This is a genomic window from Mesorhizobium sp. LNJC405B00 (genome assembly GCF_000502615.1).
In the GTDB taxonomy this organism is placed as follows: domain Bacteria; phylum Pseudomonadota; class Alphaproteobacteria; order Rhizobiales; family Rhizobiaceae; genus Mesorhizobium.
In genome coordinates this window covers 114,161-525,718 of the sequence record NZ_AYWC01000004.1, presented here as the reverse complement: position 1 = coordinate 525,718, position 411,558 = coordinate 114,161, and the positions used below count along the sequence as shown (strand labels likewise).

Sequence of the window (411,558 nt, the reverse complement as noted above, 5' to 3'; positions counted from 1 at the left end):
ACGATGCCGAGCGTCGCCAGCCAGAAATGCCAGGTGACGAGCCTGAGCGAATAGAGGCGTTCACGGTTCCAGAGTCTCGGCACCATGAAGTAGATTGCGCCAAACGAGATCATGCCGACCCAGCCGAGTGCGCCGGAATGGACGTGGCCAATGGTCCAGTCGGTATAATGCGACAGCGAGTTGACCGTCTTGATCGACATCATCGGGCCTTCGAAGGTCGACATGCCGTAGAAGGCGATGGCCATCACCATCATGCGGATGATGGGATCGGTGCGCAGCTTGTCCCAGGCGCCCGACAGCGTCATCAGGCCGTTGATCATGCCGCCCCATGATGGCATCCACAGCATGATCGAGAACACCATGCCGAGCGTCTGCGCCCAATCGGGCAGGGCGGTGTAGTGCAGGTGATGGGGCCCGGCCCAGATGTAGAGGAAGATGATTGCCCAGAAATGGACGATCGACAGGCGGTAGGAATAGACCGGCCGGTTGGCCTGCTTGGGCACGAAATAATACATCATGCCGAGGAAGCCGGCTGTGAGGAAGAACCCGACGGCATTGTGGCCGTACCACCATTGCGTCAGGGCGTCCTGAACTCCGGAAAATGCAGAATAGCTCTTGGAGCCGAGAAAGGAGGCCGGCATCGATAGGTTGTTGATCACATGCAGCATCGCGATGGTCACGATGAAGGAAAGGTAGAACCAGTTGGCGACGTAGATGTGCGGTTCCTTGCGCTTCAGGATNATCGCGATGGTCACGATGAAGGAAAGGTAGAACCAGTTGGCGACGTAGATGTGCGGTTCCTTGCGCTTCAGGATCGTGCCCAGGAACAGGATCAGGTAGGCGACCCAGACGATGGTCAGCCAGATGTCGACATACCATTCGGGTTCCGCATATTCGCGGCTCTCGGTGATGCCGAGCAGATAACCGGTCGCGGCCATGACGATGAAGAGCTGGTAGCCCCAGAACACGAACCAGGCGAGATCGCCACCGAACAGCCGAGCGCGGCAGGTGCGTTGGACGACATAGAGAGACGTGCAAAGCAACGCGTTGCCGCCAAAGGCGAAGACGACGCACGAGGTGTGCAGAGGCCGCAAGCGGCCGAAGTTGAACCAGGGCTGGATGTTGAGATCGGGATAGGCAAGCTGCAGNCGAGGTGTGCAGAGGCCGCAAGCGGCCGAAGTTGAACCAGGGCTGGATGTTGAGATCGGGATAGGCAAGCTGCAGCGCGATGACCACCCCGACCAGCATGCCAACCACACCCCAGAACATGGTGGCGATGGCGCCGTAGCGGATTGGACCATCCATGTAGGCGGACGGGTCGATCGGAGCGGCAGCTTCGAAACTCGTGTTGCGGAGGAGGATGGCGACAAAACTGAGCAGCACAAGAAACAGCACCCACATATGCTGCCGGAAGGGCTCGTCCACTCCGAAACCGGCGGCCACCAGGGCGGCAAAGGTAAAAAGGGCCAAAGCGAAGACTTGCGTGCCGAACTTCATGACCTGTCCCCGACTTCGGATTCCTGTGCGCGGACGTCAATCCGCCTGACACCAATCCAGCAGTCACGCGGCTGGCGCCTTGATCCATGTCAAAGCCATTTGATTTTGGATTGGGCAGCGTTGGATTTGCAAAGGATCGGGAGGCTGTTATTGAACAGGGAGAGGGAGCTGCGATCGTCGCTGTTCGAAACGAGCCGCGACAGATCGATGCCGATAGTTCGATCTGGCAGAGAAGCAGTCCCGGTTGCGCTCATGAAACGTGCGCATCTGGAAAAGCTGCAGCTCTGCGATGCCTTGGAAAAAATAGCCGACACCCTGCCCAGGGTCGATAGCCTGGCATGCCTGGCTGCGGCAAACGCGATCGTTCCGCTGTTGCGCAACATTCATCAATATGAGGAGACGGTGATCTTTCCGGCCTACGAGGCTGCTTTGACCGGCAGGGATGCCAACCTTGCTTCAACTCGTCGACTGCGCGCCGAACACGTCGAGGACGAATGCTTTGCCGGCGAGGTGACTGAAATCCTGCTGGCGATCGGCCATGGAGAGACGGTTGAGAACGCCGAGGCTGTCGGCTTCATGCTGCGCGGCTTCTTCGAAAGCTTGCGCCGGCATATCGCCTTCGAACGCGAGCACGTCTTGCCGATGATCGGGGTCGTCGATGGCGGTTAGGCGCCGGAGCGGCGTTCCAGCCGGCCCATATTGTCCACCGTCACGTGCCGATTATTGTCGATCCGGATCACGCTGTCTGTTCGCAGCCTGGTCAGTTGGCGGCTGACCGTCTCGATCGTCAAGCCGAGAAAATCGGCGATATCGGCGCGTGTCAAAGGCAGGTCGAAGGTCGTCGACTGCGCCGCCGGGTCCAGCGTGGGATCGATGTTCCTGGCGATCATCAGGAGAAAGCTCGCCACCTTTTCCGAAGCACTCTTGCGCCCGAGCGTCACCATCCAGTCGCGGGCTTCGTCGAGTTCGTTGAGCGCCTGTTTGAGCAGACGATGCTCGAGTTCCGGAGATTCCTTCATCATCCGCTCGATGGCGGCCTTTGGAAACGAACACACGGAAACCGCGGTTGCGGCTTCAGCGTTGATCGCGCTTTCCACCTTGAAGGGCCTGCCCAGAAAATCGGGGGCGAACTGGAGGCCGACAATCTGCTGGCGCCCGTCCGAAAGGCTCTTGGTCAGCTTCACAACGCCGGAAAGCACGTTCGAATAACTGTCGACGGTCTCGGCGTCGCCAATCAGTTCTGTGCCCGGTTCAACGGTATGCCTCGAGGAGGTCTTGGCCAGGCTTACCAATTGGTCGGGATCAAGCGCACCGCAAACGCCTCGGTGCCGTGCCTCGCAAGACTGGCAAAGCACTGGAATGCTGGAACTGTGAACGTCTTGGCGCACCGTCATCTTAATCGTCCGAGAGATTCCATCTGTCCGGAAGGTAGCATTGGCGGACAAAAGAACCTTGCGTCAGTTTGTCCGCGGGCGGCCTTGACCGAAATCAAGGCCGCTCGCGCCCAATGTGATCAGTGTCGCGCCATGCAAAGGGGATCGGATAGCGACATGCGGCCAGAATTAGTAGCCAGGCTCGGTGAGAACGTTCCACGCTACACGAGCTACCCGACCGCGCCGCATTTCCATCCAGGCGTTGATGCTGCCGTTTGTCGTGGCTGGCTTCAAGCGCTCAACGAGGGCGACGAAATCTCGCTCTATCTGCACATCCCATACTGCGACAAGCTTTGCTGGTTCTGTGCCTGCCATACCAAGCAGACACGCCATTACGAACCGGTGACCNACGAGGGCGACGAAATCTCGCTCTATCTGCACATCCCATACTGCGACAAGCTTTGCTGGTTCTGTGCCTGCCATACCAAGCAGACACGCCATTACGAACCGGTGAGGATCTATCTCCGCTCACTGCATGCCGAGATCGCTACCGTCGCCGGTCTTGTTGCAGGCAAAGGCCGTGTGCGTGCCGTCCATTTCGGCGGTGGTTCGCCGACGATGCTCAAGCCCGAAGATATGGTGGCGCTGGGAACCGNACCCAACGATATGGACGATGCCCGCCTCGATGCGCTTGCCGAAATCGGCATGACCCGTGCGAGCCTCGGCGTTCAGGATTTCGATCCGAAGGTGCAAAAGGCAATCAACCGCGAGCAGAGCTTTTTGCAGACCAAGTCTGTAGTCGACGGTGTTCGTTCGCGCGGGGTCGAGTCCGTGAATCTGGACCTGCTCTACGGCCTGCCGCACCAGACGAGGGAGAGCGTCTCCTCCACCGTCGCGCAGGCGCTGACCTTGGAACCCGACAGGATAGCGCTTTTTGGCTACGCCCATGTGCCGTGGTTCAAGAAACACCAGACGATGATCGACGAGGCCTGGTTGCCGGGTCCGGCGGAGCGCTTTGCCCAATCGCAGCTGGCAGCGCGGGCGATCGTGGACCAGGGATACGAAGCAATTGGGCTCGACCATTTCGCCAAGTCTAACNAGCGCGGGCGATCGTGGACCAGGGATACGAAGCAATTGGGCTCGACCATTTCGCCAAGTCTAACGATGCGTTGGCCGTAGCGGCCCGAACCGGCACTCTGCACCGGAACTTTCAGGGCTATACCGAGGATCGCTGCGAGACATTGATCGGCCTCGGCCCGTCATCCATCGGCCAATTTCGGCAAGGCTATGCACAGAACATGCCATCGACCGCCGAGTATGGGCGCATGGTCGAAGACGGCGGGCTGGCCGCGGTCCGCGGTATCGCGCTTTCCCAGGACGACCGGGTTCGCGGCTGGATCATCGAGCGGCTGATGTGTGATTTCGCCTTCTCGGCGATCGAGCTGGTGGAGCGCTTTGGCGAAGCCGGCCAAAGTCTTCTCGGCAAGGCAAGTGCGACAGCCCTTCATGATCCTGCGCGGTTGCTCGAGCTTGATGGCGACAGTTTCGTCGTGCCGGCGGAAAGTCGGCCCTTTGTCAGAAGCATCGCGGCAAAGTTCGACAAATATTTCGAAACCGGCAAAGCCAGGCATTCGGCGGCGGTCTGAGCATTGGCTCCTGTCAGAAATGTTCGCCGGCCTTGAACGGGCCGATGCGGGTACCTGCCGCGATCAGATAGGCGGTCGACCAGCCGATCAGCAAGAACCCGTTTACGCCCTCCAGCGCCGCCAGGACACGCCACGCATGGGCGGGCACGATGTCGCCGTAGTGGACGGTCGAAAAGGTAATGGTCGAAAAATAGAGCCCAGTTCGAAATCAGCGAAGATATCAAGCAACCGGTAGAGGCCAGCCCAGAGCCAGACATCCGCGGTCATAACGGCAAAGAGCCCCATCACCACGCTGATTATGGCGGCGATACGGCTGCGGCGTCCGTGCATGCGAAACCGCGCGACCAGGTGTCCCGTCGCGTGCGTGACGCGATCAGACCAAACGTGCGGATCAAAACCGTCAGACTTATGACGAGTGCGATGAGGAGATTGAGGATCATCGTTGGAAGGTAGAGATTGCAGCGGCGCCTTCCTTGCTCGGACTGATGGAACAGCACCGGACCGTGCTCGGCAACGATCTGCGCGATCAGTTCAAGGGCTGCCGGTGCCGCCGCGACCTTAGCCTGCATTGTGTTTTCCGATTTCCAGCCTGTGGCGCGGCCCCTCGCGGAGCCGCGCCTGTAAGTCAAAGCCGCGATCAGAAGAAGCCCAGCTTCTTCGGGCTGTAGCTGACCAGCATGTTCTTGGTCTGCTGGTAGTGGTCGAGCATCATCTTGTGCGTCTCACGGCCGATGCCGGACTGCTTGTAGCCGCCGAAGGCCGCATGCGCGGGGTAGGCGTGGTAGCAGTTGGTCCAGACGCGGCCAGCCTGGATCGCGCGGCCGAACCGGTAGGCGCGGTTGCTGTCGCGTGTCCAGACACCGGCGCCGAGGCCGTACAGCGTGTCGTTGGCGATTGCCAGCGCTTCGGCGTCATCCTTGAAGGTCGTGACCGAAACCACCGGCCCGAAGATCTCTTCCTGGAAGATGCGCATCTTGTTGTGGCCCTTGAAGACCGTCGGCTTGACGTAGTAGCCGCCGGCCAGATCGCCGGGCAGAACATTGCGCTCGCCGCCGGTCAGCAGCTCGGCGCCTTCCTGGCGGCCGATGTCGATGTAGGACAGGATCTTTTCCAGCTGCTCGGACGAGGCTTGGGCGCCGATCATCGTTGCCGGGTCGAGCGGATCGCCCTGCACGATCGCCTCGACACGCTTCAGCGCACGTTCCATGAATCTGTCGTAGATCGATTCATGGACGAGCGCGCGGCTCGGGCAGGTGCAGACTTCGCCCTGGTTCAGCGCGAACATGACGAAGCCTTCGATCGCCTTGTCGAAGAAATCGTCGTCTTCAGCGACAACATCCTTGAAGAAGATGTTGGGCGACTTGCCGCCAAGTTCCAGCGTGACAGGGATCAGGTTCTGGCTGGCATACTGCATGATCAGCCGGCCGGTCGTGGTTTCGCCGGTGAAGGCGATCTTGGCAATGCGTGGCGAAGACGCGAGTGGCTTGCCGGCCTCGAGGCCGAAGCCGTTGACGACGTTGAGGACGCCTGGCGGCAACAGATCGCCGATAAGATCGGCCCAGAGCATGATGGCGGCCGGGGTCTGCTCGGCAGGCTTCAGGACGACGCAGTTTCCGGCCGCAAGGGCAGGCGCAAGCTTCCAGCAGGCCATCAGCAGCGGGAAGTTCCACGGGATGATCTGGCCGACCACGCCGAGCGGCTCGTGGAAATGGTAGGCGACGGTATCGTCGTCGATCTGCGAAAGGCTGCCCTCCTGGCCACGCACGGCGCCGGCGAAATAGCGGAAATGGTCGATGGCCAAAGGCAGGTCGGCGGCGGTCGTTTCGCGGATCGGTTTGCCGTTGTCCCAGGTTTCGGCGCATGCGAGCAGATCGAGATTTTCCTCCATGCGGTCGGCTATGCGGTTGAGGATAAGGGAGCGCTCGGCAACGCTGGTGCGCCCCCAGGCATCCTTGGCGGCATGGGCCGCGTCTAAAGCCGCCTCGATGTCCTGGGCATCCGAACGCGCCACCTCGCATAGCAACTGGCCGTTCACGGGCGAGAAGTTCTCGAAGTAACGGCCGGAACGTGGCTCGGCCCATTTGCCGCCGATGAAATTGCCGTAACGCTTGTCGAAGGGCGCCTTGACGGGGCGTGAGAACTCAACCTTGTTCATTATGTCTTCCTCCCAAAGCTGACGTCGCGGGATGCGACGCTTCGGAAGGAGACATGCGATCTCCCATCGCGATTGCCAATGCGCCGGGGACAGTGTGCGGGCGGGATGTGTCGCAGAATTGCGACAGTCATGCGACGTTCGAAGGTTAGTGCGACCTGTGGACGTCCAGGCGGTTGAGCTTACGGTGAAGCGTGGCGCGACTGATGCCGAGCGCATGGGCCGCGGCCGAGACATTTCCGTCTGCCCGCGCCAGCGCCCGCTGCAGAACGCCGCGCTCCGCCTCGGCCAGGACTTCGGGGCCGCTCTCGGCCCAACCGAGCAGATCGGCCGCAGGCATCGGCTTATCGAGACACTGTTGCGTAATTCCTAGCGCCAGGCGAGCCGAACGAGTGGCGCCAACCACGAGGTCGTCCGCATCGAGCGCGATCAACGCCCCGGACCCCTTGTCGGGCACCGGCGCCAGCAGAATGCGCGCCTTGGGGAATGCCATCTTGAAGTTCTCCGCCTCGATCCGACGCGCCGCGTCGACCACGGCCATGGAAATGAGATTGGAGAAGATTTCGGTTAGATCAGCACGGCAGGAAGACACGTCAAGCGCAGCCACAAGATCTCCACGGTGATCATAGATCGGAGCTGTGGTGCAACTCAGCCCGGTGTTGCGCGTGTGAAAGTGCTGATCACGGTGGATCGTCAGGACGCGCTGTTCCACCAGACAGGTGCCGATGCCATTGGTGCCCTCGCTCTGTTCGTTCCAGACGGAGCCAGTCCACAAGCCCCAGGAATGAAACGTCTCGTCGTCTACAGGCGCGCCGCGCCGTTCGACCGGCACGCCCTCGCGATCGGCGAGCAGGACGCAGCATCCGACGCCGCCCACCGCAAGATAGAGCCGGTCCAGGCTTGATCGAGCAACCCGGACGAGCGGCTCGATGCGTTGCCGGGCCTCTCCCAATTCCGCCTCTGTCAAATAACGGGGAGGGCTGCAATCGGCCGGATCGAGCCGGTGCAGACTGGAAGACCGTCGCCAGGAAGCGACCAGCGCGGACTTCGCCGCCGCGTTCGAAGCGATTGCGGCCTGAACGCGGTCGGCGTGATGGCCGGATAGATCCTCACCCATACATATCCTCCCAGAACCCGATCTCTCCCTTTCGGCTACTAGACCACGGCTGCTTCAAGACAAGACAATGCAGGTTTCGTATCAGATTCCGCTTTCTATCGACGCACTGTCAATTCGACGGAAGAACCAGACACATCCTCGAATGTTTTCCTGTCAATGAATGACGTTTGGCCAATGCATAGTCGTCCTCGCCTGTGCATTCTCTCTTCCAGGCAACTGTTCGGCTGATCCCCCAAGGCTACCGTATAAACTGGGGCATTCATTGATCCAAAGCAAAGACGACTGCCCATAATCAGCTGCGGGACGGTGCGGAACAATACGGGAAGGTTTTTGACTCTGGCCCGCGAAAAAGTCAATAAAATCAACGATCCTTGTACGTCCTCCGGGCCTACCAGTCGCCTTGATGAACAAGGCTTTGCGTCGAGGGTAGACAACCTGGTTAGACAGTCGGTCAGACAAACCGCTTCAGAAGCTTCGCCATGCCCTCCACGGCGAGCCGCTCCTGCTCCGTATCGACTTTTTTATTGAAATCCCGAATTCGGTGGCCTTACAAGACCGATGTTGCCATTGCTCGTAGGTCGGCTGTGATGGATAACGTGGTTCCATTCCGCAAGGCCGTGCCTTGCGTCGAAGTGACAGAAACCTGCGGCGAATGGTTCGTCCGCGTGGTTGAGAAAGATCAGGAAATTGCCAGGTCATTCAATCAGGAATCGTTCGCGTTGTCCTTTGCAGAAGGCCAGCGGATACGCCTAGGGCTAGCGAAGGTCGTGCGCCTGTAGGGCGCTGTGGGGCGGCATTGTAGGCATTCAAGCATGAGCGGAACCTAATTTGCAGCCGCAAATTAATGTCCAATGAATGAACTCCCAAACCGGAAAAAACTCGTGCCTGACCCTCAACCTCGGCGCGGCTCCAACAAAGGTGTGTTGCTAGCGGCTGCAGCGCTGCTGTTTGCCTTTCTCGCTCTTATTCTGTTTGGGTTTTTTCAGTAAGTGCGCGCGGCGCCGGCTTCCTAGAGAGGGCAGAGCACCTGCCGACGTGATCTTCGATCGCTCGCGTCCTTGCGGCGGGGCGACTATCCAAGCCGGCTCGGTTCGTCGCTCCTGACGGGTTCGGCGGTCCCTCCACAGCAGGATGATCATTCGGCAATTCTTGGCAGCGCCGGTATTCAACTCACGCCCAAAGCGATTGAACTGAAGCTGGCCGTCGATGTCGTGACTGACGCAGCATGAGCCGAACAGGCGAGGCAAGCGCAAGCCTTGGGGCCTAACCTCAGACAGACGAATCACGCTCGTGCAGTCTGGAGACAGCGCAACGAGTTATTCATTCGGGCGCCTTCGCATCACCAGCGGAACGAAAGAGTTAATTGGCGGTTTACTAGGGAAGGATTGCAGGACGAAAAACATTGAGGATTTCTGCCATGACAATGTTGTTCGAACCACTCGACTCTGAAGGTTACAAGCGCAGCGTGGTCTACCATGCCGCACGCTTGTCCATGCTCCACAATCGAATGCTGAAGCGTTTCGAGAAGGTCGATAAAGCGGCTGAAAAGGTTGAAGCCGAGGTGGAGCTGTTTGATGAAGCTGTTCGCACTCTCTACGAATGAGCGGCATGTTGACCGCCGACGTTCCTGCTAGCGCGTATACGGGCGCGGGGTTCACCGTTTGCTCCACCAGGCGATGTCGCGCCGCGGATTTGGGCTTGATAAGCATGATCTAATGTATACGATTCACCCAGCCGGCCTGGCTCCCCCGCCATCGGGCCGGTCAGGCCCGACGGTTCAACGCACCACCCCAAACGACTGTCGGGCCGCCAGGACGCTCACTGCGCAGCCGGGTTCATGCTTTGCCTTTTTTTCTCGAAAAGCGCGAGCTTGGTCATATAACCAATTCTGATTTTTGCATGGCATTGGGTGCAGTTGAAGTTGGATATCACCTTCAACCACGATCCCTTTTTTATGATGACATGAGAACAGTTTGGACATTCCAGTTCCAGGTACTCGTCCCCCATATCGTTTGAAATCGGCACTACGACACTCCCCAACAGTTGCCCGTGAAACTTGCGCTTCGAGATCGGCCAGGCACCTCCGTGCTCAAACCCCGAACGTGGGTCCTTGGCAGATGTTCCGCAATCCGACCTCTGGCGACCGGGATCGGACCTAAGTCCAAATCGCCGCCAACAGGCCGAGAAGTGGAACCCCGGCGGATGCTTTTTGAACGCTGAATTTCCGTCCTCGCCGGTCGTAGTCCGCCGTCCTCATGGCCAAAGCGCCAATGTTGCCCTTTGTGAGACTGACCTCGTCCGGCCTACCAGGTCGCCAGGGCGCAACTCCGGTAATAATGCGGCGGAGCGAATGTCAGCGCGAAACTGTGCGCAGGGACGCCAACTCGCTGACAGCAGCAAGGATGACAGCATCGGTTGCCGGCTTCGGCAGGAATCTGCAGTCGCGGAAAGCCGCGGGAACGTCGGCGGGGCCAAATCCCGACAAGAAGGCAAAGGGGATGCCTCGCGCCTGCAATATCCTCGCCACCGGCAGACCCGTTTCACCGTTCAGCTGGATGTCTAGCAACGCCACGTCAATCTTGTCCGATTCGACAAGACGCAGAGCGGCGGATACCGACGGCACAGGTCCGACCACCTGATAACCGGCGCGACGCAGCCGCGCGGCAGTGTCCTGCGCGACTAGCCATTGATCCTCAACAATCAGAACACTCACGCTTTCGCTCACGGCCCCTCTCTGCGATTGACCGGAAATGAGATGTCGATCCGAGACCTTCGGACAGTTGTTTCGACATGTCCGCAAACCTATAGGTAACCTCTCCATGCAGCAAGGTGAGGCTGATGCTGGAGCGGAGGCGCTTCCACCGACCAATTGCTGAATTACTGGAGCCGAAGATTAGCGCGTCAATGGAGCTGCGGTCCCCGCCTCCGCTCCATCAGAGTTGGATAGGCGTTTACCCCTCTCCACGATCCACAAAATCTAAAAGCCGCCGTACCGCGCCATTGGCTCTTCAAAGCATGAGCAGCACCTCTCTCTCCATCTTGGGCGACCTGAGATTGCAATCGGTCAATGAGCGTCAGAAGTGCGATGCACCGAGTTTGTGCCTGCAGTTTTTCGAAGGAAAGGCTTGAGAATTCATGATTTCGGAGCAGGTTTGGCTGGCGCATGAGCGCCGCAGATCTATACTGGGGAGATCAAGCGATGGGGTCGGCCATGAGCAAAGAGTTCAGTGTAGCTGATGCCTATGGCGCCGGCCGCGCCATGTTCATGGGACTTGAACTGCTGGTTTCGCCCGGTGCGCTCGTCCCCAGACCTGAGACCGAGTTGCTCGGCAAGACCGCGCTTGGTGTGTTGCATCAGATGAACCTGCCGGCTCCGCGCATAGTTGATATGTGCTGCGGCACTGGGAATCTGGCGTGCGCGATCGCCTACCATGTGCCCAGCGCCCTTGTCTGGGCAAGCGATCTCACCGATGAATGCGTCGAAACGGCACGCCGCAACACCTCACATCACGGCATGGCTGAGCGTCTTTCGGTGCTTCAGGGCGACTTGTTCGACTCTCTCATCGGCCTTGGGCTAGACGGAACTATCGACGTAATCGTCTGCAATCCGCCTTACATTTCTGAAAAGCGGCTCGAGGGCGACCGCGCCCATCTGATCGAGCTTGAGCCGCGCGAGGCGTTCGCAGCCGGCCCTTACGGCCTGAGCATTCATATGCGCGTACTGAAAGACGCACCGCGATACCTGCGGCGTGGCGGCATCCTGCTCTTCGAGGTCGGGCTTGGCCAAGACCGACAGGTAGCGGGTCTGCTGGAACGCAGCAAGGCATTCGAGAACATCCGTTCGGTCTCGAACGAAGCGGGCGAGGGCCGGGTGGTTCTGGGGCAAGTCAAGACGCAGGCATGAATCCTGCGACAATCAGACCAAATACGGGGCTGCTCTGGGCGTTACGCTTACCCATCAGTTCATTTTGCGGATGATGTATTGCTCGATCCCCTGGATGGAATCGAGGTTTTCAGGCAGAAGTTCGCTATCCTCGACGGTAATGCCAAAGGTCTCCTCGATGAAGCCGATAATCTCAAGCACACCCGTCGAGTCGACAATGCCTTGATCGAGCAAGGATGCGTCATCCAGCAATGCCTTGACGTCGCTGACGTAGAAATTTGAAACCAAGAAACTACGAATCTGCTCGCTGTAGATTCCGGTGCGTTCCTTGATGGTCAACATGAATTCGTCCTCCGTGGCGTCACCATTAAATCAGCGACTTGGTTCTGGCCCCGCATCATGACAGCGCCGTTTTCTTGAGTTTTCCCGTGTCCGTCATCGGCAGGTTCGCCACAACGACGATGGATTTCGGGACCATGAAGTTTTCCAGACGCTTCTGGCACTCCTTCTGCAGTTCCCTTTCGCCAATGGCTCTTCCATGCTCCATCACCACAAAGGCTTTCACCGCTTGCCCGAGGAGCTCGTCGGGAACACCGATGACAGCCGCTTCTCGGACTCCTGGAATGTCCATGAGTACGTTTTCCACTTCCCTTGGCGCCACCTTCTCGCCTCGCGACTTTATGATCTCATCCCCACGGCCAACGAAGTAGAGGTAACCCTCCGTATCCATCCGGCAGTAGTCGCCGGTGTATAGGACCTGCTCGCCGGGCAGCGGGCCGGGTTTGAGCTTCCTGGCCGTTGCCTCGGGCTTGCCCCAATACCCCTTCATCACCGTTGCGCCGCGAATGACGAGTTGGCCGACAACGCCTGGGCCTATCCGCCTGTCATGCTCGTCAACGATCCACATCTCCGTATTCGGGATTGCGATCCCTACGCTCAATGGCTTTCGCTCGAGGTCCTCTGGCGGCAAATAGGTGCAACGTTTGCATTCGGTGAGACCGTACATCGAATAGATGCGTGCACCCGAAAACAGCTCGCGAAGCATGAAAATATGCTTGAGGGGTAGGGCTGCCGCAGTGTTTGTGACGTAGCGGATGCTCGAGAAATCCTGGTCTTTGAGGGACCTGAGTTCGGAGAGTGCGGCAAAGATTGTGGGCACGCCGGGAAAGCCCGTAACTCCCTCCTGCCTGATCAACCCGAGGATCTGTGCCGGGAAAGCGAACGAGCGTTCGAGCACCAGCCGGGCGCCGGTACGAAAAGCCATGATCATCTGGTACAGTCCATAATCGAAGGCGAGGGGTAGGACATTGAGGATCACCTCGTCCTCGGCAATCGCCAGGTAGGAAGCGATAGACGCGCACGCGGTCATCATGTTTCTGTGCGTCAGCATCACGCCCTTGGGTTCGCCCGTCGACCCGGACGTGTAGATGATGGCTGCCAGATCAACATCGATGCACTGCCGTGCCGGCGGCGTATCCGCGCCATTGGCGAGGGCGGCGTCCCAGCGCATGGCAAACGGCAGCTGGGCGAGTTCGACGTCGTCGATAGGTCCCGATACGATCACCCGCAGAAGTGACGGGCAGCCGCGCGCCGGCTCGCGGAAGATCGCTTGCAGATGGCCGTCCGTGATGAGCGCCGTCGGCCGGCAGTCGTTGAGCAGATAATCGAGCTTGTCGCTCTTGGTGAGTGGGTTGACGATGCACACCACCGCATTCGCCTTTAGCACCGCCCAGAAGCTAACCACCGTCTCGACGGTGTTGTCGGCGAAGATCATCACGCGATCACCGCGAACGACTCCGGATGCGGACAGGTCCCAGGCGATCGCGTTGGCTCGCGTTTCGAGTTCGAGGTAGGTGACACGCTGCCTGTTGCACACCAGCGCCACCTTACTTCCGTGTCGGACGGCGGAATGGGCGAGGTAGTCATGCAGCAATGGTACGGCATCATGCAACATACAGGCGCTCTTCCCGATGTTCGCAGTCGACGTCGACGCTGAGCGTGCATTCGAGCGTTGCACTGGGACAACCCGCGACGAACTGCTGATGAAGAAGTTGGGTCGACAACACGCCGACCAGCGCCATGTTGTCGGCATTGGACAGGTCGCCATCGCCAGTTCTGGCCTGGCATTTGGCAAGCAGGTGCGTGACCCCCTTTGGATCGAAGACATTCGCCTCGCGCAGGGCCGTCTGCGAAACCGCCTCGCGAGCGTAATCCGGAGCGTCTGCGCCGACGAAGCAAAGCGCGTTGGGCGCGCGGAAGGGCTGCTTCTTGCGGGCTACGATCTCGGAGGGCAGGATGGGTGCCGCCATGCGCTTCAGCACGTGCTTCTCATCGAGGCCGCGGAGTTTGAAGGAGGGCGGCAGCGAATTCGCGAGCCTCACAAGTTCATCGTCCAGGAACGGGAAGCGGCCCTCGACGGAGTGAGCCATCAGCATCCTGTCGCCTTGCGAGGAGAGCAGATAGCCCGACATCAGTGTTTGGACCTCGAGATACTGGTCCTGCGCAAGAGGGCCCCAACGGGCAAACTGCGCGGGCAGACGGGCGAGCAACTCGGACACGGCGTCGCGGCCCTGCGTTTGAGCGCGCATGTCGGTCGTAAACAAGCGCTTGATGGCCCTGGTGGTTTGCCACCGCGTTTCATGAGCAAAGCCCGGCGCGTCGTAAGCCTGAATATTTCGCCCGAAGAATTGACGCGCCATCGCCTGCTGTTGCACCGGCGAGCGGGTGAGATAGGGGTAAAGGCGTTCCAGGAGCCGAGAGCGGCGTGTCGATGTCGGGTGGCGCCCCCAGAAGCGGCGGACCTTGCCTTCGCGGAACAGGTCGTAGCCGGCGAACATTTCGTCAGCGCCTTCGCCGGTCAGCACGACCTTGATGCCACGCTCGCGCACCAGGCGCGAGAGCAGGAAGAGCGGCGCCGGGGCAGTCCTCAGTATCGGGCGTTCGGTGTGTTGGATTACCTCCGGAAAGATTCCGGCGATATCTCTGCGCGAAACGACCACTTCATGGTGCTCACTGCCGATCGTCTCGGCAACCATTCGCTGGAAGCGGGTCTCGTCATATTCGGCGTCGGCAAAACGCAAGGAGAAGGTTTGGAAGCGATCGCCCGCGAAGCGCCTCGCGAGCGCGGCCACAAGCGAACTGTCCAGCCCTCCGGAGAGGTAGCACCCGACAGGCACGTCTGCGCGCGCCATTCTGAGCGCCGTCGCGGCCTCAAGAGCGCTAGATACGCGGTCCACCGCGTCATCGCTGGACCCGGTGAACTCGCCCTGTCGCGATCCGAACTTGTCGGGATAGGAAGGCTGCCAAAAAATCCGCTCACGAACGGTGCCATCCTGATAGATGCGGACATGACCCGGCTCGAGTTCGTTGATCCCGTGGAAAACTCCTTGCGGCGGAACGACCGTCCAGAGCGTGAACGTCTGATCGATGCCGGCCGGATCAAAGGCGCGAGGTATGGTTCGATCGGCCGCGAAAATGGCTTTCACTTCGCTGGCGAAATAAAGCCGGTGCGCATGCTCGCTGAAATACAGCGGGCAAATGCCGAAGCGGTCGCGCGACAATATGAGACGATTGGCCACTGAATCCCAGATCGCAATTGCCCATTGGCCGTTCATCCGCTCGAAGGCCGTTTCTCCCCACTCACGATAGGCGTGTAGCGCGACCTCCGTGTCGCTGCGGGTTCGGAAGCGGTGGCCGAGCGCCGTGAGTTTTTCACGCAATTCGACGTAGTTGAATATCTCGCCGTTGAACACGATCCACGTCGTATCGCCTGTGTCCGCCATCGGTTGCTGGCCACTGGAAAGATCGACGATGGACAGGCGCACATGCGCCAGCCCCGCGCGTCTGTCCCGGTAGAGACCGCGCCCGTCGGGGCCGCGATGCGCCAGCGCGCCCATCATCTGCATCAGCGCCTGCCGCGAAGGAAAAGCCGCTGTGGCATTCAGCGCCACGATTCCAGCGATGCCGCACATGCTCGGTCAATCTCCGCCTTCGGCGGACAGCAAAGGCCGCGCGTGAAGATAGTGGGCCGCCCTTCGTTTCGCTTCGATGTCCTTAAACACTTTCTGAAGCTGGGGCTCGGTGAGGCCAGCAACCGCCGCGAACTCATTGCTGGCGATCCCGTGGTTCAGGCCGTAGAGGCATAGATCCATCAGGTGATAGGGCAGCGCGAAATAAAATTCTTCCTGGCTTTGGGTCATGGAAAAGGTGTCGGTGGTCGGTTGCCGCTGCCGGATTTCATCATCCACCTCGAGATATTCCGCGAGTTGATAAACCTGGGTTTTGTAAAGGTGAACGATCGGCATCACGTCGGCGGCTCCGTCGCCCTGCTTGACGAAAAAGCCCTGGTCGTACTCGAGGCGATTTGGAGTGCCGACAACCGCGTATTTGAGGCGGTCGGCGTGATAGTATTCCGTCATCTTGCGCAGGCGCTGCTTGTAGTTTGTCGCAGCAACGATCTGCAGATAGGCAGCTGGCGGCAGACGCACGGTATATACTTTACCCTGCGGATCCTGGACCGTGAGGCGGGTTATGTTGAGCCCGCTGCTCTCCAGAACCGACGCGATCACCAGCTTGCATTTCCACCCTTCCCCATAATCGGGAACGACGGTCTGGATCGCCTCGATCTGTCGGCGGTAGGCCCCAATAGCCTCCAGGGCCGGTGCTATGTCCTCAAGGACGCTTTCAATGCCAAGCTGTGCCGCGACGCGGCGGCCAAGTCTCAGCGAGTCGCCGGAAGAATCCCGCTCCGGCATGAACAGTCCCAGGACCTTGTCTTTCCCGAACGCGCGCATGCACAAGGTCGCGACGACGGAGCTGTCGATACCGCCGGAAAGACCAACAACCACGCCGCGACGATGCAGGGTGCCGAGAACCTGAGTGCGCAAGGTGTCAACGATGCGGTCGACCTCCGCGCGGGCATCGAGCGTCAGCATGTCCTTGCTGAATTCCGGAATTATGTCGATGACAAGTCCTCCCTTTTGCGAGATTCGGCGGGGGAATAGGTCTGCACGATGGCCGTCTCGATAAGCGGACGGTTGGTGGCAAGGTTTGGTTCGACGACAAGGTCGATGTGGCTGCCCTTGATCGAAATGACGTCCAGGTGTGCCAAGACGCTGTCCCAGCCCAAGGCCCGCGGCATCCCCTCCCTGCGACATCGGAACAAGGTACCGGAGAGGGGCAGAGCCGGTTTCGATGCCTCAAGCCACTGGAAGAATGACTTCGCCCTTAAAACCTCCTGCATTTCCAGTTTGGTCCTGAAGATCGTCGGGTTGAACTCTCCATTGGCAAATCTGTCCAGAATCCTGGCCAGACGCGCTTCGCCGCCCACGGCCACGGTGATCTTCGCAAGGGCTCTGCAAGCCATCCGGTGCGCGGATATGCGGTTGGTGCGAATACGATAGAACGTACGGGTAAGTGTCTCCCAGTGGTTGCTCGGCTCGTCCAGAAGGCTCGTGTCGAGGATGCCCAGGAACCGCACCGTTCGCCCGGCGTTCATGAGCCGTGCGGCAACCTCGAATGCAACCGCGCCACCCAGAGAATGGCCGAGAAGTCGCACGGGGCCCGCAGGTTGGATGCGGCTTATCTGCTCGAGTGCGGCGCCAGCCATGGCGCTGAGGGTGTTGTGTCCGTCCAGTATCGCCGCAAGGCTCGGATATCGGATCGGGTTTACACGGGCGACTTTCCCCATGGCGGCTGCGAACGCAGCCAGGCTCGGACCATAGCCAACGGACCCTGGAAACAGGAAAAGAACCGGGGGGTGGTGCTTCTTTTCGCGCCCTTCGCCCGACCGTGCAGAGACGACCGCCTCAACCATCTCGTCCAAGCTCATGCCGACGGTGAATGCCTCGAGGCCCAGCTCTTGCCCGATGGCGTTTTCGATCGCCATGACGCAGTGCAGCAGCTGCAGCGAATCTCCTCCAGCATCATCCCAGTTTCCCGCGGCAGTGCCTGTGTTGAGAACCTGCGTCCACGCGTGCTGCACTATTTGACGCGTGTCCTTTGCTCCTCCGGCGGGCGGAGCATCGAGAGTGGACGACGGGGCGGCTTGCGCCCTCCTTCCGTGCGAACGATCTATCTCGGCCAGTGTTGCCAAATCGACCTTACCTCCCGACAGGCGTGGGATTGCGTCAACGGTGTGCAATCGCAAGGGACGCAATGGTGCCGGCAAGGTCATTCTGAGGAGCTGGCGAAGGTCGTCTGCAAAAGCGCCGCCTGCGAAGCGCTGGGGAACCGCGAAGGCGATGAGTTCCTGCGCGGCCGTTACCATCACCACGGCATCCGCCACTGAAGGCGCGCAACGCAAGACCCGTTCGAGTTCGGCGGGCTCGATGCGTCGACCATTGATCTTGATCTGGCGCCCTTTGCGGCCGACGATCCTCAAGATGCCATCATCGTCCAGCCGAACGAGGTCCCCGGTCGAAAAAAGCCGAGCCTCGGGATCGTCGGGGTCCGGCTGCGCGGGAACGACCACACCGTTCTCCCAATGACCAAGCAGGACATAGCGGCTTTTGATCAGAAGCTCTCCACTCTCGCCTGGCCCTACATTGCACTCCGCTTCGTCGACGATAGCGAATGTCATACCAGGGAGCAGCCTGCCGACGGGAACCGACGCGTCTTGCTCGGGCCAGTCAGGCGGCAAGAACCATTGCGAACCGATGGTTTCAGTCGATGAGTAGCCGATCTGGATCAGGCACTGGTCCGAAACGGCTTTGCGCAGCAAAGCGATGTCTGCCCATGACACTTTCTCCCCACCGATCCGGGCCACTCTGAGCGGCCAGGAAGCGTCGGCGGGCGCCTCGGCCAGGAGGGCTCGAAGCAGTGCCGGCACAAGATAGGTGATCGTCACACCTTCGGACTGCAATCGAGCGCGCGCAGCGCGCAGGCCGACAGCCTCCACCTCGAGAAGATGCAATGTGGCGCCCGTCAGCAGCGCCGCAAAGATCTCCCGGCAACCGGCGATCGTGGCTGGCCCGGTCAGCGGCAGGAAAACGTCATCCGCGCTGATATGGCACGCATCGACATATTGCCGGACCCGCCAGAGCAGGCCGCGTTGGCTGTTGACGATTCCCTTGGGGCGCCCGGTGCTACCTGAAGTGTAAAGCACCAATGCAGGCGCATCGACCGAAACGATAGGGGGCTTGGGCTGCTGTTCTGGGTGTTGATCGTTGGGCGCCACGGCGGCGGCAATATCGATCCAGACGATCTCTTGGGCTAGTTCGACCGGGCGAACATTTTCGGCGCCTATAATCGCGCCGAGCCGCGCGGCACTGACTATACCGAAAATGCGAGAGGCGGGATCTCTTGTGTTGAGCGGAACCGAAGGCCGTCCCGCCGTCATGCTCGCCAACATCGCCACAGGATACCAAGCGGAGTTTGCTTGCAGGATGCCGATGGCCTGCCCTTCGGGGACGACGGCACTGATATGAGTTGCCAGCGTCTCGACCTCCCGGAAAAGCTCAGAAAAAGTCAGGCGGTTGGCGCCGTCGCTGATTGCGAGCTTGTCAGGATACCGCCTGGCGACGTCTCCAAGGTGGTCGAAGATTGGAATGTCCGCAAATTGGGCACCCATCTGTCGGTAACGGCGCCAGACTGGCCCCCCTTGGTCAAGGTCATATTCGGGAACGACTGACCACCTTCGGGTGGGTCGCAGATCCACCTGCAGGTTTTGATTTGCCACTTCCGAATGCAAACACACTGAGGACATTCAGGGCCCCGCCAAGCTGACGGTCGAACATCGCTCGCCGCGGAGATCTTTTCATCAATCATTCGGATGATGCCTCGATCTTGCCTAGCCAGCGCTTCCCGAGCGTCCTTCAGAAGTTTTGCAACGGCTCACCTAGCGCAATCGCGATGAATCGGCAGGCGCCGCGAGGATCCGGGGGTGCCCAGATATTCACGACTGGAACGGTCATTCAAATGAACGTTGGTGTGATCTGAAATCTGGATAAGCTTTGATCCGCAGGTGAATGACTGCTCTTTCGAAGGCGCTTAGGCATTCCGCTATGATCATCGAGCTGTTTGGACCGCCTGGTGCCGGCAAGACCACGCTTCTTCGCGGCCTCTGCCAGGGCCTGGCGAAACACGGTATCAACGTGAAGACAGTGAACGGGTACCGTCTGATTGAACATGGATCGGCTCAGGATGATGGTCCCGAGATCCGCCACGGCATAGGGCGAATTGGCAAAAAAATTGCCACATCCGCTCCTGTCTTGCTGTCGACCTTGCCAAAGGACAGTGTCGCGGCCCGGCTTCTGACATCAATCCCTCTTCGAAGCCGCGTGTGGTCATGGCGTATGAAGGTCGACATCGCCCAACTGTGCCAGTCCTGGCGCCAAGCGCGGGAGTCGTCCGGTTGCTTCATCTTCGAAGAGGGCATGATTCAGGCTTTGTGTGCGCTGGGCGTGCTGGCTAGAACTCCAAGGCTCGACGCGGTTCGCAAGTGCCTGGCGTTCCTGCCGCGGCCGGACCTCGTCGTGCAGCTCGACGCGCCTCAGGAAACTTTGCGCCGCCGTCTCGAGGAGCGGTATGCGCAGCAACCGCTCCTCGAGGTTATCCTGTTCGAACTCGGCGTGGACAGGGGATTGCGGCAGGCCGAGATCTCAAGAGAGGTCGGCGAGTGCTTGCGCCAGGACCGATGGCCCTTGATACAAGTCAATGATGCTGAAGCTCACGACGTGGACAGGGTCATCGCGCGCGTCCTGGGAGAGCATGTTCGGAATGCAGCCCTGGCTGACCCATGACGCATTGTGCATTACGTTTGGCGCCAAGCTGGGGCAGCATCTGCCGCAAAACGCGCAATCATGTCGTATCGCGCTGATCGAGCACTTCGAGCATGGTCGTCAACATGCTTCCGACTTCCTCGGAGATTTCCTCGGGGCGGATTCCCGCCCTGAGGGCATCCGCCGTTGCCTGGTCCGCAAGTTTCGCTGCCAGAGCCGGATCGGCCTTGGTATAGGGTGGGATCTTATCTTCCACCCATTTCTGCAGGAATTCGATGCCGCGTGCGCTCATGCTGAATAAAGCCCAGCGGGGCCTATTTGGTTCCATCGAGCTATATTCAAGAGAACGTCAGGCCGTCTGGATCAGGCCTGAAGTTCCCGAGGTCACGTTACGATGAACGAGGACGCCGTCAGAGCCAGATGCGGAGATAGAGTGGCAAATTGGATCTGATGATGTGCGCCGCCCAACCCATCGCTGTCGAAAGAAAGCGCACCGGTCGTGCTGTTGTAGACGATGTGATCGCTGCTGTCATGCGCAGCCCTGCCGGCATGGAATGCCGAAGAAGGAAGGGCGCCGGTATGCAGGCCGGCAAACACAGTGTGGTCGAGCTGGATCTTGTCGTGGCCCACGTTGAAATCGGTGACCTTGTCGACATTGCCGACCTTGAGAGCGGAATTGAAGACAAAGACGTCGTTGCCGCCATGTCCCGTCAGGACGTCTCTCCCGCCACCGCCGTTGATAGTGTTGCTCCCGGCATTGCCATCAATGGTTTGGGCGAACTCGTTTCCCGTGAGGTTGATGGCGGTAGTGCCCGACTTGCTCGTGGTCGCAAGATGCTCGATCTGCGAACCGGCCGACAGCGCGTAACTCACCGATGCCAGCACGCTATCGTTGCCGCTGTGCCGCAGTTCCACCACCTTGTCGCCGGCGTTGTTGACATAATAGGTGTCGTTATAGCCCCGGCCGTTCATCGTGTCCGCGCCAGTGGTGCCGTGAAGTACATCCGCGCTACCCGTGCCGTAGAAAATGTGATGGGTCATCGAAGGCACGGTGCTGGGCGGGGGTCCGCTGCTGGTCGGCGGCACGCTGCTGGGCGGCGTGACATCGCCGGTCGGCGGCACGCTTGCAGCGCTTTGATTATGCTGCAGGAAAAAAGCCTTCAGCGCCGGCGAGTTTCCAAGCGCGGTATCGCCCTGCTGGGAGCCCCAAGCATAGGCGTAGTCGAAGGCCGGTGATGGAATCAGCTTGGCAAAATGGTCCATCATGGTCTGTTCCTGAGCCGCCGTTGGTACGACATATTGGCCACCCGTGTCAGTCTTGTAGTTGCCGCCGCCAAACGCTTGGTAGCCAGGGATCATCTGGCTCACCGGAATGCCCGCAGCCTTCGCGGCAGCGACGTACCGGTCGATCATGTTGTAGTCGGCGACGCCACCAGTGCGCACCGGATAGGCATCCACCCCGTAATAGTCGATATGCGTGTTGCCGGGATTGTACGTATTGGTAAAATCAGGATTCGCGGACGTCCCCAAGCTCATCATGGTGATATAGGTCTTGGCGCCCGGCACATGAGAATGGATCCAGTCGGATTCCGCCTTCAGATTGGCGGCGCTGGCGTAGGTACCCCATTTCCCGGTCGGGTCCGGCTCGTCAACGAGGAAGAAACCAAAAACTTTCGAATTCCCGATGAAAGGCGTGACTTTCTGGATAAAGGACGAGGATGCCCCGTTGACCTCGTCTAGCCAGACCAAGCCTTTCATGCCGGCCGGCAGTGCATTGAGCTGGTCAACGGATGAAACATCAGCCAGATTGAAGCCGGCCGTCGCGATGTCCGCGCCTGATCCACCCGACGTGTAGTGAAGAGTTGTCATGCGCGTTCCTTCAAATGATTCGACGCCTCCCCCGCGTTTACGTACTTGAGGGACACATTAGCGACAAATCACATACATGCATCCCCTGAGAGATTTTTTGATCGTCGCTGTACGCACAGCGCGCCGTTCGACGCAGCCGCGACAAAGAGTCTTCACTGAGCGCCGGGCTCTGCTTGCGTCATTGCATCAGAGCCCGAGCAGAGCCATGGAGCGCGGTCGAACTAATGTGCGGGCGAGGTCGGCCGCATGTGCTGCGAGGCCGGCGCGAGGCGATATATTGCGGACGTCAAGCCGCGGATGAGCGGCTTGCGTATCGGAGCTTCGATGAAACGCCAAATGAGAAAGGAGGCAAAGAGAACCCCAGCCAACACGAAGAAGAATGCGGGGTCTTTGCCGACATGCGGCGCCAACGCGTTTAGCGAAACGTAACCAATGTACTGATGCAAAAGGTAAAGCGGATAGGTCAATCCACCGAGCATCAAGACAGTCTTGGAAGGTGCGACAACGTAGCGAAGCAGTATGGAGCCGGCGAAGATTCCGTAGACCACCAAATTAGCCGTGAAAAGAGCAGGATACGAAATGGCTGTTCCATAGTGCTCCTGCATCCACGCATGGGGGAGCATGATCGTACGGCAAGACACCCCGAACGCGACGGCAAGAAGAAGGAACGCAAGTGGCGAGCGGCCTCTTGCCACGATGTCTTCGGAGAGGATGCCGGCAGCAAAAAAGGGTGCGTAGTCTGTAATCAAGACAAGGCGTATCACCGTGCTCCCGAAGAAGAATTCGTTGATTACCGAAACTGCGAGCCATGCGGCAGCGATGGGTAGTTTCCAGCGCTGAAAGGCACCCGCCAGCATCAGCACCGCAACCCAGCAGTAGAACAGGATCTCGAGCATGATCGACCAGTAGACGCCATCCATGGACTTCCTACCGAAGATACGGGCGAACATGGAGAGATTGGCGACGTAGGTCGTTGCATCGGTTGGAAGACGCTGGTCTTTGGCAATGACGAGAACAACAAACGTTGCTGTCATGCAGACTAAAAACCCGGGATAAAGCCGGGCGAAACGCGCGACCGCGAATTCTTGCCAGGTACGGCCTTCGGCCGACCAGGCGATGACGAAACCGCTAATCAGAAAAAACAGATTGACACCGAGGTTACCATAGATGGCGTAAGGCGCGGCGGCAGGGTAACTCACGTCGAGATTTCCGGCTATCGCGCCGCGGAAAAGGTAATGATAGAGCACGACTGCCAGAGCTGCAATCAAGCGCAGCAGGTCAAGTGATGCCATGCGTGACGAACTGCCCTTGCTGATAAGTTCCATTGTCGCCTCTAGGGCCACTCCTTGGCGCGCCAATCAGTAATGCTAAAATGCCACGCTAGGCCGTTGTCTTCTCGAGTATGAACAAGTGCTCGCAAGACAGGAGGGGGAGTACACTGAAAGAACCTACCAGGCTGAGCCCTGCCTCCGCGAAATCCTGTCGTGCGACATTGAAATTGACCGGATGAGGCGCTGACATCTTCCCGGTGATCATCTTTCGCAGCCTTAATCGTATTCTCTGGAATCGGGAAGCAAGGCCGTAGGAAACGATTACGCGGCGGCTGGCAACGCGCGCCAGTTCATTGATGATGTCACGCCTAAGATGTGGCGGGATGAGGTGCATTAGGCGTAGGCAGATCACCGTGTCAAAGCTTTCGTCGCCGAACGGCAACTGGGTCACGTCGCACCGGATGAAACCCCGAAATCCAGACTGGCTCTCATACGCTGTCTTGGCCAAGGCCATCATTTCAATCGAGATGTCCGCGGCAAGAACCTGACAGTCGTGCCGACCCAACACTTCCGCCAGCTTCCCGGTTCCGCATGGGATATCGAGCACCCGAGCCGGAAGCGGGGAGCACCTCTCCAGCGCCTTGGCGATGCAATTCTGCTCCCGTCGCGCGATGACATAGGATGCTAACGTCGACAGCTTGAGGCGACCCGCATATCCATCAAGGTATCGGCTCGCAAAGCTCGGATTTTGATACCTGTATTTTGTCGCGCTCTCATAGGCCGCGACGTCGGTGTCGTGATCGATCGGTTTAATGGTCGGTGCCCTCGATACGGCCTGAGCAATCTTCAAATCCGCGGTCATCGGCTCACTTTCGCTTTTGTCTTCACTTGCCCGGAACTCGTAACTGCTTAGCCAAAATCCAAATGACCGTTGGCGGCTCGGAAGTTCATCCGACCGAATCGGAAGTTCATCCGACCGAATGCGTCCATCGCGAAAGCGAGGCTTCCAGACGTCGCCACGTTTTGCATCCCTCGAATGGATGAAGACTTACCCGAAGGTGACGTTACCGTGCTCCCCTCACAGATGCACCGCGGCGAGCTCCCGATCGGCCTTGTCGGAAGTGGGAGGAACGGAAAGCGGATGGGGGACGAATCCAGAAAGCCGGTGACGGAAACGATGCGATCGGAACGCCAGCGCGCGACGTCAGCAATACCCATTTTCCACGATTTGGCGCCTGACGACTTCGAGCTGAACGGCTTCAAAGGGATTTTCGAGCCACCTGGCCAGCAACCGTCCGCCAAGGGAAGCACCGGCAGCCGTGGTTTGACCCGACGGCTCTCTCACGCAAGCGTTTGGGCCTTGTTTATTTACGCGGCGGGTGCCGGGTTGACCTTCGTAACCCAGATCGTCATCGCGCGCCTGGTGGGCGTGGAGAGCTTTGGAACTTTCACGTACGTGTTCGCCTGGATCACACTCTTGTCTTATGGCTCCACTCTCGGTTTTCACGTGGCAGTTTTGCGATTCGTGCCTGCGTACGAGGCAACAAACCAATTTCCGATGGCGCTTGGATTCATCCATTTTGGATCCAGGGCCTGCATCACAGTGGCATTTCTGATCGCGGCTGTTGGCGCGCTGATCGTGATCCGGTGGCCTCACCATCTGGATCCGGAACTTGCCATCAGTGTGTTGATAGGCTTGGCGACGCTTCCGCTGATCACAATCTATCTCACTGGTGCAGGTGTCGTGCGAGCCTTTGGAGGAGTAATTTCCGCGCTCCTTCCCGAACGCATTGTACGCGACGGATTTATGCTCACCCTGCTCGGCCTCGCGGTTTTGTTCACGCCGTGGCGGCTGGACGCGACGACTGTGATGTGGATGCTGCTGATCAGTTCAGCCGTCGCAGCCATGATAACGGGTTTCAGTGTCTGGCGCCTGTGGCCCTCCGGCTTGAGTGCCGCGCCGCCGACCTATGCCTTCCGGGATTGGTGGCCTTCGCTTCTTCCCATCATGATCATGACATTTGTGGACGTCCTGATGAACCGCACGGCGGTTATGCTGCTCGGAAAGATCGGGTTCATAAAGGGGGCCGGGATATTCGCGGTCGGGTCGAACATCGCGTTGCTTCTCACTTTGCCGCGGGTGGCCGTGAGCACCGCATTCGCCCCCGCTATCTCGCGCCTGTTCGCGCGCAAGGACATGACAGGGCTCCAAGCATTGTTCGCAAGAGCCACCATATTGTCCTTTGCGGGTGGCGTGGCGCTGGCGCTCCCACTCCTTGTGTTTACCGAACCGGTGTTGCGTGCGTTTGGCGGTGAATTCACCTCGGGGGCGCTCATAGCTCGGATTTTGGTAGTTGGGCAGCTATCCGCGGCCGCTGTCGGGCCGCAGCAGCAACTTTTGACAATGACAGGCCACGAGCGCGCCTCCGCTATAATGATGTCCGTCGCGGCGATCATTAATGTCCCGGGTTGCATCCTGGGTATTTCGTTGGACGACACGGTTGGAGCAGCCATTGCCACCAGCGCCACGGTGGTTTTCTTGAGCATTTGTCAGGCGGCCTATATCCGCTCCCGGTTAGGGATTCACCCCGGATTGATCTGGGCGATTAGAAATGTACGCGAAGGCGTGATGGCCGATCAACGCGACAGAAAGAGGAATTATCCGAAATAAGACTATCTAGGAACGAGATCTGTACGATGTTGTTCGTGTTGAAGGCTATCTTCTGGTTTGGATTGAACAATGATCCTTGAGTTATTTGGGCCTTCTGCTGCCGGCAAGACGACCTTCGCTGCCGAATTGGTGCACGTTCTTCAAAGCCAGGGATACACCGTCGTGTTACAGCTTGGCGACCGCCGGCATCCGATTAAAAGAGCGGCCCTCAAGCTATTTTCGAGCTTGTATTTGAGATGGATTGAACAGCGCTCCCTGATTGCAGCCATGCTTGCTATTTTTCCGCCTAGGAACAAACTGTGGGCCATTCGTCTGAAGTGGCATCTTGAGATTCTTATCCAAGCTTGGAGCATAGCTCAGGCGTCCGATGACGTAATTTCAATTTTCGACCAGGGAACGGTTCAATCCGTCTCCTCACTCGTCTTGCTAAGCGGCATAACCGATCGCGCGAGTTTGGCGCGCGCTCTTGACATGATGCCTAAACCGGACCTGCTCATCCGCTTGCAAGCGCCGAGAGAAGTTCTGGAGGCGCGCCTTCGGGAACGCCGCCGTTCCCTTGGCATCATCCAACAGCTTCTCGAGGTTGATCTACAGAGCAGCCTTGATCACATTGATCAGGTCAATCTCGTAGTCGAGCAGCTTGAATCTTGCCGACTTCCCATGATTTGCGTCGAAAGCTTGGACCGAAGTGGCCTCACAACCGCTGCCGAAGCTGTTGCACAGCAGGTGCGTGAAAGACGGCACGTGTCACAGGCAAGGTTCCTCGTCACTGGTCTTGAGAGAGACTCGGCTTTGAATCAAACGGCGCCCCACCATCATGTCTGAGATTGGAGATATGGAACTATTCACTCGCAGAAGGCGGAACGCCCCGATAGTGGTAAATGACCTTGCCTCGCCTTCGCCTGGACGGCTCAGATGGTAATCCGAAATGTGCTCCTGGCCTGCGGCGTCGTGATGTCATACGCGACACAACTCACCCTACCGCTATTGCACGCCGGTTACGGCGAAACATTCCTCGTGCTTTGGATACTGCTCTCGATTGGACGTATCCTGGGCGGCGGCCGCATGGAAGCCTCATCCGTCTTCGCCATGCTGGCGAGCTTTTGGGCGCTTATGGCATTTGCTCTGAGCATGGGCGCCGTCGTTGGATATCTGAGCACCGTCCTGTACTTGTCCCCGTTGCTGCACGACCTGGCAGCCTACCTTTTGCTGGCAAGCGTCACCTGCCTGGCCGCCGCTGAGCCCGATGCCGGTCGCCATCTTCGCGATTGTGCATGGTGGATTGTTGCGATCGCCAATGTTGGCCTTGCTATTCAAGTGGGACTTGGCTGGGGGTGGATCAGCCAGTCCGGCGTCAATCCTTGGTACTGGGATCGCTTCTGCGGCTGGTCCGACAATCCAAACCAGCTTGCGCTTTACTGCGCGGTCTTTGGACCTCTGGCTCTGCATCTTGCAACGACCTCCGACAGCCGCTGGGGAAGGCTCTTGGGGCTGTGCGCCTTGATCCTGCCTTTCTATGTCGGCAGGCTGACGAAGAGTGATACCTATCTATATACTACGATCGTGACGGGTCTGATGTTCCTGGGATTGCGGGCGCGGACCTGGCTCAAGACCGGCGATGGAAATGCAAGTCTTTCCCGCCAAATCGGCCTTTTGTTCATTATCGGCTTACTGCCGCTGGCAATAGCAATGAGTCCCTATATCCTCACCGGGTTCGACAGCGCCGAAGCGTTCGCCAAGAGCCTTACGAAGGACAAGGGCGGTCAAGCAACCGAGGATACTGTCGAGCTTCGCCTTTATCTCTGGGCTGAAGCAGTGGACAAGGGCCTAAGATCGGGATCGCTGGGGTTGGGTCCAGGTCCGCACATGGAACGCCCCCCTGTCGGCGATCAGCAATTTCTGCCCCGCCCGTTCGAAGCGCACAACACATTTCTTGATCTGTACAGTCAAGGCGGGTTTGTTGCAGTTCTGGCGCTGGTGTGGATCATCATTTCCTCCGCCGTATCCGCTTGGCGCGCGAAATTCGACGCCCTGCTAGCGCTTTTGGGTTCGATCGTCATCTTCAGCATCCCGCATTTGATCATACGCCATCCGATCGTGTGGTTTGTCCTGATGATTTGCCTCTTTGCAGAGAGTTCACGAACTACAGCAGCAACGCGAATCTCGAGCGATCGCTTCTATGTCGGGAAGCGCGCTCGCTTCGGGGTTGAGCGTTAGTACATTGGCCGGGAAAGGAATAGCAGATGGACGCCGATAGACGAGAGGAAGAAAATACCTCGTTCGATCTCAGGCTATTGGACTGGCTGGTATGTCCAATGACCAGGGGCTTGCTTGCCTGGGATTCAGACAACGATGAAGTCATATCGAAAGCCGCGGGACTTGCCTTCCCGATCCGCGACGGCGTTCCGATCATGCTGAGATCGGAGGCGCGAGCGATCACCTGAAGGGCGGTCAACCCCAGTGCCCCGAGCCGAAGAACTTAGACCGCAATCCAACGGGAGCACATGAAAGGCCGCGGGATAGATCGGTGGGCCTCTCGTGCTTGGGTAACCAAGCAGTGTGGACCATTTTATACGGTGCGTAGGTATCTGACCTTCGGCACACCGGCTCGTTGCCAGAACACGGCTTGTTTCATTCGAACAGACGAGGACAGTAGGCGGGCCTCCTCCTAGCGTTGGCTTCTCGTCCTGCGGGCAAAAAAGATGAAGCCGAGGCTGTGAAAGAAGACTCCAAAAGCCAGCAACATTGCGCGACCGAGATGCCGCGCATGTTCCCGAAGGGCGGCATGAAACCTCACCTGGTTTGCGTCGGAGGTGAGGATCACCTCCTGAGAATTCCCTTCCTGCTGTCCGTGCGCGAAAGGGGCTTCCGGGTTACGGCTGTGTCGAGCGGTGATGGTGCCGCATTCGCGCCTCACGGCATTCCACATCACCAATTGAGTTTCGACCGGTTTGCCAGCGGCAGCGCAGAGTGGGGCACTTTGCGCGCGGCACGCAAATTGCTGTTGAAAATCCGGCCAGACATTGTTCAGAGTTTCGACACGAAGCCGAATCTCCTGACACCCATTGCGTTACGAGGACAGGTTCCGGTCGTCCGCACCATCAATGGGCTTGGCTGGACATTCTCCTCGCTAGAGCCGAGAGCGTTGGCCCTGCGTCCGATTTTCTGCTGCCTTCAGGGACTGGCCTCATTCTGGACAGCCGCGACCGTCTTCCAAAACCGAGACGACCAGGCTTTCTTCGCGCGTTACCGGCTGGTCGGACGCGGCAAGGGGCGGCTGATCCGCAGTTCTGGAATCGACGCGGATGCGTTTGCGAGGGCGCGGGATCGGGGTCATTCCGCAACGGCCATGCGCGAAGAACTTGGGCTCCAGTCGGCCGAAGTCGTGATCTTTGTGGGCAGACTGACCCGCCAGAAGGGGATCCCGGCTCTCCTCGAAGCGGTACCACACGTCCTGCGCGAGAGGCCGAACGCACGTTTCGTGCTTGTCGGCCCGTGGCAATCGGAAGGCCCGTTTGCCGTCCACAAAGCGGATATCGACCGATACTCTCCTCATGTAATCGCCCTGGGCCCGAGGCCAGATGTTCCAGCGCTCCTCGGCATGGCAGACTTGTTCGCCTTTCCCACCCGGTATCGCGAGGGCGTCCCGCGCGTCCTTCTGGAGGCCGGTTTGGCTGGATTGCCTATCGTGGCCTCGAGGATGCCCGGCTGCAACGACGTGGTCGAACACGGGTGGAACGGCTATCTCGTCCCGCCGCGCGATGTGGCAGCCCTCTCATCCAGAATAATCGAAGTTCTGTCCAATCGCGCCCTCGCAAAAGTCATGGGCGAACGTTCGATCGGATTTGTTCGGGAGCAATTTGCGCTGTCGCACGTCGTCGACCGTTATTGCGATCTGTATCTGAGTGTTCTTGACGGCCGGACGCACAGCAGTGCTTCACATTCGGCGCCCGCTGTGTTGATGGCGCAGGAAGGAAGCCGACGGTTGGATGAGGCGAGGCAATGACCCGCGAGGCAATATCGGCGCTGACCGTCGCGATGTGTCATGCGACGCAGCCCCCCGGTCCGGGATTGCGAACGGGCGAATTTTTCCTGACGCGCAGGATCGCGCCCTTGACCAGGCGAATTCCAGCCGGGGCGGTTTCGGCGCCCATTCGGGAGCGAGGGCGCTAGCATGTGTGGGATCGCTGGAATTCTCCTGGCACCCAACGCCGCAGATACGAGGTCGCTCAGGGCAATTGGACAGATGACCTCAGCCCTTCGTCATCGCGGGCCTGACGGCGAGGGCTTCTGGATGAGCCGTGAAGCGGGGGTAGCCTTCGGCCACCGGCGACTGGCCATCGTCGACCTGTCCGAAGCGGGTCGCCAGCCAATGCGCTCCGCGAGCGGTCGGTATGTCATCACCTTCAATGGCGAGATATACAATTTTCGCGATCTGCGCCGTGAACTGGAAGGGGCGGGCCATCATTTCCGCGGCGCCAGCGACACGGAGGTCATGCTGTGCGCGATCGAAAGCTGGGGCCTTGATGCAGCCCTCGCGCGCTTCGCTGGCATGTTCGCTTTCGGGCTTTGGGATCAGAAGAACCGAACGCTTCAGCTTGCCCGCGACCGAATGGGCAAGAAGCCACTCTATGTCGCGTTGACACGTGACGCGCTTGTCTTCGCCTCGGAGCTGAAGGCGATCACTTGCTTCCCAGGGTTCACCCCGGAACTCGATGTCGATGCGGCGACGACGATGGTTTCCAAAGGCTGGGTGCCGGATGACCGTTGCATTTGGCAGGGCGTGTTCAAGCTGCCGCCTGGTTCAGTCCTGTCGGTCACTGCGGCGCAATTCGCCAGCGCCCGAGGCACCGGTTCGCTTGCGCATCGCATTCACCCTTGGTGGTCGCTGGCCGATGTCGCCTGCAAGGGACAGCGCGATCCGATAGCCGCCAGCGACGAGGACCTCGCGACCGAGCTCGACAGCCTGCTCCGCCTGGCCGTCAAGGAACGAATGGTTGCAGACGTGCCGCTGGGCGCCTTTCTGTCGGGCGGAATCGACAGCTCGACTGTCGTCGCCCTGATGCAGGCACAGTCCCGAAACCCCGTTCGTACGTTCACCATAGCCTTCGGCGAAGGTGGGTTTGATGAAGCTCCCCATGCGGCCGCGGTGGCTCGGCATCTGGGCACCGATCATACGGAACTTCATCTCTCGCCGGCCGCCGCGCTTGAGGTCATTCCGGAGTTGCCCCGGATTTGGGACGAGCCGTTTGCCGATGAATCGCAGATACCGACGCTGCTGGTGTCGCGCCTCGCGCGGCAACACGTAACGGTGGCGCTTTCAGGAGATGGTGGCGACGAGTGCTTCGCAGGCTATTCTCGACACTTCCTGGCAACCCGCCTCACAAAGCAGCATGAGCTACCATTGTCCTTTCGCCGGCTGTTGGCATCGGGGGCTGGGTTGCTGGCCCAAGCCTCTCAGAAAGATATCTTCGGCAATCTGCCGCTTTCAGCGAATATGCGGCATGGCTTGCGCGGCGACCGCCTGGCTCGCCTTGCCCGCCTGCTCGCGGCGCGAGATGAGGACGAACTCCTTCTGCAACTGACCAGATCTTCAGCCAACGACCTTGTTCATCGCAAGCCGTCGCCAGCAGCGACCGACACCACAAAGCTCGACGGCCTGCTCTCGCGTCTCATATTCGCCGACATGACAGGCTATCTACCGGGCGACATTTTGGTGAAGCTCGATCGAGCCACCATGGCCAACAGCCTCGAGGGGCGATGCCCGATCCTGGACCATCGCGTCGTTGAATTCGCCTGGCGCTTGCCAGCCCGTGCCAAAGTCCGAAACGGGAAGGGCAAATGGTTGCTTCGCCGACTGCTCGATCGTTATGTACCACGCCGACTGGTCGACCGGCCCAAGCAAGGTTTCGACGTTCCGGTCGGGACTTGGTTGAAAGGGCCCTTGCGCGGCTGGGCAACCGATATCATTGCCACGATCGGCCGCTCCGGGGACGGGGTCATCGACCGTGAGAAGGTTGACGCATGCTGGCGCAATCATCTGCATGGAAGCCAAGATAATTTCCGCGACCTGTGGCCGGTGCTCATGTTTCAGGCGTGGCGCAACGAAGCCATGCGGCCATCGGCGGCCGCCATGCACCCTTCTTACCATATCGAACTGACAGGGGATTGAGATGGAAGGTTCCATAGCCAACCGCGCCCGGCGTCCGCGCGCCAAGCAAATGGAAGTTGGGACACTTGAAACCAATCTGCGCTCGATGCGGCCGCCACGCGAGCCAACGCAATCGTCACCCTTCCACCAGCTTGTAATCATCCTGACGACGCGAAAATGGTTCTTGCTTGCCATGGCCCTTTTGGGCGGCATCCTGGCCGGACTGGCAGGCTTCACCCGCCCGGTGCTGTTCGAGGCAACGACGCAGGTCATTATCGACGCCCCGAGCAGCAGTGCTTCGGGCGGCATGGCAATCGCCCAGGACTCGCTGGAATCGAGCATCGATGATCATCTGACGATGCTCTCCTCAGAAGGCCACCTGCGTCGGATTCTGGCAGCACTGCGCAAGGCCCAAACAGTCGACGGTACCGGAAAGAGCGGCGTCAGCGCCGTCCCGCCCGCGGCTGGCTCGTTCCTCAGCGATCTCCTGAGCAGGGCCTGGAGACAGGGTAAGACAGTTGCGGAAAGTCCGGACGCAGCGGACGCGCCCGAGCTGAAGGCGCTCCGCAACGGAATGAGGGTCGGACAAGAGCTGCGATCGCGCGTCATCACCATCGGCTTCACCGATCCAAGTCCCGCGCGTGCGGCACTTGTCGCGAACACGTTTGCCCAGGTCTACATTCAAGATCTCATACAAAAGAGCCGCGCATCGGATCAGGTTCATCTGGATTCGATTGTCGCCAGCCTTCCGCAAGTACAAAGGGATCTGGTCGAATCGACGGATCGGCTGGAAACATACCGGCTCACGCATGGCGCCGTCGATCAGACTGGGGCCAACAACGCAGCCAGTGAGACTGCGGAGCTCGGCCGGCAGATCTTCTTGTCGAAAGCCAGTCTTTCCGCGTCGGAATCGCGCCTTCGCCGTATCGAGGACCTGCGTAAGGCGGGCGCCCCCGTCACGGCCATCGCTGAAGAAATCGGATCGCCCGTGTTGACGGACCTGGTGACACGCCAGTCGGGTGCCGCCGCCGACGGCGATCTGCGCAACGCGATCACCCTCGAAATCGAGCAAAGCATTGCCCGCATCGCTGCCGAGGCAAATGTCTACCGCTCGCAGGCTGCGGCTCTCGAGGGCCGCAAAGCGATGCTCGACGCGGCTGTGGCCGACACGGCGAACCAACTTTCCGGGCTGCGAGCCCTTGAGCCGCGGGTTGCCATCGTGACGCAGCATTACAACGAACTCCTGGGCCGGCAGCAGGACCTGACACGGCGCATCGCCGCTCCTTCGCCAGGCGTGGCGATCCTTTCGGCTGCCTGGCCGCCGTCGAATCCCATCACTTTGCCGCCAATTTTCCTCATTCCCCCCAGCATGATCGTGTTTAGTGTGATGGGGGCGGTCTTCGTTCTAGTCCGAAACGCCTTCAATCAGACCTTGCGCAGTGAAGCCGAGGCCGAAGCCGAGCTTGGGATCCCGTGCATAGGACTGCTTCCCAGGGTTTCGGGACTTCATGCGAAAAAGCTGCGGCATCTGGTTTTGAGCCAGCAGAACTTGCCGTTCAGCCGGGCCGTGACATCGCTGCTCGTCACCGCGGCGCCGACTCAGGGCAAGGGGCAGCCGCCGCACATCATTCTCGTGACGTCCAGCATCCAGGACGATGCCAAGACCGAGTTGGCATGGAGCCTGGCGCTGGCGGCAACGCGGTTGGGAGGAAGAGTGCTTTTCCTCGATCTCGATCGCAAGGATGTACGGCTCACGAACGGGTTTCGTGGTGAATTCAGCACCGACAAGGCCCGGAACTCCTTCGGCGACTATGTGAATGGACGTTGCGTGCTGAAGGATGCCATCACGAGGATGCCGGAAATCGGTATCGACCTCATGGCCGCTCCAGCACCTTCCGATGATCTCCTGACGCTTCTGTCCACCGTCGACAAATGCCAGTTCACTGAGGAACTGCGTTCGGCCTACGACGTGGTCATCATGAACGGTCCGCTGGGCCTCGGGGGGCCTGAAACCAGGCTGCTTAAGCGCTGGGCCGATTCGGTGCTTTTTGCCGTTCGCTGGGCAAGGACGAGGCGCAGCATTGCCCGTGGTGCTCTGGATGCAATAGGCGCCGGTGGATCCGCCACCGTTCCAGTAGGGAGTGTGCTCACCCGGGTGAACCTGAAGAGGCTGGCCGGCTCCAGTCTCGGAGACAACGCCGATCTTCTGTTGGAGAGGGTCTGATGGCGCGTTGCGATGTTCAAAAAAATATCCCAGGGAGCGTCGGCATTNTCGACGCCTGTCGAGCGCAGCCAACGCGAAACCCTCACCCAGGTCCAGGTCCTGCGCGCCCTCGCGGCTAGTTCGGTCGCGCTGCGACACGCCCAGCATGATGCGGCCACCCTGGAATTACAGGCTGGCCGCACCTTTCAGAGCTGGAATCCGATACCATGGAGGGCTGGAACGATGTTTTCTTCGTGATTCCCGGCCCTATTATGGTGCATACGTCCCGGCTGTTGTTCGCAAAGCCCGGGGGCGCGCGTCTCTTCATTTCCCGCCGGATCGCGCGAATTGTCCCGCTATATTGAGCGCTCACCTCGCTCTACGTTGCGGTAGCGGTGGTCGCCCCCAACTTTCTCAACCAGAGCTACGTCGACCTCAGGTTTGTAGTCGAATCGTACTTATTCATTCCGGCCAGTCGCCCTGGCGGCGTCGTTCAGCCGGTCTACGAGTTGGGTTGGACGCTCAATTATGAGATGCTCTTTTATGTGCTGTTCACGGCGACGATCGTGCTGCCCATGCGGTGGGTAGTTACGGTCCTGCTCACGATCCTGGTTGGGATGGTGCTCTCGGGCGCGCTTGCGGCTCCTTTGCCAGAAGCGCCTTTTGGGGGTCGGGCACAGTACAGGACGGCAGCTTGGGCCCCTTCCAGTGCCGGCGTATCCCAAGACAGATTGAAGGCGAGCCGCGACCCTGTCACACCAAGGAAATGGCGGCGTTGTGCTCACTATGCCGTTGCCGGAAGGCCAGCTGGTCGCACCTGCCCCACAGGGCGTGCATGGAATTCCCGATACCATTCCACGAAACGTTGCACGCCGTCCTCCAGTGTTGTCGCCGGTGCGAAGCCAACGGCGCGGCGGAGGTCCCTGACATCGGCGCGGGTTTCCAGGACGTCACCTGGCGGTAAAGGTACGTTGACGCGAACGGCGCGGCGACCAAGGGCCGTCTCGATGAGCGCGATCAGATGGTTGATTTCTTCCGGCCGATCATTGCCAATATTGTAGAGCCTATATGGCGCCGAACTGGTGGCAGGATCGGCAGCGCGACCGTCCCAACCGGGATCCTGACACGGTGGTTTGGCGAGCACGCGAACAACCCCCTCTACGATGTCGTCGATATAGGTGAAATCCCGCCATACGCGCCCGGCGTTGGCGACTTCGATCGTTCGGCCCTCGGCGATGGCATGGGTGAAAGTATAGACTGCCATGTCGGGCCTGCCCCAGGGACCATAGACGGTGAAGAAGCGCAGTCCGGTCACGGGCAAGCCGAACAGATGGCTGTAGGAATGCGCCATGCATTCGTTGGCGGCCTTGGTGGCGGCGTAGAAGCTCACCGGATGATTGGCACCATGATGCTCGGAAAAGGGTATGCGTCGATTGGCGCCATATACGGAGCTCGACGAGGCATAAACGAGATGGCTGACGCCGGCGTGTCGGCAGCCCTCCAAAACGTTGAGAAACGCGACTATGTTTGACTCCACATAGGCATGCGGGTCCACGAGCGAATGACGTACCCCGGCCTGGGCGGCCAGATGCACGAAGTGCGATGGCTGGAATTCGCAGAACAGCGCTTTCACCAGCGACCGGTCCGCCAGGTCGAAGCGCATCGGCGTGAACCTCGGCTCGGCGCAGAGCCGTGTAAATCGCGCCTCCTTCAGCTTCAGGTCGTAGTAAGGCGTGAAGTTGTCGACGCCGATGACCTCGGCGCCGAGCCGCAAAAGGCGTGACGCAACATGAAATCCGATGAACCCAGCGGCGCCCGTGACGATGATCGGCCCCGTGTGCGTAAGGTTCGACGCAGCACCATCCTGCAGCGCGTGAACGATATCCGCCAGCTTGTTGACCTTCGAATCTGCTTCGGCCATGGCAAGTCACTCCCGTTTCCAGGTTCCGGGTTCCGCGCTATCTCGGCAGCGCCTGAACGATCGGAAATGGCGCCGCCGGCCTTGTGATCTACGCGACAGCGCGCTCAATGCGGGCCGCCGCTGTCTGAATCAAAGCGGATGCAGACAGCAGTCGATTTCTCATGGCAAAACCGAAATGCGCCCCAAAAGAGCCACTAGTTCCGCCTGACGCCTCGTGTCGGTCTTGGCGAACAGCGAGGCGAGCTGAGAGCGGATAGTCGTGCGACTGAGATGCCAGCTGCGGGCGATCTCCAGGGGCGCGTCGCCATGGGCCAGGCGTAGCGCCAACTGCGTTTCCGCGCTGGTCAAACCGAACATCCTTTGCAACGTGCGAGGGTTGGCCGCCGATTTGTTATCCCGGTCCAGCAATGCGACGACGGTTGTCCCGTCCGGTGTAACGACCCCCGTCTCGTTCATGGTCACCGGCCTGTCGCCTCTGCTGTGGATCACTACCCATGAGAGTGAGCCCGGCTGGAGGTGGACCGGAACATTCGCGACCAGCCGCCTCAACCCGGCAGCAAGCTCGACGGCTGTATCAGTTGCTTCGCCCTGGCGTGCGAGGGTGTCCCGAGCGGCAGCGTTCCATTCTATTACTTTCTTGTCTCGGTCCAGGACGAGATAGCCGCAACCCATACGATCAAGCATGCCGGTGATGGATTCCAGGCTGCGTCGTCGAGATCCGCCGACCCTTGCGTCCGGTCGGTCCACAAGGCTTATCGGCCTTTCGTGGCGGGTATCGTTCAATACAATGTATTGCCTGCCTGCAAGCGCATCGTTTCGCGTTTCAATCAGTGTCATCGCTTCCACCCAACCCATTGCTACTGACGCAAATCAAATCTGATGAAGTTGCTGCTTCAACTTGAATTTCCACATACTGCGAGAAATCTGCGAATGGTTTTTCCGCAGCGTCTCCTGGATATATCTTTCTGAAGAGCGCTCCTGACACCATGATTTTATTCGCCGGCAAAGTCATGGCAATCGGGCATTGGGATTAGGTGCCACCCCTTCGGCCTAGTCTCGACGGACTAGACCGAAAGTTGTAGTCTTTGCGCATGGGTTCGGACCTGCGCTGGCTCAAATCGAATGTGTCGAGCACTACGTGGGCTCATCTAGCTTCGCTTTTGGTGTTTGCAGCATCGATAGCATTCGAGGCGATAAGTACGGTATATGGCGGCCAGCCGTTGCCGCTTGTTGCGTTTATCCCCATAACCGTTGTCATCGTGTATCTTGAGGGCCGTTTTGTTGCCATCGCAGCAACGCTTCTGATGGCGGTCGCCGGCTTGTGGATGCGACACCTGTTGGACGGTCACCTCACTGGTCGAGACTGGACCGGGGCCGTCTTCCTTCTGGGTTCGGGTAGCCTGATCGCAGCTGTGTTCCACCGCCTGCGACAAGATCTGCATGGTGCGCTCAGGGTGGCAGAAGCGAGGCTCGGTGCCATCGACGCTGCCGCCTTGGGCTTTGCTAATACCAATCGCCATGGCGAACTGCTGCAGTCGAACAGACGGCTTTTGGAGATGACCGGCTACGCGCACAAGGAACTTGCCCAACTGGAGCTTGAGGAACTCATTTTCCGCGACGATCGAGGTACTGTGCGGAAACTTTTGCAAGATTTGGGCAATGGGACCGCGTCGGGGACGGATATCCGCGTTTTGCGCAAGGATGGCACGGCATTTTGGGCTCACCTGGCCCTGTCTTCGTCGCGGCCGGACGAGGCGCCAAATGAGAGCGTATTCGTGGTGGTTGACGATATTTCCGAGCGACAAGCGGCACGCGAGGCCCTTCGGGCTCAGAAGGAATGGCTCGATCTCGCCGTATCTGCCGGGCGCCTGGGCACATGGCAAATAGACATTGAGGATGGGACAGTCGCCGGCTCCGGCAAGTTCTGGGACATTCTTGGTCTGCCTCCGGCCCCAGTCCGCCGCTTGGAAGAACTCTCGGCCGTAATCCATCCCGTCGACTGGCCGAAGTTGTCCGCCTCGGCGAAGCCTTCATCGGCATTGAACTTTGACGTCGAGATTCGCGTCCGGCAAGTGGATGGTCACACACGCTGGATTGCATTGCGTGGACGGCAGGAAGAGCACGGCGACCGCAAAATGCGCATCGGGGTGGCGGCGGATCTGACCGAACGTCGACAAACAACTTTGCTTCGCGCCGCCGTAAAGAGACGCGAGCGCATAATGCGCGAAGAGCGCCATCGGTTCAGCAATGTGTTTCCAGTGATCAGAGCTCTGGTCAACATGATCGATATCCCCGACAATGACGTTGCCAAATACAAGGAGATGTTGATCGATTGGATTCGAACGCTGGAGGCGACCCATCGCATCCTTTCTCGTCACGCCAACCTGTCAGGGATGCTCCATGAGCTCGTGGACCGGGAATTGCAGCCCTTCAAGGAGACACGCGACATAACGATCAGTGGACCTTCCCTCACTGTGCCAAGCGGCGCCGCCGAGGGCTTGGCGATGATCCTTCACGAGTTGACGACAAACTCGGTGAAACATGGTGCGCTGGGTGACCCGAATGGCAAGGTCGAAGTTAAGTGGCGATTTGCATCCGAGGACGAAGGTGACGACCTCGTGTTCGATTGGGTGGAATCGGGCCGACGGAAGAGTTCAAAAGTCGTACGCCGCGGGTTCGGGTCACTGATAATCGGTGTGGACAGCACGCCGCTTGTCGGTCATTCCCCGAATATGGAAATATCGGAAGATGGCCTTCGATATTCGCTGCGTGTATCGCGCAAAGAAATTGAGGAATTTGGATTGCAATAGAGCCCCTCCAAGTCGAAGCCGACCAATTAACCGATGGTGTGGGCCCTTTGCTGCGATTTCCTGCAAGCAAACTCGGGCCGGTTCGAGGGGCATGCGTCAACTCGCCTGTCTCGTAAGCCAGCTTTGGAGCAACACAGCTGCTTCGGTACGGTTTCTAACCCCAAGCTCACGCAGCACGGCTGCGGCATGGATTTTCGTTGTCGCCTCGGCAATGTCCAGATTGCGGGCAATCTCCTTATTCGAGTACCCCTCTGCCATCAGCTTGAGGACGTCCTTCTGTCTAGACGTCAGCCTAGCGACGTCGCCCGAGCCCTCGTGCCGGCGGCTGGGATTTTGAACCGGAGGTGGGGGGGCATGCGATCTCTGGTCGGCAGACGTTCGAGATAGGAGAGATGGCACATAGATCCGGCCAGCGAGGATTTCGTTTACAGCCAGCACGACTTCTTCGTCGCTCTGCGATTTGACGATATACCCGTGAAGTCCGATCGAAAGCGCGGTCAGTATCTCCGAGCGGGAATCATCCCCGGAAACGATCGCAAAGCGAGTGTCAGGATAGGCAGCCATAAAGTCGCTGAGCACTTCCTGATGGAACAGCCCAGGCATGTTCAGATCGAGGATCGCAAGATCGATGGACGCCTGCTCCTCTAGAAGATTGACCGCGGCATCGAAACACGAAGCTTCGAATATTTCGGCGCTTGGAATTCCAGCCATGAGTGCCAGCCGGAGACCACGCCGATATAAGCCGTGATCGTCGGCAATGACGATCCGAGCCATGCAACTACCCCAACGCGTTACTCGGTTCCCGACGAGAAAACCCGCTGGAACCTCCCATTCGCCTATGATCGACAATCCGTGGTGGTCCTAAAATGGCGGCCATCCACTGGTCAACGCATCACAGTGATGTCCGCAGCGTCCCATCCACGCACATCCAGAACGTCTAATATAATACTAAATTGCGAAGCTCATCCATAGATTTTTAACCCTGGCGTGCGGTGCCCGTCGGCAAAACGATGCCGGTTTCCCATTTCTGGGTCCAAAGCCAGCTGTTCAGGACCATCGTAATCATGTGGCATCTGTTATGTCGCCACCCGCTGTCGCCGGACCTGTAGGCCGGTCCGGCCCTGGCGGATCGCAGCTTTCTTGAAAGCAACTGCTTTCGTTTTTATCGGCGTCATGATCAGTGCCCAATCGCGCTTCTATCGGCTGTTGATCTCGTGGCATCTAATACCTTGAACGTTTTGAATCCCTACCATTCGAATGCACGACGACAGCCGCCCCGGCTGTCACATACCTTTTCGCATATGATGTTCGGATTGCCGCCGAGGTTTGGCCGGATTTGAGGGTGTGCCCTGGCCGGACAATGGAACACCGATCCCGAACAAAGCCAACTGCAGATCAGGAGGATCGAATGAAAGCGGTGATTCAATGTGGTGGGATGGGTACGCGCCTTCGACCGTTTACATCGGTCCTGCCGAAACCATTAATGCCGATAGGGGCCAGGCCTGTTCTTGAGTTGCTTTTGAAGTGGCTGCGGCGCAACGGCATTGAAGAGGTATATATTACGACAGGGTATCTAGGACATTTGATCCGGAGCGTCTGCGGCGACGGATCGCAATGGAACTTGAAGATCAAATATACCCAGGAAATGGAGCCACTCGGCACCGTCGGACCTCTCTCTCTGATTAGGGATGAACTGAACGAAACATTTGTCGTTCTGAACGGCGATGTCCTCACAGATCTAAGCCTGAGCCGGTTTGTAGCCGCGCACCGCTTGCATAGGGATCCCGTTACGATCGCCACGGCGTGCCGTCATATCAAGATGGACTTCGGGGTCATCGACGAGATCGACAATACCGTCCAGCTCTTCCGGGAAAAGCCGACGCTTTCCCATCTCGTCAGCATGGGGATTTACTGCATGAACCCAGATGTCCTGCGGTTCATTCCGTCCGGGATCCCATTTGGGTTCGATGACCTGATGCTGCAGATGATGCAGGGCGGCACGACCGTGCATGTTTACAAGCATGACGGTCTTTGGCTCGACATCGGTCGTGTCGATGACTTCCAGAATGCACAGGCAATTGCCTGGGAAGATCAGTCGTCCTCAATCGAGGTCGCGGCTGCCGCTGCAGCCGCATGAAAGTCTGATGCAGAGGTCTAGCCAGTAACAAGGCTTTCAGGAGGTCAAGATGCTCTTGGTGAGCGCCCCGATCCTAGGCGTGCCAGAGAAGGCAGCCCTGTCGCAGGTGATTGATAGCGGCTGGCTTACGATGGGGGACAGGGTACGAGAGTTCGAACTGGCCTTTGCCAGCATGCATGGCGCGCGAGATTGCGTTGCGGTTGGTTCCTGCACCGCAGCGCTCCATCTTCTCCTTCACGCTTTGGGCATCGGCCCTGGCGACGAAGTACTGGTTCCTTCGCTGACGTTCGTGGCGACGGCGAATGCGGTGCTGTATGTAGGGGCGACGCCGGTCTTCGTCGATATCGAGTCCGTCGACGTGCCGTTGATCTCGGTTGCGGAAGCCGAAGCGCGGTGCACGACGCGCACGAAAGCGGTCATTCTCGTTCACTTCGCCGGGTATCTCGCCGATCGGGAACAATGGCAGCGGTTCGCCCGGCTTCGCGGGCTGCATATCATCGAGGACGCTGCGCACGCGCCCGGGCTTAGGGAAGTCGGGACCTTCGGCGCCGCGGCCGCGTTCAGCTTCTATGGCAACAAGAACATGACAACGGCCGAAGGGGGCGCCGTGATTGCACGTGACCCCGATCTGCTCGACAGGGTTCGCCTGGCCCGCGGGCACGGAATGACCACGGGGACGCATCAGCGGCTGAACAGTCGTACGCCGCAATATGATGTCACGATGCTTGGATTCAACTACCGAATGGACGAGATGCGAGCGGCAATAGGCCTGGTTCAGCTGCAGAACCTGCAAGAGTGGAACGAAATCAGGCGTATCATAGCTGTCTTGTACCGACGCCTGATCGCGGACCGTTGCCCAGCTATTGTCATTCCATTTAGCGAACCCCGGACGTCGGCTTACCACATCATGCCGATCGTCCTGCCGCGCTACGCGAGCCGGCAGGATGTCATCGACGAGTTGCGGACACAGGGCATACAAACCACCATCCACTACCCGCCGGTGCACCAAATGACGTTTTACCGCGAGCGCCTTCCCGGCGTGAGTTTGCCCCACACAGAGGATTTCGCTCAGCGAGAGCTCACAATTCCGCTGCACCCCCAGGTCACTTCCGCCGCCGCCGAATCAGTCGTGGCTGCCCTGGCAGCCGCGCTCAAAACAGGCGCGCTCAAAGCAGGCGCCCAAAGAGGAACTGCTGCATGAATGCGTTAGACCCTGCCTTTCACCGGATGTTCGTTCCAAATCCTGATCACGGCTTTGCGAGACGCGCAATCGATCTTGCGGTGGCGGGCATCGCTACCGTCGCATTGGCGCCATTGATGCTGCTGATCGCCGGAGCGCTTCTGCTCGAGGGCGGTGGCTCGATCTTGTTCGCTCAGACCCGCATCGGGGCCGGCGGCCGAACCTTTCGCATGTACAAATTTCGCAAATTCGGTGTGAACTGCGGCTCTCAAGGCCTTGCGCTGACGGTCGTGGGCGATACACGCATGACCACCGTTGGCCGCTTTCTCGCAGCGACGAAGCTGGACGAACTACCGCAGCTGTGGAATGTCCTCAAAGGCGAAATGGCGATCGTCGGTCCACGACCCGAGAGCCTGGCTTTCGCCGATTGTTTCCGGGGCGAGCTTAGGGCCGTGCTGCAATACAAGCCAGGCCTGCTGGGTCCAGCCCAGGTCGTTTTTCGGCACGAAGCACATTACTTCCCCCAATCCGTGGATCCGATCGTGTTCTACCGGGAGGTCATGTTCCCCGCCAAGGCAACACTGGACCTCTCGTATTATCCGCGACGCACCATCGTCTCCGACCTCGCGTGGATGGTGCGGGGAGTGCTGGCAGTGGTCGGTTGGGTTCCGGTACCGCCGATCGACGTTTGAATATCCAAGGGAAGCGTTCCAAACAGCCAAGGGAATGCGCAGTGATGAGCTACAATGGAAAGAAAGTCCTGGTGACCGGCGCGGACGGATTCATCGGTTCGCATGTCACGGAGGCGCTTGTTCGCAACGGGGCAGATGTCACAGCCCTTGCCCTTTACAATTCCTTTGACAGCCATGGATGGCTAGACGATCTGCCGGACACCATCCGCAGCCAGTTGAGGCTCGTCCGTGGTGACGTCCGCGACAGTGCGTTCCTTAACCGGATCATGCGCGGCCAAGCCGCGGTTTTTCATCTGGCGGCGCTTATTGCGATTCCATACTCCTACGCCGCTGCCCAGTCCTATGTGGAAACCAACATCCTGGGCACGGTGAATGTCCTCGAAGCGGCGCGCCTATGGGAGACGGAGCGGGTGATCCATACCTCGACGAGCGAGGTCTATGGAACTGCCCAAACCATGCCGATCGGCGAAACACACCCCCTGCAGGGACAGTCACCATATTCGGCATCCAAAATCGGCGCCGACATGATGGCGGAGTCCTACGCCAGGTCGTTCGATGTCCCTGTGGTCATCATGCGACCCTTCAACACGTATGGCCCGCGCCAGAGTGAGCGCGCCATCGTGCCGACCATTATCCGGCAAGTCCTCGACCCGAAATGTCCTGCGATCATGGTCGGGGATACCAGCCCGATCCGCGACCTGACCTATGTCGAAGACACCGCGACAGCGTTCCTGACCGCAGGTCTCGCCCAGCTCGAGTTCGGCCACGCCTACAACGCTGGCAGCCAACGCGCTGCGACCGTCTCGGACGTATTGGCCATTGTTCTTGAGTTGACCGATTGCAAAAAGCCGGTCCGTCGTGATGAAAGCCGCCTGAGGCCGCAAAATTCCGAAGTTCGCGCCTTGCTCGCCGATTCCTCGCGCTTTGAACGTGAGACTGGATGGCGGACACAGACCAGCCTGCGCGATGGGCTGGAGCGAACAATCACGTGGTGGCGCGAGCGCCTTAGTGAAGGCCGGGTACGGCGCGAAGTGGGTTACATGACATGACCCTGGGCGGCCGTCATGCGTTGGCGCTGTTGCTGGCTGCCGGTGCCATATCTCCCAACATCTATGTTGCCGGCGGCCGTCAAAGCAAGGCAGCGGAGGTGGCGGCCACAGCGGTCGTGAACAACCTGCCGGGCTATGTGCGCCAAACAAGGGATCCTTGGTCTGGCATGGTTTTCGCACGGATCACCAGACCGGGCGTTCTCGGCCGGGCGGGTGTATGCGGGAAGAAGTACTGCACCCACCGTTACTCAAGCGCACAGGCTTGGAATGCCGACCAGAGCCTGCTCCTGATCGCCAATGGCTGCGGTGGCCTGTGCTTTCTCGACGGACAAACCTACTTGCCTTTGTTCCACCGCAACCGCGCGACCGAATGCGAATGGCATCCCACTGATCCCGAGTTGATGATCTGCGTCGGGGGCCGGCAGATTGCGACATGGGCCCCACGTACCGATCATGAGGACGTCGTGTTCGCCTCCGGAGCGTACTCCAACCTCAAATTTGGACCCAACAAAGGCAATCCGAGCCGCGACGGCAGCCGGATTGCGGTGCGTGCAACGAACAATGACGGCCGAGCGGTGGTTTTTGGCTACGATCTCAAGCAACGGCGGAAATTCCCGGATATCGATCTTGCCGAATTCCCGGGAACGACCGGCTCCTGCTCGATCTCACCTCTCGGAATCAACATAGTGTGTTCCCAGCAATTACCGGACGGAATCGAAGCGAGTTTCGTCTTCTCCATCGACGGCATATTGGGCCAGAAGTGGATGGAGCACCATCGACCGGGCCATGGCGACATGACGGTCGATTCCGACGGAAGCGAAATCTATGTCGGGATCAGCAAATCGGATCCTGACAAATATCAGGTGATCAAGCGCCGCTTGGCTGATGGCAAGGCTACCTCGCTGATGAAATATGGCGAGGCCATGCATGCGTCACTCAGGTCGCTCGGCAGGCCCGGCTGGGTGTTTCTGAGTTATGGCGGCACGCCAGCCGAACTATCGCAGCACCCGGATTGGGCGCCTTACGCTCAGCAAGTCATTGCGCTGCGTCTAGACGGCAGTGGAGAGGTCCGCCGTGTCGCAGACACGCACAACGCGCCCTTCGACTACTGGAGCGAGACGCATGCCTCTCCGTCTCCAGACGGCACCCAGGTGGTCTGGTCCAGCAACTGGGGCGTGCCCGGTGGCCCGGTATACGATTTCGTTACTCGTGTTGAATGGCCTTTGAAGCCGGTGTTCGACCGGAAGGAGATTGTCGCAAATGACCTTCAGTAGACGATACGTTCTTGGCGCAGTCGTGATGATGTCGCTAACCTCGATGGCTTGCGCAGGCGAGGTCGAGCCCTATCAACTCTCACCTGGCGATACGGTCGAGATAGGAATAGCGCCGATCCCTGATCGGACGCAGCGCGCCGTAGTCCAGATGGATGGCAATATTGCCCTTCCGGAGGCGGGGATGATCATGGTCGCAGGCCTGACGGCGTCTCAATTGCAAAGGCGCATGCAAGAGCTCTTGCCAAGCAAGATTTTTCACGTGCGTCTGACTGACGGGCGGGAGCAGACAGTTACTGTCGAGCCCGACGATGTCACAGCAATCATAGCGGACTATCGCCCGATCTATGTAACGGGCGATGTGCTCACCCCAGGACAACAGGCCTACCGTCCGCTCATGACTGTACGGCAGGCGCTGGCCGTTTCCGGCGGCTTCAGTCTTTTGCGATCACGGGCAGGCCAGGCCGGGCCTGATCCGGTTGATCTCAAGCGCGATTACGAAATGCTCTGGGGAGATTACACGAAAGAATACCTTCACGCCGCCCGCATTCGCGCCGAGCTTCAGGGCCAGGCGGATTTCGACAAGAAGACACCACAGGGATCACCTCTTTCGCCGAGCGTTGTAGCCGCGATGGCACAGGCTGAAGCAGAGGCGCTGAAGGTTGCGCTGAGTGATTTCCGGCAGGAACAGGATTTTCTGGAGAAGGGCCGGACGGATGCTGCCGAGCAAATTGACGTTTTGCAGAAACGCGAACGAGTCGAGGGCGAGAGCGTGAAGGCGGATGAGCAAGATTTGGCGCGAGTGACGAAGGCATTCGATGCAGGCAATCTGACCAACACCCGGCTCGCGGATGTCAGGCGCGCGTTGCTTTTATCTTCAAGCGGCGCGCTTCAAACCTCGGTCGAACTGATGAGGGCGCGGCGCCAGCAGGAGGACTTTGTCAGACAGCACGAACGCAACGACAATCAAAGGAGGATTGGCCTGCTGACGGATCTGAAGGACACCAACGCCCGGCTGGCGGATGTCACCGCCAGGCTCCATGCCGCCAGCGAGAAGCTGCAGCCGACCGGAGCATCCACACAGCCATTGCCGATTGCCGGCGAAACGGTACGGGCCCAGGTGACCATCGTGCGCAAGATCGGCAATGAATGGCGCAAGCTGTTGGTTGACGAAGATGCGATTGTGCTGCCGGGGGATACTCTCGAAGCCAGATTCAGCAGTGAACTGCAAAGTGTGGCAGTCCAATAGGGCGTCAGCGCAGTCCGTGCGGAGCTTACTGTTCTATCGGGGGGGCGAACCCAACTGAACGGAGATCCAAGGTGAGGCGCATTTTCAACCAGGGAGCGACCCCGACACCCTCAACGAACGCGGATCAGATGACGCAGTCTGCAAGTTATGCTTCCCATATGCCGTCAGCGCGAATTGTGCGGTCCAGGTCGCGCGCCGGTGAGTCCGGAAATTGGCATGAATTTACGTCCAGCAAGGAGAGCAATGCGCAGGGCGGCTGGGTGTCGGACGGCTACAGGACCAGCCATTGCGCGCCCGGCTACGGCCTACATTACAACAAAACGCACAGTTCCGGCTATTATGGCGCGCTTTGGGAGAACATCGAAAAGCCCCTGATCCTCGATGTTCTTCGCCCCTTGAGCGGAGCGAGCCGAAACTGCCTCGATTTCGCATGCGGAACAGGTCGCATCGCCGAGGTAGCCGCCGGCCTCTTCAGCGAGGTGGTTGGCGCCGACGTTTCCAGAACTATGCTCGACAGCGCTCAAGTACCGCCCAATGTGAGTTTGCGTCACGTCGACGTGACAAGGGAGCAGTTGGGTATGACGTTCGATGTGGTAACTGCATTTCGTTTTTTCCTGAACGCAGAGGATGAACTGAAATGGCATGCACTGAAAGCGATCAATGAGCACCTGAAAGATGGCGGGCGGCTTGTGTGCAACGTTCACATGAATGCGACGTCGCCCGTCGGCCTGGCGTGCCGGCTGCTCAATCGAGTGTCTGGACGCACAATTCGCCACACGCTGAGCGCAGCGAGGTTCAAGGCCCTCCTGACTGCCTCGGGATTCACCGTCGAGCAGACGATACCGTACGGTTACCTGCCTCGGCCGGGAAACCTGTTGCCAGGGTTCTGTGAAATGATGATGCAGCCTGTCGAGCAGGCCTGCAGAAGGCTTTGCGTTCCTGGCCAGTTGGCGCAACACTTCCTGGTTGTTGCGAGGAAGCGCTAAAGCGCGAAAATGCCCCGAAAAAGGGCAGGGGGTGGTTTTCTTGGGCCGCTCCGCCCGGCATGAAGCCCCGCCCAAATACCATGGAACGGCAGTTTTCCCCCGATTTAACATGTGGGTTCCGGGTTTCTGAGGGCAGCGCCACGATTTTGCTACATTTTGACTAAAGTCCAAGCATGTTAGTGGGGCGTAATATTAGAAGGCTAAGGGGATACGCTCCTGAACAGCAAGAGATTGTCGGTGCCCAGTGGGGCCAGTGAGCTTGCGCAACGATCTCTCACGGGAGGTCGAAACCTATGAACCCTGGTGGAAGGAGTTCGTCGGATTTGCGAGGCGCAATGCTTGGGACCGTGCCTGGCCTGGTAGGCGTCGGCATCTTCTCGGCAGTCATAAACCTTCTCGCCCTGACCGGCTCGGTCTATATGCTGCAAATTTACGATCGCGTTTTACCTTCGCAGAGCGTTCCGACGCTTGTCGGGTTCACCATCGGAATGCTGGGTCTTTACGCTGTCTACGGGCTGCTGGATTTCGTGCGGCTGCGCCTGCTGGTTCGAGTGGGCAATCGTGTCCATAGGAATTTGAAGCAGAGGGTGTTCGGCCTCTCGCTGTCCTTGCCGCTCATTGGCGGGCAGGATGCGAACCGGATACAGCCCCTCCGTGATCTCGATCAGCTACGCGGCTTCCTTTCCGGAATGGGGCCGACTGTTATATTCGACGCTCCGTGGATTCCATTTTACCTGCTGATCATCTATTTCCTGCATCCTGCGCTCGGTCTGTTGTCCACAAGCGGTGCGATCATTGTCGTGCTGCTCACGGTCATGGCGGAAGTTCTTGGCCGCACATCGGTGACACGCGCGTCCGAGACGCTGGTGTCGCAACGCAATCTCGCCGAATCCGGACGCCGCAACGCGGAGGTCGTACGTGCGATGGGCCTTTCCGCACGGCTTGCCCACCGCTGGGGCGAGATCAATAACGCATATCTGAGGCACCAAGAGAGGCTTTCCGACGTCGTCGGCGCCACCGGGGCACTCTCTAGGGCACTGCGTTTGGCCTTGCAGTCCTGCGTTCTTGGACTGGGTGCCTACCTGGTGATAGGAGGCGAAGCCTCGCCAGGCGTGATCATCGCATCCTCCATCTTGCTGGGTCGCTCATTGGCTCCTGTTGACGCCGCTATCGCGAACTGGCGAGGCTTCGCCGCGTTCCGGCAAAGCTATTCGCAACTGGCAACGGCCCTGGCCGCTTTTCCTGACCGGGACGAACATATGGAACTTCCGCGCCCCCAAGCGGAGCTTGCGGTCGAGGACCTGACCATAGCGCCACCGGGCCAGCAAAAACCGACGGTAGCCAATGTCAGCTTCCGCCTGGCTGCAGGGACGGGAATGGCCGTTGTCGGCCCGAGCGGTTCTGGCAAAAGCACGCTTGTGCGCGCGCTGGTGGGCGTCTGGCAGCCACTTCGCGGCACGGTGAGGCTGGACGACGCCTCGCTTGACCAATGGGACCAAGAACGTCTTGGCGCACATATTGGCTACCTGCCCCAGGACGTCGAACTGTTTGATGGAACGGTTGCCGATAACATTTCGCGATTTGGCGGGAAGGGCGACGCCAAGGGCGTGCTGGCAGCTGCCAAGGCAGCGGGCGTCGACAAAATGATCCTGCGATTGCCGAACGGTTTTCAAACTCGCATGGGCGAGGGAGGAACAGCGTTGTCGGCTGGACAGCGGCAACTCGTAGGGCTTGCCAGGGCACTTTACGGCGATCCGTTTCTCGTCGTTCTGGACGAGCCGAATTCAAATCTGGACGTCGATGGCGATACCGCCTTGGCCGGCGCGATCCTGGCAGTGCGCAGACGTGGAGGCATCGTCATCGTAGTTGCGCACCGTCCTTCTGCCCTTACCAATATCGACAGGGTACTCGTAATGTCCAATGGGATGCTTCACGCCTTCGGCTCACGCGAGGAGGTCCTGGCCAACGTCATCCGCCCCTTTGCTGCGCCTGTTGAACGCCCGGCAGCGGCCGTCGCGATGCACAAAGGGGTGAGCGGTCATGCATGAGGGATATTTTTTTGTCTGAGGCGACGATGGCTCCATCGGCCCCGATCGGCAATGGGAGCCGGCGCAACGCGATTTCGGGTACGCACGATGGAATCGGGGCCAACCTGATCCTGGGTGCGGCGGTCACGGTTATGTTGCTTGCCGGCGGCGGGCTCTGGCTCGGTCTGACCAAGATTGCTGGCGCGGTAATTGCGCCGGCGACCGTGGTGGTCGAGAGCAACATAAAGAAGGTGCAGCATCTGACGGGCGGCACGATAGGTGGCATCTTCGCGCAAGACGGGGATCATGTACGGGCCGGCGATGTGATGGCACGGTTGGACGACACACTGACACGGGCCAATCTGCAGATAATTAGCAAGGATCTTGATCGGGCAACGGTTCGGCTTGTGCGGCTGGAGGCAGAGCGGCAAGGCCTGTCGGAGATGCAGCTTCCGTTCAGCCTTCAAGCGCGAATGGGCGAGCCGGAACTGGCTGCCTTGGTGAACGGTGAGCGCACGCTGTTCGAAAGCCGCACTACGGCCCTCAACGGGCAGAAGGCACAGTTGCAAAGCCGCTCAAAGCAACTCGAACGCCAAGTTGAGGGCCTCAAGGCGCAACAGACCGCGGAAGAACAATCCGTGGTCCTGCTGGATGGCGATCTTGTCGATGTACAGGCGCTTTTTACAAAGAAGCTGGTGTCCAAAGAGCGACTTAGCAACATCAGACTGGATGCCACCCGGGCGCACGGAGAATCAGGGCGCCTCGCGGCGGCGGTTGCCGAGGCGCAGGCCAGGATCAGCGAGACCGAACTGCAGATACTTCAGCTCGATGAACAAAGGCGTAGTGACGTAACGAGCGAACTTCGTGAAACGGAAGCCAAGCAGACCGAACTCAGCGAGCGCAAGGTTGTGGCACAGGACGAACTGGCCAAAACCACCATCCGCGCTCCGCAATCGGGAACGGTACAGGAATCTTCCATTCACACGATCGGCGGCGTGATTGCCGCGGGCGAAGTTCTGATGATGATCGTCCCTGACACCGGCAACCTTGTGGTCGACGCGCTGATTGCGCCGTCGCGCATAGATGACGTTCGTCCAGGTCAGCGGGTCTCGATCCGGTTTCCGGCTTTCGACGCCGGCACCACGCCTGCCTGCCAAGGGTCTGTCAAGCGCATCTCGGCGGACCTGATAAAAGATCAACAGCGCCAGCTTTCTTATTTCTCGGCGCGCATCAATGTCGAAGACAAGTCCACCTGTCTGACCAATGCCAAAGTGCTCAAACCCGGTATGCCAGCGGAGGTTCACATAAGTACGGACGAACACAGCGTCTGGTCTTATCTGCTGAAGCCGCTTACCGACCAGATGTCGAGGGCTTTCCGGCAATGACATGGCGGCTGTGAGCGGTCGACCGCGGGAACACGGCAGGCGTGCTTGCTGACATATTGGGGTAGGCAACGTGATGCCGACAGGGGTGACGCCTGCGGCCGACGCGCGAGGCTCGTCCGGGACATTGTCCCGGCTACAAGGATGCCCCAACAGGATTTTCCTGGCCGCCTCACCAAGTCCTGCCCGACAACAGCGTTAGTGTCCTGTCATCTTTTGCGCAACAAACAGCGCATACCGTTCCACGATCATCGACATGGGCAATTGCCTCACGAGGAGAGGTTCTTTGCTCCTACAACGCGGCGAGGGCCCTGCGGCGGCCACGGCGTGCGGCATGCACCGTTCGGTCTGCAGTCACCGCTACATTTGCCACGTCAGATGTATGCGGCAAGGCGTTCGCGCTTCCGTGCGACCTCTTGTAGGGCAGCAATTCCCTGACCCGAGCATTGACCGAGGCAATTTCGACCCGCAAGTCCTCGCATTCCTGCCGTCTCACATCGAGTTCAATCTGATCGGACGCCTGCTGCATGGACAGCTGTGCAAAATCTGCGGCGATCTTGGAAAGGTTCACCTTGTTGGTTTCGGCCTCCTCGGTGAGTGCGGCCAACCTTTCGTCGGTCACCTGTTTTTCCGCCAGGGCGTCGCTCCATTGTAGCTGGAGCCTGGCGATCTCGGCCGCGGCCTCGGTGTTTGCGATTGAGGCGAGTTCGAAGCGCGATTGGAGACTTTGAATTTCTGAGCGCAATCCTCGGTTCTCAGCCTGGCAGCGTTTAAGCTCGCCATCCATGTCCGCCTGCATAATCCTGGCTGCTTCGGTCACCTCCCATAGCTTCGCCTGCGCAACCTCGAGTGAGGTGTGCAATTTGATTGCCTCTTTTTCGCTCTTGCCGAGCGCACTCAGCATTTCGGAATTTCGCGCAGCTTCGTTGGCATGGATCGTCGAGAAGGCATCCAGCCTATGCCGTGCCTCTTCCTCCCGCTTCATGGCCTTTTCCAGGTCAATAGACAGGCTCACATTCTTTTCACGCAGCTGTTTGTTCTCTCGGGAGCGCCTGTCGGCCTCGACATTTGCGGCGGCAAGCATGTTCGTGAGGTCGCCAAATTCCGCTTCGTTCTTTGTGGTGGTGTTCGCCGCTTCGACCAGCTCCAGCCTTGCCGCGGCCAACGCGCCACGGAGCACTTCACACTCCTGAACAAGGCTTGCCTGGCGCTGCTGCAATGTCTCGATGGTGCCTTGACGCTCACAGTACCGTCTGTTCAGGTCATTGAGTGTTTCCGACAAGTTCCTTTGATCTGCGATCAGATTTTGATTCGCCAGCTCCAGTTCGTTCGCACGGAGAATGTCCGCGTGAAGGATGTGAAAAAACTCGAACGTCAGTTGACATGTGCCTGTAATTTCGGAGATTTTTGCGTTGATCTCCTCGAAATGGAGCTTGGCATCGTGGAACAAGCCGTTGAACGAGCTCACGGCAGCAATTCGGCTCTGCGTGTGTGAGGTCAGCCGATGCGCTGGTATCGGCGAGCTATCATCGTCGTCGCCGGCACCGCCCTCACTCCGTACGCTGTCATCCTGTTCGTTGTTGTCGCCTGCCATGTTTGGCACGTCGGCGACATCCTCCAAATCGAGGCACTGGTCGACAGCGTTAGCCAAGTCAGCTTCGAGATCGTCGAACGACCTCTCCACATTGTCCTCGGCGCGTCTGATCAAATCCCTGAACTTCATGACTTCATCCCCTGCAGCCGCATGCCCGGAACCATTGAGGCACGAGGACTGAGATGCTTTTGTATCGAGAGCTCAACTCAGCGTCTTCGTTCAATCAAACGATGCCAGGGCGCCGGCGTCACGAGGAGCCGAGAGCTGCGATTGGAAGGCCCTACATCGGTCTAGGTGCCTGCTGACTTATGCTTGAGGACTGCGCGACTCCCCTTCTTGCCATCGTCTTGGCGTCAATGGTGTGTTGCCTGGGCACATTAACGCTCAGGTGCGGAAGCCCCGACGAACGGCCCGGCACAGCCTCTTGTGGGGCGCATCAGGCGGCCGGGCCTAACCGGCGGTTGAGTGTTTTGGTTTGCCGGCTGACTCACCATGCGACCTTGGGGAGGCAAGCGCATCATTCGAACGAATTGGGGACCGGCCGCCTGGCCGCCCAATCACACTAAGCTTCCGTTGCCGGAGCTGGCGACGAGGTGCTTTGCCTTGAGCCTTGGTATCTACATACGAAGCGGCAATACGCGCCGGTGGAGCAGTGGTCCGACCCGTCAAACAATCGCTGCAAAATGCACGACAGAAAATATCCGAGTACATTCTCAGTGCAGCGGTAGGAGATCGAACGCGGGCGATCTTGCTGAATTCCCCAAACAATCCCGGCGGATATGAGTTCGGCAGGGACGATCTGGAAACAATTGCCACATTTGCCGAGCGGCACAATCTATGGATCATCAGCGATGAGGTTTACCGCAGCACAATATTCAACGGCGAGTTCCTCTCAACAGCATCTGCAGGCTAGGATGGACGCTTGGGCCGGTCTTGGCATCAGTTTGGAAAATCTTGCGCAATGCATGCTTTTCGGATCGCCGACCTGTATTCAGGATGCCGCAGCGGTGGCTCTCGATGAGGCGGTGACGAAGAGATGCGGTTTTCTCAAGCGAACTGAAGCGCAGACGTGATCTGATGTGCGCGATCGCACACGAAAGTTCTGCTTCTTCTCTTTTTTCGTTCCGACGACAGGAGCAGCCGGCAGCCTTCGGACGCCCTTCTGCCGTTGATGTTGACCATTGCTGTGCGGATGTTCGCCGGGATATCCGTGAACCTTATCGTCCGCTGCGGCGCTCAATTTGCTTGGGGTTCTTGGAACCGTTCCGAACTTTCTCCTTGCGCCTCCGATCGAGTTGCGCGTGCTCATGCGGGGCGCTGAGGTGTCTCGATCCGCAGTGGCGCGGCCATTATGCGACGAAGCCGATCAGCTTAGTTGAAATTTGTCCCCAGCGGACGGGAACGACGCTTGGCCATGTTAGTTGATGTGAATGGAGCAGCTAAGAAAAGATCTGGCATTGCTTACGCGACCGGGCTTCTGGATAGCTTTCGGCATTTTGTTGCTGCTTTACGGGATTCAGGTCTTTTTTCTAATTCGGGCATGCCAATGCCTTTAGCCTGGAACATCGATCCCCCTAGCTGGAACGCGGTCTGTCCATCTCCCGGCGGCTGCGGCGATAGCGTTGATCAACGATATATTCATTTATAAGCCTGCTATTCCCGGGGATGCCGAGGTTGGCAGCGCCTGCATCGTTGATTACGCACGTGGCGCTCCCCTCAAGATAGGTGGTTACCATTCTCGCGCTGCCGGTGAGCATTGGAGTCCGCACTGTGTTGGACGTGCGCTCATGCGTCGGGAAATTTCTTATAGACAGGGGAGGGTCTGTCAGGCTGGAAAATCACAAGCTGCCCCGCGAATGAGGAAGGAAGAAAGGTGCAAGACCAGATCGATTTCTTCCGGGCAACTCGGTCCTCGCATCATCGCCGATCAGCGGCCGTACCGTCGAGAACCAAAATGCGCACGATCTCAGCCGGTCGGCTTCGACCAAAACATGCGGACTACCGGACGGGGACAGTCGGTGCCGCGTCCCGTCCTGTGGCCGGCGCTATGCTGACGCTCCTACGGTATCCCGTTCACCGCCCGCGGCAGGAGGGCGAATTTCCTCCGTCCTGCGGGGGACAACCGTCCACTGTTGCGGCCGCACGCAGGACTGCGGCTTATACGCCGTTCTTCCTTTGAGCGGCGTCCAGTTCGCAGGGCTAAATCACCATTGGTATGCAGACGAGCCTCTCGGCGTCTGGACAGAGATCAATTGCGCTTTGCACCAGGGTTCCTGGATCGTAAGCTCCAAACACGCTGCAGTCGCCTGATATGGTCCACTACGTTGGCCGGCTCATACGGCTTCGCAAGGTGCGGGCCTTCCTGACAAAGGTCGCCCGCCGCGATCGCAGTTCGTTCTACTGCGGCAGAAAGCACTATTTTGACCTCGGGCTTGTTCTCGCGAACCCACTTCGACAGTTGGAACCCGTTCATGTTGCCCGGCAGGTCGACGTCACACAAGACGGTGTCCACACCGAACTCCGCATAGTTCAACGCTTGTTGCGCCTCACGTGCGAAATGGGCCTCAATCACCCTGTAGCCACAGTGGCGGAGATAGTCCGCGATGACGCATCGGGCGATGACGTCGCCGTCAACCACGAGGATCGTTTGGCTCTGTTGGTTCGGGGCTTCCATTGACGGAGAACGGTCAGCAACCGGCAGGGTTCCACGCATCATGACCTGCGCGGGATGCCGACCGAAGATCGCGGCGAGATCCTGCACGAAATGATCCCTGCCGGCGGGCGCATTCAATTCAGCGGAGCGATGCCGCACTGGTGACGCCGTTTGCCACCTGGTCGACGAGACGGGCTAGAAGGCATGGTCTCGAAGCTCAAGGGCAGTCCATATCGCAGCGGCAAACGAGCGCTTGGCGCAAGATCAAGTGCTTTGAGGAAAAGGAAATGCAAATCATCGGTGCACAGCGCGAGCGCGGCAAAGCTACCCAGGGATCATGGCTGAAAAGGGCCTCTACAAAGGCGGCGCACTCGTCAACTTCAATGCCGATGAGCGGCAAGCGCTTTGGGATCGTGTCCAGGGCAAGGTTGGCGGCCCGGTCCCGAAGGGACATAAGAAGGAAAAGGCCGAGTGGCTGAAGCCCGGACTGGTTGGCTGGGTCGAGACCCTCAAAGGCGAAGAGAAGCTGCGGCACGCAAGGCTGCTGGATTTCCGGGAGGATGATGCAAATGGCCATGCCTAAGAAAGATCAGGAACGCGCCACCTACGCCTGGATGTACGGCGCCNACTGCGACTACGGCCACCTTGCTGAAGTGGCAGAAGTCCATGGAGGAACGCGCCACGTTTCGCCAGAACATGGATCAATCGCGCAGGGCGATTCAAGCCTCACGCGATCTGCTGAAGCGCCTTCGCCAACGTCATCGCGACGACATGGCGGAAAGTTCGGAAAATGCCAACCCGTCTACTGTGCCGATATCGCAACGCGCCGGCAGCTAGCGGGAGGCGACCAGAGCCGATGTGATNATGCCAACCCGTCTACTGTGCCGATATCGCAACGCGCCGGCAGCTAGCGGGAGGCGACCAGAGCCGATGTGATGGGGAAAGTTTCACTGGCCGTTACTTGGGTGGGCAGGCAAGTTAAACTTTGTCAACCAGCGACTTTTTTCGCCCGCGTGGAAGCGCCACATGTCTTTCGACAAGGCGCACGTGCTCGGCCTCGACAGTCACCAATGGCCGGAGGCTGACGGTTACCTTGTCCCCGTCGATGCGTGTGACAGGGCCGATCAATTCNGACAGTCACCAATGGCCGGAGGCTGACGGTTACCTTGTCCCCGTCGATGCGTGTGACAGGGCCGATCAATTCCATATGCTGGCCAATCACAGTCTTCCAAGTCGAATCGACAACAGAATGCGGGAAGTCGTAGGAGGGGATCGTCACGCTTATGCGATCGGGCGTCACCCGGCCGCGCACAATCGCCGTGACTGCGACCTCGTCGCCAACTTTGATACTTCCCCGAGCGATGCCCAAGACTTTGGAGTAGCCGGCGCCGGCGTCAAGATGAGGGGGAGCTAGTAAAACTCCTCCGCGCCGCGATTGTGACGCGGGGCGATCCGATCGCCGCCAGCGACTTAGCAGACCAATTGACGACAGCGGCCGAGAAGCCTGGCATCCCTGCCGACCAAATCAACGGCGAAATCGAAAGCGTCTTCGAACTGTGAGAGAGGGCCGGGGCTGTGGCCGGCTGGCTTGCGGTTAATATCGACCACAAGCTGAATGGACGAGGCGACGAGGTCATCAGCCTTGCTGGTTCCGACGTCGACGTGCTTGTGATCCCCACGGATGAAGAGAGAGCCGTGGGGATCCAGCTGCTATCTGTGCGCCCTCAAGCTTTGTCGCTCGTGCCCTGAGCGCCGAACCTGATGCTACTCGCGCGGCGGGTGTCTCGACCTGTCAGGAGTTCGGCGGCAGCAGCATGGTCCGATAGCCGGCCATCAAGGCGATCAAGGTTGCTGCAACCAGCGGCAACCAGAACTTGGTCGGTCCGGCAAATACTGCCAGCGATGCGCGGCGATGCCGTCAGCACCGTCAGGAACCAGACCTCCCACGGGTTGAAACCGCCCATGGGTCAATCGTCCGGTTTGGCAACAAGGGCCAAGATGATCGCTGCCGCAGCCGTGCGGCAAGACATTTGCGGCGGTGTTCCTCCGGCAACGACTTGTTTCAGCTAGTTGTGGAGGTGCGACAATTGAAATCCGGGCTGGCGTTCGACGCCGGATAACAGCGATTCCGCCGATCGGAACATGTCCTCGAATTCCAACTCGTTTTCAAACACCACGCCGCCGACGCTGATGGTCAGCGTGTCCGCGGTTCCTTTTGGCGCGAAATAGGCTTGGGCCACGCGCGCCCGGATACGGTCGCCGATCTCCCTGGCGTCGTCTTCTGTCGCACCGGGCAGAAAGACCCCGAACATGGAGGTTCCGATCCGGCCCACCAGATCTTCCTTGCGTACCGATGACTGGATGGTCGAGGCTATGAGCCGCAAGGCTTCGTCACCCCAGCCAAGGCCGAAGCGCAGATTGATGGACCTGATGTGTTCGGGATGAATGACCAGGAAGGCGCCAGATCTTGGACCAGACGATTCCGGCCTGGTTGCTCTCCTTTCGACCATCGACGTGAAGACTGTCCGGTTGAGGCAGCCTGTCAGGCTGTCAAAGGTCGCCGACTTGTTGAGTTCTCTTCGATAACGGACGAGCTCGGTCCGCTGCAGGCCAATGAACAGCAAAAGCGGGCCACCGACGATGACCGGCAACAGGATCGCTGTGACCATGCTGCGGCCGAACGGCGTCAAGGCTTCCGAGAACAGAAGCAGATAATTTAGGCCAACCGAGAGGAGCAGAATTCCCGCCGATCCCAGGGCAGTCAGCCATGCGATATCTTTCCATTGCCGGGGCGAGCTATTCGCCATTGGTGTCATCATTAGCCAATCTCCCGCCTGATCGGCTGTCATAAGGCCAAGGTGCTGCACTTTCAGTTTCGAGGAAACATACAATTTTAGTAATGGCGCAATCACCTACCATCGGCCCGAAATCAGGCCTTCAAAAGCAAGGCTACGGCGGTAAAAGCGACGACACCGAATTATCGGCTATTGCGGCGGGCCGAATATCCCCATCTGCGCGTCTCTGGCCACTGCCTCCGCCTTGCCGTAGATGCCACTCGCCAGGGCCGTCGCCCAGCCATTGGAAACAAGCCACGCGCCGACATCCTGCTTGCCCAAGCTGCACGGTGCTCCAATGGCAAAACGATCGATTTCCGGCGGCACGACGCATTTCAGCGCCCGGCCGCGCAGCCAGGACTTGAACGTCGCGCGCGCACGCTGGCCGCAAGGCCAGGCGATGCCACGAAAGGAACAGGTCTCATCCAGGTCAATGCCTTGGATCCCGCTGATGGCTACCTTGCGCCCCATCGATTCGAAGGTTGCCGACGAGGTGGCAACCGGTTGGTACAGCAGGACCTCTTTCCAATCCTTTGGCATCCGCATCCCTGCAGGCGAAGCCAGACCAAGGTCGCTGAGCGGCGGGCGCGGCTCGACCCGTTCGATTTGCGCCGGATCAAGCTGTGGCGGCGCGATAAGGTCCTGAGCAATCTTGCGTGCCCGTCCTCGCCATGGCGTATTGGCGGCGGTCGCAATTGGTCGCAGTGGCTGGCTATCGTCGATGGATTGACGCGACGCTGGTATCGGCCGATCGATGGGAAGCAGATCGGCGGCCCGCATGATCAACAAGACCCCGGCCAGGAGGAGCAGGCTTCCGAGCGCTATCAAGCGATTGTGCCTCAGCCAGCCCATCAACTCAAGCAAGGTTCCTTGCCCCTCAATACCCCGATGTCGATTTGGCGACCAGCTTGAGTGCACCCTTTTGAACCTGATAGAAGGGCATGGATCGCTCACTGGAGCCATCCGCCCGAAACCGGAACAGGCCGGTCGATCCGCGAAATCCGCTCCGATTCTCGAGCACCTGCTTGCTGAAGCCGTCAGGCCCGGCCGAACTTGCAATTCCTGCTGTCAGGGCGACCATATCATATGCGTAGGCGACATTGGCGTCGGCTGGATAATTGTAGGTCGTCTTGAAGCGGTCGGCGATCGGGCCGGTTTCGGTTGGGTCGAGCGTGGCGATGTAGGAGCCTTCAAACAGCGGCTCCATCGGATGTTCCAGCCAGCGGTTGGTTCCAACGACGGCAATTGCTTTTCCAGGAATGCCTTTCGTTTTGAGCGCCGCAAGGATCTGCGCCGGATTGTCGTCGCCGCTGGCGATGATGATGGCATCGGGAGCCTCGACCAGCGAGCCCATATCATTGACCACTTTGGTGCCGCCATCGCCGGCCGGATACGGAATGGTGACGGCGAGCGTCGCGCCATAGATGCTGAGGCTGTTGGCGACCCGCTTTTCAACCGCGCCGGCATTCGCTCCTGCCGCAACGAGCAACACGAACTTCTTGCTGCCTTTGGCCGCCAGGCCGGCTGCGCCCGCGGCCGCGCTGTCGGCCTCGTTGAGGCGGACCGCATAGACGCCTGGGCCGCCAGCGAAATTGTCGGCCAACGCCAGCACCGGCGGCCGCTTCGATCCCGACAGCTTGGCTATGTGCTGCGCGGCCGCGAGTTCGACCGGGCCGATGACGATCTTGGTTCCAGTGGTGATCGCCTTCACAGCCAATTCGCTGGCGTGCGCGCTGTCGCCCTGGGTGTCCTCGACCGTAACCGTGAGCAGTGCGCTGCCAAGGTCGGCCATTGCCAGCTTGGTCGCATCGAGCATCTTCCGGCCGTTTTCGCCGGCGTTGCCCGGGGCCGACAAAGGCAGCAGCATCGTGACCTTCGTCGACCCGGTGCCGAGCGATCGCGTGGCTTGGGCCGGGCTGGCAGCGGTGCCGGCGGCCGGCGCTCCGGGTGCGGCGATCGCCGCCTGGTCGAGCGCGTCCGAGACGCTGCCTTTCGACTGGCAGCCCGACACTATGCCCGCTAACGCAAAGACGATCGCCCACGTCCACGAACCGTGTCGCTGCCGGCCAGAATCCATGATGCCTCCCTCATATCCCGCCGGGTATTTGTCCCGGTCTCATCCGTTCATCTTACGGCAGACTTGCCTCGCCGTCTTTGCAATTGCTGGATTATGGCTCAGCCGTCGAAAAGTTTTGCCCGGAGCGCCTTGATCATTCTGGCTTGCCCGGCGCTTCGATAGTCCGCGCATTTCATGTATCGTGGGCCCGGCACGAACAGGCGGCGCACACAAATCCGCCTCGCCGGGGCAGGGGCACCATCGTCTCCTGCTGTCGGGAATGCGGAGAATCCGAACGTCGCCACCGGCAATGGCCCGGCCACCGCAAAACCTTCTCTCGCCAGGATTGCACGCGCACGCCGGCAGTAGCGGACCGAAAGTTCGGAGAACCGGGTTTCACCGTGCCCGGCACGATACTTCATGACGGTGGTGCAGAGATCGCCTGCGGCAAGGCTGTTTGCCTGCGCCAGATATCTGACGCCGAGCGCGATGTTGGTCGCCGGCGCGCCAAGCTCGTCGAGCGAGCCGCGAAAGCCGAGCATTCGCGCCGTTCCCGGCATCACCTGCATCAACCCGACCTCACCATCGGCGCCGTGCACATCGGGATCGAATCCGCTTTCGATCTCCATCACCGCGTGCGCCAGCACCGGCTCCAAGCCGTAGAGCGATGCCTGGCATGTCGCAAACGCCTTGAATGTCGCGCGCGTCCATTCGGAGGCGGCGTCGCAGCGAACCGGCCGCCTCAAGCCGAACGGTGCTGGTCTCTCCAGGCTAGGTCGTTCCAGCCAGTTGGCGCAGGCTTGAGTGGCAAGCTGGCCAAAACCGGTCAATGCGATCGCTCCGGCGATCGCCCTCGTCAATCGTCCGCCGACCATCGGGTCAGCCAACCGGCACTGCCGGATCCCTTCCGGTCAGTTCATGTACTCGACCATGCGGTCGTGGAAGCATTCGCACTTGTTGAGCGTGTCCTCGTCCTTGTAGTTCGTCTTGAGGTAGCCATAGGCCATGCCGCAGGCGACCTTGGCTTCCGATGCCCAGACGAAGGCAGGACGGGACGAATTGATCCATTCCGAGCTGTTGGCGACGGCCACCGACTCGTCCATCAGCTTCACCACCTCGGCCTTGAGATCGACGATGTTGTCGGTCAGCACCAGGTTCGATGTGCCGACGGTCCGGCAATAGTCGGCCACCGGCCCGTCGATGATGTCGGCGGCCTGAAGTCCTGTCACGCACATCGACAGCAGCCCGGCTCCGAAAGCCACTCGCAAAATTCTGTTCATGCTTCTCACCCCGTCCCTTTCGCCCTTGTCATTTGTTCTGCCGCATTTATGCGAACGCCAAATGTTCCCATTTGGCTGCAAAATGCTAGGCCACGTCCGTCTTGGTGCCGTGGCTGTCATCGTAGAGTATTTTGACCGCATCGGCGGCGCTGTGGAAGGTGTAGTTCTCCAGCACGGCGACCGTATGATAGTTGTCGCCGCCGCCGTCGGTATCGACCTTGACCTCGGCATTGGCCGCATTGGCCGAGGACTGCGCGATCTCCACGAAACCGTCGCCTACGAGATCGGTGACGCCGGCAAGGCCCTTGAGCAAGGAGGAAAGATCGATCTTGTCGCCATCGTGGAAGTCGGCGATCAGGTCGGCGACCTCCAGCGAGCCGATGGCAAAGGTCTTGCTGCCGTCGGAAGCGATGGCCGGCTGCGCCGGGGCGGCGAGCGAAGTGTCGAGCTCGACCTCGACGTAGTTGCCGGTCGTCCCGTCGGCCATCTGGAAGGTTCCATTGCCGGTCACGGTTTGCCCATCGATTTCGCCGACAGCGGATGTCGTTGTCGTGCTGATCGAAGTAATATCGTTATGGGCGAGGTTCGACAACTCCCCGGCGTCGCTTATGCCGTTGGCGTTGGCGTCTTTCCAGATCAGCAGGCTGTCGAATGCCGCGTCGCTGTGGTCGATGACGCCGTCATGGTTGCTGTCGAGCGAGGCAAGTGCCGCCGCGCCGCTGGCGAAGTGGCCGCCGCCGAAGCTCGGCGTGAACAGTTCAGTGCCGTCGTCGACCTTGCCATCATGGTTGAGGTCGATGGCCAGCATGCCGTCGTTCGACGTGTTCCAGGCGACCTGGTCCTTCGTTCCGTCGCCGTTGATGTCGAACTGGACACCGTGGTTGAGGTCGGAGAAGGCGAAGCCGTCATGGTTGAGGTCGAGGATGATGGGATCGACGGCACCATTCGTGATGAGGATATTGAGGTTGGCAATGGCGACGCCCGTCAGCTGAACCAATGTGCCACCGGCATTGGTGGTGGTCTGCTCATAGACATAGGTATTCCCGTTTCCAACGAAGGCCACGGTCGTGCCAGCGCCACCAATGTCGTTCGCCATCAGATATTGAACTGCTGCTGCCACGCCGCCTGCCGTGTTGAGGCTCAGCGCATTTGCGTAAGTGTTTGCGTCATCGAAAGTGATGATGCCATTTGCACTGATCGCGTCCGACTTGATCGTTTGCCCGGCGAACGTCAAGGCCGAGTCGGTGCCGTTGAACCCGGTGGTGGTGGCAGCTGCAATTGCGGCGACGCTGAAGTCGAGCTTGTCCGCTGTTCCGCCAACGCCCCAGTCGGTGATGGTGTCATAGCCTGAGATCGTGCCGGCATCAGCCGACCCACCGATGACCGGTGTCGAGTCGCCAGTTCCGATCACGAAAGTGTCGGCGCCGGTACCGCCCGTCAGCGTATCTTTGCCGAGGCCTCCAGTAAGCAGGTCATTGCCGGCGCCGCCGTCGATGAGATCGTTGCCTCCGCGGCCGACGATTATGTCGTTTCCGCCGTTGCCAGACAGAGTATCGCTGCCGGAGCCGCCATATATCTGATCTGCCAGCAGGGCGTTGCCGCTGACGGTTATGCCAGGATTTCCGGGGTCAAACACCTCCAAACCAAAGTTGAGCATCCGGGCCTGTTCGTTACCTGGGGTGATGTCATCGTATTGGATGTTCCAGGTTTCGCCAGCAGCGACAGGATTGAGAGCTATGTATTGGGCGAGCGTCTGCGACGGATTGGTCGTATTGATTATTGTATCGAAGTCGACGACGGTCTTCATCAATTGACCGTCGAACAGCCACGTATTCGCATTCCCGTCGGTCGTGGATACCGCCTGGAATTTGATTCCGTCTACGTAGATGTAAACATTGACTTGGGCTTCGAGATCGTTGCCGTTCTGATCTCCCGCCTGGATTGGAACGGAGTACCCGGACCGATGCTGGAAATCGGTTTGCAGAGTAATCGAGCCAGCGGACGGATCATTATTTACGGCATTCACGAATGATGCATTCAGAACAAAGTCTGCATCTGCGTCATTGCCAGACGTCAGCGGGCTGTTTTGACTACCCTGGATGTTGCCAGTTGGCCCCGGAACGCTGGTTGGCGGGACTTCGTGGATGCCGACCGTCTGGACAGTCGTGATGGTGCCATCCGAGACATTCAGCGAAAAGCTGGTGTTGACCGTATCGGTGACCGCTGCAGTTGGCCGGTAGACCAGATCAGCGAGTCGGTTGATGCTGGCGGACGGATTGTAGAGCACCGTGCCGGCTGTCAGGGCGACATAGCTCGAGCCGTTGTAGTAGAACACGCCGGTCGGGATCGTGCCCGTCGCGGTGACGATAAGGTTGTCTCCATCTGCATCCGTAGGGGTCGTGATCAGCAGAGGATACCCATTGGGATAGTTCGGCGTACCCGAAGTTTGCTGCGCCGGGTCGCTAGGCATCCAGTTTTCGGTGTTGGCGACAACAGGTGGGTCATTGGTGTTCACCGTCAGCGATACGGTGGCTGTCGAGGTGTCGCCGTCGCCATCCTTGATCGTATAGGTGAAGGAATCCCCGCCATTGTATCCGTTCGTCGGTGTGTAGGTGAATGTCCCATTATTGTTGTAGGTAACCGTGCCGTGCCCCGGCTGGGTGACAGTTACCTGACCGGCGACTGGAGCATTGTCCGTGTCGACGCCGTCGGCGCCAAACACGTCATTGGTCAAGAGACCGGTGAGGATTGTCGCGCCGGTGACGGTCAGGCCCCAGGTGTCATTGTTGGCGGTCGGCACGTCGTCGACGATATCGATGACGATCGCCGCCGGGGCTGACGAGGAGGTGCCGTCCGACACGGTGAGCGAGAAGGTCTCGGTCTCGGTGACGGCGGGAACGTCCGTGGTCGGACTGGTCAGCGTGTACTGGTAGGGCGCTACGCCGGTTACNACGTCGTCGAGGCCGTCGGGGTCCGATACCGTGAAGGTGCCGGTCGCCACCGTGCTGCCGTTGCCGGCCGCCGAGCCCGCCGCAAGGCCGGCTTCATAGACCAGGTCGTGGGCGCCGGCCGGGTTGCCCTGGTCGACGACGATCTGCGGCACGTCGTTGGTGCCGTTGATGGTGATGGTCAGCGTTNTTGCCGGCCGCCGACCCCGCCGCAAGGCCGGCTTCATAGACCAGGTCGTGCGCGCCGGCCGGGTTGCCCTGGTCGACGACGATCTGCGGCACGTCGTTGGTGCCGTTGATGGTGATGGTCAGCGTTGCCGTGTCGGTGTCGCCGTCGGCGTCCTTCATCGTGTAGTTGAAGGTCTCTGTCAGCGTCTGGCCGACATCGAGCGCCTGCACCGCCGGATCGGCGTTGTTGAGCGTATAGGTGTAGGTGCCGTCGCCATTGGGCGCGAAGGTGCCATGCGCGCCCGTCGTCGAGCCGTCCCAGCTGACGAAGCTCGTCGGCGTGTCGGCGCCCGGCTGGTTGTTGGCGTGCACGTCGTTGGTCAGCACATTGCCGTTGACCGGCGCAACCGCGTCCTCGCTGATGGAGTTGGTGTCGTTGACCGCATTGGGCACGTCGTCGACGATNGCCGCCGGGGCTGACGAGGAGGTGCCGTCCGACACGGTGAGCGAGAAGGTCTCGGTCTCGGTGACGGCGGGAACGTCCGTGGTCGGACTGGTCAGCGTGTACTGGTAGGTCGCTACGCCGGTTACCGCGTTGTAGCCGGTGATCAGCAGCGTGCCGTGGTCGCCCGGGAAGGTCGAACCGTTGAGGCTGCCGATGGCAACCGTGGTGCCGCCGATGGTGACGCTCTGGACGTCGTCGAGGCCGTCGGGGTCCGATACCGTGAAGGTGCCGGTCGCCACCGTGCTGCCGTTGCCGGCCGCCGAGNTCTGGACGTCGTCGAGGCCGTCGGGGTCCGATACCGTGAAGGTGCCGGTCGCCACCGTGCTGCCGTTGCCGGCCGCCGAACCCGCCGCAAGGCCGGCTTCATAGACCAGGTCGTGCGCGCCGGCCGGGTTGCCCTGGTCGACGACGATCTGCGGCACGTCGTTGGTGCCGTTGATGGTGATGGTCAGGGACGCCAGAGCGGTATCGCCGTCGCCGTCCGCCACAGCATAGTCGAAGCTCTCCGCCACGGTCTGGCCGGCATCCAACGCCTGTACCGCGGCAAACCCGGCCGGGTTCTGGGCCTGGGTGTAGAGCACGTATGTGTAGCTGCCGTCAGCGCCCACCGTCAGCTCGCCGTAGGTTCCTGCTACATGATGATCGGCATCGACGCCGTCCCAGGTGATCGAGCCCAAGCCGTCGGTGCCGAGGTGATCCGCGTGGCCGTCGGTTGCGTTTGCGTCGGCGCCGCCTACGCCCGTGATCACATTGCCATCTGCCGTGAGCGGCCCTTCTTCTGTGACCGAGTCCTGATCGTTGACCGCAACCGGACCATCATCCTGGAATTCGATGCTCAGGGCGACATGGGATATGGCAGTGCTGGAATCGCCGTCAAAATCGGTAATGGTGGCTTTGACGTGCAGGTCGGCGGCGACCGTGGCGATGTCGTCAAAAGCTGCCGCGCTTGACCCGTCGACATTGTGGGCGATCGGTTGATATTGCCCGATCCAGACCGCTCCGGTTGGATCGACATAAACCTTGAAGACGTCGACGCCGTTGGCAGAGCCGACGAGAACGCCGTCCGCATTTGTCGAGAGCATGATTGCCAGGCCGTCGAGTGTCTTCAGGCCCGAATCGATGTTTGCCAGCGGGTTGCCGTTCGCATCCGTCACCGCAAAGGAGAACGTCGCGTCGTCGTCCGCGCCAACCGACGCATTGAACAGGCCGAGTGCACTGGCTGAAGATTTTGCGTAACCTAGTGCGTCTGGTTCGATGACCAGGGCAGGCGGGGGCAGCGCGGTGTCGTTGGCTGGATTGGGATCCGCGGCATTGTTGACGCCGGCGGATTCGTCGTGGCTGACCCTGAAGACCTCCGTCTGCGTGGTGACGGTGGTGATCTTGGCTTCGATGCCGAAGATCTTGAACGGGTTGCCGCCAGTTAAGGTCGCATCGGTCCCGCCAGCGTTGGAATCGAAGGTAAAATCGTTGTAGTTGCCCACCTTGAGCTGGTCGAACGGTGTGCTGCCCACAACTTCGACCGTCGCACCATCCGGCACGCCGGCGAAGGCATAGCCCACCTGCACGCCGCCTTCGAAAACAGCCGTACCGGCCGTCAGCACACCGTTGATGTTCACGGTGAACGGCTCGAACGTGCCACCGTCCTTGGCGCCGATGAAAAGAATGGCATTGTGAATCTGGTGAGCCTGGGAGACGTCGATCGTGAAGCTGACCGACGACACGTCATAGGAACCACCGTCGGTGTTGGTGGGGATATTGAGGTTGTTGACGAAGTCCATCGTCACGATTTCGGGGCCAGCAAGCGGATGGGTTTCGTATCCGTCGATGATCTGGCCGTCGCCGACGCCGATCTTGGTGCCGGTGGTGTTGACGGAATTGTCGCCTTCGTTGATGTCGATGCCGCTGAGCTTGATGTCGTGATTGCCGGCGCCATCCATGCCGCGAATATCGGTGTTGCCGGCCTGAAGCGTGTAGACGATCGTTTCGGTCGTGGTTGTGGTTGTCGTGCCCGCATCCCGGGCGACGATCTGCGGAACGTCGTCGAGCACCTGGACCTTGAACGTACCAGCCGCCAGTCCGATGGTGTCGCCGTCACCGTCCATGGCGATGACGAAGGCCGAAAGATCGATACCGCCATTGGCAAGCGTATTTTCGGTGTTATCGCCCGGCAGCGTATCCAGAGTCGGATGATCGATCTGGTCGATCAGGGTGAAGACATAGGAGCCGTCCGCACCGACGGTCAGGGTGAAAACGGGACGATCCGTGCCCGCCTGATAGCCGGCGCCGGCGCCTACATCGACATAGCCGGTCAGGGTCGTGCCGTCGGAGACGATGAGGACGTTGCCGCCTTTCGAATCAAACCCCGAATCCGATGGGGTGGTTTGGGTGACAAGGCCGAAGGCCGAGCTCGCATTCGGGCCGTCAGAGCCGAAGTCGACGATTGCATTCAATGCGCCGGCAGCACCGATGGCAACAGCGGAGTTTGTTCCGGTCACTTCGCCGTCCGACTGAGGATTGTCGGCATTTCCGGTGGACTGGCTGTTGTGCAGACCGTCTTCGTCGACATTCGCGGTGACCTGGGCGGTGCCAGTAACCTTCGGCCCGTCATCGTCGAAGGAGAATGCGGAGCCTTGGCCGTTGATCAGGTCGACGGTCGCCTTCTCTGTGATGGTGTCGCCGTCGCCATCCTGGCGCGTTACCTCATATTGCAGCTGAACCTGGCCGCCATTGGTCAGCGACAGATTGAGTTCGGAATCGAACTTGTTGCCGTCGGCGCCATGGTTAAGTGCCTCATAGAGCGTGGTCTGCAGCTGCTCGGCGCCAGGCGCCCCGGTGATCGCGATGGTCAGAACCTGATCGCCATGCGTGTCGCGGCCGACGATCACTCCTCCTTCGAGGAAGAGCGTGACGGCGCCGCCGTCGGTGGCGGTGAGATTCGTGGCAAGGCCACCGGCCGGAATGCCGGTAAAGCTCAGATTCCCGGTAACGGTACCAGGACCGTCCGAACCATAGCTGCCGCCGACAGTGAACAGATTGGTCAGTCCGCCTGCTACCGCGGTGTTGACCTGCGCCAGGCCCGGACCGGCATCATCCGTGTTGGCGTTGCCGCCGGCATCTTCGGTCTCGCCGATAGCGCCATTGTAGCGATCCGCGCCAACCGTCTCGTCGAGTTCGACGGAAAGCAGGCCAGCGGCTCCATCGTGGGCGCCAACCGTTAGGCTTGGCCCATCGTCGTCGAAGGAGAATGCGGAGCCTTGGCCGTTGATCAGGTCGACGGTCGCCTTCTCGGTAATGGTGTCGCCGTCGCCGTCCTGGCGCGTTACCTCATATTGCAGCTGAACTTGGCCGCCATTGGTCAGCGACAGATTGAGTTCGGAATCGAACTTGTTGCCGTCGGCGCCATGGTTGAGCGCTTCGTAGAGCGTGGTCTGCAACTGCTCTGCGCCGGGCGCGCCGGTGATCGCAATGGTCAGGACCTGATCACCCTGCGTGTCGCGGCCGACAATCACTCCTCCTTCGAGGAAGAGCGTAATGGCCCCGCCGTCCGTGGCAATGAGATTCGTGGCAAGGCCACCGGCCGGAATGCCGGTGAATGCCAACTGCGCGGTCGTGCTGCCTGGCCCGTCGGCACCGTAGACGCCGCCAACGGCGAACAGCGAAGAAAGGCCACCCGCCAGGCCGGTTGTCACCTGGGCCAGGCCAACCCCGTCATCGGTGTTGGCGTTGCCGCCGGCATCTTCAGTCTCGCCGCTATTGTAGCGGTCGCCGCCGACCGTCTCGTCGAGTTCGACTGAAAGCAACTGTGCCGCTTGCGCGGTTGCCTGGACCGAAAGCGTTGGGCCGTCGTCCAGCACACCAATATTGAGGGTCGCGGTGGCCGGATCATTGTCTGTGTCTGTAACCACGACGGCAAAGCTGTCGGAAACCCCCTCGGTCGTTCCGGTCGATGAGTTGTCGTGATGATCAAGAGTGTTGTCGGCAAGGGTATAAATCCAGCTATAGCCGTTCGTAGGATTGCCGGTGACCACGAGCGTGCCGTATTGCCCGGCAACGCTGCCGCCGTTGGTCACGTCCACACCGTCAATGACAAGCGTCCCGATGCCATCACCCGAGACGATGTTGAAGGTCCCTGAAACCTGCTCGGCGGTGCTGGCCGGGTCCGTCCCGTCGGAAAGCGCGGCCTCGTTGACGACAAATCCGGAGCCAATGTCGATTGTCGGCGTCGTATCTTCTTCCCTGACCCCGATCGTCAGCTCACGCGGCTCCAGCCGTCCAAATTGCAGGTCCGTCGGCGGCAACAATGCGGAAAGATCGAAGCCGTCGCCGATACCACCTAGGGGAATGGTGAAGTCGCCGCCGGCACTGCCTGGGGCGCCGCCCGGGCCTGCCGAGATCGAACCATCGGCACCGAAGGCGACATCGACGTGGCTCGCTTCAAGAGCGGCCAGCAAGGCCACGCGCGGAACTTCGACATCACCGATGATGAAGGTCGGCACGTTGAGCGCGCCATCCTTGATGAGGATGACTGAACCGTCGGCCTGTTCCAGCAACAGATTGTGGCCGTCGACCTTGATGTTGTCGATGGAGACGTCCGCCGGAAGCTTCACGATGTTGCTGGCGTCGGCCACGTATTCATGCGGCGCGGCTGCCGCCGGCGCTTTCGCCTCCGCGGGTGCTGCCGGCTGAACGGGTGCGCCACTGCCGACATCGACCGGCACCGGCTCGGCAGGCGCCGCCTGAGCGGCCTGCGCTACCTGGATGCCTGCCTGCGATGGCGAGCCGCCATGTTCATGTGAAGAGTGCTCGTCCCAAGAATTCGAGACGGTATCCAAATCGTTACTGGTCGTCATCGCCAAACCCCTCCGGCATTTCCCGGATAGAGACAGTGACGACTTCTGCTTTGCAACTGTCCCGCAATCAATTTCATATATCCCGGTATGCAAGTCTCGGCATTTTTTACGTGTGGTAAACCCGGAAGATATAATCTGATATACATTGGCCGCGCCGCGCTTCGTTTGATATCCGCCGGCTGAGCTGGATTGGTAAACAGAAGTATAAATTTGAATAAAGTTTTACACAAAATACGTATTCCCGATTGAAGGAAACTTATCCACCTTCCTTTCCAGTAATTTGAGACAAGATTGGTACCGTCCACAGTCAAGAGGTGGGCGTCATGAAAAAAGAAAAATCTGCCCTGGGAATAACCGGGCTCAGGCTCCTCCTGCTGGCAATGGCGATCGCAAGCCTGCCGCAGCCATCATCCGCGAAAGCAATTGCCGTGAATGCCGGCGCTGCCGCTGGAGTTCTGGCGGCGGTCGAAACCCCGTCCAGTCTCGGCGGCGTTTCGCTGGCTCGGCCGCAACCATGGCAGCCGGTTTCAGCCTACCGGATCGGCATGATTTTCAGCAGCTATGGTCCTGTTGCCGTTGATGAAAAGCGTGGTTCTTCGATCGCGCCGCCCGCCGCCGGGATCGACCTGATCCAGACGGCGGCGATCATTCCCGGCGTGTTCGGTTCTGTTGCCCTGTCGATGCGCAATTTCCCGGTTTCGGCGCGCTGGGCGCCGGTCTACAAGGCAATTGTCGACTGTACCGCGAGCAGCGCGTGCGAACGCAAGAACAGCGCCTTTGCCGAGATAGTCAAGGCAGCCGGGAACAAGCGCTTCATCGACAAGTTGTCCTTCGTCAACTCAAGTATAAATCGCGCCATCGCCTACAAGAAGGACAGCGTGGTTTACGGCAAGCTCGACTACTGGGCCAAGCCCCGGGAAATCCTTGAGCGGCGGGCAGGGGACTGTGAGGATTTCGCCATCCTCAAGATGGCCGCGCTGCTGCATGCAGGCATCCCGGCGCAGAGCATGTCGCTGGTCGTCTTGCAGGATCGCAAGCGCGGTTTCTTTCATGCCGTGCTGTCGGTCAGCACCGGCAGCGGCGTCTTCATTCTCGACAGTTTGAGCAATGTAGTTTCCCGCGACACAGACCTGCCGACCTACGTGCCGCTGTATTCGTTCAGCACCGATCGCGCGTGGATCCATGGCGCGAAGACCGGTTCTGCTCAAATGGCCGATATCAAGGGCGGCCTTTCGACGGTCGCGCCTGGTGAAGGTGTGCAGCCGTAAGCTCCCATCAGAGAGTCTTGAGCGCTCTATCTCTTGTTTGACGCAATTTTCCACGGAAACCGCTCACACTTTTCCCGGAATTGCTCTAGCCGCCGAAGACGAACGCCATCAGCAGTTCCGGCTCGACCACCGGCGCCCGCACCGCGCTCAGTTGACCGCGGTAGCGGCGGTCGCCGGCGCCTATGACGAAACCGGTCGCGACCGGCGTCTCGCCATTGGCGTCGAGCCTGGCGAATATGTCGGCGACATTGAGGTCCAGCGCCAGCTTGAGATCCTGGCGCGCGTCCTCGTTCGGCGCCACCGGCAATTGCCGCCGCACCAGTTGCTGGAACGGCGCATTGAAGGTCAGGATCTTCTTCGACGATGCCAGGGCAAAGGCCGGCGAGGGACAGGCGACGAGAATGGCGCTGATGGTCTTGATCGACGCGAGCCTCTGCAAGGTGAGGTTTTGGTCGGCCAATCCACGCATGCAGGCTACGCGAATTGCCGATGTCAGGTTTCCGGCGTTGGCGTGGCTCTCTGCAATTTCCTCGATCAGTGTGCCGATCGTGCATTTGCGGCTTTCCGCCATCTGCTTCAGCGATGTCCAGAACGCCCGTTCCAGACGAATGCCGCGGCGCGTGCCGCCACGCGCCACAACCCGGAACTCGAGACCGAAATCCTCACTCGCCAGCGGTGGCAGCAGCCGGTCGCGATCGACCGGGCGGGAGATCGCACTATCGCTCACTCATTGCCTCCTCCCGCGCCTTGTTGATTGGTTTCAGAAGGTAGGTGAGAATCGTTTTGCGTCCGGTCTTGATGTCGACCGAACAGATCATGCCGGGGATGATCGAATAGGTCTTGCCGTCGCGTGTCAGGGTCGATTTGTCGGTGGCGACACGCACCTGATAGTACGGTTCGCCGGTCTTCTGGTCGACAAGGCTGTCGGCAGTGATGTTCGACACCTTGCCTTCGATGCCGCCGAAGATCGAGAAGTCATAGGCGGTCACCTTGATCAGGGCATCCTGGCCCGGCCGGATGAAGGCGACGTCCCGCGGTGAGACCCGGGCTTCGACCAGCAGGGTCTCGGACGTCGGCACGATACCCGCGACGACCGCGCCGGGCTGGACGAAGGCGCCGACCGTGTTGATGTCAAGCGTGTTGACGATACCATCGACAGGCGAACGGATATCGGTACGCGCCACCTTGTCGGTGGCACCGCGTATCGTCTCGTCCACCACCGAGAGATCGGCCAGCGCCTGCGTCAGATCGCTGAGCGCTTCCTGTTGCAGCTGCAGGCCAAGTTCGTCGACCTGAAGCTTGGCTTCCGTGATGGCAGACCTGGCTTTCTTGATGGTCTCTCCGGCAAGCGTCAGCTGACCATTGAGCTCGGTCTGCTCGCGCTCGACGCGGAGCTGCTCGGTTCGCGCCATCAGGCCTTTCTTGACCATCGCTTCGACCAGCTTCGCCTCCTGGTCGCTGACGGCCAGGTTCTTGGTGAGGCGATCGGCATTGGCGTTGGCTTCGTCGAGTTCCTTCTCACGCTGATCGAGCCGCGACTTTAGAACCGACAGTTTGACTTCGAAGTTGTCGCGCCGCGCGATTAGCAGCTTCTGCTCGTTGTCGCAGATTTCCGGCGCCACCTTCTGGATCTCGGACGGACAGGGAAACGCGCCCTCGAGGCTGCCGGTCTGTTCGAATTGGAGCCGTGCAATGCGCGTCTGCAGCGCCCGCGCCTTGGCCTGCTGCTCGCCAAGGCTGGAAGTGTTGAAGGTGTTGTCGAGACGAATGATGAGGTCATTCTTCTTGACGACCTGACCGATCGTCACGGCGATTTCCTGAACCACGCCCGGCTCGCTGGCCTGGATGATCTGGGTCTTCGACGCCGGTATGATCTTGCCGTCGCCGCGTGCGATTTCATCGACCTCGGCGAAGGATGCCCAGGCCACCGAACTCGCAAAAAGCGCTCCGATAATGAATATCGAAGCCGACGCAAAAAGCGGCGGACGGTCTTCCCTGGCTAGCATTTACCACGTCCCAACGTGCTGTGTTCACGCATAATTCTGTTCGTCAGGCGCTTGTTTTCTGCAGCGCTTGTATCACTTGGTCTTTCGGTCCATCGGCAACGATCTTGCCCTGCTCGATGACGATCAGGCGGTCGGCCAGCTCGAGCATGCTGAAGCGGTGCGTCGATACGATCAGGGTCGTGTTGCGATCGAAAGCCACTTTGAGCTGCTTGATCAGCTGGCGCTCGGAAGCCAGATCCATCGAGCCGGACGGCTCGTCCAGGAACACGATTTTCGGTTTGGTCAGCAACAGGCGGGCAATTGCCATTGTCTGCCTCTGACCGCCCGAGAGATTGGTGCCGCGCTCGCCGACATTCATGTCGTAGCCTCGCGGATGGCGGGAGACGAAGTCGTCGACGCCGGCAGCCTTGGCCGCCTCGACGATCTGCTCATCGGTCGCCTCCGGGCACGCCATCAGGAGATTTTCCTTGATGGTGCCGGAAAATAGATCGTTGGCTTGCGCGACGATCCCGACCGCGGCGCGAACCTCCGATGGGTGGTATTGGCGGATGTCGATCCCGTCCAGCAGCAGCTCGCCGGAGGTCGGCAGGAAAAGCCTGCCGATCAGCCTCCCCATGGTCGTCTTTCCCGAGCCTATGCGGCCGATGATGCCAATCCGCTCACCGGGCTTCACCGAGAAATTCAGGCCGGTCAGCACTTCGTTTTCGGAACCCGGGTAGACAAAGCCGACATTCCTGAATGCCATTGCACCGTTGCGAATGGGGCGGTTGACGAAACCAACCGTGTCCGGCCGATCCTCAGGCTGCGCCATGATCGAATTCACCATTCGCAGGGACAGCATCGCCTGGCGAAGTCTGGACAAGGTGATCGCAATCTGCCCAAGCGGGGCCACCGCCCGGCCCGCCAGCATGACGGTGCCGATGATGGCGCCGGTCGAGACATGCCCTTCCGAAAAGGCATAGGCGCCGGCCACGATCAAAGCGACGGTGACCATCTGCTGGATGGCTTGCGTTATGTTGCCGGCGGCAGCCGAAAGCTGTTTGATCTTCTCGGACGTGTTGGATGCGTTCTTGGAATGCTCCGCCCATTTTCGCAGAAGGTACGCCTCTGCCCGCAGCGATTTGATCGTTTCCAGCGTGGAGATGGATTCCACCAGCAGGGCCTGGCGCTGCGAAGCCTCGTTCATGGAAGCGGCAACGCGTTTGCCGATGCGCCGTTGCGTGATCAGCCCGACGATCACCGAGGCGACAAAGGCAATGGCCGGTATGACGACCAGCCAACCGCCTATCGCATAGATGACAAGAAGAAAGACGAAGACGAAGGCTGTGTCGATGAAGACGCTGATGGTGTTCGACGTGAAAAACTCGCGCACGAACTCGTACTGGGTCACCCGATTTGCATATTCGCCGGTTGAGCCGGGCCTTGCCGACAAGGACGAGTTCAGCACCTTCTCGAAAAGCATATAGGAGATGCGAAGATCGGCCTTGCGCCCGGCATAGTCGATCAGTGACGCTCTGGCGGTCTTCAAGAGCAGGTCGAACAGAATGACCGCGCCGATCCCGATCGACAGCACCCAGAGCGTCGATATCGCCTTGTTCGGCAAGATCCTGTCGTAGACGTTCATGGTGAAGATCGGTGAGGCAAGAGCCAGCAGATTGATGAATACCGCCGACAGGATGACCTTCGAATAGGTGCGCCAGAACGGCCCCATCGTGCCGGTCAGCCAATGTCGCCGCTCGATCTTGGCCGCCGAACCGACGCTCGTCGCCTCTACTGCGTTGGCATAGGTTATCGAGAAGGAAACGCCGCCACTAATATAACTTCCGGAAAACTCGGATTTGCTAATTGTCGTGCGCCCGTCTTCCTGGGGAGCGGTCGTAAATCCACCGTCCTCGGTCTGGGCAAGCAGCGCAACCGGCAACTGGCTGACGCGAAACAGAATGGCGGGAAGGTCGATGCGTCCGCGAAGAAAGTCGCGATGGCTGAATTCCGTGATTTCAAGACCGATGCGTTCGGCAAGATGCCGGATGGCGTCGATATCGATGCGGGTGTCTGACAGCGGCACGCCGGCAAACAGCACGGTCTCGGAACTCGGCCTGCCGAGGTACCCGGCAACAGCGGAGAAGCAGGCCTTGAACGCCTCTTTTGGGGAGAGGATTTTGGGTTGTGGGTTCACGATCGGCCCGCAGGACTATCGTTCGTCCTTGACCTTCCTACTTCTTTCTTACCGGTGCGAGGATGTCGAAAGGCAGATCGTTCGTCTGCTCCGACGGCGTGCGCGCATACGTTTCGGTGTCGGCCGTTTCAGGCGCATTGAACTCGGCCTTGGCATAGGCGGTGGCCTGTTTTGCCGGCTGAAGATTCATGGTCTTCAGCAACTGCCCGGTTGCCGCCAGCAGCCGGTACTGCGCGAAAAGCGACGCGTAGGATGCGGTGTCGGCAAGCGTAGCTGTGTTGAACCGCGTGTTCTGCGCGTCGAGCACGTCGAGCAGCGAGCGCTGTCCGACCTTGAACTGCTCGCGATAGGACGCCACCAGCCTTTCGTTGGCGGCAGCCTGAAGCTTCAATGTCTTTGCCAGATCGGCCTGCCGGAAGCGGCGATCCCATGACGTACGGACGGCTTCCTCGATCTCGCGCAGAACCTGGTGCAGCACAAGGCGCTGCTCGCTGGTGCGGCGGACCTGCTCTTGCTCGTTGGCTTTGTCGATGCCGCCGCGATAGAGGTTCCAGCGCACCACCAGCCGCGCCTGCAGGTCGCTGGCGTCGCCATCGTCGCCGTCGATGTCATAGCCGCCGCGGGCGCGGCCTTCGGCGATGACGGAGGGCCCGAATTTCGCCCGCGCCGCATCCACCAGGGAGGCGGCGGCGTCGATATCGCTGTTGGCCATGTGGACGCGCGGATTGTTCTGTCGCGCCAGCCCTAGCGCGTCGTCGAGCGACCTTGGCAGCGCGCTCGAGACATCGCCTGGCCTTGACGCGTTGGTCAGCGGCTTACCGACCGTCTTGAAGAACCGTATCTTGGAAGCCTCCAGTTCTTCGGTCGCCTCCTGCATACGTGCCTTGGCAGCGAACAGCCGCTCCTCGGCCTGCTGGCGATCAGCCTCGTTCAACGCGCCGCCTGCAATACCTTGCCGGATGTCGCCGAGGATTGCCTGGTGAAAGCCCAGATTCTTCTTCGCTTCTGAAACGATCGAAGCCTGCAGCATGTATTCGAGATAGTCCTGGACGACAGACAGTCCAATGAATTCAGACCGTTCCAGCACCCGGAACGATGCACCGTCGACCCGCGACGCCTGACGGTTCAGTTCCGCCCGCCTTGCGCCGCTGTCATAAAGCGTCTGCGTGACAACGACATCGGCTTCCGCTGGATAGAGCGCGTCATCCTCTATCGACAGCGAACGCCGGGAGGAATTGTCGAGACGACGAACCCCCGCCGACGCCTCGACATCGACGCTGGGAAGATAAAGTCCCTTCGCTTGGCGTAGTTCGAATTCGATTGCTTCGCGGTTTTCGATCGCTTGGCCAATTTCGGGGTTGGACTCCACCGCAACCGCCATCGCCTCCTGGAGAGTGAGCGCGTGAGCATTCCCACAACTCAATATGGCGACCGTCGTCAGCAGGCCGAGGCGCTTGCCTATCGCCGACATAGATGTCGTATTCATTTCACCCCACCCCAACGTTCCCCTGCGCCATTATTGCCAGGCGTTACAACTCAACCGTGATTGTTCACAAATTTGCAAAATATGGGAGCACTTATTGATTTAGTGACCGCTAAAACGCTGAATTCAAGCAAAATTCTATAGAATGTCGCAAAAATGGCACATAAAATACCCACTGCGGTTTTTGGGTAACAGCCGTCCGAGTTTGAACAGGCAAGCGAAACCGCTCCGGGAAGGAGGACCGCAAGGCCACCTTATGACCTATTTGCTCCTGATGGCTTGACTATTTCTGGGTGTACTTTTTCAGCGAGGTGACCGACAACATTTTGGTTGGCAGCTACAATCGGCAGGATAGGCCAGCGTGCCAGCATAGGGCTCGTATGACGGCCGATCAACGGGTGGGTCAACCGAAGAGGTGACGGTACTTTTTGAGGCGGTTCGGTAGGCCATCGAATGCCGCAAGGTCCAAAAATCGCTCGATTGATCCCATAGCTGGTGAAACCTCAAAATATTTCTTGCGGCGATTTTCCGTTAAAATCAAAAGCGTAATTTTTTGACGGTTCTAGTGTCGGCCTTTCGCAGCTCAGAAAAAAATTTGACTGTAACGAGTCATACGCTGTTTAAACGATGCGGAACGAAGTGGTCGGTAGCGCCACCACTTTGCGGGACGACATACGAGAGTTGCAGGACGAGCGGTCAAACATCGAGGGGCCGCCGGCTCGTTAGATACCGCTACTCGTTCTTCCGCGCCATTCCAACAGGCTGAACTCGAGGCAAGTGAGCCCGTCCTGGTCCGGCGCCTCGACTCGTAAATCCATTCCACCGATTACAACTGCCTGCAAGCTGCCGCTTGTTTGTTACTTCCCAAGTCTCATCGGCATATCGAGGCGCTAGACCGTCGGCTGGTCGCGCGCTGTTGCCGCAGCTGCCGATCTGCAACCGTCCCCATTTCCGCCGTTCTGGACCCTGTCTCCCAACGTTTGCAAAACGAGGTCAGCTATGGTCGGCAGTTTGGGGTCGCGGGAGCATACGGAATGATACGGGACCTTTCAGATTTTGGCCCACCAAAATTCAGCAAAATCAACAGTTTCCGTTCGCCCTCCGGGCCCACCAATAACTCACGGCTTACGCCGAACTCTTTGTTTTGTGATCGCATCCGCGAAAAAGCGCTCTGCCGTCAAAGCCTTTCCCCACCTCTCGATGAGTTCCGCAAGCTGCTGCTGGCTATCGGCGGATCGTTGATGCGCAACTGTGACGGCGGTCGTTACCGTGGCTCGAGTGTCAGCAGATGTGGTAAGGCTGATTGTCGACGAGTAGCAGAGGGGTCCAGCGACAATGACTTTGAGACGAACCAGAGCTTACGGCGGATCCGGCTTGGTTCTGGCGGTTTGCACTGTATTGGCTTGGCAAAACGCCACCGCCGCTCAAGATTGCTACGCAGCCGCGACGCCTGGCGTCAATTGGCAGGAGTGTGACAAAAAGCTTCTCATCCTAGAAGGACAGGACCTGAGCGGGGCAAACCTGTTCGGTGTTGATTTCACTTCGACCGACCTCAGGAACAGCAATCTCCTTGCGGCAAATTTTGAGAAGGCAACGCTTGTGCGCGCTTCCCTGGCCGGCTCGACCGCCAAAGGCGCCCGGTTCGACAAAATCGAGGCGTACAGGACCGACTTCAGCCATATGGACGCGCAGGGCGCCGTGTTTACGGGCGCGGAAGTGCAGCGCTCGAATTTCCAGGACGCCAATCTGGTCAATGTTGATTTCACAAAGGCGGAATTGGGGCGTGCGCAGTTCCATGACGCCGATATCAGCGGCAGCCACTTTTCGTTTGCCAATCTCGCGCGGGCGGACTTCCGAGGAGCGAAGTTCACCGCACCGATAGACTTTGAGGGCGCTTTTTTCTTTCTGACCCGTATCGAGGGCCTCGATCTATCCAATTCGGCGGGTCTGTCCCAGTGGCAGCTCAACATGGCTTGCGGGGACGCCCGGACCGAGTTGCCTTCTGGCATGACGAGGCCAGAAAATTGGCCCTGTCAATTCCAGCAGGAATAGCCCGCCCGTCCGCTTCCCGCCCAAAGGCTGCCGGGCGGCAAAGCGCCTCAATTCAGTCCTCGGCCGCGGGTCAAAGCACGACACTGCGGGACATTTCCGGCAATCTCATTTACCGGCGAACGACAACGACCAAATGGAGGACGGATGCCCAAGGTCAAAGGTGATACCGCTCTGGACAAGGAGCGCGCCAAAACAGAGAAGCTCCTCAAAAAGGTTGGATACACCGCCTTGAAGGAGGCCGGTGTGGTATCCAAGCGACCCGACCTCCCAAATCTAAAGGTTGAAAAGCGAGGGAAATAGCGCGGACACTCGCATGCTGACCTGACGAGGGCACGCCCAAAATGTAGACGTCTGCTTTGTCTTCTCAAGCTAGGAGCGTGCAGGCGGCGCTTGCGAGAACCACAAGGCGGACTGCTGGGGCCGGAAGAAGCTGTCGTATTTCCGCCCCGGTGCGATCCGATACTTCACAACTTTTTCACGTTCAATTGGGGGGCCATATCATATGAACGAAGAGACCGGCGTTCAGAAGTTGGTGCGCACGCTGCGTGCTCGAGCACCTGATGACGCAGCTGAATTGCTCGCTAGAGAGTCTCCCGAGTTCATCCGCGACACACTAAAGCTGTTGCCTGACGGGCACGCCCGTAAGGTGGCCGAGCATTTGCCACTGCATATGCGGCCCATCAGCTCTCATGATGGTAACATGGGTTTCGCGATCCCCGAGTCGCTCGTCGAGGTGATGGACCCGATCCCCGCCAGCGTTCCTGTCGGGACGACGGTTGCTGCCGCGGTGGAAGCTGTCAGAGGCGCCCAGGTGCCGACCGAGCTCACTTATCTCTACGTCACGGACAAGGGCAATAAACTGGTTGGCCTGGCGGTCCTGCGCGATCTGATGCTGAGCGAACCCGACGCGATTGTCGATCACATCATGCTGCCCAGGCCGTTCGCTCTTGATGTCGGTCTCTCTTTGAGTAACGCATGCAAGGCGGCGGTACGGCGTCACTACCCTGTGTATCCGGTGGTGGATGCGGAGAACCGGCTGCTTGGGCAGGTTCGCGGCTGGCGCTTGTTCGAGCAGCAAATCATCGAGATTTCCGCCCAGTCTGGCCAGATGGTCGGCCTCCAGAAGGAGGAGCGCTCTTTTACGCCGCTGTTTTCAGCCTTCCTGAAGCGTCATCCGTGGCTGCAGTTGAATCTCCTGACGGCCTTCATGGCCGCGTTCGTGGTCAGTTCGTTCACAGGCACGATCGAGAAGATCGTCGCTCTGGCGGCGTTTCTCCCAGTCTTGGCCGGGCAGAGCGGAAACACCGGCTGCCAGGCACTGGCTATGACGCTGCGTGGCCTTGCCCTGGGGGATGTGGACAAACGACCGAAGCTGCACTTGGTGATGAGAGAGGGCGCGCTCGCGGCCGCCAACGGCGCGCTCGTCGGCGTTGTTGCGGCTGCGGCGATGTGGTTCTATGCCTCAAGGCAACCGGCGTCGGCGGCGCAGGCGCCGATGCTGGCACTTGTGATCCTGCTTGCCATGTCCGGATCGTGCCTCATGTCCGGCATCTCCGGCGTGCTGATCCCGTTGGGCCTGCGCCGGGTAGGCGCCGATCCGGCGGTCGCCTCGGCGATCTTCCTCACCACCGTGACCGATATTGTAGGCATGGGCCTGATGCTGGGGCTGGCAACCATGCTCGTGCTCTAGCAAGCTGCGTCCGCTGACCCGTCCCCTGGAGTCGGAGGCAACAAGCTGACCTCGTCGCGTTTGAAGAAATAGCAAGACCCAGGCCGAATCGCACACGCGTCGTGAGAACACCTTTCGGCAGCTCTCCGGCCCCTTGCGAAACGCGACGGAAGGCCTTTGGAGAAGCCGTGGGTCACCTTGAAGCCTGGTGACCAGATACGCAGAATCGCCCACCCAATATTAATCTTCTCGGCTGTGCGATCCACTACTGATGAGATTTGAGTTTGTTAAGCCTTGGGCCAAATACTTCAATCACGTGCAGCAATGTTGAGAAGAGTTTTTGACAATCAGCGCAGCCGGAATAGGAATAAACCCGATATCTTGTTGCGCAGCTGCAACAGCTGCTGAGGACTCGCATAAGTCAGGCGACCGTTCAGTCGCCTTTTTCTTGCAGTCGTGCTAAATCCCTCGCACTAGTCGGGTTTGGGGTGGGTTCTCGGCATGCAATCTTCGTTTCGAACGATCTTCGGCGTCGCCGCAGCGCTGCTTTGTGCCGGCGTGTTGCCGGCCGGCGCACAAGGTCTTTTTGGGGCCTATGACGATGCGTTTGCGGCCCGCATCGCCAGTCCGGCCGACAATGGAACGCTCGCCCAATTCGTCACGGTCGCGGTCAACGCTGGGCAATACGATCAGGCGATCTCCTCGATCGAGCAGTATCTGATCCAATACCCGCGCGATGCGCGCGCCCGGCTTGCGGCCAGCCGGTTATATTATCATGTCGGGTCCTATGAATTGGCCCGGCGGCAGGTGCAGTACGGCATCGAAGTCGGAGGTCTGACCGCAAGTGAGCAACAGGAAGCTGTTCGCCTGCTCGCCCGCATCGAGCGCGCGTTGCGTGGCGTCACCTGGGAACTCGCCCTGACCGGCGGCGTATTCAGCGCATTCACCGATTTTGAGCCAGGCGGGGCGCAGGACGACGACAGCTTCGTCTCGCCTTACGGGCAGGCGGAAGGTTTTGTGCGGTGGGACCTCGGCACGCCAAGTGCCGACGCGCTCGTTCTTTCGGGGTCGTTGACCGCGACAGAGCGTCTCTTCACGGAAGACCTGTCGGTTCCGGGTGGCGAGAAGACTTTTATCCACGGCAACGCAGCGATTACCTGGGACAAGGGACTGCCCAACAGCGGGATCGATTCGCTGCGCCTGCTGCTTTCCGCGTTCACCGTTACGGATCGTTTCGACAGCGATATTTACGAAACCGGTATCGGCCTCAGTGGACGTTTCGTCGTTCGCCCGACGGTCGAGACGACGCTCTTCGCCGGTGGCGGCTACATCGATCTAAGCGCCTCGCAAGGCATTTTCGCGGATAGCAGGGTCTTCTATGAGGCAGGCGGCAGCTACCGCTTCCGCAATGGCCAGGCGCTCGGCTTGCGCTTTGTCGGCTCGAATGACTTCGCTTCCGGATCGGGCGAAATCAGCCGGAGCTATACGGGCGAGGTCCGCTATGGCGGCCTGTTGATGAAGGTACCGGATCTTTTCGCATGGTCGCACCAGATCGCCTTATCGGCCGGCCACAGCGACACTCCCGATCTGTCCGTCGGCATCGGCACAAATATCAAGAGCGACTTCTGGCGCATTGCCTCGGAAAGCGATTTTCAGCTGACGGAAGCGCAGAAGATCAGCGTTGATCTCGCCTATCGCAAAACCAACTTCGCCCTCGCCAACCGCGACCGAAAATCGTTCGAAATGCTCATGAGCTATACGTTGACGCTCAATTGAAAGAGGCCGCGATGAGGCATCATCAGATCGTCATTTTTATCGCCTGCCTCGCCTTCGCGGCACCATCCGCTGCTGAGACGGTCGGGTCGATGACGGCCTATCAGACCATCATCGTCCGCAATAACGGCGGGACGATGAACGTTGGCGCCGGCGTCGAACTCGGCGACCAGTTGCGCAGCAATCCCACCGGTCTCGGAATGCTGGTGTTCCGGGATGAATCGAGCGCCAAAATTGGTCCAAACACCAGCCTGACGATCGATGAGTTCGTCTACAATCCGGGCTCCGGGTCGGGAAAGATCGACATCGGGATGAACAGCGGCCTGGCACGTTTTTATGGCGGCCAGGTTTCGAAAGGGGGCGTCATGCAGGTTGCGACGCCGCACATGGTGCTCGGAGCGAGAGGCGGCATCATCGAAGTGCTGGTGGCAGCCGGCCAGACCGTCGGCATATTGCGCGCCGGCCGCATGACCTGCACGATCAATGGCAAACGGCTGGTCATCACGAACCCGGGCTACGCCTGCACGTCGGACGATGGCAAGCTTCTGGCCGGCTACGGCGGCATCGACGCCTTCCCGATCTTGGACAGTATCGACCGGATAGCGGGAACCGGCCTGCCGGGCGCACCGGGTCCTGGGTTGGACGTAAGCGCAATTTGTACGTCGGCTCTAGGCTCCTCGCTCAAAGTCTGCGGGTCCAGGGACGGCGCACTGCCAGGAGTGGTCATGGAATTCCCTGACAGCCCAACGCCACCTGCGGGCAGCGGGGGCCGGCGGGGCGAGTGTGAGGGTGAGGGTTGCTGCTACTATTACAACTGCGATTAGGCCTGGCTGCACGAGATGAGCCACTCGGTCGGTAGGCGCTGGGCTGATTGGCGGCAAGCCGGCAGGCGCAAAATATCCGGCCTTTTGGTCGTGCTCCTGCTGCTCGCTTGCCATTTGGCTTTTGACGGGCCGTTGTCGCGCCTGCGTGAGCGGACGTACGACTTTTATCAGTTTCTCGCCCCACGCCAGGCGACGAGCAATCCTGTCGTGATCGTCTCGATAGACGACGACAGCCTCAAGGCACATGGGCGATGGCCCTGGAACCGTGGCCTCTTGGCCGATCTGGTCGATGGCATCACGCAATCCGGCGCGGCGGTGGTCGGGCTTGCGCTGGTACTCCCCGAGGCTGACACCTCGCCTGAGGGCATGGCCGGAGACAAGCGCCTGGCAGCGGCGCTGTCCAAAAATCGAACGGCTCTTGCCGTCAGCCTGGGCAATGAAGCGACGGTTTCAGAAGCAGAACCCAAAGCCGGCTGGTCGATCGTCGGGCAAGTACCCGATACACTTCCCGGCTTCACCGGTCTTACCGGGTCGCTTGCCGAATTCTCGAACGCCGCCGCAGGCCTAGGCGTGATTCGCACCTTGCCCGATCCCGACGGCGTACTGCGCCATGTGCCGCTGCTCTGGCTTCGCAACACCCCTCAACGCGCGCAGCTGTGGCCGTCTTTCGCACTCGAGCTCCTGCGCCTTTACGCTGGACAGGACGGTTACACAGCCCGGATGAATGCAGCCGGGTTCGACGCACTCAGGATGGCAGGCGCCATTGTGCCGCTCGAGCCGGAGGGGAGCATCCGCCTCTGGGAAACCGCCACCGACACGCCTCGCCTGTCTGCCAGCACTATCCTTTCGGGCCATGGCGATCCGCGGCTGCGGGACGCCATCGCCATTGTCGACCTGTCGGCTGTGGGCCTGACGCAGTACCTGCCCACGCCGACGAGTCCAGCGCGACCAGGAGCGGAGATCCACGCCGATGCGATCGGCCAGATGCTTGCCGGGCGCTTCCTGGCAGAGCCAGCGCACGCGCGTATGCTCGAGCGGCTCTGGTTTCTCCTCAGTGCCGTCGTTTTCATCGGGGTTTCCGGAGTGCTCGCCGGGCGTGTCGTGCTTGGCGCCCTCTCCCTGGCGCTGCTGGCCGTCACGCCGTTCGTGTTCGGCGCTCTCGAGTACAGCCTGCAAGGTGCACTCTATGACCCGCTGCAGCCGGCGCTTGCAACCATCATGGTTGCGGGCTTCGAAGGCTATGTCCTCTACAGGCGCAGCGAGCAGCGCCGGTCCACCCTGACGCGACAGTTCTCCCAATATCTGTCGCCCTCCGTGGTGCAGCGCCTCGCAAGCTCGGACACCGAGGCAATCCTGTCCGGCGAGAAGCGCGAGATCACCATTTTGATCAGCGACATACGTGGCTTCACGACCATGAGCGAACAGCTCGACACCCAAGAGATCTCCAAGGTGGTCAACCATTTCCTCGGCATTGCGACCGATGAGATCCTCAAGCGCGACGGCACCATCGACAAGTTCATGGGCGATGCGGTGCTGGCCTTCTGGAACGCACCGCTAGATCAACCCGATCATCGTGAGCGTGCGCTCGACGCGGGCCTGGCCCTTATCGAGCGGGTGAGGCGCGAAGACGCCGCCTTCACCGCGGATGGCCATCGCTCCATCGAAATCGGCGTCGCCATCGAGACCGGCATCTGCTCGGTAGGCAATTTCGGCTCCGAACGGCGCTTCGATTACACCGCGATCGGCTCCCCCGTGAACCGCGCGGCACGGCTCGAATCGACGACCAAGAAGCTGGGCATCCCCCTGGTGCTTGGACCCGGCTTTGCGGCAGGAGCATCGATGCCGGTCGTCCAGGCGGGCGCCTTTGAGCTCCAGGGTTTCAAGGGCGAGGTGCCGGTTTTCACCGTTCCGGAGATGCAAGCTGCTCAACAAGGTATGAGCCGCGAAGTAGAGAGCCAACGTGGTGAGCAATCTGGCGCCCCCGCCATGGTGGTTGGTTCGCCGCCATCCGTGCAAATGGCGCCGCTTGACCTGACACCCCGAACCCGGAGCATCCGCTGATCGGATCCAGCGGATCGCAAGATGCGATTGTCACGGGCACAGACGGACATCTCGTTTCGGCGACCATCGAGGGATGCGACGGCTTGCGTCACTCGTCCTTGAAAGTCACCTTCATATGTTTGTGCACCATTGAGGCGAGGTCCTCGGCATCCCAGTTCGTTAGCCTGATGCAGCCGTGAGAGAAGGTCTTCCCGATCTTGCCGGGTTCGGGCGTGCCGTGAATGCCGTAGCTTTCGATGGAGAGGTCGATCCAGATTGATCCCACGGGATTGTTAGGGCCGGCAGCAATGGTGAAGGGCCGCTTGGTTTTGACTCCCTTGAATGCAAAATCGGGATCGTAGTGATAGGTCGGGTTGTGCACCACCCTTTGGATCTCTGCCTGCCCACTTGGTGCCGGCTTCTCGTCGCTCCCGATCGAGGCAGGGTAGACGGCAAGCGCTTTATTGGAGGGGTCGAGCACGCGCACCTGATGAGCGCCTTTGTCGACTTCGACGCCGGCAATGGTGGCGGGAGGTTCACCCCGGCCAACAGCTGGTACCAGCAGCGTGGTTCCAGCTTTCCTGAATCCGGTGCCTGGGTTTAGCCTCCTGAGCAATGGTTCGCTCACATGGAAGCGCTCCGCCAGCTTCTCGATCGAGTCGTGATAGCCAAGCCTTCTCAGGCGAGCCATCCTCTCCATGCGCCCCGGAATGCGTTTGGTGAAGGGGCCGCGTACATCTTTGCGGGTCAGTTCATAGGTGATCAGAGCTGGGCTGGTGGAGGTTGCCATCAGCTTGTCCCAAGTCGCCTGGGTGAGCTTGCCATCTGGCGCCAGTCCGTTCGACGCCTGGAAGGCCTTGACCGCCTTGGCGAAGTTCTCTCCAAGGCGGCCGTCGATGAGCCCCGGTGAGAAGCGCGCACGATCCAAAAAAATTTGCGCCTTCAGCACGGCAGGATCGAGCCCTTTCGGATCGCCGGCGGAGAATTGCGCCTGATTTACCGCGGCTAGGTCCAGCTTGGCCGCCTCCGTCCCGCCGCATGCGAAGGCGAGTGCAATGGCGAGGAGGAGAAGGAGCCTGATCATCGATTTCACTCCTTACGTTAAATCGCACCTGATCTGCTTCTATGACGCGCTGTGGCAGATCTGGTTCCATTCGCCGGTAGGGGATCATAGGCAACCAGCCTTACGCTGCCGACCGGTCCGAGACGTTTGATGCCCATGCCTTGCCCCTCACGAGAGGCGTTGCTGGCCGCGCAGATCGGCAGTGTAAAAATGGTCTGGCCATGTTGACGTGAGCTTCTACCTTCAAACTGCCCACTACCTGGACCGGCAGTCAAATGGTCTCAGGGCAGCAAGTGAGGAGATGCGCTGGGAACCGGCTTATCGGGCGGGTATTCTATTGATCTTCGGTATCGATAGATCCATGTTCCGTCGTCACTGTGATCGCGTTGTCGCCCGCGATTGCTCTAGCGTATTCGAAGCGCTCCAACTTCTGTTCTGCCGACAGGCCTTTGAACATCGCGGTGGCCGAGTTCGTGATTTTGAAGTCGCCGCAACTCGGACAGCGAAACTCCCGGATGTCGCCAACTGTCTCCGAATTAACGAGTGCCTGCTCATCTGTGATAGGGCAAATTGCGGCCATCCAAGCCATCGTGGTCCTCCGTCCTAAGGCCGTCCTCGATTACCCAAAAGGCATCGTCGAGCGCAAAATCCATTCTACCGACGCTCACCCCACTAGAGTACTCCACCGAGTAGATTGCGCTCTCCACTCTCCAACCCGGAATGTCGATTAAAGCCGAGTTCCTCGGCGAGCGATTTGCTGGTGAGCGGTAGGCGCTCTCGCTCAGGAGCCTCTCCCAAACGATCGGAGATGTTCATGTAGCGTCGGGCAGGACCGAAGGGCCGGAACGTGGCGTTTTCATCTCTTCGGCAATCACCAGTAGCGCCTCCAGAGCGACGGCGATCCCCGACATCACCGTACTTATGTCTGCGCTGCCGCCGAGCGTCGAAAGTTCGGCCGCTCGCGTTTGCATGCTTTGGCTCAGCTCTTGTAACTTCAGGCGCAGTTCGTCATCCATGTATGTTCTCCAAGCTTGACGCTGGAGGAACGCGCCTGCTTACAACCCGTTCCGCCGGTAGCCGCAGAGAACCAGAGACACCGCAGATGCTACAACTCGCGCTGTGGCGGCGCTTAGGATGGGCGGTGGATTGAGCCTCAGCGACTGACCGTCGGCAAATAGCGGATGCTTCAGTCTCGAAAAGGTGCTGGACGGCTCGATATGCACCGCCCCTTGGCCCTGGGTGCTGGTCCCATGCACAGTAAGGCCGTGCAAGTGCGCGCGGCCTCTGGGCTCAACATTCCAGTCGTCATGGTCCAAAGTTGTCCCAAGGTGGGTTCTCACCAAAGTGGGCGGCGAGAAGCGTCACGAAGCTTTGAACTTTGGCAGAAAGATGCCTTCTTGACGGGTACATCGCGTAGATCGACCGGCTTACCGGCTTGAACTGGGGCATCACTGTCTCCAGTTGGCCCGAACGAATGGCTTCTCCAACAAGGAAAGTGGGGCAAAGTACTATGCCTGCTCCACCCTGCGCCGCATCGCGCAGGAGCTGCCCGTTCGTTGCCGTCATCCGTGCAGTGATTTTTACCGCCACTTCCCCCTTTGGTCCGTCGAACCGCCATTTTCCGCGGCTGGCGCGCAACGCGTAGTCCAGACAATCATGGTCGTGGAGATCCGACGGCTTTGTGGGACGCCCGCGTCTGTCCAGATAATCGCGCGAAGCGCAGACCACCTCGCGTGAAGGCGCGATTCGGCGAGCAACCAGATTGGAAACCGTGAGTGGAGCGATGCGTACCGCGACATCCAGGCCCTCTTCCACGATGTCAACCACACGGTCGTCCAACACCAACTCAACCGACACCTCCGGGTAGACCGCGAGATATTCTGCAACGACTCTCCCAAGGTGCATCGCGCCGAAGGAGATCGGCGCGCTGACACGCAGTGAGCCGGTGGGACGTGTCTTGCTCTCGGCCGCGCTCGTACGAACTTCCTCGACATCCTCGATTATGCGCAGACTGCGCTCGTAGACGGAGGCGCCGAGCTCTGTCAGGCTTATGCGCCGGGTCGTCCGGTTGAGAAGGCGTGCGCCAAGCCACTCTTCCAGCATCTGGACATGTTTGCTCACGGCCGCTGGCGATAGTCGCATCCGCTTGGCCGCTCCAGCGAAGCTGCCTTCACCGACGACGTTGGCAAACACGGTCATGCTGGTCAGCCGGTCCAACTGCAATCACCTCTTTCATTCACGTTTCGTGAATTCACCATCCATATCTCCCTCGATTATCAATCCGCAGTGGACAGATTATCTGAAACCAGGCCGGGATCAATTGCCCGATCCGTCTCTCTAACGTTTGCCCGAAACGTTGGCGTCGAGTGCCTTCTCGCGGGCTGGAGGTGATCATGTCTCTGACCAAAGCAGCCCTTCGGGAGAAACAGGGAGCCACTTTTCGCATGTGGCTCTCCGTGCTCACTGTATCGCTGGGTATTTTTTCGATGATCACTGCGGAGCAACTCCCTGTGGGGCTGATTCCGGCAATTTCTTCCGAGTTGAATGTCTCTATTGGGAGTGGCGGTCTCACGGTGACGATACCCGGCGTAATTGCGGCGTTCGCTTCTATCGGTTTGCCGTTGGCAGTGGGGAGGCTCGACCGGCGTATTCTGATGGCGGGCCTGCTCGCGGTAATGGCTGCAGCGAGCGTGATTTCAGCGCTCGCAACGAACTTTCCCGTTCTGCTCGCGTCCAGGCTGCTCGTCGGGATCACCATCGGTGGCTTTTGGGCGATAGCCGGGAGCATCGCAGTACGCCTTGTTCCTGGACCGTCCGTGCCGCGCGCCATGACTATTGTCTTCGGCGGTGTAAGTGCCGCTGCGGTGCTGGGCGTGCCGGCCGGCACGATCATCGGTGATCTAGTCGGCTGGCGCGGCGCGTTCTGGTCTCTCGCCGGCCTGAGCTTTGCCACACTGCTCGCCGCCCTGCTTGTGCTTCCGAAGCTGGAGGCGGCGCAGCCTGTGGAGGTGAAAGCCCTGCGTGCGCAATTGCGCAATCCCGCCCTTCTGGCGGGCGTGGTTGCGACCGCACTGCTGGTGGCTGCCCACTACGGTGCCTACACTTTCGTGAGCCCGGTGTTGCTGGAGGTCTCGGGCGTCACTGCAGGGAGCATAGGCTGGCTACTGTTGGGGTATGGCATTCTCGGAATGATTGGCAACGCCGTCGCAGGCGTCTGGGCCGCAAAATCCGTCGGTCGCACATTGGCCTGCGTCGTCATTGGGCTCGGGGCCACGCTGGCTCTTTTCCCGTTGCTCGGGGTCACGCCGCTCACAGGAACCATCCTGCTGCTGGTGTGGGGCTTCGCGTATGGCGCGGCGCCCATTACGCTGCAGACGTGGGTGCTGAGTGCAGCATCAGAAAGCGCGGAGACCGCGACGGCCATCTACTGCTTCACTTTCAATCTTGCCATCTCCGTGGGTACCCTAGCGACCAGTCAGATCGTCGACACGATGGGCGTGAACAGGGTCCTCTGGGTCGATTCCGCCATTATCCTGCTGGTGCTGCTGCCGGTGTGCCGCGCACCCATGCTTAACCGGAACATCGGAAACTCGTAGACAGCAAGCCATCCTGTGCCGCCCATCTGGCAATGATGTGATAGGTTGAAGTAGATCTTCGTTTCCTCTGTCTTGAAAGTCACGCGCGTCACATCAAACGCGGGTTCCGCCGCACCGTGCGGGTGCCGATGCTTTGCGCCCCCGGAGGACAACTGGCTATTTGAAAAAGGACTTGATCCCCTCGTCGATATGTGTGCTGATATGAGATCGATCTCATGCCGCGCTCTCAATTGCTGTTTCTCTACGGGAGCGCGCTCTGGGAAGCATATGTCTGAATGACGATGAAGAGGGAGGTTCAAGTGAGGAAATTGATCGCGTGGCTGGCCTTGGCCACTACCACGCTCGCGTTCGCGTCTGCGGCCTCGGCGGGTGAAACCATCAACCGGGTTACCTCGAAGAAGGCAATGGTGGTCGCCACAAACAGCGGTTGGCCGCCGCAGAGTTTCCTGGACGACAGCAATCAGTTGGTCGGCTTCGACATAGACGTCTCGAAAGAGATCGCAAGGCGCCTCGGTGTCGAGGTCAGTTTCGATACGCCGGACTGGGCGACGATGACGGGCGGCCATTGGCAGGGACGTTACGATCTGGGTGTCGGCTCGGTGACGCCGACCAAAGCGCGGGCCAAGGTGATCGATTTCGAAGGCATCTATTATTATAGCCCCTACGTTTACGTGGTTCACAAGGACAGCCCGGCCAAATCGGTCGCCGACCTGAACGGCAAGATCATCGGCGTCGAGACCGCCACCACGTCGGAGGATTTCATCCGTAGACAACTCGAGATCGATGCTCCCGGCCTGCCGCCCATCGAATACAAGCTGGAGCCCGGTGAGATCAGGACTTTCGCTGACTCAATGCTGCCGTTCGACGATTTGAGGCTCGGCGACGGCGTGCGCCTCAACGCGGTCATCGCACCAGAACAGACGGCTCAGAACGCGATAAAGAACGGCTACCCGTTGCGTGTCCTGGAAGGCGGCTATGCCTTCCGTGAGCCACTGGTGGTGATCGCGGAAAAAGGTGATGCCGAGTGGAATGCCAAGATCGGCGGCATTCTCGACGAGATGAATACCCTCGCGAAACTGACCACCAAGTGGTACGGCAAGGATTACAGCTCTGACTGAGAGGCATCGTGGATAAAGCTTGAGCGGGGTGCATTCAATTGAACATCCCGCTCCATCTGTTTTGTTTCAGCCGCATTTCCACGACACCGGGCGGCTCCGCCTGCCTGCAAAATGCTCTAGTGCCGCCACCTTATCGTATTGATCATGACATGTCCTGACACCTATTACCGACGCACGCTTGCCGACAACACCATCAGGCCGCCGCTGAGCGGCGTTTCCGAGTGCGAGACAGTCGTTGTCGGCGGCGGACTGGCCGGCCTGACGACGGCGTTGCAACTGGCTCGCGCCGGCCAGCAGGTCGTCGTGCTTGAGGCGCAGCGGATAGGATTCGGCGCTTCCGGTCGCAATGGCGGCTTCGTCAATCCCGGTTTCGCCACCGGCACCGACAACATCGCCGCGATGGCCGGCGTCGACGCGGCACAAAAACTGCACCGCCTGTCCATCGAAGGCGTCGACTTCGTGCGGCAGACGATCCGCGATCTCGACATCAAGGCGGCAGAGCCGCGCTCCGGTATATTGAGCGTGCTTCGCCACGATGGTGGCGCCGCGCTCAAGGCATATGCCGAGCAACTGGCGCGGGATTTCGACTATCGGCTCGACTATCTCGATCGCGACCAGGTGCGAGCGGTGCTGCATTCGGATCGCTACCACCAAGGCCTGCGCGATCCCAGCGCCTTCCACATGCATCCGCTTAACTATCTGCGCGCCGTTGCTGGCGAGATCGAGCGGCTGGGCGGCAGGATATACGAGAGAACGGCTGCCGTTGAAGCCAACCTTGACGGCGCCGAAAAGATCTTGCGTACCGACAGCGGCGAAGTGCGCGCCCGCCAGGCCGTAGTTGCCACCGGCGGATATACGGGGCCACTGGTCAGTCGGCTGCAGCGGGCATTCCTGCCGATCGCCACCTACGTTATGGTGAGCGAGGAGGCGCCTGACCTCATCGCCAAGGCGATTACGACGACCGACGCCGTCGGCGATAACCGTCGCGCAGGCGATTATTACCGTGTTGTCGAAGACGGCAGGCGGCTGCTCTGGGGAGGGCGCATCACCACCCGGGCAGCCTCATCGGGCGTGTTGGGGAGGCAATTGCGCCGTGAGATGGTCACCACTTATCCGCAGCTCGAACACCTCAAGACCGAACTCGCCTGGTCCGGGCTCATGTCTTATGCCCGGCACATGATGCCCCAAATAGGCCCGTTGCAGCCGGGCGTCTGGTACCTCACGGCTTTTGGTGGCCATGGCATCAACACCACGGCGATCGCCGGCAAGTTGATCGCCGAAGCCATACTGGGACAATCGGACCGCTACCGGCTGTTCACACCCTTCGGCCTTGCCTGGGCGGGCGGCCCGGCTGGACTTGCGGTTGCGCAACTCACCTACTGGAAGCTGCAGGCGCAGGATTGGTGGCGCGAGCGGGCCCGCTGACCGCAGGGAGATCGAAGACGTGATCGGCCGACTATTGCTCAACCACCCGGACGCGGCGCGCCGCGTTGGCGTGTTCTTCGTGCTCGCCGCCATCGCCGCCGGCCTGTATGGGCTCGGCATCAAAGCCAGTTGGCTCGGCAAGCTCGTTCCGTGGTCCGTCGAGTGGCTCGCCGCCAACCCGGACGTCGGGCGGGCGGTCTCGGCGGTGCTGATCGCATTGATCTTGGTGGCGAACTGGAACGCGCTGCGGTATCTCAGCCGCAAACAGCAGATTGTGGCAGTCTGGATAGAGCTGTTCGTGTTGCTAATGTTGTTTTTCTATTCCTTCGACTTGTCCTTCGCGTTCATCGCCAAGAAGATCGGCTTCCTCGTCTCGAAGGGTGTGGTGACGACCCTCTACATTTCGGCCATTTCGATCGCCATTGCCACCCTCATCGCCTTCGTTGGCGCCATCGCCAAACTTTCCCGCAACGGCGTGGTCTATGGCTTGGCGACCTTCTATACCTCTCTGTTTCGTGGCTTGCCGTTGCTGATGCAGATCTACATCATCTATCTCGGCCTGCCGCAGATTGGCTACGTGATCGGCGCCGTGCCGGCCGGTATCATGGCGCTGTCGCTCTGCTACGGCGCGTACATGACCGAGATCTTCCGCGCCGGCATCGAAAGCATCTCGCGCGGCCAGACCGAGGGTGCTACGGCACTCGGCCTTAGCGCTAACCAGACGATGTTCCTGGTCATCCTGCCGCAGGCGATGCGCGTCATCGTGCCGCCGACCGGCAACCAGTTCATTGCGATGCTGAAGGATTCTTCGCTGGTCTCGGTGGTCGGGGTCTGGGAGATCATGTATCTCGCACGCACGCAGGGCCAGACCGAGTTCCGCCACATCGAGATGCTCATCACCGCCTCGATGATCTATTGGCTGCTCTCGATGGGGCTCGAGTTCCTTCAGTCGCGGATCGAGGACCGGTTCGGGCGCTCACTCAAGCGCTGATCGTCATCCGTGATCTTCGCCAAAGCGAGTTGCACAGCACCGCAACAGCCAGCTTCGGAGAGCAGCTGCAGATTGTACGCGACAGCATGCCTTTCGGCGACGTCGTGAGGGGTAAATCAACCCGGTATTTCATCGGCTTAGCCCGATCGGAGGGCAGAATAGAGCAAGTGCTGGACGAGCATGTTCGTTGGCCGACTGCCCGGCAACTACGACCGATTGCTGGATTTCACCCGCGCCAATAAGTTAACAAAATTAACGACTTTAACATGTCTCCGGGCCAACCATTATCGCTATGTATCGATGGAGCCGAGTTCGCCACGTGGTTCGCCAATAGGCTTGTCAGGCAGTGGTTTGCGCGTTACCAGCCGCACGACTCGGTCCATACCCTGCACAGCCAAACGCACCGGCGAGGCTTCCCGGGAATGAAGCTCGGCATGGTGTTTCGTTCCTTTGAAGTGGGCGTGTTTGGGGGAAGACCGTAGTCGGCGTGTTCGCGCCCGGTGGAATTTTCGAAGAGTTGTTTCCAACGGCGGGAACGAACCAAACTTCCATGCATTTAGCTCTGGCTTCGTTCATTCACTCTTTCTTCTGGGAGCTGGACCATTGTCATCCGGAGGCTATCTCTTGGCCGACCAACAAACCAATGACGTTTCCATCGTTGATCTGATACCTGCCCTGCGGGCTTTCGCGCGCACCTTCTGCCGCGTTCCAGACGATGCCGACGATCTGGTGCAGGAAACGTTGACCAAAGGGCTCGCCAACATCGACAAGTTCGAACCCGGTACACGCATGAAGTCGTGGCTCTTCACCATCATGCGCAACACCTATTACACCCGGATCAAGATCGCTGCACGGGAAGCGCCAGGCCTTCTCGACTGCGCGTCTTCGAGACCGATTTCGGAAGCTACCCAGGAATGGACCGTTCAGAGCAAGGAAGTTCACGGCGCCATCCAAAAGCTGCCCGAACATCAGCGCGAGGTGCTGATGCTGATTGGCGTTTTAGGAGTGGGCTACGAGGAAACCGCCGAAATCTGCGGCTGCGCGGTAGGGACGGTCAAGAGCCGGCTGAACCGTGCCCGCGCCAACATCCTTGAGCTACTCGGGGAGAGCTCTCTGCAGACATTGATAGAGAGACGAAATCAGCTGTCGGATGGTCAGCTCGATATAGAGGTCGACAACCGCAGATAGTCAGCTCTTCACGTCTCGCCGACGCTTCTCGACGAGAGCGTTTTGCAATTCGATCGCCAGCTTGGACAGGCGGTCCGGTATCTTTTCCTGCTCTATGGCGGCCAGCAGGGAAGCAATCTCCCGATCCACTGCCATCTCGACAAGCAGATCCGTGGTATCGTCGCTCGAATGAGACATCACGTTCTCTTGATAGCATCCCTAGATCCAAGTCTGATGATGAGCGCTCGGCACTACAAGGCGTTGTCGACCGCCGAGAGGCTCACCGGCGGCCCTTGCACAGTTTTTCCTCCGTGCCGCGGCAAGACGCGGCGCGGTGGCGTCAGTCCTTCAGCAACCGGTTTGCGGCGTGATCCTGAAATTGATCGGACTTGATTCGATTGCCGTCCAGCCCGCGCTCTCGGCTATGTTGCTTCCTGTCGCGGTTGGACAAAACCGCGTTTTCTTCGATCTTGTCCTTGTCCAAGGTGGTCATTGCGCCGGCGCCGGCACCTTTGCCTTGGCTGCCTTGGCCGAAATGCTTTTTGCCGCCGGATGCCATGATCTCCTCCTTCGAATCCAGGACACCGATCGGTGCCGACGCCCGAACCGGCATCGCGCTGTAATGTTCCGTCTCACCCAGCAAGCAGGAAGGCGTCGCCATCCCATGACCGAAACGGCTTCTCGCCGTCGATGATGACCCGCAATTGGTGAGCTTGCGCAAGACGGCCGATGTCGGCCCGGTCCAAAGAAAGCGATCCGCGATAAGAATAGTTCAGCAATGCGAGCCGGCCCGGCCGTTTGAGAACGCGCGCAATTTCATCGAAAAGCCGCTCAGCCATGCCGGCCAGGACCAGGTAGGGAAAGCTGTCGACCGCCAACACGCAATCGAAACTGTCGTCGTCGAAGTCGGCCAGATCGAGACCGGAGGTTTGGCGCAGTTCGACATTGCCGAGCGCTGCGCATTGCTCGGAGGCGATAGAGATCATCCGCGAAGATATGTCGATGCCGACCATCCGCTTGAAGGAATTGAACAGCGCGCGCTCGAAACGTCCGATGCCGCAACCCATGTCGAGAATGTCTCGTTGAATTCCGGTGAATTCTCGCGCCTCGAGCCATTCAACGATTTCGTCGGTCATGGCTGTCAGCCGCTCGTCATCGCCAAGGGATCCTAACTGGACACTTGCCGCGGTCGAAATTGCTGCCGCGGCATCAAAACTCGAGGCCAGCCTCCTGACCACGGCGATATCCGTCTCGCCGTTACCGCGTTCATGCCGAACGGCGCCGCCTGTCGCTCGCAAAGTGGCAAGGACGCCCGGTTTGTGGCGCAGCAGTCCAGCGACCTTTCGCAGTCTTTCAGCATCGCCGGTATTCGCCGGACGGACTTTCAGCACGACCTCCGCCAATTCCGCCGCTTCAATTGTGGGCGGCAGGTGAAGCGCCAGCCTGACGAGAACAGCTTCGGCGCAGGCACCATCGGCCACACAACCTTCGACCGCCCGTCTGACCGATGTCCGGCGCTGCGCGTGCACACTCATGACATCAACTCCGCGTCCAGATCCTCCGCATCGTCCACCTGTCGACGGCGCCCCAGCCATATTTGTAGGCTTCCTGGCCGCGCAGGAAGTCGAACTCGCGCGCATCCTCGCGGATCGACTCCGCGATCGCGTGGCCGATCAGGATCGCACCTGGGCTCTCCTCGGCATAAGCAGGATCGAGGCCGCCGAGATAGGCATAGGCGCGGCCGCGGTGGTGAAATCCGTAATAGGCGGCGACAGTCGTGCCATCGATCGCGAGCAACCAGCATCGGACCAGACCGTGAGCATCGAGCAAGGGAAGTGAAAGCCCATGGAAGTGCTGCACGGCGGGGTCGGCCAATACACCACCTCCATGTCCAACCCAGCGTGCATGGTGCAGGCGGATCAATTGGTTCAGGAAGTTCTGATCGCCCCGGGCTGACGCCAACGCGAGCCGGCCGCGTCTGGACGCCGCTTGACGCGCCCGGCGCAACTGGCGCCTGCGCCGAGCGGGAACGCAGCCGGCCAACGTTTCGTCGCCGGCAACAGCAAGCACGGGGCAGGCTGCATGAATTGCCGGCCTCTCGACCGTTAAACCGGGATGCGCGATCGTAAGACCGGCACTGTTTTGCGGCAGATCAGACAAGATCCATTGTGACCACCCGACCGAGCAGATCGTTTCGGCAATGGTGGCGACAACCGCCGCCTCGATATCCTGGACAGCCAGGATGTCCAGATAATCACTGAGCGAAATGCCGACCGGAAGCAGCTTCGAACCGGCCGTTCCATGCTCGAGATAGAGTGGCGCCAGCCCGACCAGATCGCCGCCACGCCAGACCGCGACTGTCGCCAGTTCACCGGGTGCGAATGCGCGCCACCATGGCACCAGCCAGGCGGGGGATTGGAACGGCGTCGCAGAGGAACTCTGCTCCCACAGTTTCCACCAGTGCGGTGTCAAGGCATCGAATTTTACGGGGTCATCGATGATTTCGCTGCGCAACACTGCTTTTCTCACGGTGCCGCAGCGAAGCGCCTGCGATCGGTGCCAAGTTGTGCCAGGGCCTGATAGGCAGCTATATACGACGAGATCATCCGTTCCAGCGAAAACCGCCGCCGCGCTTCAACCCGGCACGCCTCGGCGTCCAGGCTGGGCGCCGCAAGAATGGCTTGGGCCATCTCGTCGACTGTGTTGACGAGAAAGCCCGTCCTGCCGTGCTCGATGACATCCGCAAGCGCACCATTAGGGAATGCGACCACCGGGGTACCGCAGGCGAGGGCCTCCATGGCGACAAGCGAGCTTGTCTCGGCGGCGAGGCTTGGAATGACCAGACAGCGGGCTGCGTTGAGAAAGCGCCTCTTGGCGTTAAAACCGAGCGGGCCCAGGAAGCGGCGGCGAGCATCAAGACGGGATTGGACCTCGTCGCGAAAGTAGCGCGTATGTGTTTTGTAGGGATAGACCTTGCCGCCGATGACCAGGGGCACGCCCGCCTGTTTGGCCGCGTCCAGGGCCAGGTGAATGCCCTTTTCCGGGCAGACCCGGCTGAGAACCAGGGCAAAGTCTCGCTTCGGCTGCACCAGGTTCAATGATTCGATGTCAACGCCGTTGGGAATCGGCGCCACCAGTCTGGCCCCTGGTGGCGCCGTTTGCTGCTGGGTGGACGAGACCGCATGGAGCCACAGGTCGTCGCGCGTCGGTCGCAGAGCCTCGGCCGGATACCAGTCCAAGGGCAGGTGGAGGCTCACCAGGGTCGGGCCATCGTCGGGCAGATAGGCATCGAAATCGATGCCGTGCAGATGGACCACATCGACCGGCCATCGGGCGCGGGCAGCGGCGATCGCTTTGCGATGAGCCTGCTGCGCGCGGCTCTTCGCCGCCTCGTCGAGCACGCCGTCTTCAGCCGGTATTTCCATAAGGGTACCGCTCGCGCTGGAGCCGCGGCAGCCAATGACGATAGAGCGGTGGCCGGCGCGAACCAGCCCCCGATCGAGAATCGACAGAACCTGTTCGGCACCGCCGACAGCATCGGGTCCGACGGGTGCGAGAGGGTAGGCGACATTGAGGATAGTGAGCGCCGCGGCTGGTTGCGCCTCGGTCCCGTATGCCGCACCACCTGTCGATGATGCCGCTAATTCGTCCAATGTGTCAGGCGTCTGATGCATGGCAGCATGACACTTTCACGCTGCCGAGGCCCGCCGCGTCGGGAGCGAAGCGGACGTCATGCCGGGCGCATAGCGGCGGATCATGGTTGCGCAGAATTCCGCGAACTCCTCCGGCACCAGTGGCGGGCTGGTGTGGTGGGGCATCATTCCCCGATGCTGCGGTGTAAAGCAAAAGGTGACCGTCACGTCGAAATCGGCGAGTGCCTCCATCTGCCGGTCGAACCAGTCCAGCGCGTTCGGCCGGAAGCTGTCTGCCCAGGAAAGCCCCGTGCGCATATTGGTGACGCCCAGCCGCTTCATCCAGGCGACGGCATCGTCCAGCCGGGGGTCCTCGAAATGAAACCACTGCACCAGCCCCATTGCGGGCGAGTAGCGCAGGAACTCCTCCAGCGCTGGTTTTGGCGTGCCGTCCTGGCGCAGCAGCCCCATGTGGAAATGTCGATAGTAAGAAGAGCCCTCCGCCTCGCGATGCCGCGTCGTTGCTTCCCATTCGCGCGGAAGATCGTAGAGGCTGTACCACTGGATGCGTGGTGCGTTGCCAATCAGCAACTCAGCGGTGCGCTTGAGCCCCCAAACCTGGATTTCTTCCGCGCCGAAGGTTGATACGCCGACTTCGCTGACCCAGATGGGAAGGTTGGTGACGGTCGCGATCTCGCCGATCTTCTGTGGCCATTCGTGGATCTGCCACAGGTTCCAGTCGAGCGGAAAGCCGTGCACGGCGACGGCATCGACATGGTCCAGCACGCCGAATTCCTTCATGCGGGTGATAAAGCCCGGATCTATCGGCGAGATGCCACCGAGTACTTTCGTCAAAGACGGGTTCTCCGACGCGATTGCGTCAGCCGACAAGATCGCCATCCTGGCAAAGCGGCTCCAATCGGGATCGAGCTCTGGGTCCCAATGCGATTTGTTGTTGGGCTCGTTCCAGATCATGGCGGCTTCAATCATGGAGCTGTCCTTTCGAGGGGTAGATGGCGCCGCCGCCGGCCGGGTCCCCGGCTGCGCGGCAGAAATAGACCTCCTGCTCGGGGTGCAGAACGATCTCGAAACCGGCGCTGCGCAGCATCGCTTCGGTGCAGGCGCGGTTTGGAATCCACCAGTTGGTGGGATCGTCGGCATAGCGGTGCTCGATAAAATGCAGCTTGGGAAACTGCGGCTGGTCGAACAGGTCATGCGTCCAGAAATGATAGTTTTCTTCCAACTCGGGCAGATCCGCGCTGCCGCGCTGCATGGACTGGAAGATCATCAGGTCACGGGCGACATGTTCGCGGATCAGGTCGAGCGCGAGCAAGGGGTGGCGCAAATGGTAAAGCACCCCCATGAACAGCACGACATCGAACGTCTCGCGCAGCGAGCCGACGTCGTAGACCGAAAGCTTCTGGAATTCGATCTCGCAATCGGCAACCTCGGCCGCAAAGCGAGCTTGGGCCAGATAGGCGTCATCGAAATCGATGCCGAGGACACGGTCAGCACCTCGCCGTTTCATCTCGATGGAGTAAAATCCTGCATTGCAGCCGATATCGAGTACCGCCTTGCCCGTCAGATCAGCGGGAATGGCATTGGCAAATTTGCGCCATTTGATCAGCGGGTAGTTGCCCAGAAAATGGTTGGGAGCGGTTTCGACGCCGGCAAGTTCCATGTTGTGGAACCATGGGCCGAGCGCATCGATGCGGCGGCGGATTTCGGCATGGGAATGCAGCATGGCTCAGGCTCCTTCGCCAGGAACGACGGGTACATGCGACTGCGCGCCGGGCATGATCATGGTGGGCCGGCGGTGCGCGGATGGGGCGTCGTTTTCAAGCAACCGCAGAGCTGTTCGATAGCCGTTGAAAGTGCCGACATCGACATAGTCCGACCCAGCCCTGACACCAAAAGCTGTACCGCCGGCCGCAATATAGGCGTTGACCAAAGTGCCGATATATTCGTCACTGCGCTCGCGCTCACGCCAGAGTGCCGCAAGCTGATGCAGGATATGGCCCGGCATCTTGAACGCACCCCAAACCCAGTTCGTGGCGGCATCCTGTCGTTTGACCTGGATTTCGATCACGCGCTCGTGGACGTCGGTGACGACGGCGTCGAAGAATTCCGGCTGATCCACCGGGAAAAGCAGAAATGAGAGCTGATCGTCGGGCAAATGGCGGAAACCGTCCTCGGGAAACCAGATCGTATCGGGAAGGCCGACCAGGACGACCTCGTCGGGCGCGACGAGGGGCGCCGCCCGGAAGATCGCATCGCACAGACCGACGGGGTTCGGCTGCACCACGAAGAGAGCCGCCGCGTCACCGTAGCCGGCGGCGTAGTATTCAAGGATGTCGGATTTGCCCGATCCGATGATGAAGCAAATCTTGTCGACGCCGGCCTGCACCATGCGCCGTACCAGATACTCGCTCACGGCGCAGGGACGCTCGGTCTGTCCATCGATCCGGCTACCGACCGGCAGCAGCTCTTTCGAGAAGCCGAGCGGCTGAATGCGGCTGCCGCGCCCGGCAGCGGGTACGATGCCCAACATCAGACCGCTTCCCTCATCGGTTCGCCGGGAGATCTTTGAAAGGCATCGTTCAGGATGCGATCCAGTTCCGCCGCGCGCCGTGCGGAAGTGTGTTCGCCCAAGACCCGGTCGCGGGCACGCCTTCGAATGCCGTCGAGCTCGCGCTCCGGCAATCGCAATGCGGCGACCACATCATCGGTGTCATGCGCCAACAAGATTTCGCGGCCGGGTTCGAAAAATTCGGCCAGGCCCGGCCATGCATCGGTGACGATGGCAGCCCCACACGCGGCCGCTTCGAAGAGCCGTCCCGACGGGCACCAGCCCTTTTGCGCCATCGCCTCCCGGGTGACGTTCAATGTAAGGCGAGATGATGAGAAGAAAGCCGGATGATCGGCGGGCGGAAGATGCCTGACAAAGAAGATATTGTCGCTCCATGGGAATTCCTGCGGATATTGCGCGCCGCCAATGATGAAGCGGTGGTCAGGCAGGCGCGCGGCCGGGCGGACCAGCAGCTTTTCGACGCCGGCCTGGCGATCCGCCGCGTAGGTTCCGAGATAGGACAGATCACCGGCGAATTCCGCCCGCTTCTCTGCCGGCCGGTGTTGGTCGGGATCGACATGCCCATAGAGCGGCACCACGTGACGCGCGCCCAAAACCGACTTAAGCGCCTCGATCGCAGAGCCGCCGGTGTAACTCAAAACGAGGTCGAAATCGGCGAGACCCTCAGGTCCGAAATAGGGCGGACGCTCGCCTTGCTCGATGCGGGCAAGCGTGACCGGAGTGTCGAGATCGTAGAAGACACGCAATCCGCGACCTGTCTGCTGCGCCAGCCGCGAGGCCTCCACGGCGTCGGCACAGTAGGAGGTGACGACGACGACATCCGCTTGCTTCATTGCCCGCTCCGCAACGCGACGGATGTCCTCCCAGTCCGGATAAATGACGACGTTGCCGCCATCGAGCCGATCGAGATCACGCGTCCCGGCATAGTAGGGGGTATCGCGTTCGAAGAAGGTGATGGACCATCCCAGCCGACCCAGGGCGCGGATCAGTCCCCGCCAGAGCGTGGCATGGCCGTTGCCCCATGATGATGTAACGGTGAGACCGAAAATGACCATCTGCATCCGGAAAGTCCTCGTCAGGCAGCTTCGTTCATTCGCAGGAGCTTGGAGCCCCAGTCACCCGACACGATCGTCGTAATCGAGGCTGGATCGATGTCGAAGCGGAAGCAGTCGCCGACCGGCAAGCCAAGCACCTTGCAGACGGCGGCTTTGATCACGTCGGCGTGGCTGACCAGGGCGACACACTGATTCGGATGCCGCTCGCGCACTGCGTTCATCAGTGCGACGATCCGCTCCTGGACATCCAGCATGGTCTCGCCGCTCGGTGTCCTGGCCTCCTGCCGCTGGTCGTTCCACGCCCGCCAACCGGCATCGCCATTCAACTCGTCGAAGGTCTTTCCCGACCAATCGCCGAAATCGATCTCGTCGAGTTCGGCGCAGATCGCGATTTCACCGACGCCGCAGGCAAGCGCGATCGGCACGGCCGTCTCTTGCGTACGCTCACGCGGGCTGCACAAGATGGCTTCAATCGGCTCCCGGGCCATGCGGCCACCAAGATGCGCGGCCTGCGCCTTCCCAGCCTCGCCAAGGCAAACGCCATCCATCCGTCCTGCAAGATAGGAGCCGACATTGTCGTGCGCTGCATGACGGATCAAAAAGAACGTTGTCGTCATTCCGCGGCATCCAGCAAAGGCTCGTCCTTGCCGGCGATGAAAGCGAGCGTGCGCTGCCGCGCTTCGGCGTCGGTGAACTGTTCGGGAGGCGACTTCATGAAATAGCTGCAGGGACCGGTCAGTGCTCCCGCTATGCCGCGATCGAGCGCAAGCTTGGCGCAGCGTATCGCATCGATCACCACGCCGGCTGAATTTGGAGAATCCCAGACTTCCAGCTTGAGCTCGGCGTTGAGCGGCACGCCGCCGAAGGTCGTCCCTTCCACTCGGATATAGGCCCATTTGCGATCAGTCAGCCACGGTACGTGGTCGCTGGGTCCGACATGAATATTGCCCGGCTCCAGGGGAACATCGAACTGGCTGGCCACGGACTGGGTCTTGGAAATTTTCTTTGATTCCAGCCGCTCGCGTTCCAGCATGTTGAGGAAGTCGGTGTTGCCGCCGAAATTCAGCTGATAAGTGCGATCGATGCGCACGCCGCGCTCGCGGAAGAGATTGGCCAGCAGGCGGTGAACGATGGTCGCCCCGACCTGGCTCTTGATATCATCGCCGACCAGCGGCAGCCCTCGCTGCTCGAAGCGCCGGCGCCATTCCGGACGTGAGGCGATGAAAACGGGTATGCAGTTGACGAAGGCGCAGCCGGCCTCAAGCGCGCATTCGGCGTAGAAGCGCGTCGCCTCCTCGGAGCCCACCGGCAGGTAAGAGACCAGCACGTCGGCGCCGCTGTTGCGCAGGATTTCGCTGACGTCGGCAACCGGCTCCGGCGCCTCCTCGATTTCGTCGCGCAAGTATTTTCCGATGCCGTCAAGTGTCGGTCCGCGCTCGACGCGAACGCCGTTTGCCGCCGCATCGGCAAAGCGGAACGTGTTGTTCGGGGCGGCGTAGATTGCTTCAGCGACGTCGAGGCCAACCTTGCTCCTGGCGACGTCGAATGCGCAGACAATCTCGATGTCGTCGACATGGTAACCGCCGAGGTCGGCATGCATCAGCCCTGGGATTGGTTCGTTGCTTTTTGCGTGACGATAATAGGAGAGGCCCTGCACCAGGGAGGATGCGCAATTGCCCACCCCGACGATACCGACACGAACCTTTTTCGATCCCACGAAACTGCCGCCCTATGCTGTTCAAAGGTAAGTTCCTGCCGCCGAACCACCAGCGTGCCGGAATGTTCCTTGGCCTGCCGAAAAATTGCGCAAGACAGCATGGATCGAAGCAGCGCTCGCTGCGTTGCCGCAAGGCAAAGCATTGGAAAACCGATCGATGATCGTTTACGGCGACCAGAAGCGGAGGCAGAGCGCAGAACGGCTTCGCGATGCTGCGAGCGAAATTGCTCAAAGTCTGGACCGCATGGCTCATGGCGTCCGACGCCATGCCGCGTTGGTCGGCCTATTCATCAGCGTATCGGAACTGGTTCGCGCGCTTGCCGATGTCGATTTCGAGAACAGGGGCATCGACATCTTTTCGCCGCGGCAACAGCAAGGCGCCAGATTGCTGGTTGGTCTTGCGGCAGAGGTGGCGAAGTCGTGGCGAAGCGGTTTCGCCGTGGGCGGTGGCATCGAGCCGGGACTTCTCCAACTGCTGGACGGGTTGGATTGCGAGGCTGAGGTTCTGACCGGTTCTGCCGAGGGTTACGCGCATTACGCGCTTTATCCCGAAAGCTATTTGGGAGCGGCGCAGGAGTCAGGTCTCGATGCGAACACATGCGTGATCGGCATCCGCAGCATCGGCCTGGGGCTTGCCGCCATAGTGGCTGCCGCGATTGGCGCGCCGGCGCCGTTCAGCGTTCGTCCGGTCGGCCATCCTTTCCGCAGGCAGATCAATGCCGATCCGCGCTCGATCGCTTCCTGGAAGAACAATCCATCGGCACGCTTCGCCGTTGTAGACGAAGGTCCCGGTCTGTCCGGCAGTTCGATGCACGCCGTCGTCGTGTGGCTGCGGGAACTGGGTATTGGTATGGACCGCATTCACCTGTTTCCCAGCCATCCTGGCAACCCGGGCATCGAAGCGTCACGGGAGTCCAGGGAGACATGGTCGCGCTGTCCGAAACATGTGGCGACGGCGCTCGAATGCACCTTCCCCGAAAGCTCGAACATTCCCAGGCTTAGCGAATGGGTGGCCGAGGCGGTCGGCAGCCCCGAATTACGCCTGACCGAACTGTCTGGTGGCGAATGGAGGAGCGTCCACTACGTCGACGAAAAGCATTGGCCGCCGAGCCCGCGCGGCATCGAGCGGCGTAAATTCCTGGCGTCTGCGGGGTGTGGTCGCTGGCTCGTCAAATTCGCCGGCCTCGGCGAAACCGGACGGCGTAAGAGACGAGCCGCGGAAATGTTGGGGAAAGCCGGGTTCGGATCGCAAGTGGTCGGGCTTTGCCACGGCTTTCTGGTCGAACGGTGGATTGACGGCACCACGATGGACCAGGCGCCGCTGCCAAGAGGAAGGCTGGTCGCGGAGTTGGCGCGCTATCTAACCTGGCGGGCGCTCAATCTCCGAACCTGCGAACCGGGTGCATCATTGCTCGCACTCGCGGAAATGGCTGTTTCCAACACATCTGAAGCCCTGGGCGAGAACCGAGCGGCGACGTTGCGCGGCTGGCTCTCGAAAAAAACCCCTGCGCATATTCTGCAGCCGGTTGAAATCGACGGAAAGCTTCACGCGTGGGAGTTTCTCGTTTGTGCCGACGGCTCGGTGGTCAAGACAGATGCCGTCGACCATTGCCGGGCACACGATTTGATTGGCTGCCAGCCGATAGAGTGGGACATTGCCGGCGCCCGTGTCGAATATGGACTGTCCGACAGAGATGTGACGACATTGGTCGAGGGGATGGGGCTCGATATTGACAATGGCCACATCGATTTTTTCGAACCCTGCTATTTGGCGTTCCAAATCGGGCTCTGGAGCACGGCTGCGCAATCCGAAAATGGCCAGGAAAAAGCAAGGCTGGCCGCGACCGCAGACCGATACAGGGCGGGGCTGATACGATTCCTGGACGAATCTCAGGTGTAGCGTTTCGATCAATCCAGCCTTCGTAGCATGTCTGCTTCCTGCTCGAGAATAGCGGCCACTTCCTCGCGCTGCAGATGCGTCATCATCAGGCTGACGCAGCACTCGAGATAGGTGATGGAGGAGCGCCGCAGATAGGCAGCCGCCTCGCGTTCGGCAATCTTGTCGACATCCTTCGCGGGTCGCTTGGGTTGCATGAGGATGATCCTCCGTGTCGGGTCCCTCCCGCCAAACTACAAGGTTGGATGGATGTTCCGCACGATCTCCGGGCAGGTCCGGCCGCGGCCCACGTCATGCAGGAAGGTTCTGCAGCCCGCCTGCGGGTCTCCTTTTGGCAAGGCCTGTCATCTGATCGCCGATGCCGGTGCCTTCGAGCGCCGCGAAATAATCGATCGTCAGCTTGAGCCCTTCGTTGAGCGGCACTCTCGGCGACCAGCCGAGCAGCGTTTTCGCACGCGAAATATCAGGCTGCCTGCGCCGAGGATCATCTTGCGGCAGGGGCAGAAATTTCAGATCCGACTTGGTGCCGGTCATCGCCTTCACCAATGCCGCCAGTCGCACGATGGTGAATTCTCCGGGATTGCCCAGATTGACCGGCTTGCCCGGATTGGGGTCGATGTTCATCAGGCGCATCAATCCATCAATCAAGTCGGAGACATAGCAGAAGGATCGCGTTTGCTGGCCGTCGCCGAATATCGTCAGCGGACGCTTCTCGAGCGCCTGCATGATTAAATTCGAGACGATGCGACCGTCGGCCGGATCCATTCTCGGACCGTAGGTGTTGAAGATGCGCGCGACGCGGACGTCGGCCTTGCCGGCCCTTAGATAGTCGAAGCAAAGCGTTTCGGCGGTGCGCTTGCCCTCGTCGTAGCAGGCGCGTGGGCCGGTGCAGTTCACATGACCGACGTAATCCTCCCTTTGCGGGTGTTGTTCCGGATCGCCATATACTTCGCTCGTCGAGGCCTGCAGCAGTCGCGCGTCATTGCGGACAGCGAGTTCGAGCAGGTTGAGGGTTCCGATCACGCAGGTACGCGTGGTGTGTATCGGGTCGGCCTGATAACGCGGCGGTGAGGCGGCGCAGGCCAGGTTGAAGATGTGATCCACGGGCTCGCCGAGATCCAGTGGCCGGCAGATGTCCTGCTCGATCAACCGGAAACCCGGCCGGTCCATGATCGAGATGATGTTTTCCATGCGCCCGGTCAGAAAATTGTCGACGCAGATCACGCGCCAGCCGTTGCGGAGCAATACTTCGCAAAGATGCGAACCGAGGAAACCCGCGCCGCCGGCAACAAGCACCGTCTTTGCCCTGTGCGCCTTTCTTGTCTGTCGCATCGCTGTTTTCTCCTGTCTGCCGTTCATGCTGCACTTCCAATGTCGAGATCGAGGGCCGTCGCCCTTGGTTGGGTCAGCGCCGCCACGAATTCGCGAGCCCTGGCCCCACCGGTGTGGGAAGCGAGGACGAGTTTGCGAGCCCGGCCGGCCATGGCCAGGCGTGCGCGCTCGGACTCGCCAACGAGGATATCGATGACTTCGTCCGTCTCCGCGGCGGTGTGGATCGCCGATGCGGGAAAGAAGCTGTCGAGCCCTGGCCAGTGGTCGCTGACGATGGGCGTGCCGCAAGCCGCCGCTTCGAACAGGCGCACGCTGGGCGACCATCCTGCGGTGATCATGGAACTGCGTGTGACATTCAGCGTGTAGCGCTGACGGCTATAGAACGCGGCGTGATCGGCTGGCGGCAAATGTTCGATGCGTTCGACATTGTCCGGCCAGATGATGTCGGATGGATATTGGGAGCCGGCCACGACGAAACGGAGGTTCGGCATATGCCGTGCGGGCTCGAGCAGCAGAGCGTTCAGCGTTGTCTGCCGGTCCATGCTGTAGGTGCCGAGATAGCCGAGATCCCAGCGGATCGGATCTCCTGTCGGGTGATGCCGTTCTGGATCGACCGAACAATAGAGAGGTTCGGCATGGCGCGCGCCGAAGTCTTGCGCCAGATGGTTGAGCGTTGGTCCGCCAGTGAAGGAGAAATAGACATCGAAATACGGAATTTGCCGCGAACTCAGATAATCGCAATCGTCGGCTGAAAGCTTGGCCAGGGTCACCGGGGTGTCGATGTCGTAAAAGCAGAGCTGCCCCTTGCAAAGCGAGGCGACGATGTCGATGACCTGGCGTCCTTCTGGAACAAAGGATCCGATGACGATGATGTCGGCCTGCTCCAGGCACTGTGCGTAGTCGCGTTGCAGCTCCGCAGTGGTTTCGTAGTAGCGCAAGGCGCAGAACTCCGGATCGCGCAGATCGCGGTGATTGGCGTACCACGGCACGTTGCGCTCCAGAAAAGTCACCCGGTGACCGAGTCCGTGCAAGCCTTTCAAAAGACCCCGGAAAGTCGTGGCGTGGCCGTTTCCCCAGGATGAGGACAGCGACAGGCCGAGAAAGACGATGTCCAGTTTCTTGGTCATTCCGCTGCCTCCACGGCCCCGTGCTCGAAATGACGTTTGAAGACGGCATCCGCCACATCCGCCCGAAGCGCGTAGGTATGGTCCGCCAGCACGCGGTGAAGTGCGGCTTGGCCGATTGCCTTGGCCCGCCCGGGGGTCAGCGAGCGCATTATTTCGGCGACATCGCCGCCGTCACGCGCGACCAGGATCTCCTCGCCTGGTTTCAGGAACAGTTCCACGCCCAGCCATGCATCCGTGATGAGACAGGCGCCCGCGCCGGCCGCCTCGAACACTCGCGTGGCCGGTGAAAAACCGTTGGCGGCCATGCTGTCGCGGCTGATGTTCAACACGGCTTTTGGGGTGACATTGAAGGCGTTGTGATCGCGGGTGCCGACATGGCCGAGCCAGCCTACATTGGTGGGGAGCGGCTTGTCGCCCCAACCCGAGCCTCCGAGCAGGAAACGCTGTTTCGGCAGCTGGCTGGCGGGATCGAGGAAAAACGATTCGACACGCGCTTCACGGTCCGGCAGCCGGTTTCCGAGGAACGCCAGGTCGCAGGCAAAACGCGCTTTGCTGGCGACCGGATGGTGCGTTTCGGGATCGAGCGCATTGTAGATGGGCACGCACTCCTTGGCGCCCATGGCACGATAGGCCCAGACAACGGGATCGCCGCCACCATAGGTCAGCACGAGGTCGATCTCCTGCAGTGCACGATGGAGCGGGTGGTCCGGCTCGTCGCGCAACTGGGCAAGCGTGGCTGGCGCATCCACGTCCCAGAATACGACAAGCGCGTCGCTGCGGGCGTGGTCGAGAACGGCGCGAAGCAGCGCCTCGTCTTCGAAACCGACGCCACTCGCCTTGACGACGATGTCGGCGCCGGCGGCACGTGCCGCGACCTGCATCAGCGCATGCTGGGTCGCCTCATAAACGACGACAGTGCACCAGTCGGGAGCTTCGATGTCGCGGTTCTTCTGCCGGTCGTAGACATCGGGTTCGTAGAACGTGATCTCGTAACCCAATTGCGAAAGTGCCTTGAGCAAACCGCGATAGTACGTCGCGGCACCGTTCCAGTAGGACGACAAAAGGCTCGATCCATAGAATGCGATCTTCATGCGACGGCTTCCTTTGCGGCTGTCGGGACGGCGGTGTGTCGGTTCGCGCATTGCGTGAGCACGCCGAGCAACTCGTCGACGCGGTGGCGGCAGGTGTGCCGCGAGCGGATGGTCTCGAGACCCGAGGTCACCAGGGAGGCCGCAAAGTCCTCGTCGGACAACACCGTCCGAAGCTGTTGCCGCATTTGCGAGCCATTCTCGGCAAACAGGAAGTCGACACCGGGCCTGAAAAGCTGCTCGACATCGGACCATGGCGCTGAAATCAGCGGAATGCCGCAGGCGAGTGCCTCGAACATGCGGATCGTCGGGATTCCGGGCAACCTCTCGCGATAGGGGCGCCGTGGGATGTGAACGGTGACACGATGCGCGGCGAAGGCCTTCGGCACGTCGGCATTGGCGATCCACCCCTCATAGCGCAGTCCTGCGGTGGCCAGATCCGCAAGTGCGGTCTTGGGGTAGCGTACGCCGTGAACAGCGGCATCAAGGCCGAGATCGTGCACCGGCTCGATCAGAAACTCATTGAGTTCGGCGGTCCGCTCATCATCGCCCCAGTTGCCGATCCAGACCAGATCGGAGGTGGGGCGGATCTCCGGGTGCGGCTTGAACAGGCGATCGTCCGCGGCTTCATGCCAAGTGAAGACGCGCTTGCCCCAGCCGGCGCGCAAATAGCTCTCACGCAAGGTCTCGCCAAAGGCGAGAACGCCGTCATAGTGCTCCAGCCGGAGCGCCGAGAGCGCCTCGGTCGCCGACACGGCCCGGTGGTGGGTGTCATGAAAAAGAAGGATGAAGTTGCCGCCGGCGGCCCGGGCACGGCCAATACGTGCGACAAGCTCCGGATCCGTCCACTCATGAACGATCACAACGTCGGCCTCAGCGATCCAGGCTTCATGATCAAATCCGGCATCGTAGGTCACCGGCATCAGTTCGGGGAAATCCTTGCGGAAGCGTTCGATGGCGAACGACCCCTTCTCAGCCAGCAGATTCAACCGGCTCCAGCCATCCGCCGGCTCCAGCGCAATCGCCTGATGCCGGCGCTGGACCAGCTCTCGCATGACGCCGCGCAGGAAATGGGCATTGCCATGATTCCAGTCGGAAACGACCGAATGGGTGTAGAACACAAAGCGCATGATCAGCGCTCCGCCATCGCTAAGGCCGCTTTGTCGTAGACGCCGCGCATGGCCGCTGTCTGTTTTGTCAGCCTAAACCTGCGGCTGCGTCGGATGGCTGCCTGGCCAAGCTCTCGCCGGAGCTCGGCATCGCTGGAGAGACGATTGAGGCAGGCAGCGAGATCGTGCGGATCGCGCGCGTCAAAGAACATCGCGGCCCCGTCCCATAGTTCGCGATAGGTGGCGATATCGGAAAGCACCAGGGGCGTAGCCGACATGCCGGCTTCCAGCGCGGCCAGGCCGAATGGCTCGTAGAGCGATGGCGATACGAAAACGCCGGCGCGAGCCATCAACGAACGCACCTCGTCGGACGGCACTGCTCCCAGAGGAACAGCATGGCTGAAGCTGACATGCTCGCCGTTTGGGCCGTTCGTCGACCCGGCGGCAAACAGAGGCCATCGCGTCAGGGACGCCGCCTGGTCGACCACCGCGGCATTTTTGCCCTCGTCCCACCAGCGGGCAGCAGCGAACACGAGCGGTTGGTGCTTTTCGGCATTCAGCAGAGGACGGGCACCATTTCTGACCACACTCAAGCGCGCGATCGGGCCGTAGCAGGTCTCTAGCATGTCGGCGTGGCTGCGGCTCGGCGCGATGACCGCGTCGGCCCGATCCATGCCGCGTCTGTTGCGCTCCTTCTGCCAGGCCCATGCCCCATCCGCCGCCTGTCCTCTGACCGCATGGAACCAAGTCGTCACGCAGGAATGGGAGACCACCACGACCGGGCATGGCGCGTCGAATCCCGCTGCCTGCGAAGGCGCGTTGAAATGGACAAGGTCGATGGCGTGGTCGCGCATGGGCGCATGCAACTCCCGCGGCAGCGCGTCGAGATCACCGCCGTTGCGGGTCATCCAATCCGGCGGCGTGTTCAGCCAGATCAGCTTCGCGAAAGCCTCCGCCTCGTCGGCCTGCTGCCTGGACGGTGGCGGACCGAGGCCGGCAAGCACCACGGTATCGCCGCCGTTGACAAGTTCCCTGGCCAGGTCGAGCGCATAGCGCCACACGCCGCCCACGACGTCGACCGTCATCAGGATGCGCCGCGAGCGCGGCGTCAGTGTCCGCAACATGTCGCCTCCAGTTCCGCCAGCGGACGCGGGCGCCTTTCCTGGATGTCGCTGAACTTCTGGAATGATGCGAGATAGTGATCATGGGCGCGCTCCCAGGCGAGGTCGTCGGGTTCGCCCCAAAGCTCGCGATAGCTTGGCGAACTCGGATATGGATAAAGCGGTACGGGTTCATTGGCCCACACGCCGTTGTCGATGAGGTGCGTTCGCCAGTAGTCCACAAGGGCAGGGTCATCCTCGACGACGCCGATCAGATTGGCCTGTACGAACGGAACGTGACGCCTGGCATTGACGAGCAGCGCGGCAAGTTCCTCGGTACCCAGCCGGCAGCGTTTCGCCAGCATCGCACGACCTTCCACGGTCAGGCTTTCGAGGCCGGCCTCGATGGAGACGCAGCCAGCCGCACCGAGCAGTTCCAGCAGATCGGGTTTCCAAAGGTCGATGCGGGTCTGCACACCGAACTTCACGTCGCGATCGATCAACGCTTCCAGCAGCGCTTTCTGTGGCAGGAAGATTTCATCGATGAAATAAATGTAGCCGACGCCCTGGGCAATCAGCCCATCGATTTCCGCTATGACCGCCTCGTGGTTGCGGCGGCGATAGGCATCGCGGAAATCGATCTTGGCGCAGAAGCTGCAATTGTAGGGGCAGCCGCGCGATGCTTCGACCTCCGCGCCGAACCCAACCTGCTTGTCATCGAACCTGTGATGGTGATGCGAATGGGCTGCGATCCAGTCTGATGGCCATTGGAGTGGCGGATGATCGACAAACGAGCTGGCGTGGACGCCGCCGTTCAAAACCACCTTGGCGTCGCGCAGGTAAGCGGTCGAGGGGACCGCGCTCCAGTCGTCGCGCCGGGCAAGTTCCGCGACGATTTCCTCGCATTCGCCGCGCACAACAATGTCGACGCCAAGCTTGCGCAAGGTTGGCGCGGGCGTAGCCGAGCCATGCGGCCCGACCGCGACTGTGCGTCCACCGCGCCCGGCGAGACGGTTGAGGAAATCGGCCGGCACGCGCAACTCGGGTGGTGCGCAGCGCCAGAACAGATAAGTCGGGGCGGTACTGACGACCGTCATTGCAGGCGCGAAATCAGCCACACGCTCGGAGAGGTCCGAGTTGTCGAGCTTCTGCAATTGCCCATCCAGCATCAACACCTCATGGCCGGCTGTTTCGAGGAGGGATTTCGAATAGCCGAGTTCCAGCGGGAGATGTGGTTGGCGGCAGCCGAAATAGATGCTGTCGTCATAGGTCCAGAACGGGTTTACCAGGGCGATTTTCATGCGACGTACCTCACGACTTCGGGGCGAGGCTGGAGCCGGTGTTGTTGCAGCCAGTCTGCGAGATCGCGAATGCCTTCGCGCCATGAAACACGAGCTTTCCAGCCAAGCATCGCTTTGATCTTGCGGGTGTCGGCGACGAAGAAGGGCTGATCGCCGGTGCGTTCGCCATCATGGCGGATCGAAAGCTCACGGCCGGTCAAGCTACGGATCTCGCTCAACAGCATGCGCAGGCTGATCGCATTATCGGGGCCGCCGCCAAGATTGAATGCCTGTCCTTTGGTCGTCTCGATACGATCGAGCGTAGCCCTGTAGGCGGCGACCGCATCGGAGACATGCAGTATGTCGCGCACTTGTCTGCCGTCGCCGTAAATGGTGATTGGACGTCCCGTCAGCGCACTCAGCAGGAAGTGCGCGACCCAGCCTTGATCCTCGGTTCCGAACTGGCGCGGCCCGTAAATGCAGCTCATCCGCAGCACCGCCGTCGGCATGCCGTAGGATTTGGCATAGTCGAGCACATATTGGTCCGCCGCGCCTTTGGAGCAGCCATAGGGCGTGCAGAAATCCAGGCCGTGGGTCTCGTCGATGCCATTCGCTTGGATGATGCCATCGCAAGGCAGGTAACGATCGCCGTCCTCGCGCACCGCGACGTCGGGCAGGCTGCCATAGACCTTGTTGGTGCTGGCGAAGACCACCGGAACAAACTCACTGCTCAGCCGCGCCGCCTCGAGGACATTGAACGTTCCTCGAAGGTTGATGTCGAAATCCTCGTCCGGTTGGACCAGGCTCGTTGTGACGGCGGTTTGCGCGGCCAGGTGGAAGATCGCCTTGGAACTCTTCAGAACGGGCGCAAGCGCGTTGGCGTCGCGCACGTCAATCGTTTCGACCATGAGGCGGCTTCCGTGTTTCTGCGCCAGCCATTCAAGGTTCTGTTCGACGCCGGGGCGGCTGAGATTGTCGATCACCAGCACCGGCTCGCCATCCGACAACAGGCTGTCGGCCAGGTTCGATCCTATGAAGCCGCTGCCGCCGACAATGGCGACGGGCGCGTCGCGTCGATTGCGCGTATTCATGACACCAGCCCACGTTCTTCAAGCTCGCGTTTCATGTCGGCGCCGCGGTCGATGGCGGACGAGTTGCGCACCCAGGAAACGAAATCGGCGAGCGAATTCTCCAGTTGTTGCCTCGGCTCGAAACCGAGCAGCTCACGGGCCTTGGAAATATCGGCGAAGCAGTTGCGGATATCCCCGGAGCGCGCCTTGCCGAGCAACTCTGGCGAGCGGTCCGGCGTTCCCATGGCCTCGGCAAGTACCCGCGCGACGTCGCTGATAGCATAGGCTCGGCCGCTGCCGATGTTGATGACGTGACCCCTTGCCTGGCGTTGCTGCAGCGCAAGACGAAAGGCGCGGGCGACGTCATCCACATGGACGAAATCGCGTTTCTGTTCGCCATCCTCGAAGATCATTGGACGTTGGCCGTTGGCGAGACGCGAAGCAAAATTGGCCAACACGCCGGTATAGGGGTTCGATAACGCCTGGCCGGCGCCGAAGACGTTGAACAGGCGCAGCGCCACCGCATCGACGCCATAGGCTTCGCCGAAGATCAGCACGGCGCGTTCCTGGGCGTATTTCGTCAGTGCATAGATAGAGGCGAGATCGACCGGCTTTTCCTCGTCCGTCGGCAGGGGGGAGAGGGGTTCGCCTTCCGGCGACAGCGGATTCCACTGCCCGTTTTTGATGTCGCTCGCTTTGCGCCGGGCGTTGTCGATGCGCCGGCCGTCCGATGTAGCATAGAGGCCCTCGCCATAGACACTCATCGATGAGGCGACGACAATGCGCTCGACCGGGTGTTTGATCAGCGCCTCAAGCAGCGTCGCGGTGCCGAGATCGTTGGTGCCGACATAGCGCGCGATCTCGTACATCGACTGTCCGACGCCGACTTCCGCGGCCAGATGAATGACCGCGTCAACGCCTTCCAGCGCATTGGCGACCGCCTCCCGGTCCCGAATGTCGCCCTTGATCAGCTCGGCCCCGGCGGGAAGGGCGACTGTTTCGCCTGCGTGCACCTGCTCCAGCAGCACATCCAAAATGCGAACCGAATAATCCTGCTCGATGAGTTCCTGGGCGACATGCCGGCCAATGAAGCCGCAGCCCCCTGTAACCAATATCCGTTTCACGACCACTCCTCAGACAGGTAATCTTGGCGACCCGAACTTTTCGGCAAAAGGTTTGTTCCCTTGGCTTCAACAAAGTTCCTTTGGCCGGCTTCGTTCGGAAGCAGCCACATCGCGCTCGCCGCGCCGTGCCGGAACATTGCCGCCCTTGTGCTGTTAGGACGCCGGCAGCCCCGACGATGCCCGATGTTGGCAACGCCGATGATCAAAGGAGAGTTCAATGTCCCAGTCGCAAACGACCACCAATCACGACGAAATCCGCAAATGGGCGGAGGAGCGGGATGGACGGCCGGCAGTGGTTCGCACCAAAGGCGCGGGCGGCATCCTGCGGATCGACTTCGGCAAACCCGAGGAAGCATTCGAGCCGGTCGAATGGGATGAGTTCTTCCGCATATTCGACGAGAACGATCTGGCCTTTCTTTACCAGTCCAAGACTGGTGACGGACAAACCAGCCGTTTCAACAAGTTCGTCGAGCGCAACCAGAAGGGCGAATGACGGACTTCGAGCCGGCCGATTTGCCTGACCTGGTTCTCGGGCAAATTTTTCTGGATGCGGTGGAACAATAGAGGGCTCCGATCCTTCGGTCGCTGAACCACAGTCGCAGCAAGGATCGAAGGCCTGAGCAGAATCGGACCCCTGAGCGCATGAGGAGAAGTGACGCGAAGGGCGACGACGAACTGCTGCCCGAGGCCGTTGAGTTCGGCCTTATCACGGAGAACCTTGAATGACGCGAAACCGGGCGGGAAGAGAGATCAACGCCGGGCGCCGTAACGCCGAGTTGGAGCGAGGATTAGCAGGGTGGTGGTTTTGGCGGCAACGGCCGGATAGGCGCCAAAAGCTGGAAACCCTCTACTCGCCCTGCCGTGAAACCAAAACGCCGCTCATCAGTCGTCCTGCTGCCTGCGGTGGCGGTGTTTTTCGATTTCCTCGGGCTCTTCATCGTCGATCCGCGTGATGTTCGAGGCATTGTGGTCTGATCGCAGGATCTCATCCAGTTTGGCGTGAATGGCCTGAGTGTCGCGGTGCTCGGCACGCTGGATGAACAGCGTCATGGCCCACGTAAACAAGGTAGCCGCTCCATGCCAGTCCAGGGTCTGTCGCTCGAAGATCATCCAAAGGATTGCGTAGACCAACAGGATCAGGAATGCCGCGGGGCGGGAGGTTAATGTGCCGATTGAGGTAAGCACGCCGGTGACGGGATGATTGGCCATGCGAAAGAACTCGCGGCAGTGACCGTGGTTCCCGACCGCAGTGCATCGCGCCGGCAGGAGCCAGCTAGGCGCGACGGATGAATTCACGACGCAGTGCTTGCCGATCGCAGCTACAACGATGACCACTCGATTGCCGGGCGCGCAATCATCAGCCAGAAAATGGCGAGCACGGCGCCGAAAGCTGGGAAGCCGAAGACAAACCAGCGTCTGAACAGCTGATGGTAGCGCTCGGGAGGAGGTTGGTTGGAGAGTGCGGCCTGTGTGGCTAGATTTCGCATCTCGATCTGCATCCACACGACAGGCAGCCAGAACAGGCCCGTTAAGATGTAGAGCAGGATCGAGAGAACGATCCATCCTTCGGACAGCGAATACCCCGCAACCCTAGCGAGGCCCAGTCCGGTCAGAGGTTGTGCGACAACGGCCGTAGCCGTGAACAGGAAATCAGCCAGCACGACAATTCGGGCGACAGCTGCGATCGTCGCGGCATTCCCGGTCCGGTGTGCCAAAAGCATGAAAAAAGCAATGCCGGCACCAGTTCCGAGCAGCACAGCAGCGCCGATCACGTGCAGGTATTTAAGCACGAAGTACGTCATCAGCGTTCCTCCAGAATGGCCAGCGCTGCAAAATGCAGAACGAGGATCGGGAGGATTTTGATCAACGGACCGAGTGGCTCAAGCCAAAGATCCGGCCGCAGAATGCTCCCAGCGATCGCATAGAAAAGCGATACCGCGATTGCGCCGAAAAGACCAAGCCGGCTGGTTGGGCGCCAGGCGATAAGCGCCCCGACGGCGATGTCAGCCAGCGCGCCGGCGACTACCGCCGGTTCGGCCAAGGGGCCGGCGGCAGTGCCAATCAGCAAATCAACTCCGCTGCGCCAGCCGGCAGTGAGGGAAATGATGCCCGTCATGATCCAGAAGAGCGGCAAGATGACAAAGAGCGCCGGCTTGACGAAGTAAAGACCGGCGAACCATCGCTCCTGCACCGTCGCAGGATTTAAACGCAGTGCAGATGTAAGACTTGATGGTTGAATGCCGGTCGCCGTCATCCAGGGTTGGGGATCGCCGACAGCGCCACGGGCAATCTCTTTTGCTGCATTGCTGCGCATCGGCGGGCGCCAGCCCAGCTGAGCCGCGGCATCCCCGAACCTGTACAAGATAGCTGCGGCCCAATTCGGCAAGATGAACTCCCGAGCACTGCTCCATCCGAACCAGCGGCGATAGCGACCCACGACCTCGCTCATCGAAAGTGCCTCGGGCCCAGCCAGGTCCAGCGTGAGGTGCGATGGGCTGCCGGGTTTGAGGAAGAACAGGACGGTGGAGATCACGTCATCGAGTTGGACGACTTGGAGACGGCCCGTGTCGGGCATCAACGGCAAGAGCGGCAACGCCGCGAGGCCGCGAAAAAGTGCACTTGCGCCGAAGGCCGGCCTTCCCAGTACTACGGAGGGGCGCAGGATGACCCAGTCAAGGCTACGTGCCATCAGTGCCTCATCGCCGGCGAGCTTGCTGGCGGAAAAGGCGGACGGCTGCTGGCGATCGACCCCGATGGCAGAAAAGTGGATCACCTTATTCACACCTGCGTGCTCACACGCGGTGAAGAGAGCCGAGGCGCCGGTAGAATGGACATGCCGGGTGTTTTCCCGGGCACTATCCTGGAGGACGCCGGCACAGTTTACGACGGCGTCCACACCGGCGAGATAGGGGATCCAGTCCTGAGGTCGCAAGGCCCGCGCCATATCCAGGGAAACGGTTTGGATCTCCGGGTGGACGCCAGTGTCTGCGTGGTGAAGCACGCGAACCACTTCATAACTCTCGCCGGCCAGGCGCGCGCAAAGCGCGGCTCCAATCAGACCTGACGCGCCGGTGACGAGAATTTTCATTCCTTCCTCCAGCCGTTCGCCAGCGCGTGCCCGTCCATCAACCCAGCGGCTGCGCCTGGGACAACTCTAGCAAAGCCGAAGCCGGTAGTCTCACGCCAGGTGGAACAGGTTCCGGGCATCAACGCAGCCAAAGGTGAGCCGGTACGGTGCGTTCGCATCTGCAGGTCAACTTCGCCGGAAGTTCGTCGCCGGCTCGGCGCAATCGCGGAGGTCGTTATGAATGTGAGTTGCAGCCTTGGCGGCGTCTCCGAACGCAACAGCAATTTGATTGAGCCCCTCGGCCACGTCGCCAATGGCATAGAGTCCTGGCGTTGAAGTCTCAAGGTGTCGGTTGACCAGGACATAGCCTTCTGCGTCACAGTTAGCCCCCAGAGCAACCGCTAGTTCGGAGCGTACGTCGCTGCCCATCGAAGGGTATACCACATCGATGTTACGCATCGGGGCGCCCTCGGCCATGACGACATCGAACCCGGTTCGTCGAGGGATCAGGTCATCGACAGCGTCCCAGATTTCAACTCCGCCTGCCAAGGCGGCGCCGCGGGCAGCTTCGGAAACATCATCCTGGTTATTGGCGAGCAAGGCGACCTGACTGCCATATCCCTTCAGGAACAGAGCCTCCCTGACGGCGAGATGCTCCGGACCAACAACGCCGATGCGGCTACCCCGGGCCTCATATGCATCGCAAACCGGGCACAGTCTGACAATGCCGGTTGCGATCGCCTCCTCCAGTCTTTCAATGGGAGGTGCCTTGTCCACAATGCCCGTTGCCAGAATCACGCGCCTTGCTTGGACAATCCCGCAGGTGGTCGTCAGAACAAAAAACCCCTCGCGTTTTTCGGCGTGGCCTACGCAACCATGGACAAGGCTCGCGCCGTATAGCTGTGCCTGGGCTCGTAGGCGGCCGAGCAGTTCTTCCCCGCTGATGCCGTCGGGGAAGCCGGGACAGTTACGGGATTTTGGGATGAGCTTGGCACGCGCATGCCCCGCGTCGAGCGAGATCACCGAACGCAGAAACCTGGCTAAATACATGGCTGCAGCGAGCCCCGCGGGGCCGCCGCCGACGATGGCAACGTCAAAAACTTGTGCGCCCGAAAAGCTTGGTTCGCCCGAAAAGCTTGGCATCGGGCCTAACTTCAACTCAAGGAGCTTGTTCCACAGGGTCGAAATGGACGCAATCAGGATGCACACTGCACAATAAGAGTGAACTCCAATCGAGTCGTGAAGAGAAAGGCCACTGCCTCATCAAGCCTGCAAAAACCTCGTGGCTCCCAACGCTGTGAGTACAGCACCACTGGGAAAGTGAACGCATCATGGAACTTCGGCTCACCGTCGCGCTTAGTTTGGCGAAAGGGTGGTCTGAGATGAGCGCGACCAGAGAGTTTTTTCAAAACTGGCTACAGGAGAATGTCGGCACACTTCGTGGTCGAGAGGAAGTCAGCGTCGCGGTGCTCGCTCAGCAATTCGAGCAGGATGCCGAGGTGGCTGGTTATGGGCGTGAAGTAAGGGAGGACGAACTCGGAAACATCGAAGATGCTATCGTGCAAGCGATCGAGAACGCCGGGTCCGGGGTGCAGAGCCCGAGCTCCGAAAAGAGCGATCCGGCACCTGTAATGGACGCGTTGGAGGTCGATGATGCCAAGAGCGGACCGTAGCCCCTGACACCTTCTTCTGTTCGCCTGAACAAGCCCCCCGGGCTGCTATACGAGCTGAAAAACGGACCTTAGGTGCTTTCCCGTTAGTTCCATGCACCATTGAGGAACATTCCTGCCGCCACGGCGTTAGGAAAGTTCCTTCACACCCGGTGCGCCCGTGCTGACTGCTACCCTTCCAGGCGAATGGCTGACCCGGCATGATCAGGGTCACATCTCGCGGCGGGCCGCTCTTGCGGGTATTTGTTGCTGGCTATTGGGTGCTTCCGCAGAAGCCGCGCCACAGCCATCGCCGCTCGTGCGATTTGGCGTGCTGGGATTTGGCACCGCCGCCTGGGAAGTTGACGTCATGCGGCGACATGCGTTGGACACTGTGCACGGCGTATCAATCGAGGCTCAGCGGCTTGCCGGTACCGAAGCCGGTAAGACCGCATTGCTGGCGGGCAGCGTCGACGTCATCGTTTCGGACTGGGTGTGGGTCATGCGCCAGCGCAGCGAAGGCGCTGATCTGGTCTTCTATCCCTATTCTCGTGCCGTCGGCGCGCTGGAACTGCCGCAAGGCTCGCCCATTCGAACTCTTGCGGACCTCAAGGGCAGAAGGCTGGGGATCGCAGGTGGTCCGCTGGACAAAAGCTGGATCCTATTGCGCGCGCTCGGCCTCCGTCAGGTGAAGCGCGATCTTGCTGAAGAGGTGGAGCCAGTGTTCGGCGCGCCGCCTTTGTTGGAGCAGGAATTTCTGGCGGGGCGACTGGATGCACTGCTGACGTTCTGGAATTTCGCCGCCCGTCTCGAGTCAGAGGGGGCAAGGCCTCTGCTCAGTGTCGCGCAAATCCTGCAGGGGCTTGGCGTATCCGTGGACTTGCCGATGCTCGGCTACGTCTTCCATGAAAGCTGGGCGCGGGCCAACCCGATAGCCCTCGCGCGATTCACGAGCGCGACCGCGGCAGCGAAGTCGCTGCTCGAGTCTTCGGACGACGAATGGCGGGTGCTCGCGCCCCAATTGGGCACGGACGATCCTCACCTACAGGCGGCGTTACGCGCCGCCTATCGAGCCGGAATCCCTCGTCGGTTCGGCAAAGAGGAACGTGATGGCGCGGCCCGGTTGTTTGCAATCCTGGCCGAATTGGGCGGCGAGGATCTGGTCGGCAAGGCGACGAGCCTCGATCCTGGTGTCTTCCGGGCCATACCGGCTTGAGCTCGCGCCAATGACCGATGTCCCCGCGTTCCCCATCACAATGCAGCGTTCGCAATCCACTGCGGCATTGCTGACCATGGTGCTCGTCTGGCAGATTGCATCATCGATCGCCGCCGATCGCCTGTTTCCTGGTCCGGTCCAGGTTGTTTCGGTTCTCCTGCACGAAGTGGTTCGGGGCGAGCTGCCATACCATTTGGGCATCTCGCTTGCGCGCGTCGTGGCAAGCCTCGGGTCGGCAATCGTCATTGGCGCGGCCCTTGGCTACGCGGCAGGCCGCTCGCACAGAGCCGACATATGGATGAGGCCTTGGATCGTGTTACTCCTCAACATGCCGGCGCTGATCACGGTCATTCTAATTTATATCTGGCTTGGTCTTGCCGAGACCGCGCTTGTCCTTGCGGTCGCGCTCAACAAGATCCCCAATGTCGTGGTGACTATTCGTGAAGGCGCCAGCCGGCTGGACAAGGACTTTGCCGAAATGGCTGAGCTCTATCGCTTCGGGCGTGCTGCAAAGCTGCAGCATGTCTTGCTGCCGCAATTGGCGCCGTTCTTTCTCGTCACCCTGCGCAGCGGGCTGGCACTAACGTGGAAGATCGTGTTGCTCGCCGAACTGCTCGGCCGCTCCAACGGCGTCGGGTTCCAGCTACAGGTCTATTTTCAGAACTTCGACGTCACCCACATCCTTGCCTATGCGATCAGCTTCGGCGTTGTGATGCTTGCCATCGAGTATGGACTGCTTGTGCCGTTGGAACGCCGTCTGTTCGCCTGGCGACGCTGATGCTGAGGATCAGGATCGAGGACAAGACTTTCCCCGGTGACGACGGCCAGCGCCGGACGATCTTTCGCGCGCTGTCGCTTGATATAGCCGACGGACAGGTCTGCGTCCTGACCGGCCCTTCCGGTGTCGGCAAGTCGACGCTGCTGTCGATCGTTTCGGGCGTCGACCGCGAATTTCGCGGCAGCGTGAGCGGACGACCGCTTCCGATAGGCATGCTGTTCCAGACACCGAGGCTGCTGCCCTGGCTCACCGCCTTGCGCAATGTAGAGATGGCCATCCCGGATCGCGCGCCCGATGCGGCCCGGTGGCTTGCCGCTGTCGGCCTGAAAGGCAATGAGAAGAGCTATCCGCAGCGACTCTCGGGCGGCATGGCGCGGCGCGTAGCGCTTGCCCGGGCGCTCGCCGTGGAGCCTGCGCTCCTGCTCCTCGACGAGCCATTCGCTTCACTCGACGAGGCGACCGCGCAAGACATGCGCCGCCTGCTGCAGGATTGTTTCGCCAGTCGGCGGACTACCACGCTGCTGGTTACGCATGATCTCGCATATGCCTCGTCGCTGGGTGATCGGGTTATTGTTCTGGAGGGATCGCCTGCGCGCATCGTGCGCGATGTCGCAATCTCTGGTGGCGATGAAGCGGGATCGTCGCGGTTTGGGCTGGGGGCGACACAATGAGACTGTTGCTGGGCCTTCTCTTTCTTTTGCTGATCACCGGCCCTGGCGCCACCGAGCAACAGACGATGGTGATCGGGTATATCGGCCAGGAGCGCAAACCGGCTCTGCCCCTTGGACCCCTTGATGAAACCGTCACCGATGACGGCCTGCAAGGCGCACGGCTCGGCATTGCCGACGACGAAAGCACCGGCCGGTTTCTTGGGCAGAAATTTCGGCTGGAGGAAAGAATATTGAAACCAACCGAAACGCCGGACGACGCGGTAAGACAATTCGCCGATGCCGGCATCGCCTTTGTCGTCGCCGATCTCGACGCCAGTCAGCTTCTACAGGCCAGTGCCGCGCCCGGTGCCGAGCAGATGACGTTGCTCAACAGCCGGGCGCCGGACGACGTGCTTCGCCAACAGGACTGCCGTCGGAACGTCCTGCACACGATCCCGAGCCGCGCCATGCTCGCCGACGGGCTGGCGCAATATCTCGCCTGGAAGCGCTGGCAGCGTTGGTTCCTGCTTGTGGGGCCGCATTCGCAGGATCAGGCGATGGCTGCGGCCTTTCGACGGGCGGCGGCTCGCTTCGGAGCCGAGATCACGATCGACCAGCCGTGGACATTCAGGCCCGCCAACGGACGTGCCGATACAGGGCATGTCACGCTGCAGACCGAAATACCGGCGGTCACGCAGGTCAGCGACTATGATGTGCTCGTGGTCGCCGACGAGGCAGATGAATTCGGCGCCTATCTGGAGGGCCGCACTGCGCTGCCGAGAATCGTCGCCGGCACGCAAGGGCTTGTCGCCATAGGCTGGAGCGCTGTCAGCGAGGAATGGGGCGCCACGCAACTGCAGGACCGTTTCCACAGGCAGGCAGGGCGCTGGATGTTGCCCAGCGACTACGCGGCCTGGCTCGCTGTGCGCAGTATCGGCGAAGCGGCGACGCGCCTGCACAGTCTCGATCCCGCGGCAATCGGCAGATATATACGCGGCGACGCGTTTCTTCTCGCTGGCTTCAAGGGGCAGGGGCTTAGTTTCCGTCCCTGGGACGGACAGATGCGCCAGCCCATTTTGATCGCCGGGCCTCGCCTCTTGATTTCCAGCTCACCGCAACCGGGTTTCCTGCATCAGCGCACGCCGCTCGACACGCTGGGCATCGACCTGGAGGAGAGCACATGCAAGTTCTGATGACGCTGTTGTTGGCGGCGTTCGCTCTTGCTGCTCCCGCCGCCGCCGAGACCATCTACGTTTCCAATGAGCAGGATAATACCGTCGCGGTCGTCGACGGCGTGACAATGACTTTGCTGGCGACGATCGATGTCGGCCGCCGTCCGCGCGGGCTGGCACTGTCGATCGACAACAAGATGCTGTTCGTCGCGGAAGGCGACGACAACCGCATCGACGTGGTCGACGTCGCGAAGCGGCGGGTCGTCGGGGAATTGCCTTCGGGAGCCGATCCGGAATTCTTCGCAGTCCATCCCGATGGCAAGCGGCTGTTCGTCGCCAACGAGAATGACAATCTGGTGTCGGTGGTGGACATCGCCGCGGCCAAGGTCATCGGCACCGTGGATGTCGGCGTCGAACCGGAAGGAATGGCGGCCAGCGCCGACGGCCGCTATGTCGCCTGCACTTCGGAGACCACCAGCATGGTGCATCTGATCGACGCAGGCACGCTTGAACTCGTCGACAATCTGCTGGTCGATACCCGGCCGCGCGCGGCTTTATTCTCGCCGGACGGTAAGCAATTCTGGGTGTCCTCGGAGATCCGGGGCACTGTCACCGTCTTCGACACGGCAACGCGCGCACAGACCGGCAAAGTCGAGTTCGAGGTGCCGGGTATACGACGCGAGGGTGTGCAGGCGGTCGGCATGGCGACGTCTCGCGATGGCACGACCGTCTATGTGGCGCTCGGCCCCGCCAACAGGATTGCGGAAGTCGATGTGAAAACGCTGGCGGTCCGTCGGCTCTACCTTGTTGGTCAACGACCCTGGCACGTTGCGCTCTCCGGCGACGAGAAGCGCCTGGTCAGCGCAAACGGGAATTCCGGCGATATTTCGTTTATCGATCTGGAAAACCAGGAGGTGGTGAAATCGCTGCCGGTAGGGCGGGGGCCGTGGGGCGTCGTGATCGGGCCATGAACGCCTTGTCGGTCGAGAATCTGGGCCATAGTTTCGGAAACCGGCGGGTTCTCGACGGCGTTTCTTTCTCTGTGGCCCAAGGCAGGATGTGCATCTTGCTAGGCCGCAATGGCGCCGGCAAGACGACGTTGTTCTCGCTGATCACCGGTCTTTATCACGCCCGCTCCGGCTCGGTGCATGTCTTCGACCAGGCGATGGATGTCAACCCGTCCGCCGCGTTGGCGCAGATGGGGGTCGTCTTCCAGTTGCCGACCCTCGATCTCGATCTGACGGCCGGCGAGAACCTGCGTTACCACGCGGCCTTGCATGGCCTTAGCCAGGCCTTGAGCAAGGAGCGCTCCATCCACGAACTCGGCCGGCTGGATGTGCTGGACAGGATCGACGATCCTGCCCGAGCGCTTTCCGGGGGGCAGCGTCGCCGTGTCGAGATAGCACGCGCTCTGATGCATAGCCCACGCCTTTTGCTGCTGGATGAGCCGACCACCGGGCTCGACGTGCCGGGCCGCCGCGCGCTCGAGCGGCACGTGCGGGAGCTTTGCCGCGAGCGCGGCATTGCCGTCCTGTGGGCAACACATTTTCTGGAAGAACTAACGGCGGATGACGATGTGGTGGTGCTGCATCGAGGCACAATGCGGTGGTCCGGCCGCGCCGATCGCCTGGCTACCGATCTCGGTGTAGCGAGCACGGGCGAGGCCTTCGCGTCGCTGACGGAGTCCGAATGAAAACGTCTCACGCGGTGCGCGCGCTCAACGGCATCCTGCGCAGGGAGATGCTGCGCACGTTGCGGCAACGCGGCCGGCTGCTCTCGGCGATGGTACGGCCGCTGGTCTGGCTGGCAATCTTTGCCGCTGGCTTCCGCTCCGTTCTCGGTCTGTCGATCACGCCACCCTACCAGACCTATGTTCTCTATGACGTGTATGTGGTGCCCGGGCTAGCGGCCATGATGCTGCTCTTCCATGCCATGGCGAGTTCGCTGGCCATGGTCTACGATCGCGAGATGGGCAGCATGCGCTTGTTGCTGACCGCACCATTGCCGCGCTGGTACCTGCTTGCGGCGCGCCTGCTGGCCAGCGTGATCGTCGGCGTGCCGCTGGTCTATTTGTTTCTGTTGATCGCGCGTTTCTGGGATGTGCGGCCGCCCGTTCTCGGCTACGTCGCGGTATTTCCGGCGCTCGTGCTGGCGGGCCTGATGCTTGGCGCGTTCGGCCTGCTTGTCTCCTCGGTTTCGACACAGATGGAGAACTTTGCCGGTGTCATGAATTTCGTCATCTTTCCGGTGTTCTTTGCCTCGACGGCGCTCTATCCGCTGTGGCGGCTTGCCGAGGCGGGACCGGTGCTGGCAACAATCGCCGCCTGGAACCCGTTCAGCTCGGCGGTCGAGCTGATACGCTTCGCGCTCTATCTGCGGTTCGATCCTGTCGCGGCGGTTGTGGTCCTTGGCTGCCTCGTCGCCTTCTTCCTCGCGGCGGTCATCGGCTATGACCCCGGCCGGGGCTTGTGGTCCCGGCGCGGCGGCGAGGGATGAATTACCTCAACGCATAGAGATAAGCGGCGATGTCCCGCGCCTGTTGCTCGGTGATCCTCGTAGACGGCATGGCCGTGTGCGGATTGACTTCTCTCGCCGAGCGTATCCAGCGGATCATGTTCTCCGGATTGTTTGCCAGCAGGCCACCGATAAAGACCCTGTCGGCAAGGCCACCGTCCAGGCGGGGTCCGACCTGGCCTTGCGCACCCGGCACGCCGGGTATCGTATGGCAGCCGGAGCAGCCATTCGCCGTCATGATTGGAATGGCGCGAGCGCCTACGCCCCCGGTCGCCGCATCCGACTCGTGCCGGACACGGTCGCGCCGGTCGGACCACAAGGTCGCCGCTGCGACAGCCGCGGTCAGCAGCAGGATTGCGGCAAGGGCGCCCCCGATCAGCCTACCCAGGTCGGAGCGCATGTGTTGCCTCCCTGGTTGCGCTGCTGCTTATCCACAGGCCGGCGAGCAGCAGGGCGGCGCCGCCATAGATCAAGCCGGCCGGAACCCACATTACCAATCCGGCGAGCTGCTGGTCCTCGATCGCGGTCAGTCCCCACAATGCCGCGCCGGCGCCATTCTCCGGATACCAGAGTTTGGGCGACATCAGCAGCAGGACACCGAGCAGGCCGGTATGAAGCGAGGTGAAGAAAAGATGCATGACGGAGCTGCCAGAGGTCTGCTGCCGACCGGGGCGCGGTAGGAGCGCCCACCAGAACAGCAAGGCTGTGGCGAGGAAGCTCGCATGCTGGGCATAATGAAGAAAGCCCTGCTGGAGCGCTGCCTGGAACAACGCCGGAATGTGCCAGATCCAGATGGCGACGCCGTGAATGATCGTCGCGTTGAGGGGGCGGATCACCAGGGCCCAAACCGATTGCAGCGTCTTTGCGCGCGTGAGCTTGCCCGTTCCGCGGCGAAGTGAGGCCGGCAAGGACCAGAGCAGGACCGCCCCTGGGCAAGCGGCGACAAGGAGGGGCGCCGCGACCGCCATCAGCAGTTCATGCTCGATCATATGGGCGGCAAACACCCGCTCGCCGAGCGCATGGATGGGGCTGACCAGTGCTGCCGTCAGCGCGCCCCAACCCGCGGCGAAAAACAACGCCTGCCGCATCCGCTCGGGACGGCCTCGGCTGCTGCGGCGCCACAACCGAGTCGCTCCGATGGCATAAAGGAAGGCAATCGCGGCCAGCGGAAACGTGATGGGAAATGCGAGCGTCCATCCGGCCTCGGGCGCGCCGGCGCCGTAGCAGATCGAGGTCGAGAAGAACGCGTCGAAGCTCATCGCAGGCACTCGTCGAGAATGAGAGCCGCGCTGCCTTGCATGATGATGACGAGGGCAAACAGCAATGCCGCAAGCATGCCGAGATCGGCGACGAACTGCTCGGTGCTGCGCGTGCGCTCAGGCTTGAAGGCGGCGCCGCCCTGCCGCTTCGCCCGCCATGACAAGGCACCGCCGAGCAGCGAAAGCGCGGCGAGCACCAGTGCCACGGGAAGCACCACCGGCACCTGGCGGTTGCACTGCCATGGTACGAGTGCGTAGTTCAGCTGCGTCGAGATTGCCCAAGCCATCGGCCCCGACAGAAGACCACCCCAGGACGTTCCCTTTTTCAACGCACGCATCAGCCTAGCCTCGGCATCCAGTAGATGAGCAGATAGATCGGGATCCAGGTCAGCACCACGAAATCCCAATAGAAGACATTGTCGCCGACATCGCCGAAGCGCCGGCCGCTATAGCCATGGCGTGTGAACATCAGCACCGTCAAAACGATGGTGTCGCCGACATCGGTGATCAGGTGTGTGGTGTGCAGCCCGAGCAGCACCCAGAGCATCGAACCATAGGCGTTCGTGTCCCAGTAGATGTTCAGCGCCGGGAATTCGAACCAGCGCACGACAAGCGGGGCCAGACCGAGCAGCGACATCACCACCAGCCCGATCCGCACCGGCACGATCGCGCATTGCTTGGCATAGCCGTGGAGCATGTGGTTCGGCACCACGCTGATGATAAACAGGATGGTGACGATCGTTCCGGGCCAATGGTTGGGTTCCGGGGCGCTTAGACGCCAATTGGGCCACAAGGTCGCGAGATAGAGATAAGCGCCCGCGGCCAGCGCGAAGCCCATCCCCTCCAGTGCCATGAAGCCGAGCGTTCCCCACCAGGTCGGGCTGCGCGGACCATGTCTAAAGGTCGGGAGGTCCGAAAGATCCAAGCTGGGACGCTCACTCATCCCTCATCCTCCGGGTCGTCCTTGGGCCAGAACCAGCCGATCAAGGTGATGGCGATCGGCGCGGCGCCCCAGACGATCGCCCAGGGCGTGAAGATCGAATAGACAAACGTACCGCCGACGGCGATTGCCGCCAGCAGCGGCCAGATCGACGGTGTCGCCGATTTCTCGCGAATGTCGGGGTGGGCTTCCGCCACGGTTGAGATCAACAGCTCACGGACATCGACGCGGAGTCCGGTCGCCACAGGCGGCGCCTCCCGTTCGGCCCAGAGCGGCTCGACGTGTGTGACAATCGGTATCCGCGCGAAATTATAGCTTGGCGGCGGCGAAGACGTCGCCCATTCGAGCGTACCGGCATCCCAGGGATTGTTTCCGGCCAGTGCGCCCTTCAACGCGCCGTGTATAAGATTGAACGTGAACAGTACGAAGCTGAGGAAAAAGAGCACCGCGCCGGCGCTGATGAACAGGTTGATGTTGCCCCAGCCAAGCTCGGCCGGATAGGTGTAGACCCTTCGTGGCATGCCCCAGAGCCCGACGAGATGCATTGGGAAAAAAGCTGCGTTGAAGCCGATGAAAGCCAGCCAGAAATGCCAGCGCCCGAGACGCTCGCTCATCATGCGGCCGCTGATCTTGGGGAACCAGAAATAGGCGGCGCCCAGCAGCGGGAAGACCGAACCGCCGATCAGCACGTAATGGAAATGGGCGACGACGAAATAGGTGTCGTGCACCTGGAGGTCCAGCGGCACCGAAGCGAGCATCACGCCGGTGAGGCCGCCGATGACGAAGATGAAAAAGAAGCCGAACACGAACAGCAGCGGCGTGCGGATCACCGGCCTGCCGTCCCACAAGGTCGCCAGCCAGCAGAAGATCTGAACGCCATTGGGGATGGCGATCAGCATGCTCGACGCGGTGAAGAAGCTGGCGCCGAGCTTGGGTAGCCCCGTCGCGAACATGTGATGGACCCAGAGGCCGAACGAAAGGAAACCGACGGCGATCAGCGACAAGACCAGCCCGAGATGCCCGAACACGGGACGCCGGGCGAAGACCGGGATGATCGCGGAGACCATGCCCGTCGCCGGCAGGAAGATGATGTAGACCTCGGGATGGCCAAAGAACCAGAACAGATGCTGGAAGAGCAGTGCGTCGCCGCCCTCGGCGGGGTTGAAGATATGTGTGCCGACCAGCCGGTCGAGGATCAGGAAGGTCGAGGTGATCATCACCGCGGGCATGGCGAAGACGACGACGAAGGAGGTAACCAGCATTGCCCAGACGTAGAGCGGAATCCTGTCCAGCGACATGCCGGGGGCTCGCTGCTTGAACACGGTGACGATGGTTGCCACCGCGACGGCGAGTGAGGAAACTTCTGTATAAGTGATCATCTGGGCCCAGACGTCGGCCCGCTTGCCCGGCGCGAATTCGGGGCCTGACAGCGGCACATAAGCAAACCAGCCGACGTCGGGCGCCATGTTGAGCGCGAAAGACACCCAGGCGAATATGCCGCCCGAAACATAGATCCAGTAGCTGAACGCGTTCAGGCGGGGAAAGGCGATGTTGCGGCTGCCGACCATCAGCGGGACGAGATAGATGCCTGTCGCCTGCACGATGGGCACGGCGAACAGGAACATCATGGTCACACCATGCATCGTGAACAGCTGGTTGTAGAGGTCCGGGCCGATCAGACCGCGCTGCGGCCCTGAGAGCTGGATGCGCATGGCGACAGCGTTGAGCCCGCCCAGGCACAGAAACACGAAGGCGGTGATCAGATAGCGCCGTGCGACGACCTTGTGGTCGACGCTCGACAGCGCGCCGATGATGCCGGGGGGCGTGCGCCATGTCCGCGCCAGCCAGCGATCCAGGCTGGCATCGTCCATGCCGGTGTCGCGCGGTCCGTCATGCTCGGGTGCGACGTCGCCCGCGGTAGAGGTTTCACGCACCGGCGGCAGGTCGCGTTCGCTTGTGAGGTCCGCGCTGCTCATTTAAGCGCCTCGAGGTAGGCGACCATGGCGTTGAGTTCGTCGCCGCTGAGCTCCACCACCGGCATGTGGGATCCGGGCTTGATGCCCTGTGGGTCGGCTATCCAGGCGGCGAGATTGCCGCGGCTCATTGTCAATGTCCCGGCGGCAAGCGTCTGCCGGCTGGCTATATGGGTGAGGTCAGGGGCGACCGTTCCTCCGGCAGGCGTGCCGCCTATTCTGTGACACATCACGCAAGGGCGCTTCAGAAACAGATCCTGGCCGGCCTTGGCTTCGTCCCCCGTCGGAGTAGCGGCCGGCTGCAACTGGTCGTTCCACCAGGCGTCGAACTTCGCACGCGGCTCGGCGATGATGAAGGTGCCCATGTTTGCGTGCTGCGCCCCGCAGAACTCGGCGCATTGACCTCGGTAAACACCAGGCTTGTCTGCCTTGAGGTCGAGCACGTTCATGTGGCCGGGAATGAGGTCGAGCTTGCCCGAAAGGCTCGGGATCCAGAAGGAATGGATGACGTCGGTCGAGGTCAGAAGAAGCCGCACCGGCTCCCCGGCTGGGATATGGATCTCGTTCGCCGTGGTCAGGATGCGGCTTGGCGTGGCATCCTCATAGCGCACCTCCCACCACCATTGATGGCCGGTGACCCGAATGGTCAGTGCGGCATCCGAGCCGATCGCGGCGAGCGTCCTGTTGGCGAAGAAGCTCAGCAAGGTCAGTCCGATCAGGACAATGGCGGTCAACCCGACGGCGGTCATCACCGCGCGCAGCTTCCGGTCGTCGGCGCCGGCCTCGATCGCGAGCGGCTCCGCCTGCGCGCGCGACCGCATCATCAAGGGCACGACGAGGGCGATCATCACCAGCACCCACACCACGGCGCAGAGCGCGGTGAAGAACCAGATCAGCCACGCCAGTTCGCTCGCCGCGGGACCTTTCGGGTCGAGGGCGGATTGCCAGCCCGCGCATCCCTGGAGCAACAGAGCCCCGGCGGTGGCGAACGCCATCGAGACGAGACGTTTCACGGCGACTTCCCCAGCGTGGCCGCGTCGGGCATGCGGTTTTCCGAAGGATGCGCCATCATGTCGTCATTGCGTTGCGGCGCGGCGGAAGACGGCGCGTTGCCGCTCAGCGAGCGCACGAAAGCCGCAAGCTCCCAGATCTGGTCGTCGGGAATTTTGTCGCGGAAGCTCGGCATGCCGTTTGGCCGACCGTCGCGGATCGTGGCATGGATGCTTTCGATCGAGCTGCCATAGAGCCACTTCTGGTCCATCAGGGCCGGCCCCATGCCGCCGCCGCCATTGGCGTGGCATCCCGAACAGTTGAACCAGCCGAAAAGCCGTTTCCCTTCGCTCATGTGGAAGGCGTTGGCCTCGAAGCTCGCCGCCTTGTTGTCGCTGGCGGGGGGCCGCTGTCCGCCGGGCTCCAGCGTGGTCACAGGCGTCGGCTGCTCGCCCGATCCGAGCGCCGATTGCGGGCGCGTGTCACGTTCCTCGCGCTGGCAGGCAGCGAGCGCCAGGACTGGAAACAGGAGCATGGCCACAACGGCTCTCATCGGACCGGGCTCCCCGGGGCATCGAGGCGCGGCACGCCATACTGTGACAGCAAGGCATCTATCTCGACCTTGTGCCTGGACAGGGCGCCATTGACATCGCCGCGCAGCGCATCGTCTTCGCGGCGGACGCCCATCGAGATGTCGTAGATCATCGGCAGTTGCGGTCCGTCGATGCGGGGCGCAACCGGCGTGATGCGGAGCGGCACCTTCTGCCTGGCGGCGAAGTAGCCGGCGAGGGGGCCCCAGACCACGGCAAGGTCGATCTCGCCACTCGCCACCGCTTCGACGATGCGCGCCGGCGGGTTGGGGGCGGAATAATCGCCATAGACCGGATAGCCAACGAGGTGCCCGACGATACCGCGGCGGCCAAGCGCCTGGACCGGAGGCGAATTGGCGCCATCGTCGCCGATGAGCTGAACACCGATCCGCATGTCGCGCAGCCGCGGATCATTGAACGATGCTACGTCGGGGCCGTCCCTGCGGGTGACGAAGACATAGGACGATCGGTAGTAGGGCGTGGTGGTGCGCAGCATTTCGAGGTTGCTCGGCGTGCCCGGCACGAGATCGCACAGGCCCGCCTTCAGCGTGTTGCGGATGAAGCCGCGACGCTGCGCCCACCAGGTATAGGTCAGCTTGGCGCCGAGATCGGACGCAACGATTTCGGCGATCCTGTTCTCGAAGCCCTGACCTGCCGCGTTGGAGAACGGCATGTTGTTCGGATCGGCACAGACCCTCAACTCACGTGCGTCGGCTGTGGCCGTCAAGAACACGAAGGCGATGGCGGCCATGCCGATCACCAGCCGTTGACACGCCTTTCGCGCCGGACCTACGGTCAAGTACAATCCATCAAGGCAGCCGGAACACATAAAGCGTGCCTCCCGAGGTTGTCGCGTTCTTCAGATCCTTCATGGCATTGACGAAACCGAGCGCGGCGGTGGCGTCACGCGGGTCAAGATCGCCCGATACAATGGCGCCGGCCCAGCCACCGACGCCTGAGAGGATGGCGACATATTGGTGCCCGTCGGGACCGCGATAGGTGATGGGCTGGCCGATGATCCCGGACGAGGTCTTGAACTGCCAAAGCAGGTCTCCGGTCTTGGCGCTGACCGCCTTGAACCAGCCTTCCATCGTGCCATAGAAGACAACGTCGCCGGCGGTCACTACCGCGCCGCTCCACACCGGGAAATTCTCCTTGAGGCTCCATGCGGGTTTCTCCGCGGCGATGTCCCAGGCGGTGAAGGCGCCGCGATTACCGCCAGGCCCTGGTATCATGCGGACATTCATGCCCACATAGGGCGTGCCGGCGATGTAGTTCACCTCGACGCCTTCTTCATCCATGCACAGATTGTTGTGCGGGATGTAGAGCAGGCCGGTCTTCGGCGAGAACGCGGAAGGCTGCCAGTCCTTGAGGCCCGACGCCGTCGGACAGATATCGCGAACGACCTTGCCGGTGCCGGTCTTCTTGTCCGGATTTACGATCAGCCGGCCGGTTTTCAGATCCACACCTTTGCTGGAGTTGACCGGACCAAAGGGTTTTGCCGACAGCACCTCGCCGGTGGTCCGGTCGAGGATGTAGAGATAGCCGTTGCGCTCCGGCCGGATCAGCACCTTGCGCGGCTTGCCCTGCCAGGTCATGTCGAGCAGGATCTGCTCGTTGATGCCGTCATAATCGTGGAGGTCATGCGGGCTCCATTGATAAAACCATTTCGCCGCGCCGGTGTCGGGATCGCGCGCGAAAATGCCAGACGTCCACTTGTTGTCGCCCGGCCGCAAATCCGGATTCCATGGTCCGGGATTGCCGGTGCCGTGGAAGATCAGGTTCAGATCGGGATCATAGGAAATCCAGCCCCACATGTTGCCGCCGCCGATCTTCCAGGCTTCCGGCGGCCATGTCGTGACGCCAAGATCCTTGCCTTTGTCCATGTCGTAGTGCGGCTTGAAGTCCGGTCCGATCAGCACGTCCTTGTCCGGCCCGGTGCTATAGGCGATCCAGACGACATGACCGTCGCCGGCGTCGAGCGCCTTTACCCAGCCGCGAACGCCCATCTCGCCGCCGGAATTGCCGACCAGCACTTTGCCCTTCACCACAAGCGGCGCCATGGTGATGGTCTCGCCGATGTTGATGTTGCCGACATGAGTGTTCCAGATCGGCTTGCCCGTGTTCGCATCAAGGGCAATCGTGTGGCCGTCCAGCGTATTGAAAAAGATGCGCCCGTCGGCGAATGTCACCCCGCGGTTGACGACGTCGCAGCAGGCCACTCCCTGTGCCGCCGGCTCGGGATTGGGTTCATACTTCCACTTCATCGGGGCGCCGGGCTTGGAGAGATCGAGCGCATAGACGAAGTTGGGAAAGGGCGTCACGATATACATGGTGTTGCCGACGACCAGCGGCGCTGCTTCCTGGCCCTTGTTCACGCCTGTCGAGAACGTGAACGCGACCTGCAGGTTCTTGACGTTGCCTTCATTGATCTCGGAGAGTTCGCTGAAGCGCGTCGACGCGTAGTTCTTGGCCGGCATCGTCCATTGCCCGTCATCGGGTGGCGAAGCTGCGGCTGGCGGTACGATCGCTGGTGTTTTAGGAGGCTCGGACGCAGCGCCCAGAAGCAGCAGGCAGGCGAGCAGCGTCACCAGAAGGATAGCGCCAAAGGAATTCCCGGCTGCCAATTTGCGGGTACGTCGTTCTACGTCAACGCGCGTTAATGCCAACTGCGGCATAGCTTTCATTTATTGATCGAGCCTCCCACGCCGGCGCCGAGTTCGGCGGCGATGTCGGCCTCCGTTCCGGCACAAAGCGGATGGCCCCAGCCCGAAGCGCTTTTGCCGCCGGGGTCCAGATCGTAGACAATGGCATCCTTGCGATTTGGATTGACGCCTGCCGGGACCTTGTCGAAGCCGAGCGCCGCGCGGATACGCCAGGCGACATTGTGATCGGCGCATGAGGAATCGCCTGAAACGCCGAGGCCGCCGACAATGCTCTTGCCGTCGTAGAGGGCAAGTCCGCCGCCAAACACCACGACGCCTCCGATCGGCTTGCCGACGAGCGGGTCGCCGGCGCTTCCGAACGTTTTGGGATCGCCCGTATAGGCCGCGGCCTGGTTGACGGGATTGGTCTCCTGCAGGCCAAATAGCGGCCCGCCCGGCTGCACCCCCGCATAGAGATTGGCCGTCGAGAGGGCCATCTGAGCCAGGCTGAGACCGTTGGCCGTGTTGGCTTTCTCCGCTGCTATGAGCCGACTTCCCGGCCATTGCGAGTCGGGGGTGGGGCCGCTGAACGCAATCGCGCAGACAGTGCCGTCACGGGCAACGATGGCTGCCCATTCGTTGGTCTCAAAGCCGCCATTGGCTGGTCCGCCGCTTGCCTTCACGTTGGCTTTGAGGGCTGCAAGCAGCTTGTCGTGGTCGGCCGGACAGGGTTCCTGCGCCATGGCCTCGTGCCCGTGGAACAGGCCACCCATCAGCAACAGCAGGCCAAAAAGAGGTACGAAAAGCTGCGAGCGATACATTGTCCTGGCATTCGTTTACAAAACAAGGACCACCCAGGCAGACCGCAGAATGCGAGGATACGTCCAATGGGTCAGTGCCTAACTCGCGTAATGCTTCTATGTTCCTGCTTTGCATAAAATTCGTGCAGTTGGATTTGGGTGCAGGTGTTCAATCAAAGCATGGGACCTGGATACCCGTGGCCACAGGCCAAGCGGTGAGGCAACGCGGCTGATCCAGGAAAAATGCGATCGGGATGGCGCAGACGCACCCGCCCTGACAAACGCTGTTGCCTTGTCACGGCGTTCGACGATGGATGATCTCTTCAATAAGTTTCGCGTCGGCTTCGTACTCCGCGGCCCGCGCAGCCATTTGGCTGGCCAGGCTGTGTCTTTCCCGCGCGGCTTCGCGTTTTGCCGTACGTTTCGCCAACTCAGCCCGCTGCTGGTGCGCTCTTAAAAGGCTCCAAAGAGCCTGTTCCGCATCGTCAGCCTGGGCCTGCATTAAAACGTCCGCTCCGAACGCATGTCCGGTGTGGCAGCGGTAACGGGTAATCGGCCCGTCTTCGATCTCCCATAGGGGGCCATGACATTCGGGGCAGACAAATGTCGAGGGGGCGCCAAGCTGGCCTTCGGTCAATTCCATTGTGCTGTGCTCCTGAGCTGCAATCGCTGCCTCAAGGCGGATGCCGGACGGGATTTCTGGTGTCGGTCCTGCGATTTCGGAAGCAAGCCTGTGCAACAGGCCAGCCATTTCGGACAGAGGGACGCAATGGTCGATTTCCACATTCTGCAAGGCGCTCAGCGGCATGTCGGGTACTGCAGCGTCGCCGGGGTCCTGGACTACGCTGACGCCTCCGCACATCTTGATTGCGTGCAGGCCGGCGGTGCCGTCGGAGAGGCTGCCTGTGAGCACGACGCCGATCACGCTGCCGCCAAAGCTGCAGGCGGCCGACCGAAACAGGGGGTCGATGGCGGGGCGCGCCAGGTTCTCGCGCGGCCCGCGCCGCAGCAGCATATGATCGTCGTGTAACAGAAGGTGAGCTCCCGGCGGTGCAACGAAGATGTGCCCGTTTTTAACCTTCATGCCGTTGGAGGCATTTGCAACGGGCATGTTGGCAGCGCGACCGAGAATGTCGCCGAGGTAACTCGTGGGACCAACGTGCTGTACGACGAGGAGAGCCGCCGGGATGTCCGGCGAAAGATCGCGGACAAGTCTCTTCAGCGCGTCGACGCCGCCGGCCGATGCTCCGATTGTCACGATGCACCGGTTCTCGCAACCGTCGGGACGGACCTTATCCGGCTGGCCCGCACGCTCCGAATCTGGTCGTGGTGCGGCGGTGGCCATGGTTGCTTCACCCACATTCAGCACAGATGTCGATGCGAGCGCTCCGGCCAGTCCGTTGCTGGTCGGATGCCCTGCCTTCGTCGGTCTTAGCTTCCGGCCGCATCGCGGAACATAGATGCCCGCGTCGGCTCTGTGCTAACGCCTACGTGCGCGTTTGACGGCAGCCTCTGCCACGGCCGGGGCCTCCTGAATGCTTGCCGCGCCGCCGAAATCGGCGTTCTTGGTACGGCCAGCTCCCGGGCCTGCTCCTAGATCAGCACCTGTTGTCGGATCGGAAGCCGGATCGGAAAGCGTACGGTCGGCCATCCTGGCCACCACCTTCATGTCTTTGGCCCCCAGCTTGACAGTTGCCAGGCCGTCTCCGCCGTCGACGGGCATCACCTCTTCAAGGTCATCGATCCGATCCCACTCTTCGCCGGAATTCCATGGGCCAGCGACATCGCCGTCGCCTTGAGAGGTGTTGACATACATGCTGGCGTACTTCTCTACGCCTGGGAGCTTGCCGGAAGGGAAATTGTTTTCGATCGCGTAGAGTGCTTTCTCAAACGACTTCTGGTGCGCGATCTCGCGGGTCATCAGGAAGCCGAGCGCGTCCTTGATTCCCGGGTCGTCGGTGATGTTGATGAGGCGTTCGTAAACGATCTTGGCGCGGGCTTCGGCGGCGATATTCGACCGCAAATCCACCGTAGGTTCACCGCGCGAGTCGACATAGGCCGCGGTCCAGGGAACGCCGGCTGAGTCGCACAGCGCGGGAGCGCCGCCGAACAGAATTGATTCCTTGGCTGTTGTGCCGCTGGCGCCGATCATCAGGTAAAGGTCGGCTTCCTTCATTTGGCCCTCGGCCAGCTGTGCCTTGAGCCCCTTGTTGAGCATGGTGACGATTGATCCCACCACTTCGAGATGGCTGAGTTCTTCGGTCGCAATATCGAGCAACATGTCGCGACGGCCAAGATCGTCCTCGCCAAGCCCTTGCGTGAAATAGCGCATGGCCGCTGCAAGCTCGCCATCGGCGCCGCCGAACTGTTCCATGATCATGCAGGCCAGGCGAGGATTCGGCTCCGAGACGCGAACGGTGTATTGCAGGCGCTTGTTGTGCATGAACATGGACATCTCTCCGGTTAGACCATCCGAACATCCCGGCAAGTTGATTGTTCCATCCGGCCATCGGCCAGCGAGCATTTTTACGGTAACTTCAGTGTTGAGCATCGCAGGGAGCCAGAGGCGGCATTTATTTCTCCGACCGGTGACCGGCGGCAACGAGATTTCGATCGTGCTGCGCCATCACGGCAATGAGCAAGGCCGCGGATGGGCAAGAGGTAGACAAAATCTGGAGGGATATTGGCTCGGAAAAGTGAAGCCGGGCCATATTAATACGATGTCGGTGTCGACACCTTCGGCCCGTTTCGCCGCACACCTTACGCGGCAAACGCCGGGTTCGGTCACACGGCGAGCGTCGCGGGCTGTTGCCCGTTCACTTTCGATCCAGCACCTTCCGGACTTTCTCTGCCAATTCGTCGATCGTGTAGGGCTTGGTCAAAAGTTCGGTTCCGAAATCGAGCGTGCCGTTGTGGACAATCGCATTTCGTGTGTAGCCGGTGGTGTAGAGCACTTTTAGCGACGGGTGCATTGTCTTGACCTGACCCACCAGCTCCCGGCCCGACATCTCCGGCATCACCACGTCGGTGAACAGAAGCGACGGCACTTGCCCGCTTTCGACGGCCACCAGCGCTTCGCGTGGACCTTGCATTTCCAGCACGGAGTAGCCCAGTTCCCGCAGCGCTTCCGCGGCCATCAGCCGGACGCGATCTTCATCCTCGACAACCATGATGATCTCGTCTGCACAGCCGGGGTGCTCGCCTGCCACGACGTCGATTTGGCTGTCGAGCACGCCATGGTGCGAGCGCGGCAAATATATTTTCAAGGTGGTTCCGATGCCCTGCTCGGAATAGATCTTCACACTGCCGCCGGACTGGCGAACAAACCCATAGACTTGGCTGAGTCCCAGCCCGGTGCCTTTGCCGACCCCCTTGGTGGTGAAGAACGGATCGAAGGCTCTTGCGACAACATCAGCAGTCATGCCCGTTCCTGTATCGGTGACCGCTATCATCACATACTGGCCGGAGGGGATCGCGTTCTCCCTGGCATAGCGATCGTCGACGTGGGCGTTTGATGTCTCGATCGTCAGCTTGCCGCCAGCAGGCATGGCATCCCTTGCGTTGACGCAAAGGTTGAGCAGCGCGCTTTCCAATTGCCCTGCGTCGGCCTCGACATGCCATAGGCCCGCGGCGAGCACGGTCTCGATCTGGATGGTCTCGCCAAGCGTCCGGTTCAGCAATTCGCTCATACCGGAGACGAGGCGATTTGGATTCAGCCGCTTCGGCGCCAGTGGTTGCTGGCGGGAAAAGGCGAGCAGTCGCCTGGTAAGTTCTGCGGCACGTTGTGCTCCATCGATCGCGCCGGTTACGAATTGGTGGACGTTGGTATCGCCGTTTCTGAGCTTGCGCTGCACAAGGTTCAGGCCGCCGATGATGACGGCCAGCATATTGTTGAAGTCGTGCGCGATGCCACCGGTGAGCTGTCCGACAGCTTCCATCTTCTGGGCTTGGCGCAGGTGCTCTTCTGCTCTGGCGCGTTCCGCAACTTCATCTTTGACACGTTGTTCGAGCGTGCCGTTGAGTGTCTGCAGCGCCTTGAACAGCCGGGAGTTGTCGATGGCCGTCGCGGCATGGCCGGCAAGCCCCAGCAAGGCCGCTTCTTGCTGTTCGGCGAACACGCCGGTCTCTGAATGACCAAGGAAGAGGCCGCCCAGGACCTCGCCCGAACGCGAGACGACCGGCACGGCGAGATAGGAACGCACCGGCAGATGGCCCTCCGGCATTCCCTTGCGGGGCCAGTTCTTTCCGTAACGCGGATCGGTGAGGATATCGTCGGAACGCACCACGCTTGTGCCGCGGAAAGTGGGCTCGAACACCGCGGTGTTGCGCGGCATGGGAAAGTTTTCGAAAGCAGAACGAGGTGCCCCCGAAAGGGCGTAGAGCACATAGCTGTCGCCCTTGTCGTCGATCACATTGTAGAAGAAAGCTCCAAATTGTGCGCCCGACAGCACGACGCCGGCATCGGTTACCGTCTGGACAATTCGCTCCACGTCAAGCTCGGCCGCCACGGCTGCCGCAGTAGCGTTCATCAACTGAAGCTGATGCTCCACCCGCTTTCGCGCGGTGACATCAACCACGGTGCCGATGAAGCGGATCGCACGGCCGGACTGGAAAAGCGCTTCCCCCGTTGCGGCAATCCAGCGCTCCTTGCCATCCCGAAGGCCGATCGTCCGGTATTCGATGTCGTAGCGGGAGGGGGTGCCCGGCGCGAGCGACTGGCGTACGGCCTCGTCGGCCCGTGCGCGATCTTCCGGGTGGAGGCCCGCCAGGAAGGCGCTTTCATATGTCACCTCCGCGTCCGGCGGCAAACCAAAAAGGGCTTTGCACCGGTCGTCCCAACGCAGCACTCCGCTGATGGGATCGTAATCCCAGGTGCCAATAGCGGCCGCGTCGGTGGCAAGCCTCAGCCTCTCCTCGCTGGCCCGTGCCGCCTGTTCCGAGCGAACGCGCTCGATGTGAGCCCAGGACCGCTCCGTCACCTCGGTCAGCAAGGACAGTTCGCGTTGCGACCAGACGCGGCGCTGCTTGTCGTGGATGGCCATCAGGGCAGTCAGTCGACTTTGTTTGACCAAAGGCATACAGATAGTTGCCGTTATCCCGATATCCTGAAAGGTCTTCGCTTCCTCGGGAGCAATTTCCTCAAGGTTGTTGTTGATGATAAGCGGCTTGTTGGCGCTGAGGTTGGTGACAGCCAGGCGACCGAAATCGGCAAGACTGTAATATCCCCTGATGCTGGGCGAGCCAGGTGCGCTCCAATCGCCGCGGATGGTGAAATGGTCTTGGTCCTGCTCCATGTCGGCATAGGCGCAAATCGAGACGCCAAGATGTTCGCCGAGGAGCCGAGTGGTGATCTGCATGACAGCATCGGCGTCGGCCGCGAGGGCTATCTCCCTGCCGAGGCGGTCGAGAAAAGCAAGGCGTTCGGCGTTCTCACGCAGGGCCAGTTCGGCGCGAAGGCGTTCTATCGCCGTACGCGTCCGGTCCGCGACTGCCGAAATGAGGGCTACTTCCTCCGTCGCCCAGCGTCTGGGCGCGGAGTGGTTCAGGTATAACAGCGCCACCAGCCCGCCATGCTCGGTAACGGGCATGTTGATGACGGATTGGGCGCTGATGGCTTTGAGTGCCTCCGCATGGCTGCTGGTTCGCGGATCTGTCTCGGCGTTTTCAAAGACAACGGTTTCGCCTCGCTTCAAATCCTCGATATACGAGCCGTAGTTCCTGAAATTCAGCGTCCCAGCCAGGCTTTTGATGCCTGGCGCGTTCCAATCCCTGTCAATGGTGATCGTTTCTTTCTCTAGATCGATCGTGCCGTATCCGGCTCGGCTGATGCCAAAATGGTTCCCCAGCAGTTCCGCGGCTGCGTAGGCCAGTTCTGCGGGATCCGTAATCTCGCGAATACGGTCGCCCAGCGCTGCCAAAAGCTCGAAGCGCTGCAGTTCAGATCGCGGATTGCTTGAAGTGGCCCCCATTTCGCCCCCGTTTTGCCCGGACTTAAATGCAGTCTGCGGCCAAGAGTTCCCCGCAGGACGGCAGTTTCTTTGGCGGGCCGGTCAGCCGAACACGCCGCACCGGTCATAGGTTAATGACAGCTTGGCGCGCTGTGGCGGATAAAGGGGAAACCAGCGGCACTTGACGAGGTCCCGCTGGCTGGGTGCCCGAACCGCACTTCACTCGTTTGGAGACGTTTGATGCTTGACCGACCCATTCTTACGAATACGGACGCTCTCTATCCAGACGACCTGAAAACGCTTCGGTCGGTCTTCGACGCGCTGTGTCAGGAATTTGAGATTTCGTCGGACACTACCGCGGCAGAATCCATCGCGAGAGAGCTGGTCAGACTTTTCCAGACCGGGATGACGGAAGCGGCCATGCTGATGATTGCCGTGCGCGCACGTTGGCAGGGTGATTGGAAAATGGGAGGCAGCAGCGCTGCCCAGGCTTAACGGTCCCAACTCCATGGAGAAGGCCTACTTTAGCCGCTTGAGCCGGTTGTACAGCGTTGTCTTGTCTGGCGGAACAAGCTTTCGCCCCGAGAGTTGGGGTCGGCAGATGGTTTCCAACAGGCACGTGCATGGCGTTCGACAGAGATGGACCGAAACTCGCGACCGGGTTGCTCGCGGCCTCGTTGGCGGCGCTGGCGGCATACAACGCTATCCGCGCCAAACGTGCGATTGCCGGCCGGGCGTGCGGACGTGTGATGGAGATCTATGGTGTGCGCCTGCATTTTATCGAAGCCGGAACCGGCATGCCGCTGCTTCTCCTGCATGGCAATGGATCCATGGCGGAGGATTTCAAGTCGAGCGGCATCTTCGATGAGGCGGCAAAGACCTACCGGGTGCTTGCATTTGATCGTCCCGGTTTTGGGCGAAGCTCACGGCCGCGCGGCCGGCGTTGGTCCGCTCGCGACCAAGCCGACCTTATACATGCCGCGGCCTGCGGGCTGGGTATAGAGAAATACCTCGTGCTTGGACATTCCTGGGGAGCTTGGATCGCCCTCGAATTGGCGCGCAGGCATTCTCAATCGGTCGTCGGCATCGTGCTGGTCTCGGGCTATTACTATCCGCCACCGCGGCTGGATCTTGCACTGGCCGCACTCCCTGCACTGCCTGTGATCGGCACCGCGTTTCGTCACACCTTGCTGCCGCCGCTTGTAAGGCTTGCTTGGCATTGGGCAATGGAGAAGATCTTTAAACCCGCCATCGTCGCCAGCGAGTTCGCCGCACTCGCCAAAGATGTCGCCAGCCGCCCTTCCCAACTGCGGGCGGTTTCTCTGGAGACAGCATCGATGCTGGTCGCGTCCCTGTTGGGAAAGGCCAACTATAGGGACATTGCCGTGCCCACCGGCATCATGGCGGGATCCGGGGATCGGTTGTTCGACGCGCAACGCGATGCACGACGCTTGCACTCGGAAGTCGGTGGGTCTCTCCTTGAGGTGGTTCCGGGCGCCGGCCACATGGTTCATCAGAGCGCCCCCCAAGCAGTGGTCGGCATGGTGCACACTATTGCAGGACGGCACGCCTTGTTCCAAGCGGGCCGTGGGCAGCGACCCAAGTCGTGTGCCGACGAGTTCAAGGCAGATCCGGCCTCGCGGGAGCCACCGGCGATAAGCGACGCCGCTTGCACGGAATGATCTCCAAACGGGGCTTTCAAATGAGCGACCAGCGTCCAGCCGACATGCAGTCGGTGCTCCACCAGAACATACAGGCCCTGGTGGAGCACAGGCGACAGCAAGAGGAGCACCAAGGCGTTCAAGCGTGGGTCGCCGGCGCCGTTTCGCGCTTCGCGGGAAGCATGACTTTCGTCTATCTGCACCTTGCAATTCTTGTCGTCTGGGTCCTCGCGAACCTTGGCGCGATACCAGCCGTCCCAGCTTGGGACCCGACTTTCGTGATCCTGGCCATGGTCGCCTCGGTTGAGGCAATCTTCCTGTCTACCTTTGTGCTGATCAATCAGAACAGAATGGCCGCACACAGCGAGCGGCGAGCCGAACTGGATTTGCAGATCAGCCTTCTGAACGAACATGAAACCACGCGGCTGATCGAGATGGTGGCTGCCTTGACGGCGCGTCTGAATATCTCGACCCCGGCCGACAAAGAGCTGCCGGAACTCGCCGAGAATGTGGATCCCCAAAAGGTGATGACGCAGATCCAGCAAGCTTCTGGAGATCAGGAGAACGCTTGATTAAAGCGACCTCGTTGGCAACGGTTAAGCGTCGGCTACAACCTGTAATTCAGCCTCATTGTCCAAGGCTGTCGAAGCAGCTAAGCCGGTGTCGGCCTTTTCCAGGGTGGCTTCCCGACGTCACAAGTCCGCCGCGCAATCGAGGCAGCGTAGAGCTTCGATACCAACAGGCTGCTGCGCGTCAGATGGAACCAAGTTGACGCCGAACTCGTATTAGCGGTGGCGGCTTGGGGAGATTCCGGATGAGCGAAGGTGCTGTTCTGATCGTCGAAGATGAGACAATGATCCTGCTCGACCTCGAGTCAGCTTTGGAGGAGGCCGGCTTCCAGGTCGTCGGCACTCGGAGTGCCGCCGAGGCGCTGGCGGCTTTCGACCCCGATCCGACCAAGTTCAAGGCCGTGCTCACGGACATCCGTCTGGGAGCAGGACAGTCGGGGTGGGAGGTCGCTCGGCACTTGCGAAGGTCCAACTCGACCATCCCGGTTGTCTATATCAGTGGCGACAGCGCGGTACACTGGGGAGCGGAAGGTGTGCCCAACAGCATAATGATCACCAAGCCCTTTTTTCTGCCGCAGATCATAACTGCCGTTTCTCAACTTTTAAACGCGCAGCAAGGTGCAGAAACTCACCTCTAGGAATCGGACCCCGGCTCCACGAAACCACCGAACATTCTTTCTTCGGCCGATCGGCGCCGTCCGGCGTAAAGCGTTCGCGTCTGCTTGGGTCAAATGTCGGCGGCCTCAACCAGATGTCGACCTCAGCTCCTTTCCCTCGCCACCGGCTCGCATACACTCGGAAGCCCTCCCGAAAGCAGAGGCGCTCATTGGTTGAGCTTTCGGTCGAGTTCGTCAAGCAATGATCGATGCTCGCTGGGCATGTCCGCGTCTGTCGGCAGATCCAGCAACTGGCGAAGCTGGCGACGATTGGCGTCCGATGAAATCCACTCCCGTATGAGGCGGGCTATGACCTTTTGTTGTGCCTTGCCGATTTCTTCCATGTTAGATTCCGAGCTTGTCCGTTGGACGAACTCGGCGGCTCTTTGATGGTTCCCCGTCCTGTACACAAATCGAGGCACAATCTATGGGTTAATGCATGTCGCTCAAAAGTGGCCCTGGTTTTGAGACACGACACGCCAGTGGATGTTTGCAGTCCCAGTCCGCTCGCCTAACGCTGCGCGTAGAGTGCAAATTTATACGTTCGATTTTACCCGAAGCGAGAGGCTCAGCCGCAAAATCTTGGCGCCATTTTCATCGCGCACTTCGATAAACAATTGCTGCCCGTCGACGCTCTTCAGTGACTCTCTCGTGAGGTCGACAAGGCCCTCGAATCCCGCGCGGCGGACCTCCTCGAGGCCAGCGCATTCGACACCTATTTCGTCCTCGAAGATGAGATCGCCATCGCCGCTGTCGAAGAAAAATCGTGCCATCGGAGAGCTTCCGTCACTGCTAATCTGCGGGGTTCCTTTGGTGCAGGTAGGTCGTGTCGAAATCTCCTGCGTGAGTGAGGCCAGCCCAGTCCAGTGCGTGAACTTTTGATCCCGAGGTGGCAATGAGGCCTCTGCGTCGTAGTTCCTGGAGCATCCGGTTGACGTGGACCGTGGACAAACCCAGTGCATCGCCAAGGGCCGCCTGTGTAATGGGGATATCCGCCACGTGATCCTCAATGCGCCCCATGGAGCGCAAGCGAAAAATCAGTTCGCACAGGATGTGAGCCATGCGGGTGTATGCCTCGCGTCTTCCCACATTGATGACCCACTCCCTGTAAATCGCGGCATCTATTAACGTCGACCGCCAAAAAGCGGTGGCGATGCGAGGGTGCTGGTCGCAAACGGCGCGCAGAGTGTCATGCCGCATGAAACCTATTCGCGCCGGCGTAAGGGTCGAGAAGTTACAATCCATGACCGACAGATGCAGCCCATGCAGATCAGGAATGTCGCCGGCGACGAAGAATGATGTGATTTGTCGCTTTCCTTCGCCCGTATGTTTGGTGGAACCGACCAAGCCATCAAGAACGATAAACGAGTAAACAGGACGGTCGCCCTCACGCACCAGATCGTGGTTGGCCAAATATTCCTTCTCCTGGATCGGAATGCCTTTCAGAACGCCGATGTCGGCCTCTCGAAGATCCGAGATGGTCTGAAGCTTGCGAATGAGTACATCCGAGGATGAGGTGGGGAACAAATTGACTACCTGGCTGATGTTGGTGATCGAACTATTATCCGCGCCAAAAGTTCCGACTGGCATGGGGACATGTGCGCGGCGGCAGAAGGCGCCGCCGTGCGGCATGGTCCCATGCCTGGAGCGTTTTGCCAGCGTCGAGCGTGGTTGAAGATCCCGGAATGATCGAAGCACCAGTTTTTAAGACAGCCATAGGTGAGCAAGGCAGCAATGCATTAACCTATGACATAGGCTCGGTTAGAAATTTTCCCGCTGGGCAGCCAGCCCCAGGAGTTCGCCGATCACGGCGCAGCTTTGACCCTGTCGCTCCGCCCATTTCAAGGGCTGCACCCGCAGCCCGTCCTGGAACTCTTTGATGCGCCGCCAGGAACGGGGTGGCTCCGCTGACGTTGTCTCAGTGGCAAGGTGAGATTTCAGTGAACAGGCATATTTCGCGGACGGATGTCGAACAAATCGATCACACGGATGACAGCGGGTTTGCGATAGGGCACGGCGGACCGCCATCCTCAGCAATCGCGGTAGCGCTGGCCCGTGGCCTGGAGACCAGTCGGGACAAGCACATCATCCATATAGCTCCCTCGGAACGCAGTGCCGAGGAGATCGCCGGCGCCTTGCGTCAGTTCCTGCCTGACGCGGATATCATCTTGCTGCCGTCCTGGGATTGTCTGCCCTACGACAGGGTATGGCCCACACGCGCCAATATGGGGCGAAGGCTTCGCGCGTTGCGTGAGATCGCAACGAAGCCGGATCGCCCGCGCATCGCTGTAATGTCGCTCGAAGCCATTCTGCAGCGGGTGCCGCCTGCTCCGGTCATCGCTGCCGGTTTCACAATTCTGGAGGTGGGACAAAAGCTCGACCGTGACGATTTCAGAACCAGGTCCGAAGCAATTGGCTATGTCGTCGACGAGAGGGTCGACGAACCGGGTGAGATAGCCTTTCGGGGCGATCCCATCGATATTTTTCCTGCTGGCGCGGACGGCCCCGTTCGCATCATCGTTGGTCCCGATGCCTGCATCCGCCAGCTCAAGACCTACGACCCGCTCAGTCAGCTCAGCGATCAGGTTCGAGACTCGATTACGGTCGGACCGGCATCCGAGCTGATCTTTAAAGCTGGTGAGCATCCTGAGTTGACAGCGATGCGCGCGACGTCGATGGAGGAGCGCCTGGTCGCATCGTATGGCGCTATGCCATCCGTCTTCGATGCGGCTTCCAGCGCTTCGATCTCCTTCCTTGAAGGGACCGACGGGCAGCCGCTCGGCAGAATTCTGGATCTGGTCGAGGATGCACGTCGTGCCAGGCAGGAGGCAGCCGGAACGAAAAAACCTTTGCCGGGACGATTTTACCTATCCCGTGAAGAGTGGGACGCTGCTCTGCTTAACCGCTGCTGCGTGAGACTAGCCGTTTCTGCCGTGGGAGTTCCCAAATTCTTCCGCCAGGCCCGACCCGGGTATGATTTCGCGGAATTCATCAGAGGGCAGACGAGTGCCGGAGTCAGAGTAGTGTTCACCGGCGATGCCTCTGAACTGCAGCGAGCAGATCGCCTGCTCGATAGGAGACTAGGCCGGCGGGCAGAGGAAGCGGCCGACTTGCCGCAAATCCTTTCGGCCGCGAGGGGCTCTGTTCTCAAGGCTGAATTCGTCCTCGACGAAGGGTTTGTCGACGCGCAATCCAATATCGCCGTGGTGGCCGCATCCGACCTGTTTGGGCCCGCGTTAAAGGCGAGCGGGAGCGCGACCACGGGCATACTCGAACCCGAGTTGCGCATTGGCGATGTCGTCGTCCATGAAGACCATGGCCTGGGCGTGCTCGCCGCGGTCGAACAGGTCGAGTTGGCTGGCCAGCAACAGGATGTCGTCAGACTGGAATATCATGGCGGGGCTTCCTTGCTGGTTCCGGTCGACGACTTTGGACGAATATGGCGCTACGGCTCGGAACCGGAGGCAGTGTCGCTTGATCGCCTCAAAGGCGAGGGCTGGCCGAAGCGACGCGAAGCTGCGTTGCGCGAGATCGACAGGCTGGCCAAACGCCTCTTGAGTCTTGCCAAAATCAGGTCCAGCCAGCCTGCCGAGATCATAAAGCCCTCCCGCACGGACTTGGCCCGTTTTGCGGCGAGATTTCCCTATACGGAGACGCCCGACCAAGCGGCCGCCATCCGCGCTGTGCTCGATGATCTTTCGTCGGGAAGAACAATGAACCGGCTCGTCTGCGGCGATGTCGGCTTCGGCAAGACAGAGGTCGCCCTGCGTGCTTGCGCCGCCGCGGCTTTCTGCGGGAAACAGGTTGCTATCATAGCGCCGACAACGGTGTTGGCACGACAGCACTATGAGACGTTCAGCCGCCGCTTCGCAGGAACCGGGCTGCAGGTCGCCCACCTTTCAAGAATGGTCGGGGCAGCGGACGCGAGAGCGGCAAAAGAGGGTCTGCGGAGCGGCCAAGTTGCGGTCGTTGTGGGTACTCAGGCCCTGGCGTCCAGGAGCGTCACCTTCGCCAATCTTGGACTGCTGGTGATCGACGAGGAGCACCGGTTCGGGGTCAAGTTGAAGCGGGCCCTGCGGACCATGGCGCCTCGCCTCCATACGCTGAGCATGAGCGCCACACCGATACCCCGGACGCTGCAATCGGCGTTGTCAGGCATCCAGGACGTCAGCGTTCTAAACTCTCCGCCCGCCAAAAGACGTCCCGTTCGCACGATCTTGGCAGCGTTCGATCCAGCATCGGTGCGCGCGGCCCTCCTGCGTGAATTTCACCGGGGTGGACAGAGCTTCTTCGTGGTCCCGCGTATCGAGGATATTGCCCCGGCCTGTGACCAGCTGAACAGACTGGTGCCGGAACTCGGGGTCAAGACGGCGCATGGTGAAATGAAGGGGAGACAGCTGGACGAAGTCATGGTCGGATTCGCCGACGGTGATGGCGACATTTTGTTGAGCACCGACATCATCGAGAGCGGCCTCGATGTGCCGCGGGCCAACACCATCATCGTTTGGCGCCCCGACCGGTTCGGTCTGGCGCAGTTGCACCAGTTGCGGGGCCGGGTCGGAAGGGGGGCGGTGCAGGCCGTAGCGTTTCTTCTGACCCAACCTGGCGTTGAACTGGCCGAAGGCACCAAGGCCCGGCTTTCGACGATGCTTGCGCTCGATCGGCTCGGCTCCGGCCTGGCAATCAGTCAAAGAGACCTCGACCTGCGTGGCGCCGGAGATCTTTTCGGCGAAGACCAGGCCGGGCATATGAAGCTGATCGGAGTGGGCTTGTACGAGCACTTGCTGGAGCGGGCGGTCTCGGCGGCTGGCGGAGGGGCCGACTTCAGCAAGCAACTTGCCGAGATCAATGGCTCGGGAAAGGGGGCTTTTCCCGAGAGCTATGTCGACGAGCCTACGGTGCGCGTTGGCCTCTATGCGCGGCTCTCCCGCATCCGTTCGGAGCCGGACCTCGATACATTCAGCGAAGAGCTCGAGGACCGCTTTGGAGACATGCCTGGCGAAGTAGCCCTTTTGCTGGAATTTACCAGGTTGCGAATAGCAGCGTCGGAATTGGGCGTCGGCAAAGTCGATGTGGGTCCCGAGGCCATCGCGATCACCCCTCGGAACAAGCCGTCCGCGTCCCAATGGCGGAACAGCAAGGCGTTGGGCCTGGACTACCGGAACGGCCGCCTGATTTTCAGGCCGATCCAGCCCAGCGTCTCAGGCATCGATGCGGTTCGCTTAGCGCTTGATGCCCTACGCGCAGCCCAGCCAAAGCACGAGATCTGACGAGCCTTTTGTCTCCTGGGGCCATCGGTGCGAATGGCGCTGCGGGCGGCCGTGCGTTCGCGGGTAGCGTTCAAGGCATGGTTCCGGCTTGATGGGGTGTCATGGCAGCCATGTTTTCATTCAGATGGGCCATGATCCAGATAGAGCCCAGAACCACCAGCGCGACGATCAGCACGCCGAAGGCCAGCGCCAGGATGTTGTTGGTGTTGTCCGGCCCGGTGGTCAGGTGCAGAAAGAAGACAAGATGCACGCCCATCTGCGCAACAGCGAGCACCACCAGGGCCGAGATGACCGCGGGCTGGTAAATCAGATCGGTTCGCGCCGCCAGGAATGACGCGATCGTGAGCAGGATGGCCAGCCCGAAGCCGAGCACATAGCCCGAGAGGCCCCCAGCCGTTTCGTGCTCGCTTATGTGTTCCTCGCCCGGCGCTGAATCGCGGCGGTCCTGCAACTCGCCGGTCTTGCTCTCGAACTCGGTCATGACGATGCTCCCAGCAGATAGACCAGGGTGAAGATGGCAACCCAGATGATGTCGAGGGCGTGCCAGAAGAGCCCGAAGCAGTGGAGCCGCCGCAAGATGTCGGGCCGAAAGCCCTTGACCCACAGCTGCGCCATCATCGTTCCCAGCCAGAGCAGGCCGAGACCGACGTGGGCACCGTGGCAGCCAACGAGCGCAAAGAAGGCAGAAAGAAATGCGCTGCGCGAGGGGCCTGCCTGCTCGCCGATCATTGCCGCGAACTCCTGTAGTTCCAGGAACAGGAACGCTGCCCCGAGCAACCCCGTGACGAGAAGCCAGAACTGCGTGGCAGCCATTGATCTGCGACGGGTGGCGAGTGTTGCCACGCCGCCGGTGAAGCTCGAAGTGAGCAGAAGGCCCGTCTGGACCGCAACCCGTGTCGGTTCGAACAGATCCTTGCCTGTCGGTCCGCCGGCGGTTGCCTTGGCGAGCACGGCGTAGGCGGCGAAAAATGCCGAGAACATGATGATGTCGGACAGGAGAAAGATCCAGAAGCCGTAGGTCACCGTGACGAACTTTGAGGCCGGGCCGCCTTCTCCGTGGCCCGTCGCAGAGCGCACCGCATGCCGACCGGTGTGATTAAGCCGATACGGGTCCCGTGCCTGGGTGCCGGCGCTGATGTCGCCGGAGAATGCGTGATCGCTCATGCCGGGCGCTCCCACCCGCGCAGCCGGGCAAACTGGGCTGCCTTGTGGTCATGGTCGATGCGGGCGACCTCGTCGACAGGGATCTCGTAGTCTCCATGATCGCGCCAGGCGAATACGACGAAGGTTGCGTAGGCGCCGATGAAGCCGACGATCGCCAGCCACCATATATGCCAGATCAGCGCGAAGCCGATCAGTGTGCTGAAGAAGGCGGTGACGAAGCCAGTCGGGCTGTTGCGAGGCATCTCGATCGGCTCATATGCCTTTTCCTCGTCCGAGCTCTGTTCGATCCCTCGTTGCTTGATGCTCCAGTAGGGCTCTTCGTCTTCCACGTGAGGCAGCCGTGCATAATTGAAGACAGGAGGAGGGGAAGATGTCGACCACTCCAGCGAACGCCCGTCCCACGGGTCGCCGGTTTCGTCGCGAAACTTGTCGCGATGCCGGATCGAAACGAAAAGCTGTGTGATCTGCAGCGCCGCGCCGGCGATCATCACCACCACGCCGAAAGCGGCCACCACCAGCCACGGTGCCCAAAGGTCCATATCGATATGTTGCAGGCGCCGCGTCATGCCGAGCAGACCGACGATATAGAGCGGTACGAAGACCAGCATGTAGCCGGCCAAGGTGACCCAAAATGCCGCCTTTCCCCAGCCTTCGTGCAAACGGAAGCCGAACGCCTTGGGGAACCAGTAGGTGAAGCCGGCGAATGCTCCAAACAACACGCCCGAGATGATGACGTTATGGAAATGCGCGACGAGGAAAAGGGAATTGTGTAGCACGAAGTCGGCCGGCGGGACGGCAAGCAGGACGCCAGTCATGCCGCCGACGGTGAAGGTGGTCACGAAAGCCAGTGCCCAAAGCATCGGCGTGTCGAAACGAACGCGCCCGCCATACATGGTGAAGAGCCAGTTGTAGATTTTCACACCGGTTCCCACGGCAATGACCGACGTGGCGATGCCGAAGGCGGCATTAACGTCCGCTCCGGCACCCATGGTGAAGAAGTGATGCAGCCAGACCATGAACGAGACGATGCAGATGAACATCGTGGCCGCGACCATCGAACGGTATCCGAACAGCGGCTTCGATGAAAAAGTCGAGAAAATCTCGGAAAAGATTCCGAAGGCGGGAAGCACCAGGATGTATACTTCGGGATGGCCCCACGCCCAGATCAGGTCGACGAACATCATCTGATTTCCACCGGCTTCGTTGGTGAAGAAGTGGAAGCCGAGATACCGGTCCAGCGTCAGCATTGCGAGCGTGGCGGTAAGGATCGGGAAGGCTGCGACAATGAGCAGGTTGGACGCGAGCGAGGTCCAGCAGAACATCGGCATTCGCAGATAGCCCATTCCCGGCGCCCGCATCTTGAGGATGGTCGTCACCAGGTTGACACCGGTGAGCAGCGTGCCGACGCCGGAGATCTGGATCGCCCACAGATAATAATCGACACCGACGCCCGGCGAGTAGGTGGTTTCCGACAAAGGGGCATAGGGCAGCCAGCCGGTGCGCGCGAACTCACCGACCACAAGCGAGATGTTGACCAGCAGGGCTCCGGAAGCCGTCAGCCAGAAGCTGACGGAATTGAGCGTCGGAAAAGCGACATCGCGTACGCCAAGCTGCAGCGGCACGACGAAATTCATCAGGCCGATCATGAACGGCATCGCGGCGAAGAAGATCATGATCGTGCCGTGCGCGGAAAAGATCTGGTCGTAATGCTCCGGCGGGAGGTAGCCCGGCCCGTGAATCGCCAGCACCTGTTGTGTGCGCATCATGATAGCATCGATAAAACCACGAAGAAGCATGAGCATCGCCAGCACAATGTACATCACGCCGATGCGCTTGTGGTCGACCGAGCTTATCCACTCGCTCCACAGATATGGCCAGTAGCCCTTCACCGTTATCCAGCCAAGCACGGCGGCTGCTGCCAGAAAGACGCCAAGGGCTGCGCCGAGGGGGATGGGTTGATCGAAAGGAACGGCCGACCAGTCGAGCTTGCCCAGCATCGTCATTCTGCGCCTTGTGGATGATGGGTCATCGTTGCCGCCGCCGCGGGTAATGCCCTTGGGCTCACCTGTGGCTCGCCGCTGGCTGCGCTCTCAGCAGGCCCCGGACCCGGTGCGAGCGTCTGCTGAACGACCGCTTCGAACAGCCCAGGCTGGACATGACCGAAGGAAGCCGGCGCCACATTTGTGCTTTGCCGGGCGAGTTCGCGATAGGCGTTGGCATTCAGCACGCCGCCCCCGCCACGCAGCGATGACGCCCAGCGGGTGAAGGCATCGGCTGAAACCGCGCTCACACTGAAATTCATATCCGAGAAGCCGTCGCCGCTGAAGTGCGCCGACTGGCCGAAAAAGCTGCCCTCGCGGTCGGCCTGCAGATGCAATTCGGTCTGCATGCCGTTCATGACGTAGACCATGCTGCCAAGCTGGGGCACGAAGAACGTGTTCATCACGCTGGCCGAGGTCAACTTGAAACGCACTGGAACACCGGCGGGGATAACCAGTTGATTGACAGCACCCACGCCCTGCTCGGGATAGAGGAACAGCCATTTCCAGTCGAGCGCCACCACCTGAATGTCGAGCGGCGGCTGGCTAGAAGGGATCGGTTTGCGCGGATCGAGTTGATACGATCCGTAGTAGATCAGCCCGCCAATGAACAGGATGGTGAGCGTCGGGATCGACCAGACGATCAACTCCACGCGTCCCGAATAGGTGAACTCCGGGTTATAGCGGGCGTTGCTGTTCGAGGCGCGGAACTTCCAGGCGAATGCCAGAAGTGCAACAAGCGTGGGAACAACGATCACCAGCATCACCGCCAGCGAGTTCAAAAGGATCGTGCGATTGCCGACGCCAATTGGTCCTTGGGGATCGAGCACTCCCCCCGCGCAACCGGGCAAGAATGCGCCTCCGAGGATCCAGAGCAGTTGGCGTGTCAACTTAGGGCTGGATGGCAACAACACCGGTTCTGCAATCTCTCTTTGCGGGAACGCGCGTTAGAAGCATGCGTTCATCGGGTTTCCATCTGAGCCTCCCCATGGCGCGGAACCTCGCGGCACTTCGCAGGGTGTCGCCCCCTGAGCGAGTGCCCCAACTGTCGCCGGAGGGGTTTGTTCCGCTGGACCGAGTTACTCTGTCCGATGGTCCCGCGTTGGCCAATCCGACCATAATTTCAGAACGATGGCGGCTCGATTGGCCTAGCTATCGGCGACGCTGGCTCGCGCACGAATTTCAATTTCGGCGGGACGGCGAATACCCTGAACCGCTCAGCCAGGTTGTCGAGAGCCTGACGCATGCCCACTCCCGCAGCAGCCGCGCCGTGCCCACTGATGACCATCTGGGGGCCCAAGGCAGCCAGATGCTTCACGGACCTTTCCGCTGCATCCCAGTCTGGCGTGAAATAGCGCGGCGGACCGTGCATCTCGAGATCCTGAATGGCGACTTCATAGACCGACTCCTGACCGGTGGTGATGAAAGCGTCTCCTACGATGAGCGAGCGGTCTTGCTCGCGCCAGAGCGAGATATGCCCAGGGGCATGTCCGGGTGTGTGCAGCCATTGCCATCCGGGCATTCCGGGGATCGATCCATCGGCGGGCAAGGGTTGCAAACGGCTGCCAAGATCGATTGGCCCGCGTGGAAAAAGCGGTGAAAGCAGCGCCATCAGTCCACCCCCAACCCAGGGATCCGGTGGCGGATAGGATGTGGTGCCGTCCAAATAGGGGTGCTCGAGTGGATGGGCGAAGACAGGCACGTCCCAGCCATTTGCGAGTTCTAGAACCGTTCCCACATGGTCGAAATGGCCATGGGTCAGGATGATTGCAGCCGGCCGTGCGTTGACGCCGAACCGCTTTTCCGCGGCCGCTAGAATGCTGCTGCGAGACGTCGGCAACCCGGTATCGATCAGCACCCAGTTCCGATCTCCGCTGCCCGGTTCGCCGAAGAACACGACATTGACGATTGCTAGCCGCAAGTAACCCAGGTCCGGTGCGATGCTCCAAGCGCCGTCGCCACGATCCTCGCGCCTGGCGTGGTCGATCTCGGAAAGTCGAATCTGAACGGTCATGTGATCCCATGCCTCTGTTGTTGCCGAGCAGCCGCTCGAGTGGATGACGGCGGCTGTACATCGCCCCGAACTTGGGACGGGCCTCCTTGTTCCTCATTTGCACGCGGCGCCCGGACAGTTCACCACCGGAACAAAGGCTCTACCAATGGGTTCGGCACTACCCGGCCACGCAAGGACGAGCTGGACTGAGCAACGAACATGGGGCGCGCCCGACCGAATTCGGTATTTCGCCAACGCGGTTCCCGGTCCGGACAAGGCGGCCGAGTTCGAAGCCGATTGCCCAAAGGAGACTTCGAAAAATGAGCGAAGTGGGACGCCAGACGGAGGCCTCGGTTCCGGAAGCTTCGCGCTTCGCCAGTTTTTTCATGGCAGGCTTTGAATGCTCCTCGCACCGGCGCAAGGACGGCGTTCGCCTCGATCTTATTCGTGCGACCTCGCATAATTTGCATGCCCTGGGCGACTACCGCGGCTGCGCCGAACTCGGCCTTCGCACGATCCGCGACGGCCTGCGTTGGCATTTGATCGAAACCGCTCCCGGAACCTATGACTGGTCAAGTTGGGCGCCAATGGTGGAGGCAGCCCGATCGGCAGGTGTTCAGGTAATCTGGGACATCTTTCACTACGGATCTCCGGACCATGTCGATCAGGGCTCGCTGCATTTCATCGACGCCTATGCCTCGTTCGCGGCAGAAGCCGTCAAGGTACACCGTTCGATCACCGGAACATCGCCTCTGTTGTGTCCCATCAACGAAATCTCCTTTTTCGCATGGGCTGTCGAGGTCGGCTATTTCCCGCGCGTGGGGCCGAACAAACGTGGATGGTTCAAGCGGCACCTCGTGAAGGCCGCCATCGCGGGTGTTCGTGCAATGCGGGAGATCGACCCCGCCTGCAGATTTGTGTGGGCCGAGCCGCTTATCCATATCGCCCCTCGTGACCGGACCCGCAGCGAACGGCGCCGGGCCGAAAACGCCCGACAGGGGCAGTTCGAAGCTTACGACATGTTGCTGGGCCGCGTCGAACCTGAGTTGGGCGGGAGCGAAGATGTTGTCGATGTCGTGGGCTTGAATTTTTATCCGCACAATCAATGGTACGTAAACGGGCCGACGATTCCGATGGGACACCACGAGTACCGCGCCCTGTCAGAAATGTTGCTAGAAGTTGCCCACCGCTACGGTAAGCCGATGTTCATTGCGGAGACCGGTTCCGAGGGATCCGGCGGGCCGGCTTGGCTCCACTATGTCTGCGACGAGGTGCGTTCCGCAATCAGTCTCGGAGCGCCGATCGAGGGTATTTGCCTGTACCCGATAACGGCCTACCCGGGCTGGGACAATTCGCGACACGCCGAGGTTGGTTTGTTTTCCGTCATCCAGGCTGATGGCAGGCGACACCTGCGCAAACCCACAGCAGATGAACTGGCCCGTCAGCAAGCTCTTCTCGTGGCGGACACGACGCCTTGAAGAGGCCTCAAACGAGGGAGGGGCGGGCGAGCGTCTGTTTCGAAACGCCGCCCGCGCCGGTGCGGTGCATCAGCTTTTTGCAGTCGCCCCGGCCTCGCGCAACCTGGCATACCGCATGGTAACGTCGCTCAGATTTTCCTTGAGCCAGTTGGCCATGGCTTCCTCTTCGTTCAGGTTCTGCTTGAGGGCCCTTTCAGCATCCTGGAAGCCCCCGGCGTCGGCCAGTACCAGCAGCGAATTGTAGGCAGCAATCTCGTAGTTCTCGAATGCGAAATTCGCCAGGCTGTTCTTGATGATCTCGTCGCCGGCCATCGAATGTCCAATGGCGGCCACGCTGCCAACCATCGACAAGGCGGTGTCCTTGAGGGTGGAGTGCTCCTCGCCAAGGCCCTCCAGGACGGACTCGAGTCTCGTGATCTGGCCTTCGGTTTCCTGAATGTGCCGGCGCAAGCGATCGGCCACCTCCGGATAGTTCTCTATACGCTCGACCTGAGGCTTCATGATCGACAGCGCTTGATTTTCCATGGCGTGCGCGTTGCGCAAGCCGACGATAAATATCTCACGGCTTTCCGAGTTGAAGTTTGTATCCATCGAGTTTCTCCTTCTGATACCCGCCCGATCTTCCGTCTTGAAAGAAACTATCTTCTCGGCTCGGCCAACAACGGCTCGTCCGTGCGCGCCCAGGCCGGGAGGCTTTTTTGGATGCGCGAGAAAGTGGCCAGAGCCTGTCCGACTACCTGGTCCATGTTGTAATAGCGGTAAGTTGCAAGCCGACCGACAAACCAGACGTCTGGGCAGCTTGCCGCGAGCGCTTCATAGCGCTTGTAGAGCACTTCGTTTTCGGGCCGGGGCACGGGATAGTACGGGTCCCCGATGTCCGTGGGGTATTCGTAGGTCAGGCTGGTCCGCGAACTCTGCTGGCCGGTCAGATGTTTGTACTCGGTAATGCGCGTGTAATCTTCCGTCTGGGGATAATTGACCACGGCAACCGGCTGAAATTGCTCGCAATCCAGTGTAACGTGCTCGAAACGAAGCGAACGGTACGGAAGGTGCCCGAGCTGCCAGCCGAAATATTCATCGATCGGGCCGGTATAAACCATGCGCCTGAACGGTATCTTCTCACGAATTTCACGGAAGTCGGTCTGCAGCATGATCTTGATGTTCGGATGATCGAGCATGCGTTCGAACATCCGCGTGTACCCGCCGGCCGGCATTTTCTGGAAGCTGTCGCTGAAATAGCGGTCGTCACGGTTGGTCCTGGTCGGCACTCGTGCCGTCACGGATTTGCTCAGCTGACTGGGATCGACGCCCCATTGCTTTCTTGTGTAGCCGCGGAAGAATTTTTCATAGAGCTCGCGCCCCACGGTGCTGACGACGACGTCCTCAGCCGTTCGGACGTCCTCCACCGTTTCGCGTCGCGACGCGAAGAAATCCTCCAGCTGTGCCGAGGTCAGGTCTAGCCCGTAAAGCCGGTTGATGGTGTCGAGATTGATCGGGATGGGAACGAGTTGCCCGTCCACGGCCGCCAACACCCTGTGCTCGTACGGCCGCCATTGCGTGAACTGGGAAAGGTGGTCCACGATCGTTTGGCTGTTGGTGTGGAAGATGTGCGGGCCGTAGCGATGAATGAGGATGCCGGCTTCATTGTAGCAGTCGTAGGCGTTGCCTCCCACATGGCTGCGGCGATCGATCAGCAAAACGCTTTCCTGACGCTGCGACGCTATCCTTTCGGCAAGCACACTGCCGGCGAAACCCGCGCCGACGATCAGCCAATCGAACATGGCTATGCACTCCTGCGAAGGGGCACGACCTTCTTGCGTTGATAGGCGCGCTCAATGTGAGCTGCCATGGCATTCCATGTCCGTTCCCAGGACATGTCCGCAAGGTAGGCATCGACTTGCTGCAGGAGCATCTGACGCGGTCGCGAAAGAACGGAGCGCAGCTTGATTTCCAGATCGTCACAGTCGGCGATTTCCACCAGCCCGGCAGCACCGTAACTGCGAACCACGTCGACGATTGCCGTCGAGATCACCGGCAGACCCGCCGCGAGAAATTCCGGCGTCTTGGTCGGGCTGATGAAACGCGTCGCCTCGTTGAGGGCAAACGGCATCCATCCGGCGTCCCAATGGCGCAAATAGTCGGGCAGATCGCAGTAGGCTTTCGGCCCAAGCCAATGAAGGTTTTCGGCTTGCGGCAGGCTTGCAGGGTCGATCTTGACAACCGGACCGAGCATGACGAAATGCACGTCCGGCATTGTCTTTGCCGCTAGCGCCACGAGATCGACGTCCAGCCGCTCGTCGATGACGCCGAAATATCCAACCCTCGGGGAAGGAATGCCCGCCTGGTCGGCTGGGTCCCTTCCTGGCTGTCTTGCGGTGTGAAAGTGCCTCACATCGATGCTGCTCGGAAATGGAAAGATGGCGGGATGGAGGTGACGCTTGGTCTCGAACAAGCTTAGACCACCGGTGAAAACCAGATCCGCGCGGCGCAGAAGCGCCTTTTCCATCTGGCCCAGCTCGGGGGGCGCATTCCTGAACGCAGAGAGTTCGTCCATGCAGTCATAGACGCATATGTCTGGGTCGAGGAATTCCGTAAAGCGGAGAGCCATTGGGGTGTAGTACCAGGCGATCAGCCGGCTATGCGGCATAGAAGCGATGGTCTGCTGCACAAATCTCCGCTGGACGGCATCTGCTTTCGCGGCCGACGTGCCAAGCGGCAGCACTGGTGTGACAATCAGAATGTTTTCCGATGCCACGCTCGTCCGCATCAGCGGCTGCGGCAATTCTTCGAAAACGGGTTCTTCAAAGTAGACCACTCTCTGCTGAGCGGATGCGAGAGTGAGGAGATGCTGCGGACGCTGGTGAACAAAATTCCATCGTAAGTGGGAGAAGCAAACCAGTATATTTTCGCGACGAACATATTGACTGCCGGTTACCCCGCCAAAGGCCGCTTCCATTGACATACTCCCTCTGTGACACTATTTATGTTACGATTAACATTTGTTAATCGCGAATGGAGAGAACTACTTAGTTCCAGCTCCTAACTTTCGATCAGGTGAGTTGTTCCAACTGAAATGAAGAAGGCCCAGTCGCCCGCTTGGTCCACGCACGAAGCGGGATCTGGTTGCGGAGGTAAGGGCGGCTGTCGGAACCCGGCCGCCACTGAAAGCGTGGTTCAACGAGGAATGCTGGTGGACAGCGGCATTGCCGTATTTGCGTTGAACTCGTTGGCTATAGAATGTGCCTAACATCAATGATTCGCCTGTATCTCTGCGCGTCTCCGACTGCCGAGGCGAATTCCGGGGCTGACATGAACATCAACTTTGAAACCAACGTTTTTCCACTGTTTCATCCGCAAAGCGTGGATGATCTCAAGGACCCGTGTCCTGTCTTCGATGGCCGTGTCTGGCACGTCTTCGGGTCAAGCGGCACGGTCACCACCGAGACGTGGAGAATCTTGCATGCCACGGCGCCCGATCTTTATGGGCCGTGGGCCGAGCATGAGCCGATCGAACTTCCAATCAACGGTACTGGTGTTGCGGCTCCCGGTGTGACCCACGAGTGCGGCGTCTTCCACATGTTCATCCAGACGGAATTCATGAAGTCGGGTGGCCGTTGCGAGCATGCGGTTTCCAACGACGGGTTCCATTGGGTAGTCCTCAGTCCGGCCATTCTGGCCATCCCGGACACGGAAGAGGACGGCATTTACGATCCGCATCCAGCAGTCATTGGAGGTGGGCGCTACCTGGTTTATTCGGCTATGCCAAAATTCACGAGGGTGCCTCAGCCCGACATCTATCTGGCACGTAGCCAGTCCGACTCGTGGTTCGGTCCGTGGAAGCGGATCGGCAAAATCCTCGACCACAACGATGTTCCCCACCATAACACCAGAGATGATCCCGACTACGAATGGGGCATTGAGGGCGCGCAACTGATCGAGCTGCCGGACGGCCGGGTGCTTCTCAACGCCACCTGCTTTCTTCCGAATGGCCTTCGGGGAAACCGGCAACGGGTGTTTTTTGCCATCGCCGACGAGGTCAGCGGCCCTTACGTTTCGATCGGCCCGGTGTTGGAGCCAGGTCAACCGGGCGAGAACGGCCACTCGACTGTGATGATCGATGGCAGTCAGCTTTCACTGTTCTACCAGAGCCGGGTTGCCACAACCGATCACCGATGGCGCTATGGTTTGGCCAGATGCGACGTAGCTCTCCTTTCAAAGGTCGCGTGATTCCAGGCTGCCATTAGCGCCTTGAGGCGGATGCGCGTCATGCGGCCATGGAACTCCGGAGGGTTGAAGGTGATCCGCGTCGGTGACGGTAGCAAAGTGTCATCGCGAAATGATGTCAGCCCGTTCGTCAATTGTCTCCGCGCATCGATGACACCGCCAGACGCCCGACTAATGGGCTCATAGCTATTTCTTCGGTCCCTTGACAGGGAATGTCGCGTCGCCGTCTTTTTTGCCGGAGATCACCCGCGGATCGGCGCTGGCGACGCCATCGTTTCCGCCGCCCTTGTGGTCCTTTTCCGACTGACCCTTAGCGTCCTGCTCGGGTGTCCGTCTTGATGTTCGAAGCGTCTTGTCCGCCATCATGGCCTCGCGTTTGCCATCCAAACTTCCGGCAATTTCGAAAGTTCCACCGCTTTAGCAAGCCGAAGGACCCAGTGAGTTGGAACGTCGTGGCGGGACGTGAGTTGTAAGCGAGGATATTCACCCGCAGGAGGACGCTTATGGCTAACCGCCGAGAGCAGCAGACGGACCTCACGCCCGCCGAGGCGACAGACCGCATCTGGGAACTCGCCGAGGACATCGACGTCTGCATGTTTGTGACCTGGGACGGCGAGTACAATCGAGCCCGTCCGCTATCTGCGCGTGTGGTCCGTGAAGAAAACGCCATATATTTCCTCGTCAATGACGACAGCGCCAAGAGCAAGCAGCTGTCGACCTATCCAAAGGTCACATTGGCCTGGAGTGACAACAGCCACTACAAATACGTCACGATGTCAGGCCCGGCCACAGTGACAAATGACAGGGAAAAGATCGCCGAGCTCTGGGAGAAAACTGACTCAGCCTGGTGGGATAATGCCGATGATCCCGAGATTCGTCTGATAACGGTCAAACCCGACGAAGGCGAATTGTGGGACAGCCCGGGGCTAATCATGGCTACCGCAACGATGGTGTTTGCGGCCGTTACCGGCGCCAAGCCGAATGTGGGCGACAACGCAAAGGTCGAGCTCTGAGCGAGCGGCTAAACTAACCTCTGCTTTAGAGGCAGCGTCGATGAGCATTTTGGAAACCAGCAAGAAGGTGATCGAGAACGTCACCGGTTTCGCAAGACCGCGCATGGAAATCGTCGCCGGATTGGTGAGGCAGCGAAAGTCGAATGAGTTCTGGTTCAAGGATGATGGACTTGTGCCCAATCATCCAGCATGGCCGCTCGTCGTTTATCGCGGCGCCGTCGAATTGCCCGAAGGACTTGATTCAGCAGCCGTCATGGAGGTGCTTTTCGATGCAAACGGATGGGGCGATAGCTGGCGAAACGGCATCTATGATTACGTTCACTATCATTCGCAAATACACGAGGTTCTGGGAATTGCGCGCGGAAATGCTGAAGTCCGGTTTGGCGGCAAGAAAGGACGAACGCTGTCGCTGAAGGCCGGTGACGTCGCGGTCCTCCCGGCAGGCACCGGGCACCAATGCGTCTCGGCATCCGATGATTTTTTGGTTGTCGGCGCGTATCCTCCGTTTGGGAGTTATGACGAATGTAGGAGCAAGGATCAGCATAGCGATGCGCTCGCAACCATCCCCAGCGTGGGGCGTCCGCGCAAGGATCCTGCATATGGTAGCCAAGGTCCGCTGCTGAAAAGTTGAAGCGCTAATTTAGTCGTCGGGGTCGAAAGCCTTGGCAACTGCGTCTTTCTCAGCCTGCGGCAGGACTGTCATTGTGAGAATGAAGGCTGACAGCAGGAGACAGACGCCATTCGTGATTATGATCGGCCACTCTGCCTTCATGATGCCGAAGGCCAGCCACAAGGCGAAGCCCAACACAGTGATGGCATACGTCGGCGCGGAGATGCCGCTTGTCTCCCGTGTCCTGATGATTTTCCAGGCTTGCGGGGTGAAACTGCTCATCGAGCAGACGGTCGCGAGATAGCCGATGAGCGTGACTGTCTGCATGGAAGCGGCCCTGACCTACGTCGCAGATACGCGCTTGAGATCAGATACGCGGACCACGCCGTGCTGACTGACAAAGGTCAGGGTGGAGGCCGTGCTCTGGCTCTGCGAAACACCGGATATGCGATGGTCGCCTGTGTCATAAATCTCCGTCTTTCCATGATCGTCGATGACCAGGCGGCTTCGCTCAGGAAACGCTGCGTAGCGCATATTGTTTTGAGAACCAGCGGCAGACGGGCTCCCAAGCTCCTCAGGCCACCATGAGCCGGCGTGGGCCATACCTGCAGAACGATAGCTCACATTCGTGTCGTCGCGTTGTGGCTTGGCGGGATGTTCGCGCAAGTAGGCCGAGAGCTCCGCCGCGATAGTGTTGAGCTTCGCCTTGAGGCTGTCATCGAACATGTCGCCGACCATCGTCATGCCGGAGGACCATTGTGACATTCCTCCGAAGTCGACGTGGCTGAACTGGGCCATGGTTCCACCACCACGCCGCAACGCCTCAAGGACAGCCATGACAGCGCCATCGGCGACGCCATGCTGGCGTGCAAGGCGCGCAATCAGTTCAGCTTCCTTTTGAGTGTTTGTCATCATTGCGTCCTTGAATCGCTTGGCGCCGGCAGTCCTCATTGTTGACGATAGACATGCGCGGCCAAATGTAATCACGAAGGAGCGCCACTAGGTCTTCAGGCTCCTTGCCGAGGAAGCTCAATCAAGTTCTATCCAGGCTGGCGCATGATCGCTCGGCTTGTCCCATGCACGCGTTTCGGCATCTACTCCGGCATTCTTCAGGCGATCCAATAGGGATGAACTCAGCAAGAGATGGTCCATCCGGAGCCCGGAACTCCGATCGTACCCGCCGCGGTAGGAGAAGTTCCAATAGGTGTAAATTCCTTTTTCTGGATGAATGCGACGAACCGCATCGAACCAGCCCTGAGCAAGCATTTCGGCGTACGCGCTCCGGCTCTCGGGGAAGTAAACGGCATCGCCAACCCAGCGCCCCGGCACCGCCGCGTCGATCGGGCCTGGAACGACGTTATAGTCGCCGCACAGGATGGTCGGTGAGCTATCGCCGAGCAGCACCTGGCCATAGGTGATCAAACGTCGGAACCAGCGAAGTTTGTAGTCGAACTTCGGCCCCGGCGCTGGATTGCCATTGGGCAAATACAGGCAGCCGACAACAAGCCCATTCACATCTGCCTCGATGTAGCGGCTGTGCGAATCGTCGGGATCGCCCGGCAGACCTCGACGACGTTCCAGCGGCTCAATCCCGCGAGCGAGGATTGCCACGCCATTGTAGGACTTCTGTCCGTGCCAGATTGCGCCATAGCCGGCGTTTCTAATCGGATCGACGGGAAATTTTTCGTCAGAGGTCTTCAGTTCTTGAAGGCAGACGATGTCATAGCCGGTTTCGCCAAGCCACTTGAGAAGCACTGGCAGTCGGCCGTTGACGCCATTGACGTTGAAGGTTGCGATGCGGGTCATCTCGACGATTTAACGTCTTTGCGCCGCTTCGATGCGACATAGGGTCGGTAGCCAAATCTTGCCTTTTGTCATCGTCCATCTGCATTTTTGCTCGAAGCATTGGTGCTTTGACCGGAAGCAGCGGATGTCTTTGCATCTTTGGAATGCGCGGCAATCGCCGGACCCGCGCCGGTAGCTTTACGCATATCGCCGCTCCCCTTGCCGTCAGTCGATTTCTTGCTCAACAGTCCTGAGAAATATTTTCCAAAGAAGCCCATCCGACTCTCCATCTTGGCGCTCATTCGGCGACTTTGCGGGCCCTGAACTCATCTCTGCGCTGTTCTCGCAACTGCCGAGGATCGCTGCGCGAACCACCAAGGGCGCGGCGCCTGACCAGCGCGGCCGAACACTCAAGCAGGAAACATTCCAGTCCTTTGTAGATATGCGTGACCATGTCCTTCATCTCCCGCGACCGCCTCGGCACATGGGTCGCCGAGGCGGTTGGGTAGGCGATCAATCAAGCCGCTTTCCGTTCTGCCGCTCGTTCGTTGACGCCGGCTTCACCGAGGGCAGTCAGCGCCTCGTCGGTGGCCTTCTCCTCCTCAAGTGTCGCATTGAGGAGCGCAACCACGTCATCCTTGCCGAGCGTCGTAGCCCAGGCAATCAGGGTTCCATACCTGGCAATCTCATAGTGCTCCACGGCTTGCGCGGCACCGACGAGCCCTGCATCGAGCGAAGTCGAACCCTTGTACTCCTGAAGGATTTCAGATCCTTCCTCCAGGATGCCGTCGATCGCCGGGCAGGTTTTGCCGCGCGCGGCCGCGCCGAGAATCTCGAAGACCTCCTCCAGACGTTCGACCTGCCCCTCGGTTTCTGCGAGGTGCTTCTCGAATGCTGCCGAAACTTGCTCTTCGGATGCGCCTTTGGCCATCTTCGGCAAGGCTTTCAGAATTTTCTTCTCGGCATAGTAGATGTCTTTGAGGCCATCGAGGAAAAGGTCCTCCAGGTCCTTGTTGTTGCCATTGGCTTTCTTGGCAGTGGGCATTGTGCCGTCTCCTCTGTTGAAAATTGCCCGTCGCGAGCATTTTCTTAACTCGGAAACCCGAACCCGGTTCCGGCATAATGGAGATATCTAAATTTAAGGGGTCGTGCGCTTCAGTGAGAACAACGACCACGTCATTCTCGTCGAAGAGCCGCGGCGGGGCGCACGCCATCGGGCTCTCGCCAACAGTTCACGGTGTGAGGGGCTGGCACTACAGGAGAAGCAAGTTCCGCGGCGGCAGCAGAGCAGTCGGGTCAACGCCTCTCAAGCCTCCTTACCGCTCTGCAGCCGCTTGATTGCTGGGCCCCGCTTGCATCCAGGAATTGGGTGATTGGACGCTGCGTATGCAACCAGAATACCTCAGAATGGTTCTAGCTATGATTTAAGCGGGATGGCGCGAGCGCCGTCCAAAGGTGGCAATTTTCATGGACGTATCGCTTTCGCGAACCGCAGACCACAACATCAAGGCCGGCAAGAGCGGCTTGCTGCTTGTCTCGGACAATTATGACGCTTTCGCCGTGCGCGTGCTGGCGGCAAGGAGCGCTGAGCGCAGTCTCGACCTGATGTATTACCTTTGGCATGATGACCACACCGGCCGCTTGCTGCTTCGCGAGGTTTTTCGAGCTGCTGAGCGCGGTGTTCGGGTGCGCATGCTCCTTGACGACGTCAATCCGCGCAAAAATGATGCGGCATATCTGGCGCTGAACCACCATCCAAACATCGAACTGAAGTTGTTCAATCCGAGCGGTATCAGGCGCGGCCGGATCATGCGTGGTGTGGAAGTGCTGTTGCGGCTCTTTGCATTGACGCGACGGATGCACAACAAGGCTTGGATCGTCGACGACAAATTTGCCATTGTCGGCGGTCGGAATGTTGGCGATGCCTATTTCGATGCGGCAGAAACCAATTTCCGGGACCTCGATCTGCTGCTCCTGGGGCCTGCGGTACGGCAAACCGCGGCGATATTCGATGCCTTCTGGGCTTGCAATGAAGCCAAGCCAATCAAAACCTTGGGATCAGTGGCTGAGCATGAGCATGCCAAATGGCTTGAAGGAAGCGATACCGGCCCCGATCCCAAATTCCTGAACGGCATCGGCAACCGGGGCTCGATCACAGAGTTTATTGCGGCCAGCAACGACGTTCATTGGGTGGATGGCGTGCGGGTCATTTCCGATCCGCCGGAGAAGGTTCGTGGTTGGAGACGTCGCAGCTGGCTTATGAAAGAGCTGCGTCCGATCATCCAATCCACGCGCGGGTGTCTGGAAATTGTGTCGCCCTATTTCATCCCCGGCAAAAGGGGCACAGCGATCTTGCTGGACCTTGTCGGCGCCGGTGTTGACGTTTCGGTTCTGACCAACTCCCTGGCCGCTACCGACGTGGCCGCAGTCCATGGCGCTTACGCAAACTATCGCAAGCGGCTGCTGAGGAATGGCGTCAAAATTTTCGAGCTTCAGCCGTTCAACCGGCGCTCGGCAATCTCGGTGTTTGGCTCGAAGGGCGCCAGTCTGCATACGAAAGCTTTCACCGTCGACGACAATATCGGCTTTGTTGGTTCCTTCAATTTCGATCCACGGTCAGTGTCCTTGAATTCGGAAATGGGCGTTCTGTTTGAGGATCCGAAAATGGTCGCCGAGCTGCGGCATCGATTCCAATCGGAAATATCTCCGGAAACAAGCTATCGGCTCGAACTGAAACACAATGTCCTGCATTGGCATGGATGCGGCGAAGGCAAGATTCAGGACTATACGCATGAACCAGAAGCCGGATTTTTTCGCCGTATCCTGGCGGTCTTCGTCCGTCACCTCCCGATCGAATCTCAGCTCTAGCATCTGATGATGGCCGAGGACCTCGCGATCTCAGCGAATTGCCCTGCCGGGGATCGCGTGAGCGAAACGTGAAACCCTGATCTACCACGGGTCAGCCAGACCGCATCACACCCGGTTCTTCGACAACCGCGTCGCCAATCCCATGCTGTCCGGCGTCCGGATCACTCGGCAACACGTCGGAAAAATTGACTGTGGCGACCAGGTATCCGGCTTCATCGTAGACCTTGATAGTCGATCCCGATTGCTTGGTTCCTGACCCAGGATCCGCCGCCACCGCTACGCGCGCCATCTCTATTGCTCTCGGACTGGCCATCTCCGCACTCGCTAGCTCTTCCTCGAGAGCGGTAGTCTGGCCGGATACTGTCGTCTCAAAGCGGAATTTTGGCATGGGCAACCTCCTGTTCCTATGCAATTCCGGTGTCCGGGTTGCGTTCCAAAGAAACAGAATTGGTGGGAAGCAGCTAAGATCGCCGCGATGGCCAGACCCGTGTCGCCACGAAGGTCAGCAAACCCGTGATCACAATCCAGGCCTGCACCTCGCGTTGGATGGTTGGTCCAAGGTTCGATGTCTGTCGCGACGGGCTCTCTGCCTCCACTATCGGTTGAAGGTCGGACCGACTGCCGAGACGGACGGAATAGGCCCGCGTGAACTCGGCGCCGAGCAGGAATATCTCAGACGAATAGTAAACCCAAAGCAGCACGACCAGCAGTGCACCCGCCGCGCCATAGGAGGATGCAATCGCGCTGGTTCCGATATACCAGCCAATCAGCGACTTGCCGATGGTGAAGAGCAAAGCGGTCACTGCCGCGCCAATTGCGACATCGCGCCAAGCGAGCGACCGGTCCGGCAGGATCTTGAAGATCGCGGCAAACAGAGCGGAAATCAGCACGAATGATACAATGCCGTTTATCGACGCGAGAATGATCGTGCCGAACGGCAGATGGGCGTTGATGACAGCGCCAAGCGCGGAAATGGCGGCACTCGCCGCCAACGACACAAGCAGTAGAAATCCCAACGCTGCAACCAGACCCAGGCTGGCCGCCCGCGCCCGCACCAATCGCGACACAGACATGGGTGGTGGGTCAATCTTCCAGATTGTGTTGAGCGAAAGCTGCATTTCGCCAAACACCCCGGAGGCTGTCACGAAGAGGGTGACGATGCCCACCAAGGTGGCAACAGTGCCGGCGGTTCTGTGAGAAGCGCTTTCGATGGTGCTGCGCAGAAGGTCGCCGGTTTGCGATCCCATCACGCCTGCGATTTCGGCCGACAGAGCGAGTTGAGCTGCTTCATGCCCAAAGACAAGTCCAGCAATCGCAACAACGATCAACAAGATCGGGGCCAGGGACGTAACGGCATAGAACGCCATCGCCGCACCGTGGCTGAGGGCATTGTCGTTGATGAATCCGAGGATGCTCTCCTTGCCAAGAACCCAGGCTTCGCGTGCCACCCGCATGGGGAATTCCTTTTGCCTCAACGAGCAACCTAGTGCTGTCGGCAACGAAAGCGAGACCTGCCGCCAGTGCGCGAGGCGCGATTGCCGAGACACGCCCGCTTGTCTCTGCACGAACGGCCAGAAATGTTCCATGCGGCGCCGGAACTCGCCGGGCTCGTAATGGTTATCGGTCATCCGATTGGAGTGATCAAAAATGCCTGATAATGAAAACCGTCGCGAGACCGGCGCAACGAAGTACCCGGCTAGAACAGGTCCTGATCCTTCGGATGCGTTCTCTCAGGATGCGGCCGGCAACAAGAAACCCAAGAGTGGGGTCGGTCTGACGCGGCCAGTCAATGAGGTGGATGACAAGACGCACCAATCCGATGGCCAGAACGCCCCGGCGAGGCCGGGCGGCGGAAACACGGTCAAGCCATGAACGTTGCCAATCTTCAGCTTGAAGGGTTGATGATGGCGGTCGCGTCAATCAACAACCTGCTCGTTCACAAAGGTCTGCTGTCAATTGACGAGATCGATACCGCCCTGCGAAAGGCAGAGGCGTCCATGACAGGTGACGAGCGGACCTACGAAGACATGTCACCGGCCAACCGTGACGCGATCTGCTTCCCGATCCGGCTTCTGCAGATCGCAAACAACGCGCAAGGCGAACTGGACATCCCACCATTTTCAGAGCTTGCAAAAATGGTTGGGCAAACCAAGGAACCTTAACGTCAGCGGTGACGACACCTGTAGTCTCCGTGAAGGCCTCATTTGACGCCGATGCCACTCTGAAGCGGAAAAGCAGCATCGGCGTCGTCTCGGCTATGAACCGAACCAAATCTCACCCACTGCGTTGAGTCCGGCGATGCGTCATTAGTCGGGGCACTTCCATGAAAACGGGCGAGCTTTCAACCTACCGGGCCAAAAGGGATTTCGCGAAGACGAAAGAGCCCAGCGGCGAAAGCTCGATTGCGGGTTCGAACCGGCTCCGGTTCGTCATCCAAAAACACGCGGCCACGCGGCTGCACTATGATCTTCGCCTCGAGCTTGGCGGGGTCTTCAAATCATGGGCTGTGACCAAAGGTCCATCACTGGATCCTCACGACAAACGACTTGCCGTGGAGGTTGAGGATCACCCGCTGGAGTACGGCGACTTCGAAGGCACGATTCCCAAAGGACAATATGGTGGCGGCACGGTGCAGTTGTGGGATCGCGGATATTGGGAACCGGAAGGCGCCATGTCTCCCGAAAAGGCGTTGGAAAAAGGCGACCTGAAATTCACGCTGCAGGGCAAGCGCCTGCATGGAAGCTTCGTCCTCGTGCGCATGAAGCATGACCGCAATGGCGGGAAGCGGACCAACTGGCTGCTGATCAAACACCGCGACAAATACGCGACAGAGGGCAATGGCGATGCGGTGCTGGCTCAGGACCGATCCGTCGCCTCCGGTCGGAGCATGGAAAGGATTGCAGCGGGAAAGGGGGCAGGTCCGAAGCCGTTCATGATCAAAGGTTCATCGTTGGCCGATGCGGATGCCGTTTGGGACAGCAAGCGCGGCCATGCCGACAAGCGCGCCGCCAGGTCGGCAAAGCCTGCTCCGCGGCCGAAGCGAGCCGCTGGTGCCTCAGCGGCGAAGATGCCCGACTTCATCCCACCACAGCTTTGCGCGACGCTCTCCCGGCCGCCGGCCGGGACGAACTGGGTTCACGAAATCAAGTTTGACGGTTATCGCGTCCAGTTGCGCGTGGAAGACAAGGACATCGCGCTTAGGACCCGCAAGGGTCTTGACTGGACGGAGAAATTTGGCGCCATCGCAAAGGAGGCCGCCAGTCTTCCCAACGTCATCATCGACGGCGAGATCGTAGCGCTTGGCAAGAACGGCGCGCCCGATTTTGCCGCACTGCAGGCAGCGCTGTCGGAGCGCCGGACGAAGGACCTGATCTACTTTGCCTTTGACCTGCTCTTCGCAAATGGCGTCGATCTGCGAAAGATGCCTCTCTCACAACGGAAGGAACGTCTGAGCGAGATGCTCGGCGAAGTCGATCGCGGCGAGCAAAATCTCATCCGCTATGTCGAGCACTTCAGCAATGGCGGCGACGCGGTGCTGCGTTCTGCCTGTCGCCTTTCGCTTGAGGGGATTGTCTCCAAGAGGGCCGATGCAACCTATGTTTCGGGGAGGACCGACACCTGGGCAAAATCGAAATGCCGCGCCGGGCATGAGGTGGTCATCGGCGGCTGGTCGACGACCAACGGCAAATTCCGGTCATTGCTCGTCGGCGTCAATCGCGGCGAACATTTCGCCTATATCGGCCGTGTGGGGACCGGATTCAGCGAGGCAAAGGTCAAGCAGCTGATGCCCAGGCTGAAGGAGATGAAAGCCGCGACGTCGCCGTTTACCGGCGATGGTGCACCGAAAAGGAATTCAACCGTCTTCTGGACGAAGCCGGAATTGGTCACGGAAATCGAGTTCGCCGGCTGGACCGGGGGTGGCAATATCAGGCAGGCCGCCTTCAAAGGCCTGCGTGACGACAAGCCCGCAAAAGACGTGGAGGCCGAGCGTCCAGCCGATCCTCAAGAGACGCCGATTGCCGATCCTGCCAAGATGACTGGCAAGACAGGCAAAAGCCCGGTTGTCATGGGCGTCATCATTTCCAAGCCGGACAAGCCGCTTTGGCCGAATGCCGGCGACGGTCAGCCCGTCGACAAGCTCGATCTTGCAGAATATTTCGAGACCGTTGGCCCCTGGATGATCAGACATATCAAAGGTCGTCCCTGTTCACTCGTGCGCGCGCCGGATGGCTACGCTGGCGAGCAGTTTTTCCAGCGCCACGCAATGCCAGGCACATCCAATCTGCTGGAACTGGTGAAAGTCTTCGGCGATCACAAACCGTATCTGCAAATCGACCGCGTCGAGGGTCTGGCCGCGATCGCCCAGATAGGCGGCCTTGAGCTTCACCCCTGGAATTGCCAGCCGGGTCATCCCGAAATACCTGGCCGACTTGTCTTCGACCTTGACCCTGGTCCGGAAGTCCCTTTTGCGAAGGTGGTCGCGGCTGCCAAGGAAATGCGCGATCGTCTCGAAGATCTGGGCTTGGTGAGCTTCTGCAAAACCACGGGCGGCAAAGGCTTGCATGTCGTGACGCCATTGGCGGCCCAACGCAGCAACACGACATGGGCCGAGGCCAAGGCCTTCGCAAAGGCCGTCTGCATCCAGATGGCGGCAGACAGCCCGGATCTCTACCTCGTCAACATGGCCAAGAAGCTGCGGACATCCCGGATTTTTCTCGACTATCTCAGGAATGATCGCATGGCGACAGCCGTCGCCCCTCTCTCCCCTCGCGCCAGGGAAGGCGCGACTGTATCCATGCCGCTGACCTGGAGTCAGGTGAAGGCGGATCTCGATCCGAAAAAATACACCGTTCGCACGGTTCCGGGCCACCTGAAAAAGACCGTCGCCTGGGCCGACTACGACGATGGCGAACGGTCGATCAGCATCGCCATCAAACGGATCGGTTCAGCAAAGCTCGCCGCATGACGACGTCGGTTCGCGCAAGAACGCCATGACAGCTGCGGCTACCGCGTCGGCTGCTTCTTCGGCCATATGATGTCCGCTATCGATCCGTTGGCCCTTCAGTTCGGTGGTCCAGGGTCGCCAAACATCCAGCACGTTGCCGTAAAGTGCCTCAAGATCATCGCGGGCGGACCAGAGCGCCAAGGTCGGGCACGCGACCCGGCGACCAGCTTTCCTGTCATCGGTATCGTGCAATTGATCGATGGCCAGACCTGCCCGATAGTCTTCAAGCATGCCGTGAACAACATTCGGATCGTGGATTGCGTCCTTGTAGTCGACATAGGCCTCAGCCCCCATGGACTCGGCTGAGCCGCCATACCATGCGTCAGGATCGGCCATGATTGCGCGTTCGGGCTTGTCCGGCTGTGCAAAAAAGAACCAGTGCCACCAGAGCTTCGCAAAGCGGGCGTCGCAGCGTTCGAGGGCTTCCAGGATAGGGACGCTATCCATGACGATCAGATGGCTGATCGCTGACGGGTGATCCATCGCTGCTCGGAACGCTGTGTAGCTGCCGCGGTCATGGCCTGCGATCGCAAACCGGCCAAAGCCGAGATGTCGCATGAGAGCGATGCAGTCCCTGGCTTTGGCACGCTTGGAGGATCCAGCATGGTCCATGGCGTCCGCCGGTACCGAGGACCGGCCAAAGCCCCTCAGATCGGGGCAGACAACTGTGTGGTCGGCGGCGAGAAGTGGGGCTACCCGGTGCCAGGTAACGTGCGTCCGAGGATGGCCATGCAGCAAAAGAAGCGGCGGGCCTGAACCTCCATACCTGACTCGCAGTGAGGACTCGGGCAGATCCACAGTCTCTAGCTTGAATCCTTCAAACATCCGCTTCTTTGTCGTCAGACTGTGAAAACAAGTCCCCCATGTCCATCTTCAACCCACGCCGGTGAAATTGGTTTCGGGCATTTGTCCGTTTGGAGATCTCTCTCATTCCAATGGTTCGGCCGCGTTCCGCCAGCCCTGGCGCTGGCTTGCAGGTACGACGCCCGAGATCCAGCCTCCTGCCTCACCGGTCTCTGGGATTGCCCAGGGCGGGGTCGCGCGCTCGGGTGTAGCCCTCGACGCGAGGCAAACCGTCATCCATCCTGATGAACGGCAGTCGCATTTCCCAATAGGCCTGGGCTTGGGGATGGAACTTCTCGGGCGCGTCCATGAATCCGATCGAGATGTAGAACTCGTTTGGCAAGCCTTCATCGGTGTACCCAATCGAGGTGCCACATTCCGAACAGAAGGAGCGCACGACGCCCCTGGTTTTCGAGAATGTTTTTGGTTTTGGGCCGAGCCAATGGACCTGATCTGGACGATAGCCAATCCAGATCGTCAGTGGGCTGCCGATCGCTCGTCGGCAGTCATCGTCGTGGTCGAAACAAATCCAAAAGGGATCGCCACTGAATTCAGCTGTGATGGCTCCGCAAAAGCAATGCCCTCGATCAATCCGGGCCGGTTTTCTGATCGTCGTTCGGGGTTTGTCGTCCATGGTAATCTTCCGGCCAGCATGGTGGCGTAACGCCGCAGACGGCAAGCAGTTCCTTTGGACGTCACAGAGCCGCAGATGCGCGCAACCGGCGGGCTGCTCGTCAATATCATTTGAGGCAGATCAGGCCTTAATTTGTTGGGAACATTTTTTCAGGTCCGCACTTTGTTCGCCGTCTGACCAAAGGAGGCGACCTTGAAAACACGACGCATCGACAGGGAAAAGATCGAGAGGGCGGATCGAGAAGCCAAGTTGCTGTTGGAAGCGGAGCGGCATGCCAGGGAAGCCAAGACGGCGCGGCTTAGAGAACAGCGACAGTTGTTGGAGGCATCGATAGCGCAGACCCCGCCCGCGCCCGTAGCCGCAAAGCAGCCGCCCCGCCAACGAAAGCCGACGCGCAAGGTAATCGAGGTGGACTGACGGTTTGGTCAGTTGGGGCTTTTGCCAAGGTGGGGAGTTGATATGAGGGGATCCGGCAGCATGAATACCAAAGCGGTAAGTCCGGCCGTCGCCAAAGCGGCTGCTCGGCGTGCTGGATCGGGGTCTCATCACCGGTGCGTCCGACGACGATCCTGCGAGAGCCGCTGAAAAAGGCGCCGAGCGGGCCGAGAATGTGATCCAGCGAGTCCGGCTGGACACTTACGTCGGGAACAATCGCACGCGCGGACCGTTCCCCAAGCGATCTTCACGCTCAGGATTTGCTCTTGTTGCAGCGACCGGATGAAATTTTCAACGAGGCCTCGCAAACGGTTGGTGATCCCCTTGAGCGCGACGCCTTAGGTGGGGAGGCTGAGCTAACTGGCGATCGCGCCATCCCGCGTCGTCTGGTTGTCGTCTCGAACAGGCTGGGGAACATTCGCGATCTGTCGCAAGCCGGCGGACTTGCTGTAGGCATCGGGGATGCGTTGGCCGAGCGTGGAGGCCTGTGGCTAGGAGCAAGCGCCGAGTATCAGGACTACGCCGCGAGCGACGAACCGCTGATCCGCTTGGAACGCGTGGGAAAGATCGAGACGGCTGCGCTTACCCTGCCCTATGAGGAGTATTCGCTCTATTACAATGGCTATGCCAACAGCACGCTGTGGCCGCTTTTTCATTACCGACTCGACCTGGTGAACCACCGGGCAGAGTTTCTACACGCCTACCGGCAGATCAATGCGCGGTTCGCGAAGGCGCTCGCAGGACTGCTGTCGGGCAACGACGACCTGGTGTGGGTTCACGACTACCACCTTATCCCCTTGGCCGCCCAGTTGCGGCGGCTGGGAGTCCGGAATCGGATCGGTTTCTTTCTTCACATACCGTTCCCGCCGCCCGACCTGTTTGTAGCCACGCCCGACCATGAAGAACTCATCGATGACCTGCTTCAATATGACGTCGTGGGGTTCCAGACCGAAACGGACGTGGGGAATTTCCGGCGCTCAGTGCAGGCGGCCAACTCCATTACTTTTGATATCAATGGTTCGGCTGAGATGAACGGCCGCACGGTGTTATCGAGGTGTTTTCCGATAGGCATCGACGTCGATTCAATCGCACGCATGGCCAATGAGGCGGCGGAGGATGTGCAGATCGATTCCATGCGCCGCCAGATTCTGGGCCTCAAGCAAATCATCGGCGTCGATCGGCTGGACTACTCCAAGGGTCTCCCCGGCCGCATGCAGGCTTTCGCTCGTCTTTTGGAAAGGCATCCGGAACACGAGCGAGCGGCAACCTATTTGCAGATTGCGTCGCCGACGCGGGAGGAGGTCAGCGCCTATGCCGACATCCGGGCCCAGCTTGAGGCAACCGCCGGCGCGGTCAACGGAAGATACGCGGATTTGGCTTGGACCCCGATCCGCTACATCCACCGTGCCGTATCACGCTCTCGGCTTGCTGGCCTGTTGCGCGCTAGCCAGGTCGGATTGGTCACGCCCCTGCGTGACGGAATGAACCTCGTCGCCAAGGAATACATAGCCGCGCAGGACGAAGCCGATCCCGGAGTGCTGGTATTGTCGCGCTTTGCAGGTGCGGCCGAAGAACTTGCCGAATCCTTGATCGTGAACCCGTATGCGGTCGACGAGGTTGCCGATGCGATCGCAAAAGCGCTCGCGATGCCGCTTGACGAAAGAATTGCAAGGCATAGTGCACTGCTCAAGCGCATCACGCGCAATGACGCAGCAGAATGGCGGCGGTCATTTCTCGCCACGCTCGCGGGCGAGAACTAGCGCCTGGCATCGATGCCTGAATCCGTCCGTGTGTCACGCGTTCCCACACGGTCATAGCCCGGCCATAACCCGGCTGGCCGGAGCAGTTCGAAAGGCCTTGAAGCTGATCATGTACCTTGTCAGCCCGCATCAGAAACTTTTCGCTCATTGACGGAAGCGCGATAGCCCGCCTCAATCGGTGGACTATCGAAGGCTCCAGGGAACACACCGCCGGTCCGGTCGTTTGGGCTCTGATAGGAGATCTGCGATGACAAGGAACCCCACGCGAAAGGACAGTGATCTCTCTGAACAAGAGGCAATCAAGTTGGCCGAAGCCACCGACGTGTCACCCGGGCAGGCCAAAGAGCTTGCAGCCGAGCACGGCAAAGACGGCGCCAAGAAGGAAGCAAGAAATTACAAGGCGGAGGGCTGACTATGGCGGCCAGTGGATCCGCAAACGACAGAGACGCACGAGCCACTCTCTACGCACAAGGCGTAATGGAAGCCGAGCGTAAAGCGCGGGAAGAGAAAACGGCGCGATTGCGCAAAGCCCGTTTGGCGCGCGAGGAGATCAATCCGCCTGCACCCGAGCGGAAACCGGCAGTGCCGAATGCGCCAAAGCGGGCCGCCAAACCAGGCAGCCGAAAAGGTGGAGAAGATTAGCTTCAGCTTCTTCGGCTGTGCCGGCGGCACGCGTCGGGGAAGGGCAGACCGTGCGGTCGATCTGCACGATAAATTTGTACCTCATCGAACGACACAAAGGAGTCCAGTGATGACGGAGCATGTGTCCCGGAAGGAAGAACAGCGTGGCACCCGAAATGTACTCGGGTGGGGCGTCGTCATTGCGGCTGTGATCTTCGTCGCCCTGCTAGCCTTCTTTGTGTTCATACCCCTTTCAGGCGGATCGTGGCAGACATCGCCAGTAAAGCGCACCCCGGAACAGAACCAAGGCGGCAATGCCCCCGCCGAGACATCACCCGCGCCCGGCGTTAAAAAGAACCCGCAAGAAAATACCGAGATGCCAGGGCAGCAGTGATCGACCTTGGGCTGCGACCCAAGTTGGCCCTGATCTTCCTGATCGTCTCATCGGCGTCATGATGGGATCAGGGCCTTCTGGGCGCAGGAACCGCTGAGCTATTGAGACTGGGGTTTCGCCCACATCGAGCGCAGAAAGATTACCGCAGCAGCATCGGTCTGGCGAACGAGGCGATGACGCCATCGTGGAACTCGAGGCACATCAAGATGCCTAGCTGCAGGCCGTTCAGTTGGGATTTTTCAGCTGCTTTGACAACAGCAGTTGCTGCTGCAGCTCAAGGGCGAGCTTCAACAGCCGTTCAGGTGTTTCCTCTTCCGCGATTTCGTCGAGCAGCGCTGCGAGTGCGTCGCCCTCAACAGGATCGCGGAATGAGTCAGGTTTGGTTTGCGGAGGTTTGGCCACGAGGATTTCTAGCAGGAATGCGGCCGTATTTGCAAGACGAAGCGAAGCGCTCTTGGGGACGGGTACCGTAGCGGGGGCGGTCGACAGGGCGGCCTGCGGCAAACTATCGGACAATCTTAATTCATGATGCCAGACCTGTCGTTGCGGAGCACCTCCTCCATGAGCGTGTTGAGCCATTCGCTCAAGGGAAGGTCATGCCGCGTCGACAACCGCTCCTCCAGCGCCGCCTTCAATGTCCGTTCGACGAGGCGATCGGCCGCCTGTGGGTCGCCCAGCAGCAGCCGCGCGGACAGCCTCAGTTTTGGAAGAGCGCGGAAAACATTGTCTTCACCAAGCGCTGTTGATTGCGCGGCGAGGATCCCGGCAACCGTCCTGAACCCGGCCGGCTTGGAGAGGTTTTGGGTGTATCGGAACCGCTCCGGCAGGGTGATCTGATCGTTTCCGGAGAAGAATACGAACGGGATGCCTCTGTCCGTCAGCTCGTCGGCGAGGGGAAAAACAGTCTCACCGTTGAGGTCGATGTCCAGCACCGCCCCATCCGCTGAATCGATATATCGTCGAGCCCGGCTGACTGACGACACCGGCCCCAAAACGGTCGCCCCACAATCGCTGAAATAAGAGGCAAGTTCGCTTGCCAGCAAGAATTCGTCCTCGACGAGCAGAATTCGCATGCCTAATAACATAGCAGCCCTCCGGGCTTTAAACGGCGGTCGCGTCCATCGGTTCCGTGGCGATCGGCGGTGCGGGATGGGAATTCGACCAGGAACGGTTTACACATTGGATCGAAATCAGCGCTGCCGCGTTGCATTTCACTGAAGCAGGACAATTGATGCAAAAGCTGCCGAGGTTCCCCATAGTCGGTATTGGCGCCTCTGCGGGCGGCATTGCCGCCATGGAGGGATTTTTTCGCGGGATGCCGTCTTCGAGCGGGATGGCGTTCGTGATCGTCACGCATCTTAGCCCCGAACGGGAAAGTCTGCTGCACGAAGTGATTGCGCTTTACACCGGAATTCCGGTTCGTGTCGCTGAAGATGGAATGGGTATCCATCCTGACACCGTCTACGTGATGCCGCACAACGCGATCCTCACCATCGAAAATTCCAGCCTAAAGCTGCGCCAACCGAATTCCGTGTCCAGGGAGCGCAAGCCCATCGATATCTTTTTCAGCGCGCTGGCCGAGGATCAGGGCGAATACGCCGTCGGCGTCGTCCTGTCGGGCGGCGATTCCGACGGTACGTTGGGCATCAAGGCAATCAAGGAGAATGGCGGCCTGACGCTGGCGCAACTCTCCGACGAGTCGGGTCCGAGCAATCCCGACATGCCGCGCAGCGCGATCAGTTCCGGTCTGATCGATATCGCCATCCCAGCCGATGAGATGGGTGCGAAACTCATGGAATTTGCCCACAGCTTTGAACTGCTCGACGAGCTTGAAGCTGACGATGGCAAGGCCAGTGCTTTGAAACTCCGCAAGGGCCAGGAGGAAATCTACGCGATCCTGCGCAGCCATTCGGGACATGATTTCTCGGGCTACAAGGCCAAGACGTTCTTGCGTCGCGTCAGGCGACGCATGCAAATAACGCAGAACACCGCGATCGATGCCTATATAGAGTTGCTTCGTTCAAATGCGGAGGAAGTGCGGTCGCTGTTTCGCGACCTGCTGATCAACGTGACAAATTTCTTCCGCGACACGGACGCTTTCAAGACCCTGGAAGAAACCGTCATCCCCAAACTTTTCGAAGGCAAGGACGCCAACGATACGATCCGCGTCTGGGTGCCCGGCTGCGCAACCGGCGAGGAAGTCTTCTCGATCGGAATGCTGATGCGCGAGCATATGGATACACTTTCGGCTGTGCCGCGCATCCAGATTTTCGCCACGGACATCGATGACGCGGCGCTGGGCATCGCACGTTCGGCGCGCTATCCGGAGTCATTGCTTGCGGGCGTTTCGCCTGGACGTCGCGAACGCTTCTTCAGCAATGACGGCACAAGTTTCATCTTGAGCAAGAGCGTACGTGATCTCTGCATCTTCTCGGCGCACAGCGTCATCCGCGATCCACCCTTCTCGCGCATGGACATGGTGTCGTGCCGGAACCTCCTGATCTATTTCGGCCCCGATGTGCAAAAGCAGGTTATTCCGACCTTCCACTATTCGCTGAAGCCCGGTGGCTATCTGTTCCTTGGCACCTCCGAAAGCATAAGCCAGCATGCCGACCTGTTTGCACCGGTCGACAAGAAACAACGGATCTTCAAGGCACGAGAACATTCGGCGCCGCCGCGGCTGCCGATCTTGTTGAATGCTGCGCCTGCAACCAACTTTTCCAGCGCCAATGACACACATGCCCGCCGCGGCTTGTCTTATTCCCTAAGGCAAACCGTTGAAGCGCAGGTTCTCGAACGCTTCGCTCCGGCTCACGTCGTCGTCAATGGTGATGGAGATGTCGTCTATTACTCGGTCCGAACCGGCAAATATCTCGAGCCGCCGCAAGGGGTGCCGAGCAGACAATTGCTCACAATGGCACGCAGCGGCCTGCGTCTGGAATTGCGCGGCGCTTTGCGGGAAGCCGCCGAGGGCCGGCGCACGGTTGTGCGCGAAGCGATAGCCATTGAAGAAGATGAAGATCGTGTCCAATTCGTCACATTGACGATCGAGCCCTTGACTGATCGCGGCAGCGGCGAGCCGCTGTTTCTCGTCCTGTTCGAGCCGGTGGGCCAGCCGCAGCCGCGGCTGGAGGCTCTAAAGGTTCGACAGCCGGTGGCATCTGGGATTGCTGATTTCGAACGCGAGCTCCGCGATACGCGCGAGCGCCTGCAATCGACGATCGAAGAATATGAGACCGCGTTGGAGGAGTTGAAATCTTCCAATGAGGAACTCGTCTCGGTCAACGAAGAAGCCCAGTCCTCCAATGAGGAGCTCGAGGCCTCCAAGGAAGAAATGCAGTCCCTCAATGAGGAATTGAACACCATCAATGCCGAACTGGTTTCCAAGATCGAGGATCTCGATCGTGCCAACAGCGATCTGAAGAACCTGTTCGAGAGCACACAGATCGCGACTGTTTTTCTCGATACCAAGCTGGTTATCCGCAGCTTCACGCCGGCGGCGTCTTCGTTCTTCAACTTGCTGCCGACCGACATCGGAAGACCGCTGACCGATCTTGCCAGCCGGCTCGATTATCCGCACCTGCGCGACCATATTGCCCAGGTTTTCAGGGCCGGCGAGATGATCGAGCACCAGCTGCCGCGCGATAGCAACGGCATCCACTATCTCGTGCGGCTGATCCCCTACCGCGACAGCGCGCGGAAAATCCAGGGCGTGGTGGTGACCTTTGTCGATGTGACGACCATGGCTGAAGCCGAAGCCCACCAGCGGGTATTGATCTCGGAACTCAACCATCGGGTCAAGAACATGCTGGCTGTTACGGTCAGCATTGCCAGTCAGACCCTGAAAAATGCTCCCTCTTCGGAGGCTTTCGCCGAAGCGCTCATCGGTCGCCTGCGCGCCATGGCGCGGGCCTACGGAGTGCTCTCGCGCGAAAGCTGGAAAGAGGTCTCGGTCGAGGAAATCGTGCGGCAGGAAGTCGAGCCGTTCGGGCTGGAACGCATCAACACCACAGGCGAGGACATTCGGCTCAAGCCTCAGCAGGGCCTGTCGCTTGGCATGGTGATCCATGAACTTGCCACGAATGCTGGAAAATATGGCGCCTTGTCCGTGCCAAACGGCGTGGTGTCCGTGACTTGGTCGGCGTCGGATCACGGTTTTCAGCTCGAATGGTTAGAAAGCGGCGGTCCCGCTGTCAGTCCGCCTGAGAAGACGGGATTTGGTCTTTCGCTGGTGAAGGGCGAAATTGAGTATCGGCTTGGCGGAAATTTTGAAACATCTTTCGGTTCCGATGGTTTGAGCTTGCGGATTGAGTTTCCGTTTGATCATCGGGAGAGCGAAACGTGACTGCATCTCGTATCCTTGTCGTCGAAGATGAATGGCTGGTCGCGGAGGAGCACCGCGCAATCCTGGAAGAGGCCGGCTTCGCCATCGCCGGGCCAGTGCCGTCCGTTGCTCGCGCGAAAAAGCTGATCGAGAGTGAAGTCATATCTGCTGCGGTCCTGGACATTGGTCTCGGCGGCGAGACCAGCGCTGCCCTTGTCCCTCTTCTAGCGCAACGCGGAATTCCGTTTGTTTTCGTCAGTGGGTACACGGCATCCGACATCCCGCAAGATTTGCGTCATCACAAGATGCTGTCAAAACCCGTGTGGGCTGCCGCGCTGGTCGAGGCCGTGCGAAATATGCTCGGTGTTCAACCGACAGCTTTGGCAAGACACCAGGACAGCGGAACGGTGCCAACCCAACGAGAAGCCCGATAACTGCACAAAGACACTGGTTTTTCACCAGAGATGCGACGACATTCGGGTCCAGGCCCGAGCCGGCGTCGCCGGCAAGTGCCTGCGATCCGGCCGGCACGATTGGCATGCTCGCGGTCTGGCGTACTCCAGCGCTGGGCGAAAGTTCGCCACCGCGCGACGATTGGTCAGCCGTGTGAGCTTATCAAACAACGGGCAGTTCGCCCTCGGTTTTCCTCGCGTCGAATAGGACGCCAAGGCCGTAAGTGACGGCGCCAGCGGCAATCATCTCTGCCAACGCTGCGCTCGACACCGGGCAATGCGGCATGACAGCCTTGATCGCGAGTTCGGCATTCGCGATCGACACGAAATCGTGCCGTCGCTTACGCGTCTCCAGATATTGTTCGATCAACATCTGCAGTCGCCTTCTTTCTATATCATCGCCAGCCATTGGTTCCTCCTGTAGACAGACTGAAAGCCCACCACGCCTAAGGAGCGGTGGGCCTGGCGGCCCTTTTTGAGGACCGTGGACTCTAGTGAGGCGGGCAGCGTTGCTGACCAGGATGTCGAGACCGCCGAGGGGCGTTGCTGCTTCATCGACCAGCTTTCTGCAAAAGGCCTCATTGCGGATATCGCCGGCAAGCCTTTTGACCTGCCGCTTTTATTAGGTCCACCAGTTCGTCGGCGTCTTCCTGTTCTTCGGGGAGGTAGCCGAAAGCAACGTCCGCACGCTCGCGCGCGAATGCAATCGCCGCCGCACGACAGGTTCCGGAATCGCCGCCGGTTATCAGCGCTTTGCGACCGGCAAGCCTGCCTGGTCCCTTGTAGGTCGTTTCGCCGTGATCCGGGCGCGGCACCATCTTGCTGGCCAAACCCGGCCACTTCTGTTCCTGTGGCTTGAACGGCGGCTGGGGATATTGCGTCACCGGATTCTGTTTGAGCATCGGGCTCGCAGGGCCTGCTTTAGCAGGCACTGTTCCCGTATCGGCTGACGCCGTGGAAGCATAAGCGGCGAGAATTCCTCCCGCCATGCTTCCAGCGACAAGTCTACGCGCTGCGTCTGGTACATTGTCATGCTGGTCGTGGTTCATCATGGGCTCGCTTTGACGGCAGGTGACCGTTACGGAAGTGGCACCTAACCGGCCGTCGACGCGAATGTTCCCTTGTGATTGCAGTGAGGTGTCGCTCGCCTTGCCCGTCTCGGCCGTGAGGCCGCATCACCACTTTGACAGAACCTCCTGATTGTAGCGGAACGTCTTGTACAGACCGGCCCTGCTTCCAGATCGGCCGGTGGGTAATCAGAAAGGAGGGATCGATTTCGCCGTTCTGGACCATCGCCAATAAAGGTTCCAGGTAGCGTTGCGTATGCGTCTGGCCCATCCGGAAAGCCGGTCCCTCATTCATCGCCGCCAAACGGGATGTGATCGACCAGGCCAACACAGACGCCGGGAACCGAGATGGTGCCGCCTTGCGGCAGCGATAGATTGCCTCGCGCAGCACATGCGGTCTCTGCGAATGCCAGCCCGTTTGATGACGCGAAATATCAGCTCAGTCGCTGGACGCCGACCCCGGCTCGGCCATCCTACGGTGCTGTTCGGCCAAAGTGGCTGCCGGCGTGACATGCGCGGCGGCGACCTGCAGCTTGTTTTTCCAACCGCTGACGACCTGTTCATCACCGGCCATCATCGCCTCGTAACCCGTCTTGGCGACATCGGCCGGATTGTCCTTTTCATCGGAGCCGACCTTGGTATCCATCATTTCAGCGCGCTCGAAGAATCGCGTCTGCGTGGGGCCAGGCATCAGCACGGTGACCGTCACGCCGCTATCTTTCAGCTCATGGCGGAGGGCGATCGAGAAGGAATCGATGAACGCCTTCGTGCCGTTGTAGACGGCCTGGAATGTTCCGGGCATGAAGCCGGCGATCGACCCGGTGAACAGGATGCGTCCGCGGCCTCGCCGGGCCATCTTGGCGCCGAGTTCATGCGCCAGATAGACCGTTCCGGTGACATTGGTGTCGATGATCCGGCGGACTTTTCGCCAGTCCTGGTCGACGAAGCCGTTGCCGAGCCCGCGTCCCGCATTGAGAAACAACAGGTCGATATCGCGATCGCCGATCTGGGAGATCAACCGATCGGCGCCCTCGACGGTCGCCAGATCGGCCTCAATGGCTTCGACCGTTACATTGTGGGTCTCAAGTGCCTCTGCCGCCTGCCGGATAGCCGGCTCGTCGGCGGCGATGATCAGGTCGTAACCGTCTTTAGCGCACAGCTTTGCGAGTTCCCTTCCGATGCCACTCGAGGCGCCGGTCACCACAGCGAGTTTGGCGTCCGTCATCATATCCTCCATCTTCGTGCCATCGGAACCACGAGCGGGCACAATTGTTCCGCGGCGTTTGGGCTGGATTGATCGTGCACTGTCATGACGGTCAGGCGACGGTCGTCGTCGCGGTCCTTGCGCGCATTCATAGAGAGCCGTTGCGACAAAAACCGTTCTACGCCATGAGAACTCGCCATGGCCTACCTTCAAAAAAAGGCCCCCCGAACGCATGGATTGAGTACTCAGAACGGATCAGTTGAAGTTGGAACAAGTGGCCCGGTTGGAAGTTCGAACCGTGCAGCGTTGTTGCCCTCCCATGTTGATGCTGCGCGATCGGGTCATCCCCTCAGCCCGATCTGCCCGCGCTTCTCCGCGCCAAAGAGAAGCGCGGGCCCCCCTCTTTTAACGGCTGTCCGGGATGGAGCGTTTTGTTACGTTGGACTAGCCGACCTCACAGGCTCGTCGTCGGTTTCGTTTGACGAGCTCTCCGAGCGCTCTAGATCATTGATGCCGGACGCAGTTGGTTCGGGCCGGGGAGGAAATCCGCGTGGCGCATCCAACGCGCGCTGTACCCCATAACGACCGTCATTTTCCGGTTGGCTGGCTGTGCTTGCTTCTGATTCTAGCCGGGTTGGCCGGATGCTCGTCTTCCAATCAGGTGGCGCAGCAATCACGAACAGCGGCCTCCGCGGCACAGACCGTATCGATGGTGCTGGATGCCTGGGTGGAGGGAGCGGCACCGTCCGCCTATGCCACGGCCGCACTGCACTCGGTCGGAAAAACGCTGGCCGATGTCGAGGCGCAAATTCGATCGGCCGAGACCGCTGAACCAGCCGGGCGAGCAGGACTGACGGCAGCAGTCAACAGTTTGTCGGTGGCGGTGGCGCATGCCGAGGCGGGATTGCGGGTGAACAATCGCACTGAGGTGGAAAGCGCACAACAGGATCTTCGGGCGGCCATGCGCTCGCTCGCCGCCGCTTACACCAGCGCTTTCGGACCAAAGCCGTGAAGAAGCTTCTGGAAATATCGCTTGGCGTCGTCACCAGTGTCGGAGGTTTCCTCGAAGTCGGGTCGATGGCTACGGCGGCGCAGGCGGGTGCCGCCTTCGGATTCCAGCTAATCTGGGCCATAGTTCTCGGCACCATATGCATCATCTTTTTGGTTGAAATGGCCGGTCGGTTCGCCGCGATGAGCCATCACACGATCTCAGAGGGCATTCGTGAAAGGTTTGGGTTCAACGTCTTCCTATGGCCGTTGCTCGTCGTCCTTCTCGTCAATTTCATGGTGCTGTCCGCTGAGATCGGCGGTGTGGCCATCGCACTCGAACTTGCCACCGGCATAGGCTTCCAGTGGTGGGCACTACCGGTGGCGTTGCTGGCATGGCTGCTGCTGTGGAAAGGCACGTTTGGCTTTATCGAGAAAGGCGTTTCGGTCCTCGGCCTCGTGACGCTGTGCTTCGTCGTTGGTGCGGTGATGTTAAAGCCCGACTGGACAGCGGTCGCCGGCGGCGCCGTGCCCTCGCTGCCGGCTCACGATGCCATCAATTACTGGTTCATGGCGTCCAGCATTCTCGGCGCCTCGATATCGCCTTATCTTTTCATGTTCTATTCCTCGGGAGCTATCGAGGACAAATGGGATGAAAGCCACCTTGGGGCCAATCGTGCCATCGCCGGGCTGGGCATGACCTTCGGTGGGACCATTTCGATCGGCGTGTTGATCGTCGCTGCTCTCGTTCTCGCGACGCGCGGCATCGACCAAGTGGACGACTATCACCAACTGCCGTTGATGCTGATCCCTATATTCGGCTTCTGGGGGTTCGTTCTATTCGTTGCCTCGCTCGCCATTGCCTGCTTCGGCGCCGCACTCGAAGTCGGGTTGCAACAGGCATATCTGGTGGCACAGGGCTTTGGCTGGACGTGGGGTGAGGATCGCCAGCCGCGCGATGATCCGGGCTTCAGTGCCGTCTATACGGCATCATTGTTTTTGGCCGCCATTCCGATCATGCTTGGCCTCGACCCACTGAGGCTGACCATCTTTTCCATGGCGGTAACGGCGGCGAGCCTTCCGCTGACGGTAGTTCCATTTCTCTTCCTGCTGAATGACGAACGCTATGTCGGCGAACATCGCAACGGCATCATTTCGAATGCCGCCGTTGTCTTCATTATCGCGCTTGCCTTCGTGCTCGCCGTGGTGACGATTCCGCTGCAGATATTCGGAGGCACATGATGGAATTGATGCGTGATCTCCTGGACAAGCAGGTGTTCGACCGCCGGCGGTTCAAGATCGGCAAGGTCGACGGAGTGGTGGCCGAGTTGCGGCGGGGCAAACCACCAAGGATTGTCGCGATAGAACTCGGCTCCATCACTTTGGCGCGCCGCCTTGGCGCGCGGCCCGGGGAATGGATGGCGCAACTGGCGACGAGGGTGGGTGGCAAACGCCACGCCGAGCCACACAGGATTGCGTGGAAAAAGGTGCAGGACAACGGGCTCGACATCGAATGTGACATCGAGGTGGGCGAGACGTCGATTTTCGCCTGGCAGGACTGGTTGCGCGATCATGTCATCGGGCGCATCCCAGGAGCGTGATGATGAGGACAGTCAACCTCGAACATCTTGCCGGGCGACGCGTGCTCTCGCAGCGTGGAAAGAGCATCGGTCACATCGAAGAGATTCTCGCCGAACAGCGTGGCGACGAGCTCGTCGTTACTGAATTCCACGTTGGCATCTACGCCGCGTTCGAGCGTCTGTCGGCTTCGACCATCGGCATCGCGATGCTCGACCTGTTTCGGCTGCGCCGTCGCGACGGCCTGTACCGCATTCCCTGGGATAAACTCGATATCTCCGATCCGGCGCGACCGCGGCTGCTATGCCCGATGACCGAGCTTCCCGGATGGAAAGGGCAAAAGGACCTTCGGGAGTAGATGGCTACGGCTCGGGAGGGCTAAGGCGCCGGCATTTTGCCGGCGAACAGCCGTTCGTGCAGATGGCGCCTCCGCAAAGATTACTGCAGGTTCTTGCGAAGGAAGATGCGGGCGTGTCCTGGAATAGCGAATTCGACTTTGCCGAATTCCTCAAACCCATGAAGCCGGTAAAATTGAGGCGCCTGGAAACTGCTCGTCTCGACGACGGCTCTCTTACATCCACGCCTAACGGCTTCCTCCTCAATCGCCATAAGAAGCTGTGATCCATAGGATCGGCCACGCAATTTTTCAGGCAAGAAGAACATGTCGAGAAACAGGAGCCCCAGTTCCGTTCTGCCCCAAATTCCACCCCAGATCTTTCCCGAGGGGTCGGTAAGCTCCGCGCCGATCACTGCCCGGTCATCGATTCCGGTTTGTTCGATGTTGTGTCGATAGAGCGCAGCGGCCGCCTGCGTTCGTGCATCCACGTTGTGAGCCAGAGCGATTGTAAATCCTTCGGATCGAGCCGGCATGCGTTCTGCTCCTGCGTCGGAATGGTCTTGAGATTCAACCGTCAGATTAACATCAAGGCGGCCGGTTCGCTCGCAGCTCTGATCGCCGCTTCTGTTGTAACCCGTCTTGCCCACATTCCGCATCGCGATCCGCGTCGGATGCATGCAGCCGCGCCCAACATATCGCTTTGGTGTTGAACAAAGCCCATCCTGCCCTTGTCAGGTCTCATCACAATTCGTGCGCCGTCAAGAGTGTCCACCTCGACGAAGGCTGCTGCGGATCACAATCCATTACGCCGGGAACAATGAGAAAAACCTGTCGTTGGGAAAGCGATCGCAATTCGGCGATTCAAACACGGAGACTGCAATGTTGAAGAAAATTCTAGCCGCGTCGGTGCTAACTATTGCCTTGGCCGGTTCCGCCTTGGCGCAGACAAATGGAACGGGTGCTGGCGGAACGGCTGGCACGGGTAATGGAACTGGTACTGGAACTGTTGGCAGCGGCGGCGCCGCTGGCAATGGCACTGGCAGCGGGAATGCGGCCGTGCCAACCGATCCGAATTCCACAAACTCGACTACAAAATCGAACGGCATGACCGACCGTTGCAAGGACGCCGCAGGCAATGACATCGATAACAACACTGCAAGTGGCGCAACGACCTCGACCGTGCAAAATTGCAACAAGTAGCCGATGGACCTAGCGGCTTCGGCCGCCCGAAGGCCCGCCATCAAGACAATGGCGGGCCTTCGAACACGTGCCTCGCATGCTGCCTGGATACATAGGAGCACATGTGTCCAAAGAGACCCGGCGGGCCAAACTCGATCGCTTAGCAGCCTCCATTCCGAAGCACGAATTCGAATTCCTAATGAAGATTGCAAAGCTAAGCCGTCATGACTTACTTGGCCTGATCGCTAAACACGATGGCGGCAGGGACAAGGTCTATAGGGACCTTGCGGCCCACTTGGCCGCAACTGAGGCCGCCCCGGAGCCCGTACATGAGGCGGCAGCTGACGACGGCCAAACAGCTGGAGCATCTCCAGCCACGAACTCGCCCGCCGGCAAGTAGCGGCGAAGATCATTTCGGTGCCAGCCCTGACGCTCCACGGAAGCGACGACCGTGTCGTCCTTCCAAAGTCTTCGAATGGGTTGGACGAGCATTTCACCGCGCCTTACCAACGAGAACTGCTGGATACGGCAAGCGGTAGGCGCTTTAAGGCCGGCTGCCATTCAGCTTCATCGGACATGCCGGAACCTGAAGCGCCGCCGCGCATTTCGTCTCCAGGCATGACCGATCTTGCGGAAATCGCCAGGGAGAAATTCAGATGCAAACTTCAGGCGCAACTTCACAGCAAAACCTTGGCCGATTGGCCATAGAACCGTTTTCCGGCACGGTGACGGTGCGGTTTTCCGACGCCATCGTCGCAGCTACGGAGCGGGCGAAGGTCCTGCGTGAAGACGGGCACGAGCCCGTTTTCTATATCCCCTTCGAGGACATCTATTTCGATCTTTTCGAAAAGACCGACACCACCACCCGGTGCCCGCTCAAAGGCACCGCAAGCTACTGGCGTGTCCACGCCGTCGGCAGTTCTTCCGACGATTTCATGTGGGCCTACGAAACGCCCGATGCGGCTGCTCTGGCTATTGCAGGTCACGGCGCTTTCGATCCGGAAAAGGCCCGTATCGATGTCGACCCTGCCGAGGACAAGCGACACACGCCACATATCGTCGAATAGGTTTCATCAGGCAGAGACAATCACGGTAACGACAGGCGCGATGAGCATTTTCTACCAGGCGGCAAAGATTGCGGAGGAGGTTCACGCGTCGCAGCGCGATAAGACCGGGCGGCCCTACATCGAGCATTGCCGCCGTGTCGTCGACGCCGTCGAGACAATCGATCAGAAGACTGTTGCCTACCTTCATGACGTTCTGGAGAAAGGCGAGGGCTGGACCCGCGCCAAGCTCGAAGAAGCAGGCTTCGGACCGACAATTACCGCGGCGGTCGATGCCATGTCGCGCAGGCCGGATGAGGAGTATTTCGCCTTTGTCCGGCGGGCTGCGTCGAACCCAGTGGCGCTCCCCGTAAAACGCGCCGATCTGGAGGACAACATCTGGCAGTCGAGGCAGGTCGGAGCGTCGGCGGCCAAATATGAAGAGGGCCTTCGCATACTTGACCAAGAGTTCTCCCGACAATAGTGCGCGCCCGACGCTGGCATTGCATCTGCCGAAGCAGCCATCGCCTGCGAGAACTTGCGGCGCACAGCACGTTTCGGCTCTCCTGGCCGTCAGTTTTTCCGCGCCGGCGTGCGCCTGAGGGTCCTCGCTGGACCATGGAACGTGTGATCGGGTCAAAGCTCCTCCGGAGATGGACCGCAGCGTCTCGAAAAGGAGTAACGGCCGGCTCGGAATCAGGAACTCCTCCAGCACCGGTGCGTTGACCAGCAAGCCGGGACGAGTTCCCGGCCTCCGCGGGTGGCGGGCAAGCCGCCGCCGAACCCGAACTTCTGCACAATGAAAGGTAAGGCCATGGGCTTCTTTTCGAAGGACATCAAGACACTCGACGATCTCTTCGTGCACACGCTGCGCGACATCTATTACGCCGAAAAGCAGATCGAGAAAGCGCTGCCGAAGATGATCGGCAAGGCAACCGATCCGCAATTGAAGGCCGGATTCGAAAAACACCTCGAGCAGACCAAAGGCCATATCGAGCGCGTCGAACAGGTGTTCGAATTGCATGGCGTCAAGGCCAAGGAGGTCAACTGCCCGGCGATAGACGGCATTCTGGAGGAAGCCGATGATGTGAGCGGCGACGTTGACGACAAGGAGGTCCTAGACGCGGCACTGATAGCCTCGGCGCAGGCGGTCGAACATTATGAGATGACCAGATATGGCACGCTCATCGCCTGGGCCAAGCAGCTTGGCCGCAGTGACTGCGCCAACGTGTTGGCCAAGAACCTGAAGGAAGAGCAGGCGACCGATCGCAAGCTCACCGAAATGGCGGAAAGCAAGATCAACATGCAGGCTGCCGAGTAGACCGTCCCAGGTCATGATGAGATTTGGTTGAAATCTCATCATGACCTAACCCTGTTGAAGCATGATTTTTCCAAAACCGGCACCAGTGCTGCGTTGAGTCGATCTCCATCGTTGTCCACGGAACTTTCATGACGGGCGAATCTGCCATCTCTCGCGATCTGCCGACGAGTGTAAAATCGTCTTTCGGCGTGGCGTTGAGCACGGCGCCGATGGAAGCAAAGGCTGCCGACACGTTGCCGGCCGATGCTGGCCGATGGCAATACGAACCCAAATGGGACGGGTTCCGCTGCCTGGCCTTTAAAGCCGGCGCGGCCGTGGAGTTGCGTGCAAAATCCGGCAAGCCGTTAGGGCGGTATTTCCCGGAAGTCGTCGCGATGTTGCATGAACTGAAAACAAAAGAGTTCGTGGTCGATGGTGAGATCGTCATCGAAATTGCAGGCGCTCTTTCTTTCGACGCCTTGCAGATGCGGCTGCATCCGGCGGAAAGCAGGATCCGGAAACTGTCGGTCGCGACGCCGGCAAAGCTGATCCTCTTTGACATGTTGGCGACCTCCGAGGGCGTCTTGATGCAGCAGCCGCTCTCGGTTCGGCGCGCTGCACTCGAACTGTTCGTAAAGTCGGCCGGGCGAAAGGATCTCGAACTGTCTCGGGCAACGCTTGATTTGGCGGCGGCAGGCAGATGGCTAGGCCAATCCGGACAAGGTTCGACCGACGGGGTCGTTGCCAAGCTTCTCGATGACGAATATCGACCCGGCGAGCGCGCCATGATCAAAGTCAAGCGCCTGCGCACGGCCGATTGTGTCGTCGGAGGGTTCCGCTACCTGGCGAATTCGCGTGAAGTCGGCTCCCTGTTGCTCGGCCTGTACAATGACCAGGGGCAACTCGACCACGTCGGGTTCACTTCGACGATCGCCCGGGAGGACAGGGCCAAGCTTACGCGACAACTTGAAGCTTTGCGATCGGCTCCTGGCTTTACGGGAAAAGCGCCGGGCGGTCCCAGTCGGTGGAGCACGGAAAGAAGCGGACAATGGGAGCCATTGCGGCCCGAACTGGTGGCGGAGGTGCGGTTCGATCATGTCACCGGCGATCGTTTCCGTCATGGCACCAAATTTCTGCGATGGCGTCCTGACAAAAGCCCGAAGCAATGCACGTTCGAACAGATACTTGGAAAATGAGGCTTGGCGAGGCGTCGATAGGTCCACACCATCGAGACCAAATCCGTCAAGCATTCGGCGCAGCCAAATCCAGTCGCATTCACTGGCGATCTTGAACCCGGCGGCGAGATAAACGCCTTTGCAGGAGGATGCCGGACCAAACTCGTTGTTCAGTCTGTCACCACGCCTCGCTTTGGCGGATCACGGTTCTCGTCCGGATTAGGAACTGGCACTTCGTCGGGAAGAAGATCCGGCTCAGGCTCGCGTATGTCCGGCGTCCACGTCGGCGCATCCACTGGCGGCTCTTCGGTTGGCTCTGGTTTGGGGGGCACATCTATTCTCCGGGTTTCGCTTGGGCGTGGGGTTCGGCCCGCCACCGGTCGCGCGTCGCCGCGTCTGGAGGCGAAAGGGTCTTTTTACACCCCATGTATTTTTACCGATGGCCAGCGGTCCTGGGGCTTGTCGGCGCCCGATCAGAGTCCTGCGTTCCGGCTCCTTTGAGCGCAATGTTGGCATCCGCTGCCTCTGGCTCTTTGAGGACTGCCCTGTCGACGTTCTTGATCTCGGCCATAAGGCATCGTCCTTGGTGGCCAACGGGCAACCGCGAGAATTGTTCCGAGCTATTAAGGGCGGCTGGAGCTGCTGTGCGGACCTTCTGGCTGGGCAGTTATCAACTATGCTGTCTTGCGTTTCGGTGAGGCTCTCTTTGTGGATCTCGCCAGCCCTTCCTGTTTGAGGCTCTTCTTCAGCACCTCAGCGAGGTTGATGACATTCTCCTGTGGCCTTGGTGCGGGCTTCGGCAGCTTCTTGCCTTTGCGCTTTGCATCGATCATGGCGATCAGCGCGTCTTCATAGGTGTCTTCAAATTTCGAGGGATCGAAGGTCGTCACTTTTTTGTCAATAAGCATGCCGGCGATTTCGAGCAGATCGGGGTCGTATTTCTGCTTGGCCAATCCATCGAACACAGTGCTTTCCGAAACCATTTCGTTGTGGTTGCGAAGCTCGGTCATCACCATCCCCTTGCCATAGGGCTGAATCAGCACTTCGCGGCCGCGCTGGTAGAGCACCACGCAGGATCGAGCGGCCACGCCCTTGTTCTTCATGGCATCGCGGATCACTCCGTATGCTTCGATTGCGGCGCCGTCGGCCGGGATCAGATAGTAGGGCTTCTCGAGATAGCGCGTATCGATATCGTCAATCGATACGAATTCGCCGACTTCGAGCGTGTGCTTCGACGTCAGCTTCAACGCCTTTATGTCGTCAGGTTCGATCTGGAGAAATTCGTCCTTTTCGATCTCGAAACCCTTCACCTGATCCGCTGAATCCACCAGCTTTCCGGTCTCCTCGTCGGCGTAGACGCTCCTGACCGGCAGACCGTCCTTGCGGTTCAAAATCTTGAAATGGATCTTGGATGCTTCGCTGGTTGCGCCGACAATCTTCACGCCGCAAGTAACCGAACCAACCTTCAAGAAGCCCTTCCAGGCAGCACGTGGCGCGGCCATTTTGCGCTTATCCCGTTTCCAGCTAGGGCAACGCGTTTCCGTTCGAATTGTTCCTGCGGCGGGGGCTCGGTGCACCGTGAATGTCCGGTGGGGGGAAATCCTGTCGGTCTCGACAGCGATTTTCATCGGCACGGTGCATCTTTTGGCAACCTGTCGGCGTTGGAAGTGAGCCCATTTGCCGAGGTGAGTTCCATGAAAGTGTCCACGAGGGACGATTTGAAAACCGAGGCGCAGCTCTCGGAAGACGCTGACCTCATCGTAAATCGTACAGTCCATTTCGTCGGAGTATGGATTGAGGAGCATGTGATCGAAAAGCCTGCTCTCATGCGGAAGGGCGTCGATGCCGCAGAGGAACTCGCAAGCCAATGCATCGCGGATGCAGACGAGGAAGGCATCGCCCCCGAGGACATTCAGGACGAAGTCGGGGACCTCAAGGAGTACATTGCCGAGATGATCGTGGAGCAAGGCGGTCGCGGCTCTGCAGTTAATTCTGAACCAGACATGAGCTACTTCTGCGCAACGGCCTCGGCGCCGCAGCTTCGCGTTGACCGGCTATATCGCCGCTCCAAGTCCAACAAGAGCATCATTGTTGAGAGGAACAAGTCATCGATCCCGCCCACTGGATAGCATTCGTGGGAACGGTCGTCCTGCTGCAGATGCCGCCCGGGCCGGATAGCATGCTGGTGACGGCGCGCGGCATAGGGCAGGGACGCAGGGTTGCGCTGTTCACGGTATTGGGGATGACGGCCGGCGCCGGCATGGTTCAGCTTCCTCTCATAGCGTTCGGTGTTTCGTCTCTCGTGCGAACCTCCCCACTAGCTTTTGGAGCACTGCAATGGCTTGGGGCGGCGTATCTCGTATGGCTCGGGCTAGGGCTGGTCTTCACGAAGCCGGAAACACAGGCCCGGCCGGATACGGCCCCGATCAAGGCCGTCGCCGCGGCACGGGAAGGCATGATTGCCAATCTGTTCAATCCGTGGCCCATCACGTTTATGGTAGCGTTCCTGCCTCAGTTCGTTGATCCGCATGGGAGTTCCGTGACGCTTCAACTGTTGCTGCTGGGAGCAACTCAGAAAATGACGGGCGTGTTGGTGTTGGGGACCTATGCCGTGGCCTCCGGCAGCATAGGCGCCTGGATCCTGAAGCGCCCTCGTGTGCGGCTTTGGCAGCAGCGGATCGCCGGCCTCTTCATTGTTGGCCTTGGGTTCCGAATGGCCTTTGGCGGCGGCGCAAGCCGTTAAGTTGCCGGGCCGGCGCCTGCATCCGCAGGAACCGAAAGCGCACCATGAACATTGTCAGACACAGGCAGGAGAGTGTCATGCAAGTCGTTCGGACCGAAGTGGTGAATGCTAGGGCGCCAGACGGGCAGTCGGTTCGCCGGGTGATATTTTGCGGCGAGGGCGGCGACTGCGTTACGGTGGACATGGCAAACGTCGGGATACAAGCTGAAGATGACGTGCTTGCCCGCGCAAAGGCAATCCTGGTCCAGACAGCGACCTTTGATCTCGCAGCCAATGAATATGACGCGAGCAGCAACGGCAATTTCGACCAGGTCGAGATAACCTCTGCAAGCGACGGCGCCGGCGACGTATATGTCTTTGAGTATCGCGATGGCGAAACCAGCCGACGCATACCGCCGTCGAGGATGGCGAGCCTTGAGGCGGCCCGGTCCGAAGCTATCCGCTGCGCAATCGATCTTCTCGCCGACCTGCAGCCTGGCACGGACGCTCTGTCCGGCTGGCTTGTGAGGGTATCCAACGAAAACGGTGAATTGCTTTACACTGTTGATGTGGCTGAGGCCGATGCAGCGCGGCAGGCAGGCCAGTAACCCAAACCCGACGGAATCCACCAGTGGCCGCCCAAGGATTGATTCACGGACCAATAGGCGACGATGGCCTGCATCTGTGCGTCGACATGCAGCGCCTGTTTGCGCCGGGTGGACCTTGGCCCGTGCCGTGGGCTGAAAAGGTGGTCCCGGCGATCGAAGAACTGGTCGCCAGACATGCCAGCCGTACCCTGTTCACGCGCTTCATTCCTGCCGCCCGCCCGGGCGAGGCGCCGGGAATGTGGGCAAACTACTATCGTCGGTGGGCGGAGGTAACCCTTTCCAACATCGATCCGCGCCTGATCGAGCTGATGCCTCAACTTGCACGATTTGTACCGCCGGCGACGGTGGTCGACAAACACGTCTATTCGCCCTGGACCGAGGGGCGGCTCGACGCGCTGCTGAGTGGCTCCGGCGTGCGTGCGCTCGTGATCACCGGTGGCGAAACCGACGTTTGCGTTCTCGCGACCGTGCTTGGCGCCATCGATCGTGGCTTTCGCGTCATTCTCGTCACCGATGCCATCTGCAGCTCTGCCGACCAGACCCATGACGCACTGATGGAAGTCTACCATTCCCGCTTCAGTGAGCAGATTGAGGCGGCCAGCATGGCGGAGGTGTTGGAGTGTTGGCCACAACTCACTCGCTGATCTGGGGGGCTTCAAGTGAAAGGGCCGACAATCGTCATTCTGGTCGGGCGGACTGTTTCAGTTGGCGGACGGCACTACAGTGAACCGGAAAACGTATATGAACGGCACGATTGCCTGATCTGGTCGCTCGCGTGAATCAGTGTCTGGAAGCGTACAAAGCCTTGCAGAGCTATCGACAGCGCGGCCAACCGTCATAGAATGAACAGGATACAGCGCCGAAGACTCGATGCCGGCATCTAGCAATCTTTGCGAGACATCCGGCGCCTCTGCCGTCGGCCTTCCGCAGGGAGGATGATGTGCTGAAAACCGAAGTCATTGACCTTGAAACCTATAGCGCAGTCTACGCGGTGATCTCTGGCTATCGCGCTGACGACATTATCTCGACGGCGTTTGCGGTCGATGAAATCCGCGCAAGGTTTCCTGAGTGTCGCTGCGACGACGAGGAATTGGTCGGGCTTATGGTCCATGCCATGTCCGGCAAGAAAATTGCCGTGAGCTTCGACCACCGGGTGGAACCGGTCAGGCGGCGTGCTGCGCTGCCGATCGCTTCGGAGAGCAAAGGACTGCGATAATTGGACCACCATAGGTCCGTTGCGATTTTGGAAGACGAGGCGTTTATCGCGCTCGAACTTGAAGACATGTTGCGCGAGGCGGGGTTCGACATCGCTGGGGTCTTTTCGTCCTGCGTCGACGCGCTGGAATGGTTCAGGGGCAGTTCTCCCGACATTGTTGTCATGGATATCGGCCTGACGGACGGGGATTGCGTACGAATAGCTACATTGCTTGACGCCCGAAAGATCCCCTTTGTCGTCCATTCGGCAAGCTACGCCAATTCGGGTTTTCACGATCCGATTTTCCTTCAAGGGACATGGGTCGCAAAGCCTGCCTCGCCTTCCGAGTTGCCCAACGCAATTGATGCCTCTCTGGCAATGGCAAACGGCGATGACGTGTCGTGGTCGGCTAAAGCCCGATAAATCGCAACCGCATCATGAAATCCGGCGTTCAAACCAAGGCGCAATCGTCGGCCTGGAATTCACGGCACGATGGAACAAAATTGAAAATGCCGCGTTTGGGGTCTTGCGGCGTGATCCACCATTAGCCGCGGGGGCAACTTTATCCGTATAAATCCATAGGCTGGGAGTGGCGCTGTGACCGTGCAGGCATCCAAGAAGCAATTGGACCGTCGAAGCATCCTGAATTCTCTGAAAGCCTTCCGGCGCGGCGATTTCTCCGTCCGCATCGACAATGTTTATGAAGGCCTCGATTCCGAGATAGCTGAGACTTTCAATGAGATCGCTGATCTCAACGACCAAGTGACGCGCGAGTTCGAGCGCTTGAGCCGGGTCGTCGGCAAGGAAGGGCGGATAGGCGAGCGCGGCCGGGTTCGCAATGCCACCGGCAGTTGGGAATCCAGTGTCCGTTCAGTCAATGATCTCATCGAAGACATGGTTCAGCCGACGGCTGAGGTTGCGCGCGTTATCGGCGCCGTCGCCAAGGGTGACCTGTCGCAGACCATGATGGTCGAAATTGACGGCCGACCGCTGCGCGGCGAATTCCTGCGCATCGGCAAGATCGTCAACACCATGGTCGGCCAGTTGGCCTCCTTCGCCTCCGAGGTGACGCGCGTCGCGCGCGAGGTCGGTACGGAAGGCAAGCTCGGCGGCCAAGCCCGGGTCAAGGGCGTCGCCGGCACGTGGAAAGATCTGACCGACAACGTCAACGCGATGGCCACGAACCTGACCGGGCAAGTGCGCAACATCGCGGAGGTTACGACCGCAGTCGCGTCGGGCGACCTGTCGAAGAAGATCACAGTCGATGTCAAGGGCGAAATCCTAGAACTGAAGAACACCATCAACACGATGGTGGACCAGCTCAATTCCTTCGCTTCGGAAGTGACGCGCGTGGCGCGCGAGGTCGGCACTGAAGGCAAGCTTGGCGGCCAGGCGCGCGTTGAGGGTGTTGGCGGTACGTGGAAGGATCTGACCGACAATGTGAATTCCATGGCCGAGAACCTGACTGGCCAGGTGCGCAACATCGCCGAAGTGACGACCGCGGTGGCTTTGGGCGACCTGTCGAAGAAGATTACGGTCGACGTGAAGGGCGAGATTCTCGAGCTGAAATCCACGATAAACACAATGGTGGACCAGCTGAATTCATTCGCGGGCGAGGTCACGCGCGTGGCACGCGAGGTTGGCACCGAAGGCAAGCTTGGCGGCCAGGCGCAGGTGCGCGGCGTCGCCGGCACCTGGAAGGACCTCACCGACAACGTCAACTCGATGGCCGAGAACCTGACCGGTCAGGTGCGCAATATCGCCGAGGTGACGACGGCGGTCGCGTCGGGCGATCTGTCCAAGAAGATCACGGTCGCCGTGCAAGGCGAAATCCTGGAACTCAAGGACACCATCAACACGATGGTCGACCAACTGAACTCCTTTGCCTCGGAAGTGACGCGCGTGGCACGCGAGGTCGGCACCGAAGGCAAGCTGGGCGGCCAGGCAGAGGTGAGGGGCGTCGGCGGCACATGGAAGGATTTGACCGACAACGTCAATCTCATGGCCGCCAACCTGACTGGCCAGGTTCGAAACATCGCAGAAGTCACCACCGCCGTGGCGCGCGGCGACCTGTCGAAGAAGATCACCGTCGACGTCAAAGGCGAGATCCTGGAGCTCAAGGACACCGTCAACACGATGGTCGACCAACTGAACTCCTTCGCCTCTGAGGTCACGCGTGTGGCCCGCGAAGTGGGATCGGAAGGCAAGCTTGGTGGCCAGGCGCATGTCGAAGGCGTCGGTGGCACCTGGAAGGATCTGACCGACAACGTCAACGCCATGGCCGGCAATTTGACGGTGCAATTGCGCGACGTGTCCAAGGTGGCAACGGCCATTGCGACCGGCGACTTGACCCAGAAGATCACCGTCGACGCGCTGGGCGAGATCTTGCAGATCAAGGACGTCATCAACACGATGGTCGACCAGCTCAATTCCTTCGCTTCGGAAGTGACACGTGTGGCGCGCGAGGTCGGCTCCGATGGCAAGCTCGGCGGCCAGGCCCAGGTGCGCGGCATCGGCGGCACGTGGAAGGATCTGACCGAAAACGTCAACGCCATGGCGGCCAACCTGACCGGCCAGGTGCGCAACATCGCCGAGGTGACCACCGCCGTGGCGCTCGGGGACCTTTCGAAGAAGATCACCGTCGATGTCCGCGGCGAGATCCTGGAGCTGAAGGACACCATCAACACAATGGTGGACCAGCTTAATTCCTTCGCTTCGGAAGTCACGCGCGTGGCACGGGAGGTCGGCACGGAAGGCAAGTTGGGAGGCCAGGCGCAGGTGCGCGGCGTTGCCGGCACGTGGAAGGATCTCACAGACAATGTGAACTCGATGGCAGAGAATCTGACCGGCCAGGTGCGCAACATCGCCGAAGTCACGACCGCCGTGGCGCGCGGCGACCTGTCGAAGAAGATCACCGTCGATGTGAAGGGCGAAATCCTGGAGCTCAAGTCGACCATCAACACCATGGTGGACCAGTTGAACTCCTTCGCCGGCGAGGTCACCCGGGTCGCGCGTGAGGTTGGCACCGAGGGCAAGCTTGGTGGCCAGGCGCGCGTCGAAGGTGTTGCCGGTACCTGGAAGGACCTGACCGACAACGTCAACCTGATGGCGACGAACTTGACCAATCAGGTGCGCGGCATCGCCGATGTCGTGACGGCGGTCGCGCAAGGCAATCTCAGGCGCAAACTGACGGTCGACGCGAAGGGAGAGATCGCCCTGCTGGCCGACACCATCAACGGCATGATCGAGACGCTTGCCACCTTTGCCGACCAGGTGACCAACGTCGCCCGTGAGGTGGGGATCGAGGGCAAGCTCGGCGGTCAGGCGCGTGTGCCAGGTGCCGCCGGCCTCTGGCGCGACCTCACCGACAACGTCAATCAACTCGCTGCCAATCTGACCACCCAGGTGCGTGCCATCGCCGAGGTTTCGACGGCGGTGACCAAGGGCGATCTTACCCGTTCGATCAGCGTCGAAGCGTCCGGCGAGGTCGCCGCGCTAAAAGACAACATCAACGAAATGATCCGCAATCTGAAGGATCAGACGCTGAAGAATGCCGAGCAGGACTGGTTGAAGACCAATCTCGCCCGGTTTTCGCGCATGCTGCAAGGCGAGCGCGACCTTGCCACCGTCTCGCGGCTCATCATGTCCGAACTCGCTCCTCTGGTGAACGCCCAGTATGGGGTGTTCTACGTCACCAATCGCGACGAGGAGGAATCCTATCTTGAGCTGGCGGCTTCCTATGGCGCCGAGAGCAAAGCTGCCATCAAGCAGCGGCTTGATCTGCGAGAGGGCCTGGNTTGAGCTGGCGGCTTCCTATGGCGCCGAGAGCAAAGCTGCCATCAAGCAGCGGCTTGATCTGCGAGAGGGCCTGGTTGGGCAAAGTGCCGCCGACAAGCGCGCCATCATGCTGGACAATGTGCCGCCAGAATTCCTTCGGGTCACATCTGGTCTTGGCAGCGCCTCGCCAGCCAATGTCATCATCCTGCCTGCCCTGTTCGAGGATGAAGTCAAAGCCGTCATCGAGCTCGCCTCGTTCGGCGAGTTTCGTGACACACACCAGTCGTTCCTCAACCAGCTCATGGAATCCGTCGGCATCGTTCTCAACACCATCGCTGCGACGATGCGCACGGAGGGCCTGCTCAAGCAGTCGCAACTGCTGACGTCGGAATTGCAAGCGCGTCAAACCGAGCTGACAAAAAAGCAGGAAGAGCTGCATGCGACGAACGAGGAGCTGCAGGAAAAGGCGCAGCTGCTCGAGAACGAAAAGAAGCAGGTCGAAAACAAGAATCTCGAAATCGAGATGGCGCGACGCGCGCTGGAGGAGAAAGCCGAGCAACTGGCACTCACGTCGAAATACAAGTCCGAGTTCCTGGCCAATATGAGCCACGAACTGCGCACGCCGCTCAATTCGCTGCTCATTTTGTCAAACCTGCTGGCGACCAACCAGCACGGCAACCTCAACGAAAAACAGGTAGAGTTCGCCCGCACCATCAATTCGGCAGGAACCGATCTTCTCAGCCTCATCAACGATATCCTCGATCTGTCGAAGATCGAGTCGGGCACTGTTTCCATCGACATCAACGATATGCCGGTGACGCATCTTCGCCAGCATATGGAACGAACTTTTCGTCAGCTGGCAGCCGACAAGGGACTTGGCTTCACCATCAAGGTCGATCCGGCGCTTCCCGACACGGTCCGCACAGATGAGAAACGCTTGCAGCAGATTGTCCTCAACCTGCTTTCCAACGCATTCAAATTCACCTCGGAAGGCGAGGTCAGCCTGAACTTCCGGGTTGAGAAGGCCGGCCGCCGCAATGGCGCGACGCAGCCGGTGAAGGCTCTCGCGATCGCCGTCACCGATACCGGCATTGGCATTCCAGAAGACAAACAGAAGCTGATTTTCGAGGCCTTCCAGCAGGCCGACGGCACCACCAGCCGCAAGTATGGTGGCACCGGCCTTGGGCTCTCGATCAGCCGCGAGATCGCTCGCTTGCTTGGCGGCGAATTGCGGGTCGAAAGCACGCCGGGCAAGGGGTCGACATTTACCCTCATCATCCCGTTCGACGGCCCCCGCGTAACGACAGTACAGTCGACCTTGGCTCCGGCGGCGGAGGCGGTTGCTGCGACAGCTCTGCTCAGCAGTCCGCCCTCGGCAGAGCTGATCGACGACCGCGATTCAATCCTACCCACCGATCGGATCGTGTTGATCGTCGAAGACGATCCGACCTTTGGCGGGTTGCTGCTTGGCCTCGCCCGGTCGGCCGGGCTGAAAGGCGTTCTGTCGACTGCAGGTTCCGGCACGCTGGCATTGGCCCGCAAGCTCGTTCCCGACGCAATCACACTTGATCTCGGACTTTCGGATATCGATGGCTGGGTGCTTTTCGATCTGCTGCGGCATGACCAGAAGACGAGGGGAATTCCCATCCATGTCATCTCGGGTGCCGAAGACATCGACAGTCTCGCACGCAAGGGGGCGTCCAGCATTTCCACCAAGCCCGTTTCCTCGGACGAGCTGATGAAGGTGTTTCAGGATATCCACTCGAAGAAGCTCCGCGTTCAGCGCCGCGTTCTGGTCGTGGACCCTGACCCGGAGCGGCGTCTGGCGCTGGTCGAGGCAATCCGCGACGGCGTAACGTCGGTCACCGCGATCGGTCGTGTTGCGGCAAATGCAGAAGACCTTGGCCTCGCCTCCTATGATGCCGTCGTGCTCGGCTTTGGACGCTCCGCCAAGGACAACGCAAAGGCGCTGGACGAGATCACCGGCCAATTCGGCGAAGCGTTGCCGCAGCTGCTGTTCTTTACGCCTCACCCGGACGCGCTTGAACAGGTGCTGGCATTGAACCCGGCCTTGGCGGAAGCACCGCGGGCGGAGAACTTCGCTCAATTGGCGCTGCATATTTCGGCAACGCTGCCGGGAGAAGGTCGCCAAGAGGCCTGGGCAGGAACTGAGCACAACGGCAAGTCCGATCTCGCCGGGGCGAAAGTTCTCATCGTCGACGACGACATTCGCAACATCTATTCGCTCACCAGTGTTCTGGAGACCTATGACATACAGGTTCTGCATGCCGAGCGGGGCCGTGATGGCATCGCGCTGCTTGAACAGGCGCCCGATGTCGACGTGGCATTGATCGATATCATGATGCCGGAGATGGACGGCTACGAGACGATGCGGCGGATTCGCGGCACACCGGCGATTGCTCATATCCCGCTGATTTCCGTCACCGCAAAGGCGATGAAGGGGGATCGGCAAAAATGTCTGGATGCCGGGGCTTCCGACTACATCGCCAAACCCGTCGACCTGGATCTCCTGCTGGCGCTGCTTCGTGTCTGGATCGGGCGTGCCCGATCCCGTGTCGAGAGCCCGGAAAAAATTCTCCTGGCAGCGAACTGACGGCCGTTCGATGCAAAAGCTGGCAAGAAACAGGGTAAGGAAACTTGAGGTGGCAGCTCTTGCCGAAGGGCCGGCAAGAGCCCGCATCCTGGCGGTGGACGACGATGAGCGCAATCTGCTGGCGATCAGCGAAGTGCTCGCGACTATCGGAGAGGTCATCTGCGCCCAATCGGGCGAAGAGGCTCTGCGCTTTCTGCTGAAAGAGGAGTTCGCCGTCATTCTCCTGGATGTCCTCATGCCAGGGTTGGACGGGTATGAAACGGCCGCACTTATCCGCCAGCGCGAGCAATCCAAGCGCACCCCAATCATCTTCTTGACCGCCATCAACAAGGAGGATGCGCATATGCTGCGCGGCTACGACGCCGGCGCAGTCGACTATGTGTTCAAGCCATTCGATCCGATCATGCTGCGTTCGAAAGTCGCGGTTTTCGTCGAACTCCACGAGAAGACGCTCGAGATCCAGCGCAAGGCGGAGGTCGAGCAGGGGCTATTGGCGCAGGCGTTGCAGGCGCACAAGGACAAGCTTCAGGCCGAACGCGCGCTGCGCAGCGCCGAGCAACGGCAGGACGCCATCCTGAATTCGTTGCCGGTCTGCTTTCATGCTCGGGCAGCCGAGCCGCCCTTTGCGGCGCGCTTTGTTACGGAGGGCGTCGAGCGCTTGACCGGCTTTGCGCCTGAATACCTGACATCGGATCCAGAGTTCGGTCTCAGCCGCGTTCATCCGGACGACCTGCCGCGATTGAGGGAAGCGCTGCTGGCGGCAAAAACCACCGGCTCCTATACGTGCGAGTTCCGCTGGCAATGCGCCAATGGCGAGTATCGCATCTTTCTCGACCAGGGGGTGATGTCGGACGGCTCAGATGGCCGTGAACCGGAAATCATCGGCACATTGCTTGACATCACCGAGCGGCGCGGTCTTGAGGATCAGCTGCTTCAATCCCAGCGCATCGACGCTATCGGCAAGCTAACCGGCGGCCTGGCGCATGATTTCAACAACCTGCTCGCCGCAATTCTCAGTGGGTTAGGGCTGCTTGAACGCCGAGCCACGTTGGATGATCAGGCGCAACAGGTACTCGACCTGACGCGGCGTTCTGCAAAACAAGGCGCTGACCTTGTGGCGCGAATGCTGGCATTCTCGCGGCGCCAGACCCTGAAGCCGGAAGCGGTGCGCCTTGCTGCGCTGGGCGACACGATGAATGGATTGGTGGCGCCCGTACTGGGGGGGTTGATCCGTTTCGACTGGCAGATCGATGACACGATCTGGCCGGTGCATGTCGATGCAGGCCAACTTGAATTGGCCCTGATGAATCTGGTTTTCAACGCGCGTGACGCCATGCCCTCTGGCGGGACAATAACCGTGCATGCGCAGAATCGATCGATCGTGACGCAAACAGAGGATATTCCGCCGGGCGACTATGTCCTGATCGCCGTCAAGGACACCGGATCCGGCATACCCCCCGATCTTGTCGCCAAAGTCGTCGAACCGTTCTTCACCACCAAGCCGGTCGGTAAGGGAACGGGCCTCGGCCTCAGCACGGTCTACGGCTTCATGAAGCAGTCAGGTGGGACACTTCGCATAGAAAGCGTCGTCAACCGCGGAACTACCATGCAACTCTGGCTGCCACGTTCGACCGAACAGCCGGTGGATCCTGCGGTGGAACCCGACATTGAACGAGCGTTCGCCGATGCCGGAATGGAGCACCCATCAATCCTCCTGATCGACGACAGCCATGTTTTGCGGCAATTGACCGCCGAGTCCCTTCGCCAGCGCGGTTTCGAGGTGACCTGCGCGGGAGGAGGGGCGGAGGCGCTGGCCATGATGGAGCGCACTCCCGACAAGTTCGACGTCATTATCACCGACTTCGCCATGCCACTCGTATCCGGCGTCGACGTGATCCGCTTCGCGCGCAATTTGCGCTCGGACTGGCCAGCGGTCATGATCACGGGCTATGCCGATGCCCGGGAGATTGCCGATCGGCCGGCCGACGTGCCCTTGCTCGGCAAGCCCTTCCGCGACGAGGATCTGTTCGAAGCGATTTTCTTCGCGATAGAGAATGCGGCCCCCCAAAGGATCAAAACCGGCTAGCGCTTAGGGATTGTCGACGGTCTGGCGACGTCGGCAGGCCGGGCAGATCGAGACCGCACTTTCGGGGCACGGCGACAAGGGCCGCATTCCTGATCGGAAATCTGGGTCGTTCGCGGCGCTACCAGCGCTCCTCGGTGTCGCGGTCCGGTAGGTCTATTCCGCAGCACACCCAACCAAGGCGCTGCGCTGAACCGTAGTTGTACCGAGGCACCAGGTGAGCCGGATCATCGAAGGTACCGACGTGCAGCGCGATCTCGGTTGGCGACGCGTCGTAGCAAGGCTGAGCGGCGACCCGCATTCTGGGCAGAAGCCTCTTTGCGCGATCGGCGAAGACCTTCGATATGTTGGCGTTCCGGAATTCCAGCTCAGGCTTTGGCAGGGCATCCAGGCAAGAACTGCAAACGCGCTGCCGGTCGCTCGTCTGCACATATCGCAGTGGCAGTAGTGAACCCTCGGTTCGATCCCGGCGCTGAATCGGATCCTGCCACAGAGACATCCGCCATGGATGGCCAAGGAGCCGGGCAGGCGCTTGCCAACCTCACGCATTAAGATCGATCAAGGCGGCGCCGAACGCTCCGATCGCAGTCAAAGAGGCACTGCCGAGGTTTTGGTCGGTTGCGAAGGCTGTCAGCGCCCCGAAGCCTTCGTCGCCGAGGTCGAGCACCACGACGAAAATTCTTTGCCCGCTCACCTGGTTGGCGAGCTTGGGTTTCATCGCGCTCCGAACCTGTTGCGGGGCAGTTAATGGGCATGGTGCTCGGCATTCCGCTTGCGGGTTGCCGCTGCCTTCTTTGCCGATTCCGATCGGCTTGCGGCTGACCGTGAAGCCGATGCCTTGCCGCCGCTTTTCCCACCCTTGTGGGCCGCGGGGTGTCCGGTGTGTTTACCACGACCCGAGCCGCCTTCTTTCTTGCCGCCGCCATCGTCCTTGTTGACGGTCGCCCATGCCCGGCGCTCGGATTCCTTCTCGGAAACACCGCGCTTCTCATAGCCTGCGGCAATGTGGTCGGCTTTGCGTTCCTGTTTGTCGCTGTATTTCGATTTGTCGCCTCGTGGCATGGTCGTTCTCCCGGCTCAATGATGTTTGAACGGTATGCCGGCGGGAGAGTTCCAAGCGGAAATTCAGAAAATTGAAAACGCGAGCGAGGATTTCGACCAACACGGAGCGTTATTGCTCCGGAGCCGTGGCGGGTGCCGTGTAGCGGCGGCGCACGGCACCGATCACGCGCTTCTTGAAGCGATCGAGCGCGGCAGCGTCTCCCTGGAGACGACGTCTCCGCGTGCCGTCTACTCGGTAGCCCAATGCAACGAAATACGTTCCGCGACCTCAGTAGCCACCGACCACCGGCAGGATCTCTCCCGTGATGTAACTCGAGCAATGCGACGAGGCGAGGAACACGTAAGCCGGGGCAAGTTCTTCCGGTTGCGCTGGCCGTTTCATCGGCGTATCCGCGCCGAATTTCGAGACGTCGTCGGCTTCCTTGTCCGAAGGGTTGAGCGGCGTCCACACCGGACCTGGCGCGACCGCATTTACCCGGATGCCCTTGCCGATCAGATTGCCCGAAAGCGCTCGCGTGAAGGCATGAATGCCGCCCTTGGTCATCGAATAGTCAACCAGTTGTTTGGAACCGTCGATGCCGGTCACCGAACCGGTATTGATGATCGCGGAGCCCGGCTCCATGTGCGGCACGCTCTCCTGCGCCATATGAAAATAGCCGTAAAGATTGGTCTTCAGCGTCGTGTCGAAATGTTCCTCGGTCAGGTCGTTGAAGTCACTGGAATGGATTTGGAAAGCGGCGTTGTTGACCAGCACGTCGATCCTGCCGAATTCTTCGACCGTCTGCGCCACGGCGTTGCGGCAATGCTCGCGTTCACTGACATCGGCTTTTATCAGTATGCAACGCCGGCCTTCCTTTTCGACGGCGTTTTTGGTCGCTTCGGCGTCCCTGTCTTCGCTCAGGTATACGATCGCAATGTCGGCGCCCTCGCGGGCGAACAAGACTGCCACCGAACGGCCGATGCCGGAATCACCACCCGTGATAAGCGCTACCTTGTCGCCGAGTTTTTTCGATCCGAGGTAGTAAGGCGCATCGTAGAGCGGAGCGGGCTCGATCGCCCATTCATGCCCCGGTTTGGGTTGATGCTGCTCGGGAAAAGGTGGCTCGGGATATTTGCGGGCGCCGGCTTGCATCGCTTGTTGCATTTTGCCATTGCTCTTCGTCTCGTCTTTGGCGTCGGTACCACGCTGGATATGGCGTTGCTTGGCGGCTTCGGCTGAAGTCTGCGACTTAGTCTGCATGGCTTTCTCCTGTGCTCGGAGAACGAACAACGCATGCCGGGCAAAAAAGTTTGCGCAAATATCTCGATCCCGAAAGGGCTCGCCATTGCGAACAGCCTGCGAGGGGCGTGGAGCATTGGTCGTCAATAAGATCGGATTTGCCATGCCGGTGGCGTTCAGACAAACACCACATTCATTACCCGCTCAAAGCACGCTCTTTTCAGAACCATAGGGTTTGGCAATGCGGACCATGCCTTTCGTCCGAAGGCGCTGGTACAAATAGAAAATCGTCATCAAGCCGATTGCTGTTCCAGCACCAAGACACAGCGCGAGCAATAGTTCTGCACCGACACGAAACGCAAGCAGAGTAACGCCCGCCGCAGCGACGATGGCATTTATGAATGCGATCATAGTCGCTGCGGTGGTCAGGTAGGCCAGGAGAGGCCCAGTACGAAGAGAAGGTTCGGCGTCATTTTCGGGCCAGCGACCGAATTCCTTGGAAAACTGGAAGGCAGCCTCGTCGCCCAAAGTTCGATAGTAGGCTCTGATCCGGGCAATGCCGATATGGGCCTGCATGTTCTCAGCGGCGATGTCGACCAACCTCAAGACGGTAAAGGCACCCAGTAAAAAGACCGATGGCAGCACAACCGCGACAAACGGCAGGAAGAACTCGGAGGACTGCGTAACAAAGCCCGTTGCCACCAGAGCGCTCGACAGAGCCATAATGTAGATGGTCGTTCGCGACGCCATTTCACTTATGGACGTGCTGATCGCTGTCTGCTGCACGAAATGCTCTGTCGTCAGGGCCGCGAGAAACGAAGCATCGGGTGTCGGCGTGTCAGCCATGGAGTATGCTCCTGTCGGGTCGACCTGAGTTTTTCTTCGATATAGCGCTTGCGAGGCTGGCCGCCACTGGATGCTCCCGACGTCTGACCCATGCCGGTTTTATCGTGCCATATCCAGCGAGCCCGCATCACCGATCAGAAAGGGCCGATCATGTGGTCAGCAGATGCTGGCCATATCGCAGGCGAAATGTCTGCCGTGGTCAATCTGTATGGCCTCCTGTTGGGGATCCGGGTCGAAGCGCATTCGCGGCGCGGTTGCAGTTGGGAGCGGTTCCGCGGCGGCGCTGATGCGAGTTCGCGCATTCGTGGCAGCGGCCTCGAAACAAATTCGGTCTCTAGGCCGGCAACGCGAATTCACCGGCAAGTTCAATGGTGCGGGCTTGCGGGCCGACTTTTCGGTGGCGAAGCCCATGACCACGGTCCACCAGACTCATAAATCAGCAGCCCGGATCCTGCCTACTGCGGTATCTCCAGGCCCTGCCGCAATCCTGTCGCGACGACTGAGACCCTGAATTTTCCGGCGAGTGCCCGGTCGAATATGGCGCCGACGATGATGTCGGCGTCGGCGTCGACCTCCTCGCGGATGCGGGTGGCGGCCTCATCGACTTCAAACAGCGTCATGTCCATGCCGCCCGAGATCGAGACCAGGACGCCCTTGGCGCCGATCATCGAGGCTTCGTCGAGAAGCGGGTTGGCTATCGCCGCTTCGGCGGCCTTCCTGGCGCGGTCCTCGCCCGTGGCTTCCCCGGTACCCATCATTGCGCGGCCCATGTCGCGCATCACCGACTTCACGTCAGCGAAGTCGAGATTGATCAGCCCCTCCTTGACGATGAGATCGGTTATGCAGCCGACGCCGGAATAAAGGACGCGATCAGCCATGGCGAAGGCGTCCGCGAAAGTCGTCTTTGCGTCAGCGATCCTGAAGAGGTTCTGGTTCGGAATAACGATCACGGTATCGGCGCATTCGCGAAGCTGCTCGATGCCCTCTTCGGCGGCTTGCATACGGCGCTTCCCTTCGAAGGTGAACGGCTTGGTGACGACCGCCACCGTCAGGATGCCGGCTGCCCGTGCAGCGTTCGCTATGACGGGCGCGGCACCGGTTCCAGTTCCGCCTCCCATGCCGGCGGTCACGAAGCACATATGGGTTCCCGCAAGGTGGTCCCTGATCTCGTCGATCGATTCCTCGGCTGCCGCGCGGCCGATCGCCGGCAGGGACCCGGCGCCCAGGCCTTCCGTGACATGGGCACCCAGTTGGATCAGCCGCGATGCTTTCGACATGGTCAGTGCCTGGGCATCGGTGTTGGCGACGATGAACTCCGCACCCTGCAGATTTTCGGCAATCATGTTGTTGACCGCGTTGCCGCCGCCACCGCCGACACCGATGACGGTTATCTTCGGCCGCATTTCCGAGATGACGGGCCTTGCCGCGGTGCTCATCGTCTTGTCTCCTTGGAATTGATCGATAAAAAAGTTCCCGGAACGCGCCGCTTGAACACGCCAGGTGCAAGAATCAGGTTCTATCGCCTTGGCACAGGGAATCAGAGGGTGAACTTTGCGGCAAGACAAGATGTGGGACTTGTATCATATACGCCTGAATGAGCCGACCTTTTGAATGGGTCTAGTCCAATGTTCCGGAATTCGCTCGGCTTCTGGCCAGCGAAAATCCACAATCCGGGATCCAACCCCTTCAAGCTTCACGCGCCCGCCTCACGCGCGAGAACCTTGAGAATCTGGCGGCCGATCGACGCCTGACGCTTAGCGGATCGGCATCTTGCCGCGAAACAACGGCTGATGGGCCCGCATCAGAGCGGCAATCCGGTCGGCAATCTTTCGTACTGGCGGGGAGTGGCGTTCCTCATGATGGGTGACGATCCACTGGTCGGTTTCGAGTTCGGGGATAGGCTGAGCGACGCGAACCAGCCGCGGATCGCTGTCGCCGACGAAACACGGAAACACGGAAAGGCCGGCGCCCGCGGCCACAAGTTCTCGCACCGAATGGGTGTTGTTGCCTCGCACGGCGATGCGGTCGCCGTGATGGGCTTGCAGCCAGCGCGCCGAGGCGACGTTTGCTCCTTCGCCGGTGACGCCGACGAACAAGCCGGCAGCGATGCCGTTGATCAGGTGGCATCCGGAATAAATGGCATACGCGACCTTGCCGCTCTGGCGGCCGGCCAGCCACTGTTCGGTTGGACGCTCGCTGCGGATGCCGATATCGGCGGCGCGGCGACCGATGTCGACCCGGTCGGTGGTGGTGACGAGTTCCACCCTGATGCCGTCATCGACCGTCCAGATTTCGCCGATATGGGCCGAAACGAAGGCCGAGGTCCAAGGCCCGGCCGAGACGCGGACAATGCGGTCGGGCAGGTTTCCTTCGCGCCAGCGGGTCAGCGACTGCATTGCTGCTTCGACGTCTTCGGCGCGCCGCAGCAGTTCTTCACCGACCGGGGTTAGCCGGTAGCCGGTCTGCTGCCGTACGAACAGCGCTTCGCCGATCTGCTTTTCGAGCGCGGTGACGCGTCGTCCGAGTGTGGCTGCGCTGAGGCGCGTGGTTGCCGTAGCCGCGCTCAGGCCACCCAGCCGCGCAACGTCGAGAAACAACCTCAGATCGTCCCAGCCAATATCCATTTTGCAGAAATGAAAAACTCCTTGCGACCGTGGCTGTAGCGCGAAGCGGCCATCACGCGCAAGTATATAGGCATTGGAAGCGCTTGATAATTCTGCCCTGGCGGGAAAATGACAGGCACCTCGGTTGGCCAGGCAGTCAGCGCAATCCGTTCGATCGTGCATACGCTTTGCGCGATTGCTTTGCGTTTTCGACCAATCCAAGAGCGTGGGTATCCCGCTCGCCAAGGAGACGATCATGTTGCATGAACTTCGACACCGTTTCGCCCGCTGGCTTGCCTATCGCCAGACGCTTGCGAGCTTGAGGCGGCTTCCAGACAGCATATTGGCGGATGCGGGCCTTTCTCGCGAAGAGCTCCGCGAGCGAGCCCGCGACGCCAGCCTGCGTCGCTGAGATTGGAGGCGGGCATGCAGAGAATGGAGCCGGCGGCGAGAAGCAATCAGGCGTCGTCTCCTCACTGCTGAGCTGCGGCTGAATGCGCCAATACGGTTGCCACGCTTGATGCCGCCGCAGTTTCGCTCCACATCGTGAGGGATGAAGACCGAGACATCCGAGCGGCGGCGGACTTTGCTGTGGGCCTTGCCCGCATCGCTGGTCCTGCATGCGCTCATCACCGCGTTCCTGGTCTATGGCCTGCCCGTTCCTGCCCAGCAGCCGCAGGAGGAGCAAGCGGTGAACGTCGCGCTCGTGCCGCCGCCCGAACAGCCAAAACCGAAACCCGCTCCCGCGCCGCCGCCACCGCCACCCGGAAATCCTTCGGAGCAGAAGGTTGAAAAGCAGGCACCGGAAAAGCTGCCGCCAATCGAGGTCCTGAGGCCTGTTTTTCAGTTCGGCGACAAAGACACTGGCCCCAAAAAATCCTTGGATGGAGGCAGCGCTCAAGACAATGCGCCATCGCCGCCCAAGGATAACGAGCCACAGTCGGCTGTCGCGCCAAAGAATGCGGAGAGTAAACCCGCCTCAGCGCCAGACGCCGGAGAGCCGGCAGAGTCAGCCAAGATTAATGAGAAGCCGGAAGCGGACAAACAGGAGGCTGCGACCCCACCCGCTGACAAAGAGGCATCCGCGGCCGCAATGCCTTTGGCTGCCCATGGGGACGACGGTGAGATCGAGCTTCCCGCGTCGGCTCAGGCGCCTCGGACCAGACCCGAAAACGTGCCGAAACGCCGCCCCGCAAAGGCTACGAAGTCAGGACGCGGAATCACCGAAGAGCCAAACTCCATCGACGTGGCCTCGGCTACACCGCGGCCATATTCGGGCCTTCCGGGCGTTCGCAAACTCTTTTCGCAAGGCGCTACCGGTGATGTGTTCGCAACGAACTCGATGGCCGACGTGCCTCGCGATCAACGGGCCGCCAGACTTTGCGCCAGCGTTCTTGAGCAAGAGTTGAACGACGCCTCTTATTCTCCCCAACTGATCCCAAGCATTCCGCTCAAGGCCGGCAATGTTCTTGACGCCCCAGACACCGCTTTCCGCACGGCAACGACATGGTACCATCTGAGCTTTCGGTGCGGTATCGACATCAATGCGACGCGGGTCACGTCGTTCGCCTTCCGTGTCGGAGCCGCCGCCTCGCCAGACGAAAGCGCCTTTCTTGATCGGGACGTTCGTCGGCGGCGCGGTCCCGGCTGAGACGGCCCCCCAGTAGTCTGCCGGGGGGCACATCGAATTTCACCGCACATATGGATCGTCTTGAATGCCTGCGTCAATCCGCCGGACGACTGGCTTTGCGCCACTCCTCATATTCGCCGCGGGCATCGTCATGCAGCGGATAGTAGCGCTGCAGCGGTGCGCCCTGCATCAGCTTCTCTCGCGAGAACTCTTCCCAATCGTGATGCTTCCGGGATTCTTCGATCACCTTTGCGGCCATTGCGACGGGAAGCACTACCACCCCGTCGTCGTCTGCGATGATAATGTCGCCAGGGATCACTGTGACACCGCCGCAGGCGATCGGAACGTTGACGGCGTTCGGATAGATGCTGGTTTGCACATGGTAGTTGGGCGTCCAGCCGCGCAGCCATAGCGGCAGATCGAGCTTTTCGACATTCGGCCGGTCGCGCATGCATCCATCGATGACGATGCCCGCGCCGCCTCTGCCCTTGAAGTAGGTCGACATCATATCGCCGAAGACGCCCGAGCTCATGTCACCGCGCGCGTCGACGACGACCACATCGCCTTCCTGCGCGTGGTAGAGCACGTGCCGGTGCAGTTGCGTTTCCGGGTCGGCGTATTCTCCCTCGCTGAAGAGGTCCGGCCGCTGCGGCAGGAACTGCAGCGTCAGCGCCGGCCCGACGATCGACTTCCCATGGTTCTGCGCCACCGGACCGACCATGTGCGGATTGCGGAAACCCATGTGGCCTAGCGTGCCGGCAACCGTCGCGGCGCCGATTTCCCTCAGGGCGTCAATGAGGTCTTTGGGCGGTCGCGTGATGTCAGGGGTATGCGTCATTGTGGACTCCGGATAAAAGGGGACTACCAGTTCGTAACAGACCCGTCGCGGCGCCTGAGGTGAGGCGCTTCCCAGAAACGAAAAGCCTCCGCCTGGACCGCCGCTTCGTTGACCTCGACGCCGAGGCCCGGCAGGTCGCTGACCGGATAGTCGGGACCGTCGAGCCGTGGCTGCACGGGGAAGAAGTCGGAATTGTCGAAGCCCAGCTTCGTCTCGGGTTCCCTGGTCTCGAGCCACGCGAAGTTGGGTACGGCGGCGGCGAGATGCAGGGTCGCGGCCGTGCACACCGGACCAAGCGGATTGTGCGGCATCAGGTCGACATAGTGCGCCTCGCTCCAGCCGGCGACTTTCATCGCCTCGGTGAGCCCGCCGACATTGCAGACATCGAGACGGTTGAACTGATGGATGCCGCGCTCGATGTAGGGCAGGAACTGCCACTTGCTGGCAAATTCCTCGCCGATGGCAAAGGGAATGTCGGTCATCCTGCGCAGGGATTCGTAGGCTTCAGGTGTCTCGTCTCGTATCGGCTCCTCGAGGAAATCCAGCACGCCGCGGCCGAGTTTGTTGCAGAAGCTCGCCGCCTCTGCCACCGACAGCCGATGATGATAGTCGATGCCGAGAACGACGTCGTCGCCAAGCGCCTCGCGCGCCTTGTTCAGCATGCTCGCGGTAGCGCCGATCGACTCGCGGGGTTCGAAGATGTCCCTGCTGCTTTGCCCTGCGGGGAAGAAGCGGATCGCCTGCCACCCCCGTGCGCGCAGCTCCCGGGCTCGTTCGATGGCGACGTCGCCCTCGGCCTCGTCTCCGGTCGAGGCGAAGGTGGGGATGCGGTCGCGCTGCTTGCCGCCCAGCAGTTCGTAGACAGGCACCCCCAGCGCCTTGCCCTTGATGTCGTGCAGGGCGACGTCGATGGCGGAAATCGCCGCCTGCAGAACGCGCCCGCCTTCGAAGTACTGGCTGCGATATGTCTCCTGCCAGATCCGCCCGATCTGCATCGGGTCGCGGCCGATGAGAAACTCGCGATAATGCTCGACCGCGCCGGCAACGGCCTTTTCGCGCCCGCTCAAGCCGCTCTCGCCCCAGCCGAAGACGCCTTGGTCGGTCTCGATCTTGACGAGCATCTGATTGCGCGTTCCAACCCACACAGGATAGGGTTTGATCGCGGTGATCTTGAGCTTTTCAGCCATCCCCAACGTTCCCAATGAACCCCGTCTTGTCTCAGCCGGCCTTGAGGGCCAGTTCAGTTTCGCCATCGAACAAATGCAGCCGCTCCTGGTCGAACTCGAGCCAGATCTGCTCGTCAGGTGCGACGGCGATGTTGGGGGACACGCTGATGTTGACGATGGCGCCTGACAGCAACGCCTGCACAAAGGTGACGTCTCCGGTCGGCTCCACTGTATAGGCCTTGGCCGGGACGCTGCCTGGCACCGCGCTCTTGTGCAGCCTGATGGTCGAGTGACGTGCGCCGAGCACGACTTTCCTCGACGTTGCCCCCGCAACCTTCCGGGCGTTGAGCGGCGAGAGCTCAAGGCTCCAGCCCTCCGCGCCGGTCAACGCAGTGTTGCCGTTTGCTGTCGATGCCTCCAGTGGAACAAGGCTCATCGCCGGGCTGCCGATGAAGCTGGCGACGAACATGTTCACCGGATGGGCAAAGACCTGCGCCGGAGAATCGTATTGCAACAGGTAGCCGCCGTTCATCACCGCCATCTTGTCGGCCATGGTCACGGCTTCGAGCTGGTCGTGCGTGACATAGATGATGGTCGCCTTGAGGTCCTGGTGGAAGCGCTTGATCTCCGAGCGCATCTGGACGCGCAGTTTGGCGTCGAGGTTGGAGAGCGGCTCGTCCATGAGGAAAACGGCAGGGTCGCGGACGAGGGCGCGCCCCAAGGCGACACGTTGCTGCTGCCCGCCTGAAAGTTCGCGCGGCTTGCGCTCGAGCAGGTGCGTCATGTCGAGCACGCGCGCCGCTTCCTTGACCTTCCTGTCGATCTCGTCCCTGGGCAGCTTGCGCATCTGCAGCGGGAACGCCAGGTTCTTGTAGACCGATTTCTGCGGGTAGAGCGCGTAGTTCTGGAACACCATCGCGATGTCCCGGTCCTTGGGGTCGAGGTCGTTGACCACGCGGTCGCCGATGACGATGTCGCCCGATGTGACCGGGATCAATCCCGCGACAAGATTGAGCGTGGTTGTCTTGCCGCAGCCCGAAGGGCCGACGAGCGCAACGAACTCGCCGTCATTGACCGTCAGCGAAACGTCGTTGACAGCTTTGAAGCCGCCATAGGTCTTGACGAGATCTCTCAGGACCACGTGGGCCATCGGCAACTCCCTACGGCATGATGCCGAAAAGTGTGAAGCGGTTTTCGGACGACATCATGCTCTATCTCCTTGATTTAGAGGCGGATTCAGATTTGAGGTCGAACAGACCTGAAATCATCCGGCTCTAGTGTTTGACCGCGCCTTCTGTAAGGGCGCGTACGAAGTATCGTTGCAGGAGGAGGAACAGCACCACGACGGGCACGCTCATCATGAAGCTGGCCGCCATCAGGCCCGGAAAGTCCGTCGTATTCTCCGAGAAGAAACGCTGTATGCCGACCGGCAGGGTCAACTGCTCGTTCTTGGAAAGGAAGGTGTAGGCATAGATGTACTCGTTCCAGGCGCCAATGAAGGAATAGATAGCTGTGGCGATGATTCCGGGCGTCGAGAGAGGCATCACGATCAGGATGAAGGCCTGGAACCGGGTCGCCCCATCGATCCGCGCCGCCTGCTCGAGCTGCACCGGAATGTTGTCGTAAAAGCCCTTGAGCAGCCAGATCGCCAGCGGCAGGCCGAAGGTGAGATAGGTGAGAATGAGCGAGCCATGCGTGTTCACCAGCCCGATCGCGCGCATCAGGATGAAGAGCGGCACGAGAAAGATCACCGCCGGGAACATGTTGCGCAAAAGCACGGTGAAGAACAGGAAGTTTCGACCGGGGAAACGAAAGCGCGAAAAGGCGTACGCCGCAGGAACGGCCACGATCACCGAAAGGATTGTGGTGACCGTGGACACGTAGAGGCTGTTCCAGAAAAAACGCAGGAAGTCCTGGCCGACGCTGTTTTGCGGATCCAGCAGCTTTTGGTAGCTGGCCAGGGTAGGCTCTTCCGGCCACCATTGCGGCGGGAACTGCATCGCCGCGAAGCCGGACTTGATCGAGGTGATCAGCATCCAGATCATCGGCAACGCGGTGTAAAGCAGCATGAACACGAGGAAGATGCGCCCGGCCCAACGCCATCCGTCGATGCGCATGCGGCGCCGGGCCGGACGTTGAGGGACTGTCTCGACAATCGTGCTCATGCGCCGCCCTCCTTGCGCTCGTTGCCGGCCAGCGCACGAACGTAGAAGTAGCCCAGCACCATCAGCATGAGGAACAGGAGCACCGAATAGGCCGATGCGACGCCCCATCGCTGCCGGCCGAAGGCGAGCTCATAAATGTGGGTGATCCAGATGTGCGAAGCGTTCGACGGCCCGCCACCGGTCATGATCCACGGGATGATGAAGGAATTGAAATTGGCCACTGCTAGCAGCAGAATTGTCACCGTAGAGACGTTGCGCAGATGCGGGAAGGTGACGTGCCAGAAACGCTGCCATGCATTGGCCCCGTCGACTTCCGCGGCGCGCAGCAACTGGTCGGGGACCGTCTGCAAACCGGCCATCATCATGATCATGGCAAACGGAAACTCGCGCCAGATGTTGACGACGATCAAGGAGGGCAGCACCGTGCTGACGTTGTCGATGAAGTTCGGCGGCCGGTCAGCCAATCCGAGGCCGACCAGCACCGCGCCGATGATGCCGAAGTCCGAATGGTAAATCCACTTCCAGATATAGGAGGCGGCAACCGCGCTGATGACCCAGGGAATGATCAGGATAGCGCGCAGGACACCCCGGCCGATAAACTCGCGGTGGAGGGCCAGCGCAGCGGCAAATCCCAAGGCAAAGGCAACGAAGGTGGATGCGATCGTCCAGATCAGGGTGTTCAAGGTGACTTTCCAGAACACCTGACTGGTGAGGATGGCCGTGTAGTTGTCCAATCCGATGAAGGTCTTGTCGCGGAGCTGCAGGCCAGGCGGCGTTTTAAAGAACGACAGCTCGACCGTGTAGTAGATCGGATAGGCGATGACGATGAGCATCACGGCGATCGCTGGAAGCACGTATGCGTAGTCGGCACGGTGCTCCCAGGTATTCCGCAGCGCCCCGGAGCTACCGGGTTGCAATCTTTGGCGAGCCTCGGCCTTGCCGGTCACGATCGTCACGATGGCGTGCCCTTGTTCTTCGGAGCAAACCGGCTGCACGCACTATCGGCACAGCCGGTCGGATCGCAGGTCAGGCCCGGACTAGAGTCCGTCCATCAGGTTCTTCACCTTCTCGGCCGCGTCGTCCGCTGCCTGGTCGACGGTCATCGCTCCGGTCAGGGCGTTCTGCAGCATGTCCGGGACGATGATATTCATGATCTCGGGCGACTGCGGCAGCGCCGGGAACGGGATGCCGTATGGCAACATCGAGGTCGTGACATCGAGGAACTTGATGTTGTCCAGACGTTCCTTCATCCATTTGGTCTTGAAGCCGTTGAGGTTGCCCGGGTTCGAGCCGGCATACGCCATCTTCAACGACCATTCAGGGCTCGTCCACATGCAGATGATGGCCTTTGCGGCCGGCTCGTCCACCTTGCCGCCCTCGACATATTCGGGCTTCAGGATGTGAATGTTCGAGCCACCAAACACGACGGCGCGCTTGCCGTCGGGGCCGGTCGGAATCAGGCCATAGCGCATGTTGTCGATGACGGTCTGCGCCTTGTCCTTGTCGGCGCCCGTTGCCTTCTTCTGCAGGTCGAGCATGACGTTATAGTCGGACGGGTGCGAGACCATCATGCCGAGTTGGCCGGCGACGAACAGGGGCTGGTTATCGGCCTGCTGGTTGGTGAGGGCCGAGACCGGAACCGACTTGTCGCGAACATACATGTCGTAGGAGGCTTGCAACGCCGCCTTGCTCTGCGGGCTATTGAGCTCGACCTCCTTATAGGTCGGGTTCGCGGAGGCTTCGTCGAAGACACCGCCGCCATAGGCCCATAGTTGCGGCATGAAGCGGTACGGCGTGTTGCCGGCGTTCTTGCGCGCCACGAGGCCGTAGCCGGCTATGCCGAGCTTGTCATGGATCTGCTTGGAATATTTGACGACGTCGTCCCAGGTAGCCGGAGCCTTGTCCGGATCGAGGCCCGCACGCTTGAAAATGTCGGCGTTCCAGATGAACGCCATCGTCTCATTGTTGGTGGGAATGCCGTAGGTCACGCCATCCCAGGTTACCGCCTTCATGGCGCCGGGCCAGAAATCCTCTGTGGGATAGCCCACATCTTCCGGCTTGAGCGGCTGCAGATAACCCTTCGAGGCGAACTCGGTTCCGCCCAGGATTTGCAGGCGGACCGCCATCGGCGCGGCATTGCCCAGCAGCGCCGTGCGGAACTTGTCGAGAAGGTCGTTGTAGGTGAGGGCCTGATCCTCGAGCTGGATGTTCGGATAGGTCTTGCGGAAGGTCTCGAAGAAATCCTTGTAGTACTGACGCAGCAGGTCGGGGTCGCCCTCGAACACGCCCTGATACCAGAACGTCAGTCGCCCCTTGTAGTCGAGCGGAGTGACCTTGCCGCAATCGGCGGCCGTGTCGAAATCCTGTGTTCCGGCGATGGAGCGCACATATTCCGGCGACCACTTGCTCAAATCGACCGGCGGCGAACCCAATGCCGATCCCGACATCAGCGACGCCATCAAAGCAGTGGCTACAGTGCCGCGCAGGACGGCACCGCCGAGTGTAATCCTCGTCATAGTATCCTCCCAGATTCTCCCATGCCGCTGTGCGCCAAGGGGCTCGTTCGACCGTGCGGGATGCGTCCTCTGCTCAATGTATCCCTTCGATCATCTGGTACGTTTTCAGATCGTGGATTGCCTGTCAACGCATCCGATCGTACATTGTTTGCAAAACCCGTGTATGATATCGAGCATGTGATGTACTAATCGGGGGGGCGGCTTTGGCCGAAACAAGTGATTTCAAAGCAGAGCCACCCGTGGGGATTGATCCCATCGGGGCGTCCAGCGAGGGCGCCTCGCTTTATGAGCTGATCCGGGAAGACATCATCGAGGGACGGCTCGCCGCCAACGAACGGCTTGTGGTCACCGATCTCGCCCGGCGTCACGGCACCTCGACCAACCCCGTACGCGAGGCGCTGCAGCTGTTGCGAGGGGAGGGCTTCGTCACCTTTGTCGCCAACCGTGGCGCGCGCGTCCGGCCCATAGACCAGGATTTTGTCCGGGATATCTACGAGATCGGAGTCCTGATCGAGCCGGCCCTGACGCGATGGTTCGTGAACATGGCGACCGGCGAGGACATCGCCGAACTCGAACGCATCCAGGCTCTGATCGAAGAGAACAACTTCACCGACACATTGCGGCACAGTGAACTGGATACGGCCTTCCACACCGTAATGTACCAGCGCCACTACAACCGCCATGCCGCCGAGCTTTGGTGGAAGCATCGCGAAGTGCTGCGAGCCGTGAGCCGGCGTTTCAATTTCACGCTCGCGCGGCGGGCCGCCATCATGCGTGAACACCGCGAGCTCATCGCGCATATCAAAGCCGGAAATGCCGACGAGGCGGCCGAACTCATTGCCCGCCATGTCGAGGGTTCCGGCCGGCACGTTCTCGAACAGATGCGTGCGCGCAACGCCGCTCGGGCCGGATAGAATTTCCAGCCCAGAAAATCATTGGTCCGGCCATCAGACAGAGGTAGTTGAGAGATGAAAATCACGAGCGTTCGGCCGTGGCTGATCAAGTCCGATGCTTCCTATTGGGGAGAGTTCCTGTTCGTCGAGGTGACGACCGACGAAGGGGTGAGTGGCTGGGGGGAAATCACCACCACCACAAGGCTCGCCAACCGCGCGCTCTGCACGATCCTGCGGCAGATCGGTGTTGCCGTCACAGGTGAGGATCCGGCGCGCATCGAGCATCTCTGGCACAAGATTTTCCGCAGCTTCACCTATATGGGCAGCCGCGGCGCCGCAGTCGAATGCGTGAGCGCTATCGACATAGCGCTCTGGGACATTCGCGGCAAAGTTCTAGGCAAGCCGATCTACGAGCTGCTGGGCGGACCGGTGCGCGATGAAATCGCGCTCTATACCCATCCCAACCAGGCCAAGTTTACCAGCAAGGAGGCTGTGGTCCGCGAAATTCGAGACATCGTCGAATCCGGGCACACCGGGCTGAAGTTCGATCCTTTCCCCCACCAGGGTCGCACCGCCGATGGCTTGGCGCGCGAACAGCGGGACGGCTACCTCGATGGCAGCATGACCCGCAAGGACGAGCGCGAGGCCGCCGAATTGACGGCTCTGATCCGCGAAACGGCGGGGCCCGATGTCGACATTCTCATCGACGCGCATGGCCGCTTCGACGTCCCCACCGCCATTCGCCTCTGCCGAAGCCTCGAGGAAGCCGGCCAGATCGACTGGTTCGAGGAGCCATGCCCGCCAGAAAGCCTCAATGCTCTCAAGCAAGTGCGTGAGAAGGTCAGTGCCGCCATCTCGTGGGGTGAGCGCGGCCACACCAAATGGGATTTCGTGCCGGTGCTCGAGAACAGGCTTGCGGACTACATCATGCCGGACGTTACCTGGACCGGCGGCATTACCGAACTGAAGAAGATTTCCGCCCTGTGCGAAGCCTACTACATCCCGGTCTCGCCCCATGACGCCGCGGGACCGATCAATGTGGTTGCGGGAGCGCAGGTGATGATGACGGTTCCCAACTTCTACAAGCTCGAAACGTCGGAGTGGAACCTGGACAAATATAATCACCTCATCGACGAGCCACTCGATGTCTCGAACGGCAGCCTCAAGCTGGCGTCGAAGCCGGGTCTCGGTGTCGAGATGAACCGAGACTACCTGCAGGCCCACGAGATAGAGCTTGGCTAGCAACGCTTATGCAGGCCGGGGGTGCGGGGCGCCACCAATCAGAACGAGGATAAGCCATGGCAAAGACGGGTAGCGCCGGCGAGGCGCTCAATCGGGTAAATACGAACTCCAGGCCGAGCGACCTGCGCATCACCGACCTGCGCGTTGCCGAGATCGTCGGCGCGCCGTTCACCTCCGCGCTGGTCAAGATCTACACCAACCAGGGCATTGTCGGCCTGGGCGAAGTGCGCGACGGCGCCAGCGCGACCTATGCGCTGATGCTGAAGAGCCGGTTGCTGGGCGAGAACCCTTGCGACGTCGACCGGCTGTTCCGCCGCATCAAACAATTTGGCGGCCATGGGCGGCAAGGTGGCGGTGTCTCGGCAATCGAGATCGCGCTTTGGGACCTCGCCGGCAAGGCGTATGGCGTGCCGATCTACCAGATGCTGGGAGGACGGTTTCGCGACAAGGTGCGTGTCTATTGCGACACCGACGCGGACAAGCCCAGCGGCACCGAGACCGGAAAGCGGCTCAAGGCGCGGATGGATCTCGGTTTCACCTTCCTCAAGATGGATCTCGGTCTGGCGCAGATTTCGCACATATCGGGCGCAGTGGTGGCGCCGGCCGGCGTGCTCGACGGTTTCCGCAGCCATGCCGCGCGCGGTCCGGCACGCACGCTGGACGAGCGCCGGGCGCGTAATGCCGCCTATGACGCGCAAAACGTGCCGCATCCCTTCACCGGCCTCCACTTCACCGAAAAGGGCATCGACCTGCTCGACCAATATATCCACGAGGTCCGCGAGGTGATCGGCTACGAGGTTCCGCTCGCCATCGACCATGTCGGCCACATCTCGCTGCAGGACGGCATCCGTCTGGCCCGGCGGATCGAGAAATACGCACCGGCCTGGCTCGAGGACGTGATCCCCTGGCAGTACACCGAGCAGTATCGGCAGTTGCAGCAGGCGACCTCGGTGCCGATCTGCACGGGTGAGGACATCTACCTCAAGGAAGGCTTCGAGCCGCTGCTCAACGCCGGCATCTCGGTCATCCATCCGGATCTGCTGACCACCGGCGGCATTCTCGAGACCAAGAAGATCGGCGACGCGGCGCAGGAGCATGGCGTCGCCATGGCCATTCACATGGCGGAAAGCCCGATCGCGGCAATGGCCGCCGCGCATGTCGCGGTGGCGACGGAAAACTTCATGGCGCTCGAATATCACAGCGTCGAAGTCGACTGGTGGGACGATATCGTCACCGGCCTGCCCAAGCCGCTGGTCAAGGACGGCTTCATCACCGTGCCCGACAAGCCTGGTCTGGGCATCGACGACATCGTCGACGAAGTGATCAGCCAGCACCTGCAGCCCGGCGTCACCGGCATCTGGCAACCGACCGATCACTGGGACGACGAATACTCCTGGGACCGCACCTGGAGCTGACTCTACACTTCTCTCCTCGGAGGGAGAGGTGAACAGAAGGATGGACCATGATCTACGAACTTCGCATTTACGACTGCGTGCCGGGCCGGCTGCCGGCGCTGCTCAAGCGTTTCAACGACCATACCTTGGCGCTGTGGGATAGACACGGCATCCGCCAGGCCGGGTTCTTCACCACGGTGGTCGGCGAAAACAGCAATCGACTGATCTATTTCGTCGCCTGGGAATCCCTTGCCGAGCGCGAAGTGAGATGGAAGGCCTTCACCACCGATCCGGCATGGCTCAAGGCCCGCGACGAGTCCGAGCGCGATGGCCCGATCCTGGCCAATATTTCCAGCCAGTTTCTCGCGCCAACCGCCTTCTCGTCGGTGAAATAGAGGACATCATGAAGATCACCGATCTCAGGTGCGCCGTCATCGGCAGGCACCCCATCGTGCGCATCGTCACCGACGAAGGCCTCCATGGCCTCGGCGAGGTCGAGTACACCAAGCCTTATCTGAAACCCTGGGTGCTGCATTTCCGCGACGCGCTGATCGGCGAGAACCCGACCGATGTCGAACGCGTGATGTTGAAAATCCGCCAGCGCGGCTCGTTCAAGCCCTACGGCGCCGCCGTCAGCGCTATCGAGCATGCTCTGTGGGACATCGCCGGCAAGGCGGCAGGCGTTCCGGTCTACAAGCTGCTCGGCGGCAAGGTGCGCGACAAGGTGCGGGTCTATAACGGTTCCATCCGCAAGAAGCGCACCGGCGACAGGCCGGAGGATTACGCGGCCGACGTCAAATGGATGATGGAGCGGCCGGAAGGTTTCTTCATGGTCAAGCAAGGCATCAGCTTTCATTCCAACATGAAGACCAGCGTCCCCGACTTCCACTACGGCGTGCGTCAGCCGCCGACCTATCACGGCGCGATGGACCAGGGGCAGATCAGCGAGCGCGGCATGGCGCATATGATCGAATGCGTCATCGCCATGAAGGAGGTGCTCGGCGACAAGGTCTCGCTGGCGCTGGATTGCGGCCCCGGCTGGTTCCTGCCCGACGCCATCCGCTTCGCGCGGGCCGTCGAAAAATACAATCTGATGTGGCTGGAGGATATGCTGACGGGCGACTACGTGCCGTGGGTCAATCCGCAGGCCTATCGCGAACTCACGACATCGACGTCCACCCCGATCCATACGGGCGAACAGATTTATCTGCGCCATAATTTCAAGGAACTGATCGAAACACAGGCGGTGCGCGTCATCGGCCCGGATCCTGCCGATATAGGCGGTATCGCCGAGCTCAAATGGGTGGCCGAGCATGCCTATATGCACTCGATCATGATGGCGCCGCACGGCACGGCGAACGGTCTGCTGGGCCTCGGCGCGCTGATCAATGTCTGCGCCACGCTGCCGGCCAACTACATCGCCTTCGAATATCCCAGCGCCTCCGACCCCTGGTGGGAGGACATCGTCATCGGCCTGCCCAAGGGGCAGATCGTCAGGGACAGTATGGTGGACCTGCTCGAAGCTCCGGGACTCGGCCTCGACATCGATGCCAAGGCGGCGAAGAAATACCTGGCGGAAGAGGACGCCGGTTTCTTCGGCCGATAACGATCCGAGGCGACCTGAGCGTCAAGGGCTATCGAACGGCTCGCACACATGGGTGAGCGTCCACGCCGTGCCGCCTATTTCGTTTCGGGCAGCATCTCGTCCATCAACTGCTTGACGGCCTCGGCGGATCTTTTCATCCCGGCTTCGTCCATGGCCCAACCGGCGAAGCGTTCCAGCAAGGTGGCGAACCTTACTAGGTCCTGCTCATCCCACTGTGCCAGCGATCCGGCGAAAATCCGCCATTTGGTCTGGCGCACCGCCGCCACGAGGCGCTCACCCTTGGCGGTGAGTTTGAGGCAGATGCGGCGGGCATCGCGTTGCGATGCGACACGGCAGGCATAGCCGCGTTCGACGAGGTCGGCCGCGATGCGGCTGGCGCGCGACGGATCGTTCTCGAGGCGCTCGGCGATGACGCCAACCGTCACCTCATCCTGCTGGGTAGCGCTGAAAACCGGATTGTTCGCGATGGCGCTGATCGCATCGAGATGGCTCACTTCCAGCGAAGGGTCTACGCGCGCCAGGATCATGCGGCCGAAGTCGCGGCGCTGGATCGAGCGGCGCACCTTGCTCATTACCGCATCGATGGCGGCCACGGCCTCGGCCGCCGGTTCGGACAGGCCGCTGCCGCGCGCCAGACCGGCGAGGTCCCGATCGCCGCGCGTCTGGAACAGGGATGGAAATCGGTCCGGACTGCTGGATGCGTTGCTGCTCATCCATAGCGCGTTAGCAAGAATATATGCTGATGTCAATTATATGCTGAGCGCACATATCTGGTTGACACCTCTCGGCTGTGGGCACATAAATCGCGCCCCAAGTTACGGAGACACCGATGACTGTCGAGCAGACGCTGCCGGACGCGCGGCCCGTTGAGGCCCAAGTCAGGCCCGATCTGACGACATTGATCGTCTATTTCGGCGCGCTGATCGCCATGTTCATGGCCACCATCGACATGCAGATCGTCGTCACCGCCTTGCCTACCATTGCGGGCGAACTCGGCAATCTGCATCTGTTCGGCTGGGTCGGTGCCGCCTACCTGCTCTCGACCGCCGCGGTCTCGCCATTCTACGGCAAGCTTGGCGACATGTATGGCCGCAAGAATGTCGTGCTGACGGCGATCGGCCTGTTCCTGCTGGGCTCGCTGGTCTGCGGCATGGCATGGTCGATGGAGAGCCTGATCGCCGCGCGCGTGCTGCAAGGCATCGGCGGTGGCGGCCTGATGGTCTCCGCCTTCGCCATGATCGGCGAACTGTTTTCGCCGCGCGACCGCGCGAAATACCAGGGCTACAGTTCGGCGGTGTTCGCGCTGTCGTCGGTGCTCGGCCCGCTGGCCGGCGGCTACATCACCAGCCTGTTCGGCTGGCGTTGGGTGTTCCTGGTCAATTTGCCGATAGGGATCATCGTGCTGGCGGTGCTGGCCTTCGCCATGCGCAGCCGGTTCAACGAAAAGCGGCACCGCATCGACTATCTCGGCGGCGTGCTGCTCGCCACCGGCACGACGGCGATCGTTTATTGGGGCTACCACGTGCTCGACCCCAGCGGACCGGACCTCATCACCTTCGCGCTGCCGCTGCTGGCACTAGTCGCCATCACCTTGTTCGTCATGGTCGAGCGGCGGGCCGAAGAGCCGATCGTACCTCTGCGGCTGTTCGGCAATTCGACGGTCAGCATCGTCTCGGGCGTGTCGCTGGTCGCCGGAACGGTGACGCTGGGCATGTTCTTCTATTTTGCCCTCTACATGCAGACGCTGACGGGCCTGAGCCCGGCCGAGGTAGGCTTCCTGTTCCTGCCGGCGTCGCTCACGTCCATGGTCATTTCGATCGTCGCCGGGCGGGTGATCGCGGCAACCGGACGCTACAAATGGATGCCGGTGGTCGCCATGGCTATTGGCGGGTTTCTGATGCTGGGCTTCGTCCTCACCAACCAGCATACGCCGATCTGGGTATTGGCGACGATGATGGCAGTGTTCGGCATCAGCATGGGCCTGCAGTTCCAGGTGCTGATTGTGGCGATCCAGGCGGCGGCACCCCTGCAGGATATCGGCGCGGTGACGTCGCTGATCACGCAGGCGCGGACGCTCGGAGCATCGCTCGGACTGGCGCTGAACGGCGCGGTGATGATCTGGGCGCTGAACCGGCAGACAGCCGAGCTTCCTGCAGACGCCGCCGCCCTGCTGCCGGGTGGCCTGAACGGGTTGACGCCGCACCTCGCATCGAGCCTGCCGGGCGCGATCCGCGAAGTGGTGCTCGACCATTACTCCAGTGGCTTCAACGTGATGTTCATCTGGGTGGCGGCGCTCTATTTCGTCGCCATGGGGCTGACGCTGCTGCTCGAGGACAAAGAGATCCCGAAGCGGGCCTGAGCCAAAGCTTGTGTCATGCGCTGGGTTTAGGCATTTGGCGATGATCTGAAATCACCGAGGAGGACAGCCATGATCATCGACACTCATCTGCACCTGATCGACCTGTCGGCGCTGCGCTATCCCTGGCTCAGCCGCGAGCCGGCGCTCAACCGCGATTTCCCGCACGCAGAATATGCGATCCAGGCCCGCCGGGCCGGCATCGAGGCCGCGCTGCATATGGAGGTCGACGTCGATGAAGCCGACATCCAGGCCGAGACCAGCCATGTGAAGGCGCAGTCGCTGGAGAAGGGCAGTCTGTTGCGCGGGGCGATCGCCTCCTGCCGCCCGGAGGAGGCCGGTTTCGCCGCCTATCTCGAGCGCCAGCAGGCCGATCCCTTCGTCAAGGGGTTCCGTCGCGTGCTGCACGTCATGCCGGACGAGCTTTCGGACAGCGCGCTGTTTCGCGAAAACATCAAGCGGCTTGCCGGCACAGGCCTGACCTTCGACCTCGTCGTCCTGCCGCATCAGATTCCAAGGGCGGTTGCGCTCGCCGATCTGGCGCCGGATGTGCAGTTCGTGCTCGACCATTGCGGCGTGCCCGACATCAAGGCCAGTGCGGAACATCCGTGGCGCGAGCATATGACCGAGATCGCGCGGCGTCCCAATGTCATCGGCAAGATCTCCGGCGTCGTCGCCTATGCCGATGCCGGCTCATGGATCGTCGAGACCTTGCGCCCCTATGTCGAGCACACGATCGGCTGCTTCGGCTGGGACCGCGTCGTGTGGGGCAGCGACTGGCCGGTGTGCACGCTTGGCGGTGGCCTTGCGACCTGGGTGGCGGCGACGCATGCGCTGATTGCGGGAGCCAGCCCTGAGGAGAGGACGAAACTGCTGTCGGGCAATGCCAAGCGGATGTGGAAGCTGTAGCGCGGTCGGACACCGATTGCCTGCAAGCGCGCAGAACGCCATCATAGCGCTACTTCACGCCGATACCTGCCGTCAGGCCGCCATCGATCCTGTAGTCCGCGCCGGTGCAGAAACCGGCCTTCGACGAGCACAGGAAGGCGATGAGTTCCGCCACTTCCTCCGGTTCGCCGATACGGCCGAGCGGATGCGCCGCGCCGAAGCGCTTGTAGGCCTCTTCGACATCGGCATCGCTGCCATTGCCGCCACGCGCGGCCTTCTCCAGGATTGGCGTGCGGATCGAGCCCGGGCTGACCGAATTCACCCGAACGCCTGATGCCGCATAGTCGAGCGCCAGCGAGCGCGTCAGCGTGTGGATGGCCCCTTTGGTCGTGGCATAGGCGGCAACGTTCTGCTGGCAGGCAAAGCCCTGCACCGAGGCGACATTGACGATGGCGCCGCCTCCGCGCTTGATCATTTCCGGGATGCCGAAATGCGCGGTCAGGTAGATCGAGCCGACATTGACCGTCATCGTTCGGTTCCAGGTTTCCCAGTCGGTCGTCGTCGCGGTGCCATAGGGATGGACGGCGGCTGAATTGACGATGACATCAAGGCCGCCGAACCTTGCGACGCCAGCCGCCACCGCGTCGCGCACCTGGTCGGAGATGGACACATCGGTTTCGATGACCAGCACCGCAGCTCCAGCGCTTTCCAGTTGCGCTTTCATCGCCGCATTGGCGCTGCGGTCGATGCCGCAGGCGATGATTGCGGCGCCACCGGCCGCAAGGCGTCTGGCGGTTGCCAGGCCAATGCCGGTCGTCCCCGTCACCAGGGCGACCTTGCCGTCGAAATCCATCATTTCTAAAAACTCTTCCATTTTCTATCGACTCCCATCGAGGTCCAACAATAAGTTGCCAACCTCTCGCAGAAGGAAAGCCGAAAATGGAACAATGCTGGCGCTGGTATGGGCCCGATGATCCGGTGACGCTCGATCATGTCAAGCAGGCGGGCGCCACCGGCGTGGTCTCGGCGCTCCACCATATCTATGACGGCCGGGCGTGGCCTGAGGCCGAAGTGCTGGAGCGCAAGCGCATTATCCAGGAAGCAGGACTGACCTGGTCGGTCGTCGAGAGCGTTCCGGTCCACAATTCCTTCAAGATCGGCGCGCAGGAACGCGGGCGCTATGCCGGCTATTACCGCGATTCGATCCGCGCGCTGGCCAAGGCCGGCATCGCCACGATCTGCTACAATTTCATGCCGGTGGTGGACTGGACCCGCACCGATCTAGCCTACCGTCTGCCGACGACAGGCTACGCCCTGCGTTTTGATGCCGTTGATTTCGCCGCCTACGATCTGTTCGTGCTGAAGCGCAAGAACGGTGCTGACAGCTACACGCCGGCGCGTATTGCGCAGGCGGAAGCGCGGCTGAAGGAATTGCCGCCCGAGAAGATCGACCAGATCGAGCGCAATCTGATCGCCGGCCTGCCGGCTACAGAGCGCAAGTATGACCGCGACAGTTTTCGCGAGGCGCTTGCGGACTATGACGGGATCGGGCCGAAGGAGTTGCGCGACAACCTCGCGTGGTTCCTGCGCGAGATCATTCCGGTGGCGGAAGAGGAGGGGGTGCGCATGTGTATCCACCCCGACGATCCGCCGTTTTCGCTCTACGGCCTGCCGCGCGTCGTTTCGACCGCCGAGGATGCGCGTTTCATTCTCAATGCCGTCGACAGCCAGGCCAATGGGCTGACGTTCTGCACCGGGTCCTACGGCACGCGCGCCGACAACGACATCGTCGCCATGGTCAAGGAATTCGCCGACCGCATCCACTTCGCCCATCTGCGCAACATCACCATCGAGGATGACGGCTCGTTCTACGAGGCCGAGCATCTCGAAGGCGGCACCGACATGGCGAATGTCATCCTGGCGCTGATGCAGGAGGAGGCGCGCCGCCGCAAGGAGGGCCGCGCCGACTGGCAAATCCCGATGCGGCCGGACCATGGCCACCTGCTCGCCGACGATATCGGCAAGACAAGGATCAATCCCGGCTACTCGCTGATCGGCCGCCTGAAGGGTTTGGCCGAATTGCGCGGCATCATGCGGGCCGTGGAAACGTTTGGGCTGGCTTGAAGGGGCAACGAACTGCGTTCAATGCCGACGCCGGCTCAGCGTGCGTCGCTGTAGATAATGCGGCCGGCGCGGAATGTCGTCCGATGACAATCAGATACCACGCTCGATCACGATCGCCCGGTCGCGGTGAGGCTCGTGATACAGCCGGTTGCCCTCATGGATTTGCACGGCCCTTAGTACGGCGCGCGGCTCGCTGACGGACGAGGAACCTAGCCGTTCGCCCCACGACCTGGCGGCGTGCTATTGTGTAGTGAAGTTCCGTTGCCCCGAGGTGAGCTAGAGGGGTACTCGGAAATCAAGTATGAATCATGAATAATGCAGTATTGATTTACGTTCGTGCAAGCAAAGGAACTGTAGTGATGGATGGGCACGACGGTCGTCGGAATGCGTTAAAGAAACTATACGTTTTCTCGATGCTTTTCGTTTTATTCACTTCAACATTGGTTATTTACGGAATTGGCGGATGGGTGGTTGCGTTTGGCAGCAGTGACTTCCGAGAAAGCCATGGTGGGAGAGGTATTTTTTTGGTTTTGTTAGCATGCGGCATGTTTTATGGATATATAAAGTATGACGAACATGAAACAAAAATCAGAATAAAACGGGATGAGCGCAAAGCTCTTGTGGTGAGATTTAAGCAGATTGTTTTAATTATATTTGTGTCCTTGTTTGTCCTTTTAATTGCCTAGAGATAATCTCACTATCGGAATGCGAACAATCATGGCGAAAGCCATGCACTTGAACACGGGACCACACAAGACACCTCCGATTGCCAGGTTGACAGAAAGCTGACAATGTATCATATCCGAAAAGCTGAGTATGTATCATATTATTCAGCGCTAGGAGAAAGACCGGCAAAGCCGGCGTCCCAGGGAGGCAATTTTGGGAGAGGCTATCAGCCAGTGGAGCAATTGGTCGGGCTATGTCACGGCCACGCCGCAGGCTTTTGCCGAACCGCAGAGTCTCGATGAGCTGAGTGGTGCCATTCGCAACGCGCCGGGACCAGTTCGATTCGCTGGCACGGGCCATTCCTTCACGCCTCTGGTTAAGAATGACGGGACGATCCTGTCGCTTGATCGCTTCGAGGGCCTGAGGTCGCACGATCCCGAAAGGCTGACAGCACGGGTCGGCGCCGGCACCAAGATCGGCGCGCTGGCAAAGCTGTTGCACGGCGTCGGCCAGGCGCTGCCGAACATGGGCGACATCGACAAGCAGGCGTTCGGCGGGGCGCTGGGCACCGCCACCCACGGCTCGGGCATCACGCTCGGCGCTTACCATACCCAGCTCGAGGCGATGCAGATCGTCGACGGGCGTGGCGCCGTGAAAGAGTTCGACCGTGCCAAGAGCCCCGACATGATCGAAGCCATGGGCGCTTCGCTCGGCGCTTTCGGCGCCGTCACCGAAGTGACGATCCGCAACGTGGCGAGCTACCGGATGCGGCACCGCCGCTGGACGGCGCCGATCGCCGATGTGCTTGCGCAATTCGAAAGCACCATGACGGCGCATCGTTCGGCCGAGTTCTACTACGTGCCGTTTTCGGGCCAGGCGCTGCTGATTGCCAGCGACATCACCGAGGCGCCGGCGACGGTGCGTCCGCCGACGGAAGACGACGATGCGGTGACGACGCTGAGAAAACTGCGCGACTATCTCAGCTGGCTCCCTTGGCTGCGCCGCCGTCTCATCGGCTCGGCCTTCGCCAAGGTGCCGGCCGAGGATTATATCGAGGAGTGGCTGAAGGTCTTCACCTCCGAGCGCAACGTCAAGTTCAACGAGATGGAATACCACCTGCCGTTCGAGGAAGGGGCGGCCGCACTCAGCGAAATCATTGCGCTGCTCGAGACGCGGTTTCCAGAGGTCTATTTTCCGATGGAGGTGCGCGTCGTCGCGCCCGACAATGTCTGGCTCAGCCCCTTCTACAAGCGCCCAACCTGTTCCATCGCCATCCATCACGGCGTCGAGCGCGATCCGATGGCGTTCTTCAACGCCGCCGAGCCGATCTTCAGGAAGCGCGGCGGCCGCCCGCATTGGGGCAAGATGCACAGCCTGACATCAAGGGAATTGAGCGCGCTCTATCCGCGCTGGAACGATGCGATGGCGGTCCGCCGCGAGATGGACCCGGACAACCGCTTCGTGTCGCCCTATATTGCCAGGCTGCTCGGCGTCGCGGCATGAGCCTGACCGACACCTATTTCGCGGAAATGTCGGGCGCGCTCAGGGCAGCCGGGATCTTTCAGCCTTGCCTGGTGCTCGATCTCGACCGGCTCGATCACAACATCGCTGCGATCAAGGCGAAGTTCGCCACGGGCCTCGATCTGCGCCTCGTCGACAAGTCGCTGCCATGCCTGCCGCTGATCGACTATATCCGCGCGGCGTTTGCGACCGACAGGCTGATGACCTTTCATCTGCCGATCAGCGCCGAGATGCTGAAAGTGTTTCCCCAAGTCGATCTCCTGTTGGGGAAGCCGATGCCGGTTGCCGGCGCCAGGCACGCGCTGACGAAGGGCGTTCTCGCCGGGCTCGGCGAAGCTACGTCGCGCATCGTCTGGCTGATCGATACCGAGGAGCGGCTGGCCGCCTATGGCTCGCTTGCCGCCGAGCTCGACCGCGAGCTGCGCGTCTGCTTCGAGGTCGATGTCGGCCTTCATCGCGGCGGTATCAGCGATCCCGACTCACTGGCCCGGGCAGTTTCCGCGTTGGCGAATTACCCGCGGCTGAAATGCGAAGGCGTCATGGCCTACGAGGCGCATATCGGCCATATCCCCAAACTGCTGGGAGGACCGGCCAAGGCGCGCGTCAAGGCGATCAGCCTGTTTCGCCAGTATGTCGCTTGCCTTGCCGCCGACCAGCGCAAGATCCTCAATCTTGGCGGCAGCAGCACCGCATTGCTCTATGACAGCTGGGTCGGCGCCAATGAATTGTCCATCGGATCGGCTTTTATGCTGCCGACCGATTTCGATGTGCCGAGCCTCAGCCAATTGCGGCCTGCCGCATTCATCGCGACGCCGATCCTGAAAGTGGTCGATTCCCAGGCGCCGGGCCTCGACCAGCGCTCCTGGCTGCTGCAGAAGCTCGGGCTGTTGCCGCGGCGCGGCTGTTTTCTCTATGGCGGAAAATGGATGGCGAAGCCCGTCCATCCCGTGGGGATGAAGACCGACAAGACGTTCGGCTTTTCGACCAATCAGCAATTCATGGCGCTGCCCGACAACGTCAATGTCGGGCCTGACGACTACGCCTTCCTGCGTCCGACGCAGAGCGAATTCGTGCTACAGCAGTTCGGTTCGATCCAGGTCTATTCCGGCGGGAAATTCGTCGAGCAATGGGCCGCACTGCCGTTTTCGTAGAGCAATTCCAGGAAAAGTGTGAAGCGGTTTTCCCACAGGAATTGCGTCAAACAAAGAGATCGAGGTGGAGGAGGATAGGATGGTTGCCAAGGCAGTCAAAACCCAGCCCGTGCAGCCTGAATGGGCAGCCGAACTCGACCTCGCGCTCACCGATCTCGACGCCAGGAAGGACGACTGGGCGCAGACCTCGAATGGCGAGCGGATCGCCTTGCTGCGGCAGGTCAAGGATCACATCCGCGAGGTCGCCGAGGCGTGGGTCAAAACCGCGACGCGCAAGAAGGGCATCCCGACCGGCTCGCCGCTGGAAGGTGAGGAATGGCTGGCTGGCCCGGCGGCGCTGATGGATGGCTGCAACCAGTTCATCCACACGCTGAGCCTGATGGAGGGCAAGAAGTTCCTCGACAGACTGCCGGTCCGCACCTTGCCTAGCGGACAGGTGGCGGTGACGGTGGTTCCGAATTCGCTTTGGGACAAGGTGCTGTTCACCGGGCTGAAGGCAGAGATCTGGATGCAGCCCGGCGTGACCAAGGCGAACCTCGCCGCAAACACCGCATCGGCCTATGACGCGCCGCGCACCAGCCGCAAGGGCAAGATCGGCCTCGTGCTCGGCGCCGGCAATGTCGCCTCGATCGCGCCGCTCGACTGCCTGCACAAGCTTTTGGTCGAGCACCAGGTGGTTCTGCTCAAGATGAACCCGGTCAATGATTACCTCGTTGATTTCCTGCGGCCGGCGCTGCGGCCGCTGATCGAATTCGGCGCGCTGCGCATCGTGCGCGGCGGCACCGATGTCGGTGCGTATCTGTGCAACCACGATCTCGTTGACGACATCCACATCACCGGTGCCGCCGCCTCGCATGACGCGATCGTCTGGGGTCCCGGCGAGGAGGGCCGCAAGAACAAGGCGGCGGGCACGCCGCGCAACAGCCGGCGTATCACCTCTGAGCTTGGCGGCGTGGCGCCGACCATCGTGGTGCCCGGCCCATGGTCGAATGCCGACATCGCCTACCATGCCGAACTGATCGCCACACAGAAGCTCAACAATTCCGGTTTCAACTGTATCGCCTGCCAAATGCTCGTGTTGCCCGAAGGCTGGGACAAATCCGACGCGCTTCTGGCGGCCCTCGAAAAGATGATGCAGAAAGCCCCGTCGCGCCCGGCCTATTATCCCGGCGCGACCGAGCGCCTCGCCGCCTTCGAGGCGCATGCCGACAGCGTACAGAAATTCGAGCGGCCCGGCGGGCCGGCCTGCGTGGTGGTGCCGTTCCGGCCGGGCACGGATACCTATCTCGAAAATGCCGAGGTGTTCGCGCCGGCGCTCAGCGTCATGCGGCTGCCGGCGGGCAATGCGGAATCCTATCTGCGCGCCGCTGTCGCCTACGCCAATGAAAAGCTGCACGGCACGCTTGCCGCCAACATCCTCATCCATCCCAGGACGATCGCCGAGATCGGCCGGCAGCGCTTCGAGGAAATCATTGCCGAACTGCGCTATGGCGGCATCGGCATCAATTCCTGGAGCGGCGTTCTGTTCGCGCTGCTGCGCCCGACCTGGGGTGCTTTCCCTGGCCACACGCTCGACGACGTGCAGAGCGGCATCGGCGTCGTCCACAACACCTATTTGTTCGACAGACCGGAACGCAGCGTGCTCGAAGCGCCGTTCCGCATCATGCCGAAGCCGGCCTGGTTCCTGACCCACAAAAGGGCACACATGGTCGGCCGCCTGATCACCGAGTTCAGCTACCGGCCGAGCCTCATGAAGCTGCCGCGCATTATCTGGAACGCGCTGCGCGGCTAGCAACGAGCATCCGATCTCAAAAACAAAAGCCGGCACAGGAGCTACGACAATGGCTGACGCGGATGCAATCATCGTTGGCGGCGGGCTGGCCGGCCTGGCCGCAGCCGCGGAACTCGGCGATGCCGGCAAACGCGTGATCATCGTCGAGCAAGAGGGTGGCGGTTTTCTCGGCGGCCAGGCATTCTGGTCGCTCGGCGGCCTGTTTTTGGTCAACACGCCCGAGCAACGCCGCCTGCGCATCAAGGACAGCCGCGACCTCGCCTGGCAGGATTGGCTGGGCTCTGCCCAGTTCGACCGGCCCGAGGACCATTGGCCAAGGAAAGTGGCGGAAGCCTATGTCGATTTCGCCGCCGGCGAGATGCGGCCGTGGCTCTACGCCATGGGCATGCGCTGGTGGCCGGTGGTCGGCTGGGCCGAGCGCGGCGGCGCGCTGGCCAATGGCCACGGCAATTCAGTGCCGCGCTTCCACCTGACATGGGGCACTGGGCCGGGCGTGGTCGCGCCGTTCGAAAGGCGCGTGCGCGAGCACGTCGCCAAAGGGCTGATCACTTTGAAATTCCGTCATCAGGTCAGCCGGCTGATCAAGACCAACGGCGCGGTCACCGGCGTCGCGGGCGAAATTCTGGAGGCATCCGATGTCGAGCGCGGCAAGCAGTCGAGCCGCACGGCCGTCGGCGATTTCGACCTTTCGGCCGGTGTCGTGATCGTCACCTCCGGCGGGATCGGCGGCAATCATGAGTTGGTTCGCAAGGTCTGGCCGGTCGGGCGGCTGGGGCCAGCGCCGAAGCGTATGGTTGCCGGCGTGCCGCACCATGTCGACGGCCGCATGGTGGCGATCACCCAGGACGCCGGCGGGGCCGTCATCAACGCCGACCGCATGTGGCACTATGTCGAGGGGATCAAGAACTGGGATCCGATCTGGCCGAACCACGGCATTCGCATCCTGTCGGCGCCGTCGCCGCTATGGTTCGATGCTCTGGGACAACGCATGGAGGCGCCGTTCTTCCCGAGCTTCGATTCGCTCGGCACCTTGAAGCGTATCCTGTCGACGGGACACGATTATTCCTGGTTCGTGCTGAGCAAGACGATCGCTTCGAAGGAGTTCGTGCTGTCGGGTTCGGAGCAAAACCTAGACTTTACGGCCAAGGATTGGCGGGCCGTGCTGAAGAACCGGCGCGGCGGCAAGGCGCCACCATCGGTGGCAGCGTTCCTGGAAAAGGGCGAGGACTTCGTCGTCCGCGACAACCTGGCCGACTTGGTCGCCGGGATGAACGCGCTGTCAGGCGACAATCTGCTCGACTACGACGGGCTCAACGCCCAGATCGTGGCGCGCGATCGAGAGGTCGACCATGCCTATACCAAGGATGCGCAGGTCACAGCCATCCGCGGCGCCCGCAACTACATCGGCGACAAGATCTTCCGGGTGACCAAGCCGCACAAGATACTCGATCCCAGGCACGGGCCGCTGATCGCGGTGCGCCTCAAAATCCTGACGCGCAAAACGCTTGGCGGCCTGCACACCAATCTCAATTCGCAGGTTCTCGATGGCAATGGCGCGCCCATTGCCGGGCTCTATGCGGCAGGCGAGGTGGCCGGCGGCGGTGGCGGCGGCTATCACGGCTACAATGCGCTGGAAGGGACATTTCTCGGCAGCTGCATCTTCTCCGGCAGGAACGCAGGCCGGCACGCCGCGGGCAGGTGACGCGGCTGGCGGGCCAAGAAAAGGTCGATGAGAACAGGACATCCGCCATGTTCCATGGATAGCGACTGCTTTCGATCGCTTGCGGCAACCCAGGCGGTCAGCGAGTTGCGGCTTGCCGGCGCCGACGGTTCCCATGCGCTGGTGCTCGGCGCTGCGGCCCATCAGAGGCCTGCGTTACGCTGGCGCCACCGCGAAATTGAGCTTGAGGTCCTGAAGGCCTGGCCGCAAGGTCGGCCGGGCTACCACTCGGCGAAGGAGCCGTCCTTGTGACGCCAGACCGGGTTGCGCCAGCGGTGGCCTTCCTTGGCCCTTTCCTTGACGTAGTCCTCGTCGATTTCGACGCCGAGGCCGGGACCATCGGGGATTGCGACATAGCCATCCTCGTAGCGAAAGACGTCCTTGTTGGCGGCATAATCGAGCAAATCGTTTGCGGCGTTGTAGTGGATGCCGAGGCTCTGTTCCTGGATGAAGCAGTTGTAGCTGACGGCATCGAGCTGCAGGCAGGCGGCGAGCGCGATCGGGCCGAGCGGGCAGTGCGGCGCGACCGCAATATCATAGGCCTCGGCCATCGCCGCGATCTTGCGGCATTCGGTGATGCCACCGGCATGCGACAGGTCTGGTTGGATGATGTCGACGGCGCCTTGTTCGAACACCGATTTGAAATCCCAGCGGCTGTAGAGCCTCTCGCCGAGTGCGATCGGCGTCGAGCCCAGCGCTGCGATCTCCTTCAGCGCCTCGCGATTTTCGCTCAGCACCGGCTCCTCGATGAACATCAGCCGGTAGGGTTCCAACTCCTTGACCAGCATGCGCGCCATCGGCCGGTGGACGCGGCCGTGGAAATCGACGGCGATGCCAATGTTGGACCCAACGGCCTCGCGCACCATGGCGACTCGTTCGACAGCCGCATCTATTCTGTCATGGCTGTCGACGATCTGCAGTTCCTCGGTGCCATTCATCTTCAGCGCCTGAAAACCGCGCGCCACCACTTCCCTGGCGCCATCAGCCACTTCCGCCGGCCGGTCGCCGCCGATCCAGGAATAGACCTTGATGCTGTCGCGCAGCTTGCCGCCGAGCAGTTCGTGCACAGGCACGCCGAGCGCCTTGCCCTTGATGTCCCACAGCGCCTGGTCGATTCCGGCAATGGCGCTCATCAGGATCGGCCCGCCGCGGTAGAAGCCGCCGCGATGCATCACCGTCCAATGGTCCTCGATCAGGCGCGGGTCCTTGCCGATCAGATAATCGCCAAGTTCCTTGACCGCTGCCTCGACTGTCAGCGCACGGCCTTCGACGACAGGCTCGCCCCAGCCGGTGACGCCGGCATCCGTCTCGATCTTCAGGAACAGCCAGCGCGGCGGGACGATGTAGGTGGTGAGCGAGATGATTTTCATGCTGGTCTCAGTTGTTCTTGAGTTTCTTGGCGCTGACCAGGTCGCGCGCCGCAAGGTCGAGGATCCGGCCTGCCGCCGCACGCGCCGCCGCGGCATCGCGCATGCGCAGTGCCTCCACCACCTCACGGTGCGCCGCCACTGCTTCCATGCGCCGGGCGAGCGAAATGGTCGCCGTTGCTTCAAGCGAGAATTTCAGCCCGGTGTCGATCAGATTGCCGATCTGGCGGAAGATCGGGTTGTGGCTCGCGGCATAGACGATCTGGTGGAAGGTGATGTCCGAGCGCGAGAAGGCGGCGAGATCCTCGCCGGCATTGGCCATGCCGCGCCAGGCGGCTTCGAGATCGGCGATCTCCTGCAGCGTCGCACGAGTCGCCGCCAGTTCAGCTACCAGAGGTTCGATGGCGCGGCGCGTTTCGAGGATGGCGTCGAACAATTTGTCGTTCAGCGCATGCGGCGCGTGCCAGGCCAGCACCTGCGGGTCGATGATGTTCCAGTTGTCCTGTTCACATACAACCGTGCCGATGCGCGGCCGCGACAGCACCAGCCCCTTGGCGGCCAGCACCTTCAGCGCCTCGCGGATGACGGTGCGGCTGACGCCATATTCGACGCCGAGTTCGTTTTCGGTCGGCAGAGACGAGCCGGCGGGATAGCGTCCGGAAAAGATGTCTGAGGCAAGCGCCTTGGTCACATCGGGCATGACGCGCGGGCGGCGGGTGTCGCCTGATGCCTTCTTCGAAGTTTCGGTCACCTCAGCCCTCCTCCAAGGCGGCGAAACCACTGATCTCGCGTCCCCGGCCTTACCGGATGCGGATGATTTGCGCCAGCGATCCCTGGTCAGAGCATGTAGCTCAATTATCATACCAGATCAATTGACGAGTATGATAAAAAGAATTAGAGACTCTGCATCCGGGCTGAGCGCCCGGCCATCGCTGGGAGGTAATCATGCGACTTCTGAAGACCGCGCTCGTCGCGGGCGCCCTTGCCGTGCTGTCCGTCACGACCATCGCTGCATATGCTCAGGACACCAAGATAGGTTTTATCGTCAAACAGCCCGAGGAGCCGTGGTTCCAGGACGAATGGAAGTTCGCCGACCAGGCCGCCAAGGAGAAGGGTTTTACCCTGGTCAAGATCGGCGCCGAGGACGGTGAGAAGCTGATGTCGGCGATCGACAATCTCGGCGCGCAGGGCGCGCAAGGCTTCATCGTCTGCACGCCTGATGTGAAGCTCGGCCCCGGCATCGTCGCCAAGGCCGCCACCAACAATCTCAAGCTGATGACGGTTGATGACCGTCTGGTCGGCGCAGACGGAAAGGCGCTGGAAGACGTGCCGCATATGGGCATTTCGGCGACCAAGATCGGCGAGGCCGTCGGCCAGGCGATCGTCGACGAAATGAAGGCGCGCGGCTGGAAGGCCGACGAGGTCGGCGCCATCCGCGTCTCCTATGATCAGTTGCCGACCGCCGTCGACCGGGTCGAAGGCGCCATTTCGGTGCTGAAGGCCAACGGCTTCAAGGCCGAAAACATCTTTGACGCGCCGCAGGCCAAGACCGATACCGAGGCTGCGCTCAATGCGGCGACGGTGGTACTCAACGCCCATGCCGACATCAAGAAGTGGGTCTCCTTCGGCCTCAACGACGAAGCCGTGCTCGGCGCCGTGCGCGCTTCCGAAAGCGTCGGCATCCCGGCCGAAAACGTGATCGGCGTCGGCATTGGCGGCGCGGATTCGGCGATCAACGAGTTCAAGAAGCCGACCGCCACCGGCTTCGTCGGCACGGTGATCATCTCGCCGAAGCGTCACGGCTACGAGACTGCGCTCAACATGTATGACTGGGTCGCCAACAACAAGGAACCCGAGAAGCTCATCCTGACCGCCGGTGCGCTGGCCAAGCGCGACGACTACCAGACGGTCCGCAAGGGTCTCGGCATCGAATAATCCTCCCTGTACAAACAGGCGGCGGCTCACAGTCGCCGCCTGTTTGGCATGGCAAAAGGATAGGCGCCCCATGTCCTTTCTCGACTTCTCGGAAATCACCAAGACCTATCCGGGCGTCAAGGCGCTGTCGAACGTCTCGTTCGGCGTCGGCAAGGGCGCCGTGCACGGCCTGATGGGCGAGAACGGCGCCGGCAAATCCACGCTGATCAAGATCCTGTCCGGCGACCAGCATGCCGATGACGGCGAGATCCTCATCGACGGCAAGATGCAAGCCTATGCAACGACGCGAGATGCCTTCGACAATGGCGTCATCGTCATCCACCAGGAACTGCAGCTGGTTCCCGAGCTCACTGTTGCCGAAAACCTCAGCCTCGGCCGCTTCCCCGCCAACGCCGGCATCATCGCCCGTGCCAGGATGCTGGACGATGTTGGCGCCAAGCTGAAATCAGCCGGCATCGACATCGATATCAGCCGCAAGGTCAAGACGCTGTCCATCGGCGAGCGCCAGATGGTCGAGATCGCCAAGGCGATCATGCTCGACGCGCGCGTCATCGCTCTGGACGAGCCGACCTCGTCATTGTCGTCGCGCGAAAGCGAAATCCTGTTTGCCCTGATCGACCGCCTGCGCGGCGAGGGCAAGGTCATCATCTATGTCTCGCACCGGCTGGACGAAGTGTTCCGCCTCTGCGACAGCCTGACCGTGCTGCGCGACGGCAAGCTCGCGGCGCACCATGCGTCGCTGAAAAACGTCACACGCGACCAGGTCGTCGCCGAAATGGTCGGCCGCGAAATCTCCGATATCTGGGGGTTTCGCCCACGCCCGGCCGGCGATGTCCGGCTGAAGGTCGACGCTGTTTCCGGAGTAAAACTGACGACGCCTGCCAGCTTCGAGGCAAGGGCCGGCGAGATCGTCGGCTTCTTCGGCCTGATCGGCGCGGGGCGCTCGGAACTGATGCGGCTGGTCTTCGGCGCCGACCGGCGCTCAGGCGGCACCATCAGCGTCGACGGCAAGGTCGTTCATGCCACCGATCCCCATGACGCGATCCGCGCCGGCATCGTTTTGTGCTCGGAAGACCGCAAGCATGACGGCATCATCCAGGGCCGCTCGATCGAGGAGAACATCAACATCTCGTCGCGGCGTCATCACACGCGCTTCGGGATCCTGAACCGCGCCAGCGAGATCGCCACCGCCGAGACCTTCATCAAGAAGCTCAAGGTGCGCACGCCGTCGCGCAAGCAGGACATCATCAACCTCTCCGGTGGCAACCAGCAGAAGGTCATTCTCGGCCGCTGGCTGTCGGAGCAGGGCGTGCGCGTGCTTATCGTCGACGAGCCGACACGCGGTATCGATGTTGGCGCCAAAGCGGAAATCTACGAGTTGCTCTACCAGCTTGCCGAAGACGGCATGGCGATCGTCGTCGTCTCGTCCGAACTGCCGGAAGTGATGGGCATTTGCGACCGCATCCTGGTGATGTGCGGCGGGCGCATCAGCGCCGAACTCGCGCGCGACCAGTTCGCCGAAAAAGCGATCCTGGCCGCCGCTCTTCCCGATCAGAAAACCCCCGACGCGATCGCATCCTGAGGATCTTTGCCATGACCGATCAGTTGAAGAAGATCCTGCTCGGCGAACAGGGCCTCGTCGTGATCTTCATCGTCGCCTTCGCGCTGGTGTCGCTGCTGGTGCCGAATTTTCTGACCGACCGCAACATGCTCGGCCTGCTGCAATCGGTGGTCACCGTCGGCATCGTCGCCTGCACGATGATGTTCTGCCTCGCCGCGCGCGACTTCGACCTCTCGGTCGGTTCGATCGTTGCTTTCGCCGGCATGGTCGCGGTGATGGCGTCGAACTATACCGGATCGATCATCCTCGGGCTTCTTGCGGCAATCGCCTGCGGCGCCTTCGTCGGCTTCATCAACGGCGTCGTCATCGCCAAGTTCCGCATCAACGCACTGATCACGACGCTTGCCACCATGCAGATCGTGCGCGGCCTTGCGCTGATCGCATCGGACGGCCGCGCCGTAGGCATCAACAGCCCGGATTTCTACCAACTGGCGCTGTCGAAGCTGTTCGGCATTCCGACGCCGGTCTGGGTCCTGGCCGTGCTGTTTTGCATCTTCGGTTTTGTCCTCAATCGTACCGTCTTCGGCAAGAACACGCTGGCCATCGGCGGCAACCCGGAGGCTTCGCGCCTGGCCGGCGTCAATGTCGACTGGACGCGCATCTGGATCTTTGCGCTGCAAGGCGTGGTTTGCGGCATCGCCGGCATCCTTTTGGCCTCGCGCATCACGTCGGGCCAGCCCAATGCGGCGGTGGGGCTTGAACTCTCGGTCATCTCGGCCTGCGTGCTCGGCGGCGTCTCGCTTGCCGGCGGCCGCGCCACCATGTCGGGCGTCATCGTCGGCGTGCTGATCATGGGCATCGCCGAAAACGCCATGAACCTGCTCAACATCGCAGCCTTCTACCAATACATTGTGCGCGGCGTGATCCTGCTGCTTGCCGTTTTGCTCGACAATCTGCGTTCGTCGGCACTGGGCCGGCGCTGACCATCTTGCAGTGGAGTGACAGCCATGGCTGAGCGCCTGTCCGGCAAACGCATCTTCCTCACCGGCGCCGCGCAAGGCATCGGGCTTGCCATCGCCGAGGCCTGCCTGGCCGAAGGGGCAAAGCTGTTCCTGGTTGATCGCGACGGCGCGCTGCTGGACAAAACGGTCGCCGGCCTAGCAGCGCCGCAGGGCCATGTCGGGCATGTCTCAGCCGACATCAGCGGCGGGGCCGCGATTGCCGCTGCGGTCAGTCAAGCGACCGACGCGATCGGGCCGATCAACGCGCTGATCAACAATGCCGGGATGAATGTGTTCTCGACGCCGCTCGAGGCGACCGAGGAGGAGTGGAACCGCAATTTCGACGTCAACGTCAAGGGCGCCTGGAACTGCGCCAAGGCGGTGCTGCCGGCAATGATCGCAAATGGCGGTGGCGCGATCCTCAACATCGCCTCGACGCACAGCTTCACCATCATCCCTCATACCTTCCCCTATCCCGTGGCCAAGCACGCGCTGCTTGGGCTGACCAAATCGCTGGCGCTGGAATATGCCGGGCAGGGCGTGCGCGTGAACGCGCTGGCGCCCGGTTATGTCGAGACGCAGAAGGCGACCGACTATTGGAACAGTTTTGCCGATCCGGTTGCGGCGCGCGCCAGGACGCTGGCGCTGCATCCCGGCGGCCGCATCGCCTCGGCGCGCGAGATCGCGCTGGCCGCTGTGTTCATGATTTCTGAGGAGTGCCCGTTCATGAACGCGGCGACCCTCGTCGTCGATGGCGGGCTCAGCCAGCTACAGCATCCCGCCTGAACGCTGGAGAGGCTCTATTTCTACGGCGTCGACCGCCGGCTTAATGGCGCAAGCCGTCGCGATCAGAAACGCTCGCGATAGGCGCGCGGGTTGGTGCCCAGCACGCGCAGAAAGCCGCGCCGCATGGTTTCTTCCGAGCCGAAACCGCAGCGTCGTGCCGTCTGGTTGACGGGCTGGCCACGCTCCAGCATCCGCCGCGCCGCCTCGATCCGGATCTCCTCGATCGCGCGGGCGGGAGTTCGGCCTGTGGCCTCGTGATAGCGCCGCGAGAAGCTGCGCGGGCTCATATTGGCGTGGTCGGCCAACCGCGCCAGCGACAGGTCGCCGGCGAGATTTTCGAGGATCCAGCCATGCAGCCGGTCGAAGCGCCCGTCGCCTTGCTGCAGCTTGAGGGTCTGGCTGAATTGCGCCTGGCCACCGGGACGTTTCAGGAAAACCACCAACTCGCGCGCCACGCCGAGCGCCGTGTGCCGGCCAAGGTCGGCCTCGACGAGCGAGAGGGCGAGATCGATCCCCGACGTTACGCCGGCGGATGTCCAGACATTGCCGTCGCGGATGAAGATCGGATCGGGTTCGAGCCGGACCGCGGGAAAGCGCCGGGCGAACTCCGCGCAGCGTCCCCAATGGGTCACCGCGCGGCGGCCGTCGAGCAGGCCAGCCGTCGCCAGCAGCATGGCGCCGCTGCAGACGGAAGCGGTTCGGGTGGCATCGCGCGAGCGACCGGCGATCCACTGGACCAGCACGGGATCGTCGCAGGCCGCGTTGACGCCCCATCCGCCGGGGACAAGCAGCGTGTCGATCTTACCTCCGTGGGTTGGCAGCGCCGTGGCCTCCAGCACCAGACCGGCCGAGGTCCTTATCCGGGGCGAGGCGGCGACGACCACGACCTCGTAGGGGGCCGGCGCGCCCGCCTGCCTCTTGAAGTCGTTGGCGCTGGCAAAGACCTGGAGCGGTCCGCTGACGTCGAGGAGCTGGATGTCGGGATAGGCAAGCACTTCGATACGGCGCATCGGGTTTGGCCTGAAACGAGGGGTGAATGGCAATCGTGCCAAACCATGATGCCGTAGATTGCCTGAAGTCAACCCAAGGAGATTTCCATGCCCCTGCGTTTCGGCATCCTCGTATTCCCTGACGTCCAGCAGCTCGATCTCACCGGCCCATACGAAGTCTTGGCATCGGCCAAGGATGCCGAGGTGGAACTGATCTGGAAGGATCGCAACCCGGTGACGTCATCGACGCGCCTCTCGCTGACGCCAACCGCGACCTTCGACGATTGCCGGCCTCTCGACGTGCTGTGCATTCCGGGCGGGGGCGGGGTCAACGCGTTGCTGGAGGACCAGACAGTCCTCGATTTCGTGTGGGAGCGCGCGGGGCAGGTGCGCTACATCACCTCCGTTTGCAGCGGTGCCCTGGTGCTTGGGGCGGCCGGGCTGCTTAGGGGCAAACGGGCGACAACGCACTGGTATGCGCATGATTTCCTGGAAGAGTTCGGAGCGATCCCCGTCGATGAGCGGATTGTCGAGGACGGCAGGCTCATCACCGCCGGCGGCGTCACTTCCGGGATCGACTTCGGCCTGGCGCTGGTTGCGAGGCTGCTTGGACAGGAGGAGGCCGAGATCGTGCAGCTCTCGCTCGAATACGCCCCGGCTCCTCCCTTTCGGTCCGGCACGCCCGCCGAGGCGTCGCCTGCGGTGCTGGCGCAGGCAAAAAAGCGCCTCTCTGGTTCGAGGCGGGTTCGCGAGGCAATCTTCGCTCGCTGGCGCGAGGCTCGCGCCGCCGCTGCGCCGGCGCGCATCCCCGGCTGAAGCAGCAAGGCCGAAGGTGCATCCCCTGGCCCTTCGGCCTCGCTGCGTTTCCACTGTTGACAGGTCCCTTCGTCTGTGCAGAAATTGGTTGGACCATTGAACCACTTCGTTAATAGCGCCGGTGACCGAATTCAGCCTTCCGCCGATCCAGACGACGGCCCGCGACGACGCGGTGCTGAAGGCGTTGGCCGGCTTCGTCATGCGCGAGAAGCTGGAACCCGGTGAGAGGCTGCCGACCGAACGCATCCTCGCCGAGCGGCTCAAGGTAAGCCGCAACACGGTGCGCGAGGCGCTGACGCGCTGGGAAGGGCTTGGCCTGGTCGAGCGCCGGCAGGGCTCGGGCACGTATCTCAAGGCCGCCGTCTCGCTCGACATGCTGCACATGCCGCTGACGCTTGCCGGCGGCAATGATTTCACCGGCCTGATGCGCACGCTGGAAATCCGCCGCGCGCTAGAAGCGGAAGCCGCCGCCCTTTGCGCCATTCGTGCCGACAAGGACGACCTCGCCGAGATCGAGCGCAAGCTCGACATCATGGAGGAAGAGTTTCTCAGCCGCGCCGGCATGTCGTCGGAAGAGGACTGGGAATTCCATCAGGCGATCTACCGCGCCTGCGGCAATCCGCTGTTCGAGCAGATTATCGCCGCCATGCACGAACTGTTCCACCGCTTCTGGGAACATCCGCTCGGCGTGCGCGATTTCGGCCACGCAAGCTTTCCCTACCACCGCACCATGTTCGACTGCATCGCCGCGCACGATCCGGAAGGCGCCCGGGCCGAAGCGCTGAAGCTGATCGCCACGGTCGAGGACGATTTGAAGCGCGGCGCCGCCAACCTCAAACTTTCGGTCCGCACATGAACGAGCACAGCTTCGACCCAGGCATTTCCGGCAGCGACTATCTCGCCGAGGCGGCGACGCTTCTGGCGCATGACGACCCGTTCCCCGGCAATGCGGTGGTGCCGCCGATCTACCAGACCTCCCTGTTTACCTTCGCCAGCTATGCCGACATGGCCGACACCTTTGCCGGGCGCAGGAAACAGCCGATCTATTCGCGCGGCGACAATCCGACGGTGATGGAATTCGAGTCGCGCGTCGCAGCGCTTGAAGGTGCTGAAGCCGCACGTGGTTTTTCGAGCGGCATGGCTGCGATCAGCGCGACGTTGCTGGCTTTCCTCGGCGCAGGCGAACGCATCCTTGCGGTGCGCAATTGCTATGGCGACGCCTACCGACTGTTCGAGCGGCTGTTTCCGCGCCTGCATATCAAGGTCGACTATGTCGACGGCTCCGATCCGGATGCGGTGGCCGCGGCACTTCCCGGTGCGAAACTGCTCTACCTGGAAAGCCCGACCTCGATGATGTTCGAGCTGCAGGATCTCGAACATCTGACGCGGCTGGCGAAAGAGCAGGGCATCGTCACCACAATCGACAATTCCTGGGCGACGCCGGTGTTCCAGAAGCCGATCCTGCACGGCGTCGATCTGGTGCTGCACTCGGCCTCGAAATATCTCGGCGGCCACAGCGATACCGTCGCCGGTGTGGTGGCGGGCTCGGCCGCCCATATCAAGCACATCAACGACCAGACCTACTCGCAGCTTGGCGCAAAGCTGTCGCCCTTCGAGGGCTGGCTGCTGTTGCGCGGCCTGCGCACGCTGCCGCTGAGACTGCCGCATCACATGAAGAGCGGGCTCATCATCGCCGAGCGGTTGAAGGCGCATGACAAGGTCGAGCGGGTCAATCATCCCGCCTATTCCAACCATCCCGGCAAGAAGACGCTTGCCGGCTATGCCGGGCTGTTCTCCTTCGAGGTGACGGAGGATGTCGACATTCCCGCTTTCGTCGATGCGCTGAAATTTTTCCGCATCGGCGTCAGCTGGGGCGGTCATGAAAGCCTCGTCGTGCCGGCAAAGGCCTCGCTCGAGCAGACACCGGGTCTCAATTCGATGGCGCGCTTCGGCGTCAGCCCCCGAACCATCCGCTTCAATGTCGGATTGGAAAGCGTCGAAGACCTCTGGGCCGACATCGGCCAGGCCTTCGACAAAGCAAAAAAATGACTGGGTTCAAAATGGGAGTTCTGAACATGAAAAGACTGAGCATCATGCTTGCCACCGCTGCCGGCCTGGCGATGTCCGCCAGCGGCGCATTGGCCGACACCACCCTCAAGCTGGTCGAGGTCATCACCAGCCCGCAGCGCACCGAATTCCTGAAGAAGCAGATCGCCGAGTTCGAGGCCGCCAATGCCGGCGTCAAGGTCGAGGTGGTCTCGCTGCCCTGGGGTCAGGCCTTCGAGAAATTCCTCACCATGGTGCAGGCCGGCGATACGCCCGACATCGTCGAGATGCCGGAGCGCTGGATGGGCCTCTACGCCACCAACGGCCAGCTCGAGGATCTCGGCCCTTACATGGCCAAATGGGACGACGCCAAGACGCTGGGCGACCGCGCCAAGCAATTCGGCTCGACCGTCAACAACACTCAGTTCATGATCCCGTACGGCTACTATGTGAATGCGCTGTTCTGGAACAAGAAGTTGTTCAAGGAGGCCGGTCTCGACGGCCCGCCGGCGACACTCGACGACTTCATCGCCGACTCCAAGAAGATCTCCGCCATTCCAGGCAAGTACGGCTATTGCCTGCGTGGTGGGCCGGGCGCCTTCAACGGCATGCACATGTTCATGAACATCGCCGCTGGCAAGGGCGGCTACTTCAACGAGGACGGCACCTCGACCATCAACGAGGAGGGCTCGGTCAAGGGCCTGCAGATGCTGGCCGACATGTACAAGGACGGGCTGGCGCCCAAGGATGCGGTGAGCTGGGGCTTTAACGAGACCGTCACCGGCTTCTATTCCGGCACCTGCGCCATGCTCAACCAGGATCCGGATGCGCTGATCGGCATTGCCGACAAGATGAGTGCCGACGATTTTGCAGTGGCGCCGCTGCCTGTAGGGCCAAGCGGCAAATCCTATCCGACGCTGGGCTATGCCGGCTGGGCGATGTTCGCCAACTCGCAGCACAAGGACGATGCCTGGAAGCTGATGGCGACGCTGTTGTCGCCCAAGGACAATCTCGAATGGGCCAAGGAAGTCGGCGTCGTGCCGATCCACAATGGCGCCGACCAGGATGCCCACTTCAAGACCGAGCAGTTCAAAGGCTGGTTCACCGAACTCAGCGACACTTCCAAATATGAAATGGTGACGCCGCCGACACATCTGGAGAACCTCGGCAATTTCGTCGACCAGGTGGCGATCAAGAATTTCCAGGAAGTGCTGCTCGGCCAGAAGTCGGCCAAGGACGTTGCCGATCAATGGGCCGCGTTCCTGACCAAGGAACAGCAGGACTGGCTGGCCAAGAACAAGAAGTAGTTCTTCCACCTTCTCCCCGTTTACGGTGAGAAGGTGGCCCGAATGCATATCGCCCAAAAGTGCGTAGCGGTTTTGGGGCAACGACATGCACAGACAGGCCCGGATGAGGGGCAGCGCGAGCACCCCAAGGCTGGCGCCGCCCCTCATCTGCCTGCCCGTCCTCCGCAGCAGCTGTGCTGCAGCTACGGAGGGTGGACCGGCATCTGTTCCCCAATGAACGGCGACGCTTGTTGCCAATCCGCTCCTCCAGGAGACGATCCAGAAGCCAATGACCTACGCCGTACCCGAAATACGATCCGCAGGCCGACCGCGAAAGAAGCGGCTGACGCATGCAGCAATCGAGCCCTGGCTTTATCTCAGCCCGGCGATCGTTCTGCTGGTCGTGGTGCTGCTGGTGCCGCTGATCATCGGCATCAGCTATTCGTTCCGGAAGTTCTCCGCCTTCAAATCCGAATATGTCGGTCTAGGCCAGTATCAGGCGATGCTGACCGACCAGGTGCTGGGGCAGGCGCTGGTCAACACGCTGTGGTGGACCGTCGCCAGCCTGTTCTTCCAGTTCTTCCTCGGCCTGGGCCTGGCGCTGCTGCTCGACAAACCGTTTGTCGGGCGCAAGTTCGTGCAGGCGGTGGTGTTCCTGCCCTGGGCGGTGCCATCTTTCCTGTCGGGGCTGACCTGGGCGTGGCTGTTCAATCCGATCATCGGACCACTGCCGCATTGGCTCTTCACGCTCGGGCTGAAGGCCGAGCCGACCAATGTGCTGTCCGATCCGGCCACCGCCATGTGGGGGCCGATCATCGCCAACATCTGGTTCGGCATTCCGTTCTTCGCCATCACTCTGCTGGCGGCGCTGAAGTCGATCCCGTCGGAACTGCATGAGGCGGCCGCAATCGACGGCGCTTCGCCCTGGCAGCGCTTCACCAAGGTGACGCTGCCGTTCCTGGCGCCGACCATCGTCATCACCGTCATGCTGCGTACGATCTGGATCGCCACCTTCGCCGATCTGATCTTTGTCATGACCGAGGGCGGGCCGGCAGGCTCGACCAGCACGGTGCCGGTCTACATCTATGTCAGTGCCTTCAAGTCGCTGGACAAGGGCTATGCCTCCGCGGTGGCGGTGCTGCTCTTGATCTTGCTGATCGCCTATGCGATCGCGCTGATCGCCATCCGCCGCTTGCTGGTGAGGCACGTCTGATGATTGCCGGACGCTCCACCTCCTCGCGCATCTTCAGCGGCATCGGCCTCTACGCGGCGATTGCCGCCTATATGATCTTTGCGCTGTTTCCGATCTTCTGGACGCTGAAGATTTCGGTAACGCCGGAGCGGCTGCTCTATTCCGAGGGCATCACGCTGTGGCCGTCGCAGACCACCTTCCGCAACTTCATCACTGTCCTGGAAGCCTCTGACTTCCCCCGCTATTTCCTCAACAGCGTTATCGTCTCGGTGTCGACGGCGGCCCTGGTGACAGTCATCGCCACGCTCGCCGGCTACGCCATGTCGCGCTTCACCTTTCGCGGCAAGGCAACGCTGGCGATCATGCTTTTGCTGACGCAAACCTTCCCGCTGGTGATGGTCATTCCGCCGATCTACCGCGTCATGGGCGAGCTTGGCCTGACCAACAGTCTGGTTGGTCTGATCATCATCTACACCGCCTTCAACACCGCCTTCGCCACCTTTCTGATGCAGTCCTTCTTCGACGGCATTCCGAAGGATCTGGAGGAAGCGGCGATGATCGACGGCTGCACGCGGGCGCAGGCGATGCGCAAGGTGATCGTGCCGCTGACCTTGCCCGGCATGGGCGCCACGCTCGGCTTCGTCTTCACCGCCGCCTGGAGCGAATTGCTGTTCGCGCTGATGCTGATCTCCAGCGACGACCAGAAGACCTTTGCCGTCGGCCTGCTCACCTATATCGGCAAGTTCGCCGTGGACTGGGGGCAGATGATGGCGGCGTCGATCCTGGCGCTGATCCCGGTCTGCATCTTCTTCGCCTTCCTGCAACGCTATCTCGTCACCGGCCTCACCGCCGGCGCCGTCAAAGGATAATCGATGGCTTCCGTCACGCTGCAAAACGTCGAGAAGGACTACGGTTCGCTGCGCATCCTGCACGGCGTCGACCTCGAAATCGCCGATGGCGAGTTCGTCGTTCTGGTCGGCCCGTCCGGCTGCGGCAAGTCGACCCTTTTGCGCATGATTGCCGGGCTGGAGGAAGTGTCGGGCGGCGAGATCCATATCGGCGATCGGCTGGTCAACGATGTCGCGCCGAAGGACCGCGATATTGCCATGGTTTTCCAGTCCTACGCGCTCTATCCGCACATGGACGTGTCGTCGAACATGGGCTTCAGCCTGCTTTTGAAGAAGGCGGAGAAGACGACGATCGACGGCAGGGTAGGGGCGGCGGCCAAGCGCCTCGGCCTCGACAGTTTCCTCGGACGTCTGCCCAGGCAACTGTCCGGCGGCCAGCGCCAGCGCGTCGCCATGGGCCGCGCCATCGTGCGCGATCCCAAAGTGTTCCTGTTCGACGAACCGCTCAGCAATCTCGACGCCAAACTGCGCGTCCATATGCGCGCCGAGATCAAGGCGCTGCACCAGCAGCTCAAGACCACATCGGTCTATGTCACCCACGACCAGATCGAAGCCATGACTATGGCCGACCGCATCGTCGTCATGCATGACGGTTACGTCCAGCAGGTCGGCCATCCGCTCGAACTCTACGATCGGCCGATCAACACTTTTGTGGCCGGCTTCATCGGCTCGCCCGGCATGAATTTCTTTCCGGCGACAGTCGCCAAGGGCGGCAAGGTGGATGCGGTGCTGGCCGACGGCCAGAAGCTGAGATTGCCTGATGGCTTGCCATCGAAGGATGGCGATGTGCTCACCGTCGGGCTACGGCCGGAGCACATCCAGCTTGCCGACGATGGTCCGCTCAAGGCAGAAGTCGAGGTGGTCGAGCCGCTCGGCCTGTCGACGCAGTTCTATGTCCGGCTCGCCAACCAGCTGGTTTGTGTCTTCGTCATGGGACGCAGCACTATCCGACCGCGCGATACGGTGCGGCTGTCTGCCGATCCGGCGGCGCTGCATCTATTCGATCCCGCAAGCGGCAACCGCATCGGGTAATCCTATCGAAGGCTGCCCAGGCTGGCATACATGCCGGTGGTACGGAACTGCGTCGGGTTGATGCCGTAGAGCCGGCGGAAGACTTTCGAGAAATAGTTGGCGTCCTCGAAGCCGCACAGGATGGCGACCTCCTTGACCGGCAGGAAATCGGCTTTGGTTAGCAGCTTCGCCGCCCGCTGCAGCCGCTGCTGCAGCACGAACTCGGCCGGCGGAACGCCTTCGCTCTCGGCGAAGCAGCGCGAGAAATGGGCGCGGCTGAGGCCGCTGATCTGGACGAGCTCGGCCACGGGCAAGGGCTTGTCGAGATTGGCGTTGATATGATCGATGACCGGCTGCATGACGCTCTGTTTCTCAGTGAAGGCGTGCGAGCCGAAGACATCGTCGTAAAGCGCCATCGCCGCCTCATAGGCGATTGCCGAAGCAGCGCCAGGCGAAGCGCCGCCCTTGATCAGGCGCAGGCTGCAATCGGCGAGATGATCGATCGTCTCCGGCTGCAGCCGAAACACCGGGCCGGAGACGCTGAGTATGGATTTGTGGACGCGCAGCGCCTCCTCGCCATTCATCGAGATCCAGAAATATTCCCAGCGGTCGCCCTTCTCCAGCCAGTAGCGATGGTTGTGTGGCACCAGCACCAGCAGCGTGTCGTTGGCCTGCAGGCGGTAGTTGCGGTTCTCGTAGCGCAGCTGGCCGGTGCCGCTGATCGTGTGCTGCAGCACGGTGAACGGTGTCTGGCCGCGCTTGCGCCCATCCCAGTCATAGGTCACGCCCTCGCGTACTTCATAGCCGGTGCTGGTCGGCATGGCATGCAGGCGCTGGCGGCCGCGCGGCAGCGAAATGGTGCGCATCAACTGTCCGTTGGCGATCAGATCATGCAGCACAAAATTACCCTCGAAAGCATAATCGTTCTCTGGCCGCGCCCTGGAATAACGGCATAATCCAAATCCTGAGAACGCGAAAGACCCGCGGTCGAGGAGCGGGCGGGGAGGAGAACGAGCCGGAATTCCGGCTCGAATGGCATGCGCGCCGAGGCGAGCCGCCATTCCCTTTCCTGTTGCTCCTTACCCGGCATTCGAATGCATCGAGGTGAGGTGATGAGTTTCAAAATCGCTATTATCGGCGCCGGCAGCGTCGGCTTCACCAAGAAGCTGTTCACCGATATTTTGTGCGTCCCGGAATTCAGCGACATCGAATTCGCGCTGACCGATCTCAGCGAACACAATCTGCAAATGATCAAGGCGATCCTCGACCGCATCGTCGAGGCCAACAAGCTGCCGACCAGGGTGACGGCGACGACCGACCGCCGCAAGGCGCTGGAAGGCGCGCGCTACGTCATCAGCTGCGTGCGGGTGGGCGGGCTCGAAGCCTATGCCGACGATATCCGCATTCCCTTGAAATACGGCATCGACCAGTGCGTCGGTGACACGATTTGCGCCGGGGGCATCCTCTACGGCCAGCGCAACATCCCGGTCATCCTCGACTTCTGCGAGGATATATTGGAGGTCGCCGAGCCAGGCGCCAAATTCCTCAACTATGCCAACCCGATGGCGATGAACACCTGGGCGGCGATCGAATATGGCAAGGTCGATACGGTCGGCCTCTGCCACGGTGTCCAGCACGGCGCCGAACAGATCGCCGAAGTGCTCGGCGCCAAGTCGCACAGCGAACTCGATTATGTCTGCTCCGGTATCAACCACCAGACCTGGTTCATCGATTTGCGGCTCAACGGCCGCAAGATCGGCAAGGACGAACTGGTGGCTGCCTTCGAGGCGCATCCGGTCTATTCGCAGCAGGAAAAGCTGCGCATCGACGTGCTGAAGCGCTTCGGCGTCTACTCCACCGAAAGCAACGGTCATCTCTCCGAATATCTGCCCTGGTATCGCAAGCGGCCGGACGAAATCACCCGCTGGATCGACATGTCCGACTGGATCCATGGCGAGACCGGCGGCTATCTTCGCTACTCCACGGAAACCCGCAACTGGTTCGAGACGGAATATCCGCAATTCCTCGAAGCGGCGTCGAAGCCGCTCGACGTATCGAAGCGCTCGAACGAGCATGCCAGCCATATTCTCGAAGCGCTGGAGACGAACCGCGTCTATCGCGGCCACTTCAACGTCAAGAACACCGGCATCATCACCAATCTGCCGCAGGACGCGATCATCGAATCGCCCGGTTTCGTCGATCGCTTCGGCATCAACATGGCGTCAGGCATCACGCTGCCGGAAGCCTGCGCGGCCACCTGCATGGCTTCGATCAACGTTCAGCGCATGTCGGTGCATGCGGCTGTTACGGGCGACATTGACCTGCTCAAGCTCGCGGTGCTGCACGATCCGCTGGTGGGTGCGGTGTCGACGCCGGAAGAGGTCTGGCAGATGGTCGACGAGATGGTCGTCGCCCAGGCGCGTTGGCTGCCGCAATACGCCGATGCCGTGCCGGCCGCCAAGGAGCGGCTTTCGAAATCGATGGTGAAAACCCGCGACTGGGCGGGTGCGGCGCGGCGCAAAGTGCGCTCGATCGAGGAACTGCGCGCCGAAAAAACGGCCCTGAAACAGGCCGGCTGAGAATGCTGGCAGGCGGACAGCGGGAGGCCGGTTCGCCAATCAGCCATCATGAATAGATGCGGGCAGCAGCAGACGTCGAAACATCTGGGAGGAACACAATGAGGAACTTTCGTGGAATTGGCATTCTCGCCGGGCGAAGAATTGGCATTCTCGCCGGGCTGGCGCTGAGCGTCTCGGCATTGGCGCTTGGCAGTGCATACGCGTCCGAGCCGACCACGCCGCCGGCGCCGGCGGCGTTTCCCGCCGAGGGCAAAATCAAATACGTCGCCCGCGATTCCATCCTGGAGTTCAAGGCGCTGCCCGAATATCACGAGCCCGAGTGGGTCACCGAGAAATACGTCAAGACTGGCAAGCTGCCGCCGGTCAAGGATCGCCTGCCGAAGGAGCCGCTGGTGTTCAAGACCGGCAATATGCCGGACGGCATCGGCGTTTATGGCGACACCATGCGCCACGTCATTGGCGGCCGGCCGGAAGGCTGGAATTATGGCGCCGGCCAGACCCAAGGATGGGGCGGCATCGACATCGGCCTTTCGGAATGCCTGACGCGCACCGCGCCTTTGTTCCAGGTCGAGGCCAAGGACACCGAGCCGCTGCCCAACCTCGCCAGGAGCTGGGACTGGTCGAAGGATGGCCACACGCTGACCATGCACCTGGTCGAAGGCGCCAAATGGTCTGACGGCGTTGCCTTCAATGCCGACGATGTCATGTTCTACTGGGACGATGAGGTCGTCGACCCCAATGTCTCGCCGTTGAACGGCGCCACAGCGGAAACCTTCGGTGTCGGCACGACGCTGAAGAAGGTCGACGACTACACCGTCGAGTGGACCTTCAAGGACGCTTTCCCCAAACAGTATCTCTACGCCATGGCCTACGGCACCTTCTGCCCCGGCCCGGCGCATATCCTGAAGCCGCAGCATCCGAAGTACTCGAAGAATACCTACGAGCAGTTCAAGAACGCGTTCCCGCCGGAATATATGAACATTCCGGTGATGGGTGCCTGGGTGCCGGTGGAGTATAGGCCCGACGACATCATCGTCTTGCGCCGCAATCCCTACTACTGGAAGGTCGACGAGAAGGGCAACCAGCTGCCCTATCTCAACGAACTGCACTACAAGCTGTCGACCTGGGCCGACCGCGACGTGCAGGCGGTGGCAGGGGCCGCCGACTTCTCCAACCTCGAGCAGCCGGAGAATTTCGTCGCTTCGCTGAAGCGAGCGGCGGACAAGGACGCGCCGGCCCGGCTCGCCTTTGGCCCGCGCCTGATCGGCTACAATCTGCGCATGAACTTTTCCGCCAATGGCTGGGGCAATCCCGACGAACGCGGCCAGGCGATCCGCGAGCTCAATCGCAATGAGGACTTCCGCAAGGGCATCACCATGGCGCTCGACCGCAAGGCGCTCGGCGACTCGCTGGTCAAGGGGCCGTTCACCGCCATCTACCCCGGTGGCTTTTCCTCGGGCACCAGCTTCTATGACCGCAACTCGACCGTCTACTATCCCTTCGACATCGAGGGCGCCAAGGCGGAACTGGCCAAGGCTGGTCTCAAGGATACGGATGGCGACGGCTTCGTGAACTTCCCGGCCGGGACCGCCGGCGGCAAGAATGTCGAGATCGTGATGCTGGTCAACAATGACTACGGCACTGACAAGAGCCTCGCCGAAGGCGTCGTCGGCCAGATGGAAAAGCTTGGCATCAGGGTCGTGCTCAACGGCCTCAACGGCACCCAGCGTGATGCCTCGCAATATTCCGGCCGCTTCGACTGGCTGATCAGGCGCAACGAGCAGGAGCTGACTTCCGTCGTGCAGAATACCGTGCAACTCGCGCCCGTCGGACCCAAGACCAGCTGGGATCACCGCGCGCCCGAAAGCGGCGTGGTCGACCTGATGCCGTTCGAAAAGGAGCTTGTCGACATCGTCAACAAGTTCGTCTCCTCGTCAGACAATGACGAGCGCGCCAGCCTGATGAAGACGTTCCAGAAGATCTCGACGGAGCATGTCTACAATATCGGACTGACCGAATATCCCGGCGCCCTGATCATCAACAAGCGCTTCTCCAACATCCCGCAGGGAACGCCGATCTTCATGTTCAACTGGGCCGAGGATTCGATCGTGCGCGAACGCGTCTTCGTCGCCGCCGACAAGCAGCAGAAATACGAACTCTTTCCCGACCAGCTTCCCGGCAAGCCCGGCGACAAGGGTCCGACGAACTGAGTTTCCTCCCCTGGCTGACGCCCGGCCGCGCTGCGCGCGGCCGGGACGGAGTAAGGTCAGCGGCAACAGATTAGATCCAAGGAGGAGAAACGGTCCGATGCTGCGATTCCTGGCCATGCGCATAGCATCGGCGGTCCCGGTCATGGTCATCCTGAGCCTGGTCACCTTTGCCATCATCCAGGCGCCGCCGGGCGACTATGCCGACTATATCCGCTCGCAGCTCATCAACCAGGGCGGGGCGTCTTTTGCCGAAGCCGACGCGCAGGCGCAAGCCTATCGGGTCGAGCACGGCCTCGATAAACCGCTGCCCGTCCAGTACCTGAACTGGGTCGCCGGCATCATCACCCGCGGCGATTTCGGCTACAGCCTCTATTACAACAAGCCGGTCGCCGCCGTAGTCGGCGAGCGGCTGCCGCGCACGCTGCTGCTGGCACTGGTCTGCCATCTGCTGGCGTCGGTGCTCGGCATCACCTTCGGCATCTGGGCGGCGACCAGGCAATACACATGGATCGACTCGGCGCTGTCGGCCATCTCCTTCCTCGGCATGACGGTGCCGCGCTTCCTGATGGCGCTGATCATCGTCTATCTCCTGGTCTTCCAGTTCAACGTGTCGGAGATCGGCAGCTTCTTCTCGCCGCAATATGGCGGCGCGCCGTGGTCGTGGGCGAAATTCGCCGACCTCGTCAAGCATGTCTGGCCGGTGGTGGCGATCGCCACCTTCGGCGGGCTCGCCTACAATATGCGCGTCATGCGCGGCAATCTGCTCGATACGCTGAACGCGCAATATGTCGAGACGGCCAAGGCCAAGGGCCTGACCGGCAGCGCCGTCGTCATGCGCCATGCCGTGCCCAACGCACTGCACCCGCTCATCATGTATCAGGGCGTGGTGCTGCCCTACATGCTGACCGGCGAGATCGAGACGGCGATCATCTTTGCGCTGCCGACGGTCGGGCCGGCCATTGTCGGCTCGATGGCGGTCGGCGACGTTTATGTCACGGCGACCTTCATGATGGTGCTGTCGGCAACGCTGATCGTCGGCAACATCATCGCCGACATGCTGCTCGCGCTGCTCGATCCGCGCGTACGCCAGTTCAGGGAGAGCTAGATGCTGGCGCGTGACCCATCCCCGCCGCCGCCCCCGGCTGAAGCAACCGCGATTGCGACCCCACGCGGCAATGAGAGCTATATGGCGCTGGTCTGGCGCCGGCTGAGGCGCTCCTGGACCGGCATGGCCGGGCTGATCCTGGTCGTGCTTCTGGTGCTGATGGCGCTATTCGCCGATTTCTTCGCGCCGATGGACCCCAAGGTGACCGATGTCGCTTTCGCCCCGCCGCAAGTGATGAGTTTTCACGACAGAGACGGGAATTTCGTGCTCCAGCCGCGGGTCTATGCGCTGGCGGATTCTGCTGACCTCGACCCGGTCACCTTCCAGCCGGTCGTCGGGCCGGATTACGAGCATCCGCGCCTGCTCGGCTTCTTCGTCAAGGGCGCCGACTACCGGCTGCTTGGACTGATCCCCGCCAACCGGCATTTCTTCGCTTCGGCCGACGGCCAGCCGGTGCATTTTCTCGGCACCGACAAATTCGGCCGGGATGTGTTGTCGCGCGCCATCCAGGGCTCGCGCGTCTCGCTGATGATCGCGCTGACGGTGGTGTTCATCATCACCGTCATCGGCACCACGGTCGGCATGGTCTCGGGCTATTTCGGCGGCCGCTTCGACGTCTGGATGCAGCGCTTCGTCGAGCTGGTGCTCGCCTTCCCGCAATTGCCGCTTTATCTTGCGCTGACGACGCTGATCCCGGTGACCGCGCCGACCAACGTCTTCCTCGCCTTCGTCATCATCGTCATGTCGGCGCTGGGCTGGGCGCAGATGTCGCGCGAGGTGCGCGGCAAGACGCTGGCGCTGGCGCGGATCGACTATGTGCGCGCCGCCATGGCGGTCGGCGCCACCGACATGCGTATCATCATGCAGCACATTTTTCCCAATGTGATGAGCCACGTCATCGTCGCCGTGACGATCGCGATCCCGACGGTGGTACTGCTCGAAGCCTTTCTCGGCTTCCTCGGCTTCGCCGTGAAACCGCCGCTGATCTCATGGGGGCTGATGCTGCAGGACACGGCTACCTATTCGGTCATCGGCACCTACCCGTGGATCCTGTCGCCGGTCGGCTTCGTGCTGATCACCGTCTTTGCCTTCAACGCGCTGGGCGACGGCCTGCGCGATGCCGTCGATCCTTATTGAGGTGGCCGGGATGACTGTAGCGCTCGCAGCCACCTTCGCACCAGCCGTCCGGTTCGACCATGCCGGCCGCCACGACCAACCCATCATCGATGCCCGCAACATCGAGGTCGCCTTCAAGGTCGAGCACGGCGTCGTCGACGCGGTGAAGGATGTCTCGTTCCAGCTCTATCGCGGGGAGACGATCGCCATCGTCGGCGAGTCCGGTTCCGGCAAGTCGGTGACGGCGCGCGCTGTCATGGGGCTCTTGTCAAAGCGGGCCACCGTGTCGCCGAAATCCACCATCGACTATTGCGGGCAGGACATACTGAAATTCCCCGAGAGCGCCCGGCGCAAGTTGCGCGGCAATCGCATCTCGATGATCTTCCAGGAGCCGATGAGCTCGCTCAACCCGATCTATACGGTCGGCAGTCAGATCGTCGAGGCGATCAGGGTGCATCGAAAGGTCAGCCGCAAGCAAGCCTGGGCACGGGCGCTCGAGCTTTTGCGCCATGTCCAGATCCCCGAGCCGGAAGCGCGCATCAAACAGTATCCGCACCAGATGTCGGGCGGGCAGCGCCAGCGCGTGATGATCGCCATGGCGCTCGCCAACGACCCCGATGTGCTGATCGCCGACGAGCCGACGACGGCGCTCGACGTCACGGTGCAGGCGCAGATCCTCAATTTGATCCGCAATCTGCAAAAAGAACTCAGGATGGCGGTCATCCTGATCACCCACGACCTCACCGTGGTGCGAAAATTCTCCGACTATGTCTATGTCATGCAGCATGGCGAGATGTGCGAGCACAACGTCACCGAGCGGCTGTTCGCCGACCCGCAGCATGCCTATACGAAGCGGCTGCTCGCTTCCGAGCCGCACGGCAAGCCGCAGCCGCTGCCGGAAAACAGCGGCACCATCCTCGAGGCCCGCGATATGCGCGTCTGCTTCATGCTGCGCCATGGCAGCTTCCTGAAGCCGGACTGGCGCGAACTGGTCGCCGTCGACGATCTCGGCCTGAAACTTTGCCGCCACGAAACACTGGGGCTGGTCGGCGAATCCGGCTCCGGCAAGACCACGTTCGGTCTCGCCTTGCTCAAGCTCACCGAGGCCAAGCGCGGCGAGGTCAGCTTCGACGGCCAGCAGATCCACGGCCTGTCGCGCGCCGGGATGCGGCCGCTGCGCTCGCGCATGCAGGTCGTTTTTCAGGATCCGTTCTCGTCGCTCAACCCGCGTATGACGATCGGCCAGATCATCGAGGAAGGGCTGGTCGTCAACAGGATCGGCGCGACACGGCGCGAGCGGGTCGGTCGGGTGCGCGACGCCCTGGTCAGCGCCGGCATGCCCGGCGATATCCTGTCGCGGTTCCCGCACGAATTTTCCGGCGGCCAGCGGCAGCGCATCGCCATTGCCCGAGCCATCGCGCTGGAGCCCGAATTCATCCTGCTCGACGAACCGACATCGGCGCTCGACCTTTCGGTGCAGGCGCAGATCATCGACCTGTTGCGCAAGCTGCAGGACGAACGCGGCCTTAGCTATCTCTTCATTTCGCACGACCTCAAGGTCGTGCGCGCGCTCTGCCATCGCGTCATCGTCATGCAGAACGGCAAGATCGTCGAACAGGGACCCGTCGACGAGGTCCTCACCCATCCCAAGACCGCCTACACCGAACGGCTCGTCAGGGCCGCCTTCGACGTGGCGTAGCAAAGTGCCGGAGGTTTAATAGTGGCAAGACATCCCAGGATCACCTTCATTGGCGCGGGTTCGACCGTGTTCATGAAGAACATTGTCGGCGACGTGCTGCAGCGGCCATCGCTGTCAGGCGCGACGATCACGCTGATGGACATCAATCCGCAGCGGCTGGAAGAGAGCGCCATCGTCGTCAACAAGCTGATCGCGACGCTGGGCGTGAAGGCGAAGGCCGAGACCTATTCCGACCAACGCAAGGCGCTCGCCGGTGCCGACTTCGTCGTCGTCGCCTTCCAGATCGGCGGTTACGAGCCCTGCACCGTCACCGATTTCGAGGTGCCGAAGAAATACGGCCTGCGCCAGACCATTGCCGACACGCTCGGCGTCGGCGGCATCATGCGCGGCCTCCGGACCGTGCCGCATCTGTGGAAGATCTGCGAGGACATGCTGGCCGTCTGCCCCGACGCGATCATGCTGCAATACGTCAACCCGATGGCGATCAACACCTGGGCGATTTCAGAGAAATTTCCTGACATCAAACAGGTCGGCCTCTGCCATTCGGTGCAGGGCACGGCGATGGAACTGGCGCACGATCTCGACATTCCCTACGACGAGATACGCTACCGCTCGGCCGGCATCAACCACATGGCCTTCTACCTGAAGTTCGAGCACCGGCAGCCGGATGGCTCTTACCGCAATCTCTATCCGGACCTCGTCCGCGCCTATCGCGAGGGCAGGGCGCCGAAGCCGGGCTGGAACCCACGCTGCCCCAACAAGGTGCGCTACGAGATGCTGACGCGGCTCGGCTATTTCGTCACCGAAAGCTCCGAGCATTTCGCCGAATACACGCCCTATTTCATCAAGGAAGGCCGCCCCGACCTGATCGAGAAGTTCGGCATTCCGCTCGACGAATACCCCAAGCGCTGCATCGAACAGATCGAGCGCTGGAAGGGCCAGGCCGAGGCCTATCGCTCGGCCGACCGCATCGAGGTCGAGCAGTCGAAGGAATACGCGTCCTCGATCATGAATTCGGTGTGGACCGGCGAGCCGTCGGTGATCTACGGCAATGTCCGCAACAATGGCTGCATCACCTCGCTGCCGGACAATTGCGCCGCCGAGGTGCCGTGCCTGGTGGACGCCTCCGGCATCCAGCCGACCTATATTGGCGAGCTGCCGCCGCAACTCACCGCGTTGATACGCACCAACATCAATGTGCAGGAACTGACGGTGCAGGCGTTGATGACCGAAAACCGCGAGCACATCTACCACGCGGCGATGATGGACCCGCATACGGCGGCCGAACTCGATCTCGACCAGATCTGGGCGCTGGTCGATGAGTTGCTGGCGACACATGGCGACTGGCTGCCGGCCTGGGCGCGTGGGAGCGCCAAGGTCCGGGCCGCCTGAGCGCTGCTGCGGCGGTATCTACTCCACCGTCAGGCCTCCGGTGGCGCCGTCAACCGGTGGCGCAGTTCCTCGACCAGCACGCGCTCGTTCTCCGAATAGTCGATCGGAACGACGACGAGATGGACGCCACCGCCGGCAAAAGCCTGTTCAAGCGTCGATTGTATTTCTGAGACGGCGCCGACCCTGGTTCCCTTGGCGCCATAGGCTTCGGCATATCTGACGAAATCGGGATTGCCGAAGGTCATGCCGAAATCGGGGAACTGGTCGACCGCCTGCTTCCAGCGGATCATGCCGAAAGCATTGTCCTCGATGATCAGCACGACCAATTTGAGCTTCAGCCTGACGGCGGTTTCCAGTTCCTGGCTGTTCATCATGAAGCCGCCATCGCCGCAGATCGCCATGACGCGGCGGCCGGGATAGAGCATCGCGGCCGTCATCGCCGACGGCAGGCCGGCGCCCATCGTGGCCAGGGCGTTGTCGAGCAGCAAAGTGTTGGCGACGCGCGTGCGGTAGTTGCGCGCAAACCAGATCTTGTACATGCCGTTGTCGAGCGCCAGGATGCCATCGGCCGGCATCACCGCGCGCACATCGTGCACCAAGCGCTGCGGCGTGAAACGGTCTTCGGTGGCGCGGGTGGCAATGCGGCTCAAAATCCCTTCGCGCAGCGGCAGTAGCGCCTGCGCGTTGGGGATCTTGCCCTCGATCCGGTCGGCAAGCAGCCTGAGCGAAGCGCCGATATCGCCGACCACTTCGGTCTGCGGGAAATAGACCTGCTCGACATTGGCCGGCTGGTAACCGACATGGATCACGTTCGGTCCCTTGTCGCCCATAATGAAGGGCGGCTTCTCGATCGTGTCGTGGCCGATAGTGATGATGAGGTCGGCCTGTTCGATGGCCTCATGCACATAGTCGCGCTCGGAGAGCGCGGCGGTGCCCATGTAGAGTTCGGTGCCGCCGGGCACCGTGCCCTTGCCCATCTGCGTGGTGAAATAGGGGATGCCGGTCCTGATCACGAACTGGGCGAGGTCGGACGTCGAGCGCGGCCGCGATGCGGCGGCGCCCAGCATCGCCAGAGGACGCTGCGCCTTGATGATCATCTCGGCGGCGCGGTCGAGCGCAAGCGGGCTGGCCAGCGGAAGCTCGACCGGATGCGGCGGGATCAGCGCGACATCGTCGCACTCCTCGGCCGCGATGTCTTCGGGCAGTTCCAGATGCACCGGTCCCGGACGCTCCTCCTCGGCAATCCGAAACGCTTCGCGCACCACGGCGGGAATGGTCTTCGCCGAGATGATCTGGCGTGACAGCTTGGTCAGCGGCTTCATCGCGGCGACGATGTCGACGATCTGGAAGCGGGCCTGGCGCGACGACCGGATGCCCTTCTGCCCGGTGATCATGATCATCGGCATGGCGCCCAGCAGCGCATAGGCGGCACCCGTCGTCAGGTTCAGGGCGCCGGGCCCGAGCGTGGTGATGCAGACGCCCGGCTTGCCGGTGAGCCTGCCATGGGTGGCGGCCATGAACGCCGCCGCCTGCTCATGACGGGTGAGGATGAGCTGGATCGAGGATTTGCGGATGGATTCGACGACGTCCAGGTTTTCTTCGCCGGGAATGCCGAAGATGCGATCGACGCCCTCATTCTCGAGGGCGGCAACAAGCAGGTCAGAACCTTTGGGCACGAAGCATCTCCTGGGCAAAGCGGCGGCGAACCGCGTCGGGATATGATCAGACATAGTGCTGGCAAAGTCCTACCGCGAGGCCCGGCCGCCGCCAATATCGCTCTGCCTTACAGATCCTTCCGTTTCCTGAATTGGCCGGGCGAGACGCCGGCGTGGCGGCTGAAGGCGGTGGAGAAGGCGGCTTCCGAGCTGTAGCCGACCGCCTCGGCGACTTGGCCCAGGCTCTTGCCCTCGTGCAGCAGCCGGCTGGCCTGCCGCATGCGGCAGCCAAAGAGATAGGCCATGGGCGCTTCGCCGACGAGATCGCGAAAGCGGGCGGCAAAGGTTGCCCTGGAGAGCCCGACCGCGCGTGCCAGGGTCTCGATCGTCCAGTCGTGGCCATAGGCTTCATGCAGGGTCGCGAGCGCTCTGGCGATCGCGGGGTCCTGCAATCCCCTCAGCCAACCTGGATTGTCCATGCTTTCCAGACCGGAGCGCAAGGCGCGCGTGACGATGGCCCCAGACAGGCGAGCCATTACTACGTCGCTGCCGGGACCTTCGTCGGTCGCTTCAACCAGCAAGGCCTCGACATAGCCACGCAGCCATTTGGGCAGACGGCCATTCGATCCCCGGATGTGAACGATGCGCGGCAGGCCGGCAAGTGCCGGATGGTCGGCGTCGCGAAAGGCGAAGGCGCCGCACAGGATGACGGTCTTTTCGCCTTCGCCGCCGCTGCGAATACGCCCGGCTGCGGTTTGGGTCGCCAGTTCGGCGGCGGGGACGTTCGCGCTTTTGAGCGCGCCGGGCGACCGCAGCACATGCGGATCGGCGCGCGGTGCAATGATCAGGTCGCCGGCATCGAGAGGCTCGACATCTTCCTCACCGAACACCGCCTCGCATCGCCCCTTGATGACGACGTGAATGCCGCGAAGCCCAGCCTGGCTGAACGAGATCGCCCAGGGCGCGGCCAGTTCCAGGCGCCGGTACCCGGCGGCTGCGAAGTGCAATTCGCGCATGAGGGTAGCCAGGAGGTCCACGCTTCGCTCCAGAAACAGACGATCGATAAATCAATCCAGACGCTGTCGAATAGCGCGCCGGCCTTACTGGACCTAGCTATGCCCGACAGGCCGCTTGTCGGCGATAACGAAACTCAGGAGTTATTCATGCCGCCAATCGAGCTTTTTGTCGCGCAGCTTTGTCCCTATGCACATCGTGTCAGGCTCGCCCTTGCCGAGAAAGGCCTGCAGGCGACGGAAATCGAAATCGATCTGCGCAACAAGCCGGCGTGGTTCCTGAAACTCACGCCGACGGGAAAGGTGCCGCTGCTGCGCCATCAGGGGCAATATGTCAGGGAGTCGGCGATCATCTGCGAATATCTCGATGATGCATTCCCCGAACGGCCGATTTTCCCCAGGGATGCTCATGCCCGCGCTGAGGCGCGCATCTGGATCAGCTTCGCCGACACGCAGCTTTACGCCAGGACGGCAACCATGATGCACAGTTCCGACGCTATGGTTCATGAGCGGATCAAGGCCCAGCTTGCCGACGCCCTGCGCTTTGTGGAACAGCATGCCTTTGCGAGGCGAGGGGCGGACGAACGGTTTTTGCTGGGCTCGGAATTCAGCGCCGCCGACGTCGCCTTCTATCCCTGGTTCGAACAGCTGTGCGTGCTTGAGAAATATCTGGGCTTTGCCATGCCGGCCGAATGCAAGCGCCTGCTACGCTGGCAGGAAATGGTTGCTGCCAGGGAGGCGGTGCGGACCTGCGCCAGGTCAACCGGCTTCTATCTGGAATCCTATGGCCGGCTTCTCGCGGCCTGAGACGAGCGGGCAAACGGAAAAAAATTCCTCACTATGGTGCTGCAAGGTCAGTCATTTGCTTCTTGCTGCAGGCGCAAGCCTGTAAACATGCGGTATGAAGCGGGCCTGCCCGCCGCGCAAGAGGTGCCAGAATATGCCCAATCCAACCGTCGTCGGGTTTTCCGGCAATTTCACCAGGCCGTCCAAGACGCGCGGTTTCGTCGACCAGGTTGTCAGGGATATTGCGCGCCAGCATGGCCTGTCGGCGAGCACCTATGACATCGAAGACCTCGGCCCGTCGCTCGGTGCTGCCAAATGGGCGCGCGATCTCGACGGCCAGGCACGGGCAATCTTCGACAGCGTCGTCAATGCCGATGTGCTGGTGGTGGGGTCGCCGACCTACAAGGGCAGCTACACCGGCCTGTTCAAGCACTTCTTCGATCTGTTCGATCCCGCCGCCTTGCGCGGCAAGCCGATGGTGCTGCTTGCCACCGGCGGCAATGATCGCCACGCGTTGATCGTCGAGCACCAGCTGCGGCCGTTGTTCGGCTTCTTCGAGGCGCTGACGCTGCCGACAGGGGTCTATGCCACGGACAAGGACTTTTCCGACGGCGTGCTGCGGGCCGAACCCATCCTGAAGCGCGTCGAGCAGGTTGTCGGCGAGGTCGGGCTGGTGCTGGCCAATCGCTCGCCAGCCGGCGTTGCTGCCGGATAGAGCGAGGCGGGCAGGCCGCCTCCGGCTTTGCTCGGGAGTGAATAAAAAGGCCCGCCAGCGACGCGAATCGTGACGAGCCTCCTTGGAGTAGGCCAGGCCTCCCACAACCCGATTGCCTTCAAAATCAATACCCCGCCGGCTAGGCCTGGCGGGGTATCGATAGTAGGGTCTGGATCGAATGGGAGCGATCCGACTGAAAAACGCCAATGCCGGTCGAAGGTTCCCGGTCATCCTGAGCGGCGACGACAAAGGGGTTTTGGCCAACTGCGAAATCCATCTCAGGCGGATTTCTCGCGACAACTAGTTCCTGTCCGCCGGCTTCGAACGCATCCTTGACACCGTCTCGCGCTCGGCGCGCTTGGAGCGCAGAGGCGGCAGGCCGCGGTCGATCAGGTCCATGTCCTCCAGCACCATGTCGCCCATGCGCTTGAAGGCGATGTCAAGCGCACCGGCGCGGTGGGCGGAGCGCAGGAAGCCGGGGATCGTGCGGACCGGATGGTCCTGCGCCAGCGGCTCTTCAGGGAAGACATCGCTGGCGGCGACGATGTGGCCGCTTTTCACCGCCGCCATCAGGGCAGGGAAGTCGACGACGCCGGCGCGGCTGAGCAGGATGAAGGCGGCGCCCTTGCGCATACTTGCAAAGGCCTCAGCGCCGAGGAAACCCTGGTTCTCCGAGGTCACCGAAGCGACGACGAAGACGAAATCGCTTGATGTCAGCACCTCGTCCAGCGAGGCCGGCTTCACCCCATTGTCGATCAGGATCGACGGCGGCAGCCAAGGGTCGAAGACCTTGGTGCGGGTGCGAAAACCCGACAGCAGTCGGTTGAGCGCACGGCCGAGATCGCCGAAGCCGATGATGCCGACATCGGCGCCGGACAGAAGCCGCGCCGTCAAATTGCCGTCACCGCCCCACAGCTCCTCGCCTTTGCGGAAGGCGAGGTCGGCATCGACGATGTTGCGGGCGAGGTTGAGCGCCATGGCGAGGCCAAGCTCGGCCACCGGCTCGGCGAAGACGAGGCCGGTGGTGACGACATGGATGCCGCGCGCAAACAGCGTCTCATAGGGCATGTTGTTGATTAGGTTGGTCTCGACATTGAAGACGCAACGCAGCGCCTGCATCTGGTCCAAGGTCTCGGGCGAGATCGGCGGTTGGCCGATAATATAGCGGGCTTCGGCCAGCACGTCGGCGGGCAAGTTCGCCACGCCCTCGGCCGTCGTCTCGACGACGCGGTAATGCGCCTTGAGGCGCGCCAGCTGCGGTGGGGTGAAGATCAGGTCGAGCGTGCGTGGTTCCGGCGCGCTGATGACCAGCGGCAAGGCCTTGTTTGGCATGACGATTCCTCCCCGGCGCGATCCGCATCGCGTATTTTGCTTTGCACTTGTGGTAGTCCCAAAACCACTTGCCGCTTTCCGGCGGCATGTGCTTGAGGGCTAAAATACCCACCATCAAACGATTTACAACTCCGGGAGGGGCCGCCGATCGCGGGGCTCGAGCCTTGCCGGGTTTTGATGCGGGAATCCGTTGGCTCGCCAGGCAACGGCCCTGAGGGCTCCTTTCCTTCTCCCCCTGTGAGAGAAGGTGCAGTCAAAACGGATAGTGCTGCCCCGGATCCTCGATCGTCAGCCAGCGCAGGTCGGTGAATTCGGCGATCGAGGCCTTGCCGCCGAAGCGGCCGTAGCCTGAACCCTTGACGCCGCCGAACGGCATTTGCGCCTCGTCGCCGACGGTCGGGCCGTTGATGTGGCAGATACCGGCTTCGATGCGCGCGGCGACCGTCATGGCACGGCGGATGTCGCGGCTGAACACGGCTGAGGACAGGCCGTATTCGGTGTCGTTGGCGACACGTACCGCTTCGTCCTCGCCCTCAACGCGGATCACGGGCTTGACCGGGCCGAAGGATTCTTCCGAATAGACGCGCATCGCCGGCGTCACGTGGTCGAGCAATGTCGCCTCGACCACGGTTCCGGTGCGCTTGCCGCCGGCCACAAGCCTGGCGCCCTTGGCGACGGCGTCGGCAACCAGTTCTTCCATCTTGTCGGCGGCCTGGCTGCTGATCAGCGAACCGAGCACGACATGGCCGCGCGGGTCGCCGGCCGGCAGCTGCGCCGCGCGGACGGCGAGCTTGGCGACGAATTCGTCGGCGACCTTTTCATCGACGACCAGACGCTCGGTCGACATGCAGATCTGGCCCTGATGCATGTAGGCGCCGAAGGTCGCCGCATTGACCGCGGCGTCGATGTCGGCATCGTCGAGCACGACCAGCGGCGCCTTGCCGCCGAGTTCGAGCAGCGCCGGCTTCAAGTGACGGCCGGCGAGTTCGGCAATGATCCTGCCGACCTTGGTCGAGCCGGTGAAGTTGACACGCCTTACGGCCGGGTGCGCGACCAGTGTTTCGACGATTGCCGCTGCGTCCTTGGGGTCATTGGTGACGACATTGATGACGCCCTTGGGCAGGCCCGCTTCGACCAGCACCTGCCCGATCAGCCGGTGTGTGCCGGGGCACATTTCGGAGGCTTTCAGCACAACCGTGTTGCCGCAGGCGATCGGCATGGCGATGGCGCGGGTACCGAGGATGACCGGCGCATTCCACGGCGAGATGCCGAGGCAGACGCCGGCGGGCTGGCGGATCGCCATGGCGAGCGTGCCGGGTTTGTCGGAGGGGATGACCTCGCCCGAAATCTGCGTCGTCATGGCGGCTGCCTCGCGCAGCATTTTGGCGGCGAGCATGACGTTGAAGCCGGCCCAGGGGCCGGTGGCGCCGGTTTCTTCCATCATCAATCTGGTGAATTCGCCGACCTTGGAGTCCATGACATCGGCCGCCTTGGACAGAAAAGCGCGGCGCTCGCCCGGTCCGGTCTTCGACCAGCTCTTGAAGGCGAGGGCCGCGGCTTCCACCGCGGCATTGGCGTCGGCGATGCTGGCTGCGGCAGCGCGGGTGGCCAGCTTGCCGGTGAACGGGTCCATGCGCTCGTAAGAGGCGGAGCCTGACGCATCCCTTTTGTCGCCGTCGATCAGAAGTCCGATGTCCATTGTTCTCTCCCTCGCTCGCCGTCGAGCGTCTTTTCTATCTATTATCGACCACGATCTGATCCGAACACCGGCTCCCACTTTTCGGGATCATGGTCTAGAAGCCGAGCACCTCGGCATTGATCGATGCTTCAAGCCCACCGTCAACCGGCACATTGGCGCCGTTGACCCAGCGTGCGCCGTCCGAGCACAGGAACAGCACGACAGGCGCGATGTCGCCCGAGGTTCCGGCGCGCCCGACCCTGGCGATGTCGCTGTCCACGCGGGCGTCACCCAGCACATTGCGGAACTGTTTGAGGATCGGCGTCTCGACCGGGCCGGGGCTCACTGCATTGACGCGGATGCCGCGGCTCCTGAACAGGTCCTGATGTGCGGCGCGCTGCGTCCACAACAGCAGCAGTTCCTTGGAAACGGAATAGCCTTCCTCGTTCTTCACCTGATGGTCGGCGACCACCTCCGCCACATCGGGAAAGCCTTCGATGCCGATCATCGATGCCGCGCGGTTGAGATTGGCGCGCCAGCCATAGCCGGCGATCGAGGCGACGTTGACCACGGCGCCGCCTTCACGAAGTCTTGGTGCGAGGCCTTCCGAGAGCGCGCGCAGGCCGTAGAAGTTGACGGCCAGTGTCGACACCGCACCGGTGTTGCCGGGGAGGCCGGCGACATTGCAGAGCGCATCGATGCGCTGCGGCAGGCGCCCGATGAGATCGACGACGCCGGCCTTGAACGAGATGTCGGCCTTGACGAAGAAGCCGACCGGTGCGGCAGGTTCACGCACGTCGACGCCGATCACGTCAGCGCCCAGTTGGCCGGCAAGTTCCGCGGTGCGGGCGCCGATACCAGAGGCGACACCGGTGATGAGGATGGTCTTGCCGAACAGCATGGTCACGCCTTTTCACTATGTGTTGCGGTCTGTTGCGGCGAAGGCGTGGCGTCGCTATCGCCGGCGTTTGCCGGCAGCCTGACCCGGTAGCCGACCGGTAGCAGGCGCAGGCCAAAGCGCTCCTCCAGCGTTCCCCACAGGCCGCGCGGCAGGAAGAGCGAGAACAGCACCGCCGTGGCGCCGAGGCCGATCAGATACCAGACGCCGGTGCCGCCGAACCAGGTCTCGATGAGGAAGAACAGCAGCGCACCCAGAATGGCGCCCTCGAAGGTGCCGATGCCGCCGACCAGGACCATGAAGATCATGTAGGCGGTCCACTGGACGTTGAAGTAGGTTTTCGGCTGGAAGGTGATCGACGTGGCCAACCACAGCGCGCCGGCCATGCCGATGCCGAAGGCGGCGAGCACGAAGAGCAGCCGCTTGGTGCCGGTGACGCGCACGCCGACCGATGCCGCGGCCTCCTCATTGTCCCTGATGGCGCGGATGGCAGCGCCCGTGCTGCCGCGCAGCAGGCTAAACAGGGTGGCGAGCAGCGCCGTCATCGCGGCCAGCGCCAGCCAGTAGATCGTCGCCCGCCTGGAACCGGCGTCATAGACGTTGAGCGAGATCAGCGACGTCCCGGTCTCGCCTTGCACCAGCCGGTCGAGATTGACCAGGAGATGGGTGAGCGCCGCGATCACCCACATGCCGATGGCGAACTCGCCGTTCCTGAGCCGCAGCATGAACAGCGACATCGGCCAGGAGATCGCGCCGACAATGATCGCGGAGACGAACAGCGAAGCGAACGGGTTGAGGCCGGCATCGGCCAGGCGGATGGTGAAATAGGCGCCGAGGCCGAAGAACACTTGCTGTCCCACCGAAACCAGCCCGCCGAAGCCGGCCAGCGCGTTCCACATCGCTGCCAGGATCACATAGATGAACAAGGCGGTCACGCGGTCGACGGCGCCGGCCGACAGGAAATGCGGCGCGACGCCAAGTAGCGCGATGATGACGACGACCGCAATCGCCGAGATGCGCGAGGCGGAGGTGCCGCGCTCGATAACGGGGGCGTTTAAAACCGCGCTCATGATGCTTTCCTCGCGGGCAGGCGCAGCAGGCCGCGCAGGCCGAGGCCGGAGGTGGAGAGCCGGATGAACAGCACGATCAGGAAGGCGACATGGCCGCCGATCAGAAAACCTTGCGGATGGATCTGCGCGCCGAGCGTCTGGGCGAGCGCCAGAACGATGCCGCCGACCAGCGTGCCCCATAGCGAACCGGCGCCGCCGATCACGGCCGCCTCGAAAGCGAACAGCAATTGAGGTGCGCCGGTATAGGGATCGAAGGTGGCGCGCATGCCGAGGAAGGCACCGGCAAGACCGACCGTGACCATGGCGATGGCGGCCGCGAGGGCGTTGGCGCGGCGCGCATCGACGCCGACGAGACCGGCCGTGTCGGGATCTTCCGACGTGGCGCGGATCGAGCGGCCAAGCCTGGTGTTGGTAAGGAACAGCTGCAGTCCGCCAAGCAATATGACGGCGGCGGCGAACATGATCACGGCAAGCTTGCCGACATAGATGCTGCCCGGCCATTCCCAGGAATCGTAGGAGAGGCTGCCGATATAGGGCGCCAGCGAACGTGTGTCGGCGCCGAACTGCTCGAACAGCGCATTGTCGATGACGATGGCGAGGCCGAACGTGGTCAGGATCGGCAGCAGCGCGCCTCCACGGGCGCTGCGCTCGAGCAGGAAGCGTTGCAGCGCCCAGCCGATGGCCGCCATCAGCGGCAGCACGATGAGCAGGCCGACGAAGGGCGAGATATGGAATTGCGAGGCGAGCCACCACAGCGCGTAGGCGGAAAACACGGCCAGGCTGCCATGCGCGAGGTTGATTATGCGCATCACCGAAAACATGAAGGAGAGGCCGCAGGCGATCAGCGCGTAGTAGCCGCCGAGCAGGATGCCCTGGACGATCTGGTTGCTCATGCCGGCACACTCCCGGCGCTTTTTCTGTGCAGACCGAAATAGGCTTTCGTCACTTCATCGCGGGACATGCCCTTGCTCGGGCCTTCCAGCGCGACGCGTCCTTCGAGCATGCAGATGACCTTGTCCGAGACCGAGAGCGCGCGATTGAGGTCCTGTTCGACCAGGATGATCGTCGTGCCGGAGCTGATCAGGCCTTGCAGCGAAGTGTATACGCGATCGACCACCAGCGGCGACAGGCCGAGCGAGACCTCGTCGAGCAGCAGCAGTTCGGGATTGCTCATCAAAGCGCGGCCGATGGCGGTGGCCTGCTGCTCGCCACCGGAGAGATGCCCGGTCTTGGCATGGCGGCGCGGCTTCAGATTGGGGAACGTGTCCAGCACTCGTTCCACGCTCCAGTCGCCGGGACGGCCGGCGGTCTTGCCAAGCAGGAGGTTCTCCTCGACCGTCATTTGCACGAACAGTTTTCGCCCTTCCGGCACCAGCGCGACGCCCATGCCGACGCGCTTGTGCGAGGGAACGCCGGTGATATCGGCGCCATTCAGCAGCACGCGGCCGGCCGTCGGCTCATGGGCGCCGGCGATCGCCCGCAGCAGCGTCGTCTTGCCGGCGCCGTTGGCGCCGACCAGCGCCAGCGTTTCGCCGTGCTCGATCGTAAAGCTCACACCGCGCACCGCCTGCAACAGGCCATGGCGGACGACCAGATTCTCGATTGCGAGCAGGCTCATTTCGAGCCTCCGCCGAGATAGGCGCGCACGACTTGCGGGTCGGCCATCACCGCTTGCGGCTCGCCATCGGCGATGATCTTGCCGGCGTCCATACAGATCAGCCGCTCTGCCACCCGCAGCAGGATGTGGACGATGTGCTCGATCCAGACGATGCCGATCTTGCGCCGACGCAATTCCTTGATGGTATCGACAAGTTCGCTCGCCTCGCCATCGGTCAGTCCGCCGCCGATCTCGTCGAGCAGAAGCAGCATAGGCCTTGCCGCGAGCGCGCGGGCAAGTTCCAGCCGCTTGCGGTCGAGCAGGCCGAGCGTTTCGGCGCGCCGGTTGGCCACGCCCAGCATGCCGCACAGTTTCAGCGACGCCAACGCCTCTTCATAGGCCTCGTCGCGGGCGAGACCGGCGCCATGCGATGCCGCAACAAAAACGTTCTCGAAGGTGGTCATGCCGCTGAACGGCTTGGGCACCTGGTGCGTGCGCACCAGGCCAAGCCGGCAGCGCTGCGTAGCCGGCATCGCGGTCACGTCGCCGCCCTTGAAGGCGACCGTGCCGGCGCTCGGCGGGAAGGCGCCTGACAAGATGCTGAGCAGCGTCGTCTTGCCGGCGCCGTTCGGGCCGACGATGCCGACGGCCTCATCGCCATTCATGGCGAAGTCGACATCGTCGAGCACCACCAGCGCGCCGAAGCGTTTCTGGATGCCGGCAGCGCGGAGGATCGCGGCGTTTGCTGAACCGTTCACGATGCGATCCCCGTAACCGACCGTCAGCTGTTATACGGCTGGAGCTTGGCCTCGACCGGAACCTTCGGGTCGGTGGCGTTCTCGGTCACGACGTAGTCGAGCGGGAATTTGCCGCCTTCCTTGGCCGCCACCCATTGGGTGCCGATGATCGGGCCGGGAGAGACATTGGCGACCGGGCCGCTGGTGAAGTCGACCTTGCCGATCATGGTCTCGGTGTTGAGCGTGCTCAGCGCCTTGGCGACGGCCGCCTTGTCCTTGGCGTCGGTGCTTGCCTTCAGCGCCTCGAAGCCGGCGTCGAGCAGCGACATCGAGGCGCCGAGCTGCTGCGTCCACTGCTTGCCGCTGGCGGCCTCATAACCGTCGGCCAGTTCGATTCCCGAAACGCCGGTCAGCGGCGACTTGTAGGGAAAGGCCTTGTGCCAGTAAGCGGCGCTCGAAATCTTGTTGCCGAGATCGCCCAGCGCCTCGATGTCGGACGGGAACAATCCGGTCTTGGCGACCTGGCAGATCTTGATCTGCTTGATCAGGCCTTGCTGTGCAGCCTGACGCCAGAAGGCGGCGAAGTCCGGCGGGATCGGGAAGGAGTTGAAGATCTCGACGCCTTCCTGCTTGAACAGCGCGATCTGCGAGGAATAGTCGGTGGTGCCGGTCTCGTAGGCGCCGGGATCGACGATGGTGAAACCCTGCTTTGCCAGCAACGGCGCCAGATGGGTGCGGATGGCATTGCCGTCGGCGTCGTTGGGATACATGACGCCGACCTTCTTGTTGGTCTCGATCAGGTTCCATTGCGAGATGTAGGTCCGGAAGAACTCGTCGACGCCGAAACCGAAATGATAGGTCCATTTGAACGGCGAGGGTTCGCCGGGCTTGGCGCCGCGGCCGAAATACCAGGCCTCCCACGGCATGACGGTGGAGAGGCAAGGCACGCCGGCGGCTTCGCAGGCGTCGGCGACCGGGTTGATCACCTCCGGCGTCGACACCGCCAGCATCAGGTCGACGGCCTGGTTGTTGATGAGGTCCTTGGCGAGCTGGCCGGCGCGCGACGGGTCGGATTGCGTGTCCTGGTCGATGATCTCGACACTGTATTTCTTGCCGCCGATGTCGAGGCCGTTGGCGAGCGCCTTGCGGGCGAGGTCGAGCACATAGCCGTCGGTCTGGCCGAAGCCGGCGAGCGGCCCGGTGCGCGGGCTGACAAAGCCGACCTTCAGCGTGTCGGCGGCCTTCGCGAAGGCCTGGCCGCGGCTGAGCGCAAGTGCCGCGCCGCCGGCGAGCGATGTGGCGATGAACTGGCGCCGCGAGACGCCGGATTTGCTTGAGGTCATGCTGGTATTCCTCCCTTTCCTGACGGCACCTGGAGGTGACCGCCGGCCTGCTCAAAATCGATGCCGCCCGTTCTAAGATCGGAGATCGCCCCGGCAGGCCTTGAGGCGGCAGCGGAACGCCGCCAATGCCGATAACGGCACGATTTCGATCCTCCCATGGTCACAGTGCCCTAGGTGTTTGGTTTGGTAAAATGATATTTTGCGGTGTTTCGTTAACCAACAGGTTATGGAAATACGGCTGAAGGCCCGCTCTGCGCCAGATTGGCGAAAGGTGCTCAGGCGTTCTGGCTGGCCGCCTCGCGAATGGTCTGCAGCAGGATGGTGAAGGCCGGCGAAGGCGCAGTGTCGGTCCGCATCGTCAGGCCGACCGGCCCTTTGGTTTCCTCGGTGTTGACGGGCAAGGCGACGAAGGCGCCGCTGGAGAGTTCGTTGGCGACGACGCCTGTCGATATGATCCAGACCGCGTTGCTTTGGCGCAGGAAGGCACGGCCGAAGGAATCCGAGACGGTCTCGATCTCGGTCGCAGGCGCCGTCATGCCGTTGGTGATGAACAGGCGGTCGACGAACGGGCGGATGACCGATTCCCGCGTCGGCATCAGCACCGGAAATTCATCGAGCCGGGCGAAGATGTCCTGGCCCGGCTGCAGCAGCGGATGGCCGGCCCTCACCACGAACAGCACCGGTTCGGAATAGAGATGCTCGAAGAAGAAGCCGGTCATGTTTTCCGGCGCCGCAAGCCGGCCGACGACGAGATCGAGCGCACCGACGCGCAACTGTTCCAGCAGGACCGCGTTCTCGCCGGTGACGATCTTGATCGCAGCACCGGTATTTTCACTCAGGAACAGGCTTATGGCGCGTGGCATCACCTTGGCCGACACTGTCGGGAGCGCGCCGATGCGGATCGGATGCCGGTTGATGGCGCCGTCCTGGCGGACGGAATCGACGCCGCGCTTCAGTGCCGTGATCGCCGTGCCGGCATGGCCGAGAAAGATCTCGCCAAGCCGCGTCACCCTGATGCCGCGGCCGTCGCGTTCGACGACAGCGATGCCAAGCGCCTCCTCCAGTTCGCGCAGCGTCTTGGTCACGGCCGGTGGGCTGACATGGAGAAAGTCGGCCGCCCTCGCCACGCTGCCTTGCCGCGCTACCTCAAGGAATGCCTGCAGGTGACGGAACCTTATGCGGCTTTCGGACATGTTCTCATAACCTAGCAGTTAATGAAACGGCGTAAAATATCATTTTACCAAACCAAATGCCTTGTGCAATGTGAACACGGAGGATCGAAATCGTGCCATTCGTCAACATTGGCGGCATCACGCTGCACCATCGCCATATCAAGGCGAAGGGAAATGCGCGGCCGATCGTGTTCATCAATTCGCTGGGCACCGACTTCCGCATCTGGGACGAGGTGTTGTCCGAACTGGGTGGCGAAATGCCTGCGTTGGTCTACGACAAGCGCGGCCATGGCCTGTCCGACATTGGTGGCGTCAGCTCGATCGACGAGCATGTCGATGATCTGTCGGGCCTGATCGATCATTTCGAACTGAACAATGCTGTGCTGTGCGGCCTGTCGGTGGGCGGCCTGATTGCGCAAGGGTTTTATGCCCGGCGCCCCGAAATCGTCGACGGCCTCATCCTGTGCGACACCGCCCACAAGATCGGCACTGCCGACAGCTGGAACACCCGCATCGAAACGGTCGAAAGCAAAGGCATCCAGGCCATCGCCGATGCCGTGCTCAAAATGTGGTTTACGCCTGCCTTCCACGCGGACCGTGTCGCCGAGCTCGACGGCTATTGGAACATGATGACCCGGCAAGCCGTCGCCGGCTATGTCGGCACCTGTGCGGCGGTGCGTGACGCGGATTTCACCGAGGCCGCGCAGGGGATCGCGGTGCCCACGCTTTGCGTCGTTGGCGACCAGGACGGCTCGACGCCGCCGGATCTCGTCCGCTGGCTGGCCGATCTGATCCCAGGCGCACATTTCGAAATCATTCGTGACGCCGCGCACATCCCTTGCGTCGAACAGCCCAAGGCGCTGACCACCCTCATCCGCGATTTCGTCGCGGCGCTTCCCCTGAGAAAGCAGACCCATGGATGAACTGCCCAAAAACGAAACCAGATACCGGACCGGGCTGACCGTCAGGCGCTCGGTGCTCGGCGACCCGCATGTCGATCGCAGCGAGGATGCCGTCACCGATTTCGACCGGCCGTTCCAGGAGCTGATCACCGAGGCAGCCTGGGGAACGGTGTGGGCGCGACCGGGCTTCAGCAGGCGCGAGCGCTCGATCGTGACGCTGGCACTGCTGGCGGCCCTTGGCCATGATGAAGAGGTCGCCATGCATGTGCGCGCCACCGCCAACACCGGTGCGTCGCGCGACGATATCTGCGAAGCGTTCCTGCATGTCGCGATCTATGCCGGCGTGCCGGCGGCCAACCGCGCCTTCAGGATCGCCAAGGAGGTGTTTTCGGAAATGGACGGAAGCAGGACTGGCCATGCCAGCTGATGCCGGCTCGAACCGCAGGCCCGAGAGCGGAGCCTTCTTCCAGCGCGACCGCGGCTGGCATCCGCCGGCGCTGACGCCCGACTACAAGACGTCGGTGCTGCGCTCGCCGCAAAAGGCGCTGCTGGCCCTTGACAATACGGCGTCGGAAATTACCGGTCCGGTGTTCGGCCACGCCATGCTGGGCGAACTCGACAATGACCTGATCCACAATTTCGCAAAGCCCGGAGAGAGCGCCATCGGCGAGCGTATCATCGTCTATGGCCGCGTGCTCGACGAGCGCGGCCAGGGCATCTCCGGCGCGCTGCTCGAATTCTGGCAGGCCAATTCAGGCGGCCGCTACCGCCACAAGAAGGACGGCTATCTCGCGCCGCTCGATCCGAATTTCGGCGGCTGCGGCCGCACCATCACCGATGCCGATGGCGGTTATGCCTTTCGCACGGTGAAGCCAGGTCCCTATCCCTGGCCGAACGGGCCCAATGACTGGCGGCCGTCGCACATCCATTTCTCGGTGTTCGGCCACGGCTTCGCACAGCGGCTGATCACCCAGATGTATTTCGAGGGCGACCCGCTGATCTGGCGATGCCCGATCGTGCGCGGCATCCGCGACAGGGCGGCGATCGAGACGCTGGTCGCCGCGCTCGATATGCAGGCGACAATCCCCTTCGACGCGCGCGCCTACAAGTTCGACATCGTGCTGCGCGGACGCCGTGCCGCGCTGTTCGAAAACCGGCCGGAGGGCAATTGATGGCGCAATCGCTGACCCGGCTGAAGGAGAGCCCGTCGCAGACCGCCGGGCCCTACGTGCATATCGGGCTGACGCCGAATTTCGGTGGTATCGGCGGCGTCTACCCGACAGACTTGGGCGCCACGATGCTCAACGACAACGCCAAGGGCGACCGCGTTGGTTTGCGCATTCGCGTGCTCGACGGCACCGGCACGCCGCTCAGGGATGCCTTGATCGAAATCTGGCAAGCGGATGCCAATGGCTTCTACAATTCGCCGGCCGAATTGCGCGGCGATGCCGATCCGGATTTTCAGGGCTGGGGCCGTCAGCCGACCGACATGGAAACCGGCCTGTGCAGTTTTCAGACGATCAAGCCGGGACGCGTGCCGTATGGCGACGGGCGGCTGATGGCGCCGCATATCAGCTTGTGGATCGTCGCGCGCGGCATCAATATCGGCCTACATACGCGGCTCTATTTCTCAGACGAGGCCAAGGCCAATGCCGAGGATCCGATCCTGGCCCGCATCGAGCACAAGGTGCGAGTGCCGACGCTGATCGCCGAGCGGCAAGGCGACAACTATATTTTCGACGTCCATCTCCAAGGGGAGAAGGAAACGGTCTTCTTCGACAGCTGACGGTCAGGAAACCAATGACATGACCGTATCGCCCTTCGACCATCCGCTGCTTTCCGGCCTGCTCGGCGACGAGGAGGCGGCTCGGCATTTTTCGGTCGATGCGGAAATCGCCGCCATGCTCGATTTCGAGCGCGCGCTGGCGCAAGCGGAAGCCGAAAGCGGGATTATCGGCACGGATGCCGCCGCGGCGATTGTACCTGTCCTGTTGTCCTACAAGCCGGACACCGCGCGGCTGCGGGCCGGTGTGGCGAAGGATGGCGTGATCGTGCCCGAACTGGTGCGCCAGTTGAAGGCAGCGGTCGGCGCGCCGCACGACGCCGGCGTGCATTTCGGCGCAACCAGCCAGGACGTCATCGACACTGGCCTGGTGCTTCGGCTGCGCCGGCTCATTGAACATCTCGACCTGCTGCTGACTGAAAACATTCTGCGGCTGGTGGGGCTGGAAGAACGTTTTGGCAGCCGAGCATTGACAGCGATGACGCGCATGCAGCCGGCGATCCCAATTCAGGCGTCGAATCGCGTGGCGGTGTGGCGCACGCCGCTGCAACGGCATCAGCAGAGACTGTCGGAGCAATCCAAGCGTCTGATCGTGGTGCAGTTTGGCGGCGCCGCCGGCACGCTGGAGAAGCTGGGCGACAAAGGACCTGCCGTGCGCGCGGCCCTTGCCGCAAAGCTCGGCCTTGGCGACGCGCCGCAATGGCACAGCCAGCGGGATGCGCTGGCCGAATTCGCCGGGCTGCTATCGCTCATCACCGGCAGCCTCGGCAAGTTCGGCCAGGACATTGCGCTGATGGCGCAAGATGGAACCGACATCAAGCTGTCCGGCGGCGGCGGCTCGTCGGCCATGCCGCACAAGCAGAACCCGGTGAAGGCGGAAGTGCTGGTGACGCTGGCGCGCTTCAACGCCACCCAGCTTTCCGGCATGCATCAGGCGCTGGTGCATGAGCAGGAGCGCTCCGGTGCTGCCTGGACGCTGGAATGGCTGCTCTTGCCGCAGATGGCGGTTGCGACCGCGGCTGCGCTACGGCTCGCCGCCGAACTCGCCGGACAGATCGAAAGCCTGGGACACTGATGCGCACCCGGATTGTCATTGTCGGCTCCGGACCGTCCGGGCTGCTGCTTGGCCAGCTTCTCGGCACCATTGGCGTCGAGACGGTGATCCTCGAACGTTCGAGCCGGCAGCATGTGCTTGGCCGGGTGCGGGCAGGGGTGCTCGAACAAGGCACCGTCGAGTTGCTCGAAGAGGCGGGCGCAGCTGTAAGGCTGCATGCCGAGGGCCTGCTGCATGCCGGCATCTCGCTTGCGTTCGGCGGCGGCCTGCACCGGCTCGACCTCACGGCACTGACCGGCGGCAAGCATGTCACCGTCTATGGTCAGACCGAAGTGACGCACGATCTGATGGACAAGCGCGAGGCGGCCGGGCTGACCACCGTCTATGAGGCGGCCAACGTCGCGCTGCATGGTTTCGATGGCGAAGCGCCCTACGTCACCTACGACAAGGATGGCGTCAGCCATCGCATCGACTGCGACTTCATCGCCGGCTGCGACGGCTATCACGGCGTCAGCCGCAAGTCGGCGCCTGGGCGGGCGCTGAAAACCTTCGAGCGGACCTATCCCTTCGGCTGGCTCGGCGTGCTGGCCGAAGTGCCGCCGGCCGATCACGAACTGGTCTACGCCAACCATGAGCGGGGCTTTGCGCTGTGCTCGATGCGGTCGACGCATCGCAGCCGCTACTATGTGCAGGTCCCGGCTGACGAACAGGTCGACGCCTGGAGCGACGGTCGCTTCTGGGACGAATTGCGCAGTCGCCTGCCGGAACAGACCGCAGCCGCGGTCGTTACCGGCCCGTCCTTCGAAAAATCGATTGCGCCGCTGCGCTCCTTCGTCGCCGAGCCGATGCGCTTCGGCCGGCTGTTCCTGGTCGGCGACGCCGCCCATATCGTGCCGCCGACGGGCGCCAAGGGGCTCAACCTTGCCGCCAGCGATGTGCGCTATCTCTTTGCCGGGCTTCGCGAATTCTATCTGGACAAATCACCAAGCGGGCTCGACGCTTATTCAGCCAAGGCGCTGGCCAGAGTGTGGAAGGCGGTGCGCTTCTCCTGGTGGATGACGACGATGCTGCACCGCTTTCCCGATACGGGCGAGTTCGGCCAGCGCATCCAGGAAGCCGAGCTCGACTATCTCGTGCATTCGCAGGCGGCGTCGACCGCGCTGGCGGAGAACTATGTCGGTTTGCCCTATTAAGGGCAGTGCGATCTCAAACCCGTTCGAGCGCCACTGCGATGCCCTGGCCGACGCCGATGCACATGGTGGCCAGCGCATAGCGGGCGCTGCGCTCGCGCAGTTCCAGCGCCGCGGTGCCAGTGATACGCGCGCCCGACATGCCCAAGGGATGACCAAGCGCGATGGCGCCGCCATTGGGGTTGACGTGCTCCGCATCCTCGGCGATGCCGAGTTGGCGGAGCACGGCGATGCCTTGGGAGGCGAAGGCTTCGTTGAGCTCGATGACATCGAATTGCTGCGGCGTCAGGCCGACGCGGGCGCAGAGCTTTTGTGTCGCCGGGGCAGGGCCGATGCCCATGATGCGCGGCGCCACGCCGGCAGCAGCGCCGCCGAGAACGCGGGCGATCGGCGTCAGGCCGTATTTTTTCACAGCCGCTTCGGAGGCGATGATCAGCGCCGCCGCGCCATCGTTGACGCCGGATGCGTTGCCGGCGGTGACCGTGCCACCTTGCCGGAACGGCGTCGGCAATTTGGCCAGCGACTCGACCGTGGTGCCGGCGCGCGGATGCTCATCCTTCGATACGATAATCGCGTCGCCCTTTTTCTGCGGGATCGTCACCGGGGTAATCTCCTTCGCCAGCCGGCCATTGGCCTGTGCCGCGACGGCCTTGTCCTGGCTGCGCACGGCAAAGGCGTCCTGGTCGGCGCGCGACACTGAAAAATCCTCGGCGACGTTCTCGCCGGTCTCCGGCATGGAATCGACGCCATATTGTTTCTTCATCAGCGGGTTGATGAAACGCCAGCCGATGGTGGTGTCATGGATCTCGGCATGGCGTGAAAAGGCGGTCTCGGCCTTGGGCATGACGAAGGGCGCGCGGCTCATCGATTCGACGCCGCCGGCGATCATCAACTCGGCTTCGCCCGCCTTGACGGCGCGGGCGGCAATGGTGAGCGCGTCCATGCCGGACCCGCAGAGGCGATTGACGGTCGAGCATGAAATTTCCTTCGGCAATCCGGCGAGCAGGAGCGACATGCGCGCGACATTGCGGTTGTCCTCGCCGGCCTGATTGGCGCAGCCATAGACGACGTCGTCGACAGCCTGCCAGTCGATGCCGGCATTGCGCTCGACCAGCGCCTTCAGCGGGATGGCGCCGAGATCGTCGGCCCGCACCGACGACAGCGAGCCGCCGAAACGGCCGATCGGGGTGCGGGTGTAATCGCAGATGAATGCCTCGGTCATGTCATGCGGCCTTTTCTTTTCCGCTTCCCTCATGCGCCGCCTTGGTGCGGGCCTGCAGGTCGCGCAATGTCGTCAGCTCGAGTTCCGTCGGCGCCGGCGTTTCGTCAAGCGCCTCGGCGAACTTTACGATCCAGCCACAGCTGTCCTGCACCTGCTGCCGCGTTGCGCCGGGATGCAACGACACCACGGTGAATTCCTTGCTCACCGGATCTGGCTTCCAGATGGCAAGGTCGGTGATCAGCAGCGTCGGCCCTGATGTCTCGATGCCGAGGCGCTGGCGATGGTCGCCGCCATCGCCATGGCCGAAGGAGGTGAAGAAGTCGATCTTCTCGACCATGCCGCGCTTGGACTGCGCCATGGTGATGTAGATCTCCTTCGACGAGGTGGCGATCTCCGGCGCGCCGCCGCCGCCGGGCAGGCGGGTCTTGGGATGCGCATAGTCGCCGATGATGGTGGTGTTGATGTTGCCGAACTTGTCGAGCTGGGCGGCACCGAGGAAACCGATCGAAATGCGGCCGCCCTGCAGCCAGTAACGAAACATCTCCGGCACCGAGACGGTCGTGACGGCGGTGTCGCAAAGTTCGCCGTCACCGATCGACAGCGGCAAAACATCGGGCGCGGTGCCGATGGTGCCGCTTTCATAGATCAGCGTGATGTCGGGCGCATGCGTCAGTCGCGCGACGTTGCAGGCGGCTGACGGCGCGCCAATGCCGACGAAGCAGACATCGTCGTTTTTCAGGGCTCGGCTGGCGGCAATCGTCATCATCTCATTGGGAGTAAAGCCGCTCATCCCGCGCTCCTCAGATGCTTTACGCGGCCGGCGAAATCGTCCGCCGTGCGATCGAGGACATTGGCCTGCATCCAGGTCTGGAATTTTTCACGGTCGGCGGCGATGTCGTCCCATTCGAGATAGGCGGCGTTGTCCCTGGCATAGTAGCCGTGCGCGTAGGAGGGATGCGAACCGCCTGATACCACCGAGATCGCAGCGATGGTCCAGCGCGGCAGCACGGTGAGGTTGGGATGCAGGTCGTCGAAATTGTCGACGACTTCCTCTACCGTCACCACGGCGCGCTTGGCCGCGAGCACCGCTTCCTTCTGGATGCCGATAATGCCTTCGACCAGAACATTGCCTTTTTTGTCGGCCTTCTGAGCGTGGATGAAGGTCACGTCCGGGCGGATGGAAGGAACGGCGGCAAGCACCTCGCCGGTGAACGGGCAGGTGACCGAGCGGATGTTGGGATTGACTGCCGCCAGCCCGGCGCCGCGATAGCCGCGGAACACCGCGCAAGGCAGGCCGGCAGCTCCCGCCTCGTAGGCGTTGGCCATGCCGGCATGGCTGTGCTCCTCGATCTCGATCGACCGGGGGAAGCCGTTCTCGATGGCGTCGCGGGCGCGGCGCAGCAGGCCGACGCCGGGATTGCCGACATAGGAGAAGATGATCTTCTTGGCCATGCCCATGCCGATCATCTGGTCGTAGATCAGGTCGGGGGTCATGCGGATGAGCGTCAGGTCGCGAAAGCCCTGGCGGATGGCCTCATGCGCCGCCGCCGTCGGGATCAGATGCGTGAAGCCTTCGAAGGCGACCGTATCGCCATCATGCAGGTTCTCAGCCACGGCCTGTTTGAGCGGCAGGAAATTGACCATCGCCAAGAACTCCGAAGTTCAAAAAGTTCGTATTGCGAACATTTGTTTTGTATGAGATATTTTTACATCGCGCCGCCGAGACGAGTCAAGGCGGCGCATTGTCTTGCGGAGGCCGCATGGAGGACAAGGCAAAGACGCGCGACCATGTCGGCTCGCTGGAGCGCGGCCTTGCAGTCATGGAGATACTGGCCCGGCATCCGGCCGGGATGACGCTGACCGAAATGGCGGAGGAGGCGGGGCTGACCCGCGCCGGCGCGCGTCGCTTCCTGCTGACGCTGACCGCCACCGGCTATGCCACGCAATCCGGCCGGCAGTTTTCGCTGTCGCCGCGCCTGCTCGCCATCGTGCGCTCTTGGCTCGGCGGCGCCTCGCTGTGGACATTCGCGGCATCCATCATGCGCGACGTCGCGGGCCAATTCGACGAGGCCTGTAACGCGGCGGTGCTGTCGGGCGAGGAAGTCGTCTATGTCGCGCGCATTCCTGGCCGCCGCATCCTCAGCGTTTCGCTCGATGTCGGCACCAGGCTGCCGGCGCATTGCACCTCGATGGGGCGCGTCCTGCTTGCGGGGCTGGGCGCGGATGAGCTGAAGGCCTTGCTTGCAGAGGCGAGGATCGAACGGCGCACGCCGAAGACGATCACCAGCCGCGCCGCGCTGGCCAAGGCCATCGACGCGGCGAGGGTGGATGGCTTTGCCGTCGTCGATGAAGAGCTGGAACTTGGCCTGCGCTCGATAGCGGTGCCGATCTATGACCGCGCCGGCAAGACCGTGGCGGCGATCAACGTCTCGACGCAGTCGGCGCGGTTCTCCGTCGAGGCGATGGAGCGGGATATCCTGCCAGCGCTGCGGACGGCCAAGCAACGGATTGAGGAATTTTTCTTCGTGTGAGCGCAAGGCTAATCGCCTGAGGGAAGCGCTGCCCCCGCTCTGTCTCGGAGACGGGACGCCCTGCGCGGTTAGCGTCGCCATGCGAACAAACGATGCCCGGGGCACCTCCTGAGCACAACGCATATGCGTGAATCCAAATATATGGTTGACGTCGCCCTTCAACTCCAATATCGAACAGGACTATACAGGTTTATTGAACAGGTACCCATATGAAGCGGCGCGCGGTTCAACTTTCTCCCGGCACGGGCAAGCCCGAGCAGATCGCCACCGTTCTCGAACATGAGATCCGCTCCGGCGTGCTTGGCTTCGGCGACCGCCTGCAAAGCGAGAACGAACTCGTCCAGCGCTTTTCCGTCAGCCGCAACACGGTCCGCAAGGGCCTCGAGGAGTTGTCCAGCCGTGGGCTGATCACGACCAAGGTCGGCATCGGCTCCTTCGTCACTTTCGACGGCAAGCCGGTCGATGACAGCATTGGCTGGTCGCGGGCGCTGGCCAATGCCGGCGCCAATGCCGAGACGCGGACGCTGCGGCTTGAAGTGATCGAGGATGCCGATCTTGCCACGCTGCTTGGCATCGAAAGCCCGTTCTTCATCGCCGTCGACCGGGTGCGCACCAATGCAAGCGACGGCCATGCGATCTCCATCGAACGCAGCCGCCTGCCGCTGTCGCCCGAACTGGAGGACGTGCCGCTGCGCGGTCTGCGCGAAGGCTCGCTGCACCAGACGCTGCGCGGCGCCGGCCTCATCCCAGACCATGGCGAGGAATGGGTCGGCATCGAGATGCTGAATGCCGAAGACNTCAGACGTGTGCTCTTCCGATCTTGCTCAACCCGGCGCATTTCGCGCTGCATATGAGGTTTTGAGCGATGCCGGACAGAACCAACGACACGCTCGATCGCGCCATGGGCGCGCTTGTCGGTGGGGCGCTCGGTGATGCGCTGGGCATGCCGACGCAGCTTCTGTCGCCGGCGCGGATCGCCGAGCTATACGGCCATGTCGAGGATTTCGTGGCGCCGTTTGCCGATCATCCGGTGTCGAAGGGGCTCGTTGCCGGCACCATCACCGACGATACCGAACAGGCCCTGCTGCTTGGTCGCATTCTCGTCGAGTCCGGCGACCGCTTCGATCATGCGCGCTGGGTGAACGCACTGCTCGACTGGGAGCGCGAGGTCAAGGCGCGCGGCAGCTATGACCTGCTGGGACCATCGACCAAGCGCGCCATCGACGCCATCAATGACGGCGTGCCGGCGGAAGAGGCGGGAAGCCGGGGCGACACCAATGGCGCGGCCATGCGCATCGCGCCGGTCGGCATCATGATGCCGCTGGAACCGCTCGACGCTTTTATCGCCAAGGTGGCGGAGACCTGCCGCGCGACGCACAACACCTCGATCGCCATTGCCACGGCTGCCGCCGTCGCCGCCGCCGTCAGCCGTGGCGTCGCCGGCGGCGACTGGCGTGCCGCTTCCGACAGCGCGGTAGCAGCCGCGCGGCGAGGCGCCAGGCTCGGACATTGGGTGACTGGTGGCGATATCGCCGCGCGTATCGCCTGGGCGCAGGAGCTCGTGCGCGGCAAGACCACGCGGGATGCGATCGGGCTCATCACCGATCTCGTCGGCACCGGTGTGGCCAGCCAGGAGTCCGTGCCGGCAGCTTTCGCCGTGCTTGAAGTCGCGCAGGGCGATCCCTGGCAAGCGGCCATCATCAGCGCCAATCTCGGCGGCGACACCGACACGATCGGCGCGATTGCCTCAAGCATGGCCGGCGCCTGCGTCGGCTTTTCGCAACTGCCGCAACAACACATCGCCAGGCTCGTCGGCATAGATATGGCGGAGGTGCGCTCGCTTGCCGAAGACCTCCTCGCGGCGCGCACGGCAAAGGCCAGCAAGGATGCCGCGGCATGAGTGGGCGTCTGGTCCATATCGGCAGCGCCGTCGTCGACTATGTCTACCGCATCGACGCCTTGCCGGCGCCGGGCTGCGAGAAGACCGCGTCGAGCTTTGCGCAGGTCGCCGGCGGCGGCTTCAACATGATGGTCGCGGCCAGCCGCACCGGCATGACGGTGGTGTTCGGCGGCCAGCTCGGCAGCGGACCGAATGGCGATTTTTTGCGCGCCGCGTTTGCGGCCGAAGGCATCATAACGCTGACGTCGCCATCGCCGGTCATGGACAGCGGCAATTGCGTCGCCATGATCTCCGGCGATGCCGAGCGCACCTTCGTGTCGTGGCCCGGTGCGGAGAGCATTCTCAGCCTCGAGATGATGAGGCCCGTGGTGGTCGCGTCTGATGATTGCGTGTTCACGTCAGGCTACACGCTGAGCTATCTCGGAAGCCACAACGCGCTGACCGACTGGATCGAGGCGCTGCCAGAAAACATTCCCTTCGTTTTCGATCCAACGCCGGTCATCGCGGATATCCCACGTCCCATCCTGTCGCGGGTGCTTGCCCGTACGACATGGCTGAGCTGCAACATGACGGAAGCGGTCGAGATCGCTGGGCAAGGCGATGTCGAGGCACTCGCCGCCCGGCTGCTCGCCGACCACTGCCCAAAGGCCGAAGGCGTCGTTATCCGCGCCGGCGCCAAGGGCTGTTTCGTGAGGTTGGTCAATGGCGAGACGCAGACCATTGCCGGCTTCAAGGTCGATGCCATCGACACCAATGGCGCCGGCGACACCCATATCGGCGGTTTCGTCAGTGCACTCTCGCGCGGCGTGCATCCCTTCGAGGCGGCGCGCTATGCCAATGCGGCGGCAGCACTTTCCGTCACCCGCCATGGCGGCTCATCGGCGCCGACCGACAGCGAGATCCAGACTTTCCTGAGCCAGGCCGCCACGGGCGAGCCGGGCCAGAACCAGAAGGCCCATCAGACAGCCTGACCCGCCAAGCGGGCAAACAAGAGAGGAACGAACATGCGCATGCCAAGACTGACTGCCCTGCTGACGGCGACCGCCGTCATCACCTCCGCGCTCACGCTGGCCGCCAGTGCCGCCGAAGTGCATGTGCTCAATTGGAAGGGCTACGGCGCCGACGAGCCGTGGGCGATCGAAGCCTTCGAAAAGGCGACCGGCAACAAGGTCGTGAACGACTTCTTCAATTCCGAACAGGAAATGCTGACCAAGATCCGCACCAATCCGGGCCTCTATGACGTGGTCATGATCAACGCCGCCTTCAACGATCAGGCGATGGCGGAAAAGCTGATCCAGCCGATCGATGTCTCGAAGCTGCCGAACTATGCCGACATCAGCAAGGACAAGGCGCAATCGCCGATGCTCGACCATGACGGCAAGGTCTATGGCGTGCCGTGGGTGTGGGGCCTGACGGCGCTGGCAATCAACGAAAAGTCCTTCGACAAGCCACCGACCTCGATCGCCGAAATGTGGGACCCAGCGCATAAGGGCCGGGTCGTCATTCGCGACGACGCTGTCGAAGCGGTGCAGTTCGGCGCCATCGCCACCGGTCAGAATATCAACGACATCAAGGATATGGAAGCGGTCAAGGCGAAGCTGACCTCGCTGATGCCGCAGATCAAGACGTTCTGGAGTTCGGAGAACGACTGGAACCAGATGGTCGCCTCCAACCAGATCGACATCGGCACCTATTGGAGCGGCTCGGCCGATCGCGCCAAGACCCACTTCAAGCTGCCGGTCTCGCTGGTCGTTCCGCAGGAAGGCGCCGTCGCCTGGCTCGACGCGTTCTCGATCCCGGTGGGCTCGAAGAATGTCGAAGGTGCGCAGGCCTTCATCAACTGGATGATCGATCCGAAATTCTATGTCGAATGGGTCACCAAGGTCGGCGCTCCGGTGTCGGCCAACACCAAGGCGGTGGAAGCGCTGCCTGAAGACTCCTTCAACCGCAAGGTGATGGGCGATCCCGAGGTGGCCAAGCGCATCCAGTTCCAGGCGCCGATCACCGACGCGCAGCGCGAGGCCTATCTGGCGCTGTGGCAGCAGCTCAAAGTCGACGTGAAGTAACGCTCACGTCCGGACCAGCCGGCGGTTGGCGCCGGCTGGCCCTTCAATCCTGGGGAGGAGGGTATCATGGCAGTACAGGGTGCGGTCGCGTCGCGCAGCGGGCTGAGATCGGCCCTGCCGCTGCTGGCGCCGGCCTATCTCTGGCTGACGGTGGCGATCTTCCTGCCGCTCTCGGCCATGGTATTCTTCTCCTTCATGACCGACCTGCCGCTGTCGGGAAAGCCGTGGGCGTTCACCCTTGGCAATTACGCCGCATTCTTCTCGCAGAGCCTGTACCTGACGCTGCTGCTCGCTTCGCTGCGGCTCGGCCTCGAAGTGACTTTGTGGTGCGTCGTCATCGGCTACCCCGCCGCCTATGTGCTGGCCAAGGTGCTGAAGGGGCGCAGCCGCGAGGCGATCTTCCTGCTGGTCATCCTGCCGTTCTGGTCGAACGGGCTGGTGCGCATCTTCTCCTGGGCGATGGTGCTGCGCGAGGGCGGCATCCTCGACACGGCGCTCAACGCCGTGCTGCCGTTCAAGATCAACATCGACCTGATGTATTCCTATCCCGCAATCATCATCGGCCTGGTGCACTCCTACGTGCCCTATATGGTGCTGACCTGCTATCTCACGCTGCAGGCAATCGACGACTCGCTGATCGAGGCCGGGCGCTCGCTCGGCGCCTCGCGGCTGCAGGTGCTGAAGCGGGTGATCATCCCGCTGTCTATGCCCGGCCTGGTGGCAGGTGCGGCACTGATCTTCGTGCCGGTCGTCGGCTCGTTCATGGAGCCGCGCATTCTCGGCGGTCGCACCGGCACCTTCTACGGCACGGTGATCGAAGACCAGTTCGTCGCCGTGTTCAACTGGCCGCTTGGTGCGGCATTGTCGTTCATCCTGCTCGCCGTCGTGCTGGTCATCCTCGCAGTTGCCTCGCCGGTGCTGAAGAGGGCCGCGTGATGAAGACCACCCGCATCCTCCAAGGGCTGGGCCGGTTTTACATCTTCCTGCTGCTCGCCTTCCTCTATCTGCCGATCATCATCATGGCGCTGATGTCGTTCAACGTCTCGCCCTTCTACCAATTGCCGTTCGAATGGACGACGGAATGGTATGCCTCGCTCTGGCAGAACGACCAGCTGATCGCGGCCACCTGGAACAGCCTCGAGATCGCGGTCATTACCACGCTCATCTCAGTGGTGCTTGGCTCGGCCGCTTCGCTAGCGCTGTTCCGCTATGATTTCCGCGGCAAGAAAGTGCTGCAGGCGCTGCTGTTTCCGCCAATCGCCATTCCGTGGCTGATCACCGGCACGGCGATGCTGATCTTCTTCTTCGGCGTCGGCATTGGCCGCGGCCTGTTCGCCATCCTGCTCGGCCATGTGGCGCTGGCGCTGCCCTATGTCATCGTCGTCGTCTCGGCCCGGCTGCAGACTTTTGCACCGGAGCTGGAAGAGGCGGCGCGCTCGCTCGGCGCCAACCAGTGGCAAGTGACGAGGCGTGTGACGCTGCCGTGGATCATGCCCGGCGTCATTGCCGGCGGCTTGTTCGCATTTGCCGTGTCGTTCGACCAGTTCGTCGTCTCCTACTTCCTGGCGACGCCGGGCCAGACGACGCTGCCGGTCGAAATCTACGCCGCGATCCGCAAGGGGTTCACGCCCGAGATCAACGCGGTCTCGACCATCATCATCGTCGTGTCGATGGCGCTGATGCTGCTCACGGCGCGCTTCTTCAAATTCGGCGGAGAGAAATAATGGCCGGCGTGCAGGTATCGAACGTCTCCCGCAGTTTTGGCGCGCACAAGGCGCTGGACGACGTCTCCATCGATTTCGCCGATGGCGGTTTCTATGGGCTGCTTGGCCCCTCGGGCAGCGGCAAGACCACGCTGCTGCGCCAAATCGCCGGCTTCGACTTTCCCGATACTGGCCGCATCACCATTGGCGGTGAGAGTGTGGAACGCGTGCCGGTCGAAAAGCGACGCATCGGCATGGTGTTCCAGAACTATGCGCTGTTTCCCAATATGAGCGTCGCCGATAATGTCGCCTTCGGCCTGTCGGTGCGCGGCGAAACGAAAGCGACGATCGCCACCGAAGTGCAGCGCGCGCTCGATCTGGTTCAGCTCGGCAAGCTCGGCGAGCGCCGGCCGCACCAGCTCTCCGGCGGCCAACGCCAGCGTGTGGCGCTGGCGCGCGCCATCGTCACCAAGCCGCGCGTGCTGTTGCTCGACGAGCCGCTCGGCGCGCTCGACAAGGCGCTGCGCGTCGACATGCAGATCGAGCTGAAGCGCATCCAGCGCGAGATCGGCATCACCACCATCTTCGTCACCCACGACCAGGAAGAGGCGCTGACGATGAGCGACAGCATCGGCATATTGCGGGACGGCAGGCTCGTGCAGGAAGGGCCGCCGGAGGAAATCTACGACCGGCCGAAGAGCGAATTCGCCGCCACCTTCCTTGGCGACGCAAACATTTTTCGTGGCGATGCGACCGGCGACGGCATCCGCCTGCCTGACGGCATGGCGATCGCCGCCGGGGTGGGTGATCGGCTTGCCGCCGGTACGAAGGCCAGCTGCGCCGTGCGTCCCGAACGCATTCGCATCGCGACCGATGCCGGGGTTGCGGATGCGGCCAATGCCAACGCTCTGAAGGGCCAGATCTCCAAGCGCATCTTCGCCGGCAACAACAGCACCTATTTCGTCGAGCGCGCCGGCCAGACGCTGAAGGTCATCGTCCAGAATACCGGCAATGACCGGCTGGCCGAGGGCCAGGATGTGGTGCTCAGCTGGTCGCCGGAAAGCACCGTGCTGATTGCCGCAAACTAGTTCGCACCGTCACCCCGGCAGGGTTCTGATGGGAATTGATGGAGCGGACCTTGGCTGATGGGCCGGCCATGGCGTTATATCCTGTCGTCCAAGGGAGGAATGGATGGCAGGCCAGGGTTTCGAGCCGGATGTAAGGGTTCGCGCCAGCGAATACCGGATCGGCTGCATCGGCGCCGGCATGATCATGGCCGAATGCCATCTTGCCGCCTATGGGCAGGCCGGTTTCCCAGTCGTTGCCATCGCTTCGCGCACCAAGGCCAGCGCCGAGAAGGTAGCTGCACGCTGGAGCATTCCGACCGTCCACGACACGCCGGAACAACTGATCGAGGATTCCGAGATCGAGATCGTCGACCTTGCCTTTCCACCCGACCAGCAGCCGGCATTGATCCGCCATGCGCTGAAGCAGCCTCACATCAAGGCGATCCTGGCGCAGAAGCCGCTGGCGCTGTCGGTCGATGAAGCCGTGAAACTGCGCGACGAAGCCGCAAAGTCCGGCAAGATCCTCTCGGTCAACCAGAACATGCGCTACGACCAGTCGATGCGCGTCCTGAAGCAGATCATCGACAGCGGCGCGCTGGGCGACATCGTCTTCNACATGCGCTACGACCAGTCGATGCGCGTCCTGAAGCAGATCATCGACAGCGGCGCGCTGGGCGACATCGTCTTCGCGCAGATCGACATGCATGCGATCCCGCACTGGCAGACCTTCCTTCAGGACTACGACCGGCTGACGCTCGCCAATATGAGCGTGCATCATCTCGACGTGCTGCGCTTCCTGTTCGGCGATCCCTCGGAAATCACCACGCTGACACGCAAGGACCCGCGCACGACATTCGAGCATTGCGACGGCATCACCGTCTCGACACTGCGCTTTCCCTCCGGCGTGCTCGCCGTGTCGCTGGAGGATGTCTGGTCCGGCCCACGTCAGGAGGGCTATCTGGACGACCAGCACATCAACTGGCGCGTCGACGGCACCAACGGTGTCGCCAAAGGCACGATCGGCTGGCCGAAAGGCGTGGCCTCGACGCTGACCTATGCCTCGACCGAGACGACGGATGGCAAGTGGGTCAGCCCGAGCTGGGACACGATGTGGTTCCCGCATGCCTTCATCGGCGTCATGGAGCAACTGCAGCACGCCTTGAAGACCGGCACGCCGCCGGCATTATCGGTGGCCGACAACGTCAAGACGATGGCGCTGGTCGAGGCGGGCTATCGCTCGATGGCGCAAGGCCGCACCGTCAAACTGTCCGAGATATCGATCGACTGAACATGCCCGCCGAATAGTGTGGCGGCTGAATCGCTTACCGGGAGGAGTCACATCATGATGCAGGCAGGTATATTCACCGGCTATTTCCCCTACGAGCTCGCGGAGGCCGCCCGCCGCATCCGCGCACTCGGCTTCAACACAGTGCAGCTCGACATGCATTTCAGGGATGTCGATCTCACGGCCGGGCAGATCACCGGGGACAAGGCGAGGACAGTGCGCGACACGTTTCGCGACCACAATCTGCCGGTCTGCTGCATCTCGGGCTACACCAACATCATCCATCCCGACAAATCCGAGCGCGAGAAGCGCGTCGGCTATCTCAAGGAAATCATCCGCAATGCGCGCNACATCATCCATCCCGACAAATCCGAGCGCGAGAAGCGCGTCGGCTATCTCAAGGAAATCATCCGCAATGCGCGCGACTTCGGCTCGCCCTACGTGATCTCGGAGACCGGCACCTACAACACCGAATCCGACTGGGTGCATCATCCCAAAAACAAGACCGAGGAAGGCTTCGAGGAATGCCGCAAGGTGATCTCGGATCTTGCCCAGACGGCTTACGACCATGGCGCGGTGTTCCTGCTCGAAACTTATGTCAACAATGTCGTCGGTTCGGTCGAGGAGACGGTCAAAATGTTCGCGCAGGTCGACCATCCGGGCCTCGGCCTGCTGATGGATCCGACCAATTATTTCGAGGCGCACAATATCGACCGCATGGACCAGGTGCTGAACCAGGTGTTCGACACGCTGGCCGACAAGATCCGGATCGCGCATGCCAAGGATGTGAAACGCTCCGGCAGCGACAAGACGGAAAAGCATGCCGATATCGGCGATGCGGATGCGCATGAGGGGCTGACCTTCCGCGGCGTCGGCGAGATCGAATTGCCGGCGCCCGGTCTCGGCTCGCTCAACTACGACCTCTATCTGAAGCGGCTCAGCGAAAAGCACCCGAACATCCCGGTCATCATCGAGCATCTGACCGAGGACGACGTGCCGCGCGCAAAGACATTCCTCGACGGGAAATTCCGCGCCAACGGTCTCTAAGGGCAGGGCGAGACGGTGATGCCGACGGCCAAGACAAAGCGCGATTACGGCCTGGTCGGCGAAAGCACCCGCCGGGCGATCGAGACCGGGCTGGCCTCGGCCGAGTGGTATCACACCGACGTGCCGCGCAAGGCAATGAAGGAACTGATGCAGCGCTCCGACGGGCCGGCGATCCGCGATACCATCATCTGGATCGCAGCCATCCTGGGCTCGGCCGCCGGCATCATCTGGTTCTGGGGCACGTGGTGGGTGGTGCCGTTCCTGCTCGTCTATGGCGTGCTGTATGGATCGTCGAGCGACTCGCGCTGGCACGAATGCGGCCATGGCACCGCTTTCCGCACACGCTGGATGAACGATGCGATCTACGAAATCGCCAGCTTCATGGTGGTGCGCAATCCGGTGCAATGGCGCTGGAGCCATGCGCGGCATCACACCGACACGATCATCGTCGGCCGTGACGCCGAGATCGCGGTAATGCGGCCGCCAAATCTGGTCAAGGCGGCGCTTGCCTTCACCGGCATTCTCGATTTCCGTTATTCGCTGCCGATCCTGGCGCGCCAGGCGTTGGGCAAGCTGTCGGACGATGAAAAGAGCTACATTCCTGAGACCGAACAGGGCAAGGCCATCACGGCGGCGCGCTGGCATGTCGCCGTGTACGTTGCGACGATCGCCCTCGCGATCGCGCTGGGTTCATGGCTGCCGCTGGTGCTGATCGGCCTGCCGCGTCTTTATGGCAGCTGGCACATGGTTCTGACCGGCCTGCTCCAGCATATCGGGTTGGCCGACAATGTCGTCGACCACCGGCTGAACACGCGCACCGTCTACATGAACCCGGTCAGCCGCTTCATCTACTGGAACATGAATTACCACGTCGAGCATCACATGTTTCCGATGGTGCCCTACCATGCGCTGCCGAGGCTGCACGAGCTGATCAAGCACGACCTGCCGGCGGCGAACCCGTCCATGTGGCATGCCTATCGCGAGGTCTGGCCGGTGCTGCTGAAGCAGCTGCGGTACGAGGATTATTTCCTCAAGCGCGAATTGCCGCCGACGGCGCGGCCCTATCGCGGTGAATTTCACGAGCTCGATATGTCGGCGGCGGCCGAGTAGCGAATAAACCACCCGCCTTCTATCCGGCCTGTTACGGGGCCGGTAAGGTGACCGGGAAAAGCAACCAGCCAACAGGGACATCCCGATGAGCCGAAAGAGACCGACCGTCGCCGATCTGCGCGCCATGAAGGGCAAGCGCCAGCTGACCATGCTGCGCGTCCTGACCATGGACGAGGCCGAGGCTGCCGAGCGGGCAGGGGTCGATATCGTCTCGGTGCCGCCCGAGCTGGTGCTCAACCCTGAGTATCGCGATGCGGCGCCTAGCCTGTTCACCATGCCGGGCGAGAACTTCTATGAAATAGGCACGGCGGACGATTTCCTGCGCTGGGCGTTCCGGCTCTACAAGGCCGGAGCCGACGCCGTTTATTGCAGCGCCGGTTTCGCCACCGTGAAGCGGCTCGCCGACGACGCGATCCCCGTCATCGGCCATGTCGGCCTCATTCCGTCCCGCGCCACCTGGACCGGCGGCTTCAAGGCCGTCGGCAAGACCGCCGACACCGCCATGCAGATTTTTGAGGCGGTCAAGCAGTATGAGGCCGTTGGAGCTCTCGGCGCCGAGATCGAAGTGGTGCCGATCGAGGTGGCGAAGGCGATCTCGGAACGGACCTCGCTGATCATGCTGTCGATGGGTGCGGGCACCGGCTGCGACGCGCAATATCTGTTCGCCGACGATATTCTTGGCCAGAACCGGGGCCACATGCCGCGCCATTCCAAGGTCTACCGCAACTTCGCCGCCGAGTACGATCGCCTGCAGGCGGAACGCGTCGCGGCGTTTTCCGAGTACGTTGCCGACGTCGATAGCGGCGCCTATCCGGAAGACAGGCATGTCGTGCGCATGGATCCGGCCGAGCTCAGCCTGTTCATGAAACGGGTGGACGCAAAGGGCTGACTACTCGGCCTCCTTGCCGATCATCGCAGCACCTTGCCATGTTCCGTCGGCGAGCATGGCATGGAGCACCTCGGCATCCGTTCCCAGCGGCCGGTCCTCCCTCAGCATCGCCACATGCGCGCGCACCGCAGCATGGATCGCTGCGGTGCCGGGCGCCAGCTTGAGACCGTCGCGCAGGTCCACGGCTTGCGCGGCGGCCATCAGTTCGAAGGCGATCAGCCGTCGCCACAGCGCGATCATCCCGGCGCATTTCGACACGGCAAGCGGCGTCTGCGTGGCGTGGTCCTCTACGCCTTCGGACACGGCCAGGAAATCCAGCATCACCGGATTGGCCTTGTGGCGGATGCCGGCCAGGATTGCCGTTGCCGTCTTTTGCAGCGGCACGAAACCGGCCGAGGCGCCGCCAACCGGCGACAAATATCTGGGCAGGCCGTTGCGGCCGGAGCCGGTCAGCTGGATCAAGCGTGCAACGCTTGCCGCGGCACATTGCGCGATCGCCAGGCCGAGCGTCTCGAAGGCCAGCGCCAGCGATGCGGTGTGGAAATTGCCGGTCGACAGCACCAGCCCGTCCTCACCCAGCACCAGCGGATTGTCGGCGGCGGCGTTGAGCTCGATCTCCAGCGCCAGCCTGGCCTGGTCGATCGCCTGGATCAATGCACCATGGATCGACGGCATGCAGCGGATCGACAGCGGGTCCTGCAGGGCGGTCGGCGCCGGCTCCTCGTCGCGGGCAAGCAGGTCGCGCAGGCCCTTGGCCGCGAGTTGCTGGCAGGCGGCCGGCCGCGCCAGATGCAGGCGCGGATCGAGAATGGTGCGGTTGGCGCCAAACCCTTCCATGGTCAGCGCGCCGGCCTGCTGCTGTTGCGCAAAGGCCGACAGCGCGTCGGCCAGTACCAACGTGCCAGTGCCGGCTGATACCGCCGAGGCGTTGATCAGCGACAGGCCGTCTTTCGGCGCCAGGCTGATCGGAGCCAACCGCGCCATCATCAACGCCTTGGCCGCCGGCATGCGCCGACCCTGATAGTCAGCTTCGCCATCGCCGGTCAGCAGACGGGCGAGCGCCGTCATCAGCACGAGATCGCCGGCGCCGATCGAGCCCAGCTGCGGCATTACCGGATGCACGCCGGCATTGAGCGCATCGACAAGGGCGGTGAAAGCCGCCGGCGAAATGCCGGAACCGCCAACAGAGAACATCGCGGCACGGGCAAACATGGTCGCCCGCACCGCTTCTTGCGGCAGCGGCTCGCCGACAGCGCCGCTTCGCCCTTCCAGCAACTGGCGCTGGAAGGCGCTGGCATCGCCCTCGACCGACGTGCCGAGATTGGCGCCCAGCCCGGTGTTGAGGCCGTAAATCTGCTGGCCGGACGCGGCGACCTGGTCGAGCACTTTTCGCGCTTTGTCGAGCCTCTCGATGACTGTCGGTTCAACCTCGACCTTGCGGCCGCCGCGGGCGACCTGCGCAACGTCCTCGACGCTGACGCCGGCGCCGGTGAGGACGAGCGCGCTCATGCGAAGCGCAGCCTCTGGCCGATACCTCTATCTCCTGCCTTGGCCAGCATCGCCTTGCCCAGCGCAATGTCGGACAGCGACAGGCCGCGATGCCAGAACAGGATCGTCTCGTCGTCGCTTTCGCGTCCAGCTTTGAGGCCGGCGGCGATCTGGCCGAGTTCGGCATGCAGCGTCTTTTCGCTCAGCCTTCCGGTTTCGACATGGGCGCGCAGCGAGCCGAACTTGCCGCCCTTGCACTGGCCCCAATCGTCGACGACCATTTTCTGCATGATGTCGGTCAGCGACAGCTCCACCGCGCTCATCGTGCCGTAGGGCACGACCAGTGCACCAGGCTTGATCCATTCGGTCTTGAGCAGCGGCTGCGGCTCCGGCAGCCGTGAGGCTTCGACGACGATGTCGGCGCCCTTGATGCAGCTTTCCCAGTCGGCAACCGCGGTAACTTTCTTGCCGAGACCGGCCGAGAGTTTGGCAGCGAAGCCGTCGCGGCTTTCCGGGCGGCGCGAATGGACGCGGATCTCGTCGAAGTCGAAGAGATGGTCGAGCAGGCGCACATTCCAGTAGGCGGTGCCGCGCGCGCCGATATGGGCCAGCACCTTGGAGTTCTTGCGCGCCAGATGTTTGGCGCCGATAGCGGTGACGGCGCCGGTGCGCATGTCGGTGATGACGGTGGCGTCGAGAATGGCGCGCGGCGTGCCGGTGCGCGGATCGAACAGGTTTAGAATGCCAAATTCTGAAGGGAGCCCGTGCAGATAATTGTCGACATAGTCGCCGACGATTTTCACGCCCGCCGTATCGAGCGGCGCAACGTAGCCGCGCAGAACGTTGAAATGGCCATGGAAGGAAGGGGCGGGTTCAAGATGGACGCGCGGCTCGATCACCGTCTGGCCATTGCCTTGCGCGATAAGCCCGGCTTCGACAGCGGCAATGATTTCGCCGTCGGTCATCTCCAGGGCTTCGATATCGAGGCCATTGAGGTAGTCGATATAGATAGGCTTCATGCGATGTCCTTGGCCGCCCGCCCATCCATAACAGGCTGCGAGCCGACACGGAAGTTTGTTGGATAAGCTCTGGACGGGGCCAGCCATATGCTGTTCAACGCGGTTCGCCATGACTGCCGTTCCCGACACCGAGGCCTCCGCCGTAACCGCCAGCAATGCGCGGCGCGTGGCGCTGATCGTCGCCATCGCGTTTTTCATGCAGCTGCTGGATTCGACGATCATCTCGACCTCGCTGCCGCAGATGGGACAATCCTTCGGCGTGCCGGCGGTGGCGATGAGCATCGGCATCACCGCCTATATGCTGACCATGGCAGTGTTCGTGCCGCTGTCGGGCTGGCTTGCCGACCGCTTCGGCGCGCGCAACATCTTCCTGCTGGCGATCGTACTGTTCACGCTGGCCTCGCTGGCCTGCGGCTTCTCGCAGAGCCTTACCCAGTTCGTCGCGGCCCGTGTCGTGCAAGGCCTTGGCAGCGCGCTGATGACGCCGGTCGGGCGCATTCTGGTGCTGCGCAATGCGTCGAAATCGGAGCTGCTCAACGCCACGGCGCTGATCACCTGGCCGGCGTTGTTTGCGCCCGTGGTCGGGCCGGTGCTTGGCGGCTTCATCACAACCTATCTCTCCTGGCACTGGAATTTCTTCATCAACATCCCGCTTGGGCTCGTCGGGCTGGCGCTGGTCGCGCGCTTCATTCCGGGCGACCGCGCGGCCGATCCCAAGCCGCTGGATTGGCCGGGGTTTTTCCTCACGTCGCTGGGGCTCGCGCTGCTGCTCTACGGCCTTGAGCGCATCGCACATCCGGAAGACGGCGCCTTGCCCGCCGTGCTGCTGGTTGCCGCCGGCATCGTCATCGGCTGGCTGGCGGTGCGGCATCTCCGGCGCGCGCCGCATCCGCTGCTCGATCTCAGCGCGTTCAGGGTGCAGACCTTCGCCATCTCGACGCTTGCCGCCGGCACCATTTTTCGCGTGGCGATCAACGCCACGCCGTTCCTTTTGCCGCTGCTGTTTCAGGTCGGCTTTGGCCTTTCGCCGGTCGATGCCGGCTTGATGATCCTGGCCTACTTCCTCGGCAATCTCGGCATGAAGACGGTGACGACGCCGATGCTGCGACGCTTTGGTTTTCGCACGGTCATGGTCGTCAACGGCCTGATCGCCTCGGCCTCGATCATGGCGTGCGCGGCGATCTCGCCGGAGACGCCGCAGGCGCTGGTGGTAGCGCTGATGCTGATCGCCGGCCTGACGCGCTCGATGCAGTTCACAGCGCTGAATACACTGGCCTTCGCCGATATCGATGCGGCGCAGCGCAGCTCGGCGGCAACTTTGTCGTCCATGCTGCAGCAGATGTCGATGCTGTTCGGCGTAGCGGTGGCGGCTGCCATCCTCAACCTGTCGCAGATCGTCAGGGGCCGGCCGGCGCTCGACCTCGTCGATTTTCGCATCGCCTTCCTGGTCATCGGCGCCATCGGGCTGGTGGCGGCGTTGCGGTTCCTCGTGCTGCCGCCCGGCGCAGGCGCCGAAGTTTCAGGCCACATGACCAGGACCTGAATTCGCGATTTTCGCCGCTCAGGCGGCAACTAATTCCGCCTTGTGCTTTCGCCTCAGAACGGCACCTTCGCGCATACGCGCAATGGCGCAACGGAATGCCAAAAGCGCAGCCTTTTCCTAGGATTGCGCCAGTTCTAGCAATCGGTGCGTCCACTGGAAGATTATCACTGCCAACGGGCGTTCCGAGCGCGGATTCATTTGACGAAGCGGCGCCGAGCCGATTAGCTTTCTTCGGAAGGGGTGGCAGAGCTGCCATCGGGGCGAATGCAGACATGAACACGATTGGCTGGCCAAATGTCAGGAGCCTGAATCAGGAAGGCATTGTCTTTGCCATCGCCGTGGTGCTGTTCGTCGCCGCTGCCATTGGGCTGCCTGGTTTCATCGCTGCCAACAATCTCGTTGCCATCATCCGCTCGGTGTCGGTGCTAGGCATTTTGGCGCTCGGCATGGCGGTCGTCATAATCGGCAGGGGCATCGACCTGTCGGCGGTGGCGATCATGGCGATGTCGGTCGCCTGGTATCTGCAATTGCTCAACGCCGGAACGCCTGATGGGCTCGCCTTCGCCTATGTGCTGGCAGGCGTGCTCGCCATCGGCCTGCTCAACGGTTTTCTCGTCGCCTATGCCGACGTGCCGGCGATCTTCGTGACGCTGGCGACCGGCTCCTTCGTCTTCGGCTATGTCCGCTCGCAACTGATCACACAGGATGCGGTGCCGGTGCCTCAGGGCCATTGGGTGGAGTTGCTCGGCGGCCTGCGTTTCCTCGACATTCCGATCGAAGTGTTCGTCTTCGCCGGGCTCGCCTTCCTGTTCTTCCTGTTCCTGCGCTACACCAAATGGGGCCGCTACATCTATTTCGCCGGCGACAATCCGGTCGCCGCGCGCAACATCGGCATTCCGGTGCGGCCAATGCTGGTGCTGCGTTATGTGGTTTCGGCCTTCGTCGCGCTGATCGCCGGCCTGCTGACGGCGTCGAGCCTGCACTCGATCAACACCCGCGTCGTCAACTCGACGCTGCTCTATGACATCGTGCTGGTGGCGGTGATCGGCGGTATCGGCCTTTCCGGCGGGCGGGGCGGGGTGCGCAATGTGCTGGTGGGCGCTGCACTTATCGGCATCCTGTCGAACGCGATGACCATCATCGACATTCCGCTGCTCTATCAAAACCTGATCAAGGCGGCGATCCTGCTCGGAGCCATCATCGTCGACGGCATCATCAATCCGCGTGACGAACAGACCGCGCAGCAGGGCGACATCTAAGGGGTACCCGACCGGGTCATGCCGACCGGCCGGCAATAAGTGAAAAACAGAGGATGTGACATGAAACTGATCAGAACACTGATGGCGGCCGCCACGGCGCTTGCCGCTACCGCCTTCGTCGCGCCGACCTTCGCCGCCGACGATCCGGGCCCGGCCGCATACGCGCAGGCGCTCAAGGGCAAGCGCGTCATGCTGGTGCCGCTGGCGATGGGCTTCGACCTTGCGCAGGGCTGGTCGCACTATCTGAAGACGGAAGTCGAGGCCTGGGGCGGCACCTTCGAAACACGCGATCCGAACTGGGTCGTCGATGCCGGTGCACAGGCGATCACCGACGCGATCTCGTCCGACACAAGGCCGGACGTGTTGATCATCCATGCGCCGGACCTCAACTCCTATTCCAAGCTGATGAAGAAGGCACAGGCCGCCGGAACCTACGTCATACTGGTCGACAACCCCGCCAACTTCCCGGCCGACGCCTTTGTCGGCAGCGACTGGGACCGGCTTGGCCAGCTCGAAGCCGAAGCGGCGATCAAGGGCTGCGGCGAGAACTCGTCGAAGAAGATCGGCCTTGTGCAGGGTGATCAGGCCAACTCGTCCAGTCTCTACCAGTATGCCGGCATCATGAAGGTGCTGGAGAAGCACCCCGACTTCAAAGTCGTGGCCAAGCCCGACTCCAACTGGGATCCGACGACGTCGCGCAACGTGACGACGACAATGCTGCAGCAGAACCCCGACATCTGCTCGATCATCGACTTCTGGGATGGTGACGCCACCGGCGCATCCGCCGCCATCCGCGACGCCAAGCTCGACGGCAAGGTCTTTTTGGTCACCACCGGCGGCGGCGAGAAGGCGGCCGATTGCGACAAGCTGCAGGACGGCACCTATGGCGCCGTTGTCATGACAGACCTTGCCCGCCAGTCCGGCGACATGAACGCTATCATCAAGTTCCTGCTGCAGAGCGGCCAGCCGGCCGGCACGTCGCACACCTACATCTACACGCTGGAGAAGGCTACGACCAAGGCCGACCTCAAGCCCGACAGCTGCTGGGACCTGAAGGCGCTGCAGGCCGAAGCGGCGACGAAGTAAGCCGCGCTTTTCGACTGAAATAAACGAGGTGACTGGACAATCCGGTCACCTCGTTCCCTCATGGAATAGCAGCCGCCGATGTCCTTTCGCGAACGCCTCCAGTCCTGGCGCTACAATCTCGTGCCCGACCATCTGGTCGGCGAGATCCTGACAAAACGCTGGACCGACAACGCCATCCCGTTCCTGGCGCTGGTGGCGACGCTCAGCGTGTTCGGCTCGATCATTCCCGGCTTCTTCAAGCTGACCTCGCTGCAGGAATCGACCCGCCAGCTCGGCGAGTTCTCGATGGTAGTCACCGGCATGACGGTGGTGATGCTGGGCGGCGGCATCGACCTGTCCGTCGGCTCGATCTTCGCGCTGTCCTGTTTCTCCGCCGTCTATGTCTTCTTCATTCTCGAACAGTCTATCTGGCTGGCGCTGGCGGCATCGCTCGCCACCGGCCTGATCTTCGGCGCCGTCAACGGCTACCTCGTCGGCTACCTCAGGCTGCGCGCCTTCCTCACCACCCTGGTGACGTTCATCTTCGGCCGGGCGCTGTTCGATATTCTCGTCACCACCTATGCCGCCGACGTGCAGCTTTCCCAGGCGACATCGGGTGTGCTCGACTTCATCGGCGACAGCACCTTCTGGGGGCTTTCGGTCTCGGTGTGGCTGGCGATCATTCTTGCCATCGTCACCCATATCGCGCTGACGCGCTCACGGCCGGGCTGGCATGTGCTGGCGGTCGGAGGCTCCAGGCGCTCGGCGCACAATGCCGGCATTCGCGTGCGCCGCACCGTGTTCATGACCTATGTCTTTTCCGGCTTCTGCGCCTCGATCGGCGGCTTCCTGATCGCTTGCCGCCTGAGTGGGGCAGGGCCGGGCACCGGCCTCAACCTTGAGATCATGGCGCTGACGGCGGCGGTGGTCGGCGGCGTCAGCTTGGGTGGTGGCCGCGGCTCGGTCATCAAGGGGCTGATGGGCGCCATCATCGTGCTGACCATGACCAACGGGCTGATCCGGCTGGGCTATGGCACCGGCACCAACCAGATGGTGCTGGGCATCATGCTGGCGGTGGCGGTGACGATCGACATCCGCTGGCTGAAGAACCGCCATAAGGTGCTCAACGAAGTCTATGTCGCGCCGGTCTATCTCAAGATGGGCGAGACACAGTCTGCGGTGCCGGGCTCAGGCACGCCCTACGCGCTCGACAACCGGCTGTCGGCGGCCGACCATATCGGGCTCGGCGAGTTGGAAGGGCCGGAAGACGTCATCCTCGACCGCGACGATCACCTCTATTGCGGCACGCGCCATGGCGAGATCGTCCGCTTCTTCGCGCCGGACTATATGAAATCGGAGGTGTTTGCCCATATCGGCGGCTTTCCGCTGGGCCTGGCCTTCGACAAATCGGGCAATCTGATCAGCTGCGTCGGCGCCATGGGGCTCTATTCCGTCTCGCCGGATCGGGATGTGAAACGCCTGTCGGCGGAGACGTCGCGTTCCTGGACCTCGATCGTCGACGATGCGCGGCTGCGCGACCCCAACGATTGCGACATCGCGCCGGACGGGCGGATCTATTTCACTGACTCCACCAAGCGCTATGACGCCCACGATTGGGCGCTGGACTCGATCGAGAACCGCGCCACCGGCCGGCTGCTGGTTTATGACCCGAAGGACGGTTCGACGAAGACACTGCTCGACGGCTACCGCTACACCAATGGCGTGTGCATGGCGCATGACGGGAAGTCGCTGTTCTTCGCTGAGAGCTGGGCCTGCCGTGTGCATCGATACTGGCTGGAAGGGCCGAAAGCAGGCACCGCCGAATGCGTCATCCGCGACATGCCGGGCTATCCCGACAACATCAACCGGGCGTCGGACGGCAATTACTGGATGGCATGGCTCGGCATGCGCACGCCGAGCTTCGACCTGTCGCTGCGCCATCCCGATATGCGCAAGCGCATGACGCGCCGGCTGCCGCAGGACGAGTGGCTGTTCCCCAACATCAACACCGGCGGCGTGGTGAAATTCAACGACAAGGGCGGCATTGTCGAGGCGATGGGCGACCTTACCGGCGGCGCGCATCCGATGGTCACCTCGATGCGCGAGCACAAGGGTTTCCTGTTCGTCGGCGGCATCCTTAACAACCGCATCGGCCGCTACAAGATTGCGGGCGCCGACCCGAACTGGACCAGTTCCGCTTCTTATTGGGGAGCGAAGCCATGATCCTCGATCCTGTGCTCGACCTGTTTCGTGGCAAGGCGGTGACCATCCCACCGCTCGACGGTGCCTTCCGTCCCAACACGCGGCTGGACGAGGCGCCAGTGTTCGCCGATTTGACGGAGCCCGACAATCTTCTGGTTGCCGATGGCCGGCTGCTCGTTTCCAGCGGCAATGCGGTATATTCGCTTGCCGCAGGGGTGGAGCCGAAGGTTGTCGGGACCTTTCCTTCCCCCATCACGGCGCTGGCTCTATCACTGTCGGGCGAACTGACGGTGGGGTTGGAAAGCGGCAAGCTGCTGGTTGCCGGCAAGGAGGTTTCGCTGCCGGCCGGCGTCAGCTGCATCACCGCGCTTGCCTATGCAGACGACGGCACGTTGTGGCTGGCCAATGGCTCGGCTGAGCACACGCCGTCGCAATGGGCCGCCGACCTGATGAAGAAGGGCGCGTCCGGTTCGCTTTGGAGGCGGGACGCGGCCGCCGCCGAGTTCCGCAAAGTGGCCGGCGATATCGCCTTTCCCTATGGGCTGCATCCCATTGGGCGGGATGTGCTGGTCAGCGAAAGCTGGCGCCATCAGCTCGTTCGCTTCGATGGTGCGACCGGTAGCCGCTCGACCGTGCTGACGCATCTGCCCGGCTATCCCGCGCGCCTCGCGCCGGCCGGCGATGGCGGCGCGTGGCTGGCTCTGTTCGCGCCACGCAACCGGCTGATCGAATTCGTTCTCCAGGAAACCCACTATCGGCGCGACATGCTAGACCAGGTGGCGCCGGCCTACTGGATCGCGCCGGCTTTGGCCTCCAATCGCAGCTTCCTCGAACCGCTGCAATGCGGCGGCATCCGCACCATGGGCATCCACAAGCCCTGGTCGCCGAGCCGCTCCTATGGGCTGGTGGTCAGGCTCGATCAGAACATGCAGCCGCAATTCAGCCTGCACAGCCGCGCCGACGGCACGCGCCATGGCATCTGCAGCGTGGCGGAAACGGACGGCCGCCTGTTCATCGCCTCCAGGGGCGGCGATTGCGTGCTGGCCATCGACGCAGGAGGTCTCTGATGGAACCGATCGTGCGCCTGGAAAATGTCACCAAGAACTATCGCGGCGTGCCCGCGGTCAGACAAGTCAGCTTCGAACTGCGCAAGGGCGAAATCCACGCGCTGCTCGGCGAGAACGGCGCCGGCAAATCCACGCTGACCAAGATCATCGCCGGCGTCGTCGACGCCACCTCAGGCAAGATGTTCCACAAAGGCCGCGAGATCGCTTATGCGTCGCCGCATGCGGCGCTCGAGGCCGGCATCGCCATGGTGTTCCAGGAGACCAGCCTGGTGCCGTCGATGACGGTGGCGCAAAACCTCTATCTCGACACCGAAAAATTCCTCAACCGGCTGCGCGGCACCTACATTTCGGCGCAGCAGTTTTTGCAGTCGCTGAACTTTCCGGTCGACCCCAACGCCATGGTGGCGACGCTGGGCGCGGCCAAGCGTCAGATGGTCGAGATCGCGCGCGCCGTTCACCACAATGCCGAGATCATCATCTTCGACGAGCCGACGGCGACGCTGACGCCGGAGGAGAAGCGGCACTTCTTCGCGCTGATCCGGCGGCTGAAGGCGAACGGCGTCTCGATCGTCTTCATCAGCCATGCATTGGAAGAGGCGCTGATGATCGCCGACCGCATCACAATCCTGCGCGATGGCGAGCTGGTCATAACCGACGACACATCGGCCTTCGATCGCGACAAGATCGTCGCCGCCATGGTCGGGCGTACACTGTCGGGACAGATCTATCGCCAGCGCGACGAGGCCAGGCTGCGCAAGGCCGGCAAGAAGGTGCTGTCGGTGCAGGACATTTCGATGAGCAATGTCGTGCGCAACACCTCCTTCTCGATCTTTCAGGCACAGATCACCGGTGTGTTCGGGCTGATCGGCTCCGGCCGCACCGAGACCTTCAAGATCGTCTCCGGCATCTACAAGCGCGATTTCCTGCGCGGCGGCGCCATCGAGCTGGACGACCGGCCGGTGCGCTATATCGTGCCGAGCGAAGCGGTCGCCGACGGCATCGTCTATGTTACCGAGGACCGCAAGAGCGAGGGCATTTTCGAGACGATGGGCGTTGCCGAGAACCTGTTCGGCGGGCTCCTGGCGGCGGGCCGCGAAAAGGCCTGGGTGATCAACCAGCAGGAGATGCGCACGCTTTCCGCTGAATGGACGAAGACGCTGAACATCAAGGCGATCAACGACAATGCCCGCGTGGTCGAGCTTTCCGGCGGCAACCAGCAGAAGGTGGTGATCGGCAAGGGGCTGGTGCAGCAGCCGCGTATCGTGATCTTCGACGAGCCGACGCGCGGCGTCGATGTCGGCGCCATCGCCGAGATCCACCAGATCATCAACCGGCTGGCCGACGAGGGGTTGGCCGTGGTGGTGATCTCGTCCTACCTGCCGGAAATCATGAACCTGTCGGATCGGATTCTGGTGTGCCGACAGGGGCGCATCGTGGAGGAGTTCTCGCCGGCGGAGGCGACGGAGGAGAAGATCATGTATGCGGCAGTGCACTAGGTTGCCGGTCGGTGTTTGACGGTGCGCATACGTCACCAATTGGCCAAGGCCTCAGCGCCTTCGTCATGCTCGGGTCTCCGCGACGGCGCTTCGCGCCTGCTTCGCCCCTGAATGACGAAGCTGAGATGCTTCGGCCAATCGCCATGGTTCTGTCAGCATCAAAAACTGAATCGGAATAGCCGGTTAGCCGCCCTTGCTCGAGACCTGATTCAACCACCTGATCCACCGATTCAACGAAAGGAAACGCCATGGCCGCCACAAAACTCCTCAGCGATGCCGAGGTCGAAAAAATCCCGGTTGCGAAGGCTGTGTTCGACGACATCCGCGCGACGCGCAAGTCGGACTTCGTCAACAATTTCTGGCGCGGGCTGGCCAACGATCCGGCCTTGCTGAAACGGACATGGGACCAGGTGAAAGTGGTGATGGCTACGGAAAGCGCCATCGATCCGCTGACCAAGGAGATGATCTACATCGCTGTGTCGACCGCCAATGGCTGCTCCTATTGCGTCCATTCGCACACGGCTGCGGCGCGGGCCAAAGGCTTGACCGATGCGCAGCATGGCGATCTGGTGTCGATCATCGGGCTGGCCGGGCAGACCAACCATCTGGTGACTGCGATGCAGATTCCGGTCGATCCTGAGTTCGAAGTGAAGTGAGGGGCGGCTTTCCCTTCTCCCCTGTGGGAGAAGGGAAAGCGTGCGCTATGCCGGTCTGTAAACCTTCTCTGCTGTATTCCAAAAGATATCCGCTTCCGCCACCGGACCGTGCTTCGCCACGGCTGCACGATGCGCCTTGATCAGTTCGGCGTGGCTGGTCCAGAGCTTCTCTATCGGGAAGTTGGAGCCGAACATCAGGTGGTCAGCGCCCAGAATGTCGATGGCATTGTCGACGATGTAGGCAATCAACGCCGGATCGTTGCGGTGGGCGAAGGTGCCGAGGCCCGACAGCTTGGCGTAGAAGTTCGGCGCTGTTGATAGAGTACTCAGGCCGGCTTTCCAGGCCTCGGTGGTTTCCGGCTCCATGCCGGTCAGCATGCCGGCATGGGTGAGGATGAAATTGGTGTCGGGGTTCTCGCCGACGAGCGTCAGCCCGTTCTTCATCTGGGCGGGGAAAAGCTGCAGGTCGAAGGACAGGCCATAGTCTTTAAGCCGCGCGACATTGGCCCGCACCCTGGGGTCGATGACCTGATCGGCCGAGGCAGCGAAGCGGAAGGCCGGCGTCTCGTGCCAATGCAGCTGCATGCGCACGCCGCGCAGCAGCGGGTACTTTTTCAATCGATCGATCTGGGGCCGGACATCGTCGACAGTCATATCGGTATAGCCGACGATAGCGTGCGGCCAGCCGGTCTGGTCGGCAGTCTTCTGCAGGAAGGCGACTTCTTTTTCGAAATCCTCCTTGGCCCAGTTGGTCTGGACATAGACGGCCTTCTCGACACCTGCGCCTTGCTGATCGGCGAGAAATTCCTCGATCGGATAGTCGCGGCGGATCGGTTCGTAGGGGCCGAAAATGCGCGGCACCATCGGCCCGACCAGCCATGGCTGGTCCTGCTGGCGCCAGATGTGGAAATGCGCGTCGATGGCTTTCTGCATCACGATACCCTTTTCCAGATTGCCGACGCCGCCGGGGCGGGGCGGGCGAGCGACAGGATGAAATCGGTGAGACTCCCGAGCGAAGAGCCGTCGATGAGATCGTCGAGATCGGGCAAGATGGCGCGCAACGCCGCCGTTGCCGGCTGGAAGCGCGGATCGCCGGCCAAAGGTGTGGCCAGCGACAGGCGAAAGGCGCGGGCGCTCAGGCGGCGTATCGCGGTCTCTAGATCGGCATGGTCGCCGCGCTCCAGCGCGTCCGACAGGATGATCACAGCGGCACCGCGCGCGAAGGCCGATAACCGCGGCACCGAGAGGAAGGCGAGCAGGGTCGGTCCCATGCGCGTGCCGCCGTCCCAGTCGTCGACGAGTGCCGCCGCTCGGGCGAGAGCCTGGTCGCGATCGCGGATACGCAGTGCGGATGTGATGCGGGTGAGCCGAGTGCCGAAGGTGAAGATTTCGGCACGGTCAGCGCCTTGTACGGCGGCGTGCGCCAGTTTGAGATAATCCGATGTATGCAGCTTCATCGAGCCGGAAACATCGATCAGGATCAGCAGCTTGCGCGGCACCGTCTGGCGGCGGCGGAGCTGCGGCGAGGGGATATCGCCATCGGCGGTGACGATTTCCCTGAGCGAGCGGCGCAGATCGAGCTTGCCGCGCGAATGGGTGCGCACGGTGCGGAATGAGCGGCGCGCGGGGAGGGCTGAAGCGAGCTTGCGGCGGAAGGGCCCAAGGCCATCGTCGTCGCGGAGGAAGTCGCGGCTGCTGAGCTGTTCGATTGCCGACGACAGCTCGCCGCCTTTCTCCTGGCGCGTGGTCTGTTTCTCCTCCTGGCGCGTGCTGTGATCGTCCTTGATGCGGGTTTCCTCGTCTTCCTCGCCTTCGATCGAGGGTTGGCCATCGCCATGGAAGTGATTGCGAAAATGCGTCTCGAATTCGCCGCGGCGATCGGGCGGGGGGGCAAGCGTTGCGAGCGCCGCCTCGCGGATGTCGGCCATCGAGCGGGGACCGAGCAGGGTGACCGCCTGCATGAAGCTGGAGACCTGCTCGGGGGCGACGGCAAAGGCGTGGCGGCGCAGCAGCCGGGCGAAGTGGAGGAAGGGCGCGGAGGCGAGAGGAAGGGTTCCCTGACGCATCATTCCTTCGCGCCCCCCTCTGTCCTGCCGGACATCTCCCCCTCAAGGGGGGAGATTGGCGGCTTCGGCGCTTCGGTTCTTTCTGCGCCGCTGGAGATTGGCGAAAGCCAGGATGACGGCTGATCTCCCCCCTTGTGGGGGAGATGTCCGGCAGGACAGAGGGGGGCGCTGTCCCGCCAGCGTTGCAGAGTGCCCAGGTGAGGCCACCTCGCTGTGAACGAGCTGTTGACCTCACACGTCACCCCAGCGCCTCCTCGACAATCCGGCCAAGCTCCGGCGCGATCGCGGACAAATCCTCCTCGTCCTTGATCAGCACGCCGATGGCGCGGCGGAAGGCTTCCGGCCACGGGCTGCCGCCCTTCTCCAGGATGGTGGCGGCGTTGGCCCATTCTACGGCCTCGGAGATGCCGGGCGGCTTGGCCAGCGGGCGGACGCGGATCTGCTGCACGGCATTCGCCACGGCGCGCGCGGTGGTCTCGGCGACATTGCCGGCGCGCAGCATGATGATGGCGGCTTCGCGCTCGGCGTCGGGATAGCCGATCCAGTGATAGACGCAGCGGCGCCGGAGCGCTTCGGCGAGTTCGCGGGTGCGGTTCGACGTCAGGATGACGATCGGCTGCGCTTCGGCGCGGATGGTGCCGCGTTCGGGAATGCTGATCTGGAAGTCGGAGAGGAATTCCAGAAGTAGCGCTTCGAATTCGTGGTCGGAGCGGTCGATCTCGTCGACCAGCAGCACGCGCTGCTCCGGCGCCCGCAGCACCTGCAGCAATGGCCGCGCGATCAGAAAGCGGTCGTCATAGATGTCGATCTCGTGCTCGCCGGCATGGCGGATGGCGAGCAACTGGCGCTGGTAGTTCCATTCATAGAGCGCGTGTGCTGCGTCGATTCCTTCATAGCATTGCAGCCGCACCAGATCGCGGCCCAGCAGCTGCGCGATCGCCTTGGCCGCTTCGGTCTTGCCGACGCCGGGCGCGCCTTCGAGCAGCAACGGCTTGCCCAGCCGTATGGCCAGGAAGATCGCCGTCGCCAGGCTGTCGTCGGCGAGATAGCGCGATCCAGCGAGGTGGCGTGCCACCGCCTCCGGTGAGGTCGCGACAGTCTCTGCGTTCACCTCTGGCGTCATCAATTGGCCGCTTGCGCCTTCAGCGCGCGCAATATGCGCTCCGGTGTGATCGGCAGCGTGTCGATGCGCACGCCGACGGCGTCGAAGACGGCATTGGCAACCGCGGGGATCTGCGGGTTCGCGCACATTTCGCCTGGCCCTTTGGCACCGTAAGGACCATCCGCCGACGGCCGCTCCAGCACGATGATCTCGGTTTGGGCGAGATCGCCCGGTCCCGGCATCAGATACTGGTTGAAGTCGGTGCCGCCATGGTCGCGGTTGGGATAATAGGGCTCGGTCGTTTCGTAGAGCGCGTGGCTGATGCCCATCCAGGAACCGCCGACCAGTTGCTGCTCGACCATTTTCGGGTTCAGCGCGCGGCCGATCTCGAAGACGTTCTTGACGGTCAGCACCGTAACCTCGCCTGTCTCGTCATCGACCTCGACCTCGGCCACCGTGCAGGCATGGGCGTAGCAGGTCGACGGCTTCATCGCGCCGGTCTCTTTCTCCGGATAGGAGCGCGGGATCAGGAACATGCCGCGGCCTGAGATCGAGCGGCCACGCTTGAAATGAGCCGACAGCGCGACATCGAAGATCGAGATCGACTTTTGCGGCGCGCCCTTGACCAGAATGTTGCCCTCGCCATCAGTTTCGAGATCGGAGGCGTTCACCTCCAGCTCTTCCGCCGCCACTTCCAGCATCACCTGGCGCGCTTCCTTGGCCGCCTGGATGACGGCGTTGCCGGCGCGGTGGGTGCCGCGCGAGGCGAAGGTGCCCATGCAGTGCGGACCGGTGTCGGTGTCGGCGGTGTCGATGGTAACCCGGTCCGTCGGCACGCCGATGGTCTCGGCGCAGATCTGCGCCATGATCTGCTTCAAGCCCTGACCGAGATCGACGCTGGAAAGCGTCACCATGAAATTGCCGGTCGGCGTCGAATGCACCAGCGCCTGCGTCGGGTCGCCGCCAAGGTTCATGCCCGTCGGATAGTTGATCGCGGCGACGCCGCGTCCGCGCCTTATCGCCATCTCAAGCTCCCTTCGTGTAGGAGGACATCGCCATATACTTCTCCGCCACCGGCCAGTTGGCGGCGCGCGACGCCTCCTGCATGCACTCGATTAGCGCCGCTCCTTCGGTCGGCTGGCGATGTGCCTTCATGTCACCGTCGCGATAGGCGTTGATGAAGCGAAATTCGAGCGGGTCCATGCCGATCAGCCGCGCCAGCTTGTCCATCTGCACCTCAAGCGCGAAGTCGCCGATGGTGACGCCGAAGCCGCGCATGGCGGAGGAGGGGGTGCGGTTGGTGTAGACGCAATAAGTGTCGATCCAGACATTGGGAATGGTGTAGGGCCCGGGATAGTGCGCCGCTCCCTTCTGCGCGCCATAAGGCGAGTGGCGCGAATAGGCGCCGGCATCGGTATAGCCGGTCACCTTGCGAGCCACGATGCGGCCATCGTTCATCACGCCATCCTTGATGATTATCTTTTCGGCGGCGCGCGGTGAGGAGATCTGCATCTCCTCTTCGCGGCTGTAGATGAAGGAGACGGGACGTCCTGTGAGCTTGGCGCCAAGAATGGCGATCGGCTCGACGATGACGTCGACCTTGCCCCCAAAGCCGCCGCCGACAGTGCCGCCGACGAAATGCAGTTTCGAGCCTGGCATCTGCAGGATGATCGAGGCGTTGTCGAGGGTGAAGAACATCGCCTGGGTGTTGGTGTAGCAGGTGAAGCGGTCATTGCCTTCCGGCACCACGACGCAACCCGTGGTCTCGGTCGGCGCATGCTCGATCGGCGAGGATTGATAACTCTGTTCCAGGATGTGGTCGGCGCCAGCGAAGCCCGCCTCGGCATCGCCGAAGCGCACCTTGCGGCATTCGCCGCTGTCGTAGAGGTAATAATTCTGGCCGTGATATTCGTTGACCAAAGGCGCGCCGGGCTTCAGCGCTTCTTCCATGTCGAAGACGGCCGGCAGCACCTCGTAGTCGACCTTGACCTTGGCTGCCGCTTCCTGAGCCGCGCGCTCGGTCTCGGCCAGCACCGCGACCACTGCCTCGCCCTTCCAGCGCACCTTGCCGTCGGCCAGCACCGTTTCGTCTTCCGGTCCGACCTGGATCAGGATCAGGATGGTGTAGACATTGTGCGGCACATCCTTGGCGGTGAGGATTTTCACCACGCCGGGATGCTTCTCCGCTTCGGAAGTGTCGATCGAACGGATGCGGGCATGGTGGTGCGGACTGCGCACCATTTTCAGGTGAAGCATATTCGGGACGTTGCGGTCGGCGAAATAGGCGGTCTTGCCCGTCACATGTCCCGGCGAATCCAGCCGCGGCCGCCCATGGCCGATCTCGTGCAGGCCGTCCTTGCGCTGATCGGCGAAATAGTTTTTGCGCAGTTCCATTCTTTTGGTCCTTAGGCCGCGTTCTGCGAATTGGCTCGGGCCGCCGTCAGCACCGCCTGGATGATCGGCTCGTAGCCGGTGCAGCGGCAGATATTGCCGGACAGCGCCTCGATCACATCCTCGCGGCTCGGATTGGGCGTGTGGTCGAGCAGCATCTTGGCGGCCATGATCATGCCCGGCGTGCAGAAACCGCATTGCGTGGCGAAGGCATCGAGGAAGGCACGCTGCAGCGGGTGCAGCACGCCGGCCTCAGCGAGGCCCGATGTGGTGCGGATGTCGGCGCCGCTGCAGGTCTCGGCCAGGGTCAGGCAAGAGAGCCGGAGTTCGCCGTCGATGATGACCGAACAGGCGCCGCAGGTGCCCTGGTGGCAGCCGCCCTTGGGCGAGGTGTCGCCGATCTTGTCGCGCAGCGCGTGCAGCAGTGTCGTGCCGCTGTCGACAAATTCGGCCTTCTCCGAGCCGTTGAGCGTGAACTGAACCGGAACCTTTGCCATGTTTTTCCTCCCAGCGCGCCTGCCCGGTTGATCGGACAGACACGCGCCCCCCAAGCGGTGGTTAAGTAAGCAGCAGCCGGCCGAGATGGATCGGGAGAACCTCGGCGCGATACCAGGCGCTGGCGATCGGATCGGTGATTGGCGAAGTGCCTTCACCGGCTGCAGCCAGCGCCGCTGCGACGCCGTCCTGGTCAAGCCTGCTGCCGATCAGTGCCTTTTCCGCAGCACGGGCGCGCATCGGCCGGTCTGCCATGCAGCCGAGCGCGATCCGCGCCGAGGAGACAGTGCCGTCGCCGGCCTGTTCCAGAACGGCGGCGATGCTGAGCACCGAGACGCCCTTCGGCTTGACCCGCGACGCTTTCAGGAAGCGGAAATTCTCGGCCTTCGGCAACGCGAAGGCGACTGATGTGACAATGGCGCGGCCGCCGTCCCGCCTGGCCAGAAAATCCTCGATAGGCAATTCCCCATCATCGGTGCCGACCGTCGCATCCAACGCCAGCAGGGCGACAGCGAAATCACCGTAGGGCGCGGGTGCGAACAGATTGCCGCCGACAGTCGCCATATTGCGGATCGCCGGGCCGCCGACGGCGCGCGCAGCCCTGGACAGCGCCGCAAGCTCGGGATGGCGGGCGATGGCCGCCATTGTCACCGAAGCTCCGATGCGGACCTTGCCGCCGGCAACGGTGATCCCGGAGAGGGCCGGATCAGTCGAGCGGACGAGGCCGGTGACGGAGACATCGCCTTCATTGGCGGCGCGCACGACCAGCGTGCCGCCGCCGAGATAGCGGGTGCCGGGCGCCTTCAGCGCCGCGTTGGCATCCCTGACGGCCGAAAAGGTCTGGAGGGCAAGCGCCATGGCAGTCTCCCCTGACTCAGCTCTGGCCAGAAAAATGGCTCTTCAATGCATTGAAGCCACCCTGGAAGACATTGGCGGCCATGCCGGCGGCGATCTTGTCGGCCTCTTCGGGCGCCGCGTCGAAGCTCGCGGTCCATTCGGCATAGGTGCGGTCGCCGTCGGTCACGCGGCGCAATTGCAGCGTCGCTTTGTGATTGGTCAGCGGCTGCGGCGTTTCGAGGATAGAATAGCTGACGCGGAAATCCGCATCGGAGAAGTCGAGCAGTTTTTCGCGGATACGCGCGCCGCTGGCGAGCTCGAAATTACGCACGCAGCCGGTGGTTTCGGCGCTCTTGCCGTCTTCGATATGGCTCTTGACCATGCGCGGATGCCAGCCCGGCAGGCCGTTGAAGTCGCGTATGCGCGCCCAGACCTTTTCGACCGGCGCGTCGATGACGCTGGAGACGGTGACTTCAGCCATATGATCATTCCCCTACGAATTCGATACGCTGCAGGGTAGGGCGGCGGCCGGCGCTGCGCTTATCAATGGGTCTTGCGGCCCTATCAAGGAGTCTGAAAAACGAGCGGCTTGGCTCAGGCCATGGCCCGCGCCGCCTCGCGGTAAAGCGTCGGCGGCACCCCGACATGGTCGCGGAAGAAGCGCGAGAAATTGCCCTGGGTGGTGAAGCCGAGATTGCAGGCGACCGAGATCAGCGGCTCCTGCGACCACTGCAGCTGCCGCACGGCTTCCTCCATGCGCAGCGTGTTCCAGTAGACATTGGGCGTCAGATTGGTCTGTTCCTTGAATAAAGCAAAGAAGTGCGGCCGCGACAGGCCGACGCTGCGGGCGACGTCGTCGAACGAGATGCGTTCGCAGACATTGGCCTTCATCAGCTGGATTGCCTTGCGGACGCGGAAATCCTGCATTGTGTTGACCCGGATGCGCGCCTCCTGCGGCGCCGAGGCGTCGGCGGCGTCGAGCAGGCTATCGATGAAGCGCTCGATCTCGTAATTGGCGACGTCGTCGATGCTTTCATTATCGCTCAAATGGTCGAGCAGGTTGGCGGCGGCCTGGTGCAGCCAGGGTTCGAGCGTGATCGCAGCCTGTGCAAACAACGGCGCCGACGAAGGCAGGTCGCGGCGCCGGCGCGCCCAATCCGGATCGATGTAGAAAGCGAGGAACAGGCCGGGCCTGCCGTTCTGCGACAGAATGTGGCTGTGCGGCTGGTAGGAATTGATGCCGGCGGCGGTGCCGGGACCCAGCGGCACCGTCTCGCGGCCGACGGTCATCTCGCCGGCCGTGCCCTCCAGCCAGATGATGATGTGGGCCTCGACATGCGCATGGGTGACGAAGTCGCTGGCGACATTCAGGACAGAAACATGTCCGAACCGGCCCCAATAGAGCCTGATCGCGTCCGTCATGGGTTATACCTCCCGCAGACGACTGGCCTCCCTTCGCCTGCGACGGGATTGTGCGGCTGAGTTCGGGGTCGCGTCAAGGCGCGGGGCGAAAGCCGCTGTGTGCTGCCGGCGGCAGTGGTGGATTTTCAGACTGAGCGATAGGGTTTCCCGTCAAACCGAAGCCGTCATGCCGCCGTCGACATAAAGCGTATGGCCGTTGACGAAGGATGAGGCGTCGGAGGCGAGGAACACGGCGGCGCCGATCAGTTCGTCGACATACCCCCAGCGGCCGGCCGGCGTGCGCTTTTCCAGCCAGGCGGAGAATTCCTGGTTGTCGACCAGCGCCTGGTTCATCTCGGTGCGGAAATAGCCGGGGGCGATGGCATTGATCTGCAAGCCGTATTTCGCCCAGTCGGTGCACATGCCCCTGGTCAAATTGCGGATTGCGCCCTTGGTCGCCGTATAGGGCGCGATGTTGGGCCGGGCGAGTTCGCTCTGCACCGAGCCGATGTTGATGATCTTGCCTTTGCCGCGCGCGATCATGTTGCGGGCGACCGCCTTGCCGGCATGGAAGGCGCCGGAGACATTGGTCTTGAACAGCCGCTCCCACTGCTCCTCGGGAAAGTCCTCGAGCGGGGCGCGAAACTGCACGCCGGCATTGTTGATCAGGATATCGATGGCGCCGATCTCGGCTTCGATGCGGGCGACATCGGCATCGACCGCGCGAGAATCCGCCACGTCGAAGGTCGAGGGGTGCGCTTTGAAGCCGGCGTCGCGCAAGCCGGCGACAGCACCGGCAACCTTGCCGGCATCGCGGCCGTTGAGCACGACACTTGCGCCATGCTCGGCAAGGCCGCGCGCCAGCGCCAGGCCGATGCCCTGGCCGGAGCCGGTGATCAGCGCCAGCCGGCCGTTGAGGTCGAACAGGGATTTCGATGTCAAGGCAACGGTTTCCAGCCGAAAGGTTCAGTCCAAAAACATTCAGTCATTGCGCCTGAAGTTGCGGATCCGGTCGAACAGCACCGCGAGCAGGATGGCGCCGCCGATGAACACGCCTTGCCAGAAAGCATTGATGCCGAGCAGACCAAGGCTGTTGCGGATCACTTCGATGAGCGCGGCACCGACAATGGCGCCGAAGGCGGTGCCGACGCCGCCGGCGAGATTGGCGCCGCCAATGACCGTGGCGGCGATGACCTGCAGTTCCATGCCGGTTCCGAGATTGGTGGTGACGGCGCCCAGCCATCCGGTCTGGATGATGCCGGCAATGCCCGCCGCCAGCGCCGAGATCATATAGACGGCGACCTTGATCTGCTTGACGGGAACGCCGGTCAGCGTCGCCGCGTGCTCATTGCCGCCAATGGCGAAGATGTGGCGGCCAAACTTGGTCCAGCGCAGCGTGAAGCCGGTGATCAGCGCCAAAAGGATCATGTAGAGCACCGGATTGGCGATGCCGAACACCCAGGCACCGCCGCCCAGCGCCAGAAGCTTGTCGTGATCCGGGCCGAACTGGAAGACGACGGTGTTGTTGGAGGCGACCATGGCGAGGCTGCGGGCAATCGACAGCATACCGAGCGTCACCACGAAGGGTGGAAAGCCGAGATAGGCGATCATGATGCCGTTGAAGGCGCCTATGGCGAGCGCGGTGGCGATCGAGGCGAGGATGCCGACCTCGATGGAGTAGCCGGCATGCATGGTGACGGCCAGCACCATCGACGACAGGCAGAGCACCGAACCGACCGACAGGTCGATGCCACCTGTGATGATGACGAAGGTCATGCCGAGCGCGATGATGGCGACGAAGGTGATGTTGCGGGTGATGTTGTAAAGGTTCTTCGACGTGGCGAAGGCGTCGGTGGCAAAAGACAGGAACAGGCAGGCCAGGATGACCGCGATCACCACCCAGAAGGTCTGGCTGGCAAACAGTCTTGCCGGCAAGGATTGCTGCTTTTGTTCGATCGGCTGGTCAATTGTCAGTGCCATCGTCGACCTTCATGTGCTGTGCGTGGTGAAATTCGCTGAGATCAAACCTGTTCGATGGCGCCGGTGATCAGCCCGGTGACTTCCTCGGGCGAACTTGACGCAATCGTCTTGTCGGCGACCTTGCGGCCGCGCCGCATGACGATGACGCGGTCGGCGACGGTGAACACGTCAGGCATGCGGTGGCTGATCAGCACCACTGCGATACCCTGGTCGCGCAAATGGCGGATCAGGTTCAGCACTTCGGCGACCTGGCGCACCGAGATCGCGGCCGTCGGTTCGTCCATCAACACGATCTTCGCCTGCGACAGCATGGTGCGCGCGATCGCTACTGCCTGGCGCTGGCCGCCCGACATCTGCTTGACCAGGTCGCGCGGACGGGTCTCGGACTTCAACTCGGCGAAGAGCTGGCCGGCGCGCTTGTACATGGCGGCATAGTCGAGGATGCGTAAAGGGCCGACGCCGCGGCGCAATTCACGGCCGAGATAGACATTGGCGGCAGCGGTCAGATTGTTGCACAGCGCCAGGTCCTGGTGGACGATCTCGATGCCGTGCTGGCGAGCTTCCGCCGGCTTGTGCAGGATCAACTCCTTGCCGTCCATGCGCATGACGCCATGGCTGGGGCGGAAATTGCCGGCGATCATCTTGACCAGCGTCGACTTGCCGGCGCCGTTGTCGCCCATCAGGCCGACCACCTGTCCGGGCTCGATCGACAGCGATACGTCGTTGACCGCCTGGATGGCGCCGAAATGCCTCGAGATATTGGTGAGTTCGAGAACCGCCACCAGTCTTTGCCTCCCCGTGTTTTGCGACCCGCTGCTGTTCCCGGCGTGAATGCCGGCGCTGCTTTGGCCCCGCTCTCCCCATCTCCTCCCGGAAACAGCGTCAGCGTTCTTTTACGCAAAAGCCGGCGCTCGTCAATCAATTGTCGGACGAATTGAAGCCTTGGTTATCCAAAAATCCGTTTTGTAGGACAAATAGCATTGACGTTGGCCGCAAGCCGATATTAGCTAAGCGTCGGAGGAGATTATGCCGATGCCGCTGGCGGTTAGCCGGGCGGAATCGGCGGAGGTTTATCGGTCGAGGTTGCGGCGCCACCCTTGTGTTGAGCCGGGCCAATGCCGCATCTGGAAATGCTTATCGATCTGTCTTGGCGACACGAGTGCTCGTGAAACGAACCTCGGTCATTAAGCATCCGGTCGATCTGTGTGGCGGGCACGCCGTGTCCGTCTGTTTCAAGGGAGGACTGACATGAGGAAAACACTTTTGCTCGCCGCCGTCGCCGCCATGGCGCTGGGCGCCGGGCCGGCTTTGGCCAAGAAACAGCTCGTCATCGTGGTGAAGGGTCTCGACAATCCATTCTTTGAAGCCATCCACCAGGGCTGCGAGAAATGGAACAAGGAAAATGCCAGCTCGGAATATGAATGCTTCTACACCGGCCCGGCATCGACCTCCGACGAGGCCGGCGAAGCGCAGATCGTCCAGGACATGCTGAGCAAGGCCGACACGGTGGCAATGGCGATTTCGCCATCCAACGCGCCGCTGATCGCTCAGACGATCAAGACCGCCAATCCGACGATCCCGATCATGACGCTCGACGCCGATCTCAGCAAGGAAGATGCCGCGCTGCGCAAGACCTATCTCGGCACCGACAACTATTTGATGGGTCACAAGATCGGCGAGTACATCAAGAAGGGCAAGCCGAACGGCGGCACGATCTGTACCATCGAAGGCAATCCCGCGGCCGACAACATCCTGCGCCGCGCGCAGGGCATGCGTGACGCGCTGTCGGGCAAGGAAGGCCTGGCGGCACTTGCCGGCGAAGGCGGCTGGACCGAAGTCGCCGGTTGCCCGGTGTTCACCAATGACGACGGCGCCAAGGGCGTGCAGGCGATGACCGACATCCTCGCCGCCAATCCCAAGCTCGACGCCTTCGGCATCATGGGCGGCTGGCCGCTGTTTGGCGCACCGCAGCCCTATCGCGACCTGTTCGGGCCGCTCAAGGACCGCATCGCCAGCAACGACTTCGTCATCGGCGCCGCCGATACGATCGGCGATGAAGTGGCGATCGCCCGTGACGGCCTTGTAACTGCTCTGGTTGGTCAGCGGCCGTTCGAAATGGGCTACAAGGCACCGTCGGTGATGATCGATCTGGTCGAAGGCAAGGCCGTCGCCGATCCGGTGTTCACCGGCCTCGACGAATGCACCAAGGACACGGTCGACACCTGCATCCAGAAGTAGGTTCTCGATTTCGGGGCGCCCTTTGACGGGCGCCCCGTCTCTTCCCGGACGGACGCAACGGTTGGGGCAGCAGGCTCCGGCTTTGACGCGTCTGTAGTTTGGATTTTCGGCAACGAGATCGGCGCGCCGTGCAGGTTCGGACCAGTCCGGACGCAGACGGCCGACGCATTGGAACGTGAATGCCGGACGAGAAATCAAAGAAGCGAACCGAGCGGGCCAAGGCACAAGCCAGCCGCGGTCCGGCTGTCATGCGCAGAGCCGGTGCCGCGCATTTTCCGGGAGCGAGCGTCCATGTCTCGCTGGCCGGCGAGATCGGCCTCAGAATCGTGCGCGGCGATTATCCGCCCGGCACCATTCTGCCCAACGAGGCCAAATGGGCCGAGATCTTCGATGTCAGTCGTTCGGCGGTGCGCGAAGCCATCAAGATGCTGATGGCCAAAAGCCTGCTGGCTTCACGGCCCAAGATCGGCAGCTGGGTCGAGCCCAGGGAACGCTGGAACCTGCTCGACCGCGATGTGCTGGCCTGGTACGCGACCGGGCCGGACCGGGAAGCCTTCCTGCGCACGGTGCAGGAGTTCCGTCACATCATCGAGCCGGAAGCGTCGGCCTTTGCCGCTACGCGGCGCAACGACGAGCAGATGGACGAGATCAGCCAGGCCTGTCGTGAGATGGGCGAGGCTTTGAACCTGCAGGAGCGTATCCGCGCCGATACGCGTTTTCACCTCGCCATACTGCGCGCCTCGGGCAACGATCTGCTGGTGCCGCTTGGCGTTCTGATCGAGTCGGCGCTCGATCATCTCTTTGTCTTCGTCACACGCGAGACCAGCGATCAGCGGCGGGCGCAGGCGCTGCATGAGGCGATCGAGAAGAACATCCGCCTGCAGCGTCCTGCGGCCGCCCGCAATGCGGTGCACAGACTGCTCGCCAACACCGACGATGTTATCGGCCGGTCGAGGCGCTGACACAGGCTTTTCGCCGCCTTCAAATCGTCTGCTTCTTGCCGTCCTTGCTGGGCATCAGGTCGACGCCGTTGACCTTGCCGACATATGTCGCCAGCATCGGCACGAATTGCTCGGCCGGGCCAGTGGCATGGGCACCGGCGAAGGAGTTCTTGGTGGCGTTGCCGAGCGGGTTGGCGATGCCGGCCGCACCCGCCATCGATTCCAGATAGGTCAGGTCCTTGAAGGCGTTGGCGATGGTGAATTTATGCGCGTCGCGGTCGCCCTCCAGCGTCCAGCGCATGAAGGTCTGGTAGAAGCCGCAATCCATGCGGCCGTTGCGGATGACGCTGTCGAAACGCGGTGGCGAGATGCCGACCTTTTCGGCCAGCGCCAGCGCCTCGGAATAGATCGCGGCATAGCCCAGCGAGATGAAGTTGTTGAGCAGCTTCATGCGGTGGCCGTCACCTGTATCGCCAATATGGACGATGCGGCCGGCCCAGGTTTCGATGACCGGCTTCACACGGGCAAACAGCGCGTCGGGCGCGCCGACCATGGCGTCGAGCGTGCCTTCCCAGGCTTCCTTCGGCGTGCGGCTGAGCGGTGCATCGACGAAGTCGACGCCGATCTCCTTCAGTTCCGCCGCCAGCGCCACGGTCGAGACCGGATCGGCGGTCGAGCAATCGACGACAACCGAGCCTCTTTTCAGACCCTCCTTGAGGCCGCCGGGGCCACGGATGATGGCTTCGACCTCGCGCGAGCCGGTGACGCAGATGAAGACGATATCGGATGCCGCTGCCACCTCACGCGAGGTGGCCACTTCCTTCGCACCCCGGCCAGCCAAGTCTTCCGCCGGCTTGCGGTTCTTGCGGCCGAGGAAGGTCAGGCCATAGCCCTTGTCGACGATGTTCTTGGCAATGCCGTGCCCCATCAGGCCAAGGCCGATAAAGCCGATCTTTTCGCTCGCGGCGGTCGTGGTCATGTCTTGAAGTCCTGTTGCGATGATTGATATTGGGCGGCGCCGTCTTGCGGGCGAAGGGTGGTTGCAGAATGCCATATTGTCTGACAATACACAGAAATCCTAGGCATTGGAGACGAAAATGACGAAGCGGATCATGTTCACCGGCGGCAGCGGCAAGGCCGGTCGCCATGTCGTGCAATATCTGGTCGAACAGGGCTGCCAGGTGCTCAACATCGACACCAAGCCGCTCGACAATCCCAAGGTACGCACGCTGATCACCGACATCACCGACAGCGGCCAGGTGTTCAACGCGCTGTCGAGCTATATGGGCCTGCATGAATTCGATCCGTCGCTGCGCCCGCAGCCGGTCGATGCCGTGGTGCATTTCGCCGCCATACCGCGCATCATGATCACGACCGACAATGAGGTGTTCCGCACCAACGCGATGGGCACCTACAACGTCATCGAGGCGGCGGTGAAGCTTGGCATCCCCAAGGTGGTGATCGCGTCCAGCGAGACCACCTATGGCGTGGTGTTCGCCAATGAACCGCGCGACCCCAAATATTTTCCCCTCGATGAAGAATACGACGTCGATCCGATGGACAGCTATGCTCTGTCCAAGGTCGTCAACGAGCAAACGGCGCGCGCCTTTGCGCATCGCAACGGCACCGATATCTATGCCTTGCGCATCGGCAACGTCATCGAGCCGCACGAATATTCGCTGTTTCCGAAGTGGTTTGCCGATCCGGGCTTTCGCAAGCGCATCGCCTGGAGCTATGTCGACGCGCGCGATCTCGGCCAGATCGCGCTGCGCGCCGTTGAAACGGACGGGCTCGGCTTCCAGGTGTTCAACGCCGCCAATGACGATACCTCGTCCGACCTGCCGACAGCGGAACTGTTGAAGCGGTTTTATCCCGACGTGCCGGTCAAGACGAAGCTCGGCGAATATGAAACGCTGCTTTCCAACCGCAAGGCCAGGGACATGCTCGGCTTCCGTCCCGAGCACAGCTGGCGCAAATACGTCAAATAGGTCTGGCAAATTGGGCTTTGGGGCAAGGTTGTAACCTGATCTGTGCACAGCCACAGGCTTTGCCGCCTGCGCCCGACCCTCTGCTTGACAGCTTTCGAAATCCGGACTTTGTGGATGCATGAGGGACGGAAAGCCGAATAAGGGAAAGAAGTCTGACAAGACTGAGACAGCCGAGCGCCCGGCTGCCGTTCGGCGGGCTGACGCCACCCGGATGCCCGGCACCAGCGTGCATGCCTCGCTGGCCAGCGAAATCGGGCTTCGGATCGTGCGCGGCGACTATCCGCCGGGCACCATCCTGCCCAATGAAGCCAAATGGTCCGAAACCTTCAACGTCAGCCGCTCGGCGGTGCGTGAGGCGATCAAGATGCTGATGGCCAAAAGCCTTCTGGCATCGCGCCCCAAGATCGGCAGCTGGGTGGAGCCCAGGGAGCGCTGGAACCTGCTCGATCGCGATGTGCTCGCCTGGTACGCGACCGCGCCCGACCGTGAGGTGTTCCTGAAGACGGTGCAGGAATTCCGCCATATCATCGAGCCGGAAGCGACTGCCTTCGCCGCCATGCGACGCACCGAAGAGCAGATGGCCGAGATCAGCCAGGCCTGCCGAGAGATGGGCGAGGCGCCGAGCCTGCAGGAGCGCACGCGCGCCGATACGCGTTTCCATCTGGCCATCCTGCGCGCCTCCGGCAACGATCTGCTGGTGCCGCTCGGCGTGCTGATCGAATCCGCCTTCGATCATCTGTTCACCTATACGACGCGCGAACTCGACGATCTGCAGCATGCACAGCAACTGCACGAGGCGATCGAGAAGGCCATCCGCCTGCAGCGGCCGGAGGCGGCCCGCAACGCGGTGCGCAAGCTGCTCGCCAATACCGACGGCGTCATCAACACCCGGTAGGATATGCTGATATCAGGTGAGGCCGGCCTGCAAACGCCGGCTTTCGCGCTTCACGTACTTAAGTACGCTCCGCTCCGGTTCTCGAAATCCAACGTTTTCGGCGCGGCCTGACCTGAATCTCAACACATCCTGCGAGCGCTCAGCCGGCCTGCGAAGTGGCCAGGTGCTGCCTGGTCAGCGCGACCAGCAGCGCCTGGTCGCGGGCGGCGTGCTCGGGGCGGTTGACCACCTCGTCGCCATTGACGATCGCACCCCAGAAGCCGCGCAGTTCCTCGACGAAGGCTTCGCCGTAGCCGGCACGCAGATCCCTTGTCGACAGTGTGTGGCCGTCCGAGGTCTTCACAGTCAGCCGGGTCGGATGATGGTTGAGCCAGGGCGAGGGGAATTCGAGCTCAAGGCTGGCATCGTCGAAGAACAGCGTGATGCGTTCCTTGTAGTCGGCGAGCTTCGGCACGGTGAGATGCGTCATCGTCCACAGCGCCTGGCCGTCGAGCAGTTTTACTGCGCCCTGGCCGCCATCGCCATTGGCGAAGATCTGCGCGCCGACGACCTCGCCATCCGGCACGCTGAGCGCGTCGAGCAGGCCGTGTACGGCATTCACATCGTGAATCAAGGCGGAGCTGTAAGCGGCGGTAAATCCACGGAAAGCCAGATCGTTCAAAGGCTGGCCGATGGCGCGCTCGACCTGTTGTTTCTGCTTGCTTTGCGCGGCGGCAATCAGCTCCTCGGGAATGTCGTTGCCTCGCTTGTAGCGCTGGTGGGCGATGAACGGCCAGGCATCGGGATCGTTGACCTCGACCGAGACGGACCGCAACGTCTTTGCCGTGCCGGGCAGCGAGGCCAGCGCCAGCCGGTAGCTCGGATCGAAGCGCTTCATATAGCCGACCTGCATGACCTTGCCGGCCTTGTCGCGCGCGGCGATGATCTCGGCGATTTCCGCCGGGGAATAGCAGAGCGGCTTTTCGCAGAAGACATGCAGGCCGCGCCCGAGTGCGGCCAGTACCTGCTCGTGATGCAGCGGGTCGGGCGAGCCGATGACGACGGCGTCGAGCTTCTGGCCGAACAGTTGCTCCGGCGTTTCGAAATTGGCGATGCCGTGAATTTCGCTGACATATTCCCGCGAAATCCTTGACGGGTCGGCAACGCCGACCAGTTCGAACAGGTCGCCGAGCCGCAACAGATTCGGAATATGCTCGACCTGCGAGATCATGCCGGCGCCGATAACGCCAACCCGTATCCTGCTCATGCTGCTAAAACTCTCTGCAAAGTGTTCCAGGCTCAGGGTGCGGCGGCCGGCCGATTGCCGATCTGCGCCAACAGCCCGGCAATCTCAGCTTCCACCGCCTTCAAATCCTCGCCGCCCGACATGATCGAAATCACCTCGTCGCGCGAGATCTCGGACTTGGCGTATGTGCCGCGATTGCGGCCGCGGTTGAGCAGCGTGAAAGTGTCACCGACAGGGTAGGCGTGGTGGATGTTGTGGCTGATGAAGATCACGGCCAGGCCGCGCATGCGCGCCTCGATGATGAATTTCAGCACCATCGCCGCCTGATGCACGCCGAGCGCCGAGGTCGGTTCGTCCAAAATCAGCACCTTGGCGCCGAAATGCACGGCGCGTGCGATCGCCACCGACTGGCGCTCGCCGCCCGACAGCGTGCCGACGGCCTGCGTCGGGTCGCGCACGTCGATGCCGATATCGGCCATCGCCTGGCGGGCAATTGTGTTGGCGCGCTCCTTGTCGAAGCGCGAGAAGGGCAGGCGGCTTCTGGTCGGCTCGCGGCCGAGGAAGAAGTTGCGCGTGATCGACATCAGCGAGATCATGCCGAGGTCCTGGAAGACCGTCGCGACGCCGAGGTCCTGCGCGTCGCGCGGGCTGCGGAACGTGACGGGCTTGCCGTCGACGAAAATCTCGCCCTTGGTCGGCCGGTGCACGCCCGACAGAACCTTGATCAGCGTCGACTTGCCGGCGCCGTTGTCGCCCAGCAAGCAGTGCACCTCGCCGGGATAGACCTTGATGTCGATATCCTGGAGCGCGCGTACCGAGCCGAAATTGACCGACACACCACGCAATTCCATGGCTGGCTGGATGGCCGGGGACGGGTTTGGGTAGGTCATTTGCCGCCTCCGCGTCCGAGCGCCTTGAGGCGGATATAGTTGTTGACCAGCACGGCCATCAAAATGACGATGCCGAGGAAGACCTTGAACCAGTCGGTGTCGATGCCGGTGTAGAAGATGCCCATCTGCACCAGGCCGAAGATCAGCGCGCCGAACAGCACGCCATAGACGGTGCCATAGCCGCCGGTGAGCAGCACGCCGCCGATGACCGCGGCGATGATCGCCTCGAATTCCTTGAGCAGGCCGCGCGTGGTGTCGGCGGAGCCGGCCTCCATCACCTGGATGGTGGCAAGCAAGGTCGCGGCACAGGCGGTGTAGATGAACAGCGCGATCTTAACCCGGTCGACCGGAACGCCGACATTGCGGGCGGCATTGAGGTCGCCGCCGGTGGCAAAAATCCAGTTGCCGTATTTGGTCTGGGTAAGGACATAGCCGGCAAGCGCGGTAAGCCCCAGCCACCAGACGATCGACATCGGAATGCCGACGACGAAGGGAATGCCGTCGGTGCGGGTGGCGATCCAGCCTTGCGTGCCCATCCATTGGAAGAAGCCGGTCAGGAGATGGCCGTTGAACAGGCCCGCGGTTGCCGGGTCCGGCGCGCCGTCGAGGATGTAGGGGATCTGCGTGCGGCCGGTGACGGCGCGGGTGATGCCGATCGACAGGCCGCGCAGGATGTAGAGCGATGCCAGCGTGACGATGAAGGAAGGCAGGCGGGTCTTCACCACGATCAGCCCGTTGACGTAGCCGGTGAGGATGGCGACAGCGAAGGCGCAGGCGATGCCGCCCCACAGCGGCAAGCCCCAGTATTTGACGGTCAGGCCGATGACGACGCCGGCGAAGCCGACCATCGAGCCGACGGAGAGATCGAACTCGCCGGCGATGATGAGAAGGGCTGCGGCCGTGGCGATGATGCCGAGTTCGGCTGCCAGCGTCAGGAAGGTCATCGACCCCTGTAGCGAATAGAGGTTCGACGCACCCGGCAGCAGGGCGAAGATGATGACGGTGGCGATGAGGCCGCCGGCGGCACCGGCTTCGGGCCGGCGCAGCCATTGCGTCAGCCGGCCGGTGCTGGCCAGCCGCTCGTCAGTGCCGGCAGCCCGTTTCGACGTCATGCCGAAACGGTCCTTGCCCAGTACCCCGGGGGCCGGCGCTTCTGGAGGTATCGCCTTGTCTTCCACAACAGCCATTAGGCTCCCCAATCGCTCACTTCGCAATCTCGACCAGAGACGGGGAGCGCATGGCGGCTCCCCGATCCGTTTTGGTCTTGCCTTAGCGGATGCCGTCCTTGGCGAGCGCCAGGATCGCCTTGGCCTTGTCGGGCGAGTCGATGAACAGCGGGCCGGTGTAGGCGTTGTTCTGCGGCCAGAAGCCATGTGTGGCATGCTCGACCAGATAGATCACCGGCAGGTATCCCATCAGATATTGCTGGGCGTCCATGCCGAAGCCCATTTCGCCGGCGACGACGGAATCCAGGACTTCGGGGCTGATGTCGAAGGTGTAGAGCTTGATCTTGCCGAACAGTTCCTTCTGCCGGAAGAACGGGATCAGCGGATTGGCGGCGGTGGCGCCGAGCGCAAACACCGCCTGGGTGTCGGGATGCGCCGACAGATAGGCCTCGGTGCGGCGCTGGATGTCGGCCGGATCGGGCGACACGGTAAGCACCTCGGTGCCGCCGCCTGACGGCTTCAGCCCGTCATTCAACCCCTGGCAGCGCTGGTCGAGGCTGACATTGCCGACCTCGTGGTTGATGCAGACGACCTTGAGCGTGCCTTCCTTGGCCAGCCGCTCGCCCGCCTTCTTGCCGGAATCATATTCGGAGACTGTGCCGACGTAGAGAGAGGTGCCGAGTTCGGCGCCTTCCTTCTCGCCGGAATCCAGGACGACCATCGGAATGTTGGCGGCAAGGCCGGCCTTGACCGATTTACCAAGCGCATTGGCGTCGGCAATGGAGACGGCGATGCCGTCGGGATTGGTGGCGATGGCCGCGTCGAGCAGGCGGGCCTGTTCGACCACGTCGAACACTTGCGGCGCATAATATTCGACCTTGGCGCCCGTGAGCGCCGCCGCATCGTCGACGCCGCGCTTGACCACCGACCAGTAGGGGTCGGAGGCCGAGCCATGCACCACGAAAGTGATGCGGACATCCTTGGGGTCCTTGAGGCCAGCGGCCTGCGCGACGCCCGCCAGCATACTCATCGAGACAAGCGCGCCGAGCGCCAGTTTCAGAACGGTCTTCATGTCATTCTCCCATTGTCGTTGCAGTTCCAATTCCCTCTTTGCGCCGAGGCGATAACGCCTACGGCGCTGACCGGGTGGCCGCTTTGCGGGCCTTTGCCGGTGTCGATGTTCCAAGCTTGGCGCGCAGTTCCTCGCGCAACGGCTTCATGCCGATGATGTCGATGTCCTGGGCGCCGAGCCAATCGCGAAAACCCTGGTCGCGGAAGAGTTCATACTCCTCGGTGCGGATATAGGCGGAGCGTGGCTCGATCAGTTCCAACTCGCCCGGCGCGTTGAAATGCAGGCAGAAGAAGGTCAGCCCTTCGCGCACGCCTTCGACCAACGCCTTGTAGGCCGGTTCTATCGGCTTCGAACGCGGGCGGCCCCAGGTTGTCTGGATGGCGGCGTCGAAGATGACAAAGCCCTTGGCGCGGGCTTCGGTGACGCCTCGCTGGAAGGCTTCTTCGGTGACGCCGACCAGATTGTCGTTGGGCGAATAGGCCGAGAGTGTCTTGGTCAGCAGCACCGGCAGCCGGTATTCCAGGCCGAGCCTGATGTAGACGTCGCAGAATTCCGGCGACAGGGCCGCGCCCATATGGGCGTCGAGATGGGTGACGTCGATGCCGGCGCGGTAGGCGGTGTCGATCTGGGCGCGCAACTCGGTCTCGACCGCTTGCGGTGCTGCCTTGCGGCGGGTGGTCGCGACATCGGGCCAGAAATAGCCGAACTCGTCGGTCAGGCCGGCCGCGCGCGACGGTGTCGTCAGCGGCCGCCATTTGTAGTGCTGCTTTTCGCTGTTGAGCGTCAGGTGGACGCCGAGATCGAGGGCAGGGTCTGCGGCCGCCGCTTCCGCCATCTCGGGGAACCACGGGCACGGCACCATCACCGCGCCGGAGCTGCAGGCGCCCAGCCCGGTCAGTTCGAGAAAGGCGCTGTTGGCGCCATGGCACATGCCGACATCGTCTTCATGCAGGACAAGCTGTCGCCTTTGCGCATTCATGGGGGCATTCATGAACGGCCACCGTCTTGCCGGCACGCCGGTAGCGAGGGTCTTCCAAAGTGTGTCCCGTGCTGCATGGAACCGACCGTTTGCCCAACTGGACGCGATGGAACGCCCAAAGCCGGTCTTCCGACAGGGCCACTTCAGCGAATTCGGATGGGTACGATTTCCTGCCGACCGGGAGATTTGACGCCGATTGCCGGCACGGTGTCCGGAATCAGTGTCGAAGCGGTATTTGCAGCCGGGATGGCTTGGTCCGATCGCGGCGGAGTGGTTCTTTCAAACAGCGCCGGCGAGCGTAGAGCTTTCACACCATCAAGCGATGTGGAGAGCTGCCATGTACACTGCCGGCGAAGAAGAGATCGAAGCCATTGCCAGGGTCATCCGCTCCGGCGCGCTGTTCCGCTATGGCGAGAACAGCGAATGCAACCGCTTCGAGGCCCGCTATGCCAGGCATCTCGGCGTCGGGCATTTCGCGCTCGCCGCCAGCGGCACCTACGGGCTTGCCGCCGGCCTGATCGGGCTCGGCATCGGGCCCGGCGACGAGGTGCTGGTGCCGGCGCACACCTATATGGCGACGGCCACCGCCGTGCTGTCGGTCGGCGCCATTCCGGTCATTGTCGATATCGACGAGAGCCTGACCATCGATCCGGCAGCGCTGCGCGATGCCATCGGCCCGCGCACCAAGGCGGTCATCCCCGTGCATATGTGGGGTGCGGCCTGCAACATGAACGCGATCATGGACATCGCGAACAAGCGCGGCCTGCTGGTTCTGGAAGATGTCTGCCAGGGCATTGGCGGCGGCTATGAGGGCAAGAAGCTCGGCTCGATCGGCCATGCCGGCGCCTACTCCTTCAACTACTTCAAGAACATGACCTCGGGCGAAGGCGGCGGCATCGCCACCAGCGATCCGAAGGTGGCCGAGCGGGCGCGCTGCGCCATCGACCCATGCCACTTCTACTGGCAGGGGCGCAACGACAGCATCAAGCCGTTCGCCGGCATCGGCGCGCGTGCTTCGGAACTGATGGGCGCCATGCTCAATGTCCAGCTCGACCGTCTCGACGGCATCATCGAGGCGATGCGGGCGGAGAAGAAGAAGGTGCTGGCCGGCACGCGCCACCTCGGCAATCTCGGCCTGACGCCGTCGCCGATGAACAGCCCGGACGACGATTGCGCCGCGCAGGTGATGTATCTGCTGCCCAGCGAACAGGCGGCGCAAACCTTCTCCAAGACCATTCCGAGCGTGATTGCCGGCAAGACCGGCCGCCACAATTTTACCCAGTGGGATCAGGTGCTGATGCATGAGGGCGCGCACCATGCGGCGCTCAACCCCTACACGCTGCCTCAGAACAAAGGGCTGCGGCTCAGCTATGCCGACGATCTCGGCAAGGGGTCGCTGGATATCCTCAACCGCACGGTGATGGTGGCGATGAACCCGGCGCATGGCGATGCCGAGATCGACGACATGATCCACAACATCGACGCGGCGGCCCGCGTGGCGCTGGAACATGCTTCGCTGGACGATGTCGAGGTGCGCAAGGCCGCCCCCGTCGATTTGCAGAAGTTCGACAGCGTGAATTGAAGCACGCCGCTAGGTCCGGCTACTGCCGGTCCAGTCGCATGAAGGCAGCACGCAGTGCCAGCACGGCGCGCAGGATCTGGCGTTCGTCCATGGCGGCATAGCCCAGCAGCAAGCCGTGTTCCGGCTCGCCGGAGTGGTAGTTGATCGAGATGCCCTGCACGTCGAGCCCTTCCTTGACGGCGGCGGCGACGACGTCGCTGTCCTTGTAGGGTCTTGTGAAACTGGCCAGCAGCTGCATGCCGGAATCGTTCTCGGTCACGGCCAGCCATTCGGCCAGATGCTCCTGGCACAGCTTGACGAAATTGGCCTGCCGGCGCGCATAGAGCCGGCGCATGCGCTTCAGATGCGTGGCGAAGTAGCCTTGCGTGATGAAGTCGTTGACCGTGGCCTGCAGGATCAGCGGCGCGAACTGGCCGGTGATGGAGACGGCGCGGTCGAAAGGCACCGACAGTTCGCGCGGCACAATGAGATAACCGATGCGCAACGCCGGGATCAGCGTCTTGCCGAAGGAGCCGATATAGACGACGCGGTCGGCATGATCCAGACCGCGTAGCGCCGGCACCGGCCGGCCGCGAAAACGGTATTCGCCGTCATAATCGTCCTCGACGATCCAGGCGCCGTGGCGCTCAGCGATGTCGAGCAGCTGCAGCCGTTCCTCGATGCGCATGATGGTGCCGAACGGCCACTGGCAGGACGGCGTCACATAGATCAGCCGGGGCGGCGGCAGGTCGGGGTCGGACAGATGCCAGCCCTGCCGGTCGACCTTCAACGGCGCAAGCTGGGCGCCGCTGGCGAGGAAGGCGCTCTTGGCGCCGAGATAGCCCGGCTCCTCCATCCAGACGTGGTCTCCTTCATCCATCAGCACGCGCGAGGCGAGGTCGAGTGCCGCCTGCGCGCCGGTGACGATGATGACCTGGTCGGCTGTGCAGTTGATGCCGCGCGACAGGCTGATGGTCGAGGCGATGGCCTGGCGCAGGCCGGGATGGCCGGCAAAGGAGAGATAGCCGAGCAGGTTCTCGTCACGGCTGCGCGCATTGCGCACCAGAAGGCTCGACCAGATGGTGAAGGGGAAGGACGCCGTTTCCGGCACGCCGGGATGGAAGTTGATGACGCCGGCATTGCGCGGCGGCTGCGGACCGTTGACGATGGTCTGGCCGCGCCGCGAGAGCTTTTGCGGAGCGGCGAGGCCGGCGCGCAGCGAGGCCGGCGGGCGCTTCTGCTGGATCGGCGCAACCCAGGTGCCGGAGCCGGCGCGCGCCTCGATGAAACCTTCGGCAAGCAGCTGATCGTAAGCGGCGATCACCGTGTTGCGGCCGACCTTGAGGTCCTCGGCCAGCGAGCGGGTCGAGGGCAACAGCGTGTTCTGCTGGATCTGGCCGTCGAGGATGAAACGCCGCAAGGCGCCGTAGATCTGCCGGTGCATCGGTTCGTCCGAGGCGCGGTCGACCGACATGATGTCGAGGGAAAGGCGCATGTGGTCGCCCAAACCTAGTCTCCCACGAACCGGGCCGCGCGGGCGATCTTTTCATCGTTAAGCAGGCAGACAGTCTCCAGCACCAGCCGTCTGGTTGCGGGACGGACCTCACGGCTGTTCTTCAGCGCGCGGTGAACGGTTGCCGCGCCGAGTTCCGCCTTCTCGGCGATCTCACGGATGGTGCAAAGCCGTTCCATGCCGAGTGCCGCCTCGAATGCCATGTCGCTCCTCCATCCGCATCAAGGCATGCCTCGTCGCCAGCCTCAAGCTGGAAACGCCGGGCCGGCAACTCCGGGGTCGAAAATTCGATGCCAAGAACTGTGCGATCCGCGCCGCCAAGGGAGGGCGGCGGCGCGGATCGCCGGGCGCTTTCGCGTCGCTACCCCTACCGAGGCGCGCGCCCAACCGGCCCAACCACCAGCCCCCCGGCGGTGGTCAGGCCATGTCTCGTGTAGCCACCTCGAACCCGGCCTTGCGGGCCGTGGCGAGAAGCGAGGCGTAGCCCTTCGTGGCATAGGTCAAGGGATGTGCCTTGGCCGGGTCCTGTTCGGCCTCGACGACGATCCAGCCTTCGAAGCCGCGCTTGGCCAGCGGCTTCAATAGCGACAGGAAATCGACGGAACCGTCGCCGGGCACAGTGAAAATCCCTTCCATCACTGCCGCCATGAAACTCATGTCCTCGCGCCGTGCCTTCTCCAGCACGGCCGCGCGGACGTCCTTGCAATGGAAATGCACGATGCGGTCGAGATGCCGGTTCAGGAGGGAGGCCGGGTCGCCGCCTGAGAACAGACAATGGCCGGTATCGAACAGCAGGCCGACGCTCTTGCCGGTTGCGGCCATCAGCCTGTCGACCTCGTCATCGCTCTCGACGATGGTGCCCATATGGTGATGGAAAGCCATGCCGACGCCGAAGGCAGCCATGCGGTCGGCGAGTTCGGTCAGCTTCTCGCCATAGGCAGTCCATTCGCCGTCAGCGAGGCGCGGACGCTGTGAGATCGGCGCGAAAATGCCGTCATGACGGCCGCGCGAGGTGTCGGCATAGACGACGACCTTGGCGCCGAGGTCGCGCAGCAGGGTCAGATGCGAGGTGATGGCGGCGAATTCCTCGTCGACCGTGCGGTCCAGAATGCGGCCGTCATACCAGCCGGAGACGAGCTCCAGTCCGTAAGAAGACAGGATCGGTCCAAGCTCGTCGCTTCGCCTGGGGAATTTGCCGCCGAGTTCGGTGCCGCGATAGCCGGCCTGCCTGGTTTCCGACAGACATGTCGCGAGCGGCGTATCCCCGCCGAGTGCGGGAACATCGTCATTGCTCCAGGTGATTGGATTGATGCCGATCTTGACCGTCATGCCGCTACTTCAAAGGCTCGGGGAACCACAAAGCCGAGGCCGGCAAACTGAGGGGAAAGAGGACCTGTCACTAGGTCCAGTTGAGGTAAATTTGGCAGAACCAATCGGGAGCGCTAAAAGCGCTTCCCGTTTGAACGGACTAAGTCGACGCGCTTTATGTCTTCGTTTTATGCATGTCGTTGTCTCAAAACCGGCGCCACTTTTGAGCGACATGCATTAATCCTGCTGCGGCCTTCCGAAGGCCGCGCGCAGTTCGTCCTTGGCGTCCTCGAGCACTTTCCGGCGCGCCTGCGGCAGGTTCTTGCCGGCGCGGTTGATGTAGAAATTCAGCATCGACATGGCCGACTGAAACGGCTCGGCCTTGCGGCGGTCGCTGTGCTCGGCCGAGCGCTTGAGCGAGGCCGCGATCTTCCTGGCGTCGTCGGCTTCGAAGATGTGGTCCTCGAGGTCCATCGCATCGCTGTGCTCGGTCACCTCGGCCGACCATTTCTTTTTCGCGGTCATGACAAAACTCCTTCCTGTCGCAAAAACTCGGGCAGGCCGCCGCCGGTTCCCGAGAAAGTCGCCGGGCCGCTGGAGCCACGGATCATGGCCCTGTGGCGCTGCCCGTCGCGGTGAATGCGCCGATAGTGGCGACACAACGGTCGACTTCCCAGGACCGTAGACAGGAAACGCCTTGACCCCGATCGTCGCCAATCAGGCGGATAGCCCCGGCATCGACAGCAGCTACGCCTGGATGCGGCTTGCCATCTCCATGCTGCTGGCGACGATCGGTGCGGTCGGCATGTGGGCCGTCGTCGTCGTGCTGCCGGCCGTGCAGGCCGAGTTCGGCGTTGACCGCGCCGCGGCATCGATGCCCTACACCGCAACCATGGTCGGCTTCGCCGCCGGCAATGTGCTGGTTGGCCGCGCGGTCGATCGCATGGGGTATTGGATCCCGGCACTGCTATCCTCGGTGGCTCTCGCCGCCGGCCTGCTGCTCGCCGCGTTGTCGACCTCTATCCTGCAATTCACCCTTGCCCAGGGCGTGCTGATTGGTGTCGGCACATCGGTGATCTTCGGGCCGCTGATCGCCGACATCTCGCACTGGTTCAACCGTCGGCGCGGCGTCGCCGTCACGGCGGCGGCGGCTGGCAACTATCTCGCCGGAGCGCTCTGGCCAACCATCATGCCGACGCTGATCAAGGCGGAGGGCTGGCGCTTCACCTATGCCGGCATCGGTGTCTTCTGCCTGGTCACCATGGTGCCCCTGGTGCTGTTGTTGCGGCGCGCTGCTCCGGCGGCGGCTGCCGCCGGTTCACCCGGAAGCCGGACAGTGCAGTCGATTTCGCTGTCTCCGGCGGCGTTACAGGTGCTGCTGATCGTTGCCGGTCTCGGCTGCTGCGTGGCGATGTCGATGCCGCAGGTGCACATCGTCGCCTATTGCATGGATCTTGGCTACGGCATTGCGCATGGCGCCGACATGCTGTCGATCATGATGGCGGCGGGCGTCGTCAGCCGGCTCGCCTCCGGCTTTGTCGCCGACCGCATCGGCGGCGTGAAAACCCTGCTTTTCGGTTCCGTGCTGCAATGCCTGTCGCTTTTGTTTTACATCCCGTTCGACGGGCTTGCCTCGCTCTATGTCGTGTCGCTGGTGTTCGGCCTGTCGCAAGGCGGCATCGTGCCTTGCTATGCCATCATCGTGCGCGAATACCTGCCCGCCAGGGAGGCCGGCCAGCGTATCGGCATCGTCATGATGGCGACCATCTTCGGCATGGCGATCGGTGGCTGGATGTCGGGCTGGATCTACGACCTGACCGGCTCTTACGCCGCCGCGTTCCTCAACGGGATCGCGTGGAACTTGCTGAACATAGTGGCGATCGGGCTGCTGCTGTGGAAAGCAAAACGCAGTGCTGCCCTGATGGCTTAATTAGGCAGGATTGCCCTGTTGCTTGACAAGGGCGATTGGCTGCGCGACGCCAGCAGGCGAGTGGGTGCGGCAGCAGCCGGTTGGCATGGTGGCAGTGGAAAAGCTGAACATGGTTTCGCAAGGGCGCAGCGGCCGGGGCCCGGCATGTGGAGGATGTCCATGACCAAGCCGCGCTCGCGTCGTGGGGGCGGCCGCCCGACCCTATCAGATGTGGCGCGCAAGGCCGGCGTCGGCGCCATCACCGTGTCGCGGGCGCTGCGCGAACCGGAACGCGTCAGCCAGGATCTGCGGCGCCAGATCCAGGCCGCCGTCGACGAACTCGGTTATGTCCCGGATCCCAATGCACGGGCGCTGGCCTCGGCGCGCGCCGATGTGTTCGGCGTGCTGGTGCCGTCGCTGACCAACAACGTCTTCGCCGAAGTGGTGCGCGGCATCTATGACAGCCTGTCGGACGGCCCGTTCCGCGTCCAGCTCGGCAACACCCATTATTCCGGCCTCGAGGAGGAGCGCCTGCTGCAGGTGTTCGCACCGCAGCGCCCGGCGGCGCTGATCGTGGCCGGCATCGACCAGACGCCGACCTCGCGAAAGCTGCTGGAGAGCGCGGGCTGCCCGGTGGTGCAGGTGATGGAGACCGGGCCCGATCCGGTCGACATGCTGGTCGGCTTCTCGCATTTCGACGGCGGCCGCACCGCGACCGAGCATCTGATCGAGGCGGGCTACCGGCGGATCGGCTTCATCGGCGCACGCATGGACCCGCGCTCGCAGCGGCGGCTTGCCGGCTATCGCGCGGCAATGGAGAAGGCCGGCCTGTTCGACCCGCGGCTGGTCACCACCACGCCGCTACTGTCCAGCGTGACGCTCGGCCGCGAGCTGCTTCGCGATGCGCTGGCCAAGATGCCGGCGCTCGACGGCGTCTTCTGCAACAATGACGACATCGCGCTCGGCGTTTTGTTCGAATGCCATAGCGCCGCGCTCAACGTGCCGAAAACAATCGGCATTGTCGGCTTCAACGACCTCGAAATGATGCAGGCGGCGTTCCCGCCGCTCACCAGTATCCGCACCCCTCGCTATGAAATCGGCCGTCGGTCTGTCGCCATGGCGCTGGCGGCGATCGCAGGACGAAGGCCTGAGCAGCGGGTCGTCGATCTTGGTTTCGAACTCAAGCCCCGCGAGAGCACCGCACGTTGAACACGCTTTGGCCGGCCTCAGCAAATGGTGCTTTACACAACGTCATGGTAGCGCTACCATTTTCGTCGGGCAGACGTTTTGATGAAAGGCCGCCCCTGTTTATTATACATAAGCAACAGCTCATGCTTGTTTATTATGTATAATATGCTAGTTTCGTTTCTCGCCTGTGAAGCGGCGAGGGGGAGGGGATCGGGCCGGCTTCGGGCCCTTGAGACGTGGCGCCGGCCAGGCTGGAGGGCCTTCGGCAGGCGTGGAAAACACACCACGACAAACAGCATCAAATTAACAAGCAGCAGCAAATAAAACTACAACTGGGAGGAATATCGATGATCAAGTCACTTGTTGGTGGCATCGTTGCCGCCACTGCATTCGTCATGCTGAGTTCGTCGGCCATGGCCGACCCGGAAGTTGTCAAGGGCCCGTCGGCTGAGCCGGATTGCTTTGCGCCCTGGGCGGCCGATACGCAGTTCTTCAAGTTCCCCAAGAAAGACGGCCCATACCGCATCGCGCTCGCCAATGGCTATATCGCCAACACCTGGCGCATCCAGATGGTGCAGACCGCCAAGGCCTATGCGGCCCAGCCGGAGGTCGCTGCGAAACTGAAGGAATTCAAGGTCGTCTCGACCGGCGAGGACGTGCCGGCTCAGATTTCGGCGATCAACAACTTCATCGATTCCGGCTATGACGCGATCGTCGTCAACGCCCAGAACCCGACCGCTTTCGGGCCGGTCATCAAGCGCGCCAAGGAAGCTGGCGTCATCCTCGTCGCCTTCGACAATATTCTCGATACCAAGGACGCCATCAACGTCAATGTCGACCAGAAGGGCCTTGGCGAATTGTGGGGCAAATGGCTGGTCGGCCATGTGCCGAATGGCGGCAAGGTGCTCGAAGTGCGCGGCGTTGCCGGGACTTCCGTCGACACCGACCGTCACAACGGAATCCATGAAGCGCTCGATGCCTCCGGCAAGAAATGGGAGGTCACCGAGGTGGTCGGCAAATGGGACGACGGCGTGGCACAGAAGGCTACGGCCGACGCCATTGCCACCAACGGTCCGTTCGACGGAATCACCGGGCAAGGCGGCGACACCGGCATCGTGCAGGCGATGATCGATGCCAAGCATGCTTTCGTGCCGTTCGGCGGGGAGACCGAGAACGGTTTCCGCAAGTTCTGCGCGGCACATGCCGGCGACGGGCTGAAATGCTCATCGGCCGGCACCGGTCCGGCGCAGGTCGCGGTCGCCATCAAGACGGCCATTGCCGCGCTCGAAGGCAACGTCGTTCCGCAAGCAGTGAAACTGCCACTGGCGATCGTCGAGGATCCGAACTTCAAGGCCGGTCAGGATTTCTTCCCCGACCAGTCCGACAATTTCTTCGTCGGCAATTCCTTCCCGACCTGCGGCATCAATTTCACCGCGCAGGAAATTATGGGCCAGACCAAAGCTGACCAATAGGGGCTGACCAATAGGCGGCATATCCGGCGCCGCGGAATCTCCGCGGCGCCGGCCACTCGATATCCCTTGAAGTCAAACTGCCTCGGGAGGGCCGATGGACGGTGCGGTTCCGCTCTTCCGGATGGAAGGCATATCCAAGCGCTATGGTGGTGTGCGGGCGCTGGAAAAGGCCGAGCTTTCGGTCTCGGCCGGTAGCATCCACGCCATTCTCGGCGAAAACGGCGCCGGCAAATCGACGCTGATCAAGGTCATGGCGGGCGTCGTCGCGCCCGACGAAGGCCGCATGATGCTGAACGGCAGCGAGGTGACGTTCGCTTCGCCTGCTGCTGCAAACAAGTCCGGCATCGTCTGCATCTTCCAGGAGCTGTCGCTGGTTCCCGAACTCAGCGTTGCCGACAACATCGTCATCTCCGATCCGCCGAAGCGTTTCGGCATGATCGACCGCAAGGCGCAGCGCCGCATTGCCGAGGATGCGCTGGCACGCGCAGGTGCGGCCGACATCCATCCATTGGCGCTGGTCAAGGATCTTCCGCTTTCAAGAAGACAGATGGTCGAGATCGCCAAGGCATTGGCCAGGAAGCCGCGCATCCTGATCCTCGACGAGGCGACCTCGGCGCTGACCGCGACGGACGTCGCCAGGATATTCAGCGTGCTCAAGCGATTGCGCTCGGAAGGGCTGGCGCTGCTTTACATTTCGCACCGCATGAACGAGATCGCCGAGCTTGCCGACCACTGCACGGTGTTTCGCAACGGCCGCAATGTCGCCAGCTACAAGGCAGGCACAAAGAGCGACAACGAAGTCGTCGAACTGATGATCGGGCGCGAATACAGCCATATTTTCCCGCCGAAACCCGCGCGCGCTGCCGCCGCCGCCGTTCCTGTGCTGGAGGCGCGCAAGCTGTCCTGGACGGACCGGCTGGACAATGTCTCGCTGACCGTCGGGGCAGGCGAGGTCGTCGGCCTTGGCGGGCTGGACGGCCAGGGCCAGCGCGAATTGCTGCTTGCCTTTTTCGGTGTGCTGCGCGGCCTCGGCGGCCAGATCCTTATCGACGGCAAGCCGGTTTCGATCGCCAGCCCGCAAGCGGCGCGCGACGACCGCATCGGCATGGCGCTGATCCCGGAGGACCGCAAGACCGAAGGCCTGATGCTGCCGATGACGGTGCGCGAGAACCTCTCCTTTGCCGCCCTAGACCGGCTGTCCAAGGCCGGCATCATCGACCGCGCCGCCGAACAGCGGCTGATCGACGACATGGTCGGGCTGCTGGCGATCAAGACGGCCGGCCTCGACATTCCGGTCGGTGCGCTGTCGGGGGGCAACCAGCAGAAGGTGGTCATCGCCAAATGGCTGATGCGCCAGCCGCGCATCATCCTGCTCAACGATCCGACGCGCGGCATCGATGTCGGCACCAAGCAGGAACTCTATCAACTGATGCGCAAGCTGGCGGATGCGGGGGCGGCGATCCTGTTCTATTCGACCGACTATGACGAACTGATCGGCTGCTGCGACCGCGTGCTGGTGCTCTATGACGGCGCGGTCAAGCGCGAGCTGGTCGGAGCCGAGATCACCGAGCGGGCGCTGATTGCAAGCGCGCTCAACATCCACGGCGATGACGCCGGCGCAAGAGACGATGCCGGCGCAAGACAGGGAGCGGACGCGTGAAAGAGTGGCGCTACTGGCTGGCCGAGCAGCGCGGAACACTGATGGCACTCGGCATATTCATTGTCATGTTCGTCATCTACACCTCGAACCATCCGGCGGGCTTCACCGCCAATGTCGTGCAGACGGCGTCGAACAAGGGCGTGCTGCTCGCCTTCGTCGCCATGGCGCAGACACTGGTCGTGATCACCGCCGGCATCGACCTCTCCGTCGGTATGATCTTCACGCTGACCAATTGCCTCGCCTCCTGGGTGGTCATCGGCACCGGCCTTGAGACCGCTTTCGGCGTCATCGCCGTGCTCGGCACCGGGCTCCTGTGCGGAGCGATCAACGGCGCCATCGTCATCTACGGCCGCCTGCAGCCGATAGTCGCCACGATCGCCACGGGTGCGGTCTATTTCGGCATCGCGCTGCTGCTCAGGCCGTTTCCCGGCGGTTCGGTCAACGAAGGTCTCGCCGACGCGCTGACCGGACGCCTGTTGGGCGTGGTGCCGGCGAGCCTGGTCGTGCTGCTCGCCGTCGTGCTCGTGGTCTGGGTACCGTTCAGCCGCTCGGTGCTCGGGCGCGCGGCCTATGCGGCCGGATCCTCGGAGACGGCGGCCTACATGTCCGGTGTGCCGATAAGGCGCGGCAAGTTCGCTGCCTACGCGCTCGCAGGCCTGTTGGCCGCGATCGGCGGACTGTTCCTGACCTTCTTCACCTATACGGGCGATGCAGCCTATGCCAGCGGCAACGCCTATACGCTGTTTTCGATCGCCGCGGTGGTGCTGGGCGGCGTCTCGCTGTTCGGCGGGAAAGGCAGCGCCATCGGCGCCATCTTCGGCGCGCTGGCCTTCCGCACCATCGGTGACCTGTTGTTCGTGTTCGATTTCGACCCGCTATGGCAGCCGCTGTTCCAGGGCGTGATCCTGCTGGTCGCAGTCAGCCTTGGCGCGTTTGCGCTGTTTCGGGTCCGCAACCGGCTGGAGTGGTTCCTGTGAGCGAAACGACATTGGGCGGTATCGCCGGCCGCGTGCCGAAATTCATCCGCCGCGCCGATCCGGCGGTGCTGACGGCCTTCGCCTGCATCGTGCTGTTGCTGTTCCTAGGCAGCCTCTATTCCAGGAGCTTTCTGTCGCCTGAATATCTCTTGCAGCAGCTCAAGGTGGCCTCGTTCCTCGGCGTCATCGCCACAGGCATGATGCTGGTCATCCTGCTAGGCCAAATCGACCTGTCGGTGCCGTGGGCGGTGGCGGCGGGCGCGATGATGGCGTGTGCGGCTGCCGCCTATGGCCCGATCGGTGTGGCGCTGGCCATCCCGTTCGGCATCTTTTGCGGGGTGCTGATCGGCATCGTCAACGGCTTTGGCGTCGCCTATCTGCGCATACCCTCGATGATCATCACGCTCGCCACCAACGCTGTCGCGCAAGGGCTCATGGTCGTTTATACCGGCGGCTACTCGCCACAGGATTCGGCCACCGGCGCCATGCGCTATCTTGCGACAGGTTTTACCATTCCTGGCGTGCCTAACGCCGTCATCATCTGGGCGCTGATTGGCGCTGCGATGGTGTTCGTGCTGTCCCGCACCAGCTTCGGCCGCACCGTCTACGGCATCGGCAACCGCGAGCGTGCCGCCTATCTCTCCGGCATCGATACAAGGCGCGTGGTGATGATCGCCTTCGCTATCTCAGGCGGGCTGTCCGCCTTTGGCGGGGTGCTTCTCGCCGGCTATGCCTCCAAGGCGGCGCAATCGATGGGCGATGCCTATCTCCTGCCGTCGATCGCCGCCGTGGTTCTGGGCGGCACCTCCATCCTGGGTGGCCGCGGCTCCTATCTCGGCACCGTCGCCGGTGTCATTCTGATCACCCTCCTGCAGTCCATACTCTCGGTCATGCAGATGCCGGAGGCGGGGCGGCAGATCGTCTATGGCCTGGTCATCGTTGCCATGCTCCTGCTCTACGGCCGCGCGCCGGCAAGCCGCTGACCGTGGACGAAAAGACGGCACAGGCGCCAATGGGCGCTACCGGCTCAGTGCCTCGGGCCATTGTGGTGATGGGCGTCGCCGGCTGCGGAAAGTCGGCTGTCGGCAAAGCATTGGCAGCAGAGGAAGGGGCCGTCTTTGTCGAAGGCGACAGGCTGCACCCGCCCGAAAACGTCGCCCGAATGGCGAGCGGTGAGCCGCTCACAGATCAACTGCGTGAGGGCTGGCTCGATGCCATTGGCGAGCGGATCGCGGACCTGACCGGCAGCGGCCAAAGCGTGGTTGCCGCCTGCTCGGCGCTGAAACGCAGCTACCGCGGTCGTCTGCGCGGCTTCCGCCGGGACATCGTTTTCATCTATCTGAAGATCGATCCCGCAACCGCCAAGCAGCGTGTCGCCAACCGCAAGGGCCATTTCATGCCGGCAAGCCTGGTCGAAAGCCAGTTCGCCATCCTTGAGCAGCCTGGCGCCGACGAGCGGGCGCTGACGGCCGACGCCACACTTCCAGTGGCTGAGATCGTCACCGCCGTTGCCAGCCTGCTGGCCGGCGCAAAATCATGAACCACCCTCGTCGGGCAAGGCGGTTTCCGGCCGTTCGGTGAACCGGTCGGCGCCGGACCAGACCATCATTTGCTCGGGATAGAGTTTCAGCGCCTCCAGCAAGCGGTCGCGCTTGAGCAATATATACTCGGCCTGCAGCGCCATGTTCTTGGCGCCGGCTCTGGCCGCGCGCTCGCCGGCCTCTGCCGGGGCCGGCACCAGTTCGGGACTTAGGACGGCGCGGTATTGGCGGAACGGATCGGTCTCGAAGGTCGACATGGAAAACAGCGCCGCCTTGCCTCTGGCAGCGAAATTCGTCGGCGCCGAAGCCAGGTGGGTCCAGCCGCTCTCGCCAAGGCCGACTTCGGTGAATGTCGAGCCGGCATGCACCGTGTTGGTCACCAACACCACGCCGTTGCTGCCAAGGATCTTCTGGATCCGGCCGGTGACCTGGTAGGCGTCGTTGCGGTCGAACACGATCCGGCTTTTCAGGAAACGGTTCTCGACCCGAACCATCGGCGGGTTCAGGAAGCGCAAGCCGAAGGTCGAATCGGATATGCCGTGAGCCCTGACGCTGAGCTGGTGTGTCTCGATGCCGGCTTCATGGAGAGCGCGTTTGCCGATGATGGTCTGGGTCGTGAACTGGTCGCACCAGATGATAGCGCCGTGGCCGCGCTTCAGCGCCGCTTGCAGGCCTTCCAGGCCCTCCAGCCGGATATCAGGTGACCAGCGGCGGCCGATGAGATGCGCGGCAAGCAGCAAACGCCGGCGGTGGTTGGCGCAGAGCAAGGCCCTGAACTGCCTTTGCGCATCGATGCCATTGCCGAGCACGGCGCGCGTCGCGGCGGCGTAGCGCACGAAATCCTTGCGGATATGGCGCTTGAGGCGCAGCCCCGATATGCGACTGCAGATCGCGGCCCACCAATTGACCGGCAGCAATGCCGCGACCCCGAGATAGAAGGCGGCCAGCAGCAGCTCGCGGAAATCCCTGTTGTTGAAGGTGCGCAACTTGCCGGCGCGGACCTGCTTGCGGCTGAAGAAGCGGACATGCTCGGCGCGTTCGGGCACCAGGATGTCGGCGATGATTTCCGTATGATAAATGACGGCGGAAGACGGTGTCCGGTCGGCTTTCCGGGATTTTCCCAACCACGGCAGCCTCATCCGATCGGTGTCCACCTGTTCTTGCGTGCGTCCGGAAATCGCTTTACTGCGTCTGCCACGGGCGCGCAATCGGCGCCGGCAAGGCCATGGTGAACGCCATTCAGGGTTCGAACTTGAAACAGGCCCTATCGGTAGCACTTCCCCAACTGGCGCCCTGGCGGCCGGCTGCGGTGGCGCTGATGGCGCCGGACCGGCCGTCCCTGAGCTTTGCCGGCCTCGCCAATCTTGTCGACAAGCTCTGCGGCGATCTCGCCAGGCGTGGCGTTGCCCGCGGCACGGCCGTCGGCATCGTCTTGCCCAACGGCCCGGAAATGGCGGCCTGTTTCCTGGCGGTCTCGGCGTTGGCGACGGCGGCGCCGCTCAATCCGGCTTACGGCGAAGACGAATTCCGCTTCTATCTCGGCGATCTCGATGTGAAGCTGCTGCTGTGCGGACAAGGCATGGGCGATGCCGCGCGCAACGCCGCAAAGGGGCTCGGCATTGCGGTGCTCGACGTCGTCGTGACTGACGGCGCCAAGGCCGGCGAGTTTCTGCTGGCGGGCGACGCCGAGGTGGAGGCTGCCAGCGAGGCTCGCCTCGACGATATGCAGTTCAACGGACCCGACGATTTCGCGCTTGTCCTGCACACATCGGGAACCACGGCGCGACCGAAGATCGTCGGCTTGCGGCAGCGCAATCTGCAGGCATCGATGGCCAACATCGCCAGCACCCTGGCGCTGTCGGCAAACGATATGTGTCTCAACGTGATGCCGCTGTTCCACATTCACGGGCTGATGGCGGCGCTCAGCGCACAGCTGGCAGTCGGCGGCGCTGTTGTCTGCACGCCGGGCTTCAACCCGCTCAAATTCTACGGCTGGCTGGGCGATTTCCGGCCGAGCTGGTACAGCGCGGTGCCGACCATGCATCAGGCGATCCTGGCGCGCGCCGCCCGCAATGGCGAAACCATCGCGGCTGCGCGGCTGCGCTTCATCCGCTCGTCTTCGGCAGCGCTTCCCGACACCGTGTTCCGCGACCTCGAGCGCGTCTTCGGCTGTCCGGTGGTCGAGGCCTATGGCATGACCGAGGCGGCGCACCAGATGACATCCAACGGCCTGCCGCCGGCACGCCGCAAGCCAGGCTCGGTCGGCCTGCCTGCGGGTCCGCAGGTGACGATCCTGGACGACAAGGGGACGATCCTGCCGGCGGGTGAAAAGGGCGAGATCGCGGTGCGCGGCGCCAACATCCATGATGGCTATCTCGACAATCCGGTGGCCAATGAAGCTGCCTTCAGCGATGGCTGGTTCCGCACCGGCGACCAGGGCCTCATCGACGAGGATGGCGATCTGAAGATCACCGGGCGGCTGAAGGAGATCATCAATCGCGGCGGCGAAAAGATCTCGCCGCTCGAGGTCGACAATGTGCTGCTCGATCATCCGCTGGTGGCGCAGGCGGTGACCTTCGCCGTGCCGCACGCCATGCTCGGCGAAGAGGTGGGTGCGGCCATCGTGCTGGCCGAGGGCGCCACCGCCGATGCCGAGCAGATTCGCGATTTCGCGCGCAGCCGGATCGTCGAGTTCAAGGTGCCGCGCCACATCCTGTTTCTCCAGGAGATACCCAAGGGTCCCACCGGCAAAATCCAGCGCGTCGGCCTGGCCGGCAAGCTCGGCCTGGTCTGAGGACTCTCATTTCAGCATGATCTTGTCCGAAAAACGGTTCGCACTTTTCGGGACCATGCTCTAATTTAGATCTGCGATGTCAGCTCGACCGGAAAATCATCATTGTCGGCGTCGCGCATGGCGGCGAGGCTGCGATTGTCCAGCACTTCGGCGATCGCCTGGCGCACTTCCAGCATCATGTGCCGGACCTGGCAGGTCGCCTCGTCGCAATCCTCGCAGCGCTGGTATTGCGTGCGGCTGGCGCAGGGTATGGGAGCGAGCGGGCCGTCCAGCACGCGCACGACGTGGCCGATCTTGATTTCGGAAGCCGGCCGGGCGAGGCGATAACCGCCTTCCTTGCCCTTGCGGCTGAGGACGAAGCCGGCATTGCGCAGCTCGCCCAGAATGGCATCCAGAAATTTCTTCGGGATGTTGTTGGCGATCGCGATGTCGTTGACGAATGCAAGCTGGCCGACCGGCAGGCCGGAAAGATGCACGAGGGCCTTGAGGCCGTATTTGCCTTTTTTGGTAAGCATGCCCGCTTCAGTTCATGAAAACCCCAACCACCCGCATCTGGCGGTTGTTTGTGTGCAAATCATGACGTTTCGCCTGAACAACCCGGTTTCGCGTAGAACAAGCCGCCCGGTTGAGATGTTAGGCACAAAGGCGTTGATTCTTTGTAACGTTTTCGCCGATCGCGACAGATTCCGCCTGAAAGCCGTTTGTCGGCGCGCGAAATCAAAATAGCCGGCAAAGCGCCGGCTTTCTTGTGAGGTGAGGTCGAACGCTGCTGATATCAGCGGCTGCCATAGGTCTGGTCGAGCAGACCGCCGGCGGCGAAGTGCTCCTTCTGTACCTTGTCCCAGCCGCCAAAGACGTCTTCCACCGTCAGCAGGCGGACATCGGGGAAGTCGGCCTTGTATTTTGCCGCGACTTCAGCGTTGCGGGCGCGCAGGCCATTTTCAGCCGCGATGGTCTGGCCCTCGGGCGTGTAGAGGAAATCGAGATAGGTCTTGGCGAGGTCACGGCTGCCGTGCTCGTCGGCGACCTTGTCGACGATCGCCACCGGGAATTCGGCGAGCAGGCTGACCGTTGGCGTGACCTGTTCGAACTTGTCGTTGCCATACTCCTTGCGGATGCCGCGCGTTTCCGACTCGAAGGTGATCAGCACGTCGCCGATCTCGCGTTGCACGAAGGTGGTGGTGGCGGCGCGCCCGCCGGTGTCGAAGATCGGCACGTTGTTGAACAGCTTGGTGACGAACTCCTTCACCTTGGCGTCGTCGCCCTTGAAGGCTTCCTTGGCGTAGGCGGTTGCGGCCAGATAGGTGTAGCGCGCATTGCCCGAGGTCTTGGGGTTGGGGAAGATCACCTGCACGTCGTCGCGCACGAGGTCGTTCCAGTCCTTGATGTGCTTGGGGTTGCCCGCGCGGACGAGAAAGGATGGGAGCGAGTAGAAGGGCGAGGCGTTGTCGGGGAAATCCTTCTGCCAGTCGGCGGAGACGAGGCCTTTCTTGACCAGAAAGTCGATGTCGGTGACCTGGTTGAAGGTGACGACATCGGCGCCGAGGCCTTCGGCAATGGCGCGCGCCTGCGCCGAGGTGCCGGCGTGCGACTGGTCGACGGTGACGCCCGGATGGCCGGCGACGAAAGCCTTGTTCACCTGGGCGAACAATTCGCGGCCGACATCATAGGAAGCGTTGAGCAATTTGTCGGCCGACCAGGCCTGCGAACAGGCGAGGATCAGGCCGGCGACAGTGGCGACGCTGAGGAAAAATCGCTTCATGAACACAGGCTCCGATGTGCAATGCGTTGCCAGAACATAGCCGGGCCGGAGGGTGTACTGCGAGGCACACGGGGCAGACGTATGGCGTTGCAGCGAAAAAGAAATCGCTGAAGCAGGTTATCGGCGAAATTTCATTCCAGCCGAAATGCCGATGCGTTGGGGTTTTCTGTGGTTTGCAATTCGAGGCCGAGTGGCATATACAAATGGCATATACAAGTGGAACAGACAGGGGAGGCTGCCATGCCGCAGCACCGTCACTCAATACCACCCCCCAGGGAGGCGAAGTTGTTTCGCAACAACCGCAGTCAGGCGGTTCGCATCCCTGTCGAATTCGAGCTGCCTGGCGAGAAGGTCCTGATCAGCCGCGATGGCGACCGGCTGATCATCGAGCCGGTCCGTCAACCAGGCCTCACCGCCTTGCTCACCCAATGGGCGAAAGAGCCGCCGCTTGGTCCTGAAGACGACTTTCCCGAGATCCATGATGCGCCCGTGGGGCCTGAGGATATCTTTTGATGCGGTTCATGCTGGACACCAACATTCTCAGCGACATGATCCGAAACCCTACCGGCAAGGCTGCCAGTGCGGCGGTTCGCGCGGGAGACGGTGCCCTGTGCACCAGCATCGTTGTCGCCTCGGAGCTGCGTTATGGCTGCGCCCGCAAGAGATCGGCCAAGCTGCTCGCCAAGGTCGAGCAATTGCTCGCCGAGGTTCCTGTGTTGCCGCTCGATGTGCCGATGGATAACGAATACGGAGCACTTCGTGCCGAGCTGGAGGCCAGAGGCCAGCCAATCGGCCACAATGATCTTTTCATTGCTGCCCATGCCTGTGTGTTGGGGACGACACTGGTGACGGCCAACACCGCTGAGTTCCGTCGGATCAAGGGCCTGACGGTCGAGAACTGGCTGGAGTAGCGCCGGATCGATGTCTATGCCGCCGGGAAAAGCTTCCAGCGCCTTGGCCTGAACGCCACCCGGCTCTTCTGCGCCGCAGGATGGTCCACAGGCAGTTCGATCTCGACGCGCTGGCGCTCGCCGCCGATTTCCAGTTCGACGCGTCTTGTGCCGGCGACGCGGCGGCTGGCGGCGACCGTGCCGGCGATGCAGCCGCTGCAGCCGTCGAGCAGTTCGATATCGTGCGGGCGGAAATACAGCGTTGCATCGCCCTCGGGTGCGTGCGGCGCCGACACGCCGATCGGACGGTCGGCGAGCCAGATCTCGCCATTCTCAACCTTGACCGGCAGCATGCTCGATTCACCGATGAAGGAGTAGACGAACGGCGAGTTCGGCGTGTCGTAGATCTCGTCGGCGGAGCCGACCTGCTCGATGCGGCCCTGGCTCATCACCACGACGCGGTCGGCAAGCTCGAGCGCCTCTTCCTGGTCGTGGGTGACGAAGACGGTGGTGTGGCCGGTACGGTCATGGATCTCGCGCAGCCAGCGGCGCAGTTCCCGGCGCACCTGCGCATCGAGCGCGCCGAACGGCTCGTCGAGCAACAGCACCTTGGGCTCGATGGCCATGGCGCGCGCCAGCGCCACGCGCTGGCGCTGGCCACCGGAAAGTTGCGCCGGGTAGCGCTTTTCCAGGCCGGAAAGCTGAACGAGATCGAGCAGTTCGGAGGCGCGTCGGCGGATTTCGGCCGCCGGTGGTCGCGACGGTCCATGCCGCACCTTGAGGCCGAAGCCGATATTGTCGGCGACCGTCATGTGCCGGAAGAGCGCATAGTGCTGGAAGACGAAGCCGACATTGCGCTCCTGGATCGAGCGGTGCGAGGCGTCCTCGTCGCCGAAGAAGATCTTTCCGCGCGTCGGCCGCTCCAGGCCGGCGATAAGCCTCAGCAGCGTCGTCTTGCCGGAGCCGGATGGCCCAAGCAGCGCGATCAGCTCACCCGACTTGATGTCAAGCGATACGTCATGGAGGGCCGGAAACCGGTCAAACTCCTTGCGTACGTTGGCAACGCGAACTTCCATGTAGATCCCTCAGTAATTTGGTGCATGTCGTTGTCCCAAAACCGGTTCCCAGTCTTGGGCGACATGCATTTAGTCAGTGCCCGCGCGTCGCGGCGATCTCGGCGCCGTAGCGCATCTCGAGAAGTGTTTTCAAGACCAGCGTGACCAGCGCCAGGCCGGCAAGCAGCGAAGCGACGGCAAAAGCGCCGACGGCGTTGTACTCGTTGTAGAGGATTTCGACATGCAACGGCATGGTGTTGGTCAGCCCGCGTATGTGGCCCGACACGACCGAGACCGCGCCGAATTCGCCCATCGAGCGGGCGTTGCATAAAAGCACGCCGTAGAGCAATCCCCATTTGACGTTGGGCAGCGTCACGTACCAGAAGGTCTGCCAGCCATTGGCGCCCAGAGAGAGCGCGGCTTCCTCGTCGCCGTTGCCCTGTTCCTGCATCAGCGGGATCAGTTCGCGGGCAACGAAGGGGAAGGTGACGAAGATGGTCGCGAGCACGATGCCGGGCACGGCGAACAAGATCTGGATGCCGTGCGCCTTCAGCCATTCACCGAACAGTCCCTGAGCGCCAAACAAAAGCACATAGACCAGGCCGGAAATGACCGGCGAGACCGAGAAGGGCAGGTCGATCAGCGTGGTCAGAAAAGTCTTGCCCTTGAACTCGAACTTGGCGATCGCCCAGGCAGCCGAAATGCCGAAGACGACGTTAAGCGGCACGGCGATCACCGCCACCAGCAGCGTCAACCGGATCGCCGAGCGCGTATCGGGATTGGAGAGCGATTCCGTGTAGGCGCCAATGCCTTTCGCCAGCGCCTCGTGGAAGACGATGATCAGCGGCAGCAGCAGGAAGATGGCGAGGAAGGCGAAGGCCACCGCCATCAGCAGCAGCCGCACCGGCCGGCTTTCGGTCACCGCCGCCGACCGGCTCTCGTGATGCGGTTCGTAGGATTTGATCTCGGGGTCAGCCATAGCGCTTGCGACTCCATGACTGCGCCAGGTTGATGACCAGCAGCATCACGAACGACAGCAAAAGCATGATCGCCGCGATCGCGGTGGCCGCCGGATAATTGTACTCCTCGAGCCGGATGACGATCAGAAGCGGTGCGATCTCCGACTTGTAGGGAAGGTTGCCGGCGATGAAGATGACCGAGCCGTATTCGCCGACGCCGCGCGCGAAAGCGAGTGAGAAGCCGGTGATGATGGCCGGCGCCAGGCCGGGAAACAGGATGCGGGTGATGATCTGGAAGCGGTTGGCGCCGAGCGTCGCAGCGGCCTCCTCCACTTCCTTGTCGATCTCCTCCATGATCGGCTGCACCGTGCGCACGACAAACGGCAGGCCGATGAAGACAAGCGCCACGACAATGCCGAGCGGCGTGTACGCGACCTTGATGCCGAGCGGCGCCAGGAGATGGCCGATCCAGCCATTGGGCGCATAAAGAGTGGTCAGCGCAATGCCCGCGACCGCGGTCGGTAGCGCGAAGGGCAGGTCGACCATGGCGTCGACGACGCGGCGGCCGGGGAAGCGGTAGCGCACCAGCACCCAGGCGACGAGCGTGCCGAAGACGACGTTGACGGCGGCTGCGATGAAGGCTGTGCCGAAGCTGATTTCGAGTGCGTTGATGGTCCGGCGGTCGGTGGCGATCGCCCAGAAATCGGTCCAGCCGAGGGCTGCCGAGCGCCAGATCAGGCCCGACAGGGGGATGAGGATGATGAGCGTGAGGTAGGCAAGCGAGAAGCCGAGCGTCAATCCGAAACCCGGAATGACACTCGGCTGTCTGAATCGCCACCCCGCCTTGGCGGGTGCTATGGTCATGTCGTCCTGATCTAAATCCTACTGGGCCGGCTTGTAGATCTGGTCGAATATACCACCATCGCCGAAATGATAAGGCTGTGCCTTCTTCCAGCCGCCAAAAAGCGGATCGTCGATGGAGATCAGCTTGATTTCGGGCGTCTTCGGAATGTCAGCCGCATCCACCAGCTCGGGCTTGGCCGGACGATAGTGGTTCTTGGCGATGATCGTCTGGGCTTCCTTGGAATAGAGCCAGCCGAGATAGGCTTCGGCGACCTTGCGGGTGCCCTTGGCATCGACATTGGCGTCGACGATCGCCACCGGCGGCTCGGCCAGGATCGAGGTCGGGGGATAGACGATCTCGAAATTGTCGGCTCCGAATTCATTGAGCGCCAGATAGGCGTCGTTTTCCCAGCCGATCAGCACGTCGCCGATGCCCTTTTGCGCGAAGGTGACCGTCGAGCCGCGCGCACCGGTGTCGAGCACCGGAGCATTGGCGTAGAGCTTGCCGACGAATTCCTTGTTCTTGGCCTCGTCGCCGCCATCATTGGCGTTGGCATAGGCCCAGGCGGCAAGGTAGTTCCAGCGGGCGCCACCCGACGTCTTCGGGTTCGGCGTGATCACCTGGACACCGTCCTTGACCAGATCGCTCCAGTCGTGGATGCCCTTCGGGTTGCCCTTGCGGACCAGGAAGATGATGGTCGAGGTGTAAGGCGCCGAATTGTTCTCGAACTTCTTGCGCCAGTCCGGGTTGATCTTCTTCGACTTGGTGACGATGGCGTTGATGTCGCCTTCGAGCGCCAGCGTCACCACATCGGCATCGAGGCCGTCGATCACGGCGCGGGCCTGGGCGCCGGAGCCGCCATGCGATTGCTGGATGGTGACCGTCTCGCCGGTCTCGGCCTTCCAGTGTGCGACGAAGGCTTCGTCATAGGCCTTGTAGAGTTCGCGTGTCGGGTCGTAGGACACGTTCAGAATGGTCGTATCGGCAAACGCGAAACCGAGCGTGCCGAACTGGATCGATGTGGCGACCAGTGCGCCGAGCAGTTTCTTGAAATGAGGTTTGGTCATTCCCGCCTCCGTTGATGACGGCTGAACTCTATCGAATTGATAGAAATAAGATGCATTCAACGTTGCCTTTTTTGTCCACTCGAAGGAAATTTTCGCCGATATTGGGTTGCGGAAGGAAATATTTTCCTCATATTGGTCTAACCCAAATCCGGCCGGTTTGACGCTATCTAGGAGCTGACACCGCAGAAGCAAGGCCGAGTGAGGGAAGGCTCGGTGTAGCACCGGGCGGTTCAGCCCGCAGTGATGGGAAAATCGAAGCGCAGCTTTGGAAACGGCTCATCCCGAAGCGTGTAGTGCCACCACTCTCGCGCATAATTCTTGAAGCCGCCGGCGCGCATGGCGTCGAGCAGCCTTTTGCGGTTTGCCGCCGCTTCTGCCGCCAATGGGCGATGTGCGGTTTCGCTTGCCGGGTCGAAACAGTCGAAGCTGGTGCCGAAATCGAGCGTGCCGGCGCCGGCCGTGCCGCAAGCGGCGCATGATTTGTTCTTGCCGTCGCTGCGGGCGATGGCGATATCGACGGTCGAGCCGCGCGAATGGGTGGACAATTCGCCGATATAGCCCGTGGCGATGAGGTCGCCGCGCTGCACCTGAGGGTACCATTGCGGATCGGGCGGGCCGCCCTCTCTGGTCCATTTGCCCATGTCGGCAACGGCGCGGGCCGGGCGGTAGCAGTCGAAGACGACCAGCGTCAGGCCATCGGCGGCGAGCGCTTTCTGCACACCGGACAGCGCTTGCGCAGCTTGCTTCGTGAGTATGCAGACCGGCGCGTCATAGCCGTCGGCCTTGCGATGCAGGAAGTTTTCCAGGCCGGCATAGCGGATGTCCTGGCGGATCGAGGGATCGACATCGGCCAGGCGGACGAAGCCGGCGGGCAGGGGATCGGCGGCGGCGGGGGAGCAAGTCGAAACGAACATGGATAGGGCTAAGGCCAATCCTCGATGCAAGCGCTTCGGCACACCCCCCTCTGGCCTGCCGGCCATCTCCCCCGCAAGGGGGGAGATCAGGTGTCGCTGCGGCTTTCGCCAATTTTCAACGTTGCTGAATGAGCGCGGCGCCGAAGCTGCCAATCTCCCTCCTTGCGGGGGAGATGGCCGGCAGGCCAGAGGGGGGTGCCTCGCGCCGGGTCTCGGGCGAAGAAGCCCAATCCCCTGAATCGCTTGGCGCCATCTATTCAACGAACACCTTCACGCTTGCCGCGCGTCCCACGGCGTCGATGACGGTGAGCGTCGAATAGCCGGCGCCGTCGGGCAGCCAGGTCGCAGTGCGGCGGCGGTCGATGCCGACGAGCGGCTTGCCATTGGCCAGCCAGCGGAACGGCGCGCGGCCGCCTTGCAGTTTCAGCACCAGCGGCGAGGCCTCGGCGGAATTGGTGGCGAGATCGACGCGGGCGCCGTTGGGCGGGAAAATGATCGTTGGCGCCGGTTCCGTCGGGCCTGCCTGCACCAGTCCGTCGGCGCCGGCGCCGAAGCGCCCCAATGTCACCGGCAGGTCTTCGCGCCTGGCCTTGAGGACACCGGCCGGCTGGCTGGGCAACGGGACGGCGGTGAGGCCGGAGCGGACGAAGCCCTCGAACAGGATGGGGGCGGCTGAGACATAGCCGGACAGGCCGGGCACCGCACCGGCATCGGCGCGGCCGACCCACACACCCAGCACGTAGCGGCCGTCGAAGCCGACCGACCAGGCATCGCGATAGCCGTAGGACGTGCCGGTCTTGTAGGCGATGCCGCGCTGCAAGGCGCCCTCGGGCGGCTTTACGCCCGACAATATGTCGGTGATCTGCCAGTTCGCCTGGGCGTCGAGGATGGTGGCGGTGGCGCGCTCGTCGTTGGCCGGCTCGGTGCCGTCATGGAGCGTGTTTGCCTTGCCGCCATTGGCGAGGCCGGTATAGAGCTGGACGAGATCGCGCAGCGTTACGCCGATGCCTCCGAGGCCGATGGCGAGGCCCGGCGCCTCGTTGACCGGTAGCACCGGGCTGACGCCGGCCTGGCGGAAGCGCGCCATCAGCCGTGCCGGGCCGACAGAGTCGAGCACGCGGATTGCCGGCACGTTGAGCGACAGCTGCAGCGCCTGGCGGATCGAGACATCCCCCTGATAGCCCATGTCGAAATTCTTTGGCCGGTAGCCGCCGAAATCGACCGGTCTGTCCTCGATCAGCATTTCCTGCGCCACCAGCCCCTGCTCGAAGGCGAGGCCATAGATGAACGGCTTAAGCGTAGAGCCGGGCGACCGCACGATCTTGGTCATGTCGATCCAGCCGGAACGGCTGGCGTCGAAGAAATCGGCAGAGCCGACTTCGCCGAGGATGTCACCGGTGCGGGCATCGGCCATCACCATGGCGACGGAGAGGCGCGGACCAAGCTTGATCGCGGCATCGCGCGCCACCTGCTCCAGCCCTTGCTGGACGCTTTTGCGGATCGTCAGCTGCAATGGCTTGCCGGGTACGGCCTTGGGAAGCATGGCATAGGCGGCATGCGGCGCCAGCGCCGGCAGTTTGCGGCGCAAGCCCGAGACATCATCGAGCGCTGCGCGCGCGGCCTCGCGCTCGCCAAGCAGGCCTGCCGAAACCATGCGGGTCAGCACGCGGTCGCGGGCGGCATGAGCGATGGTGAGATTGCGGTCGGGCCGGCGCTTTTCCGGCAATTGCGGCAGCGCAACCAGCAGGGCGGCTTCCGAGACCGTCAGCCGCTTCGGCTCCTTGCCGAAATAGGCGAGCGAGGCGGCGCGCACGCCTTCGAGATTGCCGCCATAGGGCGCCAAGGTCAGGTAGCGTTCGAGGATCTCCTGCTTGGACAGCCGCCGCTCGATCTGGATGGCACGCAGCATCTGCTTGATCTTCGAGCCGAGGCTGCGGTTTTCGCGTGGCTCGATCAGCCGGGCAAGCTGCATCGACAGGGTCGAGCCGCCGGAGACGATATGGCCGCTGGTGGCGAACTGGCCGGCGGCGCGCGCCAGCGCCAGCACATCGACGCCATCATGGTCCCAGAAGCGCTTGTCTTCATAGGTGACCAGCATGTCGACGAACTGCTTGTCGACCTGGTCGAGATGAGTGTCGAGCCGCCAGTAACCGTCCGACGTGGCGAAGGCGCGCAACAGCTGACCGTCGCGGTCCTGGACCTCGGTGGAGACGGTGAGCCTTCCGGGCAGCGGCGGCGGAAAAGCGCGGTCGAGTTCCCAGAGAGAAGCGGCAGCGATCGCCGCAAAGCCGACGAGGGAGGCGGCGGCGATGCCTGTTCGACGGAGAAATTTTCTGGAGAGCATGGTGGTGCCCTTCATCCGCCTGCCGGCTCCTTCTCTCCGCATAGCGGGGAGAAGGAGATGGTCGCGGACATCGGCGTGTTCATCTTCGTCAAGGCGCCTTACGGCGCCTTGATCTCCATCATGCCGGTGGCGGTGCGGGCCGAATATTGCGGCCGGTACATGTCCTCCACCGTGGCTGCCGGATGGGCATAGGTGCCCGGCGTTACCGCACGCACGACGTAGGCCAGCATGATGTTGCGGTCGCCATCGCCGTCATTGGGATTGAATGCCGCGACGAAACGGTCGTCGCGGAATTCGAGATGGGCTGCATCCGTTTGCGCCAGCCAGGTGAAGTTCGACAATTGGGCGCTGGAGACAAGGCCCGGATTGTCGATCTCGAAGCCGGCCGGCAACAGGTCGGTGATCAGCAGGCGCGAAGGCCAGCGGTTCTGCTCGTAAACCTTGAGCACGACCACGTAGCGTTCGTTCTGCGTCGCCTCGGTGACGTTGGCTTCGGTGCCATCGAGCTTGTAGTAGGTGCGGTCGATGGTGAAGCCGTCGCCGCCGGCCGGCAAGGGCTCTACCGGCGAGGCGACCGTGGTGACGACCGCCTGCAGCGGCGTGGCGCCGGTGTTGGCGATGGTCAGCGGGCTGTCGGCAATGTCGGTGCCGCTGAGGTGGTTGGAATACCCACCGGCATGCGGCGCGCCGTTGACCGAGAGCGTGATCGAGTCGTTGCCCGACTTCAGCGCGCGGGCCGCCAGAAGCATCCAGGACTCGTCCTGCGTGCTGGTCCAGCGGGCATCGGCACGTTCCCTTGCCACCAGCCGGATCAGCTCCGGCACGATGGTCGGCACCGGCTTCGATTCGGCGGCGAGCGCCAGGATCGCGGCGCCATCACGCAGCCGCGAGCCATAGTCGGACCGGTAGTAGTCGTATTCGGTGGTCGACTTGGCCAGCTGCAGCGCCGTCTGGAAGGTTGCTTCCGAACGCTGCGCGTCGCCGTAGAGCGCCAGGCTCGCCGCCAACTGGGCGACGGCCATCGGGCTCGAGAAGGCTTCGAGCTTGGTGTCGGCGTAGTAGCGCAGATCGCCGACCGAGGCCTTCTTGTTGCGGGCCAGAACATAGAGCGCGTAGGCGATTTCGCTGCCGCGATCCTGGACGTCCTGGTCGTAACCGACCGAGTTTTGCAGATTGCTCAGCGCCTGGCTCATCGCCAGGGCCGGCACGTCGTAGTTCTGCTCGCGCGCCCGGGTCAGGAAGTCGGTGACGTAAGAGTCAAGCCACAGATCGCCGGAGCCCGGACCCCACAGGCCGAAGCTGCCGGCCGAAGCCTGGTAGCTCAGCACCTTGTAGATGGCGGCCTGCACGCGGCCGTGCAGTTCGGGATCGCTTTGCATGCCGACTCCGGACGCCAGATCGTTGACGTAGAGAAGCGGCATGGCGCGGCTGGTGGTCTGCTCGGCGCAACCATAGGGGTAGCGGTCGAGCGTCATCAGCAGCGACGGNAGCGGCATGGCGCGGCTGGTGGTCTGCTCGGCGCAACCATAGGGGTAGCGGTCGAGCGTCATCAGCAGCGACGGCACGTCGAAGGCGGCAGCCTGCGAAACGCCGACGCTGATCGAGGCGCCGTCGAGCAGGCTTGCCGCGAGCAGCTCCTTGTCGACGCGCAGCGAGCCGCCATTGCCCTTGAGGTCGACGACCAGACGGGTGGTGACCGGCAATTGCGCCGGACGCACCGGGACATACAGCGTCTGCTCGACGGAGGTGCCGTCGCCATGGGCGAGCTTGATGGTGATCGAGGCATTACCCGCCGTCTGTGCAACCAGCGGCACAGTCAGCGTCTGGCGCTTGCCCTTGGCGAGAGTCAGCTTTTCGGGCAACGGCTTGTCGCCGGTCGAGAGGTCGCCGGTCGTGGCGATCGACAGGGCATAGTCGCCCTCCGGACCGTCGGTGTCGGCGACGTCGAGCCGCATGATGGCTGCATCTCCAGGCGCCAGGAAGCGGGGCAGGCCGGCGGTGATCACCACCGGATCGCGCACGATGACGTCGGTCGTGGCATGGCCGACTGCATCCTTGGTCCAGGCGACGGCCATGACGCGCACGGTGCCGTTGAACTGCGGGATGTCGAAGTCGATCCTTGCCTTGCCGTCGGCGTCGAGCTGGACCGGGCCGGAGAAGAAGGCGACCAGCTTTTCGGTCGGCGGACTGCCTTGCGGCTGCATCGAGGCGCCGTCGCCGCCGGTCCTGAGCTTGCCGGTGGTGCCGAGCGAGCCGTCGATGAGACGGCCATAGATGTCGCGGACTTCGAGCCCGAGCATGCGCTGGCCGAAATACCAGCCCTCCGGATCCGGCGCCTTGTAGTTGGTGAGGTTCAAAATGCCGACATCGACGGCAGCGACCGTGACATAGGCATTGCTGCCCGGCGCTACGCCGGCGACCGAAACCGGGATCGACAGCTGCTGGCGCGGCATCGTCTTGTCCGGCGGCGTCAGGGTGACGGCGAGCTTTTTCGAGCCCGGGTCGACCGTCAGCCATTTTACGCCGATGGCGCGCGCCGGCATGCGGGTTTCCTGCGCATCGCCGGGCCGGAACAGGGTTGCGGTGATGTAGGCGCCGGCGCCCCAGTCGTCACCGACCGGGATCTCGACCGTGCTGCCGCCGGCCGGCACGGTTGCCGTGACGGTCTTGAGCAGCTTGTCGGCGCCGATGGTGACCAGCAGTTCGCCGGCAAAATGCGGCGACACTTTCAGCTTGGCCACGTCGCCGGCGGCATAGCTGTCCTTGTCGAGAGCGATCTCGAGCCCGTCAGGCGTTTCGGTGGAGGTCGAGGAGACATACCAGCCGGCGTCGAACTCATAGCTGGTCGCCGGGCCCTCGGGATCGGCAGTCTCGATCTCGAGCCGGTACTGGCCCCAGTCGACCGGCATCGTCACGGTCGCCTCGGCATCGGCGCTGAGATCGACCTGGCCGTTGGCGATCGACTTGGTGAAGGTGACCGGTTCGTAGTTCCACGAGTTGTTGTTGCGATACCACTGGTAATTGCGTTCGACCTTGACCAGCGACCACTGCGCGCCCTTCAGCGTCTCGCGCTTGCCGTCGGGATCGACCGCGATGAGGCTGAATTTGGCGGTGCCGGCCTGCGGCACCTCATTGTCGGCGAAATCCGGACGAATGCCGATCATGTGGCCTTGCGGGCGGATGCCGATGTTGAGCGAGCGCTCGATGGCGCGGCCGCCGGTTTCGCGCATGCGAACCGTGACCTTGGCGTCGACCAGCTTGGTGGTCGCGGGCAATTGGTCGACCGTGACCGGGAAGGTCGCCTTGCCGTCGTCGCCGACCACCGGCAGACCGGTGAACGGGGTGACCGAAGGCTCGGCCGACTGCTCGTCGGCAAGGCCGAACGAATAGCCGGCGAAACGGTCCCAGTCGCGCGCCGTCGACAGCGTCAGCTCGCCTTCGAGCGCGAGGCCGGCGGCCGGCGCGCCATAGAGGAAGCGGCCGTCAATGTCGATGTTGGCGGTTTCGCCCTGTGCGATCTCCTGCTTGTCGGACTTCATGTCGAACTCGATGCGATCCGGCACGAAGTCTTCGACCAGGAACATCTGGCTGGAAACGGCCGCCTGCTTGGGATCGGTATAGATCGACACCGTCCAGGTGCCGCGCATGGCGTTGGCTTCCAGCGGCAGGTCGACGGCATAGCCGCCGGCCGAGACGCCATCGGCAACGATGCGGCGGTTCTCGACGCCGTCGGGACGGGTGAAGATGAAGGTCAGCGGCAGGTTTTCCACCGCTTTGGAGGCGCCGTCGCGGGCAAGGGCTGCGACATGCACATCCTCGCCGGCGCGGTAGATGCCGCGTTCGGTCCAGGCATAGACATCGAGCGCGCCCGGTGCGGCGCGTCCGGCGACGCCGCGATCGGACAGATCGAAGCCGGCGCGGCCCATGTCGAGGAAGACGAAATCGTTGTCGCCCTGCTTGGCCATCAGAACGGCCGGCACCATGCCGCCGTCGCCGCGCGTCAGGCCGGGGTTGAAGACAGCATGGCCTTCGGCGTCCGACGTGGCTGTGCCGAGGATTTCATTGTTCCTGGCCAGCAGCGTCAGTTCGGCGCCGGCGATCGGCTTGGCGGTTCCGAGCGAGCGGGCAAAGACATTGAGGCCATCCTGGCCGGTATAGGTCGACAGGCCGATGTCCGAGACGACGAACCACTGCGTGGCAAGCGAATTGTAATTGTCCTCGTCATTTTCATTTACCGCTTGGGCGGTCAGCACGTAGACGCCGGGCTTGCGCTGCGGCAAGGCTTCGTCGACCGGGAACGAAGTCGTGACGTCCTTGTTGAGGTCGTTGGCGATATCGAGCTGCCCCTGCCAGACCGGCTCACCCATCTGGTCGGAAATGCTGGAGATATCATAGCCGTCGAGCTGCTTCAGGAACTGATAGCCGGACAGAAGCTGCGCGAGCGAACGATCGCCGATGCGGTAGAGCTTCATCTGCGCGGCGTTCATGTTGACGGTGACGACCGGGATGCCGCGGCGGGCGCCGGCGGGCAGCACGAAGCTGTCGCCGGTGAAGCGGGCGGACGGCGCGCGGTCCTGCACATAGATCGACAGTACGACCGGAGCGGCGGTGACCTCGCCAATGGCGGCCGGCAGACCGGCGCGGAAGGTCACTTCGTAATGTTGGCCGTGCTCCAGGCCTTCGACGCAGATCTGCTTGTCCTTGGCCTCGACGCCCTTGGGCGGCTGGTTGTCGACGGTGACGAACTGGGCGTAGTCGACGCCGGTCTTGACCAGCTCCTCGGAAAACTGCGCGCAAATGCGCGGCGCGCTGGTGTCGGCGTCGATCGAGTGATCGATGACGCGGAAGCCCTTGCGGGCCTTGAGATCCTCATATTCGGCCTTGACCGCCGGCGAACTGACCAGCGCGAGGCTGGCTTCATAAGCCTGCAGGGCTGGACGGTAGAGATCGCGGCGGTCGAGGCCGTTGCCGAGCAGCGCCAGCACTTCGGCGCGGGTCTTGGTGGTGCGCAGCAATTTGTAGGCGTTGATGGCGGCGGAGGTGCCTTTGACCGGCAGATTGTAGGATTCGGAGGTGCCGCTGGCCGGCTGTATGGCAAGCGTTTCACGCGCCAGACCGAGCCAAAGCTGGCCGTCGTCAGGCAGGACCGAGACCGCGGCCTCGTATTTGTTCATGGCCTGGCCATGGTCGCCGGTCAGTGCAGCCTGTTCGGCGGCGGCGCGGAGTGATTCCAGCCCGTCGGTCGGCTTGTCATAGGCCGGATCGGTCAGCTTGTTGCGGTATTGCTGGGCCTGGTCGGCCATCCAGTTGGGGAAGAAGGCGAGTTCCGGCGGGGCGCCGATATCGGGGTCGCCATCGACATTGACGACCTTGCCCGCGACCGCGCCGCTGAAGGGTTTCAACTGGTTATAGTCGGATTTTAGGAAGCACCATTTGGCCTTGTTGTTGTAAGTAAAGGCGCGGCAGGCGGGGTCGCCGAGGCATGTCGTCTTGCACTGATCGAGGCTGACATTCTGGTCCGATCTGAGATCGAAGCCGAAATAGTCGGAATTATTTGAGGTCACCACCCGGCGGGCTTCGGCCGCTTGCGCTACAGACCCCCAGGCGAAAATGAGAAGAATCAAGATCGACAGACCACGAGCCGCCGCGCGCATCGCCATAACACCCTCCAGACACTGCTACGTCCGCGGCATGTTCAAGCTTCAGTCAAGCTTGTCAACACGAGGACGGGCAGGTTTCCGCCCGCCAACGGTTCCCAAACCGGCCAATGACCGGTATGCCGATAGTTCATCCACGGGAAAGGGATCACGCTTTCTTGCGAAAACGCAGAAGGTGTGAATTCCAAGCCCTGCCTATTTCAGACAATTGGATTGTGGCCCCTTTACGAGCGCTTCAAAACTTCATTCCAATTTTAGTTTTGTAACCTAGGTTGTCCTGATGCCGGCGTATGAAGCGCAGATGTCGAAGGTAAGTGCGCCACGGCGCACGCTTTCGCGCGCGCTGATTGTGGCGTTGGCGTGCTCGAGCGTGCTCGTTGCCGAATCGGGGTCGGCGGCCGCCTTCGAGCTCTTCGGCATCAAATTGTGGGGCTCTTCGAATGACGAGGACGCCGATATCGTCGACCCGCTGCGCTATGCGGTGACCATCGAAGCGCCCGATGCCGACAAGGACCTGATCAAGAAGCTCGAAAACGCCTCGTCGCTGAAATCCGACGAGGACCGCCCGGTTTCCGGCTCGCTCGGCCTTTTGGCAAAGGCGCGTAGCGACCGCGAACAGCTGGTCGCCGCGCTTTATGCCGACGCCCGCTATGAAGGCGTCGTCACCATCACCATCCAGGGCAAGGCGCTCGACGATTTGCCGCCCGATGCCGAATTCACTGGTCCGCAGCCGATCCCGGTGGTGGTCAGCATCGCCAGCGGGCCCAAATTCACACTCGGCAATATCAGGCTGGAGGGCGATGCCGCCGGGCTGGCGAGCGCCGATTTCGGCCTGATAGCCGGCGGCGATGCCGGCTCGGGCGCCGTGCTCAAGGCCGAGGCGCTGATCGTGCGGGCGCTGAAGCAGGAGGGCCGGCCGCTGGCCCGGATCACCGACCGGCAGGTCGTGGCCGAGCACACCACCTCGACGCTCGACGTGACGCTGACGGTGGCCGCCGGGCCGGTTGCCGGCTATGGCGACACCACCGTCGATGGCACCGAGAAGGTCGATCGCGAGTTCACCGAATATATGACCGGGCTGAAACGCGGCCGGCAATATTCGCCCGACGAGATCGACGATGCCCGCGACCGGCTGCTGAGGCTCGAAGTGTTCAACAGCGTGACGCTGAAGGAAGCCGACAGTCTTGACCCCGACGGCAACATTCCGATCGGCGTTCAGGTCAGCGAGCGCAAACCACGCTATTTCGGCGTCGGCGGCACTTTCTCCAACACCGAAGGGCTAGGCCTGGAAGGCTATTGGGGCCACCGAAATCTGTTCGGCCGGGCCGAAAAGCTGCGCATCGAGGGCAAGATCAGCGGCATCGGCAGCAACGATCTCAGCGAGCTCAACTACAATGCCGGCATCATGTTCGAGAAGCCGGGGGTGGTCGGGCCGGCCTCGAAATTCATCGCCAGCGTCAAGACCGTACTCGAACATCCCGACGCCTACGACCATTTTTCGGTCAAGGGCAGCACCGGCCTGTCCTATGAGATCGACAAGAAGCAGACGGTTTCGGCTGAAATCGCGCTCGACTACTCCAGGATCACCGACGCTTTCGGCAAGCACAAATACCTGATCGCCAGCATTCCGCTGCAATATGTCTACGACAACAGGGACAACCGGCTCAACCCGACCAGCGGCTTCAGGGTTCTGGCCTATGCCGAACCGAGTTACGACATTCTGAGCNATTCTGAGCGGCGCCGCCTTCCTCAAGCTCAGGGGCGAGGGGTCGGCCTATCAGTCGCTCGACACGGCCTCGAAATTCGTGCTTGCCGAACGCGTCGCGCTGGGTTCGATCGTCGGCACCGGCCTTCAGAACGTTCCAGCCGACAGGCGCTTCTATTCCGGCGGTGGCGGCTCGGTGCGGGGCTATGCCTATCAGGGCATCGGACCGAAGGACATCGACAATCAGCCGATCGGCGGGCTTTCCTTCTTCGAAACATCGGTCGAAATGCGCATTGCTCTGACCGACACGATCGGCATCGTGCCGTTCGTCGACGCCGGCACTGTCTCGACCACAGCGACGCCGGACTTTTCAGACGTGAAGGTCGGCGCGGGCGTTGGCCTGCGCTACATCACGCCGTTCGGGCCGCTGCGCATCGACGCCGCCGTGCCGCTCAACCGCGACCGTGGCGACCCGCGTTTCGGCATCTATGCCGGGATCGGACAGGCGTTCTGACGATGAAGATTTTGAAACGCATCCTTCGCCTGTTTTTCTACACGCTGCTGATCGTGGCGGCGGCGGGCATCGGCGCGTTGGTCGTGCTGACCAAGACCGAGCGCGGCCGCGAAAATCTCGCCGGCATCATCTCTGACATGGCCTCGTCAGGGGACAGCAAAGTCACGGTCAGCGGCATTAACGGTATCTGGTCCGGCGCGCTGACGGTCGACCATGTCGTGCTGGAAGACCGCGAGGGCGCCTGGCTGGTGGCCCGCAAGGTGGCCGTCGACTGGTCGCCGCTGGCGCTGTTGTCGAAGAATTTCAGCGCCGACCGCATAGCGGCCGAACGGATAGAACTGGCACGGCTGCCTATGGCGAGCACCGAGCCGAGCAAGAGCGGGTCGACCGGCCTGCCGGTTTCGCTTGATATCAGAGCGATCGATTTGCCGGAGATCGCGCTCGGCCAGCAACTTGCCGGCAGCGGCATTGCCGAACTTGCGGCCAAGGGATCGGCCAAGGTCGATGCGTCGCCGCTGGCGATCCAGACGGTGCTCAACGTTACCCGCCATGACGGCAAGCAAGGCAATGTCGACGCCAACATCCACTTCGCGCCGGATGAAAACAAGCTCGACCTCGATCTCAAGGCTTCCGAGCCGGCCGGCGGCATCATCGCCAACCTGCTCAAGCTACCCGGCGCGCCGCCGGTCAACATCGTCGTCTCGGGCACCGGGCCGCTGGCCAACTGGAGCGGCATCGGCACCTTCATGGTCGACGGTCAGATCGTTACCCAGCTCACCGGCCGGCACCAGCTCACCGACAAGGGCAACCGGATCGAGGCCAAGGGCGACGGTTCGTTCGAAGGCTTCCTGCCGGAACGGTTCAAGTCGCTGTTTGCCGGCAAGACCAGCTTCGACCTAGCCGGCACCGCGACCGCGACCGGCGGCGTCGACATCGAGCGCGCTGCGATCGAGAGCGACGCAGTTCATGGTACCGCTGCCGGCATGGTCGACCCCAAGGGCGCCAGCGACCTTTCGGTCGAACTCGTGGCCAAAGCCAAGCCGGTCACGGTCAATGTCGGTACCCAGGCGCAGCCGATCATGGTGGCCATCAACAATGTGACCGCGCGCGCCTTCGGTGACGGCAAGGCGCCGATGATTGACGCCAGCGCTTCACTGGTGTCGGTGGTGGCGGGCGGCTCTCAGGTGAACAATCTGGATGCGAAGATCCATTCCGACGGTTTCGACATCGAGAGCCGCAGCGGCCCGGTCAGTGTAAGTCTGGCGGCCGCCGGGCTGAAGACCGACGTGGCGACGCTGGCGCCGCTGATCACCGGCAAGCTGACGGCCTCTCTTGCCGGTTCGATCAGCAGGGACGAGATTTCCCTCGACGAAGGCACGCTGCGCAGCGATGCTCTCAATGCCGGGCTGACGGCCAAGGTGACGCTGGCCGATCTCGCCATGACGCTGAAGATGAATGCCGATGCTGTGTCGACGGCGCTGCCGCCGCAGATCAGTTCGCTGCTTGGCGAACGGGTCAAATTCTCGGCGACCGCGACGCGCGATCCGCAGGGCTCTTTCGCCGCCAACTCGATCGAACTCACTTCCGGTTCGCTGAGCGCCAGCGGCACCGCCAGCGCGCAAGGCAGCGATATCCAGGCCGACATCAAGGGCAAGCTCGGCGACGTCTCGGTGCTGTCTTCGCTGGTCGGCGTGCCGGTCGCCGGCGGGGTCGATTTCGCGCTGACGGCAAGCGGCGCGCGCAACGCACCGGATTTCTCGGTTTCGGCCGACAGTGCCAGCCTGACGGCCTCCGGCCGCACGGTCAAGGACATCAAGCTGACCGCATCGGGCAAGGCCGACATTGTGAGCCCGGCCGCAGATATCTCGCTGACCGGCGCGGTCGACGAACAGCCGCTCGCCATCAAGGCGGCGCTGGTGACGAGCGATGGCAAGCGCTCCATCAAGGGGCTCAGCGTAGCGCTGGGCGACAACAAGGTGTCGGGCGACCTCACGCTCGATGAGAAATTCCTGCCGCTGGGGACGCTGACGATCTCCGCGCCCGATATCGCGCCGCTGGCGTCGCTGGCCGGGCAGACGGCGGCCGGCGATATCGGCGGCACCGTGGTGTTCGCCAAAGACGGCGAGGCTCCCACTGTCACCATCAATGCAGCCAGCGTGTCGATCGCGCGCGGTGATGTGGCAGCCAAGGCAGTCACCGTCAGCGCACTGATCGCCAACTATCTCAACAGCCCTGCGATCTCCGGCACGATCAAGGCCGAGAGCGTGACCTCGGGAACGACCGTCGTCAGTGGCATCGGCGTCGACCTCAAGCGTGACGGCGACTGGACGAATTTCACCGGCGGAGCAACCATATCAGGCATTCCGGCGACAGCTGCCGGGCGGGCGAAGATTGCTGGCGGCGCGACCAGCGTCGAGATCGCGTCCGGCGAGGCGACGGTGCGCGGCATCAAGGTGGCGATCGCCGAGCCGTCGAGCCTGACCATTGCCGATGGCATAACCAACATTCAAAGGCTGGTAGTCGATCTCGGCGGCGGCTCGGTGACGCTGTCGGGCACGGCGGGCCAGACGCTCGATCTGGCGGCGACCTTCTCGGCGCTGCCGGCTGCGCTTGCCAATGGCTTTTCGCCCCGCCTCGATGCCGCGGGCACGCTCGACGGCACGGCGCAAATCACCGGGCCATCAGCAAATCCCGACATTCGCTTTAATGCAAAGCTGGCCGGCGCCGAGACGAGCCAGACCCGTCAGGCCGGGCTCGGGCCGCTCGATGTCGATGCGGCCGGCAGCTATTCCGCGGCCGGCGGCGTCGTGCTCGACCAGGCGACGCTTTCGGGTGAGAAAATCTCCGGCAAGGCGGCCGGCACCCTCAACCCGAACGGCGCCAGCGATTTCGCGCTCGATCTGACATCGTCCGGTCCGAGCCTGCCGTTGACGCTGGGCAGCGCGGAAAGCCCGATCAAGCTCGAATTGCAGGCGCTGTCGGTGAAGGCGGCCGGGCAGGCTGCGCAAGCCAAGCTCGACATCTCGGCGGTACTGCCTTCGGTGGCGACGGATGACGCCAAGGTCGAGGGCATTGCGCTTGCGCTGCATTCCGATGCATTTGATATGAAAAGCCGAACCGGTCCGATCTCGGGCACGGTGACGGCGGACAAGATCGGTCTGGACAATCCGACCATCGCGCCGCTGATCGCCGGCAAGATCACCGCCAAGATCGCCGGCACCCTGGCGGCGGACGCGATCACCATCGACAGCGGCTCGGTGCAGGCCGATGCGCTGGGCAGCGCCTTCAATGGCCGTGTCGGCTTTGCCGATGGAGCAATCGACCTCAACCTCAACGCCGACGTGCTGTCGGCGGCGTTGCCGGCGGCGGCGCGCAGCGTGCTGGCAGAGCGCACGCAGCTCAGCGCCACGCTGAAGCGGGATGGCAATGGCAATGTCAGCGCCAATCCGGTCAAGCTGGCGTCGGGCGCACTGACCGCGGACGGTCAGGCCAGTCTCGCCGACAATAAGCTCAGCGCAGATATCAAGGGTGCACTGGCCGACATCTCACTGTTGTCGAAAGATGCCAAAGGCGCGATCAGCTTCGCACTCAGCGCGCAGGGGCCTAGCCTGGCGCCGGACCTGTCGCTGACAGTCAACAGCGACCGGCTGCTGGTGGCGGAACGCGAAATCACCGGGTTGAAGCTGACCGCAACCGGCAAGGCCGACGCCGCCAATCCGGCGGCCAATGTGCAACTGACCGGCAATGTCGCAGGGCAGGCGCTGCAAGGCAGCGCGGTGCTGGCGACGGCCGACGGCAAGAGCGCCATCAACGGCCTGCTGCTGTCGCTCGGCAACAACAAGATCTCCGGCGACCTTGCGCTCGACGAGGCTTTCGTGCCGGTCGGCACCATCGCGCTCGACCTGCCGGATATCGGGCCCCTGGCGGCGCTGGCGCTGGAAAAGGCCGAAGGCGACGTGCGCGGCACCATCGCCTTCTCAAAGACCGCGGATGGCCCGAACGTCGCCGTCAAGGCTGCGACCGCTTCGATTACGCGCGGCGACCTGCAGGCGAAGACGGTGTCGATCGATGCGCTGGTCGCCAACTATCTCGCCGCGCCGGTCATCTCGGGCAAAATTCGCGCCGACAGCGTCATTTCCGGCGGCACCGCCATCAGCGGCATCGATGTCGATTTGAAGCGCGACGGCGACTGGACCGGGTTTTCCGGCGGCGCCACCGTCAAGGGCATTCCGGCGAAGGCTGCGGGCAGGGTAAAGGTGGCTGGCGGCACCACCACCATCGAACTCGCTTCCGGCCAGGCCACGGTGCAGGGCATCAAGGCGGCCATCGCCCAGGCCTCGACCGTCAGCATCGCGAACGGCACCACGACGCTGGACAAGCTGGTGCTCAATCTCGGTGGCGGCACGGCGACGGTGACCGGCAAGGTCGGGCAGGCACTCGACATCAGCGCCGCGCTGTCGAAGGTGCCGGCCTCACTCGCCAACAGTTTTTCGCCGGGCCTCCAGGCCGCCGGTTCGATTTCGGGAACAGTCAAGGTAACCGGCGCGCCGGGCAATCCGACTGTCGCTTTCGATATCGATGCTGGTGGGGTGCAGACCTCGCAGACGCGCAGCGCCGGTCTTGGCGGCATGAATATCTCCTCGTCGGGAACATTCGCCGGCAAGAAGCTCACCTTCAACGCCGACATCAGCGACGGCGCCGGGCTTGGGCTCAAGGGCGGCGGTACGGTGACGACGGCCGGCACACCAGCGCTGGTGCTCGACTTCAACGGCAAGGTGCCATTTTCCTTCCTGGCCGCCAAGCTTGCGGCGCAAGGGCTGTCGCTCAGCGGCACCGCTAACGTCAATATCCAGATGCGCGGCCCGGCGGCGTCGCCGGTGATCGGCGGCACGGTCAGCACGTCGGGCGCCCGCCTGGTCGACGCGCGCTCCGGCCTTGCCGTCAACGACATTGCCGCCGACATTTCGATCGGCAACGGCGTTGCCCGGATCAACCGGCTGACCGGCACGCTGTCGACACGCGGCAGCCTGTCGGCCTCCGGCACACTCGGCATCAATCCGGCGCAAGGTTTCCCAGCCGATTTGTCTATCAAGCTGGTCGACGGCCGCTATACCGACGGCAGGGTGGTGACAGCCAATCTCGGCGGCGACCTGACCATCAAGGGGCCGCTCACCTCGGCGCCGGTGATTTCGGGCACCGTCAATCTGGCCAAGACCGTCATCACCGTTCCGGATAAGCTGCCGGGCTCGCTGGCAGCGCTCGGTGTCAAGCACAAGAACGCGCCCGCCTCCGTGCGGGCGCAGGACAAGGCCTTGCGACCGGCGGCGGCCAGCGGGGGTGGCGGCAGTGGGCTTGTCCTCGACGTCACGGTCAATGCGCCGAACCAGATCTTCATCCAGGGCAGGGGCGTCGATGCCGAGTTCGGTGGTTCGCTGAGGCTGACCGGCCCGGCGGCTTCGCCGCAGGCGGTCGGCACCTTCACCTTGCAGCGTGGGCGGCTGTCGATCCTCGGCAAGCGGCTGACCTTTACCGAAGGCACGGTCGGCTTTTCGGGCTCGCTGGTGCCCTACCTCAACTTGACCGCGACATCGACCACGACCAGCGCCACCGTCACCATCGTCGTCTCGGGCGAAGCGACCAATCCGAAATTCGACTTCTCCTCGGTGCCGGCGCTGCCCGAGGACGAGGTGCTGGCGCAGCTGATTTTCGGCCGCTCTATGTCGAACCTGTCGCCGCTTCAGATCGCGCAGCTGGCCGAGGCCGCCGGCCAACTGGCCGGCGTCGGCGGCTCGACCTCGCTGCTCGAAAACCTGCGCAGTGCAATCGGCGTCGACGACCTGGATGTGACCACCGATGACCAGGGCGGCACCGCCGTGTCGGCGGGCAAGTACCTCAATGACCGCACCTATGTGACGATCCAGAAAGGCGACAGGCCAGGATCGGGCAAGGCGACGATCGACCTCAATGTGGGACGCGGCGTCAAGCTGCGCGGCGAGGCCAACGATGGCGGCGAGGCCAAGGGCGGCATCTTCTACGAAAAGGAATATTGAGTTCCTGGCCCTTACCGCCGCCGGAACTGGCGCTGTCTCAACCCGCCCAAAATGTATCAATTTACTCGCCTAAGCAGATTCCGGCGGAATCTGGGCGCGCTAGCACTTTTGCGCCAAGTCTGTCGTTATCACGCGAACCGCTCCCTTTTCAAAGTTGCACATTCCCTAACAGGTTCCGTAGCCATGCCGTCTTTGACATCACGGCAGGGATGCGGAATGTTAAAAGGCGGAAAGCCAACAATGGGAGTTAAGGTATGACAAATTACAAGAGTAATGGCGATCGCGTTCCCGATCACATCCTGGCCATGGCCGAAGAAGCCAAGGCAGGCAAAGTCGATCGCCGCGAGTTCCTCGCCATGGCGAGCGTGTTCGGCGCGTCGACCGCGATGGCCTACGGCATGCTCGGCGTAGCCGTGCCGACCCAAGCCAGGGCCGAAGAGGTGCAGGGCAAGAAGGGCGGCATCCTTAAAGTCGCGCAATGGGTCAAGGATCCCAAGGATCCGCGCAAGGCCGACTGGTCGGAAATCGCCAATGCCGAGCGTCAGGCGCTTGAGCCGCTGGTCAAGTACACCAGCGAATACACGTTCCGCCCGTACCTTCTGGAGAGCTGGGAGGTCAACGACGACGCCACCGAGTACACGCTGCATGTGCGCAAGGGTGTGACCTGGTCGAATGGCGATGCCTTCACCGCCGATGACGTCATCTTCAACCTCAAGCGCTGGGCCGACAAGAAGGCCGAGGAGATCGGAAGAGCGTCGTGTANGACGTGTGCTCTTCCGATCTATCCCGGCCTCATCGTGCACAAGAGCTTCGACGAGAAGGGCGGCGACTTCAAAGCCTGCCCGATCGGTACCGGCCCGTTCGAGCTCGTCTCCTACGATGTCGGCCAGAAGGTGGTCTACAAGCGCCGCGAGGACAACAAGTGGTGGGACGGCGAGGTGTTCCTCGACGGCATCGAATTCGTCGACTACGGCACCGATCCGGCAGCCATGGTCAGTGCCTTCGAGGCCGGCGAAGTCCATACCAATTTCGAGACCTCGGCCGACTATGTGTCAATCCTCGACGGACTGGACCTGGTCAAGTCCGAAATCGTCACCGCGTCGACCATCGTGTGCCGCACCAACATCAACAACAAGCCTTACGGCGACCAGAAGGTACGCAACGCGCTGCAACTCGCGGTCGACAACAATGTCGTCCTGCAGCTTGGCTACGGAAATGCCGGCACGGTGGCTGAAAACCACCATGTCTGCCAAATCCACCCGGAATATTACGAGCTGCCCAAAGTCGCTCGCGATCCGGCCAAGGCCAAGGCGCTGATGGCGGAAGCCGGCCAGGCCGACTTCGAGCATGAGCTGATCACGGTCGACGAAGACTGGCACAAGAATACCGGCGACGCCATCGCCGCGCAGATGCGCGACGCCGGCCTCAAGGTAAAGCGCACGGTGCTGCCGGGCTCGACGTTCTGGAACGACTGGACCAAGTATCCGCTGTCGATGACCAACTGGAACATGCGCCCGCTCGGCGTTCAGGTTCTGGCGATCGGCTACCGCACCGGCGAGGCGTGGAACGAGTCGGCCTATTCCAACCCCGAATGGGATGCCAAGCTCAATGCAGCATTGGCCGTTGCCGATGCGGCCAAGCGCAAGGAGATGATGAAGGACATCGAGCAGATCCTGCAGGATTCCGGCATCATGATCCAGCCATACTGGCGCAAGCTCTACAGCCACTCGGTCAAGGCGGTGCAGAATTACAAGATGCATCCGACCTTCGAGCGCGACTACGGCAAGGTCTGGCTCGACCAGGCGTGATCGGAACGTCAGGGAAGGGGCGCTTCGCTCCTTCCCGTCACGCCTCGCTTGGTCCAGAACCGGAAGCCGCCGCAGCAAAAAGTTGCGGACTCTCCTGAAAGACCGTTCAATAAAACTGGGTTGATTGCATCCGAGTGCCGATTTGACGGCCAACTCTGCCGGCAACGGCAAAGCTGGTTTTTCGAACTGGCTCCAACCCCAACCAGACCGGCAGGGGACCGCCATGCTTTCTTTCGTAATCCGGCGTCTCGGCACCATGGCATTGACGATGCTGTGCCTGACGATGATCGTCTTCTTCCTGATCAACCTCGAGCCGAATTTGAAGAAGCTGGCGATCAGCCAGACCGAAATGCACACATCGGCCGAACAGCTCGAAAGCTGGCTGGTCAACCATGGCTACCGGCAGAACTTCTTCGTGCGCTACGGGCAATGGCTGGGCGTCGTCCCGAAGCAACCGGTGACCGATCCGGCGACCGGCAAGCCGACGCAGCGTTTCTCCTTCTGCAACGATCCGCTGGAGCCGAAATTCTCCGGCATCCTGGAAGGTGATTTCGGCTGCTCGACGAAGTTCAAAACCTCCGTTGCGTCAAAGCTCTTCCCCGCACTCGCCGCCACCGGCATTCTGATGCTCTGCGTGCTGTTGGTGATGGTACCGATTTCGCTGCTGATCGGCATCCTGGCCGGCATGCGCGAGGGCTCGCGAACGGACCGAACGCTGTCCGTCGCCTCGATCGCGTCGACGGCGACGCCCGAATATGTGTCCGGCGTCATCTTCACCGTCATCTTCGCCTCCTGGCTCGGCTGGCTGAACGGTTCGGCCGCCTCGGCAAGCCAGGGCATCACCTTCTACAATTTCACCCTGCCGGTGATGACGCTGGCGATCTACGGCATCGGCTACATCGCCCGCATGACGCGCGCCTCGATGGTCGAGGTGATGACGCAGCAATATATCCGCACCGCCCGGCTGAAGGGGCTTTCCTTCGGCAGCGTCGTCGTCAAGCACGCGCTGCGTAATGCGCTGATCGCGCCGTTCACCGTCATCATGCTGCAATTTCCCTGGCTGCTTACCGGCGTCGTCATCGTCGAGGTGATGTTCCGCTACCAGGGCTTTGGCTACACGCTGGTCGAAGCCGCCGGCAACAACGACATCGATCTGCTGCTTGGCTGTTCACTGGTCTCGGTGTTCATCGTGCTGATCACGCAGCTCATCTCGGATGTCGGCTACGCGTTCCTCAATCCGCGTATCAGAGTTCAATAGGGGGCTGGGGCAGATGCAGGTCGAATATATCGGTGCCTTCAATGTCGTGCTCGGCGTGATTGGGCGTTTCTGGCCGGTCTGGTTAGGGCTTGCCCTGGTGATGGGAGCGAGCTTCGCCTACAAGAAAAGGCTCGGCCTCTACGGCCAGCTGTTCGATAGCGGCGTCGGCATAGTGGGTGTCGGCATCTGCCTGTTCTGGCTGTTCACGGCAATCTTCGCGTCGACCGTCGCGCCCTTCGATCCGCTCGCCCAGGTGCCGATCATGAAGGATGCGCTGCCGGGCGCGCTCGAGCCGGTATCGAAACTCATCTACTATTTCGGCGGCGACAAGCTCGCCCGCGATGTCTTTTCGCGCATGGTCTATGGCAGCCAGATCGTGCTGATCATCGCACCGGCTGCGACCGGTTTCGCGCTGATGGTCGGCATTACGCTCGGTCTGCCCGCCGGCTACTATGGCGGCCGGATCGACACCGTGCTGTCCTTCCTGGCCAATCTGGTGCTGGCCTTCCCGGTGATCCTGCTGTTCTACCTGCTGGTGACGCCGGGCATCATGGATACGCCGATCCCATACGCCATGGCCGGGCTGTTCTTCCTGTTCCCGATCATCTTCTTTTCGGTGCTGTTCTGGACCCGCTACAAGAACCGGCCGGACCGCCTCTATATATTGCTCGGGCTGACGCTGATCATCGGCGGCTGGGTCTATGCCGGCCTGGTGTTCGACGCCGATCCGTTCAAGATCATCCACATCGATCCCAACCAGCTCAACATCTTCGTGGCGGTGGTGTTCGCCTCCAGCCCCGGCGTATTCCGCATCGTGCGCGGCCTGGTGATGGACATCAAGACGCGCGACTATGTGGCGGCGGCGCAGACGCGCGGTGAATCGCCCTGGTACATCATGCTGTGGGAGATCCTGCCCAATGCGCGCGGGCCGCTGATCGTCGATGCCTGCCTGCGCATCGGCTACACCACGATCCTGCTCGGCACGCTCGGCTATTTCGGGCTGGGCCTGGCGCCGGAGAGCCCGGACTGGGGCACCGCAATCAAGGACGCCAGCCGCCTGCTGCGCTCCTTCATCCACCCGGCGCTGCCGCCGACGATCGCGCTGATGTCGTTCGTGCTGGGCTTGAACCTGCTTGCCGACTCGCTGCGCGAACAATCGATGAAAGACTGATCTGCGGGTTTCGGCCCGCGAGCATGAAAATAGGATTGGAGCGACCCATGAATGAGGCAGTTCGAAATCCCGGCAACCCGACCCTTGGGCCAAGCGCTGCGCCGATCATCGAGATCGAGAACCTGTCGATCTCCTTCTTCACCCGCAAGGGCGAGATCCCCGCCGTCATGGACTTTTCCTGCACGGTGATGCCGGGCGAAGCCATGGGCATCGTCGGCGAGTCCGGCTGCGGCAAGTCGACCGTGTCGCTCGGCATCATGCGCGACCTCTCCAACATCGGAAAGATCGTCGGCGGCAAGATCAAGTTCCAGGGCAAGGACATGGGCGAGCTGTCCGACGAGGAGTTGCGCTCCATCCGCGGCAACAAGATCGCCATGATCTACCAGGAGCCGATGGCGAGCCTCAATCCGGCGATGAAGGTCGGCCAGCAATTGATGGAAGTGCCGCTGATCCACGACAAGGTGTCGAAGGAAGAGGCTTACAAAAGGGCGCTCGAAATGGTGCGCTCGGTGAGATTGCCCGATCCCGAACGCATGATGCGTTCCTATCCGCACCAGCTGTCCGGCGGCCAGCAGCAGCGCATCGTCATTGCCATGGCGCTGCTGTCGAAGCCGGCGCTGCTTCTGCTCGATGAACCGACGACGGCGCTCGACGTGACGGTGGAGGCCGGCATCGTCGAACTGGTCAAGGGGCTGGGCGAGAAGTTCGGCACGTCGATGATCTTCGTGTCGCACAATCTGGGCCTCATCCTCGAGACCTGCGACCGCATCACGGTGATGTATTCGGGCGAAGCGGTCGAGACCGGCAAGATCAAGGACGTGTTCGACCGGATGCGCCATCCCTATACGCAAGGGCTGTTCCGCTCGATTCCGCTGCCGGGCGCCGACAAGAATTCGCGGCCGCTGATCTCTATCCCCGGCCAGTTGCCGCTGCCGCATGAGCGGCCCAAGGGCTGCAATTTCGGCCCGCGCTGCCACCATTTCGTTGAGGGCGTCTGCAATGCCGCCGAAATCCCGATGATCGAGGTCGCCGGTCACGAAGGGCATTTCTCGCGCTGCGTGCGCTTCAACGAGATCGACTGGGAAGCGCTGCCTCCCGGCGCCAAGAAGGTCAATGAGAAGGTCGTGCCCGGCGCGCCGGTGCTCAAGATCGAGGATTTGAGAAAATACTACAAGGTCGGCGGCAGCGAAGTGTTCGGCTCCAGCGAAGGCCGCGTGGTCAAGGCCAATGAGACGATCTCGTTCATGGCGCGCGAATCCGAGACCGTCGCCATCGTCGGCGAGTCCGGCTGCGGAAAGTCGACACTGGCCAAGGTCCTGCTGGGGCTGGAGACGGCAAGTGCCGGCACAGTGACGCTGGGCAACAAGGAGATCCAGTCGACCGGCATCGAGAAGCGCAGCGTCGAAACGGTGTCGTCGATCCAGATGGTGTTCCAGAACCCGTTCGATACACTCAATCCCAGCCACTCCGTCGGTTCGCAGATCATCCGCACGCTGGAAAAATTCAAAGTCGGCAACAATGTCGCCGAGCGGCGCAAGCGCATGCTGGAGCTGCTCGACCTGGTGAAGCTGCCGCGGGCCTTCGAGACGCGCAAGCCGCGTCAGCTCTCAGGCGGCCAGAAGCAGCGCATCGGCGTGGCGCGTGCCTTTGCCGGCGATGCCAAGGTGGTGGTGGCCGACGAGCCGGTGTCGGCACTCGACGTCTCGGTGCAGGCGGCGGTGACCGAGCTGCTGATGGACATCCAGCGCAAGAACAAGACGACGATGCTGTTCATCAGCCACGATCTGTCCGTCGTGCGCTACATCGCCGACCGCGTCGTCGTCATGTATCTCGGCTACATCGTCGAGCAGGGCACGACCGACCAGATCTTCGCGCCACCCTATCACCCCTACACAGAGGCGCTGCTGTCGGCTATCCCGATCGCCGACACCAGCGTGGTCAAACGGCACATCGTGCTCGAAGGCGATATCCCGTCGGCGATGAACCCGCCGAGCGGCTGCCCGTTCCAGACGCGCTGCGGCTACAAGAAACTGGTGCCGGACAATCTGTGCGAGACCAAGGTGCCGCCGGTGAAGCATCTCGGCGATGGCCATATGAGCCTGTGCTGGCTGTCGGACGATGTGCTGGCGACGATGGAGCCCGTGATCAAGTTCGACAGGGAACACGCAGCGCATGAGGGCGTGCCGGAAGACGCACCGGATGGGATCGGCCCCGGTTTCGCCGGCGAACCGCCGAAGCGCCCGCATGGCAAGAAGCCGAGCTGACCAGCCATAGAGGCAATGCCGCTCGTTGGCGCATTGCCGCAGCGTCGCCATAGCTCAAGGAACGACAGCTACGTTCGCTTGAATATTGCTGTCCATTGCATTATGTGATGCGTGATGTTTGATGCGCGATAGGGAGCATATTGTGAGAACCACACTTGCAATCGATGACGATGTCCTACTTGCGGCCAAGGCCATGGCGCGGCAGCAGGATCGCAGCGTTGGCGATGTCATTTCCGATCTGGCTCGCCGCTCACTGCGCAGGCCACCGACCGGCGGTGAACGCAACGGCATCCCCTTGCTTGCATCGCGGCCCGACGGCCCGATGGTCGATCTCGAAATGGTCAATGCGCTTCGCGACGAATTGGCGTGACCTTCCTGCTCGACGTCAATGTGTTGATTGCGTTGATCGATCCGGCTCACGTCGCGCATGAAGATGCCCATCGGTGGTTCCAATCCACCGGGCATTTATCATGGGCAACATGTCCCATTACCGAGAATGGCGTCATCAGGATTGTAAGCAACCCGAAATACCCCAATTCTCCGGGTTCGCCCGCCGTGGTGGCGCAGATTGTCGGCAAGCTGCATGCCCTTTCAGGGCATCAGTTCTGGCCTGACGAGATCAGCCTTGTCGGTTCCAACGACATCGATGCAGCCAGGATCCTCACCCCGGCACAGGTAACGGATAGCTATCTGTTGGGACTCGCCAAGGCGCGTGACGGCCAATTGGCGACGTTTGACCGAAAGCTGTCGACGGCAGCGGTAAAGGGAGGGAGGTCGATCCTCCACCTGATCCCAAGCGAATGAATGGCTGAGTTCCGCTTCGATCGCAAACTGCGTGGCTGCAAGACCGCTTGGCAACGTCAGCTGCCGCATTGCTGCAGCTGTTCGGCATAGTCGCGGGCCATCTTTTCGGTCGCCCTGGCATAGCCCTGCACGCCGGCATCGCCACGGTTGCCGCGGCCGTAGGCGGTCCAGCCGAGATAGTAGGCGAGATAGAGATTGTAGGTGTCGTTGCGGGCGACGCCGAACGTGTCTGATGTCTTGGAATGATACCAGCCGACGAAATCGACGGCATCGGCAAACTTGGTCCGCCGCGCCGCCCAGCTGCCGGTTTCGCTCTGATATTGCGACCAGGTGCCGTCGAGCGCCTGCGAGAAACCGGTGGCTGACGAGACATGTTTCCACGGAATGAAGCCGAGTAGTTTGGTCCGCGGCGGCCTGGCATTGCTCTTGAAACCGGATTCCTTGCGCACCGTCGCCATCAGCACGGGGACGGGGACGCCGTATTTCTGCGAGGCGCGCTCGGCGGCCGACTGCCAGTTGTCGAACCAGCCGTCGTTCTGGTCGAAGACGGCGCAGACATTGTTGATATGGTTGGGCGGCGTCGCGCAGGCCGGCAAAGCCAGCAGCACGCCAACCGCTACAATTTTACTCAAACTCGAACTACGCATTGGAAAACGAATAGGCCGAAATCATAAAGGGAATCTTGCGGCGTTTCTTAACGGCTTGCCGGCCCGGCTGCGCTGAGCGGGCCTGTATCATTATTCCGACCTTTCGCGTCGCCTTTATCTCCGTCAGAATTCAAAAATGCCGCCTTGGCTAAAATCACGTCCGCCAAGGGCGGATTTCTGACAGCGATGTCCGGATGCCGGCGCTCTGATGCCAGGCATGAATGAACCAAGACGCAAGCGCGGCGCGGAGCGAACCAGCAACCGGGGGCCTGCCGCCATCCCGCAACTTCCACTGCGGCGGGTGACCAATCCCTATCCGCCGATGGCGATGCTCTCAGTCGACCAGGTCGAAACGATCCACCAGGCGTCGATGCATATTCTGGAAAATTTCGGCATCGAGGTGATGTCTCAGCGGGCGCTGGCGCTGTTCGAGAAGGCGGGCGCAAAGGTCGACCATGCAACGGCGAACGTCCGCATCGACCGGGGCCTTGTCGCCGAGGCGCTGAAGACCACGCAGTCCAGCTACCGGCTGACGCCGCGCAACCCCGCCAACACCATTTATCTCGGCGGCAACACGATCAATTTCACCCTCGTCGCCGGGCCGCCCAATGTGCACGACATGGAGCGCGGCCGGCGCGCCGGAAACTTGCGCGACTATGCCGATCTCACCCGGCTGGCGCAGCATTTCAACTGCATCCACATGCTCGGCAACCAGGTCTGCGCGCCGGTGGAACTGCCGGCCAACACCAGGCACATGGATACCTATTTCACCAATCTGACGCTGACCGACAAATCCTTCCATGTCTCGGCGATCGGACGAGGCCGGGCGCTGGACGGTATCGAGATGATGGCAATCGCGCGCGGGCTGACGCTGGACGAAATGCGCGATGATCCCGGCATTGCCACCATCATCTCGGTCAACTCGCCGCGCCGTTTCGACGAGATGATGGCCGAAGGGCTGATGACCATGGCCGAGTTCGGCCAGTCGGTCGCGGTGACGCCGTTCACGCTGATGGGCGCGATGAGCCCGGTGACGCTCGCCGGCGCCCTGGCGCAGCAGAATGCCGAGGCGCTGTTCGGCGTGGTGCTTACGCAACTGGTGCGCCCCGGCGCGCCGGTGATGTACGGCGCCTTCACCTCCAACGTCGACATGAAGTCGGGCGCGCCGGCCTTCGGCACGCCGGAGAACACCAAGGCCAATATCGCCTCGGGGCAATTGGCGCGGCGCTATTGTCTGCCCTACCGCACGACGCCGGGGTCGGCATCGAATGCGGCGGACGCGCAAGGCGCCTACGAGACGCTGATGGCGCTGTGGGGCGCTGTGCTCGGCCACGGCAACCTCGTCTACCACGCCGCCGGCTGGCAGGAGGGCGGGCTGACGGCATCGTTCGAAAAGCTCATCATCGATGTCGAGATGATCCAGCACATGATGGAATTCCTGCGCCCGATCGTCGTCGACGAGGCGGAGCTTGCTGTCGAGGCGCTGGGCGCGGTGCCGACCGGCGGCCATTTCTTCGGCGAACCGCACACGCTGGAACGCTATGCCACCGCCTTCTACCAGCCGATGCTGTCCAACTGGCAGAATTACGAGGCCTGGCAGGAAGCCGGCGGCCTCGACACCACGGCGCGCGCGACCCGGCTGTGGAAGAAGGCGCTGGAAGACTATGTCGAGCCGGTGATGGACATCGCCGTGCGCGAGGCGCTGGAGGCATACATGGCCAGGCGCAAGGAAGCGATCGGGCAGGGCGAGCCATGACTTTTTCAACATCGGCGCGCGGCACCCCCCTCTGCCCTGCCGGGCATCTTCCCCTCATGGGGGGAGATTGGCTGTTACGTCTTCCTTCGCCAATCACCAACGCTGAAAAGAAAGCGGCGATGCAGACGCTGCTGATCTCCCCCCTTGAGGGGGAGATGGCCGGCAGGCCAGAGGGGGGTCGCTTGGCGCTTCCTTTTCCGATTCATCCTACGTTCCCAACTCGTTGATAACAGAGCAAAACTCATGAAATCGCATGCAAAGGTCGTGGTCATTGGCGGTGGCGTCGTCGGGTGCTCCGTGCTGTTCCATCTGGCGCGTCATGGCTGGACCGATGTCGTGCTTTTGGAGCGCGACCAGCTGACCTCCGGCTCGACCTGGCATGCGGCCGGTGGCATGCACACGATCAATGGCGACCCCAACGTCGCCAAGCTGCAGAAATACACGATCTCGCTCTACAAGGAGATCGAGGAGCTGTCGGGACAGGCGACCGGCGTACATCTGACCGGCGGCGTGCTTCTGGCGGCAACCGAGGCGCGGCTCGACTGGCTGCGCGGCGTCGTCGCCAAGGGGCGTTACCTCGGCATCGACCTCGAGGAGATATCGGCCAATGAAGCGGCCGAGCTGATGCCGCTGCTCGACCCGAAACAATTCGTCGGCGCCGTCCGCAACAAGGAGGACGGCCATCTCGATCCCTCCGGCGTTACGCATGCCTATGCCAAGGCCGCGCGGAAACTGGGCGCCGAGGTCGAGCGCTTCACCAAGGTCGAGGACATTGTGCGCCGGCCCGACGGCATGTGGCGCGTCATCACCAACAAGGGCGAAGTGGTGGCCGAGCATGTCGTCAATGCCGGCGGGTTATGGGCGCGCGAGGTCGGCCGCATGGTCGGGCTGGAGCTGCCGGTGCTGGCAATGGAGCACATGTACCTGATCACCGAGGATATGCCCGAGGTGGCGGCGTGGAACGCCAAGACCGGGACCGAGATCATCCATGCCGTCGATTTCGATGGTGAGCTGTACCTGCGCCAGGAGCGCGGCGGCATGCTGATGGGCACGTATGAGAAGGCCAACAAGGTCTGGTCCGAATTCCAGACGCCGTGGAATTTCGGCCATGAACTGCTGGAGCCGGACATCGACCGCATCGCGCCGTCGCTCGAGGTCGGCTTCCGGCATTTCCCGGCCTTCGAGAGGACCGGCATCAAGCAGATCATCAACGGGCCCTTCACCTTTGCACCGGACGGCAATCCGCTGGTTGGGCCGGTGCGCGGGCTACCGGGTTTCTGGGTCGCCTGCGGCGTCATGGCGGGCTTCAGCCAGGGTGGGGGCGTTGGGTTGGCGCTGTCCAACTGGATGATCGAGGGCGATCCCGGCGCCGACATCTGGGCCATGGATGTGGCGCGCTACGGCGACTGGGCGACGATAGCCTACACCAATGCAAAGGTGCGCGAGAATTATTCGCGCCGCTTCTCGATCCGCTTCCCCAATGAGGAACTGCCCGCCGGGCGGCAGCTGAAGACGACGCCGATCTACGATTTGCTGTCGGCCAGGCGCGCGCAATGGGGTGTGTCCTATGGGCTGGAAGTGCCGCTGTGGTATGCGCCGGAGGGCGTCAAGGACGAGTTCTCGTGGCGTCGGTCCAGCGATTTTTCCCAGGTCGCCAATGAGGTTGCGACGGTTCGTGAGAGCGTCGGCCTGGCGGAGATTTCGAACTTCGCCAAATACAAGGTGACCGGCGAGGGGGCCGCGAACTGGCTCGATCGCATTTTCGCCTGCAAGTTGCCCAAGCCAGGCCGCATGACGCTGGCGCCGATGCTGAAGGATGACGGCAAGCTCATCGGCGATTTCACGCTGGCCAATATCGGTGCCCCCAATTCCAACGGGACCGAGTGGTTCATCGCCGGCTCCGGTATCGCCGAGCAGTATCATATGCGCTGGTTCGAGGCGCATTTACCTGCGGATAGCTCAGTGCGCATGGAGGCGCTGGGGCAGAAACTGACCGGTCTGGCGATCGCCGGACCCAAGGCGAGGGAGGTGCTGGCAAAGGTCAGCCGCGCGGATGTCGCCAACACCGCATTCCCCTTCATGGCCGTCGCGAAAATGGACATCGGCATGGCGCCGTGCCTGGTCAGCCGCGTCAGCTACACCGGCGATCTCGGCTACGAGATCTGGGTGNATCTGGGTGGCGCCGGAATATCAGCGCGCTGCCTTCCAGGCGTTGATGGCGGCAGGCGAGGAATTCGGCCTCGGCCTGTTCGGCTCGCGCGCGCTCAATGCGCTGCGGCTGGAGAAAAACTACGGCTCATGGGCGCGCGAATACCGGCCGATCTACGGGCCGCTGGAGGCCGGGCTCGACCGTTTCGTCGCCTATGGCAAGGATGCCGATTTCATCGGTAAAACCGGCGCTCTTGCCGAGCGCAAGCAGGGCGGCAAGCTCAGGCTGCGCACGTTCATCCTCGATGCCGACGATGCCGATGTCATCGGCGACGAGCCGATCTGGTACGATGGCGCGGTGCGCGGCTGGGTGACGTCGGGCGGCTATGCGCATCACTCGAAAAAATCCGTCGCCATCGGCTATGTGCCGAAGGAGATCGCCGATGAGAGCGACGGCTTCGAGATCGAACTTTTGGGCAAGCGCCACGCGGCGCGCGTTCAGGCAGCGCCGCTCTTTGACGCGAACTTCGAGCGAATGCGCGCCTGAAGCGCTTCGGCTTCGCCGAGGCGCTTCAGATTCTTGTTTTGTGCAAGTCGTTATCCCAAAACCGCTGCGCACTTTTGGGCGACATGCATCAGGCGCGTCAGGTGCTGCGGCGGTTGTCGAGCGCGAAGGCGCCGGCGCCGGCGAACACCAGATAGAGGAAGATGAAGCAGAAGGAGATCGCTGCGTCGCCGCTGTTGTTGACCGGGAAGAAGTCGCGCGGGTAGTGCGCCATGAAATAGGCGATGGCCATCTCGCCGGCCAACAGGAAGGCAACCGGGCGGGTGAGCAGACCGAGCGCCAGCAAGATGCCGCCGGCGAATTCGAGAATGGCGGCCGTCGTCGTCAGGCCGTTGAGGGCGTGCGGCTCGGCGCTGACCGGGAAATTGAACAGTTTCTGCGAGCCATGCTCGATGAACTGCAGGGCCGTCATGATGCGCAGGACGCCGAGGGCCTGCGGCTGAAATCTGGCGAGACCGTCAAAAAGCTTCATCTAAAACTCCATTTTTCCAACCCTGCGGCCCGGCCATAGATTATCGCCCGGCCTTGGACCATTCACTTCCCGTGGCCTGTCATCAACAATCGGTGATTGGAAATCATTTCCAGTCTGGACTTCGAAATTTGTTCTCGTTATGGTTGCATATGTATCGTTATGGTTGTATCTCTGCGTGTAGACACTCCAAACCAAATGGGTTCCCTTCGTCATGAAAAAAGTCGCCCTCAGCCTGTTCGCAATCCTTGCAAGCACCAGTTTCGCCATGGCAGCTGACAGCGGCTGTGATGCCTTCAAATGGCCGGTGACACGCGAGCAGGAACTGTTTCCGGCAGCGCCCGCCGCGCAGTCCGGCGCTTCCCTGGCGGTCGGGCAGGCGGCCGATTTCACGCTGGCAGCGGCCGACACGGTCAGCTTTGCCGTCCCGCCGGAACGCGCGCCGGCAGCCGGCACGTTTGGCGCAACGGCGGTTGTGGCCGTGCCGCCCGAGGGAGAGCTACAGATCAGCCTGTCCGACGAAGCTTGGGTCGACGTCATTCAGGATGGCCAGGCCGTGAAATCAGCGGGTTTCAGCGGCGTGAAGACCTGCCCCGGCATCCGCAAGAGCGTGCGTTTCAAGCTGACGCCTGGCGCAGCCACGATCCAGCTCAGCGGCGCCAAGAAAGAGAACCTCAAGGTCGCGGTGCTGGCGCCGGAGTGACCGCGCCCGGACGCCTCTCATCGCACCGGCGGCGCGATGAGAGCAGTTCCGTGCAGGCGAGTACCGGAGGGGATCAGCGGCCGGGCGCGATCAGCGCGAAATAAGCGCCTTGCGGATCGGTGAACTGGGCAATCCATTGGCCGGTCGGCACCGGCATCGGACCCATGACAATCTTGCCGCCATTGTCGGTGACGCGTTTGGCGGCTGCGTCGATGGCGTCGACATTGAAGTAGAACAGCCAGACCGGCACCGGCAGCTGTTGCGGCTTGTTCATGATGCCGCCGCCGGATTCAGGGCCGGCCGAGAAGGTCTGATAGATGCCCATCTCGCCGACGTCCATGCTACCGGCATCAGTCCAGCCGAACTGGCTTGAGTAGAAATCGAAGGCCTTCTGGCGGTCGGCCGCATAAAGCTCGTGCCAGCCGACATGGCCCGGCGTCGTTGCCGGAAGGACGGGCTGGTCGGGACCATTGGGCTGCAGGAACATGAAGGCGGCGCCTTGCGGGTCGGCGACGACGGAGAAACGGCCGACGCCGGGAATGTCGTCGGGTTCGCGGTGAACAGCCCCGCCGGCGGCTTTCAGTGCCTCGGTCGAGGCATCGGTATCGCTGGTGTGGATATAGCCGAACCAGGCCGGCTTCAGACCCGTCCTGGCCGCTTCCTCGGGCAGGGTCATCAGCCCGCCGACGCCACGCTCGGCGGAGTTCACCACGATATAGCGCGGCATGCCGGGCGCCTTGTCGAAGGGCTCGGCCCGCCAGCCGACCACGCTGGTGTAGAACGCTTGCGCCGCATCGAGGTCGCTGGTCATCAACTCGTACCAGAAGAAGGGCATTGGGGATTTCGGCATTTTCGGTCTCCTCACCTTCATGCATAGATCGTCGTCCGATCCATCAAAGGACGTTTCAGCGACGCGAATCCGACAGCGAAGCGGAGAAAGTTCAACGGCTGCGTTGACACATCGTTCCGCACTTCGTCCCGCTCGACGCCTTGCACGTGCGGCGGTTTTCGACTTTCCTTGGGCAAACGAGGGGTAGTCGTTTCATGCGCCTTATGTCGCTCACGCCTGAGCTTGTGTCACTGTGTCATCGCGAAGAGGTCGATCCCGGGCCGGACGGCAGCTGGACGCAGCTGAACGACGAGGATTTTCGCACGCTTGCCTTACAGCTCTCCGACGAAGCCGATGCGGGGCCGTTATGGGTGTTCGCCTATGGCTCGCTGATCTGGAAGCCGGCTTTCGAGTCCGTCGAACGCCAGCGCGCCACTGCGTTTGGCTGGCATCGCTCCTTCTGCCTCGACATGGTGCGCTGGCGCGGCAGCGTCGCGCAGCCGGGGCTGATGATGGCGCTCGAACGCGGCGGCCGATGCGACGGCGTCATCTACCGCCTGCCCGACGGCGACAAGCCGCAGCAGATCGAAAGACTGCTGCGGCGCGAGATCGACGACCATGAGAGTGTCAGCTCGGTCCGGTGGGTTCCCGTGCGCACGGAGCAGGGCCGGATACGGGCGCTCGGCTTCTGGGTCGGGGTGACCGGCAGGGGAACGTCGCTCGGGCAGCCGCTGGACACGGTGGCGGGGGTGCTTGCCAGAGCCTGCGGCCATGTCGGCTCGGGCGCGGAATATCTCTACAACACCGTCAGCCACCTCGAGGAATTCGGCATCCGCGACCGCAATCTGTGGCGGCTGCAGCAACTGGTTGCCGACGAGATCAGGTCGATCCATGGCGGCCGCTCAGATGCCAGCCTACAGCTGGCACCTTCGTAGCGAACAGCCACCAATCTTGGCCTGTGCCGGAGCGTATGCGGTTTCAAGGCGTTTCGCTCCCCGGGTGATCAGATCCAAGAAGGAGTGGCTTCACGAGCAATGACCTCAACCGTGCATTCGAGACTGAGCAGCAGAAAATGCGTACAGTCTTCTGTCGGGCCAAGTGTCGATCGCAACCAGTGCGAGTTCTCCACTCGCAGGATCGGCCACCTGTAGGAGGCTTGCCTGCCAGATCCAATCAATGGGATCGAGGTGTCCGCACGGATTTTGGTCAGTCCCAGCATGTCATCATGGGCAGCCAGGGCTACTACCCCTTGAAAATCGATCTTGAGAGTTCGTTCCGATGTCCCGAAGTCGCCTTCGACGGTCAGCTCAAAGTTATTGTCGGATTTTAGACGCCACACCTGACAGGCAGCCAGAGGTAAATCTCCCACGGGCTCCCACCGGTGAGCCGTCTCCCTATCATCGGTCATCGCCTTCTCCGTTGAATGAAAGCCGCGCATCGTGCTCAAGCGCCCTATCATTTCGCGCTGGCCTGGAACAGCTTGCCGCGACTTGGACCTTGTCGCGCTCCCCTCTTTGAGGACGCAACCGTCACTCATAACATGAGCAACTAAATCATATTATCAGCTAATCTTTTCAGCGGCTTGGGTCGAAAATTGACCAATTGATAAAAAAATAAAACGTGCTAGCCTTCCCCAAAACGAAAACAGGGGAACTGACGATGCCAGAAGGCCAGTTCAAGGACGGCATTGCCGGCGGCCGGCTTGCCGCCGACCAGTACGCCGAGAATTTTTCCGATCTGCATCCGCCGCTCGATCACCACGAAGCGCTGGTCGAATCCGATCGCTGCTATTTCTGCTACGACGCGCCGTGCATGAATGCATGCCCGACCTCGATCGACATTCCGCTGTTCATCCGCCAGATATCGACCGGCAACCCGATCGGTTCGGCCAAGACGATTTTCGACCAGAACATACTGGGTGGCATGTGCGCCCGCGTCTGCCCGACCGAGACGCTTTGCGAAGAGGTCTGCGTGCGCGAGGTGGCGGAAGGCAAGCCGGTGCAGATCGGCCGCCTGCAACGCTACGCCACCGATGTCGCCATGGCCGAGCACAAGCAGTTTTATCCGCGCGCTGAATCGACCGGCAAGTCGGTCGCCGTCGTGGGCGCCGGACCGGCCGGTCTTGCCGCGGCCCACCGGCTCGCCCGCCAGGGCCATGACGTCACCATTCTGGAAGCCCGCCCGAAGGCCGGCGGCCTCAATGAATATGGCATCGCCGCCTACAAGAGCATCGACAATTTCGCCCAGGCCGAGGTCGACTATGTCACGGGGATCGGCGGCATCGATATCCATAACGGCAAGGCGCTCGGCCGCGACTACCAGCTGTCGGACCTGATCCTGAATTACGATGCCGTCTTCCTCGGCATGGGGCTAGGCGGCGTGAATGCGTTGCGCGCGGATGGCGAGGACGCCGATGGCGTTGTCAATGCGGTCGAGTTCATCGCCGAGCTACGCCAGGTCAGCGATCTCGCGAGCCTGCCGGTCGGCCGGCGCGTCGTCGTCATCGGCGGCGGCATGACGGCGATCGATGCCGCGGTGCAGTCGAAGCTGCTCGGCGCCGAGGAGGTGACGATCTGCTACCGGCGCGGCCAGGAGCACATGAACGCCTCCGAGTTCGAGCAGGATCTGGCCGCGGCCAACGGCGTCACCATCCGCCACTGGCTGCAGCCGAAGCGGGTCATCGCCGAGGCTGGCAAAGTGTCGGGCATCGAGCTCGAATACACCGCCATGAACGGGGACAGGCTTGCCGGCACGGGCGAGACGCTGACGCTTACCGCCGACCAGGTGTTCAAGGCCATCGGCCAGAGCTTTGTGCCGGCCGCGCTTAATGGAAGCGGCGCCTCGATCGATCTTGAAGCCGGCCGCATCAAGGTCGATGCGGAAGGCCGCACCTCGCTCGCCAATGTCTGGGCCGGCGGCGACTGCATCTTCGGCGGCGACGATTTGACGGTCTCGGCCGTCGCGCAAGGCCGCGACGCGGCGGAGAGCATCAACCGGGCACTGGCTGGAGGAAGCTGGAATGCCTAACGTCGTCAAGTTCGTTGGAGCTTTAAGCACGAGCCTGTTGCTGTTTTCTGCCAACGCCTCGGCGGCTCATCGTGTGACCAGATATTTTGATCAACCGGACGTTCGCGCAGGGGAGGCGTTCTCTCCTATGCTTGGGTGCGGGAACGAGGAGCTCATCTCTGGAGGTTACGCGCTCGATATCCCGCCGGCCAACCCTACTGCGTTGGTTGTATCGGCAAGTTATCCGTTTAGCGACCATGTGTGGCAGGTCGTCGTCCGAAACGTTTCGAGTGAGCCTGTAGCAGTTCAGATGACTCTTGTTGTGATCTGTAGCTAGCGGAGAGAGTTATGACCGACATCCGCAACAATTTCGTCGGCATCAAATCGCCCAATCCGTTCTGGTTGGCCTCGGTAAAGCCGACCCGCTTGATCAACCGGGCACTGCGATGATCGCGCCGATCCTCGCTGCCGTCATCGGCACCGCGGCAATGCCGGCGGCTTCACCGGACTATTGGCTCTATACGCAATGGTGTGACGCGAAGGGTGAAGAGCGGATGTCCGTCGAGGCATCCGGTGTCGGCTTCAGCGAGCACACGATCTGCCAATGGACATCCGGGCCGCCAAGCGGCGATCATGTTGAGACAAGGATTTCATGCGCCAGCGTCTATCTCAACGGGGACGAGACCGTGCGCATGGATGAAAAAATGGTCGGGCTGGAAGCGCGCAAGGGCGATCCGGACCAGATCACGGTAACGGTCGAAGGTGAACCGCCATCGGTTTTTCTTCGATGCGAGGAATGATCCGATAGGCAACGCTTTAAGGTGGCGGTAAGCCCGCCACGGCCAGAGGAGAAAGACCCATGGCAGACATTCGCAACAATTTCGTCGGCATCAAATCGCCCAATCCGTTCTGGCTGGCTTCGGCGCCGCCGACCGACAAGGCCTACAATGTCATCCGCGCCTTCAAGGCGGGCTGGGGCGGCGTCGTGTGGAAGACGCTGGGCGAAGAAGGTCCGCCGGTGGTCAACGTCAACGGCCCGCGTTATGGCGCGATTTGGGGGGCCGACCGGCGCCTGCTCGGCCTCAACAATATCGAGCTGATCACCGACCGCGATTTGCAGGTCAATCTGCGCGAGATCAAACAGGTCAAGAAGGACTGGCCCGACCGCGCCATCGTCGTCTCACTGATGGTGCCATGCGTCGAGGAAAGCTGGAAGGCGATCCTGCCGGTGGTCGAGGAGACCGAAGCCGACGGCATCGAGCTCAATTTCGGCTGCCCGCACGGCATGTCGGAACGCGGCATGGGCGCGGCTGTCGGCCAGGTGCCTGAATACATCGAAATGGTAGTGCGCTGGTGCAAGGCCAACACCCGCATGCCTGTCATCACCAAGCTGACGCCGAACATCACCGATGTGCGCAAGCCGGCGCGCGCCGCACTCTCCGGCGGAACCGACGCGGTGTCGCTGATCAACACCATCAACTCGATCACCGGCGTCGACCTCGACAGTTTCGCGCCGCAGCCGACCATCGACGGCAAGGGCTCGCATGGCGGCTATTGCGGCCCGGCGGTGAAGCCGATCGCCATGAACATGGTGGCCGAGATCGCCCGCGATCCGGAAACGCGCGGCCTGCCGATCTCCGGCATTGGCGGCATCACCACCTGGCGCGATGCGGCTGAATTCATGGCGCTCGGCGCCGGCAATGTGCAGGTGTGCACGGCGGCGATGACTTACGGCTTCAAGATCGTGCAGGAGATGATCGCCGGTCTCGAAAACTGGATGGACGAGAAAGGCCACGCCTCGCTCAACGACATTGTCGGCCGCGCCACGCCCAACGTCACCGACTGGCAGTATCTCAACCTCAATTACATCGCCAAGGCGCATATCGACCAGGACGCCTGCATCAAATGCGGCCGCTGCCACATCGCCTGCGAGGACACTTCGCACCAGGCAATCACCAACATGGTCGACGGCGTCAGGCATTTCGAGGTGATCGAGGCCGAATGCGTCGGCTGCAATCTGTGCGTCAATGTCTGCCCGGTCGAGAACTGCATCACCATGGAGCCGCTGGCCGCCGGCGTCATGGACCAGCGCACCGGCAAGCCGGTGTCGCCGATCTATGCCAACTGGACGACGCACCCGAACAACCCGATGGCCAAGGTGGCCGCAGAGTAGGGAACGGGTCAAAGAAAAAAGCGTCGCTTTCGAGCGCCGTTTTTCATTTTACTATTGCAGATAAAATCTATCTAGGATAAAAGATATCCATGAATAGGAGCGCAACATCGTGAAACTGGGCGAGGGTGTAGAAGCGGCCATCCATTGCGCGGCCACACTGGCTAGCGTGGAGGGCAACAGCACGATACCGGGTGCTGCTTTGGCAGAGTCCTTCGGCCTGTCGCCGAGCTATCTGCTGAAACATCTGAACCAGCTGACTGCTGCGCGCATCCTGGAATCGGTGCCGGGACCGGCGGGCGGCTACCGGCTGGCGCGTCCGGCCGAGCGCATCACGCTGCTCGATATCGTGCTTGCGGTCGAGGGTCGCGAGCCGGCCTTCCGTTGCGGCGAGATCCGCCAGCGCGGCCCGGTCAAGATCGATGCTTCGGCCTATGTGAAGCCGTGCGGCATCAATGCCGCGATGCTGAAAGCCGAGCGTGCCTATCGTGCCGCTCTCGCGGAAACCCGGTTGTCCGACATCGTGGCTGACTACAAGGCCGAAGGCGATCCGCGATCGTTTGCCGCCAGCTGTGCCTTTGTGGCGCGCCATCAGCGGCCGCAGAAACCCGCTTCGACCAAACAGATTTAATCCCCCGCAAACAGATGTGAAAGGAAAGACGATGAAACAGAGACTGCAATTCTTCGCCAAGGCGCCTGAGATCATGAAAGCCGTGTCGGCGCTCAACAAGGCGGTCGACGAATGCGGGCTTGAAGTGAGCCTGCTGCATTTGATCAAGCTCCGCGCCTCGCAGATCAATGGCTGCTCCTACTGCGTCGAGATGCATAGCCGCGAGGCGAGGCGCGATGGCGAAACCGAGACACGGCTCTATCTGGTTTCGGCCTGGAAGGAATCGCCGCTGTTTTCCGAGCGCGAACGCGCGGCGCTTGCTTGGACCGAGGCAACGACCCTGATCGCCAACAATGGCGTTTCGGACGAACTCTATGCCCGCACGCTAGAGCACTTCTCGGAAGAGGAACTGGTCAAGCTGTCGGTCGCGATCGGCATGATCAACACCTGGAACCGGCTCTGCATCCCGTTCCACGCCATTCACCCGATGCCGGCTGCCAAAGCAGCCTGACCGTCCGGTTAGTCATGGAGCGCCGTGGAAAGGGCGGCGCTCCACCTGTTTCATGCTTAAGTACGGGGAAGATTTCATGCCTGTCGATTTGCCTTCGACCTTTTTGTTTCTCGGCCGCCTGTTGCTCGGCGGCGCCTTCGTTTGCGCCGGCCTGCGCAATGTTCAGAACGAGACCTTCCTGACAGGGCTGATGACCGCGCGCGGCGTGCCGCAGGCGAGATTGGCGTTGTGGGCCGGCATCGTCCTGCAGACCATTGCCGGCGCGCTGTTGATGGCCGGCCTGTGGACTGCGACCGCCTGCGCCGTGCTGCTGCTGTTTCTCATCGTCGCCACGCCGATGTTCCACAATTTCTGGGACCATCAGGGCCCGGACCGGGCGTCGCGCATCAACGGTTTCGTAGGCAACGTCGCACTGGCCGGAGGCCTTCTCACGCTGATCGCGCAGTCGCTGTAAGGTCACGCCGCGTAGCGCAGGCCGCCGTCGCAGGTCAGCACCTGGCCGGTCATGAAGCCGTTGGAGACTAGAAAGGCGATTGCGCCGGCGACGTCTTCGGCGCGGCCGATCCTGCCCACCGGGGTTTTGCCGGCATATTCGCTGAACACCGCCTGCCGCTGGTCTTCGGCCAGGAAATCCCACCACGGCGTGTCGATGACGCCGGGCGCCACGACATTGACGCGCAGCGGCTTCAGTTCGACCGCCAGGATCGGCACCACCGTCAACAGCATGCCGTTGACGGCGGCAATGCCAGCCACGCCGGGCGCCGACAATTGTGCCGACACCGCCGAGATGAAAGTGACCGATCCCGATCTGTTGAGCGTCGGCAAGGCAGCCTGCAGGCAGGACAGCTGCGGCCTGACTTTCTCGTCGACGCCGCCGGCGATGTCTGAGAGATCGAGGGTTTCGAACGGCCCAAGTCCCTTGCCGCCGCTGGCAGCCAGCACGAGGTGATCGAACGGTCCGAGTTCCCCAAAGAAATGGCGGACTTCATCCGGCTTCGAAGCATCGAAGGCAGCTTTTTCGGCGGCGCCGCCGAGGCTCTTCCAGGCGCTGGTGAGCTTGTCCTGGCTTCGTCCGGTGATGGTCACCTTCATGCCTGGGCCCAGCAGTTTTCGCGCCGTTGCGAGGCCGATGCCGGATGAGCCGCCGATGACGACCGTGTGTTCGATCTTGCCGGTCATGAATGCTGTTCCTTCGATTTTGCGGAGACTTGGCCGACGAAGTCGAGGCTCAGGGTTCGCAATTGCTGTCTGGCCTTGGCGTCATAGGCTTGTGCTTCGGCGCGGGATTCCTTTAGGCCATCGAAATAGAGGCCACTGCGGCCCTCCAGGGCGGGCGATGTCGCGAGGTTGAGAATGGCGTCGGCGCCGGTCTCGACCGAGCTCCATGGCGTCACGCCGGCTTGGCGGACCATGGTGGTGTTCATGTAGCTCGCTGGATGCAGAGCGTTGACGGTGACGCCGCTGCCTTTCAACTCTCCGGCCAGGTCGATGGTGAACAGGATCTGCGCCAGCTTGCTCTGGCAATAGGCGCGCACGCCGTCATAGGAACGTGTCAGCATGACATCGCCGAAATCGATCGCCTGCTGGCCGGCCGAAGCGACGTTGATGATGCGCGCCGGCGAACTCGCCTTGAGCAGCGGCAGCAGTTCCGAGGTCAGCAGGAAACCGGCGAGATAGTTGACCGCAAAGCGCAGTTCGAAGCCGTCGGCGCTGAGCTGTCGCTTGGCGCCGGCCGTGCCGATGCCGGCATTGTTGATGAGGATGTCGAGCCGGTCGGTTTTTGCGCGTACGGCCTCGGCAAGGCGGCGGACCTCGGCTAGCGAGGCGAGGTTGGCGGCGAGGAACTCGGCCTTGCCGCCGGCGGATTCGATTTCTGCGACGGTTGCCTTGCCGCGAGCCGCGTCACGGCCATGCACCAGCACGCGCGCGCCGCCGGCGCCCAGCCTTTGCGCGACGACACGGCCGACGCCGTCGGTCGAACCGGTGATGAGGATTGTCTTGTCTTTCAGATCCATATTCAGAGCCTCCATCTCTCTGGATGGAAGATGGGGCGCCTGACCCAGCCCAAACAGTTCAAACTTTATCCTGGTATCAATACTGCTATAATAGCTCTCATGGATGCCCCCACGCACTCCGCTGAAGACAGCCGCCGGCGCGAGCTTGGCGCCTTCCTGCGCTCGCGCCGCGAAAGATTGACGCCGTCCGCCACCGGCATCGCGACCGGCCTGCGGAGACGCACGCCAGGCTTGCGTCGCGAGGAAGTGGCGATGATCGCCGGCGTCGGCACCACCTGGTACACATGGCTAGAGCAGGGGCGCGAGGTCAGACCCTCGGTGGAGGTGCTAGCGGCGCTCAGCGAAGCGCTGCGCCTCGACGCCGTTGAAAGGCGGCATCTGTTCATCCTGGCAGGCCGCCAGCAACCGGAGAACCGCGTGGCTGCGCCGGAAAAGGTCGATGGCCCGCTGATGCATATGCTGGAGAGCCTGGTGCTGCAGCCGGCCTATGTCGTCGGGCGGCGCTGGGACGTGCTGGCCTGGAATCCGGCGGCGGTAGCGGTGTTCGGTGATTATGGCCTGCTAGAGGGCGACGCCCGCAACATCGTCCACATGGTGTTCACCAATCCGCATCACCGGCGCCTGCTGGTTGACTGGGAGCAATTGGCGCGCACCGTGCTGGCCTCGTTCCGGGCGGAAAGCGCCCGCTATGTGGGCGATGCGGATTTCGAGCGGCTGATCGTGCTTATGACGCGCTCAAGTCCGGAGTTTCGCGACTGGTGGCCGCAACGCGACGTGGCACGCCGATTGTCGGGGGTGAAACATGTCCGACATCCGAGAGCCGGCGCCATGACGTTCGAGCATATGAGCCTGTCGATCGACGACGGCTCGGACATGAAGCTGATCGTCTACACGCCGCTGGCCGAACAGAATTCGATCGAGAAGCTGCAGAATTTGCTTGAGGCGATGCCGGCGGAGCGCCGCAGCGCCTGACGCCCAAGGTCAGCCCTTCGGCTTCAGCCCATCAATGAACAACTGCTCCAGAAACCGCGCCGCATCCTCGAAGCGGCCGTCGCCGCCGCGATCGGCGCCGAGCACGGCACGGACCTGGACATCGAAATCGGCATAGTGCTGCGTCGTCGCCCAGATCGAAAAGATCAGGTGCCAGGGATCGGTGCGGGCGATTTTTCCCGCGCGCATCCAGCCCTTGATGACGTTGGCCTTCTCGTCGACCAGCGTTTTCAGCTCACCCGCCAGCAGCGGCATGATGCGCGGCGCGCCTTGCAGGATCTCGTTGGCGAACAGCCGGCTCTCCCTAGGAAAATCACGCGCCATTTCGAGCTTGCGCCGGATGTAGCTCCTGAGCTCGGTCAGGGGGTCGCCGATGTCGTCGAGTTCACGTAGCGGCGCCAGCCACGTCGCCAGCAGCCGCTCCATCAGCGTTTCGTGGATGTCTTCCTTGCGGCGGAAATAGTAGAGCAGGTTCGGCTTCGACATCCCGGCGGCCTCGGCGATCTGGTCGATGGTCGAACCGCGAAAGCCGTTGGCGGAGAAGACTTCGAGGGCTGCCTCCAGGATCAGTTCGCGCTTTTCCTGCTGGATGCGGGTGCGGCGAGGGGCTGAGCCTTCCATGGCGCCGCTCACCCCTGCAAGCCTTGGCCGAGCGGGTCATCTGGACCAATTCTCTGGACCAGTTTTTCTCTTACGCGTGGAGCGCACTTCGCAGGCCGCATTTCCGCTAGTAATCCCTTGACCGCCGACAGGGCGGTGCTAACGTTTGTCCAATCGGTCAAAAATTTGCGTAGCATGAAAACGCAGCAAAGACCAAGCTTTGGAAAGACCAAGCGTTAGCCGCACCGAAACAGGTTACAAGGGGAAGTCTTGGTCATGTCCAACCGGCTGAAAGTCACGCCGAACGATCTCAGCGCATTCTGGATGCCGTTCACGGCAAACCGGCAGTTCAAACAGGCGCCGCGCATGTTCGTGTCCGCCAAGGACATGCACTACACCACCAGCGACGGCCGCAAGGTGCTCGACGGCACCGCCGGCCTCTGGTGCGTCAATGCCGGCCATTGCCGTCCCAAGATCACCGAGGCGATCCAGCATCAGGCCGCCGAACTCGACTATGCGCCGGCCTTCCAGATGGGTCACCCGATCGTGTTCGAACTGGCCAACCGCCTGGTCGACCTCGCGCCCAAGGGCATGGACCATGTCTTCTTCACCAATTCCGGTTCGGAATCGGTGGAAACCGCGCTGAAGATGGCGATCGCCTATCACCGTGTGAAGGGCGAGGGCGCGCGCACCCGCCTTATCGGCCGCGAACGCGGCTATCACGGCGTCAATTTCGGCGGCATTTCGGTCGGCGGCATCGTCACCAACCGCAAGATGTTCGGCACGCTGCTCGGCGGCGTCGACCACATGCCGCACACGCATCTGCCGGAAAAGAACGCCTTCTCCAAGGGCGTGCCAGAATATGGCGCCGAACTCGCCAACGAGCTGGAGCGCATCGTTGTCCTGCATGACGCCTCGACCATCGCCGCCGTCATCGTCGAACCGGTCGCCGGCTCCACCGGCGTCATCCTGCCGCCGAAGGGCTATCTGCAGAAGCTGCGCGAGATCTGCACCAAGCACGGCATTTTGCTGATCTTCGACGAGGTCATCACCGGTTTCGGCCGTCTGGGCGCGCCGTTTGCTGCGGATTATTTCGGCGTCACGCCCGACATCATGACCACCGCCAAGGGCGTCTCCAACGGCGTCATCCCGATGGGCGCGGTGTTCGTGAAGAAGGAAATCCACGACGCCTTCATGACCGGCCCCGAGCACATGATCGAGTTCTTCCACGGCTACACCTATTCGGGCAATCCGATTGCGTGCGCCGCGGCACTCGGCACGCTCGACACCTACAAGGAAGAGGGCCTGCTCACCCGCGGCGAGGAACTGGCGCCGTACTGGGAAGATGCGCTGCATTCGCTGAAGGGCGAGCCGCATGTCATCGACATCCGGAATATCGGCCTGATCGGCGCGATCGAACTGGCGCCGATCGCCGGCAGCCCGACCAAGCGGGCCTTCTCGGCCTTTGTCAAGGCGTTCGAGCGCGGCGCGCTGATCCGCACCACCGGCGACATCATCGCGCTGTCGCCGCCACTGATCATCACCAAGGGCCAGATCAACGAATTGATCGACCATGTCAGAGAAGTGCTGAGGGCGATCGATTGACAAACCGGGCGCGGATATCCCTCCCCCTCGAGGGGAGGGTGGCCGCGAAGCGGTCGGGTGGGGTCGGTGCGACCGGACGCCGACCCGCTCTTTTGTTCCGAGGCCGCTCCTGATGCCCCGTACCCGCGTGAGCTTCGAAATGCGCCAAAAGGCGCTAGCGCTTCGAGTTCACGCGACCAAGGGAGAATCGCTGCTGTGGTATGAACTGCGGGACCTGAAATCAGCCGGCATCAAGTTTCGCCGTCAGTGCCCGATTGGGCCGTACATCGTCGATTTTGCCTGCTTGGCGGTGAAGCTGATCGTTGAGGTCGATGGCGACATGCACGAACACGACAGGGGTAGGCGGCACGATGCCGTTCGCGATGCTTATCTGCGATCGCTCGGATTTGAAGTCTTCCGTGTTGACGAGCCCGATGTCATAAACAGCGCTTGGCACGTCGCGCAGGTGGTCAAAGAGAAGGTCGCGCGCGTCGCGGGCGACCCCACCCGACCGCTTCGCGGCCACCCTCCCCTCGAGGGGGAGGGGGACGCCGCCGCCCCGCAACCGATGAGGTTTTAGAGCATGGCCGNGGGCGGCAACAATCGCCAGACCGTGACCGACGAGGACGGCGAGGGACGGCATCTGTTCAAGCGCTGGTGCGAGGCGGCCGGGCTCGAAATGGGCCTGGACGAGATGGGCACCATGTTTGCCCGGCGGGAAGGTGCTGATCCCAGCCTGCCGCCGGTTTATGTCGGCAGCCATCTCGACACGCAGCCGACCGGCGGCAAGTATGACGGCGTGCTCGGCGTGCTCGGCGGGCTGGAGATCATCCGCTCACTTAACGATCTCGGCATCCAGACCAGGCATCCGATCGTCGTCACCAACTGGACCAATGAGGAAGGCTCGCGCTTTGCCCCGGCGATGATGGCGTCCGGCGTGTTCGCCGGTGTGCTCGAGCAGGTGGACGTGTATCAGCACACCGATAAACAGGGGAAAAAGTTCGGCGAGGAGCTGGAGCGCATTGGCTGGAAAGGCACCGAGAAGGTCGGTGATCGCAAGATCCACGCCTTCTTCGAACTGCATATCGAGCAGGGGCCGATCCTCGAGGACGAAGGCATCGACATTGGCGTCGTCACCCACGGCCAGGGCCTGAAATGGCTGCAGGTAACGCTGACCGGCAAGGAGGCGCATACCGGCTCGACGCCGATGCCCAAGCGCCGTAATGCCGGTCTAGGCATGGCGCGCGTGATCGAGCTGGTGCATGAGATCGCCATGGACTACCAGCCCGACGCCGTCGGCGCTGTCGGCCACATGGAGGTGTTTCCGAACTCGCGCAACATCATTGCGGGACGCACCGTCTTCACCATCGACATCCGTTCGCCCGAGAAGGAAGTGCTGGACGCTATGGATGGGCGCATACGCGAAGGCATCGACACGATCTGTGAGGCGCTCGACATCCAGTATAAGGTCGAGCAGGTCGGCGCTTTCGATCCGGTCACCTTCGATGCCGGCTGCGTCAAGGCGATCCGCGACGCAGCCGAACGGCTCGGCTATTCCCACCGCAACCTCGTCTCCGGCGCCGGCCACGACGCCTGCTGGATCAACCGCGTCGCGCCGACCGCCATGGTGATGTGCCCCTGCGTTGACGGGTTGTCACACAACGAGGCCGAAGAAATCACCAAGGAATGGGCCGGCGCCGGCGCCGACGTGCTGTTCCATGCGGTGGTAGAGACAGCGGGGATCGTGGCGTGAACTAAGATCTGTATTCAAAACGACGCTCACAAGAAGCGCGAAGAGAACAAGGGAACACGACAATGACCAAAGTCATCCGAAACGGCACCATCGTCACCGCCGACCGCACCTGGAAGGCCGATGTGCTGATGCAGCACGGCAAGATCGTCGCCATTGGCTCGAACCTGCATGGCGACCATGAGTTCGACGCCAGCGGCTGTTACGTCATGCCGGGCGGCATCGATCCGCACACCCATCTCGAAATGCCGTTCATGGGCACCTATTCGGCCGACGATTTCGAGTCCGGGACGCGTGCGGCCCTTTCCGGTGGCACCACGATGGTGGTCGATTTCTGCCTGCCGGCACCGCAGCAATCGCTGCTGGAAGCGTTGCAGATGTGGGACAACAAGACCTCGAAGGCTGCCTGCGACTACTCCTTCCACATGGCGATCACCTGGTGGGGCAAGCAGGTGTTCGACGAGATGGCCACCGTCGTCGACAGAGGCATTACCTCGTTCAAGCATTTCATGGCCTACAAGGGCGCGCTGATGGTGGACGACGACGAGATGTACGCGTCGTTCCAGCGCTGCGCCGATCTCGGCGCGCTGCCGCTCGTTCATGCCGAGAATGGCGACGTGGTTGCGGCGCTGTCGCAAAAGCTGCTCGCCGCCGGCAATAATGGCCCCGAGGGACACGCCTATTCGCGGCCGCCGGAAGTGGAGGGCGAGGCGACCAACCGCGCCATCATGATCGCCGACATGGCCGGCGTGCCGCTCTATGTCGTGCATGTGTCCTGCGAGCAGAGCCACGAAGCCATCCGCCGCGCCCGCCAGAAGGGCATTCGGGTTTTCGGCGAGCCGCTGATCCAGCATCTGACGCTGGATGAAAGCGAGTATTTCGACAAGGATTGGGACCATGCGGCGCGCCGCGTCATGAGTCCGCCCTTCCGCAACAAGCTGCACCAGGATTCGCTGTGGGCCGGCCTGCAGGCGGGATCGCTGCAGGTGGTGGCGACCGACCACTGCGCCTTCACCACCAAGCAGAAGCGCAACGGCCTCGGCGATTTCACCAAGATCCCGAACGGCACTGGCGGGCTTGAAGACCGCTTGCCCGTGCTGTGGACGACGGGCGTCAACACCGGGCGGCTGACGATGAACGAGTTCGTCGCGGTGACTTCGACCAACATCGCCAAGATCCTCAACATGTATCCTAGGAAGGGCGCCATCGTCGAAGGCGCGGACGCCGACATCGTGGTGTGGGACCCCAGCGCCAAGAAGACCATCACCTCGAAGAAGCAGCAATCGGTGATCGACTACAACGTCTTCGAAGGTTTTGAGGTGACCGGCCTGCCGCGCTTCGTCTTTTCGCGCGGCGAATTGTCGGTCGAGGAAGCGGAGGTCAAGGCCAAGCCCGGCCATGGCGAATTCGTCGCCCGCGAGCCGAACGCGGCGGTCAACCGGGCTCTGTCGACCTGGAAGGACATTACCGCGCCGCGCAAGGTGGAACGCACCGGCATTCCGGCGACAGGCGTTTGACGTTGCGGAGCCCGGGGGCGCTCATTTCACTGGTCGTGGCGATGGTGGTCGCTGGTCCGGCAACAGGGGCCGAGAGGCTGGCCGGCTCCTGGGGCAACGATGCCGGCTGTGTCTTTGCAAAGGCCGGTTTTCAGGGCCGGGACGATTATATCGTGCTGACCGCCGAAGGCATCGAGACCTATGGCAGCGGCTGCCGGTTCGCGCAGCAATTGACGTGGGCGCCGGGCACGCAATCGCTTGATGCGACCTGTTCCGCCGAAGGCGAGGCGGGGACGACGGCTGAAACCGTTGTGGTCACCAACAAGGGCGAGGGTGGGTTCTTCGTGACCATTCCCGGTCTTGAAGAAATGGGGCCGTTGCAACCGTGTTCGTGACGTTGGAGCTGGGGGAATGAGCGCGCGCGGTTTGGGGCCGTCTGTTGCGATGATAGTCGTTCTGGCTGCGGGTCAGGCCCTTGCGGCAGGCATCGACCTGACGAAACCCTATGGGGACAAGTATGGCTGCATCAACCGAAACGGCCAGGAAGTCGCCGCCGATCGGATGCTGCTTTTGACCGACGAGGCATTGGTCACCGCCGCCAGCGCCTGCACCTTCACGGACAAGCAAGCGCAGGCTGATGGGTCGCTGGTGGTGACGGCAACATGCGAGGCGGAAGGCGAAGAAGGACAGGAGCCGACCAAATTCACCATCAAGCGCAGCGCCAAGAACGCCAAGAAGCTGACGGTCGCCGACGACGACGGCAATGTCATGGGCGAAGTGGCGCGGTGCAAATGACGGCAGTCCCGTCAGCGTCAGGCCACCAGCGCATCCAGTTCCGGCAACAGGACGACGCTTTCCTGTTCATTGGGATCGGTGCGGGCGATGACGGCCGAGGACGGGGCGTTGCTCAGATTGGCCGGCAGATGCGGTACGCCGGCCGGGATGTAGAAGAGGTCGCCGGCCTTGACGACGATGTGGTTCTCGAGCCTGTCGCCATACCATGTGTGGACCTCGCCCGAGAGCACATAGATCGCCGTCTCATGGCTTTCATGCAGATGCGCCTTGGCGCGGGCGCCAGGCGGCAGGGTGAGCAGATGCATGCAGATGCCGGACGAGCCGACCGTCTCGGCTGCAATGCCGGCAAAATAGGTCAATCCCTGCTTGCCTTCATAAGTGCTTTCAGGACGGATAAGGTGACAAGTTGGTTTGGGCGACATCGGCAAGGCTCCGGGCGTCGATTGGGTGGGATTGGACGAGTGGAAAGCAACATCAACGCGAATGCAACGGCATTTCATCCTGGGCGGCTGCGAGAGGCAGGCAGCAAGCGATGACGGGACAATCGCCAGCCGTCGTCTCGGCAAGCAGACTTGGCCTTACCTTTCAGACCAATGACGGTCCGGTAGAGGCGCTCTCCAATGTCGACCTGACCATCGGCAAGGGCGAGTTCGTCTCCTTCATCGGCCCATCGGGCTGCGGCAAGACCACCTTGCTGCGCGTCATCGCCGATCTGGAAAAACCAACATCGGGCACGATCTCGGTCAACGGCATGACGCCGGAACAGGCGCGCGAGAAACGCGCTTATGGCTACGTCTTCCAGGCGGCAGCCCTTTTCCCGTGGCGCACGATCGAGCGTAACGTGGCGCTGCCGCTGGAGATCATCGGCCTTTCGAGAGCGGAGCAGGCCGAGCGCATCAAGCGCACGATGGAGCTCGTCAACCTCTCCGGCTTCGAGAAGAAATACCCCTGGCAGCTTTCCGGCGGCATGCAGCAGCGCGCTTCGATCGCCCGCGCGCTCGCCTTCGACGCCGACCTGTTGCTGATGGACGAGCCCTTCGGCGCGCTGGACGAGATCGTGCGCGACCATCTCAATGAACAGCTTCTGGAATTGTGGGCGCGCACCAACAAGACGATCTGCTTCGTCACCCATTCCATCCCCGAGGCGGTGTATCTGTCAACGCGCATCGTCGTCATGTCGCCGCGCCCAGGTCGGGTTACCGACATCATCGAATCGACGCTGCCAAAGGAGCGGCCACTGGACATCCGCGAGACGCCGGAATTTTTGGCGATCGCGGCCCGCGTGCGCGATGGCTTGAGGGCAGGGCACAGCTATGATGATTGAGGGGGCGCAGGATGGGCTCCCTCCTCTCCCCAACGGGGAGAGGGTGGCCGGAGCGAAGCGGAGGTCGGGTGAGGGGGCGGCGCCGACGGATCCGACCAAGAGAAATGTCGGGGCAACCGCTCGCGCCCGAAAGCTGCGGTTTGACGAGACCGAAGCTGAATACCGGCTTTGGGGGGAATTGAGAGGACGTCATCTCAACGGCTACAAATTTGTGCGGCAAGTGCCGCTCGGACCTTTCATCGCGGACTTCGTCTGCCGCGAGCAGGGGCTGATTGTCGAACTGGATGGCAGCCAACACGCGGATTCACTGACCGATCCCGCCAGGACAGCCTGGCTGAACGGACAAGGTTATTCGGTTCTGCGCTTCTGGAATCACGAAGTTTTGGCTGAGCGCCGAGCGGTCCTGGATACGATCTTGGCTTGTCTCGACGGAAAGATTTCTACCCCCTCACCCGACCTCCGCTTCGCTCCGGCCACCCTCTCCCCGTTGGGGAGAGGAGGGCGCCCCGCTGGCGAGGCGCGATAGATGGACACCTTCCGCGAAAAACTCATCCCCGTGACCTCCATCCTCCTGGGCGTGGTGGTGCTCTGGTATGTCTTCGCCGTCATCCTAAACGCGCCCTTCCAGCGCGACCTCGACCGGCGCGCCGGGGAAACCCACGGCACAGTCGAATTCATCGGCAAGACGCTGTCGCAGCCCAAGCCGACGCTGCCGGCGCCGCATCAGGTGGCGGTGAACTTCTTCGAGAACACCTTCCTGCGGCCCATCACATCGAGCCGCAGCCTCGTCTACAATGCCTGGGTGACCCTGTCGTCGACGTTGCTCGGCTTTGCCTTCGGCACGGCGCTCGGCATCGTCATCGCGGTCGGCATCGTGCATGTGGCGACGCTCGACCGCAGCCTGATGCCGTGGATCATCGCCTCCCAGACGATTCCCATTCTGGCGGTGGCGCCGATGATCATCGTCGTGCTGGGGGCGATCGGCATCAGCGGTCTGATCCCAAAGGCGATGATCTCGACCTACCTGTCGTTCTTCCCGGTGACGGTGGGCATGGTGAAGGGCCTGCGCTCGCCCGAACTCATGCATCTCGACCTGATGCACACCTACAATGCCAGTGTCTCGCAGACCTTCTGGAAGCTGCGGGTGCCGGCCTCGGTGCCGTTCCTGTTCACCTCGATGAAGGTGGCGGTGGCGGCGAGCCTGGTCGGCGCCATTGTCGGCGAACTGCCGACCGGTGCTGTCGCCGGCATCGGCGCCAAGCTTTTGGCAGGTGCCTATTACAGCCAGTCCATCGACATCTGGTCCGCCCTTGTGGCGGGCTCGGTGGTGGCGGCCCTTCTGGTCATGGTGGTCGGCATAGCCGGGCGCCTCGTTGACCGCGCCATGGGCGGGAGGCCGGCATGAACTGGCTGAAGCCCTCCTGGCAAGCCGTGCTGGCCGTTGCGCTGTGCCTCGTCGCCGTCGCGCTCGGTGCGATGTCGAAGCCGGAAGCGGCCGCCCTTGCAGACCCGACGGCAAGCTTCGACTACCCCTATTTCGGGATAAAGACCCCGATGATCGGCCTGGCCGTGCTGGCAGGGCTGATCTCGATGATCAGAATTTCGCCGCTGGCCGAGGCTGCGGTGCTGTTCATCGGCGCTCATCTCGTCGCCTGGATGCTGATCTCGGGCATTACAGGTTTCGAAGGCACGGCATTGGCGCCGTATTTCCTGCTGCTCGCCGCTGCCTGGCTGCTGGCCTGGCGCTGTGTGGCGGTGCTGTCGGGGCTTCGCCCGATGGCAAAAGGGGCGCGGATGGCGCTGCGCCTCATCATCCCGGCGATCTTCGGCGCCTGGATCCTGATCATATGGGAAGCGGTGACGCGTGGCGCCGGCATTCCCTTCATCCTTTTGCCGCCGCCGAGCGCCATCGGTGTGCGCATCGCCAGTTCCCTGCCGGTGCTCGGCGCCGATATCAGGCAGACCATCTTCAAGGCGGTGATCTTCGGTTATGTCATCGGCAGCGGCGCCGGCTTCCTGGTGGCGATTGCGGCCGACCGCGTGCCGTTCCTGCGCCGCGGTCTGCTGCCGATCGGCAATATGGTCTCGGCGCTGCCGATCATCGGTGTGGCGCCAATCATGGTGATGTGGTTCGGCTTCGACTGGCCGTCCAAGGCCGCGGTCGTCATCATCATGACCTTCTTCCCAATGCTGGTGAACACGGTTGCCGGTCTTGCCGCCTCCGGCCATATGGAGCGCGACCTGATGCGCACCTATGCGTCGGGCTACTGGCCAACACTCTTGAAGCTCCGGCTGCCGGCGGCAGCGCCCTTCATCTTCAACGCGCTGAAGATCAACTCGACGCTGGCGCTGATCGGCGCCATCGTCGCCGAGTTCTTCGGCACGCCTGTGGTCGGCATGGGCTTTCGCATCTCGACCGAGGTCGGGCGGATGAACATCGATATGGTCTGGGCCGAAATCGCAGTTGCAGCACTGGCGGGTTCGGTCTTTTATGGCGTGGTCGCTCTCGTCGAGAGAGCCGTCACGTTTTGGCATCCCTCTGTCCGTGGTGGATAGGGCGGTGGGTTCGGGTGTTAACTTCAGAGGGTAAAAACATGAAAAGACTGATCATTCCGATGCTGGCCGGCGCGATGTCGCTGGCCGCGTTCCAGGCAATGGCCGCCGACAAGGTGACCTTGCAGCTGAAATGGGTCACGCAGGCGCAGTTTGCCGGCTACTATGTCGCCAAGGCCAAGGGTTTTTATGAAGCCGAAGGCCTCGACGTCGACATCAAGCCGGGCGGTCCCGATATCGCACCCGAGCAGGTGATTGCCGGCGGTGGCGCCGACGTCATCGTCGACTGGATGGGCGGGGCGCTCGCCGCGCGCGAAAAGGGCGTGCCGCTGGTCAACATCGCCCAGCCGTTCAAGAAGGCCGGTATGGAGCTGGTCTGCCCGAAGGACGGCCCGATCAAGACCGAAGCCGATTTCAAGGGTCACACGCTGGGCGTCTGGTTCTTCGGTAACGAATATCCATTCTACGCCTGGATGAACAAGCTCGGCCTGAAGACCGAAGGCGGCCCGGACGGCGTCACGGTTTTGAAGCAGAGCTTCGACGTGCAGCCGCTGATCCAGAAGCAGGCGGATTGCATTTCGGTCATGACCTACAACGAGTACTGGCAGCTGATCGATGCCGGCTACAAGCCGGACCAGCTCACCGTGTTCAACTACTCGGCGATGGGCAATGACCTGCTTGAGGACGGGCTCTATGCCTCGGAAGACAAGCTCAAGGATCCGGCTTTCGAAGACAAGATGGTGCGTTTCGTGCGCGCCTCGATGAAGGGCTGGAAATATGCCATCGACAACAATGACGAGGCCGCGGGCATTGTCATGGACGGCGGTGGCCAGGACGAAAACCACCAGAAGCGGATGATGAGCGAAGTCGCCAAGCTGATCGACAATGCCGACGGCAAGCTCGACCCGGCGACCTACGAGCGCACCGCCAAGGCGCTGCTCGACCAGAAGATCATCACCAAGGCGCCGACCGGCGCCTACACCACGGCCATCACCGACAAGGCGATCAAATAAGCCTGGCCAGGCAATTTCGACCTCGAGAGCGGCGCCTTTGACCAAATGTCAGAGGCGCCGTTCCTTTATGGTGTTCATGACGAAGCTGGTCTCGATCGAAGCGACGCATTTCAGCCGCGCGATCTTTTCCTTGATGAAGCGCTCGTACTGTTCGAGGCTGCCGGTCACCACCTTCAGCACATAGTCGCGCGACCCGGTGACGAGGTGGCATTCCAGCACCTCCTCCCACCCGCGGATGGCGTCCTCGAACATGACGATCTCGTCCTCGTTCTGGCGGCTGAGCCGAACGGTGGCGATGGCGACCATGTTCCAGCCGAAGGCGGCCGGGTCGACCAGCGTGGTATAGCCCCGGATAATGCCGGCCTCCTCCAGCCGGCGTACCCTCCTCAAACATGGCGACGGCGACAGGCCGATGCGCTCCGCAAGCTCATTGTTGGTGATGCGGGCGTCGGCCTGCAGCTCGCGCAGGATCTTGCGGTCGAAATCGTCGGCTATCTTCTGCTGAACTTTTGCTCTCGCTCGGCAATTTGTTGCCGGGATGCAGCCATGCGAGGCCGAAAATAGCAAGGACTGGTGGACCGGGATCGCATAAATTGCTGGACGAGACTCCTCCAGAACGCAGGAAAAGCCATGACCGCGCCGCGCCCGTCGAAAACCCACATCGGCAACCACAAGCTCCATCCGGAAACGTTGATGTTGAGCTATGGCTTCGATCCGCAACTGTCGGAAGGCGCCGTCAAGCCGCCGGTGTTCCTGACCTCGACCTTCGTGTTCAAATCGGCGGAGGAGGGGCGCGACTTCTTCGACTACACATCCGGCCGCAAGGAGCCGCCGAGCGGCACGGCGTCCGGCCTGGTCTATTCGCGCTTCAATCATCCCAACTCCGAGATCGTCGAGGACCGGCTGGCGGTCTATGAGGGAACGGACGCCTGCATCCTGTTCTCGTCCGGCATGTCGGCGATCGCCACCACGCTGCTCGCCTATGCCCGTCCGGGCGATGTCATCTTGCATTCGCAGCCGCTTTACGGCGGCACTGAGACGCTTTTGACGCGCACGCTGTCCGGCTTCGGCATCGGCGCTGTCGGCTTCGCCGACGGCGTCGACGAGAAGGCGGTGCGGGCCGCTGCTGATGCAGCGGTGGCGAAGGGGCGTGTCTCGGTCATTCTCATCGAGACGCCGTCAAATCCGACCAACAGCCTGGTCGACATCGCACTGATCCGGAAGATTGCCGACGAGATCGGCGCAAGCCAAGGCTCGACGCCGATCATCGTCTGCGACAACACGCTGCTCGGCCCGGTGTTCCAGCGGCCGATCGAACATGGCGCCGATGTCTCCGTCTATTCGCTGACCAAATATGTCGGCGGCCATTCCGACCTGATCGCCGGTGCGGCGATGGGCAGCAAGGCGGTGACCAAGCCGATCAAGGCGTTGCGCGGCGCAATCGGCACGCAGCTCGATCCGCATTCCTGCTGGATGCTCGGCCGCTCGCTGGAGACGCTGTCGATCCGCATGGAGCGCGCCAACGACAATGCGCGGCTCGTGGCCGAATTCCTGCGCGATCACGCCAAGGTGGAAAAGGTGCATTACCTGCCGTTCCTGGGCGAGGACACGGCAGCGGGACGGGCCTACAAGGCGCAATGCAGCGGCGCCGGCTCGACATTTTCTTTCGATATCAAAGGCGGAGAGAAGGCGGCCTTCGCCTTTCTCAACGGGCTGCAAATATTCAAGCTGGCGGTGAGCCTCGGCGGCACGGAGTCACTCGCCAGCCACCCGGCGGCCATGACCCATTCCGGCATCCCCTTCGACGTGCGCCAGCGCATCGGCGTGCTGGAGACGACGGTCAGGCTGTCGATCGGCGTCGAGCATCCGGACGATCTTATCGCCGACCTGACGCAGGCGCTGGCAGCGGTCTGATAGCTCGCTTGTAGATATCAGGAAAGGGGCGATCGCCTTGGCAGCGTCGGCGGGACAGCACCCCCCTCTGTCCTGCCGGACATCTCCCCCTCAAGGGGGGAGATCAGCAGCTCTGACCATAGCGCCCTGTCTGCAACGCTGCAGATTGGCGAAGGGCGACATGACATCCAATCTCCCCCTTGAGGGGGAGATGTCCGGCAGGACAGAGGGGGGTGTGACGGAACTCGGCTTTCGCTGCTAACTTCTCAGCTCTTGTCGCGGATCTGCGTCATCGTCCGCGTCGGCGTGATCGCCTCGGGGTCGAGCCTGATTTCGACGATCGCCGGCTTGCCGCTGGCGCGGGCACGCTCGAAGGCAGGGGCAAAATCTGCCGTGTTCTCGACCGTCTCGCCGTGGCCGCCATAGGCGCGGGCAAGAGCGGCAAAGTCAGGGTTCTTCAGATCGGTGGCGACGACACGGCCGGGATAGTCGCGCTCCTGGTGCATGCGGATGGTGCCGTAGATGCCGTTATTCACGACGATAACGATGATCGACAGGTCGTATTGCACGGCGGTAGCGAATTCCTGTCCGTTCATCAGGAAGCAGCCGTCGCCGGCAAAGGCGATCACGGTGCGGTCGGGATGGAGCGCCTTGGCGGCGACCGCAGCCGGGGTGCCGTAACCCATCGAACCGGAGGTCGGCGCGCCTTGGGTGGCGAAGCGGCGGAAGCGGTGGAAGCGGTGCACCCAGGTGGCGTAATTGCCGGCGCCGTTGGTGAAAATGGCGTCATCGGGCAAAATCTTTTCCAGATAGTTCATGATCGGCCCCATCTGGACCGGGCCGGGGCCGGTCTCAGGCGGCGTCGACCAGTCGAGGTAGGCAGCGTGTGCTTTCGCTGTCTCATCCGCCCAGGCTGGCGTGGAGGTTGGCTTGCGCTTGGCAAAAGCCTCGACGAAGGCCGAAGGCGAAGCGTTGATCGCCAGGGTCGGCCGGTAGACGCGGCCGAGTTCGCCGGCATCGGCATGGACATGGACCAGCGTCTGGTCGGGGTAAGGGCTCTTCAGCAACGTATAGTCGGAGGACGGCATCTCGCCCATGCGGCCGCCGATCAGCAGCACCAGGTCGGCCTGCTTGATGGCGGTGGCCAGCTTCGGGTTGATGCCGATGCCGACATCGCCGGCATAGTTCGGGTGCAGATGGTCGAACAGCATCTGGCGGCGGAAGGAGCAGCCGACCGGCAGCGACCAGGCCTCGGCAATGGTGCGCATACGTGCCACCGCTTCCTCGTCCCAGCGTGTGCCGCCGAGGATGACGAAGGGACGCTTGGCTTTGGCCAGAAGCTTTTCCAAAGCATCGAGTTCGGCTTCGCCGGGCCGGGTTTCGACCGGCGTGTGCGGCAAGGCCGCGGGCGCGTCGACAAGACTGGTCAGCATGTCCTCCGGCAGCGAGACGACGACGGGGCCGGGGCGGCCCGATGTCGCGACAGCAAAGGCGCGGGTGACGAGTTCGGGGATGCGCGCGGCATCGTCGATCTCCACCACCCATTTGGCGATGTCGCCGAAGAAGCGCTTGTAGTCGACCTCCTGGAAAGCCTCGCGCTCCTTGGCGTGGCTGGCGACCTGGCCGATGAACAGGATGACGGGTATCGAATCCTGCATGGCAATGTGAATGCCGGCCGACGCATTGGTGGCGCCGGGGCCGCGGGTGACGAAGCAGATGCCGGGCTGGCCGGTCAGCCGCCCCTGGCAGTCGGCCATCATGGCGGCGCCGCCTTCCTGTCGGCAGACAATGGTGCGGATGGGCGAGTCATGCAATGCGTCGAGCACCGCGAGATAGGATTCGCCGGGCACGCAGAAGATGCGGTCGGTGCCGTTCGCCTCGAGTGCGTCGACAATCAGTTGTCCACCGGTCTTCATCGTCCAGACTTCTCCAGTTCGGCAAGAATTTCTTCGGTATGTTCGCCAAGGCGTGGCGAAGGGCGTTCATAGACCAGCGGTGTGCCGGACATCACCATCGGCGCGCGCACCGAGGGCAGACGATTGCCATGGCCATCGTCGAGGTCGAGGCGCATGCCGCGTGCGATCGTCTGCGGGTCGGCAAACATCTGGCCGATATTGTTGATCGGGCTCGCCGGCACGCTTGCCGCTTCGAGCTTGGCCAGCAACGGGTCTCGGTCCCAGTTCTTCAGCGTCTCGATCATGTGCTCGCGCAATTTCACCCGGTTGGCGACGCGGGCCGGATTGGTGGCGAAATCGGGATTCGCTGAGAGATGGTCGAGTCCGACGGCGGCGCAGAATTTGGCGAACTGGCCGTCATTGCCGACCGCCAGGATGATATGGCCGTCCCTGACCGGGACAACCTCATAGGGCGCAATGTTCATATGCGCATTGCCCATCTGCACCGGCGCCTTGCCGGAGACGAGATAGTTGAGGTTCTGGTTGCCGAGTGCGGAAATCTGCGTGTCGAACAGAGCCATATCGATATGCTGTCCCTGGCCGGTCTTTTCGGCATGGCGAAGCGCTGCCTGGATGGCGATCACCGAATAGAGGCCGGTGAAGATGTCCGATATGGCGACGCCGGCTTTTTGCGGCTCGCGCCCGACCTCGCCGGTGATCGACATCATGCCGGCCATGGCCTGGATGATGAAATCATAGCCGGCGCGGGGTGCGTAAGGCCCATCCTGGCCGAAGCCGGTGATCGAGCAGTAGACGAGCTTTGGATTGATCGCCTTCAGGCTCTCGTAATCGAGCCCGTATTTCTTGAGGCCGCCGAGCTTGAAGTTCTCGATCAGAATGTCGGCCGTGGCAACCAGCCGGCGCACCGTCTCGGCCCCTTCGGGCGTCGAGAAATCGACGGCGATGGAGCGCTTGCCGCGATTGCAGGAGTGGTAATAGGCGGCCGACAGGTTCTCGCCATCATGGCTCATGACGAAGGGAGGACCCCATTTGCGGGTATCGTCGCCGCCATCGGGGCTCTCGACCTTGATGACATCGGCGCCGAGATCGGCCAGCAATTGTCCTGCCCACGGGCCGGCCAGGATGCGGGCGAGTTCGACGACGCGGACGCCTTTCAGCGGAGGTTCAGCCATAAATCACCAAAAACGGGTCGGAACCGCAGCCTCTATCAACCCGGGATGCCGCTGTCACGGGCCTTGCGGTGGGCCAGCGATGTCAGCGTTTGAGCACGCTATCGGCCCAGGCAGCGAAATCGTCCATGACGACATCGCGGTTCACCTCGTTCAGGCTTTCGTGGCGGGTGTCGGCGTAAACCTTTGAAACCAGATTCGAAAAGCCCATCGCGCGCATGCGTTTGGCGAGATGATCGATGCCCTTGCCATAGTCGGAGGCCGGATCCTTCTCTCCGCCGACGATGCTGACGGGCAGGTCGCGCCTGATGCCGGCAAAGCCGGAATCCTTGCCGCCTTTCTGCGTCATCTCCACGACATCGCGCCACATCGAGATCGAGGCATCCCAGCCGCACAGCGGGTCGGCGATGTACTTGGCCACTTCAGCCTCGTCGCGCGACAGCCAGTCGAACGGCGTCTTGTGGTTGGGCACCGCCTTGCCCCAGGTCTGGAAGGTCAGCCTTGGCAAGACGCGTGAGGGAACATCGGAGCCGAGCCTGAAGCGCTCATAAGCGAGGATGGCGAGTGCAAGCCGGCCAAGCAGGCCTTGTGAGAAATTGCCGTTCCAGATCGCCGCGGCGTGGACGCGCGGCGAGTGCGCCAGCAGGTAGTTGAGCGCCACCGACGCACCCATCGAATGGCCGAACAGGATGACCGGCAGGCCGGGCTGCTCCTTCGCAATCAAATCGTGGACTGCGTCGACATCGGAGATCACCTTGGCCGGGCCGCTTGTGCCGGCGAACCTGCCGAGCGGGGCATCGGGCGCCTTGGTCGCGCCATGGCCGCGATGGTCGTGGACGTAGACGTGAAAACCGCGGGTGCTGAGGTAATCCGCGAAGCGGGCATAGCGCGCGGCGTGTTCGGCCAAGCCATGGTTAATCTGGACGACGGCCCGTGGAGAGCCGCTCGCGTGCTTCACATAGAGGTTGAGCGTGGCCCCGGTCGGTGAGGCCAGCGTCGTCTGCTCGTCAAATGCCATCTCTCGCTCCCGTCGGCGACTGTTGGGCGACGGCGTGACCGGCGTCAAGGGGAGGGCTATTGACAGTATGCTGTCAATTTGATTATATGACAGCATACTGTCAAAATGGGGAGCATGAGCATGAAAACCTTTTCGACCGTTTCGCGCCCCGCGTTTCTGCTGGCGAGCCTGTCATCCGCAATGCTCCTGCCCGGCATTGCATCCAGCAAAACCAGGGAGATGACCATGAAGACCTCAACCATTGCCGGCCCGCAGGGCCAGCTTGCCGGCTACGACATCAAATCCGGCGGCGGCCTGCCGATCCTGTTCGCGCATGGCGATTGCAGCCGCGCCACACAGTGGAACCGGGTGATGCAGCTCACCGCAGGTGGCCGTGAGGCGGTCGCCTTCGATTTTCGCGGCCATGGCGCATCGGCGCCTGCAACTGATGCCGACTACGGCTATGACGGCCGTGCCGACGATATCGGTGCGGTGGCGGATGCGTTCGGCCTGAAGCGGTTTGTCCTCGTTGCGCATAGCGGCGGCAGTGGGGCCGCGCTCGCCTATGCCGCCGGCCATGCCGACCGTGTTGCCGGCATCCTGCTGGTCGATCCGGCGACCGATCCGCGCGCCCTGCCCAAAGAGATTCGCGACGGGTTCGTGCGCGATCTGGCGGGGCCAAACGGCGGCGGTGTCCTGAGCGCTTATTACACCTCGATTGCCGGCTCCGATGAAGCGGTTCGTCAAACGGTGCTGGCCGATGCGGCGGTGGTCGATCCGGCGGCTCGGGCAGGCGTCGGCAAGGCGCTGGCGGAATGGAATCCCGAACCGACGCTCCATGCCTATCACGGGCCGATCTTCGTGCTGGCCACGGAGGCCAATGACAATGCGGCGGCCCTGTTTCGGCTGCGCATCGGAATTGGCCACAGAACCGTCGCCGGTTCCGGCCATTGGGTGATGCTTGACAAGCCGGAGGCGGTGGCTGAAGCCGTCAACACTTTTGTTTCCACCATCGAGGCCGGCCAGAAATGACAAGCAGGACCGAAGCCGGAGATGTGCTCACCGACCTGGTGCTTGCCGTGTTCCGGCTGAATGGCGGGTTTCTCGACGCGGCCGACCGGCTGGCCGAGCCTGCCGGGTTGACGGCGGCGCGCTGGCAGGTTCTGGGCGCGGTGCTGAAGGAGCCGAAATCGGTGGCCGACATTGCCCGCGACATGGGGCTTGCCCGCCAGAGCGTGCAGCGCCTTGCCGACATTCTGGCCGCCGAAGGGCTTGCCGCCTATGCGGACAACCCGGCGCACCGCCGCGCGAAGCTCCTGGCGATGACCGATGCCGGCCGGGCCGCGATCCGGGATATCGGCACGCGCCAGCATGTCTGGGCCAACCGCATCAGCGAGGGCATCGAGGCTCGCGCGCTCGAGACAGCGCTTGATCTGCTGCGTATGTTGACGAAGCGGGTCGAGGAGGGCGGGGTCTGATCGACCGAGCGATTGTTTTTTGCGGCGGACGAAAGAAATCGTAATTCTGACATGTCACACGTTTCTAGCTTGCGCTACGAAACGCTAGGAGTGCTGGAATGCGGATATCGGCGATATGGGGTGCGGTGTTGGTGGCGCTGGCCGGTGTCGGCCTAGCGCGTGCCGATGTGAAGATGAGCGGCTCCTTCGTGGCCGATGCCGCCTGTCCAGCGACGCAGGCGATCAAGAGCGGCAAGAACCCCGGCAATATCGCGACAACGGCTGGACAGAGCTACGACCTCCTGGCCGGCAACAAGGATGCGCCGACGCATTACCTCATCCGCGTGCCGGGCGCCGATCCTGAGCGTCGCTGGGTCAAGATCAGCTGCGGTCATGTCGCCGGCGGCAGCGCAGCCGCCCAGCCGGCCGCGCCCGCCGATCAGGGCAAGCCTGCGGCTTCGGGAAAGCCCGAATATGTCTTTGCGCTGAGTTGGCAGCCGGCCTTCTGCGAAACCAAGGCAAGCAAGCCCGAATGCCAGGCGCAGACGGCGGGCGGTTTCGACGCGTCGCATTTCACTTTGCATGGTCTGTGGCCGCAACCGAACGGCAATTTCTATTGCCAGGTGCCGGCGAGCGACAAGGCCAATGATAATCCGGCCCATTGGGCCGACCTGCCGCCGGTCAACCTCGATGCCAATACGCGCGCCGAACTCGACCAGGTGATGCCTGGCACCGCCTCCAAGCTCGAACGGCATGAATGGATCAAGCACGGCACCTGCTACGGCAAGAGCCAGCAGGAGTATTTTGCCGAGGCGCTGAACCTGATGCGGGCGGTGAATGCCTCGCCTGTGCGCGAGCTCTTGACCAGGAACGTCGGCAAGCAACTGACTTCGGACCAGATCCGCAGCACCTTCGACAGCGCCTTCGGCGCCGGGGCGGGCGCGCGGGTGCGTGTCTCCTGCCTGGTCGATCCGTCGAGCGGCAGGCGGCTGATCGGCGAGCTGACGCTGGGCCTGACCGGCCCGATCGGCCCCGACAGTTCGCTGGGCACTCTCATGCTCGCCTCGGCGCCGACGACCAAGGCGGGCTGTCCGAAGGGTTCGGTCGATGCGGCCGGGTTCCAGTAGATATCCGTCTGTCGCTTGGCAGTGACGCGGTGATATGGTCTGGATGTGTTTCATTCGGCGGGGGTGGCGATGAGTGGCATGACATCAGGCGCGCTGGCGCGGCTGGCTTTCTGGGCCAGGGGGATGACCGCCATAAAAGACGGCCGCATGGAATGGCCGGGCTTTTCCTATACCGATGCCGAGTGGGCGCGCATGCGCGTGCTTGCCGCGCCGATCGGGGCAAGCCGCTACCAGCTGTTCACTTGGGTCAACGCCGCGATCTTCATCGCCATTGCCGCGCTCGGCATCGTCTGTGTCTTCCTGCCGCTGGCGATACTTTTGTTTCCGGTGCCGGCCGACACCAGCGCGCTCAAATTCTCGGCTCTGCTGGCGGCGTGTGCCTTTCTCATAATCGGGCTCGGCTTGCCGATCTCCATGCGCCTGTCGAGCGCGTTGGCCATCTCCCGGGAGATGCGCGCCGGTCTTGTCGGCGAAGCCGGTGACGAAGCGCTGGCAGCAAAAGTGTCTTGGCAGATCAACCGCATCATGCTGGTCATGTGCGGCCTGCTGGTGCCCGGCATTCTGTTGTTCATCGCTTATGACATCGACGCCAGTCCGATCATCACCACGCTGAAATGGCTGGCCATCGCGCTGATAGCCGTTTCAGTTGCGGTCGGCGCGTTGCAGCAGCGCAAGCGGAGCTGACAACCTTATCCGCTGACGCCACGTGTGGACAATGTCCAGGCACTGAGGTCTTCGGCATCGTCATGCGCTTCGCCGACGACGCGGTCACGCCCGGTGGATTTGGCCCTGTAGAGACGCTCGTCGGCAAGGGCGAAGAGATCGGCAAGCGAGCCTACGGTCTCATCGACAGTGGCGATGCCGGCGCTGACGCTGATGTCGAACCGGTTTACGCACGCTTTGACGGCCTGGCGGAGGTTTTCTCCGAGCAACCTGGCGACCGCATGCGGCTGCGAGCAAAGGATGGCGAACTCCTCGCCGCCGATCCTGAAAACCTGATCGTGTGCGCCGGCCGCCTGGGTCAGCACCTGGGCGATCGATCTCAGCACCCTGTCGCCCTCGGCATGGCCGAAGCGATCGTTGATCGACTTGAAATGG

At 61.8% G+C, this 411,558-nt stretch carries 372 protein-coding genes and 5 pseudogenes (1 of these 377 running past the window's edge); 194 read left to right on the top strand and 183 right to left on the bottom strand.

Annotated features, from left to right (window positions below; translation table 11 throughout):
- Positions 1-1,497, bottom strand: a pseudogene (locus X756_RS153965) (cbb3-type cytochrome c oxidase subunit I); the annotation flags it as partial.
- Positions 1,498-1,749: 252 nt separating this feature from the next.
- On the opposite strand from X756_RS153965, the gene X756_RS0134115 reads away from it, so the two are divergent.
- Positions 1,750-2,166, top strand: a complete 417-nt coding sequence (locus X756_RS0134115; RefSeq protein ID WP_023670842.1) for a hemerythrin domain-containing protein — start codon at positions 1,750-1,752, stop codon at positions 2,164-2,166.
- Here X756_RS0134115 and X756_RS153970 read toward each other — a convergent pair.
- Positions 2,163-2,891 carry a Crp/Fnr family transcriptional regulator gene (locus X756_RS153970; RefSeq protein ID WP_023729591.1) on the bottom strand — a complete coding sequence of 243 codons (729 nt, stop codon included), beginning with the start codon at positions 2,889-2,891 and terminating at the stop codon, positions 2,163-2,165. The genes X756_RS0134115 and X756_RS153970 overlap by 4 nt on opposite strands.
- A 156-nt stretch (positions 2,892-3,047) precedes the next feature.
- On the opposite strand from X756_RS153970, the gene X756_RS1000000169825 reads away from it, so the two are divergent.
- Both X756_RS1000000169825 and X756_RS1000000169330 read left to right on the top strand, forming a co-directional pair.
- Complete coding sequence (locus tag X756_RS1000000169825; RefSeq protein WP_245264493.1) at positions 3,048-4,049, top strand: radical SAM protein; 1,002 nt, start codon at positions 3,048-3,050, stop codon at positions 4,047-4,049.
- Positions 3,983-4,516, top strand: a complete 534-nt coding sequence (locus tag X756_RS1000000169330) for a hypothetical protein (RefSeq protein WP_198020015.1) — start codon at positions 3,983-3,985, stop codon at positions 4,514-4,516. Before X756_RS1000000169825 ends, X756_RS1000000169330 begins: the two co-directional genes overlap by 67 nt.
- 13 nt (positions 4,517-4,529) lie before the next feature.
- Here the strand turns inward: X756_RS1000000169330 and X756_RS1000000169820 are convergent, their stop codons facing one another.
- From X756_RS1000000169820 to X756_RS153980, 4 genes are all read right to left on the bottom strand, one after another.
- On the bottom strand, positions 4,530-4,664 hold the full coding sequence (locus X756_RS1000000169820; protein WP_023670845.1) for a hypothetical protein: 135 nt from the start codon (positions 4,662-4,664) through the stop codon (positions 4,530-4,532).
- A 148-nt stretch (positions 4,665-4,812) separates the two neighbouring features.
- On the bottom strand, positions 4,813-5,085 hold the full coding sequence (locus X756_RS1000000169815) for a hypothetical protein (protein ID WP_023670846.1): 273 nt from the start codon (positions 5,083-5,085) through the stop codon (positions 4,813-4,815).
- A 68-nt stretch (positions 5,086-5,153) separates the two neighbouring features.
- A complete protein-coding gene (gene adh, locus X756_RS153975) occupies positions 5,154-6,671 on the bottom strand; it encodes an aldehyde dehydrogenase (protein WP_023729590.1) in 1,518 nt (505 codons plus the stop codon).
- 145 nt (positions 6,672-6,816) lie between these two features.
- Positions 6,817-7,785 (bottom strand): helix-turn-helix domain-containing protein, encoded by a 969-nt coding sequence (locus X756_RS153980; protein ID WP_023729589.1) that lies wholly within the window; start codon positions 7,783-7,785, stop codon positions 6,817-6,819.
- 479 nt (positions 7,786-8,264) lie between these two features.
- Here X756_RS153980 and X756_RS1000000169810 point away from each other — a divergent pair, with 479 nt between their 5' ends.
- Together X756_RS1000000169810 and X756_RS17865 are read left to right on the top strand one after the other, a co-directional pair.
- Positions 8,265-8,564 carry a hypothetical protein gene (locus tag X756_RS1000000169810; RefSeq protein ID WP_023729588.1) on the top strand — a complete coding sequence of 100 codons (300 nt, stop codon included), beginning with the start codon at positions 8,265-8,267 and terminating at the stop codon, positions 8,562-8,564.
- A gap of 638 nt (positions 8,565-9,202) precedes the next feature.
- Positions 9,203-9,388 (top strand): hypothetical protein, encoded by a 186-nt coding sequence (locus X756_RS17865; protein ID WP_023697125.1) that lies wholly within the window; start codon positions 9,203-9,205, stop codon positions 9,386-9,388.
- Positions 9,389-9,562: 174 nt separating this feature from the next.
- On the opposite strand, the gene X756_RS01000000165385 is transcribed toward X756_RS17865, so the two are convergent.
- The gene (locus X756_RS01000000165385; RefSeq protein WP_155921622.1) at positions 9,563-9,766 is read right to left on the bottom strand and encodes a hypothetical protein; all 204 of its coding nucleotides are present in this window, start codon (positions 9,764-9,766) and stop codon (positions 9,563-9,565) included.
- A 372-nt stretch (positions 9,767-10,138) separates the two neighbouring features.
- Positions 10,139-10,510: a response regulator gene (locus tag X756_RS153985; RefSeq protein WP_023729587.1), complete on the bottom strand. Its 372-nt coding sequence runs from the start codon at positions 10,508-10,510 to the stop codon at positions 10,139-10,141.
- Positions 10,511-10,996: 486 nt separating this feature from the next.
- Here X756_RS153985 and X756_RS153990 point away from each other — a divergent pair, with 486 nt between their 5' ends.
- Positions 10,997-11,689, top strand: coding sequence for a class I SAM-dependent methyltransferase (locus X756_RS153990; RefSeq protein ID WP_023689767.1), 693 nt, complete (start codon positions 10,997-10,999; stop codon positions 11,687-11,689).
- Positions 11,690-11,743: 54 nt separating this feature from the next.
- On the opposite strand, the gene X756_RS153995 is transcribed toward X756_RS153990, so the two are convergent.
- Genes X756_RS153995 through X756_RS154015 form a run of 5 tightly spaced genes read right to left on the bottom strand, consistent with a single transcriptional unit; the run spans position 11,744 to position 19,238 of the window.
- Positions 11,744-12,010 carry an acyl carrier protein gene (locus tag X756_RS153995; RefSeq protein ID WP_023670883.1) on the bottom strand — a complete coding sequence of 89 codons (267 nt, stop codon included), beginning with the start codon at positions 12,008-12,010 and terminating at the stop codon, positions 11,744-11,746.
- A gap of 55 nt (positions 12,011-12,065) precedes the next feature.
- On the bottom strand, positions 12,066-13,622 hold the full coding sequence (locus X756_RS154000) for an AMP-binding protein (RefSeq protein WP_031238135.1): 1,557 nt from the start codon (positions 13,620-13,622) through the stop codon (positions 12,066-12,068).
- On the bottom strand, positions 13,612-15,639 hold the full coding sequence (gene asnB / locus X756_RS154005) for an asparagine synthase (glutamine-hydrolyzing) (protein ID WP_023729585.1): 2,028 nt from the start codon (positions 15,637-15,639) through the stop codon (positions 13,612-13,614). The genes X756_RS154000 and asnB (X756_RS154005) overlap by 11 nt, the downstream gene beginning before the upstream one ends.
- A 6-nt stretch (positions 15,640-15,645) precedes the next feature.
- Positions 15,646-16,626: an NAD(+) synthase gene (nadE, locus tag X756_RS154010; RefSeq protein ID WP_280806610.1), complete on the bottom strand. Its 981-nt coding sequence runs from the start codon at positions 16,624-16,626 to the stop codon at positions 15,646-15,648.
- Positions 16,623-19,238: an AMP-binding protein gene (locus X756_RS154015; protein ID WP_348529821.1), complete on the bottom strand. Its 2,616-nt coding sequence runs from the start codon at positions 19,236-19,238 to the stop codon at positions 16,623-16,625. The genes nadE and X756_RS154015 overlap by 4 nt, the downstream gene beginning before the upstream one ends.
- Before the next feature lie 433 nt (positions 19,239-19,671).
- On the opposite strand from X756_RS154015, the gene X756_RS154020 reads away from it, so the two are divergent.
- Positions 19,672-20,409: an AAA family ATPase gene (locus X756_RS154020; RefSeq protein ID WP_031238133.1), complete on the top strand. Its 738-nt coding sequence runs from the start codon at positions 19,672-19,674 to the stop codon at positions 20,407-20,409.
- A gap of 58 nt (positions 20,410-20,467) precedes the next feature.
- Here the strand turns inward: X756_RS154020 and X756_RS154025 are convergent, their stop codons facing one another.
- From X756_RS154025 to X756_RS154040, 4 genes are all read right to left on the bottom strand, one after another.
- Positions 20,468-20,680 (bottom strand): DUF768 domain-containing protein, encoded by a 213-nt coding sequence (locus X756_RS154025; protein ID WP_023729581.1) that lies wholly within the window; start codon positions 20,678-20,680, stop codon positions 20,468-20,470.
- A gap of 92 nt (positions 20,681-20,772) precedes the next feature.
- On the bottom strand, positions 20,773-22,257 hold the full coding sequence (locus X756_RS154030) for a calcium-binding protein (RefSeq protein ID WP_023729580.1): 1,485 nt from the start codon (positions 22,255-22,257) through the stop codon (positions 20,773-20,775).
- Positions 22,258-22,478: 221 nt separating this feature from the next.
- Positions 22,479-23,582, bottom strand: coding sequence for an acyltransferase (locus tag X756_RS154035; RefSeq protein ID WP_023729579.1), 1,104 nt, complete (start codon positions 23,580-23,582; stop codon positions 22,479-22,481).
- A gap of 55 nt (positions 23,583-23,637) precedes the next feature.
- Positions 23,638-24,390, bottom strand: a complete 753-nt coding sequence (locus X756_RS154040) for a class I SAM-dependent methyltransferase (RefSeq protein ID WP_023729578.1) — start codon at positions 24,388-24,390, stop codon at positions 23,638-23,640.
- A gap of 279 nt (positions 24,391-24,669) precedes the next feature.
- On the opposite strand from X756_RS154040, the gene X756_RS0134085 reads away from it, so the two are divergent.
- The 7 genes from X756_RS0134085 (at position 24,670) to X756_RS154070 (ending at position 34,574) form a co-directional block, all read left to right on the top strand.
- Positions 24,670-26,199: a polysaccharide biosynthesis C-terminal domain-containing protein gene (locus X756_RS0134085; RefSeq protein WP_198020012.1), complete on the top strand. Its 1,530-nt coding sequence runs from the start codon at positions 24,670-24,672 to the stop codon at positions 26,197-26,199.
- Positions 26,200-26,268: 69 nt separating this feature from the next.
- Positions 26,269-27,024 (top strand): AAA family ATPase, encoded by a 756-nt coding sequence (locus tag X756_RS154045; protein WP_023729576.1) that lies wholly within the window; start codon positions 26,269-26,271, stop codon positions 27,022-27,024.
- A 90-nt stretch (positions 27,025-27,114) separates the two neighbouring features.
- Complete coding sequence (locus tag X756_RS154050) at positions 27,115-28,416, top strand: O-antigen ligase family protein (RefSeq protein ID WP_023729575.1); 1,302 nt, start codon at positions 27,115-27,117, stop codon at positions 28,414-28,416.
- A 26-nt stretch (positions 28,417-28,442) separates the two neighbouring features.
- Positions 28,443-28,643 (top strand): Trm112 family protein, encoded by a 201-nt coding sequence (locus tag X756_RS154055; RefSeq protein ID WP_023729574.1) that lies wholly within the window; start codon positions 28,443-28,445, stop codon positions 28,641-28,643.
- Between the two features lie 272 nt (positions 28,644-28,915).
- Positions 28,916-30,205 (top strand): glycosyltransferase family 4 protein, encoded by a 1,290-nt coding sequence (locus tag X756_RS154060; RefSeq protein ID WP_245264484.1) that lies wholly within the window; start codon positions 28,916-28,918, stop codon positions 30,203-30,205.
- A 168-nt stretch (positions 30,206-30,373) separates the two neighbouring features.
- Positions 30,374-32,371 (top strand): asparagine synthase (glutamine-hydrolyzing), encoded by a 1,998-nt coding sequence (gene asnB / locus X756_RS154065; protein ID WP_023729572.1) that lies wholly within the window; start codon positions 30,374-30,376, stop codon positions 32,369-32,371.
- Between the two features lies 1 nt (position 32,372).
- Positions 32,373-34,574 carry an exopolysaccharide transport family protein gene (locus X756_RS154070; RefSeq protein ID WP_023729571.1) on the top strand — a complete coding sequence of 734 codons (2,202 nt, stop codon included), beginning with the start codon at positions 32,373-32,375 and terminating at the stop codon, positions 34,572-34,574.
- 763 nt (positions 34,575-35,337) lie between these two features.
- On the opposite strand, the gene X756_RS154075 is transcribed toward X756_RS154070, so the two are convergent.
- Positions 35,338-36,474, bottom strand: coding sequence for an NAD-dependent epimerase/dehydratase family protein (locus X756_RS154075; RefSeq protein ID WP_084569891.1), 1,137 nt, complete (start codon positions 36,472-36,474; stop codon positions 35,338-35,340).
- A 159-nt stretch (positions 36,475-36,633) separates the two neighbouring features.
- Complete coding sequence (locus tag X756_RS154080; protein WP_023689781.1) at positions 36,634-37,311, bottom strand: helix-turn-helix transcriptional regulator; 678 nt, start codon at positions 37,309-37,311, stop codon at positions 36,634-36,636.
- Positions 37,312-37,565: 254 nt separating this feature from the next.
- Here X756_RS154080 and X756_RS154085 point away from each other — a divergent pair, with 254 nt between their 5' ends.
- Positions 37,566-39,284 (top strand): PAS domain S-box protein, encoded by a 1,719-nt coding sequence (locus X756_RS154085; protein ID WP_023729568.1) that lies wholly within the window; start codon positions 37,566-37,568, stop codon positions 39,282-39,284.
- Positions 39,285-39,380: 96 nt separating this feature from the next.
- On the opposite strand, the gene X756_RS154090 is transcribed toward X756_RS154085, so the two are convergent.
- Entirely contained in the window at positions 39,381-40,058 is a 678-nt protein-coding gene (locus tag X756_RS154090) for a response regulator transcription factor (protein ID WP_023670902.1), read from the bottom strand.
- 634 nt (positions 40,059-40,692) lie between these two features.
- Between X756_RS154090 and X756_RS154095 the strand changes: the two genes are divergently transcribed.
- The 9 genes from X756_RS154095 to X756_RS154135 all read left to right on the top strand — a co-directional run bounded on the left by X756_RS154095 (position 40,693) and on the right by X756_RS154135 (position 51,260).
- Positions 40,693-41,421 carry an NDP-sugar synthase gene (locus X756_RS154095; protein ID WP_023681041.1) on the top strand — a complete coding sequence of 243 codons (729 nt, stop codon included), beginning with the start codon at positions 40,693-40,695 and terminating at the stop codon, positions 41,419-41,421.
- Positions 41,422-41,470: 49 nt separating this feature from the next.
- Positions 41,471-42,622 (top strand): DegT/DnrJ/EryC1/StrS family aminotransferase, encoded by a 1,152-nt coding sequence (locus X756_RS154100; RefSeq protein WP_023729566.1) that lies wholly within the window; start codon positions 41,471-41,473, stop codon positions 42,620-42,622.
- Positions 42,619-43,293, top strand: a complete 675-nt coding sequence (locus tag X756_RS154105; RefSeq protein WP_023681043.1) for a sugar transferase — start codon at positions 42,619-42,621, stop codon at positions 43,291-43,293. The genes X756_RS154100 and X756_RS154105 overlap by 4 nt, the downstream gene beginning before the upstream one ends.
- A 44-nt stretch (positions 43,294-43,337) precedes the next feature.
- Positions 43,338-44,342: an SDR family NAD(P)-dependent oxidoreductase gene (locus X756_RS154110; protein ID WP_023681044.1), complete on the top strand. Its 1,005-nt coding sequence runs from the start codon at positions 43,338-43,340 to the stop codon at positions 44,340-44,342.
- Positions 44,339-45,616, top strand: a complete 1,278-nt coding sequence (locus X756_RS154115; RefSeq protein WP_023729565.1) for a hypothetical protein — start codon at positions 44,339-44,341, stop codon at positions 45,614-45,616. Before X756_RS154110 ends, X756_RS154115 begins: the two co-directional genes overlap by 4 nt.
- Entirely contained in the window at positions 45,603-46,862 is a 1,260-nt protein-coding gene (locus X756_RS154120) for a polysaccharide biosynthesis/export family protein (protein ID WP_023729564.1), read from the top strand. The genes X756_RS154115 and X756_RS154120 overlap by 14 nt, the downstream gene beginning before the upstream one ends.
- A gap of 128 nt (positions 46,863-46,990) precedes the next feature.
- Positions 46,991-47,848 carry a class I SAM-dependent methyltransferase gene (locus X756_RS154125; RefSeq protein ID WP_245264483.1) on the top strand — a complete coding sequence of 286 codons (858 nt, stop codon included), beginning with the start codon at positions 46,991-46,993 and terminating at the stop codon, positions 47,846-47,848.
- 335 nt (positions 47,849-48,183) lie between these two features.
- Entirely contained in the window at positions 48,184-49,896 is a 1,713-nt protein-coding gene (locus X756_RS154130) for a type I secretion system permease/ATPase (RefSeq protein WP_023729562.1), read from the top strand.
- A 26-nt stretch (positions 49,897-49,922) separates the two neighbouring features.
- The gene (locus tag X756_RS154135; RefSeq protein ID WP_023729561.1) at positions 49,923-51,260 is read left to right on the top strand and encodes an HlyD family type I secretion periplasmic adaptor subunit; all 1,338 of its coding nucleotides are present in this window, start codon (positions 49,923-49,925) and stop codon (positions 51,258-51,260) included.
- A gap of 289 nt (positions 51,261-51,549) precedes the next feature.
- Here the strand turns inward: X756_RS154135 and X756_RS154140 are convergent, their stop codons facing one another.
- Entirely contained in the window at positions 51,550-52,980 is a 1,431-nt protein-coding gene (locus X756_RS154140; RefSeq protein WP_023729560.1) for a hypothetical protein, read from the bottom strand.
- A 523-nt stretch (positions 52,981-53,503) separates the two neighbouring features.
- On the opposite strand from X756_RS154140, the gene X756_RS1000000167350 reads away from it, so the two are divergent.
- Both X756_RS1000000167350 and X756_RS1000000169325 read left to right on the top strand, forming a co-directional pair.
- Complete coding sequence (locus tag X756_RS1000000167350; protein WP_245264481.1) at positions 53,504-53,764, top strand: aminotransferase class I/II-fold pyridoxal phosphate-dependent enzyme; 261 nt, start codon at positions 53,504-53,506, stop codon at positions 53,762-53,764.
- Positions 53,703-53,924, top strand: coding sequence for a hypothetical protein (locus tag X756_RS1000000169325; RefSeq protein ID WP_198020014.1), 222 nt, complete (start codon positions 53,703-53,705; stop codon positions 53,922-53,924). Before X756_RS1000000167350 ends, X756_RS1000000169325 begins: the two co-directional genes overlap by 62 nt.
- A 1,175-nt stretch (positions 53,925-55,099) precedes the next feature.
- Here X756_RS1000000169325 and X756_RS154145 read toward each other — a convergent pair.
- The gene (locus X756_RS154145; RefSeq protein ID WP_023753040.1) at positions 55,100-55,612 is read right to left on the bottom strand and encodes a response regulator; all 513 of its coding nucleotides are present in this window, start codon (positions 55,610-55,612) and stop codon (positions 55,100-55,102) included.
- A gap of 229 nt (positions 55,613-55,841) precedes the next feature.
- Between X756_RS154145 and X756_RS1000000169805 the strand changes: the two genes are divergently transcribed.
- A complete protein-coding gene (locus tag X756_RS1000000169805; protein WP_023729558.1) occupies positions 55,842-56,087 on the top strand; it encodes a hypothetical protein in 246 nt (81 codons plus the stop codon).
- Between the two features lie 83 nt (positions 56,088-56,170).
- A complete protein-coding gene (locus X756_RS154150) occupies positions 56,171-56,341 on the top strand; it encodes a hypothetical protein (protein ID WP_023713094.1) in 171 nt (56 codons plus the stop codon).
- A gap of 887 nt (positions 56,342-57,228) precedes the next feature.
- Here the strand turns inward: X756_RS154150 and X756_RS1000000169320 are convergent.
- The 8 genes from X756_RS1000000169320 to X756_RS1000000168715 form a co-directional block, all read right to left on the bottom strand.
- Positions 57,229-57,468 carry a hypothetical protein gene (locus tag X756_RS1000000169320; RefSeq protein WP_023696398.1) on the bottom strand — a complete coding sequence of 80 codons (240 nt, stop codon included), beginning with the start codon at positions 57,466-57,468 and terminating at the stop codon, positions 57,229-57,231.
- Positions 57,469-57,570: 102 nt separating this feature from the next.
- Complete coding sequence (locus X756_RS154155) at positions 57,571-58,323, bottom strand: GGDEF domain-containing protein (protein WP_023729554.1); 753 nt, start codon at positions 58,321-58,323, stop codon at positions 57,571-57,573.
- A 165-nt stretch (positions 58,324-58,488) separates the two neighbouring features.
- On the bottom strand, positions 58,489-59,202 hold the full coding sequence (locus X756_RS154160) for a thermonuclease family protein (RefSeq protein ID WP_245264480.1): 714 nt from the start codon (positions 59,200-59,202) through the stop codon (positions 58,489-58,491).
- A 13-nt stretch (positions 59,203-59,215) separates the two neighbouring features.
- Entirely contained in the window at positions 59,216-60,415 is a 1,200-nt protein-coding gene (locus X756_RS154165) for an ABC transporter substrate-binding protein (protein WP_023729552.1), read from the bottom strand.
- Positions 60,416-60,513: 98 nt separating this feature from the next.
- Positions 60,514-61,224, bottom strand: a complete 711-nt coding sequence (locus X756_RS154170) for a transglycosylase SLT domain-containing protein (protein WP_245264479.1) — start codon at positions 61,222-61,224, stop codon at positions 60,514-60,516.
- Positions 61,225-61,305: 81 nt separating this feature from the next.
- Entirely contained in the window at positions 61,306-61,629 is a 324-nt protein-coding gene (locus X756_RS154175) for a hypothetical protein (RefSeq protein ID WP_198020013.1), read from the bottom strand.
- A gap of 130 nt (positions 61,630-61,759) precedes the next feature.
- The gene (locus X756_RS1000000170380) at positions 61,760-64,675 is read right to left on the bottom strand and encodes an Ig-like domain-containing protein (RefSeq protein WP_198020011.1); all 2,916 of its coding nucleotides are present in this window, start codon (positions 64,673-64,675) and stop codon (positions 61,760-61,762) included.
- A gap of 43 nt (positions 64,676-64,718) precedes the next feature.
- Entirely contained in the window at positions 64,719-70,145 is a 5,427-nt protein-coding gene (locus tag X756_RS1000000168715; RefSeq protein ID WP_023729548.1) for a VCBS domain-containing protein, read from the bottom strand.
- 323 nt (positions 70,146-70,468) lie between these two features.
- Between X756_RS1000000168715 and X756_RS154180 the strand changes: the two genes are divergently transcribed.
- Positions 70,469-71,413: a transglutaminase-like cysteine peptidase gene (locus X756_RS154180; protein ID WP_023729547.1), complete on the top strand. Its 945-nt coding sequence runs from the start codon at positions 70,469-70,471 to the stop codon at positions 71,411-71,413.
- Between the two features lie 85 nt (positions 71,414-71,498).
- Here the strand turns inward: X756_RS154180 and X756_RS154185 are convergent, their stop codons facing one another.
- From X756_RS154185 to X756_RS154200, 4 genes are read right to left on the bottom strand one after another with little or no spacing between them, the layout of a single operon-like run.
- A complete protein-coding gene (locus X756_RS154185; RefSeq protein WP_023667950.1) occupies positions 71,499-72,140 on the bottom strand; it encodes a ribbon-helix-helix domain-containing protein in 642 nt (213 codons plus the stop codon).
- Positions 72,130-73,419, bottom strand: coding sequence for an HlyD family type I secretion periplasmic adaptor subunit (locus X756_RS154190; RefSeq protein WP_023667951.1), 1,290 nt, complete (start codon positions 73,417-73,419; stop codon positions 72,130-72,132). The genes X756_RS154185 and X756_RS154190 overlap by 11 nt, the downstream gene beginning before the upstream one ends.
- A 43-nt stretch (positions 73,420-73,462) precedes the next feature.
- Positions 73,463-75,595 (bottom strand): type I secretion system permease/ATPase, encoded by a 2,133-nt coding sequence (locus X756_RS154195; RefSeq protein WP_023729546.1) that lies wholly within the window; start codon positions 75,593-75,595, stop codon positions 73,463-73,465.
- 37 nt (positions 75,596-75,632) lie between these two features.
- Positions 75,633-77,081, bottom strand: coding sequence for a TolC family protein (locus tag X756_RS154200; RefSeq protein WP_023729545.1), 1,449 nt, complete (start codon positions 77,079-77,081; stop codon positions 75,633-75,635).
- Between the two features lie 1,332 nt (positions 77,082-78,413).
- On the opposite strand from X756_RS154200, the gene X756_RS154205 reads away from it, so the two are divergent.
- The 6 genes from X756_RS154205 to X756_RS154225 all read left to right on the top strand — a co-directional run bounded on the left by X756_RS154205 (position 78,414) and on the right by X756_RS154225 (position 85,457).
- A complete protein-coding gene (locus tag X756_RS154205; protein WP_023691463.1) occupies positions 78,414-79,130 on the top strand; it encodes a pentapeptide repeat-containing protein in 717 nt (238 codons plus the stop codon).
- A gap of 144 nt (positions 79,131-79,274) precedes the next feature.
- Entirely contained in the window at positions 79,275-79,430 is a 156-nt protein-coding gene (locus tag X756_RS1000000168710) for a hypothetical protein (protein ID WP_023681074.1), read from the top strand.
- Between the two features lie 202 nt (positions 79,431-79,632).
- Positions 79,633-80,820 carry a magnesium transporter gene (locus X756_RS154210; protein ID WP_031238117.1) on the top strand — a complete coding sequence of 396 codons (1,188 nt, stop codon included), beginning with the start codon at positions 79,633-79,635 and terminating at the stop codon, positions 80,818-80,820.
- Between the two features lie 537 nt (positions 80,821-81,357).
- Entirely contained in the window at positions 81,358-82,575 is a 1,218-nt protein-coding gene (locus tag X756_RS154215; protein WP_198020010.1) for a tetratricopeptide repeat protein, read from the top strand.
- An 11-nt stretch (positions 82,576-82,586) separates the two neighbouring features.
- Positions 82,587-83,396 (top strand): FecR domain-containing protein, encoded by an 810-nt coding sequence (locus X756_RS154220; RefSeq protein ID WP_023729542.1) that lies wholly within the window; start codon positions 82,587-82,589, stop codon positions 83,394-83,396.
- Between the two features lie 90 nt (positions 83,397-83,486).
- Entirely contained in the window at positions 83,487-85,457 is a 1,971-nt protein-coding gene (locus tag X756_RS154225; RefSeq protein ID WP_198020009.1) for an adenylate/guanylate cyclase domain-containing protein, read from the top strand.
- A gap of 88 nt (positions 85,458-85,545) precedes the next feature.
- Here X756_RS154225 and X756_RS154230 read toward each other — a convergent pair whose 3' ends face one another.
- The 4 genes from X756_RS154230 to X756_RS154245 form a co-directional block, all read right to left on the bottom strand.
- Positions 85,546-86,520, bottom strand: coding sequence for a L,D-transpeptidase (locus X756_RS154230; protein WP_023729540.1), 975 nt, complete (start codon positions 86,518-86,520; stop codon positions 85,546-85,548).
- A 313-nt stretch (positions 86,521-86,833) separates the two neighbouring features.
- Positions 86,834-87,088, bottom strand: coding sequence for a hypothetical protein (locus tag X756_RS154235; protein WP_023699977.1), 255 nt, complete (start codon positions 87,086-87,088; stop codon positions 86,834-86,836).
- A gap of 223 nt (positions 87,089-87,311) precedes the next feature.
- Positions 87,312-87,515, bottom strand: coding sequence for a hypothetical protein (locus X756_RS154240; RefSeq protein ID WP_023667962.1), 204 nt, complete (start codon positions 87,513-87,515; stop codon positions 87,312-87,314).
- 289 nt (positions 87,516-87,804) lie between these two features.
- Positions 87,805-88,716 (bottom strand): LysR family transcriptional regulator, encoded by a 912-nt coding sequence (locus tag X756_RS154245; protein ID WP_023729539.1) that lies wholly within the window; start codon positions 88,714-88,716, stop codon positions 87,805-87,807.
- A gap of 176 nt (positions 88,717-88,892) precedes the next feature.
- Here X756_RS154245 and X756_RS154250 point away from each other — a divergent pair, with 176 nt between their 5' ends.
- The 5 genes from X756_RS154250 to X756_RS154270 all read left to right on the top strand — a co-directional run bounded on the left by X756_RS154250 (position 88,893) and on the right by X756_RS154270 (position 94,817).
- Entirely contained in the window at positions 88,893-90,095 is a 1,203-nt protein-coding gene (locus X756_RS154250) for an MFS transporter (RefSeq protein ID WP_023691454.1), read from the top strand.
- A 299-nt stretch (positions 90,096-90,394) separates the two neighbouring features.
- Positions 90,395-91,213 (top strand): transporter substrate-binding domain-containing protein, encoded by an 819-nt coding sequence (locus X756_RS154255; RefSeq protein ID WP_023729538.1) that lies wholly within the window; start codon positions 90,395-90,397, stop codon positions 91,211-91,213.
- A gap of 144 nt (positions 91,214-91,357) precedes the next feature.
- Positions 91,358-92,638, top strand: a complete 1,281-nt coding sequence (locus tag X756_RS154260) for an FAD-binding oxidoreductase (RefSeq protein ID WP_023691452.1) — start codon at positions 91,358-91,360, stop codon at positions 92,636-92,638.
- Between the two features lie 19 nt (positions 92,639-92,657).
- The gene (locus tag X756_RS154265; protein WP_023712239.1) at positions 92,658-93,629 is read left to right on the top strand and encodes an amino acid ABC transporter permease; all 972 of its coding nucleotides are present in this window, start codon (positions 92,658-92,660) and stop codon (positions 93,627-93,629) included.
- A gap of 624 nt (positions 93,630-94,253) precedes the next feature.
- On the top strand, positions 94,254-94,817 hold the full coding sequence (locus tag X756_RS154270; RefSeq protein WP_023681087.1) for a sigma-70 family RNA polymerase sigma factor: 564 nt from the start codon (positions 94,254-94,256) through the stop codon (positions 94,815-94,817).
- Here X756_RS154270 and X756_RS1000000167320 read toward each other — a convergent pair whose 3' ends face one another.
- From X756_RS1000000167320 to X756_RS154320, 11 genes are all read right to left on the bottom strand, one after another.
- A complete protein-coding gene (locus tag X756_RS1000000167320) occupies positions 94,818-94,994 on the bottom strand; it encodes a hypothetical protein (RefSeq protein ID WP_023704587.1) in 177 nt (58 codons plus the stop codon).
- Between the two features lie 142 nt (positions 94,995-95,136).
- Positions 95,137-95,355: a hypothetical protein gene (locus X756_RS154275; RefSeq protein WP_023691451.1), complete on the bottom strand. Its 219-nt coding sequence runs from the start codon at positions 95,353-95,355 to the stop codon at positions 95,137-95,139.
- Between the two features lie 73 nt (positions 95,356-95,428).
- On the bottom strand, positions 95,429-96,436 hold the full coding sequence (locus X756_RS154280; RefSeq protein ID WP_245264478.1) for a class I SAM-dependent methyltransferase: 1,008 nt from the start codon (positions 96,434-96,436) through the stop codon (positions 95,429-95,431).
- Positions 96,336-97,313, bottom strand: a complete 978-nt coding sequence (locus X756_RS154285; protein WP_245260259.1) for a GNAT family N-acetyltransferase — start codon at positions 97,311-97,313, stop codon at positions 96,336-96,338. The genes X756_RS154280 and X756_RS154285 overlap by 101 nt, the downstream gene beginning before the upstream one ends.
- 8 nt (positions 97,314-97,321) lie before the next feature.
- Positions 97,322-98,470: a glycosyltransferase gene (locus X756_RS154290; RefSeq protein WP_023729535.1), complete on the bottom strand. Its 1,149-nt coding sequence runs from the start codon at positions 98,468-98,470 to the stop codon at positions 97,322-97,324.
- A gap of 15 nt (positions 98,471-98,485) precedes the next feature.
- The gene (locus tag X756_RS154295) at positions 98,486-99,418 is read right to left on the bottom strand and encodes a beta-xylosidase (protein WP_023681092.1); all 933 of its coding nucleotides are present in this window, start codon (positions 99,416-99,418) and stop codon (positions 98,486-98,488) included.
- Entirely contained in the window at positions 99,411-100,172 is a 762-nt protein-coding gene (locus X756_RS154300; protein WP_023687791.1) for a TIGR04290 family methyltransferase, read from the bottom strand. The genes X756_RS154295 and X756_RS154300 overlap by 8 nt, the downstream gene beginning before the upstream one ends.
- 3 nt (positions 100,173-100,175) lie before the next feature.
- A complete protein-coding gene (locus X756_RS154305) occupies positions 100,176-100,979 on the bottom strand; it encodes a sugar phosphate nucleotidyltransferase (protein ID WP_023725532.1) in 804 nt (267 codons plus the stop codon).
- Positions 100,979-102,079 carry a glycosyltransferase gene (locus X756_RS154310; protein ID WP_023714676.1) on the bottom strand — a complete coding sequence of 367 codons (1,101 nt, stop codon included), beginning with the start codon at positions 102,077-102,079 and terminating at the stop codon, positions 100,979-100,981. Before X756_RS154310 ends, X756_RS154305 begins: the two co-directional genes overlap by 1 nt.
- Positions 102,080-102,093: 14 nt before the next feature.
- Positions 102,094-102,690, bottom strand: a complete 597-nt coding sequence (locus tag X756_RS154315) for a histidine phosphatase family protein (RefSeq protein WP_023667978.1) — start codon at positions 102,688-102,690, stop codon at positions 102,094-102,096.
- Complete coding sequence (locus tag X756_RS154320; RefSeq protein WP_023681094.1) at positions 102,687-103,790, bottom strand: myo-inositol-1-phosphate synthase; 1,104 nt, start codon at positions 103,788-103,790, stop codon at positions 102,687-102,689. Before X756_RS154320 ends, X756_RS154315 begins: the two co-directional genes overlap by 4 nt.
- Before the next feature lie 85 nt (positions 103,791-103,875).
- On the opposite strand from X756_RS154320, the gene X756_RS154325 reads away from it, so the two are divergent.
- The gene (locus X756_RS154325) at positions 103,876-105,690 is read left to right on the top strand and encodes a hypothetical protein (RefSeq protein ID WP_245264477.1); all 1,815 of its coding nucleotides are present in this window, start codon (positions 103,876-103,878) and stop codon (positions 105,688-105,690) included.
- 8 nt (positions 105,691-105,698) lie between these two features.
- On the opposite strand, the gene X756_RS154330 is transcribed toward X756_RS154325, so the two are convergent.
- The 9 genes from X756_RS154330 to X756_RS154370 all read right to left on the bottom strand — a co-directional run bounded on the left by X756_RS154330 (position 105,699) and on the right by X756_RS154370 (position 114,917).
- Positions 105,699-105,884, bottom strand: coding sequence for a hypothetical protein (locus X756_RS154330; protein WP_023667982.1), 186 nt, complete (start codon positions 105,882-105,884; stop codon positions 105,699-105,701).
- A gap of 94 nt (positions 105,885-105,978) precedes the next feature.
- Complete coding sequence (locus X756_RS154335) at positions 105,979-107,019, bottom strand: UDP-glucuronic acid decarboxylase family protein (protein WP_023681096.1); 1,041 nt, start codon at positions 107,017-107,019, stop codon at positions 105,979-105,981.
- 23 nt (positions 107,020-107,042) lie between these two features.
- A complete protein-coding gene (locus X756_RS154340; RefSeq protein ID WP_023725529.1) occupies positions 107,043-108,146 on the bottom strand; it encodes a glycosyltransferase in 1,104 nt (367 codons plus the stop codon).
- On the bottom strand, positions 108,143-109,237 hold the full coding sequence (locus X756_RS154345) for a glycosyltransferase (RefSeq protein WP_023667985.1): 1,095 nt from the start codon (positions 109,235-109,237) through the stop codon (positions 108,143-108,145). Before X756_RS154345 ends, X756_RS154340 begins: the two co-directional genes overlap by 4 nt.
- Positions 109,234-110,364: a glycosyltransferase gene (locus tag X756_RS154350; RefSeq protein ID WP_023729533.1), complete on the bottom strand. Its 1,131-nt coding sequence runs from the start codon at positions 110,362-110,364 to the stop codon at positions 109,234-109,236. Before X756_RS154350 ends, X756_RS154345 begins: the two co-directional genes overlap by 4 nt.
- Before the next feature lie 2 nt (positions 110,365-110,366).
- Entirely contained in the window at positions 110,367-111,467 is a 1,101-nt protein-coding gene (locus X756_RS154355) for a glycosyltransferase family 4 protein (protein WP_023729532.1), read from the bottom strand.
- The gene (locus X756_RS154360; protein WP_023729531.1) at positions 111,452-112,744 is read right to left on the bottom strand and encodes a TIGR04295 family B12-binding domain-containing radical SAM protein; all 1,293 of its coding nucleotides are present in this window, start codon (positions 112,742-112,744) and stop codon (positions 111,452-111,454) included. The genes X756_RS154355 and X756_RS154360 overlap by 16 nt, the downstream gene beginning before the upstream one ends.
- Complete coding sequence (locus X756_RS154365; RefSeq protein ID WP_023691444.1) at positions 112,741-113,814, bottom strand: GDP-mannose 4,6-dehydratase; 1,074 nt, start codon at positions 113,812-113,814, stop codon at positions 112,741-112,743. Before X756_RS154365 ends, X756_RS154360 begins: the two co-directional genes overlap by 4 nt.
- The gene (locus X756_RS154370; protein ID WP_023729530.1) at positions 113,811-114,917 is read right to left on the bottom strand and encodes an SDR family NAD(P)-dependent oxidoreductase; all 1,107 of its coding nucleotides are present in this window, start codon (positions 114,915-114,917) and stop codon (positions 113,811-113,813) included. The genes X756_RS154365 and X756_RS154370 overlap by 4 nt, the downstream gene beginning before the upstream one ends.
- A gap of 217 nt (positions 114,918-115,134) precedes the next feature.
- On the opposite strand from X756_RS154370, the gene X756_RS154375 reads away from it, so the two are divergent.
- Positions 115,135-115,410, top strand: a complete 276-nt coding sequence (locus X756_RS154375; protein WP_023667991.1) for a hypothetical protein — start codon at positions 115,135-115,137, stop codon at positions 115,408-115,410.
- 389 nt (positions 115,411-115,799) lie between these two features.
- Here X756_RS154375 and X756_RS154380 read toward each other — a convergent pair whose 3' ends face one another.
- The 4 genes from X756_RS154380 to X756_RS154395 form a co-directional block, all read right to left on the bottom strand.
- Positions 115,800-116,126, bottom strand: a complete 327-nt coding sequence (locus tag X756_RS154380) for a low affinity iron permease family protein (RefSeq protein WP_023681103.1) — start codon at positions 116,124-116,126, stop codon at positions 115,800-115,802.
- Positions 116,127-116,236: 110 nt separating this feature from the next.
- Complete coding sequence (locus tag X756_RS154385) at positions 116,237-116,719, bottom strand: DUF2269 domain-containing protein (RefSeq protein WP_023691442.1); 483 nt, start codon at positions 116,717-116,719, stop codon at positions 116,237-116,239.
- Positions 116,719-118,005, bottom strand: coding sequence for an SDR family oxidoreductase (locus X756_RS154390; protein ID WP_023729529.1), 1,287 nt, complete (start codon positions 118,003-118,005; stop codon positions 116,719-116,721). The genes X756_RS154385 and X756_RS154390 overlap by 1 nt, the downstream gene beginning before the upstream one ends.
- 165 nt (positions 118,006-118,170) lie before the next feature.
- Positions 118,171-119,127, bottom strand: a complete 957-nt coding sequence (locus X756_RS154395) for an NAD(P)/FAD-dependent oxidoreductase (RefSeq protein WP_031202187.1) — start codon at positions 119,125-119,127, stop codon at positions 118,171-118,173.
- Positions 119,128-119,315: 188 nt separating this feature from the next.
- On the opposite strand from X756_RS154395, the gene X756_RS154400 reads away from it, so the two are divergent.
- The 8 genes from X756_RS154400 to X756_RS154435 all read left to right on the top strand — a co-directional run bounded on the left by X756_RS154400 (position 119,316) and on the right by X756_RS154435 (position 125,945).
- Entirely contained in the window at positions 119,316-119,657 is a 342-nt protein-coding gene (locus X756_RS154400; protein WP_084569886.1) for a DUF768 domain-containing protein, read from the top strand.
- 370 nt (positions 119,658-120,027) lie between these two features.
- A complete protein-coding gene (locus tag X756_RS154405; protein WP_245264491.1) occupies positions 120,028-120,849 on the top strand; it encodes an ABC transporter substrate-binding protein in 822 nt (273 codons plus the stop codon).
- Positions 120,743-121,627 carry an ABC transporter permease gene (locus X756_RS154410; RefSeq protein ID WP_245264490.1) on the top strand — a complete coding sequence of 295 codons (885 nt, stop codon included), beginning with the start codon at positions 120,743-120,745 and terminating at the stop codon, positions 121,625-121,627. Before X756_RS154405 ends, X756_RS154410 begins: the two co-directional genes overlap by 107 nt.
- Positions 121,627-122,298 (top strand): ATP-binding cassette domain-containing protein, encoded by a 672-nt coding sequence (locus X756_RS154415; protein WP_031238105.1) that lies wholly within the window; start codon positions 121,627-121,629, stop codon positions 122,296-122,298. The genes X756_RS154410 and X756_RS154415 overlap by 1 nt, the downstream gene beginning before the upstream one ends.
- Positions 122,295-123,470 carry an ABC transporter substrate-binding protein gene (locus X756_RS154420; RefSeq protein ID WP_023729524.1) on the top strand — a complete coding sequence of 392 codons (1,176 nt, stop codon included), beginning with the start codon at positions 122,295-122,297 and terminating at the stop codon, positions 123,468-123,470. The genes X756_RS154415 and X756_RS154420 overlap by 4 nt, the downstream gene beginning before the upstream one ends.
- Entirely contained in the window at positions 123,458-124,420 is a 963-nt protein-coding gene (locus X756_RS154425; protein WP_023729523.1) for a PQQ-dependent catabolism-associated beta-propeller protein, read from the top strand. Before X756_RS154420 ends, X756_RS154425 begins: the two co-directional genes overlap by 13 nt.
- Positions 124,417-125,142, top strand: coding sequence for an ABC transporter ATP-binding protein (locus tag X756_RS154430; RefSeq protein ID WP_023729522.1), 726 nt, complete (start codon positions 124,417-124,419; stop codon positions 125,140-125,142). Before X756_RS154425 ends, X756_RS154430 begins: the two co-directional genes overlap by 4 nt.
- On the top strand, positions 125,139-125,945 hold the full coding sequence (locus X756_RS154435; RefSeq protein WP_023729521.1) for an ABC transporter permease: 807 nt from the start codon (positions 125,139-125,141) through the stop codon (positions 125,943-125,945). Before X756_RS154430 ends, X756_RS154435 begins: the two co-directional genes overlap by 4 nt.
- Before the next feature lies 1 nt (position 125,946).
- Here X756_RS154435 and X756_RS154440 read toward each other — a convergent pair whose 3' ends face one another.
- From X756_RS154440 to X756_RS154500, 13 genes are all read right to left on the bottom strand, one after another.
- Entirely contained in the window at positions 125,947-126,363 is a 417-nt protein-coding gene (locus X756_RS154440) for a c-type cytochrome (RefSeq protein ID WP_023712217.1), read from the bottom strand.
- Positions 126,344-127,222, bottom strand: coding sequence for a cytochrome c oxidase assembly protein (locus X756_RS154445; protein WP_023729520.1), 879 nt, complete (start codon positions 127,220-127,222; stop codon positions 126,344-126,346). The genes X756_RS154440 and X756_RS154445 overlap by 20 nt, the downstream gene beginning before the upstream one ends.
- Positions 127,219-127,560 carry a hypothetical protein gene (locus X756_RS154450; RefSeq protein WP_023729519.1) on the bottom strand — a complete coding sequence of 114 codons (342 nt, stop codon included), beginning with the start codon at positions 127,558-127,560 and terminating at the stop codon, positions 127,219-127,221. Before X756_RS154450 ends, X756_RS154445 begins: the two co-directional genes overlap by 4 nt.
- Complete coding sequence (locus X756_RS154455) at positions 127,560-128,165, bottom strand: cytochrome c oxidase subunit III (RefSeq protein ID WP_023729518.1); 606 nt, start codon at positions 128,163-128,165, stop codon at positions 127,560-127,562. The genes X756_RS154450 and X756_RS154455 overlap by 1 nt, the downstream gene beginning before the upstream one ends.
- Complete coding sequence (gene ctaD, locus X756_RS154460; protein ID WP_023729517.1) at positions 128,162-130,138, bottom strand: cytochrome c oxidase subunit I; 1,977 nt, start codon at positions 130,136-130,138, stop codon at positions 128,162-128,164. The genes X756_RS154455 and ctaD overlap by 4 nt, the downstream gene beginning before the upstream one ends.
- Entirely contained in the window at positions 130,135-131,148 is a 1,014-nt protein-coding gene (gene coxB / locus X756_RS154465; RefSeq protein ID WP_023729516.1) for a cytochrome c oxidase subunit II, read from the bottom strand. Before coxB ends, ctaD begins: the two co-directional genes overlap by 4 nt.
- Positions 131,145-131,678: a c-type cytochrome gene (locus X756_RS154470; RefSeq protein ID WP_023668011.1), complete on the bottom strand. Its 534-nt coding sequence runs from the start codon at positions 131,676-131,678 to the stop codon at positions 131,145-131,147. The genes coxB and X756_RS154470 overlap by 4 nt, the downstream gene beginning before the upstream one ends.
- Entirely contained in the window at positions 131,675-132,466 is a 792-nt protein-coding gene (locus tag X756_RS154475) for a substrate-binding domain-containing protein (RefSeq protein WP_023668012.1), read from the bottom strand. Before X756_RS154475 ends, X756_RS154470 begins: the two co-directional genes overlap by 4 nt.
- Positions 132,467-132,524: 58 nt before the next feature.
- The gene (locus X756_RS154480) at positions 132,525-134,402 is read right to left on the bottom strand and encodes a methanol/ethanol family PQQ-dependent dehydrogenase (protein ID WP_023729515.1); all 1,878 of its coding nucleotides are present in this window, start codon (positions 134,400-134,402) and stop codon (positions 132,525-132,527) included.
- Entirely contained in the window at positions 134,399-135,181 is a 783-nt protein-coding gene (locus X756_RS154485) for a heme-binding protein (protein ID WP_023712209.1), read from the bottom strand. The genes X756_RS154480 and X756_RS154485 overlap by 4 nt, the downstream gene beginning before the upstream one ends.
- Before the next feature lie 274 nt (positions 135,182-135,455).
- Positions 135,456-136,505, bottom strand: coding sequence for a chemotaxis protein CheB (locus tag X756_RS154490; protein ID WP_023729514.1), 1,050 nt, complete (start codon positions 136,503-136,505; stop codon positions 135,456-135,458).
- A gap of 135 nt (positions 136,506-136,640) precedes the next feature.
- Entirely contained in the window at positions 136,641-137,609 is a 969-nt protein-coding gene (locus tag X756_RS154495) for a manganese catalase family protein (protein ID WP_023681124.1), read from the bottom strand.
- Positions 137,610-137,976: 367 nt separating this feature from the next.
- Positions 137,977-141,129: a GAF domain-containing protein gene (locus X756_RS154500; protein WP_023729513.1), complete on the bottom strand. Its 3,153-nt coding sequence runs from the start codon at positions 141,127-141,129 to the stop codon at positions 137,977-137,979.
- Between the two features lie 219 nt (positions 141,130-141,348).
- On the opposite strand from X756_RS154500, the gene X756_RS154505 reads away from it, so the two are divergent.
- From X756_RS154505 to X756_RS154520, 4 genes are all read left to right on the top strand, one after another.
- Positions 141,349-141,603 (top strand): hypothetical protein, encoded by a 255-nt coding sequence (locus X756_RS154505; RefSeq protein WP_023668018.1) that lies wholly within the window; start codon positions 141,349-141,351, stop codon positions 141,601-141,603.
- A 128-nt stretch (positions 141,604-141,731) separates the two neighbouring features.
- Positions 141,732-142,790: an alpha/beta hydrolase gene (locus X756_RS154510; RefSeq protein ID WP_023729512.1), complete on the top strand. Its 1,059-nt coding sequence runs from the start codon at positions 141,732-141,734 to the stop codon at positions 142,788-142,790.
- A gap of 20 nt (positions 142,791-142,810) precedes the next feature.
- Complete coding sequence (locus tag X756_RS154515) at positions 142,811-143,341, top strand: DUF1003 domain-containing protein (protein WP_023681128.1); 531 nt, start codon at positions 142,811-142,813, stop codon at positions 143,339-143,341.
- Between the two features lie 242 nt (positions 143,342-143,583).
- On the top strand, positions 143,584-143,976 hold the full coding sequence (locus X756_RS154520) for a response regulator (protein ID WP_023687818.1): 393 nt from the start codon (positions 143,584-143,586) through the stop codon (positions 143,974-143,976).
- Between the two features lie 185 nt (positions 143,977-144,161).
- On the opposite strand, the gene X756_RS0134050 is transcribed toward X756_RS154520, so the two are convergent.
- The 3 genes from X756_RS0134050 to X756_RS154530 form a co-directional block, all read right to left on the bottom strand.
- A complete protein-coding gene (locus tag X756_RS0134050) occupies positions 144,162-144,338 on the bottom strand; it encodes a hypothetical protein (protein ID WP_023687819.1) in 177 nt (58 codons plus the stop codon).
- Positions 144,339-144,530: 192 nt separating this feature from the next.
- Positions 144,531-144,767, bottom strand: coding sequence for a hypothetical protein (locus tag X756_RS154525; RefSeq protein WP_023668023.1), 237 nt, complete (start codon positions 144,765-144,767; stop codon positions 144,531-144,533).
- 19 nt (positions 144,768-144,786) lie between these two features.
- Positions 144,787-145,626: a Crp/Fnr family transcriptional regulator gene (locus X756_RS154530; protein WP_245264476.1), complete on the bottom strand. Its 840-nt coding sequence runs from the start codon at positions 145,624-145,626 to the stop codon at positions 144,787-144,789.
- Positions 145,627-145,934: 308 nt separating this feature from the next.
- Between X756_RS154530 and X756_RS154535 the strand changes: the two genes are divergently transcribed.
- On the top strand, positions 145,935-149,264 hold the full coding sequence (locus X756_RS154535; protein WP_023729510.1) for a DEAD/DEAH box helicase: 3,330 nt from the start codon (positions 145,935-145,937) through the stop codon (positions 149,262-149,264).
- 70 nt (positions 149,265-149,334) lie between these two features.
- Here the strand turns inward: X756_RS154535 and cyoD are convergent, their stop codons facing one another.
- The 5 genes from cyoD to X756_RS154555 form a co-directional block, all read right to left on the bottom strand.
- The gene (gene cyoD / locus X756_RS154540; protein ID WP_023668026.1) at positions 149,335-149,745 is read right to left on the bottom strand and encodes a cytochrome o ubiquinol oxidase subunit IV; all 411 of its coding nucleotides are present in this window, start codon (positions 149,743-149,745) and stop codon (positions 149,335-149,337) included.
- Positions 149,742-150,428, bottom strand: coding sequence for a cytochrome (ubi)quinol oxidase subunit III (locus tag X756_RS154545; protein WP_023681134.1), 687 nt, complete (start codon positions 150,426-150,428; stop codon positions 149,742-149,744). Before X756_RS154545 ends, cyoD begins: the two co-directional genes overlap by 4 nt.
- Positions 150,425-152,425: a cytochrome o ubiquinol oxidase subunit I gene (gene cyoB / locus X756_RS154550; protein ID WP_023729509.1), complete on the bottom strand. Its 2,001-nt coding sequence runs from the start codon at positions 152,423-152,425 to the stop codon at positions 150,425-150,427. Before cyoB ends, X756_RS154545 begins: the two co-directional genes overlap by 4 nt.
- A 2-nt stretch (positions 152,426-152,427) precedes the next feature.
- Entirely contained in the window at positions 152,428-153,393 is a 966-nt protein-coding gene (gene cyoA / locus X756_RS01000000165370; protein ID WP_023729508.1) for a ubiquinol oxidase subunit II, read from the bottom strand.
- A gap of 197 nt (positions 153,394-153,590) precedes the next feature.
- Positions 153,591-154,481, bottom strand: coding sequence for an MBL fold metallo-hydrolase (locus X756_RS154555; RefSeq protein WP_023729507.1), 891 nt, complete (start codon positions 154,479-154,481; stop codon positions 153,591-153,593).
- Positions 154,482-154,780: 299 nt separating this feature from the next.
- On the opposite strand from X756_RS154555, the gene X756_RS154560 reads away from it, so the two are divergent.
- Complete coding sequence (locus X756_RS154560) at positions 154,781-155,938, top strand: hypothetical protein (protein WP_023691420.1); 1,158 nt, start codon at positions 154,781-154,783, stop codon at positions 155,936-155,938.
- 69 nt (positions 155,939-156,007) lie between these two features.
- Here the strand turns inward: X756_RS154560 and X756_RS154565 are convergent, their stop codons facing one another.
- From X756_RS154565 to X756_RS154575, 3 genes are read right to left on the bottom strand one after another with little or no spacing between them, the layout of a single operon-like run.
- On the bottom strand, positions 156,008-156,529 hold the full coding sequence (locus tag X756_RS154565; RefSeq protein ID WP_023687824.1) for a ferritin-like domain-containing protein: 522 nt from the start codon (positions 156,527-156,529) through the stop codon (positions 156,008-156,010).
- A 47-nt stretch (positions 156,530-156,576) separates the two neighbouring features.
- Positions 156,577-157,719 carry a UDP-galactopyranose mutase gene (gene glf, locus X756_RS154570; RefSeq protein ID WP_023668033.1) on the bottom strand — a complete coding sequence of 381 codons (1,143 nt, stop codon included), beginning with the start codon at positions 157,717-157,719 and terminating at the stop codon, positions 156,577-156,579.
- A 2-nt stretch (positions 157,720-157,721) separates the two neighbouring features.
- Complete coding sequence (locus X756_RS154575; protein WP_023729506.1) at positions 157,722-158,894, bottom strand: glycosyltransferase; 1,173 nt, start codon at positions 158,892-158,894, stop codon at positions 157,722-157,724.
- 353 nt (positions 158,895-159,247) lie between these two features.
- Between X756_RS154575 and X756_RS154580 the strand changes: the two genes are divergently transcribed.
- On the top strand, positions 159,248-160,165 hold the full coding sequence (locus X756_RS154580; protein ID WP_023729505.1) for a hypothetical protein: 918 nt from the start codon (positions 159,248-159,250) through the stop codon (positions 160,163-160,165).
- A gap of 183 nt (positions 160,166-160,348) precedes the next feature.
- On the opposite strand, the gene X756_RS154585 is transcribed toward X756_RS154580, so the two are convergent.
- Positions 160,349-160,525, bottom strand: coding sequence for a hypothetical protein (locus tag X756_RS154585; protein ID WP_155922451.1), 177 nt, complete (start codon positions 160,523-160,525; stop codon positions 160,349-160,351).
- 140 nt (positions 160,526-160,665) lie between these two features.
- Between X756_RS154585 and X756_RS154590 the strand changes: the two genes are divergently transcribed.
- The gene (locus tag X756_RS154590; protein ID WP_023729504.1) at positions 160,666-161,175 is read left to right on the top strand and encodes a pyridoxamine 5'-phosphate oxidase family protein; all 510 of its coding nucleotides are present in this window, start codon (positions 160,666-160,668) and stop codon (positions 161,173-161,175) included.
- A 40-nt stretch (positions 161,176-161,215) separates the two neighbouring features.
- On the top strand, positions 161,216-161,806 hold the full coding sequence (locus X756_RS154595; RefSeq protein WP_023729503.1) for a cupin domain-containing protein: 591 nt from the start codon (positions 161,216-161,218) through the stop codon (positions 161,804-161,806).
- A gap of 9 nt (positions 161,807-161,815) precedes the next feature.
- On the opposite strand, the gene X756_RS154600 is transcribed toward X756_RS154595, so the two are convergent.
- The 6 genes from X756_RS154600 to X756_RS154620 all read right to left on the bottom strand — a co-directional run bounded on the left by X756_RS154600 (position 161,816) and on the right by X756_RS154620 (position 164,615).
- Entirely contained in the window at positions 161,816-162,112 is a 297-nt protein-coding gene (locus tag X756_RS154600; RefSeq protein ID WP_023681146.1) for a SemiSWEET transporter, read from the bottom strand.
- 15 nt (positions 162,113-162,127) lie between these two features.
- Positions 162,128-162,697 (bottom strand): hypothetical protein, encoded by a 570-nt coding sequence (locus tag X756_RS154605; RefSeq protein WP_032999356.1) that lies wholly within the window; start codon positions 162,695-162,697, stop codon positions 162,128-162,130.
- Between the two features lie 117 nt (positions 162,698-162,814).
- Positions 162,815-163,591 (bottom strand): exodeoxyribonuclease III, encoded by a 777-nt coding sequence (gene xth / locus X756_RS154610; RefSeq protein ID WP_023729501.1) that lies wholly within the window; start codon positions 163,589-163,591, stop codon positions 162,815-162,817.
- Between the two features lie 68 nt (positions 163,592-163,659).
- Entirely contained in the window at positions 163,660-163,872 is a 213-nt protein-coding gene (locus X756_RS1000000167315) for a hypothetical protein (RefSeq protein WP_245259911.1), read from the bottom strand.
- Positions 163,869-164,024, bottom strand: coding sequence for a hypothetical protein (locus X756_RS154615; RefSeq protein WP_155923545.1), 156 nt, complete (start codon positions 164,022-164,024; stop codon positions 163,869-163,871). The genes X756_RS1000000167315 and X756_RS154615 overlap by 4 nt, the downstream gene beginning before the upstream one ends.
- A 63-nt stretch (positions 164,025-164,087) precedes the next feature.
- Positions 164,088-164,615 carry a ferritin-like domain-containing protein gene (locus tag X756_RS154620; protein ID WP_023681150.1) on the bottom strand — a complete coding sequence of 176 codons (528 nt, stop codon included), beginning with the start codon at positions 164,613-164,615 and terminating at the stop codon, positions 164,088-164,090.
- Between the two features lie 422 nt (positions 164,616-165,037).
- Here X756_RS154620 and X756_RS154625 point away from each other — a divergent pair, with 422 nt between their 5' ends.
- Positions 165,038-166,438, top strand: a complete 1,401-nt coding sequence (locus X756_RS154625; RefSeq protein ID WP_023729500.1) for a phospholipase D family protein — start codon at positions 165,038-165,040, stop codon at positions 166,436-166,438.
- A 91-nt stretch (positions 166,439-166,529) separates the two neighbouring features.
- Here X756_RS154625 and X756_RS18520 read toward each other — a convergent pair whose 3' ends face one another.
- Together X756_RS18520 and X756_RS154630 are read right to left on the bottom strand one after the other, a co-directional pair.
- Positions 166,530-166,826 (bottom strand): hypothetical protein, encoded by a 297-nt coding sequence (locus X756_RS18520; protein ID WP_023668045.1) that lies wholly within the window; start codon positions 166,824-166,826, stop codon positions 166,530-166,532.
- 73 nt (positions 166,827-166,899) lie between these two features.
- A complete protein-coding gene (locus X756_RS154630) occupies positions 166,900-167,892 on the bottom strand; it encodes a YihY/virulence factor BrkB family protein (protein WP_023700031.1) in 993 nt (330 codons plus the stop codon).
- A gap of 193 nt (positions 167,893-168,085) precedes the next feature.
- Here X756_RS154630 and X756_RS1000000168705 point away from each other — a divergent pair, with 193 nt between their 5' ends.
- From X756_RS1000000168705 to ligD, 3 genes are all read left to right on the top strand, one after another.
- Positions 168,086-168,310, top strand: coding sequence for a hypothetical protein (locus X756_RS1000000168705; RefSeq protein ID WP_155921617.1), 225 nt, complete (start codon positions 168,086-168,088; stop codon positions 168,308-168,310).
- Complete coding sequence (locus tag X756_RS154635; protein ID WP_023687836.1) at positions 168,307-168,600, top strand: hypothetical protein; 294 nt, start codon at positions 168,307-168,309, stop codon at positions 168,598-168,600. The genes X756_RS1000000168705 and X756_RS154635 overlap by 4 nt, the downstream gene beginning before the upstream one ends.
- 161 nt (positions 168,601-168,761) lie before the next feature.
- Positions 168,762-171,404 carry a DNA ligase D gene (gene ligD / locus X756_RS154640; protein ID WP_023729499.1) on the top strand — a complete coding sequence of 881 codons (2,643 nt, stop codon included), beginning with the start codon at positions 168,762-168,764 and terminating at the stop codon, positions 171,402-171,404.
- On the opposite strand, the gene X756_RS154645 is transcribed toward ligD, so the two are convergent.
- Entirely contained in the window at positions 171,384-172,268 is an 885-nt protein-coding gene (locus X756_RS154645; protein WP_023729498.1) for an alpha/beta hydrolase, read from the bottom strand. The genes ligD and X756_RS154645 overlap by 21 nt on opposite strands.
- 181 nt (positions 172,269-172,449) lie before the next feature.
- Positions 172,450-172,920 (bottom strand): GFA family protein, encoded by a 471-nt coding sequence (locus X756_RS154650; protein ID WP_023729497.1) that lies wholly within the window; start codon positions 172,918-172,920, stop codon positions 172,450-172,452.
- Between the two features lie 192 nt (positions 172,921-173,112).
- Between X756_RS154650 and X756_RS154655 the strand changes: the two genes are divergently transcribed.
- The 4 genes from X756_RS154655 (at position 173,113) to X756_RS154665 (ending at position 176,130) form a co-directional block, all read left to right on the top strand.
- Complete coding sequence (locus X756_RS154655) at positions 173,113-173,337, top strand: hypothetical protein (protein WP_023668054.1); 225 nt, start codon at positions 173,113-173,115, stop codon at positions 173,335-173,337.
- 284 nt (positions 173,338-173,621) lie between these two features.
- Positions 173,622-175,115, top strand: coding sequence for a trehalose-6-phosphate synthase (locus tag X756_RS154660; RefSeq protein WP_023729496.1), 1,494 nt, complete (start codon positions 173,622-173,624; stop codon positions 175,113-175,115).
- Positions 175,116-175,362: 247 nt separating this feature from the next.
- Positions 175,363-175,527 (top strand): hypothetical protein, encoded by a 165-nt coding sequence (locus tag X756_RS1000000169315; RefSeq protein ID WP_023729495.1) that lies wholly within the window; start codon positions 175,363-175,365, stop codon positions 175,525-175,527.
- Positions 175,528-175,866: 339 nt separating this feature from the next.
- Positions 175,867-176,130 carry a hypothetical protein gene (locus tag X756_RS154665; protein WP_023681159.1) on the top strand — a complete coding sequence of 88 codons (264 nt, stop codon included), beginning with the start codon at positions 175,867-175,869 and terminating at the stop codon, positions 176,128-176,130.
- Positions 176,131-176,355: 225 nt separating this feature from the next.
- On the opposite strand, the gene X756_RS1000000168700 is transcribed toward X756_RS154665, so the two are convergent.
- Both X756_RS1000000168700 and X756_RS154670 read right to left on the bottom strand, forming a co-directional pair.
- Positions 176,356-176,646 (bottom strand): hypothetical protein, encoded by a 291-nt coding sequence (locus X756_RS1000000168700; RefSeq protein ID WP_031262058.1) that lies wholly within the window; start codon positions 176,644-176,646, stop codon positions 176,356-176,358.
- 2 nt (positions 176,647-176,648) lie between these two features.
- Complete coding sequence (locus tag X756_RS154670; protein ID WP_050588792.1) at positions 176,649-177,203, bottom strand: response regulator; 555 nt, start codon at positions 177,201-177,203, stop codon at positions 176,649-176,651.
- 158 nt (positions 177,204-177,361) lie between these two features.
- Here X756_RS154670 and X756_RS154675 point away from each other — a divergent pair, with 158 nt between their 5' ends.
- Together X756_RS154675 and X756_RS154680 are read left to right on the top strand one after the other, a co-directional pair.
- Entirely contained in the window at positions 177,362-180,475 is a 3,114-nt protein-coding gene (locus X756_RS154675; protein ID WP_023729494.1) for a CheR family methyltransferase, read from the top strand.
- A complete protein-coding gene (locus tag X756_RS154680; protein WP_023700039.1) occupies positions 180,472-180,888 on the top strand; it encodes a response regulator in 417 nt (138 codons plus the stop codon). Before X756_RS154675 ends, X756_RS154680 begins: the two co-directional genes overlap by 4 nt.
- 181 nt (positions 180,889-181,069) lie before the next feature.
- On the opposite strand, the gene X756_RS154685 is transcribed toward X756_RS154680, so the two are convergent.
- From X756_RS154685 to X756_RS154690, 3 genes and pseudogenes are all read right to left on the bottom strand, one after another.
- A complete protein-coding gene (locus X756_RS154685; protein WP_023725497.1) occupies positions 181,070-181,315 on the bottom strand; it encodes a hypothetical protein in 246 nt (81 codons plus the stop codon).
- 90 nt (positions 181,316-181,405) lie between these two features.
- Positions 181,406-181,808: pseudogene (locus tag X756_RS1000000166635) on the bottom strand (SDR family NAD(P)-dependent oxidoreductase); the annotation flags it as partial.
- A gap of 604 nt (positions 181,809-182,412) precedes the next feature.
- Complete coding sequence (locus tag X756_RS154690; protein ID WP_023736051.1) at positions 182,413-183,198, bottom strand: SDR family NAD(P)-dependent oxidoreductase; 786 nt, start codon at positions 183,196-183,198, stop codon at positions 182,413-182,415.
- Positions 183,199-183,727: 529 nt separating this feature from the next.
- Between X756_RS154690 and X756_RS154695 the strand changes: the two genes are divergently transcribed.
- Genes X756_RS154695 through X756_RS154710 form a run of 4 tightly spaced genes read left to right on the top strand, consistent with a single transcriptional unit; the run spans position 183,728 to position 186,100 of the window.
- The gene (locus tag X756_RS154695) at positions 183,728-184,189 is read left to right on the top strand and encodes a hypothetical protein (protein WP_245264475.1); all 462 of its coding nucleotides are present in this window, start codon (positions 183,728-183,730) and stop codon (positions 184,187-184,189) included.
- The gene (locus X756_RS154700; RefSeq protein WP_023729492.1) at positions 184,186-185,406 is read left to right on the top strand and encodes a divalent metal cation transporter; all 1,221 of its coding nucleotides are present in this window, start codon (positions 184,186-184,188) and stop codon (positions 185,404-185,406) included. The genes X756_RS154695 and X756_RS154700 overlap by 4 nt, the downstream gene beginning before the upstream one ends.
- Positions 185,403-185,765, top strand: coding sequence for a hypothetical protein (locus X756_RS154705; protein ID WP_245264474.1), 363 nt, complete (start codon positions 185,403-185,405; stop codon positions 185,763-185,765). The genes X756_RS154700 and X756_RS154705 overlap by 4 nt, the downstream gene beginning before the upstream one ends.
- 2 nt (positions 185,766-185,767) lie before the next feature.
- Positions 185,768-186,100, top strand: coding sequence for a hypothetical protein (locus X756_RS154710; protein WP_023681169.1), 333 nt, complete (start codon positions 185,768-185,770; stop codon positions 186,098-186,100).
- A gap of 80 nt (positions 186,101-186,180) precedes the next feature.
- Here the strand turns inward: X756_RS154710 and X756_RS154715 are convergent, their stop codons facing one another.
- Entirely contained in the window at positions 186,181-186,756 is a 576-nt protein-coding gene (locus tag X756_RS154715; RefSeq protein WP_245264473.1) for a GNAT family N-acetyltransferase, read from the bottom strand.
- Between the two features lie 202 nt (positions 186,757-186,958).
- On the opposite strand from X756_RS154715, the gene X756_RS0134035 reads away from it, so the two are divergent.
- From X756_RS0134035 to X756_RS154735, 5 genes are all read left to right on the top strand, one after another.
- Entirely contained in the window at positions 186,959-187,279 is a 321-nt protein-coding gene (locus X756_RS0134035) for a hypothetical protein (protein WP_031195797.1), read from the top strand.
- A gap of 635 nt (positions 187,280-187,914) precedes the next feature.
- Positions 187,915-188,325, top strand: a complete 411-nt coding sequence (locus X756_RS154720; RefSeq protein WP_023704637.1) for a DUF427 domain-containing protein — start codon at positions 187,915-187,917, stop codon at positions 188,323-188,325.
- Between the two features lie 40 nt (positions 188,326-188,365).
- Positions 188,366-188,785 (top strand): HD domain-containing protein, encoded by a 420-nt coding sequence (locus tag X756_RS154725; protein WP_023681173.1) that lies wholly within the window; start codon positions 188,366-188,368, stop codon positions 188,783-188,785.
- A gap of 330 nt (positions 188,786-189,115) precedes the next feature.
- On the top strand, positions 189,116-189,622 hold the full coding sequence (locus X756_RS154730) for a ferritin-like domain-containing protein (protein WP_023668075.1): 507 nt from the start codon (positions 189,116-189,118) through the stop codon (positions 189,620-189,622).
- Between the two features lie 128 nt (positions 189,623-189,750).
- A complete protein-coding gene (locus tag X756_RS154735; protein WP_050589239.1) occupies positions 189,751-190,797 on the top strand; it encodes an ATP-dependent DNA ligase in 1,047 nt (348 codons plus the stop codon).
- Between the two features lie 653 nt (positions 190,798-191,450).
- Here the strand turns inward: X756_RS154735 and X756_RS1000000170545 are convergent.
- Positions 191,451-192,743 (bottom strand): Ku protein, encoded by a 1,293-nt coding sequence (locus tag X756_RS1000000170545; RefSeq protein WP_348529820.1) that lies wholly within the window; start codon positions 192,741-192,743, stop codon positions 191,451-191,453.
- Between the two features lie 167 nt (positions 192,744-192,910).
- Here X756_RS1000000170545 and X756_RS154750 point away from each other — a divergent pair, with 167 nt between their 5' ends.
- The 8 genes and pseudogenes from X756_RS154750 (at position 192,911) to X756_RS1000000169785 (ending at position 204,223) form a co-directional block, all read left to right on the top strand.
- Complete coding sequence (locus tag X756_RS154750; protein ID WP_245264472.1) at positions 192,911-193,519, top strand: LysE family translocator; 609 nt, start codon at positions 192,911-192,913, stop codon at positions 193,517-193,519.
- Positions 193,520-193,596: 77 nt separating this feature from the next.
- Positions 193,597-194,106: a hypothetical protein gene (locus X756_RS0134020; protein WP_023696312.1), complete on the top strand. Its 510-nt coding sequence runs from the start codon at positions 193,597-193,599 to the stop codon at positions 194,104-194,106.
- A gap of 23 nt (positions 194,107-194,129) precedes the next feature.
- Positions 194,130-194,750 (top strand): isochorismatase family cysteine hydrolase, encoded by a 621-nt coding sequence (locus X756_RS154755; RefSeq protein WP_023687850.1) that lies wholly within the window; start codon positions 194,130-194,132, stop codon positions 194,748-194,750.
- A gap of 296 nt (positions 194,751-195,046) precedes the next feature.
- Positions 195,047-195,322 (top strand): hypothetical protein, encoded by a 276-nt coding sequence (locus X756_RS154760; RefSeq protein WP_023725485.1) that lies wholly within the window; start codon positions 195,047-195,049, stop codon positions 195,320-195,322.
- Positions 195,323-195,724, top strand: a complete 402-nt coding sequence (locus X756_RS154765) for a response regulator (RefSeq protein ID WP_023729487.1) — start codon at positions 195,323-195,325, stop codon at positions 195,722-195,724.
- A 180-nt stretch (positions 195,725-195,904) separates the two neighbouring features.
- A pseudogene (locus X756_RS01000000165360) lies at positions 195,905-201,692 on the top strand (HAMP domain-containing protein).
- A gap of 49 nt (positions 201,693-201,741) precedes the next feature.
- Positions 201,742-203,778, top strand: coding sequence for a response regulator (locus X756_RS154770; RefSeq protein WP_245261366.1), 2,037 nt, complete (start codon positions 201,742-201,744; stop codon positions 203,776-203,778).
- Between the two features lie 214 nt (positions 203,779-203,992).
- Positions 203,993-204,223 carry a hypothetical protein gene (locus tag X756_RS1000000169785; RefSeq protein WP_245264471.1) on the top strand — a complete coding sequence of 77 codons (231 nt, stop codon included), beginning with the start codon at positions 203,993-203,995 and terminating at the stop codon, positions 204,221-204,223.
- A 93-nt stretch (positions 204,224-204,316) separates the two neighbouring features.
- On the opposite strand, the gene X756_RS1000000168695 is transcribed toward X756_RS1000000169785, so the two are convergent.
- The 6 genes from X756_RS1000000168695 to X756_RS154790 all read right to left on the bottom strand — a co-directional run bounded on the left by X756_RS1000000168695 (position 204,317) and on the right by X756_RS154790 (position 209,526).
- Positions 204,317-204,493, bottom strand: coding sequence for a hypothetical protein (locus X756_RS1000000168695; protein WP_023729484.1), 177 nt, complete (start codon positions 204,491-204,493; stop codon positions 204,317-204,319).
- A gap of 26 nt (positions 204,494-204,519) precedes the next feature.
- Positions 204,520-204,837, bottom strand: coding sequence for a hypothetical protein (locus X756_RS154775; protein ID WP_023687854.1), 318 nt, complete (start codon positions 204,835-204,837; stop codon positions 204,520-204,522).
- A gap of 268 nt (positions 204,838-205,105) precedes the next feature.
- The gene (locus tag X756_RS154780) at positions 205,106-206,077 is read right to left on the bottom strand and encodes an SDR family oxidoreductase (protein WP_023729483.1); all 972 of its coding nucleotides are present in this window, start codon (positions 206,075-206,077) and stop codon (positions 205,106-205,108) included.
- Between the two features lie 183 nt (positions 206,078-206,260).
- Positions 206,261-206,902, bottom strand: a complete 642-nt coding sequence (locus X756_RS154785) for a hypothetical protein (RefSeq protein WP_023691383.1) — start codon at positions 206,900-206,902, stop codon at positions 206,261-206,263.
- Between the two features lie 455 nt (positions 206,903-207,357).
- Positions 207,358-208,338: a cell division protein FtsZ gene (gene ftsZ, locus X756_RS0134010; RefSeq protein WP_023696303.1), complete on the bottom strand. Its 981-nt coding sequence runs from the start codon at positions 208,336-208,338 to the stop codon at positions 207,358-207,360.
- Between the two features lie 318 nt (positions 208,339-208,656).
- Positions 208,657-209,526, bottom strand: coding sequence for a LysR family transcriptional regulator (locus X756_RS154790; RefSeq protein WP_023714617.1), 870 nt, complete (start codon positions 209,524-209,526; stop codon positions 208,657-208,659).
- A gap of 532 nt (positions 209,527-210,058) precedes the next feature.
- On the opposite strand from X756_RS154790, the gene X756_RS154795 reads away from it, so the two are divergent.
- Complete coding sequence (locus X756_RS154795) at positions 210,059-211,156, top strand: DUF930 domain-containing protein (protein ID WP_023696300.1); 1,098 nt, start codon at positions 210,059-210,061, stop codon at positions 211,154-211,156.
- 73 nt (positions 211,157-211,229) lie between these two features.
- Here X756_RS154795 and X756_RS154800 read toward each other — a convergent pair whose 3' ends face one another.
- From X756_RS154800 to X756_RS154825, 6 genes are all read right to left on the bottom strand, one after another.
- Entirely contained in the window at positions 211,230-211,973 is a 744-nt protein-coding gene (locus X756_RS154800; RefSeq protein ID WP_023729482.1) for a ribonuclease activity regulator RraA, read from the bottom strand.
- Between the two features lie 23 nt (positions 211,974-211,996).
- On the bottom strand, positions 211,997-213,160 hold the full coding sequence (locus X756_RS154805) for a mandelate racemase/muconate lactonizing enzyme family protein (protein WP_023729481.1): 1,164 nt from the start codon (positions 213,158-213,160) through the stop codon (positions 211,997-211,999).
- Positions 213,161-213,191: 31 nt separating this feature from the next.
- A complete protein-coding gene (locus tag X756_RS154810; RefSeq protein ID WP_023729480.1) occupies positions 213,192-214,289 on the bottom strand; it encodes an ABC transporter ATP-binding protein in 1,098 nt (365 codons plus the stop codon).
- A 124-nt stretch (positions 214,290-214,413) separates the two neighbouring features.
- Positions 214,414-215,304: a carbohydrate ABC transporter permease gene (locus tag X756_RS154815; RefSeq protein WP_023729478.1), complete on the bottom strand. Its 891-nt coding sequence runs from the start codon at positions 215,302-215,304 to the stop codon at positions 214,414-214,416.
- On the bottom strand, positions 215,301-216,260 hold the full coding sequence (locus X756_RS154820) for a sugar ABC transporter permease (protein WP_023729477.1): 960 nt from the start codon (positions 216,258-216,260) through the stop codon (positions 215,301-215,303). The genes X756_RS154815 and X756_RS154820 overlap by 4 nt, the downstream gene beginning before the upstream one ends.
- Positions 216,261-216,341: 81 nt before the next feature.
- On the bottom strand, positions 216,342-217,820 hold the full coding sequence (locus tag X756_RS154825; RefSeq protein WP_023668101.1) for a sugar ABC transporter substrate-binding protein: 1,479 nt from the start codon (positions 217,818-217,820) through the stop codon (positions 216,342-216,344).
- A gap of 203 nt (positions 217,821-218,023) precedes the next feature.
- Here X756_RS154825 and X756_RS154830 point away from each other — a divergent pair, with 203 nt between their 5' ends.
- Genes X756_RS154830 through X756_RS154850 form a run of 5 tightly spaced genes read left to right on the top strand, consistent with a single transcriptional unit; the run spans position 218,024 to position 222,955 of the window.
- On the top strand, positions 218,024-218,734 hold the full coding sequence (locus X756_RS154830) for a GntR family transcriptional regulator (RefSeq protein WP_023681193.1): 711 nt from the start codon (positions 218,024-218,026) through the stop codon (positions 218,732-218,734).
- A 54-nt stretch (positions 218,735-218,788) separates the two neighbouring features.
- The gene (locus X756_RS154835) at positions 218,789-219,955 is read left to right on the top strand and encodes a mandelate racemase/muconate lactonizing enzyme family protein (protein ID WP_023729476.1); all 1,167 of its coding nucleotides are present in this window, start codon (positions 218,789-218,791) and stop codon (positions 219,953-219,955) included.
- A gap of 56 nt (positions 219,956-220,011) precedes the next feature.
- Positions 220,012-221,370, top strand: a complete 1,359-nt coding sequence (locus X756_RS154840; protein WP_023704649.1) for a mandelate racemase/muconate lactonizing enzyme family protein — start codon at positions 220,012-220,014, stop codon at positions 221,368-221,370.
- Between the two features lie 47 nt (positions 221,371-221,417).
- A complete protein-coding gene (locus X756_RS154845) occupies positions 221,418-221,744 on the top strand; it encodes an NIPSNAP family protein (protein ID WP_023704650.1) in 327 nt (108 codons plus the stop codon).
- A gap of 8 nt (positions 221,745-221,752) precedes the next feature.
- Positions 221,753-222,955 carry a mandelate racemase/muconate lactonizing enzyme family protein gene (locus tag X756_RS154850; RefSeq protein ID WP_023729475.1) on the top strand — a complete coding sequence of 401 codons (1,203 nt, stop codon included), beginning with the start codon at positions 221,753-221,755 and terminating at the stop codon, positions 222,953-222,955.
- A gap of 74 nt (positions 222,956-223,029) precedes the next feature.
- On the opposite strand, the gene X756_RS01000000165355 is transcribed toward X756_RS154850, so the two are convergent.
- Positions 223,030-223,668 carry a MarR family winged helix-turn-helix transcriptional regulator gene (locus X756_RS01000000165355; RefSeq protein WP_023729474.1) on the bottom strand — a complete coding sequence of 213 codons (639 nt, stop codon included), beginning with the start codon at positions 223,666-223,668 and terminating at the stop codon, positions 223,030-223,032.
- A 116-nt stretch (positions 223,669-223,784) separates the two neighbouring features.
- On the opposite strand from X756_RS01000000165355, the gene X756_RS154855 reads away from it, so the two are divergent.
- Positions 223,785-225,314, top strand: a complete 1,530-nt coding sequence (locus tag X756_RS154855; RefSeq protein ID WP_031238080.1) for an MDR family MFS transporter — start codon at positions 223,785-223,787, stop codon at positions 225,312-225,314.
- Between the two features lie 69 nt (positions 225,315-225,383).
- Positions 225,384-226,220, top strand: coding sequence for an amidohydrolase (locus tag X756_RS154860; protein ID WP_023729472.1), 837 nt, complete (start codon positions 225,384-225,386; stop codon positions 226,218-226,220).
- Positions 226,221-226,269: 49 nt separating this feature from the next.
- Here the strand turns inward: X756_RS154860 and X756_RS154865 are convergent, their stop codons facing one another.
- Complete coding sequence (locus X756_RS154865; protein WP_023729471.1) at positions 226,270-227,055, bottom strand: glucose 1-dehydrogenase; 786 nt, start codon at positions 227,053-227,055, stop codon at positions 226,270-226,272.
- 83 nt (positions 227,056-227,138) lie between these two features.
- Here X756_RS154865 and uxuA point away from each other — a divergent pair, with 83 nt between their 5' ends.
- From uxuA to X756_RS154890, 6 genes are all read left to right on the top strand, one after another.
- Positions 227,139-228,323, top strand: a complete 1,185-nt coding sequence (gene uxuA / locus X756_RS154870) for a mannonate dehydratase (RefSeq protein ID WP_023729470.1) — start codon at positions 227,139-227,141, stop codon at positions 228,321-228,323.
- 308 nt (positions 228,324-228,631) lie between these two features.
- Positions 228,632-229,009: a hypothetical protein gene (locus X756_RS0134000; RefSeq protein WP_156941354.1), complete on the top strand. Its 378-nt coding sequence runs from the start codon at positions 228,632-228,634 to the stop codon at positions 229,007-229,009.
- Between the two features lie 193 nt (positions 229,010-229,202).
- Positions 229,203-230,492: a D-arabinono-1,4-lactone oxidase gene (locus tag X756_RS154875; protein ID WP_023729469.1), complete on the top strand. Its 1,290-nt coding sequence runs from the start codon at positions 229,203-229,205 to the stop codon at positions 230,490-230,492.
- The gene (locus X756_RS154880) at positions 230,489-231,661 is read left to right on the top strand and encodes an alanine racemase (protein ID WP_031238077.1); all 1,173 of its coding nucleotides are present in this window, start codon (positions 230,489-230,491) and stop codon (positions 231,659-231,661) included. Before X756_RS154875 ends, X756_RS154880 begins: the two co-directional genes overlap by 4 nt.
- A 79-nt stretch (positions 231,662-231,740) precedes the next feature.
- Positions 231,741-233,453 (top strand): aldehyde dehydrogenase family protein, encoded by a 1,713-nt coding sequence (locus X756_RS154885; protein ID WP_023729467.1) that lies wholly within the window; start codon positions 231,741-231,743, stop codon positions 233,451-233,453.
- Positions 233,454-233,502: 49 nt separating this feature from the next.
- Entirely contained in the window at positions 233,503-235,155 is a 1,653-nt protein-coding gene (locus tag X756_RS154890) for an FAD-binding dehydrogenase (protein ID WP_023729466.1), read from the top strand.
- Positions 235,156-235,394: 239 nt separating this feature from the next.
- Here the strand turns inward: X756_RS154890 and dgoD are convergent, their stop codons facing one another.
- Both dgoD and X756_RS154900 read right to left on the bottom strand, forming a co-directional pair.
- Entirely contained in the window at positions 235,395-236,543 is a 1,149-nt protein-coding gene (gene dgoD, locus X756_RS154895; protein ID WP_023714596.1) for a galactonate dehydratase, read from the bottom strand.
- Positions 236,544-236,550: 7 nt separating this feature from the next.
- Positions 236,551-237,240, bottom strand: coding sequence for a FadR/GntR family transcriptional regulator (locus X756_RS154900; protein ID WP_245264488.1), 690 nt, complete (start codon positions 237,238-237,240; stop codon positions 236,551-236,553).
- A 245-nt stretch (positions 237,241-237,485) separates the two neighbouring features.
- Between X756_RS154900 and X756_RS154905 the strand changes: the two genes are divergently transcribed.
- From X756_RS154905 to X756_RS154920, 4 genes are all read left to right on the top strand, one after another.
- Entirely contained in the window at positions 237,486-238,475 is a 990-nt protein-coding gene (locus X756_RS154905; protein WP_023729463.1) for an arabinose ABC transporter substrate-binding protein, read from the top strand.
- Positions 238,476-238,545: 70 nt separating this feature from the next.
- Positions 238,546-240,057 carry an L-arabinose ABC transporter ATP-binding protein AraG gene (gene araG, locus X756_RS154910; RefSeq protein ID WP_023729462.1) on the top strand — a complete coding sequence of 504 codons (1,512 nt, stop codon included), beginning with the start codon at positions 238,546-238,548 and terminating at the stop codon, positions 240,055-240,057.
- Positions 240,058-240,068: 11 nt separating this feature from the next.
- A complete protein-coding gene (gene araH / locus X756_RS154915) occupies positions 240,069-241,019 on the top strand; it encodes an L-arabinose ABC transporter permease AraH (protein ID WP_023729461.1) in 951 nt (316 codons plus the stop codon).
- Between the two features lie 24 nt (positions 241,020-241,043).
- The gene (locus X756_RS154920; protein WP_023729460.1) at positions 241,044-241,823 is read left to right on the top strand and encodes an SDR family oxidoreductase; all 780 of its coding nucleotides are present in this window, start codon (positions 241,044-241,046) and stop codon (positions 241,821-241,823) included.
- Positions 241,824-241,885: 62 nt separating this feature from the next.
- On the opposite strand, the gene X756_RS154925 is transcribed toward X756_RS154920, so the two are convergent.
- Positions 241,886-242,833 (bottom strand): GlxA family transcriptional regulator, encoded by a 948-nt coding sequence (locus X756_RS154925; RefSeq protein WP_023729459.1) that lies wholly within the window; start codon positions 242,831-242,833, stop codon positions 241,886-241,888.
- A gap of 87 nt (positions 242,834-242,920) precedes the next feature.
- Here X756_RS154925 and X756_RS154930 point away from each other — a divergent pair, with 87 nt between their 5' ends.
- The 7 genes from X756_RS154930 (at position 242,921) to ugpC (ending at position 250,092) form a co-directional block, all read left to right on the top strand.
- On the top strand, positions 242,921-243,628 hold the full coding sequence (locus X756_RS154930; RefSeq protein WP_023729458.1) for a DJ-1/PfpI family protein: 708 nt from the start codon (positions 242,921-242,923) through the stop codon (positions 243,626-243,628).
- 121 nt (positions 243,629-243,749) lie between these two features.
- A complete protein-coding gene (locus X756_RS154935) occupies positions 243,750-244,484 on the top strand; it encodes a FadR/GntR family transcriptional regulator (RefSeq protein WP_023668124.1) in 735 nt (244 codons plus the stop codon).
- On the top strand, positions 244,481-245,677 hold the full coding sequence (locus X756_RS154940) for a PLP-dependent transferase (RefSeq protein WP_023729457.1): 1,197 nt from the start codon (positions 244,481-244,483) through the stop codon (positions 245,675-245,677). The genes X756_RS154935 and X756_RS154940 overlap by 4 nt, the downstream gene beginning before the upstream one ends.
- 26 nt (positions 245,678-245,703) lie before the next feature.
- Entirely contained in the window at positions 245,704-246,981 is a 1,278-nt protein-coding gene (locus X756_RS154945; protein WP_023685297.1) for a sugar ABC transporter substrate-binding protein, read from the top strand.
- A 268-nt stretch (positions 246,982-247,249) separates the two neighbouring features.
- Entirely contained in the window at positions 247,250-248,173 is a 924-nt protein-coding gene (locus X756_RS154950) for a sugar ABC transporter permease (protein WP_023687907.1), read from the top strand.
- Positions 248,173-249,021 (top strand): carbohydrate ABC transporter permease, encoded by an 849-nt coding sequence (locus tag X756_RS154955; RefSeq protein WP_023668128.1) that lies wholly within the window; start codon positions 248,173-248,175, stop codon positions 249,019-249,021. Before X756_RS154950 ends, X756_RS154955 begins: the two co-directional genes overlap by 1 nt.
- 3 nt (positions 249,022-249,024) lie before the next feature.
- Positions 249,025-250,092, top strand: coding sequence for a sn-glycerol-3-phosphate ABC transporter ATP-binding protein UgpC (gene ugpC, locus X756_RS154960; RefSeq protein ID WP_023668129.1), 1,068 nt, complete (start codon positions 249,025-249,027; stop codon positions 250,090-250,092).
- A gap of 2 nt (positions 250,093-250,094) precedes the next feature.
- On the opposite strand, the gene X756_RS154965 is transcribed toward ugpC, so the two are convergent.
- On the bottom strand, positions 250,095-250,970 hold the full coding sequence (locus X756_RS154965) for an AraC family transcriptional regulator (RefSeq protein WP_023687910.1): 876 nt from the start codon (positions 250,968-250,970) through the stop codon (positions 250,095-250,097).
- Positions 250,971-251,183: 213 nt separating this feature from the next.
- Here X756_RS154965 and X756_RS154975 point away from each other — a divergent pair, with 213 nt between their 5' ends.
- The 6 genes from X756_RS154975 (at position 251,184) to X756_RS155000 (ending at position 260,172) form a co-directional block, all read left to right on the top strand.
- Positions 251,184-252,650, top strand: a complete 1,467-nt coding sequence (locus X756_RS154975; RefSeq protein WP_023729456.1) for an alpha-glucosidase/alpha-galactosidase — start codon at positions 251,184-251,186, stop codon at positions 252,648-252,650.
- A gap of 98 nt (positions 252,651-252,748) precedes the next feature.
- On the top strand, positions 252,749-254,860 hold the full coding sequence (locus X756_RS154980) for an ABC transporter substrate-binding protein (RefSeq protein WP_023725460.1): 2,112 nt from the start codon (positions 252,749-252,751) through the stop codon (positions 254,858-254,860).
- Between the two features lie 97 nt (positions 254,861-254,957).
- Positions 254,958-255,965 carry an ABC transporter permease gene (locus X756_RS154985; RefSeq protein WP_023696253.1) on the top strand — a complete coding sequence of 336 codons (1,008 nt, stop codon included), beginning with the start codon at positions 254,958-254,960 and terminating at the stop codon, positions 255,963-255,965.
- Positions 255,966-257,102 carry an ABC transporter permease gene (locus X756_RS154990; RefSeq protein WP_023687914.1) on the top strand — a complete coding sequence of 379 codons (1,137 nt, stop codon included), beginning with the start codon at positions 255,966-255,968 and terminating at the stop codon, positions 257,100-257,102. It abuts the gene before it with no gap.
- 10 nt (positions 257,103-257,112) lie between these two features.
- Complete coding sequence (locus X756_RS154995; RefSeq protein WP_023729455.1) at positions 257,113-258,780, top strand: ABC transporter ATP-binding protein; 1,668 nt, start codon at positions 257,113-257,115, stop codon at positions 258,778-258,780.
- A gap of 21 nt (positions 258,781-258,801) precedes the next feature.
- Positions 258,802-260,172, top strand: coding sequence for an alpha-glucosidase/alpha-galactosidase (locus X756_RS155000; RefSeq protein WP_023729454.1), 1,371 nt, complete (start codon positions 258,802-258,804; stop codon positions 260,170-260,172).
- A 29-nt stretch (positions 260,173-260,201) separates the two neighbouring features.
- Here X756_RS155000 and X756_RS155005 read toward each other — a convergent pair whose 3' ends face one another.
- A complete protein-coding gene (locus X756_RS155005) occupies positions 260,202-261,848 on the bottom strand; it encodes an acetolactate synthase large subunit (RefSeq protein ID WP_023729453.1) in 1,647 nt (548 codons plus the stop codon).
- Positions 261,849-261,955: 107 nt separating this feature from the next.
- Entirely contained in the window at positions 261,956-262,843 is an 888-nt protein-coding gene (locus X756_RS155010; protein WP_023685286.1) for an AraC family transcriptional regulator, read from the bottom strand.
- Positions 262,844-262,942: 99 nt separating this feature from the next.
- Here X756_RS155010 and X756_RS155015 point away from each other — a divergent pair, with 99 nt between their 5' ends.
- Positions 262,943-263,647 carry a glutathione S-transferase family protein gene (locus X756_RS155015; RefSeq protein ID WP_084569885.1) on the top strand — a complete coding sequence of 235 codons (705 nt, stop codon included), beginning with the start codon at positions 262,943-262,945 and terminating at the stop codon, positions 263,645-263,647.
- A gap of 133 nt (positions 263,648-263,780) precedes the next feature.
- Positions 263,781-264,341, top strand: coding sequence for an FMN reductase (gene msuE / locus X756_RS155020; protein ID WP_023729451.1), 561 nt, complete (start codon positions 263,781-263,783; stop codon positions 264,339-264,341).
- 300 nt (positions 264,342-264,641) lie between these two features.
- Here the strand turns inward: msuE and X756_RS155025 are convergent, their stop codons facing one another.
- From X756_RS155025 to pcaQ, 9 genes are all read right to left on the bottom strand, one after another.
- On the bottom strand, positions 264,642-265,673 hold the full coding sequence (locus X756_RS155025; protein WP_023729450.1) for a hydroxyacid dehydrogenase: 1,032 nt from the start codon (positions 265,671-265,673) through the stop codon (positions 264,642-264,644).
- A gap of 253 nt (positions 265,674-265,926) precedes the next feature.
- Complete coding sequence (locus X756_RS155030; RefSeq protein WP_023729449.1) at positions 265,927-267,372, bottom strand: aldehyde dehydrogenase; 1,446 nt, start codon at positions 267,370-267,372, stop codon at positions 265,927-265,929.
- A gap of 94 nt (positions 267,373-267,466) precedes the next feature.
- The gene (locus tag X756_RS155035) at positions 267,467-268,252 is read right to left on the bottom strand and encodes a coniferyl-alcohol dehydrogenase (protein ID WP_023729448.1); all 786 of its coding nucleotides are present in this window, start codon (positions 268,250-268,252) and stop codon (positions 267,467-267,469) included.
- A 2-nt stretch (positions 268,253-268,254) separates the two neighbouring features.
- Positions 268,255-269,319, bottom strand: a complete 1,065-nt coding sequence (locus X756_RS155040; protein ID WP_023729447.1) for a branched-chain amino acid ABC transporter permease — start codon at positions 269,317-269,319, stop codon at positions 268,255-268,257.
- Positions 269,316-270,212, bottom strand: a complete 897-nt coding sequence (locus X756_RS155045; protein ID WP_023729446.1) for a branched-chain amino acid ABC transporter permease — start codon at positions 270,210-270,212, stop codon at positions 269,316-269,318. Before X756_RS155045 ends, X756_RS155040 begins: the two co-directional genes overlap by 4 nt.
- On the bottom strand, positions 270,209-270,937 hold the full coding sequence (locus X756_RS155050) for an ABC transporter ATP-binding protein (protein ID WP_023729445.1): 729 nt from the start codon (positions 270,935-270,937) through the stop codon (positions 270,209-270,211). The genes X756_RS155045 and X756_RS155050 overlap by 4 nt, the downstream gene beginning before the upstream one ends.
- On the bottom strand, positions 270,934-271,674 hold the full coding sequence (locus X756_RS155055; protein WP_023729444.1) for an ABC transporter ATP-binding protein: 741 nt from the start codon (positions 271,672-271,674) through the stop codon (positions 270,934-270,936). Before X756_RS155055 ends, X756_RS155050 begins: the two co-directional genes overlap by 4 nt.
- A 23-nt stretch (positions 271,675-271,697) precedes the next feature.
- Positions 271,698-272,996: an ABC transporter substrate-binding protein gene (locus X756_RS155060; protein ID WP_023729443.1), complete on the bottom strand. Its 1,299-nt coding sequence runs from the start codon at positions 272,994-272,996 to the stop codon at positions 271,698-271,700.
- 275 nt (positions 272,997-273,271) lie between these two features.
- Positions 273,272-274,189 carry a pca operon transcription factor PcaQ gene (gene pcaQ, locus X756_RS155065; RefSeq protein ID WP_023685275.1) on the bottom strand — a complete coding sequence of 306 codons (918 nt, stop codon included), beginning with the start codon at positions 274,187-274,189 and terminating at the stop codon, positions 273,272-273,274.
- Between the two features lie 92 nt (positions 274,190-274,281).
- Between pcaQ and pcaD the strand changes: the two genes are divergently transcribed.
- The 6 genes from pcaD to pobA are packed head-to-tail and all read left to right on the top strand — an operon-like array spanning position 274,282 to position 279,100.
- Positions 274,282-275,091 (top strand): 3-oxoadipate enol-lactonase, encoded by an 810-nt coding sequence (gene pcaD / locus X756_RS155070; protein WP_023729442.1) that lies wholly within the window; start codon positions 274,282-274,284, stop codon positions 275,089-275,091.
- Positions 275,084-275,497, top strand: a complete 414-nt coding sequence (pcaC, locus tag X756_RS155075; RefSeq protein ID WP_023729441.1) for a 4-carboxymuconolactone decarboxylase — start codon at positions 275,084-275,086, stop codon at positions 275,495-275,497. The genes pcaD and pcaC overlap by 8 nt, the downstream gene beginning before the upstream one ends.
- Entirely contained in the window at positions 275,487-276,242 is a 756-nt protein-coding gene (gene pcaH / locus X756_RS155080; RefSeq protein WP_023729440.1) for a protocatechuate 3,4-dioxygenase subunit beta, read from the top strand. The genes pcaC and pcaH overlap by 11 nt, the downstream gene beginning before the upstream one ends.
- A complete protein-coding gene (gene pcaG, locus X756_RS155085) occupies positions 276,242-276,856 on the top strand; it encodes a protocatechuate 3,4-dioxygenase subunit alpha (RefSeq protein WP_023696239.1) in 615 nt (204 codons plus the stop codon). The genes pcaH and pcaG overlap by 1 nt, the downstream gene beginning before the upstream one ends.
- Before the next feature lie 19 nt (positions 276,857-276,875).
- Positions 276,876-277,928, top strand: coding sequence for a 3-carboxy-cis,cis-muconate cycloisomerase (locus X756_RS155090; protein WP_023729439.1), 1,053 nt, complete (start codon positions 276,876-276,878; stop codon positions 277,926-277,928).
- A complete protein-coding gene (pobA, locus tag X756_RS155095) occupies positions 277,928-279,100 on the top strand; it encodes a 4-hydroxybenzoate 3-monooxygenase (RefSeq protein WP_023729438.1) in 1,173 nt (390 codons plus the stop codon). Before X756_RS155090 ends, pobA begins: the two co-directional genes overlap by 1 nt.
- Before the next feature lie 13 nt (positions 279,101-279,113).
- On the opposite strand, the gene pcaF is transcribed toward pobA, so the two are convergent.
- Genes pcaF through X756_RS155110 form a run of 3 tightly spaced genes read right to left on the bottom strand, consistent with a single transcriptional unit; the run spans position 279,114 to position 281,963 of the window.
- Positions 279,114-280,319, bottom strand: a complete 1,206-nt coding sequence (pcaF, locus tag X756_RS155100) for a 3-oxoadipyl-CoA thiolase (RefSeq protein ID WP_023729437.1) — start codon at positions 280,317-280,319, stop codon at positions 279,114-279,116.
- Between the two features lies 1 nt (position 280,320).
- The gene (locus tag X756_RS155105; RefSeq protein ID WP_023729436.1) at positions 280,321-281,109 is read right to left on the bottom strand and encodes a CoA-transferase subunit beta; all 789 of its coding nucleotides are present in this window, start codon (positions 281,107-281,109) and stop codon (positions 280,321-280,323) included.
- The gene (locus X756_RS155110) at positions 281,106-281,963 is read right to left on the bottom strand and encodes a CoA transferase subunit A (protein WP_023729435.1); all 858 of its coding nucleotides are present in this window, start codon (positions 281,961-281,963) and stop codon (positions 281,106-281,108) included. The genes X756_RS155105 and X756_RS155110 overlap by 4 nt, the downstream gene beginning before the upstream one ends.
- 116 nt (positions 281,964-282,079) lie before the next feature.
- Here X756_RS155110 and X756_RS155115 point away from each other — a divergent pair, with 116 nt between their 5' ends.
- From X756_RS155115 to X756_RS155165, 12 genes are all read left to right on the top strand, one after another.
- Positions 282,080-282,850, top strand: coding sequence for an IclR family transcriptional regulator C-terminal domain-containing protein (locus X756_RS155115; RefSeq protein ID WP_023729434.1), 771 nt, complete (start codon positions 282,080-282,082; stop codon positions 282,848-282,850).
- A gap of 209 nt (positions 282,851-283,059) precedes the next feature.
- Positions 283,060-283,704 carry a GntR family transcriptional regulator gene (locus X756_RS19020; protein ID WP_023729433.1) on the top strand — a complete coding sequence of 215 codons (645 nt, stop codon included), beginning with the start codon at positions 283,060-283,062 and terminating at the stop codon, positions 283,702-283,704.
- 11 nt (positions 283,705-283,715) lie between these two features.
- Positions 283,716-284,750 carry an ADP-ribosylglycohydrolase family protein gene (locus X756_RS155120; protein WP_023729432.1) on the top strand — a complete coding sequence of 345 codons (1,035 nt, stop codon included), beginning with the start codon at positions 283,716-283,718 and terminating at the stop codon, positions 284,748-284,750.
- Positions 284,747-285,721, top strand: a complete 975-nt coding sequence (locus tag X756_RS155125; protein ID WP_023729431.1) for a PfkB family carbohydrate kinase — start codon at positions 284,747-284,749, stop codon at positions 285,719-285,721. Before X756_RS155120 ends, X756_RS155125 begins: the two co-directional genes overlap by 4 nt.
- Before the next feature lie 33 nt (positions 285,722-285,754).
- The gene (locus X756_RS155130) at positions 285,755-286,816 is read left to right on the top strand and encodes an ABC transporter substrate-binding protein (RefSeq protein ID WP_023687931.1); all 1,062 of its coding nucleotides are present in this window, start codon (positions 285,755-285,757) and stop codon (positions 286,814-286,816) included.
- 66 nt (positions 286,817-286,882) lie between these two features.
- Complete coding sequence (locus X756_RS155135) at positions 286,883-287,752, top strand: ABC transporter permease (protein ID WP_023702159.1); 870 nt, start codon at positions 286,883-286,885, stop codon at positions 287,750-287,752.
- Positions 287,752-288,540 (top strand): ABC transporter permease, encoded by a 789-nt coding sequence (locus tag X756_RS155140; RefSeq protein WP_023687933.1) that lies wholly within the window; start codon positions 287,752-287,754, stop codon positions 288,538-288,540. The genes X756_RS155135 and X756_RS155140 overlap by 1 nt, the downstream gene beginning before the upstream one ends.
- Positions 288,540-289,607, top strand: coding sequence for an ABC transporter ATP-binding protein (locus X756_RS155145; protein WP_023729430.1), 1,068 nt, complete (start codon positions 288,540-288,542; stop codon positions 289,605-289,607). The genes X756_RS155140 and X756_RS155145 overlap by 1 nt, the downstream gene beginning before the upstream one ends.
- 103 nt (positions 289,608-289,710) lie before the next feature.
- Complete coding sequence (locus X756_RS155150; protein WP_023729429.1) at positions 289,711-290,874, top strand: Gfo/Idh/MocA family oxidoreductase; 1,164 nt, start codon at positions 289,711-289,713, stop codon at positions 290,872-290,874.
- A 54-nt stretch (positions 290,875-290,928) separates the two neighbouring features.
- Positions 290,929-291,918, top strand: coding sequence for a sugar phosphate isomerase/epimerase (locus tag X756_RS155155; protein WP_023729428.1), 990 nt, complete (start codon positions 290,929-290,931; stop codon positions 291,916-291,918).
- Positions 291,919-291,936: 18 nt separating this feature from the next.
- A complete protein-coding gene (locus X756_RS155160) occupies positions 291,937-293,028 on the top strand; it encodes a fatty acid desaturase family protein (RefSeq protein ID WP_023729427.1) in 1,092 nt (363 codons plus the stop codon).
- Positions 293,029-293,113: 85 nt separating this feature from the next.
- Positions 293,114-293,917, top strand: a complete 804-nt coding sequence (locus X756_RS155165; RefSeq protein ID WP_023682254.1) for a 3-methyl-2-oxobutanoate hydroxymethyltransferase — start codon at positions 293,114-293,116, stop codon at positions 293,915-293,917.
- Here the strand turns inward: X756_RS155165 and hutH are convergent, their stop codons facing one another.
- Together hutH and X756_RS155175 are read right to left on the bottom strand one after the other, a co-directional pair.
- Positions 293,918-295,426: a histidine ammonia-lyase gene (gene hutH, locus X756_RS155170; protein WP_023729426.1), complete on the bottom strand. Its 1,509-nt coding sequence runs from the start codon at positions 295,424-295,426 to the stop codon at positions 293,918-293,920.
- The gene (locus tag X756_RS155175) at positions 295,423-296,424 is read right to left on the bottom strand and encodes an ornithine cyclodeaminase family protein (protein WP_023729425.1); all 1,002 of its coding nucleotides are present in this window, start codon (positions 296,422-296,424) and stop codon (positions 295,423-295,425) included. The genes hutH and X756_RS155175 overlap by 4 nt, the downstream gene beginning before the upstream one ends.
- Before the next feature lie 109 nt (positions 296,425-296,533).
- Between X756_RS155175 and X756_RS155180 the strand changes: the two genes are divergently transcribed.
- The 7 genes from X756_RS155180 (at position 296,534) to X756_RS155210 (ending at position 305,712) form a co-directional block, all read left to right on the top strand.
- Positions 296,534-297,967, top strand: a complete 1,434-nt coding sequence (locus tag X756_RS155180) for a DHA2 family efflux MFS transporter permease subunit (protein ID WP_023729424.1) — start codon at positions 296,534-296,536, stop codon at positions 297,965-297,967.
- A 272-nt stretch (positions 297,968-298,239) separates the two neighbouring features.
- The gene (locus tag X756_RS155185; RefSeq protein WP_023682250.1) at positions 298,240-299,226 is read left to right on the top strand and encodes an ABC transporter permease; all 987 of its coding nucleotides are present in this window, start codon (positions 298,240-298,242) and stop codon (positions 299,224-299,226) included.
- Between the two features lie 60 nt (positions 299,227-299,286).
- Entirely contained in the window at positions 299,287-300,312 is a 1,026-nt protein-coding gene (locus X756_RS155190) for a sugar ABC transporter substrate-binding protein (protein WP_023729423.1), read from the top strand.
- Between the two features lie 78 nt (positions 300,313-300,390).
- Positions 300,391-302,514, top strand: a complete 2,124-nt coding sequence (locus X756_RS155195; RefSeq protein WP_023729422.1) for an SMP-30/gluconolactonase/LRE family protein — start codon at positions 300,391-300,393, stop codon at positions 302,512-302,514.
- Positions 302,511-303,560 (top strand): hypothetical protein, encoded by a 1,050-nt coding sequence (locus X756_RS155200; RefSeq protein ID WP_023729421.1) that lies wholly within the window; start codon positions 302,511-302,513, stop codon positions 303,558-303,560. The genes X756_RS155195 and X756_RS155200 overlap by 4 nt, the downstream gene beginning before the upstream one ends.
- Positions 303,560-305,056, top strand: a complete 1,497-nt coding sequence (locus tag X756_RS155205) for a sugar ABC transporter ATP-binding protein (RefSeq protein WP_023729420.1) — start codon at positions 303,560-303,562, stop codon at positions 305,054-305,056. Before X756_RS155200 ends, X756_RS155205 begins: the two co-directional genes overlap by 1 nt.
- A 248-nt stretch (positions 305,057-305,304) precedes the next feature.
- Positions 305,305-305,712 carry a carboxymuconolactone decarboxylase family protein gene (locus tag X756_RS155210; RefSeq protein WP_023729419.1) on the top strand — a complete coding sequence of 136 codons (408 nt, stop codon included), beginning with the start codon at positions 305,305-305,307 and terminating at the stop codon, positions 305,710-305,712.
- A 45-nt stretch (positions 305,713-305,757) separates the two neighbouring features.
- Here X756_RS155210 and X756_RS155215 read toward each other — a convergent pair whose 3' ends face one another.
- The 12 genes from X756_RS155215 to X756_RS155270 form a co-directional block, all read right to left on the bottom strand.
- A complete protein-coding gene (locus X756_RS155215) occupies positions 305,758-306,645 on the bottom strand; it encodes an amidohydrolase (RefSeq protein WP_023705629.1) in 888 nt (295 codons plus the stop codon).
- The gene (locus X756_RS155220) at positions 306,645-307,781 is read right to left on the bottom strand and encodes a VWA domain-containing protein (RefSeq protein ID WP_023729418.1); all 1,137 of its coding nucleotides are present in this window, start codon (positions 307,779-307,781) and stop codon (positions 306,645-306,647) included. The genes X756_RS155215 and X756_RS155220 overlap by 1 nt, the downstream gene beginning before the upstream one ends.
- A 235-nt stretch (positions 307,782-308,016) precedes the next feature.
- On the bottom strand, positions 308,017-308,901 hold the full coding sequence (locus tag X756_RS155225) for a MoxR family ATPase (RefSeq protein WP_023729417.1): 885 nt from the start codon (positions 308,899-308,901) through the stop codon (positions 308,017-308,019).
- The gene (locus X756_RS1000000170375; protein ID WP_023690781.1) at positions 308,901-309,905 is read right to left on the bottom strand and encodes a molybdopterin cofactor-binding domain-containing protein; all 1,005 of its coding nucleotides are present in this window, start codon (positions 309,903-309,905) and stop codon (positions 308,901-308,903) included. Before X756_RS1000000170375 ends, X756_RS155225 begins: the two co-directional genes overlap by 1 nt.
- 1 nt (position 309,906) lies before the next feature.
- Complete coding sequence (locus X756_RS1000000170370) at positions 309,907-311,274, bottom strand: xanthine dehydrogenase family protein molybdopterin-binding subunit (RefSeq protein WP_023729416.1); 1,368 nt, start codon at positions 311,272-311,274, stop codon at positions 309,907-309,909.
- Between the two features lie 11 nt (positions 311,275-311,285).
- Positions 311,286-311,768 carry a (2Fe-2S)-binding protein gene (locus tag X756_RS155240; RefSeq protein ID WP_023729415.1) on the bottom strand — a complete coding sequence of 161 codons (483 nt, stop codon included), beginning with the start codon at positions 311,766-311,768 and terminating at the stop codon, positions 311,286-311,288.
- A gap of 61 nt (positions 311,769-311,829) precedes the next feature.
- Complete coding sequence (locus tag X756_RS155245) at positions 311,830-312,624, bottom strand: FAD binding domain-containing protein (RefSeq protein WP_023729414.1); 795 nt, start codon at positions 312,622-312,624, stop codon at positions 311,830-311,832.
- Positions 312,625-312,640: 16 nt separating this feature from the next.
- A complete protein-coding gene (locus X756_RS155250) occupies positions 312,641-313,084 on the bottom strand; it encodes an SRPBCC family protein (protein WP_023729413.1) in 444 nt (147 codons plus the stop codon).
- Between the two features lie 113 nt (positions 313,085-313,197).
- On the bottom strand, positions 313,198-314,025 hold the full coding sequence (locus X756_RS155255) for an AraC family transcriptional regulator (RefSeq protein WP_023673046.1): 828 nt from the start codon (positions 314,023-314,025) through the stop codon (positions 313,198-313,200).
- A gap of 150 nt (positions 314,026-314,175) precedes the next feature.
- Entirely contained in the window at positions 314,176-314,946 is a 771-nt protein-coding gene (locus X756_RS155260) for an SDR family oxidoreductase (RefSeq protein WP_031238065.1), read from the bottom strand.
- Positions 314,947-314,985: 39 nt separating this feature from the next.
- Complete coding sequence (locus X756_RS155265) at positions 314,986-315,984, bottom strand: ABC transporter permease (protein ID WP_023673048.1); 999 nt, start codon at positions 315,982-315,984, stop codon at positions 314,986-314,988.
- A gap of 41 nt (positions 315,985-316,025) precedes the next feature.
- Positions 316,026-316,817 (bottom strand): ATP-binding cassette domain-containing protein, encoded by a 792-nt coding sequence (locus X756_RS155270; protein ID WP_245260790.1) that lies wholly within the window; start codon positions 316,815-316,817, stop codon positions 316,026-316,028.
- A gap of 415 nt (positions 316,818-317,232) precedes the next feature.
- Here X756_RS155270 and X756_RS155275 point away from each other — a divergent pair, with 415 nt between their 5' ends.
- Positions 317,233-318,222: a sugar-binding protein gene (locus tag X756_RS155275; RefSeq protein WP_023673050.1), complete on the top strand. Its 990-nt coding sequence runs from the start codon at positions 317,233-317,235 to the stop codon at positions 318,220-318,222.
- A gap of 179 nt (positions 318,223-318,401) precedes the next feature.
- Positions 318,402-319,184 (top strand): FadR/GntR family transcriptional regulator, encoded by a 783-nt coding sequence (locus X756_RS155280; RefSeq protein WP_023729411.1) that lies wholly within the window; start codon positions 318,402-318,404, stop codon positions 319,182-319,184.
- A gap of 19 nt (positions 319,185-319,203) precedes the next feature.
- On the opposite strand, the gene X756_RS155285 is transcribed toward X756_RS155280, so the two are convergent.
- The gene (locus X756_RS155285; protein WP_023690788.1) at positions 319,204-320,142 is read right to left on the bottom strand and encodes an NAD(P)-dependent oxidoreductase; all 939 of its coding nucleotides are present in this window, start codon (positions 320,140-320,142) and stop codon (positions 319,204-319,206) included.
- A gap of 118 nt (positions 320,143-320,260) precedes the next feature.
- On the opposite strand from X756_RS155285, the gene X756_RS155290 reads away from it, so the two are divergent.
- Positions 320,261-321,151, top strand: a complete 891-nt coding sequence (locus tag X756_RS155290; protein ID WP_023729410.1) for an NAD(P)-dependent oxidoreductase — start codon at positions 320,261-320,263, stop codon at positions 321,149-321,151.
- Positions 321,152-321,269: 118 nt separating this feature from the next.
- Positions 321,270-322,046 carry a FadR/GntR family transcriptional regulator gene (locus X756_RS155295; protein ID WP_023729409.1) on the top strand — a complete coding sequence of 259 codons (777 nt, stop codon included), beginning with the start codon at positions 321,270-321,272 and terminating at the stop codon, positions 322,044-322,046.
- Between the two features lie 139 nt (positions 322,047-322,185).
- Here X756_RS155295 and X756_RS155300 read toward each other — a convergent pair whose 3' ends face one another.
- The 5 genes from X756_RS155300 to X756_RS155320 all read right to left on the bottom strand — a co-directional run bounded on the left by X756_RS155300 (position 322,186) and on the right by X756_RS155320 (position 327,378).
- A complete protein-coding gene (locus X756_RS155300; RefSeq protein ID WP_023714810.1) occupies positions 322,186-323,292 on the bottom strand; it encodes a Gfo/Idh/MocA family oxidoreductase in 1,107 nt (368 codons plus the stop codon).
- Positions 323,293-323,324: 32 nt separating this feature from the next.
- Complete coding sequence (locus X756_RS155305) at positions 323,325-324,161, bottom strand: ATP-binding cassette domain-containing protein (protein ID WP_023712088.1); 837 nt, start codon at positions 324,159-324,161, stop codon at positions 323,325-323,327.
- The gene (locus tag X756_RS155310) at positions 324,158-325,348 is read right to left on the bottom strand and encodes an ABC transporter permease (RefSeq protein ID WP_023829208.1); all 1,191 of its coding nucleotides are present in this window, start codon (positions 325,346-325,348) and stop codon (positions 324,158-324,160) included. The genes X756_RS155305 and X756_RS155310 overlap by 4 nt, the downstream gene beginning before the upstream one ends.
- Before the next feature lie 82 nt (positions 325,349-325,430).
- Positions 325,431-326,399, bottom strand: coding sequence for a sugar ABC transporter substrate-binding protein (locus X756_RS155315; RefSeq protein WP_023729408.1), 969 nt, complete (start codon positions 326,397-326,399; stop codon positions 325,431-325,433).
- Between the two features lie 58 nt (positions 326,400-326,457).
- Positions 326,458-327,378, bottom strand: a complete 921-nt coding sequence (locus X756_RS155320) for a ChbG/HpnK family deacetylase (protein ID WP_023729407.1) — start codon at positions 327,376-327,378, stop codon at positions 326,458-326,460.
- A 337-nt stretch (positions 327,379-327,715) separates the two neighbouring features.
- Between X756_RS155320 and X756_RS155325 the strand changes: the two genes are divergently transcribed.
- Complete coding sequence (locus X756_RS155325; protein WP_023729406.1) at positions 327,716-328,960, top strand: aminotransferase class I/II-fold pyridoxal phosphate-dependent enzyme; 1,245 nt, start codon at positions 327,716-327,718, stop codon at positions 328,958-328,960.
- 19 nt (positions 328,961-328,979) lie between these two features.
- Here the strand turns inward: X756_RS155325 and X756_RS155330 are convergent, their stop codons facing one another.
- The 4 genes from X756_RS155330 to X756_RS155345 all read right to left on the bottom strand — a co-directional run bounded on the left by X756_RS155330 (position 328,980) and on the right by X756_RS155345 (position 332,285).
- The gene (locus X756_RS155330; RefSeq protein ID WP_023729405.1) at positions 328,980-330,434 is read right to left on the bottom strand and encodes a PLP-dependent aminotransferase family protein; all 1,455 of its coding nucleotides are present in this window, start codon (positions 330,432-330,434) and stop codon (positions 328,980-328,982) included.
- Positions 330,435-330,448: 14 nt separating this feature from the next.
- Positions 330,449-330,655, bottom strand: coding sequence for a LacI family DNA-binding transcriptional regulator (locus X756_RS155335; RefSeq protein WP_023729404.1), 207 nt, complete (start codon positions 330,653-330,655; stop codon positions 330,449-330,451).
- A gap of 214 nt (positions 330,656-330,869) precedes the next feature.
- Entirely contained in the window at positions 330,870-331,781 is a 912-nt protein-coding gene (iolE, locus tag X756_RS155340; RefSeq protein ID WP_023729403.1) for a myo-inosose-2 dehydratase, read from the bottom strand.
- Between the two features lie 216 nt (positions 331,782-331,997).
- Positions 331,998-332,285 (bottom strand): DUF3175 domain-containing protein, encoded by a 288-nt coding sequence (locus X756_RS155345; RefSeq protein WP_023673065.1) that lies wholly within the window; start codon positions 332,283-332,285, stop codon positions 331,998-332,000.
- Between the two features lie 232 nt (positions 332,286-332,517).
- Between X756_RS155345 and X756_RS155350 the strand changes: the two genes are divergently transcribed.
- The 7 genes from X756_RS155350 to X756_RS155380 all read left to right on the top strand — a co-directional run bounded on the left by X756_RS155350 (position 332,518) and on the right by X756_RS155380 (position 340,506).
- Positions 332,518-333,690, top strand: coding sequence for an MFS transporter (locus tag X756_RS155350; RefSeq protein ID WP_050589244.1), 1,173 nt, complete (start codon positions 332,518-332,520; stop codon positions 333,688-333,690).
- Positions 333,691-333,849: 159 nt separating this feature from the next.
- Entirely contained in the window at positions 333,850-334,878 is a 1,029-nt protein-coding gene (locus X756_RS155355) for a LacI family DNA-binding transcriptional regulator (RefSeq protein WP_023682222.1), read from the top strand.
- 326 nt (positions 334,879-335,204) lie between these two features.
- On the top strand, positions 335,205-336,329 hold the full coding sequence (locus X756_RS155360) for a sugar ABC transporter substrate-binding protein (RefSeq protein WP_023705611.1): 1,125 nt from the start codon (positions 335,205-335,207) through the stop codon (positions 336,327-336,329).
- 94 nt (positions 336,330-336,423) lie between these two features.
- Positions 336,424-337,989 (top strand): sugar ABC transporter ATP-binding protein, encoded by a 1,566-nt coding sequence (locus tag X756_RS155365; protein WP_023729400.1) that lies wholly within the window; start codon positions 336,424-336,426, stop codon positions 337,987-337,989.
- Complete coding sequence (locus X756_RS155370) at positions 337,986-338,966, top strand: ABC transporter permease (RefSeq protein WP_023729399.1); 981 nt, start codon at positions 337,986-337,988, stop codon at positions 338,964-338,966. Before X756_RS155365 ends, X756_RS155370 begins: the two co-directional genes overlap by 4 nt.
- Positions 338,963-339,949 (top strand): ABC transporter permease, encoded by a 987-nt coding sequence (locus X756_RS155375; protein ID WP_023696194.1) that lies wholly within the window; start codon positions 338,963-338,965, stop codon positions 339,947-339,949. Before X756_RS155370 ends, X756_RS155375 begins: the two co-directional genes overlap by 4 nt.
- Positions 339,950-339,951: 2 nt before the next feature.
- A complete protein-coding gene (locus tag X756_RS155380) occupies positions 339,952-340,506 on the top strand; it encodes a gluconokinase (RefSeq protein ID WP_023729398.1) in 555 nt (184 codons plus the stop codon).
- Here X756_RS155380 and X756_RS155385 read toward each other — a convergent pair.
- Complete coding sequence (locus tag X756_RS155385; protein ID WP_023729397.1) at positions 340,501-341,646, bottom strand: hypothetical protein; 1,146 nt, start codon at positions 341,644-341,646, stop codon at positions 340,501-340,503. The two genes, X756_RS155380 and X756_RS155385, sit on opposite strands and share 6 nt — an antisense overlap.
- Before the next feature lie 86 nt (positions 341,647-341,732).
- Between X756_RS155385 and X756_RS155390 the strand changes: the two genes are divergently transcribed.
- Positions 341,733-343,301 carry an acyl--CoA ligase gene (locus X756_RS155390; protein ID WP_023690804.1) on the top strand — a complete coding sequence of 523 codons (1,569 nt, stop codon included), beginning with the start codon at positions 341,733-341,735 and terminating at the stop codon, positions 343,299-343,301.
- Between the two features lie 65 nt (positions 343,302-343,366).
- Here the strand turns inward: X756_RS155390 and X756_RS155395 are convergent, their stop codons facing one another.
- Entirely contained in the window at positions 343,367-343,816 is a 450-nt protein-coding gene (locus X756_RS155395; RefSeq protein WP_023673075.1) for an Rrf2 family transcriptional regulator, read from the bottom strand.
- A 260-nt stretch (positions 343,817-344,076) separates the two neighbouring features.
- Complete coding sequence (locus X756_RS155400) at positions 344,077-345,063, bottom strand: sulfate ABC transporter substrate-binding protein (RefSeq protein ID WP_023707711.1); 987 nt, start codon at positions 345,061-345,063, stop codon at positions 344,077-344,079.
- A 240-nt stretch (positions 345,064-345,303) separates the two neighbouring features.
- Here X756_RS155400 and X756_RS155405 point away from each other — a divergent pair, with 240 nt between their 5' ends.
- Positions 345,304-345,576, top strand: a complete 273-nt coding sequence (locus X756_RS155405; RefSeq protein ID WP_023682213.1) for an AbrB/MazE/SpoVT family DNA-binding domain-containing protein — start codon at positions 345,304-345,306, stop codon at positions 345,574-345,576.
- Positions 345,576-345,974: a type II toxin-antitoxin system VapC family toxin gene (locus X756_RS155410; RefSeq protein WP_023705604.1), complete on the top strand. Its 399-nt coding sequence runs from the start codon at positions 345,576-345,578 to the stop codon at positions 345,972-345,974. Before X756_RS155405 ends, X756_RS155410 begins: the two co-directional genes overlap by 1 nt.
- A gap of 14 nt (positions 345,975-345,988) precedes the next feature.
- Here X756_RS155410 and X756_RS155415 read toward each other — a convergent pair whose 3' ends face one another.
- The 7 genes from X756_RS155415 to X756_RS155440 all read right to left on the bottom strand — a co-directional run bounded on the left by X756_RS155415 (position 345,989) and on the right by X756_RS155440 (position 358,796).
- Positions 345,989-347,029, bottom strand: a complete 1,041-nt coding sequence (locus X756_RS155415) for a sulfate/molybdate ABC transporter ATP-binding protein (protein ID WP_023673079.1) — start codon at positions 347,027-347,029, stop codon at positions 345,989-345,991.
- A gap of 73 nt (positions 347,030-347,102) precedes the next feature.
- Complete coding sequence (gene cysW / locus X756_RS155420; RefSeq protein WP_023687972.1) at positions 347,103-347,987, bottom strand: sulfate ABC transporter permease subunit CysW; 885 nt, start codon at positions 347,985-347,987, stop codon at positions 347,103-347,105.
- Positions 347,980-348,831 carry a sulfate ABC transporter permease subunit CysT gene (gene cysT, locus X756_RS155425; RefSeq protein WP_023687973.1) on the bottom strand — a complete coding sequence of 284 codons (852 nt, stop codon included), beginning with the start codon at positions 348,829-348,831 and terminating at the stop codon, positions 347,980-347,982. The genes cysW and cysT overlap by 8 nt, the downstream gene beginning before the upstream one ends.
- Positions 348,832-348,849: 18 nt before the next feature.
- Entirely contained in the window at positions 348,850-349,878 is a 1,029-nt protein-coding gene (locus X756_RS155430; protein WP_023673082.1) for a sulfate ABC transporter substrate-binding protein, read from the bottom strand.
- 230 nt (positions 349,879-350,108) lie between these two features.
- Positions 350,109-350,792, bottom strand: a complete 684-nt coding sequence (locus X756_RS19340) for a M15 family metallopeptidase (protein WP_023729396.1) — start codon at positions 350,790-350,792, stop codon at positions 350,109-350,111.
- A 253-nt stretch (positions 350,793-351,045) separates the two neighbouring features.
- Positions 351,046-353,151, bottom strand: a complete 2,106-nt coding sequence (gene pbpC / locus X756_RS155435) for a penicillin-binding protein 1C (protein WP_031238054.1) — start codon at positions 353,149-353,151, stop codon at positions 351,046-351,048.
- A gap of 83 nt (positions 353,152-353,234) precedes the next feature.
- Entirely contained in the window at positions 353,235-358,796 is a 5,562-nt protein-coding gene (locus tag X756_RS155440) for an alpha-2-macroglobulin family protein (RefSeq protein WP_023729394.1), read from the bottom strand.
- Between the two features lie 277 nt (positions 358,797-359,073).
- Between X756_RS155440 and X756_RS1000000170540 the strand changes: the two are divergent.
- The 8 genes and pseudogenes from X756_RS1000000170540 (at position 359,074) to X756_RS155475 (ending at position 374,367) form a co-directional block, all read left to right on the top strand.
- Positions 359,074-361,012, top strand: a pseudogene (locus tag X756_RS1000000170540) (autotransporter assembly complex family protein).
- A 2-nt stretch (positions 361,013-361,014) separates the two neighbouring features.
- Positions 361,015-367,062 carry a translocation/assembly module TamB domain-containing protein gene (locus X756_RS1000000170535; RefSeq protein ID WP_023668186.1) on the top strand — a complete coding sequence of 2,016 codons (6,048 nt, stop codon included), beginning with the start codon at positions 361,015-361,017 and terminating at the stop codon, positions 367,060-367,062.
- Between the two features lie 254 nt (positions 367,063-367,316).
- Positions 367,317-368,870 carry an ABC transporter substrate-binding protein gene (locus tag X756_RS155450; RefSeq protein WP_023729393.1) on the top strand — a complete coding sequence of 518 codons (1,554 nt, stop codon included), beginning with the start codon at positions 367,317-367,319 and terminating at the stop codon, positions 368,868-368,870.
- 223 nt (positions 368,871-369,093) lie between these two features.
- A complete protein-coding gene (locus X756_RS155455; protein WP_023668188.1) occupies positions 369,094-370,128 on the top strand; it encodes an ABC transporter permease in 1,035 nt (344 codons plus the stop codon).
- 13 nt (positions 370,129-370,141) lie between these two features.
- Positions 370,142-371,299: an ABC transporter permease gene (locus X756_RS155460; protein ID WP_023668189.1), complete on the top strand. Its 1,158-nt coding sequence runs from the start codon at positions 370,142-370,144 to the stop codon at positions 371,297-371,299.
- A gap of 47 nt (positions 371,300-371,346) precedes the next feature.
- The gene (locus tag X756_RS155465; RefSeq protein ID WP_023729392.1) at positions 371,347-373,563 is read left to right on the top strand and encodes an ABC transporter ATP-binding protein; all 2,217 of its coding nucleotides are present in this window, start codon (positions 371,347-371,349) and stop codon (positions 373,561-373,563) included.
- A gap of 142 nt (positions 373,564-373,705) precedes the next feature.
- Positions 373,706-373,933, top strand: a complete 228-nt coding sequence (locus tag X756_RS155470) for a hypothetical protein (RefSeq protein WP_023707713.1) — start codon at positions 373,706-373,708, stop codon at positions 373,931-373,933.
- A complete protein-coding gene (locus tag X756_RS155475) occupies positions 373,930-374,367 on the top strand; it encodes a TA system VapC family ribonuclease toxin (RefSeq protein ID WP_023682204.1) in 438 nt (145 codons plus the stop codon). The genes X756_RS155470 and X756_RS155475 overlap by 4 nt, the downstream gene beginning before the upstream one ends.
- A 56-nt stretch (positions 374,368-374,423) precedes the next feature.
- On the opposite strand, the gene X756_RS155480 is transcribed toward X756_RS155475, so the two are convergent.
- Entirely contained in the window at positions 374,424-375,014 is a 591-nt protein-coding gene (locus X756_RS155480; protein WP_023707714.1) for a transglycosylase SLT domain-containing protein, read from the bottom strand.
- A 217-nt stretch (positions 375,015-375,231) separates the two neighbouring features.
- On the opposite strand from X756_RS155480, the gene X756_RS155485 reads away from it, so the two are divergent.
- Together X756_RS155485 and X756_RS01000000165350 are read left to right on the top strand one after the other, a co-directional pair.
- Positions 375,232-376,770: a trimethylamine methyltransferase family protein gene (locus X756_RS155485; protein WP_023729390.1), complete on the top strand. Its 1,539-nt coding sequence runs from the start codon at positions 375,232-375,234 to the stop codon at positions 376,768-376,770.
- Positions 376,771-377,013: 243 nt separating this feature from the next.
- Positions 377,014-379,465 (top strand): annotated as a pseudogene (locus X756_RS01000000165350) (FAD-dependent oxidoreductase).
- Between the two features lie 97 nt (positions 379,466-379,562).
- Here the strand turns inward: X756_RS01000000165350 and X756_RS155490 are convergent.
- Positions 379,563-379,955 carry a DoxX family protein gene (locus X756_RS155490; RefSeq protein ID WP_023729389.1) on the bottom strand — a complete coding sequence of 131 codons (393 nt, stop codon included), beginning with the start codon at positions 379,953-379,955 and terminating at the stop codon, positions 379,563-379,565.
- Positions 379,956-380,166: 211 nt separating this feature from the next.
- On the opposite strand from X756_RS155490, the gene X756_RS155495 reads away from it, so the two are divergent.
- Positions 380,167-380,655, top strand: a complete 489-nt coding sequence (locus X756_RS155495; RefSeq protein WP_023729388.1) for a hypothetical protein — start codon at positions 380,167-380,169, stop codon at positions 380,653-380,655.
- Positions 380,656-380,728: 73 nt separating this feature from the next.
- On the opposite strand, the gene X756_RS155500 is transcribed toward X756_RS155495, so the two are convergent.
- On the bottom strand, positions 380,729-381,505 hold the full coding sequence (locus X756_RS155500; protein WP_023699644.1) for a VOC family protein: 777 nt from the start codon (positions 381,503-381,505) through the stop codon (positions 380,729-380,731).
- Positions 381,506-381,699: 194 nt separating this feature from the next.
- Here X756_RS155500 and X756_RS155505 point away from each other — a divergent pair, with 194 nt between their 5' ends.
- Positions 381,700-382,419, top strand: a complete 720-nt coding sequence (locus X756_RS155505; RefSeq protein ID WP_023699643.1) for a gamma-glutamylcyclotransferase — start codon at positions 381,700-381,702, stop codon at positions 382,417-382,419.
- A gap of 68 nt (positions 382,420-382,487) precedes the next feature.
- Here the strand turns inward: X756_RS155505 and X756_RS155510 are convergent, their stop codons facing one another.
- Positions 382,488-382,931, bottom strand: a complete 444-nt coding sequence (locus X756_RS155510) for a hypothetical protein (protein WP_156935986.1) — start codon at positions 382,929-382,931, stop codon at positions 382,488-382,490.
- Positions 382,932-383,143: 212 nt separating this feature from the next.
- Between X756_RS155510 and X756_RS155515 the strand changes: the two genes are divergently transcribed.
- The 6 genes from X756_RS155515 to X756_RS155540 all read left to right on the top strand — a co-directional run bounded on the left by X756_RS155515 (position 383,144) and on the right by X756_RS155540 (position 388,235).
- Entirely contained in the window at positions 383,144-384,511 is a 1,368-nt protein-coding gene (locus X756_RS155515) for an NAD(P)-dependent oxidoreductase (RefSeq protein ID WP_023729385.1), read from the top strand.
- 425 nt (positions 384,512-384,936) lie between these two features.
- The gene (locus X756_RS155520) at positions 384,937-385,290 is read left to right on the top strand and encodes a hypothetical protein (RefSeq protein WP_023668203.1); all 354 of its coding nucleotides are present in this window, start codon (positions 384,937-384,939) and stop codon (positions 385,288-385,290) included.
- A 59-nt stretch (positions 385,291-385,349) separates the two neighbouring features.
- The gene (gene preA / locus X756_RS155525; protein ID WP_023729383.1) at positions 385,350-386,663 is read left to right on the top strand and encodes an NAD-dependent dihydropyrimidine dehydrogenase subunit PreA; all 1,314 of its coding nucleotides are present in this window, start codon (positions 385,350-385,352) and stop codon (positions 386,661-386,663) included.
- A gap of 109 nt (positions 386,664-386,772) precedes the next feature.
- A complete protein-coding gene (locus X756_RS155530) occupies positions 386,773-387,291 on the top strand; it encodes an Rrf2 family transcriptional regulator (RefSeq protein WP_023668205.1) in 519 nt (172 codons plus the stop codon).
- Between the two features lie 31 nt (positions 387,292-387,322).
- Positions 387,323-387,781 carry a carboxymuconolactone decarboxylase family protein gene (locus X756_RS155535; RefSeq protein WP_023668206.1) on the top strand — a complete coding sequence of 153 codons (459 nt, stop codon included), beginning with the start codon at positions 387,323-387,325 and terminating at the stop codon, positions 387,779-387,781.
- 76 nt (positions 387,782-387,857) lie between these two features.
- Complete coding sequence (locus X756_RS155540) at positions 387,858-388,235, top strand: DoxX family protein (protein WP_023668207.1); 378 nt, start codon at positions 387,858-387,860, stop codon at positions 388,233-388,235.
- A gap of 2 nt (positions 388,236-388,237) precedes the next feature.
- On the opposite strand, the gene X756_RS155545 is transcribed toward X756_RS155540, so the two are convergent.
- Together X756_RS155545 and X756_RS155550 are read right to left on the bottom strand one after the other, a co-directional pair.
- Positions 388,238-388,960 (bottom strand): SDR family oxidoreductase, encoded by a 723-nt coding sequence (locus X756_RS155545; RefSeq protein ID WP_023668208.1) that lies wholly within the window; start codon positions 388,958-388,960, stop codon positions 388,238-388,240.
- Positions 388,957-389,796: an SDR family oxidoreductase gene (locus X756_RS155550; protein ID WP_023668209.1), complete on the bottom strand. Its 840-nt coding sequence runs from the start codon at positions 389,794-389,796 to the stop codon at positions 388,957-388,959. The genes X756_RS155545 and X756_RS155550 overlap by 4 nt, the downstream gene beginning before the upstream one ends.
- A gap of 99 nt (positions 389,797-389,895) precedes the next feature.
- Between X756_RS155550 and X756_RS155555 the strand changes: the two genes are divergently transcribed.
- Positions 389,896-390,768, top strand: a complete 873-nt coding sequence (locus X756_RS155555) for a helix-turn-helix transcriptional regulator (protein ID WP_023729382.1) — start codon at positions 389,896-389,898, stop codon at positions 390,766-390,768.
- Positions 390,769-390,777: 9 nt separating this feature from the next.
- Here X756_RS155555 and X756_RS155560 read toward each other — a convergent pair whose 3' ends face one another.
- Positions 390,778-391,407 (bottom strand): TetR family transcriptional regulator C-terminal domain-containing protein, encoded by a 630-nt coding sequence (locus X756_RS155560; RefSeq protein ID WP_023697053.1) that lies wholly within the window; start codon positions 391,405-391,407, stop codon positions 390,778-390,780.
- A 255-nt stretch (positions 391,408-391,662) separates the two neighbouring features.
- Between X756_RS155560 and X756_RS155565 the strand changes: the two genes are divergently transcribed.
- From X756_RS155565 to X756_RS155590, 6 genes are all read left to right on the top strand, one after another.
- Positions 391,663-392,991 carry an aspartate aminotransferase family protein gene (locus X756_RS155565; RefSeq protein ID WP_023729381.1) on the top strand — a complete coding sequence of 443 codons (1,329 nt, stop codon included), beginning with the start codon at positions 391,663-391,665 and terminating at the stop codon, positions 392,989-392,991.
- Positions 392,992-393,103: 112 nt separating this feature from the next.
- Complete coding sequence (locus X756_RS155570) at positions 393,104-393,550, top strand: endonuclease domain-containing protein (RefSeq protein WP_023729380.1); 447 nt, start codon at positions 393,104-393,106, stop codon at positions 393,548-393,550.
- Between the two features lie 3 nt (positions 393,551-393,553).
- Positions 393,554-394,723: a Zn-dependent hydrolase gene (locus tag X756_RS155575; RefSeq protein ID WP_023729379.1), complete on the top strand. Its 1,170-nt coding sequence runs from the start codon at positions 393,554-393,556 to the stop codon at positions 394,721-394,723.
- Positions 394,724-394,785: 62 nt separating this feature from the next.
- The gene (gene hydA / locus X756_RS155580; protein WP_023668215.1) at positions 394,786-396,237 is read left to right on the top strand and encodes a dihydropyrimidinase; all 1,452 of its coding nucleotides are present in this window, start codon (positions 394,786-394,788) and stop codon (positions 396,235-396,237) included.
- Positions 396,234-396,611, top strand: coding sequence for a hypothetical protein (locus tag X756_RS155585; RefSeq protein ID WP_023668216.1), 378 nt, complete (start codon positions 396,234-396,236; stop codon positions 396,609-396,611). The genes hydA and X756_RS155585 overlap by 4 nt, the downstream gene beginning before the upstream one ends.
- A 16-nt stretch (positions 396,612-396,627) precedes the next feature.
- Entirely contained in the window at positions 396,628-397,011 is a 384-nt protein-coding gene (locus tag X756_RS155590; protein WP_023729378.1) for a hypothetical protein, read from the top strand.
- A gap of 17 nt (positions 397,012-397,028) precedes the next feature.
- On the opposite strand, the gene X756_RS155595 is transcribed toward X756_RS155590, so the two are convergent.
- Positions 397,029-397,439, bottom strand: coding sequence for a cupin domain-containing protein (locus tag X756_RS155595; protein WP_023668218.1), 411 nt, complete (start codon positions 397,437-397,439; stop codon positions 397,029-397,031).
- Positions 397,440-397,543: 104 nt separating this feature from the next.
- Here X756_RS155595 and X756_RS155600 point away from each other — a divergent pair, with 104 nt between their 5' ends.
- The 5 genes from X756_RS155600 to X756_RS155615 are packed head-to-tail and all read left to right on the top strand — an operon-like array spanning position 397,544 to position 401,901.
- Positions 397,544-398,335, top strand: a complete 792-nt coding sequence (locus X756_RS155600; RefSeq protein ID WP_023687997.1) for an ABC transporter ATP-binding protein — start codon at positions 397,544-397,546, stop codon at positions 398,333-398,335.
- A 43-nt stretch (positions 398,336-398,378) separates the two neighbouring features.
- On the top strand, positions 398,379-398,861 hold the full coding sequence (locus X756_RS01000000165345) for an endonuclease domain-containing protein (RefSeq protein ID WP_050485896.1): 483 nt from the start codon (positions 398,379-398,381) through the stop codon (positions 398,859-398,861).
- Positions 398,862-399,740, top strand: a complete 879-nt coding sequence (locus X756_RS155605; protein WP_023697049.1) for an ABC transporter permease — start codon at positions 398,862-398,864, stop codon at positions 399,738-399,740.
- The gene (locus X756_RS155610; RefSeq protein ID WP_023729376.1) at positions 399,737-400,891 is read left to right on the top strand and encodes an ABC transporter permease; all 1,155 of its coding nucleotides are present in this window, start codon (positions 399,737-399,739) and stop codon (positions 400,889-400,891) included. The genes X756_RS155605 and X756_RS155610 overlap by 4 nt, the downstream gene beginning before the upstream one ends.
- Before the next feature lie 38 nt (positions 400,892-400,929).
- Positions 400,930-401,901: an ABC transporter substrate-binding protein gene (locus tag X756_RS155615; RefSeq protein WP_023682178.1), complete on the top strand. Its 972-nt coding sequence runs from the start codon at positions 400,930-400,932 to the stop codon at positions 401,899-401,901.
- Positions 401,902-401,949: 48 nt separating this feature from the next.
- Here X756_RS155615 and X756_RS155620 read toward each other — a convergent pair whose 3' ends face one another.
- The gene (locus X756_RS155620; RefSeq protein ID WP_032999345.1) at positions 401,950-402,441 is read right to left on the bottom strand and encodes an Lrp/AsnC family transcriptional regulator; all 492 of its coding nucleotides are present in this window, start codon (positions 402,439-402,441) and stop codon (positions 401,950-401,952) included.
- Between the two features lie 90 nt (positions 402,442-402,531).
- On the opposite strand from X756_RS155620, the gene X756_RS155625 reads away from it, so the two are divergent.
- A complete protein-coding gene (locus X756_RS155625) occupies positions 402,532-403,815 on the top strand; it encodes a cystathionine gamma-synthase family protein (protein ID WP_023729374.1) in 1,284 nt (427 codons plus the stop codon).
- A gap of 245 nt (positions 403,816-404,060) precedes the next feature.
- Here X756_RS155625 and X756_RS155630 read toward each other — a convergent pair whose 3' ends face one another.
- From X756_RS155630 to X756_RS155640, 3 genes are all read right to left on the bottom strand, one after another.
- Positions 404,061-405,710, bottom strand: a complete 1,650-nt coding sequence (locus X756_RS155630) for a thiamine pyrophosphate-binding protein (RefSeq protein ID WP_023729373.1) — start codon at positions 405,708-405,710, stop codon at positions 404,061-404,063.
- A complete protein-coding gene (locus X756_RS155635) occupies positions 405,707-406,882 on the bottom strand; it encodes a CaiB/BaiF CoA-transferase family protein (RefSeq protein WP_023668227.1) in 1,176 nt (391 codons plus the stop codon). The genes X756_RS155630 and X756_RS155635 overlap by 4 nt, the downstream gene beginning before the upstream one ends.
- Before the next feature lie 82 nt (positions 406,883-406,964).
- The gene (locus X756_RS155640) at positions 406,965-407,897 is read right to left on the bottom strand and encodes an alpha/beta hydrolase (protein ID WP_023729372.1); all 933 of its coding nucleotides are present in this window, start codon (positions 407,895-407,897) and stop codon (positions 406,965-406,967) included.
- Positions 407,898-408,017: 120 nt separating this feature from the next.
- Here X756_RS155640 and X756_RS1000000166630 point away from each other — a divergent pair, with 120 nt between their 5' ends.
- From X756_RS1000000166630 to X756_RS155655, 4 genes are all read left to right on the top strand, one after another.
- Positions 408,018-408,908 (top strand): alpha/beta hydrolase, encoded by an 891-nt coding sequence (locus tag X756_RS1000000166630; RefSeq protein ID WP_023729371.1) that lies wholly within the window; start codon positions 408,018-408,020, stop codon positions 408,906-408,908.
- Positions 408,905-409,354, top strand: coding sequence for a MarR family transcriptional regulator (locus X756_RS155645; RefSeq protein WP_023729370.1), 450 nt, complete (start codon positions 408,905-408,907; stop codon positions 409,352-409,354). Before X756_RS1000000166630 ends, X756_RS155645 begins: the two co-directional genes overlap by 4 nt.
- 98 nt (positions 409,355-409,452) lie before the next feature.
- Positions 409,453-410,460, top strand: a complete 1,008-nt coding sequence (locus tag X756_RS155650) for a ribonuclease (protein WP_023729369.1) — start codon at positions 409,453-409,455, stop codon at positions 410,458-410,460.
- 69 nt (positions 410,461-410,529) lie between these two features.
- Positions 410,530-411,144 carry a hypothetical protein gene (locus tag X756_RS155655; RefSeq protein WP_156941353.1) on the top strand — a complete coding sequence of 205 codons (615 nt, stop codon included), beginning with the start codon at positions 410,530-410,532 and terminating at the stop codon, positions 411,142-411,144.
- 5 nt (positions 411,145-411,149) lie between these two features.
- On the opposite strand, the gene X756_RS155660 is transcribed toward X756_RS155655, so the two are convergent.
- Positions 411,150-411,558: the end of a GGDEF domain-containing protein gene (locus tag X756_RS155660; RefSeq protein WP_023729367.1), read on the bottom strand. It continues 878 nt past the right edge of the window; the window shows 409 of its 1,287 coding nt (coding positions 879-1,287); its start codon lies off the right edge, out of view; its stop codon occupies positions 411,150-411,152.

Bases quoted from the DNA above. Each gene is read 5' to 3' on its own strand.
- X756_RS0134115 (WP_023670842.1), top strand. From the start codon at position 1,750: ATGAAACGTGCGCATCTGGAAAAGCTGCAGCTCTGCGATGCCTTGGAA.
- X756_RS153970 (WP_023729591.1), bottom strand. From the start codon at position 2,891: ATGACGGTGCGCCAAGACGTTCACAGTTCCAGCATTCCAGTGCTTTGC.
- X756_RS1000000169815 (WP_023670846.1), bottom strand. From the start codon at position 5,085: ATGCAGGCTAAGGTCGCGGCGGCACCGGCAGCCCTTGAACTGATCGCG.
- adh (WP_023729590.1), bottom strand. From the start codon at position 6,671: ATGAACAAGGTTGAGTTCTCACGCCCCGTCAAGGCGCCCTTCGACAAG.
- X756_RS153980 (WP_023729589.1), bottom strand. From the start codon at position 7,785: ATGGGTGAGGATCTATCCGGCCATCACGCCGACCGCGTTCAGGCCGCA.
- X756_RS1000000169810 (WP_023729588.1), top strand. From the start codon at position 8,265: ATGCCCTCCACGGCGAGCCGCTCCTGCTCCGTATCGACTTTTTTATTG.
- X756_RS17865 (WP_023697125.1), top strand. From the start codon at position 9,203: ATGACAATGTTGTTCGAACCACTCGACTCTGAAGGTTACAAGCGCAGC.
- X756_RS01000000165385 (WP_155921622.1), bottom strand. From the start codon at position 9,766: ATGTCCAAACTGTTCTCATGTCATCATAAAAAAGGGATCGTGGTTGAA.
- X756_RS153990 (WP_023689767.1), top strand. From the start codon at position 10,997: ATGAGCAAAGAGTTCAGTGTAGCTGATGCCTATGGCGCCGGCCGCGCC.
- X756_RS153995 (WP_023670883.1), bottom strand. From the start codon at position 12,010: ATGTTGACCATCAAGGAACGCACCGGAATCTACAGCGAGCAGATTCGT.
- X756_RS154000 (WP_031238135.1), bottom strand. From the start codon at position 13,622: ATGTTGCATGATGCCGTACCATTGCTGCATGACTACCTCGCCCATTCC.
- asnB (WP_023729585.1), bottom strand. From the start codon at position 15,639: ATGTGCGGCATCGCTGGAATCGTGGCGCTGAATGCCACAGCGGCTTTT.
- X756_RS154015 (WP_348529821.1), bottom strand. From the start codon at position 19,238: ATGGGTGCCCAATTTGCGGACATTCCAATCTTCGACCACCTTGGAGAC.
- X756_RS154020 (WP_031238133.1), top strand. From the start codon at position 19,672: ATGATCATCGAGCTGTTTGGACCGCCTGGTGCCGGCAAGACCACGCTT.
- X756_RS154025 (WP_023729581.1), bottom strand. From the start codon at position 20,680: ATGAGCGCACGCGGCATCGAATTCCTGCAGAAATGGGTGGAAGATAAG.
- X756_RS154030 (WP_023729580.1), bottom strand. From the start codon at position 22,257: ATGACAACTCTTCACTACACGTCGGGTGGATCAGGCGCGGACATCGCG.
- X756_RS154035 (WP_023729579.1), bottom strand. From the start codon at position 23,582: ATGGAACTTATCAGCAAGGGCAGTTCGTCACGCATGGCATCACTTGAC.
- X756_RS154040 (WP_023729578.1), bottom strand. From the start codon at position 24,390: ATGACCGCGGATTTGAAGATTGCTCAGGCCGTATCGAGGGCACCGACC.
- X756_RS0134085 (WP_198020012.1), top strand. From the start codon at position 24,670: ATGGGGGACGAATCCAGAAAGCCGGTGACGGAAACGATGCGATCGGAA.
- X756_RS154045 (WP_023729576.1), top strand. From the start codon at position 26,269: ATGATCCTTGAGTTATTTGGGCCTTCTGCTGCCGGCAAGACGACCTTC.
- X756_RS154050 (WP_023729575.1), top strand. From the start codon at position 27,115: ATGGTAATCCGAAATGTGCTCCTGGCCTGCGGCGTCGTGATGTCATAC.
- X756_RS154055 (WP_023729574.1), top strand. From the start codon at position 28,443: ATGGACGCCGATAGACGAGAGGAAGAAAATACCTCGTTCGATCTCAGG.
- asnB (WP_023729572.1), top strand. From the start codon at position 30,374: ATGTGTGGGATCGCTGGAATTCTCCTGGCACCCAACGCCGCAGATACG.
- X756_RS154070 (WP_023729571.1), top strand. From the start codon at position 32,373: ATGGAAGGTTCCATAGCCAACCGCGCCCGGCGTCCGCGCGCCAAGCAA.
- X756_RS154075 (WP_084569891.1), bottom strand. From the start codon at position 36,474: ATGGCCGAAGCAGATTCGAAGGTCAACAAGCTGGCGGATATCGTTCAC.
- X756_RS154080 (WP_023689781.1), bottom strand. From the start codon at position 37,311: ATGACACTGATTGAAACGCGAAACGATGCGCTTGCAGGCAGGCAATAC.
- X756_RS154085 (WP_023729568.1), top strand. From the start codon at position 37,566: ATGGGTTCGGACCTGCGCTGGCTCAAATCGAATGTGTCGAGCACTACG.
- X756_RS154090 (WP_023670902.1), bottom strand. From the start codon at position 40,058: ATGGCTCGGATCGTCATTGCCGACGATCACGGCTTATATCGGCGTGGT.
- X756_RS154095 (WP_023681041.1), top strand. From the start codon at position 40,693: ATGAAAGCGGTGATTCAATGTGGTGGGATGGGTACGCGCCTTCGACCG.
- X756_RS154100 (WP_023729566.1), top strand. From the start codon at position 41,471: ATGCTCTTGGTGAGCGCCCCGATCCTAGGCGTGCCAGAGAAGGCAGCC.
- X756_RS154105 (WP_023681043.1), top strand. From the start codon at position 42,619: ATGAATGCGTTAGACCCTGCCTTTCACCGGATGTTCGTTCCAAATCCT.
- X756_RS154110 (WP_023681044.1), top strand. From the start codon at position 43,338: ATGAGCTACAATGGAAAGAAAGTCCTGGTGACCGGCGCGGACGGATTC.
- X756_RS154115 (WP_023729565.1), top strand. From the start codon at position 44,339: ATGACCCTGGGCGGCCGTCATGCGTTGGCGCTGTTGCTGGCTGCCGGT.
- X756_RS154120 (WP_023729564.1), top strand. From the start codon at position 45,603: ATGACCTTCAGTAGACGATACGTTCTTGGCGCAGTCGTGATGATGTCG.
- X756_RS154125 (WP_245264483.1), top strand. From the start codon at position 46,991: ATGACGCAGTCTGCAAGTTATGCTTCCCATATGCCGTCAGCGCGAATT.
- X756_RS154130 (WP_023729562.1), top strand. From the start codon at position 48,184: ATGCTTGGGACCGTGCCTGGCCTGGTAGGCGTCGGCATCTTCTCGGCA.
- X756_RS154135 (WP_023729561.1), top strand. From the start codon at position 49,923: ATGGCTCCATCGGCCCCGATCGGCAATGGGAGCCGGCGCAACGCGATT.
- X756_RS154140 (WP_023729560.1), bottom strand. From the start codon at position 52,980: ATGAAGTTCAGGGATTTGATCAGACGCGCCGAGGACAATGTGGAGAGG.
- X756_RS1000000169325 (WP_198020014.1), top strand. From the start codon at position 53,703: ATGAGGTTTACCGCAGCACAATATTCAACGGCGAGTTCCTCTCAACAG.
- X756_RS1000000169805 (WP_023729558.1), top strand. From the start codon at position 55,842: ATGGCTGAAAAGGGCCTCTACAAAGGCGGCGCACTCGTCAACTTCAAT.
- X756_RS154150 (WP_023713094.1), top strand. From the start codon at position 56,171: ATGGAGGAACGCGCCACGTTTCGCCAGAACATGGATCAATCGCGCAGG.
- X756_RS1000000169320 (WP_023696398.1), bottom strand. From the start codon at position 57,468: ATGGGCGGTTTCAACCCGTGGGAGGTCTGGTTCCTGACGGTGCTGACG.
- X756_RS154155 (WP_023729554.1), bottom strand. From the start codon at position 58,323: ATGATGACACCAATGGCGAATAGCTCGCCCCGGCAATGGAAAGATATC.
- X756_RS154165 (WP_023729552.1), bottom strand. From the start codon at position 60,415: ATGGATTCTGGCCGGCAGCGACACGGTTCGTGGACGTGGGCGATCGTC.
- X756_RS154175 (WP_198020013.1), bottom strand. From the start codon at position 61,629: ATGTGCGTGACAGGACTTCAGGCCGCCGACATCATCGACGGGCCGGTG.
- X756_RS154180 (WP_023729547.1), top strand. From the start codon at position 70,469: ATGAAAAAAGAAAAATCTGCCCTGGGAATAACCGGGCTCAGGCTCCTC.
- X756_RS154190 (WP_023667951.1), bottom strand. From the start codon at position 73,419: ATGCTAGCCAGGGAAGACCGTCCGCCGCTTTTTGCGTCGGCTTCGATA.
- X756_RS154200 (WP_023729545.1), bottom strand. From the start codon at position 77,081: ATGAATACGACATCTATGTCGGCGATAGGCAAGCGCCTCGGCCTGCTG.
- X756_RS154205 (WP_023691463.1), top strand. From the start codon at position 78,414: ATGACTTTGAGACGAACCAGAGCTTACGGCGGATCCGGCTTGGTTCTG.
- X756_RS1000000168710 (WP_023681074.1), top strand. From the start codon at position 79,275: ATGCCCAAGGTCAAAGGTGATACCGCTCTGGACAAGGAGCGCGCCAAA.
- X756_RS154210 (WP_031238117.1), top strand. From the start codon at position 79,633: ATGAACGAAGAGACCGGCGTTCAGAAGTTGGTGCGCACGCTGCGTGCT.
- X756_RS154220 (WP_023729542.1), top strand. From the start codon at position 82,587: ATGAGGCATCATCAGATCGTCATTTTTATCGCCTGCCTCGCCTTCGCG.
- X756_RS154230 (WP_023729540.1), bottom strand. From the start codon at position 86,520: ATGATCAGGCTCCTTCTCCTCCTCGCCATTGCACTCGCCTTCGCATGC.
- X756_RS154235 (WP_023699977.1), bottom strand. From the start codon at position 87,088: ATGGCTTGGATGGCCGCAATTTGCCCTATCACAGATGAGCAGGCACTC.
- X756_RS154240 (WP_023667962.1), bottom strand. From the start codon at position 87,515: ATGGATGACGAACTGCGCCTGAAGTTACAAGAGCTGAGCCAAAGCATG.
- X756_RS154250 (WP_023691454.1), top strand. From the start codon at position 88,893: ATGTCTCTGACCAAAGCAGCCCTTCGGGAGAAACAGGGAGCCACTTTT.
- X756_RS154260 (WP_023691452.1), top strand. From the start codon at position 91,358: ATGACATGTCCTGACACCTATTACCGACGCACGCTTGCCGACAACACC.
- X756_RS1000000167320 (WP_023704587.1), bottom strand. From the start codon at position 94,994: ATGTCTCATTCGAGCGACGATACCACGGATCTGCTTGTCGAGATGGCA.
- X756_RS154275 (WP_023691451.1), bottom strand. From the start codon at position 95,355: ATGGCATCCGGCGGCAAAAAGCATTTCGGCCAAGGCAGCCAAGGCAAA.
- X756_RS154280 (WP_245264478.1), bottom strand. From the start codon at position 96,436: ATGCGCGCGAGTTCGACTTCCTGCGCGGCCAGGAAGCCTACAAATATG.
- X756_RS154290 (WP_023729535.1), bottom strand. From the start codon at position 98,470: ATGCATCAGACGCCTGACACATTGGACGAATTAGCGGCATCATCGACA.
- X756_RS154295 (WP_023681092.1), bottom strand. From the start codon at position 99,418: ATGATTGAAGCCGCCATGATCTGGAACGAGCCCAACAACAAATCGCAT.
- X756_RS154300 (WP_023687791.1), bottom strand. From the start codon at position 100,172: ATGCTGCATTCCCATGCCGAAATCCGCCGCCGCATCGATGCGCTCGGC.
- X756_RS154305 (WP_023725532.1), bottom strand. From the start codon at position 100,979: ATGTTGGGCATCGTACCCGCTGCCGGGCGCGGCAGCCGCATTCAGCCG.
- X756_RS154310 (WP_023714676.1), bottom strand. From the start codon at position 102,079: ATGCAGATGGTCATTTTCGGTCTCACCGTTACATCATCATGGGGCAAC.
- X756_RS154315 (WP_023667978.1), bottom strand. From the start codon at position 102,690: ATGACGACAACGTTCTTTTTGATCCGTCATGCAGCGCACGACAATGTC.
- X756_RS154330 (WP_023667982.1), bottom strand. From the start codon at position 105,884: ATGCAACCCAAGCGACCCGCGAAGGATGTCGACAAGATTGCCGAACGC.
- X756_RS154335 (WP_023681096.1), bottom strand. From the start codon at position 107,019: ATGCGACAGACAAGAAAGGCGCACAGGGCAAAGACGGTGCTTGTTGCC.
- X756_RS154340 (WP_023725529.1), bottom strand. From the start codon at position 108,146: ATGACCAAGAAACTGGACATCGTCTTTCTCGGCCTGTCGCTGTCCTCA.
- X756_RS154345 (WP_023667985.1), bottom strand. From the start codon at position 109,237: ATGAAGATCGCATTCTATGGATCGAGCCTTTTGTCGTCCTACTGGAAC.
- X756_RS154350 (WP_023729533.1), bottom strand. From the start codon at position 110,364: ATGCGCTTTGTGTTCTACACCCATTCGGTCGTTTCCGACTGGAATCAT.
- X756_RS154355 (WP_023729532.1), bottom strand. From the start codon at position 111,467: ATGTTGCGGACACTGACGCCGCGCTCGCGGCGCATCCTGATGACGGTC.
- X756_RS154360 (WP_023729531.1), bottom strand. From the start codon at position 112,744: ATGAAAATCGCCCTGGTAAACCCGTTCTGGACCTATGACGACAGCATC.
- X756_RS154365 (WP_023691444.1), bottom strand. From the start codon at position 113,814: ATGAATACGCGCAATCGACGCGACGCGCCCGTCGCCATTGTCGGCGGC.
- X756_RS154375 (WP_023667991.1), top strand. From the start codon at position 115,135: ATGTCCCAGTCGCAAACGACCACCAATCACGACGAAATCCGCAAATGG.
- X756_RS154380 (WP_023681103.1), bottom strand. From the start codon at position 116,126: ATGGCCAATCATCCCGTCACCGGCGTGCTTACCTCAATCGGCACATTA.
- X756_RS154385 (WP_023691442.1), bottom strand. From the start codon at position 116,719: ATGACGTACTTCGTGCTTAAATACCTGCACGTGATCGGCGCTGCTGTG.
- X756_RS154390 (WP_023729529.1), bottom strand. From the start codon at position 118,005: ATGAAAATTCTCGTCACCGGCGCGTCAGGTCTGATTGGAGCCGCGCTT.
- X756_RS154395 (WP_031202187.1), bottom strand. From the start codon at position 119,127: ATGCCAAGCTTTTCGGGCGAACCAAGCTTTTCGGGCGCACAAGTTTTT.
- X756_RS154400 (WP_084569886.1), top strand. From the start codon at position 119,316: ATGGAACTTCGGCTCACCGTCGCGCTTAGTTTGGCGAAAGGGTGGTCT.
- X756_RS154410 (WP_245264490.1), top strand. From the start codon at position 120,743: ATGGCGCGGCCCGGTTGTTTGCAATCCTGGCCGAATTGGGCGGCGAGG.
- X756_RS154415 (WP_031238105.1), top strand. From the start codon at position 121,627: ATGCTGAGGATCAGGATCGAGGACAAGACTTTCCCCGGTGACGACGGC.
- X756_RS154420 (WP_023729524.1), top strand. From the start codon at position 122,295: ATGAGACTGTTGCTGGGCCTTCTCTTTCTTTTGCTGATCACCGGCCCT.
- X756_RS154425 (WP_023729523.1), top strand. From the start codon at position 123,458: ATGCAAGTTCTGATGACGCTGTTGTTGGCGGCGTTCGCTCTTGCTGCT.
- X756_RS154430 (WP_023729522.1), top strand. From the start codon at position 124,417: ATGAACGCCTTGTCGGTCGAGAATCTGGGCCATAGTTTCGGAAACCGG.
- X756_RS154435 (WP_023729521.1), top strand. From the start codon at position 125,139: ATGAAAACGTCTCACGCGGTGCGCGCGCTCAACGGCATCCTGCGCAGG.
- X756_RS154440 (WP_023712217.1), bottom strand. From the start codon at position 126,363: ATGCGCTCCGACCTGGGTAGGCTGATCGGGGGCGCCCTTGCCGCAATC.
- X756_RS154445 (WP_023729520.1), bottom strand. From the start codon at position 127,222: ATGAGCTTCGACGCGTTCTTCTCGACCTCGATCTGCTACGGCGCCGGC.
- X756_RS154450 (WP_023729519.1), bottom strand. From the start codon at position 127,560: ATGCGTGCGTTGAAAAAGGGAACGTCCTGGGGTGGTCTTCTGTCGGGG.
- X756_RS154455 (WP_023729518.1), bottom strand. From the start codon at position 128,165: ATGAGTGAGCGTCCCAGCTTGGATCTTTCGGACCTCCCGACCTTTAGA.
- ctaD (WP_023729517.1), bottom strand. From the start codon at position 130,138: ATGAGCAGCGCGGACCTCACAAGCGAACGCGACCTGCCGCCGGTGCGT.
- X756_RS154470 (WP_023668011.1), bottom strand. From the start codon at position 131,678: ATGAGAGCCGTTGTGGCCATGCTCCTGTTTCCAGTCCTGGCGCTCGCT.
- X756_RS154475 (WP_023668012.1), bottom strand. From the start codon at position 132,466: ATGGCCGCCATCGCCTTCGTGTTCTTGACGGCCACAGCCGACGCACGT.
- X756_RS154480 (WP_023729515.1), bottom strand. From the start codon at position 134,402: ATGAAAGCTATGCCGCAGTTGGCATTAACGCGCGTTGACGTAGAACGA.
- X756_RS154485 (WP_023712209.1), bottom strand. From the start codon at position 135,181: ATGTATCGCTCGCAGCTTTTCGTACCTCTTTTTGGCCTGCTGTTGCTG.
- X756_RS154490 (WP_023729514.1), bottom strand. From the start codon at position 136,505: ATGGCCACCGCCGCACCACGACCAGATTCGGAGCGTGCGGGCCAGCCG.
- X756_RS154495 (WP_023681124.1), bottom strand. From the start codon at position 137,609: ATGTTCATGCACAACAAGCGCCTGCAATACACCGTTCGCGTCTCGGAG.
- X756_RS154500 (WP_023729513.1), bottom strand. From the start codon at position 141,129: ATGGGGGCCACTTCAAGCAATCCGCGATCTGAACTGCAGCGCTTCGAG.
- X756_RS154505 (WP_023668018.1), top strand. From the start codon at position 141,349: ATGCTTGACCGACCCATTCTTACGAATACGGACGCTCTCTATCCAGAC.
- X756_RS154510 (WP_023729512.1), top strand. From the start codon at position 141,732: ATGGCGTTCGACAGAGATGGACCGAAACTCGCGACCGGGTTGCTCGCG.
- X756_RS154515 (WP_023681128.1), top strand. From the start codon at position 142,811: ATGAGCGACCAGCGTCCAGCCGACATGCAGTCGGTGCTCCACCAGAAC.
- X756_RS154520 (WP_023687818.1), top strand. From the start codon at position 143,584: ATGAGCGAAGGTGCTGTTCTGATCGTCGAAGATGAGACAATGATCCTG.
- X756_RS0134050 (WP_023687819.1), bottom strand. From the start codon at position 144,338: ATGGAAGAAATCGGCAAGGCACAACAAAAGGTCATAGCCCGCCTCATA.
- X756_RS154525 (WP_023668023.1), bottom strand. From the start codon at position 144,767: ATGGCACGATTTTTCTTCGACAGCGGCGATGGCGATCTCATCTTCGAG.
- X756_RS154530 (WP_245264476.1), bottom strand. From the start codon at position 145,626: ATGCCGCACGGCGGCGCCTTCTGCCGCCGCGCACATGTCCCCATGCCA.
- cyoD (WP_023668026.1), bottom strand. From the start codon at position 149,745: ATGACCGAGTTCGAGAGCAAGACCGGCGAGTTGCAGGACCGCCGCGAT.
- X756_RS154545 (WP_023681134.1), bottom strand. From the start codon at position 150,428: ATGAGCGATCACGCATTCTCCGGCGACATCAGCGCCGGCACCCAGGCA.
- cyoB (WP_023729509.1), bottom strand. From the start codon at position 152,425: ATGCTGGGCAAGCTCGACTGGTCGGCCGTTCCTTTCGATCAACCCATC.
- X756_RS154555 (WP_023729507.1), bottom strand. From the start codon at position 154,481: ATGACCGTTCAGATTCGACTTTCCGAGATCGACCACGCCAGGCGCGAG.
- X756_RS154560 (WP_023691420.1), top strand. From the start codon at position 154,781: ATGAGCGAAGTGGGACGCCAGACGGAGGCCTCGGTTCCGGAAGCTTCG.
- X756_RS154565 (WP_023687824.1), bottom strand. From the start codon at position 156,529: ATGGATACAAACTTCAACTCGGAAAGCCGTGAGATATTTATCGTCGGC.
- glf (WP_023668033.1), bottom strand. From the start codon at position 157,719: ATGTTCGATTGGCTGATCGTCGGCGCGGGTTTCGCCGGCAGTGTGCTT.
- X756_RS154575 (WP_023729506.1), bottom strand. From the start codon at position 158,894: ATGGAAGCGGCCTTTGGCGGGGTAACCGGCAGTCAATATGTTCGTCGC.
- X756_RS154580 (WP_023729505.1), top strand. From the start codon at position 159,248: ATGAACATCAACTTTGAAACCAACGTTTTTCCACTGTTTCATCCGCAA.
- X756_RS154585 (WP_155922451.1), bottom strand. From the start codon at position 160,525: ATGGCGGACAAGACGCTTCGAACATCAAGACGGACACCCGAGCAGGAC.
- X756_RS154590 (WP_023729504.1), top strand. From the start codon at position 160,666: ATGGCTAACCGCCGAGAGCAGCAGACGGACCTCACGCCCGCCGAGGCG.
- X756_RS154595 (WP_023729503.1), top strand. From the start codon at position 161,216: ATGAGCATTTTGGAAACCAGCAAGAAGGTGATCGAGAACGTCACCGGT.
- X756_RS154600 (WP_023681146.1), bottom strand. From the start codon at position 162,112: ATGCAGACAGTCACGCTCATCGGCTATCTCGCGACCGTCTGCTCGATG.
- X756_RS154605 (WP_032999356.1), bottom strand. From the start codon at position 162,697: ATGACAAACACTCAAAAGGAAGCTGAACTGATTGCGCGCCTTGCACGC.
- xth (WP_023729501.1), bottom strand. From the start codon at position 163,591: ATGACCCGCATCGCAACCTTCAACGTCAATGGCGTCAACGGCCGACTG.
- X756_RS1000000167315 (WP_245259911.1), bottom strand. From the start codon at position 163,872: ATGAGCGCCAAGATGGAGAGTCGGATGGGCTTCTTTGGAAAATATTTC.
- X756_RS154615 (WP_155923545.1), bottom strand. From the start codon at position 164,024: ATGGTCACGCATATCTACAAAGGACTGGAATGTTTCCTGCTTGAGTGT.
- X756_RS154620 (WP_023681150.1), bottom strand. From the start codon at position 164,615: ATGCCCACTGCCAAGAAAGCCAATGGCAACAACAAGGACCTGGAGGAC.
- X756_RS154625 (WP_023729500.1), top strand. From the start codon at position 165,038: ATGGACGTATCGCTTTCGCGAACCGCAGACCACAACATCAAGGCCGGC.
- X756_RS18520 (WP_023668045.1), bottom strand. From the start codon at position 166,826: ATGCCAAAATTCCGCTTTGAGACGACAGTATCCGGCCAGACTACCGCT.
- X756_RS154630 (WP_023700031.1), bottom strand. From the start codon at position 167,892: ATGCGGGTGGCACGCGAAGCCTGGGTTCTTGGCAAGGAGAGCATCCTC.
- X756_RS1000000168705 (WP_155921617.1), top strand. From the start codon at position 168,086: ATGCCTGATAATGAAAACCGTCGCGAGACCGGCGCAACGAAGTACCCG.
- X756_RS154635 (WP_023687836.1), top strand. From the start codon at position 168,307: ATGAACGTTGCCAATCTTCAGCTTGAAGGGTTGATGATGGCGGTCGCG.
- ligD (WP_023729499.1), top strand. From the start codon at position 168,762: ATGAAAACGGGCGAGCTTTCAACCTACCGGGCCAAAAGGGATTTCGCG.
- X756_RS154645 (WP_023729498.1), bottom strand. From the start codon at position 172,268: ATGTTTGAAGGATTCAAGCTAGAGACTGTGGATCTGCCCGAGTCCTCA.
- X756_RS154650 (WP_023729497.1), bottom strand. From the start codon at position 172,920: ATGGACGACAAACCCCGAACGACGATCAGAAAACCGGCCCGGATTGAT.
- X756_RS1000000169315 (WP_023729495.1), top strand. From the start codon at position 175,363: ATGACAAGGAACCCCACGCGAAAGGACAGTGATCTCTCTGAACAAGAG.
- X756_RS154665 (WP_023681159.1), top strand. From the start codon at position 175,867: ATGACGGAGCATGTGTCCCGGAAGGAAGAACAGCGTGGCACCCGAAAT.
- X756_RS154670 (WP_050588792.1), bottom strand. From the start codon at position 177,203: ATGCGAATTCTGCTCGTCGAGGACGAATTCTTGCTGGCAAGCGAACTT.
- X756_RS154675 (WP_023729494.1), top strand. From the start codon at position 177,362: ATGCAAAAGCTGCCGAGGTTCCCCATAGTCGGTATTGGCGCCTCTGCG.
- X756_RS154685 (WP_023725497.1), bottom strand. From the start codon at position 181,315: ATGGCTGGCGATGATATAGAAAGAAGGCGACTGCAGATGTTGATCGAA.
- X756_RS154690 (WP_023736051.1), bottom strand. From the start codon at position 183,198: ATGACGGACGCCAAACTCGCTGTGGTGACCGGCGCCTCGAGTGGCATC.
- X756_RS154705 (WP_245264474.1), top strand. From the start codon at position 185,403: ATGATGGAATTGATGCGTGATCTCCTGGACAAGCAGGTGTTCGACCGC.
- X756_RS154710 (WP_023681169.1), top strand. From the start codon at position 185,768: ATGAGGACAGTCAACCTCGAACATCTTGCCGGGCGACGCGTGCTCTCG.
- X756_RS154715 (WP_245264473.1), bottom strand. From the start codon at position 186,756: ATGCATCCGACGCGGATCGCGATGCGGAATGTGGGCAAGACGGGTTAC.
- X756_RS0134035 (WP_031195797.1), top strand. From the start codon at position 186,959: ATGTTGAAGAAAATTCTAGCCGCGTCGGTGCTAACTATTGCCTTGGCC.
- X756_RS154720 (WP_023704637.1), top strand. From the start codon at position 187,915: ATGCAAACTTCAGGCGCAACTTCACAGCAAAACCTTGGCCGATTGGCC.
- X756_RS154725 (WP_023681173.1), top strand. From the start codon at position 188,366: ATGAGCATTTTCTACCAGGCGGCAAAGATTGCGGAGGAGGTTCACGCG.
- X756_RS154730 (WP_023668075.1), top strand. From the start codon at position 189,116: ATGGGCTTCTTTTCGAAGGACATCAAGACACTCGACGATCTCTTCGTG.
- X756_RS154735 (WP_050589239.1), top strand. From the start codon at position 189,751: ATGACGGGCGAATCTGCCATCTCTCGCGATCTGCCGACGAGTGTAAAA.
- X756_RS0134020 (WP_023696312.1), top strand. From the start codon at position 193,597: ATGCAAGTCGTTCGGACCGAAGTGGTGAATGCTAGGGCGCCAGACGGG.
- X756_RS1000000168695 (WP_023729484.1), bottom strand. From the start codon at position 204,493: ATGAAACCCAAGCTCGCCAACCAGGTGAGCGGGCAAAGAATTTTCGTC.
- X756_RS154775 (WP_023687854.1), bottom strand. From the start codon at position 204,837: ATGCCACGAGGCGACAAATCGAAATACAGCGACAAACAGGAACGCAAA.
- X756_RS154780 (WP_023729483.1), bottom strand. From the start codon at position 206,077: ATGCAGACTAAGTCGCAGACTTCAGCCGAAGCCGCCAAGCAACGCCAT.
- X756_RS154785 (WP_023691383.1), bottom strand. From the start codon at position 206,902: ATGGCTGACACGCCGACACCCGATGCTTCGTTTCTCGCGGCCCTGACG.
- ftsZ (WP_023696303.1), bottom strand. From the start codon at position 208,338: ATGAGCACCGCGGCAAGGCCCGTCATCTCGGAAATGCGGCCGAAGATA.
- X756_RS154790 (WP_023714617.1), bottom strand. From the start codon at position 209,526: ATGGATATTGGCTGGGACGATCTGAGGTTGTTTCTCGACGTTGCGCGG.
- X756_RS154795 (WP_023696300.1), top strand. From the start codon at position 210,059: ATGAAGACCGAGACATCCGAGCGGCGGCGGACTTTGCTGTGGGCCTTG.
- X756_RS154800 (WP_023729482.1), bottom strand. From the start codon at position 211,973: ATGACGCATACCCCTGACATCACGCGACCGCCCAAAGACCTCATTGAC.
- X756_RS154805 (WP_023729481.1), bottom strand. From the start codon at position 213,160: ATGGCTGAAAAGCTCAAGATCACCGCGATCAAACCCTATCCTGTGTGG.
- X756_RS154810 (WP_023729480.1), bottom strand. From the start codon at position 214,289: ATGGCCCACGTGGTCCTGAGAGATCTCGTCAAGACCTATGGCGGCTTC.
- X756_RS154815 (WP_023729478.1), bottom strand. From the start codon at position 215,304: ATGAGCACGATTGTCGAGACAGTCCCTCAACGTCCGGCCCGGCGCCGC.
- X756_RS154825 (WP_023668101.1), bottom strand. From the start codon at position 217,820: ATGACGAGGATTACACTCGGCGGTGCCGTCCTGCGCGGCACTGTAGCC.
- X756_RS154835 (WP_023729476.1), top strand. From the start codon at position 218,789: ATGAAAATCACGAGCGTTCGGCCGTGGCTGATCAAGTCCGATGCTTCC.
- X756_RS154840 (WP_023704649.1), top strand. From the start codon at position 220,012: ATGGCAAAGACGGGTAGCGCCGGCGAGGCGCTCAATCGGGTAAATACG.
- X756_RS154845 (WP_023704650.1), top strand. From the start codon at position 221,418: ATGATCTACGAACTTCGCATTTACGACTGCGTGCCGGGCCGGCTGCCG.
- X756_RS154850 (WP_023729475.1), top strand. From the start codon at position 221,753: ATGAAGATCACCGATCTCAGGTGCGCCGTCATCGGCAGGCACCCCATC.
- X756_RS01000000165355 (WP_023729474.1), bottom strand. From the start codon at position 223,668: ATGAGCAGCAACGCATCCAGCAGTCCGGACCGATTTCCATCCCTGTTC.
- X756_RS154855 (WP_031238080.1), top strand. From the start codon at position 223,785: ATGACTGTCGAGCAGACGCTGCCGGACGCGCGGCCCGTTGAGGCCCAA.
- X756_RS154860 (WP_023729472.1), top strand. From the start codon at position 225,384: ATGATCATCGACACTCATCTGCACCTGATCGACCTGTCGGCGCTGCGC.
- X756_RS154865 (WP_023729471.1), bottom strand. From the start codon at position 227,055: ATGATGGATTTCGACGGCAAGGTCGCCCTGGTGACGGGGACGACCGGC.
- uxuA (WP_023729470.1), top strand. From the start codon at position 227,139: ATGGAACAATGCTGGCGCTGGTATGGGCCCGATGATCCGGTGACGCTC.
- X756_RS0134000 (WP_156941354.1), top strand. From the start codon at position 228,632: ATGAATAATGCAGTATTGATTTACGTTCGTGCAAGCAAAGGAACTGTA.
- X756_RS154880 (WP_031238077.1), top strand. From the start codon at position 230,489: ATGAGCCTGACCGACACCTATTTCGCGGAAATGTCGGGCGCGCTCAGG.
- X756_RS154885 (WP_023729467.1), top strand. From the start codon at position 231,741: ATGGTTGCCAAGGCAGTCAAAACCCAGCCCGTGCAGCCTGAATGGGCA.
- X756_RS154890 (WP_023729466.1), top strand. From the start codon at position 233,503: ATGGCTGACGCGGATGCAATCATCGTTGGCGGCGGGCTGGCCGGCCTG.
- dgoD (WP_023714596.1), bottom strand. From the start codon at position 236,543: ATGAAAATCATCTCGCTCACCACCTACATCGTCCCGCCGCGCTGGCTG.
- X756_RS154900 (WP_245264488.1), bottom strand. From the start codon at position 237,240: ATGCCCGATGTGACCAAGGCGCTTGCCTCAGACATCTTTTCCGGACGC.
- X756_RS154905 (WP_023729463.1), top strand. From the start codon at position 237,486: ATGCGACTTCTGAAGACCGCGCTCGTCGCGGGCGCCCTTGCCGTGCTG.
- araG (WP_023729462.1), top strand. From the start codon at position 238,546: ATGTCCTTTCTCGACTTCTCGGAAATCACCAAGACCTATCCGGGCGTC.
- araH (WP_023729461.1), top strand. From the start codon at position 240,069: ATGACCGATCAGTTGAAGAAGATCCTGCTCGGCGAACAGGGCCTCGTC.
- X756_RS154920 (WP_023729460.1), top strand. From the start codon at position 241,044: ATGGCTGAGCGCCTGTCCGGCAAACGCATCTTCCTCACCGGCGCCGCG.
- X756_RS154925 (WP_023729459.1), bottom strand. From the start codon at position 242,833: ATGCGCCGTATCGAAGTGCTTGCCTATCCCGACATCCAGCTCCTCGAC.
- X756_RS154930 (WP_023729458.1), top strand. From the start codon at position 242,921: ATGCCCCTGCGTTTCGGCATCCTCGTATTCCCTGACGTCCAGCAGCTC.
- X756_RS154940 (WP_023729457.1), top strand. From the start codon at position 244,481: ATGAACGAGCACAGCTTCGACCCAGGCATTTCCGGCAGCGACTATCTC.
- X756_RS154945 (WP_023685297.1), top strand. From the start codon at position 245,704: ATGAAAAGACTGAGCATCATGCTTGCCACCGCTGCCGGCCTGGCGATG.
- X756_RS154950 (WP_023687907.1), top strand. From the start codon at position 247,250: ATGACCTACGCCGTACCCGAAATACGATCCGCAGGCCGACCGCGAAAG.
- X756_RS154955 (WP_023668128.1), top strand. From the start codon at position 248,173: ATGATTGCCGGACGCTCCACCTCCTCGCGCATCTTCAGCGGCATCGGC.
- ugpC (WP_023668129.1), top strand. From the start codon at position 249,025: ATGGCTTCCGTCACGCTGCAAAACGTCGAGAAGGACTACGGTTCGCTG.
- X756_RS154975 (WP_023729456.1), top strand. From the start codon at position 251,184: ATGAGTTTCAAAATCGCTATTATCGGCGCCGGCAGCGTCGGCTTCACC.
- X756_RS154980 (WP_023725460.1), top strand. From the start codon at position 252,749: ATGAGGAACTTTCGTGGAATTGGCATTCTCGCCGGGCGAAGAATTGGC.
- X756_RS154985 (WP_023696253.1), top strand. From the start codon at position 254,958: ATGCTGCGATTCCTGGCCATGCGCATAGCATCGGCGGTCCCGGTCATG.
- X756_RS154990 (WP_023687914.1), top strand. From the start codon at position 255,966: ATGCTGGCGCGTGACCCATCCCCGCCGCCGCCCCCGGCTGAAGCAACC.
- X756_RS154995 (WP_023729455.1), top strand. From the start codon at position 257,113: ATGACTGTAGCGCTCGCAGCCACCTTCGCACCAGCCGTCCGGTTCGAC.
- X756_RS155010 (WP_023685286.1), bottom strand. From the start codon at position 262,843: ATGCGCGAATTGCACTTCGCAGCCGCCGGGTACCGGCGCCTGGAACTG.
- X756_RS155015 (WP_084569885.1), top strand. From the start codon at position 262,943: ATGCCCGACAGGCCGCTTGTCGGCGATAACGAAACTCAGGAGTTATTC.
- msuE (WP_023729451.1), top strand. From the start codon at position 263,781: ATGCCCAATCCAACCGTCGTCGGGTTTTCCGGCAATTTCACCAGGCCG.
- X756_RS155025 (WP_023729450.1), bottom strand. From the start codon at position 265,673: ATGCCAAACAAGGCCTTGCCGCTGGTCATCAGCGCGCCGGAACCACGC.
- X756_RS155030 (WP_023729449.1), bottom strand. From the start codon at position 267,372: ATGGACATCGGACTTCTGATCGACGGCGACAAAAGGGATGCGTCAGGC.
- X756_RS155035 (WP_023729448.1), bottom strand. From the start codon at position 268,252: ATGCTGTTCGGCAAGACCATCCTCATCACCGGTGTCGCCTCTGGTATC.
- X756_RS155040 (WP_023729447.1), bottom strand. From the start codon at position 269,319: ATGAGCGCGGTTTTAAACGCCCCCGTTATCGAGCGCGGCACCTCCGCC.
- X756_RS155045 (WP_023729446.1), bottom strand. From the start codon at position 270,212: ATGAGCAACCAGATCGTCCAGGGCATCCTGCTCGGCGGCTACTACGCG.
- X756_RS155050 (WP_023729445.1), bottom strand. From the start codon at position 270,937: ATGAGCCTGCTCGCAATCGAGAATCTGGTCGTCCGCCATGGCCTGTTG.
- X756_RS155060 (WP_023729443.1), bottom strand. From the start codon at position 272,996: ATGACCTCAAGCAAATCCGGCGTCTCGCGGCGCCAGTTCATCGCCACA.
- pcaQ (WP_023685275.1), bottom strand. From the start codon at position 274,189: ATGTCCGAAAGCCGCATAAGGTTCCGTCACCTGCAGGCATTCCTTGAG.
- pcaC (WP_023729441.1), top strand. From the start codon at position 275,084: ATGGATGAACTGCCCAAAAACGAAACCAGATACCGGACCGGGCTGACC.
- pcaH (WP_023729440.1), top strand. From the start codon at position 275,487: ATGCCAGCTGATGCCGGCTCGAACCGCAGGCCCGAGAGCGGAGCCTTC.
- pcaG (WP_023696239.1), top strand. From the start codon at position 276,242: ATGGCGCAATCGCTGACCCGGCTGAAGGAGAGCCCGTCGCAGACCGCC.
- X756_RS155090 (WP_023729439.1), top strand. From the start codon at position 276,876: ATGACCGTATCGCCCTTCGACCATCCGCTGCTTTCCGGCCTGCTCGGC.
- pobA (WP_023729438.1), top strand. From the start codon at position 277,928: ATGCGCACCCGGATTGTCATTGTCGGCTCCGGACCGTCCGGGCTGCTG.
- pcaF (WP_023729437.1), bottom strand. From the start codon at position 280,319: ATGACCGAGGCATTCATCTGCGATTACACCCGCACCCCGATCGGCCGT.
- X756_RS155105 (WP_023729436.1), bottom strand. From the start codon at position 281,109: ATGAGCGGCTTTACTCCCAATGAGATGATGACGATTGCCGCCAGCCGA.
- X756_RS155110 (WP_023729435.1), bottom strand. From the start codon at position 281,963: ATGGTCAATTTCCTGCCGCTCAAACAGGCCGTGGCTGAGAACCTGCAT.
- X756_RS155115 (WP_023729434.1), top strand. From the start codon at position 282,080: ATGGAGGACAAGGCAAAGACGCGCGACCATGTCGGCTCGCTGGAGCGC.
- X756_RS155120 (WP_023729432.1), top strand. From the start codon at position 283,716: ATGCCGGACAGAACCAACGACACGCTCGATCGCGCCATGGGCGCGCTT.
- X756_RS155125 (WP_023729431.1), top strand. From the start codon at position 284,747: ATGAGTGGGCGTCTGGTCCATATCGGCAGCGCCGTCGTCGACTATGTC.
- X756_RS155130 (WP_023687931.1), top strand. From the start codon at position 285,755: ATGCGCATGCCAAGACTGACTGCCCTGCTGACGGCGACCGCCGTCATC.
- X756_RS155135 (WP_023702159.1), top strand. From the start codon at position 286,883: ATGGCAGTACAGGGTGCGGTCGCGTCGCGCAGCGGGCTGAGATCGGCC.
- X756_RS155140 (WP_023687933.1), top strand. From the start codon at position 287,752: ATGAAGACCACCCGCATCCTCCAAGGGCTGGGCCGGTTTTACATCTTC.
- X756_RS155145 (WP_023729430.1), top strand. From the start codon at position 288,540: ATGGCCGGCGTGCAGGTATCGAACGTCTCCCGCAGTTTTGGCGCGCAC.
- X756_RS155160 (WP_023729427.1), top strand. From the start codon at position 291,937: ATGCCGACGGCCAAGACAAAGCGCGATTACGGCCTGGTCGGCGAAAGC.
- X756_RS155165 (WP_023682254.1), top strand. From the start codon at position 293,114: ATGAGCCGAAAGAGACCGACCGTCGCCGATCTGCGCGCCATGAAGGGC.
- hutH (WP_023729426.1), bottom strand. From the start codon at position 295,426: ATGAGCGCGCTCGTCCTCACCGGCGCCGGCGTCAGCGTCGAGGACGTT.
- X756_RS155175 (WP_023729425.1), bottom strand. From the start codon at position 296,424: ATGAAGCCTATCTATATCGACTACCTCAATGGCCTCGATATCGAAGCC.
- X756_RS155180 (WP_023729424.1), top strand. From the start codon at position 296,534: ATGACTGCCGTTCCCGACACCGAGGCCTCCGCCGTAACCGCCAGCAAT.
- X756_RS155185 (WP_023682250.1), top strand. From the start codon at position 298,240: ATGAACACGATTGGCTGGCCAAATGTCAGGAGCCTGAATCAGGAAGGC.
- X756_RS155190 (WP_023729423.1), top strand. From the start codon at position 299,287: ATGAAACTGATCAGAACACTGATGGCGGCCGCCACGGCGCTTGCCGCT.
- X756_RS155195 (WP_023729422.1), top strand. From the start codon at position 300,391: ATGTCCTTTCGCGAACGCCTCCAGTCCTGGCGCTACAATCTCGTGCCC.
- X756_RS155200 (WP_023729421.1), top strand. From the start codon at position 302,511: ATGATCCTCGATCCTGTGCTCGACCTGTTTCGTGGCAAGGCGGTGACC.
- X756_RS155205 (WP_023729420.1), top strand. From the start codon at position 303,560: ATGGAACCGATCGTGCGCCTGGAAAATGTCACCAAGAACTATCGCGGC.
- X756_RS155210 (WP_023729419.1), top strand. From the start codon at position 305,305: ATGGCCGCCACAAAACTCCTCAGCGATGCCGAGGTCGAAAAAATCCCG.
- X756_RS155215 (WP_023705629.1), bottom strand. From the start codon at position 306,645: ATGCAGAAAGCCATCGACGCGCATTTCCACATCTGGCGCCAGCAGGAC.
- X756_RS155220 (WP_023729418.1), bottom strand. From the start codon at position 307,781: ATGATGCGTCAGGGAACCCTTCCTCTCGCCTCCGCGCCCTTCCTCCAC.
- X756_RS155225 (WP_023729417.1), bottom strand. From the start codon at position 308,901: ATGACGCCAGAGGTGAACGCAGAGACTGTCGCGACCTCACCGGAGGCG.
- X756_RS1000000170375 (WP_023690781.1), bottom strand. From the start codon at position 309,905: ATGGCGATAAGGCGCGGACGCGGCGTCGCCGCGATCAACTATCCGACG.
- X756_RS1000000170370 (WP_023729416.1), bottom strand. From the start codon at position 311,274: ATGGAACTGCGCAAAAACTATTTCGCCGATCAGCGCAAGGACGGCCTG.
- X756_RS155240 (WP_023729415.1), bottom strand. From the start codon at position 311,768: ATGGCAAAGGTTCCGGTTCAGTTCACGCTCAACGGCTCGGAGAAGGCC.
- X756_RS155245 (WP_023729414.1), bottom strand. From the start codon at position 312,624: ATGGCGCTTGCCCTCCAGACCTTTTCGGCCGTCAGGGATGCCAACGCG.
- X756_RS155250 (WP_023729413.1), bottom strand. From the start codon at position 313,084: ATGGCTGAAGTCACCGTCTCCAGCGTCATCGACGCGCCGGTCGAAAAG.
- X756_RS155255 (WP_023673046.1), bottom strand. From the start codon at position 314,025: ATGACGGACGCGATCAGGCTCTATTGGGGCCGGTTCGGACATGTTTCT.
- X756_RS155265 (WP_023673048.1), bottom strand. From the start codon at position 315,984: ATGGCACTGACAATTGACCAGCCGATCGAACAAAAGCAGCAATCCTTG.
- X756_RS155275 (WP_023673050.1), top strand. From the start codon at position 317,233: ATGAGGAAAACACTTTTGCTCGCCGCCGTCGCCGCCATGGCGCTGGGC.
- X756_RS155280 (WP_023729411.1), top strand. From the start codon at position 318,402: ATGCCGGACGAGAAATCAAAGAAGCGAACCGAGCGGGCCAAGGCACAA.
- X756_RS155285 (WP_023690788.1), bottom strand. From the start codon at position 320,142: ATGACCACGACCGCCGCGAGCGAAAAGATCGGCTTTATCGGCCTTGGC.
- X756_RS155290 (WP_023729410.1), top strand. From the start codon at position 320,261: ATGACGAAGCGGATCATGTTCACCGGCGGCAGCGGCAAGGCCGGTCGC.
- X756_RS155295 (WP_023729409.1), top strand. From the start codon at position 321,270: ATGAGGGACGGAAAGCCGAATAAGGGAAAGAAGTCTGACAAGACTGAG.
- X756_RS155300 (WP_023714810.1), bottom strand. From the start codon at position 323,292: ATGAGCAGGATACGGGTTGGCGTTATCGGCGCCGGCATGATCTCGCAG.
- X756_RS155305 (WP_023712088.1), bottom strand. From the start codon at position 324,161: ATGACCTACCCAAACCCGTCCCCGGCCATCCAGCCAGCCATGGAATTG.
- X756_RS155310 (WP_023829208.1), bottom strand. From the start codon at position 325,348: ATGGCTGTTGTGGAAGACAAGGCGATACCTCCAGAAGCGCCGGCCCCC.
- X756_RS155315 (WP_023729408.1), bottom strand. From the start codon at position 326,399: ATGAAGACCGTTCTGAAACTGGCGCTCGGCGCGCTTGTCTCGATGAGT.
- X756_RS155320 (WP_023729407.1), bottom strand. From the start codon at position 327,378: ATGAATGCGCAAAGGCGACAGCTTGTCCTGCATGAAGACGATGTCGGC.
- X756_RS155325 (WP_023729406.1), top strand. From the start codon at position 327,716: ATGTACACTGCCGGCGAAGAAGAGATCGAAGCCATTGCCAGGGTCATC.
- X756_RS155330 (WP_023729405.1), bottom strand. From the start codon at position 330,434: ATGCGCCTTTCCCTCGACATCATGTCGGTCGACCGCGCCTCGGACGAA.
- X756_RS155335 (WP_023729404.1), bottom strand. From the start codon at position 330,655: ATGGCATTCGAGGCGGCACTCGGCATGGAACGGCTTTGCACCATCCGT.
- iolE (WP_023729403.1), bottom strand. From the start codon at position 331,781: ATGACGGTCAAGATCGGCATCAATCCAATCACCTGGAGCAATGACGAT.
- X756_RS155345 (WP_023673065.1), bottom strand. From the start codon at position 332,285: ATGACCGCGAAAAAGAAATGGTCGGCCGAGGTGACCGAGCACAGCGAT.
- X756_RS155350 (WP_050589244.1), top strand. From the start codon at position 332,518: ATGCGGCTTGCCATCTCCATGCTGCTGGCGACGATCGGTGCGGTCGGC.
- X756_RS155355 (WP_023682222.1), top strand. From the start codon at position 333,850: ATGACCAAGCCGCGCTCGCGTCGTGGGGGCGGCCGCCCGACCCTATCA.
- X756_RS155360 (WP_023705611.1), top strand. From the start codon at position 335,205: ATGATCAAGTCACTTGTTGGTGGCATCGTTGCCGCCACTGCATTCGTC.
- X756_RS155365 (WP_023729400.1), top strand. From the start codon at position 336,424: ATGGACGGTGCGGTTCCGCTCTTCCGGATGGAAGGCATATCCAAGCGC.
- X756_RS155385 (WP_023729397.1), bottom strand. From the start codon at position 341,646: ATGAGGCTGCCGTGGTTGGGAAAATCCCGGAAAGCCGACCGGACACCG.
- X756_RS155390 (WP_023690804.1), top strand. From the start codon at position 341,733: ATGGTGAACGCCATTCAGGGTTCGAACTTGAAACAGGCCCTATCGGTA.
- X756_RS155395 (WP_023673075.1), bottom strand. From the start codon at position 343,816: ATGCTTACCAAAAAAGGCAAATACGGCCTCAAGGCCCTCGTGCATCTT.
- X756_RS155400 (WP_023707711.1), bottom strand. From the start codon at position 345,063: ATGAAGCGATTTTTCCTCAGCGTCGCCACTGTCGCCGGCCTGATCCTC.
- X756_RS155405 (WP_023682213.1), top strand. From the start codon at position 345,304: ATGCCGCAGCACCGTCACTCAATACCACCCCCCAGGGAGGCGAAGTTG.
- X756_RS155410 (WP_023705604.1), top strand. From the start codon at position 345,576: ATGCGGTTCATGCTGGACACCAACATTCTCAGCGACATGATCCGAAAC.
- X756_RS155415 (WP_023673079.1), bottom strand. From the start codon at position 347,029: ATGGAAGTTCGCGTTGCCAACGTACGCAAGGAGTTTGACCGGTTTCCG.
- cysW (WP_023687972.1), bottom strand. From the start codon at position 347,987: ATGGCTGACCCCGAGATCAAATCCTACGAACCGCATCACGAGAGCCGG.
- cysT (WP_023687973.1), bottom strand. From the start codon at position 348,831: ATGACCATAGCACCCGCCAAGGCGGGGTGGCGATTCAGACAGCCGAGT.
- X756_RS155430 (WP_023673082.1), bottom strand. From the start codon at position 349,878: ATGACCAAACCTCATTTCAAGAAACTGCTCGGCGCACTGGTCGCCACA.
- X756_RS19340 (WP_023729396.1), bottom strand. From the start codon at position 350,792: ATGTTCGTTTCGACTTGCTCCCCCGCCGCCGCCGATCCCCTGCCCGCC.
- pbpC (WP_031238054.1), bottom strand. From the start codon at position 353,151: ATGAAGGGCACCACCATGCTCTCCAGAAAATTTCTCCGTCGAACAGGC.
- X756_RS1000000170535 (WP_023668186.1), top strand. From the start codon at position 361,015: ATGAAGATTTTGAAACGCATCCTTCGCCTGTTTTTCTACACGCTGCTG.
- X756_RS155455 (WP_023668188.1), top strand. From the start codon at position 369,094: ATGCTTTCTTTCGTAATCCGGCGTCTCGGCACCATGGCATTGACGATG.
- X756_RS155460 (WP_023668189.1), top strand. From the start codon at position 370,142: ATGCAGGTCGAATATATCGGTGCCTTCAATGTCGTGCTCGGCGTGATT.
- X756_RS155465 (WP_023729392.1), top strand. From the start codon at position 371,347: ATGAATGAGGCAGTTCGAAATCCCGGCAACCCGACCCTTGGGCCAAGC.
- X756_RS155480 (WP_023707714.1), bottom strand. From the start codon at position 375,014: ATGCGTAGTTCGAGTTTGAGTAAAATTGTAGCGGTTGGCGTGCTGCTG.
- X756_RS155485 (WP_023729390.1), top strand. From the start codon at position 375,232: ATGAATGAACCAAGACGCAAGCGCGGCGCGGAGCGAACCAGCAACCGG.
- X756_RS155490 (WP_023729389.1), bottom strand. From the start codon at position 379,955: ATGAAGCTTTTTGACGGTCTCGCCAGATTTCAGCCGCAGGCCCTCGGC.
- X756_RS155495 (WP_023729388.1), top strand. From the start codon at position 380,167: ATGAAAAAAGTCGCCCTCAGCCTGTTCGCAATCCTTGCAAGCACCAGT.
- X756_RS155500 (WP_023699644.1), bottom strand. From the start codon at position 381,505: ATGCCGAAATCCCCAATGCCCTTCTTCTGGTACGAGTTGATGACCAGC.
- X756_RS155505 (WP_023699643.1), top strand. From the start codon at position 381,700: ATGCGCCTTATGTCGCTCACGCCTGAGCTTGTGTCACTGTGTCATCGC.
- X756_RS155515 (WP_023729385.1), top strand. From the start codon at position 383,144: ATGCCAGAAGGCCAGTTCAAGGACGGCATTGCCGGCGGCCGGCTTGCC.
- X756_RS155520 (WP_023668203.1), top strand. From the start codon at position 384,937: ATGATCGCGCCGATCCTCGCTGCCGTCATCGGCACCGCGGCAATGCCG.
- preA (WP_023729383.1), top strand. From the start codon at position 385,350: ATGGCAGACATTCGCAACAATTTCGTCGGCATCAAATCGCCCAATCCG.
- X756_RS155535 (WP_023668206.1), top strand. From the start codon at position 387,323: ATGAAACAGAGACTGCAATTCTTCGCCAAGGCGCCTGAGATCATGAAA.
- X756_RS155540 (WP_023668207.1), top strand. From the start codon at position 387,858: ATGCCTGTCGATTTGCCTTCGACCTTTTTGTTTCTCGGCCGCCTGTTG.
- X756_RS155545 (WP_023668208.1), bottom strand. From the start codon at position 388,960: ATGACCGGCAAGATCGAACACACGGTCGTCATCGGCGGCTCATCCGGC.
- X756_RS155550 (WP_023668209.1), bottom strand. From the start codon at position 389,796: ATGGATCTGAAAGACAAGACAATCCTCATCACCGGTTCGACCGACGGC.
- X756_RS155555 (WP_023729382.1), top strand. From the start codon at position 389,896: ATGGATGCCCCCACGCACTCCGCTGAAGACAGCCGCCGGCGCGAGCTT.
- X756_RS155560 (WP_023697053.1), bottom strand. From the start codon at position 391,407: ATGGAAGGCTCAGCCCCTCGCCGCACCCGCATCCAGCAGGAAAAGCGC.
- X756_RS155565 (WP_023729381.1), top strand. From the start codon at position 391,663: ATGTCCAACCGGCTGAAAGTCACGCCGAACGATCTCAGCGCATTCTGG.
- X756_RS155570 (WP_023729380.1), top strand. From the start codon at position 393,104: ATGCCCCGTACCCGCGTGAGCTTCGAAATGCGCCAAAAGGCGCTAGCG.
- hydA (WP_023668215.1), top strand. From the start codon at position 394,786: ATGACCAAAGTCATCCGAAACGGCACCATCGTCACCGCCGACCGCACC.
- X756_RS155590 (WP_023729378.1), top strand. From the start codon at position 396,628: ATGAGCGCGCGCGGTTTGGGGCCGTCTGTTGCGATGATAGTCGTTCTG.
- X756_RS155600 (WP_023687997.1), top strand. From the start codon at position 397,544: ATGACGGGACAATCGCCAGCCGTCGTCTCGGCAAGCAGACTTGGCCTT.
- X756_RS155605 (WP_023697049.1), top strand. From the start codon at position 398,862: ATGGACACCTTCCGCGAAAAACTCATCCCCGTGACCTCCATCCTCCTG.
- X756_RS155610 (WP_023729376.1), top strand. From the start codon at position 399,737: ATGAACTGGCTGAAGCCCTCCTGGCAAGCCGTGCTGGCCGTTGCGCTG.
- X756_RS155615 (WP_023682178.1), top strand. From the start codon at position 400,930: ATGAAAAGACTGATCATTCCGATGCTGGCCGGCGCGATGTCGCTGGCC.
- X756_RS155625 (WP_023729374.1), top strand. From the start codon at position 402,532: ATGACCGCGCCGCGCCCGTCGAAAACCCACATCGGCAACCACAAGCTC.
- X756_RS155630 (WP_023729373.1), bottom strand. From the start codon at position 405,710: ATGAAGACCGGTGGACAACTGATTGTCGACGCACTCGAGGCGAACGGC.
- X756_RS155635 (WP_023668227.1), bottom strand. From the start codon at position 406,882: ATGGCTGAACCTCCGCTGAAAGGCGTCCGCGTCGTCGAACTCGCCCGC.
- X756_RS155640 (WP_023729372.1), bottom strand. From the start codon at position 407,897: ATGGCATTTGACGAGCAGACGACGCTGGCCTCACCGACCGGGGCCACG.
- X756_RS1000000166630 (WP_023729371.1), top strand. From the start codon at position 408,018: ATGAAAACCTTTTCGACCGTTTCGCGCCCCGCGTTTCTGCTGGCGAGC.
- X756_RS155645 (WP_023729370.1), top strand. From the start codon at position 408,905: ATGACAAGCAGGACCGAAGCCGGAGATGTGCTCACCGACCTGGTGCTT.
- X756_RS155650 (WP_023729369.1), top strand. From the start codon at position 409,453: ATGCGGATATCGGCGATATGGGGTGCGGTGTTGGTGGCGCTGGCCGGT.
- X756_RS155655 (WP_156941353.1), top strand. From the start codon at position 410,530: ATGAGTGGCATGACATCAGGCGCGCTGGCGCGGCTGGCTTTCTGGGCC.